This window comes from Kribbella sp. NPDC003557 (genome assembly GCF_040610805.1).
Taxonomy (GTDB): Bacteria; Actinomycetota; Actinomycetes; order Propionibacteriales; family Kribbellaceae; genus Kribbella.
This window is the reverse complement of record NZ_JBEXMY010000007.1, coordinates 110,351-562,939: the sequence shown is the minus strand read 5'-3', so window position 1 is coordinate 562,939 and position 452,589 is coordinate 110,351. Positions and strand designations below refer to the sequence as shown.

Sequence of the window (452,589 nt, the reverse complement as noted above, 5' to 3'; positions counted from 1 at the left end):
CCGTCGGGTGGTCAGGCACGATCGACATCACTGCGGACATCAAGCGTTGGGTACTCACGGATGCGCGGCCCCGCATTTCGGGCGATCCGGAGCTAGTCGAGTTCCTCGAGATGGTCGAGAACGCCTGAAAATCGGGGTTCTTGGAGGTGGCGGCCCAGTCTTCGGCGAGGTCCTGGACGGTGGTCCAGTCGTGGCCGGCAAGGTCTTGTGGGGTGTATTGGCGGCCGAAGAGGAAGCTTCGCGATCCGCAGATCCCACACGGGGGTTGAACCGTGGCCCACACCGCTACCTGTTTTCAGCGGGACTGGAACATCCCCATCTCCGCAATCCGCGCTCATGCCGATGAGTAATCTGACCTGCGCCGAATCGCCCTGTATGCCTGCCCAGGCGGCGTTGTTATACGCAGATCCAGCAGTAGAGCCGCTGACTGCCGGCTTGCGCCCGGCCCGCCACACCTGCGAGATCACGCAGAAACCCCGTCAGCATGTCGGGATCAGCGCTTCCCCAGAACTCGTCCGTCCGCGACCACGGCACGGCGACTTCGGCTAGCCGTTCGGGGCTCGCTTCGGCAAGGGCGTTCGTCAGGCTGTCGGTCAGCGCCAGCACAACCCGTTCCCCGCCGTCATGGATCGCCAAAGGCGTACCACTACGATGCTCGGCAGCGATCTCGGCATACGATCGCCCAGTTAGCAACGCCTCGAGCGTTCCCATCTGGACCACCGGATCGATCCCTTTCACCGACACCGTGTCGAATGCCTGAGCGGATGCATCTGGCGCAGTCTCGGCGCCAGGGCCGCCGAGACGATCGATGGCAGACGCGGCCTGTTCGTCGGAGTCGGCGGCGAAGTAGTCAAAGAGAACTCCCATGGAGGGCATCATGCCTGAACTCTCAGGTCGCGGCGCCACCGTGCGCTTCCTCAGCCCGCCCGCAGTCCAGTTGATCAGCAACGTGAGTGCACGAATCTGCCGCCGACAGTGAATGCCCGGAACTGCCGCTGATGGTGCAGGGCGAGATCGCCGCGAGTCGTTTTGCCTGCCTTGCTCAGACCGAAAACCAGTCTGCGAAGATGTCTGGGAAGATCCTTCCGTGTCTGGGTCACGTGCTGCTGCGGCCGAGGTCGCCCGGTGGCGGTCCAAGGATGACGTCTGGATCGATCACACCACGCTCACCGACTCTGACGCCGAGTGGCTCAGGCCTGCCAAGCGACTGACCCTTTGGGCGGTCAAGCATCCGGCCGGCTTCCTGGCACGACTGCCACACTTGGAGTTCTTGGACATTCGCGGCGGGTCTGGCGCCGTCATCAGCCAAGTCGTGGGGTGCCGCGCCCTGCGGGTGCTCGTCGTCAACCAAGTCCGCGGCATGAGCGACCTCGATCCGATAGCACAACTCGCGACCCTGGAACTGCTCAGCCTGTACGGCTTGCCACGTGTCTGGTCCCTCCCATCGACTGCACAGCTGCCATCGCTGACCCGCGTCGAACTGGGCTCGATGAAGGGTCTGTCCTCGATCGTCCCGATCCTGGCGGCACCCAGGCTCCAAGAGCTCCAACTGTCCCGGATGGTCAAGCTCAGCAGTGATGATGTGACGGCCATCCGAGAGCATCCCACCCTTCTCAGGTTCGGTTGGTTCGCCGAGGACGTACCAGACAAAGCCTGGAAACCCGTCGTCGACGCGATATCCAAACCTGCTCCCCTGGCCATGAGGCCTGAGACCTGGCTCGATCAGCACCCAGGCTGAACGTCCTCATCTGGCCGCTGAGCGAGCGCGTCCGGTCAGGCCGAGCAGATGCCGTGGTTGGCCATGAGTGTCACCGATGTCTTGAGAGATCGCGTGTCACCGATGTCCTGATGCAGAACTGTCACCCATGTCCTGAGACATCACAGCGCACGTCACCCGGCGTCAAACGGCGGCCCGCGCGGCCTCCTCGACGCGGGCGCGGTAGTTCGCCCACCATTCCGCGTCCTGCTCCGGCAGGTTCGAGTTGTCCGCTCGCATTCCGGCCGCGCCGTCCACCTGCTCGCGGATGATGTCGGCGTGACCCGCGTGCCGGCAGGTCTCGGCGAGGACGTGGACGAGCATCCCGTGCAGCGTCACCGAGGACTTGCGCCACCACGGCACGTGCCCGACCGCGGACAGGTCGAGCGCGTCGATCGTCGCGTCCGCGTGCGCACACGCGCGCCGGTACCGGTCGACGATCCCGGCGCGCGTCTCGTCGGCCCTGGCCCACATCTCGACGTTCGGCTCGGCGTCGTCGTCCCACCAGGTCAGCTCTTCGGGGAACGGCCGGTCGAAGCTCTTGCCGAAGTACCAGGCCTCGACGATCGTCAGGTGCTTGACCAGGCCGAGGAGGTTGGTCCCGGTCGGCGTCAGCGGCCGGCGGATGTCGTACTCACCGAGTCCGTCGAGCTTCCAGACGATCGCTTCGCGGGCGTTTCGGAGATAGTCGTGCAGAGTGTCCTTCACACCCGCGATCATGCCAGTCAGCCGAACGCGGCCGCGTTCGCCTGCGCCCATTCGCGGTACGTCGTCCCCGCGCGGCCGGTCAGGTCGAACACAGCCGGCTCGGGCTTCATCGGATGCTCGGCCATCATCCGGAATCCGTCGAGCAGCCACTGCGCCGTCTCGAGCCCGATCACCGGCGCCAGACCGGCCAGGTACTGCTCCGGCGTCAGTTCCTCGAACCGCACCTCCCGCCCGATCGCCTCGGCGATGCAGGCGACCTGTTCCGGCGGCGTGATCCCGTCCGGACCGCTCATGGTGATCTTCTGCCCGCCGTACGCCGAGGACAGCAGCACGACCCGCGCCACCGCGGCGATGTCACCGAGGTCGATCGGCGTCTGCACGGCCCCGGCGTACGGCGCCCGCACGATCCCGTCGGCCTTGATCGACGGAGCCCAGTCGAGCGTGTTGTTCATGAACTGGCCGGGCCGCAGGAACGTCCAGTCGAAGCCGCCCGCCTCGATCGCCCGCTCGATCCGGTAGTAGTGCCACGTCGACGGATCCCCTTGCGCCTCGTACTCCGCGGGCTCCCCCGACAGCACGACGACCCGGCGCACACCGGCGTCGCGCGCACAGCGGACGAAGTCGTCGACGTACGCCGGGAGCGGCGCCAGGTACACGGTGTCGACACCCGCGAGCGCCGCGGGCAGCGTCTCCGGCTTGCCGAGATACCCGCGCGCGACCTCCACACCGTCCGGCAGCGCGGCCCGGGCCGGCTTGTTGGTCAGCGCCCGCACCGGCGCACCGGCCGCGACCAGCTCGTCGACCAGCAGCCGCCCCACACTCGCGGTCGCACCCGTCACCAGGATGGTCATCTGGATCTCCCCTCGAGTCGAATTCTCGTAGGGTATACGAGAATTTGCCGAAGCGCCTATCGTAGGCCCCGTGAGCGAGCGGCGGAGCGGCGAGGGGCAGCCGGACAAGACACTGGCGTTGCTGTGGCGCAACCACCGCCAGCCGGCCGCCGACGAGCCCGCCGACGGTACGGCGAGGAAGCGCGGCGCGGGCCGGCGTCCCTCGCTGAACGTGGACGACGTCGTCCGGGCCGGCATCCAGCTCGCGGACGACCAAGGCCTGGCGGCCGCGTCGATGGGCGGGCTCGCGAAGGAGCTCGGCGTCGGCACGATGACGCTCTACACGTACGTGCCGTCGAAGGACGAGCTGCTCGATCTGATGGTCGACCAGGTGCTCGGCGAGCGCGACCTCCCGGGCCCGGGTGAGTCGCGGCCGGAGGACTGGCGGGAGCAGGTCGAGGTCTACTCCGAGCAGACCCGCGCGATGTTCCAGCGGCATCTGTGGCTGTCGCAGGTCTCGACGATCCGCCCGCCGGTCGGCCCGGGCATGCTGGCCGGCCGCGAGTACCTGCTGTCCGCGTTGCTCGGTCTCGGGCTAGGAGCACTCGAGACGAACACGGCCGCGCTCGCCATCACGACGTACGTCGACTCCGCGGCGAGTCTCGAGGCGGAGAGCCGGCTCGTCGAGCGCGCGACCAGGCAGACCAACGACGCCTGGTGGTACGAGCGCAACGACCTGTGGGAGACGTATTTCGACGTCGACAGGCACCCCGCGATGACCGCGATCTGGCACGCCGACGGCTACCAGTCCTCCACCCGGGAGGCCGCCGCCGACTCGTACCGGTACGGCCTGGACCGGCTGCTGGACGGTATCGAGACGCAGCAGGCCCGCTAGCTCTTCAACCCATTTCGGCGCAGGCCGAAGAGGCCACCGGGCCTTTCGGGCGATCGCGAATGGAGGGGCGCCGCGGCGCCGGGACGCCGAAGGTTGATGTCAGCGCCCCACCCGGGGGTGCGAGCAGATCAAAGGGAGATCATGCGGAACATCACCAAGCTCGTCGCCGGTGCCGGACTCGCTGCTGGATCGCTGCTGACGCTGACGGTGGGGGCCACGGCGGCGCAGGCCTCCGAGGCGCCGGTCACGAAGGCTGCCGGCATGACGGTTGCCGGCGGCACGTACCAGGGTTGCCCGTACGGCGCGGTCTGCATCTACCCGCAGGACAAGGGCTGGAACAACGGCCAGCCGTCGAACGTGTACTGGGCCTACGGCGCGCACAAGCTGTACAACCAGGTCGGCAACCACTTCGTGTTCAACAACCAGTCGGGCGGCGCGGGTGTCTGGCTGTGCAAGGGCTCGGGCGGGACGGACTGCCCGAGCTACCTCGGCGCCTACGTCTACACCAACTACAACCTGACGCCGATCAACTCGGTCAATCTGACCCGCTGATCGCAGCGGCCGAACCGGCGCCACAGGTCTCCGACCGGTGGCGCCGGTTCCGCGTTCAGCCCTTGGCTCCGGCCAGCACGTCCGCGCCGACCTGGTTGAGCATGTGCCGCACCGAGCTCCCGACCCGGTGCGTGGTGACCAGCCCGGTGTCGTGCAGCACCCGGGCGTGCTCGCTGGCCGAGGCCTTCGAGATCCCCACCCGGGCCGCCAACTCACTCGTCGAGCACGCGCCGCCCGAGATCCCGAGGAGCACCTGGGCTCTGGTCTTCCCGATCAGATCCGCGACGGCACGCCCGCGATCAGGTCGCCGTACGACGACCTGGGGCCGGGCCCATTCGTTCCGGACCGGGTAGACGAGCACCGGCGGGAGTGCCGGGTCCAGCAGCATCATCGGGTACTTCCAGCAGAAGAACGACGGCAGCAGCCGGAGCCCGCGGCCACCCAGGTACAGGTCGCGGTCCACGTGCGGCAGGTCCACCGACAGCACCGGCGCCGACCAGCTCAGCGCCCCGTGCAACTGCGGGATCAGCTTCTCGAACCCTTCGTTGGCGACCGTGTCGTTGTGCTTGGCCACCACCGGCTCGACGGCGCTCACGATCATCGGCATCTGCGGCGCGATCTTGGTCCGGTGGAACGACCGCAGCCCGTGCACGACGCGCGACATGACCGTCGAGTCGCCGCCGGCGAGCCGCCGGGTCCAGGCCGGCAGCCGGACCGCGTCGGACAGCCGCGTCAACTCGGACCTCAACTGGCCGGGCGACGTCGCCGCGACCGCGGTCAGTCCGGCCTCGAGCCCTTCGCTCGCCGCGCGTGGAGTCAGGAAGTCCGGCGAGTACCCCACCGGTGGCGCGAGCGCGAGGAGATCTCGCTCCACGGCGCTCAGCCGGGCCCTCGCCCGCTCCCGCCAGGTGCCGAACGTCTCCGGCTCGTCATCGGTCTGCAGGACGTGGAGACCCAGCAGGACCTCCCACAACGGATCGGGCTGCTGCGCGATCGTCGTCCTCGCCAGATCCGCACACTCGAAATGAACGCGAAACACCACGAGCCCCTCCCCCGAGGAAGTCGCCCGCTGTGGTTTTACGAGCGACTCCGTGACAGTAACAGCCCCGGGGGTCACTCGCTGTGACGCATCACTCCCACTCGATGGTGCCCGGGGGCTTGCTGGTGACGTCGAGGGTGACGCGGTTGACCTCGTCGACCTCGTTGGTGATCCGGGTGGAGATCTTCTCGATCACGTCGTACGGCAGGCGGGCCCAGTCCGCGGTCATCGCGTCCTCGCTGGTGACAGGGCGCAGGACGACCGGGTGGCCGTACGTCCGGCCGTCGCCCTGGACGCCGACCGACCGGACGTCGGCCAGCAGCACCACCGGGAACTGCCAGATGTCGCGGTCGAGCCCGGCCGCGGTGAGCTCGGTGCGGGCGATCAGGTCCGCGGCGCGGAGGATGTCCAGCCGCTCGCGGGTGACCTCACCGATGATCCGGATGCTCAGGCCGGGCCCCGGGAACGGGTGCCGGTAGACCATCGTCTCCGGCAGGCCGAGCGCCACGCCCAGCTCGCGGACCTCGTCCTTGAACAGCGTCCGCAGCGGCTCGATCAGGCTGAACTGCAGGTCGTCCGGCAGGCCGCCGACGTTGTGGTGCGACTTGATGTTCGCCGCGCCCGCGCCGCCGCCGGACTCGACGACGTCCGGGTACAGCGTGCCCTGGACCAGAAACTCGATATGCCGCTCAGCGTCCACCTTGCGCGCGGTCGCCTCGAACGTGCGGATGAACTCCCGGCCGACGATCTTGCGCTTCTGCTCCGGGTCCGTCACCCCGGCCAGCGCGGTCAGGAACTGCTCCTCGGCGTCGACCGCCTCCAGCCGGATCCCGGTCGCGGCGACGAAGTCCTTCTCGATCTGCTCCGACTCACCGGCCCGCTGCAGGCCGTGGTCGACGTACACACACGTCAGCTGGTCACCGATCGCCTTGTGCACCAGGGCCGCCGCGACCGCGGAGTCGACACCGCCGGACAGCGCGCACAGCACCTGCTTGTCGCCGACCTGCTGCCGGATCAGCTCGACCTGCTCGTCGACGACGTTGGTCGTCGTCCAGTCGCCCTTGCAGCCGGCGATGTCGTACAGGAAGTGCTCCAGCACGGCCTGCCCGGCCTGCGAGTGCAGGACCTCCGGGTGCCACTGCACGCCGGCGAGCCGCCGGTCCAGGTCCTCGAACGCGGCCACCGGCGCGCCCTCGGACGCCGCGAGCACCGCGAAACCGGCCGGCGGCGCGTGCACCGCGTCACCGTGCGACATCCACACGTTCAGGTCCTCGGGGATGCCGGCCAGCAGCGTGCCGGCGGCGCTCACCGTGACCGGCGTCCGGCCGAACTCGCGCAGCCCGGTCCGCCGGACGTCGCCGCCGAGCGTCTGCGCCATCGCCTGGAACCCGTAGCAGATCCCGAACGCCGCGACGCCCGCCTCGAACAGCCCGGACTCGACCCGCGGCGCGCCCTCGGCGTACACCGACTGCGGGCCGCCGGACAGGATGATCGCCTTCGGCCGCTTGGCCAGCATCTCCTCGACCGGCATCGAGTGCGGCACGATCTCGGAATACACCTTCGCCTCGCGCACCCGGCGGGCGATCAGCTGCGCATACTGCGCGCCGAAGTCGACGACCAGGACCAACTCGTGCTGCGGGATTTCGTGGGCCACGCGCAAAGCCTATCGGTGCAGGTCAGCAGGGCTGTAATCCGGCGAACGCCGGGCCACCGGCAGCGGGTCGTTGGTGACCTCGAGACCCGGGAACCGACGCCGCATCGCGGCCTCGTGACGGGCGGCCGCGGCCGGTTCGCCGATGTAGTCGGCGATCTGATGCGGTCCGAACCACAGCCGCACCCGGCGGCGCGATGGGAAGCTCACGAGAGGTGACGCTAGGCCCGCGAGTTGTCCTCGGTGTTACCGCGCGTTACAACCCGGAGACGCTTCGGCGCCCGGAACGACAGCAGCTCGATCATCGGCGGCTCCTCGACCGGCCGGACACCCGCCAACAGCTCACTTGCACATTCCAGCGCCACGCGAGCCTCCATCCGCGCCAGCCCGGCGCCGAGGCAGCGATGGATCCCGATCCCGAACGCCAGATCCGCCGGCCCACCATGCCCACTCAACCCGAGCAACACCGGCGCCCCCGCCGGCACCTCCACACCACCCAGCGTCGTCGCCTCAGCCGCAACCCGCCGCCAGGTGGGCACAGAGGATGCCTCCCGCAGCACCTCCTCGACCGTCTCCGCCGGATCACCCAGCTTGCCGACCACGCGATGGAAGGCCGTGGAGATGAGCTGGGTGGTGGTTTCCTGGCCGGCGATCAGCAGGAAATAGCCGACCGCACACACCTCTTCGTCGGTCAGGCCCAAACCGATCAGCGCGCCGAACAGGTCGTCACCCGGCGCCTGCCGCGCCGCCGTCGTACGCGACCGCAGCCACGCATAGAACTCCGCCGCGCTGTGCGCCAACTCCAACTGCCGGTCCTCGTCCGGCCAGCCCCAGAACAGCTCCAGCGAGTCCAGGCTCCACGCCTTCAACGCCGGTACGTCGACCTCCGTCAGGCCGAGCAACCGCAGTACGACGAGGGCCGGCGGCTCGGCCGCGATCGCCTGAACCAGGTCGACCTCCCGCCCGTCCGCGAGCTCAGCAGCTGCCGCCGCGACTCGGACCGCGTTCAGCTCCCGTGTCAGCGGCTCGACGGCCGCCACCCGCGCCGGACTGAAGAACCGCGCGACGGCGGCACGGATCGGCCGGTGCGACTCCCCCGCGTTGTTCGCCAGCGTCGGCGGCAGCGCGAACCCCACCCCGGACAGCACCCGCAACGCCTTCACCGACAGCGGAGTGTGCGCGAGGACGGCGTTGTCCGGGCGGAACGTGCGCGGATCGAGCATCACCGCCCGCGCCAGCGCCGGATCGTCGACGACCCAGTACCCGAGCTCCTCGTCGTACCGCGCCGGACACCCCGTCACACGAACCATCCGGGCGCGGCCGCGACGAACTCCTCCTGGCTCAACGCGCCCGCCCCGGCCGGGATCCGCCCGAGCACCGGGACCCCGGTCGTGGCCGGCAGGTCCTCCAGGTTGCACTCCTCGGCGAGATCCGGCTCCTCGGGCAGCGAACCGATCACCAGCCCCTCGATCGGCAGGCCCCGGGACCGCAACGCCTCGACGGTCAGCCCGGCATGGTTCAGCGTCCCCAGCCCGGCCCGCGCCACCACCACGAAACCGAACGGTGTCGTCAGGTGCCCGGCGAGGTCCGCAAGGTTGTTGCCCTCAGCATCCAACCCGACGAGGATCCCGCCCGCGCCCTCGACCAGCACAGTGTCGTTCGTCCGGGCCAGCTCGTCGATCGCCCGCGCGTGCGCGACCACCGGCGGCAACCGCACCCCCTCCCGCCGGGCCGCGGTCGTCGGCGCCAACGGATCCCGCAGCCGCACCCCCTCGTGCAACTTGGTCAGCCCACTGAGCCGATGCACGTCGTCGAGATCCCCCGGCTCCTCCGGCCCGACCCCGGTCTGCGCAGGCTTGACAACAGCAACCGAACCGGTCGCCCGGACAGCAAGGGCCGCGGTGGTGATGGTCTTCCCGACGCCGGTATCGGTGCCGGTGACAAGCAGGATCCGGGTCACCCGCCTGAGTTTAGGCGCGCCGGCCGGCGGCCCGGCGGGGTCCCTCGGGAGACCCTAGGGATTCGCCCTAGGGTGCCCCGGGCTGTTGTCACGCATGGTGGTGGGACCGCTACGTCCTGGGGAGGAATGATGGGCCTTCGCGTCCCCGTCCACGTGTTCTCGACCGATTCGATCTCCCGCGCCGGGCTGGAGAGCCAGCTCCGGTTCCAGCCCGACCTGCACGTCGTCGACGCCGACCAGCTCGGCGGTGAGGTGGTCGCCGTCGTCTCCGCGGAAACGCCGGACCAGGCCACTCTCGACGCTGTCGCCGAGCTCCGCCACCGCGGCGTCGACAAGCTCATCCTGGTGGTCGCCACGCTCAACGACGCCGACCTGATCGCGGTCATCGAGGCCGGGGTCTGTGCGCTGATCCGCCGCCACGAGGTCACGCCGGACCGGCTGACCGACCTGATCCGGCGGGCCGCGGCCGGAGAGGCCGAGCTGCCGGCCGACCTGCTCACGCGGCTGTTCCGACAGGTCTCACACATGCAGAACGACGTACTGACACCGCGCGGCCTGCGTCTGGCTGGTCTCTCGCCCCGTGAGACCGCGATCCTCAGACTGGTGGCCGAGGGCTACGACACCGACGAGATCGCCGCTCGGCTGAGCTACTCGCCGCGCACCGTCAAGAACGTCCTGCACGGCGTCACCACCCGCTTCCAGCTGCGCAACCGGTCGCATGCGGTCGCCTATGCGATGAAGGAAGGCCTCATCTAGACCAGCTGGCCGGAGAACGAGACCGACGGAGTACACCGGTCGGACCCGGCAGCCGGCGCCGTGCAGTTCACTGCCACGGCGACCGGCTGCCCCGGCGGCGCGGCCAGCGACTGCAGGTAGTGGTAGTCCAGGTCGCGGAAGTTCGCCAGGCCGGTTTCCAGGACGACGTTCGTGCCGATCATGATCCGCAGGATGCCCGAGTCACCGCGCGGGTTCTGCAGCACCAGGTCGGAGATGCGGACGGTCTTCTTCGGCGGCGCGGCGTACTTGAACGCCTGGAAGGATCCGTCGGTGACCGCCTTGGCCTCGGTCGCGATCCGGAAGCTCAACGGCACCGGTCCGGTCGGCGCCGGCTTCGCACTCGGCTTCGCGCTCGGTTTCGCGCTCGGTTTCGCACTCGCGCCTGGTGTGGGCGCGGCGCTCGCTGTGCTGCCCGGCGTGGGTCTGGCCGAGCCGGCGTTCGGTCCTGGTGTCGGAGTCGGCGTGATCCCGGCGGCCTGCTGGGCCACGCTCGCCGCCGCGGTCGCCTTGTCGGCCGCCGTACTCGCCTTCGACGCCGCCGACTCGGCGCGGGCGACCTGCTGCTGGGTCTGCTCGGTGGCGACCGATTTCACCGCCGGCTTGAGCAGCGCGTACCAGGCGCCGATGGCGGCCACCACCAGCACCGCGGCCGCGGCGATCGCGGGCAGCAGCCACTTCGGCATCAACTGCTCCTGCTGCACCACGCCGGTGGTCTTGATCGCTTCGCCGTCGGCCGGGGTGGCGATCACCTCGAACGGCAGCATCTTCGGCTGGCCACGCCAGAACCGGCGGTGCGGCGCCGCGGTCAGCTTCACGATCGTCGCCGTACCGGGTGCGGTGGTGATCGTGGGGTGCGCAGTGGTCAGCCGCAGCTCGTCGTCCGGGTCGTGGAACCCGATGGCCACCGTGGTCTCGCTGTTGCCGAGGTTGTCGACCGCCAGCCGGAACTTCGCCCGGCGGCGCGCCCGGCGCTTGCCCGGCACCAACTCGGTGAGCGTCTCGCGGTACGGCGCCACCTCGACGGCGCCCTCGGCGACCGCCGAATCCTCCGGGTCCTCCCGCGACCGGACCCGGACCCCGAACTCGTGCCGCCCGGCCGGCACCACCGCGGACTTCGGCGGGTTGAACGTGAGCGACGCCGTACCGGTCGTTCCCGGCATCAGGTTGACCGTCGAGGGCTCGACCGTCACCCACTCACCCCCCGTGCCCACCAGGCTGATCGAGAACTGGTCGACCAAGCGGCCGGTGTTCGTGACGTCGATGTCGCAACCGCCGGTCTCCCCCGGCACAACGGCGAGGGATGTGGACGACAAGGAAACCGTGACTGCCATGCCGCCAGCGTGACCGCCCGCCTGCCGCACCGGGCAGCCTCAGCGGGCTAACCCAGGGCGACACGATTCCTGCCCGATCGGGCCGCGCACACCGCCCGTTGGCTCCGGCGAACGGGCATCCACCGGCCGCGGGCCGAACCTACGATCAAGGCGGGTCCGAGCGAGGGGAGTCCGCTGTGCGCCGTCGGATCGCCCTGGCGTCGACCGGGATCCTGTTGACCGCCTCCGTGACCGCCGCCGTGACGGCTCCGTCCGCGGTGGCTGACTCACCGGGCCGCACCGAGGTCGCGTCGGTAGGTGCGGCCGGCAACGGTTCGGCCGGCGCGGCGAGCTCGCCGGCGGTGTCGGCCGACGGCACGCAGGTCGCGTTCGAGTCCCGCGCGGCGCTCGATCCGGTGGTTGCCCCGGGCTCCCCGTACAACGTCTATGTCCGTGATCGGCGGTCGCCCGCGCACACCGTGCTGATCAGCCGGGCGTTGCCCACGACGTACCTCGCATCGCGGGGCTCTGCGGTGCCGGTCCGAACGGCCGCCGGCGCGGAGACCGGGGGCGACGGCGACAGCATCCACCCGTCGATCTCGGCGACCGGGCGGTACGTCGCGTTCGAGAGCGTCGCCGGGAACCTGCGCGACGGGTTCGGGCGGCCGCTCCGCCGGGTCGTGATCTGCGACCGCGACCCGGACGACGACGGCGTGTTCGACGAGCTCGGGCCGGACGGGGTGATGGACTTCGGCTACCTCTACCTCGGCCCGCCGCCGGCCGGTGCGAATGTCGCGGCAGGCTCCGACCCGACACTGTCCGCCGCGGGGACGACTGTCGCCTGGCGGGACCAGCAGCCGGGAGCGACCGACGCGCGCATCGCCGTCACCCGGGTGGTGCTCGACCCGCAGGGGCGCCCGCTGACTCCGGACCCGGCCGGGTTCCGTTACCCGGAGCTCGAGGGCAGCCCGGGCGCGCCGCGAGTTTCCGCGGATGGATCCCAGGTCGCGTTCACGACAGGCGTCTGTCCAGCCTTGCTCGCCTGTACGGCCGGGTCGGTCCAGGTCTTCGACCTGGAAAGCGAACAGACCACGCGCGTCGACTACCTCCCCGACGGAAACCTCTCCGGTACGGCGGAACACCCGGCGATCTCCGGCTCCGGACGCCTGATCGCGTACGAGCACACACCCGAGCCGGGCGTCCCGCCGGTCACGGTCGTCGTCGATCGCGACCCGGCCGGATCCGGCCGGCTCGGCCCGGGACCCGATGCGCCGGTGACCTCCTCGATCGCGTCCCGCGACAGCTCCGGGCAACCCGCCGAAGGGCGCGCGCCGACGCTCTCGGCCGACGGGCGCTACCTCGCCTTCGAGAGCTCGGCGACCGACTTGTACGGCGATTCGCCCGGCTCGGGCCCGACCGCGATCGTGCTGCGGGACCTGACGGTCGACGCCGCCCGGGACAAAGCTGGTCTGCCGCGGCTCACCGGCGACCTCGGCTCCCCGGCTGCCTCGGGCTGTGCCAAAACCGTGTGCCCGGCGGAAGGACCCAGCACGTCACCCGGGTTGTCCGCCGACGGGTCCGTCCTGGTCTTCACCAGCGCGGGCGATGATCTGGTGTCTCCGAACTGCTGCGCGGGATCGGCGTTCGTCCGTATCTTCCAGCCGCGCGTCATTGCTGCACCGACCGCCTTCGGCACTGTCCCGGTGAGCGGTACGGCGACCCGGGCGATCGTCGTCGCGCATTCGGGATTCGGCCCGCTCACCATCACCAAGATCTACGTGTCCGGGGATGCCGGCTTCCAGACCGGCGCCGCCGAGAACTGTGTCGGGGCCACGCTGCACGGCAGCGAGACCTGCGTCGTCACGGTCGACTTCCGGCCCGGCTCGAGCGGCCCCAAGCAGGCCGTACTGCGGGTCGAGCAGCGCGACGGCACGGTGACAGATGTTCCGCTGACCGGGGCCGCCGAAGCTGGCCCGACCGTGTCACCGACCGGGCCGCCAACCGCGCCTGGGCCCGGGCCTGGTTCTGGGCCTGGGTCTGGGTCTGGGTCGCAAGGTGGTCTGGTGGTCACGCCGGAACCTCTGGACTTCGGCGGCGATCAGCCGGCGCTCGTCCCGATCGGTCAGCGAACGGTGCAGATCCGCAACGCCGCCACGATCCCGATCACCGTCGCCGCCATCGCCGTACTCGACGGACCGCGCTTCATCCCCGGTGACTTCGCCGTCGTCCGGACCAAGTGCACCCAGCGCCGGCTGGAGCCCGGTGGGGCGTGCAGCGCGGACGTCCAGGCGACGCCACAGCTCCCAGGGCAGCGATCCGGCGTACTCGCGATCACGGCGACAGACCCGGCGTACACGCGCCTGATCCCGCTCACCGCACAGGCCGCGCAACCGCTCGTCGTCGTGAACCCGGCAGTCGTCCGAGCCAACCGCGTAACGACCGTGACCGGCCAGAACTTCCCACCCGGCCGTCCGATCACCCTCACCGCGACAACCCCCGGAAGCCACCTGTCGGCCAAAGCCGTCACCGGCCCCGACGGACGATGGACGACTCCGCTGATCGTGTTCCCCCAAACGGGCACCGGAACCTGGCCCGTGATCGCCACCGTCGACGGCACGGCGATCCGCGCCCAGGCCCCCGTCCTGGTCGTCCCGGCGAGCTACCAGCCACCGGACTTCACATCCCGCCGCTGACCGACTCGACCCGCACACTGTGCGCCACATGCGCAGGCTTCGCGGCGTCGACCGCGGCCTCCACCTCCGCCACCCTCAGAGAGTTGCTTCGAGCAACTACTTCGACCAGCGCCGGCCGATCGTCAGCCAGATCGTCGACAGGTTCCACCGACCAGGTCACGCCGCCGCTGTCGGTGATACGGACGTCGGCGCCCAGCACCAGGGCAAGCTGCAGCCGCATTCCTTCCACCGTGCCACGACCGCGATGCAGGTGGACGGCCTGCTGAATCGCCGCACGTTGCGTCTCGAGCGGCCAGGTCTCGTTCAGCTCCGCCCCGACCCACCCGGCCAGCCAGCCGAGGTGGTCGGGAGGTGCCAGGCCTGGGTCCACGTACGCGGCCAGGCAGTCGACGGTGTTGATCGCCGGAGCCAGCAGCAGGTCCACCGCCGCGGTGAAGCGCATCAGCAGTTCGTCCTCCTGCAGAACAGCCGGCAGCAGGGACCCGAGTGGGTACGGGGTCTCCAGCTCGGTCGTCGTACCTCTCATGTCGTCACCCTCCTCGCGCTCACCCGATGCCGAACAGTTCGATCTCGGACACCGCGAGATTGCGGGCGTCTTGCGCCGGATAGACCGTGACGACCTTGATCGTGAACTTGTCGACCCCGATCGCGTCGTGCAAGGCGATCTGCTGCGGCTCCGGACTGTCGCCGAGGGTGATGAGCTCGGTCTTCTCGTTGGAGTAGGACAGCTCCACCGTCGCGGGGCGGATGGTGCCGGCGAAGTTCTTCGGGTCGCCGTTGCTGACGATGAGCTTCCGCAACGCCACCGCGTGATCGAGCTGGACGGTCAGCGTGGGCGGGGACTTCTCGTTCCACGGTGCCATCCAGGCTGTGTTGGTGTAGGTGTCGAAGGCCGCCTTCGGCGGGTGCCCGGCGACGCTCTTGCTGCCCTGCACCGTGGCAGGGCGAACGGGCGCGAGAGCGGAATCGGCCAGTCCGCGGAGCTTCTGCTTGGCGGTGGACGCCTGCTGGACGACGTACGACCTCAGAGGCGGGTAGAAGCCGCTCAGCACTGTGAAGGTCACGAGCAGCACAGTGATAGCGGTTCGTGCGCGGCGCAGGGTTGTTCTGAGTGCTTGCTTGCCGCGACTGTCGCCGGGGCGGCCCGGGCGCGCTCCTGCCGCTGCGGTTCGCGGTCCGCGTCGTCGTCGGAGGCGTCGCCACCACGGGATCTTCACGACGGTCGCCGAGGCGAGCGACTCGCCGCAGCGGCCGCAGAACTTGCGGGTGGGCAGGTTGCCTTCACCGCACTCACCGCAGACACGGTCGCCCGGCCGGAGCTTGGCGGCCGGGCGGGTCTGCCGTACCGCGGCCGGGCGCGGCTTGGCCTGCTGCGGTTCCACCTCCGGCGGCTGGTCGTGCTCGACCACCGGAGCGACCAGCTTGGCCGCGAGCGTCGCCTCCCCGTCCGACGATCCGCGGGCTGCCGCCGACGCCGCATGTTCCGGCGCAGGACGTGCTGACGGCGCCGGAGGAACCGCCCCACCGGAGGAGGCCGTTGACGGGGCCTCACTGCCGGCTGGTGAGGGCAGCGCAGCCGCATGACCGACCGCGAGACGTGCCGATGGCGCGGGCGGAATCGCCCGATCGGACGAGGGCGGTGGCGGCGCCGCAGGGCCGGATGGAGGAGGTGGCGGAGCCGTGGCCCTGGATGAAGATGCGGGCTGGGCCGGACTGCTCGGTGGCGCCGGCGGAGCCGCATGACCGGGCGGAGCAGGTGGCGGCGGGGCCGCACCGCCGGTTGATGCAGACGGCAAGGCCGCGCTGACCGATGGTGGAAGCGGCAGGGCCGCACCACCGCGTGATGGGGGTGGCGGTGGCGGCGGGGCCGCACCGCCGGTTGGTGCGGACGGCAAGGCCGCGCTGACCGATGGTGGGAGCGGCGGGGCCACGCCACCGCGCGGTGGAGGTGGCGGGGGCGGCGGGGGCGCGCCTCCGGGCGGCGGAGGTGGTGGGGGTGGCGGTGGGGCTGCGCGGCCGGGTGGAGGTGGGGGCGGTGGAGCCGCGCGGCCGGGTGGGGGTGGTGGGGTGTTGTCGGTGGGGGTGGGTTGGGGTGCGTCGAGGGCGGTTCCGCCGGCCAGTTCGAGGGCAGCGCGGTGGATCCTGGTGAGTAGGCCGGCCTTGCGCGGTAGTGGCTCCAGTTGTTCCGGGGTCGCGACCGGCGCCGGCGCGACCCGCTCGGCGTTCCACTCCAGGAACGTGCCGCACGAGCCACAGAACGTGTCCCGGTCCTCGTTGTGATGGCCGCATTCGCCGCAGATCAGCATCAGTGGTCCTCGACCTTCACCAGATGCTCGAACGAGAACACCAGGCTGTTGCGCTCCAGCTCGACCCGGTTCTGCTCGGCCCCGCGCTCCCCGGTCACCGGGTTCGCGCTGAAGAGCCGGATCTCCTCGACCGCCTCGATGCCCCCCACTTCGTGCAGTACGGCGTACACGTCGCCGGAGCGCACCGGCCGCCCGAACTCCCACCCCGCACCGCTGAACCCGCCGCCGGGCAACGGATTCAGGAACCGGTACAGCGCGGCCAGCGCGTCTCGCCGCACGCGATCCCGGTCGACCCGCGGCCGCGCCACCAGGCGCGCCACGACGGTGATCCCGCGATATCGCGGGGGCTCCACCGACACGCGCGCGCCGACCAGCCGGACCTGCTCGAGCCGTGCCGCGAGCCGCTCGAGCAACGGGACGGGCGGTACGAGATCCGCGAAGGTGATCACACCGTCCCGCTGGGCCGCCGACGGGACGACGAGCACCCGTACGGTGCCGGCCGGCGTCGAGTCGTCGCCGCCGGTGATGCAGCGGATGCGCGCGGCCTCGGGGACCGCCTCGCGTGCGAGCGCCTCGTAGTCCTCCGCGGTGACGGCCCGGCCGCGGGTGCGGAGCAGGATCGGCGCGCGGCGGGTGGCCTCGGCGATCGTCTCCCCGTCGGTGCCGCCCCTCGCGGCCGTCCGGTTCTCGACCGCGGACACGAACGGGATCGACGATTTCAGCGTGGCGATCGCGGCCGCCGGGACGTTGCCCCGCAGGCCGCCACCGGTCGCGTAGCCACGGATCCGGATCGTTTCACCGTGCGCCGGAACCGCGCCGTACCGCCGCAGGCCTCCGTCGGCCAGCCGGACCGCGGGCCCGAACGAGATCTCCCCCGGAACCGGGTCCAGCCGGAAATGCCGGTCGTCGGGACCGCTGCCGGCGAAGTCGTCGACGGCGGTCCACACCTGCCAGCCCTCCTCGGAGCTGACCTCGACCACCGGATCGCCGAGTCCGGCGAGGACCGGGGCCGAGCCGACGCCGAACACCTGCCCCGGCACTCCCTCCGACGTCCCGAGGACCTCGTCGCGGACCAGCTCCGCGTTCGCGGTGTCCGTCGTCCCACCGACGCTGGCGGCGTCGAACCGACGTACCCGTGGCGTCGCGGTGTAGGCCGCCCGTCCGTCGTCCGTCGCCACGACACGAGCTCGCAGCCAACCGGCCGAAACGCCACCGATGACGCTGCTCTGGTGCGTGTCCGGTACGTGGAGCACAAGCGATCCGGAACAGTTCAGCCCGCCAGTCTCGTCCCGGTCGACATCGCAGCTGCTCCAGTCCGAGCCGGTCCACGCCTCCCACCGCAGTGGCGGATGCTCAGGATCGATCCCGAGCCCTTCCGTCTGCCCGGCGTAGTCCAGCTGTACGGCGACGGACGGCACCGCGCAGTCCAGTCCGATCAGGAGCTCGTCGCCCGGCACGGGCGGATCGGAGAACGCGCAGAAGACGTCACCGTCCGGTTCGGCCGGCGCCGTGGCCTCCGCCGAGCGGGTCAGCACCTTCGTGACCTCGCAGGACGCGATCACCAGCTCGCTACGGGTGGAGAACACGATCGACGGCACGGTCTCGGTCCGGAGCGTTCCGACCTCGGTGCCCTGGGCAACAGTCAGGGCGGACCGGGCCGGCGCCGACAGCCAGAAGGTGACCGGCACGACGGCCGGCGCCGGCGGCACCAGGCGGAGGCCGATCAGGTCGAAGAACTTCAGCCGGAGCCGCTCCGGCACCTGGTTCAGGCGCCGGAACAGGCCGTCGGTGAGGAAGGCGTACGCCTCGAGCAGCGTCACACCGAGGTCCGACGGACTGGTGTCGGTCCACCCCGGGCACGAGCGGCGGACCAGGTCCAGTGCGTCGGCCAGCAGGTCGTCGTACCGCCGGTCGTCGAGATTGGGCGCCGGGAGTGCCATCAGCCGGCACCTCCAGCCGAGGCGTCCCGATCGGTACGGAGGTCGACCACCATCGTCGCCTCGCCGTCGGCGCCGAGCGGACGATAACCGATGACGAGCCGCACGACGCCGTCGGCCGTGTCGTCGGGTACGACGTCGACGGACTCGACCGTCACGCGGGGCTCGCACAGTGCGAGCGCGCGACGCACCTCGTCGGCGACCCAGACCTCGGTCGCGGGTGTGACGCTGTCGAAGACGAAGTCCCGCAGCCGGCAGCCGAAGTCCGGCCGCATCACCCGTTCGCCCGGGTATGTGAGCAGGACCAGCCGCATGCTCTGCTCGAGCTTCGCGGTCCCGCGCGCGACGGCCGTCGCCCCCGCGGTCCACGCGAGCGGGAACCCGAGTCCTGTCACCGCCTCGATCGTCATGGTCACCTCCGGATCAGTTGAGCTTGATCGGCTTGCCCTTGAGCTCCACCGGGCCGCTGCCGTTGACGCTGATCCGGGTGCCCTGGAGATTCAGCTGCTGCGCCTTCAAGGTGAGCTCACCGCCGCCGTCGATGGTCACGGCACCGCCGGCGCCTGCCACCACGTCGATCGCGCCGCCCGGGCCGCATTCGATGACGATCCGGCCCTTCTCGCCCGGCCGGGTGGCCTGACCGGGGAGGCATCGCAGGGCGATCGCGCCGGCCACCTGGTCGATCCGCAGAGTCAGGTTCTCGTCGGCGCTGCCGAGCATGATCTCGGCCTGCTCGACCCGTCCCGGGGCAGGGACGTCGTCATGGAACGCCAACCGGGAGCCGGAAGGAGTCACCAGTCCGCGCCACCGGACCGACGCATTGTTGCCCCTGGCCACTACTGGCGGAGCGCCGAGGCTGTAGGTACTGCGGTTGTTGACGACCCCACCGAGTACATAAGGCCGTTGCAGGTCACCGAACTCGAACGCCACCAGCACCTCGTCGCCCACTTCGGGCAGAAGCACGACTCCGCTGTGCTCACCCGCCGCGGGTTGAGCGACAACCGCCCAGCCCGACTCGTAGTCCGGCGAGAGCCACGGCAGGATCACCTTGACCCGGCTCTTCCCCAACGGGTCGAGATTGTTGCTCACGATTCCGCACACGACACCTGGCACACGGTCCCGGCGGTCCGCTCGCGGACCGGCCAGGCCGAACAGCGACCTGTCCTGCCGTCCGGTCGCCTCGAACGTCGTCCGGTACCGTCCGTCGACCAGCTCGTGGCGCGCACGCGTGACCAGCCAGCGACCGGCGAACGGCCGCACGACGCCGGAGACCTCGACAATGCGTCCGGCGGACAGCCACGGATCGCCCACGGACTCTCCGACCGCGTCGGCGAACGAGTCCGCCACCCGCTGCGCCAGCCCGGTCGCCAGTTCCCGGACCGCCGACCGGTCGGCGCGCGGCTGATCGCCGACGACGGTCGCCGTGGTCGAGGGCATCGGGCCCAGGCGTCCCGCGCCGGGCCGGGCCGCGGGAGGCGCGGGCGGAGGTGGTGATCCGTTGCTTCTGGCAACTGCCTGGTGCGGGTCGAGCCCGACAGCGGTGTCTGCGGCGGCGACGCCGGCCCGCTCGACGACGACCGTCGCCGCGAGCGGATCCCAGGCGCGTACCTCGACCTCCGTCGTCAGCCCCGCCGCACTGAGCCGCGGCGCGAAGGCCAGCAGGTTGTCCCACATCCGCAGCGGACAAGGCGCACCGGCGGGCCGCTGCCCGAAGAAGAACTCGCCGTCGTCGACGCCGACCTCGAGCCCGAGGAGGGCCGCGCGTCCGGACAGAAACTCCCAGTCGGTCTGGTTCAGCTGGCCGACGTGCTCGTGGACGGCACGCGTCACGGTCACCGCCCCCACCGTCAGGCCCGCCTCCCGGGCCACCTTCACCGCTATGTCGCTGTCCGACATGTTGACGAACGTCCGGGTACGGCGGACCCGCTGCAGCCGGTGCTCCGCGGTGTAGCCACGAACGACCAGCACAGCCATCGCGCCGTACTCCGCTTGGACGGTCGTCACCTCGCCGCCGATCAGCAGCCGCGGATCCCCAGGTCGCTCCGGGGACGCGGCCGCGATGGCGACCTCGGTCCCGATGCCCAGCACCGAGAGCAGTTCGTCGGTGCGCTCACCGGCCGCGAAGGCGAGCTCGAACATCCCCGGCAGTCCTAGCGCCTGGTCGACGAGCGTGCGTACGACGGTGCCGGCCAGGTCGGCGTCGAGTGGTCGCCGGGCCGGGCCGACGTACACGACCGGCGCGATCTCGACCTCGGTCCACGCCGCGGCCGTCATCACCCACCTCCCTTGGACCGCAGGCTGTCCTCCGCGTGGGACCCACCCGTCGCCGGAGTCGACGTGGGCGGAGCGGGGCGCGACCCGAGGGTCAGCGAGGCGGACCTGACCAGCGGCGCGGTGTCGACGTAGTCCTGCAGCGTCAGCGCGACCGAGGCCCGCGACGGATCACCGTCCGCGGTGAACCTGGTCAGGGTGAGATCGAATTTCTTCAGCACCATGGTGCTCGGCATCCCGCCGCCGTGCTGGCCCCAGACCACCCGCAGGGCCCGCGGAAGCCCGGGCGTCTTGTCCGTCGAGGGGCTCAATGTCTGCTGGCAGGACCCGCAGATCGGCTTGTCGCCGGGTTTGGCCGGACCTGCCGCGGGTTGCCTGGCCCGCGGCGCGGCACCACGCTTCCAGGCGAGCTCGATCCAGGTGTTCAGCACCGACGTCGCATAGGTGACCTCCTCCGCCCCGTCGAGGCGCAGGTCGGACAAGGTGATCGACAGCCGGTCGGCATCGACGACCTGGGTGTGCTTGCCCTTGTCCGCCGCGGTCGCCGCCTTCCGCGACTTGGTCAGCACGATCTTGGCGGGGTTGTACAGGAACTGCAGCCGCCTGCCCTCGGAATCGGTGAGCACCAGGTCGCTGTGAGGCGGCAGGACCCCTGTCTCGAGGAACCCGCTGTGCTGCAGGACGAGTTTCTCCAGCGCGAAGCCGCCGCTGCCGGCGGTCGAGAAGGACGGCATCGCCCAGGAGACCGGGATCGCCTCCTGGAGCTCCCAGGTGTGGATCTTGACCGCCGAGGGACCGATACCGCTGAACAGCGTGATCACAACAGCGGGCCGCGTTCCCGGAACGGTGGCCTCGCCCCTCACCCACGCTTTGGCCTCGTCCTGGAGCCACTTGCGGACCTTCGCCGTACCCTCCACGGTCATGGCTCGCTCCAAGGTGATCTTGGAGTAGCCGATCTTTCCGGGAAGATGGCGCGGCCGCGTGTAGTTGCCGCCTTCCTCGAAAGGTCCCTCCGGGGTGAAGGTCACGTCCAGCCCGGAGCACGACGACCAGGAACCGAGCGATGTCGGCCGGCCGGCATCGAGACTCGGTACGACGACACTGAACCACATCGTCATCCCGAAGCCCGGCGCTCTGTTCGCGAACCCGTCCCGCGTCCGTGCCTGTGCGCCGAGCAGCGCCCCGGGGTTCGACATCTCCTGCAGTCGCGGGATCCTCACGGCAGCACCGCCTCGGTGTCCAGGAAGCCGGTATGGGCCAGCTCGAGGGTCTCGACCGCCGGTCGTGAGCCCGCCGAGTCGAACTCGGTCAGTCGCCAGCCGATCGGGAAGAACTCACGCAGCTCCCAGGTCACCACCGGGACACCGAGGAAGTCGACCAGGTAGATGGCGCCGCTCAACGGCGTCCGCCGCAGGGTGACCGACGCCAGCCAGCGCTGCACCGTCGCCGAGTCGGAACCCGCGGCCCTGGACAGGCTCACATCCGTGTAGCTGATGTTGCCTGCAGCAATCGTCTCGAAGCTCGCGTAGCCCGGCCGGTAGGTGTGCTTCTGCCACTTGACGCCGAGCCCGGCGGCCTTGGTCCAGGCGCCGAGCTGGTACTCCGACTTGTCGATCTCGATCACGTACCGGTGCGACATGCCCACCTGCCCGGTGAGCTGCTCGAGACCTTTGCCCGGTACACGGAGTGCACCCGACGGGAACGACGGCATCACACGGCCCTCCTCAGCTCAGATCGGTGAGCGCACCGCGGCGCTCCCGCTCGATCAGCAACTCGCCCCGCAACCGGCCGCGGAGGACCGGATAGAGCGTCTCGACCAGTCGATCCAGGACGGAGGTGCCGACCAGTCGGTCGAACAGCTCATCGGCATCGGGCTCGCCCTCGTCGAGGTCGTCCTGCAGCGCGGCCACGAGCGTCTCCACCCGGCCCAACCGCTCCAGGACCTCGCCGTGCACCGATCCGGTCACCGCGATCGGCGCCAGGTCGGGCGGAAGTACGGGGTCGGGCCATCGCGCCGCGGTCACGATCGGTGCTGTCGGCAACGTCCAGTCGTCCGATCCGTGCTCCGGTGCCGGCTCCGGCGCAGCGTCTGTCACCTGCTCGACCGACCACGGCTCGCCCTCAGGGGCCGAGATGGCGGGCGCATGGATCAAGGGGATCAGAGCAGTCGCGGTGGTCTGTGCTGCGTTGTTCGAGGCATCAGCGCTGGTGGGGAACGCGACCAGCGTCCCATCGCGACGATCGGCCGGAGCGCGCAGACTCCCTCGCCAGTGCTCAACTCCCGAACGACCGACCGTCACCGCGCCGACCGAATCCGGCCGCCACCCGTACGCCGGCAGCCCCGACCTCACCCCACCGCCAGGCCCCCCACGCCTCAAGCCCGCTCCACCGCTCACCGGCCCGGCACCGGACCGCCCGAACGCATCCGTCCCCCCACCCATCACCGCGACACCGGCCGGCGCAAGAACATCCCCCACCCGACCTGCCCAGACCCCACCAGCCGTCCCCGACACCGCTCCCCCACTCACGACACCGCCAGCACCCCCGCCCGCACCACGCCCTGCACCGCCGCCGGCACGACGGTCCGCGCCACCGTCAGCACGACGGCCCCCGCCGTCACGCGCCACGCCGTCAGCACCACCGTCAGCACCACCGTCAGCACCACCGTCAGCACCACCATCGGCACCACTACCCGCGGCCCTGCCGGCATCACGGCCCGCAGCCCTCTCCGCACCACCTGATCCACCACTGACGGCACCACTGCCCACGCCGTCCTCCGCGCCACGGGCGGCACCACCGCCCACACCACCGTCTGCGGCGTCGTCGACGCCACCCCCGGCACCACTGCCCACGCCGTCGTCCGCGCCACGGGTGGCACCACCGCCCACACCACCGTCTGCGGCGTCGTCGACGCCACCCCCGGCACCTCTGTCCATGCCACCGCCTGTGCCACCACTTGCACCGACACCACCTGCGGCCGTCTCTGCGCCACCACCTGCACCAACACCACCTGCAGCAGCCTCTGCGTGGCCGCCTGCGCCGCCGTCTGCGCTGTCGTCCGCACCACCACCTGCACCGACACCACTTGCGGCCGCCTCTGCGCCCCCGCCTGCACTGCGGTCTGCGCCATCGCCCGCACCGCCCCCGGTGCCGCTGCCCGCAGGCCCCGCCGGAGTCCGGCTGACGGTCCGCTCCGGCACCCCGTTCGCCGACCGGGCCCACGCTGCCGCTGTTTGCAGGGCGATCGCCCGCGATGTCGCCGGGGACGCGCCTCCGTTCGTCAGCGCCCTCTCGCCCACCCCGTCGCCCCCCGGCGCCACCCCACTGGACCACCCCTCCGCCACACCGTCCGGTCCCGGAGCCCGCGGCGCATCGACCGCCCCGACGACCCCGACGTACGACGCCACGCCGACCGCCGCCCCAGCCCTCGGATCCACATCCGGCTCGACGCCCGAAGCATCCCCCGACTCCAGACCCAACTCGACGTCCGACCCCAGGTCTGACGTCACGCCCCACCCGATCCCCGACCGCACGCCGTCCCCCACGTCCGGCCCCACATCCCAGGCACCACCCGACGCGCCACCAGGTGCCCAGTCCTGTGAAACCGCATCCGACGCAAAAGACTGGGACGAAGTATCTGCCGGCCCACGCCCGCCTGGGTCCTCAGGACCGGAGAAGTAGGCCGGGTCTTCCTCGTCGTCCGTCGCCTCCTCGGCGTCGGCAGCGCCGTCGCCGGGCCGTGTCACCGCCGCAGCGCGCAACCCCTGGCGGCGGCTCTCGGCGAGGGTGCTCCGCCGGACCACCCCGGCCGCCGGGCCGTCCGGCGGAACGGGGTCCGCCTCCCACGACGCAGACGGACCACCGAAAGGTGGCGGCCCGGCGGCCGACGGGAACCCGCCGAGCGCGTTCAGGCCGAAAGCCTCCAGGTCGACGGGATCGGCGGGACGGCTCGCCTCCGCGTCGTACTCGGCCAGCAACCGCTCGAACTGCCCGATACTCCGGAACGGCTGCTCCGGCTCCTGCGGCGCACCGACGTAGCCCGGCGCCACAGTTGTCAACGGCAACGATTTGTCCCGCGGCTCGACCGCGACCTGAACCCGCCGGCGCCGAAGCTCGAGCACTTCCGGCGCGAACGACGCCTCCGGCAACTCACCGCCGGCCACAGCGGCGTCACCCACCAGCGAGCTCCCGACGGCAAGCCTGCCGCGGCCGGAGCCCCCTCCGTCCTCCGCGCCGACCGGGCCGCTCCCACTCGTCCCACGGGAACGCCGAGGGCGGCGCTCGGCAAGCGGCTCGGCGGCGACGTCATGCCGCACCACCGTCCCGACGACAAGCCCACGAACCTCCTCGACGGTACGGGCAGCTCGTCCCGCCCTCCGCGCGACCAGGTCCTCGGTTCCCGCCACACGTGGCGCGGCCAGCAACGGACCAAGGACCGGCGGACGCAGGTCTGTGATCGGGAACAGCAGCGGGATTCTCGTCCAGTCCTGTCCGCTCGCCCGCTCGGGGCGACGACGGCGAAAGATGCGGAGCTTCACGTCACCTCCAACTTTCGTCGGAACCGTGCGGTTCGCTGTGGATCCGGCCGATCGCCTCGATCAGCCTGGACCTGGTGGCGTGTTCCAGGTCGAGGATCTCGGCGTGCGGCCAGTGCAGGTAGTAGGCGACGTACACGATCTCGTCCCACAAGCGGTCGGTCGGGTACGTCGTCAGCCTTCCCCCGGGCCACCACCCGAGAGCTCGACGGCGTAGCCGTGCCCGCAGGACGGGCAGGTGACGTCGACCTCGGTGTGACCGTGCTGATTGATCCGCCGGTACAGGTCCTGCAGGAAGGCGAGGTCCGAGGCGAACAGGCACTCGACGACGAGGGTGTCGACCTCGGGCAGCGTTCCCAGTCGCACCAGCGTCCGCTCGAGCAGCAGGACCGTCAGGTACGCCGGGTTCTGCCGGACCCGCGGATCGGTCTGGGTGCCGATCTCGTCCCGCGCGGTCGCGAGCCGCATCACGCCGTCGCGGTGCACTGTCCCCTGCTCGTCCACGAACCCGCGGGGCAGGACGAACGGGTACTCGGTCCGCAGCCCGGCGCCGGCGATGGTTGCCGTCGGCATCATGCCTTCCCGGAACTGGTGATGGACTCGCAGGTGATCTTGCACTCGATCATCGCGACGTCCGACGAGCCGGCCTTCATCGAGGTCACGCTGATCTCCGACAGCCAGGCGCTGGTGACGACGTACACGATCTTCGACTCCCGGCCGCTGGCGTCGGTGACCGTCAGGGTGCCGTCCGCCCGGGCGCCCGGATCGCCTCCCCGGGCCGCGGCGTGCCAGCCGAGCAGCGCGGCGCTGCCGGCGTTGTCGAGCGCACGCTTCAGAACGATCGTCGGCGGATCGGTCTTGCCGAACTGCTTGGTGTGCACGGTGTTCCCGGTGGCGTCGTTGAAGATGTACTCCGCGCTGCCGACCTTGGAGTTGATGCCGCCGAGCTCGGAGAAGGCCATCCGGCCGATCGTCGTCGGGAAGTCCGCGATGAACCGCGGAGCGCTGACCACCTGGGCCTGGGTCTGTGCACTGCTGAGCATCTCGCCGGTCCTTTCCTGATTGTCGTGGTTGTCCCGGTCACACCTGCAGGATCGCGTCGCAGACGATCGTGACGCGCATCATCAGGACGGCGGGGCCGCCGGCCTGGATCGCGTCGAGCTCGAGCTTCGAGCACCACGCGTTCTCCAGCAGACAGGCCATCGCCGGCGTACCGGCCTTGTCACAGATGTCGAACGAGGCCGGAAGCTTCGCCAACGGGTTGTTGGTCCGGGCCAGGCAGTGCCATCCGTACAGCTGGGCGAAGCCGTTGCGGTCGGCCGCCCGTTCGAGCACGATCGTCGGAGCCTTGGTGCGGCCGAACTGCTTGGTGTGCACGTTGCCCAGCCGGCTGTTGTACGAGAACTCCTGGAACTCCACCTCGGAGACGAACCCGCCGAGTTTGGAGAAGCCGATGCCGGCCGCCCAGCCTTCGCACATCACGAAGAACCGGGGTGCGCTGACGACCGGCGGATCGAGCAGGCGCACCGGCGGCGCGCCCGGTGCGCCGATCACTCCTGGAGCTCCGTGCCCTGCGCGAACTGCGACAACCGGAACACCACGAACTCGGCCGGCTTCACCGGCGCCACACCGATGTCGACCGTGAGTACGCCGGCGTCGCGGCTCTCGGGTGGATTGTTCTCGGCGTCGCACTTCACGTAGAACGCTTCTTCCGGCGTCCGCCCGAACAGTGCGCCGGTGCGCCAGATCCGGCGCAGGAACATGCTGATCATGCGTTCCACCGAGGTCCAGAGGAATTCGTCGTTCGGCTCGAAGACGACCCACTGGGTCCCGCCGAGGATGGACTTCTCGAGGTAGTTGAAGAGCCGGCGGACGTTCAGGTAGCGCCATTCCGCGTCGCTCGACAACGTCCGCGCGCCCCAGACCCGGATGCCCTGGCCGGGGAAGAACCGCAGGCAGTTGACGCCGATCGGGTTCAGCTGGTCGTGGTCGCCGCGGGTGAGGGACGACTCGAGCTCGAGAACGCCGCGGACGACCTCGTTGGCCGGGGCCTTGTGGACGCCGCGGGTGTCGTCGTTGCGGGCCCAGATACCTGCCAGGTGACCGCTCGGCGGCATCAGCAGCGGCTTGCCGGAGCGCGGGTCGGCGACCTTGATCCACGGCCAGTAGAGCGCGGCGTACTTCGAGTCGTACCCGGCCACGTTCTGCCGCCAGTTCTTGACCTGCTGCGGCCGCAGTCCGGGTGGCGGGTCGAGGATCGCGACCCGGTCGGACATCAGTTCACAGTGCGCGATCATCGCGAGCTGTACGGCCTTCACACCGTCCAGGTCGATCGAGCCGGCCTGGTACGCCGTCATGAGGTCCGGCACACACAGCATGGTGATGTCGTCGACGGCCTCGAGCCCGGAGAACCCGGTCCGTTCCTCGGTGTCGCCGATGTAATCCTCGGCCCCGGCCGCGCGCGGAACCGGCTCGGACAACGCGACCGGATGTACGCCGGCCTCCGGCAGCGCGAGCGCACCGCCTTTGACCTCCTCGGCGACGATCCATTGGGACTTCCGCAGCGCCGTGACGACGTTCGCCGGGCCGCGCTTGGTACTGACGTTGTCGTAGACCTCCTCGTCCGGGCCTGAGCGGATCACCAGCTTGAAGGTTTCGTCGCCGGGCTCGGAGGCCTCCTGGACCTCGACGGTCAGCGGCCTGTCGGCCGGGACTGCCGCGGCCGGCCGGAGCGCGAGCGGCTTGCCCTGACCGCGGCTCGGCAGCTCGATGCGGCCGTTCTGCCCGGCGGGGCCCTCGAGTTCGCCAGGCCCGCCACCGACGCGGACGACGTACGCGCTGCCGCCGCCGTTGAGGAAGTACCCGTAGACCGAGTGGGCCAGCAGGGCGCCTTCGACGAACTGGCCGAAGGTCTGGGTGAACTGGGTCCAGTTGGTGACGAGGACCGGCTCGTTCACCGGACCCCGCTCGGCGAACCCGACGAACGCGGCCACCGCCGTGCCGACGCCTTCGATCGGCTTCGAGCCGGACGAGACTTCCTCGACATAGACCCCTGGTGACAGGTACGACGCCATCCGGACCTCCTGGCTGACTGGGTTTTCCTGCAGCAACTGTGCGCGGGGACCCTGATCCGCCGGGAGAAGAGGCGGTGCACGAATGGATGCCTGATCGGGCCAATCCGGCCGCCCGGACTACTGCGCTGACGTCCAGCCCGGCGAGGGCCTGACGACCGACGATGGTCGGCATGCTGGACGAGGCGGAGCAGGCGATCGGCACGTTGCTGCGGCAACAGTTGCCGGCCGGTACGACGATCCGCACCGAACCGCCCACCGACACCTGGTCCACCGAACGCCCCGAGACCGAGAGCATCGGGCTGTTCCTGCACCTGATCCGGGAGAGCGACGCGGAAGGGGCCGTCCAAGGCTGGTCGGAGGATCGCGACCAGAGCGGCCGGGTGATCCGGCGCCGGGCCGCGGAGCGCCAGTACGAGCTGTGTTACCTGGTGACCGCCTGGGCCGGTGGCTACGAGCGGGAGCTGACGTTGCTCGGCTGCGTACTGCGTGCCGTCGCGCACCACTCCACCGTCCCGGCCGCCATGCTGACCGGCACGCTCGAACAGGTCAGCGGACCGGTCACCGTCGCGATCGGGCGGGCCGAGGCGCCGTCCGCCGTACCGGAGCTCTGGTCGGCGCTGGGCCTGCGGCCGCGGACCTTCCTCGACCTGGTGGTGACCGCGCCGGTCGCGCCGGTCGCGATCACCGACATCGCCGGCCCGCCCGCCACCATCGACCTGTCCGTCGACTCCGCGCCCCTGCCCGGCCGCGGCCCCTCCACGCGCCGACGCGCGCGTATCACGGAAGGACCGGCCGATGCCGGCCCCGGCGGCGAAGCTCGGTGACCAGGTCGTCGGCACCGACGTCCACATCGTGCTGGTGCCGTCCGCGGGCGGCCCGGTACCGACGCCGCGGTCGATGCCGTTCACCGGCCGCATCGTGTCCGGCTGCAGCACCGACGTACTGATCGAGGGCAAGCCGGCCGCGGTCCACGGCAGCGTCGCGGTGAACCAGCCGCCGCACGTTCCGGCAGGCGGCACGTTCGCACGGCAGCCCGACAACCGCGGCACCCTGATCGCCCTCGACCCGATGGTCCTGGTCAACGGCAAACCCCTGGCCCGGGCCGGCGACAAGGCCCTCACCTGCAACGACCCAGCCCCCGCCCCGACCGCCACCGTGATCGCCACCGGCCAGGTCCTCGTCGGCTGAAACGGCATCGTCCGGCTCGTTGCTCCCAGCCCCGACCGGCCGTTGACCGTCGCAACGAATTACATCCACGTCACTCGTAACCTCCTGTCGGCGCCGCAAGTTGAATCGGTAGACCGGCAGGTTCTCGGGGATGCCCTCCGGTCGTTCAGCCGCGCTGCGTGGAGTGAGGCGCAATGAGTGGAGGATCCCCCTATCCGGACGCCGAGTTCGTCGGGCGAGCCGATGAGCTGACCTTGCTGACCGGGCTGGCCGCGGGCGTGCGCGCAGGCCGGCACCGGACGGCCGTCGTCGCCGGTCCGCCCGGGATCGGCAAGTCCGGCCTGATCCGGCACTTCGTCCGCGGCCTCGCCGATTTCACCGTGCTCTCCGCGGCCGGTGATGCCGGTGAGTCCATGGTCGACCTGGGTGTCATCGACCAGTTGCTGCCCCAGGCGCCGGCCGACATCCGAGCCCGGACGTTGTCCCTCGGCCGCGATGCGCTGGCCGGCACCAACCCGCTCGCGATCGGCAGCCAGCTGCTCGATCTGCTCAGGGAGCTCCAGCGGCGGACGCCGGTCGCGCTGGTGGTCGACGACCTCCAGTGGGTCGATCACACCTCGCTCCAGGCGTTGCGATTCCTGCTGCGCCGGGTGTGGTCCGAGCGGCTGCTCGTCGTTCTGGCGACCCGGACCGAGGACGAGCCGGCCGCCGAACCCGCGCTGGATCGTCTCATCCACGGCATCCCGGCCGACCTGCGCCTGGAACTCGGCGGCCTGGACCTCGTCGACGTCACCGATCTCGCGCTGGCCATCGCGGGCCGTCAGCTCCCGTCCGGCGCCGCGCGCCGGTTCCACTCCTACACCGGCGGTCATCCGCTGCTGCTCCGGACGATGCTGAACGAGATCTCCTCGCAGCGGTTCAGCCGGATCGACTGGCGCCTCGCCGTACCGCCGTCGGTCACGTCGGCGACCCGGCAGACCTTCGACAAGTTGCCGGCGGCGACGAGATCGTTGCTCGAGGCCCTGGCCGTGCTCGGCGGCCGGCCGTCGCTGGCCCAGGCCGCCGAGGTGTCCGGGACGGGTGCCGTGCACCACGCGCTCGGACCGGCCATCGACGCCGGGCTGGTGACCTGGTTCCCGGGGGAGCCGGCGCGTCCGGTCGCGATCACGCACGACCTCCAACGGGAGGCGATCTACACCGCGATGTCGCCGGTTCGCCGCAGTGAGCTCCATCAGCGCGCGGCCCGGACCGTGGAGCCGTTCCTCGCCTGGCGGCACCGGGTCGCGGCGGTCGACACCACGGACGCCGTACTGGCCCGCGAGCTCGAGGCCGCGGCGGAGGTCGAGGCAACGAACGGCGACCACGGCACCGCGGCCACGTTCCTCGGCTGGGCGGCCGATCTGACACCGTGGAGTCCGAAGAGCGAACAGCTGCTGCTCCGCTCGATGATCCACCTGATGTTCAGCTCCAGCCGGGGCCGGGCCCGGCAGCTGTGGGAGCGGGCCGCGCGCTGCGCCCCGTCGGCCCTGCGGTCGCTCGCGCTCGGTCTGTCCGAGCTGTATCTGGACGGCGAACGCCGCGACGCCGAGCAGCGTCTACGGCACGCGTTCGACACCAGCGATCCCAAGTCATGGGTGCACGGCGCAGCCGCCGGTGGACTGGCCGGCGTATGCATCTGGCGCGGCGACGCAGAGGAAGCCATCGGGTACGCCGAGACCTCGCTGGCCGTCTCCGGCGTGCCGGCGCCGCTACGCGACTACGTACTCTGTCTGCGGGGTACGGCGCGGGCGCGGCGCGACGGCCTGGCCGCCGGGCTGGACGAGTTCGACGAGTTGCCCGACCAGGCCGCGGACGTTCCCGACGACCAACTGGAAGCCTTGTCGTGCCGCGGGGCACTGCGGGCGATGGTCGGAGCGGTCGAGGAGGCTCGTCACGACCTGTCGGATGTCGTCCGGCGGCAGGAGGCGGGTGAACCCATGCTGTCGGGCGTCACTCCGTACTGCTATCTGGCCAGCGTGGAGTACTTGCTCGGCGAGTGGGACACCGCCGTCCGGACGGTGCGCAGGGCAACGTTGCTCGCCGACGACGACCAGCCCGCGATGAACGAAGTCATCTTGTCGTTCGTCGCGTCGATCGTCCCGTCCGCGCGCGGGCAGTGGCAGGTCGCCGACCGGCTCGTGTGGTCCGCCGGCGCCGTCGCGCGGCGGCTCGGCAGCCCGCAGGACAGCAAGTACGCCGCCATCGCGGCAGCGCTGCTCTGCCAGGCGCGGGGGGATCAGTACGGGATGCTGCGGACGCTGACCTCCGTACCTGGTCTGCGTGGTGGTGGGAACGCGCCCGGCGGGACGCACGAGTGGTGGAGCACGTGGTGGCAGCCTCTTCTCGTCGACGCCCTGCAGGCCACCGGCCATCACGCCGAGGCCGCCGCGGAGCTGGCTGTCCTCCAGGAACGCGTCAAGGGCAGCGCGATCCTCAGCGGCTCCGTCACCCGCCTGTCCGCCCAGCAGGCCGCCGCAGAAGGCGAACTGCACCTGGCGGTCGACCTCGTCGAGTCCTACCTGACCACGCTCGGCACCCCGACACCCCGCCTCGCCGACGCCCAGCTCTACCACGCCCACGCCCGCCACCTGATTGCCCTGCACAGCAACGAAGCGGCGATCGCTTGGCTGGACGCCGCCGACCGGACGTTCGCCGCGCTGGGCGCCACGCCGTACCGCCAGCAGGTCACCCGCACCCGAGCAGCTCTCGAAGGCCCGCGCCCGCGCGGCCCACAGCTGACCGAGCGCGAGCAAGAGGTCGTCACCCTCGTGCTCCGCAACTACACCAACAAGGAGATCGCAGCGGCCTTGCACGTCACGACGAAAACCGTCGAATACCACCTCCGCAACGTCTTCACCCGCCTCGACATCACCAGCCGCCGCGACCTCCACAAGTTCTTCTAGCCACCGAAGACGGAGCCGGGTCACGCTTCCGGCGTACCGGCGGACGCGGGGTCGTCGTCGGGATCCTGGGCGATCATGTTCTTGCCCTGCGTGCTCTCCGCATACCTGACGGAGTCGTCGAAGTCCTTCTCGAGGTCCTTCGCCTGCGCGGCGACCGTCCGGTTGTCGCGGTCGGTCTCGTCGGCCATCAGGCCGCCGGCCTCCGCGGCGAGTCGCCGGACGTCCCTGCGTTTGTCAGTCGTGTGGCCAGGCACCACTCCACCCGTCACCACCGGCTCCGCAGGGCTGTGGACCCGGTTCAGCAGCGCCGCGGCTTCCGAGAAGTTGCTGGTGAGGAACCGGTCGAGCCCGGTCAACGTGTGGCGCAGCAGAGCGCCGGCCGCCTCCGGATCCTCTCTGACGATGTCCAGCAGGTCACCGCCCATGTCGATGGCGGCACCCTTGACGGTCGGTTGGTCGGCGAGGATGTGATCCGCGATGTCGGTCGAGTCTCCCGCCGACAGACGCTCTCGCACGCGTCGATCGTTGATCGCGTTCAGCCGTCGCTGGGCTTCCTCCTTGCTGATCCCCGGCTTCTGGAACGCGGCAACGAACTGGGCGAGCTTGGCCTTCTCGTCCGCGAGAGCCGCGCGGACGCGACTGGCGACACCGGCCGACACGTCCGACAGGATCCTGTCCAGGGCGCCCAGCAGGCCGGTGTCCCGCGCCGGCGGAGCGTCGGCCGGCGTGGAGACCGCGACTGTCTCGCTCTGCCGTTCCGGCTGTCGCTGATGGCTTTCCGGCTGTCGCTGATGGCTTTCCGGCTGCTGCTGATGGTTTTCCGGCCGCTGGACCAGAAACAGCCCGAGGCTTCCCGAGACGGTGTTGCCGAGGGAGTGACTCGCCCAGCGAGCACCGTCGCCGTGTCCCGCCCGCGCATAGTCCTCGACCCTCCAGCCCGCCCGGCCGTAGACCGCCGGACGCGTCCGCGGCCGATCGTCGCTCTGATCGAGGTTGGCGGCAACCATCGCCCGGGCCTCGACCGTGAACAACTTGACGCCCGTCACCTCCGAGGCGACCCGGGCCGTCGAGAACTCCGCGAAAGTACCGGCACCCACCCGTCTGGACGCGCTCCGCGCACCACCGCTCCACATGTCGTTCCTCCTCGCTCGAAGATGACGGTCACTCGGCGCCCTGGACGGTGTGCCGGGCGATCAGGGCCGCGCTCGCGTCGACCGTGACGTTCTCGATGAACTGGACCACCTGGGGCTCGATCGCCTTCGTCACCGCCTCGATGACCTCCTGCTGATGGGCGATCAGCTGCTCGGCTCCGAAGGTGCGCTCCAGCACCGGCCAGACGCGCGTCCGGAGCATCTCCTCCACCGTAGGAACGAAATCGCTCTCGTCCAGCAGAACGATGCCGGCGTCGCCCGACGGCGCGGCGTCGCTGCTCGGTTCCACGGCATCGCTCGCCACGGACGCCAGCCACTGTTCGGCGACCGGTGAGCCCTGGAAGACCCGGTTGAAGTCGCCGACGGTCGCTGCGGCGCCGTTGAGGACCTCGTCCATCACCTTGCCGAGTCCGGACCAGTCCACGGACTGCTCGGCGGACTGTGCTGCGGGTTCCTGCATCGCGTTCATCCTGATCCACCCTGTTCTGTGGTCGTTCGGACCCTGCGGCGCCCGCCGGGGTGTCGTCCCCACTGTGACGGTCGGAGGCCGGCGGCACCGTCCCGGGCGGACCGGACATCGCGCGGCTCGCCGTACCCGATCGGGCAGTCCCAGCTGCACGATGTCCGGTCCGCTGTCCTGCCGGGCCCTCTCCGCCGGACGCCACCGTTGGTGCTGTCTGGTGCGGATCTGGCCGCGAAGGGAGCGCGCGATGGTGGATGTGCCCGAGCGTCGGGTAGGACGAGTGATCACCGCGGTGACGCTGTCCGGATCGGACGTCGACGTGTGGTGGGAGCAGTTCCGCGAAGCCGGTCCACAACTGGACGGGGACGGAGGTCTGCCCGGATTCCGATCCGTGCTGGCGAGTGCTGCCGCCGACCGTGGCCTGCGAACGGCGGCAGAAGACTTCGAGCGTTACCTCGACCAGGAGTCGGGCGTGGACGAGAGCGTCCTCAAGCAGGTGCTGTCCCACGGCGCCGACCTGCCGGACATCTACCGCGAACTGACGCCCTTCAGCTGGGTGAGCGACGAGAGCTGGGACCAGCTCGACGATCTCTGGCCAAGAGCCTGGCCGAGCATCCTCCAGGGGCAGCTGGACTGGCGTTGGGGCGACTCCTGGCGCAGCGAACCCGATGCCTACAAGAAAGCCTGGCTGGACGGTCTGATGCCGGAGTTCGTCCTGGGCGGTGAGGCGGCGTTGCAGGAACCGGGTCCGGCGCCGGCCGTCACCGCCCCGGAAGAGCCGGCGCCCGATCCGGGTGCCGTCGCCGCCAAGGCGATGGACCTTGCCCGCCAGGCCGTCGCGGCGTACCGGGCGAGAAACCCCGGCGCTCCGGTTCCGCCCGACGACCTGGTGATCCGGCTGCTCAGCGAACGCATGAAGAACCGGATCTGACCCACACCCGAACTCCACGGCGGCCGGGCCGCCGGGAAAGGCATGGCGATGGCCATCGAATCTCTCCAGGAACTCGCCGGTCGGCAGGACAGCGACTCGGTCAAGGAAGCAACGCGTCAGGCGCTCTGGGAGCTGTACTACGGCGACCGCCGCAGCTCGCCGGACAGCGTCGACACCTTCAAGGATGAGCTCCGCCGGGAGCTCGAGAACTCGTCACAGCTCGACGAGAGCGAGCGGGACGAGACGATCAGCGCCCTCGCGGCGCAGGCCGACAGCGAGTACGGCGGTTCCGCCACCAATCTGGCCGTCGCCTTCCTGACCCTCTGCGGTTGGGTCACTGACGAGGACGCCGCGCTGCTGGGCGCCCGCGAGCTGTACCGCGAGCTGTGGTGGGACGAGAACACCAAGCGGTACTACGACGAGGCCGGCCAGTGGTACGACGCGGACCAGCAGCCGTTGCCGCCCGACGCAGCGCAGGAACCGGCGGCCGCGAGTACGGCCGGGTCCGGGCCGGTCGCGGATGAGCCGATCGATGCCGAATCCGCCCGGCAGCAGGTCTGGAACGAGATCCCGGCCCTCGCCACCCAGCTCGGGGTGACCGAGGAGGTACTGCGCGCCGAGTTCTCGAAGCTGACTCTCGACGAGGTCGACAGCGCCCTCCACGGCGACCTGACGCCGTCGGAGTGAGCCTCGCGCGCCCGGATCCCGAACCACGACCACAGAAGGACGGCTGAGCTATGACCAACAAGCATTCGGGCGGCATACCTCCGGTATCCACCGATCAGAACGACAAGGCGCGCAAGGGCCTGTTCAGGAGATTCGCCTCGCTGGGCAGTCGCGCCATGGACAGCGACTTCACGGCCAGAGCGTCGGACGAGCTGCTGGGCAGCGACCTGCGCAAAGCGGTGGGCATCCGGGGGCCGGGCGAAGGCCGGGACAAGGTGTGGGCGGCCGAGATCGACGCCTACCAGGAATCGAGGGCCGAGGAGATCCTCGGAGCCGACCGGGTGAAGGCCAAGGACGGCCACTACGCGCCCGCGGTGAACATCAACCCCGCGGCGACCATGCACCAGCGCGAGGAACGCCACGTCGAGCGGGTCAAGATGCCGGGTCGCGTGCTCCCGGTGCTCGCCGAGCCGCAGGGCGAGGCCTGGACGTCGAGGGGCGGCGGCGCGGACCTCGCCGACGACGGGACGACGCCGTACTACTGGGTCAACAACTCGCGAGCGATCATCGGCACCGACCAGGAGATCGAAGGCTTCTTCGACGAGCGCAACCAGGCCGGGTTCCGGATAGCGCTGACCGTGGACGGAGCGGACCGGCTGGGAATCCGGATCTCACCCTTCGTCCCGCTGCCCGAGGACAAGCAGTGGAAGATCCACGACCCGCAGACTCAGATCACCGCACACTTCGCCCGGTCACTCGGCAGTCTCGGCCTCGGCACGGGGATCGGCGCGGCGCAGATACCGGGCGGCAGCATCCCGATCGCCGACCTGGCCGACTTCTTCAACAACGTCCGCGAGACCGTCATGGGTCAGGCGTCGCAGCAGTCCGAGTACCGCAAGTGGACGGCCGGAATGAGGTTCCTGGTCGAGCTCAACCCCTACCAGGCGTTCAAGGACGACTCCGCGACGATGTCGGTGTGCAAGACGCTGGGTGTGCGTCATCCGCTCGTGATCGGTGGCAAGTCGTATCCGAGCATCAGTCTGAAGAACGTGTCCGATCAGGTGCTGCCGTTGCTGGAGACGCTGAAGGCGAAGATGCGATAGCCAGTCCGACGGAGCGCTACGAGCATTGCTCGATCGCGCCGGTGATCACCGAGCATGCCCGATCCAGGTCGGCCGCGGTGAGGCCGGCGTGGGCGGTGAGGCGGAGGCGGGAGATTCCGTCGGGGACGGAGGGTGGGCGGAAGCTGCCCACCCTCACGCCGTTGGTGAGGCAGTAGTCGGCGGCTTCGACAGTCTGTCGGGGGCCCGGCATGGGGATGGAGACGACGGCGCCTTGGGGTGCTGGGACCTTGCAGGCGGTTGCTAGGCGGGCGGTGGCCTGGTGGATGGTGGTGGGGCGGTGTGGCTCGGACTGCAGGATTCTCAGGGCGGTCAGAGCGGCGGCGCAGGCGGCTGGGTTGAGGGCTGTGTCGTAGATGAAGGGGCGGGAGCGGTTGATCAGGTGGTCGCGGAGGATGGGTGGGCCCAGGACTGCTCCGCCCTGGGAGGCCAGGGACTTGGAGAGGGTCATGGTGACGATGACGTGCTCGAGCCCGGCGAGGCCCGCCGCGTGGACGGAGCCGTGGCCGTTGCCGGTCACTCCTAGGCCGTGGGCCTCGTCGACGAGGAGTACGGCGTTGTGGGACTGGGTGAGCTTGGCTAGCTCGCGCAGGGGCGCCTCGTCGCTGAGGACGCTGAAGACGGACTCGGTCATCACCAGGGCGTGCGGTTCGTTGCGCTCGGCAAGTAACTTCGCGACGGCGTCCACGTCGTTGTGCGGGACGATCTCGACGCGGGAGCGGGCCAGGCGGCAGGCGTCGACGAGGGAGGCGTGGACGTGTTCGTCGGAGACCAGGAGGGTGCCGGGGCCGCCGAGGGCGGTGACCACGCCGAGGTTGGCGAGGTAGCCGGACGAGAAGATCAGCGCGGACTCCTGCCCGGCGTACGCCGCCAGCTCGGACTCGAGCTCCTCGTGGAGTTCCGTCGTACCGGTGACGAGGCGGGACGCGGTGGACCCTGTGCCCCAGGTGCGTACGGCGTCCGCGGCGGCCGCCACCACTCGTGGATCGCGGGCGAGGCCGAGGTAGTCGTTGCCCGCGAGGTCGATCAGGTCGGCGTTCGCGGCGCGGGCCCGCAGCCGCCGGGTCAGGCCGCGGGCTTCCAGCGCGGCGGCCTTCGGGGCGAGCCAGTCCTCCAGCATCAGCCGGCCTCCTCGACCGCTCCCGTGATCGCCGCGCCGATGGTGGCGATGTCCTCGTCGGTGCAGACGTACGGCGGCATCGTGTAGACGAGGTCGCGGAACGGCCGCACCCACACGCCCCGCCGCAGCGCCGCCTCGGTCATCCGCGGCAGATCCACCGGCCCTCCGAGCTGCACGACGCCGACGGCGCCGACCACCCGCACCTCCTTGACCGCAGGCAGGTCCCGCGCCGCGGAGAGCCCGGCCGACAGGCCGTCCGAGATCTGCGCCACTCGCCCGGCCCAGTCCTGGGACAGCAGCAGATCGATCGACGCCTGCGCGACCGCGCAGGCCAGCGGGTTCGCCATGAACGTAGGACCGTGCATCAACGCGCCGCCCGGCCCGTTCGACACCGTGTGCGCGACGTCCGTCGTACACAGCATCGCCGCCAGCGTCAGATAACCGCCAGTCAACGCCTTGCCGACGCACAGGATGTCGGGGTCGACGCCGGCGTGCTCGGACGCGAACATCGTGCCGGTCCGGCCGAACCCGGTCGCGATCTCGTCGAAGATCAGCAGGAACCCGTGCCGGTCGGCGAGCTCGCGCAGAACGCGCAGGCAGGCCGGGCTGTAGGGGTACATCCCGCCGGCGCCCTGCAGCACCGGCTCCACGACGATGCCGGCGATCGAGCCGGAGTGCTCCGCGGCCAGCGCGGCCATCGCGTCGGCCCAGGACCGCAGCTCCGGGTCGTCGTCCGGGCGGTCGAAGCCGGCGGGCGGTTGCGGGCCGAAGACCTGTTCCTTCAAGGCGCCGGTGAACAGCGAGTGCATGCCGTTGACCGGGTCGCAGACGCTCATCGGGGCGAACGTGTCGCCGTGGTACCCGCCGCGGACGGTCAGCATCCGCGTCCGGCCGTGGTTGCCGCGCGCAACCTGGTACTGCAGGGCGAGCTTGATCGCCACCTCGACCGAGACCGATCCCGAGTCGCAGAAGAACACGTGCCGCAGCGGCTCCGGCGTGATCTCCACCAGCCGGTCCGCCAGCCGGATCGCCGGCTCGTGGGTCAGCCCACCGAACATCACGTGGCTGAAGTCGTCGGCCTGACGCTTGAGGGCCGCGTCGAGCACCGGGTTCCGGTAGCCGTGGATCATGCACCACCACGACGCCATCGCGTCGATCGCCTCGACGGTCCCGCCCGCGCCGTCGTCCAGCCGCAACCGCACCCCGGACGCGCCCCGGACCATCCGCACCGGCGACGGCTCGGTCAGCGAGGAGTACGGGTGCCAGAGCACCTCCGCGTCCCGCTGTTGCCACGCATTCACCGACTGTGACACGGTCCTCCTCCGTCCTGAGGATTCCCAACGGTAATCGCTCAGCACCCGGCGAATCCCCGCAGGTGCCCGCGATGTGACCAGCACCTCTAGAACGCCGTGCCGGCCTTCGCGATGTGGAGGGTCACCGCCAGTGGGTCGAGGCGGGGCTTCGCCAAGGACATCAGAGCCCGGGCGCCGTCGACGGACTCGTCGCGGATCCACTGGACGGGAGCCGACAGGCCGAAGCGCTCGACCGCGCTGGTGGCGTCGAGGAAGTCGCGGGACTCGGCGACCGACCAGGCGCGTTCCCGCTCCCAGGTGATCGCGTCCGCGGCGCGCGGCGGTTGCTGCCAGTCGGGGTCACGCTCGTTGCCGTAGACCAGCTGCCCGTCCGGCCGCAGTACGCCGACCCGGTCCGCCCAGTCGCCCTCGTCGAGCAGCTCGGCCGCCCGCAGCACACCGGCGTACCCGGCGTCGTGGCGGCTCTGCGTGACGAGCCGGCCGAAGCCGAAGGCCTCCAGTGCGCGGATATGGCGCTGCAGTACGCCGAGGCGGCTGACCGCCTCGTGCACCGCGAGCAGGGCGACCTCGACCTGGTAGCCCGCCGCCTTGAACGCGCGGGCCGACGCCGCGAAGGCCTCCGGGTCGGTCAGTTCAGTCTCGATGACGGCGTCGTACCGCTGCTCGGCGACCAGTTCCTCGGCCCGGGCCAGCCAGCGCAGCCCGTCGGCCTCGACATACCGGTCAGCGGTGGAGGGCTCGTCGGTGATGGGCTCGTGCAGCCGCGGGTGGTACGCCTCGAGGGCGAAGCTGCTCAGGACGACCGGACGGCCGCGACGCGACAGCACGGCCTTGACCAGCGCGGTGATCGACGCCTTGCCGTCGCCGGGCTGACCGGCGACGAAGACCACCAGCGGGTCGTCCTGCGGGGCGCCGGCGAGCCGGTCGGGAACGATCCGCTCGCGGAAGATGCGGTCACTGTCCGCGTCGCTCAACGCGAAGTCACGCGGCCAGCCGTCGCTCGGCGAGAACCGGTCCTGCTCAGTCACCCGGGCCATCCTGCCCGCTCGGCTCCTCCTCGTCCTCGTCGTCGACGCTGAGGAGTCTGTCGGCGTCCTCGCGGACCCGGTTGACGGCACGGGTGTCGAGCGGGTCGAGCTGCTCGCCGCGCGCCACCCAGGCGGCCTGATCGGCGCGCCACGCCGCGATCATGTCCTGGTTGGGTTCGTCGGCGGCCTCGGCCTCGGCGATCCCCTGGGCGTAGGCCCCGACCGCCTGCCGGACCGCTTCGAGAGCGATCTCGTACCCGAAGATCTGCGCGGTCGTCCACCTCGCCTTACCCAGCGCCGGAAGCACCGTCAGGTCGGCGAGATTACCCACAGATTAACGATATCCGACGCCCCGGGTCAGCCCGCGGTCAGGACGCCGTGGACGGAGCAGCGGGCCGACCAGCCCATCGGGTGGACCTGGACGACCATCCGGCGGCGGCAGGTGCCGCAGTACCTCGGCGGTTCCAGCGCCAGCGCCCGGCGGCAGTCCTCGTGACCGCCGTCGGCGAGCTCGCGGCCGCAGCGGCCGCAGTACGTCTCGGTCACAGCGTCTTCTGGAGTTCCTTGACCGGCATCTTCAGCTCGGCGAGCAGGTCCAGGTCCGCGGTCGCGGGGCGGCCGAGCGTGGTCAGATAGTTCCCGACGATGACCGCGTTGATCCCGCCGAGCAGACCCTCGCGGGTGCCCAGGTCACCCAGCGTCAGCTCCCGGCCGCCGGCGTACCGCAGGACCGTCCGCGGCATCGCCAGCCGGAACGCGGCGATGGTGCGCAGCGCGTCCTTGCCGTCCATCACGTCCAGGTCGCCGAACGGCGTCCCCGGGCGCGGGTTGAGGAAGTTCAGCGGGACCTCGTGCGGGTCGAGCTCGGCGAGCTGGGCGGCGAGCTCGGCGCGCTGCTCCAGCGACTCGCCCATCCCGACCAGGCCGCCGCAGCACAGCTCCATGCCGGACTCGCGCACCATCAGGCAGGTCTCCCAGCGCTCCTCGAACGAGTGCGTGGTGACGACGTCGCCGAAGTACGAGCGGGCCGACTCGAGGTTGTGGTTGTAGCGGTGCACACCCCAGGACTTCAGCTCGTCGACCTGCGCCTGGGTCAGCATCCCGAGCGAGCAGGCGATGTTGATGTCGACCTCGGCGTTGATCGCCTCGATACCGGCCTTCACCTGGGACATCAGCCGCTCGTCGGGCCCGCGGACCGCGGCCACGATGCAGAACTCGGTGGCGCCGGTCTTCGCGGTCTCCTTGGCGGCCTCGACGAGCTCGGGGATGTTCAGCCAGACCGCCCGCACCGGCGAGGTGAACTGGCCGGACTGCGAGCAGAAGTGGCAGTCCTCGGGGCAGCCGCCGGTCTTCAGCGAGATGATCCCCTCGACCTCGACCTCCTCGCCGCACCACTTCACCCGGACGTCGTGGGCGAGGGCGAGCAGTTCGGGCAGCCGCTCGTCGGGGGTTCGGAGAACCTCGACCAGTTGCTCCTGGCTCAGCCCGACGCCCTGCTCCAGAACCTGCTCACGTGCCACGTCCAGGATCTCGCTCATGCCTTCTCCTGCCTCAACTCAACGGTCGGGCTCACAGTAGGTCAGAGGGGGACGCCGGGGCTGCGGCGGGCGTCACGTGGAACAGATGCACCCGGAGTGCCTCATCGCCACTCTCCGCACTCTCCCGGAAAAGTTTCTGGATTTTCTGAGAAACCTCGTAACCCCCTGTAGAAGGGCTCGTTGATGTGTACGAAGGCGGTTACCGCAAGGAAGACCGCCACCTGATTACCAAGAGCGACAAGGCCGATCATTACGATCAGCACGCAGAGTGGTCACAAGGCCTGAAGCTCGCGGAAATCGGATGTAAGGTAGTAACCAAGAGCTCGGGTCGCCAGCTGTGGTTGGTGACCCGATCCCAAAGCGCCGGGCGCCTCACCCCGGCTTGAGTGGGTCCCTCGGGAAACGATTTGGGCGGAAACGTTCCCGAGGGACCTGCTCCCTTTTCCGGACCTTTTCACTAAGGCCTCAGCAACTTACTGCTGAGGCTTTTTCATTTGCTTTCTTTTCTCACCGCTTTGTTACGGCTCCGTCACAGACTGCTTCGGGAAGATCGGCAGCCGCAGCGCGCCCGGGGCCTCGGCCGGTACGACGGGGTGCGCCGGCCGCACCGGCTGCACGCGTTCGTACGCCGACCCGACCGCAGGGCGGGTGTCGTCGTCGCCCTTGTTCGGCCAGAACGACAGGGCCCGCTCGGCCTGGGCGGTGATCGTCAGCGACGGGTTGACGCCGAGGTTCGCGGAGATCGTCGAGCCGTCGACGATGTGCAGGCCGTCGTACCCGTAGACCCGGTGGTACGGGTCCACGACGCCGGTCGCGGGCGAATCGCCGATCGCGCAGCCGCCGATGAAGTGCGCCGTCATCGGCACGTTGAACGGCTCGCCGATGGTGCCGCCCGGCGTACCGTTCATCAGCCGGGCCATCCGCCGGACCACCTGGTTCGCGACCGGGATCCAGGACGGGTTCGGCGCACCGTGGCCCTGTCTCGACGTCAGCCGCCAGCGGCCCAGCCGGTCCCGCTTGCCGAACGTCGTGATCGAGTTGTCCGCGGTCTGCATCACCAGCGCGATCACGGTCCGCTCCGACCAGTGCTTCAGGTCGTACAGCCGCCGGATGTTCTTCCGCTGCACGCCGAGCTCCCGCAACCAGGTCCGCCAGCGCGGCTTGTCCCCGTCGCCGTCGGTCAGCACGGTCTGCAGCAGCGACATCGCGTTGCTGCCCTTCCCGTACCGCACCGGCTCGATGTGGGTGATCTCGTCGGGGTGGAACGACGACGTGATCGCGACCCCGTAGCTGTAGTCGACGTCGCGGTCGCGGGAGATCGCGCCGAGCAGCGACTCCGAGTTCGTCCGGGTGAGGACGCCGAGCCGCTCCGACAGCCGCGGCAGCTTGCCCTCGTCGCGGAGCCGGTGCAGCAACTTCGCTGTGCCCAGCGCCGAGGCGGCGAAGACGACCTGCCGCGCGGTGAACCGGCGGGTGGCCTTCTTGTTCGACGTCCGCCGGGTGTCGATCGCGTACCCGCCGCCTGATGCTTCGGGGAGCGGCTCGACCGACGTGACCGTGGTCAGCGAGTAGACCTCGGCGCCGGCCTTCTCGGCCAGGTACAGGTAGTTCTTCGTCAGCGTGTTCTTCGCGTTGTGCCGGCAGCCGGTCATGCACTCGCCGCAGTTCACACAGCCGGTACGCCGGGGGCCCGCGCCACCGAAGTACGGGTCGTCGACCTCCACACCGGGCTCGCCGAAGAAGACACCGACCGGTGTCGGGTGGAACGTGTCGCCGACGCCCATCTCGTCGGCGACCTGCTTCATCACCTTGTCGGCCGGCGTGAACCCCGGGTACGTCGTGACGCCGAGCATCCGCTTCGCCTGGTCGTAGTACGGCGCCAGCTCGGACCGCCAGTCGGTGATGTGCGCCCACTGCCGGTCGGTGTAGAACGCGGGCAGCGGCTCGTAGAGCGTGTTCGCGTAGACCAGGCTGCCGCCGCCGACCCCGGCGCCGGACAGGATGATCACGTCGCGCAGCGCGCTGATCCGCTGGATCCCGTACATCCCGAGCTTCGGGGCGAACAGGAACCGCTTGCCGTCCCACGAGTTCTTCGCGAACGCGGCGTCCTCGAACCGCGCCCCGGCCTCCAGGACGGCGACCCGGTAGCCCTTCTCGGTCAGCCGCAGCGCCGAGACCGACCCGCCGAAGCCGGACCCGATGATCACGACGTCGTAGTCGTAGGTCATGGACGGCCGATCTTCTTGAGCACCCGCAGCGCGCCGGTCATCAGCTCGGCGAACTTCTCGTCGGACAGGCCGTGCGAGGCGGCGATCGGGATCAGCCGCTGGGTGGCGATCGCCTGCGGTTCGACGTACCGGCGGATGCCCTCGACACCCTGGCGCCGGCCGAGACCGGACTGGCGCATGCCGCCCATCGGGGTGTCGATCGAGCCGAACGTCGCGCCGTAGCCCTCGTTGACGTTGACCGTGCCGGCCATCAGCTGCGCCGCGACCGCGCGGCCGCGGCGGCCGTCCCGGGTCCAGACGCTCGCGTTCAGCCCGTACTCGCCCTCGTTCGCGCGCTGGATCGCCTCGGACTCGTCGGAGAACCGGTAGATCGACACGACCGGGCCGAAGGTCTCGGTGTCGAAGCACTCCATCGCCGGGGTGACGCCGGACAGCACGGTCGGCTCGTAGAACAGCGGCCCGATATCCGGTCGCGGCTTCCCGCCGGCCAGCACGGTCGCGCCCTTCGACCGCGCGTCCTCGACGTGCTTGGTCACGGTCTCCAGCTGCGCCTTCGAGATCAGCGAGCCCATGTCGACGTCCCAGCCGGTGCCGGCGCTCAGGCGAAGCTTCTTGACCCGGTCCACGAACGCGGTCACGAACGCGTCGTACACCTGGTCGGCGACGTACAGCCGCTCCATCGAGACGCACAGCTGGCCGGCGTTCGCGAAGCAGGCCCGGACGGCGCCTTCCGCGGCCCGGTGGATGTCGGCGTCCCGCAGGACCAGCATCGGGTTCTTGCCGCCGAGCTCGAGGCTGCAGCCGATCAGCCGCTCGCCGGCCTGCTTCGCCACCAGCCGGCCGGTCCTGGTCGAGCCGGTGAAGCAGATGTAGTCGGCGTTCTGGATCAGCGCGCCGCCGACCGTCGGGCCGTCACCGTTCACCGCGATCCACGCCTCGCGCGGCAGACCCGCCTCGTACAGCAGCTCGATGCCGCGCAGCGCGGTCAGCGGGGTCTGGCTGTCGGGTTTGTGGACGACCGTGTTGCCGGCCAGGATCGCCGGCAGCCCGTCGGAGATCGCCATCGTCAGCGGGTAGTTCCACGGCGAGATGATGCCGACGACACCCTTCGGGACGAAGCGCGTCTCGGCGCGGGTCAGCAGCGGGAAGATCCCGAGCTTGCGCTGCGGCTCGAGCAGCTCGAACGCCTTGCGGCCGTAGTACCGCGCGGTGAGCGCGACGTGGGCGAGCTCCTCGAACGCCTGCTTCCGGGCCTTGCCGGACTCGCGGATGATCAGGTCGACCAGCTCGTGCCGGTGGTCGAGAACCAGGTCGTGGTACCGCAGCAGGATCGCGGCGCGCTCGGCGAGCGGCACCCGCCGCCAGGTCTGCTGGGTCCTGCGGGCGGTCCGGACCGCCACGACCACGTCGTCCGCGCTCGAGACCGGCAGGTCCGCGATCGGCTGCCCGGTGGCCGGCGCGTACGACGTCCGGGTGCCGGCCGTGGCGTGCAGCAGCCCTGACAACCGGCGGATGACCGACTGGTCGGTCGCGTACGACGCGGTGGGGTCGAGCTCCGGATCCGCGGGAATCGACGTCTGGTCGCTCATGCCTGAAGGCTACCTGCCGGTAATAGCGGCTGTCAGTATCAGAGGACCGTTAAGCTGAGCGGCTGAACCTGCGAAGGGGTGGAACGTCAAGATGGTGGACAGCGGGGGGCTCTGGACGCCTCCTGAGGACGAGCTCGGCGAGGCGCTGCAGACAGCCCAGGTGCTGATCGAGGAAGGCCGGGCCGACGAGGCGGGGCCGTACCAGCAGCGGGTCATCGAGCTGGCCAGGGAGCGGGCCGAGGGGCACCCGAACCACTACGAGGCCAAGCACCTGATGGCCGCGACGCAGTACGAGCTGGCCGGCTCGCTGAACGCCTCCGGCCGGCACGAGGAGGCGCTGGCCGCGCTGCACGAGGCGCAACTCGGCTACACCGAGCTCCAGGACGCCGGCGTGCTGGACGCCACCTGCTTCCTCGCCGACGTCCGTGCCCGGCGCGCGATGACGCAGGCGCACCGCGGCCATGGCGCCACCGCCGTTCTGGAGATGGACGGCGCGGTGATCGCGTACGGCCAGCTCGTCGGCGGCGAGGACGGTCTCAAGCACCAGCCCGACTTCGCCCGGGTGCTCGCGATGAACGCGCTCATCCTCCGCCGCTACGGCGACCCCGCGCTCGCGGTCGCGTCCGCCGACGCGGCGACCCAGCTGTTCCTGCAGCTCGCGGACCAGATCAACGAGAGCCCGCAGTCGCTGTCCTACGCCCGCTACCTGTGTACGGCGACCGCGGTGTCGGCCGACGTCCACGCCGCCGAGGGCCGGCTGGACCTCGCGCTCGAGGCGGACGAGATCGGGCTCACCACGGCCGACACGCTGGCCGACTCCGACTCGACGACCGACATGCGCACGCTGGTCGCCGCCCTGGTGCGCAAGGGCAAGCACCTCGGCATCGTCGGCCGCCTGGAGGGCGAGGCCTGCCTGCGGACGGCGTACGACACCGACGCCGAGACGGCGACCCGCGTGGTCGAGGAGCTGGACCGGGGCCTGCCGCTGACGCTGGTCGCCGCGCTGGAGAACGCGGAGATCAAGCTCGGGCCGTTCGAGCAGTACCACCGCCTGGTCGCGCTGAGCGAGCCCGCGCCGGGGATGACGCTGGCGACCGTGTCCGGCCGGACGGACCCGGAGTCGGCGGCGCAGCGCGCGTCCGAGCTCGCCGAGCTGGTGCGGCCGCTGCTGACCCAGGACGGGGACACCGCGCTGACGCTGGGGCTGGAGGCGCACTACCTGTTCGCGATCTCGTCCGAGCGCGAGTCGCACCGGATGCGGTTCCAGACCGCGACGTACGTGCCGATCTGGGCGCAGCTGCTGCTCGATATCTCCGACGCGTATTTCAAGGCCGGGCGGACCGAGATCGCGCTCGACCTCGGCGGCTGGTGCGCGGAGGTGGCCACCGCGCTGATCCCGTTCGCCGACGACAACGAGGCGATGAAGGAGCTGGCCGGGGCCTGCTACCGGCACCACGGCAACCTGCTGGCCGCCACCGGCGACCTGGCGGCCTCGTACCACGCCCACGAGGCGGCGGAGCAGCTCCAGCTCGGCCGTTGAGGGCCGGTAAGGCCCCGGCGGCTTGACGCGCTTTCCGCCCGGACGGACGCTGGCGCTGAAAGGGGGAGGGTCATGGATGTCGTAGAGCTGCACAACCGCACGGTCGCGAACTTCGCGGCACTGGCCTCCGGGGTGGCCGCGGACCAGTGGTCGGAGCCGACCCCGTGCTCGGACTGGGACGTCCGCGCACTGGTGAACCATGTGGTCGGCGAGGAGCGCTGGACCAGGCCGCTGATGGAGGGCAGGACGATCGCCGAGGTCGGGGACACCCTCGACGGCGATCTGCTCGGGGACGACCCGTCCGGCGCGGCGTCGGCCGCGGCCGAGGACGCCCAGGTCGCCGCGAACCTGCCGATCGACAAGGTGCACCTGTCGTACGGCGACGAGGATCCGGAGGAGTACCTGCGGCAACTCGCGGCCGACCACCTGGTGCACGGGTGGGACCTGGCCGTGGCGACCGGCGCACCGCCGCGGATGGACGCCGACCTCGTCGACGAGGTCGCGGCCTGGTTCGCGAAACGCGAGGAGCTCTACCGCTCGGCCGGCATGATCGGCGAGCACCTCGACGGCTTCACCGAACCCACCGACGCGCTGCTGGCGGCCTTCGGAAGGAACCCGCGGTGGAGCCCGGCGCCGTAGTCGACCGGTTCGGCGACGCGTTCGACCACTGTGACCTGGAGACGGTGATGTCGCTGGTCACCGACGACATCGTGTTCGAGTCCACGTCGCCGTCCCCGGACGGCGGGCGCTTCGAGGGCGCCGACGCCGTCCGGGCGGAGTGGGCGAAGCTGTTCGCGAACACCGCCGAGCCGCACTTCGAGACCGAGGAGACCGTGCTGCTCGGCGATCGGGCCGTGGTGCGCTGGCGGTACTCGTGGCGGACCGACTCCGGCGACCGCGGGCACGTGCGCGGCGTCGACGTCCTGCGCCTCCGGGACGGGAGGATCGCGGAGAAGCTGTCCTACGTGAAGGGCTAGTCCTGGAGCTCGGTCTTGAGGGCGCCGACGAACAGGCCGGCTTCGGCCTCGGTCATGCCGGTCTCGGAGACCACCAGCGCGGTCGCCTGGTGGAGCTCGCCCGCGGCCTTGAGGGCGCGGGTGCGCTCGGCCAGGTTGGTGCCGGGCCGGCGGACCAGCGGCGTCCCGGTGGTCGGCGGCACATACCGCCCGAGGCGGATGTCGTCGACCAGCTCCTTGGAGTGCTTGAGATCCAGGCCGGTCCGGTCACGGATCAGCTTGACCGCGTGCACCGCCTTCTTGGTGGTGATCAGGAACCGCACCTGATCGACGTCGTCCGGGGTCAGTCGGCCTCGCGCCGCGGCGAGGGCAACATTGTCCGTGTCCTGGCTGCTCCGTCGGCTGAACATTCCCATGCCGCAATCCTTCCAGACCCCATCAAGCCGGGTGAACTCGAAGCACGTCGCCGAGCAACCGGAGGATCTCGGGCCAGGCCAGACCGCCCAGCTCCCGGTCGGCAGCGTCCGTACCACCGCGCGCCATCCGCTGCCCCGCGGTCTTCGGCTCCTCCCCCGGCAGCACCGCCCGATGCCCGGCCGCCGGAACCGTGATCATCCGCGTTGTCAGGTCGCCTCGGCGCCGCGCGATCTCCTCGGCGAACTCGACCGCCGGCCACACCTGGTCGTCGCCACCCGCGACCAGCAGCACCTCGCAGATGCGCTCCACCGGGATCCGGGCGCGCTCGGCGTCGGCGCAGGTCCGCACGCTCTGCCGGTACAACCCGACGTAGCTCGGCGGGTCGTCGTCCGGCTCCCAGTCCGGGTCGAACGGTACGAACGGCAGCGGCTCTCCCTGCCAGGTCCACGCCGACCGCTGGCTGCCGTCGTCCAGCACGCGGCCCCAGACGTAGGCGCTCGGCGCGAACGCGACCACCGCGTCCACGCGCTCGTCCAGCGCTCCCAGCAGCAAAGCCGCCTCGGCGCCCCACGAGCTGCCCATCACGACCAGGCGATCGTTGTGGGCCAGCTCGTCCAGCGGGAACGACTCGAGCGGCACCTCGTGCGTGACACGCCATCGCGGCGCGAGCACGTCGTACCCCTCCGCCTCGAGGAGACGCGCACGGTCGACGTCCGGCGCACCGCTCGAGCCGTGCAGGAGCAGGACGCCGGTGCTGCTCAACCGACGACGACCTCGACCCGCTGGAACTCCTTGAGCTCCGTGTAGCCGGTGGTGGCCATCGCGCGCTTGAGGGCGCCGACCAGGTTCATCGTGCCGTCCGGGACCCAGGACGGGCCGAACAGGATCTGCTCCATGGTGCCGGTGACCCCGACCTCGACCCGCTCGCCGCGGGGCAGGTCCTGGTGCCACGCCTCGGCGCCCCAGTGGTACCCGCCGCCGGGGGCGTCGCTCGCGCGGGCCAGCGGCGAACCGACCATGACCGCGTCCGCGCCGCAGGCGATCGCCTTCGCGACGTCACCGGACCGGCCGACCGAGCCGTCCGCGATGACGTGCACATACCGCCCGCCGGACTCGTCCATGTAGTCCCGCCGGGCCGCGGCCACGTCGGCGACCGCGGACGCCATCGGCACCGCGACGCCGAGCACCTTCCGGGTGGTGTGCGCGGCGCCGCCGCCGAAGCCGACGAGGACACCCGCCGCGCCGGTCCGCATCAGGTGCAGCGCGGCCTGGTGGGTCGCACAGCCGCCGACGATCACCGGGACGTCGAGGTCGTAGATGAACTGCTTCAGGTTCAGCGGCTCCGCCTGCCCGGACACGTGCTCGGCGGACACCGTCGTGCCGCGGATGACGAACAGGTCGACCCCCGCGTCCACGACGTGCTTGGCGAACTGCTTGGTGCGCTGCGGCGACAGCGCGCCGGCCACCGTGACACCGGAGTCACGGATCTCCTGCACCCGCTGGGAGATCAGCTCGGGCTTGATCGGCGCCGCGTAGATCTCCTGCAGCCGGTGCGTCGCCTGCTGCGCGTCGAGGGTGGTGATCTCCTCGAGCAGGCCGGCCGGGTTCTCGTACCGCGTCCAGAGGCCTTCGAGGTTGAGGACACCGAGACCGCCGGCCTTGCCGATCGCGATCGCGGTGGCCGGCGACATCACCGAGTCCATCGGCGCGGCCAGGATCGGCAGCTCGAACCGGTACGCGTCGATCTGCCAGGCGACCGAGACCTCCTCGGGGTCCCGCGTCCGGCGCGACGGCACGATCGCGATGTCGTCGAACGCGTACGCCTGCCGGCCGCGCTTGGCCCGGCCGATCTCGATCTCGGTCATCTGGTGTCCTAACGGGTGTGTGCAGGCGGGGTCAGCGGCCGGAGTAGTTCGGCGCCTCGACCGTCATCTGGATGTCGTGCGGGTGGGACTCCTGCAGGCCGGCGGAGGTGATCCGGACGAAGCGGCCCTTCTCCTGCAGCTCGGCCACCGTCCGGGCGCCCGTGTACCACATCGACTGCCGGAGGCCGCCGACCAGCTGGTGCGCGACGGCCGACAGCGGGCCGCGATACGGCACCTGGCCCTCGACGCCCTCGGCGATCAGCTTCTCGTCGCCGCTGCCGTCGTGCTGGAAGTAGCGGTCCTTCGAGTACGACTTGCGCAGGCCGCCGGCCGACGACATCGCACCCAGCGAACCCATCCCGCGGTACGCCTTGAACTGCTTGCCGTTGATGAACACCAGGTCGCCCGGCGACTCCTCGCACCCGGCGAGCAGCGAGCCCAGCATGACGGTGTCCGCACCCGCGACGAGCGCCTTGGCGATGTCACCGGAATACTGCAGGCCGCCGTCGCCGATCACCGGCACACCGGCCGGCTTGCAGGCCAGCGACGCCTCGTAGATCGCGGTGACCTGCGGGACACCGACGCCGGACACGACCCGCGTCGTGCAGATCGAGCCCGGGCCGACGCCGACCTTGACGCCGTCCGCGCCCGCGTCGACCAGCGCCTGCGCGCCCGCGCGGGTGCCGACGTTGCCGCCGACGACGTCCACGCCGCGGGTGGCCGGGTCGGCCTTCAGCTTGCGGATGATCTCGATCTGGGCCTGGGAGTGACCGTGCGCGGTGTCCACCACGAGCACGTCGACGCCGGCCTCGACCAGCGTCATGGCCCGCTTGTAGGCCTCGCCGAAGAAGCCGATCGCGGCGCCGACCATCAGCCGGCCGGTGCCGTCCTTGGTGGACAGCGGGAACTTGTCGCGCTTGACGAAGTCCTTCAGCGTGATCAGCCCGGTGAGCTTGCCGGCCTCGTCGACCAGCGGCAGCTTCTCCACCTTGTGCTTGCTGAGCAGCGCCATCGCGTCGTCGGCGGCGATGCCCTGCCTGCCGGTGATCAACGGCTGCTTGGTCATCACCTCGCGGACCGGCCGGGACAGGTCGGTCTCGAAGCGCATGTCGCGGTTGGTGACGATGCCGACCAGGACGCCGGCGTCGTCCACCACCGGGACGCCGGAGATCCGGTACTGCGCGCAGAGCGCGTCGGCCTCGCCGATGGAGGCGTCCGGGCCGATGGTGATCGGCTGCGCGATCATGCCGGACTCGGAGCGCTTGACGAGGTCGACCTGCTGGGCCTGGTCCTCGATCGAGAGGTTGCGGTGCAGAACGCCGAGGCCGCCCTGGCGCGCCATCGCGATCGCCATCCGGGCCTCGGTGACGGTGTCCATCGCGCTGGACACCAGCGGGATGTTGACCTCGACGTTACGACTCAGCCGGGACCGGGTGACGGCCTCGGACGGGATGACGTCGGACTCGTTGGGCTGCAGCAGCACGTCGTCGAAGGTGAGGCCGAGGACGGCGAACTTGTCGGGAACTCCAGCGGGGGTGATGTCCATGGGGAAAACGAGCACCTTTTGTACGGCGACAACGGGACCCCATCCTATCCGCGCCGTCGCCAGGCCCCGAATCCGCCGTCCACAGGGCTCCGCCCGCCGCGGTCGCGCGACGGGCGGTGCGTGGCCGGGTGGTTACCGGATCGGCTTGTTGACGACGTCGAGGATCTGCAGCAGGCTCGCATCCGCCGTGGAACCGTGGGTCCGGGCGATCGCGGCGTGCTTGCCCTCGGCGTACTGGCCGCTGGAGTGCTTGCCCGTCGGGTAGTTCTTGCGGACCGAGCCCGTGGTGACCTTCCCGCTCGAGTGCTTGCCGTTCGCGGCCGACTTGGCGCTCTTGGCCGACTTGCGGGTCGTGATCGCCTTCGCCGTCGCGTCGGGAGTGCCGAAGAACTGCTCGGCGGTCTCGTTCGGCACCGGCAGGCCGGTCGGCGTCGGCAGGACCTCCTGGATCTTCTCGACCAGTTCCTCCACCTGCTGCTGGACCTGCTCGGTCTGCTCCGGGACCTGCGTGACCGGGCTGCTCGGCTTCGTGTCGTCGCCGGAGGTGTCACTGGTACCGGTGCTGTCCGAACCGGGCGGCGTGGTCTCCTCACCACCGGTCTGACCATCGCCGGACCCCGCGCTCGGCGTACCGGTCGGGTCGCTCACCGTGTTGTCGCCGGTGCCGGTGCCGGTGTCGCCCGTACCGGTGTCACCGGTGCCGGTCTCGCCGTTGGCCGGCGGCGGGGTCGGCGTCGTCGTGTCGGTCGGCGTCGGAGTGGGTGTCGTCGTGTCGGTCGGCTCTTCGGTCGGCGTCGACGGCGGCGTGTCCGGCGGGTTCTCGGTCTTGGTGTCGGTCGGCTCGTCGGTCTTGGTACCGGTCGGCTCGTCCGTCTTCTCGTCGGTCGGCTTCGGCGTCGCCGTGACCTCGGTCGTCGGCTTGACCGGCTCCTGCGTCTTCTGCTCGTCGGTCGGCAGGACGTACGGCCACTCGCGGCTCGCGACCGGCTTGTCCTCCGGCTGGACGACCTCCGGCGTGCCCTTCAGGTCCTGCGCCTGCGGGTCGTCGTCACCGGCCACCCCGTCCTTGCCGGACTGGGCGGCGTGCTCGGCCTTGGCCTTCTCCTTGAAGTCCTTGCCGACCTTGACGATCTTGCTCCGGTCCACGACCGGCGAACCGTCGACGTTCTCCTTCGGGAAGCTGGTCTGCGGGCGGACCGCGTCGACCATCTTCTCGATGACCTTCTCGTACGGCGACAACGGATCGCCGGTGACCGCCGCGGCCACCCCGGAGACCGACAGCGCGGCCACCGCGGCGACGCCGAAGGCCAGACCGCGGGTCGCCACCTTGCGGGCGAACGGGTCGGTCATCGGGTTGAGCGCGGCGCAGCGCGCCAGGAAGCTCTCCGGATCGTCGATGGTCTCCACCGGGAGCTCGTCCTCGACCTCCACCGCGAGCCGCAGATCGGCCAGCAGTGCGACGGCCGGGTCGTGCTCGCCCGCCGAGCGGGCGGACTCCCCACCGGCGGCAAGCAGATCGAGCAGTGCGTCATCGGCCTCGATCGCGTCCAGGTCGAATCGGTCAGCCATGATGCCCCTCCCCTGCTCTTCCTCGTTCCAGCTGTGTTTCATGCCCCACGAACCCCCTGAGCGTGTTCAACGCCCGATGCTGTGCGACCCTCACCGCCCCCGGTGTCATCCCCAGTGCCCGGCCGGTCTCCTCGGCTGACATCCCCGCGACGACGCGAAGGCGCAGGATCTCCCGCAGTTTCTCCGGCAGCTTGTCCAGCAGGCCCATGATGTGCTGGACCTCGGACTGCCGAACCGCGCGCTCCTCCGGCGTCGGTGACTCGTCCGCGCCGTCCGGCAGGTCCGGCGTCGAGACGTCGGCGACCGCGAACGCACGCTGGGCATCGGCGACCTTGCGGGCCGCGATGCCGTAGACGAAAGCCTCGAAAGGCCTCCCCTCGTCGCGGTACCGGCCCAGCGCGCCGAAGACCGCGACACATACCTCTTGTGCGACGTCGTCGACCATGTCGGCGCCGCCGGGATAGGTCCACAGACGGGACCGTACGTAGCGGTGCGCCACAGCGCGCACCCTGGTGAGCAGGTCGTTGAGAGCTGTGCGGTCCCCGTCGCCGGCCAGCGCGGCAAGATCCCTGAGCTCGACCCGGTCGTGGGTGTCAGGTACTCGGACCTCTGTCACCCCTCGCCCCCTCGTGTTCGGACCGGTCAGCTCGAAAGATGGTACGGCGCTCAACTCTCGTTGCATAGTGGCAATTCGTGGTCAACCCAGGGTTTTTGTCACGATCTGTCACTACTGGCTGGTTCGGATCCCGTACCGGTCGATTTTCCGCTCTGATCAGCGCGGCGCGGTGAAGCGGATGAGTTCGGAGGCCTGGTCGCCGCCCCAGTCGATCGGGGTACGGCCGGCCTCCAGCCATCCCGCCCGGCGGTAGAGGTGGACGGCGGCGCCGCGGTTGTCCACCACCTCGAGCGACAGCGGCCGCCCGAGCTCCGCGGCCGTCTTCACACAGTGATCGAGCAGTTGGCGGCCGATGCCCTGACGTGCCGCCGCCGGGTCCACGAACAGCCGCTCGACCTCGGCACCGTCGCCGGCCTCCGTCAGCACCACATGCCCGGCAACCCGCCCGACGCCGGTCACGGCGACCCAGCACCCGAGGGCCGCCTCCGGTGTCAGCCACAGCTCCGGGTCGGCGGGCCAGTTGATCGGGTAGCCGGCGCGCTCGTGCACCGACCTCAACAGCTCGACACACACCGGCAGGTCCTCGGCACGACGCTCGCGAATCAGCACAAGGACCAATGAGAACAGAGCACCGCCCGGCAGTTGCCTGCCGGGCGGTGCTCTGTGCGTGCTGTGCTGTCGAACTACTGCCTGAGGTCAGTGACCGTGGCCGTGGCCGTGACCGGCCGCGGCGGGCTCCTCTTCCTCGGGCTTGTCGACGACCAGGGTCTCGGTCGTCAGCAGCAGCGCGGCGATCGAGCCGGCGTTGGCGAGCGCGGACCGGGTCACCTTGACCGGGTCCAGGACGCCGGTACCGAGCAGGTCGCCGTACTCACCGGTGGCCGCGTTGAAGCCGTTGCCCGGCTCCAGCTCGGACACCTTGGCCACCACGACGTACCCCTCGTAGCCGCCGTTCTCGGCGATCCAGCGCAGCGGCTCGACGACCGCCTTGCGGACGATCCGGACACCGGTCGCCTCGTCGCCGGCGAGCTCGAGCTCCTTGTCGAGCACCGAGGCCGCGTGCACCAGGGCGGAGCCGCCACCGGCGACGATGCCCTCCTCGATCGCGGCGCGGGTCGCGGACACCGCGTCCTCGATCCGGTGCTTCTTCTCCTTCAGCTCGACCTCGGTGGCCGCGCCGACCTTGATCACGCAGACGCCGCCGGCCAGCTTGGCCAGCCGCTCCTGCAGCTTCTCGCGGTCCCAGTCGGAGTCGGTGCGCTCGATCTCGGACTTGATCTGGCTGACCCGGCCCTCGATGTCCTCGGCCTTGCCGGAACCCTCGACGACGGTCGTGTTGTCCTTCGAGACCACGATCCGGCGGGCCGAACCGAGCACCTCGAGGCCGACCTGGTCGAGCTTCAGCCCGACCTCGGGGGCGACGACCTGCGCGCCGGTGAGCGCGGCCAGGTCCTCCAGCATCGCCTTGCGGCGGTCACCGAAGCCCGGCGCCTTGACGGCGACGGAGGTGAAGTTGCCGCGGATCTTGTTCACCACCAGGGTGGACAGCGCCTCGGCCTCGACGTCCTCGGCGATGATCAGCAGCGTCTTGCCGGACTGCACGACCTTCTCCAGCAGCGGCAGCAGGTCCGCGATCGCGGAGATCTTGCCCTGGTGGATCAGGATGTACGGGTCCTCCAGCACCGCTTCGCCGGCCTCGGCGTCGGTGATGAAGTACGGCGAGATGTAGCCCTTGTCGAACTGCATGCCCTCGGTGAACTCGAGCTCGGTCCCGAAGGTGTTCGACTCCTCGACGGTGATCACACCGTCCTTGCCGACCTTGTCGAACGCGTCCGCGATCAGCGCGCCGATCTCGGCGTCGCGGGCGGAGATGGTCGCGACGTGGGCCATGTCGCCCTTGTCGTCGACCGGCTTCGCGGTGTCCACCAGCTTGGCCGACACGGCCTCGACGGCCGCCTCGATACCGCGCTTGAGGCCCATCGGGTTGGCGCCGGCGGCGACCGCCCGGAGGCCCTCGTGCACCAGCGCCTGCGCCAGCACCGTCGCGGTGGTGGTGCCGTCACCGGCGATGTCGTTGGTCTTGGTGGCGACCTCCTTGGTCAGCTGCGCACCAAGGTTCTCGAACGGGTCGTCCAGCTCGACCTCACGGGCGACGGTGACACCGTCGTTGGTGATGGTCGGGGCGCCCCACTTCTTGTCCAGGACGACGTAACGGCCCTTCGGGCCGAGCGTCACCTTCACCGTGTTCGCGAGCTTGTCGACGCCGCGCTCCAGCGCGCGCCGCGCGTTCTCGTCGAACTCGAGGATCTTCGGCATGAAAAATCCAGTCCCTCTCTGAAATTCGCTCTTCGTAGCAGTACGTCACACTCGCTGTCCCGGACCGACTCCGCCCCAGCGCCGGTCAGGGCACCAGGGCGGTGTCAGTCAGGAACAGCGAGCGATCGTCACTTGCTGACGACTGCGAGGATGTCGCGGGCGCCCAGGATCAGGTAGTCCTGGCCGTCGTACTTGACCTCGGTGCCGCCGTACTTGGAGTAGATGACCTTGTCGCCGACGGCGACGTCCAGCGGGACGCGGTTGCCGTTGTCGTCGATCCGGCCCGGGCCGACGGCGAGGATCTCGCCCTCCTGCGGCTTCTCCTTGGCGGTGTCCGGGATCACCAGGCCGGACTTCGTGGTCTGCTCGGCTTCGAGCGGCGCGACGAGGACGCGGTCCTCGAGCGGCTTGATCGTGACCGACACTTGCTGACCTCCACGGTCGAATTCGCTTGTCTGTGGCATGTGGTCGCGCTCCCCTGCCGTCGCGGGGGTCAGAGGCCGGACCGCTGGCACCCTCGTGCGGAGAGTGCCAACACCGAATCTAGGCCGCGATTAGCACTCGGTCAACTCGAGTGCCAGACGAATCTCCGGCGACCGGGTGATCGGCCGGGCACGGAATGTGGTCAAAGGCACGACGCCCGTGCGACCGTTCTCCCAGAGCGATCGGAGGAGGGGTCCAATGGCGTTCAAGTTACCCGCGTTGCCGAAGCTGTCCGGCCGGACGATCGCACTGCTGGCCGCTGTCGTCGCGGTCGGCGTCGGAGCCGTCGCGGCGAACGCGTCGAAGCAGGCGTCACCGGAGGCCGGCACGCCCGCCGCGGCGCCGGCCTCGGAGCCGCCCGCGGCGGACCAGGAGGTCTCTCACGACGCGACGGCGGCCGAGCTGAAGGCAGCGGCCGCCCTGCCGCAGTGCAGGTCCGCCCGCCTCGTGCCGGTGAACCGCACCTGGGGCATCCCGATGCCGTCGATCCTGGGCAGCACGAGCACCACCTGCAACCTGATGTACGGCGACGACCCGTACCGCGGCTCCAGCCGCACCGGTGATCCGGAGACCGCCATCCAGGTCCTCCAGCGCAACCTGAACTTCTGCTACGGCTCCAAGCTCGCCGTCGACGGCATCTACGGCAGCAACACCCGCGCCGTCATCAAGATGGTGCAGCGCAAGCACCACCTGGTCGTGGACGGCATCTACGGCCCGAAAACCCGCTCGGCGATGAACTGGCGCCTGTACTCGATGGCTACCCGCAGCTGGAGCAGGAGCTGTTCCAGCCCGCTCTAGGCTTACCGGGTGACTGTCACGGCGTTGCTCGACGGACCGGGCGCTGAGGTGCTGGCGGGCGCCTGCGCCGAGTACCAGCCCGGCAAGGAGCTCCAGCTCGTCGAGAAGCTCAGACGTCGGTACGACGCGACGCTGGTCACGACTGCGGTCACCCAGGCCGCCCTGCGACACCGGGCGACCGCCAAGTTCGGTCCGGACGCGCGGCGGATGTACTTCACGCCGGACGGCCTGGAGCAAGCCACCCGTACGACTGTGAGCACCCATCGCGCCGTGCGCATCGCGAGCACGCAGATCGAGACCGTTGTCGACCTGGGCTGCGGTATCGGCGGCGACCTGATCACGATGGCCCGTGCCGGTCTGCAGGTCACGGGCGTGGAGCGGGATCCAGAAACCGCGGCCGTCGCCCGAGCGAACCTGGCCGCGTTCGACCTGCCCGGCGAGGTCCTCGTCGGCGATGCGCAAGCCGCGGACCTCGCGCCGTACGACCTGGTGTTCGCGGACCCGGCACGGCGGGCGGACGGGCGGCGCGTGTTCGACCACAACGCCTACTCGCCGCCGTGGTCGTTCGTCACCTCGCTGCTGGAGCGGACCGCGTGCGTGAAGGTGGCGCCCGGCATTCCGCACGACGCGATTCCCGACGGGGTGGAAGCGGAGTGGATCAGCGACTCCGGAGAGGTGAAGGAAGCCGCGCTGTGGTCCGGGAAGCTGTACGGCGGTACGCCTCGTCGGGCGACGCTGCTGCCGAGCCAGGCGAGCGTCGCGGAGGCGCCGGACGCGGAGGTCGGGCCGGTCGGGCAGTACATCTACGAGCCGGACGGCGCCGTCGTCCGGGCCGGTCTGGTGACGGCCGTCGCCGCAGCCGTCGACGGCTGGCTCCTGGACCCGCGGATCGCCTACGTCACGGCAGCGCAGTACGTGCCGACGCAGCTCGCCTCGGCGTACGAAGTGGTGGAGGAGCTGCCCTACAAGGAGAAGGCCCTGCGGTCCTGGGTCCGAGGCCACGGCATCGGCACGCTGGAGATCAAGAAGCGCGGCGTGGACCTCGATCCGGCGCAACTGCGCAAGAAACTCGCGCCGAAGGGGTCCGCCGCGGCGACCCTGATCATCACCCGCATCGGCCGCGACGCCGTCGCCTACTCATGCCGCAGGGTGGCGACCACCTCCCCTTAGCCTCAGGCCGCAGAGTGGCCGACGACCGATAGAATGTCGAGCTATGCCCGTTGGCCGCCAGCCTGTCGAGTCGGAGCTCTTCCCGTTCGCGGGCGCGCACCGCTGGGCGTCGGGAGGCACGAGCGCGGCGCACACCCACGACGAAGGACACCTGGTGTACGCCGCCCGCGGCGTCATCTCCGTCCACACCGACCACGGCACGTCGATCGTCCCCGCCAACCGACTGGCCTGGACGCCGGCGAGCTTCACGCACCACCACCGCGCCCACGGCGCGACGGACATGCGCATCGTCTTCCTGCCGACCGGACTGGCCAAACGGATCCCGGACCGCCCCGCGGTCTTCCTGGCCTCCGGCCTCGCCCGCGAGGTCGTGCTCGCCCTGACCAGCCGGCACCTCGAAGACCGAGGCCGAGCCCGCCTCCAACGCGTCCTCGTCGACGAACTCCACGAAGCGACGGAGCAGCCGCTCCAACTCCCGGAGCCACAGGACGACCGCCTGCGAACGGTCGCGAACCTGCTGTACGAGAATCCGGCCGACAACACCTCACTGGCCGAACTCGGCCGCCGCGCCGGAGCCGGCGCCCGCACCCTCAGCCGGCTCTTCCACAACGAACTCGGCATGACCTTCTACGAGTGGCGCACCCAGTTGCGGATCTACCATGCTCTGGTCCTGCTCGCCGCCGGCCACGACACGACGTACGTCTCGCACGCCTGCGGCTGGGCGAACCCGAGCGGCTTCATCACGGCCTTCACGGCCGTCGTCGGCACGACGCCCGGCCGGCACCGGGCCGAACAATCAGGACTTGCGCTCGACCTGTATTCGAACATATGATCGATACCGCGAGCGGGTCTCCGGGTGAGTTGCCGACGGACGAGGTGCTGCGTCCGTTGCTGCGCTCCCCGGAGACCCGCCACTAGCGTCCGTCGACCACTAGGGACGCTTGATCGTCACCGTGCGGACAGGCTCAGCTCCCCCGTTCCCGCGCACCGTCATCGTCAGCTCCGACACCCCGTCGGGCCAGGTCACGGTGACCGGGATCGTCGTCCGTCCCCGCTTCGCCAACGTGCCGGAGTCCTCCGGCAGCGACGCCCACCGCGGCTGCGGCGTGATCGGGTCGGACGTCGCCACCGTCATCACCGTGGTGCTGAGCAGGAACGGCGTGACCAAGTTGCCCTGGGCATCGAGATCCAGCGAGGTCCCGGGCAGTCCGGCGACGGAGTACTCCCGCACCGTCAGCGACGCCTGCTCCGCACACGTGGCCGGATCGATCTGCCGGTAGACCGATTGGTCGTGGCCGAGCCCGTCGCCGATGTTCTCCGTGTTCGACCAGAGCGTCTGCGACACCGGGTTGAACCCGAGCCCCGAAGCCTGCCGGGGGTACATGCAGGTCCCGAGCAGCGAACCCGGATCGGAATGACCCAGGCCGGCCACTGTCCGCAACTGCGCCTGGAACCCGCCGATCTGGGCCTGGGCCACTGTGAAGAACCGGTCCTGGTCCGCGTCGTACGCGAGCCCGACCAGCTGCAGATCCGACCGGTACCCGGTGTGCACGGCCACGACCCGCGCGGGATCGGCCGGGTTCACACACGCGATGTCCGTGGTCACCCGGTACACCGTCATGCACAGCATGGACCGGTCCGGAACCCAGGCGAGATCGGTCGCGGCCGTCAGCTCGTCACCGGCTCCCACCGCCTTGCCGATCGGGCCGAGCGGAATCACCGCGCCCGTCGGGTCACCGCCGGCGGTCACCTGGACGATGCTCTGGGTGATCAGGTCGGCGACCCAGTACTGGCCGTCGACCTCCTCGACCGCGGTCATCGCGTGCCCGTAGTCGATCTTCGAGACCTCGGTCCCCGGCGCCGCGCCCGCGGTCGCCGGAACCGACAGCCGCGCCCGCCAGTTCAGCGGTACGTCGCCATCGTTGCGCAGGGCAACTTCCACGGGCTTGCCGGTGCGCGGCGTGACCGTGGCCGGTGCGTTGATCCTGCCGCTGGACAACGTCGTCCGCAGCGTCAGCTCCTGCCGGTCCGTGGTCAACCGCACCGGCAAGTCCTGTACGGCGTCGTACCCCGGGCTTGCCAGCACCGAGATCTTGTACTGACGTCCGGTCATCAACTGCAGCCGGTACTTGCCCTTGGCGTCGGTCGGCACCCGCTGCGACAGCCAGCCGTTGGAGTCGCGCAGGTCGACGTTCGCGTTCGCGACCGGCTTCCCGGCCTTGTCGACGACCGTTCCGTTCACGTAACCGTTGGCCGGCAGGCTGAAGCGGATCTGCCGGTCGCTGGTCAGCACCGGTTCCCGCACCGAGTAGACGAACTCGGTCCGGTCCACGGCGCGTCCGTCCGGGCTGTGGTCGCTGATACTCACATTCGTCTCGGAGCCGGCCTGGACCGGGTCGGCGGGATCGAGGCCGTGGTAGGCGAACACGATGTCGCCACGCTCGTGCAACGTGACCGCGTAGCTGAAGTGCACGTCCTGACCGAGCAGCCCGAAGTCCCGGAACTCCATCGTGAACGTCCGGTTCGGCGCCGTGCCGGACGTCCGGGTGAACAGCCGCAACTCCCCGTCGTCGAAGGCCCCGCCGAGCCGCGGCGCCAGCCCGAAGTTCGTCACGTCGTAGCCGTACTGGTCGTACGGGTACTGACTGTTGTCCATGGGCTCGGTCCAGAACCCGACCTGCGAGATCCCGGCCGGATCCATGTACGCCGTGTCGTAGGTCTTCCCGAAATACGTGAACCGGAACGGCAGCTGCACCGGCACCGAGTCGTACCCCTTCGGCTTGACGACCTCCTGATCACCGGCGATCCAGTCGGTGGGTTCGAGCCCGCAGGTGTAGCCGTAGCTCCCGCCCCACCAACCGTCCGGACTCCTCGGCTGGTCGGCCCGGCGTCCGAGCTCGATCGCGGGGATCGTGGTGTTCCCGCTGACCTGAACCGTTCTGTACACCGGCGTGGCACAGCGCCCGCCGTCGTCGATCTTGACCGTGTAGCTGCGCGGCCCGGGCACACCCTTGATCGTGAACCGACCCTCGGCGTCAGCGGTCGCGACGTACTTCGTGCCGACGATCGTGGCCGTGCCGGCGAGCGGCTGCCCGGTCGTCCGGTCGGAGATCGTTCCGGACACCGTGAAGCCTTCGGTGTCGGCCAGCTGTACGTCGGTGGTGGTCGTCGCGTCCGCTGTCACCACGATGGTCGCCGTACCCGTCTTGTAGCCGAATGCGGTGATCGTCGCGGTGTAGCTGCCGACCGGGAGGTTCGCGACCGAGTAGTTGCCGTCGCCATCGGTACGGGTGGAGCGCTGACCGGCCGTCCCGGCGAGTGCGACCGCCGCGCCGGACACCGGCGTACCACTGCTGCTCGTCACCTTGCCGGCGATCGCACCGGAGGCGCCGGAGTCGACTGCCTCGACGAGCGCCAGTGCGTCCAGGCGCCCCTCGCCGTACACGTTGTTGTCGGCCGCGGTGCCGCCGCACGTCGTGTCGTCCGCGTCCTGTGCGGTCTGGTCGAGCAGCTGGCGGATCCGCGCGACGTCACCGATCAGCTCCGGGTGCGCGGAAAGCAGCAGGGCGACCGCACCCGCGACGTGCGGGGCGGCCATCGACGTACCGCTCATCAGTGCGTAGCGGCCGTTGAGGTAGCTCGAGCGGACCAGGTCGCCGGGTGCGGAGATGTTCGGCTTGACCTCGCCGTCCTGGCCGGGGCCACGGCTGGAGAAGCTCGCGATCGTGCCGTCCTCGCCGTACGCACCGACCGCGTAGTTCAGCGTCCGGCTCCCCGGGCTGCCGGCCGTGTCGCAGCCGGGCCCGTTGTTGCCGTTGCTCCAGACGCCGAAGATGCCCGAGTCCGCCCACGCCTGCTGGATGTCCTCCAGGAACGGCTCGGTCGTCGGTGTGGTCGAACCCCACGAGTTGTTGACGATGTTCGGCCGCTTCGCCGGGTCAGGCGCGCTGCCGTCGGTCTTGGTCGGCGCGAGCATCCACTGCGACGCCTGCAGCAGCGTCTCGTCCGACGCGCAGCAGCCGTTCGCCTCGATCCAGCGCGCACCGGGTGCGACACCGGTCTGGTTCGCACCACCGTCGTCACCGACCATCGTGCCCATCGTGTGCGTGCCGTGGCCCTGGTGGTCCGTCGGGAACTGCGATGCGCCTGACGTGTCGAGCCAGTTGTAGTCGTTGCTGAACGAACCGTCCGCGTTCGTACCGCGGTACTGCTCGACCAGTGCCGGGTGGCTCAGCTCGGTACCGGAGTCGATACTGGCGACGACGATGCCGTCGCCGCGGGCGCCGTACTTCTGCCAGACCTGGTCGGCCTTGATGTTCCGGACGCCCCACTCGGGTCCGGTGGCCGTCGCGGCGGCCTTGGTCTGCACCGGCTCGGCCTGCTGGTACGACACCGGCGCGAAGATGCTCTGCACCGACGGCGCGGCACTCAGGCTCTGCGCCAGCGTGTAGTCGCCGCCGTGTACCCGGATGGCGTTGGACACCCAGTACGACGTGTAGTCCACGTGGGCCTTGTCCAGCATGGCTCGGGCCGCGGCCTGCGCGTCCTTGGACGCTTTGGTGAGCCGGTCGACGACGTACGTGCCGCGCTCGGTCCAGTCGCGAATGCCGGACGCCGCCGAGGTGTCGGCAGCAGAGTCGAACTTGATCCAGAAGTCCTGCGGACCGGTGCTGTCGGCGGTGAACTTCTGTTGCAGGGACTTGGCGATCTTGTCCGGCCGGATCGGTTGCGGTCCGGCGTCGGTCCGCGCCTGCGCCGACGGTACGCCGACGAGTGCCATCGTGAGGGCGGTGACGAGGAGAAGCAGGAACGTGCGACTTCGTGATCGGTTCATGGGCGGGGGACTCCCTCTCGGGGTGGGCTGTCAGAGCGGCTCGTAGTCGTCCGTGCTCTCCGGCACGCCGGGCTCGATCTGCTCGTCGGAGGCATCGGCCGCGGCCGGCTCGGATCCTTCGTCCGAGGACGCCCGCGGCGTACGTGGATCACGCATGCCGGCAGTCAACCCGGATCGACCGTCCGGTGGGGCGTCGGACCGGACCAATCTCGACTCGGCGACGCACCAATCTGAACTAGAGCAGTCCTGCCTCACGGGCCGCGGCAGGGATCTCGTGGCGGGAGCTCAGCCCGAGTTTGCGCAGCGCCGACGACAGCTGGGACGACACCGTGTGCGGCGAGCGGAACAGCGCCTCGGCGACCTCGCGGTTCGAACGGCCCTCTGCCACCAGGCGGACGACTTCGAGCTCCCGGGGTGAGAGTTGATCGCCGTACCCCTTGCGGCCGCCCCACCACGGCCGGCTGCGTTTGACGCCGTGCTCGGTCAGCACCTGCAGGATCCGGGTCGCGTCCGAGCGCGCGCCCAACGCGGCGAGTCCGTCGAAGGTCGCGGTCAGCAGGGCAAGCCCGTCGGCGGTCCGTCCGGCAACGAGGTCGCAGCGGCCGGCCCGCTCCTGGACCAGCAGAGCGGCGTACGGGCGCGGCAGTTGGTCCCACGCCCGGGCGGCATCGCGGTACGCCGTACGCGCCCGGTCGAAATCACCGGACGCCGCGGCGACCAGCGCCGTACAGGTGGCGACCGCGCCGGGTGAGCTGAGGGAATGCTCGGCCGGGACTCCGCGGCGGAACGTCTCCGTCAGCTCGGCCGCGTCGTCGAGACGGCCGACGGCTGCCAGCGCGGCGACCCGGACCGGCGCCAGGTCGTTCGCCCACAGCCAGGACTGCTTGGCGTGGATGATCTCGATCGCCGGATCGGTGATCCGCACCGCTTCGTCCGCCCGGCCGTCGGCGAGTGGCCCGATCGCGGCCAGCGCGGCGACCTCCGCGGTCAGTGAGGTCGGCGCGAACTTCCAGACACCTTCGATCGCCTCGTCGAGACGAGTCAGCTCATGACCCGCGGCGTGATCGAGCCAGAGCGCGACGAGCAGCGCCTCGACCCGGGTGTTCGCCGGGATGTCCTGGTTGTCGGCCAGTGCGGCGGCCCGTGCTGCCAGTCCGTCCCAGGCGCCGGTGTGCCAGTCGAGCCGGACCTGGTTCAGCGCGATCAGGTCCGTCATCCGCACATAGCCACGGCCCTCGGCCAGCGCGGCCGCCCGGTTCAGCATCGCGCGCGCCTCCGGGTAGCGACCCCACAACAGCGCCACGTCACTCAGGTTGATGTTGCCGCGGGCAAGGTCGTCCCGCTGCCGCGGATCGCTCACCTCGTCCGGGAGCTGGTCGAGCTGATCCCAGCCGGACGGCTCGCCGAGCCCGAGCAGACCGACCGTGTGGTCGACCAGGAACCGGGTCCCCTCCGCCGGATCGTCCAACCGCACCAGCTCCCGCGCCCGGTGCAGCCAGCCGAGGTGCCGCGCCGCCGGCCACCGCGTCCCGTGCGGTACGCCGAGCATCAGCATCGCCCGCATCGACGTGGTCCGGTCCTGCGCGAGATCCGGTACGGCGAGTTCGAGCTCCCGCCGCGACCCGGCGAAGTCACCGGAGTTGCTCAACGCCCGCGCCAGCTGGAAGCGCAACGCCCCGCGGGCCTCTTCGGGACAGGTGTCGAGCGCGACCCGCAGCGCTCGGATCAACACCTCGTACGGCTGCTCGCCGATGACCGCACTGTAGGTGATCTTGGCGGCGATGCGCGCCAGCTCGGCACCGTCCAGCTCCGCTTCGAGCGCCAGGTCGAACAGGTACCTGACGGAGGTGGTCTCGTCCCCCGCCGCCAGTGCCGCATCGGCAGCCTGCTCGGCGTACCGGCGCCAGCGCGGCAGCTCGCGAGCGGCCTTGAAGTGCTCGGCCAATTGCGCGGCCCGTCCCCGCGCCTCCAGCAGCTCCCCCGCCGCCCGATGCGCGGCCCGACGTTCGTGCGCCGGAATCTCGTCGTACACGGCCTGCCGGACGAGCGCGTGCCGGAACGCGACGCCGGCGCCGCGTTCCTCGAGCAGCTGGACGGCGAGCGCGGCGGACACCCCGTCGTACGCCGGTCCTTGGGCCAGCCCGGTGATCGCGACGAGGCCGTCGACGTCGACCGGTTCGCCGACGACGGCCGCGGCCCGCAGTACCGTCTGGGCCGGTCGGTCGAGATGCGCGAGCCGTTCGAGCACACCGTCGCGGATCCGGGCCGGGACGGTGATCTGGTCGAGGTGTCGTCGGACCCAGGCGCCGTCGCGGCGGGTCAGGTCGGCGCGGGCGTGCATCAGGCGGACGGTCTCCTCCAGCGCCAGCGGCACGCCGTCGGTGCGAGTCCGGAGGAAGCCGGCGAACGCGTCGGAGACCGGCGGTTCGGCGAGCATCGACGACACCATCGTCGCGGTCTCCCGCACGCTCAGCCCGTCGAGCCGGACCTGGATCGCATCGGGCACGAGCCGGAGCCGAGGTACGTCGGGGGTCCGGCAGGTGATCAGCAACGACAAGTTCGCGGCCGGCCGCGTCTGCAGGTAGAGCAACAGGTCGATGCTCGCCGGGTCGGCCCACTGCGCGTCCTCGACGACCAGCAACGAGATCCCGAGCGCGTCGATCAGCTCACCCAGCGCCCGGAACAACCGGTGCCGCGCCGCGGCCGGATCGTCCAGCGGCTCCGGGCTCGGCGGCAGGTGGCCGATCCACTCCGGGAACACCGACCGCAACGCCCCGGTCAACGGGCTCAACGACAACAGCCGGACATCGTCCACCGCCGCGCGCAACGCGTCGACCACCGCGGCCAACGTGAACGGCTGGCTGTACGGCGGACACGTGACCAGCAACGTGTTCTGCTCGACGCCCCGCAGGACCTCCTGGACCAACCGGGTCTTGCCGATCCCGGCCTCACCCTCGATCAGCAGCACCACCGGCTCGGGCCGGTCCAACGCATCCCGGACCGTGGCCAGCTCACGGCTCCGGCCGACGAACCGGGGCGCGAGAAGGCTGCTCGTCGGCTCGCTGTCCGAAGCACGCATCGATCGGCCACCTCCCGCGCGGAGTCGGCGCAGCCTAACAAGCAGGGCGCCGCCGGCGCCTGTCTTATCGAGTCGCGGACTCGCAAGATACTCGGAAGCGTTCCTTCACGGGGAGACGGAACCGTGCCCATGCGATGCTGCCCACGCCCGACGCGACCTGAGCGGCGTCGGTCTCCGGCAGATGCTCGCTGCCGCCACCGGCCGGGGTCCCGCCGACGAAGTCCGCCACCAGCCGGTCCCAGTCCTTCGCGCGCCGCAGCATCGCGTGGCCCTCGCCGGCGAGCGAGTACGTCGTCACCGCCACGCCGGCCGCGCGCAACCGAGCGGCGTACGCGGTCGTGCCGGCCGGATCGGTCACCGTGTCGTCGGTGCCGTGCACGAACGTCACGGGCGGGCGTAGCGCGACCAGCGGTTCGCCGGACGGGAGCCACGGAGCCAGCGCGAGTACGCCCGCCACCCGAGGATGGTCGCCGGCGGCAACAACTGCTCGCCCGCCCATCGAGTGCCCGATCAGAAACACCCGCGAGATCACCGGCGGCAGCTCATCCAGGACGGCCCGCAGGTCGATGGCAGCGTCGCCGTCGTCGTTCCAGCCACGGAAGCGATACCTCAGCAGTCCGACGGCAGCGTGCGGGGCGGCCGACTGTGCGACCACCGCGAAAGGCCACATCCGCAGCAGCGCCGGTCGCCGCAAGTGCGGGTCGGCGTGCGAGTTCTCCTCGCCGCCGTGTGCGAGCAGCACCAGGTCCGTCGCGCCGGCCGGGTGCCGGACGAGATCGACACCCGGGCAGCTCACGGCTGCACGTACAGCTCGGTCGGCTCCTTGCGGATCGCCATCATCCGGCCGGGCGGCGTCTCGGTGAAGCCGTACGAACGGTAGAGCTCGTGCGCGTCCGCCGTCGCCAGCAGGACCTGCCGCAGGCCCTTCAGGTCCGGGTGCTCCAGCAGGGTCGACACGACGAAGCGCCCCAGGCCGTGCCCGCGGTGCGACTCCAGCACGAACACGTCGGCCAGCCACGCGAACGTGGCCCGGTCCGTCACCATCCGCGCGTACGCCACCATCGCGCCGGTCGCGTCGTACACCCCGAGGTTCAGCGAGCCCGCGATCGCGCGGTCGACCACCTCGCGCGGGATCCCCTGCGCCCAGTACGACGTGCTCAGGAAGCCCTGCACGACGGCGGCGTCGACGCGTTCGGCGTTGTCGTCCGCCTCGAAACCGTCCGGCCCGGTCCACTTCATCTGTTCAGTACCTCCGTGATCGGCATCGAGGAATCAGCGGGAAGATCGAGGGGCGACGGCTGCCTCCCGGCCCGGACCAGCTCCGAGCCGAGCGCCGCGACCATCGCGCCGTTGTCGGTGCACAGCCCCGGCCGCGGCACCCGCACCGCGATACCGGCCGCGGCGGCCCGCTCCTCGGCCATCGCCCGCAGCCGCGAGTTCGCCGCGACACCGCCGCCGATCAGCAGGTGCTCGAACCCGCGGTCCTTGCACGCGTCGATCGCCTTGCGGGTCAGGACGTCGCAGACCGCCTCCTGGAAGGCCGCCGCGACGTGGTTCACCGGCACGTCCTCGCCGTCGCGGCGACGCGCCTCGACCCAGCGCGCGACCGCGGTCTTCAACCCGGAGAACGAGAAGTCGAACCGGTGCCGCTCGAGGTCGCGCTGCGACGTCAGCCCGCGCGGGAACGTCACGTACAGCCGGTCGCCGCCGTCGCGGGCCGCCTTGTCGATGTACGGCCCGCCCGGGAACGGCAGCCCGAGCACCCGCGCGACCTTGTCGAACGCCTCACCGGCCGCGTCGTCGATCGTGCTGCCCATCGGTACGACGCCGTCGGTGATGTCCTCGACCGCGAGCAGCGACGAGTGCCCGCCGGACACCAGCATCGCGACGCAGCCCTTCGGCAGGTCACCGTGCTCCAGCGTGTCGACCGCGACGTGCGCGGCGAGATGGTTGACGCCGTAGATCGGCTTGTCCAGCGACAACGCCAGGCCCTTGGCCGCGGCGACGCCGACGAGCAGCGCACCGGCCAGCCCGGGGCCGCTCGTGACCGCGACCGCGTCCACGTCGGTCGGCTTGATGCCGGCCGTCTCGCAGGCGCGCCGGATCGTCGGCACCATCGCCTCGAGGTGCGCGCGACTGGCCACCTCGGGCACGACACCGCCGAACCGGGCATGCTCCTCGACGCTGGACGCGACCGCGTCGGCGAGCAGCGTCTGCCCGCGCACGATCCCGACACCGGTCTCGTCGCACGACGTCTCGATCCCCAGGATCAAGGGCTCGTTCATGATTCCTCCCGCCACCGCATGATCACCGCGTCCTCGCCGCCGCCGTAGTACCCGCGCCGCCGGCTGATCTCCTCGAACCCGAACCCGGCGTACAGCCCGCGCGCGGCTTCGTTGCTGGCAGCAACTTCCAGCAGGACCGTCCGGCCCGCACAACGGTCCAGGGCCATCACCATCAGCTGCCCGCCGATGCCGGTCCGCCGTTCGGCCGGAGTCACCGCGACCCGCAGCACCTCGACCACGTCCTCCGCGACGGGAGGCACCAGCAGGACGGCGTACCCCACGACCGCGCCCTCGTCCGCGACCAGGATGACCCGGTCCTCGGAGAGCCGCTCGAACTCGTCGGCCCAGGCACCCGCGCTCCACGCGTCCGCTCCGAAGCACGCCTCGTCCAGCGCGATCAGCTCCGGGAGATCGCCTGCACGAGCACCCCTGATGGCAGGTCTCACAGCACGCTCTTCGGCCCGGCGGACATGGTCACGTCCGGGCGACGCAGGTACAGAGGCTCCGGATCGACCACCACAAGCGTCCCGTCAGCAACCCCTGCCGCGAGCACCTCGGCCGAGGGATACTCCACGACGGCGACGCTGCCTTCGGCAGCTCCGGCGGAGCCGGGAGACCCGGCGATCGCGGCGGGCCCAGCGGACCCGGCGGACCCGGTGGATCCGGTGGACCCGGCGGACCCGGCGGCGACGGCCGGCAGGCCGAGCACTTCGCCGTACAGGACGGCGCCGCGACCGATCACCGGCAACCCGGACAGCACGTGGGCGACTTCGGCCGGCTTGTCGACCGCCGGGCCCTCGAGGCGTCGCCGGCTGCCGTCGGCGGCCGGGCCGTCGTACAGCGCCCAGTAGATCTCCTTGCGGCGCGCGTCCGTGGCGACCGCGACCGGCAGGGTCAGCGACGACTGCCGCGCGAGGATGTCGAGGCTGCACACGCCGGACACCTCGATGCCCAGCACCTCGCCCATCGTCCGCGCCGTCACCAGCCCGACCCGCAGACCGGTGAACGGACCGGGCCCGACGCCGACCGCGATCCCGGTCAGATCGCGCGGGCCGACCCCCGCGGCCGACAGCGCCGACGCGATCGCGGGCGCGAGCAGCTCGCCGTGCCGCAGCGCGTCGACGGTCGTCGACGAGGCGACGATCTCACCGGCCGGCGTCGCCAGCGCGACGGTGACCGCGGCACTCGAGGTGTCGAAGGCAAGCAGCATGTCAGTTCTTCTCCAGTGCGGACACGCGAACACCCGAGGAGGCCCACCGCGGACCTACCGGGGTGATCCGCAGCGCGCGCGTCTCGTCGGTGTCGTCGTCGCCCCGCGTCACGACGATGTCGAGCCGATCGGGCGCGAGCCCCTCGGCCAGCCCGTGCCCCCACTCGACGACGGTGACCGCGTCCTCCAGGCTCGCGTCCAGGTCCAGATCGTCCAGCTCGGCGAAACCACCGACCCGGTACGCGTCGACGTGCACCAGCGCGGGACCGTCGACCAGCGACGGGTGCACCCGCGAGATCACGAACGTCGGCGAGGTGATCGCGCCCCGCACCTTCAGCCCGGCGCCGAGCCCCTGGGTGAACGTCGTCTTGCCCGCGCCCAGGTCCCCGGACAGCACCAGGACGTCGCCCGCCCGCAACTGCCCGGCCAGCTCCTCGCCGATCGCCCGCATGTCGTCGGCGGTCGGCACGGTCAGCTCGACCGGCATCGCCTTGGCGAAGATCAGGTTGTGCGCCTGCTGGTCCACGACGGAGTACCCGCGCCGGTGCCAGAACTCCACGGTGTCCGGCAGCTCGACCCGAGCGATCAGGTTCACCCGGCTGAGCCCTCGCCGTACGGCGACCTCCTCGGCGCAGCCGACCATCGCCGAGGCGACGCCGCGGGCCTGGTGCCGCGGGTCGACCGACACCCGGCGCAGGTTGAGGACATCGCCGACCTGCTCGAACAGCATCGCGCCGAGCGGCACGCCGTCGCTGAGAACGAGCAGCCCACCGTGTTCCTCGATCGCGGCCGTCACGGTCGCGACGTTCTCGGACAGCTGCGTCGACGGCGGATCGAGCACCCGGCGCGCGGCGAACGCGTGATGGATCACCGACACGATCTCCCCGGCATGCTCGGGGGTCGCGTCGACGACGTGCAGATCGGTCATCAGACACCCCCTAACGCTTGTTCGGCTCGTTCGATCATGCCAAGGAGGGCGGCGGTGAACTCGCGGTGGTGCTCGATCAGGCCGAGGTGGCCGCAGTTCTTCACCTCGACCAGCTCGGCGCCGGGCACCCGGCGGACGATCTCCTCGGCGTGGTCGAACGGCGTCAGGTGGTCCTTGTCGCCGCCGATCACGACGCACTCCACCTTCTGCAGCGGCTCGAGGGCGTCGAACTTGTCGTGCAGCGCGAAGATCGGGTAGAAGTCCGCGATCACCTCGATCGGCGTCGCCGCGATCATCTCGTTGACGAACTCGGTGAACGCCGGCGGCACCTCGGACCCGAACGAGTACTTGCGGGTCAGCAGGTAGCTGATATCGGTCCCGGCCTTCCGGCTGCGCTCCACCACGTCCGGGATCCGGGCCAGCGCGGCGACCGTCGGCGTCGCGAGCGCCCGCGCCAGCCGGCCGACCTTGCCGGGGAACACGATCGGGACGTTGTCGAGCCCGCCGGCGCTGGTCGAGCACAGGCCGACGCCGATCACCCGGTCGCCGAACAGCTCGGGATGCTGCTCGGCGAGCGCCATGATCGTCATGCCGCCCATCGAGTGACCGATCAGGATCACCGGCCCGGTCGGCGCGAACCGCTCGAGGATCCCGTACAGATCCTGGCCGAGCTGGTCGATGCTGACGCCTTCCTTGGGCGAGCGGCCGGACCGGCCGTGGGAGCGCTGGTCGTAGAAGACCATCGTGCCGATCCCGGCCAGGTCGCGGCGCTCGAAGTGCCAGGCGTCCAGGTTCAGCCCGTAGCCGTGCGCGAAGATCACGGTCAGGTCCTCGGGCGGCAGCGGCAGTTTCCGGCCCAGTCGACGCTTAGGCGGTGGTGCGGGTCGCCGGGAGCGCTTCAGTTCGTCCACCTCGACATACAGCTCGACGCCGTCGTCGGCGGTGAAGACGTACGGCGTCCCGCGCTGGGAACCGAACGGTTCCGCCTCCAGTTGCTTGCGCTGGCCCGAGCGCCGCCCGATCACCTGGCGCTCGACCGCGACCCCGGCCGCGGCCCCCGCGGCCAGCACGCCGACCGCGGCCCCGATCAGACCAGCAGTCCGCCCTGCTTTGGACATGCTGATCTACCTTTCGCTGTCGATGTACCTGCGCGGGATGCGAGCGCCCAGGCGGGTGACGATCTCGTAGTTGATGGTCCCGGCCGCGTCGGCCCAGTCGTCCGCGGTCGGCTCCCCCGCCGTCCCCGGGCCGAACAGCACGACCTCGTCGCCCGCCGCCGCCTCGTCGTCCTCGAGGTCCACGACGCACTGGTCCATGCAGATCCGGCCGACGATCGCCCGGCGCCGGCCGTGCACCTGCACCGGGCCGCCGTTCGACGCGTGCCGCGGCAGGCCGTCGCCGTACCCGAGCGGGATCAGGCCGAGCGTCGACGGCCGCGGCGCGGTCCAGGTCAGCCCGTACGAAACACCTGCGCCGGCCGGCACCCGTTTCACCATCGCCAGTCGTGCCTGCAACGTCATCGCCGGCCGCAGCCCCAGCTCGGCCGACGGCAGCGCATGCCCGAACGGGGACAGCCCGTACGTCGCGACGCCCGGCCGGACCAGGTTGAAATGGGTCTCCGGCAGCGCGAGCGTGGCCCCGGAGTTCGCGAGGTGCTTGAACTCCGCGTCGATGCCGAACGACTCGGCCACCTCGATCGCCTCGGTGAACGTCGCCAGCTGCGACTCGTTCACCGGGCTCTTCGGCTCGTCCGAGGACGCCAGGTGCGACCAGATGCCCTTGATCTCGATCCGCCCGGCGGCCTGCTCGCGGGCGGCGGCGCGGATCAGCGCCGGCCACTCCTCCGGTACGGCGCCGCCGCGGGACATGCCGGTGTCGATCTTCAGGTGCACCCGCGCCGGGCGGTCCCGCACCCCGGCGGCGAGCTCGTCGATCTCCCACGGCGCACCGGCCGACAGGTCGATCCCGGCCTCGATCGCGTCCGCCAGCGGCTCACCGGGCGTGGTAAGCCAGCAGAAGATCGGCCCGGTGTCACCGGCCTCGCGGAGCCCGAGCGCCTCCTCGAGGACCGCCGCGCCGATCCAGTCCGCGCCGGCCTCGCGGGCGGCCCGGGCGACCGGGACCATCCCGTGCCCGTACCCGTCGGCCTTGACGACGGCCATCAGCTGCGCACCCTCGGCGCGGGCACGCAAGGTGGCCACGTTGTGACGGATCGCGGCCAGATCGACCACCGCCTCGGCGCGGACCGGGCGTGACTGATGAGTAGGCATGGTCAGTCCAGTGTCTCAGGCGGCGTCGATGAGGGCCGCCAGGGCGGTCATGTCGTGGAAAACCGTGTCAGCATCGGAAAGTTTCGCGGGATCGGTCATGCCGGCGTACCCGAAGACCTTCATCCCGGCGGCGACCGCGGCGGCGACGCCGAGCGGGCTGTCCTCGATCACCAGGCAGTCGACCGGCTTCACGCCCGTCGAGGCGGCCGCGTGCAGGAACAGGTCCGGTGCCGGCTTGCCGTGCGCGACGTCCTCGGCGCTGAAGATCCGGCCCTCGAAGCGGTCCAGGAAGCCGACCGCGGTCAACGCCGTCCGGATCCGTCGATGGGTGCCCGACGAGGCCAGGCAGTAGGTGACGCCGCGGTCGTCCAGGTGGTCGAGGACCGCCTCGACATCCTCGATCGCCCGCAGGTTCGCGAAACCGTCGAACAGCCGCTGGTGGTACCGGTCCTCGAGATCCGCCGGCAACGGCCGCCCCAGCTGCGCCTCGGCCTTCAGACGCATCGAGGCCATCGACCCGCCCATGAAGTCCCGCACCGCCTCCTCGAACGTGTACGGCAAACCCGCCTCCGTGAGCAGCTCCGCCAGGATCGTGTTGGCCAGCCGCTCGGAGTCCACCAGCACACCGTCGTTGTCGAAGATCACGAGTTCAGTCACAGCCAGAACCCTAAGCGGCCACCGCGAGAACGCGGTGGCCGCCGGGTGCGCGAGAGCTGGGGGTCAGTTCTCCTGGATGGAGAAGTCGGTGAAGTTGAACCGCTGCTTGGTGTTGCCGGTCGAGACGACCTCGACGCCGTAGTCGACCTGCCAGGTGGTCGCCTTCGGCGCCCAGCCGCGGGAGACCATGTCGTTGAAGAAGCTCGCGAGCGGCATCGTCCCGGACTTCTGCGTCACCTGGGACACGTACGCGGTGTAACCGTTCTGGTGCCACACGTCGTACGTGAAGCCGCCGAAGGTCACGGTGCCGACCTTGTTACCGGCCGGGACCTGGTTCTTGTTGTCGGTCCAGATCATCAGCTCGTTGTTCAGGCCGTCGCCGATCCAGACGTCGAACGCCACGTTGTAGATGCACGCCGAGCAGTTGGCCGGCGTACTCGCCGCGAACTTGGCCGACTGGATCTTCGACAGCGGGACGTCGCTGTAGTCCTTGTGCACGTTCGGGTACGCCTGGACGCCCTTGTCACCGGGCAGCGGCTGCGTGACGTCGAGGTACCAGTTGTTGTAGTTGCACGCGCTCAGCGTGTACGTGCCGTTGTCGTTGTTCCACATGTTGTTGTGGACGTAGTACGCACCGAACGACCGGCCGTCACCCTGGTTGTTCGTCGAGGTGGTGACGAACGAGGGGTTGGTGCAGGTCTGGCTCGGGCTGCTCGTCGACGTGGGCGTCGTCGTGGTCGGCGAGGTGGACGTCGGCGTCGAGCTAGGTGTCGTCGTCGGCGGCTTGGTCGGGGTGGTGGTGGTGGTTTGCGTCGGCGTCGCAGTGGGGGTGCTGGACGTCGGCGGCTTCGTCGGGGTCGTCGTGGTGGACGGCGTCGGGGTCGTGGGCTGACCCGCGACCTCCGCGAAGTCGTAGTGCGCCGTGTAGGTCAGCTTGGTGCCGGCCGCGTACTTGTTGCCGTCGTACCGCAGCGCACGGAGCCGGTAGCTCGTGTCCGTCGTACGGCTCGGGTCGACCGACAGCATCGCCGGACCGGAGGGGGTCGCGGTGATCGCGACCGGCTTCTGGCCGAAGCCGTGCAGAACCGTGCATCCGGAGTACGCGTCCAGGACACAGGTCTCGACACGACCGGCACTGGGCAGGGCGGTCACCGTGCTGTCCGCGGCGTTCGCGGTCGCGACCGGCGAGTCCTTGCTCGCGTGCACGACGATCGGCGCCGCGACCAGCACACCGGCCGCGAGGACGGCTGCCGGGACGAGGGTGCGACTCCGGAATGATCGGGAGGAGGGGGGCATGCGAAACGTTCCTGTCTGTCTCTGACGGTCCGCCCGGTGTTGCCCCAGTGCTACCGGGTGACCAGCTCTTCGGTTGGGTCCCCAGGAAAGTTGCTCTCGCGTACGGCGCCTGACGTTATCCAACCGTGACCAAGGCGTGTCAACCCCGGGTCCTGATTTAACGGAGCCTTCACCTGCAACGGGATCGTCACCGAGAGCGTCCTCAGGGTGTGAACAAACGGACGATCTCACTCGCTGCGACGGCTCTGCTCGTGCTGACCGCGTGCGGCAACGAAGCCGGCTCCGGGAGCGCTTCCGGGGACGGCGCCGCGCTCACCGGGCGCACGTTCCTGTCCACCTCGGTGACCGAGAACGGGAAGCCGCGGGCACTCGCGAAGGGCACCCGGATCCGGCTGCAGTTCACTGAGGACGGCCGCCTGTCCTTCGACGCCGGGTGTAATTCGTCACAGGCGAAGGTGTCGACGAGCGACGGGCACCTGTCCCTGGACAAGGAGATGACGTCGACGCTGATCGGCTGCATGGAACCGCTGCAGAGCCAGGACGGCTGGGTAGCCGGTGTCATCGCGGCCAAGCCGGCCTGGAAGCTCGACGGCGACAAGCTCGAACTCTCCACCAGCACGGCGACGATCTCGCTGCTGGACCGGCAGACCGCGGAGCCGGACCTCGCGCTCGACGGGACGAAGTGGGCGCTGTCGACCGTCGTCACCGGCGAGTCCGCGTCACACCAGGCCGGCTCCGAGAAGGCCTGGCTGACGCTGAACGGCGAACGGGTCACCGGCTCGACCGGCTGCAACGAGTTCCAGGGCACCGTCGCGCGCGGGACCGGCACGCTGACCTTCGGCGAACTCGCGACCACCCGCCGCGCCTGCACCGGCGACGCCGCGACGCTGGAGTCGGTTGTCCTGAAGGGATTGAAGGGCGAGCTGACGTACCGGATCGACGGCTCGGCGCTGCAGCTGCGGTCCTCCGGCGGTGGGCTGGACTTCACCGCGCTACGCTGACGCGAGTGAGTGAGGAGCCCGCGAGCGGGCAGCACTGGACAGGTCTGGTCATCCGGCCGGACGACTGGTTGGACAAGGACCTGCTGACCGCGATCACGCTTGCGACCGGTACTGCGTTCGAGCAGGTCGGTCGCACTGACGACGGCATCGTTTTCGCCGCTGGTGGCGAGCAGATCGTCGAGGTGGAGTGCGCCGGGGCGAAGGCGCTGTTTCTCCGGCTGCGCTCCGCCGAGCGGACGGCCGCGGTCATCGACGCCGTCAACCGCCACACCCTGACCTGGACCGAGCCCGTCCTGCGCGACCAGCTGTCGCTGGACACGGATCCGTACGGCCTCATTCCATTGCTGATGGCAACAGGTGGCGCGACGCCCGAGCCCGCGACAGCGGACCTGCTGCACGGGGCTCTGGTGCACCCGAGTGAGCAGGTCCGCGAGGCGGCCGGTTACGCGATGCGGATGTCGAAGGCCTGGACCTCGTTCTTCGTCGTCTCGTAGGAGACCAGCAGGTGCCCGCGATCCTTCAGCTGCTGGCGTTGGGCCGCGGTCAACGGGATCGTCCAGTGCTGGACTCCGCGCGTGATCTGTTGCGTGGCCTGCTTGACCAGGTGACCGCTCATGTCCGGTGACCACGGCGGCGTCGACCCGTCGGTGATCGCGCACGGCGTGAACCCGTAGTCCGGCGGCGGGTCCGCCGTACACGACGTCGTCCACACCGGGATCGCCCCGAGCTCACCGCTGGTCAGGAACGCCCGGGCGGTGCCGGATCCCTTCGACGACGTGACCAGCTGGACGGCGTTGCCGTGCGCCGTCGCGGACAGGACCCGCAGGTCGTCGGTCGGCACCCGGCCAGAGATCGGTACGCCGTTGCGCGCGGACTGCGCAATCGTTTGCGGCGACAGGGCTCCGTTGAGGTTCGGGTTCGACACGTCGGGCGGCGCCGGTGTCGTCGGACGGTCCGCGGGCGGCGTGTAGCCGGGCAGCGTGGCAAGCCCCCAGCGGTACGGGTCGGACTGCACGGACCCGAGCGCCGACCAGCCGAGCCTGGTGCTCATGTCGATGTGCCGCAACGTCGTCGTACCGGGCGCGGACGTGTCGTCGTTGTCGTACGGCGTGATGTTCAGCCCGAGCCGCGCCGGGTCCACGGCGGACGGCAGGTCCGCGAGCGGGACCTTCACCTCGAGGTCGTAGCCGCCTCCGGTGTAGGCGTGCGGCGTTGTGGTCTCGTTGCTGCCGACCCACTGCGCCGTCGACGCGACCTGGACGCCGGGCGCGTTGCCGGTGTCCAGCGCGCCGCTCGAGTAGCCCTGGTGGTTGTCGGCGTCCCGTTCCCAGCACGGGCCGCCGCTCCGGGTGAACGGGAAGATGCCGAGCTTGAACGTGTTCGCCGTGTCCTTGAGGTCCTGCGACGCGGTGCCGCGCGGGTCGAGCAGGATCTCGACCGAGTCGGCCTGCCAGTGCCCGACGCACTCGGCCGGCGTCACGGCGTACGACTGGAAGTCGTCGCGGACGTGGATGAAGAAGTACAGCGCGTCGTCGGACCAACTCACCTTCGCGGTGCTGCCTTCACCGGTCGCGGACACACCGCAGTCGTCGACGCTGGTGCAGCCGCTCGCACCCTGCCAGATCCGGCCGAGGTCGAGCGTCGGGCCCGGGTACTCACCCGGGTCGGCCTTGCCGTCGACGACCGGCGCCTGTGGCGTCTGCGGGATGGCGGTCGTCGGGACGAGGGTGAGCGTCAGGGTCTCGCTGCCGGTGGCGGTGCGGATCGGGATGCTGACGTTCTGCTGGGCCGGCAAGGTCGTGTCGGTGTTGGTGAGCTTGAAGGTGACGGTGGCATCCGCGCCGGGGGCGAGGTCGTACGGCTTGGCGTTCGCGTCGACCGTGAAGTTCGGTGGCAGGTCGAGGGTGACCGCGCCGCTCTGCTGCTGCGTCGACCAGTTGTGGACGACCACCGGTACGTCGATGGTGCGGCCGACGCCCATCGACTGGATCGCCTGGGAGCGGCCGAGCCGGTTCGCCTGCGGCGCGGTGTTCTGCAGCCACTCGTCGTACTCCTGCCAGTTCCCCCAGCGCTGGAAGCGTCCCTCGGCGGCGGAAACGATTCGTACAACGTTTTCCGTGTAACCCGTCGCTTGCTCGGTGGTGGTGTAGAGCGCGGAAACCTTGGCGTTCTGGTCGACCGTAGCGTTGGCCGCGGGCGTGACCGTGAACGTCAGGTCGGCCGCCTGCTTCGGGCGTACCTGCTGCGGACCGTCCACCGACCATCCGGCCGGAACGCTGAGCTGGACGTTGCCGGCGGCAAGTTTTCCGTGTGGTGCGCGCAGGTGCACCGTCGCCTGGAACGGCTCGCCGGCGACGTTGTAGAACCGCGAGAACGTGAGGTACTCCAGCGTTCCCAGGGGCAACCCGCCCGGATCGGGCTTCTTCGCGCCGAACAGGATCGCGTCGTCGCGGCCGGCCAGCGGGCTGCTGTTCGGCTGGAACGGTACGAACGACTCGGTCATCCCGAACCGCGGACAGGCCGGCACCGACGTGCCCTTGTACATCACACGACTCTGCGTCGGGTACGCCGCGCGTCCCTCGTCGGCGACCTGCTGCCAGATCTTCGGCGTACCCGCCGGCTGGCCTTGCGAGTTGCCGGCCGGCCAGGTGTACGGCGAGTTGTAGCCGGTCCAGACGCCCGCGACCGTGTCGAGGCCGGTCGGGGTGAATCCGGTGGTGCAGTTCGCCGCTGCCGTCGTACCGCCGGTGCCTGCGGTGCTCCCGCCGGAGAAGACCTTCTTCACCTGCCAGGTGCTCAGCGCGTGCGGGCCCTTCAGTTGCTCCGGGAACATGGTCGGGTCCGCGGCCGCGAGCACACCTTCCCAGATCAGCCGGCCGGCCTGCTGATGGTTGCCGTGGCCTGCGGCGAGGGTCGGCGTGAAGCCGATGTAGATCTCCGGCTGCGTCTCGCGGATCACCCGGGTGACCCGGCGGAGGGTCTCCTGCTCGTCCCAGAAGTACTGCGTCAGCGGCGCGCTCTGGTTGTAGAAGAAGTCGATCCGGTCGAGGTTGAAGATGTCGACGGTCCCGGAGCGGTAGTGCGCGACACGGTCCTCGTTCTCACGCCGCAGACCCAGGTCCGGGCCGAGTTCCGGGCCGGTCGCGTTCCCGCCGCCCTCGCCGCGGGTCACCATGATCACGCCGCACTTCACGCCGTACAGCTGATGCCAGACGCCGCACGGCCCGATGATGCTCGTGTCGTCGTCCGGGTGAGCCCACTCCCCCATCACGTCGATCTTCGTCCGCGCGTCGGCGACATAAGCCCGCACCTGCGCTTGCGCCGGAACCGGCAGGACGGCCAGGACAACCAGAACCACAAACCCCACGAATCGCTTCACAAGCACACTCCAAGGGCGGCGGAGGCAACGCTCCAGTCCTACGTCCGGCTCGTCCCGCTCGCAACATCAACCGCGCGCCCAGGTACGGCGGCACGACGAGCCCACGCGTGCTCCGCGGGCGCTTACTTCGTCGCTCCGCTCCTCAGCGCACCCACTCCGCGCGCTCCCACCCACCCCCGGGCTACCGCCCGGAGCATCGCATCCGGCTAACGCCGGGAGTACCGGCTACCGCCGGGAGTACCGGCTGACGCCGGGAAGCACCGGCTACCGCCGGGAGTACCGGCCGACGCCGGGAAGCACCGGCTACCGCCGGGAAGCACCGGCTACCGCCGGGCTTGCCGGCTGGCGCCGGCGGGCGGCCGCCGCGTGGTCTCGCAGGCGCCAACTGGTCAAGCAGCATCGCCGCGTACGCGTGCGCGTCGGCTCCGAGGCCGCATGCGGTGCACGCGCGTCGTGAACTGATCGGTGGTCGCGGTCGACCTGCCACTAGTCCGAAGAGCCTCCCCGGCTGGAGCTCAGCTCAGCAAGCGGCCGGTTGCTTCGGGATGGGCGTGGGCGACCGTCACCGCGATGATCCCCCGCCAGCCGACGCCACGCCGGCCACGACAGCGCGCACGTACACGCCAACAGCAACCCCACGCCCGGCCGAAGCTCAGGCCAGCAAGCGGCGGGTCGCCTCGGGAAAGACGCGGGCGACCGTCACCGCGATGATCGCCCCGCCAGCCGACGCCACGCCGGCCACGACAGCGCGCACGTACACGCCAACAGCAACCCCACCCCCGGCCGAGTTCAGGCCAGCAGGCAGCGGGTCGCCTCGCGAAGGACGTGGGCCACCGTCCTCGCGGTGATCACCCCGCCAGCCGACGCCAGGCCGGCTGCGACAGCGCGTACGTACACGCCAACAGCAAACCCACGCCCAGTTGAAGTTCAGGCCAGCAAGCCGCAGGATGCCTCGGGGAGGGCGCGAGCGACCGTCATCGCGATGATCGGGCCACCAGCCGACGCCAGGCTGGCCGCGACAGCGCGGACGTACCCCGCCAGCAGCAAACCCACGCCCAGCTGAAGTTCAGGCGAGCAGGCAGCAGGTCGTCTCGGGAGATGGGCGACCGTCATCGCGGTGGTCGGGCCATCAGCCGACGCCAGGCTGGCTGCGGCGTGAAGGCACACGCCGTCGGGCAGCAGCGTCCGCGGCCGAAGTTCAGGCCAGCAGGCGGCGGGTTGCTTCGGGGACGGCTTGGGCGATGGTCATGGCGGTGATTGGGCCGCCGGCTGATGCGAGGTTGGCTGCGGCGGCGTGTAGGTAGGCGCCTACGGCGGCTGCGTCCAGGGTGGATAAGCCTGCGGCGAGCAGCGAGCCGCACAGGCCTGCTAGGACGTCGCCTGCGCCGGCGGTGGCGAGCCAAGGGGTGGCGTTGGTGTTGACTCTTATCTCGCCGTCGGGGCTTGCGATCACAGTCGTCGACCCCTTGAGGAGGACCGTGACGTCGAATCGCTCGGCTGCTAGGCGCGCGTGCTTCAGGCGTTCGGCCTCGACGGTGGCTCGGTCCACGCCTAGGAGGCGAGAGAGTTCGCCTGCATGGGGAGTGACGAGGACGTTGACGTGGTCGCCCGAGTCGTCGAGTGCTTTCAGGCCGTCGGCGTCCAGGACTACGGGCTCGTCGGCGTCCAGCAGGTCGCGGATGCGCGGGATGTCCAAGTCGTCACCGAGTCCGGAACCGATCGTCCAGGCCTGCACCCGGCCGTCGCCGACGACCTCGGGGTGGGCCTCGCGGACCGCGCTCGCGACCGCGTCGGGGCCGATGTAGCGCACCATGCCGACCGGGCCGGCGAGAGCGCCGGACGTGGCGATCACGGCGGCGCCCGGGTACTGCGCGGACCCGACCATCAGGCCGAGCACGCCACGGGAGTACTTGTCGGACTCACCGTGCGGGACTGGATAGAGCGCGCGTACGTCAAACGCCTGCAGCGCCTGGACCTCCGCGGCCGGAAGGTCGAGGCCGATGTCGACAAGGTGGACCGGGCCGCAGGCGGTCGCGGCCGGGTCGACGAAGTGGCAGATCTTGTGCGTGCCGAACGTGACGGTGAGCGCGGCGTTGACATGCGCCTCGGGAGTCTCACCCGTGTCCACGTCGACGCCGGACGGGGTGTCCACGGCGACGATCGGTACGCCGTACCGCTCGGCCAACCGCACCGTGGCGAGCGCGTCCGGGCGCAGGCCCGGCCGCCCGCCGATCCCCACGATCCCGTCGACCACGACATCAGCAGCGGCGATCTCGTCGGCGACGAGACCGGAGACCTCGCCGACCCCCTGAATCTCCCCGGCCCCCTGAATCTCGCCGGCCGCCCGAACCCCACCGGCCGCCTGAAACTCGCCAGCCGCCTGGGTATCGCTGGCCGCCTGAGTCCCGCCCGCCGCCCGGATCTCCCCGGCCGTCGCGACGTCGCGCCCGCCGGCTTCCCTCAGCGCCGCAAGACCCCCCTCGTGGACCTTGGACGACAGGAGTACGGCCGTGACTTTCGCGCCGCGACGGGCCAGCCGTGCCCCGGCGTACAGCGCATCGCCGCCGTTGTCGCCGGACCCGATCAGCAGCACGACACGCGCGCCGTACGTCCCGCCAAGAAAGTTGCCAATGGCAACCGCGAGACCACCAGCCGCGCGCTGCATGAGCGCGCCGTCGGGCAGCTTCGCCATCAGCGCGGCCTCGGCCGCCCGGACCTGCTCGACAGTGTGCGCGTGCCGCATAGGTCAGCCCTCCAGGACAACGACAGCCGAAGCGATCCCCGCGTCGTGGCTGAGCGAGAGGTGCAGGCTCTGGACGCCGAGTTTGGCCGCCTGCGCCGCGACCGTGCCGGTGATCTCCAGCCACGGCCGCCCGGTCTCGTCGGTCTGCACCTCGGCGTCGTGCCAGTGCATGCCGGCCGGGGCCCCGAGCGCCTTGGCCAACGCCTCTTTGGCCGCGAACCGGGCCGCCAGCGACGCCGGCGGCTTCACCGCCTCCACGGCCGTGAACACCCGATCCCGCAACCCCGGCGTCCGCTCCAGCGTCCGCATGAACCGATCCACGTCGACCACATCAATACCCACGCCGACGATCATGCAGCCCACCCTAACCGCCCTCTTCCCCCACAGCAGCCTCCCCCCGACCGGACCGCCGAGTCGTGGATTCCGGCCGCCGATACGCCGATGCCAACGACCCCGATCCACGACTCGACGACCCGCCGGAGCAGCGCGGCCTTCAGTGTTGGTCGGGTGGACGGCTGGTGGATTGGCGGACTCGCATGTCCACGGCCAGGTCGAGGCGGAGGGCGGTGGGGGTTTTGCCGCGGGACAGGTCGAGGACGACCCGGGTCGCGAGCTGGGCCATCTGCTGCAGCGGCTGGTGGACGGTCGTGAGCGGCGGCGTGACAAAGTCCGCCATCGGCAGATCGTCGTACCCGACGACGGACAGGTCCCGCGGAATCTCGAGGCCGAGTTCGCGCGCGGCCTGGTAGACGCCCAGCGCCTGCATGTCGCTGCCGGCGAAGATCGCGGTGGGCGGGTCGGCGAGCCGGAGCAGGGCGAGCGCCTCGCGGTGGCCGCCGCCGACCTCGAAGTCGGCCCACCTGATCAGCGCCGGGTCGACCTCGACGCCGGTCGAGCGCAGCGCGTCGGTGTATCCGTCGACGCGCTGCCGTGAGCACAGCGTCGTGATCGGCCCGCCGATCATCCCGATCCGGGTATGGCCGAGCGTCCGCAGGTGTGTCGTCGCCAGCCGCCCGCCGTTCCAGTTCGCCGAGCCGATCGACGGTACGTCGTCGCCCACGTCGCCGACCGGATCGACGACCACGAACGGGATCCGCCGCGCCTCCAGCTGGGCGCGCTGGTCGGCGTCGAGGTCCGAGAACACCATGATCACGCCTAGCGGGCGCCGGTTCAGCACCGACTCGATCCACTCCTGCCGCGGCCGCAACGCCCCGCCGCACTCGGACAGCACCAGCTCGACGCCCTCGGCGCGGACGACCTCCTCGACGCCGCGGATCAGCTCCATCGCCCACTCGCCGCCGAGCTGGTTGAACACCAGGTCGATCATCGGCCCGGCCGTCGTGCTCGCGCTGCGCCGCCGGTACCCGTGCTCCTGGATCAGGCTCTCGATCCGAGCCCGGGTCGCCGCGGCTACGTCCGAGCGCCCGTTCAGCACCTTGGAGACGGTCGGCACCGACACCCCGGCCTGCTCGGCGATCTTCGCAATGGTCGGCCGCTCGGCCACGATGCCTCCCGATCCGAAACTTTCGGACCAGGCTACCGGTGGATCGTGCGTCCCTGGGCGTCCGCTACGCCACTCAGCCGGTAGAAGAACGTGTTGACCTGGTCCCGCCACTCGCGCGCGGTCGCCAGATGGGTCTCGAAGCGGGACGTGATGTTGGCCCGGACGGCGGGTTCGAAGCGTTCGGCGATCACCCGCCAGCGCGTGACCATCGCCTCGACCTCGGCGTACCCCTGGAAGTGTGTGTCGTAGATGTGTTGCAGCACCGTGCTCCCGCTCTGCAGCACGTGGTCGTACGGCACGTGGTGGAAGAACAGCAGCAGTTCGTCGGGGCACGCGTAGAGGTCCTCGTACCGACTCGCGAGCGGCTCCGGGTACTGGCCGGTGAAGCCCGAGCCCGTCTTCACCGTGCGGTCCACGCCGACGCCGTAGCGGTCCGCGAAGTGGTACCTGCCCGAGCCCGAGTACTCGTACCCGTTCACGCTCGGCCCGTAGTGCGTCCCCGGCGTCACCATGAACCCGACGCCGAGCGGCGCGGTGTACCGCTCGTACGTCTGCCACGAGCCGGCCATGATCGTCACCAGCTCGCTCCGGGTCCGGTCGTCCATCGCGAACGTCGCGGCGGCCCACTCGTGCAACAGGCTGACCGGGTCCGCGGCCGGATCCCACGCCAGCCGCCCGAATGCGTAGAGGTTGCTCTGCGCAAGCTTGTTGCCGGTCCAGTTGGCGTCGTCGCCGACGTTGGACACGGCAACGATCGCGCCGATCCGGTCGGCGACCGCCGCGCCACCGCCGCCGCTCGTGTCGAACTGCAGGATCTCCCGCCACCAGGGCCCCAGGTAGCACAGGTCCTGCTGCTGGCCGGAGTACTCCTGGGTGACCTGCAGCTCGACACCGAACACGGTTTCCTGGATTTCCCCGAGCAGCGGGGAGACGGGCTCGCGAACCTGGAAGTCGAGCGGCCCGTGCTGGATCTGCAAGACAACGTTTTCCTCGAACCGTCCGTCCAGCGGGATGACCGCGTCGTACGCCGCCCGCGCCCGATCCGTCCGGCGATCGCGCCAGTCCTGCCCGGGCTCCGCGCCGGAAACTCGCCAGAAAACCGTTCCGCCGTACGGCGCCACCGCCCGGGCCAGCAGGTTCGCGCCCTCGGGGTCGCGGGCCGTCCGCACCAGCAGGCCGCCCAGGTCCGGCACCACGTCGTACACCCGGGCGATCGCGGCCGCCCACCAGCGCGCGACCCGAACGTCTCGTGGATCGTCGACGAAGTCGATCGCGAGACTCACCGCGATCCCGTAGTCCCGGAAAACGCCGGCGAGCCGCGCCACGTCCGGCAGCTCGGCGTTCGCGAGGGCGACCGCGTTGATCCCGATCGAGGCCAGCAACCGTGCGTACGTCCGGACCCGGGTCAGGTCCGGCACCACCTCGCCGTCGCGGAAGAAGATCGAGTCGCCCGAGTACCCGCGCCGGACCGCGCCGGACAGCTCGTCCCAGTGGTCCAGCATCCGGATCGGTACGGCGGGCTGCTCGACGACGGTGAAGTCGCCGCTCATCCACTCGAAGTACCGCAGCAGGTAGAAGTACCCGTACAGCAGGCCGTGCCCGCCCTCGGCCGCGACCACCAGGTCGTTGCCTCGTCGCACCACCACGAAACCCTCGACGCCGAGCCCGTGCTCGGGGACGGCGGCCTCGACCTCACGCCACAGCGCGGTCTCCCGGGCCCGGCTCACCGTACAGACGGCGACCTGGACGTCGGTGCGGAAACGACGGATCTGCCGGAGCTCGGCCCGGATCGTCTGGGCGAGCACCCCGGACGCGTGGACAGTCACCTCGGGCAGGCGTTGCGTACCCAGCCAGGCGGAATCGGCGGTCATCGAGCGCTGATCCTGACATACCGGACGGTCACCGAACGGTGACCGAAAGTTTCGAGACCGTTCCGTAGCTGAGCCGGCCGTGTCGAAGCTGAGACCAAGGCCACTCCGGTCCGGTGTGGGTGCATCCCCTGCCGATGGGAAGAATGGGCCACATGCTGCAGCCGTCGCGGGAGGTGACTCCCTATACCGAGCTCGACCGGGCCACCTGGGCGCAACTGGCCGAGACCACCATCTCCCCGCTGACGGCGGACGAGGTCGAGCGGCTGCGCGGTCTCGGCGACGAGATCGACATGGACGAGGTCCGCGAGGTCTACCTGCCGCTGTCGCGGATCCTCTCGCTCTACGTCCGGCACGCCCGCGCGCTGCACGCGGACACCGAGGGATTCCTCGGCAAACAGGTCGAGACCCGCACCCCGTTCGTGATCGGGATCGGCGGATCGGTTGCCGTCGGCAAGTCGACGACCGCGCGCCTGCTGCGCGAACTGCTCGCCCGCTGGCCCGAGCACCCACGGGTCGCGCTCGTCACCACCGACGGCTTCCTCTGGCCGAACGCCGAGCTCGAGCGCCGGAATCTGATGCAGCGCAAGGGCTTCCCGGAGTCGTACGACCGCAAGGCCCTGCTGCGTTTCGTGGTCGAGGTGAAGTCCGGGATGGACACGGTCGAGGCGCCGGTCTACTCGCACCTGCACTACGACCGGATGCCCGGCGTCCGGACGACCGTCGAGCAGCCCGACATCCTGCTGCTCGAGGGCCTGAACGTCCTGCAGCCGGCGCCCCGGCACGCGGACGGCAAGAGCGGTCTCGCGGTCAGCGACTTCTTCGACTTCTCGGTGTACGTCGACGCCGCCGCCGACGACATCCGCTCCTGGTACGTGGCCCGCTTCCTCAAGCTCTGGGAGACGGCGTTCCGCAACCCGGAGTCGTACTTCGTCCGGTACGGCGAGCTCAGCCGCGAAGAAGCGATCAAGAAGGCCGAGTCCCTCTGGGACGGCATCAACGGCCCCAACCTCCGCGAAAACATCCTCCCCACCCGCTCCCGAGCCACCCTGGTCCTCCGCAAAGGCCAGGACCACGCAGTCCGCTGGGTCCGCCTCCGCAAACTCTGACCACCGCCCGCCGAGTCGTGGAAATCGGCTAGCTCACACAGCCACAATCCACGACTCGCGTTTCCTGGCGACAGCCAATCGCCACGACTCGGCGGTCAGGCGCGGGCGCGGAGCGCCGGTACGACGGCCAGCGCGACGACCGCGGCGGTCAGGCCGAACGCCAGCGGGTAGCCGGTGCCGCTGACGACCGCCCCGAAGGCCAGCGCGCCGAGTCCCCAGCCGCCGTCGTACGCGAGGTTCCACAGCGCGCTGACCTGGCCGTAGCGGGAACGGTCGACGCGGTTGTACATCAGTGCCAGCGTCAGGTTCTGCGCCGCACCGAAGCCGATCCCGAAGCAGGTCGAGCCGATCAGGATCGCGGCCGCGCTCGGCAGGAACACCAGCGCCCCGGCGCCGATCACCGCGAAGCCCAGCACGGGCGCAAGCAGCTTCGCGGGACCAACGCGATCGGCGTACCGCCCGGCCAGCCACCGCGCCGCCGGCGCCGCGACCGCCTGCAGCAACAGCGCCGTCGCCACCATCGACTGCTTGCCCGAAGCAACGGACAGCGGCAGGAAGGTGACGCTGATCCCGGCCGCGACAGTCACCGCCGCGAACACGAGAGTCGGCATCAGCAGGCCGCTCCGCCGTACGCCGCCCAGCACCTTGACGTGCTGCTCCTCGACCGCGACCCGCGCCGGCAGACCGATCAGCATCACGAGCCCGCCGAGCGAGGCGACCGCCGCCAGTACGAACAGCGCGCCGAAGCCGACCACGTGCGTCAGGTAGACGCCGAGCGGCAGCCCGATCACCGCAGGCACGCCGACCGCCACGCCGTACACCCCGAGCGCCTCACCGCGACGGCTCGACGGTGCGAGATCCGCGACCAGCGCCACCGCGCCGACAACCAGGATCGCCAGCCCCGCGCCGCGGACAACACAGACGGTCAGCACCACCGGCAGCGACGCCGACACGAGCAGCACCAACGACGGCGCCCCGAGCAACACCAGCCCGGCCGCGAGCACCACCTGGTACCCCCAGCGAGCCAGCATGCGCGGCACGACCAGCTCGACACCGACCGCCGAGAACATCATCGCGGCCGTCGACAGCCCGGCCCCGACCCCACCGGACCCGTTGGCCGCGAGGTACATCGGCACCACGGAGGTCAGCAGGTACATGCTCAACCCGGACCCGAACACCATCACCAGCAGCCGCACGAACTGGCTGCCCAGAAGACGATCGACAGCGACTGCGGGGATCTCGCACACAGTGGTCATGTCTCGAAGGTAGAGAAATACCGGTACGCCCTACAGATCCAGTTCCGGACCGCCCGAGGGGACCAGTTCTGGAACTTTGTCGACAAGTTATCTTCTTGCGGTGGGTAGCCCGGTACACGTCCGGCTGGCATCGGCCGGCAGCTCCGCCCACGACCTGCTGCTCGAGCTCGCCGGGACGTTGGTCGATCGGCCGTCGCTCACGCACGACAAGGCCGGTCGGCCGCAGGTGCCCGGGCTGGCTGTGAGTGTCAGCTACTCGCCGCGGCGGATCGCGGTGGCCGCGTCGTACGGCGGGCCGGTGGGGATCGATCTCGAGGAGCTCACGCCTCGGGATTTCCGGCCGTTGGCGGACCGTTGGTTCGCCCAACGCGAGGTGGCGTGGCTGGCGGGGCAGCCGGATCAACTGGAGGCGTTTCTGCGCCTGTGGACGGCCAAGGAAGCGGTCGGCAAGGCGCTCGGTCTCGGACTACGCCGATCGGGGCTCCGCCGCGAAATGCCGCTCGACGGCGGCCCGGTCGACTCCGCACCCGGCCTTGCGGTCACCCACCTGCCCTGCCCAGACGGCGTACTCGCCCTGGCGACACCGGCCACAGCATCCCACCAGGTGTCACCGGGGCTTGACCCGCTGTGTGCGCGTGGGTAACTTTCGCGTCGCGGGGGAGTATCTGTAATTCAATTACTTTGGCGTTCGCCCCTGCCCGCCCGGACTGAGTTGGTGACACCGATGGAACTGACCCGACGCCAGACCCTCGGACTCGCGGCGGCCACCGTCGCCGGATCGACGGTCGCCGGAACCGCCGCCGCCTCCGCAGCAACAGCTCACACCGACCGCTGGGTCCGCGACACCCTGCGCCGGATGACGCTGGAGCAGAAGGTCGGCCAGCTGTTCGTCCTCTACGCCTACGGCCCGACCGCCGCCACCGCGGACGCGCGCAACACCACCTTGTACGGCGTGGCCACGCCGGCCGAGGTGGTCGCGAAGTTCAACCTCGGCGGCGTCATCTACTTCACCTGGACCGACTCGGTCCGCACCCCGGAGCAGATCGCCGGGCTGTCGAACGGATTGCAGGCCGCGTCGCTGGCCACCACCGGCATCCCGCTGCAGATCAGCACCGATCAGGAGTACGGCTCGGTCGTCCGGGTCGGCCCGCCCGCGACCCAGTTCCCGGGCGGGATGGCGCTCGGCGCGACCCGCTCGGCGAACTTCGCCCGGTCCGCCGGGGCGATCGCCGGCCGCGAACTGAAGGCGCTCGGCATCACCACCGACTTCGCCCCGGACGCGGACGTCAACGTCAACCCGCTCAACCCGGTGATCGGCGTCCGCTCGGCGTCCTCCGACCCGGCGCTGGCCGCCGAGATCGTCGCCGCCCAGGTCAAGGGGTACCAGCGCGACGGCCGGATCGTCTCGACCGCGAAGCACTTCCCCGGCCACGGCGACACCGAGACCGACAGCCATGTCGGGATCCCGGAGATCCACCACACCCGGGAGCAGTGGACCGCGATCGACCTGCCGCCGTTCCAGGCCGCGATCCGGGCCGGCATCGAGTCGATCATGACCGCCCACATCGTGGTGAAGGCACTCGACCCGTCCGGCGACCCGGCGACGCTGAGCCGGCCGATCCTGACCGGGATCCTGCGCGAGCAGCTGCGGTTCGACGGCGTGGTGATCACCGACTCGCTGGGGATGAAGGGCGTCCGGGACAAGTACGGCGACGCCGAGATCCCGCTGCGGGCGATCGAGGCGGGTGTCGACCAGCTGCTGATGCCGGTCGATCCCGGCCTGGCGTACAACTCGGTGCTCGACGCCGTCCGCGGCGGCCGGATCTCCGAGGCGCGTATCGACGAGAGCGTCACGCGCATCCTCAAGCTCAAGTACACCGGCGGCCTCGTCGACCGGCCGTACGTCGACGTGGCGCGGATCGCCAAGGTCGTCGGTACGCCGGCCAACTACGCGGAGGCCCAGCGGATCGCGGATCGCAGTACGACGCTCCTGCGCAACGACGCCGGGCTGCTGCCGCTCTCCCCCGCGCCGCGCACGATCGTCGTCACCGGCTACAGCCCGACGGCGCTGGCCACGGCGCTGCAGGGCCGCGGGGCGACGACCGTCGTGAAGGACACCGGCACGGCGCCGAGCGACGCGAAGATCACCGACGCGCTGGCCGCCTCGGCCGCCGCCGATCTGACCGTCGTGCTGACCAACAAAGCCTGGGACACCGAGGTCACCGACAAGCTGGCCAAACAGCAGAAGCTGGTCAACGGCCTGCTCGCCACCGGCCGCCCGGTGATCGTCGTCCCGGTCCGCGATCCGTACGACGTCGCCTACTTCGACGACCCGACGACGACCCTGGTCACGTACGGGAGCACCGCGGTGTCGATGGAGGCCCTCGCCAAGGTGCTGTACGGCGAGCTGGCGCCCACCGGCAAGCTGCCGGTGGAGATTCCCGCGAAGCCGGACCCGAACAGTTCCGACCCGGCGCCGGTGCTGCACCCGTTCGGTCACGGGCTCACGTTCGACCCGCGGGAGACCCACCTGACCGTTGCCTCGTACAACATTCATGCGGGGGCCGGCGAGGACAACGTTTTCGACCTCGACCGGACCGCGCGGGCGGTGAAGGCGCTCGACGCGGACATCGTCGGACTCCAGGAAGTCGACGTGCACTGGGGCGACCGCAGCCAGTGGCTGGACACGATCGCGGAACTGGCCGGAAAGCTCGGAATGTATCCGGCGTTCGCGCCGATCTACGACCTCGACCCGCCGGCCGCCGGTCAGCCGCGCCGGCAGTACGGGGTCGGGATCCTGTCCCGGTTCCCGCTGGTCCACGCGGAGAACCACCCGATCACCAGACTGTCGACCCAGGATCCCAATCCGGTCCCCGCGCCGGCGCCGGGGTTCCTCGAGGTCGAGGTCGACGTGCGCGGGCGGCGGCTGCACGTCTACTGCACGCACCTCGACTACCGCGGCGATCCGACGGTGCGGCAACTGCAGGTGGCGGACACGCTGCGGATCCTCGCCCAGGACCGGCGTCAGGATCTGCAGATCCTGGTCGGTGACTTCAACGCGGAGGCTTCCGCGCCGGAGCTCGCGCCGCTCTGGACGCGGCTGACCGACTCGTGGGCGGCCGCCGGGGAAACCGTCGGCGGGCCGAACACCTATCCGGCGGTCGCCGCGAGCAAGCGGATCGACTTCGTCACCGTCGGCAAGGGGGTGTCCGTGCGGAGCGCGGAAGTGCCCGCCGAGGTCCCGGTCGCCGAGGCCGCCAGCGATCACCGCGCGATCGCCGCCCACCTGTCCTTCCGCCGCTGACCCGCCTGGTACCGAGGAGAGATCATGAAACGACGCAATCTGCTGGCCGGTGCCGGTGCGCTGGCCGCCGCCCCGCTGATCGACGTACCGGCCGCGCAGGCCGTGTCGCACCGGAAGGTGATGACCGGCGCCGAGGTGCTCGCGAACGACGGCTGGCGGGCCTTGTCCGGCCAGAAGGTCGGCGTGATCAGCAACCCGACCGGCATCCTCCCCGACTTCAGCCACGTCGTGGACACCATGCACGCCTCGGGCAAGGTCGACATCGTCGCCGTGTTCGGTCCAGAACACGGTTTCCGCGGCAGCGCGCAGGCCGGCGGTTCGGAGGGCGACCACGTCGACCCGCGCACCGGGATCATGGTGTACGACGCCTACGGCGCGAACGCCGACAAGCTGGTGAAGCTCTACACCCAGTCCGGCGTGGAAACCGTGGTCTTCGACATCCAGGACGTCGGCGCCCGGTTCTACACCTACATCTGGACGATGTTCGAGGCGATGCTCGCCGCGGTCCGCACCGGCGCCCGGTTCGTCGTCCTGGACCGGCCGAACCCGGTCGGCGGCTACGCCCGCGGCCCGATGCTGAAACCCGGCTACACCTCCGGGGTCGGCAAGAAGGAGATCATCCAGCAGCACGGCATGACGGTCGGCGAGCTGGCCCGGATGTTCGACGCCGAGTACCTCCCGCTGGAGCCGAACGGCGGCCGGCTGAAGCAGCTGACCGTCATCGAGGCGAAGAACTGGAAGCGGGACCAGCTGTTCGACGACACCGGCCTGACCTGGGTGATGCCGAGCCCGAACATGCCGACCCCGGACACCGCGCTGCTGTACCCGGGCCTGTGCCTGTTCGAGGCGACCAACATGTCCGAGGGCCGCGGCACGACCCGGCCGTTCGAGCTGATCGGCGCGCCGTACGTCGACTACAAGTGGGCGCAGGCCCTGCAGACCAAGAACATCCCGGGTGTCGCGTTCCGGGAGGCGTACTTCACGCCGACGATCAGCAAGAACGCGAACGTGCTCTGCGGCGGCGTCCAGGTGCAGATCACCGACCCGCACCGGGTCGAGGCGATCACCGCGGCGACGCACATGATCGTCGAGGCCCGTAAGCTCTACCCCGACTTCACCTGGCGGGCGGAGACCCCACCCGGCCGGTGGATCGATCTGCTGACCGGATCGGACCGATTCCGGACCATGCTTTTGGCGGATGCGACCGCCGAGGAGATCGTGGCAGCCTGGAAGTCCGAGACCGACGCCTGGACGGCCCGGCGCGCGAAGTACCTGCTGTACAAGGGAGCTCACCGATGAAGAGGTGGGCCGCACTCACGACTGTCTCTGCGGTGATACTCACGATGGCTTCCCCTGCTGTTGCTGCCAACAACAACTCCGGCCACAGCGCCGGGCGGTTCGACCGCCCGTACGCCGGTTACGCGCCGAAGACCACGCTGCTGCGTGACGCGACCCCGGCCAAGGCCGGCCTGGATCCGGCGCCGATCGACGCCGCGCTGGCCCAGGTCGCCGCCTGGACCCAGCCCAGCGGTACGGCGAAGCCGCTGTACGCGGGCGCCGTCACGCTGCTCGGCCACGACGGCAAGATCGTCACCCGGACGGCCACCGGCCTGGCGCTGAAGTACGCCGACGGGCAGGGCACCGAGCTGCCGCCGGACCAGCAGATCCCGATGCGCACCGACACGATCTTCGACCTGGCCTCGGTGTCCAAGCTGTTCACCTCGATCGTCACGATGCAGCTGGTCGAGAAGGGCAAGGTCGACCTGGACGCGCCGATCGCGACCTACATCCCGGAGTTCGCGGAAAACGGCAAGGAAACCGTCACGGTCCGGCAAGCACTCACGCACACCAGCGGATTTCCGTCCTGGCTCCCGCTGTGGAGCGCCCAGCCCGATCCCGCGTCCCGCCTGCACATGGCGCTGACCGCCAAACTCCAGAACGCGCCCGGCACGACGTACCTCTACAGCGACCTGAACCTGATCGCGCTCGGCGAGCTGGCCCACCGGGTGACCGGGAAAACGCTGGACAAGCTGGTCGCCGACGGGATCGCGAAACCGCTGCAGATGCGCGACACCGGCTACAACCCGGACCCGAAGAAGAAGCAGCGGATCGCCGCCACCGAGTACCAGTCCGCGCCGCCGCGCGGCATGGTGTGGGGCTCGGTGCACGACGAGAACGCCTGGTCGCTCGACGGCGTCGCCGGACACGCGGGCGTGTTCAGCACCGCCGACGACCTCGCCGTGCTGGCCCAGACGTTCCTGAACGGCGGCAGCTACCGCGGTGCCCGGATCCTCAAGGAATCCTCGGTGACCGCGATGATCACGAACTTCAACCAGGGCTTCCCCGGCAACGACCACGGCCTCGGCTTCGAGCTCAACCAGCGCTGGTACATGGGCGGCCTGTCCGGGCCGCGGACGGCCGGCCACACCGGGTACACCGGCACGTCGCTGGTGATCGACTTCGACTCCCGCTCGTTCGCGATCCTGCTCACCAACCGCGTGCACCCGAGCCGCAACTGGGGCAGCAACAACCCGGCCCGCCGCGCGGTCGCGCAGGGCCTCGCGCTCGCCCTCGGCGTCGGCCCGCGGCACGGCAAGGACGCCTGGTTCTCCGGGACGACGGACAACGCCACCAGCACGCTCGACGCGAAGGTCGCCGTACCGGCCGAGGGCGCTCGGCTCGCGTTCGACCTGTTCGTCGACACCGAGGACACCGACCTGCTGTACCTGGAGACGTCCACGGACGGAACGACCTGGACGAAGGTTCCGTTCACGGTCCGCGACCGCGGCTCGGCGCTCGACACCGACGGCTCGATCAGCGGCTCCGGCGACCGGCACTGGCACCAGGTCACCGCCGACCTCGGAGTGGGTGCGCAGACCGTCCGCTGGCGGTACACGTCCGACCCGCTGTACCAGGGCCGGGGTGTCTACGTCGACGGTGTGAAGATCACGAGCGGGTCTGGTCTTCTTCTCGACGGCGAACGGACGCCGGAGTCATTTACCGCAACAGGTTGGAGACTTTCGCGTCGGTGACCCCATCTCGTGCATAGTCGCCGTACCGTGGCTGTCATGAATTCAACATCCTCTCCAGAACCCACGGGGCCGCTGCTGGTCCGGGTCCGCGCGGTGATGCCCGCGCTGGCGCCGGCCGAGCAGCGGGTGGCGAACGCGGTCCTCGCGGACCCGGGCGGGGTGGCGGCGATGACGATCTCCGAACTGGCCGAGGTGGCGTCCACCTCGGAGACCACGGTCATCCGGTTCTGCAAGCAGATCGGCGTCCCCGGCTACCCGCAGCTCCGCCTGCAGTTGGCGGCCCAGTCGGCGCAGGAGAGTGCGCGGCCGGAGGTCGGCGGGGACATCGAGCCCGGCGACTCGCTGGCCGACGTGGTCAGCAAGGTGGCGTTCGCCGACGAGCGGGCGGTCCGGGAGACCGCGCAGCAGGTCGACGTGGACGCGCTGGCCAAGGTCGTGGACGCGGTGGTGAACGCCCAGCGGGTCGACCTCTACGGCTTCGCCGCCAGCGCGTTCGTGGCGCTGGACCTGCAGCAGAAGCTGCACCGGATCCGGCGGGTGGCGTTCGCCTGGTCGGACGTGCACATCGCGCTGACCAGCGCCGCGCTGCTCGGTGAGGGCGACGTCGCGATCGGCATCTCGCACACCGGCACCACGGTCGAGGTCGTCGAGGCGCTCGAGGAGGCCGCCAAGCACGGCGCCACGACCGTTGCGGTGACCAACTTTCCGCGGTCGCCGCTGGCCCGGACCGCGGATCTCGTACTGACCACGGCCGCCCGCGAGACGACGTACCGCTCGGGCGCGATGGCCAGCCGGATCGCGCAACTGACGGTGATCGACTGCCTGTTCATCGGGGTCGCGCAGCAGGTGCTGCCGGACGCCCGGAAAGCGCTCGAGGAGACCGCCAGCGCGGTCCGCGGCCACCGCCTGAAGGGTTCCGACTGACGGAAATCGTTTCCGTCAACGATGAACGGAATTGAAAATCCTTCAGTAGAAAACTAACATCGATCCTGTGACCTCACCGACCGAGCAGCGCAACCCGAGGACGCTCGCCATCGATGCGGTGGGCACGTCCGAGATCCTCCAACTCGTGAACAACGAGGACGCCCTGGTCGCCGGGGCGGTCAGCGCGGTGATCCCGGAGCTGACCAAGGCCGTCGACGCCGCCGTCGAGGCGGTCCGCGGCGGCGGCCGGGTGCACTACTTCGGCGCCGGGACGTCGGGCCGCCTGGCGGTCCTGGACGCCGCCGAGCTGCTGCCCACGTTCCATGTGCCGGACGGTCTGGTGGTCGCCCACCACGCCGGCGGCATGGAGGCGCTGCTCCGCGCGGTCGAGAACGTCGAGGACTCCGAGGAGGGTGGCGCCGCCGACGCGGCCGCCGTCACCGGCCAGGACCTCGTCGTCGGCCTCGCAGCTTCCGGGAGCACGCCGTACGTCGCCGGCGCCCTGAAGGCTGCCCGCGCCGCCGGGGCGACCACTGTGCTGGTGACATCCAACCCGGACGCCCCGCTGGCGCCGCTCGCCGACGTCGTGATCGCGGCGGACACCGGCCCCGAGGTGATCGCCGGCTCGACCCGGCTGAAGGCCGGCACCGCGCAGAAGATGATCCTGAACGCGTTCTCGACGACGCTGATGATCAAGCTCGGCCGCACCTGGTCCAACCTGATGGTCGACCTGGTCGCCACCAACAAGAAGCTCCGCGGCCGGATGCTCCGCATCCTCGCCGAGGCCACCGGCGCCGACGACGACGCCTGCGAGACCGCACTCGCGGCCGCCGACGGCGAACTCAAGCCGGCCCTGGTCCACCTCCTGACCGGCACCCCGATCCCCGAGGCCCGCACAGCCCTGGAAGCCGCCCACGGCCGCGTAGCCACCGCCCTGGCCGAGCTCGCCTGACACTGGCGGGCTATTTCACCGCTGGCCCGCTACAACCCGCCAGCGGTGACACAACCCGCCGGCAGGTCAGACGGAGATGTCCACCGACGGGCGGAGTTCGGCGGCTGCGGCTAGGGCTTCGTGGGCCGGGTTCTCGAGGAAGGCCTTGATCAGTTCGGGGTCGGCGGGGTGGGCGAGGTGTGGCAGCGCGATCTGTTCGTAGGCCGCCTGGAAGCGTGGGCCCCAGCGGCGGGTGCCCAGGCGGGCGGTGCGGGAGCAGTTGTCGACCATGTAGGCGACGTCGCGGGAGTGCATGTACGGGAGCAGCGAGTCGACGGCTTCGATCACGGACTCGTTGACGATCTCCGACCAGGCGTGGCCGCGGGCCGCGAACTCGTCGACCTGGGCCGTCATCGTCGCCACGAACAGCCCCGCGGTCAGTGGATCGACGAGGGCCGGCGCGGTGCCGCGGCGGGCGTGCACCTCGGCGCTGTGGGCCCACATCGGGCTGCCGCCGATCGCGGTCATCGGGCGGCTCGCCAGCCGCTGCTCGGCCAGGATCACGCTGCGCAGCTCGGTGCCGTCGGCAACCTCGTCGTAGATCTCGGCGACCAGGTCGCGGGCCGGCCCGTACGCCGCGGAGTACGCGCGGTCGAACAGGTCCTCGTCACCGCAGGCGGCGCGCACCGCCGCGAGCCCGGAGTCCGAGATCGTCCGCGCGATCGGGCCGGTGATCGCCTCGGTGGACCGCTCGTACGCCGTCACCGGATCTGCCCCGTCGATCCGGAAGTGCCGGTACAGCGCCTCCACCAGGCCGTGCACCGCGCCGAGCAGGATCGCCCGCTCGCCGGCGATGTCCGACAGGTACTCGGCGCGCAAGGTGGTCGCGAACGTGTACGGCGAGCCGAGCCCGACCGACCACGCGAGCGCCCGGTCCCACGCGTGCCCGTCCGGGTCCGCGTGGACCGCGATACTCGCGTTGATCCCGGCGCCGTTGACGGTCGCGCCCTGCTGGTACAGCCGGCGGACCGAATCGCCCATCCCCTTCGGGCACACCGCGATCACCGGATGTCCGGCGGGGAACGCGCTGCCGGCCGACGTCAGGTGGCCGAGCAGGAAACCGTGGGACAGGCCAATCGTCGCGCCGGGCTTGAGCACCGCGAAGATCTCCTCGTGGTGCGCGGCCAGCGCCGCGTCCGCGATCAGCAGGATCACCAGGTCGGCCGCGGCCGCGACCTCGAGCCAGTCCCCCAGCGTCCCGTCGGCCTCGGTGAACCCGTTGGCGCGGGCGTCCGCCGCGGACCGCGATCCCGGCCGCAGCCCGACCGCGACGGTGACCCCGGTCCCGTCGAGGGAGTCGCGCAGGTTCAGCGCCTGGGCCCGCCCCTGCGGCCCCCACCCGAGCACCCCGATCCGCTCGACCCCGTGCAACGCCGCGGGCAGCAGGGAGAACAAGTCCCGCCCACCCCGCACGATGTCCTCGGTCCCGCCCGGCACATCCATCTGCTCAACCCGAAACACCGAACTCTTCATGCGCCCAGTCAACGGGCGGCGCGCACATTGCGGCAAGCGCAATGTCCGCATCGCCCCGTTGCAGAAGCTGAAACAACCGCCGGGGACCTTGGACAAGGCATTGCTTGTCCAAGGTCCCCGCTGGGTGTCTAGGGCTCGAGGCCGACGACCTTCAGGACGTTCGGCCAGGCCTTCATGGTGGCCAGCAGCGTGGCGTCCTGGGTGGTCGTCAGCGCCTCCTGGTACGCGGACTCCAGGACGTCGGCGATGCGGACCGGGGAGCCGGTGGCGGCCGAGCGGACGGCGGCCTCGACCATCGCGATGCTGATGACGTTGGAGTGCACCTCAGACTGCGGGATCGTCGACGTCCGGACGGCGTCGACGAACTCGGCCAGGGACCCCGCGATCTCCTCGGGCTCGTCGGCCGGCTCCGCCGGCAGGGCCTCACCGGACGCCAGCTCGGCGACCGGTGCGTTGTCGCCGTCCCAGGTCGCCGTACCGCCCGGAGCGACCGCCCGCCAGCGGCCGTTCCACGAGGTCTCCAGGCCCGCCGCGCACCAGCTGCCGGTGAAGGCGAAGCGGGTGCCGTCGGCGTACGTGAAGATCGCGGACGCGGCCGCGTTGCCGTCGAACCAGCTCCACGACGGGTTGTACGAGTCGCAGTACACCGTCACCGGCTCCGCCCCGATCAGCTTGCGGGACAGGTCGAACTGGTGGATCGCCATGTCGACCAGGAGCGGCTCGGCCATCCGCTCCCGGAAACCGCTGAAGTGCGGCGCCTTGAAGAACTCGCAGGACAGCGTCCCGATCGACCCGAGATCGGCGAGCTGGCGCTGGAAGGCGTTCACGGCGCGGAAGTACCGGCGGGACTGCGAGACCATCAGCAGCTTGCCGCTCACCTCCGAGGCCGCGACCATCTGCAGACATTCGCGGACCGTTTCCGCCAGCGGTTTCTCGCACAGCACCGGGACGCCGCGCAGCAGCGCTTCGACGCTGACTTTCGGATGCGCCACCGGCACCGTCACGTCGATGACCGCGTCGAACTCGACGGACAGCCCGGCGAGCGAGGTGACGACCGGTACGTCGTGGTAGCCGTTGTCGTCGGCCGCGGAACGGGCGACGTCCAGGTCCAGGTCGACCAGGCCGACCAGCCGCACGTCGGGGTTGGCGGCGATGGTGCGCAGCCAGGCGCGCCCCATCCCGCCGGCTCCGACCTGTAGCAGGCGCAGGGGTTCAGGCATCGGCAGGCTCCTCGATGGGTCCGGTGTACCCGTGGCCGGTGAAGAAGTCGTCGGTCTCGTAGCGCAGCAGCGTCGGGATCTTCCGCTCGGGCAGGTCGGTGTTCACCCACGCGACGCCGTTCGCGATCACCTTACGCACGTCCTGGTGGTGGTAGACCGGGTAGTCCTGGTCGCCGGGCGAGAAGTAGAAGATCTTGCCGTGCCCGCGGCGGTACGTGATGCCGGAACGGAACACCTCGCCGCCGGAGAACGAGGACACGAAGATCAGCTCGTCCGGGACCGGGATGTCGAAGTACTCGCCGTACATCTCCTGCTGCTCGATCACGATCGGGTGCGGGACGCCCTGCGCGATCGGATGCGTGGGGTTGACCGTCCAGACCAGCTCACGGTCCCGTTCGCTGCGCCAGCGCAACGTGCACGTCGTGCCCATCAGCTTGCCGAAGATCTTCGACCAGTGGCCGGAGTGCAGCACGACCAGGCCCATCCCGGAGAGCACGTGCTGGTACACGCGGTCGACCACCTTGTCGTCGACCTCGCCGTGGGCGGCGTGGCCCCACCAGACGAGTACATCGGTTTCCGCGAGCACGTCCTCGGTCAGGCCGTGCTCGGGCTCATCGAGGGTCGTGGTCGAGACCTTGGCGTCCGGGAGGTTCTCGGCGATGCCGGCCGCGATGGTGGCGTGCATGCCGTCCGGGTAGATCTCCCGGACGTGCGGCTCCACCTGCTCGTGGCGGTTCTCGCCCCAGACGAGTACGCGAATCGTCATATCAGAAAGCCTTTCGAGGGTTATTTGACGGCTCCGCCGATGGCGCCGGCGGCGATGTACTTCTGCGCGGCGACCAGCAGCACGATGGCCGGGATCGCCGAGAGCACCGCGGTCGCCATCACCGCGTTCCAGTTCTGCACCTGGGTGCCGAGGTACTGGTAGATCCCGAGCGTCACCGGCCGGACGCCGCCCTTGGTGGTCAGCGTCAGCGCGAACAGGAAATCGCTCCAGGAAAACAGGAAACTGAACAGTCCGGCGGTGATCAGCGAGTTCTTGCTGATCGGCAGCACGATCGCGACGAACGCCCGGAACAGCCCGGCGCCGTCCACCCGCGCGGCCTCCACCAGCGACGGCGGCAGCGAGAGCATGAACGAGCGCAGGATCAGGATCGCGAACGGGATCCCGCTGCTGCAGTTCGCCACGATCAGGCCCGGGATCGAGTTCAGCAACCCGATCCGCTCGTACGCGGTGTAAAGCGCGTTCGCGATCACGATGCCCGGAATCATCTGCGAGATCAGGATCGCGAGCAGCCCGATCGACACCCAGCGGGACCGGAACTGCGACAGCGCGTACGCGCACGGCGTCGCGATCGCCAGGCTCAGCACGACCGTTCCGGCCGCGATGATCATGCTCGTGACGAGATTTCCGCCCTGCTCGTCGAGCGCTCGTCGGTACCCGGAAAACGTCGGATGCAACGGCAGGAAACCGGCGGTCAGGGTGTTCCCGGACGGCTGCAGCGAGGCGTTCACCATCCAGTAGACCGGGAACAGCATCACGCACAGGACCAGCACGCCGATCACGGTGTACGTCGTACGTCGCATCAGGTCCCCCTATTCGTCGACAGCACGACGGGTGCCGCGCAGGTAGAAGATCGCGAACACGAACGAGATCGCGATCAGGATGTTGGACAGTGCCGCGCCCTGACCGAACTTGAAGTCGATGAAGGACTTCTCGTACGACTGGGTCGCCAGTGTCTGCGTCGCGTTCGCCGGTCCGCCGCCGGTGAGGCCGAGGATGATGTCCAGGACCTTGATCGTGTAGACGACGCCGAGCATCAGCAGCACGCTCGCGACCGCCCGCAGGTTCGGCCAGGTGATGTACCAGAACGACCGCCACCCGGTCGCGCCGTCGAGCTGGCCGGCCTCGTAGAGCTCGTCGGGGATCTCCGCCAGACCGGAGTACAGCAGCGTCACGTTGAACGGGATGCCGATCCAGATGTTCACACCGATCACCGCGATCAGCGCCACCGACGGCGAGTTCAGCCACGGCACCGGGTCACCGATCAGGTGCAGCTTCAGCAGCGTGCGGTTCAGGATGCCGCTGTCCTGCTCGAGGATCGACCGCCAGGTCGCGCTGGACACGATCAGCGGCAGCAGCCACGGCAGCAGGAGCAGCGATCGCAGCAGTCCGCTCAACGGGAACTTCTTGTGGAAGAACAGCGCCAGCCCGAGGCCGATCGCGAACTGGAAGGCGATCGAGCCGATGGTGAACAGCGCCGTGTTCAGCATCGCGTCCGAGAACAGCTTGTCCGTGACGACCGTGCTGTAGTTCTTCAGCCCGACCCACGGCGCGGCGCCGGTGAAGAACGTCTTCAGCCCGTAGTCCTGCAGGCTCATCAGCAGGTTCTTCACCACCGGGTAGCCGAACAGCGCCACCATCGCCACCGCGGCGGGCAGCACGAACAGCACCTTGGTGAGGGACTCGCCCCGGTGGCGCCGGCCGCGAACCTTCTCGCGGCCGGCCACCGTGGTCCGTGTGAGCGTCACCATGCCGTCAGCCGCCGGAGGCCTGCTTGAAGGCGTCCTGGGCCGAGGCCTTACCGGTCAGCGCCAGCTGGATCGCCTGGTAGATCACCTTCGCGGCGTCCGGCCACTTGTCACCCAGCTTGCCGGTCCGCGACCGGGCGGTCTTGACCTGCTCGGTGAAGGCCTTCATCGACGGCACTTCCTTGACGTACTGGTCGAGCAGCGCGGTCTTTGTCGGGATCGTGTACCGCGCCTTCGCCCAGGCCAGCTCGTTCTCGTCCGAGTTCAGGCACTTCACGAAGTCGGCGGCCTTCTGCTGCTTGGCCTGGTCCTTGTTCAGCGGGACCGTCCAGGCCTCGCCGCCGAGCGGCGCGACCGGCGTCTGGTCCGGCTTGTTCAGCGGGAACGTGACCACGTCCCACTTGATCTTCGGGTTCTTGTTCAGCGACGGGATCTGCCACGGCCCGTTGACCATCATCGCGGCCTTGCCGGCGATGAACTGGTCGTTCACGTCGCCCTGGGTCCAGTTGATCACGCTCTTCGAGGCGGACCCCGACTTCACCAGGTCGACCCACAACTGCAGTGCCTCGGCCACCTGGGGACTGGTCAGGTCGGTCTCGTCACCGCCGTTGGTCCACATCGCCGGCAGGAACTGCCACGAGCCTTCGTACGTCGCGTTGGCGTTGAACGCCATCCCGTAGCGGCCGGGCTTGGTGAGCTTCTTGGCCGCGGCCTTCAGCTCCTCCCAGGTCTTCGGCGGCTGGACGCCGGCCTCGGCCAGCATGTCCTTGTTGTAGAACAGCGCGATCGTGTTGGTCACCGGCGCCAGTCCGTAGAGCTTGCCGTCGTACGACGTCGCGTCGACCATGCCCTTGATGACGCCGTCCCCGGTCAGCCCCATGTCGTTCAGGGGTGCCAGCGCGCCGGTCGCGGCGATCTGCTGGACGTCGGGGTTGTCGAGCATCAGCACGTCGGGCAGCGTCTTCGACGAGGCCTGCTGCAGCACCTTCTGGATCAAGGTGTCACCAGGCACCGTCTCCCGTTGGATGGTGATGCCGAGCTGGGACGCGCAGGAGTCAAGTCCCTTCTGCACAAGGGATTTGTCCGGGTCGTTGTTGTAGTAGTCCAGGACCGTGAGGCTCTTGACGCTGTCGCCGGACGCGGACGACTGGCCGCCGCCGTTGTCACCGCAGGCGACCAGCAGGAGCGACACCGTCGTCGCACCCGCCAGCGCGGCGGCGATCCGCTTGCTGATCATGACATCGGACTCCTTCAAAGCGTTTAACCGATGGACGGAGGGACTGGGGCGGATGTTGTGGATTTGGCGGTAAACCGCTTAACTGAGGTGTTGAAGGACTATGTTCCCTACGTCACACCGCTGTCAAGAGTTCGGAGGGGGTCGATCGATGGTCACGATGCGCGACGTCGCTCAACGGGCGGGAGTCTCGATCGCGACCGTCTCGTTCCTGCTCAACGACACCAAGCCGGTGACGGCCGCGACCCGGGCGCGGATCGAGCAGGCGATGCTGGAGCTCGGCTACCGGCGCAACGTGGTCGCCCGCGCGCTGGCCAGCAAACGCACGCACATCGTCGCGATGGCGTACCCGGCGCTCGAGCACCGGTTCGGGATGTCGACCGCGGAGTTCTTCACCAGCGCGGCCGAGGCGGCCCGTAAGCAGGACTACCACCTGGTGCTGTGGCCGGTCGGCAACGACGGCGTCGAGCTGCGGGAGTTGCTGGGCCAGGGTCTGGTCGACGGCGTCGTCCTGATGGAGGTGCAGCTCGACGACCCGCGCATCGACGTCCTGCGTCAGGCCGGTACGCCGTTCTCGCTGATCGGGCGGACGACGGAGCTCGACGGCCTGTCGCATGTGGACATCGACTTCGACACCACCGTCGAGGACGCGGTCAAGCACCTGTACGACCTCGGGCATCGCGAACTCGTGCTGATCTCCGGCGATCTCGACGACCCACGGTTCCATGCCTACGGCCCCTGGGTGCGGACCGAGGAGGCGTACCGCCGGGTCGCCGCGTCGTACGGCCTGCCGGTCGTCGTCGTGCCGTGCTCCGACACCACCCAGGCCGGCAAGGCCGCCGCCGAACACGTGCTGGCCGAACACCCCGGGACGACCGCGATCCTGGTCCTGAACGAGTACGCCGCGCTCGGCGTCGTCTCCGGCCTCAAGCGCGCCGGCCACGACGTCCCCGCCGACATCTCGGTGCTGTCACTGCTGATGGTTCCGGAGACCGCGGCGATGACGGATCCCGAGCTCACCATGATGCGTACCCCGGGCCCGGAGCTCGGCCAGCTCGGCACCGAGGCGCTGCTCCGTCAGCTCGAAGGCGACGCCCCGCTGCCGCCGCAACTCGTCCCGGCGAAGCTGTTCCCGGGTGCTACGGTCGCAGGTCCCAGAGCGCCGCGACCAAAGGCCGGTGCAGGTCGGCGCGGCGCGCGCAAAGCCCGATCGTGAGCGGTTCCAGGTCGGCCGGCAGCTCGGTCAGCTGATCGCGGACGGCCGACGACTCGAGGACGAGCCGCGGTACGACGCCGACGCCACATCCCAGCGCCACCAGGGCGAGCAGGGCCTCGTGGCCGTCCGGCTCGGCCGCGATCGCCGGCTTCACACCGGTCCTGCGGAACCAGCGGAACGCGTTGTCGCGCACGAGACCGCGGGCCGGTACGACGTACGGCCCGTCGGGCTCGGTGTCGCGGGCCTTGACGAGGACGAGGTCGGTGACGGCGACCGTTCGGGTGACCAACGATTGCGGGAGACGCCGGGGAATGCCGGCCACCGCGGCGTCCACCTCGCCCTCGTCCAGGCGGGCGAGTGCGGCGGCCGCGTCGCCGGTCCGGATGTCGAGGCGGATCTGCGGGTGCTGCGCGCGCAGTGGCGCCAGGAGGTCCGGCAGCAGGGTCTGGCAGGCGGTGACGGTGGCGAAGATGCGCAGCTCACCGGTGAGACCGGCTGGCTCGGCGGAGCCGGATCGGTAGTCCGCCCACAGCTCCAGCGCCTGCTCGGCGTACGTCGTGAAGCGCCGTCCCTCGGCGGTCAGCACGACACCCCGCGGCCCACGGTCGAGCAACCGAGCGCCGACCCGGGTCTCCAAACGCTGGATCGTCCGCGTCAGCGTGGCCGCACTGACGTGGCACTCCAGGCTCGTCCGCCCGTAGTTGAGCGTGCGAGCCAGATGCAGGAAGAGCTCCAGTTCCCGGTGCTCCACTGTCACCTCCGGCGGGCGTCGGCCTCGATCTCGATCTTCATCCGTGGGTCGGACAGGCCGCACACCAGCATCGTGGCCGCCGGGCGGATCCCGCCGAACGCGCGCCGCAGGGTCGGCCAGCAGGGCTCGAAGTCGGCCCGGTCCGGGAGCAGGTACCGGACGCGGACGACGTCGTCCAGCGAGCATCCCGCCGCCTTCAACGCATCCGCGATGTTCACGATGCAGCGCTCGGCCTGCGCCACCACGTCGTCCGCGATCGTCATCGTCGAGTAGTCGAAGCCCGTCGTCCCGGAGACGTGCACCCAGTCGCCGTCCACCACGGCCCGGGCGTACCCGATCTGCTCCTCGAAGGTCGAACCGCTCAGAATCGCCCGTCGCTCACTCATACCCCGAACGCTAGGCAACCGCCGGCCGCGCGGTCGAGCCGGCCAGCCGGATCGTGGGCTTCGGGACCTGGTACGTCGTGACGTCGCCGCCGTCCATCACCGCGAGGATCGCCTCGCCGACGATCGTGCCGAGCCCGTGCACGTCGACCGTCACCACGCTCAACGGCGGGTGCGCCAGCCGGGCGACCGCGGTGTCGTCCCAGGCGATCACCGACAACTGCCCGGGGATGCCGACGCCCAGCTCCTTCGCCGCGGCGAGACCGCCGATCGCCATCAGGTCGTTGTCGTAGACAACGGCCGTCGGGACCCGGCTGCCGGTCAGCAACCGCCGGGTCGCGTCCCGGCCGGAGTCCTCGGAGTAGTCGCCCTCGATGACCCGGCCGTCGACGTCCTGCTCGGCGCACGTCGCCATGAACGCGTCGTCGCGCGCCTGGCAGTGCAGCATGTCCCGCGGACCGCTGACCCGCGCGATGTCACGGTGGCCGAGATCCGCGAGCGCCCGTACGGCGGCCCGGGCGCCCTCGGCGTTGTCGACCAGCACGTTGGTGATCGGGGCCTCGAGCTCGGGCCCGCCGAGCAGCACCGCCGGCACCCCGAGCCGCTCGAGCTCGGCGAGCCGGGAGTCCTTGGTCCGCAGGTCGACCATCACGATGCCGTCGACGTGCCGGTTCGGCACCCAGCGCCGCCAGATCTCGATCTCCGCGGCGGTGTCGGCCGCGAACTCGATCAGCAGGCTCACCCGCCGGCCGTCGAAGACCTCCTCGATCCCCTGGACGACATCGGCCATGAACGGCTCCATGCCGAGCAACCGCCCGGGACGCGCCAGCACCAGCCCGGCGATCCGCTCGCGCGACGTCACGTCCTGCATACACTGCCCTCCAAGGCCACCGATGCCACTATATTCACAGACCTAACTAACTCGACAGATGACGGATGTTCCGATGCAGCAGGTCAGCGACGCGTCGCGATCACCGGGTTACGACCCGGCACCGACGAACAGCCGTGCCCTCATTGTGGACAGCATCCGCTCCGCGGGCACGGTCAGCCGGGTGGAACTCACCCAGATCACCGGTCTCACCGCCCCGTCGGTGACGACCGTGGTCCGGCGGCTGATCGACGACGGGCTCGTCGACGAGGCCGGGCGCGGCTCGTCCACCGGCGGCAAACCGCGCACCATGCTCCGGATCCGGGCCGCCGCCCGGTACGTCGTCGGCGTGCACCTGAGCGCCGACAGCCTGACGTACGTGCTGGTGGACTACGCCGGCGGGGTGGTGGCCCGCTGGCGGCGCGACGGTCCGGGCGAGCAGAGCGACCCGGAGCAGGTGGTGGCCCGGATCGCGACCGAGACTTCCGAGCTGATCGAGCGCTCGGGGATCGACTCCTCGCTGGTCCTCGGGCTCGGCTTCGTCTGTCCCGGGCCGCTGATCCGCAACCGCGGCGTCACCTCGGCGCCGCCGTCGATGGCGCACTGGGTCGACTTCCCGATCCACCAGCGGCTGGAGGAACGGCTGCAACTGCCGGCGCTGCTGGAGAACGACGCCACCGCGGCCGCCGCGGGCACCCGGCTCACCACCAGCCACGACGTCTCGGTGATGGCCGCGCTGTTCATGAGCGAGGGCATCGGGTCCGGCCTGCGCCTGAACGGCCACGTCTACCAGGGCGCGCACGGCAACGCGGGCGAGGTCGGGCACGTCTGCGTCCAGATCGGCGGCCCGGAGTGCTGGTGCGGGAGCACTGGCTGCCTGGAGGCGATCGCCGGGCCCGCGACGGTCGTCGCCAAGGCCCGCGCGGCCGGGCTCGACCTCGGCTCCCAGCGCCGTACCGGGGTGGCGGCGTTCGCGGCCATCGCCCGGCTGGCGCTGACCGGCGACTCCCGGGCCGAGGCGATCATCCGCGACTCCGCGTCCTGGCTCGCGCTCGGCGCGCAGACGATCACGAACATGTACGACGTCCAGCTGCTGGTGCTGACCGGGCCGGCGTTCGCCGTCGCCGGGACGATCTACCTGCCGATCATCCAGGAGCGGATCCAGAGCTCCGCGTTCGGCCGGGCGGTGAACACCGAAGTGGTGCTCGACGAGCGCGGCCACGACGCCGCCGCGATCGGCGCGGCCCTGATGATGCTCCGGTCCGGCACCGTCTCCGCCTAGGCATTTCCACTCTGCGCGGTCAAACCGTTACTGATCAACGTCTTGTCTTATGTTTATTAGGCGAACTAAGTTACCGCCAGCTTCCCTGGCGGGTGCCGGGGTGACGTGCGGAAAGGACGATCAATGCTCCGGAACCCGAAGGACCGTACGAGGACCCGGCGCCTGGTGAGCGCCGCGGCCGTCGCGACAGCCACCGCGCTCCTGCTGGCCGCCTGCGACGGAGCCGCCGCGGGCGGTGGCCAGGCAGCCGCGAAGGACGCCTCCGTCACCGTCGCGGCCGGCGACATCACCGCGGAGAACTTCAACCCGTTCAGCACCACCGCGCTGCAGCCGACGCTGGGCGTCATCTACGAGCCGCTGTACTGGTACAACTTCGCGAAGCAGTCGGACCCGACGCCGGTGCTCGCCACGGGCTACTCCTGGAACGCCGACGGGACCGAGCTCACCATCAAGACCCGCCACGACGTGAAGTGGAACGACGGTCAGCCGTTCACCGCCAAGGACGTGGCGTTCACCTTCAACCTGGTCGCGAAGACCCCCGCGCTGAACCCGTCGGGCCTCGCCGCCACCGCGAAGGCGACCGCCGACGACACCGCCGTCCTGACGTTCAAGTCGAAGTCGCTGATGCAGGAGCCGGCCGTCCTCGCCAACCAGGCGATCGTGCCCGAGCACATCTGGAAGGACATCAAGGACCCGACGACCGACCTGAACAAGAACCCGGTCGGCACCGGGCCGTTCAAGGTGAAGTCGTACACGCCGCAGAGCTTCGTGCTGACCAAGAACGACCAGTACTGGGAGCAGGGCAAGCCCGAGATCAAGGAGGTGCGCTACCTCCCGGTGACGTCGGCGGACGCCGCCAGCGCCGCGCTGGTCGCGGGCAAGGTCGACTGGGCGAGCGCGTACCTGCCCGGTATCGACAACATCATCAAGTCCGGCAAGAACCTCACCTACGTCAACACGCCCGTGATGACGACCGTCCTCGTGACGTGCTCGAACGCGCAGCTCGGCTGCGCCGGACCGCAGACCGACCCGGCCGTCCGCAAGGCGATCTACGTCGCGATGAACCGCGAGCAGCTGGCCAAGCTCGCCGGCGGCGGTGTCGCGGGTGTCGGCTCGCCGACCCTGCTGCTGCCGGGCCGCGACGACGAGTGGATCGCGGACACGGCGAACGCCAAGCTGCCGCAGGCGGCCGACACCGCCGAGGCGAACAAGCTCCTCGACGCGGCCGGCTGGACCAAGGGCAGTGACGGCGTCCGGGCCAAGGGCGGCAAGCGGCTCTCGCTGACGGTCCAGACCGTGACCGGCTGGAGCGACTACATCTCGATCAACGACACCCTCAAGCAGCAGCTCGCCGCCGTCGGCATCGAGCTCAAGCCCAGCCAGGTCTCCTGGAACGAGTGGAACGCCGCCCAGACCAACGGCAAGTTCCAGCTCTCGCTCGACTCGGTCGGCCTCGGCGCCTCCACGAACCCGTACTTCACCTACGACGGCAAGCTCGCCACGGTGAACACCGCGCCGGTGGGCAAGACCGCGACCGCCGGCAACCAGTCGCGGTTCTCGAACCCTGCCGTCGACGCCGCGCTCAAGGTCGCCGCCGGGACGACGGACAAGGCCGCGCAGAAGGCGGAGTACGCCAAGATCCAGGCCGTGATCGCGGACCAGCTGCCGTACATCCCGGTCTACGTGAACTCGATGCTGACCGAGTTCAACACCTCGCGTGCCACCGGCTGGCCGACGAAGGACAACATGTACGTCCTGCCCGCGGCCTGGAAGGCGTGGGACGCCGGCATCGTCCTCAAGACCATCAAGCCCGCCAGCTGAGCGCGGGTCCGCCGTGCGCTATCTGCTGCGAAAACTGGCCTTCTACGTCGCGGCCCTCTGGGCCGCGCTGACCCTGAACTTCCTGATTCCCCGGCTGATGCCGGGGAACCCGGTCGACCTGATGCTGTCGAAGCTGGCGACCAAGGGCCCGGTCACCCCGACGACCCGGGACGCGATCCAGGCACTGCTCGGCACCGATACCAACTCGTCGCTGTGGGGCCAGTACTGGACGTACCTGCACCAGCTGGTCAAGGGCGACCTGGGGACGTCGATCGCGTACTTCCCCGCGCCGGTCTCCCAGGTGATCGGCCAGACGCTGCCCTGGACCGTCGGGCTGATCGGTCTCGCGACGGTGATCTCGTTCGCCGTGGGGATCCTGCTGGGACGCGCCGCCGGCTGGCGGCGCGGTTCCTGGGTCGACAGCCTGATCCCGGTCACCACGATGCTGCAGTCGGTGCCGTACTTCTGGCTCGCACTGCTGTTGCTCTTCCTGCTCGGCAGCACCTGGCCGGTCTTCCCGCTGACCGGCGGGTACGACGTGTACTCCGTGACGCCCGGCTGGAGCCTCCCGTTCGTGCAGTCGGTGCTGTACCACGGAGCCCTGCCGGCGTTGACGATCGTCGTCTCGTCGATCGGCGGGTGGATGCTCGGGATGCGCAACATGATGGTGTCGACGCTGTCCGAGGACTTCGTCGTCACCGCCGAGGCGAAGGGGCTGACCCCGCGCCGGATCCGGTCCCGGTACGTCGCCCGGAACGCGATCCTGCCCTCGGTGTCGGGGTTCGCGATCTCGCTCGGGTTCGTGGTGGCCGGATCGATCGTCACCGAGGCGGTCTTCACCTACCCGGGGATCGGCTCCGCGCTGTTGCTTGCCGTCAACAACAACGACTACGCGCTGATGCAGGCGGTGTTCCTGATCATCACGCTCGCCGTCCTCGGCGCGAACCTGCTCGTCGACCTCCTGTACGGCGTCATCGACCCCCGCACCCGTGCGCGGTCCTGAGAAGGGGCTCCTGAATGGCCATCACCACTGAAGGGGCGGCCGCCGTCGAGCAGTCGGCGCCGGTACGCCGCCGGGCCCTGCCGCCGATGACCCTGAAACTGGCGGTCGGGCTGGTCATCGCCGGGCTGATCATCGGCTTCGGCGTCCTCGGCCCGCTGCTCGTCGGCAACCCGTCGACGGTCCGCGACATCGGGCTGACCGGGCCGGGCAACGGCTTCCTGCTCGGCACCACCCAGAGCGGTCAGGACGTCTTCGCCCAGCTCGCCTACGCGACCCGCGGCTCGCTGATCATCGGCGTCGTGGTCGGTGCGATCACGCTGCTGCTGTCGGCGTTCTTCGGCGTCGTCGGCGCGTTCGTCGGCGGCTGGACCGACGAGGCATTCTCGCTGTTCACCAACATCATGCTGGTGATCCCCGGCCTGCCGCTGGTGATCGTGATCTCCAGCTACGTCCCGAACAAGTCGATCTGGCTGGTCGCCGCCGTACTGGCGATCACCAGCTGGGCCGGATCCGCCCGCGTACTGCGCGGCTTCACGCTCAGCGTCCGCAGCCGCGACTACGTGCTCGCGGCCCGGATCGGCGGTGAGAAACGCTGGCGGATCCTGCTCGTCGAGATCCTGCCGAACCTGATCCCGCTGCTCGCCTCGCAGGTCGTGTTCGCGGTGATCTTCGCGATCCTCGGCGAGGCCGGCCTGTCGTTCCTCGGGCTCGGCGCGTCCGGGTCCTTCACCTGGGGAACCATGCTGTTCTACGCGCAGAACGGCCTGGCGCTGCGACTCGGCGCCTGGTGGTGGTTCGCGCCGCCGGGCCTGGCGATCGCCCTGTTCGGGGCGGCGCTGTCGCTGGTCAACTTCTCCATCGACGAGATCATCAACCCGAAGCTGCGCTCGCAGACGCGTGCCGAACGCAACAAGTGGAGCGTGAAGGCATGAGCGTCCTGACCATCGAGAACCTCAGCATCGACTACCTGGCCGAGACGACCGTGCACGCCGTACGGGACGTCTCCCTCACCTTGGAACGCGGCGAGATCCTCGGCCTCGCGGGCGAGAGCGGCTGCGGGAAGTCGACCCTGGCGTACGCGATCACCCGATTGCTGAAGCCGCCGGCGCGGATCACCGGCGGACGCGTGGTGTTCTCGTCCCGCGAGGGCTACGACATCGACCTGTCGTCGCTGGCCGGGGACGACCTGCGCGCGTTCCGCTGGGACAAGATCGCGATGGTCTTCCAGGGCGCGATGAACTCGCTGAATCCGGTCCTGCGGATCTCCGAGCAGCTCGAGGACGTGTTCACGACGCACCGGCCCGAGCTGAGCAAGGCGGAGCGCCGGGCACGCTGCGGCGAGCTGCTCGAACGCGTCGGCGTGGACCGGGGACGGCTGCGCGCCTATCCGCACGAGCTGTCCGGCGGGATGCGGCAGCGCGTGATGATCGCGATGGCGCTGGCGCTGGAGCCGCAGGTGCTGATCATGGACGAGCCGACCACCGCGCTCGACGTCGTCGTCCAGCGGGAGATCCTGCGCGAGATCACCCGGCTGCGCGCCGAGCTCGGGTTCGCGGTCGTCTTCATCACCCACGACCTGCCGCTGCTGCTCGAGATCAGCGACCGGATCGCGGTGATGCGGGCCGGGGTGATCGTCGAGCTCGACGACGCCCTGACGCTCTACACACAGCCCAAACACCCGTACACGAAGCGTTTGCTGTCGTCGTTCCCGAGCCTGACCGGCGACCGCGGCGGCTTCGTCCGCAGCGGCGAGATCGCGCTCGACGAGATCGAGCAGGAGGCAGTATGAGCGCGCTCGAGATGCGCGAAGTGGTCAAGGAGTACCGGCTGCGGGACGGGCTGCGGACGACCCGTCTGCGGGCGGTCGACAACGTCAGCTTCGAGTTGCAGCCCGGCCGGACGATCGCGCTGGTCGGTCAGTCCGGCTCCGGCAAGTCCACGATCGCCAAGCTCCTGCTCCAGCTGGAGCGCCCGACGTCCGGCGAGATCCTGGTGGACGGGGCACCGATGCAGTACCGCGGAGCGGGCGCGGCGACGTACCGGAAAGCTGTCCAGATGGTCTTCCAGGACCCTTTCGCGTCGCTGAATCCTTATCACTCGATCGCCCACCACCTGGCGCGACCGGTGAAGCTCCACCACCCAGGGTTCAGCCGCGAACAGGTCGCCGAACGGGTCCTGGAGCTGCTGCGCCGGGTCCGCCTGGACGAGGACTTCGCCCACCGCAAGCCACACGAGCTTTCCGGCGGTCAGCGTCAACGCGTCGCGATCGCGCGGGCTCTCGCTCCGGAGCCGGCAATCCTGGTCGCGGACGAGCCGGTGTCGATGCTCGACGTGTCGATCCGCCTCGGCGTACTCAACCTGCTGGCCACGCTCCAGCGCGAGGAGAACCTCGGGGTTCTGTACATCACCCACGACCTCGCCACCGCCCGCCACTTCAGCGACGAGATCATGGTCCTGTTGCACGGCGTAGTGGTGGAGCACGGGCCCGCCGACGACGTCATCCTCAACCCGCAGCACGAGTACACCCAGCTCCTAGCGGAGGCTGCCCCCGCCCCCGAACGACGGCTTGCCGAGTTGAGCTGAGACGGGAAACGGCAACCTGGGACCTGGTAGAGCAGGTCCCAGGTTGCCGTTTCAGGTCCCAGGTGTTCAGAGCTTCAGTGAAGCGGCGACCACGTCTGCCAGGGAGTGGGCGATTTCATGAGCCGTGTCGGAGGACTCCGCCTCGACCATCACGCGGACCAGCGGCTCCGTGCCCGACGGGCGGAGGAGGACCCGGCCGGTGTCGCCCAGGCGGGTGGTGGCTTCCGACACCGCGGTTTGTACAGCGGGGTCGGTGCCTGCGCGGGACTTGTCCACGTTCTTCACGTTCACCAGGACCTGCGGCAGGCGGGTCATCGCGCCGGCCAGGTCGGCCAGGCTCTTGCCCGTCTGGGCGACCCGCGCGAGCAGCATGACCGCGGTCAGCGTGCCGTCGCCGGTGGTGGCGTGGTCGGACAGGATCACGTGCCCGGACTGCTCACCGCCGAGCTTGTGGCCGCCGGCCTTCATCGCCTCGAGCACGTACCGGTCGCCGACCTTGGTCTGCTCGACCGCGATCTGCTCCCGGACCATCGCCTGCACGAACCCCAGGTTGCTCATCACGGTCGCGACGACGGTGTCGTTCGACAGCCGGCCGCTGTCCCGCATCGCCAGCGCCAGCACCGCGAGGATCTGGTCGCCGTCGACGAGCTCGCCGTTCGCGTCCACCGCCAGGCAGCGGTCGGCGTCACCGTCGAGCGCGATACCGACGTCGGCGCGGTGCCCGACGACCTCGCGCTGCAGCCCCTCGATGTGGGTGGATCCGCAGTTCAGGTTGATGTTCAGACCGTCCGGTGCGGCGGCGACCGTGATCACCTCGGCGCCGAGCCGGCGCAGTGCCTCCGGCGCGGTCTGCGAGGCGGCGCCGTTCGCGCAGTCGATCACGACCTTCAGGCCGTCGAACCGGTTCGGCGCCGAGCGGACCAGGTGCGAGACGTACGTCTCGAAACCCTGCCCGTCGTCGGTGACCCGGCCGACGTCGGCACCGGTCGGGCGCTGCCACTCCTCGTTCATCCGGGCCTCGATGGCGTCCTCGATCACGTCGTCGAGCTTGATCCCGCCGCGGGCCAGGAACTTGATGCCGTTGTCCGGCATCGGGTTGTGGCTGGCGGACAGCATCACGCCGAGATCGGCGCCGGTCGAACCGGTCAGGTAGGCGACGGCCGGGGTCGGCAGGACGCCGAGCCGGACGACATCGACGCCGGCGCTGGCCAGACCGGCCACCACCGCGGCTTCCAGGAACTCTCCACTGGCACGTGGATCCCGCCCCACAACGGCGCGCGGCCGGTGCCCTTCGAAGGCACCGGCCTCGCCGAGTACGTGAGCTGCCGCGACCGAAAGGTCGAGCGCCAGCTCCGCGGTCAGGTCCACGTTCGCCAGGCCACGGACTCCGTCCGTGCCGAACAAACGCCCCATCAGGTGATCAGCGCTTGCTGTACTGAGGCGCCTTACGGGCCTTCTTGAGACCGGCCTTCTTACGCTCCTTGATCCGCGCGTCGCGGGTGAGCAGACCGGCCTTCTTCAGACCCGGGCGGTTGGCCTCGAGGTCCGCCGCGTTCAGGCAGCGGGCCACGCCGAGCTGCAGCGCACCGGCCTGGCCGGTGATGCCGCCGCCGTTGATCCGGGCGATCACGTCGTAGGAGCCCTCCAGGCCCGCGACGACGAACGGCTCGTTCACGTGCTGCTGGTGCACCTTGTTCGGGAAGTAGACGTCGAGGTCCTTCCCGTTGATCTTCCACTTGCCGGTGCCCGGAACGATCCGAACGCGAGCGACGGCCTCCTTGCGACGGCCGGTGGCGCCGGCCGGGTTGATGACCGCGACCCGACCCGTCTCGGCGCGCTGCTCCGGAGCCGGGTTCGTCTCGGAGGTGTAGGCGACCGGGCCCTCGGTGTCGATGGGGACCTCGGTGTCGAACTCTTCGGTCTCGGTGGTGATGTCGCTCACGCTGTGAATCCTCGTTTACCTGGTTCGTCGATCGCTCTACTGGGCGATCTGGGTGATCTCGAACGGCTTCGGCTGCTGCGCCGTGTGCGGGTGCTCCGGACCGGCGTACACCTTCAGCTTGGTCAGCAGCTTCCGGCTCAGGCGGTTCTTCGGGAGCATGCCCCAGACGGCCTTCTCGACGGCCTTGCGCGGGTCCTTGTCGAGGATCTCGCCGATCGGCGTCGCGGTCAGACCACCCGGGTGCCCCGAGTGGCGGTACGCCAGCTTGTCGGTCCGCTTGGTGCCGGACAGGGCCACCTTGGAGGCGTTGACGACGATGACGAAGTCGCCGCCGTCCACGTGCGGAGCGAACGTCGGCTTGTGCTTGCCGCGCAGCAGGGTGGCGATCTGGACGGCGAGCCGACCGAGCGTGACGTCGGTGGCGTCGATCACGTGCCACTCACGAGTGACGTCAGCAGGCTTCGGGCTGTACGTGCGCACGGTCGTTGACCTTCGTTTCTCAGAGTTGAACAGAACTGGACGTCGGCGAGCGGTCAGCAGACGTGTCTGTCCTGGACCTGGAACGCACAACAGCAGCCCAGAATACCGGCGCCGCCGTGTTCGGGTCAAAGTGAGCCCACACGCCGAGGGGACCCCGGCTTGGAAGCAGCTGAGGACCGCACTAGTTTAGCGGTGAAGATTGCAGTCCAGACCCGCGTCCCGCCGGCTGATCTACCCTCATTCATCCAGGCGATGACGCCAGCTTCCGAAGAGGGCATCGTGACCGAACAGTCGCTCACCGTCCGGGACAACCGGACCGGCAAGGACTTCGACCTTGCCATCACCGATGGCACCATCCGTGCCGCAGACCTCAAGCAGATCAGCGCATCCGACGGCGACGGTGGCCTGGCCACCTACGACCCCGGCTTCGTCAACACCGCGTCCTGCCGCTCCTCCGTCACCTTCATCGACGGCGACAAGGGCATCCTGGAGTACCGCGGGTACCCGATCGAGCAGCTCGCCGAGCAGTCGAACTACCTCGAGGTGGCTTACCTGCTGGTGAACGGCAAGCTGCCGAACAAGGCGGAGTACGAGGCCTGGGCGCACGACGTGACGTATCACACGTTCGTGCACGAGAACCTGAAGACCTTCATGCAGGGCTTCCGGTACGACGCGCACCCGATGGGCATGCTGCTGGCCTCGGTCGGCGCGCTGTCCACGTTCTACCCCGAGTCGCGCAACATCTTCGACGAGGAGTCCCGGGCGCTGCAGATCCGGCGGCTGATCGCCAAGATGCCGACCCTCGGCGCGTTCGCCTTCCGGCACGCCCAGGGCAAGCCGTACGTGTACCCGGACAACGAGCTCAGCTACACGGCGAACTTCTTGTCGATGCTGTTCAAGATGAGCGAGCCGAAGTACGCCGCCGACGACCGGCTGGTGCGCGCGCTGGAGATCCTGTTCATCCTGCACGCCGACCACGAGCAGAACGCGTCCACCAACGCGGTCCGCGCGATCGGGTCGACCCAGGTCGACCCGTACACCGCGGTGGCCGGCGGGATCGGCGCCCTCTACGGCCCGCTGCACGGCGGCGCCAACGAGGCGGTGCTGAAGATGCTCCGCCGGATCGGCTCGATCGACAACGTGCCGTCGTTCATCGAGGGCGTGAAGAACGGCGAAGAGCGGCTGATGGGCTTCGGCCACCGGGTCTACAAGAACTACGACCCGCGGGCGAAGATCATCAAGAAGGCCGCCGACGACGTCTTCGAGGTCACCGGCATCAACCCGCTGCTGAAGATCGCCGTGGAGCTGGAGAAGATCGCGCTGGAGGACGACTACTTCGTCTCCCGCAAGCTCTACCCGAACGTCGACTTCTACTCCGGCCTGATCTACGAGGCCCTGCAGTTCCCGCCGGAGATGTTCACGGTCCTGTTCGCGATCCCGCGCACCTCGGGCTGGCTGGCCCAGTGGCTGGAGATGCTCGGCGACGGCGACCAGAAGATCGCCCGCCCGAAGCAGATCTACACCGGCGGCCGCGGCGTCCAGTACGTGCCGATGGGCGACCGCTGACCCGACCCGCAACACACCGGCAACGCCCCTTCGACCAGCCGGTCGAGGGGGCGTTCGTCTGTTCAGGGAGGAAACTTTCCGGCACTATGGCATGAGTTGTGAACATCCTTCTGATCGCCCCACAGGAGGTACCTCATGCGTCGTGCGTTGCTTGCTCCCGTTGCGCTCCTGGCCGCGTCAACAGTCGGTCAGGCCGCGCCCGCCGTGCCGGATCCGGTGATCGGGCACGCGGTGTTCAACGACCCGGCCGGGACCACGGCCGCACAGAACACCATCCAGGTCCAGCTGGCCGGCCTCATCGACCGGGTGCCGGCCGGCGAGGAGATCCAGGGGTCGTTCTTCGGCTTCGATCCCCCGGACACCGCCGACACCGCGGGTGATCCGGACATCGTCGACCGGCTGATCGCGGCCCACGACCGCGGCGTCCGGGTGCGGCTGATCGTCGACCAGAAGTCCGCTGCCACCGCCGCCACGAACCGGTTGCGCGCCGCGATCGGCGCCGCGGACGACCAGCCGTCGTACGTCGTGGACTGCGCGGACAAGTCGCCGGCCGGGACCGTCCGCGGCTGCATCGCGACGCGGGTCAAGCAGTGGTCCGACGGGCCGGTCACGCCGTACAACCACAACAAGTTCTTCACGTTCTCGAAGATCAGGCAGAGCACCGGCGCGGAGGTGGGCTCGGTGGTCTACCAGGCCTCGGCGAACCTCGGCATCTGGGACCAGAACGAGGCGTACAACAACGCCCTCACCTACTCCGACCCGAAGACGTACGGTGCGTACCGGACGTATTTCTCGGATCTGCGTTCGTACCGCTCGGTGCCGGGCGGGAACAACAACTACTACAAGGACTCCGGCAGCGGGACGGACTACCGCGTCTTCTTCTTTCCGCGCCAGGAGCGCGACGGGCAGCCGTTCGACGACCCGGCGACCGACACCGTCTACAACTCGCTGGGCTCGGTCCACTGCTCGTACACCGAGCCCGACGGGTCACGTCATCAGACCGACGTCCGGGTGGCGATGTGGGACTTCAACCGGCCGGCCGTCGCCCAGCGACTGGCGCAGCTGCGCAAGGACGGCTGCTGGGTCGACGTCGTCCTCACCAACGCCAACGACGCGGTCATGACCGCGCTGAAGTCGGCGCCGGTGCAGATCACCCGCTGTAACTACAACGTTGCCCCGGGCATCGACATCCGGGTGCACTCGAAGTACCTGCTGGTCGACGGCGGGTACGACGACGACATCGTGCCGCGGGTGTTCACCGGCAGCCACAACTTCTCGTACTCGGCACTCCGGCAGGCCGACGAGGCCCAGATCCGAGTGATGGGCCGCACCGTGCACGACGAGTACCTGCGAAACTTCTGGCACCTCCGCGACACCTGCCGGGCCAAGGGCGGCGTCATCACCTGAGACTGGTTAAACTGTAGTGAATTAACCAACATAGGGGTGTTGACCTGCTCTGACAGCAGGTTAATGCTTTCACCATGGTGAGGGAAGGGCGTACGACGCTTCGGGACGTGGCTGCGGCCGCGGGAGTTTCCGTGGCCACGTGTTCGTACGTGCTGAGCGGGCGGGCGGACCGGACCACGCCGCTGCCCGAGCCGACGCGGAAGCGGGTGGAAGAGGCCGCCCGGCGGCTCGGCTACAAGGCCAACACCGCGGCGCGGAGTCTGCGACGGCAACGGTCGGAGCTGATCGCGATCGTCTACGCGCCGCCCGTCGGGCCCTGGCTGGATCGGCTGACCTGGGAGTGCGAGGACGTCGCGGCCGCCCGCGGCTACTCCGTCATCGGGGTTCCGGTCCGTCGCCTCGACCGGGCCGCGCAGTCGCTGCGGGTCATCACCCGCGGCCACGTGGACGGCGCGATCTTCGCTCCCGGCCTGAGCGACGAGCTCGACCTGACCGCGGCCCGGCGGTCCACCCGGGCGCTGATGGCGTTCAGCGACACCCTCGACCTGGCCGGTACCGACGTCGTCCGCAACAACGCCCGATCGGCGCTCGCGGAGGCCACGACGTACCTGATCGACGGCGGCCGGGAGCGGATCGCGTTCCTGTCGCACACCGGCGCGCAGGACGCCCGCTACCTGGGGTACGTCGACGCGCTGCACGCGGCCGGCCGTGAGGTCGACCCCGACCTGGTCCGGATCGGCGCGGCGTCCCGGGAGGACGCGGTGCTGGTGGTCCGGGACCTGCTCGACGCCGCCAACCCGCCGGACGCGATCGTGTCCGAGTCCGACCGTGGCGGGTTCGCCGCCCTGCAGGCCGCCGTCGACCGGGGCGTGAAGGTGCCGGACGACCTGGCCGTGATCGGGACCGGCAACACCCGCGAGGCGACGTACTCGCTGCCGCCGCTGACCAGCGTCGGCATGCATCAGCTCGACTTCACGCCGATGGTCGAGGCGCTGTTCGCCCGGATCGACGATCCGCAGCGTCCCGCCCGGGAGCTCTCGATGCCCTGGGTGCTGAACCGCCGCGCGTCCGCCTGATCCTCCCTCCATCGGCTCGCACGCCGCCGTTCGAAAGGTTTGTCATGCCCTCCGTCAACCGCCGCTCGTTCCTGCAGCTCGGTCTCGGCGCCACCGTTCTCGGCGCCGTCGGCTGCGCACCCGCGAAACCCGCCTCGAAGAAGGCCGACAGCCGGACGTTCACGATCTACTGGAACGCCGGTCACGGGTACCAGGCCTACAAGGAGGTGATCGACCAGTTCGGCAAGGACCACGACCTGGAGATGAACTGGCAGAAGTTCCAGTGGCCCGACCTGACCACGAAGCTGACCGCGGATTTCCGTTCCGGAAATGTTCCGGACCTGGTCGAGGAGGTTTCCGCCGGCACCGGAACGCAGTACGGGCTGGCCGGCAACGTGCTCGCGCTGGACGACTTCGCCGCGGCCGACGAGGAATTCGGATTTCCGGGTGATTTCCTGGACCAGGCGGTCGTGGCCCGGCAGTACGAGGGCAAGACGTACTCGATCCCGCTGCACCTGACCGCGAACGGGCTGCTGTTCTACAACAAGCAGCTGCTGTCCGCCGCCGGGTTCGACGAGCCGCCGTCGACGTGGGACGAGTTCCTCGAGGTGGCGAGGGCGACCACCAAGGACAAGGTCAGCGGCTGCTCGGTGAACTCGGACCCGAGCTACGCGGCCCCGTACTACAACCAGCAGAAGGTCGACTTCAGCGACGCCGGCGCGAAGCAGTTCATGATGCCCGCCGACAGCGCGATCAGGTCCATGCAGTGGATGCAGGACCTGATCTACACCCACAAGGTCTCCCCTGCGCCGGTCGCGACCACCGACTACTCCGGCCCGCAGAAACTGTTCTCCGCCCAGCGCGCCGCGATGTTCGTCTCCGGCCCGTGGGACATCGGCCCGATCCGGCAGGGCAGTCCGGACATCGACCTCGGTCTCGCGGTCCCGCTGACCGGCACGGTGCAGTCCGCCGCGATGGCCGGCTCCGGTCTGATGATCCCGGCGAAGGCCAAGGACCCGAAGCTGTCCTGGGAGCTGATCACGAAGCTCGCGGCCGTCAAGGTCGAGCTGGCCGCGACCAAGGAAGCCGGGATGTCGATGCCGCGCAAGAGCTGGGCCGCCGACCCGGCGGTCGCGGCGGACCCGAACCTCGCGACGATCGCGAAAGCCCTGGCCGTGGTGGCGAAACAGGACGTCGCGCTGTCCGCGAGCGGCAAGGCCGCGCAGGTCAACGAGCTGTGGAAGAAGGCCTACCAGCAGATGATCATCCAGCACGCGCCGGTCGGGCCGACGCTGGACGATTTCCGCAAGCAGGCCGGGGCCGCGCTGTGATCCGTCGCCGCCAGGCGCTGACCGCATGGCTGTTCCTCACCCCGGCAGTGCTGTTCTTCGTCCTGCTGTTCTTCCTCCCGATCGGCAACCAGTTGCTGACCGGCCTGTACGACTCCGACGGCGCCACCTTCGCCGGCCTCGGCAACTTCACCCGCGCCTTCCGCGATCCGGAGATCCTGCACTCGTTCCTGATCACGCTCGCCTACGCGGCCGGCACCCTGGTCGTCGGTACGGCGGTGGGTCTCGGGCTGGCCGTGATCCTCAACCAGTCGCTGCGCGGCCGGACGCTGTTCCGCTCGGTGCTGCTGATCCCGTACCTGACGTCGGTGTCGATCATCGGCCTGCTCTGGCGCAACATCCTGGATCCGCAGGTCGGCATCCTGAACCGGCTGCTCGAGGCCGTCGGCCTGCCCGGGCAGACCTGGCTCAGCACGCACCCGCTGGCGACCATCGTCGGGATCACCGTCTGGTCGAGCGCCGGCTACACCATGGTCCTGTTCCTCGCCGGCCTGCAAGGCATCCCGGGCCTGTACTACGAGGCCGCCCGGATCGACGGCGCCGGCCCGTGGCGGCGGTTCTTCGCGATCACGCTGCCGCTGCTCGCCCCGACGACGCTGTTCGTGTCGATCATCGGGCTGATCGGCACGCTGCAGCAGTTCGCGCTGCCGTACATCGTCACCGGCGGCGGCCCCGGCAACGCGACCTCGCTGTACGCGCACCGGCTGTTCATCGTCGCGTTCAACGACAACGACTTCGGCTACGCGTCCGCGCTCTCGCTGCTGCTGCTGGTCGTCGTGCTGATCCTGTCCCTGGCGCAGCTGCGGATCGGAGACCGGGCCGATGCGTGAACGACTCTTCCCCGGCGACCGCGTCGCGGCGTACGCCGTCCTGGTCGCGCTCGGCCTGGTCACGGTGCTGCCGCTGCTGTACATGATCGTGCTCGCGCTGCAGAGTGACGGCGAGGCGCAGTCCGGCGACCCGGTGCTGTGGCCCGACCAGCCGCAGTGGCAGAACTTCACCCGCCTGTTCGAGGCGGCGCCGTTCGGGCGGTTCTTCGTGAACAGCTTCGTGATGGCCGGCGCGATCACCGTCTCGCACCTGATCTTCGACCCGCTGGTCGGGTACGTGTTCGCGAAGCTCGACTTCCCCGGCAAGCGGATCGCGTTCGTGGCGGTGCTGTCGACGCTGATGGTGCCGTTCTTCGTCCGGATGCTGCCGATCTACTCGATCTTCGCGAGCCTGGGCTGGATCGACAGCTACCAAGGGCTGATCGTGCCGTTCCTGATGGATGCCTATGGCATCTTCTTGATGCGGCAGTTCATCCGGCCGCTGCCGGACGAGCTGATCGAGGCGGCCCGGGTGGACGGCGCCGGCGAGTTCCGGATCTACCTGCGGGTGATCCTGCCGCAGTGCAAGCCGGCCCTGGCGGTGCTCGGCCTGTTCACGTTCGTCTTCCAGTGGAACGAGTTCCTCTGGCCGCTGATCGCCACCAGCCGCACCGAGATGCGCACGCTGCCGATCGGCCTGACCCTGTTCAACCAGGAGTACTTCACGCAGTGGAACCTGACCGCCGCCGGCGCCCTGATTCTGTTCGTGCCGACCGCGATCTTCTTCGTGATCACCCAGAAGTTCCTGGTCGAGGGCATCGCCCTGTCCGGACTGAAATGAGACTTCCTGATGCGCCCTGATGTGATCGTCTTCTTCACCGACCAGCAGCGCTGGGACACCGTCGGCGCCGCCGGCTGCCCGCTCGGGCTGACCCCGAACCTCGACCTGATGGCCCGTCACGGCACCTTCTTCGAGACCGCCTGCACGACCAACCCGGTGTGCGCACCGGCCCGGGCGGCGATGCAGACCGGAATGTTTCCGACCAACACCGGCGTTTTCCGCAACAACGTTCCGTTGCCGGCCGACGCGCCGACCCTGGGTCGGCTGTTCGGCGACGCGGGCTACCAGACCGCGTACATCGGCAAGTGGCACCTGGGCACGCAGGACCCGGTGCCGGCCGCGGAACAGGCGGGGTACGACTACTGGCTGGCGTCCAACCTGCTCGAGTTCACGTCCGACGCGTACCGCACGGTGGTGTACGACGGAAACGGCGAACCCGTTTTCCTGCCCGGCTACCGCCCGGACGCGCTGACCGACGCGGCCATCCGCTTTGTCACCCGCGCCTCGGCCGACGACCGGCCGTTCATGCTCTTCCTCTCGCTGATCGAGCCGCACCACCAGAACGAGCACGACGACTACCCGGCACCCGAGGTCTACCGGGACACCTACACCGGCGCCTGGCTACCGCCCGACCTGGCAACGCTCCCGGGTACGGCGCACCAGCACGCGGCCGGGTACTACGGCCAGATCAAGCGGGTCGACGAATGTCTCGGCCGGCTCCGCGATGCCTTGGCGAGTCTCGACCTCACCGACGACACGCTCCTGCTCTACACGTCCGACCACGGCTCGCACTTCAAGACGCGCAACAGCGAGTACAAGCGCTCACCGCACGACGGGTCGGTCCGTGTGCCCCTGGTGGTCGAAGGGCCCGGGTACCGCGGCGGCGCACGGGTGACCGCACCGGTCAGCACGGTCGACGTCGTTCCGACGTTGCTGGACGTCGCGGGGATCGAACTGCCCGAGCGACTCGACGGTGTGCCGCTGCGGGAGTCCCGCCGCGACGCTGTGCTGATCCAGGTCAGCGAGTCCGAGGTCGGCCGCGCGCTGCGGACGCAGCGGTGGAAGTACTACGTGCACGCTCCGGACGCCGGCGACGTACCGGCCGCCGCGACGTACGCCGAGCGGGCGTTGTACGACCTCGACGCGGATCCGTACGAGCTCGACAACCTGATCGACAGCGTCAACCACCAGGAGGTCGCCGCGGAACTGCGGGCGCGGCTCGTCGACGAGATCGCCACGATCGAAGGACAGTCCGTCACGGTCTCGCCGTACCCGGACCCCCGCGACCGCGGACGCTTTCCGGAAACGACTGTCCGCCGCCTGAAACTGGACGGCCGCCGGCTGGAGTAACGGGATTGGAAACGGCCCCGGGCGGGCTGGATGCCTCGGTCCGGGGCCGTTCGGCGGCTCTGCCGACTACGACGCGGCCGGGGTGCCCGCCGGTTCCGTCAGGTGGGCGACGAGGTCGCCGGCCTGGCCGCGGGCGCGGATCATCGCCAGGTGGTCGATGTAGTCGCGGGACTCCACGATCAGGCCGTCGCGGACCCGCAGGACGAAGATCGCCGGCACCCGGAACGGCGCGCCGGTGGCCAGGATCGTGCCGGCGTACTCGAATTCCGCCACGATCACCTCGGGGTCCGCCGTCTCGTGGACACGGATGTTGTCGGGCTGGAAGCGCACGACCTCGGTGACCTTCGGGCCGACGCCGCCGAAATGCTCGCGGAGCGCGTCCCGGCTGAGCAGCGGGTGGTCGCCGTACGGGTTCATCGGGTGCCGGACGTCGGTCTGCTCGGCGTACAGCTCCGGCAGGACGGCGAAGTCGCGGTCGGCGACGCCGTGCACCAGCTTCAGGAAGACCTCTTCAGGAGTCATCGGATACCTCACGGAGATTAAACGGAGTGACGACTTCGAATATATGGAGTCACGACTTCGTTTACAACCTGGGGATGGTTCGCGGCGTCTCCTAGGCTGAGGGCGACGGAGGGGAGCTGGGGTGCGAGCAGACGCACGGGACAACCGGGCCAGGATCATGACGGCCGCCGACGACGTCTTCGGGCGGTCGCCGGGGGCGTCCACCGACGACGTGGCCAAGCTGGCCGGGGTCGGGATCGCCACCGTTTTCCGGCACTTCGCGACCAAGACCGAGCTGCTCGAGGCGGTCCTGACGCTGCGCCTGGAGCGGATCCGGGACCGGGCGCTGGAGCTGACCGGCAGCGACGACCCGGGGACGGCGTTCTTCGAGTTCTTCAGCCAGGTGGTGGCCGAGTCCGAGTCGAAGCTGGCGATCGCCGAGGCGCTGACCGCCGCGGGCGCGGCCGCCGGGGAAGACGCGCAGGAGGCCGGCCGCGGGATGCGGGCGGCGTTCAGCGGGTTGCTGACCGCGGCCCAGAAGGCCGGTGCGGTCCGGACCGACGCCGACATGCCCGAGGTGTACGCGCTGCTCATCGGGGCGTCCCGCGGCGCGACCGCGGCCAAGCTCGATCCGGAGACCCGCGACCGGATGCTGGCGCTGATCTACGACGGCCTGAAGCCGCGCCCGTGAAGCGCGTCCTGAAGATCGTCGTCGTCCTAGTCCTGCTCGTGATCGTCCCGCTCGGGGCCTACGCGGTCTCGTTGCGGGTGCAGTTCACCGGCGATCCGTCGGCACGGACCCGCAACCAGGACGCGTTGTGGCTCGGTCACGCCTGGGTCGACGGCCGGAAGACCGCCGCCGACGTGACCGCACTGGCGCAGCGGTTGCAGGGCACCGGCATCCGCGACCTGTACGTGCACACCGGCCCGCTGGAACACGACGGCTCGTTGCCGTTGGCAAAGGTTTCGCCGAAGGCGCGCTGGTTCGTCGACGCGATCCGGGCCGCGGCCCCCGGCGTCCGGGTGCAGGCCTGGCTCGGCGACGTCGTCCAGCCGGGTAAGGACCCGGGTATGAACCTCGACGACGCGGCGGTCCGCCGTCGGGTCGTGGAGTCGGCGTCCGCCGTTCTGCAGCAGGGTTTCCAGGGCATCCACTACGACTTCGAGCCGGTGCGGTCCGGTTCCAAGGGGTATCTCGCCGTCCTGGACGAGACCCGCGCGCTCGGTACGACGTTGTCGGTCGCGGCGGCGCAGATCGACCCGCTGTGGTACCTGCACGCGATCCCGATCGACAAGTGGTGGTCGCAGGACTACTTCCGCCAGGTGGCCGAGCGCGTCAACCAGATCGCTGTCATGTCGTACGACACGGCACTGCCACTGGAGTCCCTGTACGGCGGGTACGTCGCCAAGCAGACCAAGCTGGCGCTGGAGGTCACTCCACCGGGCACAGACCTGCTCATGGGCCTCCCGGCGTACTGGGAGAACAACGCCGCGCACTGGGGCAACGCTGAGACCGTCAGCGCTGCGGTCCGCGGTGCACGCCTCGGTCTGGGCGACTCGTCCCGCCAGAACTTCGGCCTGGCCCTGTACGTCGACTTCGCGGCAACTGACGAGCATTGGGCGGCGTACCGCGACGGCTGGTGCGTGGCGCCCTAGAAAGGGTTCCAGCGGGTCAGGGCGAGGATGAGCACGCAGATCGCGACGTAGACCGCGTTGATCAGCAGCACCGGCGAGAGCCGACGGGTGACGGGCTCTTCCGGCAGGCCGGTGCGGGAGCGCAGCCGGAGCGTCTCGAACACAGCGGCGACCTGGGTCAGGTCCTTGTCCGCGATACCGCCGACGACGTGCCAGTCGTCCCCTGCCTCGAGACTCACTGCCTCGTCCTCGACCTCGACCGACTCCACGGACCGCCAGGACAGGCGCTGGTCTGTCCACCCGGTGCGGATCCACAGGTCGGTCGCGGTGGCAGTCACCCGGAACAGCGCCCGCGAGCCGAGCGAATGGACCAGCTGCGCGCCGGCGAGAGTCGCCATGAACGCGGCGAACCACTGCCCCCAGTTCGCGAACGCCCCGACGGCGAGCGGCGCCGCCAGTAGTACGGCGATGAGCCCCGGCAGACTCCACCACGCCCTCGCGCGCAGCGGGACCTCCCACGGCAATGTCGGCACCACTCGCGCCGGCTCGATGGCCGCGGCAGCCGGTGCGTCGTCCTGCGGCTCGATGTCCACCGGCAGGCTGCCGACGGTCTCCCCGCGCCACGGCAGCTTCCTTGGCGCCCGGAACGGGCTGACCGGCCGGAGCACCTGACCACCGAGCAGCAGTGTCGGCCAGCTGCCCTCGACCAGGTCACCGACGAGCAGTGCGTGGCCGCGATACCGCTGGAGCGTCTCCGCCCACTCACGCTTCAGCTTGGCCGGCGCGTCGGCCTGCTCTTCCTCGTCGAGCGCGCTGAAGGCCTCGAGCAGCCGTAGGTCGCTCTCGTCGTCATCCAGTTCGGAGTCCAGGAAGCCCAGCAGGACCGTGCCGTCCGCCGACCGGACCGCGAAGGCGGCAGAGACGTGCGGATCGATCCGGACCAGCAAGCCCTGACCGCTCCACGACCTCCGCGGACGGGCCCTGCGGAGCCGGAGATCACGCAGTACGAACAGGAAGGCCAGCACCCCGGCCCCACCGGCCACCGTGTACCAGAACGTGTTGTCGGCCGGCTCGGCGCGCAACCGGACCCAGTCCCGGTCGGCAGGGTCGACGAGGACCGGCACCTGCGCGCCGGTGTCGTAGTCGTCCAGCACGGACACAGTGCGGCTACTACCGTCGGGCAGCTGAAGAACAAGCTCGCCGTCGGCGTTCGTGGCCTTGGCGACTGCGGTCTGCTCGACGGCACGGCGTATGTGCGTCTCCTCGCGCTGGTCCATCCAGCGCAGCAGACCGAGCGCAGCGGCACCGACCAGCAGCAGGGCGGCTGCCACGAGGAGCCTGCCACTGATGCCGGTCCGGGCGGCCGGCGGAACCTGGACCGGCTGTCGCGGCATCCGCGCGGACAAGGAGCGTTGGCTGCGTCGGCTGACGAAGATCCAGAGCAGCAGCGCGGCGCACAGCACGCCGTACACGGACCAGCCGACGCGTGCGCTGCCGACGTCGTCGTACCGGAGGTCGAGGACCATGAACAGCACACCTGCCAGCGCTGCGACGATCGGCTGCCACCACAGGAGCACCAGCGACGCGAAGCAGGCGATGACGCCGAACGAGAACGTCAGATCCGGGCCGCACACCGAGGGGTCCTCGGCCGAGCAGCGACCGGTGTCACCGATGAACGACGCCGTGATCGCGCCGAGCCAGACCACCGGCAGCAGCCACCGGTAGGTCCAGCTCGGCACCACTGTGCCCGCCCAGCGAGCGGCCGCATCGCCTGTCACGGGAGAACTGTAAGGTCAGCGGGCCCGCTCGACGCGTCCTTCGTCCCAGACCGGCTCGTCGGGCTCGTAGACCGAGCCGTCCGCGCCGAACACCAGGAACCGGTCGAAGCCCCGCGCGAACCAGCGGTCGTGGGTCACCGCGAGGACCGTGCCGTCGAAGGAGTCCAGCCCCTCCTCCAGCGCCTCGGCCGACTCGACGTCGAGGTTGTCGGTGGGCTCGTCGAGCAGCAGCAGCGTCGCACCGGACAGCTCCAGCAGGAGGATCTGGAAACGGGCCTGCTGACCGCCGGACAGGCTGTCGAAGGTCTGCTCGGCCGCGTGCGCCAGCTCGTACCGGTCCAGCTTGCGTGACGCCAACTCGCGGCCCATGCCGTCGCGGTGGTCGTCGCCGCGGTGCAGGATCTCCAGCAGCGTCCGGCCGACCAGCTCCGGGTGCTCGTGCGTCTGCGCGAACCAGCCGGGCCGCACCCGCGCACCGAGCTTGGCGTTGCCGGTGTGCGCCACGGACGCGATCTTCACGTCGCCGACGGGCTGGTGCTCCACGTCCGGATCCGAGCCGCCGTTCGCGAGCAGCCGCAGGAAGTGCGACTTGCCGGACCCGTTAGACCCCAGCACGGCGACGCGTTCGCCGTACCAGACCTCCAGGTCGAAGGGCTTCATCAAGCCGGTCAGCTCGAGCTGTGTGCACACCACGGCCCGCTTGCCGGTGCGGCCACCGGTCAGACGCATGCTGACCTTCTGCTCGCGCGGCAGGGCCTGCGGCGGGCCGGCCTCCTCGAACTTGCGCAGCCGGGTCTGCGCGGCGCGGTAGCGCGACGCCATGTCGGAGTTGTACGCAGCCTTCTGCTTGTACATCAGCATCTGCGCGCGCAGCTTGGCGTGCTCCTCGTCCCAGCGCTTGCGCAGCTCCTCGAAACGCTCGAACCGGTGCTGCCGGGCCTCGTGGTACGTCGCGAAGCCGCCGCCGTGCGTCCACGCGGTGTTCCCCGCGGCGCCGAGCTCCACGGTGACGATCCGGGTGGCGGTGTTGGCCAGCAGCTCCCGGTCGTGGCTGATGTACAGCACGGTCTTGTCGGAGGCGCGCAGCTGGTCCTCCAGCCACCGCTTCCCCGGTACGTCGAGGTAGTTGTCCGGCTCGTCCAGCATCAGGACCTCGTCCGGGCCGCGCAGCAGCGCCTCCAGCACAAGCCGCTTCTGCTCACCGCCGGACAGCGTCTTCACCTCACGCCAGCGACAGCGGTCGAACGGCACGCCGAGCGCGGCCGTCGTACACACGTCCCAGAGGACCTCGGCGTCGTACCCACCGACCTCGCCCCAGTCCGCGACGGCCTGTGCGTACCGCAGCTGGGTCTTCTCGTCGTCGGCCTCCATCATCGCCAGCTCGGCCTTGTCCAGCTTGGCCGCGGCCTGCCGGATCGCCTCCGGCGCGACCCCGAGCAGCAGGTCCCGCACGGTCGACTCGTCCCGCACCGAGCCCACGAACTGCCGCATCACGCCCAGCCCGCCGGACCGGGAGATGCTGCCGCTGTGCGGCTTGAGGTCGCCGGCGATGATCCTGGTCAGCGTGGTCTTCCCGGAGCCGTTCGCCCCGACCAGCGCCACCTTCGCCCCGTCACCGACCCGGAACGTGACGTCGTCCAGCAACACCCGCCCGTCCGGCAGCTCGTACCCCACCCCGGCGACATCCACGTGACCCATTCCCCCAGTCTGACGGCCCGCCCCCGGTCCGGGCGAACCGTTATCGTGACCGCGAGCCGCGCCACCTGACGGGACGGGCGACCCTCTGGCCGGGAATGATCGGCAGGGTCCTGAGGTGAGGGAAAGGTGCGGATGGACGCGTATCGCGAGGCGCAGCGGCTGTACGGCGAGGCGATGATGTCGGCTGCCTCCGGGCAGGACCGGATCACCGAGCTGGAGCAGGCACTGCAGCGCATCGGGCAACTGGTGCCGCAGGCCACGCCCGACCAGCGGGCCGCCGTCCTGCTGATGAACAGCTCGATCGCCGAGCAGATCGCGGCCCTGTCGGAGGACAGCCGGTGATCGAGCGCGGTCCCGAGATCCTGCCCGGCACCTGGGAGTACGAATGGGTGTCGGCGATCGTCGCCAAGGCCGCCGAGTACGCCGGCCGGGACTCGCACTGGAACGGGAAGCTGTACGAGCAGCCCGGTGACACCAGTGGGATCTGCCACACCGACGGCAGTATGACGATCAGCCGGACCCACGTGCTGGAACCGGCCCGGGCGGTCTACGCGGCGGAGCGCGCACCGGCCCGTGACGAGCTGTGGGCGGCGTCGAGCGCGACCCAGATGGCGGTGTTCCAGGCCCGGCTCTCGCTGTCGGAGTTCGGCGACGACACGGCGCCCGGCGCGACACCGAACGGATCGTGGGAGGACCTGGCGCTCGAGCGGGGCCTGGCCGACCGGTTCACCCAGGAGTACGTCGGCCGGATCGCGGAAGACCTGACCGAGCACTCGTTGCCGCACGGCCACATGCCCGCGTTTCCGGCGTACACGGCGGCCACCGACCGGCTGCTCTACCCGCTGGCAGGCGCCGCCGGCACGGGTGTGAACCAGCTGCGCGACCTGATCGAGCGCACCGAGCGGCCACAGCGCTTCAACGCGATCGCGGACCGGGCTCTCGACCACCAGGTGGGTGACCTCGTCCCGGACGCACACCGTGCGCAGCTGCGCGAGCACCTGACCGGACCGCTACGCCGCGGGCTCGGCGGCCTGGCGATGACGGAGTACAGCCGGCTCACGGATCCGGGCCTGAAGCAGCGCTGGGGCGACAGGTCGGCGGAATGGACCGCGCTGGAGTTCGAGACGAACCTGGACACCATCAAGGACCACTACGAGTCCTGGAACGCGGAGCACCCGGGGGTAGAACCGCCGGAGCTGCCGGACTCGGCGCTGGAGGCGTTCAGGGACCGTGAGGAGGAGGTCCGGCAGATCTGGGCCGACGCCGGCTGGCCGGCGCAGCAGCCGGTCGCGGGACGCGAGCAGGCGTACCACGAGCAGCTGCCCGAACAGCTGTACCCGGACGCACGCGAGCAGGAGATCGCCAAGCTGCAGCAGTTCCTGTGGTCGCACACGGCGCCAAGCCGGCACACCGGCCCCCCGGCAGAGCCCGGCGGCCGTCCGGACAACGTGCGGTCCATCCGGTCGGCCAAGAAGCCGGACCGCGGCGTCGAGTGAGCTACCAGTCCTTCAGCGCGCTCAAGTAGGTGCCGCCGGACGGCCGGACCTGGTCCTTCATGAACAGCTTCAGCGGTGCCGAGTACAGGCCGTAGGTGTGCGTTCCGGTGAAGAAGCCGGCGTCCGTGCAGCCGTCGTACACCACCCAGATCTCCTTTACGCCCGCTGCGGTGGTGAAGCGCAGCACGATCGCCTCGGACGGCTTGCTGACCTGCGGCGCGCACTTGAACACCGGTAGGTCGGGGTTCCGCTCCGGGAGGACCTTGATCGCGTCGACGACCTGCTGAGCGACCGCGGCGTCGAACTCCATCTGTCCGAGCAGCCCGCCCTGGCCGGTGCTGTAGCGGCATGCGTGCAGGCCGGTCACCGGGGTGTTCAGGTCGAGTCCGATGCTCGCCGGTACGTCGCTGGGCGCTGCGGCCTGCTGGATCGGGTGCTGGGCCGGGCAGGTGGTGTTCTCCGCCGCGTTCGGCCGGATGCCCTGTGAGGGCTGCTCCGGTGCGGCAGCCTTGCCTTCGCCGGCTGAATCGCTGCTGCTCGTGGCGACCGGCGAGTCGTTGCCGATCACGTTCCAGACGCCGCCGACTGCCGCGGCCACCAGCACCGCCGCGGCCGCCACCGACCACGCCTGACGGCGGCGGTGCACCCGTCGACGCGCCTCTCGCGCCAGACCTGTCGTCTGCATCCCCTGCGTATCTGCATGCCCCTGCAGGGCCGAGGTGATCTTGGCGCCGAGCTCCTGCTCGGGGTCGTGCTCAGGCATTCTCGGCTCCTTCCGTCCCTCGTTCGCTGCTCAATGTGGTCTTCAGTGCTGCCAGTGCGCGGTGCACGTGCGAGCGGGCGGTCGCCTCCGCGCAATGCAGCAGCTGGGCGATCTCGGCGTACGACAGCTCCTCGTAGAAGCGCAGGACGACGGCTGCCCGCTGCTTGTAGGGCAGCGTCGCGCACAACGCCCAGATGGCATCCGCCTCGGCGCGGGCCGCCGTACCGTCCGCGACGGCTCGTGCGGTGCGGACCGGGTCGTCCACCGGCGCCTCACGCCGGCGGAACCTCCGCCACCAGGAGATGTGCGCGTTCACCACCATGCGCTTGACGTACGCCTCGGGGTCGTCGGCGCGGCTCACCCGGCCCCACCGCGCACAGGCCGTGGTCAGAGCGTCCTGGACGGCGTCCTCGGCCAGGTTGGCGTCACCGGTGAGGACGTAGGCGAAGCGCAGCAGGGCATCGGCCTTCTCGGTGACCCATGCCTCGAAATCGATCGGCTCCGTCCGCACCTCCGCTGCCGCCAAGACTGCCTCCATACCCCTCAGGACGCGGACGGACCCGCGTTCGTTGCACGCAGTACCCGGAAGCCCTTCGCGCTGGCGATCCGCTCGCAGGGGTAGCCCTGGTCGGTCATCCAGCGCTGGAGCGAGTCGCCGCCCAGGTTCTTTCCGACGACGAACCATCCCACGCCACCGGGAGCAAGCCGGCCCAGCCAGCGCAGCAGCATCTTGTGCAGCTCGGGTTTGCCGATGTGGATCGCCGGGTTCGACCAGATCTGGTCGAACCGCACATCCTCGGGGACGTCGTCCGGCTGTGCGGCACGGACCCGGTCCGCGACGCCCGCCGCCTTCGCGTTCAGCTCGGTGAGCTCCAGCGCCCGGTTGTTCACATCGACCGCCCACACGGTCGCCTCCGGCGCTTCCACCGCCAGCGCGCAGGCGATCGGCCCGTAGCCGGCCCCCAGGTCGAGGAACGTTCCCGCGCCGGCCGGCGGCTCCACTGAGCGCAGCAGAACCGACGTACCGATGTCCAGGCGGTCCCGGGAGAACACCCCGGTCGCCGTGGTGAAGACGTACGGCCGTCCCCAGATCTGGGCCTCGACGGTCCGCCGGACGTCCGCCGACTGCGGATCCGCCGAGAAGAAGTGGTCACCCACGCTGATGCACCTCTCCCCTGACCTGACGGGCCTGCAACGCCCGCGCGGCCAGCTCGTCGTCCGCCGGGTAGCGCACTTCCTCCAGTGTCAGCCCGTGCGCCGGCAGGACCGACACAGCGGAGTCCCGCACCTTGCCTGCCAGCACTGCGGCGGGCCACGAGACGTCCCGGCGTCCGTCGCCCACGGGGATCATTGAGCCGACCAGGGCACGCACCATCGAGTGGCAGAACGCGTCTGCGATCACTGTGCCCTCCAGCTGCCCTACGCCCGTCCGCTGCCACGAGAACTCCAGCAGAGCCCGCACAGTGCTGGCACCCTCCCGCTTCTTGCAGAACGCCGCGAAGTCGTGCTCTCCGAGCAGACCGGCCGCTGCTGCGTTCATACGGTCCACATCCAGCGGGCGGCCCACCCGCAGTACATGTCCCCGGGTAAGCGGGTCCCAACCGGCCGGGTCGTCGCACAGCCGGTACACGTACCGCCGCGCCAGGGCGGAGAACCGGGCGTCAAAGCCCTCTGGAGCCGCCGTGACGGCCGTGACAGCCACATCCGCGGGCAGGACGCCGTTCAGCCCCCTGAGCAGCCTCAGCGGGTCCACAGCGCCGTACACGTCCACATGGGTGACCTGTCCGCGGGCATGCACGCCCGTGTCCGTCCGGCCCGCACAGGTCACGGTCACCGGCTCCGGCAGCCGCAGTACGACGCGGACCGCCTGCTCGAGCTCACCCTGCACAGTGCGGAGACCCTCCTGACGGGCCCACCCGTGGAAGGCCGCTCCGTCATACCTGAGGTCGATCCGCCAGCGCACAGTTCCGTCAACCACAGGGCAATCTAACGCAACAGGGCCCCCTCACCGTGCGGTGAGGGGGCCCTGCCCGAACTGCTGGGTGTTACTTGTCGTCCTCGGACTCGCCGGCCTTCGCGAAGCCCGCGGCCTCGGCGTCGGCCTCGGTCTTGAACCAGACCTCGGCGACCGTCTGGTCGTACCAGGGCGACTCGGTGGTGTGGTACTTCATCGAGTTCTCGTTGCCCTTGACGGTGAAGCCCTCGGGCGCGGAGCCGTCCTCGAGCGGGGCCGCGGAGTTGTCGAACTTGCCGGCGACGACGTCCTGGACCTTCTCGTCCTGGACGTCCTCGACCTTCTCCTCGGCCTGCGGGGCGGCCGCCTTCTTGGCCGGGGCCTTCTTGGCGGCGGTCTTCTTGGCCTTCGGGCTGTCGGCCAGGGCCTCGACCAGCTCGATCTTCGCCATCGGGGCGTTGTCGCCCTTGCGCGGGCCGAGCTTGGTGATCCGGGTGTAGCCACCCGGACGGTCGGCGTACCGCTCGCCGATCTCGGTGAAGAGCACGTGCACGACGCTCTTGTCCTTGATCCGCTTCATCACCTGGCGGCGCGAGTTCAGGTCACCACGCTTCGCCTTGGTGATCATCTGCTCCGCCAGCGGCTGCAGGCGCTTGGCCTTGGCCGCGGTGGTGGTGATGGCGCCGTGCTCGAACAGCGACGTCGCGAGGTTGCTGAGGATCAGCTTCTCGTGCGCCGGGCTGCCGCCCAGCCGGGCACCCTTGGTGGGGGTAGGCATCTCATAACTCCAGGAATCTCAGGCTCGTCGAGCCGTGGGGATACGGCCCGACGGGCCTCATGGTCAGCTCAGTACTGCTCGGTCTCGGCGAAGCTCTCGTCCTCGTCGTCCGCCTCGTTGCCGTAGGCACCGGACGCGGCGCGGAGGTCGAACCCGGGCGGGGAGTCCTTCAGCGACAGGCCCATCTCGGCCAGCTTCAGCTTGACCTCGTCGATGGACTTGGAGCCGAAGTTCCGGATGTCCAGCAGGTCCTGCTCGCTGCGCGAGATCAGCTCACCCACGGTGTGGATGCCCTCGCGCTTCAGGCAGTTGTACGACCGGACGGTCAGCTGCAGGTCCTCGACCGGCAGCGCCAGGTCGGCGGCCATCTGCTCGTCGACCGGCGACGGGCCGATGTCGATGCCCTCGGCCTCGACGTTCAGCTCGCGGGCCAGGCCGAACAGCTCGACCAGGGTCTTACCGGCCGACGCGACGGCGTCGCGGGGCAGCATCGACGGCTTGGTCTCGACGTCGACCACGAGGCGGTCGAAGTCGGTGCGCTGCTCGACACGGGTGGCCTCGACCTTGTAGGTGACCTTGAGCACCGGCGAGTAGATCGAGTCGACCGGCATCCGGCCGATCTCCGCGTCGGCGGACTTGTTCTGGACGGCCGACACGTAACCGCGGCCCCGCTCGACGACCAGCTCCATCTCGAGCCGGCCCTTCTCGTTCAGGGTGGCGATCTTCAGGTCCGGGTTGTGCACCTCGACACCGGCCGGCGGCGCGATGTCGGCGGCGGTGACGTCACCGGGGCCCTGCTTGCGCAGGTACATGGTGACCGGCTCGTCGTGCTCGGAGGAGACGACCAGGTCCTTCAGGTTCAGGATCAGCTGGGTGGCGTCTTCCTTGACCCCGGCAACGGTCGAGAACTCGTGCAGGACACCGTCGATCTTGATGCTGGTGACGGCCGCCCCCGGGATGGAGGACAGCAGGGTCCGGCGGATCGAGTTGCCGAGGGTGTAACCGAAGCCCGGCTCCAGCGGCTCGATCACGAACCGCGAGCGGTACTCGTCGACGACCTCTTCGGTCAGGGTGGGGCGCTGTGCGATAAGCAACTTCTTGTTCCTTCTCTGTCGCGACGACCACTATTTGAGGTCGCGAGGGGTGAAGAACACACCGATCCGGCCGGCAGCCCGGGGGCCACCGGCCGGAACCGGGTCAGTTCTTCGAGTAGAGCTCGACGATCAGGTGCTCGGCGACCTGGGTGTCGATCTGCTGCCGGGTCGGCAGCTGGTGGACGAGGATCCGCAGACGCTCCGGCATCACCTCGAGCCAGGCCGGGACGACGCGCTCGGAGTGCGTCTCCCGGGCGATGATGAACGGCGTCGTCTCGACCGACTTCGGCTTGACATCGATGATGTCGTGCGCCGAGACGCGGTACGACGGGATGTTCACCTTGATGCCGTTCACGGTGAAGTGACCGTGGACGACGAGCTGGCGGGCCTGGCGGCGGGTCCGGGCGAGACCGGAGCGGTACACCACGTTGTCCAGCCGGGACTCCAGGATCTGCAGCAGGTTGTCACCGGTCTTGCCGGAGCGCCGCGAGGCCTCCTCGTAGTACCGGCGGAACTGCTTCTCGAGAACGCCGTACGAGTAACGCGCCTTCTGCTTCTCGCGCAGCTGGAGCAGGTACTCGCTCTCCTTCGGGCGGCCGCGGCCGTGCATACCCGGCGGGTACGGACGACGCTCGAACGCCTTGTCGCCACCGACGAGGTCGACCCCGAGACGGCGCGACTTCTTGGTCATAGGTCCGGTGTAACGGGCCATGGTTCGCTACCTTCCTCTCTCTGGGTCAGACCCGGCGCCGCTTGGGCGGCCGGCAGCCGTTGTGGGCGACAGGGGTGACGTCCTGGATGGTGCCGACCTCGAGGCCGACCGCACCCAGCGAACGGATCGCGGTCTCACGGCCGGAGCCGGGACCCTTGACGAACACGTCGATCTTGCGCATGCCGTGCTCCATCGCCCGGCGCCCGGCGGCCTCGGCGGCCATCTGCGCGGCGAACGGGGTCGACTTGCGCGAACCCTTGAAGCCGACGGTGCCCGCGGAGGCCCACGAGATGACCGCGCCGGTCGGGTCGGTGATCGTCACGATCGTGTTGTTGAACGTGCTCTTGATGTGCGCGTGGCCGGCGGCCACGTTCTTCTTCTCCTTGCGGCGCACCTTCTTCGCGCCGGCCGCGGTGCGGCTCTTGGGAGGCATAGGTCAGTTGCTCCTGGGGTGGTCGACAGTCATCCGGGTCACTTCTTCTTCTTGCCGGCGATCGCCTTACGGCGACCCTTGCGGCTACGGGCGTTGGTCCGCGTGCGCTGACCGCGCACCGGAAGCCCGCTGCGGTGCCGGCGACCCTGGTACGACCCGATCTCGATCTTGCGGCGGATGTCCGCGGTCACCTCGCGACGGAGGTCACCTTCGATCTTGTAGTTGCCTTCGATCCAGTCCCGGAGCTTGACCAGCTCGTCGTCGCCCAGCTCGTGGACGCGCTTGTCCGGGGAGACCCCGGTGTTCTTCAGCGTTTCCTGGGCGCGCGTGCGGCCCACACCGAAGATGTACGTGAGGGCGACCTCGATGCGCTTGTCGCGCGGCAGGTCGACTCCTACGAGGCGTGCCATGTGGCGGTGTTCCTTTCGTCAGCAGAGGTGTGGTGGCGCGCTGCGTCCTTGCCCGCCTCGGTGAGTTGTGTGTTCACCGGCAAGGCCCCGGCCTCTGTTCCGGGGGCGACGTCCGGGACGGATCCCGGACGAGCATGCGCGCTGTGGTGCGAAAGTGCCGTGTTCCTGCGTTGGGCCGGTCAGCCCTGCCGCTGCTTGTGCCGCGGGTTCTCGCAGATCACCATGACCCGGCCGTGACGGCGGATCACCTTGCACTTGTCGCAGATCTTCTTGACGCTCGGATTGACCTTCATCGAGCTACTTTCTTCGACAGGTGTTGGTGGGTCTTACTTGTACCGATAGACGATGCGACCCCGGGTGAGGTCGTACGGCGACAGCTCCACGACGACCCGGTCCTCGGGGAGGATCCGGATGTAGTGCTGCCTCATCTTGCCGCTGATGTGCGCGAGCACCTTGTGCCCGTTGGACAGCTCAACACGGAACATCGCGTTCGGCAGGGCCTCGACGATGGTGCCCTCGAGTTCGATTACTCCCTCTTTTTTGGGCATGTCCTCGCACTTCTGTAGACGTGACTGGCTATGGCTACAAAGAGCCAAGGAAAAAGTGTACGCCACGCACGCGATGGAACCCAATTGAGCCCTCAGCGGGTACTCTCCAGCTCCGCCAGGTGCTCGGCACCCCAAGTATCCAGGGGTATCAAAGCCACGTTGAGTGACATCCCGAGTTCGGTGAGTGAGTACTCGACCTTCGGCGGCACCTGGTGGAAGACCTCGCGATGGACGATGTCCCGCGACTCCAGCTCCCGCAGCTGCTGGATCAGCATCTTCTCCGTGACGCCGGCGATCTCCCGGCGCAGCTCGCCGAAGCGCATCGGCCCGTGGTGCAGCGCCCAGAGGATGCGCGGCTTCCACTTCCCGCCGATCACGTCCGCCGCGGCGTCCAGGCCACAGGTGTACGGGCGCATACTTACCTTTCCGTCAGTACCTGACTATTTAGTCGGTACTTGTCCATCCTAAAGCTTCAGCTCCAGGGTGGACCGCATGAAGACACCTGTCACCGTCCTGGGGCTCGGCGCGATGGGAACCGCCCTCGCCCGGGCCTTCGTCGCCGCCGGCCACCCGACCACCGTCTGGAACCGCACGCCCGGTCGCTCCCCCGAACTCGAAGCCGTCCGCGCCACGACAGCGGCCGGGGCGATCGCAGCCGGCCCGCTGGTCGTCGTCTGCCTGCTGGTCGACGACACCGTCCGCAGCACGCTCGACGGCTTGGACCTGACCGGCAAGACGATCGTCAACCTCACCAACAGCACGCCTGACCAGGCCCGCGGCACCGCGGAGCGGCTCACGAGCGCGGGAGCGCAGTACGTCGACGGCGGCATCATGGCCGTGCCGGCGATGATCGGCGGACCCGCGGCCTTCATCTTCTACAGCGGCGCCGCGGACGCATTCGACACTCACCGCGCCGACCTGTCCGTGCTCGCACGCCCCGAGTACGTCGGTGCCGACCCCGGGCTGGCCGCGCTCTACGACATCGCGCTGCTGAGCGCGATGTACGGCATGTTCGGCGGCGCCCAGCACGCCCTCGCCCTGGCCGCCAGCGCAAAGGTCCCGGCCGGGCCCTTCACCGAGCGCTTCCTCGCCCCCTGGCTGACGGCCATGCTCACCAGCATCCCCCGCATCGCCAGGGATCTCGACAACGGTCCTGCGGAGACGGCCGGTTCGAACCTCTCGATGCAGGCAGCTGCCTACGAGAACCTGGTCACCACGGCAACAGCCCAAGGCATCGATCCACTACTGCTGACCCCGATGGGCGAGCTGCTCGACCGAGCCGTCGCAGCGGGGCACGGCAGCGAGGACCTGGCGGCGCTCGTCGGACTGCTCAGGGCTGGGTAGCCGCCCACTGTTCGCCCGCGCGCCAGACCTGTTCCGGCATCAGGTCCAGCAGGTCGCACGCCGCGTCCAGTTGCGCGAGGGCGGTGGTCGCGTCGCGGTACGCCGGAAGGATCGCGACGAACCGCCGGCCCTCGCAGCTGAACCCGAACGCCGGTACGTCGGCCAGCGCCTCGACGACCCGCGGATGCAGGACGGCCAGCGCGTGGTCCTCGCGCCCGTTGAACAAGCGGTACTGCCCCGGCAGGCCCTCGATCGTCAACGGCAGCGGCAGATAACTCGCCGCCGCGACCGGCGCCAGCCCCGCGGGCAGCACCTGCAGCGGCGGCAGCGGGCGGTCGACGTGCAGATCGAGGAAGTCGAAGCCGAGCTCACGGCGCCCGACCTTGTGCCGGAACCGCCCGGTCCAGAACTCCCGGCCGCGGTGCCGGCCCGACGTCACGTCGGCGACCTCGGCGTCCGGGTCCGCGTCGAACGGTGGGAACGGCCAACGATCCAGCAGCTCCGCCGCGGACGCGCTGACCCGCCAGCCGAGCTGCCCGGCGGCCTCCGCCCACGCCCGCTTGCGGCGGCCGTCGGCGATCCGCAGCGCCAGCGTGAACCCGATCAGCACCAGGAACCAGGCCAGCACCATCCACCCCACCCAGCGGGGCTCCAGCAGCAGCCCGGCGATCGCCAGCGGTACCGCCACGGCGAACCAGACCACGTAGACGATCGCGGCCCCCTGATGCAACTGCCAGGCCAGATCCGGCCGCAGACGCGGACCGGCGACGCGGCGGCTCACCGGGGCCGCTGTCAACGGCGCCTGCCGAGGCCGCCGAGGGCGATGATCGCCCACGGGATCAGCAGCCAGACCGGCCAGAAGTGCGGCCAGTGGCCGCCGTTGCCCAGCCCGATCACGAACCAGATCACCACGTTGATCAGCACGACACCGGTGAAGCCGCCGATCGCCCCGCCGCGGTGCGGGTGGTTGTCCTTCTTCCGCTCCGGGAAGTTCCCCGGCTCGGGCGCCGGCTTGCTGTCCTGCACCGCCTTCGGCGTCTCGTACGTCCGGACCGCGGGCAGGTCACGCACCAGCGGCTCGAGCTCGCCGTACGTCTGCACGGTGTAGAGCTGGTCGAGCCGCGACGAGAACTCGGGCTGGTCCAGCCGGCCGTCCGCGAACGCGTCCCGCAACCGCCCGGCGATCTTGTCCCGGTCGGCTTCGGTGAAACGCTGGTGCGGCTGGTACTGAGGCATGTCTCAAGTGTGCCTCAGCTCCGGTCCGCCCGGCGTCCCCCGACGGGTGGACCCAGGGTGTCCTTCAGTCGGCCAGGGCGCCGGACTTGATGCCCAGCTCCGCGAGCTTGGACTCGCCGCCGTCGATGGCGGTCAGGACCCACGGGCCCTGCGGAGTGAGAGTGAACGTGTGCTCTGTGTGTGCGGCCGACCGCCCGTCGTCGGTGACGACCGTCCAGTCGTCCTCGAGCGTGTGGTTGTCCTGCTTGCCGAGCGTGAGCATCGGCTCCACGGCCAGCGCCATCCCCTCGACCAGCTTCGGGCCGCGGCCGGGGCGGCCGAAGTTCGGCACGTTCGGCGGCTGGTGCATCGCTGAGCCGATCCCGTGCCCGACGAAGTCCTCGACGATCCCGTACGACGAGTTCGCCCGGACGTGGGCCTCGATCGCGGCCGAGATGTCGGACAGCCTGCCGCCGAGCCGGGCCGCGGCGAACCCGCGCCACATCGACTCCTCGCAGATCCGCGCCAGCTCCAGCAGCTCGGCGTCCGCCGCGCCGACCGGCACCGTGATCGCGGCGTCGCCGTGCCAGCCGTCGACGATCGCGCCGCAGTCGATCGAGATCAGGTCACCCTCGGCCAGCACCCGGCCGCCCGGGATGCCGTGCACGATCTCGTCGTTCACCGACGCGCAGATCGAGCCGGTGAACCCGTGGTACCCCTTGAACGACGGCGTCGCGCCGGAGGACCGGATGTTGTCCTCCGCGATCGCGTCCAGCTCGCCCGTACTGATGCCGGCCCGGACGTGCCCGCGGAGCAGTTCCAGCGTGCGGCCGACCACCAGGCCGGCCTGGCGCATCGCCAGAATCTGCTCACGGGTCTTGATCTCGATACCGCGGTCCCTGAACATCACGTGCTGTCTTACTCCGTGACGGACTTGAGGGCGGCGAGGACGCGCTCGCTGACCTCGTCGATCTCACCGACGCCGTCCACCTCGACCAGCAGGCCGCGCTGCGCGTACACCTGCAGCAGCGGCTTGGTCTCGGCGGTGTAGACGTCCTGACGGTGCCGGACGACCTCTTCGGAGTCGTCCGTCCGGCCCTCGATGTGCGCCCGCTTCGTCATCCGGTCCACCAGCACGTCGATGTCGGCGACCAGCGCCACCACCGCGTCCAGCTTGTGGCCGTGCTCGGCCAGGATGTCGTCCAGCGTGCCGACCTGGGCCAGCGTCCGCGGGTACCCGTCGAGCAGGAAGCCGTCGCCGGCGTCGGCCTCGGACAGCCGGTCCCGCACCATCGCGTTGGTGACCTCGTCCGGGACGTAGTCGCCCGCGTCCATGTACCGCTTGGCCTCGACACCCAGCGGCGTCTCGTCCTTCACGTTCGCACGGAAGATGTCGCCGGTGGACACGGCCGGGATATTCAGGCGTTCCGCAAGCACCTTTGCCTGCGTGCCCTTGCCCGCCCCGGGCGGACCCATCAGCAACATTCTCATCAGCGCAGGAACCCTTCGTAGTTTCGCTGCTGCAGCTGACTCTCGATCTGCTTCACGGTGTCGAGTCCGACACCGACCATGATCAGGATCGACGTACCGCCGAACGGGAAGTTCTGGCTCGCGTTCAACAGGACGAGAGCGACCAGCGGGATCATCGAGATCACCGCGAGGTAGATCGCGCCGGGCAGCGTGATGCGGTCCAACACGTACTTCAGGTATTCCTCGGTCGGCCGACCCGCCCGGATCCCGGGGATGAAGCCGCCGTACTTCTTCATGTTGTCGGCGACCTCCTTCGGGTTGAAGGTGATCGAGACGTAGAAGTACGTGAAGAAGATGATCAGAGCGACGTAGGTCGCCATGTAGATCGGGTGGTCGCCCTTGACCAAGTTGCCCTGGATCCAGTTGGACCAGCTCTTGCCCTGCTGGAACTGACTGACCAGGACCGGGAGGTACAGCAGGCTGGAGGCGAAGATGACCGGGATGACACCGGCCTGGTTCACCTTCAGCGGGATGTACGTCGAGGTGCCGCCGAACATCTTCCGGCCGACCATCCGCTTCGCGTACTGGACCGGGATGCGGCGCTGGGCCTGCTCGATGAAGATGACCGCCGCCATGATGACGAGGCCGATCGCGATCACCACGACGAAGGTGGTGATGCCCTTCTGCTTGCGGATGCTCCACAGCTGGGTCGGGAAGGTCGCGACGATCTGGGTGAAGATCAGGATCGACATACCGTTACCGACACCACGGTCGGTGATCAGCTCACCGAGCCACATGATCACGCCGGTGCCGGCGGTCATGGTCAGCACCATGACGGTGATGGTGAACCAGTCGTCCTTGTACAGCAGCGGCTCGCTGCAGCCCTGGAACAGCCGGCCCGGCGTCCGGGCGAGCGCCACGAACGCGGTCGACTGCAGGATCGCCAGACCGACGGTCAGGAACCGGGTGTACTGCGTGATCTTGGCCTGACCCGCCTGGCCCTCCTTCTTCAGCGACTCCAGCCGCGGGATCACCACGGTGAGCAGCTGCAGAATGATGCTGGCGGTGATGTACGGCATGATGCCGAGCGCGAAGATCGCGAGCTGCAGCAGTGCGCCGCCGGAGAACAGGTTGATCAAGTTGTACAGGTTGGCGTTCTGGCCACCCTGCGAGATCTTGATACACGTGTGCAGCGACTGGACGTTCACACCGGGCGCCGGAACGACCGAGCCGATCCGGAAGATCACGACGATGAAGAGCACGAACAAGATCTTCCGGCGCAGGTCCGGAGTCTTGAACGCGTTGGCAAAGGCGCCTAACACCCTGTCCTCCCACAAGTTTCCCTTGCCGCGGGCACGGCAGGGGCCTAGCTAAGCCGCTGGGCAAGAGACGAACCAGGGCCCGTCCGACCGGCGCAGGATATCAAGCACCGCCCGTTACGAGCCCTGGACCTCGTGTCACACCTCGGTCGTGGTTCCCCCGGCCGCCTGGATCTTGTCCGTGGCGGACTTGGAGAACTTGTGCGCCGAGACCTGCAGTGCCACGGTCAGTTCGCCGTCACCCAGCACCTTGACCGGCTGACCACGACGGACCGCGCCCTTGGCGACCAGGTCGGCCACGCCGACCTCGCCACCTTCGGGGAACAGTTGTCCGAGCTTGTCCAGGTTAACGACCTGGAACTCCACCCGGTTCCTGCTCTTGAAGCCCTTCAGCTTCGGAAGCCGCATGTGCAGCGGCATCTGGCCACCCTCGAACCACTCGGGGATGTTGTTACGCGCCTTGCTGCCCTTGGTACCGCGGCCGGCGGTCTTGCCCTTGCTGCCCTCACCACGACCCACGCGGGTCTTGGCGGTCTTGGCACCGGGCGCCGGACGCAGGTGATGAACCTTGAGCGCCATGTCAGTCGACCTCCTCGACGGTGATGAGGTGGCGAACCGTGCGGACCATGCCGCGAACCTCGGGACGGTCCTCGTGGACGGCGGTGTCGCCGATCCGCTTGACGCCCAGGGTGCGCAGCGTGTCGCGCTGGTTCTGCTTACCACCGATGCCCGAACGGATCTGGGTCACCTTCAGGCGTGCCATCAGGAAGCCACCTCCGCCCGCGCCTTCAGCAGGGCCGCCGGGGCGACGTCCTCGACCGGCAGGCCACGGCGCGCGGCCACGGCCTCCGGGGTCTCCAGGCTCCGCAGCGCCTCCACCGTGGCGTGCACCACGTTGATGGAGTTCGCAGAACCCAGCGACTTGCTGAGCACGTCGTGGATCCCGGCGCACTCCAGGACGGCGCGCGCCGAGCCACCCGCGATCACACCGGTACCGGGCGCGGCCGGGCGCAGCAGCACCACGCCGGCAGCCTTCTCGCCCTGGACCGGGTGCGGGATGGTGCCCTGGATCCTCGGCACCTTGAAGAACGCCTTCTTGGCCTCCTCGACACCCTTGGCGATCGCCGCGGGCACCTCCTTGGCCTTCCCGTAACCCACACCGACGGTGCCTTCACCGTCGCCGACGACCACGAGGGCGGTGAAGCTGAAGCGACGACCACCCTTCACGACCTTGGCGACCCGGTTGATGGCTACCACGCGCTCGATGTAGGCGGTCTTGTCCGCCTGCTGACCACGACCCCCGTCGCGGCCACGGCGCTCACCACCGGCGCCGCCTCCGCGACGCTGCTGGCCTCCGCTCATGTCGAACTACCTTCTTCCTTGATCGCCTGTCAGAAGCCGAGGCCGCCCTCACGGGCGGCGTCGGCCAGGGCCGCGATGCGGCCGTGGTACTTGTTCCCGGCCCGGTCGAAGACGACCGAGTCGATGCCGGCGGCCTTGGCCCGGTCGGCGATCAGCCCGCCGACGGTCTTGGCCTTGTCGGTCTTGTTCGCCTCCGCGGAACGCAGGTCGGCCTCCATGGTGGAAGCCGAGACCAGCGTCTTGCCGGCCACGTCGTCGATGACCTGCGCGAACAGGTGCCGCGACGACTTGGTGACCACCAGGCGCGGCCGGTCGGCCGTGCCGTTGATCTTCTTCCGGACCCGGATCTGCCGACGCAGCCGGGAGGCCGTCTTCTTGGCGGAGTGCTTGTGCGGACGCAGTCCGATCGCCATGGTTACTTACCAGCCTTTCCGACCTTGCGGCGCACCTGCTCGCCCGCGTACCGCACACCCTTGCCCTTGTACGGCTCGGGCTTGCGCAGCTTGCGGATATTGGCGGCGACCTCACCGACGGACTGCTTGTCGATGCCGATGACCGAGAACCGGGTCGGCGCCTCGACGTTGAAGGTGATGCCCTCGGGGGCGTCGACCGTGATCGTGTGGCTGTACCCGAGCGAGAACTCCAGCTGGGTCGGTCCCTTGGACAGGACGCGGTACCCGACGCCGACGATCTCGAGCTTCTTCTCGTAGCCGTCCGTGACCCCGGTGACCAGGTTGGCGATCAGGGTGCGGGACAGGCCGTGCAGTTCCTTGCTCTTGCGCTGGTCGTCCGGGCGGGTGACGGCAATGGCGCCGTCGTCCTCCCGGTTCACCGCGATGGGCTCAGCGACGACGTGCGACAGCTGACCCTTCGGACCCTTGACGGTGACCGTCTGGCCGTCGATCGTGACGTCGACGCCGGACGGGACCGAGATCGGGAGTTTGCCGATGCGAGACATTTCAGTGGTCCTCCTTCCGGTTCTTCGTCACCAGACGTAGGCGAGGACTTCCCCGCCAACGCCCTTGTTCTTGGCCTGCTTGTCGGTCAGCAGTCCCTGGGACGTCGAGATGATCGCGACGCCCAGGCCACCGAGGACCTTGGGCAGGTTGGTCGACTTCGCGTAGACCCGCAGGCCCGGCTTGCTGATCCGGCGGACGCCCGCGATGGAGCGCTCCCGGCTCGGGCCGAACTTCAGGTCGACGGTCAGGGTCTTGCCGACGGCCCCTTCCTTGGGGTCCTCGACCTTGTAGGAGGCGATGTAGCCCTCCTGCTGAAGGATGTCGGCGATGCCCTGCTTGATCTTGCTGTACGGCATCGTGGTCGACTCGTGGTACGCCTGGTTGGCGTTCCGCAGACGCGTGAGCATGTCTGCGATCGGGTCGGTCATCGTCATGGCCTGGGGCCTCTTTCCCGCCGTGGTTTCGCCGTTCGGCGACCTACGGTGACTAGGTGGTGGTGAATGGGGAGAAGTTCGGGGGTGGAGACGGTCACCAGCTGGACTTGGTCACGCCGGGCAGCTCGCCCCGGTGCGCCATCTCCCGCAGGCAGATCCGGCAGAGGCCGAACTTGCGGAAGACCGCCTTCGGCCGGCCGCAGCGCTGGCAGCGCGTGTAGGCGCGCACCGCGAACTTCGGCTTCCGGGCCTGCTTGACCTTGAGTGCTGTCTTCGCCACGTCAGTTCTCCTTGAACGGGAAGCCGAGCGCCCGCAGCAGGGCCCGACCCTCGTCGTCGTTCTTCGCGGTGGTCACCACGGTGATGTCCATGCCCCGGACCCGGTCGATCCGGTCCTGGTTGATCTCGTGGAACATCACCTGCTCGGTCAGACCGAAGGTGTAGTTCCCGGTGCCGTCGAACTGCTTGGCCGACAGACCGCGGAAGTCGCGGATCCGGGGCAGCGCGAGCGCCAGCAGCCGGTCCAGGAACTCCCACATCCGGTCGCCACGCAGCGTCACGTGGGCGCCGATCGGCATCCCCTCGCGCAGCTTGAACTGCGCGATCGACTTGCGGGCCTTGGTGACCTGCGGCTTCTGGCCGGTGATCGCGGCCAGGTCCTTGACCGCGCCCTCGATCAGCTTCGAGTCGCGCGCCGCCTCGCCGACACCCATGTTCACCACGATCTTGGTGAGCCCGGGCACCTGCATGACGTTCGCGTACTGGAACTGCTCGTGCAGCTTGCCGACGATCTCCTCGCGGTACTTCGTCTTCAGCCGCGGCTGGACCTTCGTTTCGGTAACTGCGGTCGTCATCAGATCTCCTCGCCGGTGCGCCGTGCGATCCGGACGCTCCGGTACCCGGTGTACGTCGAACCGTCGGGACGGCGCTTCTGCACCTCGACGCGGTTGTAGCCGACGCGGGTGGTCACCTTCTGCTTCTTGCCGTCCTTCTCGACCTCGACCAGAAGGGCCACGTTCGAGACGTGGATCGGGGCTTCCTGGGTGACGATGCCACCGGTGGTGCCGCCGCGCTGGGCCTGCTGCACCTTGGTGTGCTTCTTCACCCGGTTGACGCCCTCGACGATGACCTTCTCGTCGTTCGGGAAGACCTGGATGATCTTGCCCTCGAGGCCCTTCGAGCGACCCGAGATCACGCGGACCTGGTCACCCTTCTTCACGTGCAGCTTCTTCTGGGTAGCCATCTCAGAGCACCTCCGGCGCGAGCGAGATGATCTTCATGAAGCGCTTCTCACGCAGCTCCCGGCCGACCGGCCCGAAGATACGGGTGCCGCGCGGCTCGCCGTCGGCCTTCAGGATCACCGCGGCGTTCTCGTCGAAGCGGATGTAGGAGCCGTCCGGACGCCGGCGCTCCTTCACGGTCCGCACGACGACCGCCTTGACGACGTCACCCTTCTTCACACCACCGCCGGGGATCGCGTCCTTGACGGTGGCGACGATCGTGTCACCGACACCGGCGTAGCGCCGACCGGAGCCACCGAGAACGCGGATGCAAAGGATCTCCTTCGCGCCCGTGTTGTCGGCGACCTTCAGTCGCGACTCCTGCTGGATCATCTGTTGATCTCCTGGTTGTCTCGCTGGTTCTCAGCCGTGCCGAGCCTTGCGGAACGAATAATTTCGAATGGTTGCCGGCAGCAGCCGGGAACTACTTGGCCTTCTCGAGGATCTCGACGACGCGCCAGCGCTTGGTCGCCGACAGCGGCCGGGTCTCCATCAGGAGGACGCGGTCGCCGATCCCGGCGGCGTTCTGCTCGTCGTGCGCCTTGAGCTTGCTGGTGTGCCGGATGACCTTGCCGTACAGCTTGTGCTTGACCCGGTCCTCGACCTCAACCACGACGGTCTTGTCCATCTTGTCGCTCAGCACCAGGCCCTCACGGGTCTTCCGGCGGCCTCGCGCCTCGGTGGTCGTGCTCACGGTCTCGTCCTTCGCGTTCTCGGTCATGCGTTGGCCTTCTCACTGTCGTCCGCAGCTTCGTCGGCGACAGCCTCGGCCTCGACCGGGGCGTCGACCTCCTCGGTGATGCCGAGCGCACGCTCCGACAGCACCGTGTAGATGCGGGCGATGTCCTTGCGGACGGCGCGCAGCCGGCCGTGGGACTCCAGCTGGCCCGTGGCAGCCTGGAACCGGAGGTTGAACAGCTCCTCCTTGGCTTCACCGAGCTTCGTCAGCAACTCGTCCCGGCCCAGGTTCCGCAGCTCGGCGGCGGTCAGGGTAGCCATCAGTTCTCACCTGCCTCTCGGGTGATGAAGCGGCACTTCATCGGCAACTTGTGGATCGCGCGGCGCATCGCCTCGCGAGCGATGTCCTCCGGAACACCGGAGAGCTCGAACATCACGCGACCGGCCTTCACGTTGGCGATCCACCATTCCGGCGAACCCTTACCGGAACCCATCCGGGTCTCGGCCGGCTTCTTGGTCAGCGGACGGTCCGGGTAGATGTTGATCCACACCTTGCCGCCACGCTTGATGTGCCGGGTCATCGCGATACGCGCGGACTCGATCTGCCGGTTGGTGACGTAGTGGCTCTCCAGCGCCTGGATGCCGAAGTCACCGAAGGCGAGCGTCGTGCCACCCTTGGCCGCGCCGGAGCGCTTCGGGTGGTGCTGCTTGCGGTGCTTGACCTTGCGGGGGATGAGCATCGTTCAGCTCTCCGTTCCGGTCGTCTCGGCAGGCTTGTCGGCCGCCGGGGCACTGGTCTCGGCGGCCGGGGCCGCGTTGTTGTTGCGCGCGTCGTCGCGCCGGTCGCCACCGCGACCGCCACGGTCACCGCGACCGCCACGGTCACCGCCGCGTCCGCCACGGTCACCGCGGTCGCCGCCGTCGCGGCGGGCCGGACGGCCACGCTGCTGGGTGGCGGCGCGGGCAGCGGCCTGCGCCTCGCGCTCCGCGCGGGTGCCGGCGACGTCGCCCTTGTAGATCCAGACCTTCACGCCGATCCGGCCGAAGGTCGTCCGGGCCTCGTAGAAGCCGTAGTCGATGTCGGCCCGCAGCGTGTGCAGCGGGACGCGGCCCTCGCGGTAGAACTCCGACCGCGACATCTCCGCGCCACCGAGCCGGCCGGAGCACTGGATCCGGATGCCCAGGGCGCCGCCACGCATGGTGGTCTGCATCGCCTTGCGCATCGCGCGGCGGAACGCCACGCGGCCGGACAGCTGCTCGGCCACGCCCTGCGCGACCAGCTGGGCGTCGACCTCGGAGTTCTTCACCTCGAGGATGTTCAGCTGCACCTGCTTGCCGGTGAGCTCCTCCAGGCTGCCCCGGATCCGGTCCGCCTCGGCGCCGCGGCGGCCGATGACGATGCCCGGACGAGCGGTGTGGATGTCGACCCGGACCCGGTCACGGGTGCGCTCGATCTCCACGCGGGAGATACCGGCGCGCTCCATGCCCTTGCTCAGCAGACGACGGATCTTGACGTCCTCGCCCACGTAGTCCTTGTACAGCTTGTCGGCGTACCAACGGCTCTTGTGGTCGGTGCTGATGCCGAGACGGAACCCGTGCGGGTTTACCTTCTGTCCCACGTCAGGACTCCTTCTTCTCAGCGGTGGCCTTCTTGGCGGCCTTCTTCGCGGTCGCCTTCTTGGCCGGCTTCTCGGCGGCGGCCTCGGCCGGCTTGTCGGCGGCCTTCTTGGCCGCCTTCTTCGCCGGAGCCTTCTTGGCCGTGTCCGCCGTGTCAGCGGTCTTCTTGGCGGCGGCCTTCTTGGCCGGTGCCTTCTCGACGGGCTCGTCGGTGACCCGCGGCTCGACCACGACGGTGATGTGGCTGGTCCGCTTGTCGATCCGGGTGGCCCGGCCCTGGGCGCGCGGGCGGTGACGCTTCAGCGTCGGTCCCTCGTCGACCAGGATCTTGGACACGATCAGATCGGCCCGGCTCAGGTGCTCGGTGCCCTCGGCGTTCGCCGCGGCGCTGTCGACGACCTTGTACACGGTCGCGGCAGCGGCCTGCGGGGCGAACTTCAGAGTGGCGAGTGCGTCGTCGACGCCGACACCGCGCACCAGGTCGGCCACGCGGCGCGCCTTCATCGGCGTCACGCGGACGAAGCGCGCGACCGCGAAGGCCCCGGGCTGCTCGCCCAGCAGGCTCTCGCGACGGGCGCTGATCGCCCTACGCTCTTGAACGCTCATGATGTTCGAATCTCTCCGTAGGTTGCTTTCGCTTCGTCACTGGATCCCGGTGGGATCAGCGACGCCGTGACTTCCGGTCGTCCTTCTCGTGACCCTTGAACGTCCGGGTCGGGGCGAACTCGCCGAGCTTGTGCCCGACCATCGCGTCCGTCACGAACACCGGCACGTGCTTGCGGCCGTCGTGCACCGCAATCGTGTGGCCGATCATGTCCGGCACGATCATCGATCGGCGGGACCAGGTCTTGATGACGTTCTTGGTGCCCTTCTCGTTCTGCACCTCCACCTTCTTGGCCAGGTGGTGGTCGACGAACGGGCCCTTCTTGAGGCTGCGTGGCATTTGGCCGGCTCCCTATCAGCGCTTCTTGCCGGCCTTGCGGCGCCGGACGATCATGCGGTCGCTTTCCTTGCGGGTGCGGGTCCGGCCTTCCGGCTGGCCCCACGGGGACACCGGGTGGCGACCACCCGAGGTCTTACCCTCACCACCACCGTGCGGGTGGTCGACCGGGTTCATCGCGACACCGCGGACGGTCGGGCGCTTGCCCTTCCAGCGCATCCGGCCCGCCTTGCCCCAGTTGATGTTCGACTGCTCGCCGTTGCCGACCTCACCGAGGGTGGCGCGGCAGCGCACGTCGACCATCCGGACCTCGCCGGACGGCATCCGCAGGGTGGCCATCCGGCCTTCCTTCGCGACCAGCTGAATGCTGGCACCGGCCGAGCGGCCCATCTTGGCGCCACCACCCGGGCGCAGCTCGACGGCGTGCACCGTGGAGCCGACCGGGATGTTGCGCAGCGGCAGGTTGTTGCCGATCTTGATGTCCGCGGCCGGGCCGTTCTCGACGATCGTGCCCTGGCGCAGGTTGGACGGGGCGAGGATGTAGCGCTTCTCGCCGTCCACGTAGTGCAGCAGCGCGATCCGCGCGGTCCGGTTCGGGTCGTACTCGATGTGCGCGACCTTGGCCGGCACGCCGTCCTTGTCGTACCGCTTGAAGTCGATCAGCCGGTACGCCCGCTTGTGGCCGCCACCGTGGTGCCGGGTGGTGATCTTGCCGGAGTTGTTCCGGCCGCCCTTCTTCGGCAGCGGACGCAGCAGCGACTTCTCGGGGGTCGAACGGGTGAGCTCGACGAAGTCGGCCACGCTCGAGCCACGGCGGCCCGGCGTCGTCGGCTTGTACTTGCGGATTCCCATTACGACTGGCCTCCGAAGATATCGATGCGGTCGTCGCCCTTGAGGGTCACGATCGCCCGCTTGGTGTCCGGGCGCTTGCCGAACCCGGACCGGGTCCGGCGGCGCTTGCCCTTGCGGTTCAGGGTGTTGACGTCGCTGACCTTGACCTTGAACACCTTCTCGACCGCGAGCTTGATCTCGGTCTTGTTGGCGTTCGGGGCGACCTCGAACGTGTACTTCTGCTCGTCCAGCAGGCCGTAGCTCTTCTCGCTCACGACCGGCCGGATCAGCACGTCACGCGGGTCCTTGTTGACTCCGTGGCTCATGCCTCTACCTCCTCGGCCTCAGTCGACGTGGCGACGGCCTTGACGGACTTGCCCTTGGGCGCACCGGCGACGAACGAGTCGAGGGCGCTCTTGGTGAACACCACCGCGTCGCTGCACAGCACGTCGTACGCGTTCAGCTGGTCGGCCGCGATCAGGTGCACGTGCTGCACGTTGCGCAGGCTCAGCCAGGTGAGCTCGTCGGCGCGGTCGACGACGACCAGCGCCTTGCCCGGGTCGGTGACCTCGCCGAGCACCTTGAGCGCCGACTTGGTGGACGGCTTGTCGCCGTCCACGAAGCTCTCGACGACGAACACGCGGCCGTCACGGGCCCGGTCCGACAGCGAGCCGCGGAGCGCGGCGGCGATCATCTTCTTCGGGGTCCGCTGGCTGTAGTCACGCGGCACCGGGCCGTGGACGACGCCACCGCCGGTGAACTGCGGCGCGCGGGTCGAACCCTGACGGGCGCGACCGGTGCCCTTCTGGCGGTACGGCTTGGCGCCACCGCCGGACACCTCGCCCCGGGTCTTCGCCTTGTGCGTGCCCTGACGGGCCGCGGCCAGCTGGGCCACCACGACCTGGTGGATCAGCGGCACGTTGACCTGGACGTCGAACAGCTCGGCCGGAAGCTCGGCGGAACCCTTCTTGCTGACCTTGTCGCCCTTCACGACGACGACGTCGACGGAGTTCGATGCGGGGCTCACTTCGCAGCTCCCTTCGCGGCGTTGCGGATCAATACCAGACCACCCTTGGGCCCGGGAACCGCACCCTTCAGCAGGATCAGACCGCGCTCGGTGTCGACCGCGTGCACGGAGATGTTCTGCGTGGTGACGTTCTCGTTACCCATCCGACCGGCCATCCGGACGCCCTTGAAGACGCGGCCCGGGGTGGCGCAACCGCCGATGGAGCCCGGCGAACGGTGCTTCTTGTGCACACCGTGGGTGGCCCGCAGACCACCGAAGCCGTGGCGCTTCATGACACCGGCGAAACCCTTGCCCTTGCTGGTCGCGGAAACGTCGACCCGCTCGCCGGCCTCGAAGGTCTCGGCCTTCAGCTCCTGGCCCAGCGCGTACTCACTCGCGTCGGCGGTGCGCAGCTCGAGCAGGTGCCGCCGCGGCGTCACGCCGGCCTTGTCGAAGTGGCCGCGCAGGGGCTTGGTCACCTTGCGCGGGTCGATGTCGCCGAAGGCGATCTGGACACCGTCGTAGCCGTCACGGTCCGAGGTGCGGACGCCGGTGACGACGCACGGGCCGGCCTGGATCACGGTGACGGGGACGACTCGGTTGTTCTCGTCCCAGGTCTGGGTCATGCCGAGCTTGGTGCCCAGCAGACCGCGCGTGTTCTTCACAGTGCTCATAGGTCTTTCCGCGTCCCTCAGAGCTTGATCTCGATGTCGACGCCGGCCGGCAGGTCGAGACGCATCAGCGAGTCGACGGTCTTCGGCGTGGGGTCGATGATGTCGATGAGCCGCTTGTGGGTGCGCATCTCGAAGTGCTCGCGGCTGTCCTTGTACTTGTGCGGCGAGCGGATGACGCAGAACACGTTCTTTTCCGTCGGCAACGGCACCGGGCCAGCAACCTTCGCACCAGTACGCGTCACCGTGTCGACAATCTTGCGTGCCGAGCTGTCGATGACCTCGTGGTCGTAGGCCTTCAGCCGGATGCGGATCTTCTGTCCCGCCATCGCTTCGCTTCGTCCTTCTCTATCGTCTTCCGTTGCGTTGCTCCGACCCCCGCGGTCGGGTGTGTCGCGCTCGCAGCACGCGCGTGACTCACCGCTTCTTCGACCCTGGGAGGAGATCGGGGCCCGGTCTCGGACCGGAACCTCGGCATGGTCTCCGGTCCGGCGCACCAGCCAGATCAAGAAGATCTGGGACGCGCCCCGGCGGCCTCGCCTGAGCAACCTGAATATTGTGCCAGAGATCGGCGCCGGAACGCCAATCGGGTGGCTTCACGCCTGATCCGGTACCACCTGAGCGCCGGATCAGGCGCAAAGCAGAGGTCCGCGGGGGCTCAGAGTGCGAGCCCTCGCGGACCTCGTGAGATCACTTGACGATCTTGGTGACCCGGCCGGCGCCGACGGTGCGGCCACCTTCACGGATCGCGAACTTCAGACCGTCCTCCATGGCGATCGGCTGGATCAGCTCGACCGTCATGTCGGTGTTGTCGCCCGGCATGACCATCTCGGTGCCCTCGGGCAGCGTGACGACACCGGTGACGTCGGTCGTGCGGAAGTAGAACTGCGGGCGGTAGTTCTGGAAGAACGGCGTGTGACGGCCGCCCTCCTCCTTCGACAGGATGTAGACCGACGCCTCGAAGTTCGTGTGCGGGGTCGTGGTGCCCGGCTTGATGACGACCATGCCGCGCTCGACGTCCTCGCGCTTGGTGCCACGAAGCAGCAGACCGACGTTCTCACCGGCCTGGCCCTCGTCGAGCAGCTTGCGGAACATCTCGATACCGGTGACCGTGGTGGTCTGCTTCTCCGGGCGGATGCCGACGATGTCGACGGTCTCGTTGACCTTGATGACACCGCGCTCGATCCGGCCGGTGATGACCGTGCCGCGACCCGTGATGGTGAAGACGTCCTCCACCGGCATCAGGAACGGCTTGTCGATCTCGCGCTCCGGCTGCGGGATGTACTCGTCGACGGCGTTCATCAGCTCGATGATCGACTCGCCCCACTTGGCGTCACCCTGCAGCGCCGGGTGCGCGGCAACCCGCACGATCGGCGCGTTGTCGCCGTCGAACTCCTGCTCCGAGAGCAGCTCGCGGACCTCGAGCTCGACGAGCTCCAGGATCTCCTCGTCGTCGACCATGTCGCACTTGTTCAGGGCGACGACCATCGCCGGCACGCCGACCTGACGGGCGAGCAGCACGTGCTCACGCGTCTGCGGCATCGGGCCGTCGGTGGCGGCGACGACCAGGATCGCGCCGTCCATCTGAGCCGCACCGGTGATCATGTTCTTGATGTAGTCCGCGTGCCCCGGGCAGTCGACGTGGGCGTAGTGCCGGGCCTCGGTCTGGTACTCGACGTGCGCGATCGAGATGGTGATACCGCGCTGGCGCTCTTCCGGCGCCTTGTCGATCTGATCGAACGCCGACGCCTCGTTGAGGTCCGGGTACTTGTCGTGCAGCACCTTGGTGATCGCCGCGGTAAGAGTGGTCTTACCGTGGTCGATGTGACCGATGGTGCCGATGTTGACGTGCGGCTTAGTCCGCTCGAACTTCGCCTTCGCCACTGGGGCCCTCCTAGATAAATTGACTACGCCGTACGCCGACGCGCTTGGGGTGTGGTGGTCAGGAGCGAGAGATTACTCGCCCCGGGCCTTCTTGATGATCTCTTCCGCCACGTTCTTCGGAACCTCGGCGTAGGAATCGAACTGCATCGAGTAGGACGCGCGGCCCTGGGTCTTCGACCGCAGGTCGCCGACATACCCGAACATCTCCGACAGCGGCACCAGGGCCTTGACGACCCGGCTGCCACCGGGGCCTTCGTCCATCGACTGGATCTGGCCACGGCGGGAGTTGAGGTCGCCGATCACTTCACCCATGTAGTCCTCGGGGGTGGTGACCTCGACCGCGAACATCGGCTCCAGGATGACCGGGTTCGCCCGGCGGGCGGCGTCCTTGAAGGCCATCGAACCGGCGATCTTGAAGGCGAGCTCGGAGGAGTCGACGTCGTGGTAGGCGCCGTCCTGCAGCGTCACCTTGACGTCCACCATCGGGTAGCCGGCCAGCACGCCGAACTCCATCGCCTCCTGGGCGCCCTCGTCCACCGACGGGATGTACTCCCGGGGGATGCGGCCACCGGTGACGGCGTTGACGAACTCGTACCCACCCTCGCCACCGGCCTCGACCGAGGTCGGCTCGATGTCGATGATCACGCGCGCGAACTGACCCGAACCACCGGTCTGCTTCTTGTGCGTGTAGTCGACCTTCTCGACCTTCTTCTTGATGGTCTCGCGGTAGGCGACCTGCGGCTTGCCGACGTTGGCCTCGACGCGGAACTCGCGCTTCATCCGGTCGACCAGCACCTCGAGGTGCAGCTCGCCCATCCCGGCGATGATGGTCTGGCCGGTGTCCTCGTCGGTCCGGACCTGGAAGGTCGGGTCCTCCTCGGCGAGCCGCTGGATCGCGACGCCCAGCTTCTCCTGGTCGGCCTTCGACTTCGGCTCGATGGCGACCGAGATGACCGGCGCCGGGAACTGCATCGACTCGAGCACGACCGGGTTCGACGGGTCGGCCAGCGTCTCACCGGTGGTGGTGTCCTTCAGACCCATCACGGCGACGATGTGGCCGGCGCCGATCGACGCGATCTCCTCACGCTTGTTCGCGTGCATCCGGTAGATCTTGCCGATCCGCTCCTTGCGGCCCTTGGTCGGGTTCAGCACCTGGGTGCCGGTCTCGAGCTTGCCCGAGTACACCCGGATGAAGGTCAGCTTGCCCAGGTGCGGGTCGGCCGCGATCTTGAACGCCAGGGCCGAGAACGGCTCGCTGTCGTCCGGCTTGCGGAGGACGACCTGGTCGGAGTCCTTGACGTCGTGGCCCTCGATGGCCGGGACGTCGATCGGGCTCGGCAGGTAGGCGTTGACCGCGTCCAGCAGCGGCTGGACGCCCTTGTTCTTGAACGCCGTACCGGTCAGCACCGGGGTGAGCTTGCTGGCCAGGGTGGCCCGGCGGATGCCGGCCACGAGCTGCTCCTGGGTCGGCTCCTCGCCCTCCAGGTACTGCTCCATGATCTCGTCGTCGGCCTCGGCCAGCGTCTCGATCAGCTTGTCGCGCCACTCGGCGGCCAGCTCGGTGTGGCTGGCCGGGATCTCCTCGACCGTGTAGTCCTCACCGATCTTGGTCTCGCCACGCCAGGTCAGCGCACGCATACCCACCAGGTCGACGACGCCGATGAAGTCGGCCTCGGCCCCGATCGGCAGCTGCATGACCAGCGGCACCGCGGCCAGCCGGTCCTTGATCATGTCGACGCAGCGCATGAACTCGGCGCCGGTGCGGTCGAGCTTGTTCACGAAGCAGATGCGGGGTACGCCGTACCGGTCCGCCTGACGCCAGACGGTCTCGGACTGCGGCTCCACGCCGGCCACGCCGTCGAACACCGCGACCGCGCCGTCGAGCACGCGCAGCGAACGCTCCACCTCGACGGTGAAGTCGACGTGGCCCGGGGTGTCGATGATGTTGATGGTGTGGTCTTTCCAGGTGCAGGTCGTCGCGGCGGACGTGATCGTGATGCCGCGCTCCTGCTCCTGCTCCATCCAGTCCATCGTGGCGGCGCCCTCGTGGACCTCACCGATCTTGTACGTGATACCGGTGTAGAAGAGGATCCGCTCGGTCGTCGTCGTCTTGCCGGCGTCGATGTGGGCCATGATCCCGATGTTGCGGACCTTGGCCAGGTCGGTGGTGATTTGTACGGCCACCTCGGTGGTCTACCTCTCGATTCTGTAACTGCGTCAAAGGGTGAGCGCTGGGGTCCGGATCGGACCCCGGATCACCAGCGGTAGTGGGCGAAAGCCTTGTTGGCTTCGGCCATCTTGTGCGTGTCCTCGCGGCGCTTCACCGACGCACCGAGACCGTTGGACGCGTCCAGGATCTCGTTCATCAGCCGCTCGGACATCGTCTTCTCGCGACGGGCCCGCGAGTACGTCGTCAGCCAGCGCAGCGCGAGCGTGGTGGACCGGCCGGGCTTGACCTCGATCGGCACCTGGTAGGTGGCACCACCGACGCGGCGGCTCTTCACCTCGATGCTCGGCTTCACGTTGTCCAGCGCACGCTTGAGCGTGATCACCGGGTCGGTGCCGGTCTTGGTGCGAGTGCCCTCGAGCGCGCTGTAGACGATGCTCTGCGCGATCTGCTTCTTGCCGTCGACCAGGATCTTGGAGATCAACTGGGTGACGAGCGGCGAACTGTAGACCGGGTCGATGATGACCGGGCGCTTCGGGGCCGGGCCCTTGCGCGGCATTAGCTCTTCTCCTTCTTCGCGCCGTAGAGGCTGCGAGCCTGCTTCCGGTTCTTCACACCCTGGGTGTCGAGCGAACCGCGGATGATCTTGTACCGGACACCGGGGAGGTCCTTCACGCGGCCGCCGCGGACGAGCACGATCGAGTGCTCCTGCAGGTTGTGGCCGACGCCCGGAATGTAGGCGGTGACCTCGATACCGCTGGTCAGGCGAACACGCGCAACCTTGCGAAGCGCCGAGTTCGGCTTCTTCGGCGTGGTCGTGTAGACGCGCGTGCACACACCACGACGCTGAGGGGAACCCTTCAGGGCCGGCGTCTTGTTCTTGGACACCTTGTCCTGGCGGCCCTTGCGGACCAGCTGGTTAATGGTGGGCACCGCGTGGGTCTCTTTCTGTCGTCCGGCTGGGTTTGTAGCTTTTACCTGACCCCCGCGGTCGGGTGTGTCGCGTGCGCACGAGCAGACCGAAGCCGTAATCTTCCAGACTGTCGGCAGGAGTCCCGTGCCACGCGGCCCGACCCGTTGGACGAGGGGCACGCATGACGGCCCGAGAAAGACCCCGGGCACGATCGTTAAGACTAGCGGGTGCCCCTAGCACGGTCAAAATGAGTAACCGACCGCCGCAGAGAGCCTTCCGCCCTTCCAGTGTACAAGGCTTACGGAGTGGCCCTCCCGGCCAGGAAATCGGTGGCGACGGCGGCGTCCCCGGTGACCGTCAGAGCGTCCGGCGGCAAGCGCTTCCAGAGGCACAGCAGGAGCTCCGCCGCGGTGCCCGAGAGCACCGCCTCCCCCACTGCCTTCGCACGCTCCACGGACGGCGCAATCCCTTGTGACACAGGCGTCAGCGTCCATTCGTCCCCCGTGTCGACGGCCCGTACGCCGACCTGGCGGGTGACCGCCGGCGCGAACCCGCGGGCCAGCATCCGGGGCAGGAAGACCCCGAACACCTCATCCACTCCGTCGGCCGCGATCGCCGGTCGTACGACGTCCGGCCCGGGCGCCGGCTGCTCACCCGTCGCCGCCTCGGCCTGCAGCAGGTCCACGAGGTGGACGAGCGTCTCATGCAGACGCCGCCGAGCCCAGAAGCCGGCGCGCTGCTCGACCGGTGCGAAATTCCAGCAGGGCTCGTCCGGATCGACCGCCCGGAGCGCCGCGGCCAGCGCCGCGCTGGTCCCGGCGTACCAGTCGGCCCAGGAGATCGTCGTACGGAGCACCTCCGGCACCTTCTGGGCGGTGCCGGACAGCAGGATCGACGCGGCCCAGCGCTGGCCGGACCCGAGATGCAGGGCCAGGTCGGCGACCGTCCAGCCCGGGCACGCCGGGACCGCCACGTCCGGATCGACCCGTTCGAGGGCGGCCGCGAAGTCCGCGGCCGCCCGCTCGAACGCGGACAGATGGTCGATCGGTTGGTCAGACACGGAATTCGACGTCGGTGATCAATCCGTCGACGACCCGGTACAGGGCCAGCTGCGGGGTGGATTCGCCGTCCTCGTAGCTGACGACGTGCTCCACCACCCACTCGCCCAGCATCAGCCGCTGGACGACCTCGGTCTTGCACTCGCCGGCGTCGAAGCGCGGCCGGTAGTACTCCCGCAGGAACCGGCGGCCCTTGAGTTCGGCGCCGTCCGCGCGCAGGATCCGGGCGGTCGGCGAGTACATGGCCAGGAAGGCCTCGAGGTCGTGGGCGGCGTACGCGGCGTGCTCGCGGGCGATCACCCGCGCGGCCGGGGTGTCGGCGGTGACGGCCGCGACCGTCGCCACGCCCAGATCCACCAACGGAGCCTGGGCGGCCGCCGGGGCGGGGACGACCGGCGCTGGGACAACAGGTGTGGTGACAGAGGGCGCCGGCTGAGTAGCGGGTTCGGCCGGGGGCGGCGGAGTCTTCACCGCGACGGCTGCCTTGGCGGCGGACGTCGTACGGCGGGTCGAGGTGGTCTTCTTCTTGGCCGGAGGCGGGACGAGGAGCTTGGTGTCGTCGCCGGGTTCCTCGCCGAGGTGGGCGATCGCCCAGTCCAGGGCCTTGGTGACGGCGGCGCGTGATTCTTCGGTGTGGTCGAGCATGTCGAACCCGTGGTGCCCTTTCGGTACGTCGATGATGTCCAGCGCGGCGCCTCCCGCGGAAACGAACTCCGCGACCGGACCGGCGAGCTCCTCACGCTCGAGTCCAGCTCTGGTCAGCAAAACCGGCAGGTCCTTGTGTTTGCCGATCACCTCGGCAGCGGTTACCAGGTCGTCGACACCGGGCGGGGTGGCGAGCAGGGGGTACGTCAGGGCGACGAAGCGCAGCCAGTCGGGGCGGCTGTCCAGCCACTCCCCGGCGAGCAGGCCCGCACCCGAGAAGAACCACAGGCCGACCCGATCGGGATCGACGCGTGGATCCGAACGCAGTACGCCGACCGCGGCCTCCACCTCGTCCGCGGCCGCGACCAGTCGGTCGAGGCCGTGAATCAGGCTGTGGTCGACCACCGCGGACACCAGGCCACGCCTGGCGGCAGCGGTTGCATAACCCTTGTAGACCGGCCAGTCCCGAGGCATCACCTCGAGGTTCGCCGGTCCGGGTCCCCCGTGCACGAAGAGAATTGCGCCGCCTCGGGCGGTACCGGGCGGGCGGTACAGATCGATCTCCCCCAGGCGATCGACACGTACGTCAGAACCTTCCAGAACCCCCAAGACGAAAGGCCGCAGGTAGGCCGGCAGATCCGTCATGCACCAATCTTGGCGCATCCCGCCCACACTTTCAGCCGCCACCCCGAGTGTCTTCCACAGACCGCCGGACGAGCTCCGCCAGGACACCGGAATCGACGTCTGCCAGACGCTTGACGTACAGGCACCCGACGCCGGTGCTGTGCGGTCCGAGCCGCGCGAGCAGGTCGCCGTACGGCTCGATCGCGGACAGGTACAGCGTCAGGGCCTGCTTGCGGGCGGCGAAGCCGACCTCGAACCAGTCCAGCTCGCGACCGCTCTCGTACCGCAGGTGCCGGTCACCGAACCCGACGATCGCCGGGCCCCACATCGCCGGCTCGAGCCCGGTGGCCTCGGTCAGCAGGTCGTTGAGCGCGCGGGCGTCCGCGCCGCGCGTCCCCGGGATGCCGGCCAGATACTCGTCGACCGACGCGTCCGTCTTCCGGGTCTTGTTCTCGGGCATGTCTCATCCTGCCCGGAAACGCCGCGAGGGCGGCACCTCCCAGGTGGGAAGTGCCGCCCTCGGCGGGTGTGACTGCGATCAGTTCTGGTAGGAACCGAGGTCGAAGTCGTCGAGCGGGACGGACTGGCCGCTGGACGGGCCGAAGTCGTAGTCGTACGACTCGTAGCCGACCATCGAGTACATCGCGGCCTTCGCCTCCTCGGTGGGCTCCACCCGGATGTTGCGGTACCGGTCCATACCCGTACCGGCCGGGATCAGCTTGCCGATGATGACGTTCTCCTTCAGACCGACCAGGGAGTCGGACTTGCCGTGGATCGCAGCCTCGGTGAGGACCCGGGTCGTCTCCTGGAAGGAGGCGGCCGACAGCCACGACTCCGTGGCCAGCGAGGCCTTGGTGATACCCATCAGCACCGGACGGCCCGAGGCCGGCGTACCGCCCTCGGCCACCACGCGGCGGTTCTCCGCCTCGAAGGTGACGCGGTCCGCGAGCTCGCCCGGCAGCAGCTGGGCGTCGCCCGACTCGATCACCGTGACCCGGCGCAGCATCTGCCGGACGATGATCTCGATGTGCTTGTCGTGGATGGCCACACCCTGCGACCGGTACACCTCCTGGACCTCGTCCACCAGGTGCTCCTGCGCCTTGCGGACACCCAGGATCCGCAGAACCTCCTGCGGGTCCGGCGTACCCTGCGTCAGCTGCTGGCCGACCTCGACGTGCTGGCCCTCCTCGATCAGCAGGCGACCGCGCTTCGACACCGGGTAGGCGACCTCCTCGGAACCGTCGTCCGGGGTGAGCACCAGCTTCCGGGTCTTGTCGGTGTCCTCGATCGAGATCCGGCCCGCGGCCTCCGAGATCGGCGCCTTGCCCTTGGGCTGACGCGCCTCGAAGAGCTCGACGACACGCGGCAGACCGTGGGTGATGTCATCACCCGCGACACCGCCGGTGTGGAAGGTCCGCATCGTCAGCTGCGTCCCCGGCTCACCGATGGACTGGGCCGCGATGATGCCGACCGCCTCGCCGATGTCGACCGGCTTGCCGGTCGCCAGCGAACGGCCGTAGCACTTCGCGCAGGTACCGGTCTTGGCGTCACAGGTGAGCACCGACCGGACCTTGACCTCCTCGATCCCGGCCGCGACCAGCTTCGCGATCGACACGTCGCCCAGGTCCGAGCCACCGGCGAGCACGACGTTGCCGTCGGCGTCCATGGCGTCGGTGGCCAGGGTCCGCGCGTACGCGCTGGTCTCCACGTTCTCGGCGTGCACGACCTTGCCGGACGGGTCCTTCTCGCCGATCGTCTTCGGCAGACCCCGCTCGGTCCCGCAGTCCTCCTCGCGGATGATCACGTCCTGCGACACGTCCACCAGACGACGGGTCAGGTAGCCCGAGTCGGCGGTCCGCAGCGCGGTGTCGGCCAGACCCTTCCGGGCACCGTGGGTGGCGATGAAGTACTCGACCACCGACAGGCCCTCACGGAAGTTGGACTTGATCGGCCGGGCGATGATCTCGCCCTTCGGGTTGGCCACCAGACCACGCATACCGGAGATCTGCCGGATCTGCATCATGTTGCCTCGGGCACCGGAGTGCACCATCATCCAGATCGGGTTGTCCTTGGCGAAGTTCTCCTCCATCGCCTTACCGACCTCGGCGTTGGCGCCGGTCCAGATCTCGATCAGCTCCTGACGCCGCTCGGACGAGGTGATCAGACCCCGCTCGAACTGCTTCTGGACCTTCTCGGCCTGGGACTCGTACCGGGCCATGATCTCGGGCTTCGACGGCGGCGTGCTGAAGTCGTCGATCGACACCGTCACACCGGACCGCGTGGACCAGTAGTAACCGAGGTCCTTGAGCGCGTCCAGCGCGTGCGCCACCTCGACCTTGGTGTACCGCTCGGCCAGGTCGTTGACGATCCCGCCGAGCTGCTTCTTGCCCACCTCGGTGTCGACGAACGGGTAGTCCGCCGGCAGCGCCTCGTTGAACAGCGCCCGGCCCAGCGTGGTCTCCAGCGCGAAACCGCCGTCCGGCAGCGCGGTCGCGTCGGCCGGAGCGGCCGACCCGTCCAGCCGGATGGTGATCTTGGCCTGCAGCGACAGCTCGTTGCGGTCGAAGGCCATCACGGCCTCGGCCACCGAACTGAACGCCCGGCCCTCGCCCTTGGCGCCTTCCTTCAGCATGGTCAGGAAGTAGATGCCGATGATCATGTCCTGGGTCGGCATGGTGACGGGGCGACCGTCGGCCGGCTTCAGGATGTTGTTCGTCGACAGCATCAGGATCCGGGCCTCGGCCTGCGCCTCGGCCGACAGCGGCAGGTGCACCGCCATCTGGTCACCGTCGAAGTCCGCGTTGAACGCGGAGCAGACGAGCGGGTGGATCTGGATCGCCTTGCCCTCGATCAGCTGCGGCTCGAACGCCTGGATGCCGAGTCGGTGCAGCGTAGGCGCACGGTTCAGCAGCACCGGGTGCTCGGTGATGACCTCTTCCAGCACGTCCCAGACCTGGGCGCGCTGGCGCTCCACCATCCGCTTGGCGGACTTGATGTTCTGCGCGTGGTTGAGGTCGACCAGCCGCTTCATCACGAACGGCTTGAACAGCTCCAGCGCCATCGCCTTCGGCAGACCGCACTGGTGCAGCTTCAGCTGCGGGCCGACGACGATCACCGAACGGCCGGAGTAGTCGACGCGCTTACCGAGCAGGTTCTGACGGAAGCGGCCCTGCTTGCCCTTGAGCATGTCGGACAGCGACTTCAGCGGCCGGTTGCCCGGGCCGGTGACCGGACGGCCGCGGCGGCCGTTGTCGAACAGCGCGTCGACGGCCTCCTGCAGCATCCGCTTCTCGTTGTTGACGATGATCTCCGGCGCGCCCAGGTCGAGCAGTCGCTTGAGCCGGTTGTTCCGGTTGATCACCCGGCGGTACAGGTCGTTCAGGTCCGAGGTGGCGAACCGGCCACCGTCGAGCTGGACCATCGGACGCAGGTCCGGCGGGATGACCGGGACGCAGTCCAGGACCATGCCCATCGGGCTGTTGTTGGTGGCCAGGAACGCGGTGACGACCTTGAGCCGCTTCAGGGCGCGGGTCTTGCGCTGGCCCTTGCCGGTCTTGATCGTCTCGCGCAGGTTGTCCGCCTCGGCCTTCAGGTCGAAGGTCTCCAGCCGGCGCTGGATCGCGGCGGCACCCATGGCGCCCTCGAAGTACTTGCCGAACCGCTCCTTCATGGCGCGGTAGAGGATCTCGTCGCCCTCCAGGTCCTGGACCTTCAGGTTCTTGAACCGGGTCCAGACCTCGTCGAGGCGGTCGATCTCGCGCTGCGCACGGTCGCGCAGCTGCTTGACCTCACGCTCGGCGCCTTCCTTGACCTTGCGGCGGACGTCGGCCTTGGCGCCCTCGTTCTCGAGCTGCGCCAGGTCCTCCTCGAGCTTCTTCATCCGCTGCTCGATGTCGTTGTCACGACGGTTCTCGAGCTGCTTGCGCTCCACGTCCACCCGGCCCTCGAGCGAGGACAGGTCGCGGTGCCGCGCCTCCTCGTCGACGTCGGTGATCATGTACGCCGCGAAGTAGATGACCTTCTCCAGGTCCTTCGGGGCGAGGTCGAGCAGGTAGCCGAGCCGCGACGGGACACCCTTGAAGTACCAGATGTGGGTGACCGGCGCGGCCAGCTCGATGTGGCCCATCCGCTCGCGGCGCACCTTGGAGCGGGTGACCTCGACGCCACACCGCTCGCAGATGATGCCCTTGAAGCGAACGCGCTTGTACTTGCCGCAGTAGCACTCCCAGTCCCGGGTGGGACCGAAGATCTTCTCGCAGAACAGACCGTCACGCTCGGGCTTGAGGGTCCGGTAGTTGATCGTCTCGGGCTTCTTGACCTCGCCGTGCGACCACTGGCGGATCTCATCCGCGGTCGCCAGGCCGATCCGAAGCTCGTCGAAGAAGTTCACGTCGAGCACGATGTGTTATCTCCCGTTGCTAAAAATGGTCTGAGTGAGTTGGTTGTTGATCTCAAGCGGCAACCCGCTCAGACCTCCTCGACGCTGTTCGGCTCCCGCCGGGACAGGTCGATGCCCAGTTCCTCCGCCGCCCGGAAGACGTCCTCCTCGCTGTCGCGCATCTCGACCCGGCTTCCGTCGGACGAGAGCACCTCGACGTTGAGGCAGAGGGACTGCATTTCCTTGACCAGAACCTTGAAGGACTCCGGGATACCCGGCTCCGGGATGTTCTCGCCCTTGACGATCGCCTCGTACACCTTGACCCGCCCGACGACGTCGTCGGACTTGATGGTCAGCAGCTCCTGCAGCGCGAAGGCGGCACCGTAGGCCTCCAGGGCCCACACCTCCATCTCGCCGAACCGCTGGCCACCGAACTGGGCCTTACCGCCCAGCGGCTGCTGGGTGATCATCGAGTACGGACCGGTCGAGCGCGCGTGGATCTTGTCGTCGACCAGGTGGTGCAGCTTCAGCATGTACATGTAGCCGACACCGATCGGGTCCGGGAACGGCTCACCCGAACGGCCGTCGAACAGCTTCGCCTTGCCCTGCCCGTTGACCATCCGGACGCCGTCGCGGTTCGGCAGCGTCGAGGACAGCAGGCCGGTGACCTCTTCCTCGGTGGCGCCGTCGAAGACCGGGGTGGCGACGTTCGTCATCGGCTCGGCCGCACCGGCGCCGATCTTGATCAGCCGCTGCGCCCACTCCTCCTCGTTCTCCGGGTCGACCTCCCAGCCGCGGCTGGCGATCCACCCGAGGTGGGTCTCCAGGACCTGGCCGACGTTCATCCGGCCGGGCACGCCCAGCGGGTTCAGGATCACGTCGACGTGGGTGCCGTCCTCGAGGAACGGCATGTCCTCGACCGGCAGGATCTTGGAGATGACGCCCTTGTTGCCGTGCCGGCCGGCCAGCTTGTCGCCGACCGAGATCTTCCGCTTCTGGGCCACGTACACCCGGACCAGCTGGTTGACGCCCGGCGGCAGCTCGTCGCCGTTGTCCCGGTCGAAGACCCGGACGCCGATGACGGTGCCCTCCTCGCCGTGCGGGACCTTCAGCGACGTGTCGCGGACCTCGCGCGCCTTCTCACCGAAGATCGCGCGCAGCAGCCGCTCCTCCGGGGTCAGCTCGGTCTCGCCCTTCGGGGTGACCTTGCCGACCAGGATGTCGCCGGTGGTGACCTCGGCGCCGATCCGGATGATGCCGCGCTCGTCCAGGTCGGACAGCATCTCGTCGGAGACGTTCGGGATGTCCCGGGTGATCTCCTCCGGGCCCAGCTTGGTGTCGCGGGCGTCGACCTCGTGCTCCTCGATGTGGATCGAGGTCAGCAGGTCCTGCTGCACGACGCGCTGGCTGAGGATGATCGCGTCCTCGTAGTTGTAGCCCTCCCACGTCATGAACGCGACCAGCATGTTCCGGCCGAGGGCCATCTCGCCCTCGTCGGTGCAGGGACCGTCGGCCAGCGGCGTACCGATCTCGACCCGTGCGCCGGCGTCGACCAGCGGGCGCTGGTTGATGCAGGTGCCCTGGTTCGAGCGGCGGAACTTCGCCATCCGGTAGGTCTGGTACGTGCCGTCGTCGGCGGCGACCTCGATCAGGTCGGCCGAGACCTCCTTGACCACACCGGCCTTGTCGGCCACGACCACGTCGCCGGCGTCGACCGCACCGCGGAACTCCATGCCGGTACCGACCAGCGGGGCGTCCGAGGTGATCAGCGGCACCGCCTGGCGCTGCATGTTCGAACCCATCAGCGCGCGGTTGGCGTCGTCGTGCTCGAGGAACGGGATCAGCGCGGTCGCCACCGACACCATCTGGCGCGGCGAGACGTCCATGTAGTCCACGTCCTCGACCGGCACGAGCTCGACCTCGCCGTGCCGGCGGCGGACCAGCACGCGCTCCTCGGCGAACCGGTTCTCGTCGTTCAGCGCGGCGTTCGCCTGCGCGATGACGAAGCGGTCCTCCTCGTCGGCGGTCAGGTAGTCCACCTGGTCGGTGACCTGGCCGTCGACGACCTTGCGGTACGGCGTCTCGACGAAGCCGAACGCGTTCACCCGGCCGTACGACGCGAGCGAGCCGATCAGACCGATGTTCGGGCCTTCCGGGGTCTCGATCGGGCACATCCGGCCGTAGTGCGACGGGTGCACGTCACGGACCTCGAAGCCGGCCCGCTCACGGCTCAGACCACCCGGGCCGAGCGCGTTCAGCCGGCGCTTGTGGGTCAGGCCCGCGACCGGGTTGGTCTGGTCCATGAACTGCGACAGCTGGGAGGTGCCGAAGAACTCCTTCAGCGCCGCCACCACCGGACGGATGTTGATCAGGGTCTGCGGCGTGATCGCCTCGACGTCCTGGGTCGTCATCCGCTCCCGGACCACGCGCTCCATCCGGGCCAGGCCGGTGCGCAGCTGGTTCTGGATCAGCTCGCCGACGGTGCGCAGGCGACGGTTGCCGAAGTGGTCGATGTCGTCCTCTTCGACGACGATCTCGCCACGCGGGGCCGGCAGCTCGGTCTTGCCCTCGTGCAGGGCGACCAGGTACTTGATCGTGGCGACGATGTCGTCGACGGTCAGCACCGCCTGGTCGTGCGCCTCGTCACGGCCGAGCTTCTTGTTGATCTTGTAGCGACCGACCTTGGCCAGGTCGTAGCGCTTGCCGTTGAAGTAGTAGTTCTCCAGCAGCGCCTGCGCGGCCTCGCGGGTCGGCGGCTCGCCCGGACGCAGCTTGCGGTAGATGTCCAGCAGCGCGTCGTCCTGGCCGGAGGTGTGGTCCTTCTCCAGGGTCAGGCGGATCGACTCGTAGTCCCCGAACTCCTCGAGGATCTGCGCGTCGGTCCAGCCGAGCGCCTTCAGCAGGACGGTGACGTTCTGCTTGCGCTTGCGGTCGAGGCGGACGCCGACCATGTCGCGCTTGTCCACCTCGAACTCCAGCCACGCGCCGCGCGACGGGATGATCTTGGCGGTGAAGATGTCCTTGTCGGACGTCTTGTCCGGCGTGCGCTCGAAGTACACACCGGGCGAACGGACGAGCTGCGACACGACGACGCGCTCGGTGCCGTTGATCACGAACGTGCCCTTGCGGGTCATCAGCGGGAAGTCGCCCATGAACACGGTCTGGCTCTTGATCTCGCCGGTCTCGTTGTTCATGAACTCGGCCGTGACGAACAGCGGCGCGGAGTACGTGACGTCGCGCTCCTTGCACTCGTCGACCGTGTTCTTCGGCGGCTCGAAACGGTGGTCGCGGAACGACAGCGACATGGTGCCGCTGAAGTCCTCGATCGGGGAGATCTCCTCGAAAATCTCTTCCAGGCCGCTGGGGCCGGACAGGTCCGACCGCCCCTCGGCCTCAGCGGCGGCCACCCGGGCCTGCCACGTTTCGTTACCGACCAGCCAGTCGAAACTGTCCACCTGCAGCGCAAGCAGATCCGGAACCTGGAGCGGCTCGGAGATCTTTGCGAAGGAGATGCGGCGGGGGCCGGTGACGTTGGAAATGCTGTCGGACTGGGGGTTGCGCGAGGCGACCAAGGGGCGTCCTTCCACGGGCTCGCAAAATCACATCGGTGCTGGGAGCGCACGCCAAGCCGCCCCAGTCAAGTCGGAGACCCGAGCAGAGGCGAGAGAAAGGCAGCGCAAAGCACTAGGCTACATGATCCAGGCAAGCCTGTCCAATGGGGTCCAATAGTCTGCCTCGGACCACCCTCTCCGTCAAGGACCGACCCGGAGTCTCCAGCGGGTAGATCACCCACGAGACACCCGGCGCCCCTTTCGTGCGGAGTTAGGAAGAGATTACAGTCCGGCGATCTCCTGGACCAGCCATCGGTCGCCGTTTCGGACCATGGTGAACCGGGTCCGGTTCAGGTCCACCCGGGGACTACCCTTCGTGATCGTGCTGGTGGTCGTCTGGTTGACGAAGATGATCAGCGTGACCCGGTCGGCGTCGCCGTCGCGGACCCCGACCTCGCGGACCTCGGCCTTCACCGTCGCCTTGGTCTTGGTCGCCAGCTCGCCGGCCACCTTCGCGGTCTCGTCGAACTTCGCGGCGAAATCCGGGGTCATCGTCGCCCGTGCCGCGGCGAAACTCTTGTCCAGGTCGCGGTAGTCGTAGCTGAGCGCCGTCTCGGCCGCCTTCCGGCCGGCCGCCGACGCCTGGCTCCGGGCATCCTCGGCCTGCTTCCCGTGCCACGCCTTCACGCCGAGCACCGCGGCGACGGTCAGCGTCAGCACGACGACCACCGCCAGCGCGGCCGTCAACGTGGCTCCCAGACCCCGCTTCTGCTCACTCTCCGTAGAGATTTCAGCAGCCGATGACTTCTGCCGAACCTCCTCCGAAGCCCCCTCTGTGGCCGGGGTCACATCCTCTTCGACCAGCTCGGCCTCAGTGACCTCCGGCTCCAGAACCTCCGGCTGGTCCGGCTTCGCCGTACGGCGCTGGCCGGCGATGCGGGGACGGTTGCGGGACGCAGGCATCAGCCCACCACCTGGAGGTCGGCGGTCAGCCAGCGGTCCTTCTCGCGGACCATGTCGAGCTTGATCCGGTAGCGGCGCTGGACGCCCTCGGCCGAGGCCGTGTTCGTCACGACGGCGTTCACGATCACCAGCACCTGTGCGGAGTCCTTGTCGTTCGAGACCACAGCGGCTTCCTTGACGTCGCCCTTGGAGGTCGCCTTGTTCGTCACGACCTCGGTCTTCACCGCGGCGATCCCGGCCTCGAACTCCTGCTTGAACTGCCCGGTGGACTCGTCGGTCACGCGTTTGAAGTCCGCCTCCGACGTCTGGTAGTCGTACGTCGTGAAGTCCAGCGCCAACTGCCGCGCCGCCTTCATCGCGCCGTCGCGCTGGGAGTCGTCGGCGCGCTGCTTGCTCAGCGCGACCACCGACAGCGTGAGGCCGCCGAGCGCCACCAGGAGCAGGACGCTGAGCGCCCAGGCCAGCACGAGCCGGCCGTTGCGTGCGATCACTTGCCGGTCACCGGTCCGAGGATGAGTGCCTTCCAGGAGTCGCTGCCGAGCAGCTCCTGCTGTCCGCCGGTGGAGCCCAGGGTCAACTGCGGCATCCCATCGGTTCCGCCCGCGGCGCCGGTCGCCGGGTCGTACCCGATCCCGTACCCGCCGCGGTTGAGGTCCTCCCGCGACGAGGGGGTCGGCTTGTTCTGCGAGCCGCGGACGTTGATCCCGGTCGACGGGTTCGCCGTACAGCCGGCCTTGGTGTTCGCCGTGGTGTTCTTGAGGTCCTGCGGGACCCGCTTGTCGGTCCCGCCGTACCCGGGCCGGCAGGCCGGCGGCTGGAGCCCGACGACCAGACCGAAGTGCGCGTCGTAGTGGCCGGTGCCGGGGTCCTTGGCCGGGACGACGTACCCGCCCATCGACACCGCCGGGTAGACCACCAGCAGCTGCTCGACGGCGTCCAGCCGGACCGCGGTCAGTTCGTTCACCGTCAGCAGGTTACCGAGCAGCACCGCGATGGACGCGCTGTTCTCCTGGATCAGGCCCGTGACCTGCGTGGACGCCAGCGAACCCTGGTCGATGACCTTGCGCAGGTTGCTGTCCGAGGCGACCAGCGTGTCGGACAGCAGCGCCAGGTTCTTCGCCCAGGTCTTGATCGCGTCGCCGCTGGCCACCTGGGTCGCGAGCACGGTGTCGCCGTCGTTGATCAGCTTGATGGTCTGCAGCACGTTGGCGTCGGCGTCGTCGATCAGCTTGCCGGAGCTGTCGATGATCTTCTGCAGGTCGGTGCCCTTGCCCTTGAGCGCCGCGCCGAGCTCGCGGACGGTGGTCCGCAGGCTGTTCTTGTCGACCGAGTTCACCAGCTGGTCGAGGTTCAGCAGCAGCTCGGTGGTGTCGATCGGGATCGCGGTGTCCTTGCGGTCGATCCGCGAGTTGTCCTTCAGGTACGGCGCGCCGTCGCGGCGCGGCTGCAGGTCGACGTACTGCTCGCCGATCGCGGACCGGTTCGCGACCACCGCGAGCAGGTCGTTCGGGATCTTCACCTTCTTGTCGATGTCCAGGTTCACCTGGACGCCGTCGCTGAGCAGCTTCAGCTCGCCGACCCGGCCGACCGGCTGGCCGCGGTAGGTCACCTCGGCGCCGGTGAAGATGCCGCCGGACTCGGCGAAGCTGGCGCTCACCGTGTAGTCGTCGTCGACGATCAGCTTGTCGATCTGGGCGTACCGCGCGCCGACGAACGCGACGCCGACGACGGTGATCAGCAGGAACACCATCAGCTGGATCCGGACCGTTCTGGTGATCATCCGACCACCCCCGGCATCAGGGCCTTCGCCAGGTCGGGATCGAGCCCGGAGCGGTTCAGCGTCGGCGAGCAGACCGGCAGGCCGAGCACCGTGATGCAGGTGGTCGTGGTCCCGGTCGGGACGGGCAGCGACGGCAGCACGCTGCCCGGCGCCTGACTCGTCGGCAGGTGCACCGGCAGGCTGATCCGCCCGGTCGGGATCGCGGTCGGGCCGACCGTCGGCAACTGGATGCCGAGCAGCGTGTCGAGTGCCTTCTTGGTGTTCACGTCGAGCGTGATCCCGAGGTTGGTGTAGTCACCCTTCGCGGCCTTGGCGGCGTTGTCGGGGAACGGATAGGTGAACAGCAGCTCGAGCGACTTCGGCAGGTTCTCCCCCGCCTCGGCGAGCTTGGTCAGGATCGGGTAGAGCGACTTCAGGTTCGCCACCAGGTCCTTCTGCGCCGAGGTGATCACCCGGGTCGCGGTGTTGCCGAGCGTGGCCAGCGCCTGCAGCGTCTTGACCAGCGCGGCCCGCTGCTGGTCGAGCGTCTTGATCGACGCCGGCAGCGAGTCGATCGCGGTGGCCAGCGTCGCCTTCTGCGCGTTCAGCTTCTTGGCCAGCGCGTCCACCGACTTGATCGCGGTGACGATGCGCGCCTTGTTCTGGTCCAGGGTGCCGACGAACGTGTTCAGCTGGGTCAGCACGCTGCGGATCGCCGGCTCGTTGCCGGTCAGGGCCTTGTTCAGCTCCTGGGTGATGATCTGCAGCTGGGCCACGCCACCGCCGTTCAGCAGCAGCGAGAGCGCCGACAGCACTTCCTCGACCTCGACGTTGCTGGTCGTCCTGGACAGCGGGATCAGCTCGCCGTTGTCGAGCTTGCCGCGCGGCTTCTCGTTCCCGGTCGGGCGCGACAGCGACACGAACTTCTCGCCCAGCAGGCTGGTCTGGCGGATCGTGGCGTGCGTGTTGTCGGGCAGGTCGAGGCTCTTCGGCAGCCGGATCCGCACCTTCGCGACGTACCCCTCCAGCCAGACCTTCTCGACCGTGCCGACGGTGACGTCGTCCACCTTCACCGTCGACTTCGGCACCAGGTCGAGGACGTCACTGAACTCGACGGTGACCGTGTACGACGGCCCCTTGATCGTCGCGCCGCCGGGCAGCGGCAGCGAGTACACGCTGAAGTCACAGCCGCTCAGCAGCATCGCGAGCGCGGCAATTCCGGCGACGATCGACGTACGGCGCTTCATCGGACCAGCCCCCCGAGTGTCGGGTCGACCGGGTCGGGGCTGTTCAGCGGGGCCTGCGGCTTCGGCGCCCACGGCGTACCGGCGGGGCCGCCGCTGGTCGGCCCGGTGCCGGTCAGCTGCTGCAGCAGCGGCAGCTTGGCGAGCGCGTCGAGGACCGGCTTCAGCGTCGAGCACGTCGACAGCTTCTGGTTGGCCTGCAGCAACAGCGAGCAGACGAACGTCGCCGGGTCGTCGAGCTGCCCGGGGTTGATCCGCTGGTCGAGCGTGCCGTACTGCGGGTTGTAGATCCGGGCCAGGTTGCCGAGGCCGAGCGGCGCGGTGTCGAGCACCTCCGCCAGCGCGGCCTTCTCGTTGACCAGGATCTGCGACAGCTTGGTGGCGCCGCCGACCGTGTTCTTCACCAGCGCCCGGTTCTCCTTGACGAACGTCGCGACCTCGCCGAGCGCGGTCGCCAGCAGCGACAGCGACGTGCCCAGGTCCTTGCGTTCGCCGGCCAGGGTGGTCGAGACCGCGGCGAAGTTCGTGTTGAACTGCCGGACCAGCTGGTCGTTCGCGGCCAGCGCGGACACGAACGTCTGCAGCTGCCGGATCGTGTTGAACAGCGCCGACGAGTTGCCGGACAGCGTGCTGGTCAGCTTCGAGACGTCGGTGATGGTCTGGTTCAGCTTGGCGCCCTGGCCGTTCAGGTTCTTCGCCGAGACGTCCAGCAGCCGGGCGAGTGCACCCTGGTCGTTCGCGCCCTTCGGCCCGAGCGCCACGGACAGGTCGTTGAGGCTCTGGTAGATCTGGTCGAGCTCCAGCGGTACGGCGGTCCGCTCGATCGGGATCTGCGCGCCGTCGGCCATCACGGCGCCGTTGGAGTACGCCGGGGTGAGCTGCACGTACCGGTCCGCGACGATCGACGGCGACGCGATCACCGCCTTCGCGGTGGCCGGCACCTTGTGCTTGGCCTCCCACCAGAACTTCACCCGGACCGTCCGGCCGGCCGGCGTGACGCTCTCCACCTCACCGACCTTGATGCCGAGGATCCGGACGTCCGACCCCGGGTACACCGAGACCGCGCGCGGGAAGTACGCCGTCGCCGTCACCCGCTCGGGTTTCGGCCACAGCGTGACGACGCTGACCGCGAGGATCACCACGACCACGCCGACCGCGATCAGCCGGGACAGTGCGTTGACCTTCATCAGCCGCCACCTCCCAGGATCGTCGGCAGTCCGGGGATCGGCACCTTCGGCAGCGGGATCTCCGGCACCGGCACCAGGTTCTGCAGGTAGGTGTCGAACCACGGACCGGTGCCGAGGGTGTTGGTGAAGACGCGGACGAACGGCGCCAGGCCCTTGATGCTGGCGTCCAGCGAGTTCTGGTTCTGCAGGAGGACGGCGAGCACCGCGTTGACCTTCTGCAGCGTCGGCCCGAGGTCCTTGCGGTTCTCCCGGACCAGCGCGGTGATCTGGGCGGACAGCTTCTGCGTCGACACCAGCAGCTGGTGGATCAGCGCCCGCCGGGCCTGCACGGCCTGGAAGACGGTGTTGCCGTCCTTCATCAGCTTGATCAGCTGCTGGTTGCGGTCGGCCAGGACCTTGGTGACCACGTTCGAGTGCTGGAGCAGCAGCTTGAGCTGCTCGTCGCGCTTGGCCACGTTCCGGGACAGGCGGGACAGGCCGGTGAGCGACGCCTGCACCTCTTCGGGCGTGTTCTTGAACGTCGCCGACAGCGTGTCCAGGGCCTTGGCCAGCTGGGCGGTGTTGATCCGCTCGGTGGTGTTGGCCAGGTCGGTGAAGGCGTCCACGACGTCGTACGCCGAGATCGTGCGGGCCAGCGGGATCTCCGAGCCCGGCTTCAGCTCGCCGGTACCGGCCGGGTCGAGCTTCAGGTACTTCTGGCCGAGCAGCGTCTTGATCTTCATCTCGGCGCCGGTCTGGTCGCCGAGCTTGACGCCCTTGTCGACCACGAAGTCGACCCGGACGTGGGTGCCCTCGAGCTCGACCTTGCGGACCTTGCCGACCCGGACGCCGGCGACCCGGATCTCGTCGTTCGGCTTCAGCCCGCCGGCCTCGGAGAACTGCGCGGAGTACTTGGTCCCGCCGCCGATCAGCGGCAGGTCCTGCGCCTTGAACGCGGCCAGCATGATCAGGCCGATCACGGTCAGGCCGATCACGCCGATCGTCACCTGGTTCTGCTCGCGGAAGGGTTTCACTTCGCGCACCTCGCCGAGTTGAGCTGGTACGAGACCGGGATCCGGGTGCCGGTGGGCAGCGTGACGTTGCCGTCGAAGTTGCACAGGTAGAAGTTGAACCAGGAGCCGTACGACGCGGTGCGGGTCATCGTGTTGAGCTTCTCCGGCATGAACTGCAGGGTCTTCACCCAGATCGACTGGGTGTCGTCCAGCGTGGTGGCGACCGCGCGGAGCTTGTCCAGGTCGGCCTTGATCGGCACCCGGGTCTGCTGCAGCAGACCCGCGGTCTTGGTGTTCAGCGAGTTGATCGAGGTCAGCGAGCCGAGGATCGGGGTGATGTCCTGGCTGAGGCCGGTGATGAACTGCTGCAGGTTGACCAGCAGCTGGGAAAAGTTCGCCTGCCGCTGGGAGACGATCTGCAGGGTGCCGGTCAGGTTCGTGATCAGGTCGCCGATCACCTGGTCCGCGTCGGCCAGCGTGGTGGTCAGCGACGCGGTCTTGGCCAGCAGCGACTCGATCGTGCCGCCTTCGCCCTGCAGCACCTTGATCACCTCGAACGCGAACTGGTTCACGTCCGCCGGCGTGAGCGCGGTGAACAGCGGCTTGAACCCGTTGAAGAGCACCGACAGGTCGAGCGCCGGCGTCGTCCGTTCCTTCGGGATGATGCCGTTCTTCTTCAGCCGGTCGCCGCCGCCGACGCCGTCGGTGAGCGCGACGTAGCGGTTGCCGACCAGGTTCCGGTACCGCAGCGTCGCGTGCGTCGAGGTGTCGATCACCTGGTCGGAGTCGACGCTGAACGTCACCATCGCGAGCTTGTCCTGGTACAGCTGGATCTTGTCGACCTGGCCGACCTTCACACCGGCGATCCGGATGTCGTCGCCCTGGTTCAGCCCGACCGCGTCGGTGAAGACCGCCCGGTACTTGGTGGTCGGGTTGAAGCTGATGTTCCCGATCGTCACCGCCAGCAGCGCGGTCGCGATCGTGGTGACCACCACGAAGATCCCGAGCCGCACGGTGTCGAACGTGGTCTTCTTGTCGAAGAAGCTCACTTCAGGTTCACCTGCCCTCCGCGCAGCAGCGGGCCGACCAGCAAGGTGGTCAGATCCGGTACGTCGTCCGATGCGACGCCCATCTCCGGGCCGACGATCGAGGCGACGACCTTCTGCTCGGCCGGCGTGCCGACGCCCTGGGTGTCCATCGCGAAGCCCGGCATCGCCCGGTTCAGCTTCAGGTCGAGCGGGAAGCGCTGGTTCTTGTTGTGGTCGCCGATCACGCCGTCGTCACCGGTGATGTACGGCGCCGGATTCTCCTGCGTGTAGGGGCCCGGCTTCGCCCCCGGGTGGCTGTAGTTCTTGCCGACACAGGTCGGGCCGCGGTGGTCTGCGTACACGGGCTTCTCGTTCGGCTCGTACGGCGTCGGCTGGTTGGTGATCAGCTCGAGGTTGATGTTCAGCCGGCCGTCGCGGAACGTGTCGTTCAGGATCGGGGCGGTGTCGGTCATCACCTGCAGGAAGCAGGGCACCTCGGGTGAGTACCGCTCCAGCAGGTCCAGCACCGGGCGGCTGACCTGGCCGAGCCGGATCACCCGGTCCTCGTTGTCCTTCAGGAACGTGTTCCCGGTGCTGGACAGGTTCTGCACGTCGACGAAGAACTGCTGCAGCTGCTTCTGCTTCTCGACCACCGTGTTGCCGGTGACGGTCAGGTTGCGCAGCGCGCGGACCAGGTCCGGCGTCGCGTCGCCGTACAGGTCCGCGACCTGGGTCAGCTTGGCCAGGGCGTCCATCAGCTTCGGGACGTGCGGGTTCAGCTTCTTCAGGTACCCGTCGAGCTGGGTCAGCGTGCCGGCGATCTCGGCGCCGCGGCCCTCGAGCGCGGTCGCGAGCGTGTTCAGCGTGGCGTTCAGGTCCGCCGGGTCGACCGCCTGGAGCAGCGGCAGCGCGTCGTTCAGCACCTTCTCGATCTCGATGCCGACCGCGGTCTTGTCCCGGCTGATCACGTCACCGGCCTTGATGTGCGCGCCTTCGGGACCGGTGGGCGGCACCAGCGCGACGTACTTCTCGCCGAACAGCGTCTTCGGCAGGATCCGGGCGCTGACCGCGGCGGAGATCTCGCTCACCTGGTCGGGCTTGAGCGCCAGGTCGACGGTCGCCTCGTCGCCGTCCGTCGACACCCCGCGCACCTCGCCGACGATGATGCCGCGCAGCTTGACGTCCGCGTGCTCGTTCAGCTGCAGGCCGATGTGGCTGGTCTTCAGCTCGACGTTCACGGTCTTGGTGAAGACCTTGGCGTAGAACGCGTACGTCAGCCAGAGCAGGAACACCAGCACGCCGATGAACGCGACGCCCAGCACCTTGTGCGAGATCAGTCGGGTCATCCGGCCAGCCTCACAGTGGTCGTCGTACCCCAGATCGCCATCGACAGCAGCAGGTCGACGACGTTGATCACGACGATCGACGTCCGGACCGCGCGGCCGACGGCGACGCCCACACCCGCCGGACCGCCGGTCGCGTGGTAGCCGTGGTAGCAGTGCACGAGGATCACCAGCACCGCGAACACCAGCACCTTGCCGAACGACCAGAGCACGTCCCCGGGTGGCAGGAACAGATGGAAGTAATGGTCGTACGTGCCGGTGCTCTGCCCGTAGAAGGTCGTGACGGTGAGCCTGGTCGCGAAGTACGACGCGAGCAGGCCGACGACGTACAACGGGATCACCGCGATCAGGCCGGCGATGATCCGGGTGGTGACCAGGAACGGCAGCGACGGGATCGCCATCACCTCGAGGGCGTCGATCTCCTCGCTGATCCGCATCGCACCGAGCTGCGCGGTGAAACCGCAGCCGACGGTCGCGGCGAGCGCGATGCCGGCGATCAGCGGGCCGATCTCGCGGGTGTTGATGTAGGCCGACACGAAGCCGGCGAACGCCGACGTACCGATCTGGTTCAGCGCCGAGTAGCCCTGCAGGCCGACCTCGGTGCCGGTGAAGAAGGCCAGGAACGTGATCACGCCGACCGTGCCGCCGATCACCGCGAGCGCGCCGGAGCCGAGCGTGACCTCGGCGAGCAGCCGGAAGATCTCCTTGCGGTACCGGGTGACGGACTTGCCCGACCAGGCGAGCGCCTTGATGTAGAAGGCGAGCTGCTCACCGAGGTGGTCGAGCGAGCTCAGCGGCTTCTTGACCAGCACGTCCACCCACGCCGACACGTCAGGCCCCCTTCGGCGGGACGAGCTGGAAGTAGATCGCGGTCATCGAGAAGTTCGCGACGAACAGCAGCATGAAGGTGATGACGACGGACTGGTTCACCGCGTCGCCGACACCCTTCGGCCCGCCGCCCGCGTTGCAGCCCTTGTACGCCGCGACGACCGCGGCGATGAACCCGAAGACCAGCGCCTTGACCTGCCCCTGCCACAGGTCGGGCAGGTGGGCGAGCGCGGTGAAGCTCGCGATGTAGCTGCCGGGTGTGCCGTCCTGGAGGACGACGTTGAAGACGTAGCCGCCCATCACGCCGACCACGCTGACGAACCCGTTCAGGAAGAACGCGACCAGCATCGTCGCCAGCACCCGCGGCACCACCAGCCGCTGGATCGGGTCGATACCGAGCACCATCATCGCGTCCAGCTCCTCGCGGATCTTCCGCGAGCCGAGGTCCGCGCAGATCGCCGAACCGCCGGCGCCCGCGATCAGCAGCGCGGTCGCGATCGGCGACGCCTCCCGGACGACGGCCAGCACGGCCGCCGAACCGGTGAACGCCTGCGCGCCGAACTGCTTGATCAGCCCGCCGACCTGCAGCGCGATCACCGCACCGAACGGGATCGCGACCAGCGCGGTCGGGATGATCGTCACGCTCGCCACGAACCAGGCCTGCTGGAGGAACTCCTTCAGCTGGAACGGCCGCCGGAACGTGGCCCGGCCGGTGTCCAGAGCGAAGGCGAACAGCGAACCGGCGTGCTTCAGCGGGGCGGTCGCGGAAACAGTCACCGCGCCCCCACGGCCTTCGCCTCGAACGACCCGGGCGGCGGGACGATGCCGTTCTCCCGGCACCAGTCGCCCGGCGGCCGCTGGGTCGGGCGGAGCATGCCGCTGCTGGGCAGCTGCTGGATCGGGATCGGCGGCAGCGGCGGCAGCTCCTGGCCGATCTCCCGGGCCAGCTCGTCGGCGTCCTTCTCCTCGGACATGCCGATCGGGCCGATCATCTGCGCGTTCAGGAACTGCCGGATCACCGGCTCCTCGCTGGACAGCAGCATCTCCCGCGGACCGAACATCGCCAGGTGCCGGTGGTACAGCATGCCGATGTTGTCCGGCACCGTGCGGGCGGTGTTGATGTCGTGGGTGACGATCAGGAAGGTCGCGCCGAAGGCCTCGTTCAGGTCGATCATGACCTGGTTGAGGAACGACGTCCGGACCGGGTCGAGGCCGGAGTCGGGCTCGTCGACGAGCAGGATCTCGGGGTCCAGGACGAGCGCCCGGGCCAGGCCGGCTCTTTTGCGCATACCGCCGGAGATCTCGCCGGGCAGCTTCCGCTCGGCGCCGACCAGGCCGACCATCTCCATCTTCTCCATCACGATGGAGCGGATGTCGGACTCGGACTTCTTGGTGTGCTCGCGGAGCGGGAACGCGACGTTGTCGTAGAGGTTCATCGAGCCGAACATGGCGCCGTCCTGGAACAGCACGCCGAACAGCCGCCGCACGTCGTACAGCTCGCGCTCGCTGCAGGTGGCGATGTCGGTGCCCTCGATCCAGACATGCCCGCGGTCGGGCTTGATCAGACCGATCAGCGTCTTCAGGAACACGGACTTGCCGGTACCGGACGGGCCGAGCATCACGCAGATCTCACCGGCCGGCAGGGTCAGCGACACGTCGCCCCAGATCAGCTGGCTGCCGAAGGACTTGGTGAGACCTTCGACGCGGACTTCGACGCCCACCGGTCCTCCTCACGGGAATGTTCTGGCCTGCCCCGAACCGACGAGTACGCGGGTTCCAACGAGGGAGCAGTGGCCTAGGTTACGCACGAGTACGGTTTTGCGTAACCCCTGGAAGTCAAGCGATTGCGATACTAACCATCACGTAACGGCAGAAGGGCGGCCCCCCAACGGGGACCGCCCTTCTCTACACATTCGTTACGCTCCTTGACGGAACGTAACCGAGGTCACTTGAGGGTGACGGTGGCGCCGGCGCCCTCGAGGGCCTCCTTGGCCTTCTCCGCGGCAGCCTTGTCGACCTTCTCCAGGACGGCCTTCGGGGCCGACTCGACGAGGTCCTTGGCCTCCTTCAGGCCGAGGCTCGTGAGACCGCGCACCTCCTTGATGACCTGGATCTTCTTGTCGCCGGCGCTCTCCAGGACGACGTCGAACTCGTCCTGCTCCGCGGCCTCTTCGGCAGCGGCGCCCGCGCCACCCGCGGCCGGGGCCGCGGCAACGGCGACCGGGGCGGCGGCGGTGACGCCGAACTCCTCCTCGAACGCCTTAACGAACTCCGACAGCTCCAGCAGGGTCAGTTCCTTGAACTGGCCGAGGAGCTCTTCGGTGCTGAGCTTCGCCATGATGGCGGTCCTTCCTAACGATGGTGCTTGATGATCACTGATGGGGTGTTGCGGTGAGATGCCTCAGCTGTCCGCTGCGGCGGTCTCCTCGGTGCTCGCCTCGGCAGGTGCCTCGACCGTGTCCTGGACGGTGTCCTGGACGTCTGCTGCCGGAGCAGCATCGGCCGGCAACTTCTCCTGCAGCGCCGCGAACAGGCGCGCGGCCTGCGACAGCGGAGCAGCGAACAGCGACACCGCTTGCTGCGGGGCCGCCTTCATCGCACCTGCGAGCTTCGCGAGGAGAACCTCACGCGACTCCAGGTCAGCGAGCTTGCTGATCTCGTCAGAGCCGAGTGCCTTACCGTCCAGCACTCCACCCTTGATGACGAGCAGGGGGTTCGCCTTGGCGAAGTCACGCAGTCCCTTGGCCGCAACCACCGGGTCGCCCTTGATAAAGGCGATCGCCGAGGGGCCCTCGAGGAGCGAGTCGAACGAGTCGACACCCGCGTCCTTGGCCGCGATCTTGGTCAGCGTGTTCTTCACCACGGCGTAGTTCACGTCATCACCGAGCGCAGTCCGAAGTTGCTTCAGCTGCGCAACGGTGAGACCGCGGTACTCGGTCAGCACGGCGCCGTTGGAACTACGGAACTCGTCCGTCAGCTCCGCGACAGCGGCTGCCTTGTCCGGCCTCGCCATGGGGGTCTCCTTCTATCGGCTTCCACGCCTCGGACCCCTGAACAAAGAAAATCGCCCCTGCGCGGGCGCAAGGGCGTGAAACATACAGTGTCACTTCCAAGTCACCTGCGCGGGCCGCCCACCTGAGTGGGACCTTCAGCTACCTAGGGCAGCAACCAGCGGTCTTCGGCAGTAGACAGTGTGCCTGATGCTTACCCGTGCAATCAAATCGGCCGCGGATGCGGCGGGATCCAGCGGTGCATCGCCGTCGCGGCCGCCCACCCGGTCGCGGCCATGATCACGATCGCCGGCCCCAGCCCGAGCATCGCCGTCGCACCGGCCAGCAGCAACGGGCCCGCGCCGTTGCCGGTGTCCGCGAACAGCCTGAACGCCCCCAGGAACTGGGCCCGTCCGACCGGCGGGGACGCGTCCGCGCCGAGGGTCATGATCACGCCGGCGCCGAGCCCGTTCCCGATCCCCATCAGCAGCGCGACCGCGGTCAGCGTGGCCGTGGTGTGCGTCAGCGGGAGCAGCAGATGCGCCGACCCGAGCACGATCATCGACGGTACGGCGACCCACTTCCGGCCGAGCCGGTCCATCACCGACCCGGCGGGATAGAAGAGCAGCATGTCCACCGCTCCGGACAGCCCGAAGACCACGCTGGTGGTCTGCGGATCCAGCCCGATGTGCTGCGCCCACAGCGGGATGACGACCTGGCGCGACGCCCGCACGGCCCCGACGAGCAACGCTCCGACGCCGAGCGTCCGCAGCACCGGGAAGTGGTCGCGGATGACACCCCAGGTGGACTGTGCGGCCAGCGGTCCCCTTCCGCGTCTGTTCACGACGTCCGGCAAGCTCACCAGAACGGCACAGGCCAGTACGGCGGCCACCAGGTGCACCCAGTACGCGCCGTCCGTACCGAGGAACTTCATCGCACCCGCGCCAAGGAACGGGCCGATGAACGAGCCGATGCGCTGTACACCCCCGAGAGTGGACAGTGCACGGGCCCGTAGCTCGAGAGGTACGGCCGCGCTCAGGTAGGCCTGCCGGGCGAGGCCCCAGACCGCCCCGGCGAGCCCTGTGCAGCCGATGGCGATGGCTAGTCCCCACACCGTCGGGACCACCAGACAGGCGGCCAGGGCCAACGCAACAAGGACAGTGGCGGCCAGCATCGCGCTGCGCTCACCGATGCGGTTGGTGAGTGCGCCGGCCGGGATGTCGCCGATCACCTGGCCCAGTCCGGCCGCAGCGACGACCAGGCCGGCTACGGCAACCGAGGCACCCAGGTGGGTGGCCGACAGGGCAACGACGGGCGCGATGGCGCCCTGCCCGATGCCGTACAGCAGAGCGGGCAGATAAACAGCCGGTGCGATTTTCCAGAGGCTCCGCATCACCGGCCGCCGGCCAGCGCCGTACTGCGGTCGCGGGCGGCCGGGGTGGCTCCCAGCAACTCCGACACCGACCAGGCTGCCTCGGCGACCCTCATCCCGAACTCCTCCATCCGCTCGACCGTCATCCGCATCTCGGGGCCGGACACACTCAGACACCCGGCGACCGTGCCGGAGTGGCCGAACACCGGTGCCGCCACGCTGCAGATCCCCGGCGTCCGCTCGGTCCGCGACATCGCGAACCCGCGCCGGCGGATCTGCGTGAACTGCTCGGCGAGCACGTCCGGGTCCGTGATGGTTGCCGGTTGCACCTGCTCCAGCGGGCCCTTCAGCACGTCCTGCTGCTGCTCGAACGGCAGGAACGCCAGCAACGCCTTGCCCGGGGCACCGAGCGGCAGAGCCACCGGGAGGCCGAACTCCGTGTAAGTACGGCGCAACTGGTGGTGGCTCTCGACCTGGTCGAGCACGACGCGCTGCCCTGACGGGAGCAGTTCGTGCACGGCCGCGGTCTCCCCTGTGGCATCGCGGAGTGCACGCAGCACCGGCAGAGCAGCGTCGCGCAGGCCGGCCGGGATCCCGCCGCTGTGTGCCAGCTGCACGACCAGCGGTCCGATCGCGTAGCGCCGGTGCGCGGTCTGCCGGACCAGCCCGTTCTCCTGCATGGCCAGCAGCAGCCTGTGCACGGTGCTGGTGGACAGGCCGGTGGCCCGGGCCAGGTCGCTGATCCCGAGCTCGGGTGTCCGCGCGTCGAAACACCGGAGGATCGCCACAGCGCGGTCGATCGACTGCACCGAACCACGCGTTTCCTGCATTGTGAAACCATATCCCGCGATACGGGAACGCTGTCGATGTAGTGTCCAGCGGGTGAGCATCACCGCCTCCTGGGGCCGGATCGACCACTGGCTCGCCCGGCACGCTCCCGCGACGTACGACGTCCTCGCACCCCCGGCCACCGGCGCAGAACTCAAAGGCGGCGCGGTCGAGCTGCCACCTGAACTGGTCGAATCGCTGCGCTGCCACAACGGCGTGACCTCGTGGGCGAACCTGCTGCCGGAGGCGCTGCCGTCGAGCGCGTCCGAGATCGCCGTGAACTGGCAACTGCGGATGGACCTGGCCGCGGACTACGACGGCTTCACCGTCCACCCGCCGGCCTCGGAGCCGTACTGGCATCCGGCCTGGATCCCGTGGGCCGACAGCGACGGGGACCTCCAGGTCATCGACCTGCGCCCGGGCCCGGCACAGGGACGACTGGGAATGGCGCTGCACGACGGATCAGGAGACTTCACGGCCGGCTGGCCGAGCCTCGCGTCGTACCTCGCGGAAGTGGTGCACTCCTTGCACCACGGCACCGGCGTCAACGGCTGGTACCCGTACCTCACCATCCACCAGGAGCTCTGGTGGGATCGGGGCCCGGACCAGCAGTCCGTCAACGGCGAGCCGCTGGTCCGGGCACCGGTGCAGAACTAGCTCAGGACCGCCAGGGCGTCGATCTCGACCAGCATGTCCGGCAGCGGCAGGCCGGTGAACACGGTGGTCCGCGACGGCAGCACGCCACTCGGCGTCCGGGTCGACACGAACTCGGCGTACGCCTCGTTCATCGCGGCGAAGTTGTCGCGCTCGGTGAGGTAGACGCGCAGCATCACCACGTCGTCGATGCTCCCGCCGCCGGCCTTCAGGATCGCCTCGATGTTCTGCAGCACCCGGGTGGTCTGACCCTTCACGTCACCGGCGAACACGAAGTCGCCGCTGGCCGGGTCGACCGAGCCCTGGCCGGACACCTGCAGGATGTTGCCCTTGCGGACCCCCTGCGAGAACACCGGCATCGGCGGCGGCGCGTCGGTGGTGGAGACTGCGGTCTTGTCGGACATCAGGTCTGACACCTCTCAGTTGTAATCGGTACTGATGGCTTCAGCGGTGGCGAGCAGGTCAGGAAGCAGCTCGAGCACCTGGTCATAGTTCAGCAGTACGTCGGGCACGGACAACGACACGGCCCCGACAACGCGGCCCGTGCCGTCGGTCAGCGGCGCACCGATGCAGTTGATGAACGACTCGTGCTCCGCCTTGTCCTGCGCCCAGCCACGCTCTTTGGTCACCTGCAGCTCGTCCCGCAACCGGTCCGCGTCGGTGATCGTGTTCGGCGTGAACGCCTTGTAGTCCAGTGACTGGAGGACCGCCTCCCGCTGGCGCTTGGGCTGCGCTGCCAGCAGGACCTTTCCGACCGCGGTGCAGTGCAGGGCCGCCGGTACGCCGACCTGCGAGTACATGCGCACCGAGCGCACGCTGTCGAGCTTGTCGATGTAGATGACCTCACCGTTCTCCCAGGCGGCCAGGTGTACGGTCTGCCCGGTCTTCTGGTTCAGGTCCCGCAAGTGCGGTGCGGCAACCTGCCGTACGACGTGTTGCTCGCGCGCGACGTCGGCGAGCGCGAACAGTCGCGAGCCCAGGCTGTAGCGGTGCTGGGCGTCCCGCCGTACGAACCGCTCTGTTTCCATGGTCCGCAACAGCCGGAGCACCGTGGTCTTGTGCACGCCCAGCTCGGCCGCGAGCTGGTCCAGCGACCGCTCCCCCTCACCCAGGCTGGTGAGGATCTGCAGCGCCCTGCCGAGACTCTGACTCATACCCTGGTCGCCGCCCACTCCTCGTCCGAGGCCTTGAGCAACCGCTCACGAACGTCGATCGCCGGCGGCGGCGCGTGATCCTCAGGAGCCGTCAGCACCGCGGCAGCATTCAGATGCCCCAACCGGAGCCGCTCCACCATCGACAGCCCTTGTAGCGTCCCCGCCAAGAACCCCGCCGCAAAGGCGTCCCCCGCTCCGACGGTCTCGACCACGTCCACGGACAGGGCCGGGACCTCAGTGCGGCCGGCTGGCTCCAGCACCATCGCGGTGTGCGCGTCGTTCTTCACCACCAGCGTGGGCGCCCCGATCAGCTCGTACAACTCCTCCGGGTCGCCCGTCCCCGCAAAGACCTCTGCCTCGTCAGCCCCGATCAGCACGATGTCTGCAGCCTTCAGCAGCCGCCACAGCGGGGCCGGATCCCTGTCCCGCCAGAGCGCCGGCCGCCAGTTCAGGTCGACGCTGAGCAGATACTCCCGCGGCTCGGTCGCCAGCCGCTCCAGCATGTCCGCACTGGAGGTGGAGATCGCCGCGGTGATGCCGGTGGTGTGCACGAGCCTGGCCTGCTTCAGCCGCTCGCTGACCTCGGGCCGATCCAGGAACCCGGGCTCCATGGCCGCGGCCGCCGAACCGGTCCGGTAGTAGTGCATCCGGGAGCGGCCGTCCTCGGACTCCTTCACGTAGAGCGCGGTCGGCCGGAGCGGATCCAGCTCGACACCTCCGACATCAACGCCGCGCGCCTGCAGATCCCGCAGTACGTGCTGACCGAAGCCGTCGTCGCCGAGCCGCGAGATCCAGCCGGTCGGTACGCCGAGCCCGGCGAGCCCGCCGGCCACGTTGCACTCCGCCCCGCCCACCGACCGCCGGAACACCTCGACGTCGGCGAGCGGCCCCGGCCCGCCGGCCAGCATGATCATCGCCTCACCGAGGCAGATCGCGGTCGTCTCAGGGAGCGGTTCGGGCATCGGCACTCCAGGGCGGCAGGGTGATGGGATAGGCGTGCGTTGACGCGACTTCGGCCGCGATGCTACAACCGTCGAGTCAGAATACGCAATGAGCGTTGCGTATTCTGCAATCCCAACCCCAGGGGGTCAGATGCCTGCTTACGATGCCGACACCGTCGCCGCTCTCGCCGATCAGCAGGTGAGTTGGCAGGACAAGGCCCTGCCGCCCGCCTTCCGGGGCCGGACCGTCGCGGAGGTGCTGGCGGACCGGCCGCGGCTGTCCCAGCTCCCCACTCCGCTGATGACGCTGTCCGCGCCCGGCCTGCGGCACAACGTCGACACCCTCGCCACCTGGTGCGAACGCCATGGGGTCGAGCTCGCGCCGCACGGCAAGACCACGATGGCGCCGGCGCTCTGGGCGATGCAGCTGGACGCCGGCTCCTGGGCGATCACGCTGGCCAACGGGTTCCAGCTCGGCGTCGCCCGGGCGTACGGCGTGCAGCGCGTCCTGATCGCGAACGCGGTGATCTCGCCGCTGCAGCTGCGCTGGATCGCCGACGAGCTCGCGGCCGACCCGTCGTTCGAGGTGATGGTGTGGGCCGACTCGGTCCGCACGGTCGAGATCATGGAGGCGGCCCGCTCGGCGTACGTCGGCCCGGACGCACGGAAGCTCGACGTGATGGTCGAGGTCGGCGGGATCGGCGGGCGGACCGGCGCCCGGGATCTCGAGACCGCGCTGGCCGTCGGCCAGGCGATCGCCGACGCGCGGACACTGCGCCTCGTCGGCGTGGCCGGGTACGAGGGCGCGATCGGTCACGGCGTCGACGAGACCAACCTCGAGGAGGTGCGTGCGTACCTGCGGGAGCTGGCGACCGTTCACCACCGGCTCCGGCCGCTGTACGACGAGGACGTCGTGCCGATCGTCAGCGCGGGCGGCAGCCAGTACTTCGAGCAGGTCGCGAAGGTCCTCGCCGCGGAGGCCGGTGAGGGCGCCCGCGTGGTCCTCCGATCGGGCGCGTACATCACCCACGACGATGGGCTGTACCGGCGGGTGTCGCCGCTCGGCGAGCACCCGCGGACCGACGGCGAGCAGCTGGTCCCGGCGATGCACGGGTGGATGCGGATCACGTCGCAGCCCGAGCCGGGCCTGGCGATCTTCGACGGCGGACGGCGGGACTTCCCGTTCGACCAGGACTACCCCGAGCCGCAGCTGATCCGGCCGCGGTCGGACGGAGAGCCGATCCTGCCGGCCAAGGGCATGACAGTGACGAACCTCAACGACCAGCACGGCTACCTGCGGTTCGGTGACGAGCAGGACGTGGTGATCGGCGACGAGCTGCGGGTCGGGCTGTCCCATCCCTGCACGGCCTTCGACAAGTGGGGCCTGATCCCGGTCGTCGACGACCCGGACGCGGCGGATCCGGTGGTCGTCGACCTGGTCCGGACGTTCTTCTGACATGAGTGTGCTGATCACCGGGGCACTGGTCGTCGACGGCTCGGGCGCCCCCGGGTACCACGCCGACGTCGCGGTCGACGCCGGCCGGATCGTCGCCATCGGCAACGACCTGCCGGCCGCGCACCGGACGATCGACGCGGACGGGCTGGTGCTGTCGCCCGGCTTCATCGACATGCACTCGCACTCGGACCTGCAGATCCTGGTCAACCCCGACCACACCGCGAAGGTCAGTCAGGGCGTGACGCTCGAGGTGCTCGGTCAGGACGGCCTGTCGTTCGCGCCGATCGACGACCCGACGCGGGCCGTGGTCCGCCGCCAGATCGCCGGCTGGAACGGGGAGCCGGACGACTTCGACTTCTCCTGGTCGACGGTCGCCGGGTACCTCGACCGGCTCGACCAGGGCATCGCGTGCAACGCGGCGTACCTGGTGCCGCAGGGCACGCTGCGGATGATGGTCGTCGGGACCTCCAACCGCCCGGCGACCGGTGACGAGCTCGCGCGGATGCGGCAGCTGCTCGCCGACGGGCTGCGCGAAGGCGCGGTCGGGATGAGCAGCGGGCTGACGTACACGCCCGGCATGTTCGCGAGCACGGACGAGCTGGTCGCGCTGTGCGAGGTCCTTGCCGCGTACGGCGGCTACTACGCGCCGCACCAGCGCTCGTACGGCAAGGGCGCGCTGGAGGCGTACGGCGAGATGGTCGAGGTGGCACGCCGCGCCGGCTGCGCGCTGCACCTGACCCACGCGGTGATGAACTTCGCCCCGAACGCGGGCCGCGGCGCCGAGCTGATCACGATGATCGACAAGGCCCTGGCCTCCGGCGTCGACGTCACGACCGACACCTATCCGTACCTGCCGGGGGCGACCACCCTGGCCGCGATCCTGCCGAGCTGGACGGCCGAGGGCGGGCCGGACGCGCTGCTCGCGCGGCTGCGCGATCCGTCCGCCCGGGAACGCATCACGTATGACCTCGAGCAGATCGGGTCCGACGGCTGTCACGGCTGCGTCGTCGAGTGGGACACGATCGAGATCGGCGGCGTCCGCAATCCCGCGCTGTCCGGCGCGGTCGGCCACACCGTCGCGACCCTCGCGCAACGCACCGGGAAGCCGGCCGCGGACGTCTTCTTCGAGATCCTACTGGCCGACGACCTGGCCACGTCGATCCTGCAGCACGTCGGCCACGAGGAGAACGTGCGCGCGATCATGCAGCACCCGTCGCACACCGGCGGCTCGGACGGGATCCTGGTCGGCGGGAAGCCGCATCCGCGGTCGTGGGGCACGTTCCCCCGCTACCTCGCCCACTACGTCCGCGAGCTGGGCGTTCTCGACCTCGCCGACTGCGTCCACCACCTCACCGGCCGCCCCGCCCGCCGGCTCCGGCTCCCCGACCGCGGCCTGGTCCGCGAGGGGTACGCCGCCGACCTGGTCCTGTTCGACCCGGTCACCGTGCGGGACGCCGCCACCTTCCCCGAACCCCGCCGGCAGGCCGAAGGCATCCCGTACGTGTTCGTCAACGGCGTATCGGTCATCGACGACTCCCACCGAACCGCCGCGGTCCCCGGCCGCGCGATCCGCCGTACTCCCGCCGTCTGAGAGGAACCTTTGTGAACACCTTGGAGCTGCTCCGCGCCGATCGGGTCCTGACCGTCGTGCGGGCCCCGGAGATCTCCGACGCCCGCGACCTGTGCGCCGCGCTGGTTGCCGGCGGCATCCACGTCGTCGAGCTCACCTACACCACGCCGGACCTGCCCCGGCACCTGGAGCGCGCCGCCTCGACGGCCGCCGAGACCGGCGCGGTCGTCGGCGCCGGCACGGTGCAGACCGCCGACCAGGCCACCCAGGCGATCGACGCCGGCGCCCAGTTCCTCGTCACGCCCGGCCAGGGCCCCGAGGCCGCCGCGATCGCCGACGCCGCGCGGACCGCGGGCATCCCGGTCGTGCTCGGCGCCTTCACGCCGTCCGAGGTGATGACCGCGCTGGCCCTGGGTTCGGCCGCGGTGAAGATCTTCCCGGCGCACGCGCTGGGCCCGAAGTACTTCAAGGACCTGAACGGCCCGTTCCCCGGCGTACCGCTGATCCCGTCCGGTGGTGTCAACGCGACCAACGCCCACGATTTCCTCGCGGCCGGCGCCCTGGCCGTCAGCGCCGGCACCGACGTCGTCTCCCCCGCCGACGTGGCCGCCGCCAACTGGCAGTCCATCACCACGAAGGCCAAAACCTTCTGCGCCGCTCTCTGAGCTACTGCACCGTGATGCTGCCGTAGTTGGTGCGGAGGTAGAGCTGGTGGGTGGCTGACTGGTCGTTCGGGACGCTGAGGTCCGTCGAGCCCTGGGCGGCGACCGCGTCGATCCCGTACGGCACCGTGCGCGGGACCTGGACCGTGATGGACCCGTCGTTCGCGGTCGCCCGGACCCGATCCGGCGGATTGTCGAAGACGAGCGTGATCGAGCCGCCCCGGACGTCGACCGAGACGTCGGGGCTGCGGACGCGCGCGAGGTTCACCGAGCCGCCGCGCGCATCGAGCGTCAGCCGTGACGCCACTCCGGTGACGTCGAGCGACGCCTGATCGACCTTCGCCTGCACGGCGGCCTCGGCCGGTACCTCCACCGTCAGGTCCACGTGGCAGTGGACATCGGGACATCGGGCCCCGACCGTCAGCACGCCGGCGACCGGCGCGACCGTGAGGTCCGGCTTCGCCTTCGCGTACGACCCGCTGACGGTGACGTGGACCTTCCCGTCCACGCTCGCCTGCACCTGCGTCGGCACATCGGCGGTGATCCGCACACCCTGCGCCGCCGCGAACTCCGACGAGTAGCTGTAGCCCAGCTTTCCCCGGATCGTCCCGATCGTCACGGCCGCGCCGCCCACCACCAGCGCGAGCACCGGCACCAGCCCGACGATCAGCATCCTCCGCTGTGCCGGCGTCATCAGGTCCCCAGGAACTTCAGGACGGCGAGCACGCGGCGGTGCTCGCCGTCGGCCGGTGACAGCTCGAGCTTGAGAAAGATGCTGCTGATGTGTTTCTCCACCGCGCCTTCGCCGACGACCAGCGCCTGCGCGATCCCGGCGTTCGACCGGCCCTCCGCCATCGCCCGGAGAACGTCCTGTTCCCGCGGGCTCAGCACCGCCAGCGGGTCCACCCGCCGCGACCGCACCAGGAGCTGCGAGATCACCTCGGGGTCGAGCGCCGCCCCACCGCCCGCGACCCGGCGCAACGCGTCGACGAACTGGTCCACGTCCGCCACCCGGTCCTTCAGCAGGTACCCGACCCCGTCCGGGTTCCCACCGATCAGCTCACTCGCATAGCGCTCCTCGACGTACTGCGACAGCACCAGCACGCCGATCTGCGGGAACTGGTCCCGGATCACCAACGCCGCCCGCAATCCTTCGTCGGTGAACGTCGGTGGCATCCGTACGTCGACCACGCAGACGTCGGGCCGATGCGCCGCCACGGCCTTGAGCAACGCGTCACCGTCGCCGACCGCCGCCACGACGACGCAGCCCTGCTCCTCCAGCAACCGCACAATGCCCTCGCGCAACAGCACCGAGTCCTCAGCGATCACTACCCGCATGCGGTCGGTCTCCCCCTCAGTCTCGTCAGTCACAGGGCAGCTCCGCGATCAGGACGGTGCCACCACCAGGCGGGCTCTTCACTGTCAGTCGTCCGTCCACACCGGCCGCCCGATCGCTCAGTCCACGCAGGCCGGTACCCCGGGCCGGGTCCGCGCCGCCGCGCCCGTCGTCTCGTACCTCGACCCGCAGCACGTCACCGTCCCGCGTCACCCGGACCTCCACCTGCGCGGCCTCCGCGTGCTTCGCCACGTTGGCCAGCGCCTCGGTCACCACGAAGTACGCGATCGACTCGACCGTCAGCGACGGCCGGGGATCCACGTCGACACCCAACCGGACCGGCACCGGCGATCGGGTCGCGACCGCGGACAGCGCCGCGTCCAGCCCGCGATCGGTCAGTACCGGCGGATGCAGGCCCCGGGTCAGGTCACGGATCTCGGCGATCGCCTGCATCGCCTCCGCGTGTGCCTCCTCGATCAGCGACCGCACCGTCGGCTCCTTGTCCCCGAGCCGGTTCTTGGCCCGGCCGAGGATCATCGCCAGCGACACCAGCCGCTGCTGCGCCCCGTCGTGCAGGTCCCGCTCCATCCGGCGCCGCTCGGCCTCGACCGAGTCGACCACCTGCTGCCGACTCGTCACGAGCCGGCTGACGCGCTCCGCGAGTGCACCGGTCTCCGACCGTCCGAGCAGGGACCGCGCCAGCTCTCCGTCCAGGGCCGACGCCGCCCGGATCAGCACCGGCGACACGACCACGAGGAACAACGCACCGATCGCCGCGACCAGCGACGCCTTCGTCATGGTGTCGATCACGAACGGCCCGAGCTGCGCCTGCGAGGCGGCGAACGCCGAGTAGTACAGCGGCAGCGCGACCAGCACCGGCGGGACCGACCAGGCGACCACGATCGCCGGGATCCAGACCATTGCCAGCAGCAACAGCACCGCGTAGTACAGCAGCTGCCGCCACAAGCCGATGTCCGCCAGCGCCGCCCGGGCGTCGCCGATCCGGGATCCGGTCGGGGACGGCGGCACCAGCGGCAGGATCTCCTGGTCGCGGGTGATCCGCGCCCGGGCCCGCTCCCACCCGGCCACCGCGTAGACGAACCGGTTCGCGGCGACGGTCAGCGGAATGCCGACGTACGCCAGCGGCCAGGCGAGGACCACGACCACGACCGCGAGCAGCACGAGCAGTCCGGACGTGAGCACGACGACCGCGTCGCCGAGCAGGTGAATGGTTGCCAACCACAAATACGGCGAGCGCCAGAGCCGCCAGGGCGTCCGGGGAACCGGACTCGCAGCAACCGTCATCCGGACCACCTCCCCGTGTCAGCGCCTGCTTGCCGACACAACTTACGTCCTCGGCCGGACCGGGCGGCATGCGGACAACCCACGAACCGGGCCGGGGGTTATCCCCACCCCTGTTCGTGGGCTGGCCGCACTGTGCCGCGCGGCCGGAACGCGGATTCTCGAAGGCATGACGACGACAGCGATCAGCCGCCCCGGCGACCTCGGCCGGGCCATCGACGGACGGCTCGGGGACGCGATCGACGACCGCGTGGCCGACGCGCTCGAGGACTACATCGCCGAGGGCCGGCTGGACGGCCGGATCCGCGCGCGCCGCTCACCCGGCGGCCTGGCCGCGCTGGTCGCGGCCGGAGTCGCGGCCGTGTTGCTGCCCTGGTGCCTGATTCTCGCGGCCACGCTGCCGAGCACCTACCAGGCGAGCCACTGGAAGCTCACCTGGATCGGGCTCGACTGCGGCACCGCGATCGCCGCCGGCCTCACGGCGTACCTGCTGCACCAACGCAGCAGATACGCCGCTCTGACCGCGATGGCCGCCGGGACGCTGCTGGCGGCCGACGCCTGGTTCGACGTGAGTACTGCGGCCGCCGGCTTCGACCGCACACTCTCGCTGACCGAAGCGCTCCTCCTCGAACTGCCCCTGGCCGTCTGCGCCTTCGTGGTCGCCGCCCGCGAACTCAGACGATGAGCTCCAGGACCGGCCCCTCGTGCAAGGCGCGGTAGACCTTGTCCCGCAAGACATTGGCCTCCGCGTCGGTGAGCGTGCGATCCACCGGGCGAAGGACCAGCCGGACCAGGAGATTGCGTTGCCCCGGCGTCATCCGGAGCCGCTGACGGGCACTCGCCGGCAAGTCGTCGTACGACGTTTCGCCGAGCACCTCCAACGACTCCGCGGCATCGGCATCCGCGCCGAGCGCCGCGCGCACCTTGTCGCCGAGCACCTCCGCCGACACGTCCGCGCCCTCGCCCACCACGACGGACAGGTCGCGACGGACCGGCGGCATCGACGAGACCGCCTTGTACGGCGTGAGGTCCAGCATCTGACCCGCCACCCGCGGATCCGTCGAGCGGAGCAGCCGGATGTCCCGGATCCCCTTGCGGAGCATGAGCAGCCGGTCCAGGCCCGGGCCCATCGCCAGTCCGGTCCAGCGCTCGTCCAGTCCGGCCCGGCGCAGGACGTGCGGCGCCGCGACCCCGCACTCACCGATCTCGATCCACTGGTCGTCCAGCAGGACGTCGATCTGGCGGCCGTGGATCGTGTACGGGTGGACCGCCGGCACGGTGCGGTAGGTCTGCCCGGGCAGGACGGTGTCGACCAGCCGGGCGATCATGTCCTCCAGCTCCGGCTCCCCGAGCGTCACATTGCGGCTGAGCCGCCACAGGTCGAGCTGATGCGGCGTACCCGTGTGCTGCCAGTCGACGGAGTCCCGGCGGTAGCAGATGCCGGCACAGATCATCAGCACGTCGGACGACTCCGACGCGGCGAGCTCCCGCAGCGCGGGCGGGATCATCGCCGACGTGTGACTTCGCAGGACCTCGTCGTCCGACACGTAGCGCGTGTAGCGAGCCTCGCGGGTCACGGCGCCGGCGGCGTACCCGAGATTGTCGTAGTTGTCGGCCAGCGAAACGGCGGGATGATCGCGACGGGTCCAGATCTCGGTGTACGGCCAGGCCGCGGCGAGTGCCGCGCGGATCGAGTCGACGACGAGCTGGACGGCGTGCGGGCCCTGGGCCGGATCGGTGAGATCGCGCAGCGCGAGGGCAGAGTGCAGTTCTTCAGCGGTGAGGACGGACATGGGTTTCTCTCCAGGATGACGGTCTCGACGGGGGGTCCACCCCGGTCGGCCGCGGTCACCTCAGGAGAGAGCGCAGCAGCAGCTCACCCCGTCGGCACCGTCGTGCCGGCCGGGGCGCAGAAATCGCCGCCCGTACTGCGTCATACCCTCCACTGTACCGGCCGGCTCCCAGCCGCACCGCCGGATTTCGCGCCGGCCGCGGAACTCCCGGGTGCGACGATGGGCCGCATGCGATGGATCGACACCCTCGAAGGCGCGGCCGCCGAGACGTTGCCGGAGCCCGTGCACCGCTACTTCCGGCAGGGCTCGGCCGGCGGGGTCAGTGCCGGCGAGGCCACCGCCGCCTGGTCGTCGTACCGGTTCCGTCCGCATGTGCTGAACGACGTGTCCACCGTCACCCTCGGTACGACGGTGCTCGGCACCCCGGTCGACGCACCGATCCTGGTCGCGCCGTCGACGATGCAGCGGATGGCCGACCCGGACGGCGAGGTCGCGATGGCGCGCGGCGTCAGCGCGGCGGGGTCGGTCCTCGGCGTCTCCAGCAACGCCGGCACGACGTTCGCCGAGCTCGGTGCGACGGGCGTTCCGTGGTGGCTGCAGATCTACGTCGTGCGCAACCGGGAGATCACGCTGCGGATGCTCGACGCCGCGGTCGCGGCCGGGGCGCGCGCGGTCGTCCTCACCGTCGACACCCCGGTCGTCGGGCGCAAGGAGGACGAGGGCGAGACCGTCTGGGACCTCGCGCGACCCGGCCACCTGCTGGCCAACCTGCCCGACGGCGACTGGACCGACGACGACCTCGCGAAGGCCGACGATCTGAATCCCGACGTGATCGGCTGGCTCGCGGAGCGCACCGGCCTGCCCGTCGTGGTGAAGGGCGTGCTCCGCGGCGACGACGCGAAGCGCTGTGCGGACGCGGGCGCCGCCGGCATCATCGTCTCGAACCACGGCGGGCGTCAGCTCGACGGTTCCGTTCCCACCGCGCAGGCGCTGCCCGAGGTGGCCGAAGCCGTCGCCGGAAGCAGCCTCGAGGTGTACGTCGACGGCGGCATCCGCCGGGGCGAACACATCCTCGCCGCCCTCGCGCTCGGCGCCCGCGCGGTCTTCGTCGGCCGCCCCGCGCTGTGGGCGCTCACGGTCGGCTCGTCCGGCGGCGTCACCCGGCTGCTGAGCGACCTCGCCGAAGAGCTCGACCACACACTGCGGCTGGTCGGCGTCTCGGCGCCGTCGTCGCTGACACCGGACCTCGTCACGTCGGCAGGGTCGAGATGAGCCTGCGCATCGTCGGCTTGAACGCGTTCCTGCCCGGGTTCCGGCTGGTCCACGAGTTCGCGGAGCGGAACGGGCACGAGCTCGCGCTGGTCGTGACGCTGCCGGACACCAGCAGGTACGGCGCCTCCGACCCGATGGTTGCCGGGCTGCCGGACAGCGTCGACGTACTGATCACCCGCAAGCTCCGGGCGGTCGCCGCACCGGTCATCGCCGCACTGCGGCCCGACGTGATCATCTCGGCCGCGTTCCCCCGGCTGATCCCGGGCGAGATCCTCGAGATCCCGAAGTACGGCGCGATCAACTGCCACCCGTCGCCGCTGCCGGCCGGGCGCGGGCCGACACCGCAGCGGCTGATCTACGAAGGTGACGAGCGGGTCGGCGCCACGGTGCACCGGACCGCCCCCGAGTTCGACACCGGCGCGATCCTCGCCCAGCGCGTCGCCCCGCTGCCCGACGACCTGAACGGCACCGGGCTGATGCAGTCCTGGCGCACGCTGCTCAGCGCCTGCCTCGACGAGGCCGTACCGCGCCTCGTCGCCGGCGAGCCCGGCGACGCGCAGGACCCTGCCGCCGCATCGGAAGCCCCCTTCTTCACCGACGCCGAACGCCTCCTCGACCTCACGGAGCCGTCCCGGGTGATCCGCCGGAAGGCCGCCGCCCTCAACGTCACCGCCCCAACAGCCCTGTGCGAGCTGGATGGCGCCACCCACCGGATCATCCGCACAGACCCTGTCGACGCGACCACCTCAGCCAAGCCAGGCACCGTCCTCGAGCACCACGCCGACGGCTGGACAGTGCAAACCGCCGACACTCCCCTCCGCCTCACCCGCGGCTGACCTGCCTAGCAGCCCCGCGGCCTGCGGCTCCCCGCCGGTTGCTCCCACGTTGCCCCGCGGCTGACGCGGGCCTGACGGAAACGCAGGAAGCCCCCGGAGAGATCCGGGGGCTTCCTGGTGATGAGGGGGTGAGGCTCAGGCCTCGGCCGACTCCTCGGTGAGGTTGCGGCTCAGGTTGGGGTCAACCTGGACGCCCGGCCCCATCGTGGTCGAGAAGACCGTCTTCTTGATGTAGCGGCCCTTCGAGCTGGCCGGCTTCAGCCGGAGGATCTCCTCGAGCGCGGCGCTGTAGTTCTCCACCAGCTGGGCCTCGTCGAACGACGCCTTGCCGATGATGAAGTGCAGGTTCGCGTGCCGGTCGACCCGGAACTCGATCTTGCCGCCCTTGATGTCGGACACGGCCTTGGTCACGTCCGGCGTGACGGTTCCGGTCTTCGGGTTCGGCATCAGACCACGCGGGCCGAGGACGCGACCGAGGCGGCCGACCTTGCCCATCAGATCCGGGGTGGCGACGACGGCGTCGAAGTCCAGCCAGCCGTCGGTCACCTTCTTGATCATGTCGTCGTCACCGACGAAGTCGGCGCCGGCGGCCTTCGCCTGCTCGGCCTTCTCACCGGTGGCGAAGACGAGGACCCGTGCCGTCTTGCCGGTGCCGTGCGGAAGGTTGACGGTGCCGCGCACCATCTGGTCGGCCTTGCGGGGGTCGACCCCGAGACGCATCGCGACGTCCACGGTGGAGTTGAACTTCTTGCCGCCGGCCGCGTCCTTGGCCAGCCGGATCGCCTCCAGCGGCGTGTACAGGTGATCGAAGTCGATCTTCTCCGCGGCGGCGCGGTAAGCCTTGCTGCGCTGTGCCATTACTGATGTTCCTCTCTGGGGTGTGGTCTCCGGGCGGCGCTTCGCCCTGCCACTACTACGTGAAAAGTGGTACCGGTCAGCCGTCGACGGTGACGCCCATGGAGCGCGCCGTACCCTCGATGATCTTCATCGCCGCGTCGATGTCGCGGGCGTTCAGGTCCGGCATCTTGGTGGTGGCGATCTCGCGGACCTGGTCCTTGGTGATCTTGCCGACCTTGTCCCGCTGCGGGACGGCCGAACCCTTCTGCAGACCGGCGGCCTTCTTGATCATCTCCGGCGCCGGCGGCGTCTTGGTGATGAAGGTGAAGGAGCGGTCTTCGTAGATGGTGATCTCGACCGGCACGACGTTGCCGCGCATGGACTCCGTCTGGGCGTTGTACGCCTTGCAGAACTCCATGATGTTGACGCCGTGCGGACCGAGCGCGGTACCGACCGGCGGTGCCGGCGTCGCGGCACCGGCCTGGAGCTGCACCTTGACCAGGGCAGCGATCTTCTTCTTGGGAGGCATTCTGTCGGGTCCTTAGACTTTCTGGATCTGGTTGAAGCTGAGTTCCACCGGGGTCTCCCGGCCGAAGATCTCAACCAGGGCCTTGATCCGCTGGGCCTCGGCGTTGATCTCCGTGACTGTGGCGTGCAGGGTCGCGAACGGCCCGTCGACCACCATGACCGAGTCCCCGACACCGAAGTCGGCGACCTCGACCTTCTTCTTGGCCGCGGTCTTGGCGGGTGCGGCGCCGGCTTCGGCTGCCGCTGCCTCGGCCGCCGCCACGACGGCCGGAGCGAGCATCTTCTCCACCTCTTCGAGGCTGAGCGGGACCGGCTTCTGGCTGTTCCCGACGAAGCCGGTCACCGACGGCGTGTGCCGCACGGTCGACCAGGACTCGTCGGTCAGGTCCATCCGGACCAGCACGTAGCCCGGGAGCACCGTGCGCTTCACCATCCGGCGCTGCCCGTTCTTGATCTCGGCGACCTCCTCGGTCGGCACGATGATCTCGAAGATGTAGTCCTCCATGTTCAGGGAGTTGATCCGGTTCTCCAGGTTGCCCTTGACCCGGTTCTCCATCCCTGAGTACGTGTGCACGACGTACCAGTCGCCGATCTGCGAGCGCAGCCGGCTGCGCAGCTCCTCGAGCGGGTCGCCCGGCTCCTCGGGCTCCGCCTCCTCGGCGTCCTCGTCCGCGTCGGCGTCGTCCTCGGCCGCGGCGGCGGCTACCGCCAGCGCCTCGACGTCCGCGTCGTCGTCGGACTCGTCCGCCTCGTCGTCGCCGGAGTCCTCGTCGTCGTCCTCGTCGTCGCTGGAGAAGACGACCTCGTCGGCGGCGGCCGGCACCTCGGCGGTGCTCAGCGGCGCGGTCTCCGCGGTCTCGTCGGCCAGCTCCTCGGCGGCGTCCTCGACGTCGTCGGCGGTCACGACCTCGGTGACCTCGGACTCGTCGGCCGCCGGGACCACCACGACCGGCTCGTCGTCGGACTCGTCGTCGTCCGCCCGCGGCGTCTCGTACTCGTCGTCGGCGGAGTACTCGTCGTCGTCCTCGTCGTCCGCGTCCTCGTCGTCATCGTCGTCGAGGTCCGCGAACGGGTCGTCGTCATCGTCGTCGTCACCGAAGAGGTCGTCGTCGGTGGCGTTCTCGTCGAAATCGAGGTCGTCGTCGGAGTCGGATACGTCGAACTCGTCCTCCAGGTCGAGGACCTCGTCGTCGCGCTCGGACACGTCGTACTCCGTCATCTGTGGATCGGGTCTTGTGCTGCTTCGGGTCGGGCCGGGAGCCCGGGACCTACGGTCGGGATCGTGATGGGCGGCCTCAGCCGAAGATCTTGAACATCGCCCAGCCGAAGGCGAGGTCGAGGACCGAGACGATCGCGATGACGAACACCACGAAGGTCAGGACGACCACGAAGTAGGTGGAGAGCTGCTTGCGGGTCGGCCAGACGACCTTGCGGAGCTCGGCGACCACCTGGCGGTAGAAGCGCAGCAGGCCCCTGCCCTGCTTGCCTTCCGCAGGCTTGCCGGCGCCGGACGGTGCCGGGGTGCGCGTCTCCGTCACGACCTACCTCTTTCGCTAGCGGCGGCCTGACCGGCCCTGCGCCGGTCAGGATTTGCAGGGCACGAGGGACTTGAACCCCCAACCTTCGGTTTTGGAGACCGATGCTCTGCCAGTTGAGCTAGTGCCCTCTGCAATCCATCCGGACGCCGCGTCGGACCTGATCTCGGGCATGCCGGATCAGGGCCACCAACGCCCGGACCTAGAGAAGTGTACGGGGTCGGAGCCACCTGGTCGAACTCAGCCTCGACCTGGTCCTTTCCCGCACGACCACCCATCGGGCGCCGCACCGCGGTCAGAACCATACAGCCTCCAGATGGTCCCAACGCACAGCACCCCCGGCGCGTTCCCCGGCCCACCCCGTGAAACCCGGGCGCGACGCCGGACGGCGTGGTGCCAGGATGGGCCGTATGGGTTCCAGGATCTCGGCGCGGATCGGCGCCATCAGTGAATCGGCGACGCTGGCGGTCGACAGCAAGGCGAAGGCGCTCAAGGCGGCCGGGCGCCCGGTGATCGGCTTCGGCGCCGGTGAGCCGGACTTCCCGACGCCCGACTACATCGTCGAGGCCGCGGTCGCTGCCGCGCGGGATCCGAAGAACCACCGGTACAGCCCGGCCGGCGGCCTGCCGGAGCTCAAGCAGGCGATCGTCGACAAGACCAGGCGGGACTCCGGCTACGAGATCGAGGCCTCCCAGGTCCTGGTCACCAACGGCGGCAAGCACGCGGTCTACAACGCGTTCGCCACCCTGCTCGACCCGGGTGACGAGGTGCTGCTGCCGGCGCCGTACTGGACGACGTACCCGGAGGCGATCCGGCTGGCCGGCGGCGTACCGGTCGAGGTGCTCGCCGACGACTCGCAGAACTACTGCGTCACCGTCGAGCAGCTCGAGGCCGCCCGGACCGAGCGGACCAAGGTCCTGCTGCTCTGCTCGCCGAGCAACCCGACCGGCGCGGTCGACACCCCGGAGGCGATCGAGGCGATCGGCCGCTGGGCGCTCGAGCACGACCTGTGGGTGATCACCGACGAGATCTACGAGCACCTGACGTACGGCGACGTCCGCGCGACCTCGGTCCCGGTCGCCGTCCCGGAGCTCGCGGACAGGACGGTCGTGCTGAACGGCGTCGCGAAGACCTACGCGATGACCGGCTGGCGGGTCGGCTGGATGATCGGGCCGAAGGACGTGATCAAGGCCGCGACCAACCTGCAGTCGCACCAGACGTCGAACGTCTGCAACGTCGCCCAGCGGGCCGCGCTCGCGGCGGTGTCGGGCGACCTGAGCGCGGTCGACGAGATGAAGGTCGCCTTCGACCGGCGGCGGCGGACCATGGTCCGGATGCTTAACGAGATCCCTGGCGTCGAGTGCCCGGAGCCGACCGGCGCGTTCTACGCGTACCCGTCGGTCAAGGGCGTGCTCGGCAAGGAGATCAACGGCCGGACCCCGACGACGTCGGCCGAGCTGGCCGACCTGATCCTCGACGAGGTCGAGGTGGCGGTCGTGCCGGGTGAGGCGTTCGGCGCGCCCGGGTACCTGCGGCTGTCCTACGCGCTCGGCGACGACGACCTGGCCGAGGGCCTCGGCCGGATCGCGAAACTGCTGGGCTGACCAGCGGATTTCGCCGGTCGGGTAGGGCCTCGGTAACCTTCGGTAATGACGCAGCGGGATCTGCGGGTGCTGCCGAAAACACACCTGCATCTGCACTTCTCCGGGTCGATGCGGCACCTGACGCTGGTCGAGCTGGCGGACAAGCACGGCGTGCGGCTGCCGGACGCGCTGCGGACCGACTGGCCGCCGGAGCTGTCGGCGGCCGACGAGCGCGGCTGGTTCCGCTTCCAGCGGCTGTACGACATCGCGCGCTCGGTGCTGCGGACCGAGGACGACGTCCGGCGCCTGGTCCGTGAGGCGGCCGAGGACGACCGGGCGGACGGCTCGCGCTGGCTGGAGATCCAGGTCGACCCGTCCGGGTACGCGAACCGCTTCCACGGGATCACCGAGTTCACCGACCTGGTGCTGGACGCCGCCCGCGACGCGGCCGCGTCGACCGGGATCGCCGTGCAGGTCGTCATCGCCGCCAACCGGACGCGGCACCCGCTCGACGCCCGCACACTGGCCCGGCTGGCCACGCAGTACGTCGGGCGTGGCGTGGTCGGGTTCGGCCTGTCGAACGACGAGCGGCGCGGGACGACGTCGGAGTTCGAGCCGGCCTTCCGCATCGCGCGGAGCGCCGGGCTGCTCGCGGCGCCGCACGGTGGCGAGCTGTGCGGTCCGGCCACCGTGCGCACCTGCCTGGACGAGCTCGGCGCGGGCCGGATCGGCCACGGCGTCCGCTCCGTCGAGGACCCGGACCTGCTGAAGCGCATCGTCGACGCGCAGATCGCCCTCGAGGTCTGCCCCGCGTCCAACGTCTCGCTCGGCGTCTACCGCCGGCCCGAGGACGTCCCCCTCCGCGAGCTGTACGAGGCCGGCGCCCGCATCGCGCTCGGCGCCGACGACCCGCTCCTCTTCGGCTCCCGCCTCGCCGAGCAGTACGAGACCGCACGCGCCGTCCACGGCTTCACCGACGCCGAACTGGCCGACCTGGCCCGCGGCTCGGTCCTCGCCTCCACCGCCCCGCCCGAGGTCCAGAAGTCCCTCCTCACCGAGATCGACGAATGGCTCGGAGCCCCGGCCGCGATCCCGGTCTGACCTACCTGGCCCGCCACGGCCAGACCGAGTGGAACGTGACAGGCCGCCGTCAAGGCCGGCTCGACTCACCCCTCACACCGCTCGGCGTCGAACAGGCCCGCCGGAACGCGCTTCTCCTGACCGGCGAAGGCATCGATGCCGTCTTCACCAGCCCGCTCGGACGGGCACGGACGACGGCGTCGATCCTCGCCGCGCAGCTCGGGCTCGACGTCCGCGTCGTCGACGATCTGGCGGAGATCGACCACGGGTCGTGGTCGGGGCTCGGGCCCGCGGAAATCGATACGCGATGGCCGGGGCAACGGGAGGTGCGGGAGCGACAGAAGTACACCTACCGGTTTCCGGGCGGTGAGAGCTACGCGGACGGTGAGGTGCGCGCGGCGCGCGTCCTGGAGGAGATCGGGCGGAGCGGCGTCCGGCGGCCGTTGCTGGTGTCGCACGAGATGATCGGGCGGATGCTGTTACGCCGGCTGGGTGTACCGGACGCGCTCGGTAGCCGACAGCCGTCGGAAGTGGTCTATCGCGTGGCCGCGGACGGCATGGCCGAACGGTTGTCGAGTTCCGGATAAGTGCTGGTTGCGTTCCGGTTCAGGTCATTGTCCGGGCGTCGGCACAGGCCTAACTTTGCGTGCATGACGCCGACGAAGATCCTGCTGCCGGAAGACGAGCTCCCGACGCGTTGGTACAACGTGCTTCACGACCTGCCGACGCCTCCCCCACCGGTGCTGCATCCGGGCACGGGGCAACCGATCGGGCCGGACGATCTCGCGCCGCTGTTCCCGATGGACCTGATCCTGCAAGAGGTCTCCCAGGAGCAGTATGTCGACATCCCCGGCGAGGTGCTCGACGTCTACCGGCTGTGGCGACCCAGCCCGCTGTATCGCGCGCATCGCCTGGAGAAGGCGCTCGACACCCCGGCCCGGATCTACTACAAGTACGAAGGCGTCTCGCCGGCCGGATCGCACAAGCCGAACACAGCGGTCCCCCAGGCGTACTACAACGCCAAGTCCGGCGTCCGGAAGCTCACCACCGAGACCGGCGCGGGCCAATGGGGGACGGCGCTCGCCTTCGCCTGCGCGCAGTTCGGGCTGGAGTGCGAGGTCTGGCAGGTGCGCGCGTCGTACGACCAGAAGCCGTACCGGCGGACGATGATGCAGGTCTTCGGCGCCACCGTGCATCCGAGCCCGTCGGAGCTGACCGAGGCCGGGCGGAAGATCCTCGCCGGTGACCCGGACTCCACCGGCTCGCTCGGGATCGCGATCAGCGAGGCGGTCGAGGCCGCCGTGCAGGATCCCGAGGTGCACTACGCGCTCGGCTCGGTGCTGAACCACGTGCTGATGCACCAGACCGTGATCGGCGAGGAGGCGCTGATGCAGCTCGCGATGGTCGGCGAGACCGCCGACCTGATCGTCGGCTGCACGGGCGGCGGGTCGAACTTCGGCGGTCTGGCGTTCCCGTTCCTGCGGGAGAAATGGGCCGGCCGGATGTCGCCGGTGGTGCGCGCGGTCGAGCCGGCGGCCTGCCCGTCACTCACCCAGGGCACGTATGCGTACGACTTCGGCGACACCATCGGGATGACGCCGCTGATGAAGATGCACACCCTCGGCCACGACTTCGTCCCCGACCCGATCCACGCCGGTGGCCTGCGCTACCACGGCATGAGCCCGTTGATCAGCCACCTCTACGAGACCGGCGAGATCGAGGCCGTCGCGAAGCCGCAGTCCGAGTGCTTCGCGGCCGGGGTCCAGTTCGCCCGGACCGAAGGCATCGTGCCGGCGCCCGAGCCGACCCACGCGCTGGCGGCCGCGATCGAGGAAGCCCAGCGCTGTAAGGAATCCGGCGAGGAGAAGGTCATCCTCACCGCGCTCTGCGGCCACGGCCACCTCGACCTGGCGGCGTACGACGCCTATCTGTCCGACGCCATGACCGACCGCAGCTGGGAGGACGCCGACATCCAGTCAGCCGTCGCCGAAGCCCTGACGCGGCTGCCCGCCGTCAACTGACGACCACGCACCCTGCCAAGCACGCACCTGCCAACATCTGCCAACCGCACCTGCTGACCGCCGGCCTCAGCGGCCCCCGCGCTTCCACCAAGGCTTGGGCCGCTTGGCCACCGCGGTGAGCCAGTCCTCCGGGATGGCCCAACCGCGGGAGGTCAGCGCGTCGAAGTACTCCGCCTTCAGGCTGTCCGGGAGCCAGTAGGTCGCCTTGTGGCTGCCGGACGCCTCGAAGTACGTCGTGCGTCGGCGAAGGCTCCACACCGTGGCCTGGCTCGAACTGTAGGCCAGCCGAACGTAGTCCCACCGCGCCTGCTCGTCGTCCATGTCGAAGTCGCGCTCGACGACCCGCCTCTTGCTCCGCGGCTCCTGCTCGATGTCCTCGATCAGGTTCTGCACCAGCGCGCGGTCGTCGGTCAGCTCCTCCGGCAACCGCAGCCCCACCGGATCCAGCACCACCGCCCCCAACCGCGGCCGCGCCACCTCCAGGAACACCTCGAGCAGCGCGAACGCTTCCTCCACCCGCCCGAACCGATCCAGCTCGGCGCGCAGCGTCGTCACGGCTTCCTCGGGCACCCAGCCACTCTAGAGGGGTCGATCGGGAGGGGCTGCCCCTATCTGCCCCGAGATGCCCCGCATCCTCACGCTCAGCAACCGCCACTGCAGCCCCGAAACACCACCGATTCACCCGTCACCCGTCATCCACCACAGCTCAGAACCCCTTTTTTCCCAGGGATCCGGGGCAGATCGGGGCAGCGTGGGGCAGATAGTCCACAAGCCCTGATTTCGCGGTCGCAGAGGGTGTTCAGCGCCTTACAGTTACCGCCATGTCAGGGCCGAACGAGATCCTCCGCGAGGCGCGGGAACGCACACCATCACGACGCGCACCGGGCGAGCACATGTCCCGCAGTGAGCTTGCCGACGCCATCTGCGCGTGGCTGTGGAGCACCACCGAGATCAAGTACGACCTCGACGGGCACTACATCGCCAAGCTCGAACGCGGCGCGGTCCGCTGGCCGGGCGCGGCGTACCGCTCCGGCCTGCGGCACGTGCTCGGCGTCTCCTCGGACAGCGAGCTCGGATTCTTCCCGCCGGCCGGCGTCACCCTCAACGAGACCGAGCCGACGCCCCCGTCGTCGATGGTCGGCCACGACGACGACCTGGTGAACGCGGGCGACGAGTCGATCGCGCTGCTGTCGTTCGCCGAGGAGTCGAATGTCGGTGACCTCACCGTCGAGCAACTGCACGCCGACATCGAGCGGATCGCGCAGTCGTACCTCCGGACGCCGGTCAGGCCGTTGTTCGCCAAGAGCCGGGCGATCCGCGACCGCGCGTTCGCGCTGCTGGCCGGCAACCAGGCGCCGCGCCAGTCCCGCGACCTGTACGCCGCTGCCGGCTGGGCGATCACCCTGCTCGCCTGGATGTCGGTCGACCTCGGCCGCCCGGACATCGCCGAGGGGCATACCCGGACGGCGTGGGCCTGCGCCGAGGCCGCGGACCACGACGTACTGCGGGGCTGGATCCGCGCCACGCAGCACACCGCCGCGTACTGGCAGGAGGACTTCGCGCGCGCTGCGGCGTACGCCGAGGACGGCCTGCGGTACAACGCCGGCACCGCACGGCTGTTCCTCGCCAGCGCGGCCTCCGTCGACCTCGCCCGCATCGGCCGCACCGACAAAGCCCGGGAGCTCCTCGACGTCGCCCGCACACTCGTCGTCCGCCCCGCCGAATCCGAGCCGGGCGGAGTCCTGCTCTGCACGCCGGAACGCGCCGAAGGTCTGTGGGCGAACACGCATCTGGCGTTCGGCGACGTCCAACGAACCTCGGACCACGCCGACCACAGCGTCGCCCTCTTCGAAGCCGTTCCGTACGCGCTGCGCAACGCGGGCTCCGAACGCATGGCCCGCTTGCAGCAGGCGAAGGCCCGCCTGCTCCTCGACGAACTCGACGGTGCGATCGAGGCCGTCGAGCCGGTGCTGCAGGTCCCGCCGGAGTACCGCGTTCGCCCGTTGATCCAGCGCGCCGCCGAGGTCGCGGCCCTGACCACGCCGTACGCGCGGAGCCCGAAGGGGCGGATGCTGCGCGACCGGATCGCCGAATTCACCCAACGGACAGGGCTCCCGGCCCGTCCGGAATCCCCGGACCGACGACTCGTGCTCGAGGAGCAGCGATGATCAGCGAGGTCCGTGATCACTGGGACTGGCGGCCGAACTGGCGTCCCGGGAGGTCCTTCTACACCTGGCACGTCATCTTCCCGGACGACGCCGTACTGATCGACCTGCACGATGCGTACCAGCGGCTGGTCGGTTCGCTGCCCGGGATCACGCCGGTGCCGGTCCAATGGCTGCATCTCGCGCTGCAGGGGATCGGGTTCGTCGACAAGGTCCCGCAGGCGGACCTCGGCCCGATCGTCGAGGCGGCCCAACGCCGGCTCGAATACTTCCGCCCGTTCGAGATCAAGCTCGGCCCCGCGGTCGTCGACGTCGAGAGCCTGCAACTCCCGGTCACCCCCGTCGACCGCCTCCGCCGCCTCCGCGCCCAGCTCCGCGCCGCCGTCACCGACGTCTGGGGCCGCGACTCCGTCCCCACCCTCCCCGAACTCAACCCCCACATCTCCCTCGGCTACTGGAACCACACAGCCCCCGCCGCACCCCTCCGCCAACGCGTCAACGCCCTCCCCGGCAGCACCGCCACCACCCACCTGACCCAGGTAAGCCTCCTGACCCTCACCGGCGACCACCACCACTACGAGTGGACCACCCACACCACCCTCGCCCTAGGCGCCCGCACTCAGCAGCCAGAAGCCAACCCATGAAGCCAACGCCTGCCCGCCGCCCCAACCGCTCACGCTCTCCCCCACTCCCACACCTGCGCGACCGCCCACGCCCACTTCACCTCAAGGCCTACGTAACCCGGACAGGAGCGAACCGATGGATCCCCCGACGCCTGCCCGGCGATCTGACCTCCCCGATCGTTCGAGACCTCCCGGACCTCCGCACCCTCCGGACGACCAGCACCGCCACAACCGGCATCACCCAACTCAGCCTGACCAACCCCAGCCGCGACCAGCGGACGACCCACGCCAGCCTCTGCTCCGGAGCCGGGGCGAACGAACCAGGAGCGAAGTGATGAAACCAGGACAGTTGTCCGGCGACGTGGGCTCGCTGATCGTTCGAGCGCTCCTGGACTTCCGGACCCTCTGGACGACCCACGACCTGGTGACAACCACCGGCGTTCCCGTCCAGAGCATCCGCCGAACAATCAACGGACTCGAACGCGACGGCCTGGTCGAGCGCCGGGCGCCCGGAGTCGTCGCCGTACCGAGCTGGTTCGCCCTCCTCCGCCGCTGGAACGACGACGTCCGCTTCAACCGCGACGCCCGCGTCACGTACTGGCGCAGCAAACAAGGCACCCAGTCGGTCCTGGACCACATCCCAACCACAGAACTCCGCCACGCAGTCACCGGCAGCCACGCAGCACGGGTGTGGGCTCCAGACACCCCACCCGGAGCAACCGTCATCTACACCCCAGACGCACAGCTCGCCGCCGCGGTCCTGGAACTGATCCCAGCCAGAACCAAAACCATAGTCCTGGCCGAGCCACCAACCGAGGTCGTCTACACCCGCACCCGAAAGACCAACACAGGCCTCCGCCTAGCCGCCCCCACCCAGGTCCTAGCAGACCTCATCACCGGCGCAGCCAAGTCCCCCACCGCCGCCAACCCCCTACTCACCTGGATGCTCGACCACGAACTGGAGTGGCGCTATTAGGCCCCCGGGCTGCACCGGCCACCGCCGGTGCAGCATGCCAGCGCTACCTGCCTGTTAGTAGGCGCGGATGGAGACTACGTGGGCTCTGGGGGCTCCGTTGGTGTTGTGGGTGGTGAGGCGTAGGTGGGTGGCTGGGGTGGGGGTGTTGAGGGGGTGGTGCTGGGTTCTGTGGTGGTTGGCGGTCACCTCGGCTACGGAGTGCCATGGGCCCTGGCCGTTGCGGACTTCCAGGGTGTAGGTGGCCAGGAGGGTTGGGAGGGATTCGAAGGGGGTGCGGTGGTGGTGGAGGTTGATGAGGTCCTCTTGTACGTCCGCGTCCAGGACCACGACGATCTCGGAGAGGTCGACCGGCTCGGGCCAAGTGAGTTCCAGCCAGGGGTTGGGGTCCCAGGCGAGGTCTTCGGATGACCACAGGTTGGGGCCGCCGTACGGGCGGGAGTAGCCGCCGATGACCTTGTCAGGTGTGTACGCCGACGTCTCGCCGAGGCGGATACACAGGCCGGCGCGGGGCAGGATGTGTTTCCAGGCGCGGAACTGCTCGGTCCACTGCTCGTCCGGCGCCGGTTCGCGGCGGGTGAAGTGGATCGTCCCGGGCAGCGTCGTCGACGCGGTGTGAACCGAGATGTCCGGGGTGCTGCGCAGTACGACGAACGCGTTCGAGGGAGCGGAAGGACGCCAGGCCAGCGGAATCCGGATCCAGCGTTTCTCGCCGGCCGGCACCTCGACGGTGCACGAGTCGACGAGCTGAGCAGGCAGGTAGTTCTGCGGCTTCAACGGATCATGAAGCTCGACGGTCAAGGAGCCGCCGGTGGAATCGACCAGCAACTCGAACCCGTCCAGAGCCGGGTCGACCGGAATGACCATCCCGAGGTCGGCGGTCAGCGGCATCGTCCCCGACGACACCTCGAGCGCGGGCCGCGTCAGCGTCGAGGACGCCGTCACGGTCGCTGACAGCGCAAGGTTCGCCGGGTCGTCGTCGACGACACCGAGGACCGACGCGTCGGCGCGGGTGAGCGCGTGCTTCATCAGGCCGAACTGGTCGTGCGCCAGCTCTTGCGGCGTCAACCCGTTGCGCAAGGCAATAGATGCGCCGATGCCGGCCGCCTCGCCGAGCAGCGCACAGGTCGCCATCACCCGGGTGGTCCCGAATGCGACGTGGCTCGCACTGATGTTCCGCCCGGCGATCCACAGGTTCCGCACGTTCCGGGAATACAAGGAACGCAACGGAATGTGGTAGTTCCCGTCCGGATGCCAGTGCTTCGACCCGCGCTCGGACGCGTACACACCGCCCGGCGGGTGCAGGTCGATCGACCAGCCGCCGAAGGCCACCCGGTCGTCGAACTCGGTCTGGTCGAGGACGTCGTGCTGGGTCAGCACGTGGTCGCCGAGGAAACGCCGATACTCACGTTTTCCGGGGACCGACCCGATCCATTCCAGGGTCAGGTTGTCCGCGTCGAACCGGCCGGAGTTCTTGATGTAGTCCCAGATCCCGTAGACGACCGCCTGCAGCTCGTCCCGGATCGCCTCGTTGTCGTCGACGACGTCCAGCTCACCGCCCCATTCGACCCACCAGAACGCGCAGCCGTTCATATCCGTCCGGATCACCCGGCGGTCCGGAATCGCGGTTTCCGTGACGTCCCGCGCGAACGACGGCGGCACGAACCGGACCGGCTCCCCCGCGTCCTTGGTGTAGAAGAGGATCGTGCTGCCGAGCGTGTTCGAGTCCGGGACGTCGGGCGCCCAGGACTCGTCGTACTCCGCGCGCGGTTCCCGCCCGGTGCGGAAATCCGCGCCGGAAAGCATTCCGACCAGCCCGTCGCCCGAGCAGTCCACGAACACCGGGCTGACGAACCGGATCTCCTTCTCGGACCCCATCTGCCAGCCGGTCACCGACCGGATCGCACCGTCCGCGGCCTCCACGGACCGCACGTCGGTGTTCAGGTACAGCGTGATCCGCGGCTCGGCGCGGACCGCCTCCAGCAGCACGAGATCCCAGTAGTACGGGTTTCCGAGCGGATTCCGGAACTGGTTCTCGACGAACAGCTCGCCCATCACGCCGGTCTCCCGCGCGAAGCTCTGGACGCCGTGCGCGGTGGCCCCGCACACCCACACCCGGACCTCGCTGGACGAGTTCCCGCCGAGCACCGGCCGGTTCTGCACCAGTGCCACGGTGCTGCCCTGCCGCGCGGCGCCGATCGCCGCGCAGATCCCGGCGAGCCCGCCGCCGACGACGGTCAGATCGGTCTGGACCTCGAGCTGCTGCATGCATACCCCTCTAGGTATCTCGCTGGACGACGGGCTGCCCCGGCCCGTTCGGATGATGTGCGGTCAGGTGATCGGGCACCCGCTGTGCGACCAGGACGAACAACAGGCCGGCCGTCAGCACGTCGCTCGCGCGGCCGGCGAAGAACTCGGTCCAGTTCGCGCCGTTCGGCGTACCGGTGTCGAGCGTGACGTCGGCGATCCGGCTGATCGGCGCGTCCGGCATCCCGCTGATCGCGACCGTCAGCGCACCCTCCTCGCCGGCCCGCCGGATGAAGTCGAGCGTGGTCGCGTCGGTGCCGGACCGCGTCACGGTCAGCGCGACATCCCCCTCGCCGAGCAGCCCGGCGCCGATCTGCGAGGACTGCGGGCCGTCGAAGAACCACACCGGAATCCCGATCCGCAGTAGCCGGATGTACAGCTCGCGGGCCGGGATCGCGTCGCCCCACTCGCCGTAGATGTGGGTCCGCCGGGCCCCGGCGATCGCGTCCGCGACCCGGGTGGCCGCGGCCAGGTCGATCGCGGCCAACGCGTTCCGCAACGCGTTCGCCTGCGTCGACGCGAGCACGTTCAGCACCTGCTCGGGCGGGTCCGCCGGCCCGATCGCCATCCCGATATCGCTCGCCCAGCCTGCCTCAAGACCGCGGCCGACCTCCATCGCCAGCGCGGCCCGCAGCGCCGGGTACCCGGCGTACCCGAGGTGGGTGGACAACCGGGTAACGGTTGCCGCCGAGGTCTGCGCGGTCTCGGCCAGCTTGGTGATCGATCCGCGCGCGACCTCGTCCGGGTTCGCCAGGATGTGTTCGGCGACCCGTTGCATGGCTCCGTTCAGCTCGGGCAGCGCCCGTTTGACCAGCTGTAACGGACTCGGACTACCGGCTCGTTCCATCGAGGAATCCATTCCGTGATCATCACGTATACACGAACTGGGCACTCGCGACGCCGTCCGCGTCACTCGCCACCCGTACCCAGTGCGCACTGAACCCGGGCGGGAAAACGTGTGACCGAACCTGGCCGGGCTCGACCGTCAGCGTCTCCACCGCGCCGAACCGGCCGTGCCCGTGGAAGTCGATCTCGACCGTGATGGTCAGCGGCGTCTCGGAGAAGTTCTCCAGGTGCAGACACTTCCCGTCGAAGCCGGTCATCAGGTACGGGTCGGACGGAACGCCGGCGGAAACCGTTGTCTCCCACCACGGCCCGCCCCACCCGGCCGGCTTCCCGAAGCTCCACAGGTCGTCGGTCTTCCCGAACCACAGGCCGGACTGCGGCTCGGCCGTCGTCGGATTCAGCCCGTGGCTAGGGGACGCGTTGTCCGCGCCCGCGACCAGCAGTCCGCGCCAGGAACAGAAATCGCCGAGCACCCACAGGTGCGTCGAGATCGGCCGGATGCCCCAGACCCGCCCGCCGTACGCCCACGGCGACACCTCGTAGAACATCCCGTGGTGGTCCATCAGCAGCCGCTCGTGCTCGACCTCGCGGATCCGCGGCCACTCGGTCTGCCACTTGTGGTCGAAGCAGTGCGACGCCTTCGGCAGCCGGTAGCGCGTCCACTTCCGGTCGGACTCGGTGAACACCTCGAGGATCGCCGACGCCCGGTCCCACCCGGTCGCGAAGATCGTGCCGCCGAACTCGTGCCGTCCGCCGATCGCGGTGAACGGGTCCTCGCGGAGGATCCGCCAGGCCGTACCGTCGTACTCCGCCAGCCGGCCGCGCGACCGCTCGCCGGCCCATTCCGGCTCGGCGTACTCGTTGGAGCACACCACCAGCCGGCCGAAGCTCGTGTAGCAGTCCTTGTAGTGGACCTTCATCTCGCCGTCGGTCCCGAGCTCGTCGTTGAGGTCGAAGAGCTGCGTGCACTCGTACGTCGTGACGTCGAGCTCGAACAGCTCGCCCTCCATCGCGAGCACGTAGACGTGCGTGTCCGGCTTGGTCAGGTGCCGCGCCGTGCCGCAGACCCGCACCGGCGCGAGCTCCGGGACCGTGACGATCTTGTGGTCCGCGGAAATCACGTGCGGACCAAGAACCAGCCGAGAGGTCGGAAAATGCACGAAACGGTTGGTGTACGTTCCGTCCACGCCGAGAGTTTCCGGAACGATTTCCATCGACAGGTCGGCGTCGATCCGGCGCAGGCTCACCCCCGCGCCCGACGCCGCCTTGTGGGAGTTGTAGTTCTGGACGTAGAGCTTCCCGTTCCATGGCATCAGCGACCCGACACCGAGCTCGCTGCGCGGCGGACCGAAGTCGCCGATCTGGGCGAGATGCGGAAAGACACCGGAAATGTTCATTTGATCCCTGTATGCGTCATGGCCGCGATGAAGCGGCGCTGCAGGACGACGAACACGATCAGCACCGGCACGATCGAGATCACCGAGGCGGCCATCGTCAGGCCGGGCGCGATCTGGCCCTGTTCGTCGACGAAGTTGGTCAGGCTGAGCGGCAGCGTGTACCGGTCCGGGTTGCTGATCAGCACCAGCGGCGTCTCGTAGTCGTTCCAGGACCAGACGAAGGCGAGGATGCCGAGCGCACTCATCACCGGTGTTGCCAACGGCAAGTAGATCCGGGTGAACACCTGCCACTCGTTGGCGCCGTCCATCCGCGCCGCCTCGGCGAACTCGGCCGGCTGGCTGACGAAGAACTGGCGCATCAGGAACGTGCCGAGCACGGTGAACATCCCCGGGAGGATCAACGCCCAGAGCGTGTCGTACAGCCCGAGTTTCTGGAAGTAGATGAACCGCGGGACGAGCAGCAGTTGCGCCGGGATGATCGCCGTCGCGAGGTACAGCAGGAACAACTTGTCCCGGCCCTTGAACGACATCCGCGCGAACGCGTAGCCCGCCATCGTCGCGGTGATCAACTCGCCCGCGACCCGCAGCAGCGCGACGAACACCGAGCGGCCGAACGCCGGCAGCACGGAGGTCGCCCCGCTCAGCACCGTGCTGAAGTTGTCCCACTGGAACGGGTCCGGGATCCACTGCATCGGGATCTTGTACGCGTCCACGTCCGGCTTCAACGCGGTCGAGATCATCCACGCGAACGGAGCGAGGAAGGCGATGGCGAGGATCCACAGCGGGATCCCCCAGATCCACTTGCTGTACTTCCTAGTCATTGAGGGCCCTCCCTCGCTGCGCCCGCCAGGTCACCAGCGTCAGGGCGAGCACGCCCACGAACGTCACCAGGCCGATCGCCGACGCGTAGCCGAACCGGTAGAACTGGAACCCGGTCTGGTACATGTAGTACGAGATCGTGGTGGTCGCGTCGCCCGGACCGCCCGCGGTGATCAGCGCGATCAGGCCGAATCCCTGGGACGCGCCGATGATCATCGTGACCAGCAGGAAAACGGTGGTCGGCAGCAACGACGGCCAGGTGATCACGCGGAACTTCGCCCACGCGGAGGCCCCGTCGATATCGGCCGCCTCGTACAGTTGCCGCGGCGCGTCCTGCAGCGCGGACAGGTAGATCAGCGAGCAGTACCCGACGCCGCCCCACACCGCCATCACGATCAACGCCGGCAGCGCCCAGTGCGACGAGGCGAACCACCCGGGCTGCACTCCGAAGGCGTCGAGGACCTGGTTGACCAGGCCGGCCTTCGGGTTCATCAGCATCAACCAGGTCATGCCGATCGCGACCACGTTGACGATGTACGGCAGGAAGAAGATCGCCCGCAGGACGGCGCGCCCCGGCAGCGGGCGGTTGAGCGCGATCGCCAGCGCCAGCCCCAGGACGACGGTGAGCGGGACCGACACCGCGACGTACACCAGCGTCAGGCCGACCGCGTGCCAGAAGCCCGGGTCGCGGGCGATCGCGACGAAGTTGTCGATGCCGTTGAACGTGATGCCGCCGAGGCCGGACACCAGGTTCCAGTCGGTGAAGGCGAGCACGACGACGCTGATCAGCGGGATCAGCGTGAACGCGACCACGCCGAGCAGGTTCGGCGCGATGAACAGGAAGCCGATCCAGCCGGACGGCCGGATCCCCGGGCCCTTCGCGGTCCGGGCCTCGGTACCGGCCGCGACGACGGTGGCGGTGGCCATCAGGGCCTCCTCTCGTTACGGGCGATCGCGGCGTCGGCGAGCCGCCGGACCTCACGGATCGCGACGCCCGGGTCCTTCTCGCCGAGCCAGCACAGGTCGCGCTGCTGCTTCATCGCCAGCGAGATCTCCGGGAACCCGGTCAGCCGGGTGTCGGTGGCGAGCTTCGGGTCCGACGCCAGGACGACCCGGCGGAACGAGTCGAGATCGAAGTACTTCTCGGGCTCTTTTCCGAGCATTCCGGAAACGATCTGCTCGTCGGTGACGTTGCCGAGCGCCGGCATCTTGCCGCCCTTGAGCATCGGCGTCGCGCCCTCGGTCAGCCAGAACTTCACGAACGCCCAGGCCGCCTCGAACTTCGGCGACTTCGGGTTGACCATGATGAAGTTGCTGTACGAGCCGCCGTTCCAGTTCTGGCCGTCGACCGTCGGCGACGGGGCGAACGCGACCTTGAAGTCGTGCGGGTACTTCTTCGCGTCGTACAGGTAACGCAGGTTGAACGGGGCGGTCGACCAGAGGTGGAACTCCTCGCCCAGGAACGAGTTCTGCTGGTACGCGTCCAGGTGCCGTGACAGCACCTCGGTCCACGGGAAAGCGGTGCCCGCGGCGATCATTTCCCGGCCGAGCCGGAAACCCTGCTCGAAATGCGGATCGCCGAAGTTCGAGCGGTTTCCGTCGTACCAGTAGTTCGGCCCGAGGGCGATCCGGGCGACGTCCGGGAGCGTGTACGTGCCGACCGTCTTGTCCGTCGTCAGTTTCCGGGCCGTCGCCCGGAACTCCTCGATCGTCCACGACTGCGGCAGCTCGACACCGGCCTGCTGCCGGAGCTTCTCGTTGAACAGCACGAAGAACGGTTCGCGCGCGGTGGCCAGCGCCTTCACCTTGCCGTTGTCGATGTACGACCGCGGCTGCTCGGTGTCCAGGAACACCTGCAGGTCCGGATCGGCCCGCACCCGGTCGGTCAGGTCCGCCGCCAGTCCGGACCCGGCCCGCAGCGCCATCGCGGCCTGTGAGTACGTGAAGTACACGTCGATGTCGACGCCACCCTGCAGCGCGGTGTCGAGCTTGAGATTGCCGCGGTCGTCGTTCACGAACCGCGTGTAGTTCACCTTGTACTGCGGAAACTTCGCCTGGAACGCTTTCACCACGTCAGCCGGCCCCGACGCCGCCGGCACTCCGCCCCACACCTGCAGGGCCCCGGACCGCCCACTGTCCGTACCGGAACACCCCGGCACGACAGCCGCGGCCAGCCCCGCTCCCACCCCGGCCAACACTTCCCGCCGAGAAAATCTTTTACGCCTCACGCGCCACCTCCGACCAGATCGCGTAAAAGATTAGCGAGCCGGACCGAGCCTTGCCTACCCCCGGACGCAAATCTTTTTCACCCGAGGCGAGGCCGGGCGGCCGGACGAGCCGGCGCGCGGCTCAGAAGCTGCAGTTCACCAGGACCGGCTCGTTGACGAGCGTGATGCCGAAGGACTGCTGCACCTGGGTCCGGACGTGCGTGGCCAGGGTGAGCAGTTCCTTCGCGGTCGCCTCTCCGCGATTGGTGAGAGCCAGCGTGTGCTTCGTGGAGACGCCGGCGTTGCCGATGGTGAAGCCCTTCGAGACACCGGCGTGTTCGATGAGCCAGGCCGCGCTGGTCTTCACGCGACCGTCGGCCTGCGGCCATTGCGGTGCGCCGGCCGGGACCTCGGCGGGGGTGTCGAGGATCGGGTTGGTGAAGAAGGAGCCCGCGCTCCAGGTGTCGTGGTCGGCGGGGTCGAGCACCATGCCCTTGCCGCGACGCAGGCCGAGCACGGCTTCCCGGACCTCGGTCATCGGCGCGCGCGACCCCGGCTCGACGTCGAGGACCCGGGCGAGTTCGGCGTACCCGACCGGGGCGGACAGGTCACCGAGTGTCAGCTGGAACGCGACCTCGAGGACGACGTACCGCGACGGGTCGGCCTTGAAGCGGGAGTTGCGGTAGCTGAACCCGCAGTCCGCGGCGAACATCGTGCGGACCTGGTTGTCGACCCGGTCCCAGACCCGCACCGACGCGATCGTCTCGGCGACCTCGTGCCCGTACGCACCGACGTTCTGCACCGGCGTCGACCCGGTCAGCCCGGGGATGCCGGACATCGACTCGAGCCCGCTCCACTCCTCGGCGATCGCGCGCTGCACGACGCCGTCCCAGTCCTCACCCGCAGCGATGTGCACCATCGCGCCGGAACACATGTCCGCATCGACGCGGATGCCGGAGGTCGCGATCTTGACGACGGTGCCGCGGAAACCGTCGTCACCGATCACCACGTTGCTGCCGCCGGACAGCAGCAGCACCGGCTCCCCGGCCGCGTCGGCGTCCCGGACGGCGGTGATCAGGTCGTCCTCGGTGCCGGCCTCGACGAACTTGTCGGCCGGCCCGCCGATCCGCAGCGTGGTGTGGTCGGCCAGCGACACATGCGTACTCACCGGACGCGCACGACCGCCCTGGCCCGGCCGAGCACCTTCTCCTCGCCGGCCACCGCGGTGATGTCGATCTCGGCGAGGCCGTCCGCGACCTTGTCGACCTTGGCGGAAAACGTCACATTCACGCCCTTGTCGTCGTCCGGTACGACGACCGGCTTGGTGAACCGGACGCCGTACTCCACCAGGTCGGCCGGGTCGTCGAGCCAGTCCGTGACGACCCGCGCGGCCGAGGCCATCGTGAGCATCCCGTGCGCGATCACGCCGGGCAGCCCGAGCGCGGCGGCCATCCGGTCGCTCCAGTGGATCGGGTTGAAGTCGCCGCTCGCCCCGGCGTAGCGGACCAGGTCGTCACGCTTGAGGGTGACGGTCAGCGGCGGGAGCTCGTTGCCTGCCTCGATCATGCGTCCGCCCGGTTGTGCGAGAGGGTCGACGTCGCCGTGCCGATCGGCTCGCCGTCGACGGTGGTCAGGGCGGTCTCGTACATGATCACCTCGACAGGACCGGCCTTGCGCACGGTGGTGATGGTGGCGGTGGCGGCGATCTCGTCGCCGGCCTTGATCGGGCGGGTGTAGCTGAATTTCTGCGCGCCGTGCACGATCCGGTCCAGCCGCAGTCCCAGCTCGGCGTCGTTCAGCAGCTCCTCGAGTGCCCGGCTGCCGATCACGAAGCCGAACGTCGGCGGTGCGATCGGGTCATCACCCCGGTACGCCGGGTTACCGTCGCCGATCGCGTCGGCGAACTCCCGGATCTTCTCCCGGCCGACCTGGTAGGACCCGGCGGCCGTGTAACTCCGGCCGACCATCGTGGCGTCGATCGTCATATCCGCTAACCCTACTGGCAGACTATGGCAAGGGTTTCCGCCGCCCACGATTCCGACGGAGAAGGTTGAACGTGACGGCAGTGGCGGCGCTGGCGAAGTACGCGCCTCGGTACCGGCTGGAGATCGGTGAGCCGGAGGGCTCCGACTGGCTGCGGGTGGACCGGATCCTGGAACCGGGCAGTCCCGAACTCACCGAGCTGCTCAAGCGCGACGACGAGGCCAGTTGCCACCGGACGGCGCATGCGAACGCGCTCAGCATGATGTCGTTCTACGCCGGCCGCGCACCGGCGACCGCGCTGCTGCTCTGGGCGCTGGAGGGGCGCGTCCTCGACATCCGCCCGGAGAACCTCTGGGTCCGCCCGCACACCGGCCACGGAATCGCAGCGGTCGCCGTTCGTTCCGCGGATTTCCTGCCCGGCGGCCTCGAAACGCTGTACGACGTCGTACTACGGAAACACCTGCTCCCGCTTTCCGAGGAGCTGCACCGGCGGACGCGGGCCGGCCTGCGGCAGGTGTACGGCGGCGTCGCGGCCGGCTGCGCGATGGGGTTCTGCGCCGCGACGCGCGAGGAGGTCACGGTCGAGCCGGCGTACCTGCTCGAGCGGTGGCAGACCTTCGTGGCGAAGGCGCCGGGCGGACTCGCGCGGCTCGGCGATGTGGAGGTGGCGGGCGGGAAGCTCGTCTACCTGCGGAACACGTGCTGTCTGTACTACACGAGCGAGGCCGGCGACGGCACGCTCTGCGGCTCATGCTGCCTGACGCCGCGTGACGAGCGTCTCACCGCCTACGAGGGCGGCCGCCCGATCCTCACCGTCTGACGGCCAGTCCCTGGCCTCTGCGGGCACAGCAAAAGGCCGCTCCGGATGATCCGGAGCGGCCCTCGCGAAGCGATGCTGAGGTCAGCGGGTCTCGCGGTGATCCGTGTGGTCGTTGCACCGGTGGCAGTACTTCTTCAGCTCAAGACGGTCCGGGTCGTTGCGCCGGTTCTTCTTGGTGATGTAGTTCCGCTCCTTGCACACCGTGCAAGCCAGAGTGATCTTCGGGCGGATGTCGGTCGACTTGGCCACTGCTGCCTCTTCTGTCAGGAGTGCGCAACTGAGGTGATCGCACTCTCGATGTACTGCCGTTGGTGGGTAGCGGGGGCGGGAGTCGAACCCGCGACACCACGATTATGAGCCGTGTGCTCTAACCACCTGAGCTACCCCGCCGCGAGAGTCCGTCATCTCACCCGGCGGACCGGGTGAGATGTCGTTCTCAGAGCCCCTTTACGGAATCGAACCGTAGACCTTCTCCTTACCATGGAGACGCTCTGCCGACTGAGCTAAAGGGGCGGGCCGAGGAGAGAGATTACACGGTCCCCCGCCTCGATGTGAAATCGAGCCAGGAGCGCCTTGCAGGCCCCTCAGTCCGTCCCGGAAAGCATACCGGCTCCGCGGTAGTGCTCTTGACCATTTTCCGGTCCGGTTTCAGTCCAGTACGGCGTCGTCCGCGGAGAAGTCGTCCGACGGATCCGCGGGCGGGTGCGCGAGATGCCACCGGACCGACGCGCGGAGCGTCCCGGCCGGATCGGCCGGAGTCCACCCGAGGACCGTGCGCGCCTTCGAGGAGTCCGTCAGCAGGTGCTGGGTGATCGCCCCGGTGAGCACCAGGTCCGCCGGCAGCAGGTCGTCCCGTACGCGGACCAGTTCCGTGTCCGCGGCGCCCGCCGCCGCGAGAATGTGTTCCGCGAACAGCCGGTACGGCGCCGTCGACGGCTCCGCCACGTTGAAGGCGCCGGGGACGTCTCCGGCGAGCGCCAGCGACACCGCGGCCGCGACGTCACCGACGTACACCCGGCTGAACAGGAACTGCCCGGAGCCGACCGGGATCCGCCGCCGCCCGGCCCGGACCCGGCGCAGGACGAACTCGAAGCGCCGCTGGTAGTCGTGCTCGCCGTACACCGCGCCGAGGCGCAGCACGGTCGCGCCGCGCGGGAGATACCGCTCCTCCATCTCGAGGTTCTCGTACTGCGGGCCGTCGACGAACCGGCGCTCCCGCAGCGGTGACTCCTCGGTCAGCGGCAGCGCGTCCGTCGCCCGGTCCGAGTGCAGGGCGTCGTACGCGCGGTAGACGTCGCAGCTGGAGACGGCGACGAGCTTCACCGCCGGTCCGACCGCTCCGAGGGCCGCGTCGGCGGCCGCCGCGTTCATCCCGGAGACGTCGACGAGCGCCTCGGGATCGAACGGCTTGAGCGCCGCGGCCAGCGCTGCCCCGTCGTGCCGGTCGACGTGGGCGTGCTCGACCGGCACGAGATCAGCCGGCTCGTGGTCGCCGCGGTGCACGACCAGCAGCGTGTGCCCCTCCGCCGCCAGCCGCTCGACGACGGCCCGGCCGATGAACTGGGTACCACCCAGGATCGCGATCCTCATGACCACAGTCCTATCGGGTCGCGGCACCCCGGCCCAGACTCGTCTGCGGCCGGCAGACACGGGTGTGTCGAGGACAGGCGGACAGCTTCGTCGTACTGGCAGAACCTACGAGAGGAGCACGAATGTCCGAGACAGCGATGCCGCCGGTCGTTTCCGCCGACGAGTGGGCCGCGGCTCGTGCGGAGCTGCTGGTCGCCGAGAAGGAGGCGACGCGCACCCTCGACCGGATCGCGGCGCAGCGGCGGCGGCTGCCGATGGTGCGGTTCGCCGAGTACACGTTCACGTCGACCGAGGGCCCGGTCACGCTGCGGGAACTGTTCGGCGAGCATCGTCAGCTCGCGCTGTACCAGTTCATGAACGCGGGGCCGGACGCGTTCTGCGGCGGCTGCACGTACTTCACCCAGAACGTCGCCAACCTCGACGGGCTGGCACGCAACGACATCGCCTGGGCGACGGTTTCCGACATGCCGATCGAGCAGATGGCCGGGTACTGGAAGGAGAAGGGCTGGCTGCATATCCCGTTCGCGTCCTCGGCGGGTACGACGTTTTCCGCCGACTGCGGCGCCGGCGGCGGCTTCCTGCTGAACCTGTTCCTGCGCGACGGCGACAACGTTTTCCGCACCTACACGACCGGTCAGCGCGGCGTCGACCACCTGCTGTTCAGCAGCACCGTTTCCGACCTCGCGGCGTACGGCCGCCAACAGGACTGGGAGGACTCCCCGGCGGGCTGGCCGCAGGCGCCGACGTACGGCTAGGCCCAGACGCGGCTGGGGTACGCCGCCCGGAGCGACGGCATCACGTCCGTGACAAAGGTCTCGACGGACTCCCGGTTCTCTGCCGCCGGGAGTCCCGGGACCGCCACGGAAATCCCGGAAAGCTCGTGCCCGAACGCTTCCTGGTACCGGCCGAACTTGTCGATCACCTGCTCCGGCGATCCGACCAGCACCGATCCGCCGTCGAGGAACGGCAACTGGTTGTGCCGGGCGCCCGGCGAGTCCATGAACGCGTCGAAGACCGGCCGGTACCCCTCCACCGCTTCTTGCGAGGTCTTCTTCACGTACAGCCCGTTGAACCCGGCGCCCACCACAGCCGCCGCCGGGTCCCGCCCGTACGCCTCCCAGCGCTCGCGCCGTCCGACCGGTACGGCCGCGGCTGCGTGGTCGCTTTCGTCAGCGCCGGCCGGTAGCGCCCGGACCAGGACACCCCGGTCTCGCGCAGCACTCGCCGGAGCAGCTCGTACTTCTCCCGGTTGCGGTCCCACTGCCCGTCCGGCTCGTACCCGAACAGCGCGTTCTGGTCCGGGTCGTTCCCCTTCCCGATGATGATGTCCAGCCGCCCGCCCGACAGCTGATCGAGCGTCGCGTAGTCCTCCGCTGCGCGTGCCGCTCCCCCACGCCGTACGCGTCGAACCCGAGCTCCTCGGCCCACTGCGCCTGCTGGACGACGTGCCGGAACCGCTCGGACGGCGTGAGCTGGACGCCGCTGATCGGATCCGGCGAGTTGTCGATCAGCGTGTAGGTACAGAACTTCACCTGGCTGTCACCGCACCTTCTGCTCGCCCGCGGTTACTGCGGTGGCCGGCGGACCGGTGGTACCGGACGCGGACGTGACTGAAGTGGTGGACACGATGACACTTCCTGGCGGTGGGCAGGCTTCGCGGGCCCTCCGGCGCCGGAGGGCAGCAGGCGACAGACGTCCGGACCGGACGTCTCAACAGGACGCGAGGTAACTCGGCTCAGCGCAGACAGAGCGCGCTGGAGACCCGGAGAAGGTCGATGTGGAGGCGGTAGTACGGCGGCTTGCGCGTCATCCCCGTCCCCTCTCGTCGGTCGTGTCATCTCAGTATGGGACGCGCTTGAAAGATTAGTAAGTCAGTCGACAAAGCTCTCAATATATGGACGGCTTATACCGGTCCGGAGGGGCCGCCCGACGCCACCGGGGGCGTGATCCGCGTCACAGCGGCGACGACTTTGTTCCCCGGCCGGTTCACGCCTGAGCATGCACCGGGCGGCAAGGTGCCCTCACTGACCGTGTTCGATTTCGTTTGATCTTTTCGTAATCCGTGTTTGGGCGTCCGTGACCTTCTCGTTATGGTCGTTGAGGCCGTCGGTTCCCCTCACCGGCGGTTTCCCCTCCCCTGGAAGGTTTTCCGTGCCCACTCACCAAGACGCGCCGCATGCAGATCGGCAGGCGTCAGGCCTCCCGGCTGCCTCGCGCCCGGTGGCAAAGCACCGCTCCTCCCGTCGCAGCGTCCGCCGTACCCAGCTGATCGGCCTGACCGCCGCCTTGGCGGCCGCGGCCGGTACGACCACCGTCGGACTCAGCTCGTCCGCGAGCGGTCCGGCCAATGCGTCCGGAAGCACCGGTCTGAGCCCCGCCCAGGCCGACGCCCTGACCGCCGCCCGCGTCGACCGGCGCGACCTCGGATCCCGGGACGCGTCCCGGATCGACCTGTCGCTCGCGTCGAGCCGGAAGGCGGCCGCCGACGCCGCCGCGAAGCAGCGGGCCGCGAAGCTCGCCGCGAACGCGACGCTCACGCAGCGCCGGGCGCTCGCCCTGGCCGCCGCCAAGGCAGCTGCCGCCCGCAAGGCCGCCGCTCAGGCGAAGGCCCTGGCCGAGGCTCGTGCCGAAGCCGTCGCGAAGGCCGCGGCTCTCAAGGCGGCCGCCGCCAAGGCCGCGCCGAAGGTCGTGCTGCCGACCACCGGCTACCACCTGACCGCCCGCTTCGACCAGGCCGGCGGCCGCTGGGCGCACAACCACACCGGTCTCGACTTCGCGGCCCCGATGGGTACGCCGGTCCGCTCGGTGATGGCCGGTGAGGTCATCCAGGCCGACTTCGAAGGCGCCTACGGCCGCCAGGTGAAGGTCCGGCACGCCGACGGCACCGTCACGTCGTACAGCCACATGTCCGAGTTCGACGTCTCCGTCGGCGACTCGGTCAAGGCCGGCACGATGGTCGGCCGCATCGGCATGACCGGCAACACCACCGGCCCCCACGTCCACTTCGAGGTCCTCCCCGGCGGCGGCTCCCCGATCAACCCGGAGCCCTGGCTCCGCGACCACGGCGTCAACCCGTAACCAGCTAGCGTTCCCCCGACCACTTCGAAGAGGGGGAACTCTTGAAGCTCTGGAAACTCGTGCCGGCCGTCGCACTCCTGACGGCCGGCCTGACGGCCACCCAGCCCGCCCAAGCTGCCACTCAGCGAACGACGGCGGCCTGCACTCTCGCAGCCCCCGCACGCATCAGCGTCAGCGGGTCGTACAACCTGTTCTACGCGCGGCTGGGTGCCAACTGTCCTGCGAACGTCTACACGGCGGTGTGGAAGAGTACGCCCGCCGTCACGGGGAAGCCGCAGGGACGGCTCGAGTTCACGAACGGCAATCGCGTCGCCCAGTTCGGCTTCTCCGGTGCGTCGCCGGTGATCGGGACGATCACCTGGCAGCCCGCCGGTGGCGCGACAGACATCAACGGCGTCAAGGTCGCCGATCTCGCCACCGGGTACACGGCGTCCCGGTGCGCGTCGGTGGCAGCTCTCACCGGTGGCCGCCAGGGCAGCCGTACGGCGCTGCTCACCACAGTCTCGTACTGGCGGCCCCTCCACGACCGGTACGAGCGCTGGGCCGGTAAGAAGGTGCTGATCCAGTACCAAGAGATCGGCTCGACAATTTGGAAGGGCTTGGCGTACGTCACCACCAACAGCGTCGGACAGGTGACGTACAACTACTATCCGAACCGCACCCGCCGGTACCGCGTGTACGTCCCCGCCACCACCAGCATCTGGGACGACTACTCGCCGGTGATCAGTCGTTAGAGCGTCTTCGCCATGTCGAGGGCGGCTATGTAGTCGCCCTCGATGAGGAACTCGTCGGGGTGGGTGCCTTCGACGACGTAGCCGTGGCGTTCGTACAGGCGGCGGGCGGCTGTGTTGGTGCTGTGGACGTGGAGGCTGATCTTGCGGGCGCCGCGGAGGTGGCCCTCGGTGGCGGCGGCGTCGAGGAGTGCTGAGGCGACGCCCAGGCGGCGGGCCTGGTGGGCGACCGCGAGGCCGTTGATCGACAGCACGCCCGCGCCCTCGGGGAACTGGTACTTGTCCTGCAGGCGCAGGTAGCCGACCACGTTTCCGTCGTGTTCCGCGACCAGGTGCGCTTCCGGCCCGCTCCGGCTGAAGAACGTGTCCTGCAGGGTGTCCTGGTACGACGGGAAGCCCGACGACGCGTCCCACGCGCTCCGCTCGATCGCGAGCAGCGCCGCGTCGTCCTCCTCGACGGCACGGCGTACGGTCACCTGATGGCCGGCTGATCGGCGGTCGTCACTCACCGCACCATCCTCACCCGGCGACCGGGCCAACTGCTTGCCGGGTCAGCTTTCGAGCTCCGGCAGTACGACTGTCGCGGTCAGGCCGCCGTCCGGATTCGCGGCCAGCTCGAGCCGCCCGTGATGGACCTCGACGATCCGGTTCACCAGCGCCAGCCCGAGCCCGTGCCCGGTGCCGTAGCGGTCCTTGGCGAACGGTTCCACGAACGTCCGCACCCGGGCCGGGTCCAGGATCCCGCCGTCGTTCCGGACCACGAGCCGGCCGCCGCCGGAAACGCGGACGGAAACCGTTCCGCCGCCGTGCCGGATCGCGTTCTGCGCCAGGTTCGTGACCAGCTGGTGCAGCAGTACGTCGTTGCCCTCGACAACTGATTCCGACAGCTCGGAGGACAGCGTCGCACCCGCCTCCGTCGCCTCGGCGGACAGCGCCGGCCAGGCCGACCGCACCACCGCCGAGAGGTCGACTGGATCGACCTCGACCTCGCGGTTGTCCAGCGCGGTCAGACTCAGCAGTGTCTCGACGATGTCGATCCCCCGCTGGTTCGTCTCCGCCAGTCGCTGCACCAGCTGCGGTACGTCCTGATGCCCCGGATCGGCCTGCGCGACGTCGAGCATCGTCTTCATCACCGCGTGCGGCGTCCGCAGCTCGTGCGAGGCGTTGGCCGCGAACCGCCGGTACTGCTCGAAGGACAGCTGCAGCCGGTCCAGCATCTCGTCGAACGTGTCCGACAGGTCGGTGAACTCGTCCCGGATCCCGGTCAGCCCGATCCGGTGGTCCAGCGACCCGGTCGCCGCGCGCCGCGCCGCGGCCGTGATCTCCTGCAGCGGTTTCAGCATCCGCCCGGCGAGGATCCAGCCGCCGACCAGTCCGACGATCGCCAGGAATCCCAGCGTCCACGCGGACAGTTTCACCACCAGGTCGAGGATCTCCGCGCGCGACGGCGGCTGGCCGGACCGCAGGTCCCGCGGGTTCGCGGCGGTCAGCGGGTAGTTCGGAACGATCCGGAAAACCAGCCAGATGATGCCGGAAACCGCGGCACCGGAAACGACCAGCAGACCCGTGTAGCTCAACGTCAGCCGCAACCGGACCGTCAGCCGCGGCCGCCGCGTCATCAGGCCCTCGCTCACGATTCACCGACCCGGTAGCCGACGCCGGGCACGGTGTGGATCACCCAGGGGTTTCCGAGCTGTTTCCGCAACGCCGAGATCGTGATCCGGACCACGTTGCTGAACGGGTCGGCGTGCTCGTCCCAGGCCTTCTCCAGCAGCGTCTCCGCGCTGATCACGCCGCCCCGGGCCGCCATCAGCAGCTCGAGTACGGCGAACTGCTTGCGGGTCAGCTTCACGTACCGGTCGAAGCGATACACCTCACGGCGGTACGGATCCAGGCGGACACCGGCGTACTCGATCACGGTCGGCGTGGCCGCGGCCGGGCGGCGGACCAGGGCCCGGAGCCGGACGACGAGCTCGCGCAGCTCGAACGGCTTGGTCAGGTAGTCGTCGGCGCCGAGCTCGAACCCGGCCACCTTGTCGTCCAGGTCGCCGGCCGCGGTCAGCATCAGCACCCGGCAGCCGATGCCCTGCGCAACGATCTGGCGGCAGACCTCGTCACCGCTGACACCGGGCAGGTCACGGTCGAGGACCACGACGTCGTACGCGTTCACCGCCACCGCGTCCAGCGCGGAACGCCCGTCCAAGGCCAGGTCGGCCGCGATCGCCTCCAGCCGCAGCCCGGCCTGGATCGCCTCGGCGAGATAGACCTCGTCCTCGACGACCAGCACCCGCATACCGTCCATTGAACCAGGCCCGGCGTATCGAAAACGTAAAGGAATCCGCAGACGCTGCTGCAACATCGCCTCCGATGAACTGGTCGGCATGCTGATCAATCACCTGCGCCGCGAGCGCCGGCCGACCGTACCCGGCCGGCCGGCGATCGTTGCCATCGTCATCGGTCTCGTGCTGACCGCCTGTACAACGGTTTCCGGAGCCGACGAGACGTCGCCGTCGAGCACGGCCTCTCGGTCCGGCCGATCGTCCGGATCAGGCAAGGCACAGGGCGGACCGCCCGGGGCCTCGGACGGCGTCCTGCCGGACCACACGTCGGCCTACGACACCGACCTGCCCGGCGTCGCCAAGCTCGATCCCGCGCTGCGCGAGGCTGTCCAGCGGGCCGAGACCGCGATGAAGAAGGACGGCATCACGATGCAGGTCACGACGGGGTGGCGCAGCAAGAAGTACCAGGAAGAGCTGATGGAGAAGGCGATCCGGAAGTACGGCAGCAAGAAGAAGGCCAAGGAGTACGTCGCCGATCCCGACGAGTCCCACCACGTCACCGGGCACGCCGTCGACATCGGCCCCACCGACGCGGACGACTGGCTCAACCGGCACGGCAGCCGCTACGGCCTCTGCCAGACGCTGTCCAACGAGATCTGGCACTTCGAGCTGGCGACCACGCCGGGCGGCACCTGCCCGCCGATGACCACGCCGGAGACGTGACGTCAGCTGGACGGAACCCCGATCGCTCGGCGCACGACCGCGTCGAAGGTACGGTCGGGCAGCACCTCGCGGAGGAAGATCAGCGGCTTGGCTCCGAAGCCGACGGCGTACCGCGTTCTCGGCTTGGGCGCCCGCACCGCCTTGGCGATCGTCCGGGCGATCAGCTCCGGCGCGGACGACCGCCGCTGATTGGACTCGGACGAGAGCGAGTCGGCGACCGCGTTGCCCTGTGCGGCGTACGGACCGGTGGAGGAGACGGCCCGGAGCTTGCCGGCCGCGATGCCGGCCCATTCGGTCCTGATCCCGCCGGGCTCGATGACGACGACGTCGATCCCGAAGGGCTTGAGCTCGAGCCGGAGGCAGTCGCTGATCGCCTCGAGCGCGAACTTGGTCGCGTGGTACCAGGCGCCGAGCGGGGTGTGGATCCGGCCGCCCATCGACGTGATGTTGACGATCGTCCCGGACCGCTGGGCGCGCAGCTGCGGGAGCACGAGCTGGATGAGCCGCGCCGCGCCGAAGACGTTGACCTCGAACTGGTAGCGGGCCTCGTCGAGCGGGACGTCCTCGAGCGCGCCGTACGAGCCGTAGCCGGCGTTGTTGACCAGGACGTCGAGGCGGCCCGTCTCGGCGAGGATCTTCTCGACGCCGGCCTGCATCGACGCGTCGTCGGTGACGTCCATCGGGATCGGGCGGATGCCGGAGCTGGTGAGGTGAGCCATCCGCTCGACGCGGCGGGCCGCGGCGTAGACGGTGTAGCCGGCCTGGGCCAGTTCCAGCGCGGTGGCTTCACCGATGCCGGACGAGGCGCCGGTGACGAGGGCTGTCGGCGTACTCAAGGTAGTTTCCTTTGCTGCGGTTCTGCTGTGGACATGGCCCACGGTAGGAACGCCGGCGCACGACTCCACTAGCACAAGACGCCGATGGGCTTGCACTTCGCGCCATCACCAGTCGGCGTGATCTGCAAGTGCGTTGGCGGCCTGTGCAGGTCGTCGCGTCGTGTCGGCGGCTAGGCTCGCGGTATGGCAGGTGAACGGTTCGACCTGGAACCGAGCGTCCAGGCTTTCGTCCGGGACCTCGGTATCTCACCGGCGCGGGCCCTGCGGCGCGCCGGGCTGCCGGCTGATCTGTTCACCCGCCGGCCCATCGAGCTCTCGGTTCCGGAGTACTACCGGTTCTGGGACGCGCTCGGTGCCGAGGGTGGCGCGGATCGCGATCTCGCGGTCGACATCGGGAAGGCGATCTCTGTCGAGTTCTTCTCGCCACCGATGTTCGGCGCGCTCTGCAGCCCGAACCTCACCGCGGCGGCGCAGCGGCTCGCTGTCCACAAGCCGCTGATCGGCCCGCTGCGGATCGACGTCGACGCCGGCGCCGCGCTGACGATCACCTGCATCTGGCCGCCCGGACCGAAGCCACCGAGCCTGCTGGCGGCCACCGAGCTGATCTTCTGGGTCGCTCTGGCGCGCATCGCCACCCGCGAGCAGATCCGGCCCGCCCGCGTCACCGTGCCTGACCCGCCGGCCGACCCGTCGGCGATCGAGAGCTACCTGGGCGCGCGGGTCCGCAAGGGCAGCCGGTCGTCGATCACCTTCACCGCCGCCGATGCGGCGCGTCCCTTCCTGACCGAGAACGACCAGATGTGGCGAGTCTTCGCCCCTGAGCTCCGCCGCCGGCTCTCCGACCTGCAGGCCTCCGCGACGGTCGCCGACCGGGTCCGCGCCGCACTCCTCGAGACGCTGCCCGCCGGCGACCCGTCGATCGGGGCGGTCACACACCAACTCGCGACCAGCGCGCGTACTCTCCAGCGGCAGCTCAGCCACGAGGGCACGTCGTTCCAGGCGATCCTGACCAGAACCCGGGAAGACCTCGCGCGGCACTACCTGGCGAACGGCGACCTGCGGACCACGGAAATCGCGTTCCTGCTCGGGTACGACGACACCAACTCGTTCTACCGGGCGTTCAAGTCCTGGACCGGCACCACCCCCGACACGGTCCGGGCCGGCTAGCGGGGTTCGGTCGGGGGATCCGGGAGCTTGGCGAGCGGGCGCTGGGACCAGGCGACGTCGTGCCAGGAATCGAGTTTCCAGCCGATGTTCCGGTAGATCCCGATGGCCTCGAAGCCGAGCGACTTGTGCAGGGCGTCGCTGGCGGGGTTCGGCTGGGTCACACCGGCGACGGCGGTACGGAAACCGCGTTCGGAAAGCCGGTCGAACAGGGCGTTGTAGAGCGTCCGGCCGGCGCCGGTGCGGTGATGGCTGGGCGCCACGTACACACTGACCTCGCAGGACCAGCGGTACGCCGGACGCGGCTTCATCGGGCCGCCGTACGCGTAGCCGACCACCGCACCCTCGTCCTCGAGGACGAGCCACGCATGAGTGGACTGCGCCTTGGTGATCCGCTCGGCCATCTCCCCGGCCGTCGGCGGCTCGAGCTCGAACGTGATCGCGGTGCCTCTGACATACGGCGCGTAGATGGCCGCGCAGGCCTCGGCGTCGGCGGCCGAGGCGTCTCTGACCTGAACCATGGCACGATAGTAGCCATAACTGCCGCTATAGTGGCAAGCGTGATGGATGAACTGTCTCGCTCCCTGGCCGCGACCGTGCACCAGGCGCGGGTCGCCCAGGACCTGTCGGTGAACGCGCTGGCCGAGCGGTCGGGCGTGTCCCGCGCGATGATCGGGAAGATCGAGCGGGGCGAGGCACAGCCCACCGCCGTACTGCTGGGCAAGCTCTCGGGAGCGCTCGGCATCACGTTGTCCGAGCTGATCGCCCGTGCGGAGAACACGGGCGACCTGCTGCGGAAAGCGGACGACCAGCCGGTCTGGACCGACCCGGTCACCGGATATCGCCGCCGCGCGGTATCTCCGGTGACCGAGGGACCGCTCGAACTCGTGGAGGTCGAACTGCCGCCGGGCGCGTCGGTTTCGTATCCGGCCGACGCCTACATCTTCAAGTACCAGCAGTTGTGGATCCTCGACGGACTGCTGCGTTTTCACGAGGGGTCGCAGGTGCACGAACTGCACACCGGTGACTGCCTGCAGCTCGGCCCGCCGTCGCCGACGACCTTCCACAACCCGGGTACGTCGATGTGCCGCTATCTGGTCGCACTGGTCAAGGGGCGCGGCTGAAACCACTGCGCGATGGCGTCACGCAGTTCCTCCCGTTCCGCGGCGCCGTCCTGCTCGGCGGCCCAGGCGACATAGCCGTCCGGCCTGATCAACAGGGCGAGCGGCGTCTCGCTCCGGCCGGTGACCACCTCGACGGGATCCGCCACGAGGCCGGCGAACGCACCGTCGGGCGTGAGGTCGACGAGGAGCGGGCGCGCGGACCGCATCAGTTCGGCCAACCGCACCGACCCGACCATCAGGTCCGGCGCCCAGCGACCGGCCAGCGGATGCGATCCCGCGGAGTACTCGATGTCGGCGCCGGAGATCAGGTCCGCGATGCGCTGCGCGTTCCGCGGATCGGTCAGGAACTCGCCGAACAGTTTCCGCAACGCCGTCACGTCCGCACCCGGCGCGATCAGCGCGGACTGCGCCTGCGTCTGCATCACGACCCGCTCCCCCACCGGCCGGCGCTCGGACTCGTAGGTGTCGAGCAGCCCAGGCGGCGCCCAGCCCTGCACCTCGGCCGCCAGTTTCCAGCCGAGGTTGACCGCGTCCTGGAGCCCGAGATTCAGCCCCGGTCCACCGATCGCGGAATGCACATGCGCGGCGTCACCGACCAGCAGCACCCGTCCGGAACGGAAACTCGACGCCAGCCGGCTGTTGCCGCCGACCACCCGGCGCAGCTGCCGCACTCCCTCGCCTGTTGGTTCGGCCAATGGCAGATGCACGCCGAGCACCCGGTCGGCGCTTTCCTGCAGCTCGCCGAACGTCATCTCCCGGTCCGGCGGGGCGTCCCACTCGCCGGTGCTGATCGCCGGCAGCCGATTCGGGAACGGCGCCCAGACGAACAGGCCGCGTTCCGTCCGCTGGTGCAGGAACGGCGGCACCACGCCGTACCCCGGGATCTTCAGCAGCCCGTCCTCGACGTACTCCGGCGGGACCGCGGCACTCCCCGTGCGGGACACCATCGAGTCGTTGGTGACGCCGGGAAAGTCGATTCCGGCGAGTTTCCGCGTCGGGCTGTGACCGCCGTCGGCGCCGACCAGGTAACCGGCCCGCAGCTGGTACTCACCGTCCGGACCGGACAGCGAGACCGTGACGCCGTCCGCGTCCTGCACGAAGCCGGTCAGCTCGTGGCCGCGCCGGATCTCGACGCCGAGCTCGAGCGCACGCTCCTGCAGCACCTCCTCGATCCGTACCTGCGGCACCTGCAGCAGGTAGACCGGGTTCTCCTCCAACCGGTCGAGCGGCAACGGCATCGCCCCGAACACGAATCCGGGCGCCGGCCGCGGCGGCCCCGGCGTACCGCTCAACCGCTCGTAGAGTCCGCGGCGGTCGAGCATCCGGACCACCTGGCCGACCAGGCCGTTGGCCCGCGGCACGGTACTGCGTTCCGGGAGTTTCTCCAGCACGATCGGCCGGACCCCGGCCAGGCGGAGCTCGCTCGCGAGCATCAGGCCGTTCGGGCCGGCCCCGGCAATGACGACTTCGGCATCCATGACATCCCTCCACACAGGCATGACTGACCGCCCCGGCGACACACCGGGGTCGAATGGTTCGATCGGTTATTCGGGGACGGGCAGGCCGGCCTCGATCTGGTCGAGCGCCGACGACAACAGCTCGGCGATCGACCGCGGCGGATCGGCGCGCAGCCACTCCGCCGTCACGACCCCGCGGGTCGCGGCGATCACCTCGGCGACCAGCCGCGGGTACATCCCCGACGTCCCGGTCCGGTCGGCGATCGCGGCCGCCAGCTCGTCACCGGCCCGGGCGTACGCGCGGGCGACGGCGCCCTGCAGGGCCGGTTCACTCATCATCAGCCGGATCCCGGCGAGCCACTGCTCGTCCGGCGGCCGCTGCCCGCCATGGCCTTCCTCGCCGAGCGCGAAGTGCTTCTCGATCGCCGCCCGGACCGCCACCCACAGCGGCTCGTCGGCCGGCCGCGCCCGGAGCTCCTCGGCGATCCGCAGGCTGCGGTCGACCTCGCGCGCGGCGATCGCGTCCGCCTTGCTGTCGAAGTAGTTGCGGAACGTCCGCAGCGACACCCCTGCCTCCGCGGCGATGTCCTCGATCCGGACGTTGCCGTAGCCGCGCTCGACGGCGAGCCGGACCGCGGCCCAGCTCAACGCGATCCGCGTCTCCTGCTTCTTCCGCTCCCGCAACCCGTCGGCCATACGTCGACCGTACCAAAAGTTGCCTGAAGAGCAAAGATGCCTTTTAGGCAATTTCCTGGAAGCAGGCCGGACTCGGCGGTCCGGCATGGTTGGGTTGGCCCATGACCGTGTCCCCGGTGGTCTGGGTGCTGACCCTGCTCGCGATCGTCGGCCTGCTGCTGTTCGACTATTTCTTCCACGTGCGGTCCGCGCACGTCCCGACGATCCGCGAGGCCGCGATCTGGTCCGCGCTGTACGTCGGGATCGCGGTGCTGTTCGGCCTCGGCACGCTGGTTCTCGGCGGTGTCGCCATGGGCTCGGAGTACTTCGCCGGGTACATCACCGAGAAAGCGTTGTCGGTCGACAACCTGTTCGTGTTCCTGATCATCATGACCGGCTTCCGGGTGCCCCGGGAGAACCAGCAGAAGGTGCTGCTGGTCGGGATCGTGGTCAGCCTGATCGCCCGGGCCGGGTTCATCTTCGTCGGTTCGGCGTTGCTGCACACGTTTTCCTGGGTGTTCTACGTGTTCGGGATCGTCCTGCTGCTGACGGCCGGCAGCATGCTCAAGCCGGAAACCGAGGAATCCCACCAGGCGCAGAACGTGGTGGTCCGGCTCAGCCGCCGGCTGTTCCGCACCTCGGAGGAGTACGACGGGGACCGGCTGACGACCGTGGTCGGCGGCCGCCGGATGCTGACGCCGATGCTGCTGGTGATGGTCGCGATCGGCGCCACCGACCTGATGTTCGCGCTGGACTCGATCCCGGCGATCTTCGGCCTGACCCAGAACGTGTTCGTCGTGTTCACCGCGACCGCGTTCAGCCTGCTCGGCCTGCGGCAGCTCTTCTTCCTGCTCGACGGTCTGCTGGACCGGCTGATCTACCTGTCCTTCGGGCTCGCCGCGATCCTGGCGTTCATCGGCGCCAAGCTGATCCTGCACGCGCTGCACGAGAACAACCTGCCGTTCGTGAACGGCGGTGACCACGTCGAGGTGGTGGAGATCAGCACCGGTCTCTCACTGGTGGTGATCATGGCCGTCCTGGTGGTCACGATCCTCGCGTCCCTGTTCAGCACGCGCGGGCGGACGCAGACCGCGATGGCCCACATCCGCCGGGACGCGACGGCGTACCTCGACCCGGAGTACACCGACGACCCGGCGGAGCGGGAACGCGTGTTCCAGCGGCTGCTGCGGGCCCGCGACCACATCACCGACCTCGGCCCGAAGGCCAAGCAGCAGGTGCGGAACGAGGCCGACCTGATGGACCTGTGCCGCCAGGTCGGCGAGGCGCACGCCGCCGCCCACGCCGACCACGAGATCCGCCCCAGCCTCTAGCCCTTCACGGCTCCGGAGGCGAGGCCGCTCACGTAGAACCGCTGCAGTCCGACATACAGCACGACACACGGAATCATCGCGATCACCGATCCGGCCACCAGCGACCCGAAGTTGATCTCGCCGTACGCCCCGGCCTGGACGTTCACCAGCGCGACGGGCAGCGTGTAGAGCTCGTCCTTGGTGAGGAACGTCAGCGCGCCGAGGAATTCCGTCCAGGCCGCGAGGAACGCGTACAGCGCGACCGTCGCGGCGCCCGGGGTGATGAGCGGACGCAGTACGGAACCGAGCATGCGGAGCGTTCCGCACCCGTCCACGTGGGCCGAGTCCTCGAGCTCGACCGGCACCGACGCGAACGAGTTGCGCATCACGAACACCCCGAACGGCAGGTTGACCGTGGTGTAGAACAGCACCAGCCCGAGCAAGCTGTCGGTCAGCCGCAGGACGTTCATCTCCAGGTACAGCGGTGTCAGGATCGCCTGGAACGGGATCATCATCGACACCACGACGAGCGCGAACAGCACCGGACCGCTGCGGAACCGGAACCGTGCGAACCCGTAGCCGGCGAGGGTCGCGAGCAGCGCCGTCAGGACGGCGGTACTGAGGGCGACGACGAGGCTGTTCCCGACGGCCCGGACCAGGTTTCCGGGCCCCTCGATCAGTGTCCGGAAGTTGTCCCAGGTCAGGTCGAAGAACGTTTTCCCGTCCGGCGCCGCGACGATCACGTCGTTCGGCTGCACCGACCGGAAGAGGGCCCACAGCAACGGTACGGCGAAGACCAGGAAGGCACCGCCGCCGCCGATCACGTAAAACGTGTTCTTGAGTCGCATCGTCAGTCCTTCTCCCGGAGCAGGCGGAACTGGGCCGCGGTGACCAGGCCGACCACGACGACCAGCACGATCGACAACGCCGTCGCGGCACCGAGCTGCAGCTGCACGAAGGCCCGGTTGTAGATGTACTGCACGACCGTCGTGGTGTCGGTCCCCGGACCGCCGCGGGTGAGGATGTAGAACTGCGAGAACGCGAGCAGCGAGCCGATCACCGAGATGATCACCGCCATCGCGATCGTCCGGCGCAGGATCGGGATGGTGATCTCCCGCTCCTGCTTCCACCAGCCCGCGCCGTCCAGCTCGGCGGACTCGTAGTACTCCCGCGGGATCGCCTGCATACCGGCCATCAGCAGCATCATCGTCAGCCCGCTGACCGCCCAGATCACCAGCACACAGATCAGTCCGGTCGCGAGAGGCCCGTCCACCAGCCAGGCCGTCGTCCCGTCGGTGATCCCGAGCTCGCGGAGCACGATGTTGATCACGCCGCTGTCCGGCTGCGCCTCGAGGACGGTCACGAAGCTGAGCGTCGACAGCCCGACGACGAAGGGCAGGAAGAAGACGGTCCGCAGCACCGTCGAGCCGCGGCGCTTCCGGCGGACCAGGACCGCGAGCGCGTAGCCGAGCACCAGGATCGGCCCGGTCACGATGACCGTGTAGAGCAGGGTGTACAGGACCGACTTGGCGAACGCGGCGTCGGAGACGATCGCCGTGTAGTTCTTCAGCCCACTGAACTTCACCGTGCCGATCAGCGGCCAGTTGGTCAGCGAGATCACCAGGGCGAACGCGAGCGGGACCAGGACGAAGACCCCGACGAACAGGACTGCGGGAGTCACCAGGAACAGGCCGGTCCGGGACGGATGTGTGAGCGAGCCCTGCCCGACCCGGCGGCCGGCCGAGGCCGCTCGGCGGGAGCCGGAGTCGAGCCGGCGGGCGCCCCTGACGGCGCTACTCATCGGCGTCCTCGCTTCGCTCCGGGCGCCGACGAGGCACAAGGTACGCGGTGTCTGATGATGAACTCGCTGCGCTCGCTCATGCCTGCCCCTGGCGCAGGATGCGGTCGTAGTTCTGCTGTGCTTCCTTCATGGCGGCCTCCAGCTCGCCGTCGAACACGGCGCGGCGGAACATCTGCAGCCACGGCCCGTCCGGCTGGTTGTAGAGGAGGTTGTAGGACAGGGTGGTCGGCGCGTAGCCCTCCTGGATCCGTTCCAGCGGCAGCGTCGCCAAGGGGTACTTGCCGGCGAACTCGGGGGTCCGTGCATCCGATCGCACCGGCGTGTACCCACCGGCCGGCAGGTCGATCTGCTGCGGCAGGTCCAGCGCGAACCGGACGAACTCCCACGCGCCGGACGCGTTCCGGGCGCCGCGCGGAATGCACATGTTGTCGCCGCCGTCGAAGAACGCGGCGCCTCCGTCGGGGCCGGACAGCAGCCGCGGGGTGACCTTCTCGTGGAACGCCTTGTCGGCAGCCGACACCACCACGCTGTAGTTCGACGGGAAGATCCCGATCTTGCCGGCCCGGAAATCGCTGCCCCACCGGGACGCGTCGTCGGAGAAGTTGGCCCTCGGCACCAGTCCGTCGACCCACAGCTGCCGGTGCAGCTCGAGCATCTGCTCGACCACGGAATTTCCGGCGATGTGTCCGGCCTGGTCGGGGATCTTTCCCTGGATCAGGTCCGTGTCCGCCGCCCAGACCATCGGCTGGACGACGAACCCGAGCGCTCCCGGGCTGTTCGCCGGGAAACTCCAGGCGTAGATGTCGTCGCCGAGTTTCCGGAATTTCCTGGCCGCATCGAGCAGGTTTCCGAACGACTTGACGGCCTCGTCCGGGTCGACGCCGGCCCGGTCGCAGAGCTCGGTGTTGAACCAGAACATCGAGTTGTCGGCCAGGTACGGGACGCCGTACACCCGGTCGTCCTTGGTCGCCAGCCGCAGATGGCCGGGGCTGAGCTGGTCCCGGAAATCCAGCGCGGCGAGCGGTTCGGTGAGGTCGGTGAACGCGTCGCGGTAGATGAACAGCATCGAGTTGATGTCGTCGATGTCGACCAGGTCCGGCACACTCCGGCCGCGGATCGCGGTCGCCAGCTTGGTCACGTACTGGGCGTCCAGGACCGGGGTCAGCTCGACCGTGAGCCGGTCCTGCGACGCGTTGAACTTCTTCACCAGGTCGGTCAGGCCGCTCTGCGTCGCCGCCCGGCACCACACCTGCACGGTGCCGGTGGCGTCCTGCCCGAAACCCGCCGCCTGGACGTCGGCTTCGGGCAGGACCGAGCTGCAGCTCGCCGTCAGACCGGCCCCCGTCATGCCGGCCGCCGCAGCGGCCGACACGCCGAGGAACTTCCGCCGGGTGAACACGTCAGGCCCTGGGCAGCCAGACGCGCATGGCACCGATCTCCCGGTTCGCCCACGCGTAGTACGGAATCGCCGTCACCTCGACCGCCTCACCCGTCGAGTCCTGCACGCCGGGCTCGAACGACCAGCCGGGCCGATGACCGGTCCCTACTCGTCCCTGGGCTCTCAGCACGGTCACTCCGTCGAGAAGATCCGTGCTCTCGGCAACAGGTGCCTCGGGGACCAGGTGGAGGTCGTCGACGTTCGCCTGGTTGTCCACTTGCTCGACGGCGTACACCAGCGGGCCACGTTCGAGCGCGACACAGCCACGCACCGCGTCGATGCGGGGATCTGCCCCGACAACCCTCGACCGCAGCGGCAGTTGGAGGTCGATGTCAGCCGCCTCGACCCGCACGTAGGTGCCGGGCTCGGCCGGTTCGCCGTTCACGGTGGCGCCCTGCGCCCACGCGGGAATGCGGAGCTCGACCACGGCCGGCGCCGCACTGGTGATGCGGACCGCGCCGTCCCACGGGTAGTTCGTCTCGACGGTCAGTTCGACGTCGCCGGCCTTGATCGTGCCCGCGGCGTACTGGTGGATCTGGACCGCGTCGTCGGTGGTCGTCGCGAGGTAGCCGTCGAGGCTCGACAGCGTGCGCATGATGTTCGGCGGGCAACACGCGCAGTCGAACCAGCCGCGCCGGCCGTGCGCCGGGCTCCGGCCGGTGTCCGGGTACGCCGCGCCGCGCAGCTGCAGCGGGTTGACGTAGAAGTACTCCGACCCGCCGAGCGACACCCCGGCAAGGAAACCGTTGTACAGCATCCGCTCGATCGCGTCGCCGTACGCCGCCTCGCCGGTCGCGAGCAGCATCCGCCAGGCCCATTGGATTCCGCCGATCGCCGCACACGTTTCCGCGTACGCACGGTCCGGCGGCAGCTCGTACTCGTCGCCGAACGCCTCACCCTCCCAGCGCGCGCCGAGCCCACCGGTGACGTACGTCTTGGTGGACCACATGTGGTCGAACTGCCGCTTCAGTGCGTCGAGCAGCTCGGCGTCGCCGGTCTCCAGCGCGACGTCGGCCGCACCGGCGGCGAGGTAGACCGCACGGACCGAGTGGCCCTCGACGGTGGTCGCCTCGCGAACCGGGACCCGGTCGGAGAAGTACGCCGGCGAGTGCCCGTGCCGCTCGATGATCCCGTGCCCGCGGGCCTCGACGAACCACTTGGCCAGGTCCAGGTACGCCGCCGTACCGGTCTCCCGGTACAGCTCGACCAGGGCCATCTCGATGACCGGGTGGCCGTCGACGTCCACGGTCTTGTCGTCGCCGAATGTCGCGACGAGGTGGTCGGCCAGCTTGGTCGCGACGTCGAGCAGAGCCCGGTCGCCGGTGCAGCGGACCTGCGCGACGGCAGCCTGGATCAGGTGGCCGGCGCAGTAGTGCTCGTGGCTCCAGACGAGCTGCTGGTACCGGCCCTCGTCGCCGTACCGGAGCTGGACGACCGAGTCGAGGTATCCGTCGTCGCGCTGCGCGGCCGCGACGACCGCGGTCAGCTCGCGGATGCGCCGCAGCAGGGCGTCGTCGGGGTTGCGCCCGTACTCCCACGCGGCGGCCTCGAGCCACTTGTAGACGTCGGAGTCGGCGAAGACCGGGCCGATCGCCTCGCCCTCGCCGATGCCGGCCGCGAGGCGGAGGTTGTGCAGGTTGCCGGCCTTCTCGAGCTGGTCCTGGCCGCTGGGGATCGCGTCCGCGCCGTTGCGGGCCTGCCGCGGCGCCCAGAAGCCGCCGGTGATCGCGACCTGGCCGAGTCCGAGAGGGTGCCGGCGGCCCTGCGTCGTGGCCGCCGGGCTGCGGGAAGTGGTGACAGTTTCCGGGGAAGAGCTCATCAACCGTGACTCCTGAGTTAGGAAAATCCGGAACACGTTTTCCTGGACGAAGGTAGAGAGCCCGGAGCGCCAGGTCAACCCCTACCTGTGGATAAACTCCGGGCCGGACGCGATCCGTGCGGTACTGTGCCGGAAACCTCAGGAAAGGAGTTGCCGCATGGCGTCACGGACCATCCGCACGCCCGGGATCAAGGACGTGGCCGCGCTGGCCGGCGTCTCGGCGAGCACGGCGTCGAAGGCGCTGAACGACACCGGGCAGCTCCGCGAGGCGACCCGCGAGCGCGTGCGGCGGGCCGCCGAACAGCTCGGCTTCACCCCGGACAGCCGCGGCCGCGCGCTCGCGTCCGGGCGCAGTTTCACGGTCGGCCTGATCACCACCGACAGCTCGGGCCGGTTCAGCATCCCGATCATGCTCGGCGCCGAGGACGCGCTGAGCGCCGGCGAGATGGCCCTCGTCCTGTGCGACACCCGTGACGACCCGCTCCGCGAGCAGCACTACCTGAAGTCGCTGGTCTCCCGCCGGGTGGACGGCATCATCGTGACCGGCCGCCGGACCGAGGCGCGCGAGCCGGTCGACGTGCCGATCCCGGTCGTGTACGCGTTCAGCCCGTCGACCGATCCGGACGACACGTCGGTGATCGTCGACGACCACGGCGGCGCCGCGTCGACCGTGCGCCACCTGCAGTCCCTCGGCCGCGAGCGGATCGCCCACGTCACCGGCCCCGAGTCACACCTCAGCGCGCAGATCCGCGCCGCGTCGACGATGGGCGCCGCGCGGTCGGGATTCGTCGGCCAGCCGCTGTACGGCGAGTGGAGCGAGCGCTGGGGACGGCACGCGGTCGACGTGCTGCTCCGCGCCGAGCCGACGGTGGAGGCGATCACCTGCGGCAGCGACCAGATCGCCCGGGGCGTCTGCGACCGCCTGCGCGAGCTCGGCCGGTCGGTACCGGACGACATCGCGGTCACCGGCTTCGACAACTGGTCCGTGATGGCGCTGGCCAGCCGGCCGCCGCTCACCACCGTCGACATGGAGCTCGAGGAGCTCGGTCGCCGGACCGCCAACCTGCTCCTGGACGTCATCGCCGGCACACCGCGCCGCGGCCAGCTGGTCCTGCCCACCCGGCTGATCACGCGAGAGTCGACGCTCGGCACTTGAGCTGTTGATCGCCGCACGGTCTGCGATCCCGTTTCCGGATGGTCGTGTGGTGCCGTTTCCGGATGGTCGTGTGGTGCCGTTTCCGGATGGTCATCCGTTCGACTGCCGTTGGTTGCCGGCGACCGTCTAGATTGAGCCGGGTGCTGCGCAAGGTGGTGATCGGCGTGGCGGTCATCGCCACGCTGGTGGCGGGGGTGGGGACCGCACGTCTGGTTCTTCCGTGGACCGATCCTGCCCGTGGTGTGGTCAAACAGCTGAAGTTCCTGCGTGCCGAGCTCGAGAACGGCGCGGACGTGGCCGCGCAGAAACAGTTTCCGGAAGGGTATTTCTTCCTGAACGTGCTGTACGGGCTCAGCTGGGTCCAGGTCGGCCTCGACGATCCGGAGCGTTCCGCCGACGCCACCGCGGAGGCGCGCTGGGCGCTCGACCGGATCGCGTCCCGGGACGGGACCGCCCCGTTCGACGAGTCACTCCAACCGCGGTACGGCGTCTTCTACGCGGGCTGGACGAACTGGCTCCGCGGCGGATTGTTCGCCCTCGGCCGTTCCGAGGCCGCCGACCGCGCCGCGTTCACCAGCGCTTCGGCCGAGATCGCCAGCGCTTTCCGGACCGCGCCGTCGCCGTTCCTGGCCGCGTACCCGGGGCAGGCCTGGCCGGTCGACTCAGTCGTCGCGATCGCTTCGCTCCGGTTGTACGACGCGCTGGTCGCGCCGCGCTTCGGCCAGGCCGCGCGCACCTGGGTGACGGCGGCGAGGACCCGGCTGGACCCGGCGACCGGGTTGCTGCCGCATCAGGCGGTTCCGCAGGTTTCCGGCGCGCGGGGCTCGTCGCAGGCGATGATCCAGCGGTTCCTGGTCGACATCGATCCGGCCTTCGCAGAGGAGCAGTACGCGCTCTTCAAGGAGAGGTTCGTGAACGGCCTCGGTGTCCGCGAGTACCCGGAGGGCACCAGCGGCCACGGGGATGTGGATTCCGGGCCGCTGGTTTTCGGAATGAGTCTTTCCGCGACCGTTGTCGGGCTCGGTGCGGCGCGGGTCCACCACGATCCGCTCGCCGACCGGCTGGCCCGGACGGGCGAACTGGTCGGGCTGCCGTTCAGCGGGCTGACGACGAAGCGGTACCTGTTCGGCGCGGTGCCGATCGGGGACGCGTTCCTCGCCTGGTCAACGTCCGCCCGGCCGCTGGTCGCCGCCGGCCAGCCGGAACTCGACGGTGAGTCCGGCTGGTGGCGACTTCCCTGGCTGGTGCTGCTCTGGTTACCGGCGTTGCTGCTGTGGGGCGCGCTGCGGCTCAGGCACCGCGGCCGAAGGCGCCGGCGAGCGCGCTGAGCTTGCGCGGCAGGTCGTACTCGGCGCCGCCCTCGTGGCCGTTGTACGTGAACACCTCGATCTCCGCCGGCCCCGCATAGGCGTGGTACGCCGCGAACACCGTCGACGGCGGGCAGATGTTGTCCATCAGCGCGACCGAGAACCAGGCCGGGCAGGTCGCGCGGGCGGCGAAGTTCACCGCGTCGAAGTACGACAGCGTGCCGATCGCGGTCTCGGTCTCGAACCGATGCCCTTTCAGCCAGCGCGCGATCTCGGCGTACGGCCCGTTGTCGGTGATCTGTGACGCGCGCCGGAAATGACACAGGAACGGCACGTCGGCGATCGCGGCGGACAGCTCGGCGCGCAGCCCGGCGACCGCGAGCGCGAGGCCGCCGCCCTGGCTGCCGCCGACCACCGCGACGCGCTCGGCGTCGACGTCCGGGCTGCTCCGCACGGCGTCGACCGCCCGGACCGCGTCGGTGATCAGCCGCCGGTAGTAATGCTTGGCGGGATCCTCGATTCCGCGGGTCAGGAAACCCGGTGCCGACGATCCGTGTCCTTCCGGCGCGATGTCCGCAGTTTCCGAAACGGTCTTTCCGCCGCCGCCCTGGCCGCGGTTGTCCATGATCAGGTGTGCGTACCCGGCCGCGCTCCAGGTCAGCCACTCGTACGGAATCCCGCGGCCGCCGTTGTACCCGATGTACTGCACGACGGCGGGCAACGGCCCGGTGCGATGGCGTGGCAGGAGCAGCCACGCCTTGACCGGCTGACCGCCCCAGCCGCTGAACGTCACGTCCTGGACCTCGACGGTCGCGAGACGTGCGTCGTACGGCGTGAACGTGGTGCCGATCGGGTGGCCGGCCGCGACGTCGAGCGTCTGCTTCCAGAACGCGTCGAAGTCCGCGGGCTCCTCCGGCTCCGGCCGGTACTCACGCAACCGGTCCAGGGGCATGTCGACCAGCATGAAGTGTTTCCTCTCGATGGAGTCAGTTCAGTGGAGTCGGTGGGAGTCGGTGGGGAGTCGGTGGGAGTCGGTGGGAGTCACTGGAAGCAGACCGTGGCGGCGTTGCCGTGGCGATCGGTGGTGTCGACGACGATGCGCCAACCGCGGCCGCGGCGAGTGACCGTGACGCCCGGATCGGCCTTCGTCAGCTGCAGGTCCGGCTTGTCGAGGTCGACGGTGACCGATGTGCGGGTCTGCGTCGGATCGGAGATCGCGACCGTGCCGCCGGCGACCACGACGGAGGCCGGCCCGTCGGCCGTCAACTCGGCGACGGTGCCCGCGGTCCAGAAGTTGGCTGCCAGGACGTTCTTCATCCGGACAGCGTGTGCCGTGGAATCGGCCTGCAATTTCTGCAGCGGAAGCTTGCCCGCGAAGGACTTCGTCTCCGCAAGAGTTGCCGTCGGCAACTGCACGTAGTAGTAGCCCTGCGCGACCGGCGCCGCGCCGTGCGCAAACCATACGGTTTGGTATGGCCGGGTCACGGGGGTGTCGGTGCCGTACTTGAGGTTGATCTCCCGCCAGGTCGCGGTCCGGTTCTCGCGGAGCGTCCGGATCGGCGTGCGATCGGGGAAGACGTAGCCGCCGGTGCCCTCGAGGTGACACCAGCCGGGCGCGGCGGTGAAGGTCTCGGCGCCGGTGCGCAACTTGCGGTTCTCGACGATCGTCTCGACCGTTCCGTCGCCGGTGATGTCCGACCCGACGCACACCATCACGTCGTCGATCAGGAACCAGCTCTTCAGTGCCCGCAGGCCGGTCCCGTGCCCCCGCAGGTCCATGCCGTAGGCGCCGATCGTGCGCTGCGGAACCGCCGCGCCGCCGACCCAGTCGGCCGCGCTGGTGCTGCGGAAACCGTAGGAGTCGGCCAGCCGCCGGGTGTCGATCGTTGTCCCCGGCAACCGGTACGGGTCGACCGTCGGCCAGTAGTCGCCCGAGTAGTGACCGAGGTCGTCGTCGTACAGCAGCACCATCCCGTCGGACAGGTGCCAGCCGTGCAGGTTCTCGGTCTGGATCGACTCGTAGTTGTAGATCCGCGACGAGTACGCGCTCAGCCCGATCGTGAAGGCGGGGCGGTGGTGCGCGACCTTGTCCATCCGCGGGTACTGCTTGTGCAGCACGAGCGGTCCGCGGGCCGGCGCCGACGACGTCAGGATGCTCCGGGCCGCCACCAGCGAGGCCGGATCCGTGACCTTGAGGAAATCCCGGAAAGTGTCCTCGGTGATCCACTGCTTGACGAGTGCGGTCAGCTGCGCGGCCCGGGCGGGCGGTGCGGCCGGGATCAGCCGCAGGGTGCCTTCGATGACCGTCTGCGTCGGGGCGTGGTTCTGTTTGCTGGGCCGGGCGATCTCCCGGCCGCAGACCGAACCCATCAGATCACCACGCACCATCAACGGGTCGAAGGCGTCGTTGACCCAGCCGTAGATGTTCTCGAGATCCGGATCGGTGACGGTCCACTCGGTGCCGCCGAGCAGGTAGAGCAGGCCGGAAAGCGTTCCGAGCAGTTCCTTGCCGTAGCCGCCGTTGTACGGGTGCTTGTAGTGCTGGAGGAACGAGCCGTCGCTGTAGAAACCCTCGCCGGTTCCGTCGACCCGGCCGGGCGCGTCGTTGAACGCGAGCACGCTGTTCGCGCCGCTGCCTTCCACGTCGCTGATCGCGTCGCGGACGCGGACCAGCGCGGCCGTGTCGCCGTCGAGGACCGCGCGGATCGCCACCACGGTAGCGATCCAGACCCGGTTCGCGCCGGTGGCGATCTGCCGGTCGGCGCGCCACAGGTTCGGGTCCGGCGTGTAGTGGTCGATCGCCGCCGTGTACTTCGCCCGGATTTCCGTCGGGAGCACGTCGTACAGCAGGACGAGTGTGTCGGCGAACGCGGAGGCGCCGCCGATCTCCCAGTCGTAGTCGTTGTCGTAGCGCGGGAGCGTGGGGCTGTAGCGGTTGGCGTACATCCATTCCAGGGCACCGCTGATGTCGTCCGCGACGGACGCATTTCCTTGGTACGCCGATCCGTTCGTGGCCCAGGCGACCGCGATCTGCTTGATCCGGCGGAGGTTCGACGCGACGTGGTTGGAAAGCGTTGTACTCGCCAGGTCAGGCCACAGGGTGGTGCGGCCGGCCGAGCGGTCGAGGGTGGTGAGCGCGGACTGGGCGAGGAGGTCGACGCGGGCGATCGCGACAGCGAGGTCGGGATCGCTCGGGTCGACGGTCGGGCCGCCGGTCAGCAGGGTCTGCCAGCGGAGCCTGAGTTCGTCGGTCGACCCGGCGGCCCAGGTCGGTGTGGGCAGGGCGAGGAGTGCGGTTCCGCCGAGCATTCCGCCGAGGACGGTCCGGCGGCGGAGGGTGAGGTCAGGCATGTGGGTCCTCTCAGAGGGCTAGGGCGATCGCCTTCGCGCCGGCGGCGTTGGGATGGAGGCCGTCGCCGCTGTTGAAGCCGGGACGGAGCCGGGCCGGGTCGGCGGGGTCGCGGAGGGCGGCGTCGACGTCGAGGAGGCGGTCGAAGAGCCGGCCTTGCCGGAGTACGGCGTTGACGTCGTTGCGGACCTGGTCGAGAGCGTCGGTGTAACGGATCCAGCCCTTGAACGGGCCGATGGTCGCGCCGATCACGTCGAGGTCGTGGTCGTGCGCGCGGCGTACCAGTTGGTCGTAGGCCTGCAGGATCCGTGCGGGGTCGGTCTGGCCGGGTGGCTGCTGGATGTCGTTGATGCCCAGGAACACGACCAGCGTCCGGAGGTTCGGCAGGCCTAGTACGTCGCGGTCGAACCGGGACTGTCCGCTCGGCCCGAAGCGGGCGTCGTCGAGCAGAACTCGGTTTCCGCTGATCCCGAGGTTGGCGACGGCGGGGCGGCGGTGGAACCGTGCGGCGTACTGGTCCGGCCAGCGGAGGTTCGCGTTGTCCGGGGTGCCGACGCCTTCGGTGATCGAGTCGCCGAGCACCGCGACCGCCTGACGCCCGGCCGCCGACACGTCGACGCCATTGAGCAGGAACACGGAATTGGTCGGGCGGTCGTTGATGTAGCCGGTCGCGTGCACGTTCCGGTGGAAGCTCAGCGGGCCGGTGGGGCCGGGCAGGTAGATACTCACCGTCAGGTCCCCGCCGTCCGGTACGACGACCTCCACAGGATCACTCATGACGCTCGCCCCGGCCGCGAGCAGCACGTCCTTCTCCCCACCGAACAGCACCGGTGCTCCGTCCACCGCCACCGGTCCGACAACCACAGGCCTCGTACCGAACGGATTGGCGAACCGCAGCCGAACAGCAGAGCCCGGGATGGTCCCAGCGGAAAGGCGAACCGTCGAGCGCAGGGTGACGTCGGTGAATCCGGCGCTGGCGTCGGCGTCGGCCGGGGTGGGAGCAGTCTGCGCCGTCGCCCAACTCGCAGCCCACTGCACACGTCCCCCAGACGCACCCTCGGGTACGCCCTCGGGTGTGGCGTTCGCAGTTACCGCGCCCATCGCGGTACCGAGGACGCCGCCGATCACACCACCGAGAACCCCACGGCGCGAGACCCCGCCCGCAACTCCTCCGGAGATCGTGCGATGTGCCCCGTCCACAGCGGAGTTGGCGAGGTTGTTCGGGTGGCCGGGCATCAGCAGGCTGCTGTCGGGGTGAAGTCGGCTGCGTAGGTGCCGACGGAGTTTCCTCCGGTGTTGCCGGACATGGTGTTTCCGCAGACCTGGCCCTGGGGTGTGCGCATGAACTTGATGCCGCCGGACGCGTTGTTCGTGATCGTGTTTCCGTAGACGTTGTTGCCGGTTCCGTCGGTTTCCGTGTCGCCGCCGAGGCGGACGCCGGCGCCGGTGTTGTCGTGGATCGTGTTGTAGCGGAACGTGTTTCCGTTGCCGCGCGCGTCCAGCCCGCCCGAGCTCGGGTCCTTCTGCCGGCTGCAGTCGTTGTACTCGATCACGTTCGCGGTCGAGTTCTCTTTCACGTCCACACACTCGTTGCCGTACGTCGCGATCGTGTTGTCGTGGATGCGGTTGTTCCGGCTGCGGTCCGGCTGGTCGTCGGGCGCGCCGTTCTCGCCCTGCTGCTCGGGCGCGGTGCCGAGGTAGATCCCCTCACCGTTCTTGCCGCCGTCGCCGAACTTGAAGTCGTACACCCCGCACGGACCGACGGTGTTGTCGTGCACGTCGGCGTTCGTGATCAGGTACCGCAGGCGCAGGCATTCGCCGCCGGCGTTCTTCAGCCGCATGTTCCGGATCGTCAACGTGCCCACGCCGTCACCAGGCGACGTGCTCATCACGTACACGAGCTTGTCCCGGTATCCGTCCTTGCTCGACGACGACCCGAACAACCCGTCGATCGTGAACCCGTCCAGGGTCACGCCGTCGTGCTGGATCTGCAGGATCCGCGAGTTTCCGGCGCCCTTCACGACCGCGCTCGACGGACCGGTGATCGTGACCCCGGACCTGATCGTCACCGCGTCCTGGAGATAGGTGCCAGAGGCAAGATGTACGGTCGCGCCCCGCGGTGCGACGTCAAGCGCTTTCTGGATCGTGGCGAACGGCGAACCGGTCGACGTACCCGAAGTGGCGTCGCTGCCGGTGGTGGCGACGTAGTAGTCGGTCGCGGCGTGCGCCGGAACGGCGGGCAGCGCCAGTGCGGCGCCGAGAAGCAGGATCGGGACAGCTCTGGACATGGTGGTCCTCCTGAGTGGGCGGTTGCTGCCTATGAGCGGTCGGCGACGAGCAGGCCGACCAGAACCGGAACTGTGGTGCCGAGGAGCAAGGGACCTGCTGGTACCGGAAGTGAGAAGACCGGTGCGGCGACGGCGGCACCGAGGAGTGCGGTACCGCGCGGAACGGAGGTGAAGGCCAGACGGAACGCCGTACGACGCCAGTCGGCGGCCGATCCGGACGGGTCGCGGCCGGCGGCGACCGCGAGCGCGACGTGATAGGTGACCGCGGCGGCGACCAGGCCGACGTGGATCATGAACAAGGTCAGGACGAGCGGTCCGGATCGGCCGGACAGGAACGACAAGTTGCTGGCGGCAATCACTGCGGTGATCGTCATCAGCACCGAGTGCGGGAGCAGCGGGCGCCAGTACGTGCGCCATCCGGCGAACACACCGGTGAAGCATCGCGTGTCGCCGTCGGTCCGCCACCGGTTGAGGGCGAAGCCGACCGCCGCCAGCGCGGGCAGCCACGTCACGATCCCGAGGCACAGGATCGTGAAGGCCGCGCCGGCCATCGCCGGACTCGCGATCCAGCCGAGCCAGTCGAGTGCGCGCCGGCCGAGCCCTCCCCCGGTCATACCGTGATCCGCCCGTCCGCGGTCTGGATGACGGCCCGGAACCCGACGCCGGCCCCATCGGCCGGCCGGGATCGCCCGCCCGCTCGGAGCATCGCGTCGCCGGAGATCGCGCCGGAACTGGTGATCGCCTCGACTTCGGCGCCCTCGATCGTGCCGTCGTCGTCCGCGAGCAGCACGGTCTCGTCGGCGAAGGCGACACCGTGGCCGCGGGTGAGATCGAGGCGGCGGGCGGTCGGCGGCGCCGGATGCAGAGCGGACGTGGGTTCGATGGTCGTGAGAAGAGTGGCGGTCGTCGCCTGGTGCGCAGTGGCTCGGAGCGTGTGCAGGGTGCGGGTCAAGCGGAGGCTGGGGGTGCTGGACGTCGGGTTGGCCTCGACCTCGGTCACCGCGGACTCCACGGTCAGCGGCGTGTGGATCCGGACCCAGGCCTGCGCGGATCCCGACCGCAGCGCGATCTCGTCGCCGTACTCGATCGGCCAGTCGGCATGCAGCAGGAGCGTCCAGTCGCGCGGGGACTCGGCCGCGCACCGATCCAGCAGGACGAGCCGGCCGGCGGGTGTGAAGACGAGAGTCCGGTCGAGTCGGGTGATGCCCAGCTCGGGCGGATACATCGCCGCGATCTGCGCCGTCGCGTGTGCCACGCCGTCGACCGCGTGCACGTCGACCATGCGCGCCTGGCGTTCGTACGGGATCCCTTTGTAGACGTGGTACCGGTCCTCGTCGGCGTACCCGAGGCCGTCGACCAGGATCAGGTTGTGGTCGCCGGCGCGCTTACGGTTGCTGTATCCCTCGTCGACGGCCAGGAACGCGCCGCGCGACGTGAGCACGAACGACCCCGCGTCGGGATGATGGTGGCCGGCGCTCAACGTGTCCCACCCGCGCTCGCGGTCCAGCCGGTGCGACGTCTCCCACGCCTGATGGCCACCGCCCGGCGCGGCCTTGAACGACACCATCGTCGCCTCGTCGTCCCAGCCGGTCCGGGCCGTGACCAGGCCGAGGTCCGGAAAGTACGCGGACAACGACGTGTTCTTCGCGGGATCGACCGGCGGCAGCGAGTCGTCGTACCAGAGCAGCTCGAGGTACGCCTCCGGCATCACGCCGGGTTTCACGCCGCTCGCGTACGCCTCCCGCCAGAAGAACCGTTCGGACACGAGATCCGCCAGCCACTGCGCCTCGCCGATCCGGTACGCGGAGGCGAGTTTCCGGTACAGCGCGACGCTGTGTCCGCTGCGCCGGTCGTGGCAGTCGCCGTGGTCGATGTTCTCCTCGAAGCCCGGCGCACACTGCTGCAGCCGGTAGGAAAACGTGTTCGCGAGGAACCGGCAGCGCTGCCACCAGTCGAGCCCTTCGCGGTCCTGGAGCAGGTCCAGGTACGTCGCCAGCCACGGAACGCCGTACCGCCAGTAGACGACGCCCTCCATGTCCGACCCGTCGGCCGGCAGCAACTCGACGACCGTGTCGAAGTTCTGCTTGGCGCGTTCCGTCCATTCCGTGCGGCCCAGGGCGTAACCGGCCGCGGCGAGCCCGGTGTAGCAGATCCAGTTGTGGTTCTGCCAGTACGACGAGCTCCACCACGAGCCCTCGGTCTCCACGGCGAACTCGTACAACTGCGAGCCCTGGAGCTCGAGCTTGGCGCGCAGGTCGCCGGCCAGGGCGAAGTCGTCGCCGAGCCAGGTGAAGGCGAGGGACAATCCGTGCAGCAACCATCCGGCGTCGAGGTCGTGGTCCGGGAGGTGGGCCTTGCCCCAGTGCGGGAAGTTGATCGCGGCGGAGATCCAGCGTTCCGCCTCGGCGCGGTAGCCCTCGTTCCCGGTCAAGCGGTGGGCGAGCGCGAGGTTCGCGGCGGCCGGCCCGAAGAACGTGATGCTCGCGGACGGGTGCTCGGTCGGCGGGGTCTGCGTCCGGTACCAGTCGCACTGCTCGCGCAACCGCCGCCACTGCGCGGCGTACCGCCCGTCGAGGCCGGCGCGCATCTCGTCGATGCGATCGTCGAACATCACTGTCCTCCGATCGGATGCTCGTGTCCGTCGACCGTGATCACGTCGCCGACCAACCGCACGTCGAGCGGCGTGGTCGAGTAGACGGAGCAGTACGTCGCGGTCGCGCCGACAACCGTCCAGTCGATCCAGGTCCTGGTCCGCTGCGGATCGTCGGCCGGACCGGGACCTGGGCGGGTCACGGGTACGGCGTCGGAGAGGTGGTAGCCGTACAGCGTTTCGTTGCCGGCCCAGGTCGTCCGTACTGCGTCCGGCCCGACCTCCACGGTCAGGTCGACGTCGGGGCGGAACTGCAGCACGATCTCGCGTTCGCGATCCGCCGTGACCCGGACGACGTCCACCAGATAGCTGTTTCCGGAAACGAGTTTCCGGGTCGCGCGGACACCGTCGTACCAGCCGTCGACCGCGGCCGTCACCGAGTCGGCGTCGGAGGTCAGCTCGCCGGTCGCCTCCGCCGGTTCGAGCCCGTCGACGCGGATCGTCGGATGGGCGGCGGCGGACTTGTAGTGCGCGCGCCACTGGGCATGGCCGTAGGGCACCTGACCGGGGTCGGGTTGCCAGGGGGTGGTGGCGCCGTACAGGTAGAGCGCGAGCTTGTCGTGGTGCCCGTGGGAACCGCCGTGCGGGCCGTGGTCGAGGATCGCGTGCAGACCAGGCACCCGAATCACCGCGTAGGTAGATCCCACGGATCGTGCGACCCGGGCCGGATTCGCGGTGCGAGGTGGGGCGTCGAACCAGTTGGTGAGTTCGTCCTCGAGGCCGTCGTAGTCGGGACCCGCCTCCGCGCGAGCTCGGTTGGCCACGGACTCCAGGCCGTGAGCGGTGGTGAACTGGCGAGCAAGGGATGCGATTTCCAGCCACTCCAGCGCCAGTGGTGCGCGGAGGTACGGGCCGTCGTGGAGAGCCGGAAGGATGCCGCCGTCGGTCGCGATCGACGCCAGCGCCGCGATCATCCGCTCCAGACGATCCGGCACGAGCGACGGGTCGTAGCCGCGCAGGCTCAACAGATACGCCCGCAGGACGAAGCCGTGGTAGTACGTGCTTCCTTCCCACTCCCAGCCGTCCTCGCCAGTCGCGACCTCCAGGTGGGCGAACTGGCCGTACTCACCGGTCAGCCACTCGTCGGCGCCGGACCACTTCTCTTCCCGGACGGCGGCAGCCGCCTGGCCGGCCGTCGTCCCGAGAGCGTTGAACCAGGCCGTGTAGTTCGAGGAGAACTTGTCCTGGGCAATCATCGCGTCGCGGGCCCGCCGTGCGCCGGCGACCATGTCGTCGAGCATCGGGAGCGTCTCCCCCAGCTCGGCGCGACCGGCCAGGTTCAGGATCGAATGGGCGATCGGCACACCCCACACCGCGTCGGTCAGCGCCTGGTGGAACAGCCGGCCGCGCTGCATCCAGCCCTGCGCCTCCTCGTGCTCCCCGGCTTTCGTGAGGTCGGCGTACAACCGCGCGTACGACGTGAGCAGGTCGGCCCCGCCCCCGTCGTACGAGAGCAGCCGGATCCGCCGCGCCCAGAAGTGATGGGCGAGGACCGTCCACGCGCCGCGCACCGCGGGGGTGTCGACCCGGCAACCGTAGGAACACGGAACGCCGCCCTCCGGAAACTTTCCGGACTCGAATCCGACGTGCGCCAGCTCGACACCGTGTGCGGGACACACGTACTCGTGCCACCAGCCGCCGCGTTCCGTCGGCGGGCTCAACGCGGCCACGTGCCACCGTCGATGTCGATGGTGATACCGGTCAGGTACCCGGACGCCGGCAGCGCGAGGAACCGGACCGCGTTCGCGACGTCCTCCACCTGGCCGGCGCGGCCGATCGGCGTACCGGCGACCATGTTCGTCTGCGCCTGGGCGGTGGAAAACGTGTTATGAAACGCCGTGTCCGCGATGTATCCGGGCGCGACCGCGTTGACCGTGATCCCGCGCGGCCCGAGCTCCTTCGCCAGGCCCTTGGTGAAGCCGCGGATGCCGGCCTTCGCCGCCGCGTAGATCACCGAGCCGGGACCGCCGCCGTTGTGCGCGGCGAGCGAGGCCATCGTGACGACCCGCGGGTTCGCGGACTGGGCGAGGTGCGGGATCGCCGCCCGCGTGGTCCGGAACGTCGCGCCCAGGTTCACGTCCACCACCTGCTGGTAGTGCTCGTCGGTCATCTCCTCGACCGCGACCCGCCCGATCAGGTGCCCGGCGTTGCAGACCAGTACGTCGAGACCGCCGAGGAAACCGACCGTTTCGTCGAGCAGCCGGTCGACGTCCGCGGTCGACGTCACGTCGGCCCCGACCGCGATCGCCTTCCGGCCGAGGTCCTCGATGGCGGACACGGTCTGCGCGGCCGCGTCGGCGGACTTTCCGTAGTGCACCACCACGTCGGCGCCGGCCGCCGCCAGGCCGAGCGCGATCCCGCGGCCGATGCCGTGCCCGGCACCGGTCACCAGCGCGCGCGTCCCGTGCAGTTCCCCGGTCATAGAAACAGTCCTTCCGTCGATTGTCATTTGATGCCCGCGGTCGCGAAACCTTGGACGAAGTAGCGCTGCCCGATCAGGAACAGCACCACCATCGGCACGGTGGCCAGCGTGGTACCGGCCATCAGGAACGCCCACTGCGTGTCGTTCTCGGTGCGGAACACCGACAGCCCGACCTGGATCACCCGCAGGCTGTCGCTCTTGGTCACCAGCAGCGGCCAGAGGAAGTTGTTCCACGACCCCTCGAAGGTGAGCAGCGCGACGGTGATGAACGCGGGTTTCACCAGCGGCGTCATGATCCGCGCGTAGATGCCGAGCTCGCCGAGACCGTCCAGCCGGGCGGCCTCCTCCAGCTCCACCGGCAGGTCCAGGTAGAACTGCCGGAACAGGAACACCGAGAACGGGCTCACGGCGCCCGGGATGATCAGCGCCCACCAGGTGTCCAGCCACCCGGTGCCGCCCTGCCCCATGATGTCGTTGCCGCCGAACAGCGGCATGAACCGCACGATCAGGAACTCCGGCAGGATCTTGGTGTACGTCGGGATCATCAGCGCCCCGACGAAGCCGAGGAAGATCAGCGAACTCCCCCGGAACCGCAACCGCGCCAGTGCGTACCCGGCCATCGACGCGATCAGCACGTTCAGCACGGTGTGGCTGACGGCGATCACGAAGCTGTTCCGCGCGTACGTCGCGAACGGCGCCGCCCGCAGCGCGTCGGCGTAGTTGCCGAAGGCCCATTCCGTCGGGAACAACCGGGGCGGGACCGCGGCGATGTCGCCAGGGGTCTTCACCGAGGTCAGCAGCATCCAGACGAACGGCACGATCATCACGACGGAGATCGCGGTCAGCATCAGGTAGAGCGCGATCCGGCCGCTCCGGGCCCGCCTCGAGGTCTCAACGGGTGGCACGGTCACCTCCGGTGATCCGCCGGTTCAGCAGGGTCAGGAACAGCAGCAGTGCGAACAGCACCAGGCTCTGCGCGCACGCGTACCCCATCCGGAACTCCCGGAACGCGGACTTGTAGATCTCATAGGTCATCATCGTCGTGCTGTTCGCCGGCCCGCCGTCGGTCAGGATGTACACCTGGTCGAAGGACTGGAACGCGCCGATCACCGACGTGACGAAGACGAAGAACGTCGCCGGCCGCAGCAGCGGCAGGGTCAGGCTGAAGAACTGCCGGACCTTCGAGGCGCCGTCCACCGACGCCGCCTCGTAGAGATCGGTCGGCAGGCTCTGCAGCGCGGCCAGGTAGATGAGCATCTTCAGGCCGATCCCCTGCCAGATCCCGACCACGATCACGGCCGGCATCGCCCAGTCGGTCGAGGACAGCCAGGCCGGGCCGTCCAGCCCGAGGAACGACAGGACGGCGTTGGCGAGACCGCTGCGCGGGTCGTAGATCCACAACCAGACCAGCGCCACCGCGATCGTCGCGGTCACCTGCGGGATGAAGATCGCGGTCCGGAAGATCGCCCGCCCGGCCAGCCGGGTGTTCAGCATCAGCGCGATCAGCAGCGCGATCGCCATCGCCACCGGCACAGTGAAGAACGTGTAGATGCTGGTGTTCAGCACGGCGCGCCGGAAAACGCTGTCGGAAACCAGGTCGCGGAAGTTTTCCAGCCCGACGAACCGCGGCGGCGTCAGCACGTCGTACGACGTGAAACTCAGCACGCTCGCGGCGACCAGCGGGATGCCGATCCAGATCAGCGCGTGCAGCACGGCCGGCGCGACCATCAGCAGGCCGGCGCGGCGGCGGGCGCGCGACAGACCCCGGCGCCGGGGCGGGGCAGCGGAGGGTCCGGGCGCGGCTGCCCGCACCCGGTCCCGCGTCGAGACCAATGTTCCGCTCACAGCCGCGAGATCGCTTCCTTGCTCAGGTTCGCGAGCTCGTCGATCGCTTCCTTGGCGGTCCGCTTGCCGACCACGGCGGTCTCCAGCGTGGTCTTGATCTTCTCCCGGATCTCCATCCAGGCGGCCGTGCCGCCCTCCGAGCGGGCCTTGCTCATGTTGTCCAGGGCAAGCTTCACGAAACCGTTGTTCTTCACGTACTCCGAGGTCCGCAGGTCCTGGACGCCGGGCACGGAACCGCGTTGTTCCGCGGTCGGCAGGATCGATTCCGGCGTACCCATGAACTCGACCAGCGCCTGGGCCGCGGCGGCGTGCTTCGACGAGGCCGATCGCGCCACCATGGTGCCGCCCTGCAGCATCGCGGGCACCTTGTTGGCCAGGATGAACGCGCCGACCTTGTCCTCCTTGAGCAGCTCCGGGTTCTGCTTCTTGAGCTGCACCCAGAGCGAGTTGTTCGACATCATCATCGCGGAGCGTCCCTGCTGCAGGGTGGTCGGCTGACCGGCCGACGACTTGAACGAGTAGTCGGCGGACTTGTCCTTGATCACGTCGAGGAACAGTTGCAGCGCCTCGACACCGCGCTCGTCGTTGAACTTGACCTGCTGCCCGGCCTCGTCGAACAGGTTGCCGTCGTTGGCGAACAGGAACGTCTCCCAGCACTGCCGCAGATCGATCGAGAACGGGTCGAACCCGACCCGGGTGAGCTTGCCGGAGCCGTCACGACGGGCCAGCTCCTTGGACATCTCGCGCAGCTCGGCCCAGTCCTTCGGCGGCGCGGTGATCCCGGCCTCGGCGAACAGGTCCTTGCGGTAGGTGACGATCCGGGTGTCCAGGACCATCGGCAGCGCGTACAGCTTGCCGTCGAACCGCGACGGTTCGAGGACGCGGTCCTCGTAGTCGTACCGCTTGGCGAGGTCGTCGGGCAGCGGCGCGAGCACCTTCTTGTGCGCGAACGGAGGGATCCAGCCGACGCCGAGCATCACGACGTCCGGCATCAGACCGCCGGCCAGGCTGGTGGTGATCTTCTCGTTCAGAGCGGCGTACGTCGTGTAGTCGACCTTGACCGTGACGTTCGGGTTCTTCTGCTTGAAGGCCGGCAGCAGCTTGCCCTCCAGCAGCGTCTTGCCGGTGCTGCCCTCGAACAGCGGGGTGAGCAGGCTGATCTCGCCCTCGACGGGTCCGTCGGCGGCTGCCTGGTTGGTGCCGCCCGACGCGGAGCACCCCGTGGCCGCGGCGACGGCGCCGAGCCCGAGGGCGGTCAGGACTGATCTGCGGGTGTACTCCATGGCGCGCCTTTCGTGGTGCTGCGGAAGAGGAGTGGTGCAACGATCTACCAGCCGGAGCGGCGCAGCTGTGCGAGGCCGGTGCAACGATGCACCGCATGCTAGGAACGGATTTCGCAGCACGTCAAGAGGTGGGCACCAACGAACTGCGGCTGGACTTTCGCCGGAAACTGATGCATCGTTGCACTGCGATACGGCAACACCACGGGGTGACAGAATGCGCGGGTGGGCGGTGAATTGAGAACTGGCGAGGTGACGATCCAGCAGGTCGCGACCGAGGCGGGCGTCTCGCCGAGCACGGTGTCGAACCTGCTCAACGGGCGCAACCACCGGATGCTGCCCGAGACCCGACAGCGGATCGAGCGCGCGATCGACAAGCTCGGCTACCGGCCGAACCGGGCCGCCCGGCAGCTGCGGACCGGCCGGAACACCACGATCGGGCTCGTCGTCCCGTCGGTGGGCAACCCGTTCTGGGGGGCGCTCGCGCGGCACCTGGAGTCCGCGGCGCTGGCCGAGGGGTACCACGTGCTGCTCTGCAACTCCGAGCGCGATCCCCGCCGCGAGCGCGACTACGTCGACGAGCTGTGGGCCGACGGCGTCCACGGCGTCGTGCTGTGCTCGTCGCTGCCGTCGCTCGAGCACGTGATGCCGCTGGTCGAGCGCGGGCTGCAGCTGGTCGCGTTCGACCGGACGTCGCAGGCCGGGGACCCGGCGTCGCTGGTCAGCATCAGCGTCGACAACGCGATCGGCAGCCAGCTCGCCGCGCAGCACCTCACCGATCTCGGGCACCGCCGGCTCGCGTTCGTGTCCGGCGCGCTGGCGAGCGTCAACCGCAAGGAGCGGTACCGCGGGTTCACGGCCGCGCTCGAGCAGGCGGGGATCGATCCCGCAACGTCGGTGCGCGCGCCGGTCAAGGGCGATGCGGACGACTTCGGTGACGTCGAGGCGTCCGAGCTCGGCCGCGCCGCCGCGGCTGAACTGCTGGCGCTGGAAGACCCGCCGACCGGGATCGTCGCGATCAACGACATGTGCGCGCTCGGCGTCTGCCGCGGGCTGCGCGACGGCGGGCTCGAAGTGGGCAAGGACGTCTCGGTGGTCGGGTTCGACGACATCGTTCTCGCGGACCTGTACGCGCCGACACTGACCACGGTCCGGCAGCCGATGAAGGAGATGGCCGCCGCCGCGTTCACCCAGCTCCGGTCCCGGCTCGACGACTCCGGACCGACGCAGGGCCAGTCATTGCTGTTCCGTCCGGAACTCATCGTCCGAGAGTCAACCGCACCGCCGGCCTGAGGACGCCGGTCGGCCCAGCCGTCTGTCGCGAGTACCCCGCCGGGCTGAGCCTCGAGCGCCGCAGGCGCGTGTCGCCGGCAGGTCGTCGTCGTAGGGTGGGGCGGTGCAACGGATTTCCTCGCGGAACGCCCGGTTCCAGGTGTGGCAGGCGTCGCTGACCAATCGCACCAAGCGGCAGCGGTCCGGCGAGTTCCTGGTGCAGGGCGTCCGCCCGATTTCAGTTGCCGTCGACAACGGCTGGCCGGTGCGTACGGTCATCACCGACGCGTCCCGCCCGCTGTCCCGCTGGGCGTCCGACCTGCTGCGGCGGCTGCCTGACGTGGAGCGGGTGGCGATGGCGCCGGAGCTGCTGGCCGAGCTCGGCGAGAAGGACGATCCCGAGGTGATCGCCGTCCTGGAGCTCCCGGCCGACGATCTCGACCGGATCCCGGTCGGGCCGGAGTTCCTCGGCGTCGTCTTCGACCGGCCGACCGGGCCGGGCAACATCGGGTCGATCATCCGGTCCGCCGACGCGTTCGGCGCCGACGGCGTGATCGTGACCGGGCACGCGGCCGATGTCTACGACCCGAAGGCGGTGCGCGCGACGACGGGATCGCTGTTCGCGGTCCCCGCCGTCCGCGTGCCGTCGCATCGCGAGGTCCTCGACTGGGTACGCCGGTCCGCGGCGCCCGTCGTCGTAGTCGGCACCGACGAGCACGGGCCGACCGACGTCTACGACTTCGACTTCACCCAGCCGGTGCTGCTGCTGATCGGGAACGAGACCGCCGGCCTGAGTACGGCATGGAAGGAAGCGGCCGACCACCTGGTCCGGATCCCGATCACCGGATCGGCCAGCTCCCTGAACGCCGCCAACGCCGCGACCGCCGTCCTCTACGAGATCTCCCGCCAGCGCTCACGCCCGGCACAGTAGTTCGCCGTGCAGGATCGAGATCGTCGCGTCGGGCGTGTCCGTCCAGGTCCGCCAGGCGTCTGAGATCGCAGTCAGCGTCTCCTCCGGTACGCCGGATGCGCGCGCCTGGTCCGCGAGCGCCGACTTGAGGATGCGGTCGGCCCACATCCCGCCCCAGAACGCACGATCCTCGGGGTTCGTGAACGCCCAGGTCGACGTGGTCGCCTCGACGTTCTCGAAGCCGGCCGCGAGGGCCCAGGACAGCAGGCGCCGGCCCGCGTCCGGCTCGCCGCTGTTGGCGCGCGCCATCCGCTGGTAGAGCGCCATCCACTCGTCCAGCTCGGGCAGCTGCGGGTACCAGACGAACCCGTGATAGTCGGAGTCGCGGACCGCGACGGTGCCGCCGGGCTTGCAGACGCGACGCATCTCCCGCAACGCCTGCACCGGGTCGGCCACGTGCTGCAGGACCTGGTGCGCGTGGACGACGTCGTACGTGTCGTCCGGCAGGTCGAGGGCGTGGACGTCGCCGACGACGAACTCGACGTCGAGCTCCAGGTCCTCGAACGCGGCTCTGGTGAGGCCGAGCGCGGCGGCGTTCGCCTCCAGCGCCGTCGTCCGGCCGGGCTCGACCAGGCGGGCCAGATCGGCGGTGATGGTGCCGGGGCCGGCGCCGACATCGAGCAGCGACATCCCGGGCCGCAGATGCGGAAGCAGATAGCCGGCCGAGTTCTCCGCGGTCCGCCAGCTGTGCGACCGCAGCACCGACTCGTGATGTCCGTGCGTGTACACGTTGTTCATGCCAGGCTCCTTCGCCCTCGCCGATCATCTTCCACGCTAATCCAGAATCTTGCTGAATGAGACATATCGTCTTGTGATTCGAGATGACGTTCATGACCGAATATGGCCAGACCGGACCGACCCGGACGCGCGAACCTTGCAGTACTTCGCAACCGAGGGAGGAATCCGATGCTGGCAAAGGTGTTTCCGATCAAGCTGAAGGACGGCAACCAGGCCGCCGCCGAGGCGATCGTGCAGGAGTTCGCGCCGCAGGGGCCGGGCGCCGAGGAGGGCACGTTGTCGTTCCGCGTGTACCGCGACCCGGCGACGCCCGACTACCTGTTGTTCGTCGAGCACTTCGCGGACCAGGCGGCGTACGACGCGCACACCGGGTCGGCGGCGTACAAGGAACTGATCGCGGGCCGGTTCGCCGGGCTGATCGTCGACTTCGTCGAGGTCGACCACGAACTGCTGGTCAGCCTGTGAACGACCTGGCGCGGCGGTTGCGGGAACTGCACGGGCAGCCGCCGCTGGTGCTGCCGAACGCGTGGGACGCCGGCTCGGCGCGGGCGATCGAGGCCGCGGGCGCCACGGCGATCGCCACGACGAGCACGGGTGTCGCCTGGGCGTTCGGCGTGGACGATGCGGGCGAGCTGACGCAGTCGGCAGCGCTCACGATGATCCGCGCGGTGTGCGCGGCGGTCTCGGTCCCGGTGACGGTCGACATCGAGGCAGGGTACGGCGATGTCGCGGGCACCGTCACCGCCGTACTCGAGGCAGGTGCCGTCGGCATCAATCTCGAGGACAGCACGGAACGGGTCCTCGACGAACCGGAGGTCCACGCGGAACGCATCAGGGCGGCCCGCGCTGTCGACGCCGAACTGGTGATCAACGCGCGGACCGACACGTATCTGTTCGGCGACCGGACCGGGACGATCGAGCGGGCGAAACGGTACGCCGACGCCGGCGCGGACGTGCTGTTCGTACCGGGTGTGGTCGACCTGCCGACGATCGCCGAGCTCGTCCGGGACTCGCCGCTGCCGCTCAACGTGATGGCGGGCCCGGGGGCGCCGTCGGTGGCTGAACTCGCGGCGGCCGGGGTGGCGCGGATCAGCGTCGGACCGGCGATCACCAGCGCGGCGTACGCACTCGCGACAGCCGCGGCAAAGGAGCTGCTGACCAGTGGCACCTACGCGGGAATGACGGTCGGCAGCTAGACGAGCTTGTAGACGGCGGCGAGTGAGCGCCAGGGGCGTAGGTGATTGGACTCGCCGTCGAGCGGCCAGGCGTCTCGGGCGCCGAGGCGTAGGGCGATCTCCTGCGCCGCTCGGCTGCTCGTGACGGTCTCCAGCGCCGGGATCAACGTCTCCGAGTCCTCCAGCCTGATGTTGCCGTTGACAACTTCTCGCGCGAACGGCCCGACCAGCTCGGCCGCGGCCAGCGCCTCCGGCCCGGGGAAGGCATGTGTCAGGCCGTGACCGAGCCCGGGCACCGGCACGCCGTACACCTCGACGAGCTTGCGCAGCGCGTCGGTCGCGTCGTCCGGGGCGAGCCGGTCCCGGACGACAGCCTGGACGGCGACCTCGAACGGACCCCACGCCCCGGGCACTCGAACGCCGGGCCGGGCCGTCACCAGCGGCCCGAGCTCCGGATCCGCGGACAGCTGGGCGCAGGCCCGGACCGGCTCGCGGTCGAGCCCGACCAGGCGCGAGGCGCGGTCCACCACATGGATGACGCCCTCCCAGAACGGCAGGTGCGCACGCAGGATCAGGTGGTCGTCGCCGCCCGGCCCGATCTCCAGCAGGCCCGGCTCGCCGTCGATCGAGATCGTCCGCCGGTACACACCGTCCGCGACCGACTCGACCCCCGGGACCGCGTGCGCACCGAGATACGAGCTCATCGCCTCCCAGTCGTACGGCGGGGTGAACGGCAAGCGCAGCACCAGCCCGCCGTCCGCGGTGAGGCGATCGCCGCGGCGGCGCCGGTCGCGCAACTCCCGCGGCGAGGCCCGGAAGATCTCCCGCATCGCCCGGTTGAACTGCCGCAGGCTGCCGAAGCCGGCGGCGAACGCGACCTCCGCGATGCCGAGGTCGGTGTCGTCCAGCAGGCGACGGGCGAAATGCGCGCGCCGTGAACGCGCGAACTGGTCCGGCGTGACCCCCAGATGCTCGTGGAACATCCGCCGCAGGTGTCGCGCCGACACCCCCAGCCGCGCCCCCAACGTCTCCTCACCGGCCTCGTCGAGCAGGCCGGCGATGATCAGCTGCACCGCGCGGCAGACCAGCTCGGGTGTCTCATCCGCGACCGTGCCGGCCACCCGGTACGGCCGGCAGCGCAGGCAGGCGCGATACCCGGCGGCTTCCGCGGCGGCGGGCAGCTCGAAGGTGCTCACGTTTTCCGCGAGCGGCTTGGCCCCGCACCCCGGACGGCAGTAGATCCCCGTCGTCCGCACCGCCGAGTACGTGGTCACGGAACCCACGCTAGAGGCGGCCTCCGACAGTTCATGACACGCGTTTTACACCGAGCGCCCACCGTGACGGCTAAGGTACGGCGGGTGCAGCCGAAACCGATGCTCGTCGTGGTCAGTGGTCCGCCCGGGACCGGCAAGACGACGCTGGCGCACCGGATCGCGACGGCGATCGGCTGCCCGGCGATCTGCCGTGACGAGATCAAAGAAGGCATGGCGCACGCCACACCCGGGTTCGTGCCAGGGCCCGGCGACCCGCTGACGATGCGCACCCTGTCGACGTTCTTCGACGTGATCGGCCTGCTGGTCGGCCGCGGTACGACGGTCGTCGCGGAGGCGGCGTTCCAGGACCGGTTGTGGACGCCCGGACTGAGCCCACTGCTCGGCCGCGCCGACATACGGATCCTGCACTGCACGGTCCCGGCCGAGGTCGCGCTGGAGCGGATCACCGCCCGGACGACCAGCGACCCGCGCCGGGCCGCACACGAGGACAAGCAGATCAGCCCGGACGCGCGGCTCCGCACGCACAACGCGTTCCAGGCGGTCGATCTCCCGGTTCCCTCGCTGACCGTGGACACCACCACGGAGCCACCCCTGGACGAGGTTCTCGCCTTTCTGCGCCGGGAGTGAGGTACCTAACGACAGGAGGTGTCCCCACCGAGCGCCGTTCAGGAGCAGACTGCGAGCGGGGAGGACGGAGCGACCGGCGGAGACCTCCTGTCGCTAGGGCACAACCTGGAGGGTGATGGGCATGCTGGAGCGGTTTGCCGGGTTGACGACGGCGCATGTGGCGGACGCCTGTGTGCGGGCCAAGGTGCCGGTGCGGACGGTGTCGTTGACGGCGGTGACCGGCAGCCGGGTCGCGGGCCGGGTGTTGCCGGCGCAGCACGTCGGAAGTGTCGACGTTTTCCTGGAGGCCTTCGAGTCCGCCGCCGCGGGCGACGTATTGGTCGTCGACAACGGCGGCCGGCGGGACGAGGCCTGCGTCGGCGACCTGGTCGCGCTGGAGGCCGCAGCCGCCGGTGTGGCCGGGATCGTGATCTGGGGACTGCACCGCGACACCGTCGACATCGACGCGATCGGCCTGCCGGTGTTCAGCCTCGGCGCGTTGCCGACCGGTCCGCTGCGGCTCGACCCGCAGCCGGCCAATGCGTTGTCCACGGCAACGATCGGCGAGTGGACGGTGACCCGCGACGACGTCGTCCTCGCGGACGAGGACGGCGCGACCTTCGTACCGGCGGACCGGCTGGAGGAACTGTTCGGGCTGGCCGAATCGATCCGCGACACCGAGCGCCGGCAGGCCGACGAGATCCGGGCCGGGCGGTCGTTGCGCGAGCAGGTGAGCTTCTCGCAGTACCTCGAGCGTCGGGCCGCCGACCCGTCGCTGACGTTCCGGCAGCATCTGCGCGCGGTCCGGGGAGCGATCGAGGAATGACCACCTGGCAGTTGGGTGACGTCACCGTCGGCCGGCTCGGCTTCGGCGCGATGCGGCTCTCGGACCCGGACCGGGCGATCGCCGTACTGCGCCGCGCGGTCGAGCTCGGCGTCAACCACCTCGACACGGCCGCGTTCTACGGGTCCGCGAACGAGCTGATCCGCGCGGCGCTGGCGCCGTACCCGGCCGGGCTCGTCATCGCGACGAAGGTCGGACCGGGGACGGATCCGGAGCGCGGGTTCTACAACGCGACGACGGCCGCGGAACTGCGCGAGCAGGTGGAGACGAACCTCCGCCAGCTCGGCGTCGATCGCCTGGACGTCGTCAACCTGCGGATCACCGGGGACGGCTCGCTCGCCGAACGCTTCGAGTGGCTCGTGGCGCTTCGGGACGAGGGACTGATCCGGCAGCTCGGGGTGTCGAACGTGCAGCTCGGGCATGTCCGGGAAGCGCTCGCGATCGCGCCGGTGGTGTGCGTGCAGAACAGCTACGCCGTCGACCGCCGCGGTGACGAGGACGAGGTGATCCGGTTCTGCGCCGAGCGCGGGATCGCCTATGTCCCCTTCGGATCCATCACCGACGCTTCCACGTCAGCCGCCGTCGAGGCGGTTGCCGCGAGTCACCACGTGACGCCGCAACAGATCCGCCTCGCCTGGACGTTGCACCGCTCCCCCAACATCCTCGCCATTCCGGGCACGGGCAGCGTCCGGCACCTCGAGGAGAACGTCGCCGCAGGTCAGCTCGAACTGTCCGCGACCGACCTCACGTCGCTCGGCTGATCCCCGGCCGGCCTCGGGTCGCTCAGTTGATCGCGGTGCGGATGGCGGGGACGACCTCCTGTGACCAGCGGGAGAGCTGGGTCTCGAACGGGTCGGCGCCGCGCGGAAACAGCGTGAAACCGTTGGCGCCGTGGTTGAGGACCGCGTCGGTGAGCTCCTCGACCCATTGCTCCGGCGAGCCGCCCAGCCAGCGCCCGTCCTCGTTGCGGGTACGACGCAGCGGGGTCGCGGTGATCGCGCCGGGAAAGTTGTAGACGGTCGCCACGTCCGACGGTTTCCGTCCGACCGACAGGGCCGCCTCGTCGATGATCGGCCGGGACCAGCGGTACCGGTCGCTGAGCCAGTCGGCGGCGTGGCCGGGGATCCAGCCGTCGGCGTTCCGTCCGGTCGCGGCCAGCGATTTCGGGCCGTTCGAGCCGGTCCAGATCGGCGGCGCGGGCACGGCCGCCGGGCGGAGCGCGCCGATCGGGTAGTGCTTGGTCGGCACCGGCGTACCGCCGTCGGACAGCGAGTGGACGAGTTGCATCGCCTCTTCGAACGCCTCGACCGCTTCAGCCGGCCGCAACTCCGGGACGCCCATCGTCGTGATCCGGTCCCACGCTCCGCCGGCGCCGAGACCGAGCACGAACCGGCCGCCGGACAGCGCCGACAGCGAGGTCGCCGTCCGGGCGAGAACCGGCGCGGGCCGCAGCGGCAGGTTGGTCACGTTCACGAACGCGGACAGCCGCTCGGTCCGGCCGAGCACGAACGCGATCGCGGCGTACCCGTCGAGCATGTCCGGGACGTACGGATGGTCCGCGAGGCTGACGTGGTCGAGGCCGTCGCGGTCCGCCTGCTGCGCGAGCCGCACGATCGCTCCGGCCTCCCGCACCGCGTCCGGCGAGCCGTATCCGAATCGCACGGTCATGTCGCACTCCTCCAAGTAGTTCGCTGTCCTAACTAGTTGTAGCACGAATCATTCGAACCGCAAACTATTAGGCCAGCGGACTATCATGGGAGGCATGGTGACGACGACGGCCCGGGACACCGACCTCGCGAGCGCGCTGGTGCAGACGATGCACCGGCTGCAGGACGTGCACGCCGAGACCAGCCGCCCGCTCGGCCTCACCCCGCAACAGGCGCACCTGCTCTGCGTGCTGATCGCCGGCCCACTCGGCATGACCGAGCTCAGCCGCATCCTGAGCATCGAACGCTCCAGCCTGACGAGCATGGTCGACCGCCTGGAGCGCCGCACCTTGGTCGCCCGCATCCCGAGCGCCACCGACCGCCGCGCCTGTCAGATCGAGCTGACCCCCGAGGGCCTGTCCTTGGCCCACGACGCCCACAACGCCGTAGTCGACCGCATCAACACCCTGACGGCCGACCTCCCCGCCTCCACCCGCCGAACCCTGGCAACCGCCCTGCAATCCATCATCTGACCGGGACCTACCGGCGGCCACCGAACTCCCAGGGGTGGACTTCGGCGGTGTCGGCGTGGATCAGGGCGGCGGCTGCTTCCTCGGACGACGCTTCCAGGAGGGCGGCTCGGCCGATGTGGGTGTCGCCGTCGAGGAGGTCGCCGTACATGATCAGGTGTTCCGAGGTGAGCGGGCGTGCGGCGTCCTTGGTGAGCACCAGGTAACGGCCCTGCGCGGTCCCGGTGAAGTCCCACATCGTGCGGCCCGGAAAATGATTGCGGAAACGGTGGATCTCCACGGTTTCGAAGGCGCCGGCGCGGTAGTACGGCTCGTCGTACGCGAAGGATCGCGCGGCGTCGTCATCCGGCAGCTCGACGATGTGCAGGCTGCCGGTCGTCCGCTCGCCGTCCGCGGTCAGGGTCGGGCCGCGGGCGATCAGCCCGTCGGCGTACCCGTCCATGAAGGTCCAGTGCGCCTCGTTCAGCGCGACCTTGATCTCGAACCCATCCACCGTGTCCCGGCCGTAGACGAAGTACTCCATAGGCAGACCCTACGGAAGTACCGGGCCGGGACCCGGTGGTGCGGGGTCAGCCGTTCGTGGCGAGGTGGAAGCGGAGGATGGTGTCGTAATCGATGACCTCGACACCGGCGGCGGGAGCGACCGGCTCCTGGGAGGGGACGATCAGGAGGCGGCGCGGGTCGGCGACGTCGACGTCGTACTTCGACTTCACCTGGGAGCGGTTGTCCGGGTCGGTCAGGTACTCGGTGTACCGCGCGAGCTCGGCCGCGCTGTCCTGGACCGGCGTACGGAAAACGCGGCGACGCTTCTTTCCGTTGACCGTGTCGACGACCGGGAGCTCGAGCCGTCCGACGACGTGGCTGCCGTCCGCGCGCTCGAGGATGAAGTCCGGGTGCAGGTCGCCGAGGGCCGGCTGGCGGACCAGCTTGGTCGCGTCGAACGCCGACAGCAGGATGCTCTCGTGCTTGTCCAGGAACTCGTCGACGGTCGAGTCCTGGACGCCGTGCGCGAGGTAGGTGCTCTCGAACGCGTCGGCCTTCAGCACGGCCGCGTCGATCGGCAGGCTGATCGTGCCGACCGGGTCGAGGTGCGGGCGGGAGTTGATGTAGTTCCGCAGGAAATCGAGGTACTTGTCGGCCGGCTCCGAGCGGTGGATCGCCAGTGCGAAGAACACCCAGTGCGCCCGCAGCGAGTCACCGGACGTCTGCACGAGCAGGGCGCGGTCGAAGGTCGAGTAGTTTCCGGGCGCGAACCGCAGCACCTCGTCGGCCGGGCCCACGACCTCTTCGCCGACCATGCTCACGGCCCCGGGGAAGCGCTCGTCCAGCGCCCGCCGGCCGGCCTCGGTCGCGATCGTCGAGTCGTTGAACCAGTTCTGCCCCTGCAGGTTCGCGACGACCGTCCGGCCGTCACCGAGCCCGAAGTACTCCTCGATGCTGCCCACCTTCTGCCGCCGCACCTCGAGCGACCGGTACTCACGGGTCAGCCCGACGAGCTCCAGGATGTTCCAGTCCGGCGTCTCGGTCAGCACCATCATCCGGGGAAACAGCATCGGCCCCGGCAACTCGCTGCGGTGACTCACCGGCAGATGCCCGGCCACTCCCTTGAGGTGCTCCCCCCAGAACTGACCGTTCACCTTCACGAACTCGGTGGGTTTCATCGTTCTCCTCGCTCAGACACTCCGTCGCAACCTTCAACTTCCGCCCGAGCTGACCCTATTCCCCGCGGTCGGAGACAGCGCAGCTGCTACTCGCCCAGGAGGATCGCCTGAAATCCGACCTGGGACGTGTGGTTCAGTCCGTTGAAGACCGCCGGCACCCTGCCGTAGGACGTCATCGCGGTGGCTGTGCCGTTGAACTTGCTGAAGCCGTACTGGTAGCCGGTCTGGGTGTCGTGGTCGACGGCGATGATCACCGAGGCCCCGTTGACGCCGCACTTGTTGACGGCCAGTGATTCGAACGACGCCCAGCCGGACTTCCGGATCAGCTTGACCACCGGCTTCGCGCCGGCGGTGGTGGGGATGTGGATGGTGTAGAGCGCACCGGCCGTCGTCGTCATCAGCAGCGTGTCGTACGTCCGCTCCTCGCTGATCATGGTCATCGCCTTGAAGCCGCGGAAGCCCGCGAACGAGCCGGCCGACCGGTAGCCGCTGCCGCTCGGGGCGTAGCGGTACAGGTTGCCGTTGCTGTTGAGGCCGTACAGGTACGCGGGCCGGGATCCCTTGAGGGGATAGTTCGAGGTGGCGATGGACTTGAAGGTCCCCCAGCCCGTACCGACCCTGACCGCGGTCGACTGCGCCGGGCTTCGCCCGGACAGGACGGTCGTCTGGCGGTACAAGTTCGAGCCCAGCAGGAACAGGCCGAAGGCGTAGTACTGGGTGCCCGCGGCATTCCACGCCGTGTACCACCGGTCCATGTAGCGGCTGGCGAAGAACTTCGAGTAGACGTACGGCGGTGAGAGCGGAGTCGGCGGCTTGTGGGCGGTGACGTCGACGACGTCGACAACGTTCGCCTTGGTCGGCCAGACCACCGTGTTGGAGCAGAGCTGAGCCGCGCCGGCCGGCATCGCAGAAGCAGCAACAGTGCTACTGGCAGCCACCAGTCCGAACACGGCCAGAGCAAGCGCACAGCGCCGAAACTTCATCGATCAGTCCTCCCCAGACGACACCTGACCCGACGCCAGACACTACACATCAACCCGCGAGTAACAGGCCAACCCGCCCCAACCACCGAGCCAAGCGAAGCGCGGGCGGTGCCGGCGGCAACGCCGTGGAAGACCTGACCCCCGAGTTGTCCCGCGCCCCGGGTGAGGAGTTCACCCCCAGCGGGTGAGGAACTGACGCTCCGGACCTGCTGCAATGCGAACCGTAACGCCTGTCGGATGCGCAGGTGAGGCCCGACCTGGGTGAGCCGGGCGGCGCGAGTGCTCATCGCTGGGAGGAAATGGCCGTGGATGCGATAACGAACGACTTCGGGGAAGTTCTCCTGTGGAGCTTCTGGTTCTTCATCTGGATCGCCGCGTTGATGGTGTGGTTCCGGTGCCTGTGGGACCTGTTCGGCGACCGCTCGCTCAGCGGTTGGGCCAAGGCCGGCTGGGCGATCCTGCTGATCCTCGTGCCGTGGCTGGGGGCACTGATCTACCTCATTGCTCGGGGCCGGAGCATGAACGAGCGGCAGCGGACGGCGGCTGCACGGATGCAGGCCGAGCAGGACAAGTACATCCAGGAGGTTGCCGGCACGTCCAAGTCCAAGAGCCCGACCGACGAGATTGCCAGCGCCAAGGAACTGCTCGACTCCGGCACGATCACACAAGAGGAGTACGAGTCCCTCAAGGCCAAGGCCCTCGCCTGACAACAACGAACCAGCCCCTGACCGCGTCTCCGCAGGTCAGGGGCTGGTTGGTGCTGGTGGCGGGTGCAGGGTTCGAACCTGCGTAGGCATACGCCGACAGATTTACAGTCTGCTCCCTTTGGCCGCTCGGGCAACCCGCCAGGGTGCTGCCGGTTCGTGAACCGGCGTGGGAGACGATACAACAGGTAGTGGCCCTGACAGCAAATCGGAAAGGAAGTGCCCATGGCTTCGGAGTCCTCCTTCGACATCGTGAACAAGGTGGACCGTCAGGAGGTGGACAACGCCGTGAACCAGGCGGCGAAGGAGATCAGCCAGCGGTTCGACTTCAAGAACGTCGACGCCGGGATCAAGTGGTCCGGCGAGGCGATCGACATGCAGGCGAACACCGAGGAGCGGGTCAGTGCCGTCCTGGACGTGTTCAAGGACAAGCTGGTGAAGCGGCAGATCTCGCTCAAGGGGCTGGAGGCCGACGAGCCGAAGCTGTCCGGGAAGATCTACAAGATCAACGCGACGATCGACGCCGGGATCACGCAGGAGAACGCGAAGAAGATCTCGAAGCTGATCCGCGACGAGGGCCCGAAGGGCGTCAAGGCGCAGATCCAGGGCGACGAGCTCCGGGTGTCGAGCAAGAGCCGCGACGACCTCCAGGCGGTCCAGTCGCTGATCAAGTCCCAGGACTACGACTTCGCCGTCCAGTTCGTGAACTACCGCTGACGCATCTGCCCGGTAATCGGCTCGCTACCGAGCTGTTTGCCGGGCATGCTGGCGTCGTGGGCCAGACGTTGATGCGGAAGTGGTTGCTGGCGGACTTCGGGCTCGACGTGGTGGAGCTCACACCGGTGGCGGAGGGCGCCGACATCGCCGCGCAGGTGTGGAAGGCGGGGACGGCGACCAACACGTACGCCGTGAAGTGGAGCGGCGCGGGGACCAATACGGGGCATCAGGTCGCGGCGTACCTGGCCGACTCGGGCCTGCCCGGCGTGCCGGAGCTGATCCGCACCACCGAGGGCGGCCTGTGGAGCGTGCACGCGAAGAAGCGGCTGACGATCACGCCGTGGATCGACGGGCCGCGGGCGGCGCGGACCGGGCTGACGGACGAGCAGTGGTCGGAGTACGGCGCGTTGCTCCGCCGCGTGCACGACGCCGAGCCGCCGCTGAGGCTACGGGACGCCCTGCCGAAGCACAGCCACATCGACGCCCGGACGCCCGCGCTCGCGGCAGAGGTCCGGACGCGGCTGGAGGCGCCCGAGGGTGAGGTCGAGGAGGAGCTGGCCGCGGTGTGGAAGCAGTACGACCACATCATCGAGGACCTGCTCACCAACCGGCCGCCCGCGCCGACCGGTCCGCGGGTCGTCTGCCACGGCGACCCGCATCTCGGCAACGTCCTGATCCGGGACGGGCTGCATCTGATCGACTGGGACGATGTCATCTACGCGCCGCGCGAGCAGGACCTGATGTTCATGCTCGGCGGCATGGACGACGTCGGCCCCACCACGACGGAGCAGATGGACGCCTTCCTGGCCGGCTACGGGCCCCACACCGTCGACCAGGAAGCCGTCCACTACTACCGCCACGTCAGGGCCTTCGAAGACGTCGTCGGCTGGTCCCACCAGGCCATCACCGGCCCCGACAACGCCGACGCGCTCCAGGTGACGAAAGGCATCCTCGCTACCGGCCTGGCTGCCCTGGCCGTTCAGTAGAGATCCAGGCGGCCACCTGCCGGCCCAGTGCTTCGCCGTCGAGCATCGAGTGACGGAAATGCAGGCCGGAAACGATCCGTGCTTCGCGGACATCGCTGCGTACGGCGGCCAGGTCGCCGTACGACCGGGTGGTGTTGGTGACCAGGCTCGTCATCGTCAGCGGCACCCTGCCCGTGTGGAAGAAGGCCTGCAACGCACCGGTCGCGCCCGCGGTGAAGCACGCGTGGCCGGACGGGTACTCCGGGTGGTTGACGTTCAGCAGCGACTGCCAGGTCGGATCTGCCTGAGTACGGCGGTTTCCGTCGGTGTCGGCGCGCTGTACGGCGTGGACCGGGCGCCACGAGAGGTAGTGGAACTTGGCGTCCCAGCACGCGATGACCGAGTCACCGGCCGAGACATGGACCAGCGCCAGCATCTGCGCCGCATCACCCAGCGAGTGGTGCCGATCGGCCGCCAGCTGCAGCAGCGCCCGGCTCCACTGCTGAGCCGTCTGCTCGGACCAGAACATCGCTGTTTCCGTCTGGGCCGCGGTCCGCGTCGTGCTGTCCTTGCGGCCCAACGAGGCCACCTCGGCGACATCGCGCGCGTAGCGCTTGCCGGCCAGCGGATAAGGCCCGTCCGGGCGGAACTGCGCACGAGAGCGCAGCGCCAGCGGCCTGACCTGGGTGAGCACGATGTCGACAGGCGGTGTCGCGGCCGTCGGCTCCCACACGCCTGGACCGGGCGGAGCCTGCACGTACGGCACGGTGTTGCTCAATCCGTCGCCGGCACGCCACGCGAGTACGGCGGACGCCACAGCCCGGCCCAGCTTGATCCCCCGCGTCTTCCCGCCCCCGTCCGGCACACCGGCCAGGTAGTCGGCGTACGTCGTTTCCAGCCCGGGAGACGGTACGCGGGCCCGCAGGACGTCGTACGTCGCGGTGGCGACCGCCGCCGCGGCAGACGCTTTCCGCTCCGGCCGTACGGCGACCTGGAACGGCCGGCCGTACCCGAGCCCCGCCACGGTGTCGGCGATCGCCACATGCACGATGCCGAGCAGTACCTCGGAGCTGGCCGGTGGACGCCCCGCGACGATCGCCTGCGTGGCGTACCGGCTCCAGTCGAGCACCGGCGCCGCGTCGACCCGCCCGGCGCTCGCGGGTGCGGCGACGGATCCTGCCAGTGCCAGCGTCCCGGTGATGAGTAAGGCGGCCGGGCGAGACAGCAACTTCATGACGTTCCCCTCCGAACAGCGGAACGGCACGGTGCCGTCCCACCCTGCCACCTCACCGCGCGGGATCACGCAGAGCCATACGACGTTCGGCGTATTGCATCCGGCCCGACCGGTCTAGCCTGAGGAGGGGGTGGGGATGGTCATGGGCGTCACCGAACGCGATCTGCGGCAGCTGCTCGACGTCGTCGAGTGTGGGCGGCAGGCGGACCCCGAGGAGCTGTTCCCGCGCGAGTTGCTGGCCGCACTCGCCGAGCTGGTCCCGGCGGAGGACGCCACGTTCCAGCTGAGCCGGCCGCTGGACCGCGTGGTCGTCGGCGTGGAGGAGCACAGCGTCGAGGAGGACCTGGTGCCGCCGGGCTGGGAGGACCTGTTCTGGCGGTCGTACTGGGAGGGTGAGACATGCTGCCGGCCGCAGCTCACCGGCGACTACAAGTCGGTCTGGAAGGTCTCCGACTACCTGTCCCGCCGGCAACTGGCGGACTCGGTCGTCGGCGAGTGGTTCCGGGTCGCCGGTATCCGCCACGAGATCGCCGTACCGCTGCCGGTCCGCGGCGGGGAGGACCGCCGGATCCTGCTGTTCCGCACCGCGGGCCGCGATTTCACCGAACGCGAGCGTCTGCTGCTGACCATGCTCCGCCCGCACTTCATCGAGGTACTGCGCGCGCACGAGCGTCGCCGCGCCGGCGTCCCCGAACTGACCACGCGCCAGCTGCAACTACTGCAACTGGTCGCCGACGGGCACAGCAACACCCAGATCGCCCATCGCCTCTTCGTCGCCGAGGGCACCGTGCGCAAGCACCTGGAGAACATCTACGAGCGGCTCGGCGTCACCAGTCGCACGGCCGCGGTCGCAACCGCCTTCCCGCGTACGCACTCCGCTTAGGCGTGCCGGAGCCAGATGTTCGGCTCGACGTAGACGCCCGTGTCGGCGTCGCGGTCGATCTCGAGCGTGGTGAGACCGTCGGGGATCGTGTAGGTGCCGGTCGACGGGAACTGCATGCCGGTCCACTGCTCCCAGTCGGCGACCGAGCCGGTCATCGTCTGGGAGGCGGGAGCGGGTGCCAGCAGGGTGGCGCCCAGGCGGACGTGGGTGCGCAGCCAGGGATCCAGCGGGAGGCCGTCCTCGCGGATCCAGGTCATGAAGGTCTCGATGGGGGTCAGCGGGTAGCGCGACTTCAGCGTCGGCCGGACCGGCGCGATCACCTGCCCGATGCCGGACGCGACGGCGCGGTCGCGGACGGCCGTGATCACCCGGCCGGCGTGGCCCTGCCCCTGCTCGTCGGAACGGACGGCCGCCGCCATCAGCACGAACGTGTTGGGTACGACGTTTTCCTCGTACGCCGTGACCGACCGCGCGAGCGAGTCCGTGAACCCGCCGGGCAGATCCCCGACGGTGCCGTCCCAGGCGAGCAGCACGCCCCAGCACCCTGCGATCAGTCGCCGGGTCTCGTCGACGAGGTAGAACTCCCAGTCGCGGAAATACTCGAGCCGCCGCTCGCGGAACGGTTTCACGCCCTCGTCGTGAAAGATGAACTCCGGCCACTCCTCGGCGAACCGCTGCCCCGCTTCCTCGTCCAGCTCGGGCGCCGCGGCCACCGGGATCAGTTCGTACATGGCCCGAACGCTAACCGCCCACCCGGGCCACAACCACCGCTTCAGGCTCCCCCGGCACCGCGGACCGCGCGTGGTGAGGTGCCGAGTTCGCGGTGGCAGGTCTTGTTGAAGGCTTGCAGGTCGGGGATACCCACCGACGCGGCGATCGCGGGGATCGAGAGGGTGGACGAGACCAGCAGGTGGCGGGCTCTGGTCATGCGCCGGCGGCGGATGTAGGCGATCACCGTGGAGCCGGTCTCGGCCTGGAACAGGCGGGTCAGGTGGTTGTGGGAGACGCCGGCCAGGCGGGCCAGGTCGGGGACGGTGAGCGGCTGGGCGAGGTAGGCCTCGATATGCGCGATCGCGGTGGCGACGGCCGGGTGCCGGGTCTCGGCGGTGGCGGGTGTGAGGTCGGCGATCCGCCACAACACACTCCAGACGTCCGCGGTGGTGCGGGACGAGCCGGACGGGGACGATTCGATCGCGGACCGGAGCAGCCCGGACAGCAGCGGCGCGGCCTCGCCGGCGTCCTGGACGACGGGCACCGACGACGGAACGCCCGCGACGACCGGCCGGAAATGCGCGTACAGATGCTCGGAACGACCGCGGTAGTCGAACTGCACCTGGGTCCCCGCCGGGGTCAGCGAGACGTAGCCGGGCGCGACGGAAAACGTCGTACCGAGCAGGGTCAGCTCGGCGGAGTAGTTGTACAGGTGCAGCTGCCACAGGTCCGGCAGCCGGAAGACGTCCCGCCGCCCGCGCACGCCGTGGACACCGGCGCCGACGTTCAGAACCTCCGGCGGTTGCGCGAGATGCAACGCGATCATGGTGAGAAATTACCACCAGTGGTGAACACAACCCACGCGAGAACACGTTTTCCGCACCTAGCCTGGTGGAGTAGCAACCACCACTCCACCCTGGGAGTTTCCATGCCCCATCCGCATCGCAAGCACCTGCTCACCTCGGTACAGATGGCGCATTTCGTGGCCACCGGCGCGCTCCGGATGGACGCCGTCGTGCCGGACGAGATGAACCAGCAGGCGATCGAGGTCCTGAAGGCCGGCATCCCGGGTGTCCCGTACGGCACCCCGCTGTCGGAGGCGTTCGTGGACAGCGACTTCGTCCAGCGCCTGGTGCAGCTGCCCGAGGTGGCCGGCGCGATCCACAGCCTGGTCGGCCCGGAGCCGACCGTCGACCACCACGCGGTCCACATCCGTAAGGCCCACGAGGGCGAGGCGCAGAACCTGCACGGTGACGCGATCATCGACGTCCGCACCGACGCCTTCGACGTCCAGCTCATGTACTACCCGCAGGACGTGACGCTGGAGATGGGCGGCACGCTCAGCGTCCCCGGCAGCCACCTGCGCCGGACCAACGAGTCCGACACCGGCCGCTACCAGAACCTGCTCGGCCAGACCCGCCTGGTCTGCCCGGCCGGCACCGTCCAGTTCCTGCACCACGGCATCTGGCACGGCGGCCGCAAGAACGACAGCGACATCGACCGCTACATGTTCAAGATCCGGTTCAACCCGACCGTCCGCCAGGTCCGGCTCTGGAACGTCGAGGACCTGTACGACGACCAGGTCGCGGCCGAGCTGGAGCAGAACTTCCCCTGGTACGAGAACGCCACCGGCCGGCTGGAGCGGTACAACCGCATCATGCTGTGGCGCGCGATCAGCGGCGACGACACCTACGACCCGAACTACTGGGTCACCCGCGTCTCGAACCGCCCGCAGCGCGTGGTGGCCGACCGCGCCAACAACCCGCACGCCACCGGAAAGAAGGAAATGGTATGACCGCCACCGCAGAGACGCCGCAGCAGACGGGCCTTCGCCAGCAGGTGCTGGTCCTGTACCTGGCCTCCTCGGCGCTGGACGCGCGCGTGGTCGGCTGGTCGGTGTACGACGGCACGGGCGAGACGCACCCGACGACGGGTGACAGCGACGTACCGCCGTACGAGACCGGGCTGGACGCGCTCAAGGACGGCTGGCGCCTGTTCCAGGCGGCCCAGCTGAACCCGCCGTACCCGGGGCACGAGTACGACGTGTCCTTCCTCAAGCACGAGTTCTTCTTCGAGAAGCTCGTCTAGGTCCAGACAGGGCCTACACCGGCAGCACGCACACCGGCTTCGGCCAAGCGGCCGGCTCGCCCACCTGGGTGAGCCGGCCGTCGGCGATGCTGAAGGTCGCGATCTGGTCGGACCGCTCGTTCGCGGCGTACAGCGTGTTCCCGTCGTTTCCGAAGGCCAGGTGCCGCGGCCAGTCGCCGCCGGACGCGATCGTCTGCACCAGCTCCACGCTCAGCCCGTCGGCCGCGATCGCGAAGACCGCGACGGTGTTGTCGCCGCGGTTCGACCCGTACAGGAACCGGCCGTCGGCGGAGATCAGCAGCTCGGCCGGGAAGTTCTCACCGGGCGAGTCGGCCGGCCGGGTGGACACGGTCTGCACGATCGTCAGCTTCCCGTCGGCGTAGCTGCAAACGGTCAGCGTCGAGTCGAGCTCGTTGATCACGTACGCCGCGCCCGCCGCCGGGTGGAACACCAGGTGCCGCGGTCCCGCGCCCGGGTGGATCCGCAGCCGGTCGACCTCCTGCAGCGCACCGTCCTCGCGGAGCGTCGACGAGTAGACCGTGTCGGATCCGAGGTCGACGTCGAACACGTACGCACCGGCCCGGTCGAACGCGATCTGGTGCGCGTGCGGGCCTTCCTGGCGCTCGGCGTTCGGCCCGGTCCCGGAACGCTGCACGAAGTAGGCCCGCTCGCCGAGCGAGCCGTCCTCCTGCAGCGGGTGCACGGCGACGGATCCCGACGTGTAGTTGGCCGAGAGCAGGAAGCGGCCGGACGGGTCGATGTCCAGGTGGCACGGGTGCATGCCACCGGTCGACTGCTGATTGAGCAGCTCGAGCGCTCCGTCCGCGCCGATCGCGAACGCGGAGACCTTGCCGTCCGTCTCCTCGTTGGTGGCGTAGAGGAACCGCCCGTCCGCGGACCTGACCAGGAACGACGGGTCGGCGACCGTCGCCGCCGTCTCGATCCCGTCCAGCGGCCCGAACGCGATCCCGTCCCCGCCGCCGGCCTGACTCGTGTAGCTCCCGACATAGATCCGCTCAGAGGTCATGGCTCATACCCTGCCAGGTCATGAGCCGACGGGCACACCTCTGTCCATCCCGTAGAGCGCGGAGCCCCAGCCGAGGTCAGGAACGAGCAGCCGCCAGCCCAGCCGCCGGTACAGCCGCGGCGCCGGACGGTCGTCGGCGTACGTCGTCAGCAGGGCTCGTGAGTTGTGCAGCCCAAGCATCAACTCCTGCATCAACGCGGCCCCGATCCCCCGGCGCTGGAACGCCGGGAGGACGGCGAGCTCGACGACCTCGAAGTGCCCGCCGATCCATTCCGCGGCGAGTTCCGGGCCGGCCGCGTCCGCGACCCGGTCCGCCCACCATTGCCCGCGGTGTCCGGTGAACCCGTACGCGAGCCCGACGACGCGGCCGTCCTGGTCCGCGGCGACCAGCTTGAAGTCGTCGCGGGCCGAGTGCTTCGGCAGCATCTCGGTCGCGAACATCGTGCCGTCCGCCGACTCGTCGTACCCGGGCGCGCCGAAGGCCGCCGCATACACCTCGCCGAGTTCGTCGGCGATCGCGAGCGCGGAATTCCGGTCGAGGACGGTGATCACCTCGCCTAGCCTAAGGCGCATGGACACCAGGGCTCTGCTGCGGCGGATCGGGATCGGCGGGTACGACGGCCCGCCGCGGCTGGAGGCGTTGCGGGAGTTGCACGCGGCGTTCGTGGACCAGGTGCCGTACGAGACCGTGCAGTACCAGCTCATGCCCGGCGGCCCGCTCGAGCCGGAGGACGTGGCGAGGCGGATCGTCGCGCGGGAGACCGGCGGGTACTGCTTCCAGCTGAACGGGACCTTCGCGCTGCTGCTGACCGAGCTCGGGTACACCGTGCGGATGCACCGCGGCGGCGTGCAGACCGTCAATCGGCCCGGGGACATCGACGGCAGCCACCTGGTGCTGACCGTCAGCGGACTCGTCGAGGACCCGGAGCGCTGGTGGCTCGTCGACGCCGGGCTCGGCGACGGTCTGCGCCACCCGATGCCGCTGGAGACCGGCGAGGCCGAGCAGTATCCGTTCACGCTGCGGCTGCGGCCGTCGGAGAAGACCGACGGCTGGCGGCTCGACCACGATCCGCGCGCGAGCCTGATCGGCATGGACTTCGAGTCGGCGCCCGTCACACTGCACGCCTTCGCGGCACAGCACGCGGAACTGTCCGCCGACCCGGCGTCCCCGTTCGTCCGGCTCGCCTCCGCGTTCCGCCGGACACCGGAATCCGTTGTCGTACTGCGTTCCGTCGGGCTGAGCGAAACGTTTTCCGACCGCGTCGACACCACCCTGCTCGAGACCCGCGCCGACTACTTCACCGCGCTGGCGGACGTTTTCCGCCTGCCGCTCCCGCACTACTCCGACGCCGACCGCGATGCATTGTGGCGCCGCGTCTGGTCCCAGTACGAGGACTTCGTCAGGTCGCAAGCGCGAACATGATGCTGGGCAGCACGGAGAGGACGGCCGCCACCGCGGTGCAGAGCGAGATCATCGTGACCGCAGGGGTCTCGATGTCCACCGAGAACGGGTCGTCGGCGGGCAGGCGGAAGAGTTCGGCGATCCAGCGCAGGTAGACGGCCAGGCCGATCATGACGTTGACCGCCATCACGATCGCGAGCCAGCCGAGGTGGCCGTCGATCACGGCCTGGAAGGCGGCGAACTTGGTGAACAGGCCCGCGAGACCGGGCGGGAGTCCGGCCAGGACGACCAGGAAGAAGATCAGCGCGGCGGCCAGGCCTGGCTCCGAGCGGACCATGCCGCGGTAGTCCGTGAGCAGACCGCCGGGCCGGTGGCGCTGCACGACGGCGACCGCTCCGAACGCGCCGAGCGTGACGACGACGTACGCGGCGAGATACCCGACGACGGCCTGCGCGTCGTCGACGGCCAACGGCGCGAGCAGGAAGCCGACCTGGCCGATCGACGACCAGGCGAGCAGCCGCACCGCCTCGACCTGACGCAGCGCGGCCAGGTTCCCGACCGTCATCGTGACCGCGGCGAGGATCGCGATCACGGTCCGCAGCTGCGAGCCGTCCGGCGCGATCCCGGACGTCACCAGCACCAGGAGTCCGGCGACACCGGCCGACTTCGACACCACCGCGAGGAACGTCGTGACCTCCACGGGCGCGCCGACATACGTGTCCGGGAGCCAGGCGTGGAACGGCACCGCCGCGATCTTGAACGCGAACCCGACGATCACGAACAGCCCGGCCGCGAACGCCACCCGGGCGAGGTCGGGATCCAGCCCGCTCAACCGGTTCGCGATGGTCGACAGGTACAGCGAACCGGTCACGCCGTACACGTAGGAGATGCCGAAGAGCATCACGGCCGTCGACAGCACCGACACGAGGAAGGCCTTCATCGCGCCCTCGGAGCCGCGCCGGTCCCGCCGCAGCCCGACCATCGCGAAGCTCGGCAGCGACACCACCTCGAGCGCGATCACGAGCGTCGCCAAGTCCCTGGCGCCGGCCAGCACCGTCGCGCCGGTGAGCGCGCTCAGCAGCAGGAAGTGGTACTCCCCGATCGGCACGTCCGCCGCCAGCAGACCGTACGCCGACAGTCCGACGACGCCGAGCCCGCCGATCAGCAGCACCGCCCACAGCCCGGCCGTCAACGGTTCGAAGACCAGGCTGCACTGCGCCGGCCCCTCGACCGCCGGGCGGCAGAACGCGGGCTTGAAGTCGTCCCGCTGCGCCCACGCGAACACGAGCCCGAACAGGATCACGGCGCTGGTCAGCAACGTCACGACGGTGTGCCGCAGCTCGGCCGAGGCGCTCTTCCAGAAGCTGTCGACCAGCAGTACGGCGACGGCGCCGATCGCCAGCACCAGCGGTACGGCGATCGCCTGCCAATCGGTCCAGGTCAGCGTCACAGGACACTCCACTGCTGCAGGAGGAGGCCGGGCCAGACGCCGAGCAGCACGGTCAGCGTGACCAGCGGCGCCCAGGTGATCAGCTCGATCCCGCTGAGGTCGACCGCGAAGGCGGCCGGCGGGTTCTCGGCCGGGTCGCCCTGGCACAGGTTGCGGACCAGCCGCAGGAAGTACGCGGCGGTCAGCACCGTGCCGAGTCCGGCGATCACCATGAACACCAGGAACGTTGTCCGCGGCAACCAGGCGGCGGGGTCGTAGGCGCCGAGCAGCACCAGCATCTCGCCCCAGAACCCGGCCAGCCCGGGCAGCCCGAGCGACGCGAGACAGGCGAACGTCAGCAGCGCGGCGATCCGCGGCAACCGGGCGTACAGCGCCCGTCCGATCGCGCGCAGGTCGCTGGTGTCGTGCCGGTCCTTGATCGCACCGGCGAGGAAGAACAGCAGCCCGGTGATCAGCCCGTGCGCGATGTTCGCGAACAGGGCGCCGCGCAGGCCGGCCGGGGACATGGTCGCGATCCCGAGCCCGATGAAGCCCATGTGCCCGACGCTCGAGTACGCGATCAGCCGCTTCACGTCGGTCTGCGCGAGACAGGCCAGCGATCCCGCGACGATCGCCACGGTCGAGAACGCCCCGAGGTACGGCGCGATCGTGGCCGTCGCGTCCGGCAGCACCGGGACCAGGATCCGGATCAGGCCGTACGTCCCGAGCTTCAGCAGGACACCGGCCAGCAGCACCGAGCCCACCGTCGGCGCCTTCGCGTGCGCGTCCGGCAGCCAGATGTGCAGCGGCCACAGCGGCACCTTCACCGCCAGCCCGACCGCGATCAGCACGGCGGCCACCAGCGGGATCCCGTGCCCGCCGGCGACCGGCGAGTTGGTCAGCGCGACGATGTCGAACGTCCCCGTCACCCGCTGCACCAGCAGGAAACCGAGCAGCATCAGCGCGGAACCGAACACGGTCATCAGCACGAACGTGGTCGCGGCGCGTTTCCGTCCGGCCGGGTCGTGGTGGTCGCCCCAGATGTCGATGACCAGCCACATCGGGATCAGCACGATCTCGAAGCAGACGAAGAACAGCACCAGGTCCATCGCCGAGAACGTCCCGATCACGCCGGTCTCGATGACCAGCAGCAGCGCGATCAGGGAGCGGGTCCGGCCGATCCGCGGCGTGATCTTCAGTGAGTACAGGCAGCACAGGAAGGTCAGCAGCGCGGTCAGCACGATCAGCGGCACCGAGATCGAGTCGACGCCGATGTGGAACCGGACGCCGAGCGACGGGATCCACGGTACGTCGATCACCGCGTCGAGCGGCCGGACGGCGTCGCCGGGCAACTGCTCCTGCGCGGGCGCGTAGGCGAACCAGCCGCCGGTCCGCGGCCAGAGGATCAGCGCGCCGACCAGTACGAGCCCGGAGATCACCGACCCGTACGCCGCCGCGAGCCGGTCCGCGATCGCGGCCGGGATCGACCACAACGCTCCCGCGGCCAGCACCGGCAGGACCAGGATCGCGAGCAGGATCGCGTTCACGAGCCGATCACCCCCGCCAGCACGGCCAGGGCGACCGCGCCGATCACCGCCGCGGTCAGGTAGGTCTGCACGTTCCCGGTCTGCAGCCGCCGGAACCCCTGCGACGCCAGCGTCCCGGCCCGGCCGGCCGCGCGTACGTACGCCCCGATGACGTCGCGGTCCCCCGCCACGGTCAGGCGGGCCAGCCGGCGGACGGGCACGACGACCAGGCCGTGGTACGCCGGGTCGACGCCGAACTCACGCTCGAACACCACCGGCCGCGGATCCGCCCCGCGCCGCCACAGCGAGTACGCCGGGAGCGCGCCGAGCAGGACGAGCGCGGTCGAGATCAGCCCGATGGCCCAGTTGAGGTGCAGGCCGTCGGCGTACCCGAGCACGATCGAGGCGATCGCGAGCAGGACGAGCGGCGCCAGCATCACCCACGGCGCGTCGCGGAGCTTGGAGGTGTCGGGCTCGTCGAGGTCGGCCGCCGCGTCGCCGTCCTCGAACGCACCGATGCCGCCGGCCAGCGCCGGAGTACGGAAGAAGGTCCACAGCCACAGCCGCACGCAGTAGAAGGCGGTCAGCGCCGCGGTCAGGCAGACGGAGACCAGCACGAGCCAGCCGACGACCGACCCGTCGTGGGCCTGCTCCCAGGCCGCTTCGATCACCGCGTCCTTGGAGAAGAATCCGGCGAACCCCGGGACGCCGGCCAGCGCCGCGAGACCGACGGTCATGGTCAGGAAGGTGACCTGCAGCGCTTTCCGCGACTTTCCGCGACGCGTGTACCGGCGCAGGACGACGAGGGCCGCGCTGCCGACCTGGTGCAGCAGCACGCCCGCGCAGAGGAACAGCAGGCCCTTGAACGCGGCGTGCGTGACGAGGTGGAAGAGCGCGGCGTGCCGGCCGTCCTCGGTGCCGAGCGACAGCGCGGAGAACATGATCGCGAGCTGGCTCACCGTCGACCAGGCGAGGACGCGCTTCACCTCGACCGCGGCGGACGCGCAGAGCGCGGCGAAGAGCATCGTCACGCACGCGACGATCGCGAGCACGGTGAGCGTGGTCCCGGACGCGGCGAAGACGTCGTACAGGCGGGCGATCAGGAAAACGCCGGCGGCGACCATCGTGGCGGCGTGGATCAGGGCGCTGACCGGGCTCGGGCCGGGCATCGCGTCCGGGAGCCAGGTCTGCAGCGGGACCTGCGCCGACTTGCCGACGACCCCGACCAGGAGCAGCAGCGTGCCGGTCGTCAGCACCCCGGCGGAAATCCGCGCCGGATCGAGTTCGGAAATCCGGAACGTGCCCGCCCCGACACCGAGCACGAAGATGCCGAACAGGAACCCGACGTCGGCGAACCGGGTCATCAGGAACGCCTTCACCGCCCCCGAGCGGGCGTCGCGGCGTTCCCAGTAGTGGCCGATCAGCAGGTACGAGCAGGCGCCCATCACTTCCCAGCCGATCAGCAGGAAGAACAGGCTGTCCGAGACCACGACCGTCACCATCGCCGCGGTGAACAAGGTGACCAGCGCGTGGTACGACGCCGGGCGCTGGTGCAGGTACCCGAGCGAGTAGACCTGGACGCAGGTCGCGATCACGCCGACCACCGCGAGCATCAGGACCGTCAGGTCGTCGGTGCGGACCGCGAAGCCGATGGTCAGCTCGCCGACCTGGGAGTCGAGGAACGCGAACTGATCAGGCGTGGCGCCGTACAGCAAGGCGGCGAACAGCAGGATCAGCAGCGAGAAGGCGACGCCGGTGACGCGCCAGGCCGTCGCGATCATGGTCGCTCCACCAGGTCACGGGCCGCGTCGGCGTCGACGTGGCCGTGGCCGCGGAACAGCAGCAGCACGATCGCCAGGCCGAGACCGATCTCCGCCGCGGCCAGGGTGATCACGAAGATCGCGAGCGTCTGGCCGGTGGCCTCGTCCACCCGCCAGGCGTCGAAGGCGACCAGGTTCAGGTTGACCGCGTTCAGCATCAGCTCGAACGACATCAGCATCGTGATCACGTTGCGGCGCGCGAGGACGCCGTACACGCCGATGCAGAACAGGACGACGGCCAGCAGCAGCGGGAGGATCAGCGGCACCGTCAGTCCTCCTTCTTGCGCTGCGACAGCGCGATCGCACCGATCAGCGCCGCCAGCAGCAGCACCGAGAGGACCTCGAACGGGAGCACCCAGTTCCGGAACACCTGCGTACCGATGCCGGTGGCCGAGCCGTCGGTCACCGGCTTGATCTTCTCGTTGCCGAAGGCAAGGACAACGCCGGTGCCGAGGACCAGCGCGAGCACGGCGGCGACGACGGCCGCGAACGGGCTGCGCCCGGTGGTGAGCTCCGGCAGCGGGTTGGTCGGCGCCTTGGTGAGCATCAGCGCGAACAGGACCAGGACGACGATCGCGCCGACGTAGACGAGGATCTGGACCAGCGCGACGAACTCGGCCCGCAGCGCGCCGAAGCAGCCGGCCACCGCGCCGAGCGCGAGCACCAGCCAGAGCGCGGCGTGCACGATCCGGCGGGAGACCACCACCAGCACGGCCGCCACCACCGCCACCGCGCCGGCGACGGAGAACAGGACTGTGGTCACGCGTCGTCCCCGGAGTCCGGACCGGGGTCGACGGGCTGCGGCGCCGGCACCGTCCACATCCAGTCGCGGAGGCGGTCCTTCTCGTGGGTCAGGTTGCGGATGTCGGTCTCGGCGTACTCGAACTCCGGCGACCAGAACAGCGCGTCGAACGGGCAGGCCTCGATACAGATCCCGCAGTACATGCAGAGGCTGAAGTCGATCGCGAACCGGTCCAGCACGTTCCGGCTGCGCTCCCGGGCCTGCTCACCGACCGACGGCGCGGTCTCGGTGTGCGAGTCGATGTAGATGCACCAGCTCGGGCACTCGCGGGCGCACAGCATGCAGGAGGTGCAGTTCTCCTCCATCAGCGCGATCACGCCGCGGCTGCGCGGCGGCAACTCCGGCAGGACGTCCGGGTACTGCTCGGTGACGGAACGACGGGCCAGGGTCCTCGCGGTGACCTTCAACCCCTCGACCAGGCCCTTACCAGGCAGTCCCACGCTCCACCTCCCGTCTCTTAGCAGGACATTAGCCGATCTGCGCCTCCGGATGACCTCTACAGCTCGCGTTCGAGGCGGGCGGCGACCTGCCGGTACCGGCTGACCGGTATCAGGTGAACGCCCTCGAAGGCCCCGGAGTCACGGATCTTCAGGATCTGCTCGCAGGCGTGGTCCACCCCGGCGTCCCGGTCCCGCTCCACCGCCTCGACCAGCTCCGCCGGGATCGTGAGCTGGGGCAGGGCCGCCAGGTTGCGGGCCATCCGGGCGGAGGCGAGCACCATCACCCCGGCGTACACCGGGATGTCGAGGGCGACCGACTCGCGCCAGCGCAGCAGCTCGTCGAGGTCGTAGCTGACCTGGACGAACAGGAAGTCGGCCTCGGCCTTCCACCCTGGCACCTTCGACAGGCGTGTGGCCGCTCCGACCTGGAACGGGCCGACACCGGGGTACGTCGTCCCCCGGGTCTGCTCGATCATCCGCCGGACCGTCAACTGACTGGTGCGCGCACCCTCCGCCGGGTCGTCACCGTGGACGAACAGAAAACGTTCTACGCCGTACGCCGCCGCGGTCAGCAGGTCGCGCCGGAAACCGAGCAGATTCCGGTCCCTCGAGTTGAGGCAGGCGATTCCGCGCGCGCCCATCAGCTGCACCTCGTTGGCCACCGCGACACTCGACACGGTCGCCCGCCCGATGTGGTTGTCCGGGATCAGGAACCCGTCCGCGATCGGGCTCATCACCCCGATCTGGTGCCGCACCTTCTTCAGGTCCGGCCGCGTCGGAGGCTCCACCTCACAGATCAACTCGAACACCCTCGGGACCCTACCGAAGGTGCACCGGGCCGGCGGGGCTATCTCATCCGGGTCCGGAGGAAGTTCTGCTCGGCTTCGTTGGAGGTGAGCGCCAGGGCGGACTCGTAGGCGGCCCGGGCCTCGGAGGTGCGGTCCAGCTGGGTGAGGAGGTCGGCGCGGATCGCGTGGAAGAGGTAGTAGGTGTCGAGGCTCAAGGCGTCGACAAGTGCGAGGGCGTCGGCGGGGCCGTCGACTTCGGCGACCGCGACGGCTCGGTTGAGGGCCACGACGGGCGTGGGATCCAGAGCGAGCAGGTGGTCGTAGAGCTGGAGGATCTGGGCCCAGTCGGTGGCCTCGGGTGTCGCGGCGTCGGCATGGACGGCGTTGATCGCGGCCTGGAGCTGGTACGGACCGGGCTGGTTGCGGCGCAGGCATCGCCGTACGAGCGCATGGCCTTCCTCGATCAGCGCGCGGTCCCACAAGCCGCGGTCCTGGTCGCGGAGGCGGACCAGCGTGCTGTCCGGCGCTACGCGAGCCGGGCGGCGGGAGTGCTGGAGCAGCATCAGCGCGAGCAGGCCGACGGCTTCGGGCTCGTCGGGCATCAGGTCGACCAGCAACCGCCCCAGCCGGATCGCCTCGACGGCGAGCTCGTCGCGGGCCAGGGTGTCGCCGGACGAAGCGGCGTACCCCTCGTTGAAGATCAGGTAGACGACGGCGAGGACGCCGCGGACGCGCCCGGGCAGATCCGCCTCGTACGGCACGCGGTACGGGATGCCGGCGGCGCGGATCTTCGCCTTCGCGCGGACCAGGCGTTGCGCCATGGTCGGCTCGGGCACCAGGAAAGCGTGGGCGATCTCGGCGGTGGTGAGGCCGCCGAGCATCCGCAGCGTGAGCGCGACACGGACGTTCAGGGCGAGCGCCGGGTGGCAGCAGGTGAAGATGAGCCGCAGCCGGTCGTCGTGCACAGCGCCCTCCTCCACTGGCTCGGACTCGGCCTGCAACGGCGCCGCCTCGGCGTGCTTGCCGGACCGCGCGGCCTCACGGCGAAGCCGGTCGATCGCGCGGTTGCGCGCGGTCGTGATGATCCACCCGGCCGGGCTCGGCGGTACGCCGGTCACCGGCCACTTCTCCACCGCCGTCGCGAACGCGTCCTGGACGGCGTCCTCGGCGATCTCCAGGTCACCGAACACGCGGGTGAGGACAGCCACCGCCCGCCCGTGCTCGGCCCTGAAGATCGCAGCGAGGTCCGGTGTCACGACTGGAACGGCCTGACCTCGACCGACAGGTTGCGGAGCACCCCGGCCAGTCGCCGGGCCCAGTGCAGCGCCGCGTCCAGATCCTCGACCTCGATGACCGTGAAACCACCGAGATGCTCCTTGCCCTCGGTGAACGGCCCGTCGGTGACCAGCACCTCGTCGCCGGTCGCCTTCAGCACCGTCGCCGTCTCCGGCGGATGCAGGCCGGCCGCGAACACCCACACACCGGCGGCCTGCATCTCCTCGTTCAGGTGCTGCAACTCCCGCAGGATCGGGTCGAGCACCTCAGGCGCCGGAGCCGGACCGTCGGGCTGGTAGATGCTCAGCAGGTACTGATTCATCGTCTCCTCCTTCTCGCCTCTACACGAACGGCCTCAGCCCGGATCGACAGGCAGCACCACAGTAATTTCCAGCCCGCCTCCGGCGCGGGGTGTGGCGGTAACGGTCCCGCCGTGCGCCTCGGCGACCGACCGGACGATCGACAGGCCCAGGCCGGCGCCCTTCCCACCGACCAGCCGCTCGGCGCCGAGGCGGTAGAAGGGCTTGAACAGGCTCTCGACCTCGTACGGCGGGATCTCGGGGCCGGTGTTCGTCACGGTGACTCGCACCTGGTCGCCGGAGTGCTTGCTGATCACCCGGACCCATTGCTCGTCGCCGGGCACGTTGTGCCGGATGCCGTTCTCGACCAGGTTGTGGACGACCCGTTCGAGCAGGAGTGCGTCGCCCCGCGTCGGTGCGTCGCCGGGACCTCGGATCAGTTCGACGCCGGCCGCGGCCGCCTCGCCGGTGAGCTGGGCGGTCACGTGCGTCACCACGTCCGCGAGATTCACCGGGTAGACCGTCGTCAGCTGCTTCTCCGAGTCGGCCAGGATCAGCAGTCCTTCGATCAGCTGCTCGTGCCGGGCGTTGATCGTCAGCAGGCTCTCGCCCAGTTCCTTCACGTCCGGGGACGCCGTCCGCCGGTGCATCGCGACCTCGACCAGAGCGCGCCCGAGCGTCAACGGCGTCCGCAGCTCGTGCGACGCGTTGGCGACGAATCGCCGCTGGCCGTCGAACGAGTGGTCCAGCCGCTCGACCATCGTGTCGAACGCGTCCGCCAGGTTCTTGACCTCGTCGTCGGGGCCCTGCAGCGCGATCCGCTCGTGCAATGCGGCCGGTGACGCGGCGATCCGGCGTGCCGTGTCGGTGACCCGGTGCAGGGGCGCGAGCACCCGCCCGGCCACCAGCCATCCGAACCCGGCCGCCAGCGCTCCGACCGCGATCAGGGCGACGCCGCCCTGGGTCAGCAGGGATTTGATCGCCGCCTGCCGGACCTGCTCCCGCTGCTGTTCCAGCACGCGTTCCGCATCCGCGCCGGTCAGTACGGCGCCGTCCTTGTTCATCACGTAGACGTCGTTGGGCGGTGGCGCGGGCCTGCCGGCGCCCGGGGACGGGCTCAGGTACGTCCCCTTCACGATCACCCGGTACTGCTGCCCGAGGTTCGCGGTGAACAGCGCGTACGTGACTCCGAGCAGCACGACGCCGGCGGCCATGAACAGTCCGCCGTAGAGCAGTGTCAGCCGGCCGCGCAGCGACAGGTGCTTCAAGGGATTCTTCACGGGATTCGGTAGCCGACGCCGGTGACGGTCTCGACCAGTCCGGGCTCGCCCAGTTTCCGGCGCAGCTTCAGGATCGTCAGTCGTACGGCTCCGGTGAACGGATCCACGTGCTCGTCCCATGCCTTCTCCAGCAGTTGTTCGGCCGACACGGTCGCACCGTCGGCGCGCAGCAGCTCCGCGAGGACAGCGAATTCCTTCTTCGACAACGGCACGTACCGGCCGTCGCGGAACACCTCGTGCCGGGCCGGGTCCAGCGTGACGCCGGCCCGCCGCAGGACCGGCGGATCGGCCGGGCGGCTGCGTCGCCCGAGCGCGAGCACCCGCGCGGCCAGCTCGGCGAACGCGAACGGCTTGGTCAGGTAGTCGTCGGCGCCCAGCCCGAGCCCTTCCACCCGGTCCGTCACCGCGGCCGCCGCGGTCAGCATCAGCACCCGCGTGTCCGAACCGGACGCGACCAACTGCCGGCACACCTCGTCGCCGTGGACGACCGGGATGTCGCGGTCCAGCACCAGGACGTCGTACGCGTTCACCGCCAGCCGTTCCTGCGCCGCGCCGCCGTCCCCGGCCACGTCGACGGCATGTGACTCGTCGCGCAGCCATTCCGCGATCGCTGCCGCCAGCAACGGCTCGTCCTCGACCACCAGTACCCGCACGCACCCCATGATCCCCGACGGCCCTGTTTCCGCCGCGTTTCCGGACTCGGAAACGGCCCGGAAACGGGCCGCCGAGAAAGGTTTCCGGAAACGAGAGGAGCAATGATGCGCAACACCATTCTCGCTGTTTCCGTCCTGGCGGCCGGCCTGATCCTGACCGGGTGCGGGGCCGACGAGCCCGACGCCCAGGTCGCCTCCGGGACCGGAGCGCAGCAGTCGACGGCGCCGAGCAGCGCGCCGGCCGGTCTCAGCCGCGACGAGATGGCGGTCAAGTTCACCCAGTGCCTGCGGGAGAACGGCCTGAACGTGCCGGACCCGGAGCCGGGCAAGGGGCCGATGCTGAAGTTCGACAAGAACTCCGGGGTCACCCAGGAGAAGGTCCAGCAGGCCATGGAGGCGTGCCGGCAGTACGACCCGCAGGCACAGGGCAGCGCGAACCCGCAGCAGCAGGAGAACGGCCGGAAGTACGCCGAGTGCATGCGCAAGAACGGCGTCGAGAAGTTCCCGGACCCGAAGCCGGACCAGCGCGGGATCATGATCGGCCCGGGCGTGGCCGACGACCCGGACTTCCAGAAAGCGCAGGACGCCTGCCAGAGCATTCTGGCGGCGCGCTGATGCGCAAGGCACTCACGGCCGTCGTCGTCCTGGCCGCAGGGGGCGCCGCCAGCGTTTTCCTGGTGAACCGGGGCGACGCCGGCCAGGCACCGAAACCGGCCGCGCAGGCCGTACCGATCAACACCACCAAGGTCACCCAGCAGACCCTGAAGGACACCGAGACCGAAGACGGCCGGCTCGGCTTCGGGACGTCGTCCGCCGCGGTCAACCGGGTCGCCGGCACGGTCACCGCCGTACCTGACAGCGGGCAGGAACTCCGGCGCGGCAACACCGTCTACAGCATCGACAACGTGCCGACCACGTTGCTGTACGGCGCGCTCCCGGCGTACCGCAGGCTGGCGGTCGGGAGCGAAGGGACCGACGTCCTGCAGCTCGAGCAGAACCTGAAGGCGATGGGCTACACCGGGTTCACGGTCGACGACGAGTACACCGACGCGACCGCCGACGCGGTCGAGGAGTGGCAGGAGGATCTCGGGCGGGACGAGACCGGGGTCGTCGAGCTCGGCAGCGTGCTGTTCGCGCCCGGTCACCTGCGGGTGGACAGCGTGCAGGCCGAGGAGGGTTCGCCGCTCGGCCCGAACCAGCCGGTGCTCACCTACACCGGCACCACCCGGGCCGTCACGGTCCAGCTCGACGCGGCCGACCAGCGGCTCGCCACGCGCACCGCCGCGGTCACCGTCGGGCTACCGGACGGAAAGTCGGTCGCCGGAAAGATCCAGAAAGTTTCCACGGTGATCATCCCGGCGGAAAGCCCGGACAAGGATCCGGAGACCAAGGTCGAGGTGATCGTCGCCGTCGCCGACCAGAAAGCGGTGGCCGCGTGGTCGTCCGCGGCGGTCGACGTCACGTTCACCGCGTCGGAGCGCAAGAACGTCCTGACCGTCCCGGTCGCCGCGCTGGTCGCGCTCCGGGAGGGCGGGTTCGGCGTCGAGGTCACGGACGGGACGACGTCGCGGTACGTGCCGGTGAAGACCGGCTTGTTCGCGAGCGGCCAGGTCGAGATCAGCGGCGCCGGTATCACCGCCGGCACCACGGTGGGGATCCCGAAGTGATCGAGCTGACCGAGGTGACCAAGGTGTATCCGGGCGGCGTGCACGCGCTCGGCGGCGTCAGCGTGCGGATCGACCGCGGCGAGCTGGTCGCGATCGTCGGCCCGTCAGGCTCCGGCAAGTCGACGATGCTGAACGTGCTCGGCACACTCGACCGGCCGACGTCCGGCACGGTCCGGATCGACCGGTACGACGTGGCGCGGTTGTCCGACGCCGGGTTGTCCGCGCTGCGGGCGACCCGGATCGGGTTCGTCTTCCAGCAGTTCCACCTCGCCGCCGGCGTCCGCGCGGTCGACAACGTCGCCGACGGGCTGCTCTACTCCGGCCTCCGGCTGTCGGTACGGCGCAAGCGGGCGGCGGCCGCGCTGGAACGGGTGGGGCTCGCGCACCGCCTCGACCACGAGCCGCACGAACTGTCCGGAGGCGAGCGTCAACGGGTCGCCGTCGCCCGGGCCGTCGCCGGCGAACCCGCCGTACTGCTGGCCGACGAGCCGACCGGTGCGCTGGACTCCGCGTCGGGTGCCGGCGTGATGGAGCTCCTGCGCGACCTGCACGCCGCCGGTACCACGGTCGTCGTCATCACCCACGACCGCGACATCGCCGCCGCCCTCCCCCGCCAGATCCGCATGCGCGACGGCCACATCGTCGAGGAGGTGCACGCATGAACGACGACTTTGTGCACCAGATCCGCAAGAGTTCCGACGAAAAGCACGGACGTCGTGCACAAAGTGGCCGGGAACTGAGGCCCGCGGCGCTGGGGCTGCGGGACGTGGTGCGGGTCGGGGCGGTCGGGTTGCGGACCCGGCCGATGCGGGCGTTCCTGTCCGCCCTCGGGATCGCGATCGGGATCGCGGCGATGGTCGCCGTGGTCGGCATCTCGTCGTCCTCGCGGGCCGAGCTCGACGGCCAGCTCGATGCCCTGGGCACCAACCTGCTGACGGTCACGCCGGGCACCCGGCTGACCGGTGAGCAGGCCCAGCTGCCGCTCGCGGCCGAGTCCATGGTCCGCCGGATCCCGCCGGTCCGCGCCGAGTCCGCGATCGGCAAGGTCGACGACACGTCGGTGTACCGGACGAACAAGATCCCCGACGTCGAGACCAACGGCATCATCGCGTACGCCGCCCGGACGAACCTGCTCGACACCATCGGCGCCACGATCCGCAGCGGCAAGTGGATCGACGCCGCCACCGGCTCGTACCCGGCGACCGTCCTCGGCGCCGCCGCGGCGGATCGGCTCGGCATCACCAGGGCCGGGCCGGACACCCAGGTGCTGATCGGCAACACCTGGTTCACCGTGCTCGGCATCCTCGAACCGGCCGCGCTCGCACCGGAGCTGGACAGTGCCGCGCTGATGGGCTGGCCGGCGGCGGGCGACCTGTCCTTCGACGGGCACCCGACCACGATCTACACCCGGTCGGACGACGCCCAGGTGCCCGCGGTCCGATCGGTGCTCGGGGCAACGGCCAACCCGGAGGCGCCGAACGAGGTCGAGGTATCACGCCCGTCCGACGCGCTCGCCGCGAAGCAGGCCGCCGGTCAGGCGTTCACCGGACTCCTGCTCGGGCTGGGCGCCGTCGCGCTGCTGGTCGGCGGCGTCGGGGTCGCGAACATCATGGTGATCTCGGTGCTCGAACGCCGCGCCGAGATCGGTCTGCGCCGTTCACTCGGGGCGACCCGCGGCCAGATCCGGACCCAGTTCCTGACCGAGTCCCTGCTGCTGTCCGCGCTCGGCGGCGTCGGCGGCGCGATCCTCGGATCCGCGGTCACCGCCGCCTACGCGTCGTACCAGAACTGGCTGACGGTGATCCCGGTCTGGGCACTGGCCGGCGGGGTGCTGGCGACGCTAGTGATCGGCGGCCTGGCGGGCCTGTATCCGGCTGTTCGCGCATCGCGCCTGTCCCCGACCGAGGCACTTGCGACGCCCTAGCGGACCCCGGGCACTCACCAACCGCCGCGGCTCACCGACGGCCACGCTCAACCGACCGCCGAGGACCGGCCGAGAGGGCGGTTGGTGAGTGCTGCAGGTCCGCCTCAGAACAGCACGACGCCGACGCCTGTCAGCGCGAGCTGCAGCAGCGCCACCGGCACCAGGCCCTGCCAGGCCAGCTTCTGCAGCTGGTCGGCGCGCATCCGCGGGAACGAGACCCGCACCCAGATCACCACGACCGACACGAGCGCGATCTTCAGCAGCGCCCAGATCCAGCCGATCGACTCCGGCCCCGGCCCGCTCCAGCCGCCGAGGAACAGCACCGTCGTGAGCGCCGCGAGGACGACGATCCCGGCGTACTCGGCGAGCAGGAACATCGCGAACCTCAGCCCGGTGTACTCCGTGTACGGGCCGAAGATCACCTCGGAGTCCGCGACCGGCATGTCGAACGGCGGCCGCTGCAGCTCGGCCAGACCGGCGATGAAGAACACCACCAGACCGGGCAGCTGCCAGAGTAGCCACCACGGATTCCAGGCGTGGCCGATCGCGGTCAGGCTCAACGATCCGGCGGCGACCGCGACACTCGCCGCGGACAGGACGAACGGCAGCTCGTAGCTCATCAGCTGCGCCGCGACCCGGAGGCCGCCGAGCAGGCTGTACTTGTTGCCGCTGCCCCAGCCGGCCATCAGCGATCCGAGGACGCCGATGCTCATCACCGCGAGCACGAAGAACAGGCCGGAGTCGAGGTCGGCGCCGACCAGGCCCGGTGCGAGCGGGATCGCGGCGAGCGCGGCCAGGTACGGCAGGATCGCGACGATCGGCGCCCACTCGAACACCCGCTTGTCGGCGGCGGCCGGGACCACGCTCTCCTTCTGGACGAACTTCACCCCGTCCGCGACCAGCTGCGCCCAGCCGTGGAAGCCGCCGGCGTACATCGGGCCGAGCCGCGACTGCATGTGCGCCATCACCTTGTGCTCGGCCTGCCCGACCAGCAAGGGCGCCACCAGGAAGGCGACCAGGACGCCCACCACCCGCACCACGAACTCCAGCATGCCTGTCAGCCTAGTGCGTCCGACTTGACCTCAACCATCGTTCAGGTCCGAGGGTGGGTCGCATGACCACGATTCTTGTCACCGGAGCCACCGGCCGCGTCGGCCGCCATGTCGTCGACGGGTTGCGCGCCGCGGGCGTCACCGTCCGGGCCCTCGTCCGGACGCCGGACCTCGCCGGTTTCCCGCCGGACGTCGAACTGATCCAGGGCGACATCTACGACCCCACCGCCGTACGCCGGGCCGCGGCCGACGTGGACGCTGCCTTCCTGCTCTGGCCGTCGTTCAGCGCCGAAGGGGCCGCGGCGGTGATCGGCGAACTGCCGCGGCGTGTCGTCTACCTGTCCTCGTTGAGCGCGCCGTCCGGCGGCGTGTGGGCCGATGTCGAGCGGCTGCTGCGGGATGCCGGCAAGGAGTGGACGTTCGTGCGACCGGGCGGGTTCGCGGTCAACGCGCAGAGCTGGGCCACCGAGTTCCGCACAGGTGATGTCGTCCGGGTCGCGTCGCCCGAGGCCGGCCGGTCGTTGATCCACGAGCGCGACATCGCCGCGGTCGCCGTACTCGCATTCCTGGACGACCGGCACATCGGCCGGATCTACGGCCTGACCGGCCCCGAGGTCCTGACCCAGGCAGAGCAGATCCGTACCATCGCGCGGGCCACCGGTAAGGAGATGCGGGTCGAGGCGCTGTCCGACGCGGACGCGCGGCAGGCGATGCTCGACCTCGGCGCCGACCCGATCCTCGCCGACAGCTCGGTCGCCTACTGGGCCTCGCTCGTCGACAACCCCGAGCCCGTCACCACGACCGTCACCGAGCTCACCGGTCGCCCGGCCCTCACGTTCGCCGAGTGGGCCGACGAACACGCCGGCGAGTTCCGCGTCCTGTCCACGGCCGAGGTCGGCAGGCAGTACGTCGACGCGCTGACCACCGGCCGCCTCGACCAGGCCCTCGCCCTCACCGCCCCCGAGGTCGTCCGCGTCGCACCCCTCGAGACCGGCGGCGAGGAGACCGAGATCAAAGGCACCGACGCCATCCTCGAGAACGCCCGCCGCCTGAACGCCGACATCGAATACCTCAACGTCGACGTCCTGGGCCCCCTCCTTCTCGACGACCACTTCGCGGTCCGCTTCACCTTCGACCAACTGAACGTCCGCACCGGCACCCGCTCCCGAACCACCAAACTCTCCCTCTGCACGGTCGAATCCGGCCGAATCACCCGCGAAGAGGTCTTCTACTACACCCCGCCCAGAGGGAGCTGAAGCCAGCCGCCTACGTCGTGGCGGCCGGCGGTGAGGGCGGCGGTGCGGGCGGCTTGGTTGGCGTGGTGGATGGTGCCGATGAGGATGCGGGTGGGGTCGGGGAGGGCCTGGGCGAGGAGGGTGCTCAGGTGCGGGCCGTAGTTGTGGCCGCGGTGTTCGGGGGCGAGGATCAGTTCGCGGACGACGTACGCCGGAAGGCCGAGGGCGTCGTCGGGCTTGATCACCGCGGCGGCGTACCCGGCCCACTCGTCGTTCACCGTGACGTCGTACAGCAGGCCCTCGTCCGCTGACTCCTGCAGGTCGTCGCGGTCCTGGAGGGCTGCCTGCTCCGCGTGGCTCGGGTGGTCGGCGTCGACGGCGGCGTACGCGCGGCGCGCCTCGTCGTAGTGCTCGACGGTCTTCGCCGGGCGGAGCGCGAGGCCGGGTGGTACGTCGTACGGGCGGAGTTCGTGGATCGGGGCGGCGAGGAAGCGGCGGTCGGGGGTGGTGCCGGCGACGGCGGGGGCTGCGCTCCAGAGGCGGACGTACAGCGGGTGGTGGATGCCGTAGTGCTCCTGGGCGGCCGCGGCCAGGGCGGGGAGGTCCGGAGGTTCCGGTGAGCGGGTCATCGGGGTGGCGTCGACGAACGGTTTCGCCGGGTCGAGGTTCTCGAAGCGCATGCTGAACATCGCGTGCAGGTCGTTGCCTATGGCAACCCAGCGGTTGAGCATCGACTCGGCGGGTTTGCCGGGCGCCAGGCGCTGGGCGCGCTGGGCGGCGATGTCCAGGTCCTCGGCCAGCAGGATGTCGAGGGCTGCGTGCTCCTCGGTCAGGATCGCGAGCCGACGCGCGTCGTCCACCCAGGTCCGGGTGAGCGGATGCTGCCGTTCGAGCGTGTACCGCGCCAACACCTCAGCCGAAGGAATCACGAGGACCCAGGCGACGCCCCGTCGCCATCCCCGGCCTCCCGAGGCACCTCACCGGCCGAGTCAGCCGAGTCAGCCGAGCCAGTCGGGCCGGTCGGGCCGGTCGGGCCGGCCGGGCCGGTCGGGTCAGCCGGGTCAGCCGGTGCGGTCGGGCTGGCTGGGCCCGCGGATGCGGCGGCGTCGGCCGGGCCCGCGGATGCGGCGGCGTCGGCCGGGCCCGCGGATGCGGCGGCGTCGGCCGGACCCGCGGATGCGGCGGCGTCGGCCGGACCCGCGGATGCGGCGGCGTCGGCCGGACCCGCGGATGCGGCGGGGTCGGCCGGCGCGGTAGATGCGGCCGGGTCGGTCGGTGTTGTCGGGGTGGGCGGTGTGGGTGTGGTGGGGGTTTGGCGGCGGGTGCGGCGTTCGCCGGGAGGGCCTGAGCGGCGGGGGCGGGCGGGGGTGGCGGCGGCTTCGGCGGGGGCGAGGGGGTCGGGGGTGGGGGACCCGGGTGGGCGGGGGCCCCAGGTCTCGGGGTCGGGGACGCCGGGTGGGAGGGTGCGGCGGCGGCTCGGGGCGCCGGCGGGGGCGTGGTCGGACTCGCCCGGCTCCTTCGCGCCCGGCCACGGCTTCGCGACGCGCGACGCGAGCACGAACTCCTTGCGCAGCGGGTGCCCCTCGAACTCGTCCGGCAGCAGCAGCGTGGTCAGGTTCGGATGCCCGTCGAAGGCGATCCCGAACATCTCGTACGTCTCCCGCTCGTGCCAGTTCGCGCCGGCGTACAGCTCGGACAGCGTCGGAAGTACAGCGTTTTCCCGCGGCACCAGAGTGCGCACCAGCACGTGATCCACGTGTGATCCGCCCCAGAAGTCCGCGAGGTGCGTGACCACCCGGAATCCGTCCTTGAGCTCGTCGGACGCGCTCAGGAAATCGAAGAACGTGAGCCCGACCGCGTCCCGCAGAATCTCGTGCGCCGCGACCCACGCCTCCGGCGGTACGTCGATCGCGGTCGGCCCGAAGCTGTCCGACGCCGTCGCGGCGATCCCGGCGCCCGTGAGCGCCTGGAGTGCGTCCGCGCTCAAGGCTGCACCAGCCCCCGCGTCAACGCCGCGGCCGACGGCTCGTCGTACCGCGAGGTCACGTTCTCGCCGGCGATCTTCTCCTGGAGTTTGAGGATGCCCTGCAGCAACGCCTCCGGCCGCGGCGGGCAGCCGGGCACGTACACGTCCACCGGGATGATCTGGTCGACGCCCTTCGTCACGCAGTACGAGTCCCAGTACGGGCCGCCGGAGTTCGAGCAGGAGCCGAACGAGATCACGTACTTCGGCTCGGGCATCTGGTCGTAGAGCCGCTTGATCGCGGGCGCCATCTTGTCGGTGACGGTGCCCGACACGACCATCAGGTCGGCCTGCCGCGGACCGGGCGCGAACGGGATCACGCCGAGCCGGATGAAGTCGTGCCGACCCATCGACGCCGCGATGAACTCGATCGCGCAGCACGCCAGCCCGAAGTTGAACACCCAGAGCGAGTACTTCCGGCCCCAGTTCAGCAGGTACCGGACCGGCTGCGGGGCGAGCTTCGCCAACGCACCCACCGCCGGCCGCACGGTCGGCATCCCCAGCTCGATCTCGGCCATGGTGTCAGCCTAGGGCATGCCTGACGGCTCAGCGCCGTCGCGAGGAGGTGCTCGGTGCGGTGCATCGGCGTGCGGGGGCGAAGGTCTCGATGCGGAGCATCGTGGTCTTTGCACCCGTGCGGCGAGGTGCCGTGCCGAGTGCCCCGCAGTAGGCGCTGGGCCGTCAGGCATGCCCTACAGTCCGACAATCTCTTCCGCGAGGATCTCCGGGTACTCGAGTGGCGCGTAGTGGCCGACGCCGTCGACCAGACGCAGCCGGACGTCGCTGAAGAAGTCGTCGAGCCGGTCGGACCAGGCCCGCGGGAACAGCGGATCGAACTCCGGCCACAGCACCACGGTCGGCACGGCGATCCGGTCGTACGACGGCGGCGCGGTTTCGGCCGCGGACACGGCCACGGACCCGGCGCCCGCCCGGTACCAGTTGAGCGACGCCGTGAACGCGCCCGGCGCCGAGTACACCGAGACCAGATGGTCCAGGTCCGGCTGGAAGTTCGGCCCGGACCAATGCGTCCAGAAGTGGGTGAGATAGGACCGGACCGCGTCCTCCCGGCCGTCGATCAGCTCCTCGATCACCGGCAGCCGGTGGAACGCCTGGTACCAGAACTCGGCCTGCGCGTGCTCGGAGAACACCCGCTTCCCGATCCCCGGCAGCGGCGGCGCGACCACCATCCCTTCCACCAGGTCGGGACGGCTCCGGGCGATGCCCTGCGCGATCCGGCTGCCGACGTCGTACCCGGCGAGCACCGGCCGATCGAGCCCGAGTTCCTCCACCAGCGCGACGACGCCGCGGGCCTGCGCCTCCATGCCGTACTGCGCGGCGTCGGGCGACAACCCGATCGTCGCACCGAACCCGCGCAGGTCCGGCACCACCACCTCGAGCCCGCGCTCGACCAGCATCGGCGCCAGCAACCGGTAGTCCGTCCGGTCACCGGGCCAGCCGTGCAGGAGCACCACCGCGGGACCTTCGCCCATCCGGTCGTAAGCCAGCCTGAACCCGTCCACTGCCTCGCTCAGCATGGCCCCATTGTTGACCATGCCGCCGGCCGGGCCTACCGTCGTTTGAACAGGACTGAACAGGTCCATCGAAGGAGCCGAGATGACCGACCAGGTCGAGGTGCAGCAGTCCCGTGCGCTCGCGGTGGAGAGCAACGGGTTGAACGTGATCGCGGACGCCGACCGCAAGGGCCGGCCGAGTCAGTTGTTCTGGCCGTGGTTCGGGGCCAACGTGTCGGTGCTCGGCCTGAGCTACGGCGCGTTCGCGCTCGGGTTCGGGATCTCGTTCTGGCAGGCGGTGGTCGCCGGGCTGATCGGGGTGGTGTTCTCGTTCCTGCTCTGCGGGCTGATCGCGCTGGCCGGAAAACGGGGTTCGGCGCCGACCATGGTGCTCAGCCGGGCCGCGTTCGGAATCCGCGGAAACAAGTTGCCGTCACTCGTTTCCTGGTTGCTGACGGTCGGCTGGGAGACCGTGCTGACGATCCTCGCGACGCTCGCCACCGCCACCGTCTTCGAGCGGCTCGGCTGGGGCGGCGGGACGCTGACCAAGGTGATCGCGCTGGTCGTGGTCGGTCTGCTGACGGTTGCCTGCGGCGTCCTCGGGTTCGACCTGATCATGCGGGCGCAGACGATCATCACGGTCGTCACCGGCGTCCTGACGATCGTCTACATCGCGCTCGTCGCCGACCAGATCCACTGGAGCACGGTGTCGGCGCTGCCGAGCGGGTCGGCGCAGGCCGTGATCGGCGCGCTGGTCTTCCTGATGACGGGTTTCGGGCTCGGCTGGGTGAACGCCGCCGCGGACTACTCGCGGTACCTCCCGCGGCAGTCGTCGAGTCGTGGCGTGGTCGGCTGGACGACGTTCGGCGGGTCGCTGGCTCCCGTCGTGCTGCTGGTGTTCGGTCTGCTGCTGGCGGGATCGTCGGAGGACCTGAGCAAGGCGATCGCGGCGGACCCGATCGGGGCGCTGGCGGAGGCGCTGCCGACCTGGTTCCTGGTGCCGTTCGTGATCGTCGCGGTGCTCGGGCTGGTCGGCGGCGCGGTCCTGGACATCTACTCGTCGGGCCTGGCGCTGCTGTCGCTCGGGCTGCCGGTGAAGCGGTACGTCGCGGCGTTCATCGACGGTGTCGTGATGATCGCGGGGACGATCTACGTGGTGTTCTACGGCGGCGAGTTCCTCGCCCAGTTCCAGGGCTTCCTGATCACGCTCGGCGTCCCGATCGCGGCATGGTGCGGGATCATGCTCGCCGACATCGCGTCCCGGCGGCGCGACTACGCCGAGGAGGACCTGTACCGTCCGGCCGGGCGGTACGGCGACGTCCGCCGGCTGCCCGTGGCGACGATGCTCGTTGCCACCGGCATCGGGTGGGGACTGGTCACGAACACGCTGGCGTCGTGGCTGACCTGGCAGGGCTACCTGCTCGGCGCCTTCGGCCTCGGCGGCAAGGACGGCGCGTGGGCGTACGCGAACCTCGGCGTCCTGGTGGCGCTGGTCCTCGGGTTCGTCGTGCAGTGGTTCGGCGGGCGGCCCGCCGTCCGGCGGCAGGAGGCCTGATGGTGCTGGCCCTGATCGACCTGCAGCGGATCTTCGCCGACCCCGCGTCCGGCTGGGCGGCCCCGGATTTCCGGCGGGTCGTGGAGCCGACACGCGAGCTGATCAGGATCTTCTCGCCCGACGTGGTGTTCACCCGGTTCGTCGCGCCGGAACGTCCGTCCGGCGCGTGGATCGGCTACTACGAGGAGTTTCCGTTCGCGCTCCAGCCGCCGGACTCCGAGGACTACCAGCTGGTCGACGAGTTCAAGGGCGCTCCAACTCTCGACAAGACCACGTTCGGCGCCTGGGGCCCGGAGCTGGCCGCGAAGGCGGACGGGCGGTTGGTCCTGGCCGGGGTGTCGACCGACTGCTGCGTGATCAGTACAGCGCTTTCCGCGGTGGACGCCGGCGTCCGGGTCCAGGTGGTCGAGGATGCCTGCGCCGGGTCGACCGCGGAGAACCACGCGAAGGCGATCGACGTCATGCGGCTGTATGCCCCGATGCTCGAGATCGTGAGCGTGGAGCAGTTGCGATGATCCGGCGGGTCTCCCTCAAACACGAGCGGATCGCGCGGGTGCTCGCGCGGGAGATCAAGTCCGGGGTCGTCCGGCGCGGCACCCAGCTGCCCGGTGAGGTCGAGCTGGCGAAACGGTTCTCGGTCAGCCGGAACACGATCCGCGCGGCGCTCGCCGTCCTCGCCGACGACGAGCTGATCGCGACCCGCACCGGCAAGGGCTCGTACGTGCTGTTCGACGGGCGCCCGCTGGACGGGCGGCTCGGGTGGACGCACGCCCTGTCGGAGCAGGGCGTGGAGACCCGGATGCGGACGGTCCGGATCGAGCTCGAGGACGATCCCGCGCTGGCCGCCCGGCTCGGGCTGGAGTCGTCGCGGGTGGTGGCGATCGAGCGGGTCCGGCAGCTCACGGACGGTACGGCGATCTCGCTCGAGCGGAGCCGGGTCCCGGCGCTCGAGTCGCTGCGCGACCTACCCGAGCGCGGCCTCGACCACGGCTCGATCAGCGTCACGCTGAACCGCGCCGGCCTGTACCTCGACCACTGCGAACAACGCCTCCGCGGCCGCCCTCTCACCCCCGTCGAGGCCGGCCACCTGGACCGACCCGACGGCACCTGGTTCCTGCACACCACCCGGACCAGCTGGACCGCGACCGACCAGTTCGCCGAGTACGCCGACGAACTCCTCGACCCCGAACACTACGAACTGAGCCTCACTTACCGGACCTGAGAGCCCGGCCCGGGATGCCTAGGGAGTTGGTTGCCCGGGGCATAGGGAGTTGTGCTGATGTGGGGGGCTGCCTCAGGCGCGCACTGTTCTCGGACAGACAGCAGCCGGAGGAGATCATGTTCGCTTACTCGACCGACGCGGTACGCGCGGAGATGGCGTATCGCCAGGACCGGATCCGCCGCGACTTCCAGCGCCCGTTCTGGTTCCAGCGCAAGCGTGCACCGCAGCCGCCCCAGCCCTGCGCGCCCGAACTGCGGGCCCGTCCCGCGATGTGACCGCACGATCACCGCCCCGAAGCCCCTTCCCACGGCGCGGCCGGCTCTCCGGAGCCGGCCGCGCCACTGTCGTTTTCCGGGCGTTTCCGGCGTCGTTTCCGGGGTCGTTTCCGGCGTCGTTTCCGGGGTCCTAGGACCCCCTAAGACCCCCTAAGGCCGGAGGGCTCGCAGGGATAGGGAGGACTTCCGATGTGCGGGTCCTCCTCAGACGAGCAGATTTACCTCTGTCGGCAGGCAGCCGGCACAGACAACGGAGGAACACATGTACACGAACGCATCGGTCAAGGCCGAGGTCGACTACCGCAGGGAGCGCCTCAGCCGCGACTTCCGGCAGACCCGGAGCACCCGGAGCCGCCGGACCATCAGCCACCTGTTCGGCCGGAAAGCCTGAAGGGAGGGAAACCATGTTGACCATTCCGATCACCCCCGATTCGATGAAGGCGGAGACCGAGTACCGCTTGGAGCGCGCCAAGCGTGACTTCCGGCTCGCGAACCGCCGGCCGCGCCGGGCGCAGGGCACGCAGCCCGAGCCGCGGCACGCCCTCCGACCCCGTCCGGCCGCATGACCGCCGGCACCGCCGTCCCTGATCGAGAAATCGCGATCAGGGACGGCGTTTCTGCGACCGGGAGACAGCACCGGACGGGATGCCGTCGATTTGTGTCGGCGCCAGGGGCGAAGATGGACGACGTGCCCTGGAACTCGACACCTCTCGTCGGCCGCTCGACCGAGATGGCCGCCCTGCTCAGCGCCGTGGACGACGCCAAGACGCGTCGCGCCGGCGCCGTTGTGCTGTCCGGTGACGCCGGCGTCGGCAAGACCCGGCTGCTGGACGAGGTGGCCACCGGCGCGCACGAGCGCGGGTTCGGCGTGCTGGTCGGGCACTGCACCGACTTCGGCGACGCCGGCCTGCCCTACCAGCCGTTCTCGGAGATCTTCGGCCGGCTGGCCGGCGACCGCCCCGACCTCGTCGAGGGCGTGCTGCGGAACTTCCCGGCGATCGGCCGGCTGCTGCCCGCGCACCGCCTGCTGAGCGCCCAGCCGGCGCCGCAGGAGGGCCAGCTCGACCGCGCCGCGCTGTTCGACGCCGTCCTCGGCGCGTTCACCGCGCTCGCCACCAGCGAGCCGCAGCTGGTGATCATCGAGGACGCGCACTGGGCCGACGACTCGACCCGGGACCTGATCGGTTTCCTGATCACCCGCCTGACCTCGCAGCGCCTGGCGCTCGTGGTGTCGTACCGCAGCGACGACCTGCACCGCCGGCACCCGCTGCGCCGCCCGATCGCCGAGTGGTCCCGCAACCCCCGGGTCCGCCGGGTGAACCTGCTCCCCCTCGACGCCGACGAGGCCCGCACGCTGCTGCACTCGCTGCTCAGCAACCCGCTGACGGCCGTCGAGGAGCGCCGCATCCTCGAGCGCGCCGGCGGCAACGCGTTCTTCACCGAGGAGCTCGCCGCCGCGGCCTCGATGGGCGACGGCGACGTCGTGCCGCCCGATCTCGCCGACCTCCTGCTGGTCCGCCTGGATCCGCTGTCCGACGACGCCCGCCAGGTCGCGCGGGTGATCGCGGTCGCCGGCCGCCGGGTCCCGCACACCCTGCTGACGGCGGTCGCGGATCTCCCCGACCGCGAGCTCGACGAGGCGTTGCGCGAGCTGATCGACGCGCACATCATCGACCAGCCCACCAGCGATCGGTATTACTTCCGCCACGCCCTCCTCGCCGAGGCCGTGTACGACGACCTCCTGCCGGGCGAGCGGGTCCGCCTGCACTCGGCGTACGTCCAGGCGCTCAAGGACCAGACCGTCGCGGGGACGGCGGCCGAGCTCGCGGGGCACGCCACGCGCTCGCACAACCTGCCGGTCGCGTTCGAGGCCCGGGTCCGGGCGGGCGAGGAGGCCATCTCGGTGGCCGCGCCGCAGGACGCGTTGAAGCACTACGAGCTCGCCCTGGAGCTGTTCCCGAACCGGGCCGCCGACCACGCGATCGACAAGACGTCGCTGATCGTCCGGACCGCGACCGCGGCGACCCTGTCGTCCCAGCACCTGCGTGCGGTGAAGATCCTGCGCAAGGCTCTCGCCGACCTGCCGCCGGACGCGCCGAAGCTGGAGCGGGCGCAACTACTGCTGCCGCTGGCCGACATCGCCCTGGTGATCGACCAGGACCAGGAGGCCAACGAGGCCATCACGCAGGCGCTCAAACTGGTCCAGGACGAGCCGGCCAGCGTCTTCAAGGCGCAGGTCGCCTCGCTGTACGCACGGGTGTCCGACGCGCTCGGCCGTCCGATGGAGGCGGAGCGCTGGGCGCACAAGGCGCTCGAGATCGCCCGCGACGCCGGCCAGGAGTCCGCGGCCAGCGACGCCGGGATCACGCTGGCGCAGCTGCGTCGCCGGGCCGGTGACCCCGAGACCGCGGTGAAGCAGCTCGAGGAGGCCGCCGTCCGGGCCCAGCTCATCGGCGATCCGGCCGCGGAGGTGCGGAGCCGGTTCCTGGTCGGGTCGACGCACTACGACCAGGGCGACCTGCTGAACGCGAAGGCCGCGTTGTCGTTCGCGACCAAGCGGGCCGGCGAGCTCGGCCGGCAGTGGGCGGCGTACGGGTTCGATGCGCGCCGGATGCTGGCGCTGACCCAGTTCATGCTCGGCGAGTGGGACGCGGCGGCGGCGACCGCCCGGACGGACGCGATGACGCCGGCGGCGGCCGCGGCCGCGCTGCGGGCGGTGGAGTTCTCGGTTCGCGGCGGGCGCGGCGACACCGCGGTCGCGGAGGAGTTCGAGCTGTCCCGGAAGTGGTGGGACCTCGACGTGATGCTGCCGATCATCGGGTTGCAGCCGGCCGTCGACGCGTACCGGGCGCTCGACAAGCCGGCCGAGGCCGAGAAGCTGATCGCCGACGTGTCCGTCTTGTGCGCCGACGTGTTCCAGAGCGAGTGGTTCCTCGGGCGCATCCGGTTCTCGACGCTCGGGCTGCAACTGCTGTGCCACCGCGCGGTCAGCGAGCCGACGGCCGCGGCGGAGCTGGTCGCGCGCGGCGCCGAGCTGGTGTCGCTCGGGCAGTCGACCGCGGAGAAGGGCCTGCCGCCCGGACGCCTGATGGGCGTCGAAGGGCTCGCCTGGCTGGCCCGGCTGGAGTCGGAGTGGGACCGGCTGCGCTGGCTGGCCGGAATCGACGCGCCGACACCGGAGGAGCACGTCGCCTCCTGGCAGCGGACGACCGACGCCTTCGGGTATGGGTACGTGTTCGAGCAGGCCTGGTCAAGGATCCGGTTGTCGGCCGCCCTACGCGCCGCGGGTCGGGTCGGCGAGGCGAACGAGCAGACCGCACTGGCCGCCGAGGTCGGGCGCGAGCTGACCTCCCGTCCGCTCCTGGAGGAGGCCGGTGGCGCCGAGACCGGTGGCGCGAGTGCGCTGACCTCACGCGAGACCGAGGTGCTGCGGTTGCTCGCCGAAGGACGCACGAACCGACAGCTGGCGCGGGAGCTGTACATCTCCGAGAAGACGGTCAGCGTGCACGTGTCCAACATCCTCGCGAAGCTGGGCGTCCGCTCCCGTACGGAGGCGGCAGCCGTGGCTCGCCGCGACGGGTTGCTCGGCGACGACTGACACCACCGGCCGAGGCTGTGGTCAGCCGACGGTGCGGTCAGCCGTGGCTGCGGCGGCGGTCGGGCTGGGGGTACAGGTGGCGGGCGCGGGCCCGGGCCAGCTCGTCACGCTGAGCGGCCGGCTCGGCGGGGGTCGGCGCGGGCCGCTCGAGATCGGTGATGTCGTCGAAGACCTTGCGGGCGTGTCGCATCCGCGCTGCGGCCAGCAGCACGAGCCCGGCCGCCGCCAGTGCCATCACTACCCACAGTTGCCACGACATAGCCTCACCGCCACGTACTCGCCCCGTTCCCCCGAGTAATCACCATAACTCCGATAGCGGCGCTTGGCGACCGGCTGTACGCATTCCGTCAATACCAGCGCTTCAAGCTCACGTTTTGTTGCACGGAGCAAACACAAACGGTGATCGGGCAACGAGTCCGCGCGCCAGAAACTGCAAATACTCTCAGTTATCGACCCCCGCGAGGACAGGGTCGGAGAATATGCTCGGGCCGGTGAGAGTGCTGTCTGCTGACGACGTCCGCCGGGCCGTGCCGATGAGCGCGGCGATCGACGCGGTGCGGGACGCGTTCCGCGAGCTCGCGGAAGGAAACTTCGTGCTGCCGCCGCGGCAGATCTTCGGCGACGGCGCGGTGCTGGTGATGTCGGCGTACCACTCCCCGACCGGCACCGCGGTGGTGAAGAAGATCGGGATCGCGCTGGACCAACTGCCGGCGATCCGCGCGACCGTGATCTGGACCGGCCGCGGCGAGCAACTGGTCGCGGAGGGCAGCTCGATCACGACGTTGCGGACGGGTGCGGTCGTCGGTGTCGCGACCGATCTGCTCGCGCCGTCCGACGCGACCCGTCTGACCGTCATCGGGTCCGGCGCGCAGGCACCGGATCAGGTCCGCGCGGTGCTCGCCGTCCGCCCGATCGCCGACGTCACCGTGACCGGCCGCTCGGCCGACCGCGCCGCGGCGCTGGCAGCTGAGCTTGCGGCCGAGTTCCCCGCCGTGGGGTTCACGTCGAGCACGGACGTCGGCGAGTCGGTCGCGGACGCGCACGTCGTCTGCTGCGCCACCTCGTCGAGTACTCCGCTCTTCACCGCCGACGCCTTGCCCGCCACCGTCCACGTCAACGCGATCGGCGCCTTCCGCCCCACCATGCGCGAACTCCCCCGCGACCTCCTGGCCTCGGCCAGCACGGTCCTCGTCGACCAGCGCGAAGCCGCCCTCGAGGAGTCCGGCGAAATCATCGACGCCGTCGACTCCGGCACGCTCACCACGGCCGACCTGCTCGAGCTGGGCACCGCCCTCGCCGACCCACCCACCCCGACCGGCCGCACGGTCTTCAAATCAGTAGGTATCGGCTGCCAGGACTGGGCGATCGCCGCCGCGCTCGCTCAGGTCCAGCGCAGGATGCCCTTGCGGTAGGCGTACAGGAGGCCGACCGCCACGAAGGCCAGGAAGATGAACATCTCGACCAGCGTGGCGAAGCCGAGGGTGTCGAAGATGGTCGCCCACGGGAAGAGGTAGATCGCGTCCACGGCGAAGATCACGTAGAGGTACGCGAACAGGTAGTACCGGATGTGGACCTGCGCCCAGCCTTCGCCGACCGGGTCGACACCCGACTCGTACGTCTTGAGCTTGCCCTCGGTCGGATACGTGACCGTCAGCGCCTTGTTCAGCGCGAACGCGCCGAGCAGCCCGACGAGGCCGAGCGCGACCACCGCGGCGATGACGCCATAGCTGTCCGACACGGGCAAGAGTCTAGTTGGTGCAGAGCAGCAGGGAGTCGACCGCGACGTACGGGCCGTAGCCGGAGCGGACGTCCGCGACCTGCAGCCGCAACCGCGTCACACCCGAGATGTCGTAGTTCAGCCAGGTCTCGGTCTCCTGCTGCATCCGGACCGACGTCAGCGCCGTCGTCCCGTTGTGCAGCGACACCCGGACCAGCCCGTCGGTGAGGTTGCCGAGCCAGTTCCGCGAGTACCGGCAGCCGGTCGCGTCGACCTCGCCCCACACGTACCCACCCTGGTTCGCCAAGAGGTCGGCCTCGGACCGCCGCGGGCCCTCCGCCGGCGGTACGACGCTGAACTGCGGCTGCCCTACCCCGCCCGCGCGCACCAGGCCCTTCTTGAACATGCCCCGCCACACGTAGTGCTTGAAGCTGATCATCGGCGAGATGGCCGCGGTGTACGGCGCCTGCGGGCCGATCGCGATCCGGTACGTGCGGACCGAGCCGGGCTGCACCGTGGTGATCGTCACGCTGCCGCCCGACGAGTACCCGTGGGCGACCTCCTGCCAGCGCTTCAGGGACGGGACCCACTGGTGCAGCGGAATCCTGGTCCCGGTGGCGGGCGCCGGCGACAGAGTCCCGACGACGGTGATCACGCCCTTGGTCGCGTCGGTGGTCCGGATGCTGTAGATCTTCGCGGTCCGCGCCGGTGAGGTCGACGTGCTCTCCGCCGCGGCGATCGGGGCGACGCAGCCCAGGAGGAGCAAGGACAGCAACCCGATCAGCACACGGCGCATGAAGCAACTCCCTGAAGTCACAACCAGATGACGACACCCTGCCGGTTCTCACTCCGGATCGCAAGCGAGCGCTTGCGCACCGTGACACGTGACCCGTATCGCATCGGCGCGGTCCCTAACACCGCGTCCCAGGCTGTGGACCACCGGGGCTTCCGCATGGTTCCGTACTAAGGGCGAACTAATATTGGGGTTATCGCCCTGGACTGGGGGGATCGACCTGTCGTCCACGAAACGGCAGACCGACCCAAGCTTCGACTTGGAGATGAACAGAACAGTGACCATCGAGGTCAAGCAGCTCGACCGCGTGGTGATCCGCTTCGCCGGCGACTCCGGCGACGGGATGCAGCTCACGGGGGACAGGTTCACAGCGGAAACGGCATCGTTCGGCAATGATCTGTCGACGTTGCCCAACTTCCCCGCAGAGATCCGGGCACCAGCCGGAACCCTGCCGGGCGTCAGCTCCTTCCAACTGCACTTCGCCGACCACGACATCCTCACGCCGGGTGACGCACCCGACGTGCTGATCGCGATGAACCCGGCGGCGCTGAAGGCGAACCTCAAGGACGTGCCGCGCGGCCGGACCCTGATCGTCGACACCGCCGACTTCACCGCGCGCAACCTGAAGCGGATCGGGTACGACGAGAACCCGCTGGAGACCGGCGAGCTGGACGCGTACCACGTGGTCGCCCTGAACCTGACCGGCATGACGGTGGAGTCGGTCAAGGAGTTCGGGCTGAGCCGCAAGGACGCGTCCCGGGCGAAGAACATGTACGCGCTCGGCCTGGTGTCCTGGCTGTTCCAGCGGCCGGTCGAGTCGACGATCACGTTCCTGGAGACCAAGTTCGCGAGCAAGCCGGACATCCGGGACGCGAACATCGCGGCCTTCCGCGCGGGCTACAACTTCGGCGAGACCGCGGAGGAGTTCTCGGTCCGGTACGAGGTGAAGCCGGCCAGCATGGCCGCCGGCACCTACCGGAACATCTCCGGCAACCTCGCGCTGGCGTACGGCCTGGTGGCGGGCGCGCAGCGGGCCGGCCTGCCGCTGGTCCTCGGCGCCTACCCGATCACGCCGGCCTCCGACGTGCTGCACGAGCTGTCCAAGCTCAAGCGGTTCAACGTCACCACGATCCAGGCCGAGGACGAGATCGCCGGTGTCGGCGCCGCCCTGGGCGCGTCGTTCGGCGGGGCGCTCGGCGTCACCACGTCGTCCGGTCCGGGGATCAGCCTGAAGTCCGAGACGATCGGCCTCGGCGTGATGCTCGAGCTGCCGCTGGTCGTCTGCGACATCCAGCGCGCCGGCCCCTCGACCGGGATGCCGACCAAGACCGAGCAGGCCGACCTGCTGCAGGTGATGTTCGGCCGCAACGGCGAGGCGCCGCTGCCGGTGCTCGCCGCCCAGTCCCCCGCGGACTGCTTCGCGATCGCGATCGAGGCGGCCCGGATCGCGGTCACCTACCGGACGCCGGTGATCGTGCTGTCCGACGGCTACCTGGCCAACGGCTCCGAGCCGTGGCAGGTCCCGGTCGTCGACGAACTGCCGACGATCGAGCCGAACTTCACCCTCGAGCCGAACGCGACCGGCGACGACGGCGCACCGAAGTACCTCCCCTACCTGCGCGACCCGGAGACCCTCGCCCGCGCCTGGGCGGTCCCCGGTACGCCGGGCCTGGACCACCGGATCGGCGGTCTGGAGAAGGAGGACAAGACCGGCAACATCTCCTACGACCCGGCCAACCACGACCTGATGATCCGGACCCGGCAGGCGAAGGTGGACGCGGTCGCGCGGTCGATCCCGCCGGTCGCGGTCGACGACCCGGACGGTTCGGCGAAGGTCCTGGTGCTCGGCTGGGGTTCGACGTACGGCCCGATCGGCGCCGGCGTCCGCCGGGTCCGCCGGGTCGGCGGCAAGGTCGCGCAGGCGCACCTGCGGCACCTGAACCCGTTCCCGGAGAATCTCGGCGACGTGCTTCGCAGCTACGACAAGGTGCTCGTCCCGGAGATGAACCTCGGCCAGCTGGCGATGCTGCTGCGCTCGAAGTACCTGGTCGACGTCGTCTCGTACGCGCAGGTCCGCGGCATGCCGCTCGGCGCCGCGGAGCTGGCCGAGGTGATCGGCAACCTGGTCGAGGAGACCGAGGGCATCGACGACGACGCCCGCCACCTGGGGGCGGCCGCGGCCGCCGTCAAGCACGGCGAGGCACTGGCGGACCAGAACGGACATCTCAAGCCTGGAATGCAGACAGGGGGAGCACGATGAGCACCGTGGAGCTCGGCATGCCGAGCCTGCCGAACGGTCTGCGCGGCGTCCCGGCCGCGACCGAACCGCAGAACCGCAAGGAGTACGTGTCGGACCAGGAGGTCCGCTGGTGCCCCGGCTGCGGTGACTACGCCGTCCTCGCGGCCTTCCAGGGCTTCCTGCCCGAGCTGGGGATCAAGCGCGAGAACGTCGCGATCGTCTCCGGGATCGGCTGCTCGTCCCGGTTCCCGTACTACCTGTCGACGTACGGCATGCACTCGATCCACGGCCGCGCGCCGGCGATCGCGACCGGGCTGGCGACGGCCCGCCCGGACCTGAGCGTGTGGGTGGTGACCGGTGACGGCGACGCGCTGTCGATCGGCGGCAACCACCTGATCCACACCCTGCGCCGCAACGTGAACCTGAAGATCCTGCTGTTCAACAACCGGATCTACGGCCTGACCAAGGGGCAGTACTCGCCGACGTCGGAGCCCGGCAAGGTAACGAAGTCGACGCCGATGGGGTCGGTGGACAACCCGTTCAACCCGGTGTCGCTGGCGCTCGGCGCGGAGGCCACGTTCGTGGCCCGGACGGTCGACTCCGACCGCAAGCACCTGACCTCGGTGCTGCGGGCCGCGGCCGAGCACCGCGGTACGGCGTTCGTGGAGATCTACCAGAACTGCCCGATCTTCAACGACAACGCGTTCGAGGCGTTCAAGGACCCGGAGACCCGGGACGACGCGATCATCCCGCTCGTGCACGGCGAGCCGATCCGGTTCGGCACGGACGGCCGGCTCGGTGTGGTCCGCGACGGGTTCGCGTCGCTGGCGGTGAAGGAGATCGCCGACCTGCCGAACGGCGAGGCCGACCTGGTCGTGCACGACGCGCACACCGAGGACCCGGCGTACGCGTTCGCGCTGTCCCGGCTCACCGACGGCGGTGTCCTGCACCGCGCGCCGGTCGGCGTGTTCCGGTCCGTCGAGCGGCCGGCGTACGACGACATGGTCCGCCAGCAGATCACCACCGCCCAGGAAGCCCAGGGCCCCGGCGACCTGCAGGCCCTCGTGACCGGCTCGGATACCTGGACCGTGAACTGACCCTCGGTCGGCACCATCCACCCGTGCGAACGGCGTCACCCTGGCGGTGACCCGTTCGCGTGGGAGGTTCTCCGCCATGGCGGAGAGCAGCGAACCGATCCAGCAGACGGTGCACTTCGGGCGATCGCTCACTGGCAGCGAGGTCGTCCGGGCAGTGCGGGACGCCTGCAATGCCCGTGACCAGGACAAGCCGGTGTACGGCGGCCAGGACTTCTACTCCGACCGGCCGGCCCGTCCGGGTGACCCGGTCCGGATCGGGCAGAAGTCGATGGACCCGGCGCGGAACCTCTTGGTGAAGCCCGCCGACGGTCCGGACGAGTTGTTCCGGCCGGAGGGGTCCTACGACTCGGCTGTGGTCGTCCGGCACGACCTCCCCGGCACTCGGTGGGCGGTCCGCTTCTACCCGCCCGAGGAGATCGCCGCGGTGGCCGACTTCGCGGAGCGGCTGTCCCGGCACCTTCCGGCCGAGCGGCAGGCCGACACCGGGTCGGCGTACGACCCCGCGTATCCCTCGCCGACCGGCGCGGTCACCAACCGGCCGGACAGCCGGGCGGCGGCCTCCGCCTGGCGCAAGACGTCACCGGGCGCCGACTCGCGCGGCTACTGACGACCGACGAGCTCGGTGAGGGTGGCGCCCGCCGCACGGTCGAGGTGGTGCGCGCTCAGCCCGGCGGCCCGCGCTGCGATCACATCCAGCTCCAGGTTGTCGCCGATCATCAGCGTCTCGCCCGGCTCGACGCCCAGCGCTTCGCAAACACGCTGGTACGCCAAGGGATCGGGCTTGCTGACGCCGAGTGCCTCCGACGTGCAGACCACGTCGATCAGGTCGGCCAGCCCGATCGCCGCCAGCTTCGCGTTCTGCTGCCTGGTGCTGCCGTTCGTGAGTACGCCGATCCGCCATCCGTTGCTGCGGGCAACTTCTAGCGCGGGGCGCGCGTCGGGGTACGCGATCCAGTTGTTCGTGTACTGCGTCAGGTAGCCCGTGAACACCTCGTCCAGCTCGGCATCGGTCACCGGGACCGGCAGCCCGAGCACCGGGAGGAACGCGCGGAGCCGCCCGCGCCGCTGGCCCTGGTGCGTGAGCTCCCCGGCCAGGAAGCGGTTGAACTGGTCCTCCTCGATCACGAACCACTCGGCGATCAACTCGTCCGTCGGCGCGATCCCGAGCTCCGTCACCCAACTGCGCAGACCCGCCACGGCACACCCCGTGTGATCGAACAGCGTGTTGTCCAGGTCGAAGATGATCGCCTTCACAGGCCGACAACCTCCACAAGCCCGTCGAGTCCCAGGAAGTCCTTCGGGTTGCGGGTGTAGAGAACAGCCTCGTGCGTGGCTGCAGTAGCGGCGATGACGAGATCGAACGCGCGGGCCCGCGGCCGGCGCCCGGCAGCCGCGACTGTCGCGGCGAAGGCCCCGTAGGTGCGAGCCACCGCGTCCGTCACCGGCAGCGCGTCGAAGGCTCGCTCGATGCCGGCAAGGCGCCGCAGCCTGCTCGCGCGGATCTCTGGCGACTTCGCGACCAGCACACCGAAGTGCAACTCCGCGAGGCTGATGGTGCTGATCGCGAGCTCCGCATCGACCGGGTCATCCAGGCCCTCGATGAGGACGCTCGTGTCGAGCACTGCCCTCATTGCTTCGGCGCCCAGGGGTCGTCCAGGTTCTGGTCGACCAGCTCGCGGTCGGACTCCCAGTCCTCGTCCGTCCGTCGACGCAGGACGTCGGCGATCTCTTCGTAACGCCGCCAGTGGTCACGCTCCGGTGGCCCGAGCACGGCGGCCGGCCGGCCGGACACCGTGATCAGCAAGTGCTCGCCGGCTTCGGCCCGGCGCACCAAGTCACTCGCATGCTGTCGCAGCTCTCGTAGTCCCAGGGCGTCCACAGGTCGACTGTAGCACATGTGCTATCTGCGCTAGCTGCGCACCACTGCGTCGCGGTTGAGCTCGCGGTGGTTGGCGTAGCCGGACAGCGCCAGCGTCAGATCGAGCTCGGCGAGGAAGCAGCGGAGGACGTGTTCGACGCCGGCCTGGCCGGCCAGGGCGAGGCCGTAGAGCAACGGACGCCCGAGCAGGACGGCCTTGGCGCCGAGGGCGAGTGCCTTGGCGGCGTCGGCACCGGTGCGTACGCCGGAGTCGAAGAGGATCGTCAGCTGTTCACCGACCGCGTCCGCGATCGCCGGCAGCGCGTCCAGTGACGCGACCGCGCCGTCGACCTGGCGGCCGCCGTGGTTCGACACCACGATGCCGTCCGCGCCGTGCTCGGCCGCGAGCTTGGCGTCCTCGACATGGGTGATGCCCTTGAGCACGATCGGCCCGTCCCAGTTGTCGCGCAGGAACGACAGGTCGTCCCAGGACAGGCCGACGTTCGGGAACATCTGCGCCCAGTGCATCACCGCCGCGCCGGCGTCCTCGTCGATCGGCTTGGCCAGCTTCGCCCGGAACGCCGGGTCGCTGAAGTAGTTCGCCAGGCCCTCGCCCTTCAGGAACGGCAGGAACCCGCGGTCCAGGTCGGCCGGCCGCCAGCCGATCGTCCCGGTGTCGAGCGTGACCACGAGGACGGCGTACCCCGCGGCCTTGGCGCGCTGCAGGAAGCTCAGGCAGACGTCGCGGTCGGTCGGGTAGTACAGCTGGAACCACTTGTTCGCCGCCTCGATCTGCTCGATCGCGTGGCTCGCCTGGGTCGAGTGCGTGTAGGTGAGGCCGAGGGTGTCGGCGGCGCGGGCGGTCGCCAGCTCGCCGTCCGGATGCGCGAGCGTCTGGACGCCGATCGGCGCGACCAGGACCGGCGCCGGCATCGACGTCCCGAGGATGCGGCAGGACAGGTCGCGCTCGGTGCTGCCGCGGAGCATCCGCGGCACCAGGCGCCAGCGGTCGAACGCGGCCCGGTTGGCCCACGCGGTCGAGCCTTCGCCGGCGCTCGGCACGATGTAGCCCATCGCCTCGGCCGGCAGCTTCCCGGCGGCCTGCGACTCCAGCCGCGCCAGGTCGGTCGTGATCTCCGGCGTCACCCCCTGCAGCATCCCCTGCAGGTAGATCTGCAACTGGTAGTCCCCGAAGTTGGCCATGCCGGATGCTTTCACAACGCCATGACATCCGTCAGCAGCGTGTTTGCGACAATCAGGTGTGAAAAGTTCAGTCACTCCTGACGAGCGCACGGCGCGGCACGTCAACCTGGCGTTGTTCGCGCTGGCCACCGGCGGATTCGCGATCGGGACCACCGAGTTCGTCACGATGGGGCTGCTGCCGCAGATCGCGGACGGCGTACGGATCTCGATCCCGACGGCCGGGCACGTCGTCTCGGCGTACGCGCTGGGCGTCGTGGTCGGCGCTCCGCTGATCGCCGCGCTCGGCGCGCGGACCGGCCGGAAACGGCTGCTGCTCGGGCTGATGGCGGTGTTCGTGGCCGGCAACGTGCTGTCGTCGCTCGCCGCGAGCTACGAGTTCCTGCTGGCCGCGCGGTTCCTGTCCGGCCTGCCGCACGGCGCGTTCTTCGGGATCGGTGCGGTCGTCGGCGCCTCGATGGTGCCGCCGGGCCGGCGGGCCCGCGCGGTGTCGATGACGATGGTCGGCCTGCCGGTCGCGAACATCATCGGCGTACCGGTCACCACCTTGCTGGGCCAGCGGCTCGGGTGGCAGGTGCCGTTCCTCGCGGTCGGCGTCCTGGGGTTGCTGACGCTGGTCGCGGTCTGGTTCTGGGTGCCGCCGCAGCCGGTCGGGAGCGACGTGAACGTGCGCAGCGAGCTCAGCGCACTGGCCCGGCCGCAGGTGTGGATGGCCTTGCTGGTCGGGATGGTCGGCTTCGGCGGCATGTTCGCCACCTACTCGTACATCACGCCGACGATGACGGAACTGTCCGGTTTCTCCGAGTCCGCCGTGACGATCGTGCTCGGCGTGTACGGCGTGGGCATGACGGTCGGCACGGTTCTCGGCGGCCGGCTCGCCGACCGGTCGCTGATGGGCAGCGTGTACGGCGGGCTGGTCGCGGTGGCCGTCGTCCTCGGAACGTTCGGCTGGCTCGCGCAGACCCGCCCGGGCGCGCTGGCCGCGGTGTTCGCGATGGGCTGCTCGGCGAGCATCCTGGTGCCCGCGTTGCAGACCCGCCTGATGGACGTCGCCCACGAGGGCCAGTCGCTGGCCGCGTCGCTGAACCACTCCACGCTCAACATCGCCAACGCGCTCGGCGCCTGGCTCGGCGGCGTCGTTCTCGCCGCCGGCTACGGCTACGAGTGGCCGAGCCGCCTGGGCGCCGGCCTCGCGCTGGCCGGTCTGGTCCTGGCGGGGATCTCGGGGCTGATGGAACGCCGGGGGTCGACTCAGGTTCTTGCCTGAGGGTTTCGTCACCGTCGACTTGGTTAGATCAAGGTATGGCGACCTTGACGTTGGGCGCCGCCGACCTGGTACGGCGGCGCGGGCTGCGGCGGATGCGCTCGGTGGCGTTGTCGCTGCTGGTGCTGGCCGCGGCGATCTATGTGGCGACCCTGCACCGCGAGGGCGGCTGGGCGTACCTGAACGCCGCGGCCGAGGCGGCGATGGTGGGTGCGCTGGCGGACTGGTTCGCGGTGACGGCGCTGTTCCGCCGGCCGCTCGGGCTGCCGATCCCGCACACCGCGATCGTGCCGACCCGCAAGGACAGCCTGGCGGAAAGTCTCGAGCAGTTCGTGACGGAAAACTTTCTGTCCGAGGAAGTCGTTTCGGAAAAGATGCGGTCGGCCGAGGTGAGCCGGCGGGCCGGTGAGTGGCTGGCCGCCGGGAACCACGCCGAGCGGATCGTGGCCGAGGGCGCGCGCACGGTCGGAGCGGCGCTGCCGAAGCTCGGCGACGAGGACGTGACCGCGTTCGTCCGCGGGTCGTTGCTGCCGCGGTTCGTGAAGGAGCCGTTGAGCCCGATCGCCGGGCACTTCGTCGAGTCGGTGGTGGAGGACGGCGCCCACCACGCGCTGTTCGACCTGCTGCTGGAGGAGGCGTACGACTGGCTGGCCGCCAACCGGGACCTGCTGGCCGACGTCGTCGGGCCGCGGGCACCGCGCTGGTCACCGCAGTGGGTCGACCGGCTGGTGATCGACCGGATCCACCGCGAGGCACTCGCGTGGCTGGCCGACGTCCGCGACAACCAGTCGCATGCGGCCCGCCGCGCCGTCGACCGGCTGCTCGGGCAGCTGGCCGACGACCTGCAGCACGACCCGGACACGATGGCGCGGTTCGAGGCGTGGAAGGCGCGGATGCTGACCCACCCGGACATGGGCTCGAGCCTGGCCGCGGTCTGGGACGCGATGCGGACGGCGCTGATCGAGGCGATCAACGACCCGGACAGCACGCTGCGGGCCCGGGCGATCCGGGCGCTGCAGGATCTCGGCAAGCGGCTCCAGGACGACGAGGCATTGCGCGCGAAGGTCGACACCCGCGCGTCCGAGGCCGTGGGGTACGTCGTCCGGACGTACGGCCGCGAGATCGTGTCGGTCATCTCCGACACCATCGAGCGCTGGGACGGCCGCGAGGCCGCCGCCCGGATCGAGCTGCACGTCGGCCGCGACCTGCAGTTCATCCGCATCAACGGCACCGTGGTCGGCGCCCTCGTCGGCCTCACCATCCACACCGTGAGCCAGCTGCTGTGAATCCGACCTACATCCGCAAGCGCAAGCGGCCGCACGGCTCCGGCCTGTGGCCGGCGTACCAGGTCGACACCGACGCCTTCGGCACCTGGTTCTACACGCCGGCCCGTTCCCTGTACCGCTCCAACGACGGCGAGTTCTGCGAGGTGGCTCAGCTCGGGCCGGGCGGGCCAGGCGAGCACTGCGTCCAGCTGGCCCCGCACGACGGCTGGTGGTTCGCGTACTTCCGGCAGAGCGGATTGCTGCACGTGGACGTGAGTACGCCGCCCGTGCCGGCCGGGGCGGAATGGACCTTCGAGGACCTGGAGCTGGATCCGTTCCGGCGTACCGACGGGACGATCGGCACCGAGGACTGGGACGAGCTCGCCGACGCCCACGCGGCCGGCCTGGTCAGCGATGCCGAGCGCGACGCGGCCGAGAGCGCCGCCCGCGGTCTGGAGCGGGACTTCGCGCACGGCGGCGAGCCGTTCGGCCGGGTCGGGTGGGAGCGGCTGGCCGCGGCGGTAGCGCTCGGGCTACCGCCGCTGACCGACTTCGGGGATCGTCCGCTGGACTGGACGGGGGCCTCAGGCCACTAGGTCCTGGCTGGATTGCCAGGCAGGACCTAGATGCCGCAGTTCGGGGCGCTCCAGCTGTTGGACGTGCGGATGTCGACGTGGGTGTGGTCGTTGTGGCCGGGGTAGCCGGGGCCGAAGATGCCGCCGAAGCCGTGGTAGCGGGCCTGCTTGGCGAGCGTGCAGAACGACGGGCTGCCGACGAGGTCGGCGGACCGGCCGTACAGGTGCTGGCTGTTGCTGGCGCCACCGACCTGGCTGTTGCACGAGTAGCTGCGGAAACCGCTGCTGATGCTGAGCGGCTGGTCGCCCAGCGCGTGCCGCATCGCTTCCAGGTGCCACATGGTCTCGAGCGCGTTGGCCTTGGTCGCCGCCTCGGACAGCGGACCGCCGTCGTACCCGGACCCGCCGCAGCCGTCGTCGAGTTCGGCGTAGGTGAAGTGGATCGGCGTGCAGTCGTCGTCCTGCAGCGCGTAGATCTTGCTGAACGTGGCGGACCCGGCGACACCGTCCTGGGCCAGCCCGTACGCCGCCTGGAAGCGCTGCACGGCGGCCTTCGTGGCCGGGCCGAACTCGCCGTCGATCGCCAGGTGCGCGCCGTACCCGGGATAGCCGGAAACGCGGATCTGCAACTGCCGCACGTCGGTGCCGGACATGCCCTGGCTGAGCGTGCGGCCCCAGGTGTAACAACCGTCCGCGTGGGCGACGGTCGCGGAAACGACCTGGGACGTGGTCAGCGTCGCCAGGAACAGGACAAGAACGGCCAGTAAGCGGGGTAACGGCCTGGTCAGGGACATCGGACACCTCCGGGGCGGTGAAGGAACCTGTCCCGGACAGCATTCCGTCACTTTCCGCCGTTTGACCAGTACTCGGCGGAACTTTCCGCCAAACTGCCAGGCAACTTTCCGGGATGGCCGGGCGGTCCCTCAGGATGTGAGCATCGACGACGGTGTACTGGCGACGGGGGTGACCGCGGTGCGCGACGGCACGGAAACCTTCGACCGGTTCGTCGCCGCACGCTCGCGGGCCCTGCTGCGGACCGCCTACCTGCTGACCCGCGACCACGCGCTGGCCGAGGACCTCGTCCAGACCGCGCTGGCCAAGGCCTGGTTCCACTGGGCCCGGATCCGCGAGGACAACCCGGAGCCGTACGTCCGGCGGATCCTGGTCACGACGTACTCCTCCTGGTGGCGGCGCCGCTGGAACGGCGAGATCCCGACCGAGGACCTGCCCGACGCGCCCACCCCGAGCGACGAGGACGGGCTCGACCTGTGGGACGCCATCGGCCGCCTCCCCCGCCGACAGCGCGCGGTCGTCGTCCTGCGCTTCTACGAGGACCTCACCGAGGCCGAGACGGCCCGGCTGATGGGCAGCTCCGTCGGCACCGTGAAGAGCCAGACCGCCAAGGCCCTCGCCAAGCTCCGCCTCGACCCCGCCATTGCCACCCCGGCAGATCTGGAGACGCCGCGATGAACCTCCAGGACCTGCGCGACGAGCTCGCGACCCGCGCCGACTCCGCCGACCACCACGGCCACGACCTGCTCCCCGGCGTCCAGCAGAAGATCCGCCGCACCAAGCAGCGCCGTACGTTCACCGTGCTCGGCGTGGTGGCCGTGCTGGCCGCCGCCGCGGCCGGCCTCGCCCCCACCCTGCGCTCGACCCCGGCACCCGCCGACAACCCGCCCCAGGACTACACCCGCGACGGCCTCACCGTCCCCGGCGTGGTCGGCAACGACAAGTTGCTCAAGGCATGGATCGGCGACCGCGACCAGAGCAAGCTGTCGTTCTCCTGGACCCCGACCACGAACGCGATCGCGATCCACGCCAACTGCGAGGCGGACAACGGCATGTACGCCGTCCGCTTTCACATCAACGGGTGGTTCGTCGGCGATGCCGGCTGCGATGCCGGCCCCGCCGCCTGGGCGATGGGCAGCACCGTCCGGCTCGGGCCGGATGCCGCCCTCTGGCTGGCCTCTCCGGTCGGCAAGCCGACCCAGGTCACCGCAGAAGTGATCCACCTGGAGACCCGCAAGCCGGCCGGGAAGAACGGCCGGGTCTGGTTCGGCATCTACTCGACATCACCCGAACCACCGACCGGCAACGGCGCGCCGGCCCGGATCCCCCCGGCCGAACCGGACGCGTACCGCAAGGACGGCGTGGTCTACCGCAGGACGATCGGCGGCGACACTCTGGCCGCAGCGGCGGTCGCCGACCCCGGCCGCGACGAGGTGCGGTTCAGCTTCACCGCGACCGGAGCCAAGCTGGCGCTGCGCGACTTCTGCACCGCGAACGCGGGCTCGGACAGCAACGACCGGCCCTACTCGGTGTCGCTGCGCATCGGGCCCCGGGAGCCGATCGAGTCCACCTGCGAGACCCGGTCCACCGACGCCGGGAGCGGCGGCGGCCTGACGATCGACTCGCCGGTTCCGGCCGGGCAGACCGTCGACGTGGTCGCGCGGGTCGTGCCGACCCACCCGAACGGCCCGGCCGTCCCGCCGGACGTCCGGCTGGGGCTGGGCGTGTACTTCCAGGGGAAGCAGCGCGTCGTCGACGGGACGGAGCTGCCGGAGCGGACCGAGATCGGCGGGTACGCGTACCGGCTCGCAGACCTGAAGACCGCGCCCGGACCCGACCGCCGGCTCGCGACCGACACTCCGGCGGACCAGCCGTACGCGGTGGCCTACGGAGCCTCGAGGCTCGGCACCGGCGAGTTCCGGGCCGCGCTCACGGTCGGCAAGACCGAAACCGGCGCCGGTGTCGCACCGGACCTCGGCAGCACGGGGGTCGGGTGGGACCTCCACGGCGCCGGGCCGGCCGAGCGGGCCACGTTGACGGTTACCGAGGGCAAGCCGACCAAGGGGACGCTGATCGTCGCGATCTACCTGCCGGACTAGGACCAGGACTAGGACTAGACCCAGCTGTGCAGGTCGGCCGCGTCCTTGGTGAGTTGGTCGGGTGAGTCGTCGGCGACGAACTCCAGCAGCGCGTTGATCTCGCGCGGCTCGGCGGCCAGGCGGTCCAGCACCGGGCGCCACAGCGACTCCCGGGCCGCGAGCGGCAGGCGGTTGTTGGACGGCCACCACGAGAACACGTGCACCGTGCTCAGCCACGGCATCAGCGACTCGAGCTGCTGCAGGCACGCGGCGTCGTCGAGGTCGACCGGCGGCTGCCAGTACGTCGTGAGGTTCGGCGCGCCGACGTCGAGCAGCAGCGTGATGGTCGAGTCGACCTCGTCGGTGAGCGTGTTGCGATGGAACTCCATCGCGATCTCGATCCCGGCGCCGGCGGCCATGTCGGCGAGCTCGCCGAGGCCGCGGGTGACCGCCATCCGGTCCCCGACGCCCGCGTCCGCCGTACCGACGTTGCCGGCCCAGACCCGGATCCGGGGCGCGCCGAGGGCCTGCGCGGTGGCGATCGCCGAGCGCATCTCCTCGCGGTCGACGCTGCCGGCCCGTAGGTACGACCCGTACGCCGCGACCTGCAGGCCGTGCACCTCGGTCAGGTTGCGGACCCGCTTGGCGTTGACCAGATTGCCGAGCGGCACATGCACGTCACCGCCCCACTCGATCGCCGCGAGCCCGGACTTCGCCGCCACCTCCACCACCTGGTCGACCGGCAACTGGCGGAACGTCACCGAGACCAGACCGGTCCTCACACCCACGCGTGCCTCCTGGTGTCCACCCCTCCATCCAACCGCATCACACCAACGGCCTCACGCAGCGCGTCAGCCGATGGACGGTCCGCGCCGCTCCGGTGGGGCAGTCGCCTTGGTCGCCGCCAGGCCGGTTTTGACCACGGCCACCGGAGCAGCGACCGGGCCGGCACCAGCCGCCGCGCCGGCAGCGGTACCGGCAGCGGTACCGGCAGGGGCCTGAGACGGGCCGTTGGGCGTCTTCCTGGCCGCGGCCTCGGCGGCGGTCGTGATCGCGTGTGCGATGTACTCCTGGGCCCGCTCGGCCCGTTCCGGGTCCATGGACCTCGTCCGGTCGGCGGCTGCCAGGAGCTCCACGGCCAGCTTCCGGGCCGGCGAGTCGGCCGCGATCCGGGGCCGGTCCTGGGGACTGCCGTGCACGTAGCCGCTGAACGCCTCGGCCTCGGCGCTGCCGTCGTCACCGTGCGCTGCCGCGACCACGTCGTCGTGCGCCCCCATGGCCTCGGCCGCGATCGCGCGCCGGACCCGCTCACCGGCCAGCACGCGGTCCTCCGGCGAGAGGCCGGCCGATCTGAGCGCCGTCCGCGTGACGTCGTCGGTCAGCTCGTCGATCAGCCTGCCGCGGGACTGCGCCATCCGATTCCTCCTGCAATTCATGGCCGGGTCGGCGCACAGGCTATCCGTGCGGGAGGGCCGCGACCGTCTCACGTAATGAGCAAAGTGATGGGATGCGAATGTCAGGCGTTTACGCTGGCGGGGTGCCGGAACAGCGACGAGGGTTTATCTACGGGTTCACCGCCTACCTGATCTGGGGACTGTTCCCGCTGTACTGGAAGCTTCTCGGCCGGTCCGGCCCGCTCGAACTGCTGGCTCACCGGGTGCTCTGGTCGCTGGTAACGATCGCGGTCCTGGTCGCCGTGCTGCGGAAGTTCGCCGCGGTAAAGGCCCTGCTGGCGGAGCCGCGCCGGCGGTGGCCGCTGATCGCGGCGGCGTTCCTGATCTCGGTGAACTGGGGGACGTACATCTGGGGCGTGCACACCGGCCACGTCGTGGAGACCTCGCTCGGGTACTTCATCACCCCGCTGTTCACGGTCCTGCTCGGGGTCTTCGTGCTGAAGGAACAGCTCCGCCCGGTCCAGTGGACCGCGCTCGGGATCGCGTTCGTCGCGGTCGCCGGGCTGACGATCGAGAACGGGCGGCCGCCGTGGGTGGCGATCATCCTGACGTTCTCGTTCGGCTTCTACGGGCTGGCCAAGAAGCAGGCCGGCGCCGGCGCGATCGAGGGGATGGCGATCGAGTCCGGCACCGTCGTACCGTTCGCGCTGGCCGGGATCGTCGCGCTCGGGCTACACGGCGACACGACGGTCACGCAGCACGGGACGGCGTACCTCGTGCTGGTGATCCTCACCGGGCCGATCACCGCCGTACCGCTGCTGCTGTTCGGCGCCGCGGCGACCCGGAGCTCGATGACGACGCTCGGGCTGCTGAACTACATCGCGCCGATCATGCAGTTCGTCTTCGGCCTGGTGCTCTTCCACGAGCGCATGACCCCGATGCGCTGGCTGGGGTTCGGGCTGGTGTGGCTCGCGCTGGCCGTGTTCACCTTCGACAGCATGCACAACCGGCGCCGCACGGTCGCCCTCGAGCGCGCCGCGGTCACTGCCGCGGCAGTCTGATTGTTCACCCGCAGTTCACTCAGCTATTTCACAGCGTCCCTATCGTCCGGGCCGTGACCAAGTTTCTGCCGCTGATCAGTCAGATCGGCACCCGCCACGGTTCCCGCTCCCTGCGCACCTGCGAGTACAAGTGCGCCAACCAGTGCGACCACCCCGAGCCGAACACGTCCGGCAACGAGCACATCCAGAGCGTCCTGCGGTCCGCGTTCAGCCGCCGCAAGGTGCTGGCGATCGGCGTGGCCGGTGTCGGCGCGGCCGGGGTGGCCACGCTGGCCGTGAACGCGCCCGCGCTCGCCGACCAGGTCGGCCACGGGCCCGGGAGCGGCTCCGGCAACGGCAACTTCCCGGGCTTCGGCCACCGCGGCGAGCTGACCCACGGCGTCGTCCCGCCGAACCGTCAGGACGACATCGTCGTGCCGCGCGGCTACGAGCAGGCCGTGGTCATCGGCTGGGGCGACCCGGTGCTGCCGGGCGCGCCGAAGTTCGACCCGGACAAGCAGTCCGCCGACGCGCAGTCGCGGCAGTTCGGGTACAACAACGACTACACGATGATCGTGCCGCTGCGCGACGACCGGAAAGCGTTGCTGGTCTGCAACCACGAGTACACCGACGAGAACCTGATGTTCCCGACCGGCCGGTACTCGGCGACCGAGGTCGCGAAGATCGGGATGGCCGCGCACGGCATGGCCGTCGTCCAGATCGAGCGCGTCGGCAGCAAGGGGCAGTGGCGGCGCGACCAGCAGCTGTCCCGCTACAACCGCCGGATCACCGCGTCCACGAAGTTCGAGGTCACCGGCCCGGCCGCCGCGGACGCCCGCGTCGGGAAGGTTGCCTACGGCACCTTCGGGAACTGCTCCGGCGGCGTGACGCCGTGGGGCACGATCCTGTCCGGCGAGGAGAACTTCAACGGGTACTACGACGTGAGCGGCACGGTCCCCGCCGAGCACGTGGACTCCTACAAGCGGTACGGCGTACCGACGACCGTCACCAAGTCCGCGCGGCAGTGGAGCATCGTCGACCCGCGTTTCGACCTGACCAAGACGCCGACCGAGGTGTACCGGTCCGGCTGGGTGGTCGAGGTCGACCCGTACGACGCGCGCTCGACGCCGAAGAAGCGCACCATGCTCGGCCGCCTCAAGCACGAGGGTGCGACCACCACGATCACTGCCGACGGGCGGATCGCGGTGTACACCGGCGACGACGAGAAGGGCGAGTACATCTACAAGTTCGTCTCGGCCGGCAAGTACGACCCGGACAACCGGAAGAACAACTTCGGCCTGCTGGACGAGGGCACGCTGTACGTCGCCAAGTTCACCGGCGACGGCACCACGGACGGCGTGTTCGACGGCGCCGGCCAGTGGATCCCGCTGACGTCGGACAAGCAGTCGTACGTCACCGGCATGTCCGTGCAGGAGGTGCTGATCAACACCCGGGTCGCCGGGGACAAGGCCGGCGCGACCCGGATGGACCGCCCCGAGGACGTCGAGCGGAACCCGGTCAACGGCCGCATCTATGCGGCGCTGACGAACAACGACAAGCGCGGCGGCAGCTTCCCGGTCGACGAGGCGAACCCGCTGGCGGTCTCGCACGTCCGCGAGAAGCTGGACGGTCCGCTGATCGAGAAGGCCGGCAACCGCAACGGGTACATCCTCGAACTCAGCGAGGAGGGCGACGACGCGGCCAGGACCGGGTTCAACTGGTCGCTGTTCCTGGTCTGCGGCGACCCGGCCGCGCAGGAGACGTACTTCGGCGGCTTCGACAAGTCGAAGGTCAGCCCGATCTCCTGCCCGGACAACGTCGCGTTCGACGGCTCCGGCAACCTGTGGATCTCCACCGACGGCAACGTGCTCGGCTCGAACGACGGCATCTTCACCGTCCCGGTCGCGGGCCCGAACCGCGGTCAGGTCAAGCAGTTCCTGTCCGTGCCGTTCGCGGCCGAGGCGTGCGGGCCGCTGGTGTCCGACGACGACAAGACGGCGTTCGTCGCCGTCCAGCACCCGGGCGAGACCGACGACGCGACCTTCGAGAAGCCCACCTCGACCTGGCCGCACACGGACAAGTTCCCGCGACCCGCGATCGCCTGCGTCTGGCGTCGCGACGGCGGCCGCGTCGGCAGCTGATCCCTCACTCATGCGTCTCGAGGCCCGGCCGGTGTGGCCGGGCCTCTCTTGACGCCAGATATTCAGGACATTTAATATCCAGGTTATGAAGATGAACGAGGGCGTCGAGTGGGTGATGCACAGCTGCGTGAACCTCAGCTGGATCCCCGGCGAGGCGGTCACCGCCAAGCGGCTGGCCGCCTTCTACAACCTGCCCACGGCGTACCTGAACAAGCAGCTGCAGGCGCTCACCCGGGCCGGCATCCTCACCTCGGCGTCGGGTCCGAAGGGCGGTTTCCAGCTGGCCCGCGACCCGCGCGACATCAGCCTGCTCGACATCGTCGTCGCGATCGACGGACCCGACGAGGCCTTCCGCTGCACGGAGATCCTCAAGGAAGGCCCCGGCGCGGACGCGAAGGCCGACTACACCAAGGTCTGCGTGATCTCGCAGGCGATGCGCGCCGCCGAGCTGACCTACCGCCGCGAGCTGGCGGGCCGGTCGATCGCGGATCTCGCCGACGAGGTCGTCCGCCGCTACCCCGATGCCCCCGGCAACACCAGGAACAGGTTCGCCAACCTCTGACGCTCCCCTCTGTTTGTTGCCCTGCCTTGATTCTGGACATTCAATATCCTCGATAAGGAGATTCCGATGACCGTACTGATCCGCGCCGCCGAGGCCGAGACGCTGTCCGCGAGCGGCGTGACCTTGCTGGCCGACGTGTCCGACACCGACGGACACCTGACCAGCCACCGCTCGATCTTCCAGCCCGGCAAGGAAGGCGCTCCCCCGCACCTGCACCGCGAGGCCGCCGAATTGTTCTTCGTCCTGAACGGCTCGCTCCGCGTCCTGACCGGCGAGGACCTCGTCACGCTGGCGCAGGGCGACTTCCTCCTGGTCCCGCCGAACACGCCCCACGCCTTCGAGGCCGCCGGCACGGACCCCGCCGAAGTCCTCTTCGTCCTCACCCAGGCCAAGCCCCGCTTCGGCTACTACCGCCTCCTCGAATCCGCCTACCAAGGCGAAACCGACTGGGCAGCCGTAGCCGAAACCAGCGACCTCTACGACAACCACTACGTCGAAAGCCCTGCCTGGCAAGGGCGTTAGGCGGTCAGCGTTGCGGATGCTGGAGCTGGATCTCCTCGGCCAGCTCCTTGGCCAGTTCCTCGACGGTGGCGGGCTCGGGCCGGTTGCCGGTGTGTTCGAGTTCTGTCTCGAGGACCAGGTTGTCGACCCGGACCAGGACACTGATGCCCTCGGTGTCCTCCGAGCCGATCGAGCTGTCGAACGTCTGCCGGAAGGACCGGTCGCCGAGCCCGAGCCCGACGACCGTCTCACCGTCCTCCTCCGCGGACCTGCGCGACGACTGGATCCGCCGGTCCGCGGCCCGGGAGTCGTCGTACTTCTCGAGCGAGACGTCCAGCCGGTCCCCGTCGAAGTACCGCTCCCAGCTGCAGCTGACGTAGTCCGAGCTGGACGACTTCGTCGCGGGCGGTGCTTCGTCCATGTATCCGGCGATGCGTTGCTGCGACAAGATCGGTGACGCGCAGACGGCGGGTGTCGTGCTGAAGTCGTCCAGGCGGTCGACGTAGTACACGGTGGCCTGGACACCGATCAGGATCGGGAGAACGAGCGCCGCCGCGGACAGACCGAGCGGCACCCATCGTCGGCCGTCGGCGACCGGTGCGGACCGCAGGGCAGGAATCGCCAGCAGTGCGGCAGCGGCCACGATCACGCCCGTACCGGCCAGCAGGATGACGATGTAGTCCCCACCGAACTGCCTCGTCTCCGCCAGCCAGAGATAAGCGGCCGCGACGGCCATACCGAGCACCACGCTGCCGAACCCTGCCGCGCGGTGCATGGTGGTGGTACGAGCGCCCTCCGGTACGAGACGGCGCCGGAGAGCGCGGGACAGCTGGCGCCAGACCGCGTACGAGACCAGGGCCGTCGCACACAGGGCGGTCGCCACGACCGGCATCTCCGGAGCTCCGATGGCACCTGTGGCGGCCAGTGATTCGCCCATCAGCAGGACGCTTCCGACCAGCGCGGCACGGGCGCCGAGCCACCGTTGGAGTGGTTGGGCCAGCCAGGTTCCGATCACGACGCCGAGGGTGACCGCGACAGCCAGGGCGACGGCGATCCAGACCGGCATACCGTCGGTCAAGCTGTAGACGACGAGAGCCAGCAGCGCGCCGATGACCGCGTTGAGCGTCACCAGCTGCGCGTCGAGCGCGCGGAGGACCCGGTAGCTGTCGGCCGGCGGCTCGGATTCGGCGGGCTCGGTCTGGTTGGCCTGCTCGGTCTGGTTGGCCTGCTTGGTCTGCTTGGCCTGCTTGGTGTCAGGCGGCAGGAGCTTGGTTCCGTCGCCGAAGCGCTTCGTGCCGGTCGGGATCTTCTCGGTGCGGCCGTCCTGGCCGGCCATCGGCTGGGTGGGGTTCTCGAAGGTCGGGTAGCCGCCGGCGATGGACAGAAGTTGGGCGCGGGCTGTGGTGGCGTCCAGGCGCTTGGCCGGGTCGCGTTCCATCAGGGCCGCGATGACCGGGGCGAGGGGGCCTGCCAGGCGCGGGAGTTCAGGGGGTCGGGTGAGGACGGCGGCGATCATCGCGGGGAGGTCGTCGAAGTCGTACGCGTGCCGTCCTTCGACGGCGAAGTACAGCGTCGCGCCGAGTGCCCACAGGTCGGCGGGCGCTCCGGGTTCGGCGCCGGACAGCCGCTCCGGCGCGACGTACCCGAGGGTGCCGGTCACGATGCCGGTGCCGGTCAGGGTGCGGGTCGCGCCCGCCACGGAGGCGATGCCGAAGTCGGTCAGCATCCAGCGGTCGTCGGCGCCGAGCATCACGTTCTGCGGCTTGACGTCACGGTGCAGTACGCCGTTCGTGTGCGCCGCGCTCAGCGCCTCGACCAGCCGTACGCCGAGCTCCGCCGCCCGGCGCGGGCTGAGCGGACCGTTCGCACGCACCACATGGTCGAGCGTCCGCCCCGGCAGCAGCCGCATCACGATCCACGGCCGGCCGCCCTCGTCCACCACGTCGTGAATCGTGACGATCGCCGGATGATCCAGCCCCGCAGCAGCCCGCGCCTCACGCAGCGCACGCAACCGCAGCTTGTCCTGCTCCTCCGGGTTCAGCCCGTCAGGAATCCGCAGCTCCTTCACCGCGACCTCACGGTGCAACACCGTGTCGAACGCCTTCCAGACAGTCCCCATCCCACCAACACCGAGCGGCGACTCACTCAGCACATACCGTCCGTTACCCAACGTGCGTCCGGTCACCCGCAGGACCCTATCCGCCCACAGTTCCACCACCACCCACCTGCAAACACCGTCCGCCAACCGTCCACAACCGGCCAGCAGGTCATGCGCAGACTCGCCCGGTGCCGGGGCGGGGTGCTTGGGGCGGGTGCTTGGGGCCGGTGCTTGGGGCCGGTGCTTGGGGCCGGTGCTTGCGGGCGAGTGCTTGCGGGCGAGTGCTTGGGCCAGGTGCTGAGGCGAGCGCTCGGCAGCCGCTGGGGGCAGGCGCTGGGGGCAGGTGCCGGGCCAGGTGCCCGGCCAGGTGCTGAGGCAGGAGCTGGGCACGTGCCGGGCCACGTGCTGAGGCAGGAGCTGGGCACGTGCTACGGCGTCGCAGGGCGGTTCCCGCTCCGGGCTACGCCTTCGTGCCGGGCGTCGCCGAGGTAGTCGCAGGCGAGCGCCAGCGAGCAACACCCGGCGCCAGCCGGAACAGCGAGCGCAGCGAGCACACCCGGCGCCAGCCGGAACAGCGAGCGCAGCGAGCACACCCGGCGCCAGCCGGAACAGCGAGCGCAGCGAGCACACCCGGCGCCAGCCGGAAGCAATGCTCCGGGCGCCAGCCCAGGGGTGGGTGGGAGCGCGCGTAGCCGACGCGTACGAGGAGCGGAGCGACGAGGTAGCGGCTGCGTAGCACGCGGTGGGCTCCTGCCTGGCACGCGGTGGGCTTCTGCCTGGCACGCGGTGGCTGCCTAGTACCGCGGTGGGCGTCTCCGTGATCTGTGGCACGTTGCGTCACAGACTCGGGGGCTGCGGTGTCGTATGTATGACCGAGGGAGGTCGAGCATGCAGAGCCGGATCAGTAATCTGCGAGCGAGAGTTTTTCCCGACCACTGGTCGCTGTTGTTCGGCCAGATCGCCTTCTACAGCTTCGTCGTGATCGCGCTGAGCGGCGTAGTCCTGATGCTGGACTACAAACCGTCCGTCGAACCGGTCGTGTACGACGGGCCGTACGGCCCACTGCGCGGCACCGAGATGTCGCGGGCGCTCGACTCGACACTCGCGATCACCTTCGAGACGCGGGGTGGGCTGCTGGTCCGCCAGGTCCACCACTGGGCCACGCTGATCATGGTCGCGGCGATCACCCTGCACCTGCTGCAACTGTTCTTCACCGCGGCCTTCCGCCGGCCGCGGCGGCTGAACTGGCTGGTCGTCTTCGGCCTGCTCGTCCTCGCACTGGGCGCCGCACTCACCGGGACCTCGCTCCCGGACGACATGGCCTCGGGCACGAGCCTCGCGGTACTCGACGGAGTCCTGCAAGCCACACCGTTCGTCGGCTCCGCCCTGTCGCACCTGATGTTCGGAGGCGAGTTCCCGGGCGACGTGATCTCGCAGTTCTACCCGCTGCACATCGTCGTACTGCCCGCGGCGATCATCGCGCTCTTCCTCGTGCTCGCGCTCCGCAAGCCCGCGCAGAAGCCCGAGCGCACCGCCGGTCGCGTGGACGTGGTGAAGAGCGCCGGCCTGTTCTGCTTCGTGGCCGGTGTCTCGCTCGTCATGGCCGCGACCGCGACCATCAACCCGGTCTGGCTGTACGGCCCTGCCGACCCGGCGGACACTTCGGCCGGCGTCGGCCCCGCGTGGTACCTCGCGTTCCTCGACGGGTCGCTCCGCCTCGCACCGGGCTGGGAGATCGTTGTGTGGGGCAAGACGATCAGCCTGGCCGTGCTCCTGCCGGTCGCGCTCTGCACGTTGTTCCTGATGCTCGTCGCCGTCTACCCGTTCATCGAGGCACGCGTCACGGGCGACCGGAAAGAGCACTACGAGCTCGAGCGGCCGCGCAACAACCCGATCCGCACGGGTATCGGCGTCGCGGGCATCGTGTTCTACGGCGTCCTCTGGGCGGCCGCGGGCGCCGACACGATCGCCGTCCAGTTCCACCTGTCGTTCAACACGCTGCTGCGGCTGTTCCAGGTCCTGCTGATCGTCGGTCCACCGGCCGCGCTGTTCATCACGCGCCGCATCTGCCTCGGTCTGCAGCAGCAGGAGCAGGAGATCGCGACGCACGGCATCGAGACCGGCCGGATCGTCCGGCGTCCTGACGGCGGGTACGTCGAGGACCACCGCCCGTCGGCACGTCAGCTCACGTCGCGATGAGCTCGCCGTGGATCCTGCCGGTGGTCGTGGACAGCGGCCGCGCACTGGCGGCGCTGCGAGAGGCGATGATCTCGGCCGCGATCGAGATCGCCGTCTCCTCCGGCGAGCGGGCGCCGAGATCCAGACCGGTCGGCGACGTCAGCCGGGCGAGTTCGTCCTCGGTCACCCCCGCGGCGCGCAACCGGGACAGCCGGTCGAAGTGGGTACGCCGCGAGCCCATCGCGCCGATGTAGCCGGCGTCCGTCTGCAACGCCACCTGCAGCAGCGGTACGTCGAACTTCGGGTCGTGGGTCAGCACACACAGCGCCGTACGGCGGTCGACCTGGTCGAGGGCCCCGGCGAAGAACCGGTGCGGCCAGTCGACCACGACCTCGTCGGCCTCGGGGAACCGCGCGCGGGTGGCGAAGACGCCGCGCGCGTCGCACACCGTCACGTGGTAGCCGAGGAACTTGCCGACCCGCGCCACGGCCGCCGCGAAGTCGATCGCCCCGAACACGAACATCCGCGGCGGCGGCGTCAGCGCCTGCACGAACACGGCGACGTCGCTCCGCCCGCATTCCCCGTGCACGCCGTACTCGCGGATCGCGGTCGAACCGCTGCCGAGCATCGCCAGCGCGTCCTGGACCACCGCCGCGTCGAGCCCCGCGTCGCCGAGGCCGCCGGCGACGTCGAGGGCTGAAGGGCCGATGACGAGGCGCCGGCCGAGGCGCTCGCCCGCCGTGACCACGGTCGCCACCGCCATCGGCCGGCCCGACTCGATCGCGTCCGCGACCGCGCCGAACTCCGGGTACGACGCCGGGTCGACCGGCTCGACCAGGACGTCGAGCAGGCCGCCGCACGTCAGCCCGATCGCGAACACGTCGTCGTCGGAGATCCCGTACCGCCGGACGACCGGTACGCCGGTCCGGATGACCTCCTCGGCGACCGCGTACACGTCGGCCTCGACACAGCCGCCCGAGACGCTGCCCACCACCGCACCGTCGCTCGACACCGCCATCGACGCGCCCGGTTGCCGCGGCGCCGAACGGAACGTGCCGATCACCGTGGCGAGCGCGAACCTCTCGCCGTACCAGGGGCGGACGTGCGCGACGACGTCACGCACCCATGTCCTCCGCGCCGGCCTTCACGGCCTCGCGAATCCGGGAGTACGTGCCGCACCGGCAGATGTTGCGCAGCTCGTCGAGGTCCGCGTCGGTGATGTCGCGGCCCTCCTTCCGCGCCTGCTTGACCTTGGCGACGGCGGCCATGATCTGCCCGGGCTGGCAGTATCCGCACTGGGCGACGTCGTACTTCAGCCAGGCCTCCTGCATCGGGTGCAGGTCCTTGCCGACCGTCGCCGGCAGGCCTTCGATCGTGGTGACCTCGTCCGTCGCCTCGATGTCCTTGACCTGGACCGAGCACGGGTTGAACGCCTTGCCGTTGATGTGCGAGGTGCACGACTTGCACACCTCCAGCGCGCAGCCGTACTTCGGCCCGGTGACGCCGAGCAGGTCCCGCAGGACCCACAGCAGCCGGACGTTGTCCTCGGCCTCGACGCTGATCTGCTTGCCGTTGAGCTTGAACGTGTGCGTTGGCATGGGATTCCTCAGAACGTGTGGTCGAGGCCGTCGGTCGGCGACTGCGGGGTGGACGGCTGCACCGGCAGCGGCTCGAAGCTCAGCTTGCCGTGGTTGATCGGGAAGTACTTCGGCAGCGTGCCGGTCGCTCGCGCGTACGCACAGGCGACCGCCGCGAACGCCGGGGCCACCGCCAGCTCGCCGGCGCCGCTCGGGCTCTCGCTGGTGTTCGGCATGATCACCACCTCGACGTCCAGCGGCGAGTTCCACTCCCGGGTGTAGAAGTAGTTGTCCCAGCTGCCTTCCAGCGGGATGCCGTTCTTGATGTGCAGGCTCGACGTCAGCGCCAGCGCGATCGCGTCCTGCAGGCCGCCGATCATCTGCGCCTCCAGGCCGCGCGGGTTGATGCAGAACCCCGGATCGACCACGATCACCGCCTTGGTCACCCGCGGCCCGGTGACCGCTTCGCCCTCGACCGGCCGGTTGACCGTCTCCGGCCGGCAGTCGATCTCGACCAGCGTCGCGACCGCGGCCCGGTACTCCGAGTGCACCCCGACCCCCTGCGCCGTACCCTTCGGCATCGCCCTGCCCCAGTTGCCGACCTCGGCCGCCTTGTTCAGCACGGCGAGCAACCGCTGGTCCTTGAGGAAACTCCGCCGGAACCGGACCGGGTCCTGACCCATCTTCGCGGCGAGCTGGTCGACCATCAGCTCCTCGGCGCAGACCACGTTCGGCGAGTAGATGTTGCGCATGCTGCCTGTGTTGAACTTCAGCGGGATCTCGTTGAGCAGCTGGGTGGTGACACCGAAGTTGTACGGCGAGGACTGGGTGAGCGCGAAGATCGTCTCCGCGAACGACAGGTTCCCGCCGACCGGCAGGTCCGCCGCGAAGGCCGTGATCATCTCGCCGAGCCCGTGACCGAAGTCGGTCTGCACGCTCGTATGCCGCTGCTCGTAGCTGAGCACGTTGCCGGCCAGGTAGTTCACCCGGACTCGGGACGTGCACATCGGGTGGGTGCGGCCCTGGCGGAAGTTGTCGGTCCGGGACCAGGACAGCTTCACCGCCTTGCCCATCTTCTGCGAGATCTCCGCCGCCTCGGCCGCCACGTCGTGGAACAGGTGCCGGCCGAACGAGCCGCCGCCCTGGACGACATGCACGGTGACCGCGTCGATCGGCAGGCCGAGCTGTTTGGCGATGTCCTCCTGGGCCACGATCGGGACCTTCAGGCACGACCAGATCTCGGCGCTGTCCGGGTGGACGTCCGCGATCGCGCAGTCCGGTTCGAGCGGGCTGTTGCTGGCGAACGCGAACACGAACTCGGCGTCGATGGTCTGCGCCGGCAGCGGCGGGACAGCCATCGGCAGCTGGGCGGCGCGCAGCTTCGCCAGCACGGTGGCGTCGGACTCGCCGTCCACCGTGCCCGGGCCCCAGGTCGCGTCGACCTTCTGGATCGCGTCGATGCACTGCCCGAAGGTCTCGCCGCGGATCGCGACGCCGTGGGTGATACCAACGACATCGGTGATCCCCGGCATCGCCCGCAGGGCCGCGAGGTTGTTGATCGACCGCAGCGTCCCGTTGATCGTCGGCGGCCTGGCCACCATCGTCGGCTTCGCGCCCGGGACCTGCAGGTCCATCGCGAACTCCTTGCGGCCGGTGACGATGTCCTGGCCGTCGACCCGGTTCCGCGGCCGGCCGAGCACCTTGAACTCGGACGGATCCTTCAGCTCGGCGGCGAATGTGACCGTCTTGAGCGTCGCCGCTGCCTTGGCGAGCGATCCGTACGACGCCGTACGACCGCTCGGGCCGCTGACCACGCCCTTGCGGGTGGTCAGCCGGCCGGCGTCGACGTCCCAGTGCGCGGCGGCCGTCTCCACCAGGCGCTGCCGGGCGAGCGCTGCCGCCGTACGGACCGGGAGATACATGCTGCGCATCGAGTTCGACCCGCCGGTGAGCTGGTTCATCAGGAGCTCGGGCCGCGCGTCGGCGAGGGTGATCTCGACCTTGCTCATCGGGAGATCCAGCTCCTCGGCGACCATCATCGCGAACGCGGTCGTGATGCCCTGGCCGACCTCGCAGCGCGGCACCGCGAAGTGGGCGGTCCCGTCGGTCTTCAGCTGCACGGTGATCAGGCCGGACGTCGGCGCGGCCGCGAGGTTCTGCAGGTCGCCGAGGTCGAAGACGTCCTGCGGCTGCGGCAGCGAGGGAACCGCCGCATCCGCGGACCGCGGGTCGGATTCGTTGGTGGCCCAACTGACTCCGACCGCGAGTGTGGGGGCGGCGATCAGGTACCCGAGGACCTTACGTCTGCCCAGCAGGCCCCGTCCGCCGGCCGGCTTCTCGCTGCGTTCGGTCATCTGGGTCCTCCGTGCTCGAGCAATGCTGGGAACGCAGTCTGGCACCGCCGGTGCGGCGGCGGCATGGCCGCAATGCCCAGGTTTTGCAGGGGTTCACTGTGCACAACGCACAGACACACCCTTCGGTCACGCAGGCGGCGGGAACAGCCGGAACGCCCGCAGCGCGAGTCCGAGCTCCATCTGGAATCCGTCGTCGGTGAGGTTACGGCCAGTGATCTGATGCACCCGGTGCAGGCGGTTGATGACCGTGTTGCGGTGACAGTGCGCGAGATCCGCGGTACGGCGTACGGAGCCTGCCGCCGTCACCCATTTGTCGAGGGTGTCGAGCAGGAGTTCGCGTTCCGCCGCGGGGACCGTCATCAGCGGGACCAGCCAGGTCTGGACCAGTTGCTCGGCCAACTCCGGTGCGCTGAGCAACAACGCCTCCGGGAGACGCTCGGTGAGGGCGGCGACGTCGATCTGGCCGGCCGGCAGTGTCCGCCGGGCCAGCATCGCCTGCCGGTACGCGACGTTCACCTCGGCCAGGCCCGTGACTATGCCGGACAGGCCCGCGGGGGCGTGCACGACGTCGCGCAGGATGCGGAGCACCGTCGCCGGGGACTCCATGCCCAGAGCAAGCAGTCCGACGACGGTCTGCGGGCGGACCTGCCAGGTGGACGCGATCCGCACGCCGGCGAACCGCCGCACGAACGAGCTGGTCGTGCACTCGTCGTCGATCAGGTTGTCGATCGCAACGACGACATAGTTGCCGTTCACCGGTACGTCGAAGACGGTGGCGGCTTCCTGGACGAAGGCGCGGTCCTTGCCGCGGCCGTGCAGCAGGCCCTCCCAGAGCGTCGACCTGCGGCGCTCGTCGGCACGCACGAGCTGCCGCTCGGCGGCGTGGTAGGCGGCGGCGACCTGCGACGACGTACGGTCGACGACCTCCCAGACCTTGCTGGCGACATCCAGCAGAGCCTCGGAATCCACGGCTCCCTGCGCGCGGGCCTCGTCGATCAACGCTTCCCACACCAGCCGCCCACCGAGCCGGAACGACTTCAGCACGTCGTCCAACGGCATCCGCTGCTCCGCGCGCCGCCGCCCGGTAGCGTGCGCCGCGTCGAAGTGGTCCTCGTTGTCGGCGATCATCTGCACGACCCGCGCGACGTTGTCATGACAAGACCGCCACAGATCCTGCTGCGGCACCGCGTCCATCACCCGGTAGGCCGGATTCTGCGCGTAGATCGTCTCCACCAACGCGTCCGCCAACGCCGGCAGATGCACCAACACACTCTCCGCCAGCAACTCAACCGTCAGCCCCACCACCGGCAACGCAACATCCCGCTCACCCATAGTCGGCACAGCATCGCACAGAGTCGCGATGCCGGACAGGGTTCAGAAGGACAGGGAAAGACAGTTGGGTGCCTACCTGGAGGGGCCGGCCCTCGAGTTGGTCGGTTGTCTGTGGTGCATGCCCGGGTCAGGTATCTGTCCCGGCGGTGCTGCGGCGGCATCTCGACAGGAGGTGTCGGGTTGTCGGGCCCGGTTTCCCGCGTACCCGAGCGGGCCGGATCTGGTGAGGAAGGCACACCTCCTGTCCAGATGCAGATCAACACCACCTCGGCTCGGCGCCGGCGTCGGCGAGCGGACGGGTGTGCGGTCGAACGCGGCACCGGACCGGCCCGCCGAACCGAGCCAGGCCCCCAGGTCCCACTCGATCTCTGTCTTCTCAGACCGAGCGGGTGGCTACCAGGTCGCAGAGGGTGTCGAGGGCTTGGCGGCCGGGGCCGTCGGGGAGGGTGCTGAGGAGTTTGCGGGCGTCTGCTGCGCGGCGGCGGACGTCGTCCTCGGCCTGGCGGAAGGCGGGGTGGGAGCGGAGGAGGTCGAGGGTTTCGGCGAGGCGGGTGTCGTCGGAGAGGTCGGAGTCCAGGAGCTCCAGGAGGCGGGCGTCCGTGGGGTCCTCGGGGTCCGCCTGGGCGCGGAAGATCAGCACCGGGAGGGTGGGGACGCCTTCGCGCAGGTCGGTGCCGGGGGTCTTGCCGGACTGGCCGGACTCCGACGCGATGTCGAGCAGGTCGTCGGCGAGCTGGAACGCGACGCCGATCTCCTCGCCGAACGCGCGCAGCGATTCCTGGATCTCGTCGGAGGCACCGGCGTACCGGGCGCCGAAGAGGGCGGACGTCGCGATCAGCGAGCCGGTCTTGTCGGCAACCACCGACAGGTAATGCGTGAGCGGGTCCTGCCCCTCGCCGACGCCGAGGGTCTCGCGGATCTGGCCCTCGACCAGCCGGCCGAAGGTGCGCGCCTGGATCCGGACCGCTTCCGGCCCGAGGTCCGCGACCAGGTCCGACGCCCGGGCGAACAGCCAGTCGCCGGACAGGATCGCCACCGAGTTGTCCCAGCGTGCGTTCGCCGTCGACGAGCCCCGGCGCAGCGCCGCCTCGTCCATCACGTCGTCGTGGTGCAGCGTCGCGACGTGTGTGAGCTCGACGACCACGGCCGCCTTCACCACGTCGTCAGCCGCCACCTCAGCGCCGAACTCAGCTGCCAGCAGCACCAGCAACGGCCGGAACCGCTTGCCGCCGGCCACCATGACGTGCTGGGCGGCCTGGGTGACGAACGGCGCCTCGGACTGGGTCGCGTCGAGCAACGCCTGCTCGACGCGCTCCAGACCGGCACGAACCCGGGACTCGAGGCCTGCGTCGGCGAACTCGAATCCCAGGCTCTCGGCCGGCAGCGGGGTCGGACTCAACGGATGAACTCACCAGCTCGGGCCGCCAGGTCCAGCACCGGTCCGGGGACCAGACCGAGGACGACGGTGGCGGCGAGACCCAGCGCCACGGCGCTCGTGGTCTGCCAGCCCGGCAGCGCCACGTCCGGCGCGTCGGCCGGCAGGTCGGAGAAGAACATCAGCACGATCACGCGGACGTAGAAGAACGCGGCGACCAGGCTGGACAGCACCGCGACCACGACCAGCGGCCACGCGCCACCGGTCCACGCCGCGCTGAAGACCGCCCACTTGCCGGTGAAGCCCGCGGTCAGCGGGATGCCGGCGAAGGACAGCAGGAAGAACGCGAAGATCCCGGCCAGCAGCGGCGACTTCTTGCCCAGGCCCGCCCAGCGGGACAGGTGCGTCGCCTCGCCGCCCGCGTCGCGGACCAGCGTGACGACGGCGAACGCGCCGATCGTCGGGAAGCCGTACGAGACCAGGTAGAACAGCACCGCCTGCGTCGAGGTGATGCCGTTGTGCACACCGCTCCCGGTCTGCGCCAGCCCGACGAACGCGGTCAGCAGGAAGCCCGCGTGCGCGATCGAGGAGTAGGCCAGCATCCGCTTCACGTCGGTCTGCGTGATCGCGACGATCGAGCCGACCACCATGGTGAGGATCGCGACGATCCACATCATCGGCGCCCAGTCCCAGCGGGTCCCGCCGAGCGCGACGTAGAAGACCCGCATCAGCCCGATGAACGCGGCGATCTTGGTGCAGGCCGCCATGAAGCCGGTGACCGGCGTCGGCGCGCCCTGGTACACGTCCGGGGTCCAGGAGTGGAACGGTACGGCGCCGACCTTGAACAGCAGGCCGACACCCAGCAGGCCGGTGCCGGCGAGCAGGATCACGTCGCCGCCGGTCTGCGAGCCGAGCGCGTCCGCGATGCCGCCGAGCGACATCGTGCCGGCGTACCCGTACAGCAGCGCGATGCCGAACAGCAGGAACGCCGACGAGAACGCGCCGAGCAGGAAGTACTTCATCGCGGCTTCCTGCGAGATCAGCCGGCGACGGCGGGCCAGCCCGCACAGCAGGTACAGCGGCAGCGAGAACACCTCGAGCGCGACGAACAGCACCAGCAGGTCGTTCGACGCCGCGAACAGCATCATGCCGCCGACCGCGAACAGCGTCAGCGGGAAGATCTCGGTGTGCTCGATACGCGCCGCGGTGCCCTCACGCTCGGCCTCGGAGCCCGGTACGGCGGCCGCCTGGCCGGCGAACGCGGACAGGCCGCCGTCGATCGAGCGCTCGGCGAACAGCAGCACGCTGATCAGCGTCAGCGCCAGCAGAAGGATCCAGGTGAACAGCGCCGGGCCGTCGACCGAGATCGCGCCCTGCGCGGCGATCAGCTCCTTGTTGTCGTTCATCAGGATGCCGGTCAGGACACCGGAGACGACCACGGCGACCACCGTGATCGCCAGCTGCACCAGGTGCCGCAACGGCCGCGGCAGGAAGGCCTCGACCAGGACGCCGACGCACGCCGCGCCGAACACGACGAGCAGCGGAGCCAGCTCGTTGTACTCGATCTTGGGCGCCGTGAAGTCCGCCAGCGGCAGCAACATCGCGCTCACTTCTGTCCCTCCGTCGCGGGGATCTCAGGTGCGGGGTCCGTGACGCCGACGTGCTGCATGGTCGACTCGACGGCGGGCTTGATGATGTCGACCACCGGCTTCGGGAAGAGCCCCAGGCCGATGATCAGGACCACGAGCGGCGCGATCGCGAGCAGCTCCCGCGGGTTCAGGTCCTTCAGCTTCTCGATCCCGTCGCGGACCGGGCCGGTCATGGTGCGTTGGTACATCAGCAGGATGTACAGCGCGGCCAGCACGATACCGACGACCGCGATCACCGCGATCACCTTGTGCCGGCTGAACGTCCCGGCCAGCACCATGAACTCGGAGATGAACGGCGACAGACCGGGCAGCGCGAGGCTGGACAGGCCGGCGAACAGGAACGTGCCGGCCAGCACCGGGGCGACCTTCTCGACCCCGCCGTAGTCGGCGATCCGCGCGGACCCGCGGCGGGAGATCAGGTACCCGGCGACCAGGAACAGCGCCGCGGTGGAGAGACCGTGGTTGAACATGTAGAGCGTCGACCCGGTCAGGCCCTGCGACGTCAGCGCGAAGATACCCATCACGATGAAGCCGAAGTGCGAGATCGAGGTGTATGCGATCAGCCGCTTGATGTCGGTCTGCCCGATCGCCAGCAGCGCGCCGTACAGCACCGAGATCAGCGCCAGCACCAGCACCACCGGGGTGGCCCACTCGGACGCGTTCGGGAACAGGCCCAGGCAGAACCGGATCATCCCGAAGGTGCCGATCTTGTCCAGGATGCCGACCAGCAGCACCGACGTCCCCGGTGTCGCCTCACCGGCCGCGTCCGGCAGCCAGGTGTGGAACGGCACCATCGGCGCCTTCACCGCGAACGCGAACATGAAGCCGAGGAACAGCCAGCGCTCGGTGTTCTGGCTCATGTCCAGCTTCATCATGTCCGACAGCAGGTACGACGGGTCGCCCTGCCGGGCCGAGACCACGTACAGGCCGACGACCGAGGCCAGCATCAGCAGACCGCCGAGCAGCGAGTAGAGCAGGAACTTCACCGCGGCGTACGAACGCTGCGGGCCGCCGAAGCCGCCGATCAGGAAGTACATCGGGATCAGCGTGGCCTCGAACAGCACGTAGAACAAGAACACGTCGGTGGCGGCGAACACGCCGATCGACAGCGCCTCCAGGCCGAGGATCCAGGCGAAGAAGGACTTCTCCGACCAGCGGCCGTTCTGCGCGTCGTTCCAGGACGCGATCATCACGATCGGCGTCAGCAGCGCGGTCAGCACCACCAGGACGATGCTCACCCCGTCGAGGCCGAGCGCGTAGTGCGCGCCGAAGGCCTTGATCCAGGTGTGTGTCTCGGCGTAGTCCTCGGCGCCGTTGCGCTGGTAGCCGATCGCGACGATCGCGGTCAGCACCAGCGTCACGAGCGAGAACCCGAGCGCGACCTGCTTGGCCGTCAGCGCCTTCGCCTTCGGCACCAGCATCGTCGCGATGGCCCCGACGAACGGCAGGAGCAGTAACAGGGTCAGCCAACCGATGTTCACGACAACCTCACCGCGAGGAGGGCGACGACCACGAATGCGGCGCCGAAGACCATGCTGAGTGCGTACGAACGGACGAAGCCCGTCTGGACCCGGCGGAGCCGGCCGGACAGCCCGCCGAACAGTGCGGCCAGCCCGTTGACCAGGCCGTCGATGCCCCGGTTGTCGAGCCAGACCAGCGTCCGGGTCAGGTACTGGCCCGGGCGCATGAAGACCGCCTCGTTCAGCGCGTCACCGTACAGGTCACGACGCGCGAACTTGGTGAGCGGCGAGCCGGCCGGAGCCTCCCGCGGCACCTCCCGGCGGTACATCAGCACCGAGATCACGATGCCGACGGCCACCACCGCGAGGGTGATGATCGTCATCACCAGGGCGCTCACCGGGCCGTGCTCCTCCTCGTGCCCGACCACCGGCTCGAGCCAGTCGACGATCCAGTGCCCGGCGAAGTACAGCGCGCCGCCGGCCAGCGAGAGCGCGGCCAGGATGATCAGCGGCCAGGTCATCACCTTCGGCGACTCGTGCGGGTGCACGTCCTCGGCCCAGCGCTTCTTGCCGAAGAAGGTCATGATCATCACCCGCGTCATGTAGAACGCGGTGAGCCCGGCGCCGAGCAGCGCGCACAGACCGATCACCGTGTTGTCCGCGAACGCGGCCTCGATGATCTTGTCCTTGCTGAAGAAGCCGGCGAACGGCGGGATGCCGAGGATCGCCAGGTAGCCGAAGCCGAAGGTCACGAAGGTGATCTTCATCGCCGTCCGCAGCGCGCCGTAGTGGCGCATGTTCACGTCGTCGTTCATGCCGTGCATGACGGATCCGGCGCCGAGGAACATGTTCGCCTTGAAGAAGCCGTGCGTGAGCAGGTGGAAGATCGCGAACACGTAGCCGGCCGGGCCGAGACCGGCGGCCAGCATCATGTAGCCGATCTGGCTCATCGTCGAACCGGCGAGTGCCTTCTTGATGTCGTCCTTGGCGCAACCGATGATCGCACCGGCCAGGGCGGTGACCGTACCGACGATGACGACCGCGGTCGAGGCCGCGTCGCTCTGCTCGTAGATGACGCCGGAGCGCACCACCAGGTAGACGCCCGCGGTGACCATGGTCGCCGCGTGGATCAGCGCCGACACCGGGGTCGGGCCCTCCATCGCGTCCAGCAGCCAGGACTGCAGCGGCACCTGCGCGGACTTACCGCAGGCGGCCAGCAGCAGCATCAGGCCGAGCAGCGTGGCCCAGGTCTTCGACAGTTGGTCCGCACCGGCGAACACGGTGGAGAAGGCCGAGGAGCCGAACAGCACCCACATGCTCATCACCGCGAGCGAGAGGCCGATGTCACCGACCCGGTTCACCACGAACGCCTTCTTCGCGGCGACCGCGGCCGAGTTCTTGTGCTGCCAGAACCCGATCAGCAGGTACGACGCCAGACCGACGCCCTCCCAGCCGACGAACACCAGCAGGTAGTCGGCCGCGAGCACCAGCAGCAGCATCGCCGCGATGAACAGGTTCAGGTAGCCGAAGAACCGCCGCCGGCGCGGATCGTGCTCCATGTAGCCGATCGAGTAGATGTGGATCAGTGACCCGACACCGGTGATCAGCAGCACGAACAGGATCGACAGCGGGTCGATCAGCAGGCTGAACTCGACCTTGATCTGGCCGACCGAGAACCACTCGAACAGGTTGACCGTCTCGGACCGCTCCTCGCCGGACAGGCCGAGCATCTGGAAGAACAGCACGACGCCGAAGGCGAAGGAGATCACCGGCGCCAGGGTGCCCAGCAGGTGACCCCACGCGTTGGTGGCCTTGCCACCGAGCAGCAGGATCGCCGCGGACACCGCCGGTACCGCGACCAGCAGCCACGTCAGCTCATGACTCATGGGGTGCTTACCTCAGTACTTGAGCAGGTTGGCGTCGTCGACCGAGGCCGAGCGACGGGTGCGGAAGATGGCCATGATGATCGCCAGCCCGATCACGACCTCGGCCGCGGCCACCACCATCACGAAGAAGGCGGCGATCTGGCCGTCGAGGTTGCCGTGCTGGCGGGCGAAGCTGACGAACGCGAGGTTGGTCGCGTTCAGCATCAGCTCGACGCACATGAAGACGACGATGGCGTTACGGCGTACCAGCACGCCGAGGGCGCCGATACTGAACAGGATCGCCGCGAGCACGATGTACGGCTCGGTGGTCACTTCTTCTCCTCCTCGCCGACGAATCCGGTCGTGTCGGTGCTCTCCGCCTCGGACGGGTACGCCTCGCCCAGGTCGAGCTCGCGCACCTCCTCGACGTCCGCGCGCTCCTCGGCCTCCGGCAACACGGTGCCACGTGCCTGGAGCACGCGCGAAACCGAGGTGGGTGCGATCGACCCGTCCGGCAGCAGGGCCGGGGTGTCGACGGCGTTGTGCCGGGCCAGGACACCCGGCGTCGGCAGCGGGCCGGGGTGGATGCCCTGTTCGGCGTACTTGCGGATCCGCTCCTCGGCGTGGTCGCGCTGCGTCTTCTTCTTGGTCAGCCGCTCGCGGTGGGCCAGCATCATGGCGCCCATCGCCGCGGTGATCAGCAGCGCCGACGTGACCTCGAAGGCGAACACGTACTTGCCGAACAGCAGTTGCGCGAGGCCCTTGACGTTGCCGTCCGGCTGCGCCTCGGCCAGGCCGGTCGGGTTGCCGTAGATCGCGTTGCCGACCGCGGCGACCAGCAGGATGCCGAAGCCGAGGAACGCGATGCCGGCCAGCAGCCGCTGACCGCGGATCGTCTCGACCAGCGAGTCGGACGCGTCGACGCCGACCAGCATCAGCACGAACAGGAACAGCATCAGGATCGCGCCGGTGTAGACGATGATCTGGACCGCGAACAGGAACGGCGCGTCCTGCGCCGCGTACTGCACCGCGAGGCAGATCATCACGGTCGCCAGCAGCAGCGCCGAGTGCACCGCCTTACGGACCAGCACCATGCCGATCGCGGCCAGGATCATGACCGGGGCCAGCATCCAGAACGCGACCTGCGGGCCGGTGACGAGACCGATCACTTCGCGTCACTCCCCTCGCCGTGCGAGGCCGCGCCGGTCAGACCGAGGTAGTAGTCCTTCTCGGTCTTGCCCAGCTGCATCTCGTGCGGCGGCTCCTGCATGCCCGGGAGCAGCGGCGCCAGCAGGTCCTTCTTCTCGTAGATCAGGGACTCGCGGCTGGAGTCGGCCAGCTCGTACTCGTTGGTCATCGTGAGCGCCCGGGTCGGGCAGGCCTCGATGCACAGACCGCAGAGGATGCAGCGCAGGTAGTTGATCTGGTACACCCGGCCGTACCGCTCGCCCGGCGAGAACCGGTCGCCCTCGGTGTTGTCCGCGCCCTCGACGTAGATCGCGTCCGCGGGGCAGGCCCAGGCGCACAGCTCGCAGCCGACGCACTTCTCCAGCCCGTCCGGCCAGCGGTTCAGCTGGTGCCGGCCGTGGAACCGGGGCGCGGTCGGCTTCTTCTCGAACGGGTACTGCTCGGTGAACACCTTGCGGAACATCGTCCGGAAGGTGACCCCGAACCCGGCTACCGGGTCCCAGAGGGACTCTTTGACACTAGCCATTTCTGCCATCCTTGCTAAGACCCGCAGTCTCGCTTCGGCTCGGAGTGTTGACGGCCATCGGGGGTGGCACCGGGAAGCCGCCGGCGAAGGCGTCGAAGTCCTTCGCGCGGTCCTCCTCGGTGACCTGCTCGGGCTTGGGCTTCTGCGGCACGAACATGCTGACCACGGCGAGCACCAGCACGATCGCGGCCGCGACCAGGAGCGTCGTCCGGCTGAAGTCCGTCTCCCGGCCGACCGCGCGAACCGTGGCGACCAGCAGGATCCAGGCCAGCGAGATCGGGATCAGGACCTTCCAGCCGAGCTTCATGAACTGGTCGTAGCGCAGTCGCGGCAGCGTTCCGCGCAGCCAGATGTAGAAGAAGATGAAGGCCATCAGCTTGCCCATGAACCACAGCACCGGCCAGTAGCCGGAGTTCGCGCCGTCCCAGAGCGAGATCGGCCACGGTGCCCGCCAGCCGCCCAGGAACAGCGTGGTGGCCAGCGCGGACACGGTCGCCATGTTGATGTACTCGGCCAGGAAGAACATCGCGTACTTGATCGAGGAGTACTCGGTCAGGAAGCCCGCGACCAGCTCGCCCTCGGCCTCGGGCAGGTCGAACGGCGCCCGGTTCGTCTCGCCGATCATCGAGATCACGTAGATCACGAACGACGGGAAGAGCAGGAACGCGTACCACCCGGGCAGCGAGATGTCGGCCCCGAACAGGTGCACCGTCTGGTGCGACTGCGCCGCCACGATCTCCGAGGTGGACATCGAGCCGGCGAACAGGAACACGGTCACCAGGGCCAGGCCCATGCCGACCTCGTACGAGATCATCTGCGCGCTGGAGCGCAGACCGCCGAGCAGCGAGTACGTCGAGTTCGACGACCAGCCGCCGAGGACGATGCCGTAGATGCCGATCGAGGCGACCGCCATCACGTACAGCACCGAGACCGGCAGGTCGGTCAGCTGCAGCCGGGTGTAGGTGTCGGTGAACGGGATCTTCACCGTCGGCCCGAACGGGATCACCGCGAAGGTGAGGAAGGCCGGGATGGCGACGATGGCCGGCGCCAGGATGAATACCAGCCGGTCGACGCCCTTGGGCATCAGGTCTTCCTTGAGCATCAGCTTCACGCCGTCGGCCAGCGACTGCAGCAGACCCTGCGGGCCGTGCACGTTCGGGCCGATCCGGTGCTGCATCCGTGCGACGACCCGGCGTTCCCACCAGATGTTGAAGAGCGTCAGCACCACCAGGAAGACGAAGATGAACAGCACCTTGATGAGAATGACCCACCAAGGATCGTGTCCGACCCCTGCATCCGGCACCGCGAGCGGGATGGTCATGCGCGTCCTCGCTTCGCTCCGGGCGCGCATGACCAGGTGGTGCTGCGCCTGATGATGAACTCGCTACGCTCGTTCATGAGTTCCCTCCGGCGATCGTCACGATCGAGCCATGGTCTGCGTGCAGCGACCGGCGGACGTGGGAGTCGGCCGAGTTGGTCGGCAGCCAGACCACGTTGTCGGTCATCGGGGTGATGACGACCGGCAGCCGGATCGACCCGGCGTCGGTGCTCACCGCCAGTTCGTCGCCGTCGGCGACACCGATCCGGTGCGCGGTGGTGAGCGAGATCCGGGCCACCGGCTTGCGCGCGGTCGCGGTCAGATGCGGCTCACCGTCGCAGGCCCGGCTGTCGTCGATCAGCATCCGCCAGGTCGCGAGCCGGGTGGAGTCGAACGCGCCGAGGGCCGGACCGGCCTGGTACGTCGGCTCCTGGGCCCGGTCGCCGTCCCAGCGGCCGAGCTCGTCGTACTCCCGCTTCGCGCCGTCGGTGGTGGTGAAGCCGAGCGAGTGGCCCATCTCCTGCGCCAGCGCGGCCAGCGCGCGGACGTCCGGCATCGCGGTCGGCACCTTGAGCGCGACCGGGAACGGCCGCTCGCGGCCCTCCCAGTTCACGAAGGTGCCGGCCTTCTCCACCGGCGGTACGACGGGGAAGACCACGTCGGCGTACTCGGTCACCTGGGAGTTGCGGACCTCGAAGCTGACCACGAACGGCGCCGCCGCCAGCGCGGCCAGAGCCGCGGCCGGGTCGGGCAGGTCGTCGATCTCGACACCCGCGACCACCAGCGCGCCCAGCGAACCGGCGCCCGCGACGATCTCGGTGAGGTCCTTGCCCGGCGTGGCCGGCAGGTTCTCCACACCCCAGGCGGCCTGCAGGTCGACCCGCGCGTGCGGGTCGCCGACCAGGCGGCCACCCGGCAGCAGGCCCGGCAGGCAGCCGGCCTCGAGCGCGGCCCGGTCACCCGCGCGGCGCGGGATCCAGGCCAGCTGCGCGCCCGTGTCGAGCGCCAGCCGGAGCGCGGTCGAGTAGCCGCCCGGCACCGCGGCCAGCCGCTCGCCGACGACGATGATCGAGTCCGCGCCGAGGGCGGCCCGAGCCGCGGCCCCGGCCTCACCGGCGTTGCCGAGATCCGCCAGTACGGCGGCCTCGGTGCCCGGCGACGCGTGGACGACGACACCGTCGAGCTTCTCCACACCCCGCGACGCGTACGCCGCGATCGTGAACACCTTGGTGCCGTGCGACTTCACGCCCTTGCGGACCCGGAGGAACACCGACGGTGCCTCCTCCTCGGGCTCGAACCCGGCGAACAGCACCGAGCCGGCCTTCTCGAGATCCGCGAACGTCGTCCCGAGACCGGTACCGGCCACCGCGGCGGCGAGGAAGTCCGCCTCCTCCGCGGAGTGCGGGCGGGCCCGGAAGTCGATGTCGTTGCTGTCCAGCGCGACCCGTGCGAACTTCGAGTACGCGTAGGCGTCCTCGAGCGGCAGCCGGCCACCGGTCAGCACCGCGGCGTTGCCCCGGGCAGCGTTCAGCTTCTCCGCCGCGAACGTCAGGGCCTCCGGCCAGGACGCCGGCCGCAGCTGGCCGTCCTCACGGATCATCGGGTGGGTCAACCGGTCGCCGGTGGTCGCGTACTGGAACGCGAACCGGTCCTTGTCGGAGATCCACTCCTCGTTGACCTGCGGGTCGTCACCGGCCAGCCGGCGCATCACCTTGCCGCGCCGGTAGTCGATCCGGATCGCCGCACCCGACGAGTCGTGCTCGGCCACCGACGGCACCGACACCAGGTCGAACGGCCGCGAGCGGAAGCGGTACGCCGCACTCGTCAGCGCACCGACCGGGCAGATCTGGATCGTGTTGCCGGAGAAGTAGCTCTCGAAGGGCTCCTTCTCGTAGATGCCGACCTGCTGCAGCGCGCCGCGCTCGATCAGCGCGATGAACGGGTCACCGGCGATCTGCTCGGAGAACCGCGTGCAGCGCGCGCAGAGGATGCAGCGCTCGCGGTCCAGCAGCACCTCGGCCGAGATGTTGATCGGCTTCGGGTAGGTCCGCTTGATCCCGTGCGACTCGTGGAACCGGGACTCGCCCGCACCGTTGCTCATCGCCTGGTTCTGCAGCGGGCACTCGCCGCCCTTGTCGCAGACCGGGCAGTCGAGCGGGTGGTTGATCAGCAGGAACTCCATGTTCCCGTGCTGGGCCTTGTCGGCCACCGGCGAGCTCACCTGGGTGCGGATCACCATGCCGTCGGCGACCGTCAGCGTGCAGGAGGCCTGCGGCTTCGGCATCCCGCGGCCGTTGCCCGCGTCCACCACCTCGACCAGGCACTGCCGGCAGGCGCCGACCGGGTCGAGCAGCGGGTGGTCGCAGAACCGCGGGATCTGGATCCCGATCTGCTCGGCGGCCCGGATCGCCAGGCTGTTCTTGGGAACCTTGACCTCGATGTCGTCGATGGTCACGGTCACCAGGTCGGTGCGCTCCACCTCGGACCCGGCCGGCGGGTTCGCTTGGATCGTCATGCGCTAGCTCCAGCAGTCGCGAAGACAGTGCTTGCCATCGGGTCGAACGGACAGCCGCCGTGCTCGAAGTGCGCCAGGTACTCGTCCTTGAAGTGCGCGATCGAGCTGGTGATCGGCGCCGTGGCACCGTCACCGAGGGCGCAGAACGACCGGCCGAGGATGTTCTCGGACAGGTCGAGCAGGACGTCCAGGTCCTCCTCCGACCCCTGGCCCTTCTCCAGCCGCTCGAGGATCTGCACCAGCCACCAGGTGCCCTCGCGGCACGGCGTGCACTTGCCGCAGGACTCGTGCTTGTAGAACTCGGTCCAGCGCAGGACGGCGCGCACCACGCACACCGAGTCGTCGAAGATCTGCAGCGCCTTGGTGCCGAGCATGGAGCCGACCGAGCCGACGCCCTCGTAGTCCAGCGGGACGTCGAGGTGCTCCGACGTCAGCAGCGGCGTCGACGACCCGCCCGGCGTCCAGAACTTCAGCTGGTGGCCCTCGCGGACCCCGCCGGCCAGGTCGAGCAGTTCGCGCAGCGTGATGCCCAGCGGAGCCTCGTACTGCCCCGGGCGGGTGACGTGCCCGGACAGCGAGTACAGCGTCATGCCCTTGGACTTCTCGGTGCCCATCGAGGAGAACCAGTCCGCGCCGTTCTTCAGGATGACGGGAACGGATGCGATCGACTCGACGTTGTTGATGACAGTGGGGCAGCCGTACAAGCCCGCGACCGCGGGGAACGGAGGACGCAGACGAGGTTGACCGCGACGTCCTTCGAGCGAGTCCAGCAGGGCCGTCTCCTCGCCGCAGATGTAGGCGCCGGCGCCGGCGTGCACGACCACGTCGAGGTCGTAGCCGCTGCCGAGGATGTTCTGCCCGATGTAGCCGGCGTCCTTGGCCTCCTGGACCGCCTGCTGCAGCCGGCGGATCACGTGCAGCACCTCACCGCGGACGTAGATGAACGCCACCGACGCGCGGATCGCGTAGGACGCGATGATGACGCCCTCGACCAGCGTGTGCGGCGAGGCCATCATCAGCGGGATGTCCTTGCAGGTGCCCGGCTCGGACTCGTCGGCGTTCACCACCAGGTACTTCGGCTTCGGGTTGTCCTGCGGGATGAACGACCACTTCATCCCGGTCGGGAAGCCCGCGCCGCCGCGGCCGCGCAGACCGGAGTCCTTGACTGCGGCAACGACATCGGCCGGTTCCATCCGCAACGCGTTGCGCAGCGCGTCGTACCCGCCGGTTCGCTGGTACGACGCGAGCTGCCAGGCGTTGATCTGGTCCCAGTTGTCGGACAGTACGGGGGTCAGCATCGTCAGCCCTCCTTCCGGGAGTCGTCACCGTCGACTGCCTGCGATTCCTTGCCCGGCTGGTCGGACGGCCGCGGACCGGCCGCCGCCTCCGGCGAGACCGTGCTCTCGGCCGCGCGACCCGAGCCGCCGCCGTTGGCGCCCGGCGCCGACCAGTTGCGTTCGCGGGCCAGGCGGAGGCCGGCCAGTGTGGCCTTGCCGCCGGTCGGGCCCTCGTCGGCGCGGCCGTCGGGGAACCCGGCCAGCACCCGCTCCGCCTCGCGCCAGGTGCAGATCGTCGCACCGCGCGGCGACTTCACCTCGGTGCCCTCACGCAGGTCGTCGACCAGCTGGGTGGCGGACTCCGGCGTCATGTCGTCGAAGAACTCCCAGTTGACCATCATCACCGGCGCGTAGTCGCAGGCCGCGTTGCACTCGAGGTGCTCGAGGGTGATCTTGCCGTCCTCGGTGGTCTCGTCGTTGCCGACGTCGAGGTGCTGCTTGAGCCGGTCGAAGATCAGGTCGCCGCCCATCACCGCGCACAGCGTGTTGGTGCAGACGCCGACGTGGTAGTCGCCGACCGGGCGGCGCTTGTACATCGTGTAGAAGGTGGCCACCGCCGACACCTCGGCGCCGGTCAGCCCGAGCACGTCGGCGCAGGCCTCGATGCCCTCCGGGGTGACCCGGCCCTCGACCGACTGCACCAGGTGCAGCATCGGCAGCAGCGCGGACCGGGCGACCGGATACCGCGCCGCGATCTCGCGCATCTCGGCGAGCGTGGCGTCGGTGATCTTCGAGTCGCCGGTGCTGTAGGGCACCGTCTTGTCGGTAGAAGTTGTGTGGTTCTCGGCCATTTAGCGGTCCACTCCACCCATCACCGGGTCAAGGCTGGCGACGGCGACGATCACGTCGGCGACCTGGCCGCCCTCGCACATGATCGGCATCGCCTGCAGGTTTGCGAAGGACGGGTCACGGAAGTGCACCCGGAACGGCTTCGTGCCGCCGTCGGAGACGACGTGCGCGCCCATCTCGCCGCGCGGCGACTCGATCGGCACGTAGGCCTGGCCGGCCGGCACCCGGAAGCCCTCGGTGACCAGCTTGAAGTGATGGATCAGTGCTTCCATCGACTCGCCCATGATGTGCTTGATGTGGTCGAGCGAGTTGCCCATACCGTCGGCGCCGACGGCCAGCTGGCTCGGCCAGGCGATCTTCTTGTCGGCGACCATCACCGGCTGGCCGTCCATCTTCTCCAGCCGGTCGGCGCACTGCTCGACGATCTTCAGCGACTCGTGCATCTCCTGCAGCCGCACCCGGAACCGGCCGTAGGAGTCCGAGGAGTCCCAGGTCGGTACGTCGAAGTCGTACGTCTCGTACCCGCAGTACGGCTGGCTCTTGCGCAGGTCCATCGCGTAGCCGGTGGAGCGCACCGTCGGGCCGGAGATGCCGAGCGCCATGCAGCCGGCCAGATCCAGGTAGCCGACGTTCTGCAGCCGGGCCTTGAAGATCGGGTTCGCGTTGCAGAGCTCGGCGTACTCCTTGAGGTGCTTGTTCATCCACGTGATGTACTCGCGGATCTTGTCCAGCGCACCCGGCGGGAGGTCCTGCGCGACACCGCCCGGCCGGATGAACGCGTGGTTCATCCGCAGGCCGGTGATCAGCTCGAACAGGTCGAGGGTCTTCTCGCGCTCGCGGAAGCCGATCGTCATCACGGTCAGCGCGCCGATCTCCATACCGCCGGTGGCGATGCAGACCAGGTGGCTGCTGATCCGGTTGAGCTCCATCAGGAGCACCCGCATCACGCTGGCCTTCTCCGGGATCTGGTCCTCGATCCCGAGCAGCCGCTCGACCGCCAGGCAGTACGCCGCCTCGTTGTAGAACGGCGACAGGTAGTCCATCCGGGTGCAGAACGTGACGCCCTGCGTCCAGGAGCGGAACTCCATGTTCTTCTCGATACCGGTGTGCAGGTAGCCGATGCCGCAGCGGGCCTCGGTGACGTTCTCACCGTCGAGCTCGAGGATCAGCCGGAGCACGCCGTGCGTGGACGGGTGCTGCGGGCCCATGTTGACGACGACGCGCTCCTCCGGCTCCTCGCCGAGACCGGAGACGACGGAGTCCCAGTCCTGGCCGGTGACGGTGAAGACCTTGCCCTCGGTGGTGTCCCGGGTGGTCGCGTACGGGTCTGTAGTGGTCATCAGTTGTACGACCTCCGCGTGTCGGGCGGTGGGATGACAGCGCCCTTGTACTCGACGTCGATACCGCCGAGCGGGTAGTCCTTGCGCTGCGGGTGACCCGGCCAGTCGTCGGGCATCTGGATCCGGGTCAGGGCCGGGTGCCCGTCGAAGACGATGCCGAAGAAGTCCCAGGTCTCCCGCTCGTGCCAGTCGTTGGCCGGGTACACCGAGACGATCGACGGGATGTGCGGGTCGCTGTCGGGCGCCGCCACCTCCAGCCGGATCCGGCGGTTGTGGGTGATCGACATGAAGTGGTAGACCGCGTGCAGCTCACGGCCGGTCTCGTGCGGGTAGTGCACGCCGCTGACACCGGAGCAGAACTCGAACCGCAGCGCCTCGTCGTCGCGCAGGTGCTGACACACGTCGACGATGTGCTCGCGCTTGACGTGCAGCGTCAGCTCGCCGCGGTCGACGACGACCTTCTCGATCGCGCCGTCGACGGCCAGGTCCTCGAGGCGGTCCACCGCACCGTCGAACCAGGAGCCGTACGGCCGCGGGGTGCTGCCCGGCAGCGCGACCTGGCGGCGCAGGCCGCCGAAGCCGGAGGTGTCACCGGTCCCGCGGACACCGAACATGCCCTCGCGCCGGTCGATCACCTCGGCCTGCGGAGTCTGCGCGTCACTCGCCGCGGACGTCGCCGGAAGGTTCTCCGGCTGAGAGTCGCTCATCGCAGCAGACCCTTCATCTCGATCGTCGGCGCGGCGGTCAGGGCCGCGGCCTCCTGCTCGGTCTGCAGCGCCTTCTTGTGCGCGCCGAGCTTCATGTGCTGGATCTGGTCGTGGATCTTCAGGAACGCGTCCAGCAGCATCTCCGGCCGCGGCGGGCAGCCGGGCAGGTACATGTCGACCGGTACGACGTGGTCCACGCCCTGGACGATCGCGTAGTTGTTGAACATGCCGCCCGACGACGCGCAGACGCCCATCGCCAGCACCCACTTCGGGCCGGGCATCTGGTCGTAGATCTGGCGCAGCACCGGAGCCATCTTCTGGCTCACCCGGCCGGCCACGATCATCAGGTCGGCCTGCCGCGGCGAGGCCCGGAAGACCTCCATGCCGAACCGGGCGGCGTCGTAGCGCGGCGCTCCGGTCGTCATCATCTCGATGGCGCAGCAGGCCAGCCCGAAGGTTGCCGGCCACAACGAGGCCTTGCGCATGTAGCCGAGCAGTCCTTCGACGGTGCTCAGCAGGACGCCGGCCGGAAGCTGTTCCTCAAGACCCATGTCAGTCCCACTCCAGTCCGCCGCGGCGCCACACGTAGGCGTACGCGACGAAGACGGTGACGATGAAGATGACCATCTCGACCAGCCCGAACAGCGCCATCTGGTCGAAAGCGACCGCCCACGGGTAGAGGAAGATGATCTCGATGTCGAACACGATGAACAGCATCGCGGTGATGTAGTACTTCACCGGGAAGCGGCCACCGCCGACCGGCTGCGGGGTCGGCTCGATGCCGCACTCGTACGAGTCCAGCTTGGCCCGGTTGTAACGCTTCGGGCCGACCAGCGCGCTGACGGTGATACTGCCCGCGACGAAGAGCGCCGCGAGCACACCTAGAGCGAGAATCGGTGTGTAGGGGTGCATCGCTGCGTGCTCCCTCCTTCAGCCGGTTGGTTCTGTCTATCGGGTCAGCCCTGTACCAGGACTGTGTTATCAGTTGCGCTGTGGCTCAGCTCACTCGCCCCGCCGCTCAGGCCGCGGGAGCGAGCTTCGTGAGGCCGTTGATGATCTTGTCCATCACGTCCCCGTCGCGCGGGTCGGTGAGGTTGGCCAGCAACTTCAGGGTGAACTTCATCAGGGTGGTGCGCGGCAGACCGTACTTGGTGCACAGCCGCATCACCTCCGGATTTCCGATCAGCTTCACGAAGATCCGGCCCAGCGTGTAGTAGCCGCCGTACTCCTGCTTGAGCGCCTTCGGGTACGCCGACAGCGCGCGCTCGCGCTGGTTCGGCTGCCGGTGCAGCGCCTGGGCGGCGACCTCGGCGGCGAACGCCCCGGACTCCATCGCGTACGGGATGCCCTCGCCGTTGAACGGGTTGACCATGCCGCCGGCGTCGCCGAGCAGCATCAGGCCGCGGGTGTAGTGCGGCTGCCGGTTGAAGCCCATCGGCAGCGCCGCCCCGCGGATCGGGATGGTCTGGAACTCGTCGCGGAACTGCCACTCCTCCGGCGTGTTCTTCAGCCACGCCTTCAGCAGGTCGGCGTAGTCGACCTTGCCGAACGCCTCGGAGGTGTTCAGGATGCCGAGCCCGACGTTCACCGTGCCGTCGCCCATCCCGAAGATCCAGCCGTACCCGGGCAGGAGCACCTTGCCGCCGGGCTGCTTCGGGTCGTCGGCCCACAGCTCCAGCCAGGACTCGAGGTAGTCGTCGTTGGTCCGCGGGCTGGTGAAGTACGTCCGGACGGCGACACCCATCGGGCGGTCGTCGCGCTTGTGCAGGCCCATCGCGATGCTCAGCCGGGACGAGTTGCCGTCGGCCGCCATCACCAGTGGCGCCCGGAACTCGAGGTCGTCGCCGGCCCGGCGGCCGTTGTCGTCGACCGGCTTGGCGGTGACGCCCACGATGTGGCCGCGGTCGTCGAGGATCGGCCCGCTGACGTTGGTCCGCTCGCGCAGCCGCGCCCCGGCCTTGACGGCCTGCCGGGCGAGCATGTCGTCGAAGTCCATCCGGTTGCGGGTCAGGCCGTAGTTCGGGTGGCTGGCCAGATCCGGCCAGTCGAGCTGCAGCTGGTGCCCGGCGCCCTGGATCCGCAGGCCGTAGTTGCGGATCCAGCCGGCCTCTTCGGAGATGTCGACGCCCATGTTGATGAGCTGCTTGGTGCCGCGCGGCGTGAGGCCGTCGCCGCAGACCTTCTCCCGCGGGAACGCGGTCTTCTCCAGCAGCAGGACGTCCAGTCCGGCGTTCGCCAGGTGGTACGCCGCCGCCGATCCGGCGGGTCCGGCACCGACGACGATCACATCGGCGGTCTCCGCCTGCTGCCCGCTCGGCACGCTCTGGCTCATCTCTTCCCGGCCTGGATGTTGGGGGCGTTGTGCGCTCGTGAAGGCATTCACGAACCCTCTTCACTCGACAGTCTAGGACTGCCTGACGCGGACACGAAACTCGCCCCGACCCCCTTGCAGGCAAGCGATTTTCGCTTAAGTTCCGTTGCGTAATTAACTGGCCCGGATTTCTATCGGCGCTTCACCCCGCGGTGGATCGCCACCAGGCCGCCGGTCAGGTTCCGCCACTGCACCCGGGTCCAGCCGGCGGCCTCGATCGCGCGCGCCAGCGGCTCCTGCGGCAGCCAGGCGCGGGTCGACTCCGCCAGGTACTCATAGGCCTCGGGGTTGGTCGACACCACCTTCGCCACCGCCGGCACTGCCCGCATCATGTACTCCAGGTAGACCACCCGGAACGGCTTCCAGGTCGGGTGCGACTGCTCCAGGACGACCAGGCGCCCGCCGGGCCGGGTGACCCGCAGCATCTCCCCCAGGGCGGCCGAGACGTCGTTCACGTTCCGCAGCGCCCAGGAGATCGTCACCACGTCGAAGGTGTCGTCGGCGAACGGCAGCCGCAGCGCGTCGCCCGCGACCAGGTCCAGCTCCGGGTGCTTGCGCTTGCCGACCCGGAGCATGCCGACCGAGAAGTCGCAGGACACCACCTCGGCGCCGGCCTCGCGCAGGTTGACGCTCGACGCGCCGGTACCGGCCGCCAGGTCGAGGATCTTCATCCCGTTCCGCGGCGCGATCTCCTTGCGGGTCTCCGGTCGCCAGTAGTGCTTCTCCAGCCCCATCGTCGCGACCGCGTTGGTCCGGTCGTACCCCTCGGCCACGTTGTCGAACATGGCCGCGACGGCCTGCGGGTCCTTGGTCAGATCTGCGCGGGTCACCTGTCTAGTTCATCACGCGAGGGGTGGGCGGACGGACAGGAGGCATACGCTTGCATCTCGTGAGTGCATCTCCAGGTAGCCGTGCGGCCCTCGCGAACCGAGGCCCCGCACCGCAGTTGGTGGTTCGCAGTCAGCCGGTGGACGGGGTGTCGGCACACCTGCTCGACCATCTGCCGGCCGAGGGCGGACTCGCGTGGGTACGGCGGGGCGACGGCCACGTCGGCTGGGGTGTCGCCGCCCGGCTGGACGTTGCCGGTAGCAATCGCTTCCAGCAGGCCATGACCTGGTGGCGGGAGCTGACCGGCGCCGCGGTGGTCCGCGACGAGGTCGGCGTACCGGGCTCCGGGCTGGTCTGCTTCGGGTCCTTCGGGTTCACCGACTCCGATCCGAGCGAGCTGGTCGTTCCGCAGGTGATCGTCGGCCGTCGCGGCGACACCACCTGGGTGACCACGATCTCGCCGGCCAGTTCGCTGGCCGCGCCGCCCGAGCTGGTCCGGCACGAGCCGTCGCCGGTGTACGACGTGACGTTCGCGGACGGGGCCCGGACCGGTACCGACTGGTCGACGATCGTCGCCGACGCGGTCCGCCGGATCACCGCCGGCGAGCTCGACAAGGTGGTGCTGGCGCGCGACCTGATCGCGATCGCCGAGCAGCCGATCGACCAGCGCTGGCCGCTGCACCGGCTCGCGACGGCGTACCCGAACTGCTGGACGTTCTCCGTCGACGGCCTGATCGGCGCGACCCCCGAGCTGCTGGTCCGCCGGGAGAAGGGCCTGATCACGTCCCGCGTGCTGGCCGGGACGATCCGCCGGACCGGCGACGACGCGCACGACCTGGCGCTGGCCGCGTCGCTGGCCCGGTCGTCGAAGGACCTCGAGGAGCACGAGTTCGCGGTCCGGTCGGTGGCCGAGGCGCTCGAGCCGCACTGCACGTCGATGAACGTGCCGGAGACCCCGTTCGTGCTGCACCTGCCGAACGTGATGCACCTGGCCACCGACGTCGCCGGCGTCGCGAACAACGGCGCCTCCGCCCTCGGCCTCGCCGCCGCCCTGCACCCGTCCGCGGCCGTCTGCGGTACGCCGACGCCGGTCGCGCGGGACCTGATCGGCGAGATCGAGGGCATGCAGCGCGGCCGGTTCAGCGGACCGGTCGGCTGGATGGACGCCGCCGGCGACGGCGAGTGGTGCATCGCCCTGCGCTGCGGCCAGGCCGACCCGGAGGACCCGCGCCGGATGCGCCTGTTCGCCGGCGCCGGCATCGTCGCCGGGTCCGACCCGGACGCCGAGCTGGCCGAGACGAACGCCAAGCTGGTGCCGATGAGAGACGCGTTGGGAGACTGAGGGTGAAGCTGACGAAGTTCGCACATGCCTGTGTCCGGCTGGACAAGGACGGCAAGGTGCTCCTGATCGACCCGGGCGCGTTCAGCGAGGACGCCGCGTTCGAGCGGGCCGACGCGATCCTGGTGACGCACGAGCACCAGGACCATCTGGACGTCGACCGGGTCGCCGCGCTCGACGCTCCCGTCTACACCAACGCCGGCGTGGCCGCGCAGCTGACCGCGCTGGGCGACCGGGTGCACGTGGTCGAGGGCGGGCAGTCCTTCGAGGCGGCCGGGTTCTCGGTCAGTGCCTACGGCAAGGACCACGCGGTGATCCTGCCCGAGTGGGGTGTGCCGTGCGAGAACGTCGGCTTCCTGGTCGACGACGCCGTCTACCACCCGGGTGACTCGTTCACGCGGCCGGACCGCGCGGTGCACACCAACCTGGTGCCGATCTCCGGTCCCTGGTTCGCGCTGCCGCCGGCCGTCGAGTACGCCCGTGCGGTGCAGGCCGAGCAGCTCGTCGGGATCCACGACGGCCTGCTCAGCCCGATCGGCCTCGGGATGTTCCCGCGGTTCTTCAACTCCGACGAGCGCCCGTACCACGGCCTGACGCCCGGCCAGTCCCTCGAGATCAGCTAGCGAGCTCCGCCTCGACGAAGTCGGCCACCGGGCGGTAGCCCGCCTGGTGGTAGATCTTGTTCGACGTCGGGTTGGCGAGGTTGGTGAACAGGCAGGCCTGGTTGCCATCGGCAAGGATCAGCGCCGTCACGTGGCTGGTCAGCGCACCGGCGTACCCGTGCCTGCGCCGCTCGGGCGGCGTGTAGACCGGGCCGACCCGGCTGACACCGAAGACGGGCTGGTGGAAGCCGACCATGCTGACCGGCTCGCCGTCGACCTCCCAGATCCACATGCTGCGGTGTTCGAGGTGCCCTTCGGCCCACTCGCGGTGACCGATGCGCAGCTCCTCGGCGAAGCCGTCCTTGCCCCACGCGGCAACCAGGTCGACCTCGTCCGCGGCCATCAGCCGCGGACCGCCGGCGTCGGCCGCGATCGGGGTCAGCTCGATCAGCTTGTGCAGCCGGGTGCCGCGGACCACGGTCGTCCGGCCGCCGCGATGCTCGCACCACCGCTCGCCGAACGCGTCCACGACCGGCCGGTTCCCCGCTACGCCGGGGACCTCCGGGAGGACGCCGGCGAACGCGTCGGCGACCGGCACCGCGAGATCCGCGCACAGCGCACCGAGGTACACGTACCGTCCCGGGGTCCGCATCGCGACACCGACCACGTCCGGGTCGTGCACGGAGAGGAAGTACGACGGCTCGGTGTCACGCATCCGGCCGGTCGCCCGCTCGTGGACGACGGTCATGGTCAGGTTGTTCAGCACCGGATCCCGTTGCAGGAAAGGGAATGCGGTCTGCTCGAAGGCACGCGGATCGCTCGTCACCCGGACTTCCATGTCCTGGAGCGTACGCCTGCGGCGTTCGATCGGTCCTGCGGATTTACACTGCGAGCATGTCCACCACGCGGTTGTTGCTGCTCGGCGTCGTGCGGATCTTCCAGCCGGCGTACGGGTACCAGCTGCGGCGTGAGTTGATGACGTGGAACGTCGAGGCCTGGGCGAACATCAACCCCGGCTCGATCTACACCGGGCTGCGGACGCTAGCGAAACACGGGTACCTGCAGGAGCTCGAACAGGACGGCGCGCACCGGCCGGGGCGCACGTCGTACAAGCTGACCGCCGACGGCGAGACGGAGTACTTCTCGCTGCTGCGCGGCATGTTGTGGACCGTCGACGGGTTCCACCCCGACAAGATGCAGGCCACGATCAGCTTCCTGTGGTCGTTGCGGCGGGACGAGGTGATCGCCGCGCTCGAGGCGCGGATCAGCCAGATCGAGTCCTGGCTGAAGTCGGAGCCGTTCGCCGAGCGGCAGATCCAGGAAGACCCCGGGACGCCGAACCACGTGGTCGAGATGTTCCGCATCACCAGGGCCCGCGACGAGGGTGAGCTCCGCTGGACCCGCGAGTTCCTCGACCGGATCCGCGGCGGCGCCTACGCGTTCGCCGGCGAGCCCGCGGACTGGGAGCCGTACCCGGGCATGGTGACGCACTGGGGCGAGATCCCCGACGCCCCGTCCGGCGACTGATCCCGGCTCCTTCGGGCTCGTCGCCGGCCCGATATTCAAGTTTGACTAGTCAATGTTGATTAGTCACACTGGCTCGCATGATGATCGAAGCGCGCGGGCTGGTGCGGACGTTCAAGACGAAACGGGGACCGGTGCAGGCCGTCCAGGGGGTCGACCTGGACGTGGCCGACGGGGAGATCGTCGGGTTCCTGGGGCCGAACGGCGCCGGCAAGACCACGACGATGCGGATGCTGGCGACCCTGATCACGCCGACGGCGGGGAGCGCGACGGTGGCCGGGTGCGACCTCGCGAAGGACCCGGTCGGCGTCCGGCGCGGTATCGGGTACGTGCCGCAGAGCGGGTCCACACTGCCCGAGGCGATCGCCGGCGACGAGGTGGTCGACCACGCCCGGCTGTACGGCGTACCGAAGGCGAAGGCGGCCGCGGACGGGCAGCGGCTGTTCGAGGAGCTCGACCTGCCCGGGCTGTGGCGCCGCCAGTGCAAGACGCTGTCGGGCGGCCAGCGCCGGCGCCTCGACATCGTGATGGGCCTGATCCACGACCCGAAGCTGATCTTCCTGGACGAGCCGACCACCGGCCTCGACCCGCAGGCGCGGGCCAACCTCTGGGATCACATCCGCGGCCTGCGCGACCGCGGTGCGACGATCTTCCTGACCACCCACTACCTGGACGAGGCGGACGCGCTCTGCGACCGGATCCTGGTCATCGACCATGGCCGGATCGTCGCCTCCGGGACGCCGGAGGCATTGAAGCAGCAGGTGTCCGGCGACGCGGTCCGGCTGAGCATCGCGGACGTGACGCAGGCCCCGGCGGTGATGAAGATCGTCAGCGAGCTCGAGGGGGCGGGCGACGTCGAGACGTCGGAGGACGTGGTCGAGTTCCGGATCCCCCGCGGCGGTTCGGTGCTGCCCGCGCTGCTCCGCTCGATCGATGCCCAAGGCATCGAGTTGCACGGTGTCGAGGTCCATCGGCCGACGCTCGACGACGTGTTCCTGACCATGACCGGCCGGTCCCTCCGTGACGAGGACACCACCACCGTCGAGCCGAAGGAAGAGGCTGTCGCATGACCGTCCTGCGAGAGACCTGGATCGTTTTCCACCGTGCGATGCGGCTGTCGCTGCGGAACCCGATGTGGTCGATCCTGATGCTCAGCCAGCCGTTGATGTACCTGTTCCTGTTCGGCCCGCTGCTGAAGCCGATCACCGCCCAGATCAGCCAGGGCGCCACCACGAACGCGTACCAGGTCTTCATCCCCGGGCTGATCGTGCAGCTCGGGATGTTCGGCGCGATGTTCGTCGGCTTCGGCCTGATCGCGGAGTACCGGGCCGGCGTCATCGAGGCCGACCGGGTCACCCCGGCGTCCCGTATCGCGCTGATGGCGGGGCGGGTGCTGCGTGACGTGGTCGTTCTCGTGGTGCAGTCGGTCCTGCTGCTGCTCGCCGCACTCCCGCTCGGCCTGCGTGCCCCGTGGGGCGGCGTCCTGCTGTCGCTGGTGATCGTCGCGCTGCTCGGCGCCACGTTCGCCTCGCTGTCGTACTCCGTCGCGCTCATCACCAAGAGCGAGGACGCCCTGGCGCCGATGCTGAACGGCATCGCCATGCCGCTCCTGCTGCTGTCCGGCATCCTGCTGCCGATGCAGATCGGCCCGACCTGGCTGCAGCGCCTGTCCGACATCAGCCCGCTGAAGCACGTGGTGAACGGCGTCCGCGCCCTGTTCCGCGGCGACATCGGCAGCTCGTCGTCCCTCTGGGGCCTGTTCTGGGTGGTGCTGCTGACGGTCATCGGACTGGCTGTCGGGGCAAGAACCTTCCGCAAGGAATCCGCTTGATGTTCATCGACGTGTTGCATGGCCGGGCTACGGTCCGGCCATGCGTTCGCCGATGGTGCGTGGGGTCGTCGGCTCTGTTGTAGTCGCGGTGGCGAGTCTGGTGACCTCGGTGGTGCCGGAGTCGTCCTGGGTGGCCGCGGTTCCGTTGCGGCACTCGTTGCCCGGCCGGATGGTCGGGCTGACGTTCATGGTCGCCGGGCTCGGGCTGATGGCCTGGGCCTGGCTGACCGTCGGCAGGCGAGTCATGGCCGGCGAACGCCTCCCGCTGCTCCGTATGACGGTCTGCTGGAGCGCCCCGCTTCTCCTGACGCCGCCGCTGTTCAGCCGCGACGCCTGGAGCTACGCGGCTCAGGGCGCACTGGTCGCCGAGGGCTACAACCCGTACGACGTAGGCCCCGGCGTACTGTCCGGCCACATCCTCGAGGCCGTCGACCCGATGTGGATGCAGACACCCGCACCGTACGGGCCCCTGCCGCTCGCGTACGGCGGTCTGCTCGCCCACCTCACCATGGACCCGTACGTGCTGATGCTGGCGCACCGCCTTCTCGCCGTACTTGGCATAGCCCTCATCGCCTGGGCCGTGCCGCGCCTGGCGACCGCATGTCGCGTCGACCCGGTGTTCGCCACCTGGCTGGTCGTTCTGAACCCCATGCTGATCACGCACGGCATCGGTGCGGCGCACAACGACGTACTGATGCTCGGGCTGGCCTGCAGCGCCTTCGCACTCGCCCTGACCGGCCACTGGGGTACGGCGGCAGTCATCGCCGGCACTGCGGCCGCGGTGAAGCTCCCAGGCGGGCTCGTGGCGATCGCCATAGCCGCGGTGATGAGCCCTCTCGCCGGACGGCTGCACCGGCTCGCCAGTCTGGTCATCGCGGGCGCGGTGTCGGTCCTGACACTCCTCACGATCGGTGCACTGACCGGTGTGGGCTCCGGCTGGCTCGGCGCCCTCGACGTCCCCGGACTGGTCCGTTCGCCGTTCTCCATCGCCAACCTGATCGGCATGGCCGCGTCCGGCGTACTCGGCTGGCTCGGCGAGGACACAGCGGCCGCACAGGCGCTACAGATCGTCCGCCTGGTCGGCATGGTCGTAGCACTCGGCCTGATCGCCTGGCTGAGTCTCCGGTCGTCCATCCACTACGCGGCACGAGCCGTTGGCGTCGCACTGCTCGCGGTCGTCGTCCTCGGGCCGAGCGCGCACGACTGGTACTTCCTGTGGTGCCTGCCGTTCCTGGCCGTGGCGCGCCCCGGCCGCAGGCTGACCACGACCATCACCGCGGTCAGCCTGATCTTCACCATCGCGGCTCCGCTCAACTCGTCACTGCGCGGCGCGACGATCCCGATCCTGACCACGACAGCACTGGTCGTCGCGCTGGCCGTACCGCTGCTCAGCCACCTGCGGACCCTGCAGCCCGCGCAGAAGGTGCCGGTTACAGCTGCTTGAGCGCCGCGACCAGCGCCGCGCCGATCGGCCGGTGACCGTCACGGGAGACCCGCACCTCGACGACGTCCAGACCGGCGACCGTGGGAGCCAGTGCGGCCCGCAGCTCGTCGACGGTCTTCACCAGCGTGTACGCCGTACCGCTGGCCGCGCACAGTGCGCCGAGGTCGACGTTGTGCGGGGTCCCGAAGACGCGCTCGAAGTGTGTCGCGTGGTCCGGATCGCCTTGTTCCAGGGTGGAGAAGATGCCGCCGCCGTTGTCGTTGACGACCACGATCCGCAGGTCCGGCCGGGCCTCGTCCGGCCCGATCACGAGCCCGGTGGCGTCGTGCAGGAAGGCGAGGTCGCCGATCAGTGCGTACGTCGGGCCGGCGTTCGCGAGCGCGGCGCCGATCGCGGTCGAGATCGTGCCGTCGATCCCGGCCAGGCCGCGGTTCGCGATCGTGCGGATCGGGACCACCGGGGCCAGGTCCAGATCGCGGACCGGGTTCGACGAGGCGACCACGAGCATCCCGTCGGCGCCGACCGCCTCACCGACGAGCGCCGCGACGCGCGGTCCGCTGAGGCCGTCCGCGAGCACCTTGTCGATCTCCGGGCGGGCGGCCTGATCCGCGTCCTGCCAGCGCTGCAGCCAGTCGGTCCTGTCTGGTCCCGTCACCGTCAGCCCGGAGACCACGGACGCCGCCCGCCGGGCCGGGTCCGGCCACAGACCGGTCGGCGCCACCACGATCACCTCGACGTCCGGACGGGCCAGCAGCTTCGAGATCGGCCGGGACAGGGTCGGGTGACCGAAGACCAGCACCCGCTCGATCTCGCCGGCCAGAGGGTTTGCCTGCAGCAACAACCGGTACGCGCTGACCACGGACGGCCCTGTCCGTGCCCGGCTGGACGGCTCTGCGAACAACGGCCACCGCCCCGCCTCAGCAGCCAGCCGGGCGGCTTGCGAGGCCCCGTCACCAGCTACAACCACAGTCCTTGGGCCGGGCGACACTGCGGCGGGTTGAGCACTAGCAGCGTGCACAGCGGTCCACGGCCCAGTGCTGCGCCCGTCCAACGCTTCAGGCCACTCGGGCCCGTCAGTGGGTACGAGTGGCTCGCTGAGCGGGCAGTTGAGCTGCACCGGCCCAGGGTCCGACGAACGTGCGCCTGTCGCGTTGGCTACAGCTCTCGCGACCTGCGACCGCCAGTACGCCACTTGGCCGGCCTCACGCACCGGCGTACCCATCTCGTGGAACAGACGGACCGCGGAGCCGAACACCTTGATCTGGTCGGTGGTCTGGTTCGCGCCGCTACCTCTCAGCGCGGGAGGCCGGTCCGCGCTCAGCACGATCAACGGGAGGCCGCTGTGCGATGCCTCCAGTACGGCAGGGTGCAGGTTCGCGACCGCGGTACCCGACGTTGTGACGACCGGCACCGGAAGGCCGCTGCCTCGCATCAGTCCGATCGCCAGGAAGCCCGCCGTACGCTCGTCGATCCGCACATGCAGCCTGAGCCGGCCGGCCCGGTCGGCGGCCGCGAAGGCCAGTGCCAGCGGGGCGCTGCGAGAGCCGGGGCACACGACGGCCTCGCGTACGCCGCAGCGGATCAGTTCGTCGACCACGACCGTCGCAAACGCCGTGGAGGGGTTCATCCGGCACTCCTTACTCGGGACAGGCGTTCTTCCCACACCTTGGTCCGGCCTGCGTCGGCACGCGCCTGTTGCAGCAACTGGGGATCCGGTACGACGGTCCTCACCGGCAGGAACCCGTTGGTGGGCAGCAGAGGCTCGGCGACGACCTCTTGGGTGAACATCGACACCGTGGCCAGACCGCACGCGTAGGGCAGCTCTGGCAGCGCAGCGGCGAGCGCGACGCCGGCTGCGATACCTACCGAGGTCTCCAGCGCTGACGAGACCACTACGGGCAGCCCGATCTGCTCGGCGATGTCGAGGCACGCACGGACGCCACCGATCGGCTGCACCTTCAGTACGGCGATGTCCGCCGCGTCGAGCTTCTTGACCCGCAGCGGGTCTTCAGCGCGCCGGATCGACTCGTCAGCGGCGACGGGTACAGCCGTCCGGCGCCTGACGTCCGCCAGCTCCTCCACAGTCGCGCAGGGCTGCTCGACATACTCCAGCTCGAACCGCTGCAGCTGTTTGAGGCTCTTGATCGCCTCGTCTACGGACCAGAGTCCGTTGGCGTCTACGCGGACCTGTCCATTGCCGATGGCGTCGCGCACCGCCTCGACCCGCTCCAGGTCGTCAGTGAGCGTCTGACCTGGCTCAGCCACCTTCACCTTCGCCGTGCTGCAGCCGGACGCTCTGACAATCTGCGCGGCCTTCTCGGGTCCAACGGCAGGCACAGTGCAGTTGACGGGCACCCGGTCACGCACCGGCGCCGGCCAGCCGTCCTCGGCCGCCTCGCGAGCAGCCCGCAGCCAGGACACGCACGTGGCGTCGTCGTAGTCCAGGAACGGACTCCACTCCGCCCAGCCCGCAGGGCCTTCGTACAGCATGCCCTCGCGCACTGTGATGCCACGGAACTTGTTCTTGAGGCCGATCGAGTACGTGATCACCGCACGCCCTCCAGCAACCGCTGCCGATCCACCTTGCCGGAGGCAAGCATCGGCAACGCCTGCAGCAGGTTGACCTCCTGCGGAGCCCAGGTCCGCGGCAAGGTCTGGCTGACCCAGTCCCTGAGCTCCTCACGCGTGGTCTCGCCGACGACGAAGGCCACCACTCGGGTCCCCCACTCGGCATCCGGCGCCCCGAGCACGACGGCATCCGTCACCGCCGGATGCTCGAGCAGCCGCGCCTGCACCGTCGGCAACGTGACATTCACGCCTCCGGAGATCACGACGTCGTCCACGCGCCCGACGACCCGCAACCGCCCGTCGACGAGCTCGCCGCGGTCCTGCGCGCGGAACCAGCCGTCGCGCAGCACCTCCGCGGTCAGCTCCGGGCGCAACCGGTACCCGGAGAACAACGTGCTCCCCTTGATCAGGATCCGGTGATCGCCGTCGAGATCGACCGCGGTGCCGTTCAGCGGCACCCCGGCGTACACGCAGCCGCTGCCGGTCTCGGTCATCCCGTACGCCGGGATCGCGTGCACGCCCGCCTCCGCCGCGCGGAGTTTGAGCGGCTCCGGCGTCGACGCCCCGCCGATGATGATCGCGTCGAACGAGCGCAACGCCTGGAGGTCGGTCTCGAGGTAGCGGGCCAGCTGCGTCGGCACCATCGCTGTGTAGCGCCGGGCACCGGTCAGCCGCTGCGCGGCCTCGGTGAAGCTGTCGCCGACCAGCACCGGCGTCGTGCCGGCGACCAGCGAGCGCGTGAGGATCTGCAGCCCGCCGACGAAGTACGGCTTCATCGGCAGCAGCCACTGCCCCGGGCCGCCGAGCCGCTCGTGCGTGGCGACAGCCGACGCGATCAGGGCGTCCCGCGAGAGCAGCACGCCCTTGGGCTCCCCGGACGATCCGGAGGTGGTCAGCACCACCGCACACCCGTCCTCCACCGGCTCGTCCGGCCTGGCCGCCTGGCGCACCCGCGCGGCTCCGACCGCGTCGTCGGGCACCGGCGCGAACGGCGCTCCGCTCCCGTCGAGTACACCGCTCAACGCAGACAACACCGCATCCGGCGTACCGGGAACCAGCCGCAAACTAGCCATGACACCAACGAGCCTACGGCCCCTACACCTCACCCACCCGCACCCAGGCCCGCTCCGAGAGCGACACCACACCGGCCTCACCCGGCCCACACCCACCGCGGCCCGCCGCGACGGCCGAGACACCGCGCCCCGGCCCGGCTCGGGCGGTCGGCCGTGCGGCTGACAGAATCGATGCTCATGGCTACCCCTGCCCAGTGGATCGAAGGCGCCCGCCCCCGCACCCTGCCCGCCGCGATCTCCCCCGTGCTCGTCGGAACCGGCGCGGCCGCGTACCTCGACGGCTTCGTCTGGTGGAAGGCGCTGCTGGCGCTCGGCGTCGCGCTGGCGCTGCAGATCGGGGTCAACTACGCCAACGACTACAGCGACGGCATCCGCGGCACCGACGAGAACCGCGTCGGCCCACTCCGCCTGGTCGGCTCCAAGGTCGCCACCCCCCGAGCAGTCAAGACCGCCGCCTTCACCTGCTTCGGCATCGGCGCCGCCCTGGGCATCGTCCTCTGCGCAACATCCAGCTGGTGGCTCCTGGTCGCCGGAGCAGCCTCCCTGCTGGGAGCCTGGTTCTACACCGGCGGCAAACGCCCGTACGGCTACCGCGCCCTCGGCGAGGTCAGCGTCTTCCTCTTCTTCGGCCTGGTAGCCGTCCTGGGCACGACGTACGTCCAAGCAGAGACAGTGAACTGGACCGCCGCAGCCGGCGCCGTCGCAATCGGCGCCATCGCCTGCGCCCTCCTGGTAGCCAACAACCTCCGCGACATCCCCACCGACTCAGTCACCGGCAAACGCACCCTGGCCGTAGTCCTAGGCGCAGCCCTCTCCCGCCGCTTCTACGCCGCCCTAATCGCCCTGGCCTTCATCCTGGCCGCCGTCTCCACCATCGCCACCCCCTGGACACTCCTGGCCTTCATCGCCCTCCCCCTGGCCATAAAGTCCACCCGCATAATCCTCAGCGACGCCGTAGGCCCAGCCCTGATCCCCGTCCTGAAGTTCACCGGCCTAACCGAACTCCTGTACGCCATCGGCCTCGGCCTGGGACTGGCACTAGGCAGCTGAGCCGTACTCCGGTAGCTGCAGCGCGGTGTTGGCTTCGCGCCCTTGGTCGCCCGTCATGCTCTCTGAGTTCAGGGCCTCGTTACGGGCATCGATGAGTTCCTGGGTCTCGGGTGTCAGGCTGCTGCGGCCGATCTCGACCAGGGCCTGATTCTGCTCGACGAAGCCACGGATCCGCTGCTCGTAGGCGGTGAACGCCGTTGTGCGACCGTCGTATGTTGCGAGCTCGCCGGCCAGCACATACGCGCCCACGAGAGCGACACTCGACCCCTGACCGGACAGGAACGAGGTCGCGTACGCCGCATCACCGACCAGCGCGACCCGTCCGCGCGACCAGGCCGGCATGTGGATCTGGCTGACCACGTCGAAGAACAGGTCGTCGGCCTCACGCATCGCCCGCACCAGCCGCGGAACGTGCCAGCCCTCGTCCGGAAATCTGGCGGACACCAGCTCCCGTTGGGCTGCCGGGTTGCGGAACGCGTCGTACGGCGGTTCCTGCTGACGGAAATTCAGGAAACCGTGCACCGGCTCGTCCGGCTCGTGGGCGTACAGCACCGCGGAGCGGCCGGGGACGTTCCAGACGACTCCCTCATGGGCGAGCCCGAACTCGTTCGGGAGCGTGAACCCGGCGAACGTGTAGCCGACGTACCAATGGAACTGCTCCTCCGGGCCGAAGACCAGCCGGCGGGTGGTGGAGTGCAGGCCGTCGGCGCCGATCACCAGGTCGAAGCTCTGCCTGACGCCGCTCTCGAACACGACGTCGACCCGGTCGCCGCGATCGTCCAGCACCGCGATCGAGTCACCGAACCGGAACTCGACGCGGTCCTTGACCGGCGCGTACAGCGCGTCGGCCAGGTCGCCCCGCCGCACCTCCAGATCCAGCCCCTCGGTGCCGCCGGTCAGCGACTCGGGCTGAAGCGTCGCGATCGGCGCACCGTCAGGATCGACGAACGAGATCTTCTGCGTGCCGACATGCGCCGAACGGAGTCGCGGCAGCAACCCCATCCGGTCGACGACGTCGCGGGCGGTGCCGCGGATGTCGATGGCGTAGCCGCCACCGCGGATCGCACCGGAGCGCTCCACCACGGTCACGTCGAACCCGTAGCGGTCGAGCCAGTACGCCAGGGCAGGTCCGGCGATACTCGCGCCGGAGATCAGCACAGTGGTCATGATGGAGATCCCTTCCAGAAGTATGTACCTTAGGTAGCTAATAGCTCGAGGATAAACATACCTAAGGTAGGTAATCAAGTGACCTCTGGTGACGACCTGGCGCTGTTGCCACGGCTGGTTCAACTGAGTACGGCGATGAACCGCGGCCGGCTCGCGCAGCAGGCGACCGAGGCGACCGGACTGGCGCTCGACCGTCCGGCGATGACCATCCTGCTCACCCTGTCCATGGCGGACAGCCCGCTGCGCGTCGGCGAGATCGCCGACCGGATGCAGGTGGTCGGCCCGCACGTCACCCGCCAGGTGCAGGCACTCGAGCACCGCGGCCTGGTCCGCCGCGTCACCGACCCGAACGACCGCCGCGCCAGCCTGATCGAAGCCACCGACACCGGCACCGAGGCAGCAAACCGCTACACATCCACGATCGTCGGCTGGTTCCGCGAGGTGATCGCCGACTGGCCCGAGCACGACCGCTCCGAACTGGGCCGCCTCCTCGGCAAACTAGCCGACGACATCGCCACCCGCCTGGCCTAACTCGGGGCGAGCAGCTTCTCGATCGAGTCGGCGAGGCTGGTGATCAGCTGCCGGCCGTCGAGCTCGAGGGTGGCGCCGCGGCGCAGCAGAGGTTCGACGGTGCGGACGTAGGTGGCGATCTGCGCTTGCTGTTCAGGGGTTCTGCCGTACGGGTTGTTCGTCCGGCGAGTCACGCGCTCGATGAGCACGTCGATCGGAGCACTGAGCAGCACGACCTGTTCGAAGCGGTCGTAGAACTTGCCCTGATTCTCGACCGTGCCGGACACAACCACGTCGGCCTGCCGCGCGAGCAACCGCTCCATGCGCTGCTCGTCCCAGAGACCGTCGGCTCGGGTCCATCCGTCGTAGTCGGTGTCGACGGTTGCGTGACCTCGCCGCGCGAGTTCTTCCAGGAGGGTCGTCTTGCCCGTGCCGGACATGCCGGTGATCAACACGCGGGTCATGACGCGAGAGCTTCCCAGGCGGCCATCGCGCAGGTGATGACGGTTTCCAGTTCGGCGCGAGTCGCACCGTCGCGGGCCTGGATGGACAGGCCTTGGACGATGGTGGCGTAGTACCTGGCCATCGCGTCCACCCCGACGTCCGGCGCGGTCAGATCACCGTCCTTCACACCACGGGACAGGCGTTCCCTGATCTCGGCGTACTGACCGTGGCGGCCGTCGGCCAGAAACTCCCGTACCGCATGATTTTCCACGGCTCCCGTCGGCGCGGCCAGGATCAGCATGCAGTAGTGCGGGCGGTCGGGTTGAGTGATCTGATCGGCGGTTGCCCGCAGCATGGCATGGACCGCCCCGCGAGCGGTCGGCTGCTCGCGGAGGGCACGGCGTGGAGGCTCGCCGGCCGTTGCGCCGTACCTGGCCATGACCTGGCGGAACAGGTTTTCCTTGCTGCCGAAGCAGGCGTAGATGCTGGCCGACTTGATCCCCATCGCCGCGGCCAGATCACTGAGCGACGTGCCTTCGTACCCGCGCTCCCAGAAGACGTCGAGGGCCTGCCCCAGGGCGATGTCCGGGTCAAAGGTGCGCGGTCTGCCGCGGGTCGCCATCCCAGGATCCTTCCGGATTTCTTGGTCGATCGACCAAGTTTATCTTGACCTCCCCCCTCGAGCACTGCGACGATTTATTGGTCGATCGATCAAGAAAGCAAGGAGGGTGCGATGCGCGCCTTGGAACAGACGTCCCCGGACGGGCCGGCCGGTCTGCGACTGGTCACCGACGCCCCGGTCCCGGCGCCCGGAGCGGGTCAGGTGCTGATCCGGGTCGTTGCTGCCGGCATCAACTTCGTCGACATCTCGCAGGCACGCGGAACGTTCGCCGGCGGCCCGCGACCGCCTTATGTGGCAGGGATCGAGGCCGCCGGTGAGGTGGTGGCGGCCGGCGAAGGGGTGGAGATCGGGCTCGGCACCCACGTGGTCGGGGTAAGCATCGGCGGCGGGGCGTTCGCGGAATACCTTGTGCTACCGGCTGTCGCGGCTGTTTCGGTTCCTCCGGGTTGGGACGACGAGCAAGTGCTGGGCCTGGTCGTCAACTGGCCGACCGCGCTGACCGCGCTCCGTCCGCTGGGTGGTCTGACCGCAGGCCAGGCCGTGCTGATCCACGCCGCCGCCGGTGCGACCGGGCAGGCCGCGGTGAAGATGGCGAAACACTATGGCGCGACGGTGATCGCGACCGCCTCCCCCGAGAAGCACGAGGTGGTCCGTGCGCTCGGCGCGGACCACATCCTCAACTCCCGCAGCCCCGACCTCGCCGGCGCCGTACTGGAATTGACCGATGGCGCCGGTGTCGACCTGGCCCTGGAGTCGGTAGGCGGCCCCACCTTCACCGCCAGCCTGACCGCCACCAAACGCGTCACCGGCCGAGTCATCGTCTCCGGCCTCCCCGCGGGCGAGGCCGGCATCAGCAACTGGGACCTCGTCTACCGACACCAGGTCCAGCTCATCGGCCTGAACATCGGCACGGTGATCCAGGCAGCACCCCAGATGTACAGCGAGGTGATGGGCGAACTGTTCCACCTGATCGCGGCTGGCGTGCTCACACCCACACAACCGACCACCCACGACCTCGCCGAAGGCCCCAAAATCCTGACCGAACTCGAATCCCGAGCCACCGTAGGGAAGCTGGCGCTACTGCCCTGAACACCCGTCTGCTGCGGACTCGAACCGGTGCGCGTGACTCGACCGGCGGGACATGACCGGCGGATCCGACCGTCTGCACAGGACGTGAAACACCCTCTGGGGACTGTGAACAAGCAATAGCCTGTTCACAGTCCCCAGAGGGTGGTCACCACATGGCCCCAGGTTGCCGCGACCTCAGCCGCAAGCAGCCGGAGACAGAAGTGTGGCGCTCACAGGGGTGGGCGGGAGCGCGCACAGCACATGCACCGAGGAGCGCAGCGACGAGAAGACGACTGCGTAGCACGCGTGGGCTCATCACAAGCCCCAACATCACAGTCCCGCTCGACCACACACTCAGCCAAGCCGTCACCCGCGGGCGCCAGCCCAACCCGCCGGCGGCAGCCAGCAACAACTCCGGCGGCAGCCGGAATCAGCCGACGCAAGCCCGAACACCCCGGCGCCAGCCGGAAACAACCGGCGCAAGCCCGAACACCCCGGCGGCAGCCGGAAACAGATGTCCGGCGCAAGCCGGGGTGGGTGGGAGCGCGCGTAGCAGCCCGTCGGAGGAGCGGAGCGACGACAGTGTGGCTGTGTAGCACGCGGGGGGCGGATTACTCCGGCTCGGTCCAGTGGCCCGTGGTGGCGAAGGTTTCGAGGGTGGTGGTGTACGGGGTGATGTCGATGCCGGCCGTGCGGAGCCACGTGTCGTCGTAGTACGTGTTTCCGTAGCGTTCGCCGCTGTCGCACAGGAGTGTGACGATGCTGCCGCGGGCGCCGGTGCGGCGCATCTCGGCGGCCAGGCGGAGGGCACCCCAGAGGTTGGTGCCGGTGGAGCCGCCGACGAGGCGGCCGGTGACGCGGGAGCAGAAGCGCATCGCGGCGATCGAGGCGGCGTCGGGGACCGCGATCATCCGGTCGACGACGCCGAGGACGAAGGACGGCTCGACGCGGGGGCGGCCGATGCCTTCGATGCGGGACGGGCGGCCGGTGGAGAAGTCGTGGTCGCCGGCTTCGAAGGCGGGGAAGAACGCGGAGTTCTCCGGGTCGACGACGGCGACCGAGGTGTCGTACCGCTGGTACCGGACGTACCGCCCGATGGTGGCCGACGTGCCGCCGGTGCCGGCGCCGACGACGATCCAGGTCGGGATCGGGTGCGCCTCGAGCGAGAGCTGCCCGAAGATCGACTCGGCGATGTTGTTGTTGCCGCGCCAGTCGGTCGCACGCTCGGCGTACGTGAACTGGTCCATGTAGTGCCCGCCGGTCTCCTCGGCCAGCCGCTTGGCCTCGCCGTAGATCTGGCCGGAGCGCTCGACGAAGTGGCAGCGGCCGCCGTAGAACTCGATCAGCTCGACCTTCTCGCGGCTCGTGGACGCCGGCATCACGGCAATGAACGGCAGGCCGAGCAGGCGGGCGAAGTACGCCTCGCTGACGGCCGTGGAGCCGCTGGACGCCTCGATGACCGTGGTGCCCTCGTGGATCCAGCCGTTGCACAGCGCGTACAGGAACAGCGACCGAGCGAGCCGGTGCTTGAGCGAGCCGGTGGGGTGGACGGACTCGTCCTTGAGGTACAGGTCCACGCCGGAACCCTCCGGCATCGGGAACACGTGCAGATGCGTGTCCGCGCTCCGGTTGGCGTCGGCGTCGACGATCCGGATCGCCTCGGACACCCAGGCCCGCGCCTTCTCGTCGCGCCGGTCGACCTCACGGCACACCCCGTCTACCTCACTCATGCGGGCCAGGCTAAGACGTACGAGGCGATTTGAGTATTCCTACGCTCTGCAACCACCCGCCCCGGCGGCGAGGATCGATCCCATGAACCCCATCCCGGAGTGGTACGCCGCGCTGGCCGTGGCAGCTTTCGCGGTGCCTGGCGCTCTGGTGACGTGTGGTCCGCTCGCGGTGGTCGGCTGGCTGCGCGCCGACCGCCATCGGTTCTTGAACGGTGTCTGGTACTGGACCTGGAGCGTCGCACTCTCGGTCGCGATCCTGGCTGGTTGCCTCCTGCTGCACCTTGCCATCGTGATGATGGTCCTGGACTGCGCAGTGCACTGGACGCTCGCCTTGTTCCTCCTCCCCCAGGACCGGCGCGCCCGGATCCTGCACCGCCGCCCGCGTCCTTACTACCAGCCGTACCAGCAGCCATACCAGCAGCCGTACCAGCCCGAGTACCCCCGGCTGCACGCCCAGCAGTACGGCGGGTGGCCCCGGTGATCCCGCTCGGCGCCATCGAGTTCTCGCCGGCCGAGGTCGCGATGATCCTGGCGATCCTCACCGTCGGGGCGATCGCCCTGGCCCTCCCTGCGACGCTGACCCTCGCCTGGGTCGGCTACCGCCGCGGCACCCAGCGCCCCGGCTGGAACGCACTCTGGTACTGGCTCGCCGGTACGGCGCTGTCGGTCGGGACGACTGCAATCGTGGCCGGGCAGGGCCTCGGCTGGTGGGCAGTGCCGATCGGCTGGATCCCCACCGGGTTGCTGGCTGCGGCGCTCAATCCGCGCTGGACCCCGAGGGCGAGCTAGGTTGGGAATCCATGACGACCGGGCAGCAGGGGGAACGATGAGCGAGAACAGCGATCGGCCGACGCGGCAGCGGGTGACGTTGACCGACATCAGCTCGCGGGCGTGGGAGCACCCTGCGGACCGGGGTGCGCTGGTCGCGCTGCGGCAGCTGAAGGGCTTCGACTACGTCCTGCGCAAGATGTCGGGGATGATCAACGAGCGGGCCTTCCGGCTGCAGTTCCTCGGCTCGGCGATCCGGGTCGACGACCGGCAGTTCCCGACCATGCACCGGCTCTTCACCGAGGCGGCCACCACGCTCGACGTCCGCCAGCTCCCCGAGCTGTATGTCACCAACAGCCCGATCTGGAACGCGGTCACGATCGGCATGGACAAGCCGTTCATCGTGGTCAACAGCGCCCTGCTGCAGGGCCTGGACGAGGAGGAGCTGCGGTTCGTCCTCGGCCACGAACTCGGGCACGCGCAGAGCGGACACGCCCTGTACCAGTCCCTGCTGCTGTGGCTGATGCGTCTGACCGGCGCGGTCGGCTGGATGCCGATCGGCGCGCTCGGCCTGCGCGCGATCATCGCCGCGCTGCACGAGTGGCACCGCAAGGCGGAGCTGTCGGGCGACCGGGCCGGCCTGCTCGCGACCCAGGACCCCGCGGTCGCGCTGCGCGTCCAGATGAAGCTCGCCAGCGGCGGCCAGCTCGGGGAGCTCGACACCACCGCGTTCCTTGCGCAGGGCACGGAGTACGAGAGCGCCGGCGACCTGCGCGACAGCGTGCTGAAGCTGCTGCTGCTCGAGGCGCAGTCGCACCCGCTGGGCGTGGTCCGGGCGCACGAGCTGCGCCGCTGGGTCGACGAGGGCGAGTACACGACGATCGTCTCCGGCGACTACCCGAAGCGGCAGGACGACGCCGACGCGTCGATCTCGCAGGAGGCGAAGAACGCGGCCAAGTCGTACACCGACGCGTTCAATCGCTCGCAGGACCCGCTGGCCAAGTTCCTCCGCGACCTCGGCGACGGCCTCGGCGGCGTCCGCGACTGGGTGTCGTCGAGGTTCCCGCCCAGAAACTGAGTGGTCTCCAGCTCGGGCCGGCTGCGATCCTGTGCGCGTGATCGACGTACAAGCAATCGGCCCGGACGACTGGAAGGCCTGGCGTGAGCTGCGCCTCGCCGCACTGGAAGAGGCGCCGTTCGCCTTCGGCTCGCAGTACGCGGACTGGGTGGACGCCACCGAGGACCGCTGGCGGGCGCGCCTCGGTTCACCCGGCGCGCATCAGGTGATCGCCTCGATCGACGGTACGCCGGCCGGCCTGGCCGGCGGGTTCCCGGGCGAGGACGGGGCCGCCGAACTGGTGTCCATGTGGGTCGCGCCCGTGGGCCGGGGCAAGGGCGTCGGCAACGCGCTGATGACCGCGATCGAGGACTGGGCCCGCGGCATCGGCGCCGCCGCCCTGAAGCTCTCCGTTGTCCCGGGCAACGACCCGGCGCACAACCTGTACCTGCGCCACGGGTACGTCGACACCGACGAGCCCGGCGACCTGATGGCCGACGGCGTACGCCGCGAACTGGTGATGCGCAAACCGCTGTAGACAAACCGCTGTAGACACAGACGAAGGGCCTGCTTCCCCCCTCCCGGGAAGCAGGCCCTTCGAGCACTGAAGGCGGTCAGCCCACGTGGACCGCGGTCTGGCCGTCGGTGGCCAGGTCCTTGTGCTTGATCGACAGGCCGACGAGCGTGATCACGGCCGCGCCCAGCGCCAGGAACGCCGACCAGATGAACGCCCGGGTGAAGCCGTGCGTCGTGGCGAGCGCCGTGAACTGGCCCTGCAGCTGCTTGATCTGCTCCGGCGACTGCCCGGACTCGGCCGCCTTCTGCAGGCCCGGGGCCAGCTCGGCGAACTTGTCCTTGATCGCGCTGGTGGAGATCGTGCCCAGCAGCGCCAGGCCGACCGCACCACCGATCTGCTGCACCGTGTTCAGTACGGCGGAACCGACGCCGGAGTCCTCGTTCGCGACGCCGCTGACCGCGGTCAGCGTGAGCGGGACGAAGATCAGGCCCATCCCGAACGAGAGCACCAGGATGTACGGCAGCAGGTCGGTCAGGTACGACGAGTCGATCTGCAGCCGGCTGAACCCGAACATGCCGGCCGCGACGAACACGCCGCCGGCGCCGGAGATCCAGCGCGGGTCGACCCGCGCCACCAGCGCCGAGGCCACCTGCGCGGCGACCACGATGCCGAAGCTGAACGGCAGGAACGACAGGCCGGTCTTGATCGCGCTGTAGCCCATGATCGACTGCACGAAGATGCCCAGGAAGTAGAACATCGAGAACATCGCCGCGCCGACGATCAGCATCACGAAGAAGCTCACGCCGCGGGTCCGGTTCGCGAGGATCCGGAACGGCATCAGCGCGTGCTTCGAGCGCGCCTCGATCCCGAGGAACGTCCCGATCAGCGCCAGGCCGGCGAAGATGAAGACGAGCGTCCAGGTGTCGCTCCAACCCTCGGTGGCGGCGTGCGTCAGACCGTAGACCAGCGAGGTCAGACCGAGCGTGCCGGTGATCGCACCCGGGATGTCGAACTTCCCGGTCTGCCGCTCCGACTCACCCAGGAACCGGAACGCGGCGACGGCCACCAGCAGGCCGATCGGGGTGTTGATGAAGAACGTCCAGCGCCAGTCGGCCTCGGTCAGCGCGCCGCCGAGGATCAGGCCGATCGCGGCGCCGGCCCCGGACATCGCGGCGTACACGGCCATCGCGCGGTTGCGCTCCTTGCCGGCCGGGAACGTGGTGGTGATCAGGGCCAGCGCGTTCGGCGAGGCGGCCGCGGCCGCGACGCCCTGCAGGATCCGGCTGGCCAGCAGCACGCCCTCGCTCTGGGCGATACCGCCGACGAACGACGCCAGGCCGAACAGGACGACGCCGAACACGAACACCTTGCGGCGCCCGACGATGTCACCGATCCGGCCGCCGAGCAGCAGCAGACCGCCGAACGCCAGCGCGTAGGCGTTGACCACCCACGGCAGCGACGCGTCGCTGAAGCCCAGCTCGTTCTTGATGTGCGGCAGCGCGATGTTCACGATGGTGCCGTCCAGCACCACCATCAGCTGCGCCATGCAGATCAGCGCGAGCGCGATGCCGAGGTTGCGATGGCCGTGCGCATTGGCTCCGGTCGCCGCCACAGCGTCGACCGGCCGGCCGTCCGGCGGATCGGCGTTGATGACTTCTTCGGACATGAGTGTTTCCCCTCTTGGGCAGACTTGCCTGGTTGAATCGCGGACCGGCCCCTCACCGGTCAGCTCACCTGCGACCCCCGCGCCGCAGGCAGGATCACGTTGTCGATCACTCGGAGGATCAGGTCGTCGGTCGGCTCGACGCCGAGGATGTAGGCGTGGTGGATGATCACCGCGGGCAGCGTCACCGACAGCAGGGCGACGTCGACGTCCGGCGCGATCTCGCCGCGCTGGACGGCACGCTCGTACACCTTGTTGGTCAGCTCGTTGCGGGGCGCCAGGAAGCGCTCCCGGAAGGCCTTCTGCAGGTCGGCGTCGCGGTGCAGCGCGGTGAGCAGGCCGGCCACCACCGACATCGGCATCTCATCGGTGAAACCGCCGTCGCCGCACGCCATCGAGACCAGGTCGCCGCGGAGGCTGCCGGTGTCGACGTCCTCCGGCATCGGGCAGCCCTTCGCCCGGCTGATCGCGTCCACGACCAGCTCCGCCTTGGTGGACCAGCGCCGGTACAGCGTGGCCTTGCTGGCCTTCGCCGCCGTCGCCACCGCGTCCATGGTCAGCCGGTCGTAGCCGAGCTCGGCCACCACCGCGACGGTCGCGTCGAGGATCTCTTCCTCCCGACCGCCTTCGACCCGCGGCCGCTGGCGCACCACATCCACTGTCATCACCCTGAGTAGCTACAAGAACACCGATAGAACGAAACGGTTTCGTTTCATCCACCACGTTACGACTCATGTGAAGGAATGCACAAACGATTTTCCCGGAAATTCACCAGTGGCATAGATCACTCTCCGTACCAGTGGAGCACTGGTACGGCGTGGGCAGGCGGGGACTGCCTGCTAGTCGTCGTCCTCGGCGGTGCGGGCCTGCTCGAGGCGGGTGGAGATCTTGGTGGCGCGGGTCTCGATCTTGCCGGCCAGGCGGTCACGGGCCGCGCGGAGGACGAAGATCGACAGGATCGACGAGACGATCAGCGCCAGCAGGAGCAGCGGGAAGACGTTCAGCCAGTTGTTCAGCGCGAACCACAGCACCGCGAAGCAGACGGCGAACAAGGCGGCCCGCAGGCCGGTGTAGATGGCGAATTCCTTCACGGCGATCCCTTTCCTCGCCTCACAGCATCACACACCCGGTGACCCCGTCTCGACGACCCCCACCTCGATTACAATCCGAGATCGGAGGACTACAAATCGTGAACGGGGTGGGCATGATGCGTCTTGCCGTCGTCGTCGGCGCTCTCGCGCTGGCAGTGGTTCCGGTTCCGGCCGCAGCAGTCCCGGCAGGTGACCCGGTGTACGAGTACGCGGTGGCTCACCCACTTGACCTCGCCGGTCTCGACCGGGTCTCCAGGCAACACACCGGAGCAGGTATCGAGGTGCAACTGAACGGCATCGCCCAGCCGGTGACCGGCACGGAGGCGCAACTGATCCTCGACCGGCGCTGGGCGGCGCGGAAGGCCGGCAAGAACCCGGCGGACAACCTCAGCGTCGGTTTCGTCTGGGTCGGCACCGTCGCCCGCGGGATCTGGGACTTCCGGGACGGATTCGTCGGTGGCGTGCGGCCCGAGGACCTGTCGAGCGTGCAACTGTCGCTCGGCTGCACCCGGATCAAGCAGACGATCACCCGCACCTACGACTACACCAACGAGCAGACTCCGAATGCGGCGTACCTGTACCACGGCGGCCTGGGCACCAACGCGCCGATCAGCGCCGTGAAGGACGCGACCTCCGGCCACAAGATGGTCACCGACCACGGCGTGACCGACGTGATCCTCACCCGGCCCAGGGGCTGCTCCAAGCACGGCCACGGAGCGCAGTACACCTACGAGCACAACCAGGGCCAGTCCGGCTTCAGCGCCTCGGCGGGGTGGGGCTTCCTCAGCGTCAGCTACAGCGGCAGCGGGGTCCACTTCCAGAAGGGCACCGACCCCTCCTACAAGACCTTCTGATGCTGGGCGTCTCGGCAACACTCGCCCTGGTCGGCACACTGCTGACGCCGTCGGCCTCCGACTGGATCACCGAGTGCCAGTACGGCACCTATCAGAACAGGGCGAGCAACCGCCTGACCTCCGGACGGCTCGAGACCGGGCTGTGCAGTTACTCGACCACGGCTGTCGCGCAGGTGAACATCCGCTACCACAAGGAGCGCGGGAATCCTGTCACGCTGCGCTTCGCCTGGGAGTTCGTGAACAAGCAGGGCACCGTCCTGACCGGTACTCGTCACGACCTGGGGAAGTTCAGGCAGGCTGCCGGGCAGACCAAGTACTACGCCTGGAAGTACCCGTTCCCCGGGACCAAGCGGCCGGCTCCCCCGCTCGTGTGTGGGCGTGGAGTGATGGTGCAGTACGACGATGCCAGCGGGAGCGTCGTCGGGCGCTTTCAGACGGGTGTGATCTGCTGGTAGCCCCGGCTCAGAGACCGGAGTAGGCGTGGAAGCCGGACAGCAGCAGGTTGACGCCGACGAAGTTGAAGAGGAAGACGAACCACCCGGCGATCGCCACCCAGGCAGCCCGGCGTCCGCGCCAGCCGGCCGTCGCGCGGGCATGCAGGTACGCCGCGTAGACCACCCAGGTCACCAGCGACCAGACCTCCTTCGGATCCCAGCCCCAGGCGCGACCCCAGGCGTAGTACGCCCAGATCGGCCCGGCGACGAGGACGCCGAAGGTCCAGATCGGGAACGAGAAGGCGTGCACCTTGTAGGCGACCGCGTCGATCGACTCCGACGACGGGACCCGGCGCAGCGCGGCCGGCATCGGCTTGCCGTCCACCGCCCGGGCCTCGGCCCGCGACTTGATCAGGAACAGCACGGAGGCCAGCCCACCCAGCGTGAACCCGCCACCGGCGATCGCGGCGGCGGACACGTGGATCACCAGCCAGTACGAGTGCAGCGCCGGCAGCAGATCGCCGGCCGGGACGTAGAAGGCCAGTACCGCGATGCCCAGGGCAGCGGTGATGACGAAGGTGACCCCGAGGCCGAGCCACTGCAGCCGCTGGCGCTTGAGCAGGGCGAGATACACGATGCCCACCGCCAGCGACGCCGTGATGGAGAACTCGTACATGTTGCCCCACGGCACCCGCCCGGCGGCCAGACCGCGGGTCAGCACGCCGCCCGCGTGCAACGCGAACGCGAGCACCGTCAGCAGGATCCCGATCCGGCCGGCCTGCTCACCCCGCAGCGACGACTCTTCCTCGTCCCCGGCGGCGTCCGCCGGGGCATCCGGAACCTCTCCGCCGTCGGCGGCGACCAGCACCTTCGCCTCGGCGTCCTTCTTCACCACCCGCAGGCCGCTCGCCCATTCCACCGTGTGCGCGAGCATCGCGAGCCCGTAGATGATCGTCGCGGTCGGGATCAGCAGATTCGACAGCGATGCCAAAGTGGACGGGTTCATACCTGCTCCTGCTTCTTCAGGCTCTTCACGATCGCGCCGATCTCGTCACCGAGTCCACGCTCCAGTCCCCGGTCGAGACCGGCGACCTCGACAACGGTACGCCCGTCCTCGTCGCGGACCCGGACCCAGGTCCGGCGGGGGTGCACGAACAGCGAGCCCATCAGGCCGAGGATCGCCAGCAGGATGCCGCCCAGCGCCAGGTTCCTGCCGGGCGTGTCGCTGATCTGCAGCTTGACCCAGCGGCTGTAGCCGTCGAACGTGATCGACCCGGCCTTGTCGGGGAGCTGGACGCTCTGCCCGGGCGCGAGCTGGAACCGCCACTTGTCACCGTTCTGGGTGAACTGCGTCAGCTTCGTCTTGTCCAGTTGGTACACCGACTCCGGTTTCCCGGTCTCCGGCTGCGGCCGCCCGTAGTACCCGGTCATCACCAGCGCCGGGTTCAGGTCGTCGGGGAACACCGACACCGGCCCCTGCTGGCCGATGACGGCCGTGGGCAGGAAGTAGCCCTCGAACCCGAGGGTCGCCGGTCGCGCGTCCGGTGCCTTGATCACGCCGAACGACGAGAAGTTGGCGTCCTGCGGCAGGAACGGCGCCGGACCGGAGAACGCCACATTGCCCTGCCCGTCGCGGACCGTGACGCGCGGCGCGTACCCGTGACCCAGCAGGAAGACGTCGCTGCCGTCCACCCGGAGCGGGTGGTTCACCTGGAGCAGGTACGGCTTCTCGGGCGCGTCCGGTGTCTCCTGGTACGTGAGCTGGGCCTTGAACTCGCGCGCCGCACCCTTTTGCGGGCCGTCCTCCTGGAACTTCGCCTCGAAGTCCTTGACGGTCAGCGAGAACGGCGGCAGGTCGTCGTCGCCGCTGAACGCGCGGCCCGGCGTGAAGTCGTCGTACTGCGCGACGGAGTTGGAGAAACCGTTGCCCACAACAACCAGCACGGTGCCGCGGTAGCCGAACAGCGATCCCCAGGCGACCCCGACCAGCGCCAGGATCAGCGAGAAGTGGAAGAGCAGGTTGCCGGCCTCGCGCAGGTATCCGCGTTCCGCGCCGACCGCGCCGTCGTACGCCTCGACACGGAACCGGCGTTTCCGGAGCTCGCGGGTCGCGACCTCGAGGACGTCGCCGGCCTCGGAGACCTCGAAGCGCTCGTACCCGGGCAGGCGGTTCAGGTTCCGCGGCGGCTTCGGCGGCCGGGCCCGCAAGCCCTTCAGGTACACCGACAGCCGCGGGACGACGCAACCGATCAGCGAGATGAACAGCAGCAGGTAGATCGCCGAGAACCACGCCGACTTGTAGACGTCGAACAGCCCGAGCTTGTCGTACAGCGGGCCGAGCTTCGGGTGCGCGGTGAGGAAGTCCGACACCTTGATCGGGTCGATCGGCGTCTGCGGGATCAGCGATCCCGGCACCGCGCCGAGCGCCAGCAGGAACAGCAGCACCAGCGCGGTCTTCATCGACGTCAGCTGCCGCCACATCCAGCGCAGCCAGCCGACCAGGCCGAGCGCGGGCGGGGTGCCGGGGTCGTCGGGACCGGACGCGGCCGCGATGCGGTCCTTCACCCCTTGCTCCACTTCGGTCATGTCAAACCGCCGATCCGAAGTTGGCGACCCACTGCCGCAGGTCCGCGGTCATCGCATCCCACACTCCCGTCAGCAGCAGCAGTCCCACCGCGATCATCAGTACACCGCCGATCCGGATCACCAGCAGCTGGTGCTTGCGGACCCAGGCGACCGCGGCCAGCATCCGCCGGAACGCCAGCGCCGCCACGATGAACGGGATCCCCAGCCCGAGGCTGAACACCAGCGCGAGCGCCGCGCCACGCCCGGTGCTGCCCTCGGTCGTGGCCAGCGTCATCACCGTCCCGAGCGTCGGCCCGATGCACGGCGTCCACCCGAAGCCGAACAGTACGCCGAGCAGCGGCGCCGCGGCGATCCCGACCGCCGGCACCCGGTGCACCCGCAGATCCTTCTGCAGGAACCCGAACCCGCCGAGGAAGACCAGCCCCAGGACGACGGTCAGCGCGCCGAGCACCTTCGTGATCGTCGTCTGGTGATCGATCAGCAGGTCACCCGCGGTCCCGAACACCACGCCGGTGAGGATGAACACGGCGGAGAAGCCGGCCACGAACAGCGCCGTCCCGGCGAGCATCCGGCCGCGCTTGTCCGAGCCGAGCTCGGCCGCGGACAGGCCGGTGACGTACGAGAGGTAGCCGGGCAGCAGCGGAACGACACACGGCGAGAAGAACGAGATCGCACCGGCCAGCACCGCGATCGGCAGCGCGACCAGCATCGAACCCGTCATCGAGTCGGCGAACCACTGTCCCATCAGCTCAACCGGCGTCCTTCACCATTCCGAGCAGCGTCTGCTTGGTGACCTCACCCACGACGCGGCCCGCGACCTTGCCGCTCTTGTCGATGACCAAGGTGGTCGGGATCGCCGCCGGCGAGATCTGCCCGCGGAAGCGCAGCAACGCCTTGGCGTTCGGGTCGTAGATGCTCGGGAACGGTACGCCGAACTCCTGGACGAACTTCTTCGCCTGAGCCTTGTCCAGGTCGCGAGTGTTCAGCCCGATGAACTGCACCGACGGTCCCAGCTCCTTGGAAGCTGCGACCAGGTCGGGGGCTTCCTTGCGGCAAGGCGGGCACCACGAGCCCCACACGTTCAGCACGACGACCTTGCCGACCTGGTCCGCCAACGTCCAGGTCTTGCCGTCCAGCGTCTGGCCGGTGAGCGCCGGTGCGGGTTGGCGGTCCGCGGCGGCGAAGACCGACACGTTGCCGTTGCCGCTGACGAACCCGGCCTGGCCCTGACGGTTCTGCGACGCCTGCTGGCCCGAGGAGCAGGCTGTCACAGCCAGCATCAGGCCGGCGATCAGCACCACGACGCGACGCATCAGGCTCCTCCGACGAACTTCTTCGGGTTCTTCACCGGCAGCAGGTCCTTGGCGGGCTCGGAGTAGCCGACCGAGACGATCTCCTCGCCGTGGAACGTGAACGAGGTCAGGCTGGCCAGGCTGCACTGCCGCTTGCGCGGGTCGTGCAGCATCCGGCGGCCCTCGATCGCGGACCGGACGATCCAGATCGGCAGCTGGTGGGACACGATCAGCGCCTCGTGGCCGGCAGCCTTCTGCCGGGCGGTCTCGATCGCGTCCCGCATCCGCCGGACGAGCTGGTTGTACGGCTCGCCCCAGGACGGCTTCCACGGGTTCCGCAGCAGCCACCAGGCGCTCGGCCGGCGCAGCGCGCCGTCACCGACGCCGAACTTCTTGCCCTCGAACAGGTTCGCCGCCTCGATCACCCGCTCGTCGATGTCCGGCGTGATCCCGAACACCTCGGCGATCGGCCGCATCGTCTCCTGGGCCCGCTCCAGCGGCGAGCTGACCAGGTGCACGATGTCGCGGCCCTTGACGTGCTCGGCCACCCGGTCGGCCATCGCCCGGCCGAGCTCGGACAGGTGGAAGTCGGGGATCCGGCCGTAGAGCACGCCGGTCGGGTTGTGCACCTCGCCGTGACGCATCAGGTGCACGACCGTCGTTTCGGTCACCGCTGTCCCTTCAGTTCTGTACGGCGGCTGCCGCGCGGGCTGCCGGCGCCAAGGCGGACTCGAGCTCCGCCAGCGCGTCGTCGTCGATCGCCGCGCTGACGAACCAGGCCTCGAACGCGCTCGGTGGCAGGTAGACACCGGCGTCCAGCATGGCATGGAAGAACGCCGTGAACCGGGGCAGCACCTGGGCGTTGGCCCCGGCGAAGTCCCGGATCTCGGCAGGTCCCTCCGAGGACTCCACGAAGAAGACGCTGAAGAGGTTCCCGGCCGCCGAGATGACGTGCGGCACACCTTCCTTGTCCAGCGCGGTCGACACCAGGCGCTGGATGGTCAGCGAGGTCTCGTCGAGCTTGGCGTACACCTCGTCGGTGGCCAGCCGCAGCGTGGTCAGGCCGGCGGTGGTGGCGATCGGGTTCCCGGACAGCGTGCCGGCCTGATAGACCGAACCCTCCGGCGCGAGGTGCGCCATCACGTCGGCCCGCCCGCCGAATGCAGCGGCCGGGAAACCGCCGCCCATCACCTTTCCGAACGTCATCAGGTCCGGCCGCACGCCGTCGACGCCGTACCAGCCCGAGCGGGTGATCCGGAAGCCGGTCATGACCTCGTCGGAAATGAAGAGCGCACCGTTTTCCTGGCAGATCCGCGCGAGGAAGGCGTTGAAGTTGTCGCGCGGCGGAACGACGCCCATGTTGCCCGGCGACGCCTCGGTGATCACCGCGGCGATCTGGTCGCCGTACTCGGAAAACGCTGCACTGACGGCCGCCTGGTCGTTGTACGGCAGCACGATGGTGTCGGCCGTGGTCGCCTCGGTGACGCCCGGCGTCCCGGGGATGCCCAGCGTCAGGACGCCGGAACCGGCCTGGGCCAGCAGCGCGTCGACATGTCCGTGGTAGCAGCCGGCGAACTTCACGATCTTGGCGCGCCCGGTGAACCCGCGGGCCAGCCGGAGCGCGGACATCGTCGCCTCGGTCCCGGACGACACCAGCCGGACCTTGTCGACCGGCGTCCGCGCGACGATCTCCTCACCGAGCAGGACCTCGGTCTCGGTCGGCGTCCCGTACGACGTGCCGCGGCCGACGGCGGCCTGGACGGCGGCGATCACCTCGGGATGCGCGTGGCCGAGCAGCAGCGGTCCCCAGGAGGAGACCAGGTCGAGGTAGCGGTTGCCGTCGACGTCGGTCATGTGACATCCGTCACCGGACGCCATGAAACGCGGCACGCCGCCGACGGCGCGGAACGCGCGGACGGGAGAGTTGACCCCGCCGGGTGTCACGGCGGAGGCCCTGTCGAAGAGCGCGGCGGACTGTTCTGTGTGGTCGGGCCCAAGGTCACTCACCGGGCCATTCTCCCCGACCGGGCGAGCGGCCAGGCGGGCAGGGCAGGGCCAATTCCTGGTACCGATCGTTCCCCGGGGGTTCACAGGCGCTTTGTTACGCGCCAGTATGGGTACCCGGTGACCGCACGTACACGGTCTGCGTCCGACGCGTAACCCACGCAACGGGGCGGACGTTAGACCTATTACGACGGCAACCGGTAAGACACAAAGACTGTCCGCAGCGTGGGGCCGGGCCGGTCGATGAGTCACGGAGGGGACCAATCGATGGCGAAGGGCAAGCGCCGCGCCACGGGTAGCGGGTGGCGTCAGGTGGCGCCGCTGATCCCGCTGGCGCTGTTCGCGAGCGCGTTCACCGTCAGCGCCACGGACGACCCGGCGATCGCGACCGCGTCGCTGGAGAACGGTCTGTCCGGGGGCAACCCGGTCGTCGTGCCGAAGCAGCCGATCTCGGAGCCGGCCAACGTGCCGGTGCCGGGTGTGGTCGGCCACGGCGTCGACCCCGGCGAGCAACCGACCCAGGTGGTCTCGGGCCTGTCCCGCAACGGCATCCCGAACGCCGCGCTGAAGGCGTACTCGCGGGCCCAGCAGGTGCTGGCCCAGGCGGACCCGTCGTGCCACCTGCCGTGGACGCTGGTGGCCGCGATCGGCCGGGTCGAGTCCAACCACGGCCGCTTCGGCGGCAACGCGCTGAACTCCCAGGGCGTCGCGGTCCCGGGCATCTACGGCCCGCGGCTGGACGGTTCGTCCGGCACCGCCCGGATCTCCGACTCCGACGCGGGCTCGTTCGACGGTGACGGCGCGTTCGACCGCGCGGTCGGCCCGATGCAGTTCATCCCCGGCACCTGGCGGGCGATGGGCGTGGACGGCGACGGCGACGGCGTACGGAACCCGCAGGACATCGACGACGCGGCGATGTCGACCGGGGTGTACCTGTGCTCCGGCAAGACCGACCTGGCCGACGCGAGCGACCTGAACGCGGCGATCCTGCGCTACAACCACTCCCAGCAGTACGTCGACCTGGTGATCAGCATCGCGAAGGCGTACGCGGGCGGCAGCTGGATCGCGGTCGGCAACGGCACCGCGGGCGACGACGTGGACGAGGCCGGCGACCAGATCGGCGACGAGAAGATCGACGCGCCGTCCGACAAGGACCTGCCCGAGGCGATCGACATCCCGACGCCGACGGCCACCCCGACCCCGACGCTGACCGACGAGCGCGGTGGCACCCGCGAGACGGTCCGCCCGACCTCCGAGCCGACCGCGACGCCGAGCAGCCGGCCGACCGCGACGCCGACGACGTCGAAGCCGTCCCCCTCGAAGCCGACCACGGTCAAGCCGACCGTTCCGACCACGACGACCACGAAGCCGGGGCTCACCAGCCTCACCACGGCCGTCGGCGTGATCGTCGGCACGGTGGGCAGCACGCTGCAGGAGCTGCAGAAGGCCACGACGTACTGCCAGACCGAGATGGCGAAGGTGACGATCACCAAGCCGACCCAGGAGCAGCTGCAGAAGTGCGTGACCGCCTACCAGACCGGCGGCGCGAAGGCTGTCGACCAGGTCATCCGCGGTCTCCTGTCCGCCCTTGGACTGCTGGGCATCCTGGGCGGAGGCATTCTCGGCAGCTGAACCACACTGGACCGGCGCGCCTGCCCCACCCCTCCCTAGGCGCGCCCCTGGCGACGCCACGGAGCAATCCCCCCGCTTCGTGGCGTCGCCTTTTTTGAACGTTCAGCTCACCCAGGCGCGGTCGATCGTCTGGGTGATGCTGTTGCCGATCAGGTCCGTCGCGGTCACCCGGAGACTCGGGTAGGCGCCGGCCGGGACCTGGGCCCGCACGGTGCCGATCCCGCGCAGCGCCAGCTTCGTCCAGGTCTTCCCGTCGTACGAGATCTCGGCCGTGGTCCGGAAGACCCCCAGGCCGCGCACACCGGGCTGGTAGCGCGGCGTGAGCTCGAGCCACCCGTTGGTGTGCCGGTAGTCGACCTGGACGAGCGGCAGGACCGCGCGGCTCTTCGACGGCGCCGACACGAAGTGCCACCGGGTGTGCGTCGACGTGGACGTCTTCGCCCAGCTGTTCGGCCCACGCTTCTGGTCCAGCGTCAGGTCGTACCAGGCGGCCTTGGCCGGGACCGTGAACTGCGCGACCGACCAGTTCTTGCTGCCGAGTTCGACGCCGTTGCTGCTCAGCTTCATGCTCGTCACGTCGCCGCGGTCGCCCCAGCCGAACACGGTCCGGTCGCCGCTCACGTACTGCGGGATCGCGATCCGCAACGCGTTCTCGAACCGCGCCGGCGGCCAGCCCTGCGCCTCGTCACCCGGCGCGTCCGACAGCCCCGGTACGGCGGGCCGCGTCAACGACTCCCACCAGCCGCGCGCGACCTGCTCGCCCGGCCGGTAGGTCCGCGTGATCGTCGACTCGAAGCCGCTCTCGTTCCACTCACCCGCGGAGGTGGCCTCGTCCCAGGTGACGCCCTTCTGATCCGTCACGAGGTAGTCGGTCCGCTGCACCGCACCGGCGATCAGCCGCGACGCGCTCAGGCCGGTCGCGATCCCCGGCAGGTGGGCGATCCGCTGGTCCCGGTGCAGCCAGAACGCGTCGTTGCGCCGGAAGTCGGTCGTCACGACGGCCGGACGCAGCTTCGCGACGTCGTACGTCAGCGCGCCCTTCACGACCGACGGCGCGATCGCGACGTCGTACCGGTAGGTGCTGTCGAGCAGGCCGTTCAGCTGCACGGACTGCGGGCCCTTCGCCAGCTCGCCGAGCAGCTGGTTGCCCTGGTCGGAGCGCAACAGGTAGAGCGGAACGCCCTGATCGCTGGCGGTCGACCAGAAGCCGGGGGCTTCGTTGTAGAGGAACACCACCTTGGCGCCGGCGTCCTTCGCGGCCTTGACCTGCGCCGTCGTCGCGCTGAAGCCGCCCCACCGGATCAGCACGGCGGCGTCCTTGGCGCCGGTCAGCTCGGCCGGGGTGCCGTCGCCGCCGTTGTAGAGCGGGAGTTTCGCGTTCCCGACGTACACGGTCCGCTGCGATCCCTCGCGGAACGTGGACAGCCGGACGCCGTTCACGTCGACGGTCAGCTTCGGTTGCGCGAGGTCCCAGCGCTGCACGACCTGGAAGGTGCCGTTGGCAACCTTTCCGAAGTCCTGCACGTAGACACCGTCGGCGACCGTCCCGTTGTACGCCCAGCCGGAGACGGCGTCGCGGTCACCGACCTTGCGGTGCCAGGCGATCCCGATGCTCTGCGCGTCGGCCGGTCGCGGCGTCCTGATCGTGACCTTGTGCGCGGTCCGGGCGTCGAAGGTGAACGTCCGGTCCCGGTCGATCCACTCGTCCGGATCGCCGAGCAGCGTGATCGAGTTCGCCCAGTCCGCCTCGTCGCCGCCGACCGCGTAGGCCATCACGCTGTACCGCCCGGTCGGCACGTCGAGGGTGCGGCTGCCGGTCTCGTCGAACGCGATCGCGCTGACGTCGCCGGTGTCCTGGTTCCACAGCTGGACGCCGCTCGCGCCGGCCTTGGTGGTGGCGGGCTGCCCGTCGCGGCCGATGGCCTTCACGGTCACCTGGTTCAGCCGTCCGCCGGCCGCGAAGCCGAGGCCGGTCCGGTACGCCGTGGAGCCGACGCGGGCCGTCAGGGCGCCGGCGTACTTGGCCGGCTGGGTCTTCGCCAGGTCGAGCGTGACGGTCGCGGACGCCGTACCACCGGCGGGGATGGTCAACCGGGCTGGGCTCGCCGTCAGCCCGGCCTCCACCCCCGCCGGAGACTGTGCCTCGACCGACAGGGTCAGGGTGACCGGGCGGCTCGAGTTGTTGCGGTAGGCGACCTTTCGGGTGACCGGCGCGGGAGCGGTCGTCCCGGTCCAGGACAGGTCACCGAAGAACAGGTTGGCGGTGTCAGGCAGGACCTTGGGGTCGAGGGCGTTCGGGATGTCGACGCGGCCGAGGCCTTGCTGGTCGGTGCGGGCGCCCGCGGACGGGACGGCCGTCGAGGCCAGCGCGGCCTTCAGCTGCGGGCCGGTCCAGTCCGGGTGCCGCTGCGCGAGGATCGCCGCGGCGCCGGCGACGTGCGGCGTCGCCATCGACGTACCGCTCATCGCCGTGTAGTACTGGCCGAGGACGTGGCCCTGCTCGGTGCCGGCGGCACGGGCGGCCGCGATCTCCACGCCCGGAGCGGTCACCTCGGGCTTGAGTGCGCCGTCACCGAGCCGCGGGCCGCGGCTGGAGAAGCTCGCCAGGCTGTCGTCGCGATCGACCGCGCCGACGGTCAGCGCCTCCGACGCCGTCCCCGGCGAACCGACGGTTTCCTCGGCGCCGGAGTTGCCGGCCGCGATCACGAACAGCGCCCCGCTCGACTTCGACAGCCGGTCGACGGCCTCGCTCATCGGGTCGGTGCCGTCCGACGGCCAGCCGCCGAGGCTCATGCTGACGACCTTCGCGCCCTGCTGGACGGCCCACTCCATCCCGGCGATCGCCTCGGAATCGTACCCGCCGCCGCTGTTGTCGAGCACCTTGCCGATCAGCAGCTCCGCGCCCGGCGCGACACCCTTGCGGACGCCGGCGGACGCCGTACCGAGGCCGGCGACGATCGAGGCGGTGTGGGTGCCGTGGCCGTGCAGGTCCTGGACGGCCTCGTCGGGGACGAAGCTCTCCGACGCGACGACCTGCTTGGCGAGGTCTGGGTGGCCGGCGTCATACCCGGTGTCGAGGACCGCGACCTTCACGCCGCGGCCGTCGTACCCCTGCTTCCAGGCGGTGGGGGCGCCGATCTGCTGCGTGGACCGGTCGAGGGTGGCGTGGGTGCGGCCGTCGAGCCAGATCTTGGTCACCTGGCTGCTCTTGAACGTCGTTGGCCCGCTGATGCCGTCCCAGAACGTCTTCGCGTCGGCCTTCCGTACGGTGACCGCGCTGCTCCCGACGCTGGGCAGCGTACGGCGGAGCGTGGCCGCCGTACCGCGCATCGTCGCGGAGCCCGTGATCAGCAGCGGCAACTCGTCGCTGCTGGCGTCGTCGTACCCCTGCGCCGCCAGCTCGGTCAGGTTGAACAGGCGCTTGTCGAGCCGGCCCGCGGTGAGCAGCGGGTATGCGTCGGCCGGGACCAGGGTCAGTTCCCCGTCGAAGGTGCCGAAGTAGTACGGCTCGTCGCCGAGCAGGCGGGCCGAGACCTGGCCGTTCGAGCTCTTGGTGAGCTCGGCGACGTCGCCGGTGACCAGGGTGATCCGCTGGCTGCCCGCACCGGGCGTCGCCTGGGCGCCCGGTGCGGACCCGGTGGGTGGACCGGCTGGTGGAGCGGCATTCGCCGTGGTGGTCGTCAGCAGCAGGGAACCGGCGACCACCGCGGCGAGCAGGCCGGCCGCGGACCGGGACATTCGAGACATCACAGGGGGAAACCTCCCGACGCCCCGACCCACGCGAGGCCGTCAAGAAGTGACCTTGGCAGTTGCCTTCAGCCCCGGTCCACCGTTACCCCTGACCTACATCCGCCATGACCGGTTCCGGTCAGGCGAACCGCTTCGCGACCTGCTCGACCCGCTCCAGCAGGTCCAGGTCGTAGGCGACGCCGGGGACGTAGAAGATCACGTAGTCGGCGCCGGCCTCGAGGACCGCCTCGACCTTGTCGGCGATCTCGTCCTCGGTGGCGATGAAGTTGTCCCGGTCGAACTTCTCCCGGTTCATCGGGCCGAGCGCCTTCTCGGTCGCCTTCTGCGGGTCGTCACCCTTGTCGATCGGGAACACGTTGAAGTTCGTCGACTTGATGATCTCGTCGTAGTCGCGGCCGACCTTCTGGCAGTGCCCGCGGAGGATGTCGGCCTTCTCCTTGAAGGTCTCCGGGTTGCCGCCGCCGATGTTCGCGGCGTCGGCGTACTGCGCGACCAGCTTCAGCGTCACCTTCGGGCCGCCGCCGCCGATCCAGAAGCTCGGGTGCGGCTTGCGGACACCCTTCGGCTCGTTGATCGGGGCATCGATCGAGTAGTACTTGCCGTTGTAGACCGGCTTGTCCTCGGTCCACATCTTGTAGATGATCTCGGTCGCCTCGCGGAACGCGGCCATCCGCTGCGGGATGTCGGTCCACTCGTAGCCGTAGGCCTTCCACTCGTGCTCGTACCAGCCCGCGCCGATCCCGGCGTACAGGCGGCCGTGGCTGGCGACGTCGACGGTGGACGCGATCTTCGCGTAGAGCGAGGGGTTGCGGTACCCGTTGCAGCCGACCATCTGGCCGATGTTCACCCGCTTGGTGTCGCGGGCCAGCGCCGCGGTCGCGCTCCAGCACTCGAAGGTGGTGTTGTCACTCGGCTCCGGCACCGTGTGGAAGTGGTCGAACAGCCAGATCGAGTCCCAGGACTGCTCGTCGGCACGCTGGGCGACGGCCGTCATCGCCTCCCACTGCTCGATCGGGTCGGCGATCCCGGCCAGGTCCATCTTCCAGCCCTGCGGTACGAAGACCCCGAAACGTGTAGTCATGCCGCCATCCTTTCCGGGGATGGCGGCATCGGTCCATGACTACGAGTACTGAATTCGTTCTCAATCGGACCACTACAGCTTCTGAATTCAGCGCGCGCTCAGCACCCCCGCGCCGAACTCGGCGCCGCTGCGGTGCTTCGCCCTGGCCGCGAGGATCACGTTCAAGGCCACCGGGGAGAGCTTGCCGCCGAACTCCTGCCTGGTCAGGGCCGCGACGCCCGCCGCGGTGGGCGCGCTCGCCGACGTACCGAAGAAGCGGCAGGCGCCCTGCACGGTGGTCGGGCAGGTGCCGGAACCGAAGCCGCCCGCGCCGCTGACGGAGACGCCGTCCGACGCCACCCAGTACGGCGCCGGGAACGTCCTGGCCCCCGGGCCCGCGACGCCGCGGCACGGACCGGGCTTACCGCCCGGGCACCGCGTCGTGGTCAGGATCTGCGTCGGGCCCGCCGCGCTGTACGCCTCGACCGGGGTGGTGGCCGGGTCGACCGACACGCTGGCGTTGACGGCGCCGGCGCTGGTGGCGAAGCCCAGGTAGTTCGAGTCCGGGTTCATCGAACCGGCGCGCTCCGGCGGGTCGATCGTCTGGACGCCGGCCGAGAGTGCCCGCCAACGCAGGTCGAGGACCGGCGGCCGGACGGCGGACGACGTGCCCTGGACGTCGACGACCAGCTTGACGGGCTGCGCCACACCGGTCGTGTTCTCGTAGATGAACTGCTCGATGGTGTCACCGACCCCGTTCGCCTGGACGCCGGTGCTGGACGCGAGACACGTCGTACCGGCGGCGTCCATCAGGTACAGGTTCAGGTCGGTGAAGCCGCCCTGCCCCGCGGTCGGGTAGACGGCCCGTGGCTCGCTCCACTGCAGCGTCGGCATGACGGCCGCACCGGGCAGCAGGTTCAGGTTGTACGTCGTGTCGGCGCCGCGCAGCTGGACGACGTTGTCGGGTGCGTTCGGGCATCCGGTGAAGGGGCCGGTGGCGCCGTCCGGCCCGCTGCCGGTACCGATCGCCTGCACCCGCGGCGCGTGCCGGTTGCCGAGGTTGCCGGCCGACGAGCTGACCCAGATGCCGTGCCGGGCGAGGCTCTCCGCCGTCGCCGCGCCGATGCCCTGCTGGAACGCGGGCTCGTCGTCGAGCGCGATGTCCTCGGCGATCATCGTGACGCCGGCGGCGGCCAGCGTGTGGAACGCCTCGACGTACTGCGCGGTGGTGTCCTGCGTGCTGGCGTAGGCGAGCTTCGCGCCCGGCGCCAGGTCGTGGATGATCTCGAGCATCGCGGTGCCCTCGTCGTCCTCGTACGACGCCGCCTGCTGCAGCACCTGGACGTCGGCCGGCAGCTCGCCCTGCGCGATCGAGTCGGCGATGTGGTCGACGTCGCCGGAGATCGCGCCGACCTTCTGCCCGCGTCCGGTCAGGCCGCGCGCCTGGGCGAGGTCGGCCTTGTGCAGCGTGACGCCCTCGGCGGTGATCGGCCCGACGTCGACGGCCGGCCGCAGCGACGGCCGCAGCGCGGTCACCCAGCCGAGCGCGGCGACGGCGTCGAGCTTGTCGTACGGCACCTCCGCGGCGACCAGCCCGGTGCTGGGCATGTCGACGCCCGGGACGTCCTTGAAGTCCGCCGAGTTCTTCAGCACCGATACGCCCAGGGAGGTCAGGTCGGCCCGCTGCTGCGCGGTGACCGGCTGAGCGGCATAGACCTGTACGCCGAGGCGCTCGCCGCCGTCGGCGCTCAGCGCGCGGGCCTTCACGCCGGTCTGCTTCGCCGCGGCGGCCTTGGCGGCGTCCCGTAGCAACGACGGGACCTTCGCCGACGCACCGGGGTTCTGGGACGGCCCTGCGGAAGCTGGTGTCGCGATCGCGACCACCGCCATCGGGACGATCAGTACCACGCTGCTCAGGACATAACGGAGCTTCATCGATTCCTCCCCCACTCGACGCCGGGCACAACAGTCACCCACCGACGAACCACCTGTCCAGACCTCGCGTCGTACCCGGTCGAAGGAGGCAGGATCATCGACACCACGAAGTTCGACCATCTGTTCGCCCTCGCCGCCCCGCTGATCAGTGCCGGGACACACCAGCGCGACGAGGTCCCGCGCGACGGCGGCCGCTGGCCGGTCAGCGTCGTCCTCCGCCCCGCACCGGGCTGCGAGCTCGCCCACACCCTCGACGCACTGACCCGCGAGGCGGCCGAGCTCGCAGGTCCTGGCCACTGGCAGACCGGGCAGCTCGGATCGGCCCACCTGACCGTGCGGGCCCTGGAACCACGCCGCGAGGTGATCCCGCCCGACGATCCGGCCGTCACCCGCTACCGCTCCGCCGTCCGCCGCGCGACAGCCCGCAGTTCGTGGCCGATCGGCTTCCGCGTCGCCGGCCTGACCCTCACACCCGGCACGGTCATGGCCTGCGCCGAGCCCGTTGACCCCGCCGCCGACGCCTTCAGCGACCACCTCACGGACGAACTGGGCCCCGACACCTGGTTCGAGCCCGAGCGCCGCGACATCTGGTACCTCAACCTCCTGCACTTCACCGACGACATCGCCCACCCCGAAGACCTGATCACCTGGACCAAGTCCCACCGCACCACCCCGTTCGGCGCCACCACCGTCCCCGCTCCCGAGCTGGTCCGCTCCGACCTCGACCCGCGATCGCGCCCCCACATGCGCCCAACCCTGCTGTGAGAGCGCTCTAGTTCCGGAACCGGTGAGCTCTTGACCGCGGAGGGTGGGTGTTTGAGAGTCGGGGCCGGACGTGGGCGTCGGGTCCGGGTTCCGGGAGGGAGCGGCCATGCGTGGGTGGCGGCGGGGTGCTGTGGTTGTGGCGGCGGCATTGGTGGCGGGGATGTTGCCGCTGGAGGCGGTGGCCGATGATCCGGCTCCGGTGACGCTGGCGGCGTTCGAGGGCGGGGAGCCGTTCGCGTCGCCGCCGAACGCGGGGATCTTCACCTGGGGCAGCGACGCGGACGACCCGCCGACGCTGGAGTTGCAGGCCCGCGCGGACGCGCCGGCCGGCGAGAAGGTCCTGCACGGGACCTACGACATCAGCGGCTGGGGCGGGTTCAGCCACGACGTGACGTACGACGTGAACCCGGGCGACTGGTCGCCGTACAAGGGGATCCGTTTCTGGTGGTACGGGCAGAACACCGCCCCGCTGCCGCCCGGCTCAGGGAAGCGGATCTACTTCGAGATCAAGGACGGCGGCGCGAACGCCGAGGCGTCGGAGCTGTGGAACACCAGCTTCACCGACGACTGGCAGGGCTGGCACCAGGTCGAGATCCCGTTCAGCGAGCTCGTGTACCGCGGCGACTACCAGCCCGTCGGCGGGATCGACCACGTGCTGAACCTGAACCGGATGTGGGGCTACGCGTTCACGATGCCGGCCGGCTCGCCGGGTGAGTTCGCGATCGACCAGGTCGAGGTCTACGGCAAGGCCGACCCGGCGCTGAAGAACAGCATCGTCACCGACGCCGACGTGTACCCGGTGAAGGAGGGTGGGACCGCGCAGGTGAAGGTCACGGTCGCCACCACCGGCGGCACGCCGCTCGAGGAGCCGGTCACCGTCGACTACCGGACCGGAGCCGGGACCGCCGGCGCCGACGACTACACGCCGGTGTCCGGAACGCTCACGTTCCCGGCCGGAACAGTTTCCGGAACATCGCAGAACGTTTCCGTGACGACCCGGAAAGACGGTTCCGCGGAAGTTGCGGAAACCGTTCCGCTCGAGCTCACGGTGACCGGCGCCAAGGCCCCGCAGACCCAGCCCGTCGTGGTGATCGACGCCCACGACCTGCCGTACCTGGACCGGAAACTCCCGATCCGCAAGCGCGTCGACGACCTGCTCGCCCGGATGACGGTCGCGGAAAAGGTCGGCCAGATGACCCAGGCCGAGCGGAACGCGCTCCGGTCCCGTTCCGACATTGCGTCCTACGCGCTCGGCTCGCTGCTGTCCGGCGGCGGCTCGGTGCCGACGCCGAACACGCCGGCCGCCTGGGCCGCGATGATCGACACCTTCCAGCGGAACGCGCAGGCCACCCGCCTGCAGATCCCGTTGATCTACGGCGTCGACGCCGTGCACGGGCACAACAACGTGGTCGGGGCGACGATCCTCCCGCACAACATCGCGATCGGCGCCACCCGCGACCCGGACCTGGCCCGGCGGACCGGTGAGGTCACCGCGACCGAGGTCCGCGCCACCGGCATCCCGTGGGACTTCGCGCCGTGCGTGTGCGTGGTCCGTGACGACCGCTGGGGCCGCGCCTACGAGGGGTACGGCGAGGACCCGGCCCTGGTGCGGTCGATGGCGACCGTCGTCACCGGCCTGCAGGGCAAGGCCGACGGCAGCCAGCTCGCCCGCAACAACCACGTGCTCGCCACCGCGAAGCACTTCGTCGGCGACGGCGGTACGACGTACGGCAGCTCGACGACGGGCTCGTACAAGATCGACCAGGGCATCACCCAGGTCACCCGGCAGCAGCTGGAGACGATCCACCTCGCACCGTTCCGGACTGCCGTGGGCCTCGGCGTCGGCACCGTGATGCCGTCGTACTCGAGCCTGTCGGTCGACGGCGCCGCACCCGTCAAGATGCACGGCAACGGCGAGCTGATCAACGGCGTACTGAAGCAGCGGATGGGCTTCGACGGGTTCGTGATCAGCGACTGGCAGGCGATCGACCAGCTCCCCGGCGACTACGCGAGCGACATCCGGACGTCGATCAACGCCGGTCTGGACATGATCATGGTGCCGACGAACTACCAGGGCTTCACCCAGGGCCTGACCGCCGAGATCGACGCCGGCCGGATCCCGATGCCGCGGATCGACGACGCGGTCCGCCGGATCCTGACCGAGAAGTTCAAGCTCGGCCTGTTCGAGCACCCGTACGCCGACACGACCAACGCCGTCTCGGTCGGCTCGGCCGCCCACCGCGCGGTCGGGCGCGAAGCCGCGGCGAAGTCCCAGGTGCTGCTGAAGAACGACGGCGACCTGCTGCCGTTGAAGGCGGGCCAGAAGCTGTACGTCGCCGGCAGCAACGCGAACGACCTCGGCAACCAGATGGGCGGCTGGAGCATCAGCTGGCAGGGCGGATCGGGCGCGACGACCACCGGGACGACGATCCTCGACGGGATCAAGCAGGTGGTCCCGGACGCGACCTTCAGCGCGGACGCGTCGGCGCCGCTCGATGGCCACGACGTCGGCGTCGTCGTGGTCGGCGAACGCCCGTACGCCGAAGGGATCGGCGACGTCGGCAACGGCCACGACCTGCTGCTCTCGGCCGCCGACAAGGCGGCGGTCGACAAGGTCTGCGGCGCGATGAAGTGTGTCGTACTGATCGTGTCCGGCCGGCCGCAGGTCATCGCCGACCAGCTCGGCCGGATCAACGCACTGGTCGCGTCCTGGCTGCCCGGGACCGAAGGTGCCGGTGTCGCGGACGTGTTGTTCGGCAAGGTGCCGTTCAGCGGCCGGCTGCCGGTCAGCTGGCCGCGCACCGAGGACCAGCAGCCGCTGAACGTCGGCGACGCGTCCTACGACCCGCAATACCCGTTCGGCTGGGGCCTGACCACGCAAGCTGCGGCCCGGCAGGCGTTGACCGAGGCGCGCGACAGCCTGCTGCGCACGCACGATCCGTACGCCGTGGCCGCCGCGGCGACGGCGAGCGTCGCGCTCGGGATCCGTGACTGGTCGGGGCCGCAGGCAACTATCGCGCTGGCCGCGGCGGCCCGGTCCGTCGCGTTCCTGGAGCGGACGAAGGCGGACACCTTCGCCGAGGACGACGCGGTCGTCGGCGTGGCCCGCTGGATCGCGCAGAACCACATCGGCCAGAACCTGACCGAGCCGGCGTCGAAGCTCGTCTCCGACGCCGACCACGCGCTCCTCAGCGGCCAACTGAGCATGGCGGTCGCCAAGCTGACAGCGGTGACCAGGTAAGACCAGTGATGGCCGGGGCGGTGACCCCTCATCCGCCCCGGCCATCACACCCCACGCACGAGACCCACCGCCCTGGATCCCCCGGGCCTCGCGCCCCCGCGCCGTTCCCCGCGGAGCGTCAGCGGGTGAGCTTCGCCGCCGCCTGGCGGGCGAGCTTGTCGAAGTTCGGGGCGGGCATCCCCGGCCCCATCTCGCTGAACGCCAGCACGGAGACGTTGCGCCCCTTCAGCGTCACGGCGTACGGGAACCCGCCCGCCTCGCTGCCCGGGTCGTTCGGCTTCGGGTAGTCGTACCAGCGGATCACCTGCGTGAGGTCACCCGAGGCACCCTTCACGACCCGGTTCTCGGTGATCTTCCGCGCGTGCGTCGGCGCCGGCTTGCTGTACGTGCAGGTCTTCAGCGTCGCGATGATCGAGTTGTACGCCGCCCGCGCGCTCGCCGCGTTCGCGTACTGGCTGACGTACTGCGCGCCGTAGGAGTCCATGTCGTTGCTGAACCCGCGCGCCATCCGCGCCGCGACCCGCTTGCCCTCGGTCGAGGCCGGGCCGCAGTAGGTCCGCGGCAGGATTCCCCGGTCCACCTGGCGGACCCACGCCGCCCGGGCGTCCGCCTTCTTCACCTCGCCGATCGTCAGCATCTGCGACCGGCTCAGCGCGGTCACCGACGTCGTCCCGGCGTCCGCCCCCTGCGTCGCCAGCGCCGTGAGTCCCACGGCCAGCACTCCCGTCGCCACCCCGGTCGCGACCACACCCCGGCGCATGCCCCCAGCAACTAACCTCATGTTCCGTCCCCTCGTCGGTTGGTTGTCGGGGTAGACGTTGCGGCCGCGGGAAAAGTTGGTTCCGGTCTAGACGGAAGTCCGGCCGCGGAGCCGGCGCAGCATCCGGGCGTCCTCGAAGCCGACGGCCCGGGCCGCGGACTCGACGGTGGCGCCGTGGCCGATGAGGTGTTCGGCCCGCTCCAGCCGGAGGAGCTGCTGGTAGCGGAGCGGGGTGAGGCCGGTGGAGGCGCTGAAGATACGGGTCAGCGTGCGCTCGCTGACCCCGACCTGCCCGGCGAGATCGGCCAGCGGGAGCCGGTCGGCGTACCGGACGTCGATGACGTCCTGCACGCGGTGCGCCAGGTCGCTGAGATGGTCCCGGTGCCGCAGCATCACGGACTCCTGCAGTTCGTCGCCGTTGCGCCGGGCGTAGACGACCATCTGGCGCGCGACCCGGGCGGCCGCCTCGGCGCCCCGGCTGACCGCGACCAGGTGCAGTGCCAGGTCGATACCGCTGGCGATCCCGGCCGAGGTGATGACGCGGTCGTCCTCGACGTACAGCACGTCGCGCACGATCGTCGCCCGCGGGTAGCGGGCGGCCAGTTCGTCGGTCAGGTCGTGGTGGGTGGTGAACCGGCGCCCGTCGAGGAGGCCGGCCCAGCCGAGCGCGTCGGCGCCGGAGCAGACGCTCGCCACCGTCCCGCCGCTCGCGTGGTGCGCCCGCAGCCGCTGCCGGAACCCGGGCCCGATCGGCGGCTCCGGCGACAGCCGCGGCGACCGCCATCCCGGGACCACGACCAGGTCGCCCGGACCGAGCTCCGGCCACACCGACGAGGTCCGCAACGGCACGCCCTGGGCGGTCGCGATCTCGTCGGATTCGGCCACGTACGACACCTCGTACCCGTACCCGAGGTCGTTCGCGGTGGTGAACACCTGCGCCGGGCCCGCCAGATCGAGCAGGTGCAGCCTCGGCACCAGCACGAAGACCACCCGAGTAGGACGCATCCGGTCAGGATGCCACAGGTACGCCGGTGAGCTCGTCGAGGGTCCGGATGGTGGCGAACCGGCCGGCCAGGACGTACTCGGTGCGCTCGACGACCTGCTCCGCGGTCAGCGTCCGCGGATCGGCGAGGATCTCCTCGACGGTCGCCTCGTCGCGGATCGAGGGGTGCGCCAGCGCCATCGTCGCGGTCGCCCCGGAGACGAACACGACGTCGTACCCGAGGTCGGACCCGACCCGCGCGGTGGTCTCGCAGCACTGCTCGGTCCGGATGCCGCAGACAACGATCTCGCCGACGCCGTGCTGGGTCAGCAGCTGCTGCAGATTCGTGGTGGTGAAGGCGTTGTGCGACGTCTTGGTGAGCATCGGCTCCCCCGGCAGCGGTTCGAGTCCGTCGATCAGCCGGACGTGCCCGTTCGCCGGGTCGAACGCGCCGCCGGTGGCCGGTTCGGTGTGCAGCACCCAGACGACCAGGTCGCCGGCGTCCCGGGCCGCGCGGACCAGGCGGTCCACCCGCTCGGCGATGTCGGGGTGGTTCACCAGCTGCCAGTTCGGGCGGACCCGGAACGATTCCTGGACGTCGATCACGATCAGTGCGGTTCGGCTCATGACCCCAGGATCACCCGCGGACGGCGGACCGCTGAAGGCTCGATCGGGGCCGGGACCGGAACGATCCGGTCAGCGCGGAGAGATCGGACGAATTCACACCCTTCCGAACTGTTCCAAACACTCCGCTGGCGTGCTTATCGTGCCCGGGACTGGTCTCTACAACGATTGAGGGGATTGCGATGCCCGATCACCTGCCCCGCCGTCAGGTCCTGCGGACCGCCGGCGCCCTGGGCCTCGGTGCCGCCGCCGCGGGCGCACTCACCAGCACCGCAGACGCGACGTCAAGCCCTGGCACCCGAACCGGTTCGGCCACTGGTACGCCGGATAGATTGACCGGCATGCGCGGACACCACGGCAAGCTCGAGATCACAAAGGCCGAGTTCGGCACCACCCCGGACGGTCAGCGGGTGGACGTGTACACGTTCACCAATGGCCGGGTGACGATCTCGATGCTCACCTGGGGCGCGACCATCCAGCGGGTCGAGACGCCGGACCGCCGCGGCCGGACCACGAACATCAGCCTCGGCTTCGACAACCTGCCCGACTACGCGAACCTCAGCCCGTACTTCGGCGCCACCATCGGCCGGTACGGCAACCGGATCGCGAAGGGCCGGTTCACGCTCGACGGGACGACGTACCAGATCCCGGTCAACAACGGCGAGAACGCGCTGCACGGCGGCACGCTCGGCTTCGACAAGAAGGTCTGGAAGGCCAAGGTCGTGCAGAGCGACAAGGCCGTCGGCGTGGCCTTCACCTACGTCAGCCCGGACGGCGAGATGGGCTTTCCCGGTGAGCTCACCAGCACCGTCACGTACACGCTGGACACGCGCGACAACCTGCGGATCGACTACCACGCGACGGTGGCCGGCAAGCCGACGATCGTGAACCTGACCAATCACGTGTACTTCAACCTGCTCGGCGAGGGCAACGGCACCATCTACGACCACGTGCTGGAGCTGAACGCGCCGAAGTACACGCCGGTCGACGCGACGCTGATCCCGACCGGCGAGATCGCCCCGGTCGCCGGGACGCCGTTCGACTTCAGCCGGCCGACCGCGATCGGCAAGCGGCTGCGCGGCGACCACCAGCAGCTGATCTTCGGCCGCGGCTACGACCACAACTTCGTCCTCGGCGGCGAGCCGGACGAGGACGGGCTGCGGCTCGCGGGCCGCTTCTGGGAGCCCGAGCACGGCCGCACGATCGAGGTGCTCACCGACCAGCCCGGTGTCCAGTTCTACAGCGGGAACTTCCTCGACGGCACGTTCCTCGGCATCGGCAACAAGGCCTACCGGCAGGGCGACGCGTTCGCGTTCGAGACCCAGCACTTCCCGGACTCGCCGAACCACGCGAACTTCCCGTCCACGGTCCTGCGCCCCGGCGAGACCTACAAGTCCACCACCATCTACTCCTTCGGCACCAAGTAGCCCGAGGAGCCCGAGCAGCCCCGGGTACCGCCGTACCGGCTCAGGACCTGAAGGTACGGCGGTACGCCGTCGGCGTCGTCCCGAACGCCTTCGTGAAGTGCTGGCGCAGCAACACCGCCGTCGTGAAACCGGCGGCGGTCGCGACCTGCCCGACGGACAGGCCGCTGGTCTCGAGCAGCTCCTGCGCCCGGGACAACCGCTGGCGGATCAGCCACTGCAGCGGCGTCGTACCGGTCTGTGCGCGGAACTGCCGGCTCAGGGTGCGCGGGCTCATCGACGCCTGCGCCGCGATCGCCGCGAGCGTCAGCGGCTCGTCCAGGTGATCGCGCATCCAGCGCATCACCGGCTCCAGCGAATCGTTGCCGGAGACAACAGGCGCCGCGAGGAACTGCGCCTGCCCGCCGTCGCGGTGCGGCGCCATCACCAGTCGCCGCGCGACCTGGGCCGCGACCGCCGACCCGTGATCGCGGCGGACCAGGTGCAGGCAGAGGTCGAGCCCCGCGGTCACACCGGCCGACGTCAGCACGTCGCCGTCGTCCAGGTACAGCGCGTCGGTCACCACCTCGACGTCAGGAAAACGTTTCGCCAGGTTTCCGGCATGGGCCCAGTGGGTGGCGGCCCGGCGGCCGTCCAGGACACCGGCCGCGGCGAGCAGGAACGCGCCGGTGCAGATGGACGCGATCCGGATCCCGCGCCGGTGCACCTCACGCATCAGCCCGACCGCCTCGTCCGACGCGTCGAAGGCACCGGTGACGATCACCGTGTCGGCAGCCAGTGCCGCCGTCAGCGGGTACGGCGCCCGGACCGTGAAGAGCTGCTGGTCGTGTGCCATCAGCGTCACGCCGGGCTCGGCGCAGACGCGGACGTCGTACCGGCCCTCGGCCGCGGCGAAGACCTGGCAGGCGCCGGCCACCTCGAGGCCGATCGCGCCTTCCAGCGCCAGGACCGCCACGGTGTGCATGGCGCGAATCTAGCTGATGATGTCTTTCCGGCCACTCACTCCGTCGCGTGCGGGGCGGCGAGACTGCCTCTCATGCGGATCGACGTACTGATGTTCGAGGGCGTGGCCGAGGTCGACGCGCTGGCGACGTACGCGACGTTCGCCAACGCGCAACGGCGCGGGCTGGCGGTCGATCCGCGGCTGGTGACCGCCGACGGCGCCACCGAGGTGACCGGGTGCTACGGGACGCGGTTCAGCGGCCTGGAGGGGTGGTCGCCGGAAACCGCCCGGGTGCTCGCGGTTTCCGGCGGCTGGATCCTCGAGGAGATCGACCGCGGCGTGATCCCGGCACAGCTGGCCGCGGCCAAACGCGCCGGCGGCGACCGGTTGATCCTCGCCGGGATCGACTCCGGGACGCTGCTGCTCGGTGCCGCCGGCCTGCTCGCAGGACGCCCCGCGACCACCCACCGCGCCGACTACGAGCGGCTGACACCGTGGGCCGAGGTCGTCGACGCCCGGATCGTCGACGACGGCGACCTGGTCACCTGCGGCACCGGCTGGTTCGCCGGCGTCGACCTCGCCTGCCACCTCCTGGTCCGCGAACTCGACGCCGCCCCGGACGTCGTCGCCCTCGAACAATGGATCGGCCGCGACCGCCAGGGCACCGTCTGGCAGCGCGCCTGAGCCGTCGCCCCCAAGCCGTCCGCACCGTGTTCCCGCGTACGCCTTGCCTCCTCGACGCGCCGGAACCAGAAGCAAGGGTTACCTAAGTTGCCTAGGGTCGGGGTATGACTGAGCCGGTCTTGCAGATTCCGTTCGAGGACGCGTTTCGGTTCGATCCGTCGCCGACGTTCGCCGAGTTGCGGGAGAACCGCCCGGTGGCACGGGTGCGGACGCTGGCCGGCGCCGAGGTCTGGCTGGTCACCCGGTACGACGACGTGAAACTGGTGCTCGCCGATCCGCGGTTCTCGCGGGCCGCGGTGGTGAAGCAGGGAGCGCCCCGGGTCGCGCTGGCCAAGCCGATGCCGAACAGCCTGACCACCACCGACCCGCCGGAGCACAGCCGGCTGCGACGGTTGGTGGTACCAACGTTCGCGCACCGCAAGATCGAGCAGACCCGGCCATGGGTCGCGGAGCTGTCGGCGCGGCTGGCCGAGGACGTGGCGCGGGCCGGCGACGGCGCCGACATCCGCGAGCTGGTCGCGCTGCCGTTGCCGATCCAGGTGATCTGCCAGCTGCTCGGCGTACCGTACGCGGACCGCGCGCAGTTCCGGGAGTGGACCGAGCTCGGGTACAGCATGAAGATGGCCGAGAAGGACCTGGTCGAGGACGCGATGACCAGCCTCACGGCGTACATCGAGGACCTCGTCGGCAAGAAACTCGCGAACACCGAGCAGCCCGCCGAGGACCTGCTCGACGAGCTCGTCCGCGCCCGCGAGGAGGGCGACCGGCTCAGCCAGGACGAGCTGATCGCGTTCGGCGTGAACCTGCTCGTCGCGGGTCACGAGACGTCGGCGAACCAGATCTCCAGCTGTGTGGCCACCCTGCTGCGCTGGCCGGAGAACTGGTCGCGCCTGGTCGAAGAGCCCGAGCTGATCCCGTCCGCGATCGAGGAGCTGCTGCGGTTCAACCGGTTCAGCGAGGTCGGTCAGCTCCGGGTCGCGATCGAGGACGTCGAGCTGCACGGCGTACGGATCAAGGCCGGCGAAGGCGTGATGGCCGCACTCAACTCGGCGAACCGGGACCCGCGGGCGTACGACGCACCCGACGACCTGCGGATCGACCGGCCGGACAACAAACACCTGTCGTTCGGCTTCGGGCCGCATTTCTGCCTCGGGGCGCAACTGGCCCGGATCGAACTGCAGGAGTCGCTGGCGGCGCTCGTCCGGCGGTTCCCGCGGATGGGCCTCGCGAAGCCGGCCGAAGAGCTCGAGTGGCGGCGCGTGCTGGTCAGCGGTCTCGCGGAACTGCCGGTGAACCTCAACCTGTGAGGTCCACCGGCAGTCCGTGGTTCAGTTCTGCGACACGAGCACGACGCCGTGCTCGGTCTGGTACTGCTCGATGTACCTGCTCGCCATCGGTTCACTGCACGCGATCGCGTCGGCGATCTTCTTGGCGGTGATCTCACCACGCTCCGGCGACCAGTCGGCCAGCAGAGCCCAGGCGCGCTGCCGCTTCACTTCCAGAGGACTCGGCTCGTCGTCGGTGGCCGCCGACTCCGCGACGACGGGCGCCGGGTCGGGCAGCACCGGCTCGACCTTCGGGGTGGTGATCAGCGCCGGGGGCTGCGGGTCCGCCGGGCCGGCGAACGGCGACGGCGGCTTGGGCTTCTCCACCATCGGCTCGGCCTTCGGCTGCGGCGCGAACGGCTTCAGCTTGCCCGCCGGACCGTTGCCGTTGCCGTTGCTGTTGCCGTTGCTGTTGCCGTTGACCACATGCTGCGGCTCGCCGGCGTCCTCGACCACGACCGCCTCCGCGACCGACTCGTCGGTCTCCGGCGGCTGGTCGACGATCGCCATCAGCTCGCCGGTCCAGGCGTCGTCGTCGCGCAGCCCGACCCCGGTGCTGTCCGCACGCCGCGGCTGTCCGCCTTCCAGCACCCAGACGGCGGCCGGCACGGCCGGACGCTCCTCGGGCTGCTCCGGCGGCGGAGAGATCGCCTTGGTCAGCTTGTTGGTGATGACCTCGTAGTTGATCCGCTCCTCGAGCATCCCGGCCAGCCGGTCCGGGTCGTACGTCGTCTCGGCGATCTTCGCCAGCCGCTCGTCCTGGTGCTCGGACCGGATGTACTCGGCAACGGTCCCGGCGATCGCCTCGCGGCGGCTCCGGTTGCGGATCTGGTGATGCGCCGCCCGCAGGCTCTCGTACAAGGTGTAGCCGTGCTCGATCGCCAGCGAACGCGCGAGCCAGGTGACGCGCGGCTCGCGGGCCCACTGCACGATGCCGTACACCGGGCCGGTGTCGCGCATCTGGCCCGCACGGCGCAACGCGTCGCGACGCCGGGCCGAGCTGTGGATCAGCCAGAGCACATAGGCGAACGCGGACAGGCCGCCGAAGCCGAAGGCCAGGAACCGCTCCTCCGGACGCCAGTGGCCGACCACGTTGAAGACGACCGCGACGAGCGCCGCGAAGAACGACATCGCCCGGTACGCGTAGGCCTGCTCGCCCTTGCGGCGGCGCAGGTCCGCGAGCGCCGCGGTGGCCACACCGCCGAGCTCGAGCACCGCGACCGCGGGCGTGACGAGGACGATCTTGAGCAGGGTCGAGAAGCCGCTGTCCGGCCACGGGATATGGGTCACGCCGGCCCAGACCTGGCCGACCAGCGCCGCGGCGGCCGCGGTCGCGTAGAAAGCGTAGGCGACTTTGTCCGCACCGGTGAGGGGTACGTTGACCAGTTCGCCAGTACTGGTTGTGCTGGTGTTCTCCTGCAAGACGTGCACTCCTGACCGGTTTGGGCTCTCCGGCAGTTCGTCGGGTGATTGGTACGGCGGCCCCCATAGCGCGCTGCACGAGGCTACCGGTTTCCGGCCCCGAAAGGGGAGGCGAATCCGGAAACGTCTCGAACCTCCCCACTCTTGTCCCGGTTCTAACCTGCGAATTCGCAACGAGCGCTTTGTTGACGAGGCAGGAATTCCAGTTCACAGCCAGGTCCCAGGAAATGCGCAGCCGGTCCGAGGGCTCGCCGCAGATGCTGAAGGCATGAGGGTCGCGGCGCGGTCGTTGAGTGTGCGGGTCGCGGCGGCGATGGTGGTGCTGGTCGCGGTGATGAGTGTCGTGATCGGTGCGCTGACGACCGCCGCGATCGGCTCGTATCTGACCGGGCAACTGGACGGCAAGGTGATGGCCGCCCAGGGCCGGGCGATGGGTGCACTGAAGAACGGTTCGTGGGGACCACCACCGGATGCGCCGCACGGGCAGGACGCCGGCACGGTCACGCTCTACACACAAGGCGGCAACGCGGCCGGCACGGTGGTCACTGCCGAGGGCAACGTCACCGATCTCGCGGACGACGTGGTCGACAAGCTCGACGACCTGACCGCCGGTCAGAGCAGCACGGTCGACCTGCCCGGCCTCGGCGAGTACCGGGTGCGCGCGGCGAGCATCGGCCAGGGCACCGTGATCACCGGGCTCCCGACCGCGGACATCCAGAACACGGTCAACAGCCTGATCGGCTGGGAGGTCTTGTTCGGCGGGATCGGCGTCCTCAGCGCGGGCGGTGTCGCGGTCGTCGTCGTACGGCGTCAGTTGCGGCCGCTGCGCCGCGTCGCACAGACCGCCCGCGAGGTGGCGTCGTTGCCGCTCGACACCGGGGAGATCGGCGTGACCGCGCGGGTGCCGGACCAGCTCACCGACGAACGGACCGAGGTGGGCCAGGTCGCCGTCGCACTCAACACGTTGCTCGGTCACATGGAAGGTGCGCTGGACGCGCGGCACCGCAGTGAGCAGCAGGTGCGGCAGTTCGTCGCGGACGCGTCACACGAGCTGCGTACGCCGCTGACCACGATCCACGGGTACGCCCAGCTGAGCCTGCACCAGCGTGATCCCGAGCTGTTCACGCACGCGATGGGCAAGGTGATGGTCGAGACGACCCGGATGGCGTCGCTGGTCGAGGACCTGCTGCTGCTCGCCCGCCTGGACGCCGGCCGGCCGCTCGACAGCCGCCCGGTCGACCTGTCCCGGCTCGCCCTCGACGCGGTCACCGACGCCAGGATCGTTGCCCCCAGCCACCACTGGGAGCTGGACCTGCCGGCCGAGCCGATCATGGTGATCGGCGACGAGCAACGGCTGCACCAGGTCCTCGCCAACCTCGTGACGAACGCGCTCCGGCACACCCCACCCGGCACCACTGTCACCGTCGCGGCCGACCGCAGCGACCACTCCGCCTTGCTCACCGTCCACGACGACGGCCCCGGCATCCCCGCCGACCTGCTGCCCAATGTCTTCCAGCGCTTCACCCGCGCCGACACCGCCCGAACGCGCGCCACCGGCGGCACCGGCCTCGGCCTGTCCCTGGCCCGATCCATCATCGAGGCCCACAACGGCACCCTCACCTTGACCTCAACCCCGGGCAGCACCAGCTTCAACCTGGCGTTGCCGGCGTGAGGCGGACCGCCAGGCCATCACAATCGCCACCCGCGACCATCGCCAGGCGGGGACGGGCCGCAGCCCACGAATTGTGATGGCCTGGAGATCCGCGTCAGCTCGCGGCGAGTGCCTTCGTGGCCTGGGCCGCGAGGGTGGCGGCGCGGTTGTCGTCGGACAGGCCGTCGGCTACCAGGACGGCGTAGCGGAGGCGGAGGGTGTCGTCGGCGGGGAACGGGAGTTCCTCGGAGAAGAACGGGGCGGGGCAGACGGCGGCGAAGTCTTCCGAGCGGACGAACCACTCGGGTGGGTGGCGGACGTTGCCGGTCGCGTCGGCGACGATGATCGTGGACGCGGTATCGGTCTCGTCCTGCCGGGCGGTGAAGCCCATCCACGGCGCGCGCTGCCCGCGGAGCTCGTCGCCGCCGCTGCCCTGCGGGGCGAGGATCGTGCCGTTGGTGAACGCCCGCGGCCCGCGCCAGAACAACCCGCCGTACCCGGCGTTCGGCCGGCCGGCGGTGGTCGGGCTGCCGATCTGGATCAGCTCGCCGGACACGTTCGTCATCGCGGTCTCGTAGACCAGCACCCAGCCGTCGTCCGCGAGCCGCGCGGTGATCGTGCGGTCCTCGTCGACGACGTGCTCGCCGCTCTGCCGGCGCCACGACAGGTGGTGCGCGAACCGGACCTCGTCGTCCGACACGTCCAGCGCCTCGACCCGGTCGTGGTCCTGCGAGCCGTTGTTGTCGCGCGGCCGGTAACCGTCCTCCTGCGCGTACGTCGGCCCGCCCCAGAAGTTGTCGTGCCCGAAGTGCGGCAGCGACCAGGACAGGCCCTTGTGCCAGAGGTGGTCCCACGGGCGGTAGACGCTGACCAGGTCACCGGTCAGCGTCCGGATCGGGTGGAAGTAGGGCCGCGGCGACTCGTACTGCGGGTCGTCCGCGTTGTAGACGTAGGTGAACAGCTCGCCACCGCCCGCCGTCACCTGGATCGACCGGTTGACGGCGTGGTTGCAGCCGAAATTCATGAACTCTCCCCTGGTGATCGCACTGCCCACGGCGCCCCGATCTCGCTGAACAACGCCAGCTCGTCCGAGGCCCGGTCGATCCACTTCTCCACGTCGAGAAGAATCGGCCGGCGCTCCAGCCCTTCGCCTTCCCACCGCACCAGCTCGCCCGGGATCTCCACCGGGTCCGCCGCCGTCCGCACCGCCTCGACGACCCGTGTGAACCCACCGGTCGCGGCCAGCGGCACATACAGCGGGACACCCGGATCAGCCCGATGCGCGAGCAGGTTCTCCAGCAGATCGGCCCGGCCGTACTTCGTGTCGCCGATCAGATCCGACTGGTACGTGAGCACCGCACGTCCCTCCGACCCGTGCACGATCACGGTCGCCTCGAGGTGCTCGACCGCGCACAGCGTGACCGCGATCAGGATCGGCGTACCGCGGCTGGTCGTGATCCGCACCGACGAGGTGTCGTCGGACTCGATCGGGTTCGCGCGGTACAGCTCGGTCTCGATCGACCGTACGTCGTCCACGCCGGTGGACCCGTCCAGCAGCAAGGCCGCCGCGGTCGCGTGTGCGAGCGGGTTGGTCACCGCGCCGTCGACGACATCGACGCCGTCGAGCCGCCGCTTGCCGGACCACCGCGCGCGCTGGAAGTACTGCGCCTTGCGCACCCACTTCCCCACCGCGCTGATCCCGCGGATCTCGCCGAGCCGGCCCTCGGCCATCATCGCGGCCAGCTTCAGCGTTGCCTCCGACGCCTGCGCCTGGAACCCGACCTGCAGCGCCCGCCCGGTCTCGGCCACCACCGCGGACAGCTGCTCGAACTCGACCATCGACGCGGTCGGCGGCTTCTCCAGCAGTACGTCGGCGCCCGCGCGCATCGCCAGCTCAGCCAGCGGGACGTGCGTCTGGATCGGCGTACAGATCACCACGACGTCGACCCGGGTCGCCGCGAGCAGCTCGTCGAGGCCGCCGAAGACCCGGACGTCCGGCGGCAGGTCGCCGCCGCCGCGGGGATCGGCGACCGCCACGAGCTCGGCCCGGCCGGCCGCCGCCAGCCGAGCCACGTTCCGGACATGGGAGGCACCGTGGCCGTGGATTCCCACCACGGCCACGCGGGCCCCCGTCATCGCCAATCAGTTGCTGTCAGCAACACTATTTGAGCTCCCCGTTGACCTCGTCCAGGAAGGCCTTGGCGGCCGCGTCCGGCGCCTGCCGGCCGAACAGCACCTCGGTCGTGTACCGCTGGATGATCTTCTCCACCTGGCCGCCGCCGACCGGCGGGGCCGGGGAGGGGTCGCCGAGGTCCTTGCCGATGTCCTGGATGAACTTCGCGGACGCGGCGTCGGCCGGCTGCAGCTTCGGCGTCACCGAAGCGCGGACCTCGGTGTTCGGCGGCACACCCCGCTCGGCGAGCAGGACGTCGCCGGCGGCGGTGTTGTTGGCGAGGTAGTTGACGAACTCGGCGGCCTCCTTCTGGTGCTTGGACCGCGCCGAGATCGACCAGAACATCGAGCCCTTGTAGTACGAACCGTTGTCGGCGGCCTTGCCGTCGGTGCTGGGGATCCGCAGCAGCTTCAGCTGCTGGCCGGTCGCCTTGCTGAAGGCCACCAGCTGGTTGCTCCAGATGAAGCTCATCGCCAGCTTGCCGGTCGCGAACGCCGACTGGTCGAGCGAGGCGTTCATGTCCTGCGAGATCGCCTCGGCCGACGGGATCGCCTTCGCGTCGCGGAGCTTCAGGACGTACTTGAAGAAGTCGGTGGTCTTCTCCGGCGAGACGCCGAGCTTGCCGTCCTTCGTCCAGAGCGACTCGCCGTTCTGCCGGGCCCACAGGTTCAGGCCGGCCTCGTTGGTGCCCAGCGGGCCGGTGCCGGTGACCTTGCCGCCGCTCTTCGTGGTGATCTCCGCGGCGATCCGGGAGAAGTCGTCCCAGGTCCAGGTGGTGTCGTCCGGGATCGCGACGCCGGCGGTCTTGAAGGCCGCCGGGTTCACCACCACCGCGAACGAGTTGATGCCGGCGTTCAGCCCGTACAGGCCGCCGTCGAACTCACCCGCGCCGAGCGTGTCCGGCTCGAACTTGCCGGTGTCCAGGCCCTGCGCCTTCTTCAGGTCGAGCAGCGCGCCGCGGTCGGCGTACTCCCGCAGGTACTTCTCGTCCATCTGGATGATGTCCGGCGCGTCGTTCGCCGCGACCGTGGTGGCGAGCTTGTCCCAGTAGCCGGACCACTCGCCGAACTCACCCTTGATCGTGACGTTCGGATGGTCCTTCTGGTAGGCGTCGATCACCTGCTGGGTGAGCTTGGTCCTGGTGTCCGATCCCCACCAGGTGAACCGGAGCGTGACCTTGCCGCCGTCGGACGCCGACGACGCTCCACCGGAGTCGCCGCCGCAGGCGCTCGCCGCGAGCAGCGTGGTGGCCAGCGCCAGGGCTGTCAGGGCGCGTGGGATGTGCCTCATGAAGTGCACCTTTCAGGGGTTACTTGATGCCGGTGGTCGCGATGCCCTTGATCAGGAACCGCTGGCCCAGCAGGAACGCGAGGAAGACCGGGACGAGGGAGACGACCGACATCGCGAACATCGAGCCCCAGGACGAGCTGGAGGTCGAGTCGACGAACGACCGCAGCGCGACCGGGACGGTGTACATGTGCGGATCGGTCAGGTAGATCAGCTGGCTGAAGAAGTCGTTCCAGGTCCAGATGAACGTGAAGATCGTCGTGGTGGCCAACGCCGGCACCATCAGCGGGAGGATGATCCGGAGGAAGATCGAGGCCTTGCCGCAGCCGTCGATCCGGGCGGCCTCGTCCAGCTCGCGCGGGATGCCGCGGATGAACTGCACCATCAGGAACACGAAGAACGCGTCGGTGGCGAGCAGCTTCGGCACCACCAGCGGCAGCACCGTGTTGATCCAGCCCAGGTTCGAGAACAGGATGTACTGCGGCACGATCACCACGTGGATCGGCAGCATGATGCTGAGCAGCATGATCGCGAACCAGAACTTCTTCGCGGTGAACTCCAGCCGGGCGAACGCGTAGGCCGCCATCGAGCAGGACACCAGGTTGCCGATGATCGAGCCGAGCACCACCAGCGCCGAGTTCAGCAGGTAGCGGGTGAACGGCTCGGTCAGCGCGTTCCAGCCGACCCGGTAGTTCTCGATCCGCAGGTCCTTCACCAAGATCCCCGGGTCGCGGAAGATCTCGTTGCCGGGGCGCAGCGAGCTGACCACCATCCAGATCACCGGGTACAGCATCACCAGCGCGGAACCGGCCAGCACGACGTGGATCACCAGCGGCCGGATCCGGGACCAGCTGACGGCCGAGGCCCGGCGGGTGGCGACGGTTCGGGTCAGCGTCTCGGTCGTCGTCTCAGTCGTCATAGAACACCCAGTACTTCGAGGCGAAGAAGTTCGCGGCGGTGAAGACCCCGATGATCACGAGCAGGAACCACGCCATCGCGGAGGCGTAGCCCATGTCGAAGTTCCCGAAGCCCCGGTCGTAGAGGTACAGCGTGAAGAACATCGTCGAGTCCGACGGCCCGCCGCTGCCCCCGGAGACGACGAACGCCTGGGTGAACGACTGGAACGCGTGGATGATCTGCAGCACCAGGTTGAAGAAGATGATCGGCGTGAGCAGCGGCAGCGTGATGCTGAAGAACCGCCGCAGGACGCCGGCCCCGTCGACCGACGCGGCCTCGTAGTACATCGTCGGGATCTGCCGGAGTCCGGCCAGGAAGATCACCATCGGCGACCCGAACGTCCAGACGTTCAGGACGACGAGCGTGCCGAGCGCGGTGCTCGGGTCGGAGATCCAGCCCTTGCCCTCGATGCCGAACACGTCCAGCACCTGGTTGAGCAGGCCGGTGGTGCCGAACACCTGCCGCCAGAGGATCGCGATCGCGACACTCGAGCCGAGCAGCGACGGCAGGTAGAACACCGAGCGGTAGAAGGCCATCCCGCGGACGCCGCGGTCCAGGACGACGGCCAGCAGCAGCGCGATCGCCAACTGCAGCGGCACCGAGACGAACACGTAGGTGAACGTCACCCGCAGCGAGTTGTGCAGCCGCTCGTCGGACAGCATCCGGGAGAAGTTCTCCAGGCCGATCCACTGCGGCGCCTGGATCAGGTTGTAGTCCGTGAAGGACAGGTACAGCGAGGCTGCCATCGGCCCGATCGTGATCAGGAACAGCCCGAGCAACCACGGCGCCAGGAACAGATATCCGGCCAGGTTGTCCTTCTTCTGACCCGCCGGTTTCTTGCCCCTCAGACTGCCCAGCTCGCCCAACGCACTCATGGTCACCACCTAGGAAAGCGCTTGCCTTGGCCGGTCAAGCTAGTACGAGAAACCGGTTTACGCAAGAGTTCACCGATGTAGCGGACGACCGGATCCGGACCGCCCGCGAGCTATTGACAGGACAAAGTTTCCGGCGCGACAGTTCTGAGCATTTGGCAACCGCTTACCGACGGAGATCCCGATGCTGCGACGTACTTTTCTCACCGGTTCGCTGACCACGGTCGCGCTCGGCGCGCTGCATCCAGGTGCGGCTCGTGCTGAGGTGGCAGCCGTGGACGAGGACTTCCTGACCCTGCTGACCGAGGCGAACCGGAAACAGATTCCGATCGTGCTCGGCAACTTTCAGAACGTTTCCGACAGTGTCCGGACCGTGGCCCGCAAGGCCCGCCGGCTGGTGTCCGGCTATGCCTGGGGACGGTCGCCGTACCATCACGACGCCTCGCTCCTCGCGGCCCTCGGTTGGCTGGTCGACCAGCTCGCCGCCCGGCAGCACGAGGACGGCCTGTACGACGTCGGCAACCTGCACTCGCCGCCGGACAGCGCTTTCGCGATCCAGGACGTGTGCATGCTGTACGCGCTGCTGGACGCGGACGGTCAGCCGGAGACCGCGTCGATGCGCGCGACGCTGGCCTCGGTGATCAAGAAAGCCGGTCCGGCGCTGGCGTCGGGCGGCGTGCACACGCCCAACCACCGGTGGGAGGTGTCCGCGGCACTGGCCCGGGCACACCACCTGTTCCCGGACCGGCGGTACGCGGCGCGGATCGAGGACTGGCTCGACGAGGGTATCGACGCGACCCCGGACGGGATCTACAGCGAGCGCAGCTCGACGTACGCGGCCGAGGTGACGAACCCGTGCCTGCTGACGATCGCGTGGCTGCGCGACAAGCCCGCCCTGCTGGACTACGTACGGCGGAACCTCGACGTGACGCTGTACCTGCTCGAGCCGAACGGCGAGGTGGACACGACCGCTTCGCGACGGCAGGACCAGAAGGGCGTGCGCGACGTCTGGTGGTACCTGACCCAGTTCCGTGAACTGGCACTGCACACCGGTGACGGCCGGTTCACGACAGTCGCCAAGAGCATCGAGGCGCGCGGGACCGGCGAGCTCGGCGACTTCCTGGCGGAGGTGCTGGAGCGGCCGGAGCTGTCCGCGGTCCTGCCGGCCGCTGCGCCGGCGCCCACGGACTTCGTGCAGCACTACCCGTCCCAGGCCTCCGTGCGGATCCGCCGCGGGGACCGGACGGCAACCGTTTTCGGCGGCACCGACTTCCACGACATCCCGGTGATCTCGTCGGGCCTGTCCACGAACCCGACGTTCTTCAAGCTCCGCAACGGTGCGGCGATCCTCGACTCGGTCCGGCTGTCGCCGCAGTTCTTCAGCACCGGACATTTCCGCAGCGAGGGACTGCGGCGGACGGCGCCCGGTACGTTCAAGCTCCAGCAGGAGGTCCAGGTTCCGTACCACCTGCCGCTCCCGAAGCGGTACCGCCGGGCCGACGGCCGCTACGCGCTGACCCCCGACGGGCGCTTCTACGCGTCCATGGGGTTTCCGCATCGTCCGAAGCAGTACCGGACCTTGCAGACCGAGATCACCGTCGTCGAGGTCGCGTCGGGCTACGACCTGACGTTCGACTTCGCCGGGGACGAGACCGGGTACGCCGTCGAGCTCTGTTTCCGGGCCGGCGGTGAGCTGACCGGCGTGCAGCAATTGGATGCTTCCGGCAACTATCAGCTGGCGACCGGGACCGGCAGCTACACGGTCGGCGCGGACCGGATCGAGTTCGGTCCGGGCAACGGCGCCGCCCGGGTCGCGATGGACCCGGGCGAGCGCTACACCTACCTGGGCGGCAGCCTCACCCCGGACGGGCTGCGCGTCTATCTGACCGGCCGGACGCCGGGGCGCCAGGTCCTGCGGCTGCGGACGTCCTGATCACGCGGTCCGCACGACGGTCTCCAGCGAGCCGTCGTGCGGAATCCGCAGCACGTGGACGCGCCGGCGCTGGTCCCGCAGGTATGTCCTCGACGACGTGCTGAGCGTCGCCGTCCGGCGGCCGGACCAGGTGATCGTGATCGTGGCGCCACCCCGACGGAGCACGACGCCGTCGGCGGTGGCCGTCCGCGTCTCGCCGTACGGCACGACGGTCCCGTCCGAGAACACCACCTCGTCGTCCGGCTGCAGCACCAGCGGGATCTGCTCGGTCGCGGCGCCGGTCGCGGTGACCCGGCGGCTGACCGAGTGCGAGCCGATGACGAGTTCGGTCGACACCGAGCCGTCGGGCGTGCGGTAGCGGACGACGTCCTTCGACGGGTAGTCAGCGACCAGGTTGCTCTCGGCATCGGCCTTGCCCGCGCGGACCGTGCCCCAGCAGCCGGTCGCGGTCTGCTGCGCGTGGATCACGGTGCCGGCGGCCGGGTGCCACAGGAATCCGGTCCCGGCCTTCACCGCGCTGCCCTGCCGCTCGCCGAAGAACGCGCCGAGGTACAGCCCCGGCCGCCGTACGTAGAGGTAGTCCTGGTTGCCGTCGTCGTCGTGACGCCGCTCGGTGAAGTTGTCGCGGCTCAGGTACGGGAGGTCGGCGATCGCGGCGCGCTTGGCGGTTCGGGTCGGCAGCGTCTCGCCGTACGGCGCGTGCGCGATGATCCGCGGCGATGTGTCCTGCTTGGCCAGGGCCGGCACCGGCGCCGGGTCGGCGGCCCACGCCTGGCGGGTCGCGGCCTTGTCCTCGCGGGAGGTGAAGAACGCGCCGAGGTTCTGTACGGCGGGGACGAAGTGCGAGCCGAGGATGCTGCGGTCCGGGTCCGGGATCACGTCGTCGTAGTACGCGACCGAGGTCCGGTCGGAGACCGCGTAGTACGTCAGCCAGCCGGAGCCGTCGGGTTCGCGGAGCAGGTTGTAGCCGAACCAGTCGGCGAACTTGCGGGTCATCGAGACCAGCAGCGGGTTCTTCGTCTGCAGGTAGAGCTCGGCCATCTCCGGCAGCATGACCTCGAAGTTGTAGTTGATGTCCATGCCGCGCGGGTCGTAGAAGAACCCGGCCGGGCTCTGCGCCCACTTCGCAACGAAGCGGATCCGGTCCTGCAACTTCAGCCACCGGGCCTGGTCGGGCAACAGCCGCAGCGTGAGTGCCGAGCCTGCGACTCCTGCGACGGCCTGGTTCGTGTACTCGAACGGGTCGTCCCAGACGACCGAGTTGCCCGGGTCCAGGTACCAGTCGACGCCCTTGCGCAGGGCGCCTTCCAACTGGGTCCGCCGGCTGGGCAGGGCGCGTGCCTGGCGCAGATTGGCCAGCGTCTTGGCCAGGTAGCCGATACCGAAACCGCTGGACGCCTTTCCGCGTTCGCCCGGGGAGTACTCCGGCCACGAGCCGTCCGGGTTCTGCAGGTCCAGGTAGTGCTGCAGTGCGGCGTCGAGCCGGCCGAGCAGCGCGCTGTCGCGGTAGTACGGGTTCCAGGCTCGTTGGTTCGCGTAGAACCAGCTGAGCGTGAAAACGTGTTCCTGCACCCGGGAGTTGTACGGCTGGGCCGGTGTCCGCCACCAGCCGCCGCCCATGAAGCCGTACGGGTCGGTGTCGACGATGTCGTTGGTCATCGGCGCGAGGATCACCAGGTACCCCGCGAACCGCTGTTCCCCCGGGGTGAACAGCCGACGGTCCGGCGCTCCGGCCGGCAGACTCGCCAGCAGCGGCAGCCCGGCGGCGTGGGCGGCCGGGGCGGCCGTCACAGCGGGGGCCAGACCGGCGCCGACGGCGCCGAGCAGCACGGTACGACGTTTGACGTGCATGTGTGAGCTCCTGAAGTAGTTTCAGCGGACGGTGAGAACGGCGAACTCGGGATCGGGCACGCTGCGGCCGCTCCGGACGTCGGCGACCGCGGCGCCCCACTGGGTGAACTCGGGTGTCTTGTCGCGGTAGCCGCGATTGCCACGGAAAACGATGTCGTGACAGTCCCGCAGCCCCACCCCGTACGGCGACGGGCCGAGCACCGTGGCGACCCGGAACAGGACGGAATTGGCGAACAGCAGATGGTGGCAGCGGTCGAGTTCGAGGGCCTGCGACCGCCAGCCGTAGATGTGGTCCTCGGTCTGCAGCCCGAAGAACTGCCAGCCGGAAACCTGCCGGAGGACGACCTCACGGTGCTGGTGGTGCTCGATCGACAGTTCGTACGCCGACGTCGGTAGTGCCGACTGCTCGACGAGCAGCCCGTTGTCGGCCCAGCCGTTCGAACTCCAGATGTTCGACAGCACTCCCCCGCCGCCGCGGACCCAGACGCCGTACTTGTGTTTCCCCTTGTACGTGTAGCCGGGGTCGCCGCCCGGCACGTTGTCCGGGTGCCACTTCACGAACTGGGTGGCGATGTCGGCGAGGTACGACCCGCGGCCGGACCGCCAGCTGACGTTGACCGCGCCGGGCGTGTTCCGGGCCGTGTCCAGGCCGAGGCCGTGGACGATGGTGCGTCCGCCCGGCGGCGTCTCGACCAGTGCGCGCGGCCGCTCCGGATCACCGAAGTACGCCGTTCCGTCGGGGGTGCGCAGCCACGTCTGGCGGGGATGCAGGCCGATCAGGTTCGAGCCCTGGCGCAGCCGCAGCGTCCCGGCCAGCAGGTACTCGCCGATCGGTACGAACACGTTGTCGTGCCGGTCCACGGCCGCCTGGAAGACGGGAAGATCGTCAGCACCCGCGCCGACGGTCCGGCCCATCCGGGCGGCCACGTCCGCGACGCTGACCCAGGTCGTCACGCTCGGCAGGTCCGGAACGTCGGTCCTCAGCACATCGCGGTCGGGCGCGCCCTGCGACCTCACCACGCCGAAGGTCCGCGCCTCGCGCGCCGACAGCGCATCGGTGATCCGCAGTCCGTAGCTGAGGTCGATACCGCCGTCGCGGGCCGGCGTCCGGCGACCGCTCTGCGCCAGCGTGAGGATTGTCGGGGTCCGGCGTACGACGCTGTTGACCAGGTTGAGCTGGTTGCTGTTGAGGATCCGCGGATCGCCCGCCCCGGGCACCTGATCGCTGTCGTTCATGACGATGCCCTCGGCAACAGTGTCGAGGACGCAGCCGTGCAGGTAGAGGTGCAGGAACTGGGCCGGGACGCACTCGACGCCGCGGGGCGCGTCGGCCAGGACGGTGCGGACGAGCACCAGTTTGGCGTCGTTGTTCGCCCGGACGGCGGTCTCGCGCTGACCGGTGAAGCGGCAGTCCAGCAGCGTGGTCGGCCAGCCGGCGGAGGCGGCGTACGCGGTGAAGCCGACCGCGCCGCCGCGGACGCGGACGCGCTGGATCAGGTTCGCGTTGTGGTCGATGCCGGCCCAGCCGTCGCCCACGTCGAGGTCGAGGTCCTGCAGCAGGCAGAGTTGCGCGCCGCCGAACCGGACCGCGATCGCCCGCGGATTGCCGGCGCCGATCTCGATGTCCACGTTGATCAGGCCGGATCCGAACGTGTCGTTGTTCGCGTACGTGACCGGGCCGCCGACCGGGCGGCGCCGGAACGAGAAGACGTCACGCGGCGCGGTGCCGGCGTACCCCGGGCTGTTCGGCGCGAGCACGAACCGCGGGCGGGACGGGCCGAAGCCGATGATGCGGACCGAGTCGTGCACGTCGATCGGCGCCGACAGCGTGTAGGTCCCGGGCGGTACGAACACCACGCCGCCGCCGTCGCCGAGCGGGAAGTCGCGGGCGCCGCCGAGGATGTCGCCGAGCCGGTTGGCGATCCCGCGCCGGGACGCCTCGTCGACCGCGGCCTGCAGCGCGCCGGTCGCGTCCGCGCCGGCCTCGAAACCCGGTGAGCCGAGGACGACCGCGGTCGGGTCCGGCGGACAGGCGTCGTACGCCGACCCGAAGCCCGGCACCGACCCGACGCCGGATGACGGCCCGAGGTCGAGCACGTTCGGCGACGCCGCGGGCGGGAACGCCGCGCCCGGTGACGCGGCGGCCGGCGAGGCTGCGGCCGGCTGGAGGCCGGCGGGGACGAAAGGTGCGGCGACGGTGGCGGCGGCCAGGCCGGTGAAGTGGCGGCGACTCAGCATGGACGCTCTCCTCGCGACGATCGGGACTGCGGCGAGTTTTCTGCGCCGCACCAGCCGTGGTCAAGACCTCGGCTTTAGTAATCCGAATTAGCAGCACCACCGAGCTCTTGACGCCGCTCCGGGACCTGTTCTAATGTCCCCGGCAATCCGTATTACTGCGAAGGATCGATCGATGCCGGACAAGGCGACCGCCCGACTCACCCAGCGCGACATCGCGCGGCTGGCCAAGGTCAGCCAGACCACGGTCTCGCTGGTGCTGAACAACCGCAGCGACGCGAGTGCGCGGATCCCGGCCGAGACCCGCGACCGGGTGCTGAAGGTGATCCGCGAGACCGGCTACCAGGCCGACCCGCTGGCCCGCCGGATGACCAAGCAGCGCAACCAGATCCTCGGCGTGTTCACCTACGAGTCGGTGTTCCCGAGCGCGAGCGGCGACTTCTACCACCCGTTCCTGGCCGGTATCGAGGACCGCGCCGAGCGGCTCGGCTGGGACCTGCTGCTCTTCACCAGCGCTCCGGTGACCGACGGCCACCGGCGGATCTTCCACGAGAACAACCGGCTCCGGATCGCCGACGGCTGCCTGCTGCTCGGGCGTGAGATCCCGGCCGACGAGCTGGCCCGGTTGATCGCCGAGGACTACCCGTTCGTCTCGGTCGGCCGCCGCGACGACGCCGGCGGCCCGGTGCCGTACGTCGGCGCCGACTACGGCACGGCCACCCGGACGGTCGCGGAGCGGGCGCAGGCGCTCGGTCACCGGCGGATCGCGTTCGTCGGGCTGGGCGTCGGCGCCGAGTCGTCGGCCGACCGGCTGCGCGGCTTCCGCGCGGCGGCCGGCCCGCGCGCACCGCACCTGCCGACCCTCGACCGCTCGCCGGGCGAGGTGCTCGACGACCTGCTGGACCGCCGGATCACCGCCGCGTTCGTCGAGGAGCGCGCCGACGCCATCGCGTTGTACGCCGCGGCCGCCGAGCGCGGCGTCGACGTACCGGGCGACCTGTCCGTGGTCGCGCTCGGCGACGCGACCCGGGCCGCGGCCAGCGACCTGGACTTCAGCGGCTTCCACGTCCCGCGGCGGGCGATGGGCGTCCGCGCGGTCGAGCTGCTCGAGGCGGTCCTCAGCGGGACCGCCACCGAGCAGCAACTGCTGCTGCCCTGCGAACTGACCGACGGAATCACACTCACTCCACCCGAAGGTGCCTGAATGCATACCGATGTACTTGTGATCGGCGGCGGACTCGGCGGCGTCGCCGCGGCTCTGGCCGCGCTGCGTGCCGGCCGCTCGGTGATCATGACCGAGGAGTTCGACTGGCTCGGCGGCCAGCTGACCAGCCAGGCCGTCCCGCCGGACGAGCACACCTGGGTCGAGCAGTTCGGCGTCACGGCGTCGTACCGGGCGCTGCGCGACGGCATCCGTGACTACTACCGCCGCCACTACCCGCTGACGGAGGCGTCGCGCGCCGCCGCCCAGCTCAATCCGGGCGCCGGCTACGTGTCCAAGCTGTGCCACGAGCCACGCGTCGCGCTCGCGGTGCTGGAGGCCATGCTCGCGCCGTACCGGGCCGGTCGCCGGCTCCAGGTCCTGCAGCCGTACCGTCCCGTCGCCGCGGACACGGACGGCGACCGGGTCACCGCGGTCACCGTGCAGCACCGCGACACCGAGGAGCGGCTGACGCTCACCGCGCCGTACATCCTCGACGCGACCGAGACGGGCGAGCTGCTGCCGCTGACCGGGACGGAGTACGTCACCGGCTTCGAGGCGCAGAGCCAGACCGGCGAGCCGAGTGCGCCCGCCGAGGCGCAGCCGCTGAACATGCAGGCGGTCTCGTACTGCTTCGCGGTCGACCACGTCGACGGAGATCAGGTCGGGGACAAGCCGGCGAACTACGCGTTCTGGCGGAACTACCAGCCGTCGTTCTGGGGTGATCGGCTGCTGTCCTGGACGGCCCCGAACCCGCGCACCCTGGAGAGCTCGCGGCGGACCTTCACCCCCAACCCCGACGACGATCCGCTCGCGGTGGTCGCCGACCAGCGGCGGACCGGTGGTGACACGAATCTGTGGACGTTCCGCCGGATCGCCGCTCGCCGGCACTTCGTCCCGGGGACGTACGCGAGCGACATCTGCCTGGTGAACTGGCCGATGATCGACTACTTCGAGGGCCCGGTGATCGATGTGCCGGACGCGGCGAAGCATCTGGCGGCGGCGCGTGAGCTCTCGCAGTCCGTTCTGTACTGGCTGCAGACCGAGGCCCCGCGACCCGACGGCGGAACAGGTTTTCCGGGACTGCGGTTGCGGGGCGATCTGGTCGGCTCCGCGGACGGTCTGGCGCAGGCGCCGTACATCCGTGAGTCGCGGCGGATCAAGGCCGAGTACACGATCGTCGAGCAGGACCTGTCGGTCGCCGTCCGCGGTGAGCACGGCGCGGTCGAGTACGACGACAGCGTCGGCGTCGGCATGTACCGGATCGACCTGCACCCGTCGACCGGCGGCGACAACTACATCGACGTGGCGAGCAGTCCGTTCCGGATCCCGCTCGGCGCGCTGCTCCCGGAGCGGGTGGAGAACCTGCTGCCCGCGAACAAGAACCTCGGCACCACGCACATCACCAACGGCTGCTACCGGCTGCACCCCGTCGAGTGGAACATCGGCGAGGCCGCCGGCGCGCTCGCGGCGTACTGCCTCGACCGCGGCGTCGCGCCGCGGGCGGTCCGCAACACCCCTGCCCTGCTCGCCGGGTTCCAGGACCGTCTGGTTGCTCAGGGCATCGAACTCGCCTGGCCGGCCGTCGCCGGCTACTGATGGAGGACTCCCATGAAGATCCTGACAGCGGCATTGACCGCCACGGCGCTGCTGGCGGCAGCGGCTTGTGGCGGCGGCGGTGACGGCGGGTCCGGCTCCGGTGACAGCGGGCCGATCGACCTGCGGATGACGATCTGGAGCGCGAACGCCAAGCACGTCGCGCTGTTCGACCAGATCGCCGCCGCCTACAAGAAGGACCACCCGGAGATCGGCAGGATCACCTTCGAGTCGGTCCCGTTCGACAGCTACACGACCACACTGACCACGCAGATCGGCGGCGGCAACGTGCCCGACCTGGCGTGGATCTTCGAGAGCAACGCGCCGGACTTCGTCAGCTCGGGCGCGCTCGAGCCGATCGACAAGGACGCCGACCTGCTGCCGAGCACGACGGCCAACTGGGAGAAGGACGGCAAGCTGTACGCGTACCCGTTCTCCACCTCGCCGCTGGGGGTGTTCGTCAACACCGACCTGGTGAAAGCGGCGGGGCGGCCGGCTCCGGCCCAGCAGATCGCCTCGGGGACGTGGACCTGGGAGGAGGCCGCGAAGACCGCTGCCGCCGTGCAGGCCCGCGGCAAGGGCGGCGTCGTGGTCGGCGACTTCGACTACAAGGGCTGGGACACGCTGAACGCGATCTGGGCCGGCTGGGGCGCACGGCCGTGGAGCGAGGACGGCAAGACCTGCGAGTTCGACCAGCCGGCGATGGTGGACGCGATGACGTTCGTCCACAAGCTGATCTTCACCGACAAGGGGATGCCGGGTCCCGGCGTCACGAAGGACTTCTACGCCGGCGACTCGGCGATGGTCGTGACGCAGATCAGCCGCGCCGCGCTGCTCGAGAAGGCCAAGTTCCAGTGGGATCTGGTGCCGCTGCCCAAGGGCCCGTCGGGTGAGTACTCCGTCGTCGGGCAGGCCGGGATCGGTGTCTTCAAGCGCGGCAAGCACGCCGACGCCGCCAAGCAGTTCCTGGCGTACTTCAGCAACGCGGAGAACTCGGCCAAGCTCGCGCAGTTCTTCCCGCCGCCGCGCAAGTCCCAGCTGAACTCGGCCACGCTCGCCAAGGCGAACCCGCTGCTCAAGCCCGCCCAGCTGGACAGCGTTGTGGTCAAGGGCATCGAGAACGGCACGATCAAGCCCAGCCACACCGGGTACGCCGAGGTGCAGCAGACCGTCCGCGCCGCGCTCGACCCGCTGTGGAAGCCGGACGCCGACGTCAAGACCGTGCTGTCCGGCGTCTGCTCGAAGATCAACCCCCTGCTGGCGAAATGACCCTGCTCCTCGACAAGCCGGCGCCCTCCGTGGCGCCGGCGGAGCGTGCGCCGTACTGGACGATGCGGCGGCGGGACACGCTGGCCGGTTGGCTGATGGTCCTGCCGCAGCTCGCCGGGATCGTCGCCTTCGTTCTCGTGCCGCTCGGGCTGGTGGTCTGGTACAGCGTGCACGAGTGGAACGTGCTGGGCGGGACGTTCGAGTTCGTCGGCGGCGACAACTACGCGGCGCTGGCGTCCGACACCCGGCTGGGGCCGGTGCTCAGGGCAACAGGTCTGTTCTCGGTCGGCCTGGTCGTGCTGAACCTCAGCCTCGCGCTGTTCCTGGCCGTGCTGCTGAACCAGAAACTGCGCGGAACGGTGGTTTTCCGGACCTTGTTCTTCTCGCCGGTCGTGGTGACGCTGGTCGCCTGGACGATCGTCTGGGGTTTCCTGCTCCAGGACAACGGCGGAATCAACGGTTTCCTGGATTTCCTGGGCATCGACGGGCCGAACTGGCTGCGCTCCGGCGGTACGGCGATGGCGTCGGTGATCGTCGTCCAGCTGTTCAAGAACGTCGGCCTGAACATGGTGCTGTTCCTGGCCGCGCTGCAGGGCGTCCCGGCCGAGCTGTACGAGGCCGCCCGGATCGACGGCGCGTCCGCATGGGCCCGGTTCCGGCGCGTGACCGTACCGCTGATCAGCCCGACGATCCTGCTGACGATGATCCTGACCATCGTCGGATCGCTGCAGGTGTTCGCGCAGATCGCCGTCCTGACCCAGGGCGGGCCGGAGACGTCGACGACGGTGCTCGTCTACTACCTGTACCAGCAGGCGTTCCAGTTCCATCACTTCGGGTACGGCGCGACGCTCTCGCTGCTGCTGTTCTTCATCGTCCTGGTGCTGACGGTGGTCCAGTGGCGGATGCGCAAGAGGTGGGTTTTCCATGAGGCTTAAGCTGGCGCTGTACGGCGTACTGCTGGTGTGCTGTGTGCCGTTCGTGTTCCCGATCTGGTGGATGGCGACGACGTCGCTGAAGCCGGTGTCCGAGATCTTCGCGTTCCCGCCGTCGCTGCTGCCGGGGTCACCGACGCTCGACGCGTATCGCCAGGTGTTCGAGCTGCAGCCGTTCGGCCGGCAGTACCTGAACAGCCTCTACATCGCGCTGCTCGTGACCGTCGGGACGCTGGCCGTGTCGGCGCTGGCCGGGTACGCGTTCGCGCGGATCCGGTTCCGCGGTGCCGGGATCGTGTTCGTGATCGTGCTGAGCGGCCTGCTGGTGCCGAACGAGGTGACGATCATCCCGCTGTACCGGATGTTCGACGCGTTCGGCCTGGTGGACACGCACTGGCCGCTGATCCTGATCCCGATGCTCGGCGCGCCGAGCGTGCTGGCGACGTTCATCATGCGGCAGTTCTTCATCACGCTGCCGAACGAGCTCGAGGAGGCCGGCCGCGTCGACGGGCTGGGACGCTTCGGCCTGTTCTGGCGGATCTGCCTCCCGCTGGCCCGGCCCGCGGTCGGCGCGGTGGCGATCTTCACCTTCCTGCACAGCTGGAACCTCTACCTCGAGCCGATCGTGTTCCTGTCCTCGAAGCAGAAGTTCACGGTCCCGCAGGCCCTCACCCAGTACGTCGACGCGTACGGCGGCCCGATGTGGAACACCCAGCTCGCCGCCGCGACCCTGTCCGCCCTACCCGTCCTGATCATCTTCGTCCTGGCCCAGCGCCAGTTCGTCGAAGGCCTCGCCCAGACAGGGCTTAAGGGCTAGCCGTAGTCACGCTCAGCCTCTGGCGGCAGCTTCCGGATCCTTCGCGCGCCCTTGTTCGTCCGCCGCCGCAGGACCGCGAAGTTGCCGATCAGGTCGAGCGCTTCGGGCAGGGCCTTCGTCAGCCACAAGGACAGCCCGAGTGACCATCGGTTGTTCACGTCCTTGACCTCGAACCGGAGGACAGTCTTGCCGATCCGCACGCGGTGGTACGGCAGGTTCTTGTGCAGATAGACCCCGGCCGTGCGCGCGGACTCGGTGAAGCCTGTCTGCAGCAGGACCTCCCGGATCTCCCTGGCCGCCGTGTCGCGGAGGTCCTGGGCGCTGACGTGCGAGACGTCGTACTCACCGGTCTGGAAACCGCTGACGGACTCGGGCTGCGCCACCGACTCGGTCAGGTGCAGCACCGCGCTGAGCTCCTCGACGCGGGGCGCCGGGTCGAAGAACGCCTTCGCGTACCTGACCAGATCGGGTTGGTCGGTCGACTGCAGCGTGGTCAGCGGATCGTCGTCCTCGGAGTACACGGCTTCCGTCAGGTCCTGGTACTCCGCCGGCCACCGCAGCTGCAGCCCGACGAGGCCGGCGATCAGCCGAGGGGTCGCCGAGATCGTGCGGATGCCGGCGATCCGGAGCAGCAGCAGGAACGAGTTGATGAAGCGCTTGACCTGCCGCGGGTTCACCGCCAGCCCCAGCGTGGCGACGTCGTACGCGATGCCACCGAAATCGTCCGGCAGCGAGCCCTTCGGCGGGCTCCATCCGGGCACCAACTGCTCCAGGAAAACGCCGGACTGGATGTCCAGCCGCGGCACCCGGAACGGGACCTGCACCATCTTCTCGATGAACACGTGCCCCGACGCGTACGGGTACTTCGCGGTCACCGCGCGGACCAGGACGTCGTAGTCGAGCGCCAGGACGAACACGAACCCCGGCACGTCCAGCACCAGGTTGATCGCCTCCAGCAGCGACACCACCTTGTCCGGCGAACACCGGTCCAGATCGTCGACGAGCACCACGATCCGGCGTTTTCCGAGCGCGCCGGCGATCGCCTTCAGGTCCTGGTACGGCCGCACATAGGCCGAGTCCAGCGCGGCGACGTACCCCTCGTCGCGCGCCGCCGGTGCGAACGCCGCGCCGGGATCCACCTTCACGGGGCCGAGGCTGATCGTCACGCTGCGGACCACCGACGCCAGCGCCGAGCGGACCTTCTCGGTCAGCTTCGGGTCGTTCAGCTCCGGGCTGGCGCTGTAGATCGCGTTCAGCATCGGTACGACGATGTGCTCGGCCCGCTCGTACCGCCAGGCGTCGAACGGGACCGTCAGCACGCCGGCGTCCTTCGCGAGCTCGGCCCGGATCGCGTTCAGCAGCGAGGACTTCCCGCTGCCCCAGGACCCGTAGATACCCACGGTGAACTGCGGCGGCGACCCACCCCGGATCGCCGACGCGATCGCCTCCGCGTACGCCTGGAACCCCATCGTCGGCTGCTCGCTCGGCGTGTCAGCCACGATCGGCAACAACTCAGCCGCCACCGTCCCTCCCCGCTTGCCATTGTGCCGACCTGCCACCGGCAGGGGAACGCCTCGCCGCGCCCGAGTCGGTCCCGGTGTCGGCTCCGGTGTCGGCTCCGGTATCCCGGCGGCCGCGTGGAAAAATAGGCCTGTGAGTTTCCATGCGGCCGCGTTCATCGCCACCAGCCTCGACGGGTACATCGCCCGGCCCGACGGTTCCATCGACTGGCTCACCAGCCGGGCCGAGCACGCCGGCGAGACCGGGTACGACGAGTTCCTGGCCTCGGTGGACACCGTCGTCCTCGGGCGCAACACCTACCAACTGGCGTGCACCTTCGACAGCTGGCCGTACGAAGGCAAGCAGGTCGAGGTCCTCAGCACCACCCTCGACCCGGACACCGACGACCGCATCCTCGTCCACCGCACCCTGAACGCCCTGGTCGAGACCCTCAACGACCGCGGCGCCCAACGCATCTACGCCGACGGCGCCGCCACCATCCAGACGTTCCTCGCCGCCGGGCTGCTGAACGAGCTCACCATCACCACGGCACCCGTCCTCCTCGGCACCGGCATCCCGCTGTTCGGCCCGGTCCCCGGCGACATCCCCCTCACCCACAACGCCACCCGCACGTTGAAGGCCGGTTTCACCCAGTCCGACTACTCGGTCGTGCGCTAGAGGAACCGCGGGGCGAGGCGGTCCGCCGTACGGAACGCGAACGCGAGCGGCCGGGCCAGGCACGCCACCAGCCCACCGACGAGCGGCCCCCGACGCCGGGCGGAGACCCGCGGCGGCAGCGTCGCGAACAGCGTGGCCAGCGCCGGGAGCGGCCGGATGAACACCGTCAGCTCGGCGATCCTGCCCTGATCGTCGGTCCGCACGAGATTCGTCGCCTCCAGCCCGACGCCGCGGATCCGCGCACGGAACGAGAACACCTGCCGGTCGCCGTACTCGAGCGGCTCACTCGTCCTGATGTCCTCGAGCACCGCGAAGATGTCGCGATGCAACGCGACGACCTCGTCCCGGCCCACGAACGTCAGCCGATCCGTCAACGGCGAATGAAACACCACCTCATCCGCCAGCAACGCACCGACCGCCTCGGCATCGCCCTGCTCCCCCGCCGCCCGCAACCCATCGATCGCCTTCATGCTGCCCGACAGAACCAACCAGACTTGAGGAAGTCAAGCGACCCGCTCGGCCGCGGTCAGCGCGGCGGAAGCTTGACCACCAGGGTGCCCGCTACACGATCGTGCCAGCCTTGGTGGAGTTCGGACTTGTCCCACAACAGTGATGCGTAGAGGACCGCCGCACCGACCAGACAGGCTACCCACGCGAGGAACTGGACGAACCAACGCAGGAGCGATTCCGTCCAGCCGACCGGCCGGCGGTCGCGGCGACGGACAACCTTCAAGCGGAGAACGTATTTACCGAGCGTGCATCCCCAGAGCGCGGTGAGCACGATCTCGTAGATCGCGACGGTCGCAGCTAAGACGCCGAAGCGTAGCCAGTCATCGGTGTCCAGTTCCCCGCCATCGGCCGAGGGAGCCAGGAACAAGATCAGGATCAGGTAGAGGCTCAGATCAATGAGCTTGGCGAGAAGACGGTCCCGCACCTCGGCAATCACCGGCTGCGTGGCCGGCTCCGTCTGCTGTTTCCGATCACGGGCGTACAGCAGACGTCGTGCCGTGTCCGGATCGTTGTCGCCGGCCGCCGTCAACTGCTCGAGCGCGGCGATGGCGTCGTTCCAGCGGTCCTGTTCCAGCGCAAGCGCGGCAGCGCGGTTCCACTCGGCGAACTGCCGGCGACGCTGCTCGGACGGATCATCGACAGGAGGGGGCGGAGCTGGCGGAGGGTCCGAGGCTTCCTCGAAAATGGTGCCGTCCGGGGAGCGGAGATAGATGACGGGGGTGGCCCACTCGACATCGTTCTCCGCGGCGAAGATCGCCTTCCTGGCTTCGACGACGGCCACGTCGGCCGGCAGCAGGTCGGCAACAGCCTCGTAGAAGGACTGGCTGAACACCACGGCCGCCGGATCCGAGATCTCGAACTGCATGGCGATCACCGCAGGCACGCCCTGCCGCACAAGTGCCTGCGCCACACCGCCGAACGGGTCGTCGACGGAGCTTCGGGCACCCTCGCAGGCGTTGAGTACCACCAGCCGGAGCGATCGGTATCCACGGAGCATCGTTCCGAGGTCGCGACCGGTGACCAGCCGAGCCCGCCCGGTCTCGTCTTCGAGGACGAGCGCCCCGTCGTCGGCGTCCTCGTCGTACAAACCATGACCGACGAAGTGCAGCACGTGGTACTGCTGCTGACGCATCGGACGTTGCAGTGCCGCGAGCGAGCCGACCGGCAGGCGGTCCAGTTGGACCATCCCCCGGGCGATCAGGTGGCTGAGTGATGTTTGGAGCTTGTCCCACTCCTCCTCGTTCTGCAGCCCCGGCACATCGCTGGGCGCGGAGAGCATCGCCAGGATCCGCAACGGCGGACGGACCGGAAACGGCGGGACGGATCTGGGCATCGCGACGTACCGCACCAGCGGCGTCTCCGGGGACAGGCACAGGAATCCGTACTCCCGTGCGTAGAGGAACTCCCACGGGATGTTCTCCAGCGGAGCCGCCACCCGGAGACGCAGGCGAAGGCCGGCGTCAGCGTCCTCGGCGGCTGTGAGGCTGCGCTCCAGGCAAGTCCGCACGCTGCCCGTGAACACGGCGTCGAACAACTGGCCGCCGAAGTCCTCCAGCAGCCGCTGCTCGACAGACTCGAGACGTCGTACCCTTCGACGCGTCGAGCTGACCGATCCCGTGATCTTCAGGACCAGAATCTCCAGATCCTGCTCGGTGAAGGGAAGCGCGAAGGTGCCCTCGGCCTCTCCGGCCGGCGAGGCCATGATCCTGGCGCGGTACCCGTCGCCCTCGGTCTCGATCGCGAGGTCGAAGTTCAGCAGCGCTTGCATGGTTCAGCCCTCGCGGCTCCGCCACGTCACGGTGATCTTGAAGTTCGCCTGCGCCGCGGCCGACGCGATGAACGCCCCCGTCTGCGCACTCAACTGCAACCCGAACTCGATCCCGACCTCGTCCGGCGCGTCGTCCAGCCCCCGCAACCGAGCAATCAAACTCCGCGCAGCCGGCGCCACCACCGACGTCGCCTCCTCGAACGTCCGATCCGCCTCCTCGACCAGCACCGCCCGATCCTTCCCGATCCCCCGCATCGCCGGCCCGCCGTCATCAACCTCGACCAGCATCGTCCCGCCCCGATCCAACGAAAACTCCACAAGCCGCCTCATCAACCCCACCCCCACCACCCACGATGGCACGCCCACCCCCACCACACCATCTCGAGATCGGTTTCCGTCCAGCGGACGGCGTCAGGTGAGTGCACGACTTCCGGCCCGGGCGAGACCAACGACAAACAGGCTGGAGATCGCCCATCCAGCAAGAGTTGCCACGTTGACCCACGCAAGCATCGGTCCACCACCCGCGTCGGTACTCGGGGCCCAAGCAGTTCGTTGCTTGAGGTCGACGATCGGCACGACCGTGTCGATGCCGTAGAGCCAGGGATTGAAGCAGCGAACCTTGCCCCTGCCGCACGGGTCCTGCGGGTGCTTGCCCGCCTCGATCTGGCTCAACTCACCCTGCGGCGTGTAGACGACTCCAGATGGGTCGGTCGCCCGCATCACGTGGTTCCCACTGGTGGGTAGGAGCGGGCCAGCGACAGCGAGGATGAGGAGACCTAGTGGGATCAGGGCTCGGAGCGGCCGGTAGCCGTAGCCCAGGAACCAGTCGTTGATGACCCTGTCCAGGCCGCGCATCACCCGGAATCTGGCCCAGCCGACCCGGCGCTGTCGCTTGGTCCGTAGGTAGGCCATGAGGATTTCCTCGGACCCGGCGGAGTCACCGTGGCCCTTCAGAGTTCGCGCCGCTTGCTCCCACGGCCCAGGGTCACCCGCGTCCCCGCTGCCCGCCGGATCGCAAAGTCGGAGCCAGCGCGCGCGAGCCTTCCAGCCCCATTCTCCGGAGCCGTGCATGGACAGCGCCGTATAGCGTTCGTAGGTGAAGCCGCTCAGATAACTGCGGTGACGTGGCCAGTCCTGGTCGATTCGATCCGCCACGTACGACGTCCGCGCGTCGGTGAAATCGACGGCGCCGTCGACATGCCATCCGAGTCCCGTACCGCCGCGGATCGTGGCGGAGATCGCTTCGAACGCGGATTCCCGATCGTTGACTCTGGTCGGTCGCGGGTCGCCGGTCTCCCGGCGACGCCACTCGAAGCTGCCCTCGTCACATTGCAGGCGGCCTTCAACCGAGGCTCGGTTCAACGCGACGAGCCCCACCGATCGAAACCCGGCGCAGAGCCGCAGGTTCCCGGCGATCTTCACGTCGTGGAGATTGACCGAGGTATCGCCGGGGCTCATGACTTGTGCTCCTCCGGCATCGAACATCCCGCTCAGCTCGGCTCCCCTGAACCTGACCCCGCCGCTCGTCCCGGGGCTCTCGGACGGGTACGTTCCGCCGACTCTCGCGTCGCGCAGCCGAACGTCACCGAGCACGACGGAACGAACAGCAGACAGGCAGTACCGGTCGGCAGGTCTGCTCAGGACCGCTGCCCTCAGATCAAGCGGACCAGCGATCTCCGCTCCGTCGAGGTCGACGGTGCCGTGAACGTCGACCTCGACGGCCGACACCTTCGTGCCGATTCGCGCGTGCGTGAGATCCAGTGCGACATCGTGCTCGTTCCGCACGGACGTGCCGTCGATCAACAGGCCACCATCGACGGTCGCACCAGCGAGTGTGACTCCGCCGACCACCGACGTTGCCTCACTCATGGTGAGCTCGCCGCGAATCGTGGCACCCTGCGCCAGGATCGCCAGACGGGCGGCAGGATCCTTCACGTTGTAGAGGTGCCGGCCGATACCGGCCTCCGGGGCCTCCAACCTGGCGCCTCGAATGAGGACCCTGCCATTGACCGATGTCCGCCCCATCTCCAGGCGTCCGTGGACCACCGGTTTGTGTCCCGGAGTGTCGGTCAAGAACACGCTGCCGCCCAAGGTCGCCTCGGCGAGATCGATGGCTCGCCCGTTTCGCGGCACGAGCTCGCATCCGGCGAGGTCCAGAGAACCACCGAGTTGAGCGCCGATCAGCCTGATCTCCCCATTGGCGCGGAATCCCTGAACAAGCCGGATGTCACCGGTGACCTGACACCGATCGGCTTGAATCGAGCGATCGCCCGCGGTGTCGATGGCCGTGCCGACCGCAAGCAGGCGCCCGTGGATGCTCGCCTCGGTGAGCCACACGGCGGCCGTTCGGCTGAGTGACGACGTGGTCCGGTGCGCTCCGGTGATCAGGGTCTGCGACAGCACGAGATCGCGGTCGAGTCGCATTCCGTTGCCCAGAATCCCCGGGAGCGACGAGCTTGCTCCGGCCTTGAGCCGCGGCGACGTGCCGACAACCGCCAGCGAGTGGATGCTGCTGCCTTCGAGCATGAGGGGCTCGGCGAACCGGCAGTCCTGGAATTGGATCGGGAAGCCGACTCGGCAAGCGGCGAGGTCCAGCGATCCCGTGATCCTGGCATTGCTGATGCGCACGCCGAACTGGCTCACCTCGTCGGCGCGGTCCACCAGCACCGACCTGATGGCAGACGCGGCGAGGTCTCCGCGATGCCCTGAGCCGCTGCCACAGTCGAGCACCACGGCTCGACGTGCCGCCTCGAGAAGTGCCGAAGATGCCGAGCGACGTCGGGAGCTGAGCGGCACAGCGGTCCCCCTTGCAGAATGCCGGCTGCGCGGCGCCAGTTCAGACATCGATGACCTGCCGATGCCGTTACAGCTCGACTCATTCTTCAGCAGAGCCGAGCAACGCGCAGCTGCACGGCCTGTCCGCCGCGCTGGAGCGCACGTCCGGCCTGCCTTGTCCGACCGCGCGGCAGCGCGCACTGACAGGCGTCGGCCCGCAACACGCCGGCGGCAGCCGACAACAACCGGCGCAAGCCGGAGTCCCCGGCAGTAGCCGGAACAACCCGGCTGTAGCCGGAGAGCCCCGGCGCCAGCCGGAAGCAAAAGGTCCGGCGCTAAGCCGGGGGTGGGTGGGAGCGCGCGGAGCAGCCGCACCGAGGAGCGCAGCGACGAGACGGCGGCTGCGTAGCACGCCTGGGTCCGACCTCATTTCCCCGTCAACGCGCCACCTGTCGGATGTGCCCAGCAAGCACTCACCCGTGCGCCAGCGCGAACACGCGGGCGGCAGCCCGCAACACCTCGGCGCCAGAGACAACCCCCGGCACAAGCCGGAACACCCCGGCGGTAGCCGGTAACCCCCGGCGCAAGCCGGAGAACGCTGGCGGCAGCCAGCAGTACGTCGGCGCAAGCCGACCGGCCCCGGCGTAAGCCGGAATCAGTCCGGCGCCAGCCGGAACACCCCGGCGCCAGCCGGAACCAGTCCGGCGTAAGCCGGAACACCCCGGCGTAAGCCGGAACACCTCGGCGCCAGCCGGAAACAGAAAGTCCGGCGCTAAGCCGGGGGTGGGTGGGAGCGCGCGTAGCAGCCGCACCGAGGAGCGTAGCGACGGGACGGCGGCTGCGTAGCGCGCGTTGGGCGGACTACCTGCGCCCGAGGAGGTGGACGGCTTCGGCTGCCCAGTAGGTGAGGATGGTGTCGGCGCCGGCGCGGCGGATCGACGTGAGGGTTTCGAGGATGGCCTGGTCACGGTCGATCCAGCCGTTGGCGGCGGCAGCCTCGACCATCGCGTACTCGCCGGAGATGTTGTACGCGGCAACGGGCACGTTCACGTGGTCGCGGACCTGGCGGATGATGTCCAGGTAGGCGAGGGCCGGCTTGACCATGACGATGTCGGCGCCCTCGGCGATGTCGAGGTCGACCTCGCGGATCGCGTCGCGGGCGTTGGCGTTGTCCTGCTGGTACGTCTTCCGGTCACCGGTCAGCGACGAGTCGACGGCTTCGCGGAACGGGCCGAAGAACGCCGACGCGTACTTGACGGCGTACGCCAGGATCACGGTGTCGATGAAGCCGGCCGCGTCCAGCGCCTGACGGACCACACCAACCTGGCCGTCCATCATCCCGGACGGCCCGACGACGTGCGCACCGGCGGACGCCTGCGCGACGCCCATCTCGGCGTAGATCTTGAGCGTCGCGTCGTTGTCCACACGCCCCTCGGAGTCGAGGACGCCGCAGTGCCCGTGCGAGGTGAACTCGTCCAGGCATAGGTCCGACATCACCAGCAACGCGTCGCCGACCTCGGACACCGCATCGCGGATCGCGACGTTCAGGATGCCGTCCGGATCGAGCGCACCCGAGCCGACCGGGTCCTTCGAGGACGGTACGCCGAACAGCATCACGCCGCCGAGGCCGAGCTGTGCCGCCTCCGCGATCGCCTTGCGGGCGGTGTCCCGGGTGTGCTGCACGACGCCGGGCATCGAGCTGATCGCGATCGGCTCGCGGGCGTCTTCCCGGACGAACATCGGCAGGATCAGCTGCCGCGGCTCGATCACCGTCTCCGCGACCAGACGACGCACCGCTGCCGACGACCGGAGCCGCCGCGGCCTCACTTCCGGGAAACCAGGCACCAGAATCAGCTCTTCCTACGAGAACCCGGGCGACGTTCGGACGGACGGGTGACCGGCTCCCCGGCTTCCACCATGGTGTCACGCCGGTCGGCGCCGAACCGGGCGAGGGCGTCGGCCAGTTCTTCGACGGACGGCGTCTCGGCCATCGCGTCGACCCGCAGGCCGTGCTCCTCGGCGGTCTTCAGCGTGGCCGGGCCGATCACCGCGATCACCGTCGACGCGTGCGGCTTGCCGGCGATGCCCACCAGGTTGCGCACCGTCGAGGAGGAGGTGAACACGACCGCGTCGAACTTGCCGGACTTGATCGCCTCGCGGGTCGGCGCGGGCGGCGGGGCGGCCCGGACGGTCCGGTACGCGGTGACGTCGTCGACCTCCCAGCCGAGATCGGTCAGGCCGGCGACCAGGGTCTCGGTGGCGATGTCGGCGCGCGGCAGGAAGACCCGGTTGATCGGGTCCAGCACCTCGTCGAACGGCGGCCAGTCCTCGACCAGCCCGGCGGCGGACTGCTCACCGGACGGGACCAGGTCCGGACGGATGCCCCAGGCACCGATCGCCTCGGCGGTCTTGTCGCCGACGGCCGCGATCTTCAGCCCGGAGAACGCCCGCGCGTCCAGCCCGTACTCGTCGAACTTCTCCCGGACCGCCTTCACCGCGTTGACCGAGGTGAACGCGACCCATTCGTAGCGCCCCTCGACCAGGCCGCGGATCGCCTTGTCCATCTGCTGCGGGTTGCGCGGCGGCTCGACCGAGATGGTCGGGACCTCTTCGGGCATCGCGCCGTAGCGGCGCAGGCGGTCCATCAGCGGGCCGGCCTGGTCCTTGGTGCGCGGCACCAGGATCCGCCAGCCGAACAGCGGCTTGGTCTCGAACCAAGACAGCGACTCACGCTGCTCGACGACCGCACCGACCACGACGACGGCCTCGCCGGTCACCTTCGCGGCGCGCAGGTCGGCGACGATCGTCTCGAGCGTTCCGACCACGCTGGTCTGCGACGTCGTTGTACCGCCGACGGTCAGGGCGACCGGTGTGGCGGCGTCGAAGCCGGCCTCGACCAGCGCCGCGACGGTCTCCTTGAGGACGTCCACGGCGTTCAGCAGGACGAGCGTCTGCTTCGGCTGCAGGCGGGTCAGGTCGAGCTTGTTCTCGGCGAGGTCGACGACGGTGACCTCGCGGTCGCCCTTCATGGTCAGCGGGATCCCGGCGTACGTCGGGACGGCGCTCACCTCGCTCACGCCCGGAACGACGTTGAACGCGATGCCCGCCTTCTTGCACGCGGCCGCCTCCTCGGCACCGCTGGAGAAGGTGAACGGGTCGCCGCTCAGCAGCCGGACGACGTTCGCCGCGGTCTTGGCGGTCTTCACGACCAGCCGGGCCCGGGCGGCGACGCGCAGTGCGCGGCTGCCCTCGGCGCCGGAGCCGTCCACGACCTCGACGCCCGGCCTGCAGTAGCCCAGGAACGCGTCGTGCTCGGGGCCCTCGACGACGACCGCGTCGGCGTTCGCGAGCACGTCCCGGCCGGCCAGCGTCAGCAGCGCGGGGTCACCGGGGCCGACGCCGACGAATGTCACGTGGCCGAGCGGTTTGGTCTGCTTGGCGGTACTCGTCGCGGCCTTCTGAGGTGCCGCGGTGGCGGCTGTCTTCGCGCTCACGTCTGCCTTCGCCCTCGTCGTTTTCCTGCTCGTCCTGTGGGCCGTCTTCTTGGCCGCCTGATGGGCCGCAGTACTCGTGCCCTGTGCCGGTGTCATGTTCGCTCCAGCAACTCGTTGGCCAGCGCCTTGCCGAGCGACACCGGGTCGTCCACCGGCCCGTTCGCGCTGAGCCGTCGTACGCCGTCGTCCTGGCCGAGCGCGCCGCGCAGCCACAGCTCGGGCCCGTCCTCGCCCTCGACCACCTCGGCGAGCGCGCCGACCGGAGCCGTGCACCCCGCTTCGAGGGTGGCCAGCAGCTGCCGTTCCGCCGTCACCGCGGCCCGGGTGGCCGGGTCCTCCAGCGGCTCCAGGGCAGCCAGTACGGCGGTGTCGTCCGCGCGGCACTCGATCGCCAGGGCGCCCTGGCCCGGGGCGGGCAGCACCTGGATCGGGTCCAGCGTCTCGGTCACCTCGGCGAGCCGTCCCAGCCGGGCCAGCCCCGCCCGCGCGATCACGACCGCGTCGAGCTTGCCGTCGGTGACCAGGCCGATCCGGGTGTCCACGTTGCCGCGGATCCCGGTGCACTCGACCCCGAGGCCGAGCGCGTCGATCTGGGCGACCCGGCGGGCCGCGCCGGTGCCGATCAGGGCGCCGTGCGGCAGTTCGCCGAGCGTCAGGCCGTCGCGGGCGACGAGGACGTCGCGCGGGTCCTCGCGGACCGGGATCGCGCCGAGCGTCAGGCCGTCGACCGGCTGGGTCGGCAGGTCCTTCAAGGAGTGCACCGCGATGTCGATCTCGTCGGCCAGCAGGGCGTCGCGCAGGGCGCTGACGAAGATGCCGGTGCCGCCGATCTGCTCGACCGGTGCGCGGTTGACGTCGCCGGTGGTCGTGATCAGCACGAGCTCGACCTCGTGGCCGAGGGAGCGCAACTGGTCGGCGACGATGGTCGACTGCGCGGTCGCCAGCTTGGAGCGGCGGGTACCGAGGCGGATCATCGCTGGCCTCCGCTCTGCCGCGCGGCGTCGGCCGGCGTCTGGCTGGTCTCTTCCGGGTCCTTGGCGGCGGTCACCGCGTCGACGGTCGCCTGGTCGAGCGCGAACAGCTGCCGCAGCGCGTCGGCGTACGTCGGTCCGCCCGGGTCGCCGCCGAGTTCCTTCACCCGGACGGTCGGGTTGTGCAGCACCTTGTCGACGACGCGGCGGATGGTCCGCTCGACCTCGTGCCGCTCGTGCTCGTCGAGGCCGGGCAGCCGCCGCTCGAGGCGGGCCAGCTCGGAGTCGACCAGCGAGCTCGCCATCGCCCGCAGCGCGACCACGGTCGGCGCCACCGACGCGGCCCGGCGGGTCGCCTCGAACGAACCGGTCTCCTCGCCGACGATCCGGCGGACCTCGTCGATATCGGCCTGGCTGCCGCCCGCCGTCCCGACCAGGTCTGCCAGGGTGATCAGCGTGACGCCCGGGATCCGGGCCGCCTCCGGGGCGACGTCCCGCGGCAGCGCTACGTCCAGCACGCCGAGCGGCCGGCCGTCCGCGGCGGTGCGGATCATGTCCTCGGTCAGGACGACACCGCGCGCGCCGGTGCAGGACACGATCAGGTCGGCGTCGTGCAGTGCGGCCGGTACGTCGGCCAGGCGGACCGCCGTACCGCCGATCCGGTCCGCGAGCGCGACCGCGCGGTCGTAGTTGCGGTTGGCAACGGTCACGCTGCGCGCGCCGCCGTTGGCCAGGGTCTGCGCGGCCAGGGACGCCATCGAGCCGGCGCCGACGATCAGGGCCCGGCGGCCCTCGAAGCCGCCGACCGCGTCCAGCCCGGCCGAGACGACCGAGCGGCCGGCCGCGTCGATGCCGGTCTCGGTACGGGCCCGCTTGCCGACCCGCAACGCGTGCTGGAACAGGGCGTTCAGGTCGGTGCCGACGGTCTCCAGGTCCTGGCCGACGCGCAGCGTTTCCTTCACCTGGCCGAGGATCTGGCTCTCACCGACGACCATCGAGTCCAGCCCGACCGCGACCTGGAACAGGTGCGCGACGGCGCCTTCCTCGAAGTGCACGTAGAGGTGCTCGGCCAGGTCCAGCAGCGGTACGCCGGTGACGTCGGACAGGATCGCGGTGACCTCGTCCATCCCGGCGTGGAACCGGTCGACCGTCGCGTACACCTCGGTGCGGTTGCAGGTGGCAAGGACCGCCGACTCCGCGACGGACGAGGAACTACCGACCGCGAGGGCGAGCTTGGTGGCCGCCTCCGCGTCGAGGGCGACCCGCTCCAGCACGTCGATGGCAGCGGAACGATGACTGATGCCGACGACCAGGTAACTCACGCGCCGACACCTCCCCCGACGCTCGGGAGATCCGTCAGACCGTTCATCGCTGGTAGCTCGGGCACCTGGGGGAGCGCCGCCTCTCCGGACTTTCGTTGTTCGTGGTACGCCAGGATCTGCAGCTCGATCGAGAGGTCCACCTTGCGGATGTCGACGCCGTCGGGCACGGACAGCACGACGGGCGCGAAGTTCAGGATGCTGGTCACGCCGGCGGCGACCAGCCGGTCGCACACCTCCTGCGCCGGACCGGCGGGAGTGGTGATGACCCCGATCGAGACCCGGTCGGCCTCGACGATCTCCTCGAGCTGGGCGAAGTCGCGGACCTCCATGTCGCCGATCCGCTCGCCGACCAGGGTCGGGTCGGCGTCGAGCAGGGCGACGATCCGGAAGCCGCGGGTGCCGAAGCCGGAGTAGTTGGCCAGCGCGTGGCCCAGGTTTCCGATCCCGACGATGACCACGGCCCAGTCCTGGGTGACGCCGATCTCGCGAGCGATCTGGTACCGCAGGTACTCCACGTCGTACCCGACGCCGCGGGTGCCGTAGGAGCCCAGGTAGGAGAGGTCCTTGCGGAGCTTGGCCGAGTTCACGCCGGCGGCGGTCGCCAGGTCCTCGCTCGACGCGGTCGCGATACCACTGTCCGAGAGCGCGGTCAGGGCCCGCAGGTAGACGGGCAAGCGCGCGACAGTCGCCTCGGGGATGCCGCGTTCGGTTCTCGTCGGCGGGCCGGGGCGACGGCTGCTGGCACGCGTCACAATTCTCCTGGGAGCGGTTGGTTCACCGCGGTCTGACGGCCGGCGGCTCTCTTACTCTAGGAGCTTGTGAACGTGAGAACAAAATCGGCGAGCGTGACCTAGCTCATCAGGGCTTTGCGTAGTCGGGCGGGGTCGACCCGCCAGAAGTCGTGCTGCTTGCCGTCGACGAAGGTGACCGGGATCTGTTCGCCGTACTGGGTGAACAAACGGTCGTCCTGGGTGATGTCGACCTCGCTCCACTCCACACCGGCCTCGGCGCAGACGGCCCGGATGATCTCCCGGGCGTCGTCACACAGATGACAGCCCGGTTTTCCGTACATGACGACCCTGCTCATCGACGTCCTCGCTTCGCTCCGGGCGCCGATGAGGCACGAGCGCGCTGTGTTGTTTTGGTGCCCTCGCTGCGCTCGGTCACTGGTCCGCACCTCGCAGCCGGCCCTTCGCGACCTTGCCCGTCACCGAGTGCGGCAGGTTGTCCACCACCTCGATCTCGACGGGGCACTTGAACCGTGCCAGCCGGCCCCCGGCGTACTCGCGGACCGTTGCGACGTCGACCGATGCGTCCGGCAACGGCACCACGAACGCCTTCACCGCCTCGCCGGTCTCCTCGGACGGCACGCCGATGACCGCGGCCTCCCGGACCCCCGGAGCGGCGACCAGCACGTCCTCCACCTCACTCGGGAACACGTTGAACCCGGACACGATGATCAGCTCACGCAGCCGGTCGACCAGGAACAGGTCGCCGTCGCCGTCCAGGAACCCGACGTCGCCGGTGCGGTACCAGCCGTCCGCGTCCGGCCCGTCGACACCGTCCGGCCAGTAGCCGGAGAACAGGTTGCCGCCACGGATCAGGATCTCGCCGGGGTCGTCGCCCTCGACATCCTCGCCCTGCTCGTCGGCGATCCGGATCTCCACGTTCGGCAGCGCGCGGCCGACCGAGCCCGGCTTCGGCTCCGCCTCGCCCAGCGTGGTGGTGACCCCCGGGGACGCCTCGGTGAGGCCGTATCCCTGGTGGACATGGTGGCCGCTGGCCTGTTCGAAGCGGTCCGCGAGCGCCCGGTCCAGCGTGGAGGCCCCGGTCAGCACGACCTTGACCGTCTTGAGCGCCTCGCGCAGATCGGTCCGGGTCAGCAGCGCGTGCAGCGCCGGCGGAGCGAGCGGCAGCCGCGTCACGCCGTACCTGCCGATCAGGTCGAGAGTCTGCTCGGGGTCGAAACGCTGCTCGACGACGAGCATGGCGCCGCTCGCGACGGCCCAGCCGAGGACCGCGTTCAGACCGAAGGCGTGGAACATCGGCAGCACGCCGAGGACCACATCGTCGGGGCCCATCCGGTCCTCGCCGAGGTCGCTCAGGTTCCGGACATTCGCCGCGAGTGCCCGATGGGTGAGCATCGCGGCCCGCGGATCTCCACTGGTTCCGGAGGTGTAGAGGAGCACCGCGAGGGTCTCGGGGTCGATCGACGGAAGTAACGGAGCGTCACCCTGGAGCTCGCCGGGCGCCACGGTCCGGATGCCCTCGAACCGGTCCGCGAGCCCCGGTCCGGCGATCGCCAGCCGGGCTCCGGAGTGCGCCGTCACGGTCGCCAGCTCGGCCTTGGTGAGCCCGGTGTTCAGCGGTACGGCGACCAGCCCGGCCCGGAGAACGCCCAGGTAGGACGTGACGAACTCGATGCTGTTGGCAACCAGGAGCAAGACCCGGTACCCGGGCACCAGACCGGCCGCGGCGAGTCCCTGCGCGGTCCGGTCGACGGCCTGGTCGAGCTCGCTCCAGGTCAGCCGCCGATCCCCGTCGACCAGCGCGGGACGCTCGCCGTGACGTTGCGCTGTGTCACGAAGAATGTCCGCGAAATTCACCTTCACCAGGCGAGTCTGTCACGACCGGGATCCACGCCCTGAGCAACCGTCTTGCACAGAATGGTTGCAGCGGAGCGTAACCACCGATATACAGGTGACTTCGCGGACGCGCTTCTGCTGAACCTCACACTGCAGAAACCCGGCCGCGCGGGGACCTCATGCGCGATGCACCACCCCCGACAGCAGGCTGCTCCGTCGACGGAGGCAGTCCGCTGGCGCATTCGTGACCATCGGACCGGACGGAAGGCGGCACGCCCCAGCCTGTTGACAGCACGTGCCCGAGCAGTAACGTTCGGTGCTGTCCCAGTCGCTGTGGCCATTCGCGGATGTGTCGAACGACGTGTCAGTTGAACGGGGAGAACACTTGACCACGCCGGAACCAAGCCCGGACGGGATGCGACGTGCGGAGCTCGTCGATCGCGCCCAGGCCGGGGACGTCGGTGCCTTCGGCGAGCTGTACGACGAGTACTCGCTCACCGTCTATCGCTACATCTACGCCCGGGTGTCCTCGTCGGCACTCGCCGAGGACCTGACCAGCGAGACCTTCGTCCGGGCGCTGCGCGCACTGGACTCGTTCCGCTGGCAGGGCCGGGACTTCGGCGCCTGGCTGGTGACGATCGCCCGGAACCTGATCACCGACCACTACAAGTCCGGCCGGGTCCGGCTCGAGGTGGTCACCGACGAGATCGAGACCCACGACCGGCAGACCGAGGGTCCGGAGATCGACGTGCTGGCCGCGGCCACCGCCGAGGTGCTCCGGGACGCGGTCGCCGGCCTGCCCGACGAGCAACGCGACTGCCTGACGATGCGGTTCTTCGCCGGCCTGTCGATCGCCGAGACGGCCAAGGCGCTGGAGAAATCCGAGGGCGCCGTCAAGCAACTGCAACTGAGGGCCGTACGGCACTTGGCGAAGGTTATCCCCAAGGACTTGAGATGAGGCGGATGACAACGAACGTCTTTCGTAACCCGTCAGGGAGTTACCTCGTTTGCCTGGTGAGGACCTGTCGGTGACCCCGACTGGCCATTGAGGAGAACGAGAACTCATGAGTGACCTACACAGGGCTCGAGCGCGCGCGGAGGCATTCGCGCACGCCGTCGATCACGGGCCCCGTCACTCCACGCGACTGGGCGACGACCCCGAGTTACTGGAAGCTGTGGAACTGGTCGGACGGCTGAGGACCGCCGGCGCAGTTGCACCGCGACCGGAGTTCAGTGCCGAGCTGCGGCACCGCCTGTTGGAGCAGGCGGCGGCGCGCGCGGCGACCACTGCGACTCCGCTGACGGTGCACACCGCACCAGACGACTCGGACGACCCGCCGGGTAGCGAGGACGTTGGCGCGTCCGTGACAGATATCCGTCGCCGCCAGGGCCGGAGGATCCGCCTGGTGGCCAGCACCGCCGCGTTGGTGCTGCTCGGAGGTGGCATCGGTTCCGCCGCCGCCGCTCAGCAGGCCATGCCCGGCGACACGTTGTACGGCATGAAGCGCAGCATCGAGAACGTGGCGACCAACGTCGGGGTCGGCGACGACTCCCGCGGCCGGCGCGATCTCGAGCACGCGATGACCCGACTGTCCGAAGTCCGCGAGCTGGCCGGCAACGGCGGGTCCGTGGGCACGATCAACGCGACCCTGGACGACTTCTCGGCGCAGTCCCGCAAGGGCGTGTCCAGGCTGCTCGCCTCGTACCAGCAGAACGGCGACGAGAGCTCGATCACCGCGATCACCTCGTTCATCACCAGTGCCCGCCAGGCTTTGGTGGCGGCGACGCCGAACCTCCCGCCGGAGTCACTGAAGTCCGGCGTCGAGGCGTTCGCCACGATCGAGCAGCTGACCCAGCTCACCTCGGCGGCCTGCCCGAAGTGTGCGTCCCCGAAGCCGTCCGGTGCGCCGAGCACCGGCACCGGTACCAACAACCAGCCGGGCCGCACCACGCCCGGTACAGGCTCGGAGTCGAGCAACCCGGTCAAGGCGTCGTCGAGCCCCAAGGCGTCGACGACGATCCCGACACCGGTCGGCTCGAGCACGCAGGAGCCGAGCGCCACGCCGACGAAGGTGCCGAACACCACCATCGTGGGCGAGTCCACCGCACCACCGACCAGCCTGAAGACGCCACCACAGCCGTCGTCGTCAAACTCGCCGATTGCGACGCCCACGGTGCTGCCTTCACTGACCCCGACCACGCCGTCCTGGCCGTGGCCGTTCCCGACGACACCGCTGATCAACCTGCCGGGAATCATCCAGACCCTGCTCCCACCCTGGAAGTAGGCCTGCAGCGACGAGAAGCCCCCGGCACACGGATCGTGTGCCGGGGGCTTCTGCGTAGGCCTAGAAGAAGACGCTGCGGCGTTGCATGAGCAGCGTGTAGAGGGTCTGCTGGATCGTCTCGCGGACCTGGTCGGTCACGTTGAAGACCAGCATCGGGTCGTCGGCGGCGCCGTCGGGGAACTCGTCGGTGCGGATCGGTTCGCCGAACTCGATCAGCCACTTGGACGGCAGCGGGATCAGGCCGAGCGGCCCGAGCAGCGGGAAGAACGGCGTGATCGGGATGTACGGCACGCCGAGCAGCCGGGCCAGCGAGGCGATGTTGCCGACCAGCGGATAGATCTCCTCGGCGCCCACGATCGAGCACGGCACGATCGGTACGCCGGTCCGCATCGCCGCGCTGACGAACCCGCCGCGCCCGAAGCGCTGCAGCTTGTACCGCTCGGAGAACGGCTTCCCGAGTCCCTTGAAGCCTTCCGGCCAGACGCCGACCAGGTTGCCCTGCCGGAGCAGCCGCTCGGCGTCGTCGTTGTTCGCCAGCGTCGCGCCGCCCTTGCGGGACAGCTCACCGACGAACGGCGTCTGGAAGACCAGGTCCGCCGCGAGCGTGCGCAGCGGGCGTCCGGTGTGGTCCGAGACGACCACCTGGGTGACGAGCCCGTCGAGCGGCATCGTGCCGGAGTGGTTCGCGACGATCAGCGCGCTGCCGTCGGACGGGATGTTCTCGATCCCCCGGACCTCGACCCGGAACCACTTCTCCACCATCGGCCGCAGCATCGGCAGCAGCACCTGGTCGGACAGGTCGCGGTCGTACCCGAACTCGTCCAGCTGGTAGTCGCCGGTCAGCCGCCGGCGCAGGAACGCCAGCCATTCGGCGACCCGGCGCTCGCCGTCCTCGCCGAACAGACCGCGAACCGCCCGCTCGAGCCCGGCGAAGTCGAACGGCGGCAGCTCGGGTCCGTCGACATCCGGCACGGCACCGGCCGGCTCACCCTGGAGCTCCGTCGACCGCGGATCCGCGGTCGTGTCCTCGGTGCCTTTGGCGGCGGCCCCGGCCCGGCGCTTCTTCGCGCGGCCGCCGTCCCCGGCGAGCGCACGGGCCGCGGCCGACGGCGTCGTACGGCGTTCGCTGCCCCGGCCCGGACGTCCGCCGGAACCGATCGGGATGACGTCCGCGTCAGCCACGCAACGCCCCCAGCCCCGCGCTGAGCAGGCTCGACACCCGCGTCGTTGCGCCGGTCCCGAGCGAGCGGCGGAAGTCGTCGAAGGCCTCCGCGGTCGTGTACTTCGGCTCGAACCCGAACTCGGTCCGCATCCGCGTGGTGTCCACGCCGCGGCCGAAGGTGAGGAAGGTGATCTGGTCCGGCGAGAAGTCCGCCAGCCGGGCCCGCCGGACGACGGCGGCCGTGCCGGACGCGGTGAACGAGGGCATCCGCAGCGTGGGGCGGCCGAGCCGGCGGATCGCCTGGGACAGCGAGAGCACGCCGTCACCGGCCAGGTTGAACGTCCCGGGCAGGTCGTGCACGGTCGCGTGGTGGATCGCCTCCACGCCGTCGTCCTCGTGCAGGAACTGCAGGCGGGCGTCGAACCCGAGGACCGTCGGGACGACCGGCAGGCCGAAGTACCGCGTGATCGGCGAGTCGGTCTTGGGACCGATCCAGTTCGCCATCCGCAGCGTGCTGACGCAGACGTCGGGGCGGCGCCGGGCGAAGCCCCGCACGTATCCCTCGACCTCGACCGCGTCCTTGCTCAGCCCGTGGTGATGGATCGCCCGCGGCGCCATCTCCTCGGTGAACATCGCCGGGTCCCGCGCACCCGCGCCGTACACCGTGGTGGACGACTTGACCACCAGCTTGGACACGCCGGGCGCCTTCTGGCACGCGGCGAGCAGCTGCATGGTGCCGATGACGTTGATCTCCTTCATCGACGACCGGCCGCCGGCGCTGCCGGGAGTGGCCACGACGCCGGTGTGGACGACCGTGTCCACGGCCTCGGCGGCGATCACCTTGGCGATCACCGGGTTACGGATGTCGGCCCGGACGAACCGGACCCGTCCGAGCTCCGCGCGCGGCGGAACCACGTCGACACCGAGCACGGTGTCGATCGACGGATCCTCGGCCAGTCTGCGAGCACAGCGAGCACCGGCGTCTCTCGAGACGCCGGTCACCATCACCACGTGTGCCACGAGCTACCCCCAGCCGGACCGGGCGCGGCAGACCTGCTTACTTACCGAGCTTGCGGCGCTGCACCCGCGTCTTCTTCAGCAGCTTACGGTGCTTCTTCTTCGCCATCCGCTTACGGCGCTTCTTGATTACGGAACCCACAGTGGACCATCCAAACTCAAAGAGAACGTCGGCAAAGCTTACCCGGAGGTCGCTTCCCCGACCTAAAGCAGGCTCCGCCGGTAGGCTGGCGGTGACCTGGGGAGGCTGGATGAAGGCTCGGTACGACGGTCTGGCGGAGTGGTACGACGAGCGGTTCGTGGCCGGCGCGGAGCCGCATCAGCCCGGTCTGCTGGACCTGCTCGGAGCCGGATCCGGGCCGTGCCTGGACATCGGCTGCGGCACCGGGCGGAACTTCGCGACGGTCCGCGCCAGCGGCCGGACCCCGGTCGGGCTCGACTTCTCGATCGACCAGCTCGGCCGCGCCCGGGCGCGCACCGACGGCGCGTTGCTGCACGGTGACGCCGCGGCACTGCCGTTCGCGGACGCGTCGTTCGACACCGCGATCTCGCTGTGGATCTCGACCGATGTCGACGACTTCGGCGCGGTCCTGCGGGAGGCGGCCCGGGTGCTGCGGCCCGGCGGGATCCTGGTCGCGTACGGCGTGCATCCCTGCTTCAACGGACCGCATGTCGTCTACGAGGACGACGGTCGCCGGACGGTGCATCCGACGTACCGGCAATCGGGCTGGCACACCGAGATGCCCTGGTGGGCCGAGGACGGGATCCGCCGGCGGATCGGCATGTCCCACCTCACCCTGGCCGACTACCTGAACGTCGTCATCGGCAGCGGTCTGGTCGTCGAGCGCTTCGAGGAGCCCGGCGGCTACGACATCCCGCACGCGCTCGCGTTCCGGGCGCGGAAGCCTTAGGCGGCCTTCCGGACCGCGACCGGGACGATCGGCTTGGTGAGGACGGCCAGGTGAGGCGTGGCGGTCTTGGTGCTGGTGCTCGCGTAGGCGGCGGGGGTGAAGGCGACGGCGGCCAGGCCCAGGGTCGCGATGGTGCCTACGGCAACGGTCTTGACGATACGGATCGGCATCGGGAGCCTCCTTCAGGTTGGTGATTCCATCCTGGTCTCCCGGCCTGCGACGGTACTGCGAGATTCCTGGGAGGACCCTGGGAGCGTCCGGGTACCGTGGCGGCATGGCGTACGTCGTGTTCCTGGCCGGGCTGGCGCTGGTGCTCGCCGGGCTGGCCTGGTTCGCCTCCTGGGCCAAGCGTCGCGGGCGCGGATCCGGGGTGGCGGGCGCGCTGGCGGCGTACGAGGAGGCGTACCGGACGACGGCGCACCAGTCGCACCACGAGCTGCGTCAACAGGCCGATCGGAAGTCCGAGTCGAGTTCTCCGGACGATCTCTAGCCGAGGTAGTCGGCGATCGGGCCGAGGGTGAGCAGGCCGCTGCCGGCCGCGTGTTCGCCGGCCGCCGGCGCGAGAGCGGCTCGCGCTCTTGCCAACAGTTCGGCGTCTCTGGTGCTGTGGGCGGTGAAGGCCCAGTACGCCTCGAACAGCAGACCGGGCGGCGGATCCGGTGATCCGTGCACCCATGGAGTGTGTGGTCCGTAGTCGGCCTCGGGGATCGGTTCGCCGTGCCGTACGGCGTGCGCGGCCAGGGCCAGCGGCAGCAGTCCCTCGCTCAGGCCTGGCATGCCCGCACCGTCGAGGAGCGCGGCGGCGGCGCGGTACGCCTCGGGGGTGTCGGCGCGGAGGGCGGCGTACCAGCGGGTGAAGACGGCGACGAGCGGGAGTTCGTGCCGGGCGGCCAACGCGTCCGCGGCCGCGGCGTGCTCGTCGGCGGCGGTGTGATCGGCTCGCGCACACGCCGACTGCAGGCGGATCAGGTGGCCGAGAACCTCGTAGGTGAAGAGGTTGTGGCGCTGCGCGAGCATGACGAGCTCGGCCCCGATCGCATCGCGTTCGGGTGCGAGGCCGGCGCGGTAGCAGGTCTGCATGAAGAGACCGTTCAGTGCGAACGCCAGCAGCGCGGGATCGTCGAGGCCGCGGGCGAGCTGCTCGGCTTCGAGAGCTGCCTCGCGGGCCCGCGGCGCACGGGAGCCGCGGGACTCCAGGGCGATCGTGGCGAGCAGGCGGGCGCGGATGCCGGCGTGATCCTGCGTCGACAGGACACGTTCCGCCGCCGCCACGATCGCGGCCGCCTGCGCCTCGTCGTCGGAGCGCGTCCAGATCGCCGGTACGTCGTACGCGCCGATGACGCGCGCGGTCAGATCGGGGTCGCCGAGCTCCGCGGCCGCGGAAACGGCGGCGAGGCGATGCCGGCGAGCCGCTTCCAGGCCGCCGCCTCCGGTGACCGCGAGGTTGCGCAGCAGCCCGACCGTCGACTCGATCCGGGCGCGCGAGCCGCCGACGGCGCGGTCGTACGCCGCGGCGGCCTCGGCCCAGACAGTGCCGGCCGGCGTCAGATGCGCCGCCTGGTTGAGGATGTCGCTCTCCAGCCGACTGAGCGCGGGCCCCGGATCAACGCCGAGCTGACCCACCAGAGTGTCCCGGGCGCGACGCAGTACGGCGAGAGCGTCGCCTTGACGCTCACTCCGGTACAGCGCGAGCGCCAGCAACCGCCACGCGTCCTCACGCCACGGGTGCTCGGTGACGTGAGCGTCAAGATCCGGCACCGCCTCGGCAGCGCGTCCCAGCCCCAGCCGCGTCTCCGCGACCCGCTCGACGGCCTGCAACCGCAGCTCGGTCAGCCGGGCACGCTCGGCCAACGCCCACGGCTCGTCCAGGAACTCGGCGTACGCCGGCCCTCGCCACAAAGCCAACCCGGCCAGGAGTTCCGGCAGCAGCTGTTCCGGAGGCAGCGACGCCCTGGCCGCAGTCTCGAAGCGCCACGCGTCGACGTTCTCCGTCTTCAAGGCGTATCCAGGACCTGACGTCACCAGCAGCCGGGCCGGTTGCCGGGGTGCCCGGTCCGGCTCGATGGCGCGGCGCAGTGCGGCCACGAACGTCCGCACGGCGCTCAGCGCACCTTCGGGAGGATCAGCCCACAGATCGTCGACCAGCACACGCGCCGGCACGACCCGCCCCCGCGCCACGATCAGCCGGGCGAGCACCGCGCGGTGCCGCCGGCCCTTCAGGTCGACCGGTTCCCCGTCCCGGGCCGCCACCACCGGTCCCAGCACCCCGAAGTCCACCCGGCCACGGTAGCGCTCATCCGTTGCTCATCCAGGTCCGCGACGCTGGTCGATATGAAGATCGAAGGCTTTGACTACCAGCGGATCACAGGCACGGACGGTGTCGCACTGAACGTCGCAGTGGGCGGATCCGGCACGCCGATCGTGTTGCTGCACGGGTTTCCGCAGACGCACCTGATGTGGCGGCACGTCGCGCCCGCACTGGCCGCGGACCACACCGTCATCTGCCCGGACCTGCGCGGGTACGGCGAGAGCGACAAGCCGGCCGAGGGGTACTCGAAGCGGGCCATGGCAGCCGACATCGTCGCCGTGGCCGCTCAGCTGGGGCATCAACGGTTCGCCCTGGCCGGGCACGACCGGGGAGCCCTGGTGGCGTTCCGTGCGGGTCTCGACCACCCCGATGTCGTCACCCACCTGATGTGTCTGGACGTCCTGCCGAACCTCGACATGTGGGACGTGATGCACGGGGCGAGTGCGGCCGTCGGCTTCCACCTGTATCTGATGGCGCAGCCGCCCGGTCTGCCGGAGCGGATGATCGCCGCCAGCTCGGACGAGTTCTTCGGCTACTTCCTGGACCAGTGGGTGAACGATCCCGCGGCGATCCCGGCCGACGTCCGCGCGGCGTACCTGGCGGCCTGCCGGCGCGCCGTGCCGTCGATCGTCGCGGACTACCGCGCCACGGCGACGATCGACATCACCCACGATGCGGAGGACCTTGCCCGGGGCAACAAACTGGGGATGCCGGTGACCGTGATCCAGCAGGACTGGGGCGCCGCCCTCGGCTTCGACGCCGCCGCCCGGTGGAACGCCTGGGCCACCGACCTCCACCACCGGACCACCACGGCCGGACACTTCATGGCCGAGGAAGCCCCGGCCGAAATCACCGCGGCGCTCCGCGACCTGCTGAACCGCTAGCTGGTCGTGAGGTACGCCGTCGACGCCGCGAGCTCGGCCAGGGCGCTCGGCAGCGAAGTGCTGACGATGCGACCGTCCCGCTTGACCGGCGTGCCTCCGACCAGGACCGTGTCGACGTTGCCGGGGTGAGCAGCCGTCACCACGGTGGCCACCGGGTCGTGCAGGCCGCCGGCCAGGTTGAGGTCCGTGGTGCGCAGCAGGATCACGTCCGCCTGGTTGCCGACAGCAAACGATCCGACGTCAGGCAGGCCCAGCGCTCGTGCGCCGCCCCACGTCGCCAGCTGCAGCACCTCGGCGGCGGAGAACGTCTGGTAGCCGAGGGAAAGCACCTCGTGCATCGCCCGGAACATGTCGCCCCCGGCCGTCGTCACGACGTCGATACCCAGGCTGAAGTCGACCCCGGCCGCCCGCAGCCTTCCCGCCAACGGCCGGCCCATCTCCATCCGCGCCTCGACGGTCGGCGTCGCCGACACCGCCGCACCGGTCTCCGCGATCACCTTCAGCTCGGAGTCGGGCAGGTTGTTGCCGTGGACGTACAGCGTGGTCGGCCGGGCCAGGCCGGCGTCCCGCAACCGCGTGACCGGATCCGGCGTGTCCGAGCTGCTGCTGATGTGCACCACGACCGGCACATCGAGCGAGTCCGCCAGCTCCCAGTCCGCCCGGACCGTCTCGAACGGCACGTACGACGGCCCGATCGCCGCCACCGCGAGCTCGAGCCGCGCCGAGCGCCGGGCCATGATCCGCCGCATCTGTCCCGCATCCACGGCGCCGCCGCTCAACGGCGACGGCCCGTAGCCGAAGACGGCCCGGATGCCGCTGCGCTCCAACGCGTCCAGCGCCGCGTCGGCGTGGTCGGGGGTGCGCTGGACGTGTGAATAGTCCTGCACGGTGGTGATCCCGGCGTCCAGGCACTCGAGCGCGCCGACGAGGTTGCCTGCTGCAACGTCCTCCGCCCGGAACCGGGAGCCGTGGCGGCCGAGCACCTGCTCGAAGTAGGTCCCGAGCCCGGCGTCGACCGCGCTCCCCCGCAACGCCGTCTGCCACAGGTGCCGATGCGTGTCGACGAACCCGGGCAGCACGATCCGCTCCCGGGCGTCGATCACCTCCGCGTCGGTGGCCGGCCCCGGGCCGACCGCGGCGATCCGCCCGTCCTCGATCAGGACGTCGGTCTCCCGGCGGACGACGACCTCCGGGAAGGTGTCGATCACCGTCCCGCCCTTCAGCAGCAGCCTCACGAACATCTCCCTCAGTAGAAAGCTTTGAAGAAAGCTATCATCAAAGAAAGCTAGTCTGTCAACCGTGACCGACGACCCTGTGGACCGGTTGATCGCCTCGTGGGAGCACGAGCTGCCCGAGGTGCTCTATCCGAGCAGCGAGCTGACGAAGCGGATCATGCTGCTGGCCGGCGAGCTGAACTCGGCGACCCGGCGGGTGCTCCGTGACCTGGAGCTGACCATGGCGGAGTTCGACGTGATCGTCTCGTTGCGCCGGTCCGGTGCGCCGTACCGGCAGAAGCCGTCCGACCTGGTCCGGATCCTGCTGCTGTCCTCGGGCGGCACCAGCAACGTGACCAATCAGCTGGTCCGTCGCGGTCTGGTCGTCCGTGAACCCGACCCGGACGACGGCCGCGGCACGCAGGTCCGCCTGACCCCGGAGGGAATCACCCTCGCCGAGCAAGCCGTGAAGGCCAGCTCGGCCGCCCACGCCGAGCTGTGGGCCGACATCCCGCCCGACGCGCTGGAAGCGGCCACCGCCGCACTCCGAGGCCTGACCCGCTGAGTGAACGACGAGGCGGCCCGGACCTCTCGGTCCGGGCCGCCTCGTTCTCGTGGTTATCCGGCTTGAAAGAAGGCGCCCTTGAGGTAGTCGTGCACGGCGTCCTCCGACACCCGGAACGAACGACCCACCCGCACCGCGGGCAGCTCACCGGAGTGCACCAACCGGTACACCGTCATCTTGGACACGCGCATGGCCGTGGCGACTTCCGCCACGGTCAGGAACTTCACCTCGGCGAGCGGCTGCTCACCACCGGACTTCTTTGATGCCATTGCGCACCGCACTTCCAGCACGGATCGTGCGCCGGCTTCCCCTCCGGCACCTCCGTCCGTGCATGTCACGAGCGTAGTGGCTGTTGGTACGAATGGGAAAGAGGGGGACTCGTGTGACTCAGTAGCTCGGGTCGAGACCCAGCAGGGGGAAGCTCGCGTCGCGGGTGGCCTTGATGGCACGGTCGAGCCAGGTGTCGGGGTTGTAGCCGCTCGACCAGTCGACGTACGACGCGTCGCGGCCGTCGGTCATCCGCAGCGGCGCGACCCGGCCGAACCGCAGCTGGACCTCCTCGCGCCAGGCGTCCGGCACCGGTGCCGCCGGGTCGATCGGGGTGCCGGCGACGATCGCCAGCAGATGCGTCCAGGCCCGCGGCACGACGTCGATGATCGCGTACCCGCCGCCGCCGGTGGCGACCCATTTCCCGTCCGACACCTCGTGCGCGAGGTCGTGCAGCGCCGCGTACGCCGCCCGCTGCCCGTCGATCGTCTTGGTCAGGTGGGCCAGCGGATCCTCGACATGCGAGTCGCAGCCGTGCTGCGTGACCAGCACGCTCGGCCGGAACGCCTTCACGACGTCCGGCACGACGGCGTGGAACGCGCGCAACCAGCCCGCGTCCCCGGTGCCCGGCGGCAGTGCGACGTTGACCGCCGTACCCTCCGCGCCCGGACCGCCCGTCTCGCCGGCGCTCCCGGTGCCGGGGAACAGCGTGGTCGGCGACTCGTGCAGGCTGACCGTCAGCACACGCGGGTCGTTGTAGAAGACGGCCTGGACGCCGTCGCCGTGGTGGACGTCCACGTCGACGTACGCGACCCGCTCGGCGCCGTGGTCGAGCAGCCACTGGATCGCGATCGCCGGGTCGTTGTAGACACAGAATCCGCTGGCCTGGTTGGGCATCGCGTGGTGCAGGCCGCCGGCGACGTTCGCGGCGTGCAGGACGTCGCCCTCCCACACCGCGCGGGCCGCCTCCACGGTGGCGCCGGCGATCCGGGCCGAGACCTCGTGCATGCGCGGGAAGCAGTACGTGTCGGTCGTCCCCAGGCCGTGCACCGGATCGGCCTCGTCGGGGTGCTCGCCCGCCTGCCTCACCGCGGCCACGTACTCGGCCGTGTGCACGGTCTCGAGCAGCGCGTCGTCGGCGGTCGGCGCGGGCACGACCTTGAGATGATCGAGGACGCCGAACTCGCGGGCGAGCTTGATCGTCAGCTCCACCCGGATCGGGCTCATCGGGTGCCCCCGGCCGAAGTCGTACGCCGTCAACCCGTCGTCGAACACCAGCAAGGCCTCACCGCTCATGTCCTCGACCTTAACCGTCGCGCCTGCGCGAGCGCGGGTCCGAAGCCCCCAGCCGGGTTGAGCGGGGTCCGGGCTCAACGGCTACGGACGGCGCGACACCCCTCCCTGGCCGCGCCGGCCCGCCATGCGGTCCAACAGTCGATTCATCGGCGCCGGACTGCAAAGCGTTACAGATTTCGCCGACAGAGGCGCCGGAACCGCAGATTTTGGGTCCGTCGCGACGCCGCCCGACTGCGGACAGTGAGATTCGGACTTGCGAGTACCCTCCGTGGGCAGCCAAAGTTCTCCGGTGAGGCAAATGAAACCCAACCGGCGGCAGATCTTTACAGTAGGAGCGGCTGCCGCAGCGGCCGCCACGGTGGCCGCCTCGACCGAGACCGCATCCGCCACCACCACGGCGGACACCGGGCCGTACGGCTCCGGCGTGCTCGGCTCCTGGGCCGGCGCGACCCGGGCCATCTCCACCGCGGCGCAGTTCCAGCACACCCGCGAGACCAACGGCGTGTTCATGTTCGGCGACAGCATCTCCGTGCAGGACGGCAAGGCGCTCGCGATCAGGCTGCAGGACCGCGACGGCAGCCAGCTGGCCGTCAACAACTGGTCCAGCCGCCCGACCTCGGGCGCGGTCGACGCACTCCAGCAGTGCGCGTCGGCGTACGGGCTGCCGCGGCGGGTGCTGATGGCGAGCGGCTCCAACGACATCTTCGACCCGCCGAAGTTCGCCGCCCAGGTCGCCCGGGCGGTCAGCATCGTCGGCCAGAACCGGATCCTGTACTGGGTCAACATCCAGGTGGTCCGCAAGAGCGTGACCTCGACCGTGCAGCTCGCCGACCAGCGGAACAGCTCGTGGCTCAACATGCAGCTCTACGACGCCCAGGAGAAGTACCCGAACCTGCGGATCATCCGCTGGGCCGAGTGGCTCTGGGTCAAGCCGTACCGGCTGCTCAACTACCTGCGCGACGGCGTGCACCCGACGGTGCCGCTCGGCCAGGACGCCCGCAACGAGCTGATCGTCCAGTCGCTCGTCCAGCGGTGAGATATGCTGGAGCCGTGAACACGAACTTGCAGCTGTGGTGGGCCGCCTAGGGCGGTCCCCCGGCGTGTTCGCACGCATCCACTGAGGCCGCCTCGCCGAGGCGGCCTTTTCTTATGCCCTCGGTGGGGCTCCACACACCGAAAGGGCACGATCATGACCTCGCTTTCCGGCATCACCCCGTCCGGCCGGCTGACGCTCGGCAACCACCTCGGCGCGCTGCGCCGGTTCACCGACCCGGACGGTTTCTACTTCGTCGCGAACCTGCACGCGATGACGACCAGGCACGACCCCCGAAGACTCGCCGCGCTGACCCGGGAGTTCGCGACGCTGATGCTCGCGGCCGGTGTCCCCGAAGGCACCGTCTTCGTCCAGTCCGACGTCCCCACGCACGCCCAGCTCGCGTACCTGCTGGAGTGCACGTCGTACGTCGGTGAGCTGTCCCGGATGATCCAGTACAAGGAGAAGGGCAAGGGCCGCCCGATGACGCGGGCCTCGCTGTTCACGTACCCGTGCCTGATGGCCGCGGACATCCTGCTGTACGGCGCGGAGCAGGTGCCGGTCGGCGGCGACCAGGACCAGCACGTCGAGCTGGCCCGGGACATCGCGATCCGGTTCAACCGCGAGTACGGCGAGACGTTCGTCGTCCCGCGGCTGAACAAGGCGGCGCTCGCGACCCGGGTGAAGGACCTGCAGAACCCGACCGCGAAGATGAGCAAGTCCGACGCCGACGACGCGATCGGCACGATCCGGCTGCTGGACCCGCCGGACGTCATCCGCCGGCAGATCATGCGCGCCGTCACCGACTCCGGGAACGAGGTCCGCCACGACGAAGCGGCCAAGCCCGGGATCACCAACCTGCTGGAGATCCTCGCGGCCTGCACCGACGGCGATCCGGTCGAGCTGGCGAGGTCCTACGCGTCGTACGGCGCACTGAAGCAGGACGTCGCGGACGCGGTGCTGGCCGTCATCGAGCCGCTGCAGAAGGAGTACGCGCGGCTCACGACCGACCGCGGCGCGATCGAGAACCTGCTCGCGCAGGGCCGGGACCGGGCGCTCGAGTCGAGCACACCCCGACTCCGGGCGGCGACGGTCGCGATGGGTTTGGCAGGATCACCTGTATGAAGATCCGCGCCGCTTCGTTCAACATCCGCAACTCCTCGGCACCCGACGGCGACAATGCCTGGCCGGTCCGGCGGAAGGCGACCGTGGCGGCGATCGAGCATCTGGACGCGGACGTGGTCGGGCTGCAGGAGGTGCTGCCCGACCAGCTCGAGTACCTGCGCTGGCGGTTCCCGAAGTACGAGCTCGTCGGCGCCGGGCGGGACGACGGGATGAGCGCGGGTGAGCACGCCGCCGTCCTGGTCCGGCCCGGCGACTGGCGGGTCGAGCGGCACGAGACCCGGTGGCTGTCCGACGACCCGGGCACGCCGGGCTCGATCGGGTGGGACGCCGACCTGACGCGGGTCGCGACGCTGGTCTGGCTGCGGCACCGCAACGGTACGACGATCGGGGTCGTGAACACGCACTACGACCACGCGGGCGAGGTCGCGCAGCTGCAGTCGTCCCGGCTGATCGCGCGCTGGATCACCGGGTCGGTGCCGTGGATCGTGATGGGCGACCTGAACGCGACGCCGGACTCCCCGCCGCTGAAGACGCTGGTCGACTCCGGGCTGCGGATCGCCGTACCGGCCGAGGCGGGCGGCAGTTGGCACGACTTCACCGGAGCGACCGACGACGACCGCATCGACCACATCCTCGTCACGCCGACGTGGACCGTGACCGACGCGGCCGTCTCGCACTACCGCCCGGACGGGCGGGTGCCCAGCGACCACTGGCCGGTGGTCGCGACGCTAGACCTTGGCTAGCACCTCTTCGCGCAGCCGCTCCAGCGCGTCGAACCGCCGGCTGCCCTCACCGAGGAACGCGTCCGGGACCAGCAACTCGTCGATCCCGGCCGCCGGGTACTGCGCGACGACGTCGAGCACTTCCTGCGCCGACCCCATGACCACGTGCGCTCCCCGCGCCTCGAGCCGCTCCTTGCGCTCGGCGGCCTCGGCATCACCCGGCTCGACGATCTCGAGGAACGTCTGCGCCGAGCGCCTGACGGTCCGGGGATCACGGCCCACCCGCTCACAGTGCCGGGCGAACACCTCGCCTTTCTGTGCCGCCAGCTCCGGCCGCCCCCAGTGGTTCCATTCGTCGGCGTACCGCGCAACGATGCCCAGGGCAACTTTTTCACCGGACGCACCGATGAGGATCGGGAGATTGGCCGGCTTGGGTTCGCAGGGTGCGTCGGTGAGCTGGTAGTAGGTACCGTCGAAGGTGGTGCGGTCCTGCGTGAGCAGGCCCTTGATCACCTGACACGCCTCCTCGAAGCGCTTGAGCCGCGGACCGATGGCCGGCAGCTCGATGCCGTACGCCTCGTGCTCGTTCACCTGCCAGCCCGCACCGATCCCGAGCACGAACCGGCCGTCCGCCATCTGGTCGATGGTCGCGGCCGCGTTCGCCACCACGGCCGGGTGCCGGTACGTGTTCCCCAGCACCATCGTGCCGACCCGCACCCGCTCGGTCCGCGCGACGATCCCGGCAACCAGCGCCAGCGCCTCGTTCACCGGGACGCTCAGGTCGTCCCCGTTCTGCATGAAATGGTCAGCGATCCACACGCCGTGCCAGCCGGTCCGCTCGGCGTACTCGGATCCCTCGAGCACCGACCGCCAAGTCCGGGAAGCCGCAGGCCACAAAGAAAAGTCCATGCGGTCATCCTCTCTCCTGGGCCTCCAGCACCGCCTCACCGTTCTCCTCTGCCCACTCTGTGAGCAACCGGATCGGTCCCATCAGCGTGCGTCCGAGTTCGGTGAGCTCGTACTCGACCCGGGGCGGTACCCCGCCGTGGTCCGTGCGGCTGACCAGGCCGTTGGCCTGCAGGCGGCGCAACGTCTGGGTGAGCACCTTCTTCGAGATGCCGCCGATCAGTTCGAGCAGCTCGGAGTGCCGTCTGGCGTGATCGTTGAGGCCCCACAGCACCACGACCGCCCACTTGTCGGCGATCACCTCGACCGCGAGCCGGGCCGGGCAGTCGGCCAGGAAGACGTCTCCGGGTTCCACTCCGTGCACAGCGGTCAGGGTACCCAGAGGTTCCCACGGCGCTGTCTAGCGTCTGCCGCATGAGCAGACTTCCCGAGAGCAGCTACCGGCTCTTCGACGAGCCGAAGGACGTCACGATGATCACGATCGACCCGGACGGGTCCCCGCAGGCCGCGCTGGTGTGGGTGGAGCGGGACGGCGACGAGCTTCTGTTCGGCGTCGAGGAGAAGCACCGGAAGACCCGGAACCTGCGTCGCGACCCGCGGATCACGCTGGTCGTGCAGGACGACCGGATCAGCCCGCGCGGGCTGACGCAGTACCTGGTCGTGCGCGGAACCGTGCGGCTGGAGGGACCCGGCAACCCGGAGTACAAGACGCTGATGGACCGGCTGACGCGGAAGTATCTCGGTCAGGAGGAATTCCCGTTCGGTACCGAGCAGGTGTACGCCGGTGCGACCGTGGTGCGGGTGCGGGTCGACAAGCTGACCGGCGAAGGGCCGTGGGTGGTCAGATGACGATGTGCCAGCGGAGCAGGAAGGCGCCGATGGACAGGATGATGTAGAGCAGGACGAGGGCGGTGCCGATGCCGGGGCGTGGGCGGTGGCGGCGGACCTGGGTGGTGAGGGAGCGTTCGCGGAGGGCCTCCATCACCGCGGCGACCTCGCCGGTGCGGTCCGCGGGGATGCCGTTGATCTCGTGCTCGTCGGGGCCGCGGGTCAGCACGACGTTGTCGTCGCCGACCTCGATCTTGCCGACGTCCTGCCAGGCCAGGCTGCGGATCAGCATGCTGGTCCGGGCCTTCAGGCCGGTCGGGAACAGCTCGACGCGGTACAGCACGACGCCGCCCGCGACCCGGACGACCGACGCGCCGATGATCGTCAGCAGCCCGACGGCGAGCATGTCGCGGGCGCCCATCCAGAGCCACGAGTTCAGCGCCGGCACGAGGACGAACGGCAGCACGAACAGCGCCCAGGCCCACCACGGCGCCGGGTCCAGCGGCACTCGCCACGGGAGCGGCGGCACGTCCTGCTGCTGCGCAGGCGCGGCGACCGGCTCGACCGAACCATTAGTCATGGGCGGACACTCATCCCTCGAACCTGGTGGGAAACCTCGGCGCCCACCTTAACGCCACCCGTGCAGGAGGTGTTACTCGGCGGCCAGGGCCCGTGACCGGTTGCGAGCGGCCTCGATCGCGGACAGGAACGCGGCGCGGACCTTGTGGTCCTCGAGTTCGCGGACCGCGGCGGCCGTCGTACCGCCCGGGGACGTCACACGCTCGCGCAGCACCGTCGGATGCTCGCCGGTCTCGCGTAGCAGCTTCGCGGAGCCGACCACCGTCTGCACGACCAGGTCGGTCGCCGTGCCGCGCGGCAGGCCCATGTGGACACCGGCCTCGATCATCGCCTCGACGACGAAGAACAGGTACGCCGGGCCGGAGCCCGAGATCGCGGTGACCGCGTCCTGCTGCTTCTCCGGCACGCGGATCACCCGGCCGGTCGCGGCCAGCAGGCTCTCGGCCAGCTCCAGGTGGCTCTCGTCGCAGTGCGCGCCGCGGGAGATCGCGGCCATGCCCTCGTCGACCAGCGCGGGCGTGTTCGGCATGACCCGGACGACGGCCACGCCTTCGGGCAGCCGCGACTCGACGAAGCTGGTGGTGATACCGGCGGCGAGCGAGACGACGGTCTGCGACGGCTGCACGGCCGGGGCGATCTCGGCGAGCAGGTCCGGCATGTCCTGCGGCTTCACCACCAGGACCAGCGTCTCCGCCTGCTTGGCCGCCTCCACGTTCGACACGACGTCGACGCCGTACCGCTCACGCAGCTCGGCGGCGCGCTCCTCCCGGCGCTCGGTGATCAGGAGGTCCTCCGGTCGCCGCCCGGCCCGAATCAGCCCGGACAGCAACGTCT

Annotated in this window: 449 protein-coding genes, 4 tRNA genes and 3 pseudogenes (2 of these 456 only partly in view); 150 read left to right on the top strand and 306 right to left on the bottom strand. The window is 69.7% G+C overall.

The window, feature by feature from the left end:
- A protein-coding gene (locus tag ABZW60_RS31065; protein WP_355482804.1) for a hypothetical protein crosses the window boundary here: on the top strand, nt 1-128 show its final stretch. It extends 547 nt beyond the left edge of the window; the window shows 128 of its 675 coding nt (coding positions 548-675); its start codon lies beyond the left edge, outside the window; it ends in the stop codon at nt 126-128.
- Nucleotides 129-396: 268 nt separating this feature from the next.
- Here the strand turns inward: ABZW60_RS31065 and ABZW60_RS31060 are convergent, their stop codons facing one another.
- Entirely contained in the window at nt 397-879 is a 483-nt protein-coding gene (locus tag ABZW60_RS31060) for a hypothetical protein (RefSeq protein WP_355482802.1), read from the bottom strand.
- A 208-nt stretch (nt 880-1,087) separates the two neighbouring features.
- On the opposite strand from ABZW60_RS31060, the gene ABZW60_RS31055 reads away from it, so the two are divergent.
- Nucleotides 1,088-1,738, top strand: coding sequence for a hypothetical protein (locus ABZW60_RS31055; RefSeq protein ID WP_355482801.1), 651 nt, complete (start codon nt 1,088-1,090; stop codon nt 1,736-1,738).
- A 162-nt stretch (nt 1,739-1,900) separates the two neighbouring features.
- Here the strand turns inward: ABZW60_RS31055 and ABZW60_RS31050 are convergent, their stop codons facing one another.
- Together ABZW60_RS31050 and ABZW60_RS31045 are read right to left on the bottom strand one after the other, a co-directional pair.
- Nucleotides 1,901-2,464, bottom strand: coding sequence for a DinB family protein (locus ABZW60_RS31050; protein ID WP_355482799.1), 564 nt, complete (start codon nt 2,462-2,464; stop codon nt 1,901-1,903).
- Between the two features lie 17 nt (nt 2,465-2,481).
- Nucleotides 2,482-3,315 (bottom strand): NAD(P)H-binding protein, encoded by an 834-nt coding sequence (locus ABZW60_RS31045; RefSeq protein ID WP_355482797.1) that lies wholly within the window; start codon nt 3,313-3,315, stop codon nt 2,482-2,484.
- 70 nt (nt 3,316-3,385) lie between these two features.
- On the opposite strand from ABZW60_RS31045, the gene ABZW60_RS31040 reads away from it, so the two are divergent.
- A complete protein-coding gene (locus ABZW60_RS31040) occupies nt 3,386-4,189 on the top strand; it encodes a TetR/AcrR family transcriptional regulator (RefSeq protein ID WP_355482795.1) in 804 nt (267 codons plus the stop codon).
- A 141-nt stretch (nt 4,190-4,330) separates the two neighbouring features.
- Nucleotides 4,331-4,741 (top strand): hypothetical protein, encoded by a 411-nt coding sequence (locus tag ABZW60_RS31035; RefSeq protein ID WP_355482793.1) that lies wholly within the window; start codon nt 4,331-4,333, stop codon nt 4,739-4,741.
- A 55-nt stretch (nt 4,742-4,796) separates the two neighbouring features.
- On the opposite strand, the gene ABZW60_RS31030 is transcribed toward ABZW60_RS31035, so the two are convergent.
- The 5 genes from ABZW60_RS31030 to bioD all read right to left on the bottom strand — a co-directional run bounded on the left by ABZW60_RS31030 (nt 4,797) and on the right by bioD (nt 9,391).
- Entirely contained in the window at nt 4,797-5,783 is a 987-nt protein-coding gene (locus tag ABZW60_RS31030) for a winged helix-turn-helix domain-containing protein (protein ID WP_355482791.1), read from the bottom strand.
- A gap of 88 nt (nt 5,784-5,871) precedes the next feature.
- Complete coding sequence (gene guaA, locus ABZW60_RS31025) at nt 5,872-7,422, bottom strand: glutamine-hydrolyzing GMP synthase (protein ID WP_355483016.1); 1,551 nt, start codon at nt 7,420-7,422, stop codon at nt 5,872-5,874.
- A gap of 21 nt (nt 7,423-7,443) precedes the next feature.
- Nucleotides 7,444-7,641, bottom strand: a complete 198-nt coding sequence (locus ABZW60_RS31020) for a hypothetical protein (RefSeq protein WP_355482789.1) — start codon at nt 7,639-7,641, stop codon at nt 7,444-7,446.
- A gap of 11 nt (nt 7,642-7,652) precedes the next feature.
- A complete protein-coding gene (locus tag ABZW60_RS31015; protein WP_355482787.1) occupies nt 7,653-8,732 on the bottom strand; it encodes a hypothetical protein in 1,080 nt (359 codons plus the stop codon).
- Nucleotides 8,729-9,391: a dethiobiotin synthase gene (bioD, locus tag ABZW60_RS31010; RefSeq protein WP_355482785.1), complete on the bottom strand. Its 663-nt coding sequence runs from the start codon at nt 9,389-9,391 to the stop codon at nt 8,729-8,731. The genes ABZW60_RS31015 and bioD overlap by 4 nt, the downstream gene beginning before the upstream one ends.
- A gap of 129 nt (nt 9,392-9,520) precedes the next feature.
- On the opposite strand from bioD, the gene ABZW60_RS31005 reads away from it, so the two are divergent.
- The gene (locus ABZW60_RS31005) at nt 9,521-10,147 is read left to right on the top strand and encodes a response regulator transcription factor (protein ID WP_355482783.1); all 627 of its coding nucleotides are present in this window, start codon (nt 9,521-9,523) and stop codon (nt 10,145-10,147) included.
- Here ABZW60_RS31005 and ABZW60_RS31000 read toward each other — a convergent pair.
- Entirely contained in the window at nt 10,144-11,499 is a 1,356-nt protein-coding gene (locus ABZW60_RS31000) for a hypothetical protein (protein WP_355482781.1), read from the bottom strand. The two genes, ABZW60_RS31005 and ABZW60_RS31000, sit on opposite strands and share 4 nt — an antisense overlap.
- A 176-nt stretch (nt 11,500-11,675) precedes the next feature.
- Here ABZW60_RS31000 and ABZW60_RS30995 point away from each other — a divergent pair, with 176 nt between their 5' ends.
- Entirely contained in the window at nt 11,676-14,171 is a 2,496-nt protein-coding gene (locus ABZW60_RS30995) for a choice-of-anchor D domain-containing protein (RefSeq protein ID WP_355482779.1), read from the top strand.
- On the opposite strand, the gene ABZW60_RS30990 is transcribed toward ABZW60_RS30995, so the two are convergent.
- The 14 genes from ABZW60_RS30990 to ABZW60_RS30925 form a co-directional block, all read right to left on the bottom strand.
- Nucleotides 14,155-14,697 carry a phage tail protein gene (locus tag ABZW60_RS30990; RefSeq protein WP_355482777.1) on the bottom strand — a complete coding sequence of 181 codons (543 nt, stop codon included), beginning with the start codon at nt 14,695-14,697 and terminating at the stop codon, nt 14,155-14,157. The genes ABZW60_RS30995 and ABZW60_RS30990 overlap by 17 nt on opposite strands.
- Before the next feature lie 19 nt (nt 14,698-14,716).
- A complete protein-coding gene (locus tag ABZW60_RS30985; protein ID WP_355482776.1) occupies nt 14,717-15,580 on the bottom strand; it encodes a discoidin domain-containing protein in 864 nt (287 codons plus the stop codon).
- 896 nt (nt 15,581-16,476) lie between these two features.
- Nucleotides 16,477-18,417 (bottom strand): putative baseplate assembly protein, encoded by a 1,941-nt coding sequence (locus tag ABZW60_RS30980; RefSeq protein ID WP_355482774.1) that lies wholly within the window; start codon nt 18,415-18,417, stop codon nt 16,477-16,479.
- Nucleotides 18,417-18,824, bottom strand: a complete 408-nt coding sequence (locus ABZW60_RS30975) for a GPW/gp25 family protein (RefSeq protein ID WP_355482773.1) — start codon at nt 18,822-18,824, stop codon at nt 18,417-18,419. Before ABZW60_RS30975 ends, ABZW60_RS30980 begins: the two co-directional genes overlap by 1 nt.
- A gap of 13 nt (nt 18,825-18,837) precedes the next feature.
- Complete coding sequence (locus tag ABZW60_RS30970) at nt 18,838-20,688, bottom strand: phage baseplate assembly protein V (protein WP_355482771.1); 1,851 nt, start codon at nt 20,686-20,688, stop codon at nt 18,838-18,840.
- Nucleotides 20,688-21,905, bottom strand: a complete 1,218-nt coding sequence (locus ABZW60_RS30965; protein ID WP_355482769.1) for a phage tail protein — start codon at nt 21,903-21,905, stop codon at nt 20,688-20,690. The genes ABZW60_RS30970 and ABZW60_RS30965 overlap by 1 nt, the downstream gene beginning before the upstream one ends.
- Complete coding sequence (locus ABZW60_RS30960) at nt 21,902-22,396, bottom strand: phage tail protein (RefSeq protein ID WP_355483015.1); 495 nt, start codon at nt 22,394-22,396, stop codon at nt 21,902-21,904. Before ABZW60_RS30960 ends, ABZW60_RS30965 begins: the two co-directional genes overlap by 4 nt.
- A 13-nt stretch (nt 22,397-22,409) precedes the next feature.
- Nucleotides 22,410-22,781, bottom strand: coding sequence for a hypothetical protein (locus ABZW60_RS30955; protein ID WP_355482767.1), 372 nt, complete (start codon nt 22,779-22,781; stop codon nt 22,410-22,412).
- A 428-nt stretch (nt 22,782-23,209) separates the two neighbouring features.
- Nucleotides 23,210-23,815: a hypothetical protein gene (locus ABZW60_RS30950; RefSeq protein ID WP_355482765.1), complete on the bottom strand. Its 606-nt coding sequence runs from the start codon at nt 23,813-23,815 to the stop codon at nt 23,210-23,212.
- Between the two features lie 1,409 nt (nt 23,816-25,224).
- Nucleotides 25,225-25,398: a DUF6760 family protein gene (locus ABZW60_RS30945; protein WP_355483013.1), complete on the bottom strand. Its 174-nt coding sequence runs from the start codon at nt 25,396-25,398 to the stop codon at nt 25,225-25,227.
- Nucleotides 25,395-25,793, bottom strand: coding sequence for a hypothetical protein (locus ABZW60_RS30940; protein ID WP_355482763.1), 399 nt, complete (start codon nt 25,791-25,793; stop codon nt 25,395-25,397). Before ABZW60_RS30940 ends, ABZW60_RS30945 begins: the two co-directional genes overlap by 4 nt.
- Complete coding sequence (locus ABZW60_RS30935) at nt 25,793-26,263, bottom strand: phage tail protein (protein WP_355482761.1); 471 nt, start codon at nt 26,261-26,263, stop codon at nt 25,793-25,795. Before ABZW60_RS30935 ends, ABZW60_RS30940 begins: the two co-directional genes overlap by 1 nt.
- Nucleotides 26,264-26,300: 37 nt before the next feature.
- Complete coding sequence (locus ABZW60_RS30930; protein ID WP_355482759.1) at nt 26,301-26,774, bottom strand: phage tail protein; 474 nt, start codon at nt 26,772-26,774, stop codon at nt 26,301-26,303.
- Nucleotides 26,771-28,294, bottom strand: coding sequence for a phage tail sheath family protein (locus tag ABZW60_RS30925; RefSeq protein WP_355482758.1), 1,524 nt, complete (start codon nt 28,292-28,294; stop codon nt 26,771-26,773). Before ABZW60_RS30925 ends, ABZW60_RS30930 begins: the two co-directional genes overlap by 4 nt.
- A gap of 170 nt (nt 28,295-28,464) precedes the next feature.
- Here ABZW60_RS30925 and ABZW60_RS30920 point away from each other — a divergent pair, with 170 nt between their 5' ends.
- The 3 genes from ABZW60_RS30920 to ABZW60_RS30910 all read left to right on the top strand — a co-directional run bounded on the left by ABZW60_RS30920 (nt 28,465) and on the right by ABZW60_RS30910 (nt 32,403).
- Nucleotides 28,465-29,118 (top strand): Pvc16 family protein, encoded by a 654-nt coding sequence (locus tag ABZW60_RS30920; RefSeq protein ID WP_355482757.1) that lies wholly within the window; start codon nt 28,465-28,467, stop codon nt 29,116-29,118.
- On the top strand, nt 29,090-29,482 hold the full coding sequence (locus ABZW60_RS30915) for a PAAR domain-containing protein (protein WP_355482755.1): 393 nt from the start codon (nt 29,090-29,092) through the stop codon (nt 29,480-29,482). The genes ABZW60_RS30920 and ABZW60_RS30915 overlap by 29 nt, the downstream gene beginning before the upstream one ends.
- A gap of 173 nt (nt 29,483-29,655) precedes the next feature.
- On the top strand, nt 29,656-32,403 hold the full coding sequence (locus ABZW60_RS30910; protein WP_355482754.1) for an AAA family ATPase: 2,748 nt from the start codon (nt 29,656-29,658) through the stop codon (nt 32,401-32,403).
- Between the two features lie 20 nt (nt 32,404-32,423).
- Here the strand turns inward: ABZW60_RS30910 and ABZW60_RS30905 are convergent, their stop codons facing one another.
- Both ABZW60_RS30905 and ABZW60_RS30900 read right to left on the bottom strand, forming a co-directional pair.
- Complete coding sequence (locus tag ABZW60_RS30905; protein WP_355482752.1) at nt 32,424-33,500, bottom strand: hypothetical protein; 1,077 nt, start codon at nt 33,498-33,500, stop codon at nt 32,424-32,426.
- Between the two features lie 64 nt (nt 33,501-33,564).
- The gene (locus ABZW60_RS30900) at nt 33,565-34,023 is read right to left on the bottom strand and encodes a hypothetical protein (protein ID WP_355482750.1); all 459 of its coding nucleotides are present in this window, start codon (nt 34,021-34,023) and stop codon (nt 33,565-33,567) included.
- Nucleotides 34,024-34,264: 241 nt separating this feature from the next.
- Between ABZW60_RS30900 and ABZW60_RS30895 the strand changes: the two genes are divergently transcribed.
- From ABZW60_RS30895 to ABZW60_RS30885, 3 genes are read left to right on the top strand one after another with little or no spacing between them, the layout of a single operon-like run.
- The gene (locus ABZW60_RS30895) at nt 34,265-34,948 is read left to right on the top strand and encodes a hypothetical protein (protein WP_355482748.1); all 684 of its coding nucleotides are present in this window, start codon (nt 34,265-34,267) and stop codon (nt 34,946-34,948) included.
- Between the two features lie 48 nt (nt 34,949-34,996).
- Entirely contained in the window at nt 34,997-35,635 is a 639-nt protein-coding gene (locus ABZW60_RS30890) for a hypothetical protein (RefSeq protein ID WP_355482746.1), read from the top strand.
- A gap of 50 nt (nt 35,636-35,685) precedes the next feature.
- Complete coding sequence (locus ABZW60_RS30885; RefSeq protein WP_355482744.1) at nt 35,686-36,717, top strand: hypothetical protein; 1,032 nt, start codon at nt 35,686-35,688, stop codon at nt 36,715-36,717.
- Between the two features lie 16 nt (nt 36,718-36,733).
- On the opposite strand, the gene ABZW60_RS30880 is transcribed toward ABZW60_RS30885, so the two are convergent.
- The 8 genes from ABZW60_RS30880 to ABZW60_RS30845 form a co-directional block, all read right to left on the bottom strand.
- Complete coding sequence (locus ABZW60_RS30880) at nt 36,734-37,855, bottom strand: 8-amino-7-oxononanoate synthase (protein ID WP_355482743.1); 1,122 nt, start codon at nt 37,853-37,855, stop codon at nt 36,734-36,736.
- Entirely contained in the window at nt 37,855-39,168 is a 1,314-nt protein-coding gene (locus ABZW60_RS30875; protein ID WP_355482741.1) for an adenosylmethionine--8-amino-7-oxononanoate transaminase, read from the bottom strand. The genes ABZW60_RS30880 and ABZW60_RS30875 overlap by 1 nt, the downstream gene beginning before the upstream one ends.
- An 86-nt stretch (nt 39,169-39,254) precedes the next feature.
- Nucleotides 39,255-40,196 carry a zeta toxin family protein gene (locus ABZW60_RS30870; RefSeq protein ID WP_355482739.1) on the bottom strand — a complete coding sequence of 314 codons (942 nt, stop codon included), beginning with the start codon at nt 40,194-40,196 and terminating at the stop codon, nt 39,255-39,257.
- A complete protein-coding gene (locus tag ABZW60_RS30865; RefSeq protein ID WP_355482737.1) occupies nt 40,189-40,527 on the bottom strand; it encodes a hypothetical protein in 339 nt (112 codons plus the stop codon). The genes ABZW60_RS30870 and ABZW60_RS30865 overlap by 8 nt, the downstream gene beginning before the upstream one ends.
- A gap of 26 nt (nt 40,528-40,553) precedes the next feature.
- Nucleotides 40,554-40,742 (bottom strand): hypothetical protein, encoded by a 189-nt coding sequence (locus tag ABZW60_RS30860; protein ID WP_355482735.1) that lies wholly within the window; start codon nt 40,740-40,742, stop codon nt 40,554-40,556.
- Nucleotides 40,739-41,734 carry a biotin synthase BioB gene (bioB, locus tag ABZW60_RS30855; protein ID WP_355482734.1) on the bottom strand — a complete coding sequence of 332 codons (996 nt, stop codon included), beginning with the start codon at nt 41,732-41,734 and terminating at the stop codon, nt 40,739-40,741. The genes ABZW60_RS30860 and bioB overlap by 4 nt, the downstream gene beginning before the upstream one ends.
- Before the next feature lie 518 nt (nt 41,735-42,252).
- The gene (locus ABZW60_RS30850) at nt 42,253-43,962 is read right to left on the bottom strand and encodes a GMC family oxidoreductase (protein ID WP_355482732.1); all 1,710 of its coding nucleotides are present in this window, start codon (nt 43,960-43,962) and stop codon (nt 42,253-42,255) included.
- Nucleotides 43,959-45,551 (bottom strand): succinic semialdehyde dehydrogenase, encoded by a 1,593-nt coding sequence (locus ABZW60_RS30845; protein ID WP_355482730.1) that lies wholly within the window; start codon nt 45,549-45,551, stop codon nt 43,959-43,961. Before ABZW60_RS30845 ends, ABZW60_RS30850 begins: the two co-directional genes overlap by 4 nt.
- Nucleotides 45,552-45,642: 91 nt before the next feature.
- Here ABZW60_RS30845 and ABZW60_RS30840 point away from each other — a divergent pair, with 91 nt between their 5' ends.
- The 3 genes from ABZW60_RS30840 (at nt 45,643) to ABZW60_RS30830 (ending at nt 48,068) form a co-directional block, all read left to right on the top strand.
- Nucleotides 45,643-47,091 carry a hypothetical protein gene (locus tag ABZW60_RS30840; RefSeq protein ID WP_355482729.1) on the top strand — a complete coding sequence of 483 codons (1,449 nt, stop codon included), beginning with the start codon at nt 45,643-45,645 and terminating at the stop codon, nt 47,089-47,091.
- Between the two features lie 72 nt (nt 47,092-47,163).
- The gene (locus ABZW60_RS30835; protein ID WP_355482727.1) at nt 47,164-47,730 is read left to right on the top strand and encodes a TIGR03086 family metal-binding protein; all 567 of its coding nucleotides are present in this window, start codon (nt 47,164-47,166) and stop codon (nt 47,728-47,730) included.
- Nucleotides 47,712-48,068: a nuclear transport factor 2 family protein gene (locus ABZW60_RS30830; RefSeq protein WP_355482725.1), complete on the top strand. Its 357-nt coding sequence runs from the start codon at nt 47,712-47,714 to the stop codon at nt 48,066-48,068. The genes ABZW60_RS30835 and ABZW60_RS30830 overlap by 19 nt, the downstream gene beginning before the upstream one ends.
- Here the strand turns inward: ABZW60_RS30830 and ABZW60_RS30825 are convergent.
- From ABZW60_RS30825 to groES, 9 genes are all read right to left on the bottom strand, one after another.
- Nucleotides 48,065-48,463: a hypothetical protein gene (locus ABZW60_RS30825; protein WP_355482723.1), complete on the bottom strand. Its 399-nt coding sequence runs from the start codon at nt 48,461-48,463 to the stop codon at nt 48,065-48,067. The genes ABZW60_RS30830 and ABZW60_RS30825 overlap by 4 nt on opposite strands.
- Before the next feature lie 22 nt (nt 48,464-48,485).
- Complete coding sequence (locus ABZW60_RS30820) at nt 48,486-49,226, bottom strand: acyl-CoA thioester hydrolase/BAAT C-terminal domain-containing protein (protein WP_355482722.1); 741 nt, start codon at nt 49,224-49,226, stop codon at nt 48,486-48,488.
- Nucleotides 49,223-50,329: a GuaB3 family IMP dehydrogenase-related protein gene (locus ABZW60_RS30815; RefSeq protein ID WP_355482720.1), complete on the bottom strand. Its 1,107-nt coding sequence runs from the start codon at nt 50,327-50,329 to the stop codon at nt 49,223-49,225. Before ABZW60_RS30815 ends, ABZW60_RS30820 begins: the two co-directional genes overlap by 4 nt.
- A gap of 31 nt (nt 50,330-50,360) precedes the next feature.
- A complete protein-coding gene (gene guaB, locus ABZW60_RS30810) occupies nt 50,361-51,875 on the bottom strand; it encodes an IMP dehydrogenase (protein ID WP_355482718.1) in 1,515 nt (504 codons plus the stop codon).
- Nucleotides 51,876-52,007: 132 nt separating this feature from the next.
- Nucleotides 52,008-53,444 (bottom strand): hypothetical protein, encoded by a 1,437-nt coding sequence (locus tag ABZW60_RS30805; RefSeq protein ID WP_355482717.1) that lies wholly within the window; start codon nt 53,442-53,444, stop codon nt 52,008-52,010.
- Nucleotides 53,437-54,060: an RNA polymerase sigma factor ShbA gene (gene shbA, locus ABZW60_RS30800; protein ID WP_355482715.1), complete on the bottom strand. Its 624-nt coding sequence runs from the start codon at nt 54,058-54,060 to the stop codon at nt 53,437-53,439. Before shbA ends, ABZW60_RS30805 begins: the two co-directional genes overlap by 8 nt.
- A 156-nt stretch (nt 54,061-54,216) precedes the next feature.
- Nucleotides 54,217-54,669 (bottom strand): GNAT family N-acetyltransferase, encoded by a 453-nt coding sequence (locus ABZW60_RS30795; protein WP_355482714.1) that lies wholly within the window; start codon nt 54,667-54,669, stop codon nt 54,217-54,219.
- Nucleotides 54,670-54,756: 87 nt separating this feature from the next.
- Nucleotides 54,757-56,376, bottom strand: coding sequence for a chaperonin GroEL (gene groL, locus ABZW60_RS30790; protein WP_355482712.1), 1,620 nt, complete (start codon nt 56,374-56,376; stop codon nt 54,757-54,759).
- Nucleotides 56,377-56,504: 128 nt separating this feature from the next.
- Nucleotides 56,505-56,801, bottom strand: a complete 297-nt coding sequence (gene groES / locus ABZW60_RS30785; RefSeq protein ID WP_130384566.1) for a co-chaperone GroES — start codon at nt 56,799-56,801, stop codon at nt 56,505-56,507.
- A gap of 256 nt (nt 56,802-57,057) precedes the next feature.
- Between groES and ABZW60_RS30780 the strand changes: the two genes are divergently transcribed.
- Genes ABZW60_RS30780 through ABZW60_RS30770 form a run of 3 tightly spaced genes read left to right on the top strand, consistent with a single transcriptional unit; the run spans nt 57,058 to nt 59,659 of the window.
- A complete protein-coding gene (locus tag ABZW60_RS30780) occupies nt 57,058-57,657 on the top strand; it encodes a peptidoglycan-binding domain-containing protein (RefSeq protein ID WP_355482710.1) in 600 nt (199 codons plus the stop codon).
- A 9-nt stretch (nt 57,658-57,666) separates the two neighbouring features.
- Entirely contained in the window at nt 57,667-58,827 is a 1,161-nt protein-coding gene (locus ABZW60_RS30775; protein ID WP_355482708.1) for a class I SAM-dependent methyltransferase, read from the top strand.
- A gap of 43 nt (nt 58,828-58,870) precedes the next feature.
- Nucleotides 58,871-59,659 (top strand): helix-turn-helix transcriptional regulator, encoded by a 789-nt coding sequence (locus ABZW60_RS30770; protein ID WP_355482706.1) that lies wholly within the window; start codon nt 58,871-58,873, stop codon nt 59,657-59,659.
- Nucleotides 59,660-59,758: 99 nt separating this feature from the next.
- On the opposite strand, the gene ABZW60_RS30765 is transcribed toward ABZW60_RS30770, so the two are convergent.
- From ABZW60_RS30765 to ABZW60_RS30705, 13 genes are all read right to left on the bottom strand, one after another.
- On the bottom strand, nt 59,759-63,661 hold the full coding sequence (locus ABZW60_RS30765; RefSeq protein WP_355482704.1) for a S8 family serine peptidase: 3,903 nt from the start codon (nt 63,659-63,661) through the stop codon (nt 59,759-59,761).
- 30 nt (nt 63,662-63,691) lie between these two features.
- The gene (locus tag ABZW60_RS30760; protein WP_355482702.1) at nt 63,692-63,817 is read right to left on the bottom strand and encodes a hypothetical protein; all 126 of its coding nucleotides are present in this window, start codon (nt 63,815-63,817) and stop codon (nt 63,692-63,694) included.
- Nucleotides 63,818-63,896: 79 nt separating this feature from the next.
- Nucleotides 63,897-66,740, bottom strand: a complete 2,844-nt coding sequence (locus ABZW60_RS30755) for an AAA family ATPase (protein ID WP_355482700.1) — start codon at nt 66,738-66,740, stop codon at nt 63,897-63,899.
- A gap of 64 nt (nt 66,741-66,804) precedes the next feature.
- Nucleotides 66,805-67,536: an alpha/beta hydrolase gene (locus ABZW60_RS30750; protein WP_355482699.1), complete on the bottom strand. Its 732-nt coding sequence runs from the start codon at nt 67,534-67,536 to the stop codon at nt 66,805-66,807.
- On the bottom strand, nt 67,533-67,979 hold the full coding sequence (locus ABZW60_RS30745) for a GNAT family N-acetyltransferase (RefSeq protein WP_355482697.1): 447 nt from the start codon (nt 67,977-67,979) through the stop codon (nt 67,533-67,535). Before ABZW60_RS30745 ends, ABZW60_RS30750 begins: the two co-directional genes overlap by 4 nt.
- A complete protein-coding gene (tsaD, locus tag ABZW60_RS30740) occupies nt 67,976-69,025 on the bottom strand; it encodes a tRNA (adenosine(37)-N6)-threonylcarbamoyltransferase complex transferase subunit TsaD (RefSeq protein WP_355482696.1) in 1,050 nt (349 codons plus the stop codon). The genes ABZW60_RS30745 and tsaD overlap by 4 nt, the downstream gene beginning before the upstream one ends.
- A complete protein-coding gene (locus ABZW60_RS30735; protein WP_355482694.1) occupies nt 69,022-69,471 on the bottom strand; it encodes a GNAT family N-acetyltransferase in 450 nt (149 codons plus the stop codon). Before ABZW60_RS30735 ends, tsaD begins: the two co-directional genes overlap by 4 nt.
- Entirely contained in the window at nt 69,468-70,235 is a 768-nt protein-coding gene (gene tsaB, locus ABZW60_RS30730) for a tRNA (adenosine(37)-N6)-threonylcarbamoyltransferase complex dimerization subunit type 1 TsaB (protein ID WP_355482693.1), read from the bottom strand. Before tsaB ends, ABZW60_RS30735 begins: the two co-directional genes overlap by 4 nt.
- Before the next feature lies 1 nt (nt 70,236).
- Nucleotides 70,237-71,163 (bottom strand): tRNA (adenosine(37)-N6)-threonylcarbamoyltransferase complex ATPase subunit type 1 TsaE, encoded by a 927-nt coding sequence (tsaE, locus tag ABZW60_RS30725; RefSeq protein WP_355482691.1) that lies wholly within the window; start codon nt 71,161-71,163, stop codon nt 70,237-70,239.
- The gene (locus ABZW60_RS30720; RefSeq protein WP_355482689.1) at nt 71,163-72,281 is read right to left on the bottom strand and encodes an alpha/beta hydrolase; all 1,119 of its coding nucleotides are present in this window, start codon (nt 72,279-72,281) and stop codon (nt 71,163-71,165) included. The genes tsaE and ABZW60_RS30720 overlap by 1 nt, the downstream gene beginning before the upstream one ends.
- 6 nt (nt 72,282-72,287) lie before the next feature.
- Nucleotides 72,288-73,433, bottom strand: coding sequence for an alanine racemase (gene alr / locus ABZW60_RS30715; RefSeq protein ID WP_355482687.1), 1,146 nt, complete (start codon nt 73,431-73,433; stop codon nt 72,288-72,290).
- Nucleotides 73,434-73,448: 15 nt separating this feature from the next.
- A complete protein-coding gene (locus tag ABZW60_RS30710) occupies nt 73,449-74,090 on the bottom strand; it encodes an HAD family phosphatase (protein WP_355482685.1) in 642 nt (213 codons plus the stop codon).
- Between the two features lie 63 nt (nt 74,091-74,153).
- Nucleotides 74,154-75,386 (bottom strand): hypothetical protein, encoded by a 1,233-nt coding sequence (locus ABZW60_RS30705; RefSeq protein WP_355482683.1) that lies wholly within the window; start codon nt 75,384-75,386, stop codon nt 74,154-74,156.
- A 209-nt stretch (nt 75,387-75,595) separates the two neighbouring features.
- Between ABZW60_RS30705 and ABZW60_RS30700 the strand changes: the two genes are divergently transcribed.
- Both ABZW60_RS30700 and ABZW60_RS30695 read left to right on the top strand, forming a co-directional pair.
- Nucleotides 75,596-76,387, top strand: coding sequence for an META domain-containing protein (locus ABZW60_RS30700; RefSeq protein WP_355482681.1), 792 nt, complete (start codon nt 75,596-75,598; stop codon nt 76,385-76,387).
- Between the two features lie 5 nt (nt 76,388-76,392).
- Nucleotides 76,393-76,881, top strand: coding sequence for a hypothetical protein (locus ABZW60_RS30695; RefSeq protein WP_355482680.1), 489 nt, complete (start codon nt 76,393-76,395; stop codon nt 76,879-76,881).
- Here the strand turns inward: ABZW60_RS30695 and ABZW60_RS30690 are convergent.
- From ABZW60_RS30690 to ABZW60_RS30665, 6 genes are all read right to left on the bottom strand, one after another.
- A complete protein-coding gene (locus tag ABZW60_RS30690) occupies nt 76,830-79,754 on the bottom strand; it encodes a PIG-L family deacetylase (RefSeq protein WP_355482678.1) in 2,925 nt (974 codons plus the stop codon). The genes ABZW60_RS30695 and ABZW60_RS30690 overlap by 52 nt on opposite strands.
- Nucleotides 79,755-80,693: 939 nt before the next feature.
- On the bottom strand, nt 80,694-80,819 hold the full coding sequence (locus ABZW60_RS30685) for a hypothetical protein (RefSeq protein WP_355482676.1): 126 nt from the start codon (nt 80,817-80,819) through the stop codon (nt 80,694-80,696).
- Between the two features lie 145 nt (nt 80,820-80,964).
- A complete protein-coding gene (locus ABZW60_RS30680) occupies nt 80,965-82,509 on the bottom strand; it encodes an NAD(P)H-hydrate dehydratase (RefSeq protein ID WP_355482675.1) in 1,545 nt (514 codons plus the stop codon).
- Nucleotides 82,510-82,512: 3 nt separating this feature from the next.
- Entirely contained in the window at nt 82,513-82,863 is a 351-nt protein-coding gene (locus ABZW60_RS30675) for a holo-ACP synthase (RefSeq protein ID WP_130384581.1), read from the bottom strand.
- Nucleotides 82,864-83,002: 139 nt separating this feature from the next.
- Nucleotides 83,003-84,013, bottom strand: coding sequence for a LacI family DNA-binding transcriptional regulator (locus tag ABZW60_RS30670; RefSeq protein WP_355482673.1), 1,011 nt, complete (start codon nt 84,011-84,013; stop codon nt 83,003-83,005).
- A 32-nt stretch (nt 84,014-84,045) separates the two neighbouring features.
- The gene (locus ABZW60_RS30665; RefSeq protein ID WP_355482671.1) at nt 84,046-85,884 is read right to left on the bottom strand and encodes an alpha-glucuronidase; all 1,839 of its coding nucleotides are present in this window, start codon (nt 85,882-85,884) and stop codon (nt 84,046-84,048) included.
- Between the two features lie 152 nt (nt 85,885-86,036).
- Between ABZW60_RS30665 and coaA the strand changes: the two genes are divergently transcribed.
- Nucleotides 86,037-86,990, top strand: a complete 954-nt coding sequence (gene coaA, locus ABZW60_RS30660) for a type I pantothenate kinase (protein ID WP_355482669.1) — start codon at nt 86,037-86,039, stop codon at nt 86,988-86,990.
- Nucleotides 86,991-87,085: 95 nt separating this feature from the next.
- On the opposite strand, the gene ABZW60_RS30655 is transcribed toward coaA, so the two are convergent.
- Nucleotides 87,086-88,246, bottom strand: coding sequence for an MFS transporter (locus ABZW60_RS30655; RefSeq protein ID WP_355482667.1), 1,161 nt, complete (start codon nt 88,244-88,246; stop codon nt 87,086-87,088).
- Between the two features lie 100 nt (nt 88,247-88,346).
- Here ABZW60_RS30655 and ABZW60_RS30650 point away from each other — a divergent pair, with 100 nt between their 5' ends.
- The 6 genes from ABZW60_RS30650 (at nt 88,347) to murQ (ending at nt 96,458) form a co-directional block, all read left to right on the top strand.
- Nucleotides 88,347-88,889 (top strand): 4'-phosphopantetheinyl transferase superfamily protein, encoded by a 543-nt coding sequence (locus ABZW60_RS30650; RefSeq protein ID WP_355482665.1) that lies wholly within the window; start codon nt 88,347-88,349, stop codon nt 88,887-88,889.
- 81 nt (nt 88,890-88,970) lie between these two features.
- Entirely contained in the window at nt 88,971-91,550 is a 2,580-nt protein-coding gene (locus ABZW60_RS30645) for a glycoside hydrolase family 3 N-terminal domain-containing protein (protein WP_355482663.1), read from the top strand.
- Between the two features lie 24 nt (nt 91,551-91,574).
- A complete protein-coding gene (locus ABZW60_RS30640) occupies nt 91,575-92,849 on the top strand; it encodes a DUF1343 domain-containing protein (RefSeq protein ID WP_355482662.1) in 1,275 nt (424 codons plus the stop codon).
- A gap of 44 nt (nt 92,850-92,893) precedes the next feature.
- On the top strand, nt 92,894-94,582 hold the full coding sequence (locus ABZW60_RS30635; RefSeq protein WP_355482660.1) for a serine hydrolase domain-containing protein: 1,689 nt from the start codon (nt 92,894-92,896) through the stop codon (nt 94,580-94,582).
- A gap of 36 nt (nt 94,583-94,618) precedes the next feature.
- Entirely contained in the window at nt 94,619-95,506 is an 888-nt protein-coding gene (locus ABZW60_RS30630) for a MurR/RpiR family transcriptional regulator (RefSeq protein WP_355482658.1), read from the top strand.
- A gap of 67 nt (nt 95,507-95,573) precedes the next feature.
- A complete protein-coding gene (gene murQ / locus ABZW60_RS30625) occupies nt 95,574-96,458 on the top strand; it encodes an N-acetylmuramic acid 6-phosphate etherase (RefSeq protein WP_355482656.1) in 885 nt (294 codons plus the stop codon).
- A 66-nt stretch (nt 96,459-96,524) separates the two neighbouring features.
- Here murQ and ABZW60_RS30620 read toward each other — a convergent pair whose 3' ends face one another.
- The 6 genes from ABZW60_RS30620 to ABZW60_RS30595 form a co-directional block, all read right to left on the bottom strand.
- Complete coding sequence (locus tag ABZW60_RS30620; protein ID WP_355482654.1) at nt 96,525-97,970, bottom strand: ketol-acid reductoisomerase; 1,446 nt, start codon at nt 97,968-97,970, stop codon at nt 96,525-96,527.
- Nucleotides 97,971-98,098: 128 nt separating this feature from the next.
- Complete coding sequence (locus ABZW60_RS30615) at nt 98,099-99,190, bottom strand: Gfo/Idh/MocA family oxidoreductase (protein ID WP_355482653.1); 1,092 nt, start codon at nt 99,188-99,190, stop codon at nt 98,099-98,101.
- The gene (locus tag ABZW60_RS30610; protein ID WP_355482652.1) at nt 99,183-99,956 is read right to left on the bottom strand and encodes a ThuA domain-containing protein; all 774 of its coding nucleotides are present in this window, start codon (nt 99,954-99,956) and stop codon (nt 99,183-99,185) included. Before ABZW60_RS30610 ends, ABZW60_RS30615 begins: the two co-directional genes overlap by 8 nt.
- 20 nt (nt 99,957-99,976) lie before the next feature.
- Entirely contained in the window at nt 99,977-100,777 is an 801-nt protein-coding gene (locus ABZW60_RS30605; RefSeq protein WP_355482651.1) for a carbohydrate ABC transporter permease, read from the bottom strand.
- Between the two features lie 9 nt (nt 100,778-100,786).
- Complete coding sequence (locus ABZW60_RS30600; RefSeq protein WP_355482648.1) at nt 100,787-101,725, bottom strand: sugar ABC transporter permease; 939 nt, start codon at nt 101,723-101,725, stop codon at nt 100,787-100,789.
- A gap of 4 nt (nt 101,726-101,729) precedes the next feature.
- On the bottom strand, nt 101,730-102,959 hold the full coding sequence (locus tag ABZW60_RS30595; RefSeq protein WP_355482647.1) for an ABC transporter substrate-binding protein: 1,230 nt from the start codon (nt 102,957-102,959) through the stop codon (nt 101,730-101,732).
- 148 nt (nt 102,960-103,107) lie between these two features.
- On the opposite strand from ABZW60_RS30595, the gene ABZW60_RS30590 reads away from it, so the two are divergent.
- On the top strand, nt 103,108-104,172 hold the full coding sequence (locus ABZW60_RS30590; RefSeq protein WP_355482645.1) for a LacI family DNA-binding transcriptional regulator: 1,065 nt from the start codon (nt 103,108-103,110) through the stop codon (nt 104,170-104,172).
- Here ABZW60_RS30590 and ilvY read toward each other — a convergent pair.
- The 3 genes from ilvY to ABZW60_RS30575 are packed head-to-tail and all read right to left on the bottom strand — an operon-like array spanning nt 104,096 to nt 106,177.
- Nucleotides 104,096-104,923, bottom strand: a complete 828-nt coding sequence (gene ilvY, locus ABZW60_RS30585) for an HTH-type transcriptional activator IlvY (RefSeq protein WP_355482643.1) — start codon at nt 104,921-104,923, stop codon at nt 104,096-104,098. The genes ABZW60_RS30590 and ilvY overlap by 77 nt on opposite strands.
- Before the next feature lie 2 nt (nt 104,924-104,925).
- Nucleotides 104,926-105,309 carry a RidA family protein gene (locus ABZW60_RS30580; protein ID WP_355482641.1) on the bottom strand — a complete coding sequence of 128 codons (384 nt, stop codon included), beginning with the start codon at nt 105,307-105,309 and terminating at the stop codon, nt 104,926-104,928.
- 10 nt (nt 105,310-105,319) lie between these two features.
- Nucleotides 105,320-106,177, bottom strand: a complete 858-nt coding sequence (locus ABZW60_RS30575; protein ID WP_355482639.1) for a substrate-binding domain-containing protein — start codon at nt 106,175-106,177, stop codon at nt 105,320-105,322.
- A 58-nt stretch (nt 106,178-106,235) separates the two neighbouring features.
- On the opposite strand from ABZW60_RS30575, the gene ABZW60_RS30570 reads away from it, so the two are divergent.
- From ABZW60_RS30570 to ABZW60_RS30545, 6 genes are all read left to right on the top strand, one after another.
- Nucleotides 106,236-107,456: an ROK family transcriptional regulator gene (locus tag ABZW60_RS30570; protein ID WP_355482637.1), complete on the top strand. Its 1,221-nt coding sequence runs from the start codon at nt 106,236-106,238 to the stop codon at nt 107,454-107,456.
- 123 nt (nt 107,457-107,579) lie between these two features.
- Nucleotides 107,580-109,277 (top strand): ABC transporter substrate-binding protein, encoded by a 1,698-nt coding sequence (locus ABZW60_RS30565; protein WP_355482635.1) that lies wholly within the window; start codon nt 107,580-107,582, stop codon nt 109,275-109,277.
- 13 nt (nt 109,278-109,290) lie between these two features.
- Complete coding sequence (locus ABZW60_RS30560) at nt 109,291-110,280, top strand: ABC transporter permease (protein WP_355482633.1); 990 nt, start codon at nt 109,291-109,293, stop codon at nt 110,278-110,280.
- 14 nt (nt 110,281-110,294) lie between these two features.
- Nucleotides 110,295-111,212, top strand: a complete 918-nt coding sequence (locus ABZW60_RS30555; RefSeq protein ID WP_355482632.1) for an ABC transporter permease — start codon at nt 110,295-110,297, stop codon at nt 111,210-111,212.
- Nucleotides 111,209-112,069: an ABC transporter ATP-binding protein gene (locus tag ABZW60_RS30550; RefSeq protein ID WP_355482630.1), complete on the top strand. Its 861-nt coding sequence runs from the start codon at nt 111,209-111,211 to the stop codon at nt 112,067-112,069. The genes ABZW60_RS30555 and ABZW60_RS30550 overlap by 4 nt, the downstream gene beginning before the upstream one ends.
- A complete protein-coding gene (locus ABZW60_RS30545; RefSeq protein WP_355482628.1) occupies nt 112,066-112,863 on the top strand; it encodes an ATP-binding cassette domain-containing protein in 798 nt (265 codons plus the stop codon). Before ABZW60_RS30550 ends, ABZW60_RS30545 begins: the two co-directional genes overlap by 4 nt.
- A gap of 66 nt (nt 112,864-112,929) precedes the next feature.
- Here ABZW60_RS30545 and glmM read toward each other — a convergent pair whose 3' ends face one another.
- The 3 genes from glmM to rplM are packed head-to-tail and all read right to left on the bottom strand — an operon-like array spanning nt 112,930 to nt 115,285.
- Nucleotides 112,930-114,276, bottom strand: coding sequence for a phosphoglucosamine mutase (gene glmM / locus ABZW60_RS30540; RefSeq protein WP_355482626.1), 1,347 nt, complete (start codon nt 114,274-114,276; stop codon nt 112,930-112,932).
- A 7-nt stretch (nt 114,277-114,283) separates the two neighbouring features.
- Complete coding sequence (gene rpsI, locus ABZW60_RS30535) at nt 114,284-114,805, bottom strand: 30S ribosomal protein S9 (protein WP_355482625.1); 522 nt, start codon at nt 114,803-114,805, stop codon at nt 114,284-114,286.
- Between the two features lie 36 nt (nt 114,806-114,841).
- Nucleotides 114,842-115,285, bottom strand: coding sequence for a 50S ribosomal protein L13 (rplM, locus tag ABZW60_RS30530; RefSeq protein WP_130441431.1), 444 nt, complete (start codon nt 115,283-115,285; stop codon nt 114,842-114,844).
- A 279-nt stretch (nt 115,286-115,564) separates the two neighbouring features.
- On the opposite strand from rplM, the gene ABZW60_RS30525 reads away from it, so the two are divergent.
- The 7 genes from ABZW60_RS30525 (at nt 115,565) to ABZW60_RS30495 (ending at nt 123,662) form a co-directional block, all read left to right on the top strand.
- Nucleotides 115,565-116,851 carry a citrate synthase gene (locus ABZW60_RS30525; protein ID WP_355482624.1) on the top strand — a complete coding sequence of 429 codons (1,287 nt, stop codon included), beginning with the start codon at nt 115,565-115,567 and terminating at the stop codon, nt 116,849-116,851.
- Nucleotides 116,852-116,986: 135 nt separating this feature from the next.
- A complete protein-coding gene (locus ABZW60_RS30520) occupies nt 116,987-118,258 on the top strand; it encodes a phospholipase D-like domain-containing protein (protein WP_355482622.1) in 1,272 nt (423 codons plus the stop codon).
- A 74-nt stretch (nt 118,259-118,332) separates the two neighbouring features.
- Nucleotides 118,333-119,334 (top strand): LacI family DNA-binding transcriptional regulator, encoded by a 1,002-nt coding sequence (locus ABZW60_RS30515; protein WP_355482620.1) that lies wholly within the window; start codon nt 118,333-118,335, stop codon nt 119,332-119,334.
- 44 nt (nt 119,335-119,378) lie between these two features.
- Nucleotides 119,379-120,644, top strand: coding sequence for an extracellular solute-binding protein (locus ABZW60_RS30510; protein ID WP_355482618.1), 1,266 nt, complete (start codon nt 119,379-119,381; stop codon nt 120,642-120,644).
- Entirely contained in the window at nt 120,641-121,492 is an 852-nt protein-coding gene (locus ABZW60_RS30505) for a sugar ABC transporter permease (RefSeq protein ID WP_355482617.1), read from the top strand. The genes ABZW60_RS30510 and ABZW60_RS30505 overlap by 4 nt, the downstream gene beginning before the upstream one ends.
- Nucleotides 121,485-122,312 (top strand): carbohydrate ABC transporter permease, encoded by an 828-nt coding sequence (locus tag ABZW60_RS30500; RefSeq protein WP_355482616.1) that lies wholly within the window; start codon nt 121,485-121,487, stop codon nt 122,310-122,312. The genes ABZW60_RS30505 and ABZW60_RS30500 overlap by 8 nt, the downstream gene beginning before the upstream one ends.
- Before the next feature lie 9 nt (nt 122,313-122,321).
- Nucleotides 122,322-123,662, top strand: coding sequence for a sulfatase-like hydrolase/transferase (locus ABZW60_RS30495; RefSeq protein ID WP_355482613.1), 1,341 nt, complete (start codon nt 122,322-122,324; stop codon nt 123,660-123,662).
- A 66-nt stretch (nt 123,663-123,728) separates the two neighbouring features.
- Here the strand turns inward: ABZW60_RS30495 and ABZW60_RS30490 are convergent, their stop codons facing one another.
- A complete protein-coding gene (locus ABZW60_RS30490) occupies nt 123,729-124,184 on the bottom strand; it encodes a nuclear transport factor 2 family protein (RefSeq protein WP_355482611.1) in 456 nt (151 codons plus the stop codon).
- Between the two features lie 121 nt (nt 124,185-124,305).
- On the opposite strand from ABZW60_RS30490, the gene ABZW60_RS30485 reads away from it, so the two are divergent.
- Both ABZW60_RS30485 and ABZW60_RS30480 read left to right on the top strand, forming a co-directional pair.
- Nucleotides 124,306-124,854 carry a TetR/AcrR family transcriptional regulator gene (locus tag ABZW60_RS30485; protein ID WP_355482609.1) on the top strand — a complete coding sequence of 183 codons (549 nt, stop codon included), beginning with the start codon at nt 124,306-124,308 and terminating at the stop codon, nt 124,852-124,854.
- Nucleotides 124,851-125,819, top strand: coding sequence for a hypothetical protein (locus tag ABZW60_RS30480; protein WP_355482608.1), 969 nt, complete (start codon nt 124,851-124,853; stop codon nt 125,817-125,819). Before ABZW60_RS30485 ends, ABZW60_RS30480 begins: the two co-directional genes overlap by 4 nt.
- Here the strand turns inward: ABZW60_RS30480 and ABZW60_RS30475 are convergent.
- Entirely contained in the window at nt 125,816-127,576 is a 1,761-nt protein-coding gene (locus tag ABZW60_RS30475; protein ID WP_355482606.1) for a hypothetical protein, read from the bottom strand. The two genes, ABZW60_RS30480 and ABZW60_RS30475, sit on opposite strands and share 4 nt — an antisense overlap.
- 15 nt (nt 127,577-127,591) lie before the next feature.
- Entirely contained in the window at nt 127,592-129,274 is a 1,683-nt protein-coding gene (locus tag ABZW60_RS30470; RefSeq protein WP_355482605.1) for an ATP-binding cassette domain-containing protein, read from the bottom strand.
- A gap of 132 nt (nt 129,275-129,406) precedes the next feature.
- Between ABZW60_RS30470 and ABZW60_RS30465 the strand changes: the two genes are divergently transcribed.
- Nucleotides 129,407-129,616 (top strand): hypothetical protein, encoded by a 210-nt coding sequence (locus ABZW60_RS30465; protein WP_355482603.1) that lies wholly within the window; start codon nt 129,407-129,409, stop codon nt 129,614-129,616.
- Nucleotides 129,613-130,770, top strand: coding sequence for a hypothetical protein (locus tag ABZW60_RS30460; RefSeq protein WP_355482601.1), 1,158 nt, complete (start codon nt 129,613-129,615; stop codon nt 130,768-130,770). The genes ABZW60_RS30465 and ABZW60_RS30460 overlap by 4 nt, the downstream gene beginning before the upstream one ends.
- 1 nt (nt 130,771) lies before the next feature.
- Here the strand turns inward: ABZW60_RS30460 and ABZW60_RS30455 are convergent, their stop codons facing one another.
- From ABZW60_RS30455 to ABZW60_RS30400, 12 genes and pseudogenes are all read right to left on the bottom strand, one after another.
- Entirely contained in the window at nt 130,772-131,533 is a 762-nt protein-coding gene (locus ABZW60_RS30455) for a hypothetical protein (protein WP_355482599.1), read from the bottom strand.
- Nucleotides 131,526-132,059, bottom strand: coding sequence for a SigE family RNA polymerase sigma factor (locus tag ABZW60_RS30450; protein WP_355482597.1), 534 nt, complete (start codon nt 132,057-132,059; stop codon nt 131,526-131,528). Before ABZW60_RS30450 ends, ABZW60_RS30455 begins: the two co-directional genes overlap by 8 nt.
- Nucleotides 132,060-132,076: 17 nt before the next feature.
- Nucleotides 132,077-132,691 (bottom strand): methyltransferase, encoded by a 615-nt coding sequence (locus ABZW60_RS30445; RefSeq protein ID WP_355482595.1) that lies wholly within the window; start codon nt 132,689-132,691, stop codon nt 132,077-132,079.
- Nucleotides 132,684-133,496 (bottom strand): tRNA pseudouridine(38-40) synthase TruA, encoded by an 813-nt coding sequence (gene truA / locus ABZW60_RS30440; RefSeq protein WP_355483011.1) that lies wholly within the window; start codon nt 133,494-133,496, stop codon nt 132,684-132,686. The genes ABZW60_RS30445 and truA overlap by 8 nt, the downstream gene beginning before the upstream one ends.
- A gap of 82 nt (nt 133,497-133,578) precedes the next feature.
- Nucleotides 133,579-134,265 carry a 50S ribosomal protein L17 gene (rplQ, locus tag ABZW60_RS30435; RefSeq protein WP_355482593.1) on the bottom strand — a complete coding sequence of 229 codons (687 nt, stop codon included), beginning with the start codon at nt 134,263-134,265 and terminating at the stop codon, nt 133,579-133,581.
- A 68-nt stretch (nt 134,266-134,333) separates the two neighbouring features.
- Nucleotides 134,334-135,362: pseudogene (locus tag ABZW60_RS30430) on the bottom strand (DNA-directed RNA polymerase subunit alpha); the annotation flags it as partial.
- Between the two features lie 100 nt (nt 135,363-135,462).
- Complete coding sequence (rpsD, locus tag ABZW60_RS30425; protein ID WP_355482591.1) at nt 135,463-136,071, bottom strand: 30S ribosomal protein S4; 609 nt, start codon at nt 136,069-136,071, stop codon at nt 135,463-135,465.
- Nucleotides 136,072-136,096: 25 nt separating this feature from the next.
- The gene (gene rpsK / locus ABZW60_RS30420) at nt 136,097-136,504 is read right to left on the bottom strand and encodes a 30S ribosomal protein S11 (RefSeq protein WP_131286332.1); all 408 of its coding nucleotides are present in this window, start codon (nt 136,502-136,504) and stop codon (nt 136,097-136,099) included.
- 38 nt (nt 136,505-136,542) lie between these two features.
- On the bottom strand, nt 136,543-136,914 hold the full coding sequence (gene rpsM, locus ABZW60_RS30415) for a 30S ribosomal protein S13 (protein WP_141854777.1): 372 nt from the start codon (nt 136,912-136,914) through the stop codon (nt 136,543-136,545).
- Between the two features lie 179 nt (nt 136,915-137,093).
- A complete protein-coding gene (rpmJ, locus tag ABZW60_RS30410; RefSeq protein WP_008361054.1) occupies nt 137,094-137,207 on the bottom strand; it encodes a 50S ribosomal protein L36 in 114 nt (37 codons plus the stop codon).
- A gap of 33 nt (nt 137,208-137,240) precedes the next feature.
- Nucleotides 137,241-137,462, bottom strand: a complete 222-nt coding sequence (gene infA, locus ABZW60_RS30405) for a translation initiation factor IF-1 (protein WP_012923661.1) — start codon at nt 137,460-137,462, stop codon at nt 137,241-137,243.
- A gap of 92 nt (nt 137,463-137,554) precedes the next feature.
- Nucleotides 137,555-137,878, bottom strand: a complete 324-nt coding sequence (locus ABZW60_RS30400) for a helix-turn-helix domain-containing protein (RefSeq protein WP_355482588.1) — start codon at nt 137,876-137,878, stop codon at nt 137,555-137,557.
- A 76-nt stretch (nt 137,879-137,954) separates the two neighbouring features.
- Between ABZW60_RS30400 and ABZW60_RS30395 the strand changes: the two genes are divergently transcribed.
- On the top strand, nt 137,955-138,806 hold the full coding sequence (locus ABZW60_RS30395; RefSeq protein ID WP_355482586.1) for an NAD(P)-binding domain-containing protein: 852 nt from the start codon (nt 137,955-137,957) through the stop codon (nt 138,804-138,806).
- On the opposite strand, the gene ABZW60_RS30390 is transcribed toward ABZW60_RS30395, so the two are convergent.
- From ABZW60_RS30390 to ABZW60_RS30145, 50 genes and pseudogenes are all read right to left on the bottom strand, one after another.
- Nucleotides 138,793-139,587, bottom strand: a complete 795-nt coding sequence (locus ABZW60_RS30390) for a hypothetical protein (protein ID WP_355482584.1) — start codon at nt 139,585-139,587, stop codon at nt 138,793-138,795. The two genes, ABZW60_RS30395 and ABZW60_RS30390, sit on opposite strands and share 14 nt — an antisense overlap.
- 11 nt (nt 139,588-139,598) lie before the next feature.
- Nucleotides 139,599-140,042, bottom strand: coding sequence for a DUF1707 domain-containing protein (locus ABZW60_RS30385; RefSeq protein ID WP_355482582.1), 444 nt, complete (start codon nt 140,040-140,042; stop codon nt 139,599-139,601).
- A 64-nt stretch (nt 140,043-140,106) separates the two neighbouring features.
- Nucleotides 140,107-140,931 carry a type I methionyl aminopeptidase gene (gene map / locus ABZW60_RS30380; protein WP_355482580.1) on the bottom strand — a complete coding sequence of 275 codons (825 nt, stop codon included), beginning with the start codon at nt 140,929-140,931 and terminating at the stop codon, nt 140,107-140,109.
- An 8-nt stretch (nt 140,932-140,939) separates the two neighbouring features.
- A complete protein-coding gene (locus tag ABZW60_RS30375) occupies nt 140,940-141,512 on the bottom strand; it encodes an adenylate kinase (protein ID WP_355482578.1) in 573 nt (190 codons plus the stop codon).
- Nucleotides 141,512-142,813, bottom strand: a complete 1,302-nt coding sequence (gene secY / locus ABZW60_RS30370; RefSeq protein ID WP_355482576.1) for a preprotein translocase subunit SecY — start codon at nt 142,811-142,813, stop codon at nt 141,512-141,514. The genes ABZW60_RS30375 and secY overlap by 1 nt, the downstream gene beginning before the upstream one ends.
- 135 nt (nt 142,814-142,948) lie before the next feature.
- On the bottom strand, nt 142,949-143,389 hold the full coding sequence (gene rplO / locus ABZW60_RS30365) for a 50S ribosomal protein L15 (RefSeq protein ID WP_344191671.1): 441 nt from the start codon (nt 143,387-143,389) through the stop codon (nt 142,949-142,951).
- A 1-nt stretch (nt 143,390) separates the two neighbouring features.
- Nucleotides 143,391-143,573 carry a 50S ribosomal protein L30 gene (gene rpmD / locus ABZW60_RS30360; protein ID WP_355482575.1) on the bottom strand — a complete coding sequence of 61 codons (183 nt, stop codon included), beginning with the start codon at nt 143,571-143,573 and terminating at the stop codon, nt 143,391-143,393.
- Complete coding sequence (gene rpsE / locus ABZW60_RS30355) at nt 143,573-144,172, bottom strand: 30S ribosomal protein S5 (protein ID WP_355482573.1); 600 nt, start codon at nt 144,170-144,172, stop codon at nt 143,573-143,575. The genes rpmD and rpsE overlap by 1 nt, the downstream gene beginning before the upstream one ends.
- A 29-nt stretch (nt 144,173-144,201) precedes the next feature.
- The gene (rplR, locus tag ABZW60_RS30350; RefSeq protein WP_355482571.1) at nt 144,202-144,585 is read right to left on the bottom strand and encodes a 50S ribosomal protein L18; all 384 of its coding nucleotides are present in this window, start codon (nt 144,583-144,585) and stop codon (nt 144,202-144,204) included.
- A 2-nt stretch (nt 144,586-144,587) separates the two neighbouring features.
- The gene (rplF, locus tag ABZW60_RS30345) at nt 144,588-145,130 is read right to left on the bottom strand and encodes a 50S ribosomal protein L6 (protein ID WP_355482569.1); all 543 of its coding nucleotides are present in this window, start codon (nt 145,128-145,130) and stop codon (nt 144,588-144,590) included.
- A 27-nt stretch (nt 145,131-145,157) separates the two neighbouring features.
- Nucleotides 145,158-145,565 carry a 30S ribosomal protein S8 gene (rpsH, locus tag ABZW60_RS30340; RefSeq protein ID WP_355482567.1) on the bottom strand — a complete coding sequence of 136 codons (408 nt, stop codon included), beginning with the start codon at nt 145,563-145,565 and terminating at the stop codon, nt 145,158-145,160.
- A 94-nt stretch (nt 145,566-145,659) separates the two neighbouring features.
- Nucleotides 145,660-145,845, bottom strand: coding sequence for a type Z 30S ribosomal protein S14 (locus tag ABZW60_RS30335; protein WP_171674847.1), 186 nt, complete (start codon nt 145,843-145,845; stop codon nt 145,660-145,662).
- A gap of 1 nt (nt 145,846) precedes the next feature.
- Entirely contained in the window at nt 145,847-146,419 is a 573-nt protein-coding gene (gene rplE / locus ABZW60_RS30330; protein WP_355482565.1) for a 50S ribosomal protein L5, read from the bottom strand.
- Nucleotides 146,419-146,808 carry a 50S ribosomal protein L24 gene (gene rplX, locus ABZW60_RS30325; protein WP_355482563.1) on the bottom strand — a complete coding sequence of 130 codons (390 nt, stop codon included), beginning with the start codon at nt 146,806-146,808 and terminating at the stop codon, nt 146,419-146,421. The genes rplE and rplX overlap by 1 nt, the downstream gene beginning before the upstream one ends.
- A gap of 1 nt (nt 146,809) precedes the next feature.
- The gene (rplN, locus tag ABZW60_RS30320) at nt 146,810-147,178 is read right to left on the bottom strand and encodes a 50S ribosomal protein L14 (protein WP_012923677.1); all 369 of its coding nucleotides are present in this window, start codon (nt 147,176-147,178) and stop codon (nt 146,810-146,812) included.
- A 91-nt stretch (nt 147,179-147,269) separates the two neighbouring features.
- Nucleotides 147,270-147,566, bottom strand: a complete 297-nt coding sequence (rpsQ, locus tag ABZW60_RS30315; protein ID WP_355482561.1) for a 30S ribosomal protein S17 — start codon at nt 147,564-147,566, stop codon at nt 147,270-147,272.
- The gene (rpmC, locus tag ABZW60_RS30310) at nt 147,563-147,844 is read right to left on the bottom strand and encodes a 50S ribosomal protein L29 (RefSeq protein ID WP_355482559.1); all 282 of its coding nucleotides are present in this window, start codon (nt 147,842-147,844) and stop codon (nt 147,563-147,565) included. Before rpmC ends, rpsQ begins: the two co-directional genes overlap by 4 nt.
- Nucleotides 147,844-148,263, bottom strand: a complete 420-nt coding sequence (gene rplP / locus ABZW60_RS30305) for a 50S ribosomal protein L16 (protein WP_132216203.1) — start codon at nt 148,261-148,263, stop codon at nt 147,844-147,846. Before rplP ends, rpmC begins: the two co-directional genes overlap by 1 nt.
- 3 nt (nt 148,264-148,266) lie before the next feature.
- Nucleotides 148,267-149,142 (bottom strand): 30S ribosomal protein S3, encoded by an 876-nt coding sequence (rpsC, locus tag ABZW60_RS30300; protein ID WP_355482557.1) that lies wholly within the window; start codon nt 149,140-149,142, stop codon nt 148,267-148,269.
- A gap of 136 nt (nt 149,143-149,278) precedes the next feature.
- A pseudogene (gene rplV / locus ABZW60_RS30295) lies at nt 149,279-149,746 on the bottom strand (50S ribosomal protein L22); the annotation flags it as partial.
- 55 nt (nt 149,747-149,801) lie between these two features.
- A complete protein-coding gene (gene rpsS, locus ABZW60_RS30290; RefSeq protein WP_130441496.1) occupies nt 149,802-150,083 on the bottom strand; it encodes a 30S ribosomal protein S19 in 282 nt (93 codons plus the stop codon).
- 15 nt (nt 150,084-150,098) lie between these two features.
- The gene (gene rplB / locus ABZW60_RS30285) at nt 150,099-150,932 is read right to left on the bottom strand and encodes a 50S ribosomal protein L2 (protein WP_355482555.1); all 834 of its coding nucleotides are present in this window, start codon (nt 150,930-150,932) and stop codon (nt 150,099-150,101) included.
- Entirely contained in the window at nt 150,932-151,237 is a 306-nt protein-coding gene (rplW, locus tag ABZW60_RS30280; protein ID WP_355482553.1) for a 50S ribosomal protein L23, read from the bottom strand. The genes rplB and rplW overlap by 1 nt, the downstream gene beginning before the upstream one ends.
- A complete protein-coding gene (gene rplD / locus ABZW60_RS30275) occupies nt 151,234-151,902 on the bottom strand; it encodes a 50S ribosomal protein L4 (protein WP_355483009.1) in 669 nt (222 codons plus the stop codon). The genes rplW and rplD overlap by 4 nt, the downstream gene beginning before the upstream one ends.
- A 32-nt stretch (nt 151,903-151,934) precedes the next feature.
- Nucleotides 151,935-152,591: a 50S ribosomal protein L3 gene (gene rplC, locus ABZW60_RS30270; RefSeq protein WP_355482551.1), complete on the bottom strand. Its 657-nt coding sequence runs from the start codon at nt 152,589-152,591 to the stop codon at nt 151,935-151,937.
- Nucleotides 152,592-152,608: 17 nt separating this feature from the next.
- Entirely contained in the window at nt 152,609-152,917 is a 309-nt protein-coding gene (gene rpsJ, locus ABZW60_RS30265) for a 30S ribosomal protein S10 (protein ID WP_012923688.1), read from the bottom strand.
- A gap of 361 nt (nt 152,918-153,278) precedes the next feature.
- Complete coding sequence (gene tuf / locus ABZW60_RS30260) at nt 153,279-154,472, bottom strand: elongation factor Tu (protein WP_355482549.1); 1,194 nt, start codon at nt 154,470-154,472, stop codon at nt 153,279-153,281.
- A 72-nt stretch (nt 154,473-154,544) separates the two neighbouring features.
- Nucleotides 154,545-156,656, bottom strand: a complete 2,112-nt coding sequence (fusA, locus tag ABZW60_RS30255; protein ID WP_355482547.1) for an elongation factor G — start codon at nt 156,654-156,656, stop codon at nt 154,545-154,547.
- A gap of 71 nt (nt 156,657-156,727) precedes the next feature.
- Nucleotides 156,728-157,198: a 30S ribosomal protein S7 gene (gene rpsG, locus ABZW60_RS30250; protein WP_131286359.1), complete on the bottom strand. Its 471-nt coding sequence runs from the start codon at nt 157,196-157,198 to the stop codon at nt 156,728-156,730.
- Nucleotides 157,198-157,572: a 30S ribosomal protein S12 gene (rpsL, locus tag ABZW60_RS30245; protein ID WP_130384649.1), complete on the bottom strand. Its 375-nt coding sequence runs from the start codon at nt 157,570-157,572 to the stop codon at nt 157,198-157,200. Before rpsL ends, rpsG begins: the two co-directional genes overlap by 1 nt.
- Nucleotides 157,573-157,850: 278 nt before the next feature.
- Nucleotides 157,851-158,612 (bottom strand): maleylpyruvate isomerase N-terminal domain-containing protein, encoded by a 762-nt coding sequence (locus tag ABZW60_RS30240; protein ID WP_355482544.1) that lies wholly within the window; start codon nt 158,610-158,612, stop codon nt 157,851-157,853.
- Nucleotides 158,605-159,729, bottom strand: coding sequence for a nuclear transport factor 2 family protein (locus tag ABZW60_RS30235; RefSeq protein ID WP_355482542.1), 1,125 nt, complete (start codon nt 159,727-159,729; stop codon nt 158,605-158,607). The genes ABZW60_RS30240 and ABZW60_RS30235 overlap by 8 nt, the downstream gene beginning before the upstream one ends.
- A gap of 202 nt (nt 159,730-159,931) precedes the next feature.
- Nucleotides 159,932-160,339, bottom strand: coding sequence for a DUF1801 domain-containing protein (locus ABZW60_RS30230; protein WP_355482540.1), 408 nt, complete (start codon nt 160,337-160,339; stop codon nt 159,932-159,934).
- 78 nt (nt 160,340-160,417) lie between these two features.
- Entirely contained in the window at nt 160,418-164,278 is a 3,861-nt protein-coding gene (locus ABZW60_RS30225; RefSeq protein ID WP_355482538.1) for a DNA-directed RNA polymerase subunit beta', read from the bottom strand.
- A 68-nt stretch (nt 164,279-164,346) separates the two neighbouring features.
- Complete coding sequence (gene rpoB / locus ABZW60_RS30220; RefSeq protein WP_355482536.1) at nt 164,347-167,829, bottom strand: DNA-directed RNA polymerase subunit beta; 3,483 nt, start codon at nt 167,827-167,829, stop codon at nt 164,347-164,349.
- A 261-nt stretch (nt 167,830-168,090) separates the two neighbouring features.
- Complete coding sequence (locus ABZW60_RS30215; RefSeq protein WP_355482534.1) at nt 168,091-168,555, bottom strand: hypothetical protein; 465 nt, start codon at nt 168,553-168,555, stop codon at nt 168,091-168,093.
- 215 nt (nt 168,556-168,770) lie between these two features.
- Nucleotides 168,771-169,262, bottom strand: coding sequence for a hypothetical protein (locus ABZW60_RS30210; protein WP_355482532.1), 492 nt, complete (start codon nt 169,260-169,262; stop codon nt 168,771-168,773).
- Nucleotides 169,259-170,551 carry an MlaD family protein gene (locus ABZW60_RS30205; RefSeq protein WP_355482530.1) on the bottom strand — a complete coding sequence of 431 codons (1,293 nt, stop codon included), beginning with the start codon at nt 170,549-170,551 and terminating at the stop codon, nt 169,259-169,261. The genes ABZW60_RS30210 and ABZW60_RS30205 overlap by 4 nt, the downstream gene beginning before the upstream one ends.
- Complete coding sequence (locus ABZW60_RS30200) at nt 170,548-171,777, bottom strand: MCE family protein (RefSeq protein ID WP_355482528.1); 1,230 nt, start codon at nt 171,775-171,777, stop codon at nt 170,548-170,550. Before ABZW60_RS30200 ends, ABZW60_RS30205 begins: the two co-directional genes overlap by 4 nt.
- Nucleotides 171,774-172,961: an MCE family protein gene (locus ABZW60_RS30195; RefSeq protein ID WP_355482526.1), complete on the bottom strand. Its 1,188-nt coding sequence runs from the start codon at nt 172,959-172,961 to the stop codon at nt 171,774-171,776. Before ABZW60_RS30195 ends, ABZW60_RS30200 begins: the two co-directional genes overlap by 4 nt.
- Entirely contained in the window at nt 172,961-173,974 is a 1,014-nt protein-coding gene (locus ABZW60_RS30190) for an MCE family protein (protein ID WP_355482524.1), read from the bottom strand. The genes ABZW60_RS30195 and ABZW60_RS30190 overlap by 1 nt, the downstream gene beginning before the upstream one ends.
- Entirely contained in the window at nt 173,971-175,002 is a 1,032-nt protein-coding gene (locus ABZW60_RS30185; RefSeq protein WP_355482522.1) for an MCE family protein, read from the bottom strand. The genes ABZW60_RS30190 and ABZW60_RS30185 overlap by 4 nt, the downstream gene beginning before the upstream one ends.
- On the bottom strand, nt 174,999-176,327 hold the full coding sequence (locus tag ABZW60_RS30180; RefSeq protein WP_355482520.1) for an MCE family protein: 1,329 nt from the start codon (nt 176,325-176,327) through the stop codon (nt 174,999-175,001). The genes ABZW60_RS30185 and ABZW60_RS30180 overlap by 4 nt, the downstream gene beginning before the upstream one ends.
- On the bottom strand, nt 176,324-177,154 hold the full coding sequence (locus ABZW60_RS30175; RefSeq protein WP_355482518.1) for an ABC transporter permease: 831 nt from the start codon (nt 177,152-177,154) through the stop codon (nt 176,324-176,326). Before ABZW60_RS30175 ends, ABZW60_RS30180 begins: the two co-directional genes overlap by 4 nt.
- A 1-nt stretch (nt 177,155) precedes the next feature.
- The gene (locus ABZW60_RS30170) at nt 177,156-177,929 is read right to left on the bottom strand and encodes an ABC transporter permease (RefSeq protein ID WP_355482516.1); all 774 of its coding nucleotides are present in this window, start codon (nt 177,927-177,929) and stop codon (nt 177,156-177,158) included.
- Entirely contained in the window at nt 177,926-178,873 is a 948-nt protein-coding gene (locus ABZW60_RS30165) for an ABC transporter ATP-binding protein (protein WP_355482514.1), read from the bottom strand. The genes ABZW60_RS30170 and ABZW60_RS30165 overlap by 4 nt, the downstream gene beginning before the upstream one ends.
- A 224-nt stretch (nt 178,874-179,097) precedes the next feature.
- On the bottom strand, nt 179,098-179,490 hold the full coding sequence (gene rplL / locus ABZW60_RS30160) for a 50S ribosomal protein L7/L12 (protein WP_355482512.1): 393 nt from the start codon (nt 179,488-179,490) through the stop codon (nt 179,098-179,100).
- Between the two features lie 63 nt (nt 179,491-179,553).
- Nucleotides 179,554-180,165, bottom strand: a complete 612-nt coding sequence (gene rplJ, locus ABZW60_RS30155; protein ID WP_355482510.1) for a 50S ribosomal protein L10 — start codon at nt 180,163-180,165, stop codon at nt 179,554-179,556.
- A 203-nt stretch (nt 180,166-180,368) separates the two neighbouring features.
- Complete coding sequence (locus tag ABZW60_RS30150) at nt 180,369-181,535, bottom strand: MFS transporter (RefSeq protein ID WP_355482508.1); 1,167 nt, start codon at nt 181,533-181,535, stop codon at nt 180,369-180,371.
- Nucleotides 181,535-182,344: an IclR family transcriptional regulator gene (locus ABZW60_RS30145; RefSeq protein WP_355482506.1), complete on the bottom strand. Its 810-nt coding sequence runs from the start codon at nt 182,342-182,344 to the stop codon at nt 181,535-181,537. Before ABZW60_RS30145 ends, ABZW60_RS30150 begins: the two co-directional genes overlap by 1 nt.
- A gap of 52 nt (nt 182,345-182,396) precedes the next feature.
- Here ABZW60_RS30145 and ABZW60_RS30140 point away from each other — a divergent pair, with 52 nt between their 5' ends.
- The gene (locus ABZW60_RS30140; protein WP_355482505.1) at nt 182,397-182,999 is read left to right on the top strand and encodes an SMI1/KNR4 family protein; all 603 of its coding nucleotides are present in this window, start codon (nt 182,397-182,399) and stop codon (nt 182,997-182,999) included.
- Here ABZW60_RS30140 and ABZW60_RS30135 read toward each other — a convergent pair.
- From ABZW60_RS30135 to ABZW60_RS30125, 3 genes are read right to left on the bottom strand one after another with little or no spacing between them, the layout of a single operon-like run.
- Nucleotides 182,996-183,400, bottom strand: coding sequence for a RidA family protein (locus ABZW60_RS30135; RefSeq protein WP_355482503.1), 405 nt, complete (start codon nt 183,398-183,400; stop codon nt 182,996-182,998). The genes ABZW60_RS30140 and ABZW60_RS30135 overlap by 4 nt on opposite strands.
- Nucleotides 183,401-183,415: 15 nt before the next feature.
- Nucleotides 183,416-184,150: an IclR family transcriptional regulator gene (locus ABZW60_RS30130; RefSeq protein ID WP_355482501.1), complete on the bottom strand. Its 735-nt coding sequence runs from the start codon at nt 184,148-184,150 to the stop codon at nt 183,416-183,418.
- Nucleotides 184,147-185,112 (bottom strand): sugar kinase, encoded by a 966-nt coding sequence (locus ABZW60_RS30125; protein WP_355482500.1) that lies wholly within the window; start codon nt 185,110-185,112, stop codon nt 184,147-184,149. The genes ABZW60_RS30130 and ABZW60_RS30125 overlap by 4 nt, the downstream gene beginning before the upstream one ends.
- A 130-nt stretch (nt 185,113-185,242) precedes the next feature.
- Here ABZW60_RS30125 and ABZW60_RS30120 point away from each other — a divergent pair, with 130 nt between their 5' ends.
- From ABZW60_RS30120 to ABZW60_RS30110, 3 genes are read left to right on the top strand one after another with little or no spacing between them, the layout of a single operon-like run.
- The gene (locus tag ABZW60_RS30120) at nt 185,243-186,547 is read left to right on the top strand and encodes an amino acid deaminase (protein ID WP_355482498.1); all 1,305 of its coding nucleotides are present in this window, start codon (nt 185,243-185,245) and stop codon (nt 186,545-186,547) included.
- 1 nt (nt 186,548) lies between these two features.
- Nucleotides 186,549-188,138: a D-aminoacylase gene (locus ABZW60_RS30115; protein WP_355482496.1), complete on the top strand. Its 1,590-nt coding sequence runs from the start codon at nt 186,549-186,551 to the stop codon at nt 188,136-188,138.
- An 11-nt stretch (nt 188,139-188,149) separates the two neighbouring features.
- Entirely contained in the window at nt 188,150-188,782 is a 633-nt protein-coding gene (locus ABZW60_RS30110) for a bifunctional 4-hydroxy-2-oxoglutarate aldolase/2-dehydro-3-deoxy-phosphogluconate aldolase (RefSeq protein ID WP_355482494.1), read from the top strand.
- Between the two features lies 1 nt (nt 188,783).
- On the opposite strand, the gene ABZW60_RS30105 is transcribed toward ABZW60_RS30110, so the two are convergent.
- Genes ABZW60_RS30105 through ABZW60_RS30095 form a run of 3 tightly spaced genes read right to left on the bottom strand, consistent with a single transcriptional unit; the run spans nt 188,784 to nt 191,420 of the window.
- Complete coding sequence (locus tag ABZW60_RS30105; RefSeq protein ID WP_355482492.1) at nt 188,784-189,473, bottom strand: hypothetical protein; 690 nt, start codon at nt 189,471-189,473, stop codon at nt 188,784-188,786.
- Nucleotides 189,473-190,117 carry a response regulator transcription factor gene (locus tag ABZW60_RS30100; RefSeq protein ID WP_355483007.1) on the bottom strand — a complete coding sequence of 215 codons (645 nt, stop codon included), beginning with the start codon at nt 190,115-190,117 and terminating at the stop codon, nt 189,473-189,475. The genes ABZW60_RS30105 and ABZW60_RS30100 overlap by 1 nt, the downstream gene beginning before the upstream one ends.
- 25 nt (nt 190,118-190,142) lie before the next feature.
- Complete coding sequence (locus tag ABZW60_RS30095; RefSeq protein ID WP_355482490.1) at nt 190,143-191,420, bottom strand: sensor histidine kinase; 1,278 nt, start codon at nt 191,418-191,420, stop codon at nt 190,143-190,145.
- 166 nt (nt 191,421-191,586) lie between these two features.
- On the opposite strand from ABZW60_RS30095, the gene ABZW60_RS30090 reads away from it, so the two are divergent.
- Nucleotides 191,587-192,102: a hypothetical protein gene (locus tag ABZW60_RS30090; RefSeq protein WP_355482488.1), complete on the top strand. Its 516-nt coding sequence runs from the start codon at nt 191,587-191,589 to the stop codon at nt 192,100-192,102.
- Here the strand turns inward: ABZW60_RS30090 and ABZW60_RS30085 are convergent.
- Nucleotides 192,092-193,210, bottom strand: coding sequence for a hypothetical protein (locus tag ABZW60_RS30085; protein ID WP_355482486.1), 1,119 nt, complete (start codon nt 193,208-193,210; stop codon nt 192,092-192,094). The two genes, ABZW60_RS30090 and ABZW60_RS30085, sit on opposite strands and share 11 nt — an antisense overlap.
- Before the next feature lie 228 nt (nt 193,211-193,438).
- Between ABZW60_RS30085 and ABZW60_RS30080 the strand changes: the two genes are divergently transcribed.
- Together ABZW60_RS30080 and ABZW60_RS30075 are read left to right on the top strand one after the other, a co-directional pair.
- Nucleotides 193,439-194,482 (top strand): alpha-hydroxy acid oxidase, encoded by a 1,044-nt coding sequence (locus ABZW60_RS30080; RefSeq protein ID WP_355482485.1) that lies wholly within the window; start codon nt 193,439-193,441, stop codon nt 194,480-194,482.
- Entirely contained in the window at nt 194,479-195,318 is an 840-nt protein-coding gene (locus tag ABZW60_RS30075) for a formyltransferase family protein (protein WP_355482483.1), read from the top strand. Before ABZW60_RS30080 ends, ABZW60_RS30075 begins: the two co-directional genes overlap by 4 nt.
- A 135-nt stretch (nt 195,319-195,453) precedes the next feature.
- Here the strand turns inward: ABZW60_RS30075 and rplA are convergent, their stop codons facing one another.
- The 5 genes from rplA to ABZW60_RS30050 form a co-directional block, all read right to left on the bottom strand.
- Nucleotides 195,454-196,176 (bottom strand): 50S ribosomal protein L1, encoded by a 723-nt coding sequence (gene rplA, locus ABZW60_RS30070; RefSeq protein WP_355482481.1) that lies wholly within the window; start codon nt 196,174-196,176, stop codon nt 195,454-195,456.
- A 76-nt stretch (nt 196,177-196,252) separates the two neighbouring features.
- On the bottom strand, nt 196,253-196,684 hold the full coding sequence (gene rplK / locus ABZW60_RS30065; protein WP_132319511.1) for a 50S ribosomal protein L11: 432 nt from the start codon (nt 196,682-196,684) through the stop codon (nt 196,253-196,255).
- A gap of 12 nt (nt 196,685-196,696) precedes the next feature.
- Nucleotides 196,697-197,587: a transcription termination/antitermination protein NusG gene (gene nusG / locus ABZW60_RS30060; protein WP_355483005.1), complete on the bottom strand. Its 891-nt coding sequence runs from the start codon at nt 197,585-197,587 to the stop codon at nt 196,697-196,699.
- A 391-nt stretch (nt 197,588-197,978) separates the two neighbouring features.
- A complete protein-coding gene (gene secE / locus ABZW60_RS30055) occupies nt 197,979-198,221 on the bottom strand; it encodes a preprotein translocase subunit SecE (RefSeq protein ID WP_130384685.1) in 243 nt (80 codons plus the stop codon).
- Nucleotides 198,222-198,276: 55 nt separating this feature from the next.
- Nucleotides 198,277-198,349: transfer RNA gene (locus ABZW60_RS30050), tRNA-Trp, on the bottom strand.
- Between the two features lie 279 nt (nt 198,350-198,628).
- Here ABZW60_RS30050 and ABZW60_RS30045 point away from each other — a divergent pair.
- The 4 genes from ABZW60_RS30045 to ABZW60_RS30030 all read left to right on the top strand — a co-directional run bounded on the left by ABZW60_RS30045 (nt 198,629) and on the right by ABZW60_RS30030 (nt 202,902).
- Complete coding sequence (locus ABZW60_RS30045; RefSeq protein WP_355482479.1) at nt 198,629-199,822, top strand: pyridoxal phosphate-dependent aminotransferase; 1,194 nt, start codon at nt 198,629-198,631, stop codon at nt 199,820-199,822.
- Nucleotides 199,823-199,867: 45 nt separating this feature from the next.
- The gene (locus ABZW60_RS30040; RefSeq protein WP_355482478.1) at nt 199,868-200,902 is read left to right on the top strand and encodes an adenosine deaminase; all 1,035 of its coding nucleotides are present in this window, start codon (nt 199,868-199,870) and stop codon (nt 200,900-200,902) included.
- A complete protein-coding gene (locus ABZW60_RS30035) occupies nt 200,869-201,468 on the top strand; it encodes a histidine phosphatase family protein (RefSeq protein WP_355482476.1) in 600 nt (199 codons plus the stop codon). Before ABZW60_RS30040 ends, ABZW60_RS30035 begins: the two co-directional genes overlap by 34 nt.
- Nucleotides 201,469-201,531: 63 nt before the next feature.
- Entirely contained in the window at nt 201,532-202,902 is a 1,371-nt protein-coding gene (locus tag ABZW60_RS30030; RefSeq protein WP_355482475.1) for a TrpB-like pyridoxal phosphate-dependent enzyme, read from the top strand.
- A gap of 66 nt (nt 202,903-202,968) precedes the next feature.
- Here the strand turns inward: ABZW60_RS30030 and ABZW60_RS30025 are convergent, their stop codons facing one another.
- Nucleotides 202,969-203,472 carry a hypothetical protein gene (locus ABZW60_RS30025; protein WP_355482473.1) on the bottom strand — a complete coding sequence of 168 codons (504 nt, stop codon included), beginning with the start codon at nt 203,470-203,472 and terminating at the stop codon, nt 202,969-202,971.
- A 251-nt stretch (nt 203,473-203,723) separates the two neighbouring features.
- Between ABZW60_RS30025 and ABZW60_RS30020 the strand changes: the two genes are divergently transcribed.
- The 3 genes from ABZW60_RS30020 to ABZW60_RS30010 all read left to right on the top strand — a co-directional run bounded on the left by ABZW60_RS30020 (nt 203,724) and on the right by ABZW60_RS30010 (nt 206,666).
- Nucleotides 203,724-205,070 (top strand): hypothetical protein, encoded by a 1,347-nt coding sequence (locus ABZW60_RS30020; protein ID WP_355482471.1) that lies wholly within the window; start codon nt 203,724-203,726, stop codon nt 205,068-205,070.
- The gene (locus ABZW60_RS30015) at nt 205,067-205,711 is read left to right on the top strand and encodes a 2'-5' RNA ligase family protein (protein WP_355482469.1); all 645 of its coding nucleotides are present in this window, start codon (nt 205,067-205,069) and stop codon (nt 205,709-205,711) included. The genes ABZW60_RS30020 and ABZW60_RS30015 overlap by 4 nt, the downstream gene beginning before the upstream one ends.
- Nucleotides 205,712-206,024: 313 nt before the next feature.
- Nucleotides 206,025-206,666: a hypothetical protein gene (locus ABZW60_RS30010; protein WP_355482467.1), complete on the top strand. Its 642-nt coding sequence runs from the start codon at nt 206,025-206,027 to the stop codon at nt 206,664-206,666.
- Nucleotides 206,667-206,720: 54 nt separating this feature from the next.
- Here ABZW60_RS30010 and ABZW60_RS30005 read toward each other — a convergent pair whose 3' ends face one another.
- The 9 genes from ABZW60_RS30005 to ABZW60_RS29965 all read right to left on the bottom strand — a co-directional run bounded on the left by ABZW60_RS30005 (nt 206,721) and on the right by ABZW60_RS29965 (nt 216,224).
- Nucleotides 206,721-208,931, bottom strand: a complete 2,211-nt coding sequence (locus ABZW60_RS30005) for an FAD-dependent oxidoreductase (protein WP_355482465.1) — start codon at nt 208,929-208,931, stop codon at nt 206,721-206,723.
- A 10-nt stretch (nt 208,932-208,941) separates the two neighbouring features.
- Nucleotides 208,942-209,817, bottom strand: coding sequence for a MurR/RpiR family transcriptional regulator (locus tag ABZW60_RS30000; RefSeq protein ID WP_355482463.1), 876 nt, complete (start codon nt 209,815-209,817; stop codon nt 208,942-208,944).
- A 22-nt stretch (nt 209,818-209,839) separates the two neighbouring features.
- Nucleotides 209,840-211,213, bottom strand: a complete 1,374-nt coding sequence (locus ABZW60_RS29995) for a hypothetical protein (protein WP_355482461.1) — start codon at nt 211,211-211,213, stop codon at nt 209,840-209,842.
- Nucleotides 211,210-212,034, bottom strand: coding sequence for a carbohydrate ABC transporter permease (locus ABZW60_RS29990; RefSeq protein ID WP_355482459.1), 825 nt, complete (start codon nt 212,032-212,034; stop codon nt 211,210-211,212). The genes ABZW60_RS29995 and ABZW60_RS29990 overlap by 4 nt, the downstream gene beginning before the upstream one ends.
- Nucleotides 212,027-212,959: a sugar ABC transporter permease gene (locus ABZW60_RS29985; protein WP_355482457.1), complete on the bottom strand. Its 933-nt coding sequence runs from the start codon at nt 212,957-212,959 to the stop codon at nt 212,027-212,029. The genes ABZW60_RS29990 and ABZW60_RS29985 overlap by 8 nt, the downstream gene beginning before the upstream one ends.
- Nucleotides 212,959-214,101: an ABC transporter substrate-binding protein gene (locus tag ABZW60_RS29980; protein WP_355482455.1), complete on the bottom strand. Its 1,143-nt coding sequence runs from the start codon at nt 214,099-214,101 to the stop codon at nt 212,959-212,961. Before ABZW60_RS29980 ends, ABZW60_RS29985 begins: the two co-directional genes overlap by 1 nt.
- A 280-nt stretch (nt 214,102-214,381) precedes the next feature.
- Nucleotides 214,382-215,407 (bottom strand): UDP-N-acetylmuramate dehydrogenase, encoded by a 1,026-nt coding sequence (locus ABZW60_RS29975; protein ID WP_355482453.1) that lies wholly within the window; start codon nt 215,405-215,407, stop codon nt 214,382-214,384.
- The gene (locus ABZW60_RS29970) at nt 215,404-215,805 is read right to left on the bottom strand and encodes a MaoC family dehydratase (RefSeq protein WP_355482451.1); all 402 of its coding nucleotides are present in this window, start codon (nt 215,803-215,805) and stop codon (nt 215,404-215,406) included. Before ABZW60_RS29970 ends, ABZW60_RS29975 begins: the two co-directional genes overlap by 4 nt.
- Complete coding sequence (locus ABZW60_RS29965) at nt 215,802-216,224, bottom strand: MaoC family dehydratase N-terminal domain-containing protein (RefSeq protein ID WP_355482449.1); 423 nt, start codon at nt 216,222-216,224, stop codon at nt 215,802-215,804. The genes ABZW60_RS29970 and ABZW60_RS29965 overlap by 4 nt, the downstream gene beginning before the upstream one ends.
- A 71-nt stretch (nt 216,225-216,295) precedes the next feature.
- Here ABZW60_RS29965 and ABZW60_RS29960 point away from each other — a divergent pair, with 71 nt between their 5' ends.
- Complete coding sequence (locus ABZW60_RS29960) at nt 216,296-217,042, top strand: (2Fe-2S)-binding protein (protein ID WP_355482447.1); 747 nt, start codon at nt 216,296-216,298, stop codon at nt 217,040-217,042.
- Between the two features lie 81 nt (nt 217,043-217,123).
- On the opposite strand, the gene rpmG is transcribed toward ABZW60_RS29960, so the two are convergent.
- The 4 genes from rpmG to ABZW60_RS29940 form a co-directional block, all read right to left on the bottom strand.
- Nucleotides 217,124-217,291 carry a 50S ribosomal protein L33 gene (gene rpmG / locus ABZW60_RS29955; protein WP_130384703.1) on the bottom strand — a complete coding sequence of 56 codons (168 nt, stop codon included), beginning with the start codon at nt 217,289-217,291 and terminating at the stop codon, nt 217,124-217,126.
- Nucleotides 217,292-217,358: 67 nt separating this feature from the next.
- Nucleotides 217,359-217,432 (bottom strand) — tRNA-Met (locus ABZW60_RS29950).
- A 50-nt stretch (nt 217,433-217,482) separates the two neighbouring features.
- A tRNA-Thr gene (locus tag ABZW60_RS29945) sits at nt 217,483-217,555 on the bottom strand.
- 135 nt (nt 217,556-217,690) lie between these two features.
- Nucleotides 217,691-218,632: an NAD-dependent epimerase/dehydratase family protein gene (locus ABZW60_RS29940; protein ID WP_355482445.1), complete on the bottom strand. Its 942-nt coding sequence runs from the start codon at nt 218,630-218,632 to the stop codon at nt 217,691-217,693.
- Nucleotides 218,633-218,754: 122 nt separating this feature from the next.
- On the opposite strand from ABZW60_RS29940, the gene ABZW60_RS29935 reads away from it, so the two are divergent.
- Nucleotides 218,755-219,387, top strand: a complete 633-nt coding sequence (locus tag ABZW60_RS29935) for a DUF899 family protein (protein ID WP_355482443.1) — start codon at nt 218,755-218,757, stop codon at nt 219,385-219,387.
- Here the strand turns inward: ABZW60_RS29935 and ABZW60_RS29930 are convergent.
- The 3 genes from ABZW60_RS29930 to ABZW60_RS29920 all read right to left on the bottom strand — a co-directional run bounded on the left by ABZW60_RS29930 (nt 219,384) and on the right by ABZW60_RS29920 (nt 220,442).
- Complete coding sequence (locus ABZW60_RS29930; RefSeq protein ID WP_355482441.1) at nt 219,384-219,689, bottom strand: hypothetical protein; 306 nt, start codon at nt 219,687-219,689, stop codon at nt 219,384-219,386. The two genes, ABZW60_RS29935 and ABZW60_RS29930, sit on opposite strands and share 4 nt — an antisense overlap.
- Nucleotides 219,686-220,060: an LLM class flavin-dependent oxidoreductase gene (locus ABZW60_RS29925; RefSeq protein WP_355482439.1), complete on the bottom strand. Its 375-nt coding sequence runs from the start codon at nt 220,058-220,060 to the stop codon at nt 219,686-219,688. The genes ABZW60_RS29930 and ABZW60_RS29925 overlap by 4 nt, the downstream gene beginning before the upstream one ends.
- 307 nt (nt 220,061-220,367) lie before the next feature.
- Nucleotides 220,368-220,442 carry a putative leader peptide gene (locus ABZW60_RS29920; RefSeq protein ID WP_355483003.1) on the bottom strand — a complete coding sequence of 25 codons (75 nt, stop codon included), beginning with the start codon at nt 220,440-220,442 and terminating at the stop codon, nt 220,368-220,370.
- A gap of 410 nt (nt 220,443-220,852) precedes the next feature.
- Here ABZW60_RS29920 and ABZW60_RS29915 point away from each other — a divergent pair, with 410 nt between their 5' ends.
- Both ABZW60_RS29915 and ABZW60_RS29910 read left to right on the top strand, forming a co-directional pair.
- The gene (locus ABZW60_RS29915) at nt 220,853-221,710 is read left to right on the top strand and encodes a M23 family metallopeptidase (protein WP_355482437.1); all 858 of its coding nucleotides are present in this window, start codon (nt 220,853-220,855) and stop codon (nt 221,708-221,710) included.
- Nucleotides 221,711-221,751: 41 nt separating this feature from the next.
- The gene (locus tag ABZW60_RS29910) at nt 221,752-222,444 is read left to right on the top strand and encodes a hypothetical protein (RefSeq protein ID WP_355482435.1); all 693 of its coding nucleotides are present in this window, start codon (nt 221,752-221,754) and stop codon (nt 222,442-222,444) included.
- On the opposite strand, the gene ABZW60_RS29905 is transcribed toward ABZW60_RS29910, so the two are convergent.
- The 3 genes from ABZW60_RS29905 to ABZW60_RS29895 are packed head-to-tail and all read right to left on the bottom strand — an operon-like array spanning nt 222,441 to nt 224,734.
- A complete protein-coding gene (locus ABZW60_RS29905) occupies nt 222,441-222,950 on the bottom strand; it encodes a GNAT family N-acetyltransferase (protein WP_355482433.1) in 510 nt (169 codons plus the stop codon). The genes ABZW60_RS29910 and ABZW60_RS29905 overlap by 4 nt on opposite strands.
- A gap of 42 nt (nt 222,951-222,992) precedes the next feature.
- Nucleotides 222,993-224,060 carry a HAMP domain-containing sensor histidine kinase gene (locus tag ABZW60_RS29900; RefSeq protein WP_355482431.1) on the bottom strand — a complete coding sequence of 356 codons (1,068 nt, stop codon included), beginning with the start codon at nt 224,058-224,060 and terminating at the stop codon, nt 222,993-222,995.
- 11 nt (nt 224,061-224,071) lie between these two features.
- Nucleotides 224,072-224,734 (bottom strand): response regulator transcription factor, encoded by a 663-nt coding sequence (locus ABZW60_RS29895; protein ID WP_355482429.1) that lies wholly within the window; start codon nt 224,732-224,734, stop codon nt 224,072-224,074.
- Nucleotides 224,735-224,822: 88 nt separating this feature from the next.
- On the opposite strand from ABZW60_RS29895, the gene ABZW60_RS29890 reads away from it, so the two are divergent.
- The gene (locus tag ABZW60_RS29890; RefSeq protein ID WP_355482428.1) at nt 224,823-225,443 is read left to right on the top strand and encodes a M15 family metallopeptidase; all 621 of its coding nucleotides are present in this window, start codon (nt 224,823-224,825) and stop codon (nt 225,441-225,443) included.
- A gap of 2 nt (nt 225,444-225,445) precedes the next feature.
- On the opposite strand, the gene ABZW60_RS29885 is transcribed toward ABZW60_RS29890, so the two are convergent.
- The gene (locus ABZW60_RS29885; protein ID WP_355482426.1) at nt 225,446-226,279 is read right to left on the bottom strand and encodes an oxidoreductase; all 834 of its coding nucleotides are present in this window, start codon (nt 226,277-226,279) and stop codon (nt 225,446-225,448) included.
- A gap of 183 nt (nt 226,280-226,462) precedes the next feature.
- Here ABZW60_RS29885 and ABZW60_RS29880 point away from each other — a divergent pair, with 183 nt between their 5' ends.
- Nucleotides 226,463-227,446, top strand: coding sequence for an AraC family transcriptional regulator ligand-binding domain-containing protein (locus ABZW60_RS29880; RefSeq protein WP_355482425.1), 984 nt, complete (start codon nt 226,463-226,465; stop codon nt 227,444-227,446).
- Here the strand turns inward: ABZW60_RS29880 and ABZW60_RS29875 are convergent.
- Nucleotides 227,443-227,964, bottom strand: coding sequence for an N-acetyltransferase family protein (locus tag ABZW60_RS29875; RefSeq protein WP_355482423.1), 522 nt, complete (start codon nt 227,962-227,964; stop codon nt 227,443-227,445). The genes ABZW60_RS29880 and ABZW60_RS29875 overlap by 4 nt on opposite strands.
- Before the next feature lie 42 nt (nt 227,965-228,006).
- Between ABZW60_RS29875 and ABZW60_RS29870 the strand changes: the two genes are divergently transcribed.
- Nucleotides 228,007-228,567, top strand: a complete 561-nt coding sequence (locus ABZW60_RS29870) for a helix-turn-helix domain-containing protein (RefSeq protein ID WP_355482421.1) — start codon at nt 228,007-228,009, stop codon at nt 228,565-228,567.
- Here the strand turns inward: ABZW60_RS29870 and ABZW60_RS29865 are convergent.
- Both ABZW60_RS29865 and ABZW60_RS29860 read right to left on the bottom strand, forming a co-directional pair.
- Entirely contained in the window at nt 228,534-230,045 is a 1,512-nt protein-coding gene (locus tag ABZW60_RS29865; protein ID WP_355482419.1) for an FAD-dependent monooxygenase, read from the bottom strand. The two genes, ABZW60_RS29870 and ABZW60_RS29865, sit on opposite strands and share 34 nt — an antisense overlap.
- 66 nt (nt 230,046-230,111) lie before the next feature.
- Nucleotides 230,112-230,720 carry a TetR family transcriptional regulator gene (locus ABZW60_RS29860; protein WP_355482417.1) on the bottom strand — a complete coding sequence of 203 codons (609 nt, stop codon included), beginning with the start codon at nt 230,718-230,720 and terminating at the stop codon, nt 230,112-230,114.
- 101 nt (nt 230,721-230,821) lie between these two features.
- Here ABZW60_RS29860 and ABZW60_RS29855 point away from each other — a divergent pair, with 101 nt between their 5' ends.
- Nucleotides 230,822-232,030 carry a TerC family protein gene (locus ABZW60_RS29855; protein WP_355482415.1) on the top strand — a complete coding sequence of 403 codons (1,209 nt, stop codon included), beginning with the start codon at nt 230,822-230,824 and terminating at the stop codon, nt 232,028-232,030.
- Here the strand turns inward: ABZW60_RS29855 and ABZW60_RS29850 are convergent.
- The 4 genes from ABZW60_RS29850 to ABZW60_RS29835 all read right to left on the bottom strand — a co-directional run bounded on the left by ABZW60_RS29850 (nt 232,027) and on the right by ABZW60_RS29835 (nt 237,067).
- Nucleotides 232,027-232,857 carry a carbohydrate ABC transporter permease gene (locus tag ABZW60_RS29850; RefSeq protein WP_355482413.1) on the bottom strand — a complete coding sequence of 277 codons (831 nt, stop codon included), beginning with the start codon at nt 232,855-232,857 and terminating at the stop codon, nt 232,027-232,029. The genes ABZW60_RS29855 and ABZW60_RS29850 overlap by 4 nt on opposite strands.
- Before the next feature lie 2 nt (nt 232,858-232,859).
- The gene (locus ABZW60_RS29845) at nt 232,860-233,810 is read right to left on the bottom strand and encodes a sugar ABC transporter permease (RefSeq protein ID WP_355482411.1); all 951 of its coding nucleotides are present in this window, start codon (nt 233,808-233,810) and stop codon (nt 232,860-232,862) included.
- A 76-nt stretch (nt 233,811-233,886) separates the two neighbouring features.
- Nucleotides 233,887-235,209, bottom strand: a complete 1,323-nt coding sequence (locus ABZW60_RS29840) for an extracellular solute-binding protein (RefSeq protein WP_355482409.1) — start codon at nt 235,207-235,209, stop codon at nt 233,887-233,889.
- 1 nt (nt 235,210) lies between these two features.
- Nucleotides 235,211-237,067 (bottom strand): beta-L-arabinofuranosidase domain-containing protein, encoded by a 1,857-nt coding sequence (locus ABZW60_RS29835; protein ID WP_355482407.1) that lies wholly within the window; start codon nt 237,065-237,067, stop codon nt 235,211-235,213.
- A gap of 157 nt (nt 237,068-237,224) precedes the next feature.
- Between ABZW60_RS29835 and ABZW60_RS29830 the strand changes: the two genes are divergently transcribed.
- The gene (locus tag ABZW60_RS29830; RefSeq protein ID WP_355482405.1) at nt 237,225-238,223 is read left to right on the top strand and encodes a LacI family DNA-binding transcriptional regulator; all 999 of its coding nucleotides are present in this window, start codon (nt 237,225-237,227) and stop codon (nt 238,221-238,223) included.
- Nucleotides 238,224-238,363: 140 nt separating this feature from the next.
- A complete protein-coding gene (locus ABZW60_RS29825) occupies nt 238,364-239,551 on the top strand; it encodes a hypothetical protein (protein WP_355482403.1) in 1,188 nt (395 codons plus the stop codon).
- On the opposite strand, the gene ABZW60_RS29820 is transcribed toward ABZW60_RS29825, so the two are convergent.
- The 11 genes from ABZW60_RS29820 to ABZW60_RS29770 form a co-directional block, all read right to left on the bottom strand.
- Nucleotides 239,514-240,494, bottom strand: a complete 981-nt coding sequence (locus ABZW60_RS29820; protein ID WP_355482401.1) for an acetylxylan esterase — start codon at nt 240,492-240,494, stop codon at nt 239,514-239,516. The genes ABZW60_RS29825 and ABZW60_RS29820 overlap by 38 nt on opposite strands.
- 77 nt (nt 240,495-240,571) lie before the next feature.
- Nucleotides 240,572-242,881, bottom strand: coding sequence for a polysaccharide lyase 8 family protein (locus ABZW60_RS29815; protein WP_355482399.1), 2,310 nt, complete (start codon nt 242,879-242,881; stop codon nt 240,572-240,574).
- A gap of 10 nt (nt 242,882-242,891) precedes the next feature.
- Nucleotides 242,892-244,115, bottom strand: coding sequence for a GDSL-type esterase/lipase family protein (locus ABZW60_RS29810; protein ID WP_355482397.1), 1,224 nt, complete (start codon nt 244,113-244,115; stop codon nt 242,892-242,894).
- Complete coding sequence (locus ABZW60_RS29805; protein ID WP_355482396.1) at nt 244,115-245,167, bottom strand: right-handed parallel beta-helix repeat-containing protein; 1,053 nt, start codon at nt 245,165-245,167, stop codon at nt 244,115-244,117. The genes ABZW60_RS29810 and ABZW60_RS29805 overlap by 1 nt, the downstream gene beginning before the upstream one ends.
- A gap of 29 nt (nt 245,168-245,196) precedes the next feature.
- A complete protein-coding gene (locus ABZW60_RS29800) occupies nt 245,197-245,781 on the bottom strand; it encodes a hypothetical protein (RefSeq protein WP_355482394.1) in 585 nt (194 codons plus the stop codon).
- Complete coding sequence (locus ABZW60_RS29795) at nt 245,778-247,778, bottom strand: hypothetical protein (protein WP_355482392.1); 2,001 nt, start codon at nt 247,776-247,778, stop codon at nt 245,778-245,780. The genes ABZW60_RS29800 and ABZW60_RS29795 overlap by 4 nt, the downstream gene beginning before the upstream one ends.
- Nucleotides 247,778-249,487: a heparinase II/III family protein gene (locus tag ABZW60_RS29790; protein ID WP_355482390.1), complete on the bottom strand. Its 1,710-nt coding sequence runs from the start codon at nt 249,485-249,487 to the stop codon at nt 247,778-247,780. Before ABZW60_RS29790 ends, ABZW60_RS29795 begins: the two co-directional genes overlap by 1 nt.
- A complete protein-coding gene (locus tag ABZW60_RS29785; protein ID WP_355482388.1) occupies nt 249,475-250,239 on the bottom strand; it encodes an SDR family oxidoreductase in 765 nt (254 codons plus the stop codon). Before ABZW60_RS29785 ends, ABZW60_RS29790 begins: the two co-directional genes overlap by 13 nt.
- A gap of 23 nt (nt 250,240-250,262) precedes the next feature.
- Complete coding sequence (locus tag ABZW60_RS29780; protein ID WP_355482386.1) at nt 250,263-251,144, bottom strand: carbohydrate ABC transporter permease; 882 nt, start codon at nt 251,142-251,144, stop codon at nt 250,263-250,265.
- Entirely contained in the window at nt 251,131-252,084 is a 954-nt protein-coding gene (locus ABZW60_RS29775; protein ID WP_355482384.1) for a sugar ABC transporter permease, read from the bottom strand. Before ABZW60_RS29775 ends, ABZW60_RS29780 begins: the two co-directional genes overlap by 14 nt.
- On the bottom strand, nt 252,081-253,367 hold the full coding sequence (locus ABZW60_RS29770) for an extracellular solute-binding protein (RefSeq protein WP_355482382.1): 1,287 nt from the start codon (nt 253,365-253,367) through the stop codon (nt 252,081-252,083). Before ABZW60_RS29770 ends, ABZW60_RS29775 begins: the two co-directional genes overlap by 4 nt.
- Nucleotides 253,368-253,589: 222 nt before the next feature.
- Between ABZW60_RS29770 and ABZW60_RS29765 the strand changes: the two genes are divergently transcribed.
- Both ABZW60_RS29765 and ABZW60_RS29760 read left to right on the top strand, forming a co-directional pair.
- Nucleotides 253,590-254,657, top strand: a complete 1,068-nt coding sequence (locus ABZW60_RS29765) for a LacI family DNA-binding transcriptional regulator (RefSeq protein WP_355482380.1) — start codon at nt 253,590-253,592, stop codon at nt 254,655-254,657.
- A gap of 103 nt (nt 254,658-254,760) precedes the next feature.
- Nucleotides 254,761-255,567: a TrmH family RNA methyltransferase gene (locus ABZW60_RS29760; protein ID WP_355482379.1), complete on the top strand. Its 807-nt coding sequence runs from the start codon at nt 254,761-254,763 to the stop codon at nt 255,565-255,567.
- On the opposite strand, the gene ABZW60_RS29755 is transcribed toward ABZW60_RS29760, so the two are convergent.
- Nucleotides 255,550-256,344: a methyltransferase domain-containing protein gene (locus tag ABZW60_RS29755; protein WP_355482377.1), complete on the bottom strand. Its 795-nt coding sequence runs from the start codon at nt 256,342-256,344 to the stop codon at nt 255,550-255,552. The two genes, ABZW60_RS29760 and ABZW60_RS29755, sit on opposite strands and share 18 nt — an antisense overlap.
- A 168-nt stretch (nt 256,345-256,512) precedes the next feature.
- On the opposite strand from ABZW60_RS29755, the gene ABZW60_RS29750 reads away from it, so the two are divergent.
- Together ABZW60_RS29750 and ABZW60_RS29745 are read left to right on the top strand one after the other, a co-directional pair.
- On the top strand, nt 256,513-256,809 hold the full coding sequence (locus ABZW60_RS29750; protein WP_355482375.1) for an antibiotic biosynthesis monooxygenase: 297 nt from the start codon (nt 256,513-256,515) through the stop codon (nt 256,807-256,809).
- Nucleotides 256,806-257,540 (top strand): isocitrate lyase/phosphoenolpyruvate mutase family protein, encoded by a 735-nt coding sequence (locus ABZW60_RS29745; RefSeq protein ID WP_355482373.1) that lies wholly within the window; start codon nt 256,806-256,808, stop codon nt 257,538-257,540. The genes ABZW60_RS29750 and ABZW60_RS29745 overlap by 4 nt, the downstream gene beginning before the upstream one ends.
- Here the strand turns inward: ABZW60_RS29745 and ABZW60_RS29740 are convergent.
- Nucleotides 257,537-258,793 carry an AlkA N-terminal domain-containing protein gene (locus ABZW60_RS29740; RefSeq protein WP_355482371.1) on the bottom strand — a complete coding sequence of 419 codons (1,257 nt, stop codon included), beginning with the start codon at nt 258,791-258,793 and terminating at the stop codon, nt 257,537-257,539. The two genes, ABZW60_RS29745 and ABZW60_RS29740, sit on opposite strands and share 4 nt — an antisense overlap.
- A gap of 84 nt (nt 258,794-258,877) precedes the next feature.
- Here ABZW60_RS29740 and ABZW60_RS29735 point away from each other — a divergent pair, with 84 nt between their 5' ends.
- The 3 genes from ABZW60_RS29735 (at nt 258,878) to ABZW60_RS29725 (ending at nt 261,004) form a co-directional block, all read left to right on the top strand.
- Nucleotides 258,878-259,420, top strand: a complete 543-nt coding sequence (locus ABZW60_RS29735; RefSeq protein ID WP_355482369.1) for an AAA family ATPase — start codon at nt 258,878-258,880, stop codon at nt 259,418-259,420.
- A 121-nt stretch (nt 259,421-259,541) separates the two neighbouring features.
- On the top strand, nt 259,542-260,225 hold the full coding sequence (locus ABZW60_RS29730) for an RraA family protein (protein ID WP_355482367.1): 684 nt from the start codon (nt 259,542-259,544) through the stop codon (nt 260,223-260,225).
- Entirely contained in the window at nt 260,222-261,004 is a 783-nt protein-coding gene (locus ABZW60_RS29725; protein ID WP_355482365.1) for an aldo/keto reductase, read from the top strand. Before ABZW60_RS29730 ends, ABZW60_RS29725 begins: the two co-directional genes overlap by 4 nt.
- A gap of 22 nt (nt 261,005-261,026) precedes the next feature.
- Here ABZW60_RS29725 and ABZW60_RS29720 read toward each other — a convergent pair whose 3' ends face one another.
- Entirely contained in the window at nt 261,027-261,911 is an 885-nt protein-coding gene (locus ABZW60_RS29720) for an LLM class flavin-dependent oxidoreductase (RefSeq protein ID WP_355482363.1), read from the bottom strand.
- Nucleotides 261,912-262,005: 94 nt separating this feature from the next.
- Here ABZW60_RS29720 and ABZW60_RS29715 point away from each other — a divergent pair, with 94 nt between their 5' ends.
- A complete protein-coding gene (locus ABZW60_RS29715; protein ID WP_355482361.1) occupies nt 262,006-262,422 on the top strand; it encodes a MarR family transcriptional regulator in 417 nt (138 codons plus the stop codon).
- Between the two features lie 7 nt (nt 262,423-262,429).
- On the opposite strand, the gene ABZW60_RS29710 is transcribed toward ABZW60_RS29715, so the two are convergent.
- The 3 genes from ABZW60_RS29710 to ABZW60_RS29700 all read right to left on the bottom strand — a co-directional run bounded on the left by ABZW60_RS29710 (nt 262,430) and on the right by ABZW60_RS29700 (nt 265,063).
- Nucleotides 262,430-262,942, bottom strand: a complete 513-nt coding sequence (locus ABZW60_RS29710; protein WP_355482359.1) for a YciI family protein — start codon at nt 262,940-262,942, stop codon at nt 262,430-262,432.
- Between the two features lie 46 nt (nt 262,943-262,988).
- Nucleotides 262,989-264,080, bottom strand: coding sequence for a hypothetical protein (locus ABZW60_RS29705; protein ID WP_355482357.1), 1,092 nt, complete (start codon nt 264,078-264,080; stop codon nt 262,989-262,991).
- Between the two features lie 86 nt (nt 264,081-264,166).
- Entirely contained in the window at nt 264,167-265,063 is an 897-nt protein-coding gene (locus tag ABZW60_RS29700; protein ID WP_355482355.1) for a hypothetical protein, read from the bottom strand.
- Between the two features lie 305 nt (nt 265,064-265,368).
- Between ABZW60_RS29700 and ABZW60_RS29695 the strand changes: the two genes are divergently transcribed.
- Nucleotides 265,369-265,770: an SHOCT domain-containing protein gene (locus tag ABZW60_RS29695; protein ID WP_355482353.1), complete on the top strand. Its 402-nt coding sequence runs from the start codon at nt 265,369-265,371 to the stop codon at nt 265,768-265,770.
- A gap of 54 nt (nt 265,771-265,824) precedes the next feature.
- Here ABZW60_RS29695 and ABZW60_RS29690 read toward each other — a convergent pair.
- Nucleotides 265,825-265,910, bottom strand: a tRNA-Tyr gene (locus tag ABZW60_RS29690).
- An 82-nt stretch (nt 265,911-265,992) separates the two neighbouring features.
- Between ABZW60_RS29690 and ABZW60_RS29685 the strand changes: the two genes are divergently transcribed.
- Complete coding sequence (locus ABZW60_RS29685; protein WP_355482351.1) at nt 265,993-266,484, top strand: YajQ family cyclic di-GMP-binding protein; 492 nt, start codon at nt 265,993-265,995, stop codon at nt 266,482-266,484.
- A gap of 56 nt (nt 266,485-266,540) precedes the next feature.
- Entirely contained in the window at nt 266,541-267,470 is a 930-nt protein-coding gene (locus ABZW60_RS29680) for a phosphotransferase (RefSeq protein ID WP_355482349.1), read from the top strand.
- Here ABZW60_RS29680 and ABZW60_RS29675 read toward each other — a convergent pair.
- Nucleotides 267,439-268,683 (bottom strand): vanadium-dependent haloperoxidase, encoded by a 1,245-nt coding sequence (locus tag ABZW60_RS29675; RefSeq protein ID WP_355482346.1) that lies wholly within the window; start codon nt 268,681-268,683, stop codon nt 267,439-267,441. The two genes, ABZW60_RS29680 and ABZW60_RS29675, sit on opposite strands and share 32 nt — an antisense overlap.
- 142 nt (nt 268,684-268,825) lie before the next feature.
- On the opposite strand from ABZW60_RS29675, the gene ABZW60_RS29670 reads away from it, so the two are divergent.
- Nucleotides 268,826-269,566, top strand: a complete 741-nt coding sequence (locus ABZW60_RS29670) for a LuxR C-terminal-related transcriptional regulator (RefSeq protein ID WP_355482344.1) — start codon at nt 268,826-268,828, stop codon at nt 269,564-269,566.
- Here the strand turns inward: ABZW60_RS29670 and ABZW60_RS29665 are convergent.
- Together ABZW60_RS29665 and ABZW60_RS29660 are read right to left on the bottom strand one after the other, a co-directional pair.
- The gene (locus tag ABZW60_RS29665; RefSeq protein ID WP_355482342.1) at nt 269,563-270,297 is read right to left on the bottom strand and encodes a hypothetical protein; all 735 of its coding nucleotides are present in this window, start codon (nt 270,295-270,297) and stop codon (nt 269,563-269,565) included. The genes ABZW60_RS29670 and ABZW60_RS29665 overlap by 4 nt on opposite strands.
- 41 nt (nt 270,298-270,338) lie before the next feature.
- Nucleotides 270,339-271,103 carry a helix-turn-helix domain-containing protein gene (locus ABZW60_RS29660; protein ID WP_355482340.1) on the bottom strand — a complete coding sequence of 255 codons (765 nt, stop codon included), beginning with the start codon at nt 271,101-271,103 and terminating at the stop codon, nt 270,339-270,341.
- Nucleotides 271,104-271,205: 102 nt separating this feature from the next.
- Here ABZW60_RS29660 and ABZW60_RS29655 point away from each other — a divergent pair, with 102 nt between their 5' ends.
- A complete protein-coding gene (locus ABZW60_RS29655; protein WP_355482338.1) occupies nt 271,206-272,072 on the top strand; it encodes a phytanoyl-CoA dioxygenase family protein in 867 nt (288 codons plus the stop codon).
- Entirely contained in the window at nt 272,069-272,365 is a 297-nt protein-coding gene (locus ABZW60_RS29650) for a hypothetical protein (RefSeq protein WP_355482336.1), read from the top strand. Before ABZW60_RS29655 ends, ABZW60_RS29650 begins: the two co-directional genes overlap by 4 nt.
- Before the next feature lie 13 nt (nt 272,366-272,378).
- Here the strand turns inward: ABZW60_RS29650 and ABZW60_RS29645 are convergent, their stop codons facing one another.
- Both ABZW60_RS29645 and ABZW60_RS29640 read right to left on the bottom strand, forming a co-directional pair.
- A complete protein-coding gene (locus tag ABZW60_RS29645; protein WP_355482334.1) occupies nt 272,379-273,392 on the bottom strand; it encodes a lactonase family protein in 1,014 nt (337 codons plus the stop codon).
- Nucleotides 273,393-273,410: 18 nt separating this feature from the next.
- Entirely contained in the window at nt 273,411-273,944 is a 534-nt protein-coding gene (locus ABZW60_RS29640) for a GNAT family N-acetyltransferase (protein WP_355482332.1), read from the bottom strand.
- Nucleotides 273,945-273,963: 19 nt separating this feature from the next.
- Here ABZW60_RS29640 and ABZW60_RS29635 point away from each other — a divergent pair, with 19 nt between their 5' ends.
- A complete protein-coding gene (locus tag ABZW60_RS29635; RefSeq protein WP_355482330.1) occupies nt 273,964-274,815 on the top strand; it encodes an arylamine N-acetyltransferase in 852 nt (283 codons plus the stop codon).
- On the opposite strand, the gene ABZW60_RS29630 is transcribed toward ABZW60_RS29635, so the two are convergent.
- From ABZW60_RS29630 to ABZW60_RS29580, 11 genes and pseudogenes are all read right to left on the bottom strand, one after another.
- Nucleotides 274,793-276,244, bottom strand: a complete 1,452-nt coding sequence (locus tag ABZW60_RS29630) for an NADH-quinone oxidoreductase subunit N (protein ID WP_355482328.1) — start codon at nt 276,242-276,244, stop codon at nt 274,793-274,795. The genes ABZW60_RS29635 and ABZW60_RS29630 overlap by 23 nt on opposite strands.
- Entirely contained in the window at nt 276,241-277,770 is a 1,530-nt protein-coding gene (locus ABZW60_RS29625; RefSeq protein ID WP_355482326.1) for an NADH-quinone oxidoreductase subunit M, read from the bottom strand. The genes ABZW60_RS29630 and ABZW60_RS29625 overlap by 4 nt, the downstream gene beginning before the upstream one ends.
- Nucleotides 277,767-279,530 carry an NADH-quinone oxidoreductase subunit L gene (locus tag ABZW60_RS29620; protein ID WP_355482324.1) on the bottom strand — a complete coding sequence of 588 codons (1,764 nt, stop codon included), beginning with the start codon at nt 279,528-279,530 and terminating at the stop codon, nt 277,767-277,769. The genes ABZW60_RS29625 and ABZW60_RS29620 overlap by 4 nt, the downstream gene beginning before the upstream one ends.
- Nucleotides 279,527-279,835: an NADH-quinone oxidoreductase subunit NuoK gene (gene nuoK, locus ABZW60_RS29615; RefSeq protein WP_355482322.1), complete on the bottom strand. Its 309-nt coding sequence runs from the start codon at nt 279,833-279,835 to the stop codon at nt 279,527-279,529. The genes ABZW60_RS29620 and nuoK (ABZW60_RS29615) overlap by 4 nt, the downstream gene beginning before the upstream one ends.
- Before the next feature lie 2 nt (nt 279,836-279,837).
- Nucleotides 279,838-280,332 carry an NADH-quinone oxidoreductase subunit J gene (locus ABZW60_RS29610; protein ID WP_355482320.1) on the bottom strand — a complete coding sequence of 165 codons (495 nt, stop codon included), beginning with the start codon at nt 280,330-280,332 and terminating at the stop codon, nt 279,838-279,840.
- A 122-nt stretch (nt 280,333-280,454) separates the two neighbouring features.
- A pseudogene (locus tag ABZW60_RS29605) lies at nt 280,455-280,676 on the bottom strand (4Fe-4S binding protein); the annotation flags it as partial.
- A 191-nt stretch (nt 280,677-280,867) separates the two neighbouring features.
- Entirely contained in the window at nt 280,868-281,620 is a 753-nt protein-coding gene (locus tag ABZW60_RS29600) for a methylenetetrahydrofolate reductase (RefSeq protein WP_355482318.1), read from the bottom strand.
- Nucleotides 281,621-281,658: 38 nt separating this feature from the next.
- Nucleotides 281,659-282,855, bottom strand: a complete 1,197-nt coding sequence (locus ABZW60_RS29595; RefSeq protein WP_355482316.1) for an RNA polymerase sigma factor — start codon at nt 282,853-282,855, stop codon at nt 281,659-281,661.
- A complete protein-coding gene (locus ABZW60_RS29590) occupies nt 282,852-283,196 on the bottom strand; it encodes a YciI family protein (RefSeq protein WP_355482314.1) in 345 nt (114 codons plus the stop codon). The genes ABZW60_RS29595 and ABZW60_RS29590 overlap by 4 nt, the downstream gene beginning before the upstream one ends.
- Before the next feature lie 33 nt (nt 283,197-283,229).
- A complete protein-coding gene (locus ABZW60_RS29585; RefSeq protein WP_355482312.1) occupies nt 283,230-284,453 on the bottom strand; it encodes a HAMP domain-containing sensor histidine kinase in 1,224 nt (407 codons plus the stop codon).
- The gene (locus ABZW60_RS29580; protein ID WP_355482310.1) at nt 284,450-285,106 is read right to left on the bottom strand and encodes a response regulator transcription factor; all 657 of its coding nucleotides are present in this window, start codon (nt 285,104-285,106) and stop codon (nt 284,450-284,452) included. The genes ABZW60_RS29585 and ABZW60_RS29580 overlap by 4 nt, the downstream gene beginning before the upstream one ends.
- A 105-nt stretch (nt 285,107-285,211) precedes the next feature.
- Between ABZW60_RS29580 and ABZW60_RS29575 the strand changes: the two genes are divergently transcribed.
- From ABZW60_RS29575 to ABZW60_RS29560, 4 genes are read left to right on the top strand one after another with little or no spacing between them, the layout of a single operon-like run.
- A complete protein-coding gene (locus tag ABZW60_RS29575) occupies nt 285,212-285,721 on the top strand; it encodes a hypothetical protein (protein ID WP_355482308.1) in 510 nt (169 codons plus the stop codon).
- Nucleotides 285,721-286,773, top strand: coding sequence for a peptidoglycan-binding domain-containing protein (locus ABZW60_RS29570; protein WP_355482306.1), 1,053 nt, complete (start codon nt 285,721-285,723; stop codon nt 286,771-286,773). The genes ABZW60_RS29575 and ABZW60_RS29570 overlap by 1 nt, the downstream gene beginning before the upstream one ends.
- Nucleotides 286,770-287,435 (top strand): ABC transporter ATP-binding protein, encoded by a 666-nt coding sequence (locus ABZW60_RS29565; RefSeq protein WP_355482304.1) that lies wholly within the window; start codon nt 286,770-286,772, stop codon nt 287,433-287,435. Before ABZW60_RS29570 ends, ABZW60_RS29565 begins: the two co-directional genes overlap by 4 nt.
- Nucleotides 287,432-288,697, top strand: a complete 1,266-nt coding sequence (locus ABZW60_RS29560; protein WP_355482302.1) for an ABC transporter permease — start codon at nt 287,432-287,434, stop codon at nt 288,695-288,697. Before ABZW60_RS29565 ends, ABZW60_RS29560 begins: the two co-directional genes overlap by 4 nt.
- A gap of 104 nt (nt 288,698-288,801) precedes the next feature.
- On the opposite strand, the gene ABZW60_RS29555 is transcribed toward ABZW60_RS29560, so the two are convergent.
- Entirely contained in the window at nt 288,802-289,749 is a 948-nt protein-coding gene (locus ABZW60_RS29555) for a complex I subunit 1 family protein (protein ID WP_355482300.1), read from the bottom strand.
- A gap of 62 nt (nt 289,750-289,811) precedes the next feature.
- Between ABZW60_RS29555 and ABZW60_RS29550 the strand changes: the two genes are divergently transcribed.
- Entirely contained in the window at nt 289,812-291,005 is a 1,194-nt protein-coding gene (locus tag ABZW60_RS29550; protein WP_355482298.1) for an NAD(P)H-binding protein, read from the top strand.
- Here the strand turns inward: ABZW60_RS29550 and ABZW60_RS29545 are convergent.
- From ABZW60_RS29545 to ABZW60_RS29530, 4 genes are all read right to left on the bottom strand, one after another.
- A complete protein-coding gene (locus tag ABZW60_RS29545) occupies nt 290,981-291,892 on the bottom strand; it encodes a GNAT family N-acetyltransferase (RefSeq protein ID WP_355482296.1) in 912 nt (303 codons plus the stop codon). The two genes, ABZW60_RS29550 and ABZW60_RS29545, sit on opposite strands and share 25 nt — an antisense overlap.
- Nucleotides 291,893-291,909: 17 nt before the next feature.
- The gene (locus tag ABZW60_RS29540) at nt 291,910-292,971 is read right to left on the bottom strand and encodes an NADH-quinone oxidoreductase subunit C (RefSeq protein ID WP_355482294.1); all 1,062 of its coding nucleotides are present in this window, start codon (nt 292,969-292,971) and stop codon (nt 291,910-291,912) included.
- Nucleotides 292,968-293,525 carry an NADH-quinone oxidoreductase subunit B family protein gene (locus tag ABZW60_RS29535; RefSeq protein ID WP_355482292.1) on the bottom strand — a complete coding sequence of 186 codons (558 nt, stop codon included), beginning with the start codon at nt 293,523-293,525 and terminating at the stop codon, nt 292,968-292,970. Before ABZW60_RS29535 ends, ABZW60_RS29540 begins: the two co-directional genes overlap by 4 nt.
- Nucleotides 293,526-293,699: 174 nt before the next feature.
- Nucleotides 293,700-294,542 (bottom strand): alpha/beta hydrolase, encoded by an 843-nt coding sequence (locus ABZW60_RS29530; RefSeq protein WP_355482290.1) that lies wholly within the window; start codon nt 294,540-294,542, stop codon nt 293,700-293,702.
- A gap of 79 nt (nt 294,543-294,621) precedes the next feature.
- On the opposite strand from ABZW60_RS29530, the gene ABZW60_RS29525 reads away from it, so the two are divergent.
- The 7 genes from ABZW60_RS29525 (at nt 294,622) to ABZW60_RS29495 (ending at nt 301,168) form a co-directional block, all read left to right on the top strand.
- Nucleotides 294,622-296,073 (top strand): cytosine permease, encoded by a 1,452-nt coding sequence (locus ABZW60_RS29525; protein ID WP_355482288.1) that lies wholly within the window; start codon nt 294,622-294,624, stop codon nt 296,071-296,073.
- On the top strand, nt 296,073-296,588 hold the full coding sequence (locus tag ABZW60_RS29520; protein ID WP_355482286.1) for a cysteine hydrolase: 516 nt from the start codon (nt 296,073-296,075) through the stop codon (nt 296,586-296,588). The genes ABZW60_RS29525 and ABZW60_RS29520 overlap by 1 nt, the downstream gene beginning before the upstream one ends.
- On the top strand, nt 296,585-297,295 hold the full coding sequence (locus tag ABZW60_RS29515) for a GntR family transcriptional regulator (RefSeq protein ID WP_355482284.1): 711 nt from the start codon (nt 296,585-296,587) through the stop codon (nt 297,293-297,295). Before ABZW60_RS29520 ends, ABZW60_RS29515 begins: the two co-directional genes overlap by 4 nt.
- A 116-nt stretch (nt 297,296-297,411) precedes the next feature.
- Entirely contained in the window at nt 297,412-297,570 is a 159-nt protein-coding gene (locus tag ABZW60_RS29510) for a hypothetical protein (RefSeq protein WP_355482282.1), read from the top strand.
- 262 nt (nt 297,571-297,832) lie between these two features.
- Nucleotides 297,833-297,961 (top strand): hypothetical protein, encoded by a 129-nt coding sequence (locus ABZW60_RS29505; protein WP_355482281.1) that lies wholly within the window; start codon nt 297,833-297,835, stop codon nt 297,959-297,961.
- A gap of 13 nt (nt 297,962-297,974) precedes the next feature.
- A complete protein-coding gene (locus ABZW60_RS29500) occupies nt 297,975-298,136 on the top strand; it encodes a hypothetical protein (RefSeq protein ID WP_355482279.1) in 162 nt (53 codons plus the stop codon).
- A 113-nt stretch (nt 298,137-298,249) separates the two neighbouring features.
- Nucleotides 298,250-301,168, top strand: coding sequence for an AAA family ATPase (locus tag ABZW60_RS29495; protein WP_355482277.1), 2,919 nt, complete (start codon nt 298,250-298,252; stop codon nt 301,166-301,168).
- 37 nt (nt 301,169-301,205) lie between these two features.
- Here the strand turns inward: ABZW60_RS29495 and ABZW60_RS29490 are convergent, their stop codons facing one another.
- Nucleotides 301,206-301,427 (bottom strand): hypothetical protein, encoded by a 222-nt coding sequence (locus ABZW60_RS29490; protein ID WP_355482275.1) that lies wholly within the window; start codon nt 301,425-301,427, stop codon nt 301,206-301,208.
- Nucleotides 301,428-301,659: 232 nt separating this feature from the next.
- On the opposite strand from ABZW60_RS29490, the gene ABZW60_RS29485 reads away from it, so the two are divergent.
- Complete coding sequence (locus ABZW60_RS29485; RefSeq protein ID WP_355482273.1) at nt 301,660-302,580, top strand: ornithine cyclodeaminase family protein; 921 nt, start codon at nt 301,660-301,662, stop codon at nt 302,578-302,580.
- Here the strand turns inward: ABZW60_RS29485 and ABZW60_RS29480 are convergent.
- Both ABZW60_RS29480 and ABZW60_RS29475 read right to left on the bottom strand, forming a co-directional pair.
- The gene (locus ABZW60_RS29480) at nt 302,550-302,906 is read right to left on the bottom strand and encodes an NADH-quinone oxidoreductase subunit A (protein WP_355482271.1); all 357 of its coding nucleotides are present in this window, start codon (nt 302,904-302,906) and stop codon (nt 302,550-302,552) included. The two genes, ABZW60_RS29485 and ABZW60_RS29480, sit on opposite strands and share 31 nt — an antisense overlap.
- A gap of 10 nt (nt 302,907-302,916) precedes the next feature.
- Complete coding sequence (locus tag ABZW60_RS29475) at nt 302,917-303,681, bottom strand: hypothetical protein (RefSeq protein WP_355482269.1); 765 nt, start codon at nt 303,679-303,681, stop codon at nt 302,917-302,919.
- A gap of 262 nt (nt 303,682-303,943) precedes the next feature.
- On the opposite strand from ABZW60_RS29475, the gene ABZW60_RS29470 reads away from it, so the two are divergent.
- The 3 genes from ABZW60_RS29470 (at nt 303,944) to ABZW60_RS29460 (ending at nt 307,621) form a co-directional block, all read left to right on the top strand.
- Nucleotides 303,944-305,938, top strand: coding sequence for a 2-oxoacid:acceptor oxidoreductase subunit alpha (locus ABZW60_RS29470; protein WP_355482267.1), 1,995 nt, complete (start codon nt 303,944-303,946; stop codon nt 305,936-305,938).
- A complete protein-coding gene (locus ABZW60_RS29465) occupies nt 305,935-307,014 on the top strand; it encodes a 2-oxoacid:ferredoxin oxidoreductase subunit beta (RefSeq protein WP_355482265.1) in 1,080 nt (359 codons plus the stop codon). Before ABZW60_RS29470 ends, ABZW60_RS29465 begins: the two co-directional genes overlap by 4 nt.
- Before the next feature lie 76 nt (nt 307,015-307,090).
- The gene (locus ABZW60_RS29460) at nt 307,091-307,621 is read left to right on the top strand and encodes a hypothetical protein (RefSeq protein ID WP_355482263.1); all 531 of its coding nucleotides are present in this window, start codon (nt 307,091-307,093) and stop codon (nt 307,619-307,621) included.
- Here ABZW60_RS29460 and ABZW60_RS29455 read toward each other — a convergent pair.
- Genes ABZW60_RS29455 through ABZW60_RS29440 form a run of 4 tightly spaced genes read right to left on the bottom strand, consistent with a single transcriptional unit; the run spans nt 307,615 to nt 310,075 of the window.
- On the bottom strand, nt 307,615-308,268 hold the full coding sequence (locus tag ABZW60_RS29455; protein ID WP_355482261.1) for an HAD family hydrolase: 654 nt from the start codon (nt 308,266-308,268) through the stop codon (nt 307,615-307,617). The genes ABZW60_RS29460 and ABZW60_RS29455 overlap by 7 nt on opposite strands.
- A complete protein-coding gene (locus ABZW60_RS29450; protein ID WP_355482259.1) occupies nt 308,265-308,645 on the bottom strand; it encodes a PIN domain-containing protein in 381 nt (126 codons plus the stop codon). The genes ABZW60_RS29455 and ABZW60_RS29450 overlap by 4 nt, the downstream gene beginning before the upstream one ends.
- The gene (locus ABZW60_RS29445) at nt 308,642-308,893 is read right to left on the bottom strand and encodes a type II toxin-antitoxin system prevent-host-death family antitoxin (RefSeq protein ID WP_355482257.1); all 252 of its coding nucleotides are present in this window, start codon (nt 308,891-308,893) and stop codon (nt 308,642-308,644) included. The genes ABZW60_RS29450 and ABZW60_RS29445 overlap by 4 nt, the downstream gene beginning before the upstream one ends.
- Nucleotides 308,894-308,923: 30 nt before the next feature.
- Nucleotides 308,924-310,075 carry an alpha-hydroxy-acid oxidizing protein gene (locus tag ABZW60_RS29440; RefSeq protein WP_355482255.1) on the bottom strand — a complete coding sequence of 384 codons (1,152 nt, stop codon included), beginning with the start codon at nt 310,073-310,075 and terminating at the stop codon, nt 308,924-308,926.
- A gap of 58 nt (nt 310,076-310,133) precedes the next feature.
- Between ABZW60_RS29440 and ABZW60_RS29435 the strand changes: the two genes are divergently transcribed.
- From ABZW60_RS29435 to ABZW60_RS29425, 3 genes are read left to right on the top strand one after another with little or no spacing between them, the layout of a single operon-like run.
- Entirely contained in the window at nt 310,134-311,339 is a 1,206-nt protein-coding gene (locus tag ABZW60_RS29435; RefSeq protein WP_355482253.1) for an MFS transporter, read from the top strand.
- 35 nt (nt 311,340-311,374) lie between these two features.
- A complete protein-coding gene (locus tag ABZW60_RS29430; protein ID WP_355482251.1) occupies nt 311,375-312,622 on the top strand; it encodes a DUF445 domain-containing protein in 1,248 nt (415 codons plus the stop codon).
- Nucleotides 312,619-313,197: a DUF402 domain-containing protein gene (locus tag ABZW60_RS29425; protein WP_355482249.1), complete on the top strand. Its 579-nt coding sequence runs from the start codon at nt 312,619-312,621 to the stop codon at nt 313,195-313,197. The genes ABZW60_RS29430 and ABZW60_RS29425 overlap by 4 nt, the downstream gene beginning before the upstream one ends.
- A gap of 26 nt (nt 313,198-313,223) precedes the next feature.
- On the opposite strand, the gene ABZW60_RS29420 is transcribed toward ABZW60_RS29425, so the two are convergent.
- On the bottom strand, nt 313,224-313,970 hold the full coding sequence (locus ABZW60_RS29420) for a D-Ala-D-Ala carboxypeptidase family metallohydrolase (RefSeq protein ID WP_355482248.1): 747 nt from the start codon (nt 313,968-313,970) through the stop codon (nt 313,224-313,226).
- 136 nt (nt 313,971-314,106) lie between these two features.
- Between ABZW60_RS29420 and ABZW60_RS29415 the strand changes: the two genes are divergently transcribed.
- Complete coding sequence (locus tag ABZW60_RS29415) at nt 314,107-314,646, top strand: SigE family RNA polymerase sigma factor (protein WP_355482246.1); 540 nt, start codon at nt 314,107-314,109, stop codon at nt 314,644-314,646.
- Nucleotides 314,643-316,067 carry a hypothetical protein gene (locus ABZW60_RS29410; RefSeq protein ID WP_355482244.1) on the top strand — a complete coding sequence of 475 codons (1,425 nt, stop codon included), beginning with the start codon at nt 314,643-314,645 and terminating at the stop codon, nt 316,065-316,067. Before ABZW60_RS29415 ends, ABZW60_RS29410 begins: the two co-directional genes overlap by 4 nt.
- Before the next feature lie 14 nt (nt 316,068-316,081).
- On the opposite strand, the gene ABZW60_RS29405 is transcribed toward ABZW60_RS29410, so the two are convergent.
- Both ABZW60_RS29405 and ABZW60_RS29400 read right to left on the bottom strand, forming a co-directional pair.
- Entirely contained in the window at nt 316,082-316,834 is a 753-nt protein-coding gene (locus tag ABZW60_RS29405; protein ID WP_355482243.1) for a TIM barrel protein, read from the bottom strand.
- Between the two features lie 63 nt (nt 316,835-316,897).
- Nucleotides 316,898-317,461, bottom strand: a complete 564-nt coding sequence (locus tag ABZW60_RS29400; protein WP_355482241.1) for a hypothetical protein — start codon at nt 317,459-317,461, stop codon at nt 316,898-316,900.
- Nucleotides 317,462-317,583: 122 nt separating this feature from the next.
- On the opposite strand from ABZW60_RS29400, the gene rarD reads away from it, so the two are divergent.
- From rarD to ABZW60_RS29380, 4 genes are all read left to right on the top strand, one after another.
- Nucleotides 317,584-318,501, top strand: coding sequence for an EamA family transporter RarD (gene rarD, locus ABZW60_RS29395; RefSeq protein ID WP_355482239.1), 918 nt, complete (start codon nt 317,584-317,586; stop codon nt 318,499-318,501).
- A 53-nt stretch (nt 318,502-318,554) separates the two neighbouring features.
- Nucleotides 318,555-320,621, top strand: a complete 2,067-nt coding sequence (locus ABZW60_RS29390; RefSeq protein ID WP_355482237.1) for a PhoX family phosphatase — start codon at nt 318,555-318,557, stop codon at nt 320,619-320,621.
- Between the two features lie 85 nt (nt 320,622-320,706).
- Nucleotides 320,707-321,183: an Rrf2 family transcriptional regulator gene (locus ABZW60_RS29385; RefSeq protein WP_355482235.1), complete on the top strand. Its 477-nt coding sequence runs from the start codon at nt 320,707-320,709 to the stop codon at nt 321,181-321,183.
- A gap of 66 nt (nt 321,184-321,249) precedes the next feature.
- Nucleotides 321,250-321,705, top strand: a complete 456-nt coding sequence (locus tag ABZW60_RS29380) for a cupin domain-containing protein (protein WP_355482233.1) — start codon at nt 321,250-321,252, stop codon at nt 321,703-321,705.
- Between the two features lie 4 nt (nt 321,706-321,709).
- Here the strand turns inward: ABZW60_RS29380 and ABZW60_RS29375 are convergent, their stop codons facing one another.
- Nucleotides 321,710-323,836 (bottom strand): bifunctional serine/threonine protein kinase/MFS transporter, encoded by a 2,127-nt coding sequence (locus ABZW60_RS29375; RefSeq protein ID WP_355483001.1) that lies wholly within the window; start codon nt 323,834-323,836, stop codon nt 321,710-321,712.
- Nucleotides 323,837-324,670: 834 nt separating this feature from the next.
- Here ABZW60_RS29375 and ABZW60_RS29370 point away from each other — a divergent pair.
- Nucleotides 324,671-325,981: a cytochrome b N-terminal domain-containing protein gene (locus ABZW60_RS29370; RefSeq protein ID WP_355482232.1), complete on the top strand. Its 1,311-nt coding sequence runs from the start codon at nt 324,671-324,673 to the stop codon at nt 325,979-325,981.
- Here ABZW60_RS29370 and ABZW60_RS29365 read toward each other — a convergent pair.
- The 21 genes from ABZW60_RS29365 to ABZW60_RS29265 all read right to left on the bottom strand — a co-directional run bounded on the left by ABZW60_RS29365 (nt 325,968) and on the right by ABZW60_RS29265 (nt 350,493).
- Complete coding sequence (locus ABZW60_RS29365) at nt 325,968-327,083, bottom strand: XdhC/CoxI family protein (protein ID WP_355482230.1); 1,116 nt, start codon at nt 327,081-327,083, stop codon at nt 325,968-325,970. The genes ABZW60_RS29370 and ABZW60_RS29365 overlap by 14 nt on opposite strands.
- On the bottom strand, nt 327,076-327,558 hold the full coding sequence (locus ABZW60_RS29360; protein WP_355482229.1) for a (2Fe-2S)-binding protein: 483 nt from the start codon (nt 327,556-327,558) through the stop codon (nt 327,076-327,078). The genes ABZW60_RS29365 and ABZW60_RS29360 overlap by 8 nt, the downstream gene beginning before the upstream one ends.
- Nucleotides 327,559-327,566: 8 nt before the next feature.
- Complete coding sequence (locus ABZW60_RS29355; RefSeq protein ID WP_355482227.1) at nt 327,567-329,891, bottom strand: molybdopterin cofactor-binding domain-containing protein; 2,325 nt, start codon at nt 329,889-329,891, stop codon at nt 327,567-327,569.
- A gap of 126 nt (nt 329,892-330,017) precedes the next feature.
- On the bottom strand, nt 330,018-331,223 hold the full coding sequence (locus ABZW60_RS29350) for a helix-turn-helix domain-containing protein (RefSeq protein WP_355482225.1): 1,206 nt from the start codon (nt 331,221-331,223) through the stop codon (nt 330,018-330,020).
- A 376-nt stretch (nt 331,224-331,599) separates the two neighbouring features.
- Nucleotides 331,600-332,541 (bottom strand): polyprenyl synthetase family protein, encoded by a 942-nt coding sequence (locus ABZW60_RS29345; protein ID WP_355482999.1) that lies wholly within the window; start codon nt 332,539-332,541, stop codon nt 331,600-331,602.
- A gap of 77 nt (nt 332,542-332,618) precedes the next feature.
- Entirely contained in the window at nt 332,619-334,199 is a 1,581-nt protein-coding gene (gene nuoN / locus ABZW60_RS29340) for an NADH-quinone oxidoreductase subunit NuoN (RefSeq protein WP_355482997.1), read from the bottom strand.
- Between the two features lie 5 nt (nt 334,200-334,204).
- The gene (locus ABZW60_RS29335; protein ID WP_355482223.1) at nt 334,205-335,728 is read right to left on the bottom strand and encodes an NADH-quinone oxidoreductase subunit M; all 1,524 of its coding nucleotides are present in this window, start codon (nt 335,726-335,728) and stop codon (nt 334,205-334,207) included.
- Nucleotides 335,725-337,593, bottom strand: a complete 1,869-nt coding sequence (gene nuoL, locus ABZW60_RS29330) for an NADH-quinone oxidoreductase subunit L (RefSeq protein WP_355482221.1) — start codon at nt 337,591-337,593, stop codon at nt 335,725-335,727. The genes ABZW60_RS29335 and nuoL overlap by 4 nt, the downstream gene beginning before the upstream one ends.
- A 12-nt stretch (nt 337,594-337,605) precedes the next feature.
- A complete protein-coding gene (nuoK, locus tag ABZW60_RS29325; protein ID WP_130384807.1) occupies nt 337,606-337,905 on the bottom strand; it encodes an NADH-quinone oxidoreductase subunit NuoK in 300 nt (99 codons plus the stop codon).
- Nucleotides 337,902-338,741 (bottom strand): NADH-quinone oxidoreductase subunit J, encoded by an 840-nt coding sequence (locus tag ABZW60_RS29320; RefSeq protein ID WP_355482218.1) that lies wholly within the window; start codon nt 338,739-338,741, stop codon nt 337,902-337,904. Before ABZW60_RS29320 ends, nuoK (ABZW60_RS29325) begins: the two co-directional genes overlap by 4 nt.
- Entirely contained in the window at nt 338,738-339,286 is a 549-nt protein-coding gene (nuoI, locus tag ABZW60_RS29315; protein WP_355482217.1) for an NADH-quinone oxidoreductase subunit NuoI, read from the bottom strand. Before nuoI ends, ABZW60_RS29320 begins: the two co-directional genes overlap by 4 nt.
- On the bottom strand, nt 339,279-340,607 hold the full coding sequence (gene nuoH / locus ABZW60_RS29310) for an NADH-quinone oxidoreductase subunit NuoH (protein WP_355482215.1): 1,329 nt from the start codon (nt 340,605-340,607) through the stop codon (nt 339,279-339,281). The genes nuoI and nuoH overlap by 8 nt, the downstream gene beginning before the upstream one ends.
- Before the next feature lie 73 nt (nt 340,608-340,680).
- Nucleotides 340,681-343,119, bottom strand: a complete 2,439-nt coding sequence (locus tag ABZW60_RS29305) for an NADH-quinone oxidoreductase subunit G (protein WP_355482213.1) — start codon at nt 343,117-343,119, stop codon at nt 340,681-340,683.
- Nucleotides 343,116-344,417: an NADH-quinone oxidoreductase subunit NuoF gene (gene nuoF / locus ABZW60_RS29300; RefSeq protein ID WP_355482211.1), complete on the bottom strand. Its 1,302-nt coding sequence runs from the start codon at nt 344,415-344,417 to the stop codon at nt 343,116-343,118. Before nuoF ends, ABZW60_RS29305 begins: the two co-directional genes overlap by 4 nt.
- A gap of 2 nt (nt 344,418-344,419) precedes the next feature.
- Nucleotides 344,420-345,247, bottom strand: a complete 828-nt coding sequence (gene nuoE / locus ABZW60_RS29295; RefSeq protein ID WP_355482209.1) for an NADH-quinone oxidoreductase subunit NuoE — start codon at nt 345,245-345,247, stop codon at nt 344,420-344,422.
- Entirely contained in the window at nt 345,248-346,585 is a 1,338-nt protein-coding gene (locus tag ABZW60_RS29290) for an NADH-quinone oxidoreductase subunit D (protein ID WP_355482207.1), read from the bottom strand. It abuts the gene before it with no gap.
- Complete coding sequence (locus ABZW60_RS29285) at nt 346,585-347,292, bottom strand: NADH-quinone oxidoreductase subunit C (protein WP_355482205.1); 708 nt, start codon at nt 347,290-347,292, stop codon at nt 346,585-346,587. The genes ABZW60_RS29290 and ABZW60_RS29285 overlap by 1 nt, the downstream gene beginning before the upstream one ends.
- Nucleotides 347,289-347,843, bottom strand: coding sequence for an NADH-quinone oxidoreductase subunit B (locus tag ABZW60_RS29280; RefSeq protein ID WP_131286677.1), 555 nt, complete (start codon nt 347,841-347,843; stop codon nt 347,289-347,291). The genes ABZW60_RS29285 and ABZW60_RS29280 overlap by 4 nt, the downstream gene beginning before the upstream one ends.
- A gap of 1 nt (nt 347,844) precedes the next feature.
- Entirely contained in the window at nt 347,845-348,204 is a 360-nt protein-coding gene (locus ABZW60_RS29275; RefSeq protein ID WP_355482202.1) for an NADH-quinone oxidoreductase subunit A, read from the bottom strand.
- Nucleotides 348,205-348,310: 106 nt separating this feature from the next.
- Complete coding sequence (locus ABZW60_RS29270) at nt 348,311-349,624, bottom strand: geranylgeranyl reductase family protein (RefSeq protein WP_355482200.1); 1,314 nt, start codon at nt 349,622-349,624, stop codon at nt 348,311-348,313.
- A 170-nt stretch (nt 349,625-349,794) separates the two neighbouring features.
- On the bottom strand, nt 349,795-350,493 hold the full coding sequence (locus ABZW60_RS29265) for a demethylmenaquinone methyltransferase (RefSeq protein WP_355482198.1): 699 nt from the start codon (nt 350,491-350,493) through the stop codon (nt 349,795-349,797).
- A gap of 137 nt (nt 350,494-350,630) precedes the next feature.
- On the opposite strand from ABZW60_RS29265, the gene ABZW60_RS29260 reads away from it, so the two are divergent.
- On the top strand, nt 350,631-351,833 hold the full coding sequence (locus tag ABZW60_RS29260) for an isochorismate synthase (protein WP_355482196.1): 1,203 nt from the start codon (nt 350,631-350,633) through the stop codon (nt 351,831-351,833).
- 2 nt (nt 351,834-351,835) lie between these two features.
- Nucleotides 351,836-352,453 (top strand): MBL fold metallo-hydrolase, encoded by a 618-nt coding sequence (locus tag ABZW60_RS29255; protein ID WP_355482195.1) that lies wholly within the window; start codon nt 351,836-351,838, stop codon nt 352,451-352,453.
- On the opposite strand, the gene ABZW60_RS29250 is transcribed toward ABZW60_RS29255, so the two are convergent.
- On the bottom strand, nt 352,446-353,270 hold the full coding sequence (locus ABZW60_RS29250; protein ID WP_355482193.1) for a GNAT family N-acetyltransferase: 825 nt from the start codon (nt 353,268-353,270) through the stop codon (nt 352,446-352,448). The genes ABZW60_RS29255 and ABZW60_RS29250 overlap by 8 nt on opposite strands.
- A gap of 56 nt (nt 353,271-353,326) precedes the next feature.
- Between ABZW60_RS29250 and ABZW60_RS29245 the strand changes: the two genes are divergently transcribed.
- The 4 genes from ABZW60_RS29245 (at nt 353,327) to mptB (ending at nt 357,231) form a co-directional block, all read left to right on the top strand.
- Nucleotides 353,327-353,959 carry a PadR family transcriptional regulator gene (locus ABZW60_RS29245; protein WP_355482192.1) on the top strand — a complete coding sequence of 211 codons (633 nt, stop codon included), beginning with the start codon at nt 353,327-353,329 and terminating at the stop codon, nt 353,957-353,959.
- Nucleotides 353,960-354,036: 77 nt separating this feature from the next.
- On the top strand, nt 354,037-355,026 hold the full coding sequence (locus ABZW60_RS29240) for an ATP-binding cassette domain-containing protein (protein ID WP_355482191.1): 990 nt from the start codon (nt 354,037-354,039) through the stop codon (nt 355,024-355,026).
- Nucleotides 355,023-355,787, top strand: a complete 765-nt coding sequence (locus tag ABZW60_RS29235; RefSeq protein ID WP_355482189.1) for an ABC transporter permease — start codon at nt 355,023-355,025, stop codon at nt 355,785-355,787. Before ABZW60_RS29240 ends, ABZW60_RS29235 begins: the two co-directional genes overlap by 4 nt.
- Before the next feature lie 40 nt (nt 355,788-355,827).
- Entirely contained in the window at nt 355,828-357,231 is a 1,404-nt protein-coding gene (mptB, locus tag ABZW60_RS29230; RefSeq protein WP_355482187.1) for a polyprenol phosphomannose-dependent alpha 1,6 mannosyltransferase MptB, read from the top strand.
- Here the strand turns inward: mptB and menD are convergent.
- Genes menD through ABZW60_RS29215 form a run of 3 tightly spaced genes read right to left on the bottom strand, consistent with a single transcriptional unit; the run spans nt 357,218 to nt 360,872 of the window.
- Nucleotides 357,218-358,858 (bottom strand): 2-succinyl-5-enolpyruvyl-6-hydroxy-3-cyclohexene-1-carboxylic-acid synthase, encoded by a 1,641-nt coding sequence (gene menD / locus ABZW60_RS29225; protein ID WP_355482186.1) that lies wholly within the window; start codon nt 358,856-358,858, stop codon nt 357,218-357,220. The two genes, mptB and menD, sit on opposite strands and share 14 nt — an antisense overlap.
- A complete protein-coding gene (locus ABZW60_RS29220; protein WP_355482184.1) occupies nt 358,855-359,781 on the bottom strand; it encodes an o-succinylbenzoate synthase in 927 nt (308 codons plus the stop codon). The genes menD and ABZW60_RS29220 overlap by 4 nt, the downstream gene beginning before the upstream one ends.
- Nucleotides 359,778-360,872 (bottom strand): AMP-binding protein, encoded by a 1,095-nt coding sequence (locus tag ABZW60_RS29215; RefSeq protein WP_355482183.1) that lies wholly within the window; start codon nt 360,870-360,872, stop codon nt 359,778-359,780. The genes ABZW60_RS29220 and ABZW60_RS29215 overlap by 4 nt, the downstream gene beginning before the upstream one ends.
- 177 nt (nt 360,873-361,049) lie before the next feature.
- Here ABZW60_RS29215 and ABZW60_RS29210 point away from each other — a divergent pair, with 177 nt between their 5' ends.
- Nucleotides 361,050-361,922, top strand: a complete 873-nt coding sequence (locus tag ABZW60_RS29210) for a 1,4-dihydroxy-2-naphthoate polyprenyltransferase (protein ID WP_355482182.1) — start codon at nt 361,050-361,052, stop codon at nt 361,920-361,922.
- Here the strand turns inward: ABZW60_RS29210 and ABZW60_RS29205 are convergent.
- The gene (locus ABZW60_RS29205) at nt 361,911-363,089 is read right to left on the bottom strand and encodes an FAD-dependent monooxygenase (RefSeq protein WP_355482180.1); all 1,179 of its coding nucleotides are present in this window, start codon (nt 363,087-363,089) and stop codon (nt 361,911-361,913) included. The genes ABZW60_RS29210 and ABZW60_RS29205 overlap by 12 nt on opposite strands.
- A 78-nt stretch (nt 363,090-363,167) precedes the next feature.
- On the opposite strand from ABZW60_RS29205, the gene ABZW60_RS29200 reads away from it, so the two are divergent.
- Nucleotides 363,168-363,620: a MarR family transcriptional regulator gene (locus tag ABZW60_RS29200; protein WP_355482178.1), complete on the top strand. Its 453-nt coding sequence runs from the start codon at nt 363,168-363,170 to the stop codon at nt 363,618-363,620.
- Here ABZW60_RS29200 and ABZW60_RS29195 read toward each other — a convergent pair.
- A complete protein-coding gene (locus ABZW60_RS29195; protein WP_355482176.1) occupies nt 363,617-364,063 on the bottom strand; it encodes an AAA family ATPase in 447 nt (148 codons plus the stop codon). The two genes, ABZW60_RS29200 and ABZW60_RS29195, sit on opposite strands and share 4 nt — an antisense overlap.
- Nucleotides 364,060-364,665 carry a TetR/AcrR family transcriptional regulator gene (locus ABZW60_RS29190; protein ID WP_355482174.1) on the bottom strand — a complete coding sequence of 202 codons (606 nt, stop codon included), beginning with the start codon at nt 364,663-364,665 and terminating at the stop codon, nt 364,060-364,062. The genes ABZW60_RS29195 and ABZW60_RS29190 overlap by 4 nt, the downstream gene beginning before the upstream one ends.
- A gap of 201 nt (nt 364,666-364,866) precedes the next feature.
- On the opposite strand from ABZW60_RS29190, the gene ABZW60_RS29185 reads away from it, so the two are divergent.
- Nucleotides 364,867-365,754 (top strand): zinc-binding dehydrogenase, encoded by an 888-nt coding sequence (locus tag ABZW60_RS29185; protein ID WP_355482172.1) that lies wholly within the window; start codon nt 364,867-364,869, stop codon nt 365,752-365,754.
- A gap of 590 nt (nt 365,755-366,344) precedes the next feature.
- Here the strand turns inward: ABZW60_RS29185 and ABZW60_RS29180 are convergent.
- The gene (locus ABZW60_RS29180) at nt 366,345-367,463 is read right to left on the bottom strand and encodes a PLP-dependent cysteine synthase family protein (RefSeq protein ID WP_355482169.1); all 1,119 of its coding nucleotides are present in this window, start codon (nt 367,461-367,463) and stop codon (nt 366,345-366,347) included.
- Between the two features lie 82 nt (nt 367,464-367,545).
- Between ABZW60_RS29180 and ABZW60_RS29175 the strand changes: the two genes are divergently transcribed.
- From ABZW60_RS29175 to ABZW60_RS29160, 4 genes are read left to right on the top strand one after another with little or no spacing between them, the layout of a single operon-like run.
- A complete protein-coding gene (locus ABZW60_RS29175; RefSeq protein WP_355482167.1) occupies nt 367,546-367,944 on the top strand; it encodes a hypothetical protein in 399 nt (132 codons plus the stop codon).
- Entirely contained in the window at nt 367,932-368,252 is a 321-nt protein-coding gene (locus tag ABZW60_RS29170) for a hypothetical protein (protein ID WP_355482165.1), read from the top strand. Before ABZW60_RS29175 ends, ABZW60_RS29170 begins: the two co-directional genes overlap by 13 nt.
- 37 nt (nt 368,253-368,289) lie before the next feature.
- Nucleotides 368,290-369,309: a M48 family metallopeptidase gene (locus ABZW60_RS29165; RefSeq protein ID WP_355482163.1), complete on the top strand. Its 1,020-nt coding sequence runs from the start codon at nt 368,290-368,292 to the stop codon at nt 369,307-369,309.
- 37 nt (nt 369,310-369,346) lie between these two features.
- The gene (locus ABZW60_RS29160) at nt 369,347-369,826 is read left to right on the top strand and encodes a GNAT family N-acetyltransferase (protein ID WP_355482161.1); all 480 of its coding nucleotides are present in this window, start codon (nt 369,347-369,349) and stop codon (nt 369,824-369,826) included.
- 76 nt (nt 369,827-369,902) lie between these two features.
- Here ABZW60_RS29160 and ABZW60_RS29155 read toward each other — a convergent pair whose 3' ends face one another.
- From ABZW60_RS29155 to ABZW60_RS29145, 3 genes are all read right to left on the bottom strand, one after another.
- The gene (locus tag ABZW60_RS29155) at nt 369,903-371,471 is read right to left on the bottom strand and encodes an MFS transporter (protein WP_355482159.1); all 1,569 of its coding nucleotides are present in this window, start codon (nt 371,469-371,471) and stop codon (nt 369,903-369,905) included.
- A 59-nt stretch (nt 371,472-371,530) separates the two neighbouring features.
- On the bottom strand, nt 371,531-372,127 hold the full coding sequence (locus tag ABZW60_RS29150; RefSeq protein ID WP_355482157.1) for a TetR-like C-terminal domain-containing protein: 597 nt from the start codon (nt 372,125-372,127) through the stop codon (nt 371,531-371,533).
- 180 nt (nt 372,128-372,307) lie between these two features.
- The gene (locus ABZW60_RS29145; RefSeq protein ID WP_355482155.1) at nt 372,308-372,559 is read right to left on the bottom strand and encodes a DUF4229 domain-containing protein; all 252 of its coding nucleotides are present in this window, start codon (nt 372,557-372,559) and stop codon (nt 372,308-372,310) included.
- 113 nt (nt 372,560-372,672) lie between these two features.
- Between ABZW60_RS29145 and ABZW60_RS29140 the strand changes: the two genes are divergently transcribed.
- A complete protein-coding gene (locus tag ABZW60_RS29140; protein WP_355482154.1) occupies nt 372,673-373,413 on the top strand; it encodes a hypothetical protein in 741 nt (246 codons plus the stop codon).
- Complete coding sequence (locus ABZW60_RS29135) at nt 373,413-373,868, top strand: hypothetical protein (protein ID WP_355482152.1); 456 nt, start codon at nt 373,413-373,415, stop codon at nt 373,866-373,868. Before ABZW60_RS29140 ends, ABZW60_RS29135 begins: the two co-directional genes overlap by 1 nt.
- 7 nt (nt 373,869-373,875) lie before the next feature.
- On the opposite strand, the gene ccsB is transcribed toward ABZW60_RS29135, so the two are convergent.
- The 6 genes from ccsB to hemL are packed head-to-tail and all read right to left on the bottom strand — an operon-like array spanning nt 373,876 to nt 379,732.
- Nucleotides 373,876-374,853, bottom strand: coding sequence for a c-type cytochrome biogenesis protein CcsB (ccsB, locus tag ABZW60_RS29130; RefSeq protein ID WP_355482150.1), 978 nt, complete (start codon nt 374,851-374,853; stop codon nt 373,876-373,878).
- A complete protein-coding gene (locus ABZW60_RS29125) occupies nt 374,850-376,433 on the bottom strand; it encodes a cytochrome c biogenesis protein ResB (RefSeq protein ID WP_355482148.1) in 1,584 nt (527 codons plus the stop codon). Before ABZW60_RS29125 ends, ccsB begins: the two co-directional genes overlap by 4 nt.
- A gap of 1 nt (nt 376,434) precedes the next feature.
- The gene (locus ABZW60_RS29120) at nt 376,435-377,178 is read right to left on the bottom strand and encodes a cytochrome c biogenesis protein CcdA (protein ID WP_355482146.1); all 744 of its coding nucleotides are present in this window, start codon (nt 377,176-377,178) and stop codon (nt 376,435-376,437) included.
- A gap of 4 nt (nt 377,179-377,182) precedes the next feature.
- Nucleotides 377,183-377,746, bottom strand: a complete 564-nt coding sequence (locus ABZW60_RS29115) for a TlpA disulfide reductase family protein (RefSeq protein WP_355482144.1) — start codon at nt 377,744-377,746, stop codon at nt 377,183-377,185.
- The gene (locus tag ABZW60_RS29110; RefSeq protein ID WP_355482995.1) at nt 377,746-378,369 is read right to left on the bottom strand and encodes a histidine phosphatase family protein; all 624 of its coding nucleotides are present in this window, start codon (nt 378,367-378,369) and stop codon (nt 377,746-377,748) included. The genes ABZW60_RS29115 and ABZW60_RS29110 overlap by 1 nt, the downstream gene beginning before the upstream one ends.
- A 37-nt stretch (nt 378,370-378,406) precedes the next feature.
- Nucleotides 378,407-379,732 (bottom strand): glutamate-1-semialdehyde 2,1-aminomutase, encoded by a 1,326-nt coding sequence (gene hemL, locus ABZW60_RS29105; RefSeq protein ID WP_355482143.1) that lies wholly within the window; start codon nt 379,730-379,732, stop codon nt 378,407-378,409.
- 264 nt (nt 379,733-379,996) lie between these two features.
- Here hemL and ABZW60_RS29100 point away from each other — a divergent pair, with 264 nt between their 5' ends.
- Nucleotides 379,997-381,361 (top strand): lytic murein transglycosylase, encoded by a 1,365-nt coding sequence (locus tag ABZW60_RS29100; RefSeq protein WP_355482141.1) that lies wholly within the window; start codon nt 379,997-379,999, stop codon nt 381,359-381,361.
- Between the two features lie 102 nt (nt 381,362-381,463).
- On the opposite strand, the gene ABZW60_RS29095 is transcribed toward ABZW60_RS29100, so the two are convergent.
- The 3 genes from ABZW60_RS29095 to ABZW60_RS29085 all read right to left on the bottom strand — a co-directional run bounded on the left by ABZW60_RS29095 (nt 381,464) and on the right by ABZW60_RS29085 (nt 388,106).
- Entirely contained in the window at nt 381,464-385,099 is a 3,636-nt protein-coding gene (locus ABZW60_RS29095; protein ID WP_355482139.1) for a S8 family serine peptidase, read from the bottom strand.
- A gap of 130 nt (nt 385,100-385,229) precedes the next feature.
- Nucleotides 385,230-386,192 carry an LLM class F420-dependent oxidoreductase gene (locus ABZW60_RS29090; protein WP_355482137.1) on the bottom strand — a complete coding sequence of 321 codons (963 nt, stop codon included), beginning with the start codon at nt 386,190-386,192 and terminating at the stop codon, nt 385,230-385,232.
- An 87-nt stretch (nt 386,193-386,279) separates the two neighbouring features.
- Nucleotides 386,280-388,106, bottom strand: coding sequence for a S8 family serine peptidase (locus ABZW60_RS29085; protein WP_355482135.1), 1,827 nt, complete (start codon nt 388,104-388,106; stop codon nt 386,280-386,282).
- Between the two features lie 333 nt (nt 388,107-388,439).
- On the opposite strand from ABZW60_RS29085, the gene ABZW60_RS29080 reads away from it, so the two are divergent.
- Nucleotides 388,440-388,871, top strand: coding sequence for a hypothetical protein (locus ABZW60_RS29080; RefSeq protein WP_355482133.1), 432 nt, complete (start codon nt 388,440-388,442; stop codon nt 388,869-388,871).
- A 106-nt stretch (nt 388,872-388,977) separates the two neighbouring features.
- Nucleotides 388,978-392,112, top strand: coding sequence for a glycoside hydrolase family 3 N-terminal domain-containing protein (locus ABZW60_RS29075; protein ID WP_355482131.1), 3,135 nt, complete (start codon nt 388,978-388,980; stop codon nt 392,110-392,112).
- Nucleotides 392,113-392,230: 118 nt separating this feature from the next.
- On the opposite strand, the gene ABZW60_RS29070 is transcribed toward ABZW60_RS29075, so the two are convergent.
- From ABZW60_RS29070 to ABZW60_RS29060, 3 genes are all read right to left on the bottom strand, one after another.
- Nucleotides 392,231-392,872: a hypothetical protein gene (locus ABZW60_RS29070; RefSeq protein ID WP_355482129.1), complete on the bottom strand. Its 642-nt coding sequence runs from the start codon at nt 392,870-392,872 to the stop codon at nt 392,231-392,233.
- Nucleotides 392,873-392,959: 87 nt separating this feature from the next.
- A complete protein-coding gene (locus ABZW60_RS29065) occupies nt 392,960-393,877 on the bottom strand; it encodes an AraC family transcriptional regulator (RefSeq protein ID WP_355482127.1) in 918 nt (305 codons plus the stop codon).
- Between the two features lie 4 nt (nt 393,878-393,881).
- Entirely contained in the window at nt 393,882-394,481 is a 600-nt protein-coding gene (locus tag ABZW60_RS29060; RefSeq protein WP_355482124.1) for a cysteine hydrolase family protein, read from the bottom strand.
- Between the two features lie 179 nt (nt 394,482-394,660).
- Between ABZW60_RS29060 and ABZW60_RS29055 the strand changes: the two genes are divergently transcribed.
- Nucleotides 394,661-395,905 carry an aldose epimerase family protein gene (locus tag ABZW60_RS29055; RefSeq protein WP_355482122.1) on the top strand — a complete coding sequence of 415 codons (1,245 nt, stop codon included), beginning with the start codon at nt 394,661-394,663 and terminating at the stop codon, nt 395,903-395,905.
- 40 nt (nt 395,906-395,945) lie between these two features.
- Here ABZW60_RS29055 and ABZW60_RS29050 read toward each other — a convergent pair whose 3' ends face one another.
- The gene (locus ABZW60_RS29050) at nt 395,946-396,866 is read right to left on the bottom strand and encodes a helix-turn-helix domain-containing protein (RefSeq protein WP_355482120.1); all 921 of its coding nucleotides are present in this window, start codon (nt 396,864-396,866) and stop codon (nt 395,946-395,948) included.
- A 72-nt stretch (nt 396,867-396,938) separates the two neighbouring features.
- On the opposite strand from ABZW60_RS29050, the gene ABZW60_RS29045 reads away from it, so the two are divergent.
- Both ABZW60_RS29045 and ABZW60_RS29040 read left to right on the top strand, forming a co-directional pair.
- Nucleotides 396,939-397,529 carry a DJ-1/PfpI family protein gene (locus ABZW60_RS29045; RefSeq protein WP_355482119.1) on the top strand — a complete coding sequence of 197 codons (591 nt, stop codon included), beginning with the start codon at nt 396,939-396,941 and terminating at the stop codon, nt 397,527-397,529.
- Nucleotides 397,530-397,633: 104 nt separating this feature from the next.
- Nucleotides 397,634-398,836, top strand: coding sequence for a cytochrome P450 (locus ABZW60_RS29040; protein WP_355482117.1), 1,203 nt, complete (start codon nt 397,634-397,636; stop codon nt 398,834-398,836).
- Nucleotides 398,837-398,857: 21 nt separating this feature from the next.
- Here the strand turns inward: ABZW60_RS29040 and ABZW60_RS29035 are convergent, their stop codons facing one another.
- Nucleotides 398,858-400,276, bottom strand: coding sequence for a hypothetical protein (locus tag ABZW60_RS29035; protein ID WP_355482115.1), 1,419 nt, complete (start codon nt 400,274-400,276; stop codon nt 398,858-398,860).
- A gap of 268 nt (nt 400,277-400,544) precedes the next feature.
- On the opposite strand from ABZW60_RS29035, the gene ABZW60_RS29030 reads away from it, so the two are divergent.
- Nucleotides 400,545-401,948: an ATP-binding protein gene (locus ABZW60_RS29030; RefSeq protein WP_355482113.1), complete on the top strand. Its 1,404-nt coding sequence runs from the start codon at nt 400,545-400,547 to the stop codon at nt 401,946-401,948.
- Nucleotides 401,949-402,042: 94 nt separating this feature from the next.
- Here ABZW60_RS29030 and ABZW60_RS29025 read toward each other — a convergent pair whose 3' ends face one another.
- From ABZW60_RS29025 to ABZW60_RS29005, 5 genes are read right to left on the bottom strand one after another with little or no spacing between them, the layout of a single operon-like run.
- Nucleotides 402,043-402,951, bottom strand: a complete 909-nt coding sequence (locus ABZW60_RS29025) for a PmoA family protein (protein ID WP_355482112.1) — start codon at nt 402,949-402,951, stop codon at nt 402,043-402,045.
- Nucleotides 402,948-404,063, bottom strand: coding sequence for a Gfo/Idh/MocA family oxidoreductase (locus ABZW60_RS29020; protein WP_355482110.1), 1,116 nt, complete (start codon nt 404,061-404,063; stop codon nt 402,948-402,950). The genes ABZW60_RS29025 and ABZW60_RS29020 overlap by 4 nt, the downstream gene beginning before the upstream one ends.
- Before the next feature lie 25 nt (nt 404,064-404,088).
- Nucleotides 404,089-405,390, bottom strand: a complete 1,302-nt coding sequence (locus tag ABZW60_RS29015; RefSeq protein ID WP_355482108.1) for a sugar ABC transporter substrate-binding protein — start codon at nt 405,388-405,390, stop codon at nt 404,089-404,091.
- A 19-nt stretch (nt 405,391-405,409) separates the two neighbouring features.
- Nucleotides 405,410-406,306, bottom strand: coding sequence for a carbohydrate ABC transporter permease (locus ABZW60_RS29010; protein WP_355482106.1), 897 nt, complete (start codon nt 406,304-406,306; stop codon nt 405,410-405,412).
- Nucleotides 406,296-407,219, bottom strand: coding sequence for a sugar ABC transporter permease (locus ABZW60_RS29005; RefSeq protein ID WP_355482104.1), 924 nt, complete (start codon nt 407,217-407,219; stop codon nt 406,296-406,298). The genes ABZW60_RS29010 and ABZW60_RS29005 overlap by 11 nt, the downstream gene beginning before the upstream one ends.
- Before the next feature lie 181 nt (nt 407,220-407,400).
- On the opposite strand from ABZW60_RS29005, the gene ABZW60_RS29000 reads away from it, so the two are divergent.
- The gene (locus tag ABZW60_RS29000; protein ID WP_355482102.1) at nt 407,401-409,149 is read left to right on the top strand and encodes a hypothetical protein; all 1,749 of its coding nucleotides are present in this window, start codon (nt 407,401-407,403) and stop codon (nt 409,147-409,149) included.
- On the opposite strand, the gene ABZW60_RS28995 is transcribed toward ABZW60_RS29000, so the two are convergent.
- Together ABZW60_RS28995 and ABZW60_RS28990 are read right to left on the bottom strand one after the other, a co-directional pair.
- A complete protein-coding gene (locus ABZW60_RS28995; protein ID WP_355482100.1) occupies nt 409,150-411,000 on the bottom strand; it encodes a hypothetical protein in 1,851 nt (616 codons plus the stop codon).
- Between the two features lie 21 nt (nt 411,001-411,021).
- Entirely contained in the window at nt 411,022-413,238 is a 2,217-nt protein-coding gene (locus ABZW60_RS28990) for a glycosyl hydrolase family 28-related protein (RefSeq protein WP_355482098.1), read from the bottom strand.
- A gap of 172 nt (nt 413,239-413,410) precedes the next feature.
- Here ABZW60_RS28990 and ABZW60_RS28985 point away from each other — a divergent pair, with 172 nt between their 5' ends.
- Genes ABZW60_RS28985 through ABZW60_RS28965 form a run of 5 tightly spaced genes read left to right on the top strand, consistent with a single transcriptional unit; the run spans nt 413,411 to nt 419,050 of the window.
- On the top strand, nt 413,411-414,439 hold the full coding sequence (locus tag ABZW60_RS28985) for a LacI family DNA-binding transcriptional regulator (RefSeq protein ID WP_355482096.1): 1,029 nt from the start codon (nt 413,411-413,413) through the stop codon (nt 414,437-414,439).
- The gene (locus ABZW60_RS28980) at nt 414,440-416,035 is read left to right on the top strand and encodes an FAD-dependent oxidoreductase (RefSeq protein WP_355482094.1); all 1,596 of its coding nucleotides are present in this window, start codon (nt 414,440-414,442) and stop codon (nt 416,033-416,035) included.
- A 12-nt stretch (nt 416,036-416,047) separates the two neighbouring features.
- On the top strand, nt 416,048-417,301 hold the full coding sequence (locus ABZW60_RS28975; RefSeq protein ID WP_355482092.1) for a sugar ABC transporter substrate-binding protein: 1,254 nt from the start codon (nt 416,048-416,050) through the stop codon (nt 417,299-417,301).
- Nucleotides 417,298-418,236 carry a sugar ABC transporter permease gene (locus ABZW60_RS28970; RefSeq protein ID WP_355482090.1) on the top strand — a complete coding sequence of 313 codons (939 nt, stop codon included), beginning with the start codon at nt 417,298-417,300 and terminating at the stop codon, nt 418,234-418,236. Before ABZW60_RS28975 ends, ABZW60_RS28970 begins: the two co-directional genes overlap by 4 nt.
- Nucleotides 418,226-419,050 (top strand): carbohydrate ABC transporter permease, encoded by an 825-nt coding sequence (locus tag ABZW60_RS28965; RefSeq protein WP_355482088.1) that lies wholly within the window; start codon nt 418,226-418,228, stop codon nt 419,048-419,050. The genes ABZW60_RS28970 and ABZW60_RS28965 overlap by 11 nt, the downstream gene beginning before the upstream one ends.
- Here the strand turns inward: ABZW60_RS28965 and ABZW60_RS28960 are convergent.
- Nucleotides 419,047-420,573 carry a P-loop NTPase fold protein gene (locus ABZW60_RS28960; protein ID WP_355482086.1) on the bottom strand — a complete coding sequence of 509 codons (1,527 nt, stop codon included), beginning with the start codon at nt 420,571-420,573 and terminating at the stop codon, nt 419,047-419,049. The two genes, ABZW60_RS28965 and ABZW60_RS28960, sit on opposite strands and share 4 nt — an antisense overlap.
- Before the next feature lie 130 nt (nt 420,574-420,703).
- On the opposite strand from ABZW60_RS28960, the gene ABZW60_RS28955 reads away from it, so the two are divergent.
- Nucleotides 420,704-421,228, top strand: a complete 525-nt coding sequence (locus tag ABZW60_RS28955) for a dihydrofolate reductase family protein (RefSeq protein ID WP_355482084.1) — start codon at nt 420,704-420,706, stop codon at nt 421,226-421,228.
- Here the strand turns inward: ABZW60_RS28955 and ABZW60_RS28950 are convergent.
- From ABZW60_RS28950 to ABZW60_RS28900, 11 genes are all read right to left on the bottom strand, one after another.
- The gene (locus ABZW60_RS28950; RefSeq protein ID WP_355482082.1) at nt 421,225-421,698 is read right to left on the bottom strand and encodes a nuclear transport factor 2 family protein; all 474 of its coding nucleotides are present in this window, start codon (nt 421,696-421,698) and stop codon (nt 421,225-421,227) included. The two genes, ABZW60_RS28955 and ABZW60_RS28950, sit on opposite strands and share 4 nt — an antisense overlap.
- A gap of 56 nt (nt 421,699-421,754) precedes the next feature.
- The gene (locus ABZW60_RS28945) at nt 421,755-423,440 is read right to left on the bottom strand and encodes a CHAT domain-containing protein (RefSeq protein WP_355482080.1); all 1,686 of its coding nucleotides are present in this window, start codon (nt 423,438-423,440) and stop codon (nt 421,755-421,757) included.
- A 69-nt stretch (nt 423,441-423,509) separates the two neighbouring features.
- Nucleotides 423,510-423,824 (bottom strand): CU044_2847 family protein, encoded by a 315-nt coding sequence (locus ABZW60_RS28940; protein ID WP_355482078.1) that lies wholly within the window; start codon nt 423,822-423,824, stop codon nt 423,510-423,512.
- 93 nt (nt 423,825-423,917) lie between these two features.
- The gene (locus tag ABZW60_RS28935) at nt 423,918-426,173 is read right to left on the bottom strand and encodes a hypothetical protein (RefSeq protein WP_355482076.1); all 2,256 of its coding nucleotides are present in this window, start codon (nt 426,171-426,173) and stop codon (nt 423,918-423,920) included.
- A 969-nt stretch (nt 426,174-427,142) separates the two neighbouring features.
- Nucleotides 427,143-428,126 carry a porphobilinogen synthase gene (gene hemB, locus ABZW60_RS28930; RefSeq protein WP_355482074.1) on the bottom strand — a complete coding sequence of 328 codons (984 nt, stop codon included), beginning with the start codon at nt 428,124-428,126 and terminating at the stop codon, nt 427,143-427,145.
- Nucleotides 428,127-428,131: 5 nt separating this feature from the next.
- A complete protein-coding gene (locus ABZW60_RS28925) occupies nt 428,132-429,871 on the bottom strand; it encodes a uroporphyrinogen-III synthase (RefSeq protein WP_355482072.1) in 1,740 nt (579 codons plus the stop codon).
- The gene (gene hemC / locus ABZW60_RS28920; protein WP_355482070.1) at nt 429,868-430,749 is read right to left on the bottom strand and encodes a hydroxymethylbilane synthase; all 882 of its coding nucleotides are present in this window, start codon (nt 430,747-430,749) and stop codon (nt 429,868-429,870) included. The genes ABZW60_RS28925 and hemC overlap by 4 nt, the downstream gene beginning before the upstream one ends.
- Nucleotides 430,746-432,068: a glutamyl-tRNA reductase gene (locus tag ABZW60_RS28915; RefSeq protein ID WP_355482068.1), complete on the bottom strand. Its 1,323-nt coding sequence runs from the start codon at nt 432,066-432,068 to the stop codon at nt 430,746-430,748. The genes hemC and ABZW60_RS28915 overlap by 4 nt, the downstream gene beginning before the upstream one ends.
- Nucleotides 432,065-432,820, bottom strand: coding sequence for a redox-sensing transcriptional repressor Rex (locus tag ABZW60_RS28910; protein ID WP_355482066.1), 756 nt, complete (start codon nt 432,818-432,820; stop codon nt 432,065-432,067). The genes ABZW60_RS28915 and ABZW60_RS28910 overlap by 4 nt, the downstream gene beginning before the upstream one ends.
- 98 nt (nt 432,821-432,918) lie before the next feature.
- Nucleotides 432,919-433,155: a glutaredoxin family protein gene (locus ABZW60_RS28905; protein WP_355482064.1), complete on the bottom strand. Its 237-nt coding sequence runs from the start codon at nt 433,153-433,155 to the stop codon at nt 432,919-432,921.
- A gap of 76 nt (nt 433,156-433,231) precedes the next feature.
- Nucleotides 433,232-434,680, bottom strand: coding sequence for an AMP-binding protein (locus ABZW60_RS28900; RefSeq protein WP_355482062.1), 1,449 nt, complete (start codon nt 434,678-434,680; stop codon nt 433,232-433,234).
- A 358-nt stretch (nt 434,681-435,038) separates the two neighbouring features.
- Here ABZW60_RS28900 and ABZW60_RS28895 point away from each other — a divergent pair, with 358 nt between their 5' ends.
- Together ABZW60_RS28895 and ABZW60_RS28890 are read left to right on the top strand one after the other, a co-directional pair.
- Nucleotides 435,039-435,611 carry a sigma-70 family RNA polymerase sigma factor gene (locus tag ABZW60_RS28895; RefSeq protein ID WP_238332099.1) on the top strand — a complete coding sequence of 191 codons (573 nt, stop codon included), beginning with the start codon at nt 435,039-435,041 and terminating at the stop codon, nt 435,609-435,611.
- Between the two features lie 448 nt (nt 435,612-436,059).
- The gene (locus tag ABZW60_RS28890; RefSeq protein ID WP_355482060.1) at nt 436,060-436,938 is read left to right on the top strand and encodes a DUF5667 domain-containing protein; all 879 of its coding nucleotides are present in this window, start codon (nt 436,060-436,062) and stop codon (nt 436,936-436,938) included.
- Between the two features lie 60 nt (nt 436,939-436,998).
- On the opposite strand, the gene ABZW60_RS28885 is transcribed toward ABZW60_RS28890, so the two are convergent.
- From ABZW60_RS28885 to ABZW60_RS28875, 3 genes are read right to left on the bottom strand one after another with little or no spacing between them, the layout of a single operon-like run.
- Complete coding sequence (locus ABZW60_RS28885) at nt 436,999-438,120, bottom strand: lysophospholipid acyltransferase family protein (protein WP_355482058.1); 1,122 nt, start codon at nt 438,118-438,120, stop codon at nt 436,999-437,001.
- Entirely contained in the window at nt 438,113-439,105 is a 993-nt protein-coding gene (locus ABZW60_RS28880; RefSeq protein WP_355482993.1) for an NAD-dependent epimerase/dehydratase family protein, read from the bottom strand. The genes ABZW60_RS28885 and ABZW60_RS28880 overlap by 8 nt, the downstream gene beginning before the upstream one ends.
- A 52-nt stretch (nt 439,106-439,157) precedes the next feature.
- Entirely contained in the window at nt 439,158-439,259 is a 102-nt protein-coding gene (locus tag ABZW60_RS28875) for an AURKAIP1/COX24 domain-containing protein (protein WP_008356322.1), read from the bottom strand.
- A 109-nt stretch (nt 439,260-439,368) separates the two neighbouring features.
- On the opposite strand from ABZW60_RS28875, the gene ABZW60_RS28870 reads away from it, so the two are divergent.
- Nucleotides 439,369-440,028 (top strand): class I SAM-dependent methyltransferase, encoded by a 660-nt coding sequence (locus tag ABZW60_RS28870; RefSeq protein WP_355482056.1) that lies wholly within the window; start codon nt 439,369-439,371, stop codon nt 440,026-440,028.
- Here the strand turns inward: ABZW60_RS28870 and ABZW60_RS28865 are convergent.
- Nucleotides 440,025-440,198: a hypothetical protein gene (locus ABZW60_RS28865; protein WP_355482054.1), complete on the bottom strand. Its 174-nt coding sequence runs from the start codon at nt 440,196-440,198 to the stop codon at nt 440,025-440,027. The two genes, ABZW60_RS28870 and ABZW60_RS28865, sit on opposite strands and share 4 nt — an antisense overlap.
- Before the next feature lie 104 nt (nt 440,199-440,302).
- Here ABZW60_RS28865 and ABZW60_RS28860 point away from each other — a divergent pair, with 104 nt between their 5' ends.
- Nucleotides 440,303-440,518: a hypothetical protein gene (locus tag ABZW60_RS28860; protein WP_355482052.1), complete on the top strand. Its 216-nt coding sequence runs from the start codon at nt 440,303-440,305 to the stop codon at nt 440,516-440,518.
- Here the strand turns inward: ABZW60_RS28860 and ABZW60_RS28855 are convergent.
- A complete protein-coding gene (locus ABZW60_RS28855) occupies nt 440,515-442,305 on the bottom strand; it encodes a BTAD domain-containing putative transcriptional regulator (RefSeq protein WP_355482050.1) in 1,791 nt (596 codons plus the stop codon). The two genes, ABZW60_RS28860 and ABZW60_RS28855, sit on opposite strands and share 4 nt — an antisense overlap.
- 54 nt (nt 442,306-442,359) lie before the next feature.
- Between ABZW60_RS28855 and ABZW60_RS28850 the strand changes: the two genes are divergently transcribed.
- Nucleotides 442,360-443,220, top strand: coding sequence for an alpha/beta hydrolase (locus tag ABZW60_RS28850; protein WP_355482048.1), 861 nt, complete (start codon nt 442,360-442,362; stop codon nt 443,218-443,220).
- On the opposite strand, the gene ABZW60_RS28845 is transcribed toward ABZW60_RS28850, so the two are convergent.
- A complete protein-coding gene (locus ABZW60_RS28845; RefSeq protein ID WP_355482046.1) occupies nt 443,217-444,455 on the bottom strand; it encodes an amidohydrolase family protein in 1,239 nt (412 codons plus the stop codon). The genes ABZW60_RS28850 and ABZW60_RS28845 overlap by 4 nt on opposite strands.
- Before the next feature lie 64 nt (nt 444,456-444,519).
- Here ABZW60_RS28845 and ABZW60_RS28840 point away from each other — a divergent pair, with 64 nt between their 5' ends.
- Entirely contained in the window at nt 444,520-444,999 is a 480-nt protein-coding gene (locus ABZW60_RS28840; RefSeq protein ID WP_355482044.1) for a MarR family transcriptional regulator, read from the top strand.
- A gap of 53 nt (nt 445,000-445,052) precedes the next feature.
- On the opposite strand, the gene ABZW60_RS28835 is transcribed toward ABZW60_RS28840, so the two are convergent.
- Both ABZW60_RS28835 and ABZW60_RS28830 read right to left on the bottom strand, forming a co-directional pair.
- Nucleotides 445,053-445,268, bottom strand: coding sequence for a helix-turn-helix domain-containing protein (locus ABZW60_RS28835; protein WP_012923942.1), 216 nt, complete (start codon nt 445,266-445,268; stop codon nt 445,053-445,055).
- A gap of 118 nt (nt 445,269-445,386) precedes the next feature.
- A complete protein-coding gene (locus tag ABZW60_RS28830) occupies nt 445,387-446,562 on the bottom strand; it encodes an acetoin utilization protein AcuC (protein WP_355482042.1) in 1,176 nt (391 codons plus the stop codon).
- 298 nt (nt 446,563-446,860) lie between these two features.
- Between ABZW60_RS28830 and ABZW60_RS28825 the strand changes: the two genes are divergently transcribed.
- The 3 genes from ABZW60_RS28825 (at nt 446,861) to ABZW60_RS28815 (ending at nt 449,463) form a co-directional block, all read left to right on the top strand.
- Complete coding sequence (locus ABZW60_RS28825) at nt 446,861-447,598, top strand: hypothetical protein (protein WP_355482040.1); 738 nt, start codon at nt 446,861-446,863, stop codon at nt 447,596-447,598.
- Nucleotides 447,599-447,751: 153 nt separating this feature from the next.
- Nucleotides 447,752-448,720, top strand: coding sequence for a tryptophan--tRNA ligase (gene trpS, locus ABZW60_RS28820; RefSeq protein ID WP_355482038.1), 969 nt, complete (start codon nt 447,752-447,754; stop codon nt 448,718-448,720).
- Nucleotides 448,717-449,463 carry an endonuclease/exonuclease/phosphatase family protein gene (locus ABZW60_RS28815; RefSeq protein ID WP_355482036.1) on the top strand — a complete coding sequence of 249 codons (747 nt, stop codon included), beginning with the start codon at nt 448,717-448,719 and terminating at the stop codon, nt 449,461-449,463. The genes trpS and ABZW60_RS28815 overlap by 4 nt, the downstream gene beginning before the upstream one ends.
- Here ABZW60_RS28815 and ABZW60_RS28810 read toward each other — a convergent pair.
- Together ABZW60_RS28810 and ABZW60_RS28805 are read right to left on the bottom strand one after the other, a co-directional pair.
- Entirely contained in the window at nt 449,449-450,351 is a 903-nt protein-coding gene (locus ABZW60_RS28810; protein WP_355482034.1) for a TIGR03560 family F420-dependent LLM class oxidoreductase, read from the bottom strand. The two genes, ABZW60_RS28815 and ABZW60_RS28810, sit on opposite strands and share 15 nt — an antisense overlap.
- Before the next feature lie 4 nt (nt 450,352-450,355).
- Nucleotides 450,356-450,712 carry a helix-turn-helix domain-containing protein gene (locus ABZW60_RS28805; RefSeq protein ID WP_355482032.1) on the bottom strand — a complete coding sequence of 119 codons (357 nt, stop codon included), beginning with the start codon at nt 450,710-450,712 and terminating at the stop codon, nt 450,356-450,358.
- 50 nt (nt 450,713-450,762) lie between these two features.
- On the opposite strand from ABZW60_RS28805, the gene ABZW60_RS28800 reads away from it, so the two are divergent.
- Entirely contained in the window at nt 450,763-451,197 is a 435-nt protein-coding gene (locus tag ABZW60_RS28800; RefSeq protein WP_355482030.1) for a PPOX class F420-dependent oxidoreductase, read from the top strand.
- On the opposite strand, the gene ABZW60_RS28795 is transcribed toward ABZW60_RS28800, so the two are convergent.
- Both ABZW60_RS28795 and proC read right to left on the bottom strand, forming a co-directional pair.
- Nucleotides 451,190-451,756, bottom strand: a complete 567-nt coding sequence (locus ABZW60_RS28795; protein ID WP_355482028.1) for a hypothetical protein — start codon at nt 451,754-451,756, stop codon at nt 451,190-451,192. The genes ABZW60_RS28800 and ABZW60_RS28795 overlap by 8 nt on opposite strands.
- 72 nt (nt 451,757-451,828) lie before the next feature.
- Nucleotides 451,829-452,589 carry the 3' portion of a pyrroline-5-carboxylate reductase gene (proC, locus tag ABZW60_RS28790; RefSeq protein ID WP_355482027.1) on the bottom strand. The gene runs 43 nt beyond the window's last position, so the window shows 761 of its 804 coding nt (coding positions 44-804); the start codon falls outside the window, past its right edge; the stop codon is at nt 451,829-451,831.

Coding starts and splice junctions, on each gene's coding strand:
- ABZW60_RS31035 (WP_355482793.1), top strand. CDS start 4,331: ATGCGGAACATCACCAAGCTCGTCGCCGGTGCCGGACTCGCTGCTGGA.
- ABZW60_RS29205 (WP_355482180.1), bottom strand. CDS start 363,089: ATGACCACTGTGCTGATCTCCGGCGCGAGTATCGCCGGACCTGCCCTG.
- ABZW60_RS30550 (WP_355482630.1), top strand. CDS start 111,209: ATGAGCGTCCTGACCATCGAGAACCTCAGCATCGACTACCTGGCCGAG.
- ABZW60_RS29660 (WP_355482340.1), bottom strand. CDS start 271,103: ATGATCGCGTTGCATCTCGCGCAACCGCCGGAGGTTCTGAACGTCGGC.
- ABZW60_RS30490 (WP_355482611.1), bottom strand. CDS start 124,184: ATGACTCCTGAAGAGGTCTTCCTGAAGCTGGTGCACGGCGTCGCCGAC.
- ABZW60_RS30765 (WP_355482704.1), bottom strand. CDS start 63,661: ATGAACCGATCACGAAGTCGCACGTTCCTGCTTCTCCTCGTCACCGCC.
- rplA (WP_355482481.1), bottom strand. CDS start 196,176: ATGGCACAGCGCAGCAAGGCTTACCGCGCCGCCGCGGAGAAGATCGAC.
- ABZW60_RS29460 (WP_355482263.1), top strand. CDS start 307,091: ATGGCGGAGAGCAGCGAACCGATCCAGCAGACGGTGCACTTCGGGCGA.
- ABZW60_RS29135 (WP_355482152.1), top strand. CDS start 373,413: ATGCTGGGCGTCTCGGCAACACTCGCCCTGGTCGGCACACTGCTGACG.
- ABZW60_RS29755 (WP_355482377.1), bottom strand. CDS start 256,344: ATGAACAACGTGTACACGCACGGACATCACGAGTCGGTGCTGCGGTCG.
- ABZW60_RS28975 (WP_355482092.1), top strand. CDS start 416,048: ATGAAGATCCTGACAGCGGCATTGACCGCCACGGCGCTGCTGGCGGCA.
- ABZW60_RS28905 (WP_355482064.1), bottom strand. CDS start 433,155: ATGAGCAGGGTCGTCATGTACGGAAAACCGGGCTGTCATCTGTGTGAC.
- ABZW60_RS30495 (WP_355482613.1), top strand. CDS start 122,322: ATGCGCCCTGATGTGATCGTCTTCTTCACCGACCAGCAGCGCTGGGAC.
- rpsS (WP_130441496.1), bottom strand. CDS start 150,083: ATGCCACGCAGCCTCAAGAAGGGCCCGTTCGTCGACCACCACCTGGCC.
- ABZW60_RS29040 (WP_355482117.1), top strand. CDS start 397,634: ATGACTGAGCCGGTCTTGCAGATTCCGTTCGAGGACGCGTTTCGGTTC.
- ABZW60_RS29100 (WP_355482141.1), top strand. CDS start 379,997: ATGGCGAAGGGCAAGCGCCGCGCCACGGGTAGCGGGTGGCGTCAGGTG.
- ABZW60_RS29965 (WP_355482449.1), bottom strand. CDS start 216,224: ATGACGATCGACGCCACGATGGTCGGCCGGAGTTACACGGCCGCCGGG.
- ABZW60_RS29370 (WP_355482232.1), top strand. CDS start 324,671: ATGCAGAGCCGGATCAGTAATCTGCGAGCGAGAGTTTTTCCCGACCAC.
- ABZW60_RS29450 (WP_355482259.1), bottom strand. CDS start 308,645: ATGAGGGCAGTGCTCGACACGAGCGTCCTCATCGAGGGCCTGGATGAC.
- ABZW60_RS30075 (WP_355482483.1), top strand. CDS start 194,479: ATGAGCCTGCGCATCGTCGGCTTGAACGCGTTCCTGCCCGGGTTCCGG.
- rplN (WP_012923677.1), bottom strand. CDS start 147,178: ATGATCCAGCAGGAGTCGCGACTGAAGGTCGCCGACAACACGGGCGCG.
- ABZW60_RS30555 (WP_355482632.1), top strand. CDS start 110,295: ATGGCCATCACCACTGAAGGGGCGGCCGCCGTCGAGCAGTCGGCGCCG.
- ABZW60_RS29000 (WP_355482102.1), top strand. CDS start 407,401: ATGCTGCGACGTACTTTTCTCACCGGTTCGCTGACCACGGTCGCGCTC.
- ABZW60_RS30030 (WP_355482475.1), top strand. CDS start 201,532: ATGACGCCGACGAAGATCCTGCTGCCGGAAGACGAGCTCCCGACGCGT.
- ABZW60_RS29165 (WP_355482163.1), top strand. CDS start 368,290: ATGAGCGAGAACAGCGATCGGCCGACGCGGCAGCGGGTGACGTTGACC.
- ABZW60_RS30655 (WP_355482667.1), bottom strand. CDS start 88,246: ATGACCACTGTGTGCGAGATCCCCGCAGTCGCTGTCGATCGTCTTCTG.
- ABZW60_RS30760 (WP_355482702.1), bottom strand. CDS start 63,817: ATGCGTGATCCACGTACGCCGCGGGCGTCCTCGGACGAAGGATCCGAG.
- groL (WP_355482712.1), bottom strand. CDS start 56,376: ATGCCGAAGATCCTCGAGTTCGACGAGAACGCGCGGCGCGCGCTGGAG.
- ABZW60_RS29380 (WP_355482233.1), top strand. CDS start 321,250: ATGACCGTACTGATCCGCGCCGCCGAGGCCGAGACGCTGTCCGCGAGC.
- ABZW60_RS29115 (WP_355482144.1), bottom strand. CDS start 377,746: ATGCGTCGCGTCGTGGTGCTGATCGCCGGCCTGATGCTGGCTGTGACA.
- ABZW60_RS30815 (WP_355482720.1), bottom strand. CDS start 50,329: ATGACCGAGATCGAGATCGGCCGGGCCAAGCGCGGCCGGCAGGCGTAC.
- ABZW60_RS28825 (WP_355482040.1), top strand. CDS start 446,861: ATGAAACCCAACCGGCGGCAGATCTTTACAGTAGGAGCGGCTGCCGCA.
- ABZW60_RS29865 (WP_355482419.1), bottom strand. CDS start 230,045: ATGGATGCCGAAGTCGTCATTGCCGGGGCCGGCCCGAACGGCCTGATG.
- ABZW60_RS28815 (WP_355482036.1), top strand. CDS start 448,717: ATGAAGATCCGCGCCGCTTCGTTCAACATCCGCAACTCCTCGGCACCC.
- ABZW60_RS30100 (WP_355483007.1), bottom strand. CDS start 190,117: ATGCGGGTAGTGATCGCTGAGGACTCGGTGCTGTTGCGCGAGGGCATT.
- ABZW60_RS31045 (WP_355482797.1), bottom strand. CDS start 3,315: ATGACCATCCTGGTGACGGGTGCGACCGCGAGTGTGGGGCGGCTGCTG.
- ABZW60_RS30035 (WP_355482476.1), top strand. CDS start 200,869: ATGGCTCGGAGCCCCGGCCGCGATCCCGGTCTGACCTACCTGGCCCGC.
- ABZW60_RS28985 (WP_355482096.1), top strand. CDS start 413,411: ATGCCGGACAAGGCGACCGCCCGACTCACCCAGCGCGACATCGCGCGG.
- ABZW60_RS30590 (WP_355482645.1), top strand. CDS start 103,108: ATGGTCACGATGCGCGACGTCGCTCAACGGGCGGGAGTCTCGATCGCG.
- ABZW60_RS28795 (WP_355482028.1), bottom strand. CDS start 451,756: ATGACTAATGGTTCGGTCGAGCCGGTCGCCGCGCCTGCGCAGCAGCAG.
- ABZW60_RS30470 (WP_355482605.1), bottom strand. CDS start 129,274: ATGGGTCACGTGGATGTCGCCGGGGTGGGGTACGAGCTGCCGGACGGG.
- ABZW60_RS30500 (WP_355482616.1), top strand. CDS start 121,485: ATGCGTGAACGACTCTTCCCCGGCGACCGCGTCGCGGCGTACGCCGTC.
- rpsH (WP_355482567.1), bottom strand. CDS start 145,565: ATGACGATGACCGACCCGATCGCAGACATGCTCACGCGTCTGCGGAAC.
- ABZW60_RS30135 (WP_355482503.1), bottom strand. CDS start 183,400: ATGTCCGACAAGACCGCAGTCTCCACCACCGACGCGCCGCCGCCGATG.
- ABZW60_RS30630 (WP_355482658.1), top strand. CDS start 94,619: ATGAATTCAACATCCTCTCCAGAACCCACGGGGCCGCTGCTGGTCCGG.
- ABZW60_RS30045 (WP_355482479.1), top strand. CDS start 198,629: ATGGGTTCCAGGATCTCGGCGCGGATCGGCGCCATCAGTGAATCGGCG.
- ABZW60_RS29285 (WP_355482205.1), bottom strand. CDS start 347,292: ATGAGCGACTCTCAGCCGGAGAACCTTCCGGCGACGTCCGCGGCGAGT.
- ABZW60_RS30895 (WP_355482748.1), top strand. CDS start 34,265: ATGGTGGATGTGCCCGAGCGTCGGGTAGGACGAGTGATCACCGCGGTG.
- ABZW60_RS29190 (WP_355482174.1), bottom strand. CDS start 364,665: ATGGCGACCCGCGGCAGACCGCGCACCTTTGACCCGGACATCGCCCTG.
- ABZW60_RS30880 (WP_355482743.1), bottom strand. CDS start 37,855: ATGCTGGAGGACTGGCTCGCCCCGAAGGCCGCCGCGCTGGAAGCCCGC.
- ABZW60_RS29155 (WP_355482159.1), bottom strand. CDS start 371,471: ATGTCCGAAGAAGTCATCAACGCCGATCCGCCGGACGGCCGGCCGGTC.
- ABZW60_RS29810 (WP_355482397.1), bottom strand. CDS start 244,115: ATGCCCGGCCACCCGAACAACCTCGCCAACTCCGCTGTGGACGGGGCA.
- ABZW60_RS30180 (WP_355482520.1), bottom strand. CDS start 176,327: ATGACCCGACTGATCTCGCACAAGGTGCTGGGCGTCGCGTTCATCGGC.
- ABZW60_RS30720 (WP_355482689.1), bottom strand. CDS start 72,281: ATGTCCAAAGCAGGGCGGACTGCTGGTCTGATCGGGGCCGCGGTCGGC.
- ABZW60_RS31005 (WP_355482783.1), top strand. CDS start 9,521: ATGGGCCTTCGCGTCCCCGTCCACGTGTTCTCGACCGATTCGATCTCC.
- ABZW60_RS29890 (WP_355482428.1), top strand. CDS start 224,823: ATGCTGATCAATCACCTGCGCCGCGAGCGCCGGCCGACCGTACCCGGC.
- ABZW60_RS30580 (WP_355482641.1), bottom strand. CDS start 105,309: ATGAGTGAGCGACGGGCGATTCTGAGCGGTTCGACCTTCGAGGAGCAG.
- hemC (WP_355482070.1), bottom strand. CDS start 430,749: ATGATCCGCCTCGGTACCCGCCGCTCCAAGCTGGCGACCGCGCAGTCG.
- rplC (WP_355482551.1), bottom strand. CDS start 152,591: ATGAGCACTGTGAAGAACACGCGCGGTCTGCTGGGCACCAAGCTCGGC.
- ABZW60_RS30090 (WP_355482488.1), top strand. CDS start 191,587: ATGACGACGACAGCGATCAGCCGCCCCGGCGACCTCGGCCGGGCCATC.
- ABZW60_RS30970 (WP_355482771.1), bottom strand. CDS start 20,688: ATGACGGCCGCGGCGTGGACCGAGGTCGAGATCGCGCCGGTCGTGTAC.
- nuoE (WP_355482209.1), bottom strand. CDS start 345,247: ATGGCCGAGAACCACACAACTTCTACCGACAAGACGGTGCCCTACAGC.
- ABZW60_RS29215 (WP_355482183.1), bottom strand. CDS start 360,872: ATGGCTAGTTTGCGGCTGGTTCCCGGTACGCCGGATGCGGTGTTGTCT.
- ABZW60_RS28880 (WP_355482993.1), bottom strand. CDS start 439,105: ATGGTGACCGGCGTCTCGAGAGACGCCGGTGCTCGCTGTGCTCGCAGA.
- ABZW60_RS30640 (WP_355482662.1), top strand. CDS start 91,575: ATGAAACGACGCAATCTGCTGGCCGGTGCCGGTGCGCTGGCCGCCGCC.
- ABZW60_RS28970 (WP_355482090.1), top strand. CDS start 417,298: ATGACCCTGCTCCTCGACAAGCCGGCGCCCTCCGTGGCGCCGGCGGAG.
- ABZW60_RS30925 (WP_355482758.1), bottom strand. CDS start 28,294: ATGGCGTCGTACCTGTCACCAGGGGTCTATGTCGAGGAAGTCTCGTCC.
- ABZW60_RS29055 (WP_355482122.1), top strand. CDS start 394,661: ATGCCCGATCACCTGCCCCGCCGTCAGGTCCTGCGGACCGCCGGCGCC.
- infA (WP_012923661.1), bottom strand. CDS start 137,462: ATGCCCAAAAAAGAGGGAGTAATCGAACTCGAGGGCACCATCGTCGAG.
- ABZW60_RS29210 (WP_355482182.1), top strand. CDS start 361,050: ATGGCTACCCCTGCCCAGTGGATCGAAGGCGCCCGCCCCCGCACCCTG.
- ABZW60_RS30130 (WP_355482501.1), bottom strand. CDS start 184,150: ATGAGTCAGAGTCTCGGCAGGGCGCTGCAGATCCTCACCAGCCTGGGT.
- rplO (WP_344191671.1), bottom strand. CDS start 143,389: ATGGCGCTCAAGGTTCATCACCTGCGTCCGGCGCCCGGTGCCAAGACC.
- ABZW60_RS29070 (WP_355482129.1), bottom strand. CDS start 392,872: ATGCGCCGGGGTGTGGTCGCGACCGGGGTGGCGACGGGAGTGCTGGCC.
- rplX (WP_355482563.1), bottom strand. CDS start 146,808: ATGGCTACCCAGAAGAAGCTGCACGTGAAGAAGGGTGACCAGGTCCGC.
- ABZW60_RS29250 (WP_355482193.1), bottom strand. CDS start 353,270: ATGGAAGTCCGGGTGACGAGCGATCCGCGTGCCTTCGAGCAGACCGCA.
- ABZW60_RS29350 (WP_355482225.1), bottom strand. CDS start 331,223: ATGGGTGAGCGGGATGTTGCGTTGCCGGTGGTGGGGCTGACGGTTGAG.
- ABZW60_RS29280 (WP_131286677.1), bottom strand. CDS start 347,843: ATGGGTCTTGAGGAACAGCTTCCGGCCGGCGTCCTGCTGAGCACCGTC.
- ABZW60_RS30610 (WP_355482652.1), bottom strand. CDS start 99,956: ATGACGATTCGCGTACTCGTCTGGGGCGAGAACCGCCACGAGCAGGTG.
- ABZW60_RS30145 (WP_355482506.1), bottom strand. CDS start 182,344: ATGCAGGAAACGCGTGGTTCGGTGCAGTCGATCGACCGCGCTGTGGCG.
- ABZW60_RS30235 (WP_355482542.1), bottom strand. CDS start 159,729: ATGCCTCGGGACTGGCCGGTCTACAAGGGTTATGCAACCGCTGCCGCC.
- nuoI (WP_355482217.1), bottom strand. CDS start 339,286: ATGGCTAGTGTCAAAGAGTCCCTCTGGGACCCGGTAGCCGGGTTCGGG.
- ABZW60_RS30770 (WP_355482706.1), top strand. CDS start 58,871: ATGCCCGTTGGCCGCCAGCCTGTCGAGTCGGAGCTCTTCCCGTTCGCG.
- ABZW60_RS29590 (WP_355482314.1), bottom strand. CDS start 283,196: ATGAATCAGTACCTGCTGAGCATCTACCAGCCCGACGGTCCGGCTCCG.
- ABZW60_RS29830 (WP_355482405.1), top strand. CDS start 237,225: ATGGCGTCACGGACCATCCGCACGCCCGGGATCAAGGACGTGGCCGCG.
- ABZW60_RS30745 (WP_355482697.1), bottom strand. CDS start 67,979: ATGAAGTGGACCGGGCCGGACGGTTTCGAGGCGGACGACAACGCCGAA.
- ABZW60_RS29120 (WP_355482146.1), bottom strand. CDS start 377,178: ATGGGACAGTGGTTCGCCGACTCGATGACGGGTTCGATGCTGGTCGCG.
- ABZW60_RS30150 (WP_355482508.1), bottom strand. CDS start 181,535: ATGCGGAGCCTCTGGAAAATCGCACCGGCTGTTTATCTGCCCGCTCTG.
- rplW (WP_355482553.1), bottom strand. CDS start 151,237: ATGAGCCACGGAGTCAACAAGGACCCGCGTGACGTGCTGATCCGGCCG.
- mptB (WP_355482187.1), top strand. CDS start 355,828: ATGCGTTCGCCGATGGTGCGTGGGGTCGTCGGCTCTGTTGTAGTCGCG.
- ABZW60_RS30095 (WP_355482490.1), bottom strand. CDS start 191,420: ATGACGGTTGCTGCGAGTCCGGTTCCCCGGACGCCCTGGCGGCTCTGG.
- ABZW60_RS29895 (WP_355482429.1), bottom strand. CDS start 224,734: ATGCGGGTGCTGGTCGTCGAGGACGAGGTCTATCTCGCCGAGGCGATC.
- ABZW60_RS29935 (WP_355482443.1), top strand. CDS start 218,755: ATGTCCGAGACAGCGATGCCGCCGGTCGTTTCCGCCGACGAGTGGGCC.
- ABZW60_RS30890 (WP_355482746.1), top strand. CDS start 34,997: ATGGCCATCGAATCTCTCCAGGAACTCGCCGGTCGGCAGGACAGCGAC.
- ABZW60_RS29275 (WP_355482202.1), bottom strand. CDS start 348,204: ATGCACCCCTACACACCGATTCTCGCTCTAGGTGTGCTCGCGGCGCTC.
- ABZW60_RS30900 (WP_355482750.1), bottom strand. CDS start 34,023: ATGAACGCGATGCAGGAACCCGCAGCACAGTCCGCCGAGCAGTCCGTG.
- ABZW60_RS30805 (WP_355482717.1), bottom strand. CDS start 53,444: ATGGCTGACCGATTCGACCTGGACGCGATCGAGGCCGATGACGCACTG.
- ABZW60_RS30085 (WP_355482486.1), bottom strand. CDS start 193,210: ATGTCCGTCCTCACCGCTGAAGAACTGCACTCTGCCCTCGCGCTGCGC.
- rplQ (WP_355482593.1), bottom strand. CDS start 134,265: ATGCCTACCCCCACCAAGGGTGCCCGGCTGGGCGGCAGCCCGGCGCAC.
- ABZW60_RS30935 (WP_355482761.1), bottom strand. CDS start 26,263: ATGCTCAGCAGTGCACAGACCCAGGCCCAGGTGGTCAGCGCTCCGCGG.
- ABZW60_RS30205 (WP_355482530.1), bottom strand. CDS start 170,551: ATGATCACCAGAACGGTCCGGATCCAGCTGATGGTGTTCCTGCTGATC.
- ABZW60_RS28865 (WP_355482054.1), bottom strand. CDS start 440,198: ATGCCGATCCGTATCGTCAAGACCGTTGCCGTAGGCACCATCGCGACC.
- ABZW60_RS29175 (WP_355482167.1), top strand. CDS start 367,546: ATGAACCCCATCCCGGAGTGGTACGCCGCGCTGGCCGTGGCAGCTTTC.
- rplK (WP_132319511.1), bottom strand. CDS start 196,684: ATGCCTCCCAAGAAGAAGATCGCTGCCCTGGTCAAGGTGCAGCTCCAG.
- ABZW60_RS28800 (WP_355482030.1), top strand. CDS start 450,763: ATGAGCAGACTTCCCGAGAGCAGCTACCGGCTCTTCGACGAGCCGAAG.
- ABZW60_RS29235 (WP_355482189.1), top strand. CDS start 355,023: ATGACCGTCCTGCGAGAGACCTGGATCGTTTTCCACCGTGCGATGCGG.
- ABZW60_RS30000 (WP_355482463.1), bottom strand. CDS start 209,817: ATGGAACGAGCCGGTAGTCCGAGTCCGTTACAGCTGGTCAAACGGGCG.
- rpsJ (WP_012923688.1), bottom strand. CDS start 152,917: ATGGCGGGACAGAAGATCCGCATCCGGCTGAAGGCCTACGACCACGAG.
- ABZW60_RS29290 (WP_355482207.1), bottom strand. CDS start 346,585: ATGACCACTACAGACCCGTACGCGACCACCCGGGACACCACCGAGGGC.
- ABZW60_RS30705 (WP_355482683.1), bottom strand. CDS start 75,386: ATGCCCCCCTCCTCCCGATCATTCCGGAGTCGCACCCTCGTCCCGGCA.
- ABZW60_RS30615 (WP_355482653.1), bottom strand. CDS start 99,190: ATGCCTGAACCCCTGCGCCTGCTACAGGTCGGAGCCGGCGGGATGGGG.
- ABZW60_RS30115 (WP_355482496.1), top strand. CDS start 186,549: ATGAGTGTGCTGATCACCGGGGCACTGGTCGTCGACGGCTCGGGCGCC.
- ABZW60_RS29700 (WP_355482355.1), bottom strand. CDS start 265,063: ATGAAGTTTCGGCGCTGTGCGCTTGCTCTGGCCGTGTTCGGACTGGTG.
- ABZW60_RS29635 (WP_355482330.1), top strand. CDS start 273,964: ATGGACACCAGGGCTCTGCTGCGGCGGATCGGGATCGGCGGGTACGAC.
- ABZW60_RS28980 (WP_355482094.1), top strand. CDS start 414,440: ATGCATACCGATGTACTTGTGATCGGCGGCGGACTCGGCGGCGTCGCC.
- ABZW60_RS30565 (WP_355482635.1), top strand. CDS start 107,580: ATGCTCCGGAACCCGAAGGACCGTACGAGGACCCGGCGCCTGGTGAGC.
- ABZW60_RS30200 (WP_355482528.1), bottom strand. CDS start 171,777: ATGAAGCGCCGTACGTCGATCGTCGCCGGAATTGCCGCGCTCGCGATG.
- ABZW60_RS29875 (WP_355482423.1), bottom strand. CDS start 227,964: ATGGTTCAGGTCAGAGACGCCTCGGCCGCCGACGCCGAGGCCTGCGCG.
- rpsD (WP_355482591.1), bottom strand. CDS start 136,071: ATGGCCCGTTACACCGGACCTATGACCAAGAAGTCGCGCCGTCTCGGG.
- ABZW60_RS30885 (WP_355482744.1), top strand. CDS start 35,686: ATGACCAACAAGCATTCGGGCGGCATACCTCCGGTATCCACCGATCAG.
- coaA (WP_355482669.1), top strand. CDS start 86,037: ATGCTGCAGCCGTCGCGGGAGGTGACTCCCTATACCGAGCTCGACCGG.
- ABZW60_RS29030 (WP_355482113.1), top strand. CDS start 400,545: ATGAGGGTCGCGGCGCGGTCGTTGAGTGTGCGGGTCGCGGCGGCGATG.
- ABZW60_RS29510 (WP_355482282.1), top strand. CDS start 297,412: ATGTTCGCTTACTCGACCGACGCGGTACGCGCGGAGATGGCGTATCGC.
- ABZW60_RS30675 (WP_130384581.1), bottom strand. CDS start 82,863: ATGATCGTCGGCGTGGGTATTGATGTGGTCGACGTGGATCGGTTCATG.
- glmM (WP_355482626.1), bottom strand. CDS start 114,276: ATGGGGCGTTTGTTCGGCACGGACGGAGTCCGTGGCCTGGCGAACGTG.
- ABZW60_RS29355 (WP_355482227.1), bottom strand. CDS start 329,891: ATGACCGAACGCAGCGAGAAGCCGGCCGGCGGACGGGGCCTGCTGGGC.
- ABZW60_RS30570 (WP_355482637.1), top strand. CDS start 106,236: ATGACGGATGTTCCGATGCAGCAGGTCAGCGACGCGTCGCGATCACCG.
- ABZW60_RS29020 (WP_355482110.1), bottom strand. CDS start 404,063: ATGACGGGGGCCCGCGTGGCCGTGGTGGGAATCCACGGCCACGGTGCC.
- ABZW60_RS30835 (WP_355482727.1), top strand. CDS start 47,164: ATGGATGTCGTAGAGCTGCACAACCGCACGGTCGCGAACTTCGCGGCA.
- ABZW60_RS31000 (WP_355482781.1), bottom strand. CDS start 11,499: ATGGCAGTCACGGTTTCCTTGTCGTCCACATCCCTCGCCGTTGTGCCG.
- ABZW60_RS29990 (WP_355482459.1), bottom strand. CDS start 212,034: ATGACTAGGAAGTACAGCAAGTGGATCTGGGGGATCCCGCTGTGGATC.
- ABZW60_RS29110 (WP_355482995.1), bottom strand. CDS start 378,369: ATGCGTCACGGCGAGGTGCACAACCCGACCGGCGTGCTCTACGGCCGG.
- ABZW60_RS29075 (WP_355482131.1), top strand. CDS start 388,978: ATGCGTGGGTGGCGGCGGGGTGCTGTGGTTGTGGCGGCGGCATTGGTG.
- ABZW60_RS29515 (WP_355482284.1), top strand. CDS start 296,585: ATGATCCGGCGGGTCTCCCTCAAACACGAGCGGATCGCGCGGGTGCTC.
- ABZW60_RS30010 (WP_355482467.1), top strand. CDS start 206,025: ATGAAACCAGGACAGTTGTCCGGCGACGTGGGCTCGCTGATCGTTCGA.
- ABZW60_RS29815 (WP_355482399.1), bottom strand. CDS start 242,881: ATGCCTGACCTCACCCTCCGCCGCCGGACCGTCCTCGGCGGAATGCTC.
- ABZW60_RS29665 (WP_355482342.1), bottom strand. CDS start 270,297: ATGTACGAACTGATCCCGGTGGCCGCGGCGCCCGAGCTGGACGAGGAA.
- ABZW60_RS29650 (WP_355482336.1), top strand. CDS start 272,069: ATGACCGCCACCGCAGAGACGCCGCAGCAGACGGGCCTTCGCCAGCAG.
- ABZW60_RS29050 (WP_355482120.1), bottom strand. CDS start 396,866: ATGCACACCGTGGCGGTCCTGGCGCTGGAAGGCGCGATCGGCCTCGAG.
- ABZW60_RS30455 (WP_355482599.1), bottom strand. CDS start 131,533: ATGCCTGAGCACGACCCCGAGCAGGAGCTCGGCGCCAAGATCACCTCG.
- ABZW60_RS29770 (WP_355482382.1), bottom strand. CDS start 253,367: ATGGAGTACACCCGCAGATCAGTCCTGACCGCCCTCGGGCTCGGCGCC.
- ABZW60_RS29880 (WP_355482425.1), top strand. CDS start 226,463: ATGGCAGGTGAACGGTTCGACCTGGAACCGAGCGTCCAGGCTTTCGTC.
- ABZW60_RS30680 (WP_355482675.1), bottom strand. CDS start 82,509: ATGCGGCACGCGCACACTGTCGAGCAGGTCCGGGCGGCCGAGGCCGCG.
- ABZW60_RS29360 (WP_355482229.1), bottom strand. CDS start 327,558: ATGCCAACGCACACGTTCAAGCTCAACGGCAAGCAGATCAGCGTCGAG.
- ABZW60_RS29620 (WP_355482324.1), bottom strand. CDS start 279,530: ATGATCGCGACGGCCTGGCGCGTCACCGGCGTCGCCTTCTCGCTGCTG.
- ABZW60_RS30915 (WP_355482755.1), top strand. CDS start 29,090: ATGCCGGCCCCGGCGGCGAAGCTCGGTGACCAGGTCGTCGGCACCGAC.
- trpS (WP_355482038.1), top strand. CDS start 447,752: ATGACCTCGCTTTCCGGCATCACCCCGTCCGGCCGGCTGACGCTCGGC.
- ABZW60_RS28830 (WP_355482042.1), bottom strand. CDS start 446,562: ATGAGCGGTGAGGCCTTGCTGGTGTTCGACGACGGGTTGACGGCGTAC.
- ABZW60_RS30230 (WP_355482540.1), bottom strand. CDS start 160,339: ATGCCCGAGAACAAGACCCGGAAGACGGACGCGTCGGTCGACGAGTAT.
- ABZW60_RS30665 (WP_355482671.1), bottom strand. CDS start 85,884: ATGACCGCCGATTCCGCCTGGCTGGGTACGCAACGCCTGCCCGAGGTG.
- ABZW60_RS28810 (WP_355482034.1), bottom strand. CDS start 450,351: ATGGACTTTTCTTTGTGGCCTGCGGCTTCCCGGACTTGGCGGTCGGTG.
- ABZW60_RS30910 (WP_355482754.1), top strand. CDS start 29,656: ATGAGTGGAGGATCCCCCTATCCGGACGCCGAGTTCGTCGGGCGAGCC.
- ABZW60_RS29730 (WP_355482367.1), top strand. CDS start 259,542: ATGCTGGAGCGGTTTGCCGGGTTGACGACGGCGCATGTGGCGGACGCC.
- ABZW60_RS30020 (WP_355482471.1), top strand. CDS start 203,724: ATGTCAGGGCCGAACGAGATCCTCCGCGAGGCGCGGGAACGCACACCA.
- bioB (WP_355482734.1), bottom strand. CDS start 41,734: ATGAGCGAGATCCTGGACGTGGCACGTGAGCAGGTTCTGGAGCAGGGC.
- ABZW60_RS29725 (WP_355482365.1), top strand. CDS start 260,222: ATGACCACCTGGCAGTTGGGTGACGTCACCGTCGGCCGGCTCGGCTTC.
- ABZW60_RS30920 (WP_355482757.1), top strand. CDS start 28,465: ATGCTGGACGAGGCGGAGCAGGCGATCGGCACGTTGCTGCGGCAACAG.
- rplJ (WP_355482510.1), bottom strand. CDS start 180,165: ATGGCGAGGCCGGACAAGGCAGCCGCTGTCGCGGAGCTGACGGACGAG.
- ABZW60_RS30950 (WP_355482765.1), bottom strand. CDS start 23,815: ATGGCGCAGACCGCAGTGCAGGCGGGGGCGCAGAGGCGGCCGCAAGTG.
- ABZW60_RS30515 (WP_355482620.1), top strand. CDS start 118,333: ATGGTGAGGGAAGGGCGTACGACGCTTCGGGACGTGGCTGCGGCCGCG.
- ABZW60_RS29530 (WP_355482290.1), bottom strand. CDS start 294,542: ATGCTGAGCGAGGCAGTGGACGGGTTCAGGCTGGCTTACGACCGGATG.
- ABZW60_RS30975 (WP_355482773.1), bottom strand. CDS start 18,824: ATGACGATCGAGGCGGTGACAGGACTCGGGTTCCCGCTCGCGTGGACC.
- ABZW60_RS29500 (WP_355482279.1), top strand. CDS start 297,975: ATGTTGACCATTCCGATCACCCCCGATTCGATGAAGGCGGAGACCGAG.
- alr (WP_355482687.1), bottom strand. CDS start 73,433: ATGCCTACTCATCAGTCACGCCCGGTCCGCGCCGAGGCGGTGGTCGAT.
- tsaB (WP_355482693.1), bottom strand. CDS start 70,235: ATGCTGCTTGCCTTCGACACCTCGAGTGCCGCGGTCACCGTCGCGCTG.
- ABZW60_RS29710 (WP_355482359.1), bottom strand. CDS start 262,942: ATGGAGTACTTCGTCTACGGCCGGGACACGGTGGATGGGTTCGAGATC.
- ABZW60_RS29570 (WP_355482306.1), top strand. CDS start 285,721: ATGCGCAAGGCACTCACGGCCGTCGTCGTCCTGGCCGCAGGGGGCGCC.
- ABZW60_RS29805 (WP_355482396.1), bottom strand. CDS start 245,167: ATGTCCAGAGCTGTCCCGATCCTGCTTCTCGGCGCCGCACTGGCGCTG.
- ABZW60_RS29085 (WP_355482135.1), bottom strand. CDS start 388,106: ATGAAGCTCCGTTATGTCCTGAGCAGCGTGGTACTGATCGTCCCGATG.
- ABZW60_RS29475 (WP_355482269.1), bottom strand. CDS start 303,681: ATGCGCCGTGTGCTGATCGGGTTGCTGTCCTTGCTCCTCCTGGGCTGC.
- ABZW60_RS29430 (WP_355482251.1), top strand. CDS start 311,375: ATGGCGACCTTGACGTTGGGCGCCGCCGACCTGGTACGGCGGCGCGGG.
- rpsQ (WP_355482561.1), bottom strand. CDS start 147,566: ATGACCGAGAACGCGAAGGACGAGACCGTGAGCACGACCACCGAGGCG.
- ABZW60_RS30840 (WP_355482729.1), top strand. CDS start 45,643: ATGGTGGACAGCGGGGGGCTCTGGACGCCTCCTGAGGACGAGCTCGGC.
- ABZW60_RS30375 (WP_355482578.1), bottom strand. CDS start 141,512: ATGAGAATGTTGCTGATGGGTCCGCCCGGGGCGGGCAAGGGCACGCAG.
- ABZW60_RS29535 (WP_355482292.1), bottom strand. CDS start 293,525: ATGGCCGAGATCGAGCTGGGGATGCCGACCGTGCGGCCGGCGGTGGGT.
- ABZW60_RS29180 (WP_355482169.1), bottom strand. CDS start 367,463: ATGAGTGAGGTAGACGGGGTGTGCCGTGAGGTCGACCGGCGCGACGAG.
- ABZW60_RS30850 (WP_355482732.1), bottom strand. CDS start 43,962: ATGACCTACGACTACGACGTCGTGATCATCGGGTCCGGCTTCGGCGGG.
- ABZW60_RS30510 (WP_355482618.1), top strand. CDS start 119,379: ATGCCCTCCGTCAACCGCCGCTCGTTCCTGCAGCTCGGTCTCGGCGCC.
- ABZW60_RS28950 (WP_355482082.1), bottom strand. CDS start 421,698: ATGAAGGCGATCGATGGGTTGCGGGCGGCGGGGGAGCAGGGCGATGCC.
- ABZW60_RS29705 (WP_355482357.1), bottom strand. CDS start 264,080: ATGAAACCCACCGAGTTCGTGAAGGTGAACGGTCAGTTCTGGGGGGAG.
- ABZW60_RS29560 (WP_355482302.1), top strand. CDS start 287,432: ATGAACGACGACTTTGTGCACCAGATCCGCAAGAGTTCCGACGAAAAG.
- ABZW60_RS29850 (WP_355482413.1), bottom strand. CDS start 232,857: ATGCGACTCAAGAACACGTTTTACGTGATCGGCGGCGGCGGTGCCTTC.
- ABZW60_RS29575 (WP_355482308.1), top strand. CDS start 285,212: ATGCGCAACACCATTCTCGCTGTTTCCGTCCTGGCGGCCGGCCTGATC.
- ABZW60_RS28850 (WP_355482048.1), top strand. CDS start 442,360: ATGAAGATCGAAGGCTTTGACTACCAGCGGATCACAGGCACGGACGGT.
- ABZW60_RS29420 (WP_355482248.1), bottom strand. CDS start 313,970: ATGTCCCTGACCAGGCCGTTACCCCGCTTACTGGCCGTTCTTGTCCTG.
- rpmJ (WP_008361054.1), bottom strand. CDS start 137,207: ATGAAGGTCAATCCGAGCGTCAAGAAGATCTGCGACAAGTGCAAGGTG.
- ABZW60_RS29240 (WP_355482191.1), top strand. CDS start 354,037: ATGATGATCGAAGCGCGCGGGCTGGTGCGGACGTTCAAGACGAAACGG.
- ABZW60_RS29785 (WP_355482388.1), bottom strand. CDS start 250,239: ATGACCGGGGAACTGCACGGGACGCGCGCGCTGGTGACCGGTGCCGGG.
- rplF (WP_355482569.1), bottom strand. CDS start 145,130: ATGTCTCGCATCGGCAAACTCCCGATCTCGGTCCCGTCCGGCGTCGAC.
- ABZW60_RS30825 (WP_355482723.1), bottom strand. CDS start 48,463: ATGGGAATGTTCAGCCGACGGAGCAGCCAGGACACGGACAATGTTGCC.
- ABZW60_RS29550 (WP_355482298.1), top strand. CDS start 289,812: ATGACCACGATTCTTGTCACCGGAGCCACCGGCCGCGTCGGCCGCCAT.
- ABZW60_RS30940 (WP_355482763.1), bottom strand. CDS start 25,793: ATGCCGACGGCAACCATCGCCGGCGCCGGGCTGCGGACCGAGTACCCG.
- rpsE (WP_355482573.1), bottom strand. CDS start 144,172: ATGAGCGGAGGCCAGCAGCGTCGCGGAGGCGGCGCCGGTGGTGAGCGC.
- ABZW60_RS29985 (WP_355482457.1), bottom strand. CDS start 212,959: ATGGCCACCGCCACCGTCGTCGCGGCCGGTACCGAGGCCCGGACCGCG.
- ABZW60_RS29835 (WP_355482407.1), bottom strand. CDS start 237,067: ATGAGCTCTTCCCCGGAAACTGTCACCACTTCCCGCAGCCCGGCGGCC.
- ABZW60_RS29675 (WP_355482346.1), bottom strand. CDS start 268,683: ATGAAGTTGCTGTCTCGCCCGGCCGCCTTACTCATCACCGGGACGCTG.
- ABZW60_RS30990 (WP_355482777.1), bottom strand. CDS start 14,697: ATGAGAGGTACGACGACCGAGCTGGAGACCCCGTACCCACTCGGGTCC.
- ABZW60_RS28870 (WP_355482056.1), top strand. CDS start 439,369: ATGAAGGCTCGGTACGACGGTCTGGCGGAGTGGTACGACGAGCGGTTC.
- ABZW60_RS30605 (WP_355482651.1), bottom strand. CDS start 100,777: ATGCGACGTACGACGTACACCGTGATCGGCGTGCTGGTCCTGTGCGTG.
- ABZW60_RS30845 (WP_355482730.1), bottom strand. CDS start 45,551: ATGAGCGACCAGACGTCGATTCCCGCGGATCCGGAGCTCGACCCCACC.
- tsaD (WP_355482696.1), bottom strand. CDS start 69,025: ATGAACGAGCCCTTGATCCTGGGGATCGAGACGTCGTGCGACGAGACC.
- ABZW60_RS29095 (WP_355482139.1), bottom strand. CDS start 385,099: ATGTCCCGGTCCGCGGCCGGCCTGCTCGCCGCGGTGGTCGCCGGTTCC.
- ABZW60_RS28945 (WP_355482080.1), bottom strand. CDS start 423,440: ATGGCCTCGCCGGCCGGAGAGGCCGAGGGCACCTTCGCGCTTCCCTTC.
- ABZW60_RS29470 (WP_355482267.1), top strand. CDS start 303,944: ATGAACAGAACAGTGACCATCGAGGTCAAGCAGCTCGACCGCGTGGTG.
- ABZW60_RS29505 (WP_355482281.1), top strand. CDS start 297,833: ATGTACACGAACGCATCGGTCAAGGCCGAGGTCGACTACCGCAGGGAG.
- ABZW60_RS29715 (WP_355482361.1), top strand. CDS start 262,006: ATGGTGACGACGACGGCCCGGGACACCGACCTCGCGAGCGCGCTGGTG.
- ABZW60_RS30755 (WP_355482700.1), bottom strand. CDS start 66,740: ATGCGTGCTTCGGACAGCGAGCCGACGAGCAGCCTTCTCGCGCCCCGG.
- ABZW60_RS29555 (WP_355482300.1), bottom strand. CDS start 289,749: ATGCTGGAGTTCGTGGTGCGGGTGGTGGGCGTCCTGGTCGCCTTCCTG.
- nuoL (WP_355482221.1), bottom strand. CDS start 337,593: ATGAGTCATGAGCTGACGTGGCTGCTGGTCGCGGTACCGGCGGTGTCC.
- rpsG (WP_131286359.1), bottom strand. CDS start 157,198: ATGCCGCGCAAGGGCCCGGCCCCGAAGCGCCCGGTCATCATCGACCCG.
- ABZW60_RS29045 (WP_355482119.1), top strand. CDS start 396,939: ATGCGGATCGACGTACTGATGTTCGAGGGCGTGGCCGAGGTCGACGCG.
- ABZW60_RS28965 (WP_355482088.1), top strand. CDS start 418,226: ATGAGGCTTAAGCTGGCGCTGTACGGCGTACTGCTGGTGTGCTGTGTG.
- guaB (WP_355482718.1), bottom strand. CDS start 51,875: ATGGACATCACCCCCGCTGGAGTTCCCGACAAGTTCGCCGTCCTCGGC.
- ABZW60_RS28835 (WP_012923942.1), bottom strand. CDS start 445,268: ATGGCATCAAAGAAGTCCGGTGGTGAGCAGCCGCTCGCCGAGGTGAAG.
- ABZW60_RS29720 (WP_355482363.1), bottom strand. CDS start 261,911: ATGACCGTGCGATTCGGATACGGCTCGCCGGACGCGGTGCGGGAGGCC.
- ABZW60_RS30005 (WP_355482465.1), bottom strand. CDS start 208,931: ATGCAGCAGCTCGAGGTCCAGACCGATCTGACCGTCGTCGGCGGCGGG.
- ABZW60_RS29900 (WP_355482431.1), bottom strand. CDS start 224,060: ATGACGCGGCGGCCGCGGCTGACGGTCCGGTTGCGGCTGACGTTGAGC.
- ABZW60_RS30080 (WP_355482485.1), top strand. CDS start 193,439: ATGCGATGGATCGACACCCTCGAAGGCGCGGCCGCCGAGACGTTGCCG.
- ABZW60_RS30400 (WP_355482588.1), bottom strand. CDS start 137,878: ATGCGCCCGTACACCTGTGGCCTGGACGCCGCGGCGGACGTGATCGGC.
- ABZW60_RS29195 (WP_355482176.1), bottom strand. CDS start 364,063: ATGACCCGCGTGTTGATCACCGGCATGTCCGGCACGGGCAAGACGACC.
- ABZW60_RS30015 (WP_355482469.1), top strand. CDS start 205,067: ATGATCAGCGAGGTCCGTGATCACTGGGACTGGCGGCCGAACTGGCGT.
- ABZW60_RS29490 (WP_355482275.1), bottom strand. CDS start 301,427: ATGTCGTGGCAACTGTGGGTAGTGATGGCACTGGCGGCGGCCGGGCTC.
- ABZW60_RS29400 (WP_355482241.1), bottom strand. CDS start 317,461: ATGGCGCAGTCCCGCGGCAGGCTGATCGACGAGCTGACCGACGACGTC.
- ABZW60_RS30105 (WP_355482492.1), bottom strand. CDS start 189,473: ATGACGCCGGCACAGCGGAGGATGCTGATCGTCGGGCTGGTGCCGGTG.
- rpmD (WP_355482575.1), bottom strand. CDS start 143,573: ATGGCACGCCTGAAGGTGACCCAGATCCGTTCGGGCATCGGTGGTAAG.
- ABZW60_RS28860 (WP_355482052.1), top strand. CDS start 440,303: ATGGCGTACGTCGTGTTCCTGGCCGGGCTGGCGCTGGTGCTCGCCGGG.
- ABZW60_RS31060 (WP_355482802.1), bottom strand. CDS start 879: ATGATGCCCTCCATGGGAGTTCTCTTTGACTACTTCGCCGCCGACTCC.
- rplR (WP_355482571.1), bottom strand. CDS start 144,585: ATGGCGATCGGACTGCGTCCGCACAAGCACTCCGCCAAGAAGACGGCC.
- ABZW60_RS29655 (WP_355482338.1), top strand. CDS start 271,206: ATGCCCCATCCGCATCGCAAGCACCTGCTCACCTCGGTACAGATGGCG.
- ABZW60_RS29970 (WP_355482451.1), bottom strand. CDS start 215,805: ATGATCGAGGCAGGCAACGAGCTCCCGCCGCTGACCGTCACCCTCAAG.
- rplL (WP_355482512.1), bottom strand. CDS start 179,490: ATGGCGAAGCTCAGCACCGAAGAGCTCCTCGGCCAGTTCAAGGAACTG.
- ABZW60_RS29015 (WP_355482108.1), bottom strand. CDS start 405,390: ATGAGGCACATCCCACGCGCCCTGACAGCCCTGGCGCTGGCCACCACG.
- ABZW60_RS30575 (WP_355482639.1), bottom strand. CDS start 106,177: ATGCAGGACGTGACGTCGCGCGAGCGGATCGCCGGGCTGGTGCTGGCG.
- ABZW60_RS30635 (WP_355482660.1), top strand. CDS start 92,894: ATGGCTTCCCCTGCTGTTGCTGCCAACAACAACTCCGGCCACAGCGCC.
- ccsB (WP_355482150.1), bottom strand. CDS start 374,853: ATGAACCCGTCCACTTTGGCATCGCTGTCGAATCTGCTGATCCCGACC.
- ABZW60_RS29005 (WP_355482104.1), bottom strand. CDS start 407,219: ATGAGTGCGTTGGGCGAGCTGGGCAGTCTGAGGGGCAAGAAACCGGCG.
- ABZW60_RS30980 (WP_355482774.1), bottom strand. CDS start 18,417: ATGGCACTCCCGGCGCCCAATCTCGACGACCGGCGGTACGACGACCTG.
- ABZW60_RS29140 (WP_355482154.1), top strand. CDS start 372,673: ATGATGCGTCTTGCCGTCGTCGTCGGCGCTCTCGCGCTGGCAGTGGTT.
- ABZW60_RS29495 (WP_355482277.1), top strand. CDS start 298,250: ATGGACGACGTGCCCTGGAACTCGACACCTCTCGTCGGCCGCTCGACC.
- ABZW60_RS28990 (WP_355482098.1), bottom strand. CDS start 413,238: ATGCTGAGTCGCCGCCACTTCACCGGCCTGGCCGCCGCCACCGTCGCC.
- ABZW60_RS30620 (WP_355482654.1), bottom strand. CDS start 97,970: ATGAAGAGTTCGGTGTTTCGGGTTGAGCAGATGGATGTGCCGGGCGGG.
- rplE (WP_355482565.1), bottom strand. CDS start 146,419: ATGACGACCGCAGTTACCGAAACGAAGGTCCAGCCGCGGCTGAAGACG.
- nuoF (WP_355482211.1), bottom strand. CDS start 344,417: ATGCTGACCCCCGTACTGTCCGACAACTGGGACCAGATCAACGCCTGG.
- ABZW60_RS29245 (WP_355482192.1), top strand. CDS start 353,327: ATGTCCACCACGCGGTTGTTGCTGCTCGGCGTCGTGCGGATCTTCCAG.
- ABZW60_RS29440 (WP_355482255.1), bottom strand. CDS start 310,075: ATGGCCAACTTCGGGGACTACCAGTTGCAGATCTACCTGCAGGGGATG.
- ABZW60_RS30195 (WP_355482526.1), bottom strand. CDS start 172,961: ATGAAGGTCAACGCACTGTCCCGGCTGATCGCGGTCGGCGTGGTCGTG.
- ABZW60_RS29060 (WP_355482124.1), bottom strand. CDS start 394,481: ATGAGCCGAACCGCACTGATCGTGATCGACGTCCAGGAATCGTTCCGG.
- ABZW60_RS29520 (WP_355482286.1), top strand. CDS start 296,073: ATGGTGCTGGCCCTGATCGACCTGCAGCGGATCTTCGCCGACCCCGCG.
- ABZW60_RS30120 (WP_355482498.1), top strand. CDS start 185,243: ATGCCTGCTTACGATGCCGACACCGTCGCCGCTCTCGCCGATCAGCAG.
- ABZW60_RS29410 (WP_355482244.1), top strand. CDS start 314,643: ATGAACCTCCAGGACCTGCGCGACGAGCTCGCGACCCGCGCCGACTCC.
- ABZW60_RS29670 (WP_355482344.1), top strand. CDS start 268,826: ATGGGCGTCACCGAACGCGATCTGCGGCAGCTGCTCGACGTCGTCGAG.
- ABZW60_RS29685 (WP_355482351.1), top strand. CDS start 265,993: ATGGCTTCGGAGTCCTCCTTCGACATCGTGAACAAGGTGGACCGTCAG.
- ABZW60_RS29860 (WP_355482417.1), bottom strand. CDS start 230,720: ATGGCCGACGGGTTGCGGGAGCGGAAGAAGCAGGAGACGCGGATCGCG.
- nuoH (WP_355482215.1), bottom strand. CDS start 340,607: ATGACCATCCCGCTCGCGGTGCCGGATGCAGGGGTCGGACACGATCCT.
- ABZW60_RS29090 (WP_355482137.1), bottom strand. CDS start 386,192: ATGACTACACGTTTCGGGGTCTTCGTACCGCAGGGCTGGAAGATGGAC.
- ABZW60_RS28925 (WP_355482072.1), bottom strand. CDS start 429,871: ATGACACCGGCACAGGGCACGAGTACTGCGGCCCATCAGGCGGCCAAG.
- ABZW60_RS29940 (WP_355482445.1), bottom strand. CDS start 218,632: ATGAGGATCGCGATCCTGGGTGGTACCCAGTTCATCGGCCGGGCCGTC.
- ABZW60_RS30395 (WP_355482586.1), top strand. CDS start 137,955: ATGAAGACACCTGTCACCGTCCTGGGGCTCGGCGCGATGGGAACCGCC.
- ABZW60_RS30960 (WP_355483015.1), bottom strand. CDS start 22,396: ATGCCGTCGTTCCCGTCGGGTGCACTCCGTGTACCGGGCAAAGGTCTC.
- rpsK (WP_131286332.1), bottom strand. CDS start 136,504: ATGCCTCCCAAGAGCCGCACCGCGGCCGGCGCGAAGAAGGTGCGCCGC.
- ABZW60_RS30595 (WP_355482647.1), bottom strand. CDS start 102,959: ATGATCAGCAAGCGGATCGCCGCCGCGCTGGCGGGTGCGACGACGGTG.
- ABZW60_RS29270 (WP_355482200.1), bottom strand. CDS start 349,624: ATGAGCCAGAGCGTGCCGAGCGGGCAGCAGGCGGAGACCGCCGATGTG.
- menD (WP_355482186.1), bottom strand. CDS start 358,858: ATGAACCCCTCCACGGCGTTTGCGACGGTCGTGGTCGACGAACTGATC.
- ABZW60_RS30385 (WP_355482582.1), bottom strand. CDS start 140,042: ATGCCTCAGTACCAGCCGCACCAGCGTTTCACCGAAGCCGACCGGGAC.
- rpmC (WP_355482559.1), bottom strand. CDS start 147,844: ATGGCTACCCTGACCGCCGCCGAGCTGCGGAACCTGGGCCGGGACGAG.
- ABZW60_RS30125 (WP_355482500.1), bottom strand. CDS start 185,112: ATGCCCGAACCGCTCCCTGAGACGACCGCGATCTGCCTCGGTGAGGCG.
- ABZW60_RS29855 (WP_355482415.1), top strand. CDS start 230,822: ATGACCGTGTCCCCGGTGGTCTGGGTGCTGACCCTGCTCGCGATCGTC.
- rpsM (WP_141854777.1), bottom strand. CDS start 136,914: ATGGCACGCCTCGTAGGAGTCGACCTGCCGCGCGACAAGCGCATCGAG.
- nuoN (WP_355482997.1), bottom strand. CDS start 334,199: ATGTTGCTGCCGCTGGCGGACTTCACGGCGCCCAAGATCGAGTACAAC.
- ABZW60_RS29750 (WP_355482375.1), top strand. CDS start 256,513: ATGCTGGCAAAGGTGTTTCCGATCAAGCTGAAGGACGGCAACCAGGCC.
- ABZW60_RS29870 (WP_355482421.1), top strand. CDS start 228,007: ATGGATGAACTGTCTCGCTCCCTGGCCGCGACCGTGCACCAGGCGCGG.
- rplB (WP_355482555.1), bottom strand. CDS start 150,932: ATGGGAATCCGCAAGTACAAGCCGACGACGCCGGGCCGCCGTGGCTCG.
- rplP (WP_132216203.1), bottom strand. CDS start 148,263: ATGCTCATCCCCCGCAAGGTCAAGCACCGCAAGCAGCACCACCCGAAG.
- ABZW60_RS30465 (WP_355482603.1), top strand. CDS start 129,407: ATGGACGCGTATCGCGAGGCGCAGCGGCTGTACGGCGAGGCGATGATG.
- ABZW60_RS30040 (WP_355482478.1), top strand. CDS start 199,868: ATGACGCAGCGGGATCTGCGGGTGCTGCCGAAAACACACCTGCATCTG.
- ABZW60_RS29645 (WP_355482334.1), bottom strand. CDS start 273,392: ATGACCTCTGAGCGGATCTATGTCGGGAGCTACACGAGTCAGGCCGGC.
- ABZW60_RS29525 (WP_355482288.1), top strand. CDS start 294,622: ATGACCGACCAGGTCGAGGTGCAGCAGTCCCGTGCGCTCGCGGTGGAG.
- tsaE (WP_355482691.1), bottom strand. CDS start 71,163: ATGACCGATCTGCACGTCGTCGACGCGACCCCCGAGCATGCCGGGGAG.
- ABZW60_RS30780 (WP_355482710.1), top strand. CDS start 57,058: ATGGCGTTCAAGTTACCCGCGTTGCCGAAGCTGTCCGGCCGGACGATC.
- ABZW60_RS29995 (WP_355482461.1), bottom strand. CDS start 211,213: ATGAACATTTCCGGTGTCTTTCCGCATCTCGCCCAGATCGGCGACTTC.
- ABZW60_RS29025 (WP_355482112.1), bottom strand. CDS start 402,951: ATGAATTTCGGCTGCAACCACGCCGTCAACCGGTCGATCCAGGTGACG.
- ABZW60_RS30545 (WP_355482628.1), top strand. CDS start 112,066: ATGAGCGCGCTCGAGATGCGCGAAGTGGTCAAGGAGTACCGGCTGCGG.
- ABZW60_RS29010 (WP_355482106.1), bottom strand. CDS start 406,306: ATGACGACTGAGACGACGACCGAGACGCTGACCCGAACCGTCGCCACC.
- ABZW60_RS29845 (WP_355482411.1), bottom strand. CDS start 233,810: ATGAGTAGCGCCGTCAGGGGCGCCCGCCGGCTCGACTCCGGCTCCCGC.
- ABZW60_RS28995 (WP_355482100.1), bottom strand. CDS start 411,000: ATGCACGTCAAACGTCGTACCGTGCTGCTCGGCGCCGTCGGCGCCGGT.
- ABZW60_RS29820 (WP_355482401.1), bottom strand. CDS start 240,494: ATGCTGGTCGACATGCCCCTGGACCGGTTGCGTGAGTACCGGCCGGAG.
- ABZW60_RS30520 (WP_355482622.1), top strand. CDS start 116,987: ATGCGTCGTGCGTTGCTTGCTCCCGTTGCGCTCCTGGCCGCGTCAACA.
- ABZW60_RS30600 (WP_355482648.1), bottom strand. CDS start 101,725: ATGGTGACGCTCACACGGACCACGGTGGCCGGCCGCGAGAAGGTTCGC.
- ABZW60_RS29385 (WP_355482235.1), top strand. CDS start 320,707: ATGAAGATGAACGAGGGCGTCGAGTGGGTGATGCACAGCTGCGTGAAC.
- ABZW60_RS29800 (WP_355482394.1), bottom strand. CDS start 245,781: ATGACCGGGGGAGGGCTCGGCCGGCGCGCACTCGACTGGCTCGGCTGG.
- ABZW60_RS29305 (WP_355482213.1), bottom strand. CDS start 343,119: ATGACGATCCAAGCGAACCCGCCGGCCGGGTCCGAGGTGGAGCGCACC.
- ABZW60_RS30645 (WP_355482663.1), top strand. CDS start 88,971: ATGGAACTGACCCGACGCCAGACCCTCGGACTCGCGGCGGCCACCGTC.
- ABZW60_RS29795 (WP_355482392.1), bottom strand. CDS start 247,778: ATGTTCGACGATCGCATCGACGAGATGCGCGCCGGCCTCGACGGGCGG.
- ABZW60_RS29465 (WP_355482265.1), top strand. CDS start 305,935: ATGAGCACCGTGGAGCTCGGCATGCCGAGCCTGCCGAACGGTCTGCGC.
- ABZW60_RS29065 (WP_355482127.1), bottom strand. CDS start 393,877: ATGCGTCCTACTCGGGTGGTCTTCGTGCTGGTGCCGAGGCTGCACCTG.
- ABZW60_RS29125 (WP_355482148.1), bottom strand. CDS start 376,433: ATGACCGAAGTGGAGCAAGGGGTGAAGGACCGCATCGCGGCCGCGTCC.